Origin of the sequence: Eubacterium limosum, assembly GCF_000807675.2 — a bacterium.
Classification (GTDB): domain Bacteria; phylum Bacillota; class Clostridia; order Eubacteriales; family Eubacteriaceae; genus Eubacterium; species Eubacterium limosum.
In genome coordinates this window covers 1,095,327-1,556,699 of record NZ_CP019962.1, presented here as the reverse complement: position 1 = coordinate 1,556,699, position 461,373 = coordinate 1,095,327, and the positions used below count along the sequence as shown (strand labels likewise).

At 47.7% G+C, this 461,373-nt stretch carries 415 protein-coding genes, 2 tRNA genes, 3 rRNA genes, 3 other RNA genes, 6 pseudogenes, 1 CRISPR repeat array, 8 riboswitches and 1 other annotated feature (2 of these 439 running past the window's edge); of the genes and pseudogenes, 75 read left to right on the top strand and 354 right to left on the bottom strand.

Annotation, left to right across the window (positions count from 1 at the left end; genetic code table 11):
• The 5 genes from B2M23_RS07160 to B2M23_RS07140 all read left to right on the top strand — a co-directional run.
• On the top strand, window positions 1-1,685 hold the 3' portion of the coding sequence (locus B2M23_RS07160) for a glycogen/starch/alpha-glucan phosphorylase (protein WP_038353079.1). 763 nt of this gene lie to the left of the window's left edge; 1,685 of the gene's 2,448 nt are visible here — the last part of the coding sequence; its start codon lies off the left edge, out of view; it ends in the stop codon at window positions 1,683-1,685.
• Entirely contained in the window at window positions 1,682-2,806 is a 1,125-nt protein-coding gene (locus B2M23_RS07155) for a glucose-1-phosphate adenylyltransferase (protein ID WP_081571133.1), read from the top strand. Before B2M23_RS07160 ends, B2M23_RS07155 begins: the two co-directional genes overlap by 4 nt.
• A 13-nt stretch (window positions 2,807-2,819) precedes the next feature.
• Window positions 2,820-3,932 (top strand): glucose-1-phosphate adenylyltransferase subunit GlgD, encoded by a 1,113-nt coding sequence (gene glgD, locus B2M23_RS07150; RefSeq protein ID WP_038353081.1) that lies wholly within the window; start codon window positions 2,820-2,822, stop codon window positions 3,930-3,932.
• Between the two features lie 2 nt (window positions 3,933-3,934).
• On the top strand, window positions 3,935-5,368 hold the full coding sequence (gene glgA / locus B2M23_RS07145) for a glycogen synthase GlgA (RefSeq protein ID WP_038353082.1): 1,434 nt from the start codon (window positions 3,935-3,937) through the stop codon (window positions 5,366-5,368).
• Window positions 5,369-5,544: 176 nt separating this feature from the next.
• Complete coding sequence (locus B2M23_RS07140; RefSeq protein ID WP_242945883.1) at window positions 5,545-7,305, top strand: glycoside hydrolase family 13 protein; 1,761 nt, start codon at window positions 5,545-5,547, stop codon at window positions 7,303-7,305.
• A 323-nt stretch (window positions 7,306-7,628) separates the two neighbouring features.
• Here the strand turns inward: B2M23_RS07140 and rrf are convergent.
• The 26 genes and pseudogenes from rrf to B2M23_RS07015 all read right to left on the bottom strand — a co-directional run bounded on the left by rrf (window position 7,629) and on the right by B2M23_RS07015 (window position 48,898).
• A 5S ribosomal RNA gene (rrf, locus tag B2M23_RS07135) occupies window positions 7,629-7,745 on the bottom strand.
• Window positions 7,746-7,824: 79 nt separating this feature from the next.
• Window positions 7,825-10,688, bottom strand: a 23S ribosomal RNA gene (locus B2M23_RS07130).
• A gap of 211 nt (window positions 10,689-10,899) precedes the next feature.
• Window positions 10,900-12,422 (bottom strand): 16S ribosomal RNA (locus B2M23_RS07125).
• Together the 16S, 23S and 5S rRNA genes form the textbook arrangement of a ribosomal RNA operon.
• Window positions 12,423-12,873: 451 nt before the next feature.
• Entirely contained in the window at window positions 12,874-14,340 is a 1,467-nt protein-coding gene (gene lysS, locus B2M23_RS07120; protein WP_038353653.1) for a lysine--tRNA ligase, read from the bottom strand.
• Between the two features lie 9 nt (window positions 14,341-14,349).
• Window positions 14,350-14,835, bottom strand: coding sequence for a transcription elongation factor GreA (gene greA / locus B2M23_RS07115; protein ID WP_038353654.1), 486 nt, complete (start codon window positions 14,833-14,835; stop codon window positions 14,350-14,352).
• A 200-nt stretch (window positions 14,836-15,035) separates the two neighbouring features.
• Entirely contained in the window at window positions 15,036-18,242 is a 3,207-nt protein-coding gene (gene carB / locus B2M23_RS07110; protein WP_038353655.1) for a carbamoyl-phosphate synthase large subunit, read from the bottom strand.
• Entirely contained in the window at window positions 18,233-19,345 is a 1,113-nt protein-coding gene (gene carA, locus B2M23_RS07105) for a glutamine-hydrolyzing carbamoyl-phosphate synthase small subunit (protein ID WP_038353656.1), read from the bottom strand. Before carA ends, carB begins: the two co-directional genes overlap by 10 nt.
• Before the next feature lie 90 nt (window positions 19,346-19,435).
• Window positions 19,436-20,701 (bottom strand): adenylosuccinate synthase, encoded by a 1,266-nt coding sequence (locus B2M23_RS07100; protein WP_038353657.1) that lies wholly within the window; start codon window positions 20,699-20,701, stop codon window positions 19,436-19,438.
• 310 nt (window positions 20,702-21,011) lie between these two features.
• Window positions 21,012-23,369, bottom strand: coding sequence for a preprotein translocase subunit SecA (secA, locus tag B2M23_RS07095; protein WP_052237419.1), 2,358 nt, complete (start codon window positions 23,367-23,369; stop codon window positions 21,012-21,014).
• Between the two features lie 41 nt (window positions 23,370-23,410).
• Window positions 23,411-24,292, bottom strand: coding sequence for a leucine-rich repeat domain-containing protein (locus tag B2M23_RS07090; RefSeq protein ID WP_052237420.1), 882 nt, complete (start codon window positions 24,290-24,292; stop codon window positions 23,411-23,413).
• Between the two features lie 119 nt (window positions 24,293-24,411).
• Complete coding sequence (locus B2M23_RS07085; RefSeq protein ID WP_038353658.1) at window positions 24,412-25,281, bottom strand: ECF transporter S component; 870 nt, start codon at window positions 25,279-25,281, stop codon at window positions 24,412-24,414.
• Complete coding sequence (locus B2M23_RS07080) at window positions 25,260-26,954, bottom strand: ABC transporter ATP-binding protein (RefSeq protein ID WP_038353659.1); 1,695 nt, start codon at window positions 26,952-26,954, stop codon at window positions 25,260-25,262. Before B2M23_RS07080 ends, B2M23_RS07085 begins: the two co-directional genes overlap by 22 nt.
• A 34-nt stretch (window positions 26,955-26,988) precedes the next feature.
• Window positions 26,989-27,324, bottom strand: a complete 336-nt coding sequence (locus B2M23_RS07075) for a leucine-rich repeat protein (RefSeq protein WP_038353660.1) — start codon at window positions 27,322-27,324, stop codon at window positions 26,989-26,991.
• Between the two features lie 60 nt (window positions 27,325-27,384).
• Window positions 27,385-27,531: pseudogene (locus tag B2M23_RS21785) on the bottom strand (leucine-rich repeat protein); the annotation flags it as partial.
• The gene (locus B2M23_RS07070; protein WP_038353661.1) at window positions 27,532-28,134 is read right to left on the bottom strand and encodes a leucine-rich repeat domain-containing protein; all 603 of its coding nucleotides are present in this window, start codon (window positions 28,132-28,134) and stop codon (window positions 27,532-27,534) included.
• Window positions 28,131-29,069 (bottom strand): energy-coupling factor transporter transmembrane component T, encoded by a 939-nt coding sequence (locus tag B2M23_RS07065; protein ID WP_038353662.1) that lies wholly within the window; start codon window positions 29,067-29,069, stop codon window positions 28,131-28,133. Before B2M23_RS07065 ends, B2M23_RS07070 begins: the two co-directional genes overlap by 4 nt.
• 343 nt (window positions 29,070-29,412) lie before the next feature.
• On the bottom strand, window positions 29,413-30,507 hold the full coding sequence (locus B2M23_RS07060; RefSeq protein ID WP_038353663.1) for a DUF4430 domain-containing protein: 1,095 nt from the start codon (window positions 30,505-30,507) through the stop codon (window positions 29,413-29,415).
• Window positions 30,508-30,539: 32 nt separating this feature from the next.
• The gene (locus B2M23_RS07055; protein WP_038353664.1) at window positions 30,540-31,481 is read right to left on the bottom strand and encodes an ECF transporter S component; all 942 of its coding nucleotides are present in this window, start codon (window positions 31,479-31,481) and stop codon (window positions 30,540-30,542) included.
• A complete protein-coding gene (locus B2M23_RS07050) occupies window positions 31,478-35,503 on the bottom strand; it encodes an Ig-like domain-containing protein (protein WP_167617811.1) in 4,026 nt (1,341 codons plus the stop codon). Before B2M23_RS07050 ends, B2M23_RS07055 begins: the two co-directional genes overlap by 4 nt.
• 86 nt (window positions 35,504-35,589) lie before the next feature.
• Window positions 35,590-37,752, bottom strand: coding sequence for an FIVAR domain-containing protein (locus B2M23_RS07045; RefSeq protein WP_038353666.1), 2,163 nt, complete (start codon window positions 37,750-37,752; stop codon window positions 35,590-35,592).
• Between the two features lie 17 nt (window positions 37,753-37,769).
• Window positions 37,770-40,883, bottom strand: a complete 3,114-nt coding sequence (locus tag B2M23_RS07040; RefSeq protein ID WP_038353667.1) for a dockerin type I repeat-containing protein — start codon at window positions 40,881-40,883, stop codon at window positions 37,770-37,772.
• Window positions 40,884-41,006: 123 nt separating this feature from the next.
• On the bottom strand, window positions 41,007-44,582 hold the full coding sequence (locus B2M23_RS07035) for an FIVAR domain-containing protein (protein WP_038353668.1): 3,576 nt from the start codon (window positions 44,580-44,582) through the stop codon (window positions 41,007-41,009).
• A gap of 87 nt (window positions 44,583-44,669) precedes the next feature.
• Window positions 44,670-45,449: a hypothetical protein gene (locus B2M23_RS07030; protein WP_038353669.1), complete on the bottom strand. Its 780-nt coding sequence runs from the start codon at window positions 45,447-45,449 to the stop codon at window positions 44,670-44,672.
• Between the two features lie 313 nt (window positions 45,450-45,762).
• Window positions 45,763-46,404, bottom strand: a complete 642-nt coding sequence (locus B2M23_RS07025) for a CpXC domain-containing protein (protein WP_038353670.1) — start codon at window positions 46,402-46,404, stop codon at window positions 45,763-45,765.
• 644 nt (window positions 46,405-47,048) lie between these two features.
• A complete protein-coding gene (locus tag B2M23_RS07020; protein ID WP_146209132.1) occupies window positions 47,049-47,735 on the bottom strand; it encodes a TetR/AcrR family transcriptional regulator in 687 nt (228 codons plus the stop codon).
• 119 nt (window positions 47,736-47,854) lie between these two features.
• A riboswitch (cobalamin riboswitch) is annotated at window positions 47,855-48,016 on the bottom strand.
• A 57-nt stretch (window positions 48,017-48,073) separates the two neighbouring features.
• Window positions 48,074-48,898, bottom strand: a complete 825-nt coding sequence (locus tag B2M23_RS07015; RefSeq protein ID WP_038353671.1) for a leucine-rich repeat domain-containing protein — start codon at window positions 48,896-48,898, stop codon at window positions 48,074-48,076.
• Window positions 48,899-49,315: 417 nt separating this feature from the next.
• Window positions 49,316-49,445, top strand: a riboswitch (cobalamin riboswitch).
• Between the two features lie 164 nt (window positions 49,446-49,609).
• Here B2M23_RS07015 and B2M23_RS07010 point away from each other — a divergent pair.
• Window positions 49,610-50,362, top strand: a complete 753-nt coding sequence (locus B2M23_RS07010) for an energy-coupling factor ABC transporter permease (protein WP_038353672.1) — start codon at window positions 49,610-49,612, stop codon at window positions 50,360-50,362.
• A 1-nt stretch (window position 50,363) separates the two neighbouring features.
• Window positions 50,364-50,684: an energy-coupling factor ABC transporter substrate-binding protein gene (locus tag B2M23_RS07005; protein WP_013382165.1), complete on the top strand. Its 321-nt coding sequence runs from the start codon at window positions 50,364-50,366 to the stop codon at window positions 50,682-50,684.
• A 369-nt stretch (window positions 50,685-51,053) separates the two neighbouring features.
• Here the strand turns inward: B2M23_RS07005 and B2M23_RS07000 are convergent, their stop codons facing one another.
• Window positions 51,054-51,728 (bottom strand): energy-coupled thiamine transporter ThiT, encoded by a 675-nt coding sequence (locus B2M23_RS07000; RefSeq protein ID WP_110060337.1) that lies wholly within the window; start codon window positions 51,726-51,728, stop codon window positions 51,054-51,056.
• Between the two features lie 208 nt (window positions 51,729-51,936).
• Between B2M23_RS07000 and B2M23_RS06995 the strand changes: the two genes are divergently transcribed.
• Together B2M23_RS06995 and B2M23_RS06990 are read left to right on the top strand one after the other, a co-directional pair.
• Window positions 51,937-53,592 (top strand): L,D-transpeptidase family protein, encoded by a 1,656-nt coding sequence (locus tag B2M23_RS06995; RefSeq protein WP_052237422.1) that lies wholly within the window; start codon window positions 51,937-51,939, stop codon window positions 53,590-53,592.
• A 290-nt stretch (window positions 53,593-53,882) separates the two neighbouring features.
• Complete coding sequence (locus B2M23_RS06990) at window positions 53,883-54,605, top strand: DUF5131 family protein (protein WP_038353673.1); 723 nt, start codon at window positions 53,883-53,885, stop codon at window positions 54,603-54,605.
• A gap of 44 nt (window positions 54,606-54,649) precedes the next feature.
• On the opposite strand, the gene B2M23_RS06985 is transcribed toward B2M23_RS06990, so the two are convergent.
• The 23 genes from B2M23_RS06985 to B2M23_RS06875 form a co-directional block, all read right to left on the bottom strand.
• Window positions 54,650-55,870, bottom strand: coding sequence for a M20 family metallopeptidase (locus tag B2M23_RS06985; RefSeq protein ID WP_052237423.1), 1,221 nt, complete (start codon window positions 55,868-55,870; stop codon window positions 54,650-54,652).
• A gap of 149 nt (window positions 55,871-56,019) precedes the next feature.
• On the bottom strand, window positions 56,020-56,754 hold the full coding sequence (locus tag B2M23_RS06980) for a GntR family transcriptional regulator (RefSeq protein ID WP_038353676.1): 735 nt from the start codon (window positions 56,752-56,754) through the stop codon (window positions 56,020-56,022).
• Window positions 56,755-56,876: 122 nt separating this feature from the next.
• On the bottom strand, window positions 56,877-58,241 hold the full coding sequence (locus tag B2M23_RS06975; protein WP_038353677.1) for a sn-glycerol-1-phosphate dehydrogenase: 1,365 nt from the start codon (window positions 58,239-58,241) through the stop codon (window positions 56,877-56,879).
• A gap of 62 nt (window positions 58,242-58,303) precedes the next feature.
• A complete protein-coding gene (locus B2M23_RS06970; protein WP_038353678.1) occupies window positions 58,304-59,824 on the bottom strand; it encodes a xylulokinase in 1,521 nt (506 codons plus the stop codon).
• A gap of 87 nt (window positions 59,825-59,911) precedes the next feature.
• On the bottom strand, window positions 59,912-60,631 hold the full coding sequence (gene deoC / locus B2M23_RS06965) for a deoxyribose-phosphate aldolase (protein ID WP_038353679.1): 720 nt from the start codon (window positions 60,629-60,631) through the stop codon (window positions 59,912-59,914).
• A 34-nt stretch (window positions 60,632-60,665) separates the two neighbouring features.
• Complete coding sequence (gene deoC / locus B2M23_RS06960; protein WP_038353680.1) at window positions 60,666-61,385, bottom strand: deoxyribose-phosphate aldolase; 720 nt, start codon at window positions 61,383-61,385, stop codon at window positions 60,666-60,668.
• Between the two features lie 55 nt (window positions 61,386-61,440).
• Window positions 61,441-62,160 (bottom strand): deoxyribose-phosphate aldolase, encoded by a 720-nt coding sequence (deoC, locus tag B2M23_RS06955; protein WP_038353681.1) that lies wholly within the window; start codon window positions 62,158-62,160, stop codon window positions 61,441-61,443.
• 36 nt (window positions 62,161-62,196) lie between these two features.
• Window positions 62,197-62,916, bottom strand: coding sequence for a deoxyribose-phosphate aldolase (gene deoC / locus B2M23_RS06950; RefSeq protein WP_038353682.1), 720 nt, complete (start codon window positions 62,914-62,916; stop codon window positions 62,197-62,199).
• A 24-nt stretch (window positions 62,917-62,940) separates the two neighbouring features.
• Window positions 62,941-63,597: an HAD family hydrolase gene (locus B2M23_RS06945; protein WP_038353683.1), complete on the bottom strand. Its 657-nt coding sequence runs from the start codon at window positions 63,595-63,597 to the stop codon at window positions 62,941-62,943.
• 8 nt (window positions 63,598-63,605) lie between these two features.
• Complete coding sequence (locus tag B2M23_RS06940) at window positions 63,606-64,544, bottom strand: PHP domain-containing protein (RefSeq protein WP_038353684.1); 939 nt, start codon at window positions 64,542-64,544, stop codon at window positions 63,606-63,608.
• A gap of 11 nt (window positions 64,545-64,555) precedes the next feature.
• Window positions 64,556-65,407, bottom strand: a complete 852-nt coding sequence (locus tag B2M23_RS06935) for a class II fructose-bisphosphate aldolase (RefSeq protein WP_038353685.1) — start codon at window positions 65,405-65,407, stop codon at window positions 64,556-64,558.
• A 27-nt stretch (window positions 65,408-65,434) separates the two neighbouring features.
• Window positions 65,435-66,745: a transaldolase family protein gene (locus B2M23_RS06930; RefSeq protein ID WP_052237424.1), complete on the bottom strand. Its 1,311-nt coding sequence runs from the start codon at window positions 66,743-66,745 to the stop codon at window positions 65,435-65,437.
• Window positions 66,746-66,755: 10 nt separating this feature from the next.
• Entirely contained in the window at window positions 66,756-67,709 is a 954-nt protein-coding gene (locus B2M23_RS06925) for a transketolase family protein (RefSeq protein WP_038353686.1), read from the bottom strand.
• A complete protein-coding gene (locus tag B2M23_RS06920) occupies window positions 67,709-68,554 on the bottom strand; it encodes a transketolase (protein ID WP_038353687.1) in 846 nt (281 codons plus the stop codon). Before B2M23_RS06920 ends, B2M23_RS06925 begins: the two co-directional genes overlap by 1 nt.
• A 271-nt stretch (window positions 68,555-68,825) precedes the next feature.
• The gene (locus B2M23_RS06915; RefSeq protein WP_052237425.1) at window positions 68,826-69,212 is read right to left on the bottom strand and encodes an arsenic metallochaperone ArsD family protein; all 387 of its coding nucleotides are present in this window, start codon (window positions 69,210-69,212) and stop codon (window positions 68,826-68,828) included.
• Between the two features lie 70 nt (window positions 69,213-69,282).
• Window positions 69,283-70,602, bottom strand: coding sequence for a ribosome small subunit-dependent GTPase A (gene rsgA / locus B2M23_RS06910; protein WP_052237426.1), 1,320 nt, complete (start codon window positions 70,600-70,602; stop codon window positions 69,283-69,285).
• 138 nt (window positions 70,603-70,740) lie between these two features.
• The gene (locus tag B2M23_RS06905) at window positions 70,741-71,019 is read right to left on the bottom strand and encodes a CD3324 family protein (RefSeq protein WP_038353688.1); all 279 of its coding nucleotides are present in this window, start codon (window positions 71,017-71,019) and stop codon (window positions 70,741-70,743) included.
• A gap of 452 nt (window positions 71,020-71,471) precedes the next feature.
• A complete protein-coding gene (locus B2M23_RS06900) occupies window positions 71,472-72,251 on the bottom strand; it encodes an ABC transporter ATP-binding protein (RefSeq protein ID WP_038353689.1) in 780 nt (259 codons plus the stop codon).
• Between the two features lies 1 nt (window position 72,252).
• On the bottom strand, window positions 72,253-73,299 hold the full coding sequence (locus B2M23_RS06895) for a FecCD family ABC transporter permease (protein ID WP_052237427.1): 1,047 nt from the start codon (window positions 73,297-73,299) through the stop codon (window positions 72,253-72,255).
• 97 nt (window positions 73,300-73,396) lie between these two features.
• Window positions 73,397-74,494: an ABC transporter substrate-binding protein gene (locus B2M23_RS06890; protein WP_038353690.1), complete on the bottom strand. Its 1,098-nt coding sequence runs from the start codon at window positions 74,492-74,494 to the stop codon at window positions 73,397-73,399.
• A gap of 78 nt (window positions 74,495-74,572) precedes the next feature.
• Window positions 74,573-74,690: riboswitch (molybdenum cofactor riboswitch) on the bottom strand.
• Complete coding sequence (locus B2M23_RS06885) at window positions 74,691-75,530, bottom strand: class I SAM-dependent methyltransferase (protein WP_038353691.1); 840 nt, start codon at window positions 75,528-75,530, stop codon at window positions 74,691-74,693. It abuts the riboswitch before it with no gap.
• A 142-nt stretch (window positions 75,531-75,672) separates the two neighbouring features.
• Complete coding sequence (locus B2M23_RS06880; RefSeq protein ID WP_038353692.1) at window positions 75,673-76,209, bottom strand: flavoprotein; 537 nt, start codon at window positions 76,207-76,209, stop codon at window positions 75,673-75,675.
• Window positions 76,210-76,358: 149 nt separating this feature from the next.
• Complete coding sequence (locus tag B2M23_RS06875) at window positions 76,359-77,135, bottom strand: formate/nitrite transporter family protein (RefSeq protein WP_038353693.1); 777 nt, start codon at window positions 77,133-77,135, stop codon at window positions 76,359-76,361.
• Window positions 77,136-77,541: 406 nt separating this feature from the next.
• Window positions 77,542-77,665: riboswitch (molybdenum cofactor riboswitch) on the bottom strand.
• A 174-nt stretch (window positions 77,666-77,839) separates the two neighbouring features.
• Between B2M23_RS06875 and B2M23_RS06870 the strand changes: the two genes are divergently transcribed.
• The 3 genes from B2M23_RS06870 to B2M23_RS06860 all read left to right on the top strand — a co-directional run bounded on the left by B2M23_RS06870 (window position 77,840) and on the right by B2M23_RS06860 (window position 81,343).
• Window positions 77,840-78,181, top strand: coding sequence for a PadR family transcriptional regulator (locus B2M23_RS06870; protein ID WP_038353694.1), 342 nt, complete (start codon window positions 77,840-77,842; stop codon window positions 78,179-78,181).
• A complete protein-coding gene (locus B2M23_RS06865; RefSeq protein ID WP_038353695.1) occupies window positions 78,178-79,155 on the top strand; it encodes a hypothetical protein in 978 nt (325 codons plus the stop codon). Before B2M23_RS06870 ends, B2M23_RS06865 begins: the two co-directional genes overlap by 4 nt.
• A gap of 187 nt (window positions 79,156-79,342) precedes the next feature.
• Window positions 79,343-81,343, top strand: a complete 2,001-nt coding sequence (locus B2M23_RS06860) for a KUP/HAK/KT family potassium transporter (protein WP_038353696.1) — start codon at window positions 79,343-79,345, stop codon at window positions 81,341-81,343.
• A gap of 53 nt (window positions 81,344-81,396) precedes the next feature.
• Here B2M23_RS06860 and B2M23_RS06855 read toward each other — a convergent pair whose 3' ends face one another.
• Window positions 81,397-82,563 carry an SAM-dependent methyltransferase gene (locus tag B2M23_RS06855; protein WP_038353697.1) on the bottom strand — a complete coding sequence of 389 codons (1,167 nt, stop codon included), beginning with the start codon at window positions 82,561-82,563 and terminating at the stop codon, window positions 81,397-81,399.
• 298 nt (window positions 82,564-82,861) lie between these two features.
• Between B2M23_RS06855 and B2M23_RS06850 the strand changes: the two genes are divergently transcribed.
• From B2M23_RS06850 to crcB, 5 genes are all read left to right on the top strand, one after another.
• The gene (locus B2M23_RS06850; RefSeq protein WP_038353698.1) at window positions 82,862-83,095 is read left to right on the top strand and encodes a DUF6718 family protein; all 234 of its coding nucleotides are present in this window, start codon (window positions 82,862-82,864) and stop codon (window positions 83,093-83,095) included.
• Window positions 83,096-83,289: 194 nt separating this feature from the next.
• Window positions 83,290-84,306, top strand: coding sequence for an FUSC family protein (locus B2M23_RS06845; RefSeq protein WP_081571126.1), 1,017 nt, complete (start codon window positions 83,290-83,292; stop codon window positions 84,304-84,306).
• Window positions 84,307-84,673: 367 nt separating this feature from the next.
• Complete coding sequence (locus tag B2M23_RS06840) at window positions 84,674-85,534, top strand: hypothetical protein (RefSeq protein WP_146209134.1); 861 nt, start codon at window positions 84,674-84,676, stop codon at window positions 85,532-85,534.
• Between the two features lie 99 nt (window positions 85,535-85,633).
• Window positions 85,634-85,870 carry a (4Fe-4S)-binding protein gene (locus B2M23_RS06835; RefSeq protein WP_038353700.1) on the top strand — a complete coding sequence of 79 codons (237 nt, stop codon included), beginning with the start codon at window positions 85,634-85,636 and terminating at the stop codon, window positions 85,868-85,870.
• A gap of 49 nt (window positions 85,871-85,919) precedes the next feature.
• A riboswitch (Fluoride riboswitch) is annotated at window positions 85,920-85,978 on the top strand.
• 44 nt (window positions 85,979-86,022) lie between these two features.
• Window positions 86,023-86,406 (top strand): fluoride efflux transporter CrcB, encoded by a 384-nt coding sequence (gene crcB / locus B2M23_RS06830; RefSeq protein ID WP_038353701.1) that lies wholly within the window; start codon window positions 86,023-86,025, stop codon window positions 86,404-86,406.
• Window positions 86,407-86,490: 84 nt separating this feature from the next.
• On the opposite strand, the gene B2M23_RS06825 is transcribed toward crcB, so the two are convergent.
• Window positions 86,491-87,333, bottom strand: a complete 843-nt coding sequence (locus B2M23_RS06825) for a MerR family transcriptional regulator (RefSeq protein ID WP_038353702.1) — start codon at window positions 87,331-87,333, stop codon at window positions 86,491-86,493.
• A 117-nt stretch (window positions 87,334-87,450) separates the two neighbouring features.
• Here B2M23_RS06825 and B2M23_RS06820 point away from each other — a divergent pair, with 117 nt between their 5' ends.
• Both B2M23_RS06820 and B2M23_RS06815 read left to right on the top strand, forming a co-directional pair.
• The gene (locus B2M23_RS06820) at window positions 87,451-89,178 is read left to right on the top strand and encodes an ABC transporter ATP-binding protein (RefSeq protein WP_038353703.1); all 1,728 of its coding nucleotides are present in this window, start codon (window positions 87,451-87,453) and stop codon (window positions 89,176-89,178) included.
• Window positions 89,175-91,013, top strand: coding sequence for an ABC transporter ATP-binding protein (locus tag B2M23_RS06815; protein ID WP_038353704.1), 1,839 nt, complete (start codon window positions 89,175-89,177; stop codon window positions 91,011-91,013). Before B2M23_RS06820 ends, B2M23_RS06815 begins: the two co-directional genes overlap by 4 nt.
• 113 nt (window positions 91,014-91,126) lie before the next feature.
• On the opposite strand, the gene B2M23_RS06810 is transcribed toward B2M23_RS06815, so the two are convergent.
• Window positions 91,127-91,696: a TMEM175 family protein gene (locus tag B2M23_RS06810; protein WP_038353705.1), complete on the bottom strand. Its 570-nt coding sequence runs from the start codon at window positions 91,694-91,696 to the stop codon at window positions 91,127-91,129.
• A 55-nt stretch (window positions 91,697-91,751) separates the two neighbouring features.
• Complete coding sequence (locus tag B2M23_RS06805; protein WP_038353706.1) at window positions 91,752-92,261, bottom strand: hypothetical protein; 510 nt, start codon at window positions 92,259-92,261, stop codon at window positions 91,752-91,754.
• 262 nt (window positions 92,262-92,523) lie between these two features.
• Between B2M23_RS06805 and B2M23_RS06800 the strand changes: the two genes are divergently transcribed.
• From B2M23_RS06800 to B2M23_RS06790, 3 genes are all read left to right on the top strand, one after another.
• Entirely contained in the window at window positions 92,524-93,441 is a 918-nt protein-coding gene (locus tag B2M23_RS06800; RefSeq protein ID WP_052237430.1) for a bifunctional enoyl-CoA hydratase/phosphate acetyltransferase, read from the top strand.
• Between the two features lie 320 nt (window positions 93,442-93,761).
• Complete coding sequence (locus B2M23_RS06795; RefSeq protein WP_038353707.1) at window positions 93,762-95,000, top strand: hypothetical protein; 1,239 nt, start codon at window positions 93,762-93,764, stop codon at window positions 94,998-95,000.
• 537 nt (window positions 95,001-95,537) lie between these two features.
• Window positions 95,538-96,908, top strand: coding sequence for a glycoside hydrolase family 3 protein (locus B2M23_RS06790; protein ID WP_038353708.1), 1,371 nt, complete (start codon window positions 95,538-95,540; stop codon window positions 96,906-96,908).
• Between the two features lie 129 nt (window positions 96,909-97,037).
• On the opposite strand, the gene B2M23_RS06785 is transcribed toward B2M23_RS06790, so the two are convergent.
• From B2M23_RS06785 to B2M23_RS06775, 4 genes are read right to left on the bottom strand one after another with little or no spacing between them, the layout of a single operon-like run.
• On the bottom strand, window positions 97,038-97,394 hold the full coding sequence (locus tag B2M23_RS06785; protein WP_038353709.1) for a hypothetical protein: 357 nt from the start codon (window positions 97,392-97,394) through the stop codon (window positions 97,038-97,040).
• Entirely contained in the window at window positions 97,394-97,570 is a 177-nt protein-coding gene (locus B2M23_RS21125; protein ID WP_167617806.1) for a hypothetical protein, read from the bottom strand. The genes B2M23_RS06785 and B2M23_RS21125 overlap by 1 nt, the downstream gene beginning before the upstream one ends.
• Window positions 97,571-97,603: 33 nt before the next feature.
• Window positions 97,604-99,049 carry a YfjI family protein gene (locus tag B2M23_RS06780; protein ID WP_038353710.1) on the bottom strand — a complete coding sequence of 482 codons (1,446 nt, stop codon included), beginning with the start codon at window positions 99,047-99,049 and terminating at the stop codon, window positions 97,604-97,606.
• Window positions 99,036-99,749, bottom strand: a complete 714-nt coding sequence (locus tag B2M23_RS06775) for a CHC2 zinc finger domain-containing protein (protein ID WP_052237431.1) — start codon at window positions 99,747-99,749, stop codon at window positions 99,036-99,038. Before B2M23_RS06775 ends, B2M23_RS06780 begins: the two co-directional genes overlap by 14 nt.
• Before the next feature lie 343 nt (window positions 99,750-100,092).
• On the opposite strand from B2M23_RS06775, the gene B2M23_RS06770 reads away from it, so the two are divergent.
• Both B2M23_RS06770 and B2M23_RS06765 read left to right on the top strand, forming a co-directional pair.
• A complete protein-coding gene (locus B2M23_RS06770) occupies window positions 100,093-100,545 on the top strand; it encodes a MarR family winged helix-turn-helix transcriptional regulator (protein ID WP_052237432.1) in 453 nt (150 codons plus the stop codon).
• Between the two features lie 109 nt (window positions 100,546-100,654).
• Window positions 100,655-101,998 carry an MATE family efflux transporter gene (locus B2M23_RS06765; protein WP_038353711.1) on the top strand — a complete coding sequence of 448 codons (1,344 nt, stop codon included), beginning with the start codon at window positions 100,655-100,657 and terminating at the stop codon, window positions 101,996-101,998.
• Window positions 101,999-102,089: 91 nt separating this feature from the next.
• Here B2M23_RS06765 and B2M23_RS06760 read toward each other — a convergent pair whose 3' ends face one another.
• The 10 genes from B2M23_RS06760 to B2M23_RS06715 form a co-directional block, all read right to left on the bottom strand.
• Window positions 102,090-102,857 (bottom strand): ABC transporter ATP-binding protein, encoded by a 768-nt coding sequence (locus B2M23_RS06760; protein ID WP_038353712.1) that lies wholly within the window; start codon window positions 102,855-102,857, stop codon window positions 102,090-102,092.
• On the bottom strand, window positions 102,857-103,942 hold the full coding sequence (locus B2M23_RS06755; protein WP_052237433.1) for a FecCD family ABC transporter permease: 1,086 nt from the start codon (window positions 103,940-103,942) through the stop codon (window positions 102,857-102,859). The genes B2M23_RS06760 and B2M23_RS06755 overlap by 1 nt, the downstream gene beginning before the upstream one ends.
• Before the next feature lie 15 nt (window positions 103,943-103,957).
• Window positions 103,958-104,974 carry an ABC transporter substrate-binding protein gene (locus B2M23_RS06750; protein WP_038353713.1) on the bottom strand — a complete coding sequence of 339 codons (1,017 nt, stop codon included), beginning with the start codon at window positions 104,972-104,974 and terminating at the stop codon, window positions 103,958-103,960.
• 111 nt (window positions 104,975-105,085) lie between these two features.
• Window positions 105,086-105,265, bottom strand: a riboswitch (cobalamin riboswitch).
• A 60-nt stretch (window positions 105,266-105,325) separates the two neighbouring features.
• The gene (locus B2M23_RS06745; protein WP_038353714.1) at window positions 105,326-106,096 is read right to left on the bottom strand and encodes an SDR family NAD(P)-dependent oxidoreductase; all 771 of its coding nucleotides are present in this window, start codon (window positions 106,094-106,096) and stop codon (window positions 105,326-105,328) included.
• A 196-nt stretch (window positions 106,097-106,292) separates the two neighbouring features.
• Window positions 106,293-107,099, bottom strand: a complete 807-nt coding sequence (locus B2M23_RS06740) for an ABC transporter permease subunit (RefSeq protein WP_038353715.1) — start codon at window positions 107,097-107,099, stop codon at window positions 106,293-106,295.
• The gene (locus B2M23_RS06735) at window positions 107,092-107,988 is read right to left on the bottom strand and encodes an ABC transporter ATP-binding protein (RefSeq protein ID WP_038353716.1); all 897 of its coding nucleotides are present in this window, start codon (window positions 107,986-107,988) and stop codon (window positions 107,092-107,094) included. The genes B2M23_RS06740 and B2M23_RS06735 overlap by 8 nt, the downstream gene beginning before the upstream one ends.
• A complete protein-coding gene (locus B2M23_RS06730) occupies window positions 107,979-108,599 on the bottom strand; it encodes a TetR/AcrR family transcriptional regulator (protein ID WP_038353717.1) in 621 nt (206 codons plus the stop codon). The genes B2M23_RS06735 and B2M23_RS06730 overlap by 10 nt, the downstream gene beginning before the upstream one ends.
• Window positions 108,600-108,725: 126 nt before the next feature.
• Complete coding sequence (locus B2M23_RS06725) at window positions 108,726-109,001, bottom strand: metal-sensing transcriptional repressor (protein WP_013382229.1); 276 nt, start codon at window positions 108,999-109,001, stop codon at window positions 108,726-108,728.
• A 103-nt stretch (window positions 109,002-109,104) separates the two neighbouring features.
• Window positions 109,105-111,339, bottom strand: coding sequence for a bifunctional diguanylate cyclase/phosphodiesterase (locus tag B2M23_RS06720; RefSeq protein WP_038353718.1), 2,235 nt, complete (start codon window positions 111,337-111,339; stop codon window positions 109,105-109,107).
• On the bottom strand, window positions 111,336-112,634 hold the full coding sequence (locus tag B2M23_RS06715) for an ABC transporter substrate-binding protein (RefSeq protein ID WP_038353719.1): 1,299 nt from the start codon (window positions 112,632-112,634) through the stop codon (window positions 111,336-111,338). Before B2M23_RS06715 ends, B2M23_RS06720 begins: the two co-directional genes overlap by 4 nt.
• 226 nt (window positions 112,635-112,860) lie before the next feature.
• Between B2M23_RS06715 and B2M23_RS06710 the strand changes: the two genes are divergently transcribed.
• From B2M23_RS06710 to B2M23_RS06690, 4 genes are all read left to right on the top strand, one after another.
• Window positions 112,861-113,694 (top strand): undecaprenyl-diphosphate phosphatase, encoded by an 834-nt coding sequence (locus B2M23_RS06710; RefSeq protein WP_038353720.1) that lies wholly within the window; start codon window positions 112,861-112,863, stop codon window positions 113,692-113,694.
• A gap of 178 nt (window positions 113,695-113,872) precedes the next feature.
• The gene (locus tag B2M23_RS06705) at window positions 113,873-114,706 is read left to right on the top strand and encodes an undecaprenyl-diphosphate phosphatase (protein WP_038353721.1); all 834 of its coding nucleotides are present in this window, start codon (window positions 113,873-113,875) and stop codon (window positions 114,704-114,706) included.
• A gap of 516 nt (window positions 114,707-115,222) precedes the next feature.
• Window positions 115,223-115,476: a binding site (T-box leader), on the top strand.
• 515 nt (window positions 115,477-115,991) lie between these two features.
• A complete protein-coding gene (locus B2M23_RS06695; RefSeq protein WP_038353723.1) occupies window positions 115,992-117,650 on the top strand; it encodes a 2-isopropylmalate synthase in 1,659 nt (552 codons plus the stop codon).
• A gap of 436 nt (window positions 117,651-118,086) precedes the next feature.
• Window positions 118,087-120,801 carry a sensor domain-containing diguanylate cyclase gene (locus B2M23_RS06690; protein WP_038353724.1) on the top strand — a complete coding sequence of 905 codons (2,715 nt, stop codon included), beginning with the start codon at window positions 118,087-118,089 and terminating at the stop codon, window positions 120,799-120,801.
• A 94-nt stretch (window positions 120,802-120,895) separates the two neighbouring features.
• Here B2M23_RS06690 and B2M23_RS06685 read toward each other — a convergent pair whose 3' ends face one another.
• The 3 genes from B2M23_RS06685 to typA all read right to left on the bottom strand — a co-directional run bounded on the left by B2M23_RS06685 (window position 120,896) and on the right by typA (window position 124,867).
• Window positions 120,896-121,225, bottom strand: coding sequence for a rhodanese-like domain-containing protein (locus B2M23_RS06685; protein WP_052237434.1), 330 nt, complete (start codon window positions 121,223-121,225; stop codon window positions 120,896-120,898).
• A gap of 32 nt (window positions 121,226-121,257) precedes the next feature.
• Window positions 121,258-122,436: an AI-2E family transporter gene (locus tag B2M23_RS06680; RefSeq protein ID WP_038353725.1), complete on the bottom strand. Its 1,179-nt coding sequence runs from the start codon at window positions 122,434-122,436 to the stop codon at window positions 121,258-121,260.
• A gap of 613 nt (window positions 122,437-123,049) precedes the next feature.
• A complete protein-coding gene (gene typA / locus B2M23_RS06675) occupies window positions 123,050-124,867 on the bottom strand; it encodes a translational GTPase TypA (protein ID WP_038353726.1) in 1,818 nt (605 codons plus the stop codon).
• Window positions 124,868-125,175: 308 nt separating this feature from the next.
• On the opposite strand from typA, the gene fliB reads away from it, so the two are divergent.
• The gene (gene fliB, locus B2M23_RS06670) at window positions 125,176-126,318 is read left to right on the top strand and encodes a flagellin lysine-N-methylase (protein ID WP_052237435.1); all 1,143 of its coding nucleotides are present in this window, start codon (window positions 125,176-125,178) and stop codon (window positions 126,316-126,318) included.
• A gap of 63 nt (window positions 126,319-126,381) precedes the next feature.
• Here the strand turns inward: fliB and B2M23_RS06665 are convergent, their stop codons facing one another.
• From B2M23_RS06665 to B2M23_RS06520, 29 genes and pseudogenes are all read right to left on the bottom strand, one after another.
• Window positions 126,382-127,284, bottom strand: coding sequence for a DMT family transporter (locus tag B2M23_RS06665; RefSeq protein WP_038353727.1), 903 nt, complete (start codon window positions 127,282-127,284; stop codon window positions 126,382-126,384).
• A complete protein-coding gene (locus B2M23_RS06660; RefSeq protein ID WP_167617802.1) occupies window positions 127,271-127,945 on the bottom strand; it encodes an HAD family hydrolase in 675 nt (224 codons plus the stop codon). Before B2M23_RS06660 ends, B2M23_RS06665 begins: the two co-directional genes overlap by 14 nt.
• A gap of 27 nt (window positions 127,946-127,972) precedes the next feature.
• Window positions 127,973-129,205 carry a phenylacetate--CoA ligase family protein gene (locus tag B2M23_RS06655; RefSeq protein WP_038353729.1) on the bottom strand — a complete coding sequence of 411 codons (1,233 nt, stop codon included), beginning with the start codon at window positions 129,203-129,205 and terminating at the stop codon, window positions 127,973-127,975.
• Window positions 129,206-129,378: 173 nt separating this feature from the next.
• On the bottom strand, window positions 129,379-129,756 hold the full coding sequence (locus tag B2M23_RS06650; RefSeq protein ID WP_038353730.1) for an inorganic pyrophosphatase: 378 nt from the start codon (window positions 129,754-129,756) through the stop codon (window positions 129,379-129,381).
• Between the two features lie 14 nt (window positions 129,757-129,770).
• Window positions 129,771-130,895 (bottom strand): class I SAM-dependent methyltransferase, encoded by a 1,125-nt coding sequence (locus B2M23_RS06645; RefSeq protein ID WP_038353731.1) that lies wholly within the window; start codon window positions 130,893-130,895, stop codon window positions 129,771-129,773.
• Between the two features lie 780 nt (window positions 130,896-131,675).
• Complete coding sequence (gene wecB / locus B2M23_RS06640; RefSeq protein WP_038353732.1) at window positions 131,676-132,794, bottom strand: non-hydrolyzing UDP-N-acetylglucosamine 2-epimerase; 1,119 nt, start codon at window positions 132,792-132,794, stop codon at window positions 131,676-131,678.
• Between the two features lie 102 nt (window positions 132,795-132,896).
• On the bottom strand, window positions 132,897-133,586 hold the full coding sequence (locus B2M23_RS06635) for a GDSL-type esterase/lipase family protein (protein ID WP_167617799.1): 690 nt from the start codon (window positions 133,584-133,586) through the stop codon (window positions 132,897-132,899).
• Window positions 133,587-133,890: 304 nt separating this feature from the next.
• A pseudogene (locus tag B2M23_RS21780) lies at window positions 133,891-134,711 on the bottom strand (sugar phosphate nucleotidyltransferase).
• A 20-nt stretch (window positions 134,712-134,731) separates the two neighbouring features.
• Window positions 134,732-135,952 (bottom strand): nucleotide sugar dehydrogenase, encoded by a 1,221-nt coding sequence (locus B2M23_RS06620; RefSeq protein ID WP_038353734.1) that lies wholly within the window; start codon window positions 135,950-135,952, stop codon window positions 134,732-134,734.
• Window positions 135,953-135,955: 3 nt separating this feature from the next.
• The gene (locus tag B2M23_RS06615) at window positions 135,956-137,959 is read right to left on the bottom strand and encodes a heparinase II/III family protein (protein WP_038353735.1); all 2,004 of its coding nucleotides are present in this window, start codon (window positions 137,957-137,959) and stop codon (window positions 135,956-135,958) included.
• Between the two features lie 4 nt (window positions 137,960-137,963).
• Complete coding sequence (locus B2M23_RS06610; protein WP_038353736.1) at window positions 137,964-139,157, bottom strand: oligosaccharide flippase family protein; 1,194 nt, start codon at window positions 139,155-139,157, stop codon at window positions 137,964-137,966.
• 3 nt (window positions 139,158-139,160) lie between these two features.
• Window positions 139,161-139,829: a CatB-related O-acetyltransferase gene (locus B2M23_RS06605; protein ID WP_052237436.1), complete on the bottom strand. Its 669-nt coding sequence runs from the start codon at window positions 139,827-139,829 to the stop codon at window positions 139,161-139,163.
• Window positions 139,826-141,946, bottom strand: a complete 2,121-nt coding sequence (locus B2M23_RS06600; RefSeq protein WP_038353737.1) for a bi-domain-containing oxidoreductase — start codon at window positions 141,944-141,946, stop codon at window positions 139,826-139,828. Before B2M23_RS06600 ends, B2M23_RS06605 begins: the two co-directional genes overlap by 4 nt.
• A gap of 23 nt (window positions 141,947-141,969) precedes the next feature.
• A complete protein-coding gene (locus tag B2M23_RS06595) occupies window positions 141,970-143,355 on the bottom strand; it encodes an O-antigen polymerase (RefSeq protein WP_038353738.1) in 1,386 nt (461 codons plus the stop codon).
• A gap of 3 nt (window positions 143,356-143,358) precedes the next feature.
• Window positions 143,359-144,471 carry a glycosyltransferase family protein gene (locus B2M23_RS06590; protein ID WP_146209135.1) on the bottom strand — a complete coding sequence of 371 codons (1,113 nt, stop codon included), beginning with the start codon at window positions 144,469-144,471 and terminating at the stop codon, window positions 143,359-143,361.
• Between the two features lie 10 nt (window positions 144,472-144,481).
• Complete coding sequence (locus tag B2M23_RS06585; RefSeq protein WP_038353740.1) at window positions 144,482-145,417, bottom strand: NAD-dependent epimerase/dehydratase family protein; 936 nt, start codon at window positions 145,415-145,417, stop codon at window positions 144,482-144,484.
• A 24-nt stretch (window positions 145,418-145,441) separates the two neighbouring features.
• The gene (locus tag B2M23_RS06580) at window positions 145,442-146,521 is read right to left on the bottom strand and encodes a glycosyltransferase (RefSeq protein ID WP_038353741.1); all 1,080 of its coding nucleotides are present in this window, start codon (window positions 146,519-146,521) and stop codon (window positions 145,442-145,444) included.
• Between the two features lie 25 nt (window positions 146,522-146,546).
• A complete protein-coding gene (locus B2M23_RS06575; protein WP_052237437.1) occupies window positions 146,547-146,984 on the bottom strand; it encodes a serine O-acetyltransferase in 438 nt (145 codons plus the stop codon).
• A 71-nt stretch (window positions 146,985-147,055) separates the two neighbouring features.
• Window positions 147,056-147,832: a glycosyltransferase family 2 protein gene (locus B2M23_RS06570; protein ID WP_038353742.1), complete on the bottom strand. Its 777-nt coding sequence runs from the start codon at window positions 147,830-147,832 to the stop codon at window positions 147,056-147,058.
• Window positions 147,833-147,846: 14 nt separating this feature from the next.
• Window positions 147,847-148,542 (bottom strand): sugar transferase, encoded by a 696-nt coding sequence (locus B2M23_RS06565; protein WP_038353743.1) that lies wholly within the window; start codon window positions 148,540-148,542, stop codon window positions 147,847-147,849.
• A 748-nt stretch (window positions 148,543-149,290) separates the two neighbouring features.
• On the bottom strand, window positions 149,291-150,520 hold the full coding sequence (locus B2M23_RS06560) for a nucleotide sugar dehydrogenase (RefSeq protein ID WP_038353744.1): 1,230 nt from the start codon (window positions 150,518-150,520) through the stop codon (window positions 149,291-149,293).
• 480 nt (window positions 150,521-151,000) lie between these two features.
• The gene (locus tag B2M23_RS06555) at window positions 151,001-151,729 is read right to left on the bottom strand and encodes a class I SAM-dependent methyltransferase (protein WP_038353745.1); all 729 of its coding nucleotides are present in this window, start codon (window positions 151,727-151,729) and stop codon (window positions 151,001-151,003) included.
• Window positions 151,722-152,924, bottom strand: a complete 1,203-nt coding sequence (locus B2M23_RS06550; RefSeq protein ID WP_038353746.1) for a DegT/DnrJ/EryC1/StrS family aminotransferase — start codon at window positions 152,922-152,924, stop codon at window positions 151,722-151,724. Before B2M23_RS06550 ends, B2M23_RS06555 begins: the two co-directional genes overlap by 8 nt.
• Before the next feature lie 271 nt (window positions 152,925-153,195).
• A complete protein-coding gene (locus B2M23_RS06545) occupies window positions 153,196-154,446 on the bottom strand; it encodes a hypothetical protein (RefSeq protein ID WP_038353747.1) in 1,251 nt (416 codons plus the stop codon).
• 566 nt (window positions 154,447-155,012) lie between these two features.
• Window positions 155,013-156,377 (bottom strand): relaxase/mobilization nuclease domain-containing protein, encoded by a 1,365-nt coding sequence (locus B2M23_RS06540; protein ID WP_081571121.1) that lies wholly within the window; start codon window positions 156,375-156,377, stop codon window positions 155,013-155,015.
• On the bottom strand, window positions 156,325-156,666 hold the full coding sequence (locus B2M23_RS06535; RefSeq protein ID WP_013381100.1) for a plasmid mobilization protein: 342 nt from the start codon (window positions 156,664-156,666) through the stop codon (window positions 156,325-156,327). The genes B2M23_RS06540 and B2M23_RS06535 overlap by 53 nt, the downstream gene beginning before the upstream one ends.
• Before the next feature lie 223 nt (window positions 156,667-156,889).
• Window positions 156,890-157,915, bottom strand: a complete 1,026-nt coding sequence (locus tag B2M23_RS06530) for an AAA family ATPase (protein WP_242945880.1) — start codon at window positions 157,913-157,915, stop codon at window positions 156,890-156,892.
• A 2-nt stretch (window positions 157,916-157,917) separates the two neighbouring features.
• The gene (locus tag B2M23_RS06525; protein ID WP_181396947.1) at window positions 157,918-158,154 is read right to left on the bottom strand and encodes a hypothetical protein; all 237 of its coding nucleotides are present in this window, start codon (window positions 158,152-158,154) and stop codon (window positions 157,918-157,920) included.
• Window positions 158,155-158,160: 6 nt separating this feature from the next.
• Window positions 158,161-158,355: a helix-turn-helix domain-containing protein gene (locus B2M23_RS06520; RefSeq protein ID WP_038354256.1), complete on the bottom strand. Its 195-nt coding sequence runs from the start codon at window positions 158,353-158,355 to the stop codon at window positions 158,161-158,163.
• Between the two features lie 213 nt (window positions 158,356-158,568).
• Here B2M23_RS06520 and B2M23_RS06515 point away from each other — a divergent pair, with 213 nt between their 5' ends.
• Window positions 158,569-159,105: a helix-turn-helix domain-containing protein gene (locus B2M23_RS06515; RefSeq protein ID WP_052237510.1), complete on the top strand. Its 537-nt coding sequence runs from the start codon at window positions 158,569-158,571 to the stop codon at window positions 159,103-159,105.
• A gap of 65 nt (window positions 159,106-159,170) precedes the next feature.
• Window positions 159,171-160,226 carry a tyrosine-type recombinase/integrase gene (locus B2M23_RS06510; protein ID WP_038354257.1) on the top strand — a complete coding sequence of 352 codons (1,056 nt, stop codon included), beginning with the start codon at window positions 159,171-159,173 and terminating at the stop codon, window positions 160,224-160,226.
• 200 nt (window positions 160,227-160,426) lie between these two features.
• Here the strand turns inward: B2M23_RS06510 and rpsI are convergent, their stop codons facing one another.
• The 38 genes from rpsI to rpsJ form a co-directional block, all read right to left on the bottom strand.
• A complete protein-coding gene (gene rpsI, locus B2M23_RS06505; RefSeq protein WP_013382250.1) occupies window positions 160,427-160,819 on the bottom strand; it encodes a 30S ribosomal protein S9 in 393 nt (130 codons plus the stop codon).
• Between the two features lie 24 nt (window positions 160,820-160,843).
• Window positions 160,844-161,281 (bottom strand): 50S ribosomal protein L13, encoded by a 438-nt coding sequence (gene rplM, locus B2M23_RS06500; RefSeq protein WP_013382251.1) that lies wholly within the window; start codon window positions 161,279-161,281, stop codon window positions 160,844-160,846.
• 206 nt (window positions 161,282-161,487) lie between these two features.
• Window positions 161,488-162,222, bottom strand: a complete 735-nt coding sequence (truA, locus tag B2M23_RS06495; RefSeq protein WP_038354258.1) for a tRNA pseudouridine(38-40) synthase TruA — start codon at window positions 162,220-162,222, stop codon at window positions 161,488-161,490.
• Window positions 162,223-162,284: 62 nt separating this feature from the next.
• Window positions 162,285-163,106: an energy-coupling factor transporter transmembrane component T family protein gene (locus B2M23_RS06490; protein ID WP_038354259.1), complete on the bottom strand. Its 822-nt coding sequence runs from the start codon at window positions 163,104-163,106 to the stop codon at window positions 162,285-162,287.
• Window positions 163,099-163,965: an energy-coupling factor transporter ATPase gene (locus B2M23_RS06485; protein ID WP_038354260.1), complete on the bottom strand. Its 867-nt coding sequence runs from the start codon at window positions 163,963-163,965 to the stop codon at window positions 163,099-163,101. Before B2M23_RS06485 ends, B2M23_RS06490 begins: the two co-directional genes overlap by 8 nt.
• The gene (locus B2M23_RS06480) at window positions 163,956-164,792 is read right to left on the bottom strand and encodes an energy-coupling factor transporter ATPase (RefSeq protein WP_038354276.1); all 837 of its coding nucleotides are present in this window, start codon (window positions 164,790-164,792) and stop codon (window positions 163,956-163,958) included. Before B2M23_RS06480 ends, B2M23_RS06485 begins: the two co-directional genes overlap by 10 nt.
• Window positions 164,793-164,920: 128 nt before the next feature.
• Entirely contained in the window at window positions 164,921-165,262 is a 342-nt protein-coding gene (rplQ, locus tag B2M23_RS06475; RefSeq protein WP_013382256.1) for a 50S ribosomal protein L17, read from the bottom strand.
• A gap of 7 nt (window positions 165,263-165,269) precedes the next feature.
• Window positions 165,270-166,229, bottom strand: coding sequence for a DNA-directed RNA polymerase subunit alpha (locus B2M23_RS06470; protein ID WP_013382257.1), 960 nt, complete (start codon window positions 166,227-166,229; stop codon window positions 165,270-165,272).
• 103 nt (window positions 166,230-166,332) lie between these two features.
• Window positions 166,333-166,962, bottom strand: a complete 630-nt coding sequence (gene rpsD / locus B2M23_RS06465; protein WP_038354261.1) for a 30S ribosomal protein S4 — start codon at window positions 166,960-166,962, stop codon at window positions 166,333-166,335.
• A gap of 20 nt (window positions 166,963-166,982) precedes the next feature.
• A complete protein-coding gene (gene rpsK / locus B2M23_RS06460; protein WP_013382259.1) occupies window positions 166,983-167,375 on the bottom strand; it encodes a 30S ribosomal protein S11 in 393 nt (130 codons plus the stop codon).
• 11 nt (window positions 167,376-167,386) lie between these two features.
• A complete protein-coding gene (gene rpsM, locus B2M23_RS06455) occupies window positions 167,387-167,755 on the bottom strand; it encodes a 30S ribosomal protein S13 (protein ID WP_013382260.1) in 369 nt (122 codons plus the stop codon).
• Between the two features lie 189 nt (window positions 167,756-167,944).
• Window positions 167,945-168,058 carry a 50S ribosomal protein L36 gene (gene rpmJ / locus B2M23_RS06450; RefSeq protein WP_013382261.1) on the bottom strand — a complete coding sequence of 38 codons (114 nt, stop codon included), beginning with the start codon at window positions 168,056-168,058 and terminating at the stop codon, window positions 167,945-167,947.
• Between the two features lie 15 nt (window positions 168,059-168,073).
• A complete protein-coding gene (gene infA, locus B2M23_RS06445) occupies window positions 168,074-168,301 on the bottom strand; it encodes a translation initiation factor IF-1 (RefSeq protein ID WP_038354262.1) in 228 nt (75 codons plus the stop codon).
• A 3-nt stretch (window positions 168,302-168,304) separates the two neighbouring features.
• The gene (locus tag B2M23_RS06440) at window positions 168,305-168,601 is read right to left on the bottom strand and encodes a KOW domain-containing RNA-binding protein (RefSeq protein ID WP_038354277.1); all 297 of its coding nucleotides are present in this window, start codon (window positions 168,599-168,601) and stop codon (window positions 168,305-168,307) included.
• 11 nt (window positions 168,602-168,612) lie between these two features.
• A complete protein-coding gene (map, locus tag B2M23_RS06435) occupies window positions 168,613-169,362 on the bottom strand; it encodes a type I methionyl aminopeptidase (protein ID WP_038354263.1) in 750 nt (249 codons plus the stop codon).
• A 1-nt stretch (window position 169,363) separates the two neighbouring features.
• The gene (locus tag B2M23_RS06430) at window positions 169,364-170,014 is read right to left on the bottom strand and encodes an adenylate kinase (protein WP_038354264.1); all 651 of its coding nucleotides are present in this window, start codon (window positions 170,012-170,014) and stop codon (window positions 169,364-169,366) included.
• Between the two features lie 19 nt (window positions 170,015-170,033).
• Window positions 170,034-171,293 carry a preprotein translocase subunit SecY gene (secY, locus tag B2M23_RS06425; RefSeq protein WP_038354265.1) on the bottom strand — a complete coding sequence of 420 codons (1,260 nt, stop codon included), beginning with the start codon at window positions 171,291-171,293 and terminating at the stop codon, window positions 170,034-170,036.
• Entirely contained in the window at window positions 171,294-171,737 is a 444-nt protein-coding gene (gene rplO, locus B2M23_RS06420) for a 50S ribosomal protein L15 (protein WP_013382267.1), read from the bottom strand.
• Window positions 171,738-171,747: 10 nt separating this feature from the next.
• Window positions 171,748-171,930, bottom strand: coding sequence for a 50S ribosomal protein L30 (rpmD, locus tag B2M23_RS06415; RefSeq protein ID WP_013382268.1), 183 nt, complete (start codon window positions 171,928-171,930; stop codon window positions 171,748-171,750).
• 12 nt (window positions 171,931-171,942) lie between these two features.
• Window positions 171,943-172,449: a 30S ribosomal protein S5 gene (rpsE, locus tag B2M23_RS06410; RefSeq protein WP_038354266.1), complete on the bottom strand. Its 507-nt coding sequence runs from the start codon at window positions 172,447-172,449 to the stop codon at window positions 171,943-171,945.
• 17 nt (window positions 172,450-172,466) lie between these two features.
• Window positions 172,467-172,835: a 50S ribosomal protein L18 gene (gene rplR / locus B2M23_RS06405; protein ID WP_013382270.1), complete on the bottom strand. Its 369-nt coding sequence runs from the start codon at window positions 172,833-172,835 to the stop codon at window positions 172,467-172,469.
• A 46-nt stretch (window positions 172,836-172,881) separates the two neighbouring features.
• Complete coding sequence (gene rplF, locus B2M23_RS06400) at window positions 172,882-173,415, bottom strand: 50S ribosomal protein L6 (RefSeq protein ID WP_013382271.1); 534 nt, start codon at window positions 173,413-173,415, stop codon at window positions 172,882-172,884.
• A 24-nt stretch (window positions 173,416-173,439) separates the two neighbouring features.
• Window positions 173,440-173,838 carry a 30S ribosomal protein S8 gene (gene rpsH / locus B2M23_RS06395; protein WP_013382272.1) on the bottom strand — a complete coding sequence of 133 codons (399 nt, stop codon included), beginning with the start codon at window positions 173,836-173,838 and terminating at the stop codon, window positions 173,440-173,442.
• Between the two features lie 35 nt (window positions 173,839-173,873).
• Window positions 173,874-174,059: a type Z 30S ribosomal protein S14 gene (locus tag B2M23_RS06390; protein ID WP_013382273.1), complete on the bottom strand. Its 186-nt coding sequence runs from the start codon at window positions 174,057-174,059 to the stop codon at window positions 173,874-173,876.
• A gap of 14 nt (window positions 174,060-174,073) precedes the next feature.
• Window positions 174,074-174,613 (bottom strand): 50S ribosomal protein L5, encoded by a 540-nt coding sequence (rplE, locus tag B2M23_RS06385; RefSeq protein WP_038354267.1) that lies wholly within the window; start codon window positions 174,611-174,613, stop codon window positions 174,074-174,076.
• A 20-nt stretch (window positions 174,614-174,633) separates the two neighbouring features.
• Complete coding sequence (rplX, locus tag B2M23_RS06380; protein ID WP_013382275.1) at window positions 174,634-174,960, bottom strand: 50S ribosomal protein L24; 327 nt, start codon at window positions 174,958-174,960, stop codon at window positions 174,634-174,636.
• A gap of 15 nt (window positions 174,961-174,975) precedes the next feature.
• Window positions 174,976-175,344: a 50S ribosomal protein L14 gene (rplN, locus tag B2M23_RS06375; protein ID WP_013382276.1), complete on the bottom strand. Its 369-nt coding sequence runs from the start codon at window positions 175,342-175,344 to the stop codon at window positions 174,976-174,978.
• Window positions 175,345-175,373: 29 nt separating this feature from the next.
• Window positions 175,374-175,631 carry a 30S ribosomal protein S17 gene (gene rpsQ, locus B2M23_RS06370; RefSeq protein ID WP_176731170.1) on the bottom strand — a complete coding sequence of 86 codons (258 nt, stop codon included), beginning with the start codon at window positions 175,629-175,631 and terminating at the stop codon, window positions 175,374-175,376.
• 15 nt (window positions 175,632-175,646) lie between these two features.
• A complete protein-coding gene (gene rpmC / locus B2M23_RS06365; protein ID WP_013382278.1) occupies window positions 175,647-175,850 on the bottom strand; it encodes a 50S ribosomal protein L29 in 204 nt (67 codons plus the stop codon).
• 2 nt (window positions 175,851-175,852) lie between these two features.
• Window positions 175,853-176,281 carry a 50S ribosomal protein L16 gene (rplP, locus tag B2M23_RS06360; protein WP_013382279.1) on the bottom strand — a complete coding sequence of 143 codons (429 nt, stop codon included), beginning with the start codon at window positions 176,279-176,281 and terminating at the stop codon, window positions 175,853-175,855.
• Between the two features lie 18 nt (window positions 176,282-176,299).
• The gene (rpsC, locus tag B2M23_RS06355; protein WP_038354268.1) at window positions 176,300-177,022 is read right to left on the bottom strand and encodes a 30S ribosomal protein S3; all 723 of its coding nucleotides are present in this window, start codon (window positions 177,020-177,022) and stop codon (window positions 176,300-176,302) included.
• Between the two features lie 12 nt (window positions 177,023-177,034).
• Window positions 177,035-177,379, bottom strand: a complete 345-nt coding sequence (gene rplV, locus B2M23_RS06350; protein WP_013382281.1) for a 50S ribosomal protein L22 — start codon at window positions 177,377-177,379, stop codon at window positions 177,035-177,037.
• A gap of 18 nt (window positions 177,380-177,397) precedes the next feature.
• Entirely contained in the window at window positions 177,398-177,676 is a 279-nt protein-coding gene (gene rpsS, locus B2M23_RS06345) for a 30S ribosomal protein S19 (protein WP_013382282.1), read from the bottom strand.
• 17 nt (window positions 177,677-177,693) lie between these two features.
• Window positions 177,694-178,527, bottom strand: a complete 834-nt coding sequence (rplB, locus tag B2M23_RS06340; RefSeq protein WP_038354269.1) for a 50S ribosomal protein L2 — start codon at window positions 178,525-178,527, stop codon at window positions 177,694-177,696.
• 46 nt (window positions 178,528-178,573) lie between these two features.
• Complete coding sequence (rplW, locus tag B2M23_RS06335; RefSeq protein ID WP_013382284.1) at window positions 178,574-178,864, bottom strand: 50S ribosomal protein L23; 291 nt, start codon at window positions 178,862-178,864, stop codon at window positions 178,574-178,576.
• A complete protein-coding gene (rplD, locus tag B2M23_RS06330; protein WP_038354270.1) occupies window positions 178,864-179,484 on the bottom strand; it encodes a 50S ribosomal protein L4 in 621 nt (206 codons plus the stop codon). The genes rplW and rplD overlap by 1 nt, the downstream gene beginning before the upstream one ends.
• Window positions 179,485-179,513: 29 nt before the next feature.
• Window positions 179,514-180,143: a 50S ribosomal protein L3 gene (gene rplC / locus B2M23_RS06325; RefSeq protein ID WP_038354271.1), complete on the bottom strand. Its 630-nt coding sequence runs from the start codon at window positions 180,141-180,143 to the stop codon at window positions 179,514-179,516.
• Between the two features lie 62 nt (window positions 180,144-180,205).
• The gene (rpsJ, locus tag B2M23_RS06320) at window positions 180,206-180,514 is read right to left on the bottom strand and encodes a 30S ribosomal protein S10 (RefSeq protein ID WP_013382287.1); all 309 of its coding nucleotides are present in this window, start codon (window positions 180,512-180,514) and stop codon (window positions 180,206-180,208) included.
• A 1,576-nt stretch (window positions 180,515-182,090) separates the two neighbouring features.
• Here rpsJ and B2M23_RS06315 point away from each other — a divergent pair.
• A complete protein-coding gene (locus B2M23_RS06315; RefSeq protein WP_038354272.1) occupies window positions 182,091-182,549 on the top strand; it encodes a GNAT family N-acetyltransferase in 459 nt (152 codons plus the stop codon).
• A gap of 183 nt (window positions 182,550-182,732) precedes the next feature.
• On the opposite strand, the gene tuf (B2M23_RS06310) is transcribed toward B2M23_RS06315, so the two are convergent.
• The 12 genes from tuf (B2M23_RS06310) to B2M23_RS06255 form a co-directional block, all read right to left on the bottom strand.
• Window positions 182,733-183,926 (bottom strand): elongation factor Tu, encoded by a 1,194-nt coding sequence (tuf, locus tag B2M23_RS06310; protein WP_081571111.1) that lies wholly within the window; start codon window positions 183,924-183,926, stop codon window positions 182,733-182,735.
• 210 nt (window positions 183,927-184,136) lie between these two features.
• Entirely contained in the window at window positions 184,137-184,337 is a 201-nt protein-coding gene (locus B2M23_RS06305; protein ID WP_038352544.1) for a cold-shock protein, read from the bottom strand.
• Window positions 184,338-185,011: 674 nt separating this feature from the next.
• A complete protein-coding gene (locus B2M23_RS06300; RefSeq protein ID WP_038352543.1) occupies window positions 185,012-186,256 on the bottom strand; it encodes an InlB B-repeat-containing protein in 1,245 nt (414 codons plus the stop codon).
• 378 nt (window positions 186,257-186,634) lie between these two features.
• A tRNA-Thr gene (locus B2M23_RS06295) sits at window positions 186,635-186,710 on the bottom strand.
• Between the two features lie 144 nt (window positions 186,711-186,854).
• Window positions 186,855-186,939 (bottom strand) — tRNA-Tyr (locus B2M23_RS06290).
• Between the two features lie 190 nt (window positions 186,940-187,129).
• A complete protein-coding gene (locus tag B2M23_RS06285) occupies window positions 187,130-187,705 on the bottom strand; it encodes a sigma-70 family RNA polymerase sigma factor (RefSeq protein WP_038352542.1) in 576 nt (191 codons plus the stop codon).
• Complete coding sequence (locus tag B2M23_RS06280; RefSeq protein ID WP_038352541.1) at window positions 187,705-188,235, bottom strand: NYN domain-containing protein; 531 nt, start codon at window positions 188,233-188,235, stop codon at window positions 187,705-187,707. Before B2M23_RS06280 ends, B2M23_RS06285 begins: the two co-directional genes overlap by 1 nt.
• Window positions 188,236-188,294: 59 nt before the next feature.
• Window positions 188,295-189,146, bottom strand: a complete 852-nt coding sequence (gene rlmB, locus B2M23_RS06275) for a 23S rRNA (guanosine(2251)-2'-O)-methyltransferase RlmB (RefSeq protein WP_038352540.1) — start codon at window positions 189,144-189,146, stop codon at window positions 188,295-188,297.
• A 79-nt stretch (window positions 189,147-189,225) separates the two neighbouring features.
• The gene (locus tag B2M23_RS06270) at window positions 189,226-190,392 is read right to left on the bottom strand and encodes a THUMP domain-containing class I SAM-dependent RNA methyltransferase (protein WP_038352539.1); all 1,167 of its coding nucleotides are present in this window, start codon (window positions 190,390-190,392) and stop codon (window positions 189,226-189,228) included.
• 75 nt (window positions 190,393-190,467) lie between these two features.
• Window positions 190,468-191,712 (bottom strand): histidine--tRNA ligase, encoded by a 1,245-nt coding sequence (gene hisS, locus B2M23_RS06265; RefSeq protein WP_227208670.1) that lies wholly within the window; start codon window positions 191,710-191,712, stop codon window positions 190,468-190,470.
• 3 nt (window positions 191,713-191,715) lie between these two features.
• A complete protein-coding gene (tyrS, locus tag B2M23_RS06260; RefSeq protein ID WP_038352537.1) occupies window positions 191,716-192,942 on the bottom strand; it encodes a tyrosine--tRNA ligase in 1,227 nt (408 codons plus the stop codon).
• Between the two features lie 38 nt (window positions 192,943-192,980).
• Window positions 192,981-194,228 (bottom strand): AI-2E family transporter, encoded by a 1,248-nt coding sequence (locus tag B2M23_RS06255; protein ID WP_038352536.1) that lies wholly within the window; start codon window positions 194,226-194,228, stop codon window positions 192,981-192,983.
• Window positions 194,229-194,471: 243 nt separating this feature from the next.
• On the opposite strand from B2M23_RS06255, the gene lspA reads away from it, so the two are divergent.
• Window positions 194,472-195,230: a signal peptidase II gene (gene lspA, locus B2M23_RS06250; protein ID WP_081571120.1), complete on the top strand. Its 759-nt coding sequence runs from the start codon at window positions 194,472-194,474 to the stop codon at window positions 195,228-195,230.
• A 74-nt stretch (window positions 195,231-195,304) separates the two neighbouring features.
• Here lspA and B2M23_RS06245 read toward each other — a convergent pair whose 3' ends face one another.
• Window positions 195,305-195,985, bottom strand: a complete 681-nt coding sequence (locus B2M23_RS06245) for a GntR family transcriptional regulator (RefSeq protein WP_038352535.1) — start codon at window positions 195,983-195,985, stop codon at window positions 195,305-195,307.
• A gap of 14 nt (window positions 195,986-195,999) precedes the next feature.
• Window positions 196,000-196,851, bottom strand: coding sequence for a 4-(cytidine 5'-diphospho)-2-C-methyl-D-erythritol kinase (gene ispE / locus B2M23_RS06240; RefSeq protein ID WP_038352534.1), 852 nt, complete (start codon window positions 196,849-196,851; stop codon window positions 196,000-196,002).
• Between the two features lie 181 nt (window positions 196,852-197,032).
• Between ispE and B2M23_RS06235 the strand changes: the two genes are divergently transcribed.
• Genes B2M23_RS06235 through B2M23_RS06220 form a run of 4 tightly spaced genes read left to right on the top strand, consistent with a single transcriptional unit; the run spans window position 197,033 to window position 199,656 of the window.
• Entirely contained in the window at window positions 197,033-197,683 is a 651-nt protein-coding gene (locus tag B2M23_RS06235) for an HAD family hydrolase (protein WP_038352533.1), read from the top strand.
• Window positions 197,684-197,697: 14 nt separating this feature from the next.
• Complete coding sequence (locus B2M23_RS06230; RefSeq protein WP_038352532.1) at window positions 197,698-198,375, top strand: uracil-DNA glycosylase; 678 nt, start codon at window positions 197,698-197,700, stop codon at window positions 198,373-198,375.
• A gap of 14 nt (window positions 198,376-198,389) precedes the next feature.
• The gene (locus B2M23_RS06225) at window positions 198,390-198,929 is read left to right on the top strand and encodes a phosphatase PAP2 family protein (RefSeq protein WP_038352531.1); all 540 of its coding nucleotides are present in this window, start codon (window positions 198,390-198,392) and stop codon (window positions 198,927-198,929) included.
• Window positions 198,916-199,656: a glycoside hydrolase family 25 protein gene (locus B2M23_RS06220; RefSeq protein ID WP_038352530.1), complete on the top strand. Its 741-nt coding sequence runs from the start codon at window positions 198,916-198,918 to the stop codon at window positions 199,654-199,656. Before B2M23_RS06225 ends, B2M23_RS06220 begins: the two co-directional genes overlap by 14 nt.
• 32 nt (window positions 199,657-199,688) lie before the next feature.
• On the opposite strand, the gene B2M23_RS06215 is transcribed toward B2M23_RS06220, so the two are convergent.
• The 26 genes from B2M23_RS06215 to B2M23_RS06090 form a co-directional block, all read right to left on the bottom strand.
• Window positions 199,689-201,464, bottom strand: a complete 1,776-nt coding sequence (locus tag B2M23_RS06215; RefSeq protein WP_038352529.1) for a cobaltochelatase CobT-related protein — start codon at window positions 201,462-201,464, stop codon at window positions 199,689-199,691.
• Between the two features lie 41 nt (window positions 201,465-201,505).
• The gene (locus B2M23_RS06210; protein ID WP_038352528.1) at window positions 201,506-202,420 is read right to left on the bottom strand and encodes an AAA family ATPase; all 915 of its coding nucleotides are present in this window, start codon (window positions 202,418-202,420) and stop codon (window positions 201,506-201,508) included.
• Between the two features lie 39 nt (window positions 202,421-202,459).
• Window positions 202,460-204,199, bottom strand: coding sequence for a vWA domain-containing protein (locus tag B2M23_RS06205; RefSeq protein WP_038352527.1), 1,740 nt, complete (start codon window positions 204,197-204,199; stop codon window positions 202,460-202,462).
• Window positions 204,200-204,346: 147 nt separating this feature from the next.
• Window positions 204,347-204,613, bottom strand: coding sequence for a hypothetical protein (locus B2M23_RS06200; RefSeq protein ID WP_038352526.1), 267 nt, complete (start codon window positions 204,611-204,613; stop codon window positions 204,347-204,349).
• Window positions 204,614-204,690: 77 nt separating this feature from the next.
• Window positions 204,691-205,050, bottom strand: coding sequence for a hypothetical protein (locus B2M23_RS06195; protein ID WP_038352525.1), 360 nt, complete (start codon window positions 205,048-205,050; stop codon window positions 204,691-204,693).
• A 156-nt stretch (window positions 205,051-205,206) separates the two neighbouring features.
• Window positions 205,207-206,187 (bottom strand): hypothetical protein, encoded by a 981-nt coding sequence (locus tag B2M23_RS06190; RefSeq protein WP_052237273.1) that lies wholly within the window; start codon window positions 206,185-206,187, stop codon window positions 205,207-205,209.
• On the bottom strand, window positions 206,188-206,949 hold the full coding sequence (locus tag B2M23_RS06185) for a ParA family protein (RefSeq protein WP_013382317.1): 762 nt from the start codon (window positions 206,947-206,949) through the stop codon (window positions 206,188-206,190). It lies immediately after the preceding gene.
• Between the two features lie 128 nt (window positions 206,950-207,077).
• Window positions 207,078-207,626 carry a BMC domain-containing protein gene (locus B2M23_RS06180; protein ID WP_013382318.1) on the bottom strand — a complete coding sequence of 183 codons (549 nt, stop codon included), beginning with the start codon at window positions 207,624-207,626 and terminating at the stop codon, window positions 207,078-207,080.
• Window positions 207,627-207,700: 74 nt separating this feature from the next.
• Window positions 207,701-208,642, bottom strand: a complete 942-nt coding sequence (locus B2M23_RS06175) for a DUF7973 family transport facilitator (RefSeq protein ID WP_038352524.1) — start codon at window positions 208,640-208,642, stop codon at window positions 207,701-207,703.
• 23 nt (window positions 208,643-208,665) lie between these two features.
• On the bottom strand, window positions 208,666-209,991 hold the full coding sequence (locus B2M23_RS06170; RefSeq protein ID WP_013382320.1) for a 4Fe-4S dicluster domain-containing protein: 1,326 nt from the start codon (window positions 209,989-209,991) through the stop codon (window positions 208,666-208,668).
• A 20-nt stretch (window positions 209,992-210,011) separates the two neighbouring features.
• Complete coding sequence (locus B2M23_RS06165) at window positions 210,012-211,421, bottom strand: aldehyde dehydrogenase family protein (protein WP_201261614.1); 1,410 nt, start codon at window positions 211,419-211,421, stop codon at window positions 210,012-210,014.
• 39 nt (window positions 211,422-211,460) lie between these two features.
• The gene (locus B2M23_RS06160; RefSeq protein WP_038352523.1) at window positions 211,461-212,468 is read right to left on the bottom strand and encodes a cob(I)yrinic acid a,c-diamide adenosyltransferase; all 1,008 of its coding nucleotides are present in this window, start codon (window positions 212,466-212,468) and stop codon (window positions 211,461-211,463) included.
• A 12-nt stretch (window positions 212,469-212,480) separates the two neighbouring features.
• Entirely contained in the window at window positions 212,481-212,759 is a 279-nt protein-coding gene (locus B2M23_RS06155; protein WP_013382323.1) for a EutN/CcmL family microcompartment protein, read from the bottom strand.
• An 11-nt stretch (window positions 212,760-212,770) separates the two neighbouring features.
• Window positions 212,771-213,607 (bottom strand): flavoprotein, encoded by an 837-nt coding sequence (locus tag B2M23_RS06150; RefSeq protein ID WP_038352522.1) that lies wholly within the window; start codon window positions 213,605-213,607, stop codon window positions 212,771-212,773.
• An 18-nt stretch (window positions 213,608-213,625) separates the two neighbouring features.
• Entirely contained in the window at window positions 213,626-214,450 is an 825-nt protein-coding gene (gene eutJ / locus B2M23_RS06145; protein ID WP_013382325.1) for an ethanolamine utilization protein EutJ, read from the bottom strand.
• Window positions 214,450-215,109 carry a phosphate propanoyltransferase gene (gene pduL, locus B2M23_RS06140; protein ID WP_172611187.1) on the bottom strand — a complete coding sequence of 220 codons (660 nt, stop codon included), beginning with the start codon at window positions 215,107-215,109 and terminating at the stop codon, window positions 214,450-214,452. Before pduL ends, eutJ begins: the two co-directional genes overlap by 1 nt.
• A gap of 48 nt (window positions 215,110-215,157) precedes the next feature.
• The gene (locus B2M23_RS21675) at window positions 215,158-215,604 is read right to left on the bottom strand and encodes a BMC domain-containing protein (protein ID WP_013382327.1); all 447 of its coding nucleotides are present in this window, start codon (window positions 215,602-215,604) and stop codon (window positions 215,158-215,160) included.
• A gap of 15 nt (window positions 215,605-215,619) precedes the next feature.
• On the bottom strand, window positions 215,620-215,985 hold the full coding sequence (locus B2M23_RS06130) for a glycerol dehydratase reactivase beta/small subunit family protein (RefSeq protein WP_038352521.1): 366 nt from the start codon (window positions 215,983-215,985) through the stop codon (window positions 215,620-215,622).
• Window position 215,986: 1 nt separating this feature from the next.
• A complete protein-coding gene (locus B2M23_RS06125) occupies window positions 215,987-217,801 on the bottom strand; it encodes a diol dehydratase reactivase subunit alpha (protein ID WP_038352520.1) in 1,815 nt (604 codons plus the stop codon).
• 38 nt (window positions 217,802-217,839) lie between these two features.
• A complete protein-coding gene (locus B2M23_RS06120) occupies window positions 217,840-218,349 on the bottom strand; it encodes a diol dehydratase small subunit (RefSeq protein WP_038352519.1) in 510 nt (169 codons plus the stop codon).
• A gap of 12 nt (window positions 218,350-218,361) precedes the next feature.
• Window positions 218,362-219,033: a propanediol/glycerol family dehydratase medium subunit gene (locus B2M23_RS06115; RefSeq protein ID WP_013382331.1), complete on the bottom strand. Its 672-nt coding sequence runs from the start codon at window positions 219,031-219,033 to the stop codon at window positions 218,362-218,364.
• A gap of 18 nt (window positions 219,034-219,051) precedes the next feature.
• Window positions 219,052-220,710, bottom strand: coding sequence for a propanediol/glycerol family dehydratase large subunit (locus tag B2M23_RS06110; protein ID WP_013382332.1), 1,659 nt, complete (start codon window positions 220,708-220,710; stop codon window positions 219,052-219,054).
• Window positions 220,711-220,752: 42 nt separating this feature from the next.
• Complete coding sequence (gene pduB / locus B2M23_RS06105) at window positions 220,753-221,538, bottom strand: propanediol utilization microcompartment protein PduB (protein ID WP_013382333.1); 786 nt, start codon at window positions 221,536-221,538, stop codon at window positions 220,753-220,755.
• A gap of 26 nt (window positions 221,539-221,564) precedes the next feature.
• Window positions 221,565-221,840: a propanediol utilization microcompartment protein PduA gene (gene pduA / locus B2M23_RS06100; protein ID WP_013382334.1), complete on the bottom strand. Its 276-nt coding sequence runs from the start codon at window positions 221,838-221,840 to the stop codon at window positions 221,565-221,567.
• Window positions 221,841-222,154: 314 nt separating this feature from the next.
• Window positions 222,155-223,231 carry a response regulator gene (locus B2M23_RS06095; RefSeq protein WP_038352518.1) on the bottom strand — a complete coding sequence of 359 codons (1,077 nt, stop codon included), beginning with the start codon at window positions 223,229-223,231 and terminating at the stop codon, window positions 222,155-222,157.
• Entirely contained in the window at window positions 223,224-224,489 is a 1,266-nt protein-coding gene (locus B2M23_RS06090; protein WP_038352517.1) for a sensor histidine kinase, read from the bottom strand. The genes B2M23_RS06095 and B2M23_RS06090 overlap by 8 nt, the downstream gene beginning before the upstream one ends.
• Window positions 224,490-224,849: 360 nt before the next feature.
• Here B2M23_RS06090 and B2M23_RS06085 point away from each other — a divergent pair, with 360 nt between their 5' ends.
• Complete coding sequence (locus tag B2M23_RS06085) at window positions 224,850-225,827, top strand: biotin--[acetyl-CoA-carboxylase] ligase (RefSeq protein WP_038352516.1); 978 nt, start codon at window positions 224,850-224,852, stop codon at window positions 225,825-225,827.
• Here B2M23_RS06085 and B2M23_RS06080 read toward each other — a convergent pair.
• From B2M23_RS06080 to B2M23_RS06050, 7 genes are all read right to left on the bottom strand, one after another.
• Window positions 225,813-227,723 carry a heavy metal translocating P-type ATPase gene (locus B2M23_RS06080; protein ID WP_038352515.1) on the bottom strand — a complete coding sequence of 637 codons (1,911 nt, stop codon included), beginning with the start codon at window positions 227,721-227,723 and terminating at the stop codon, window positions 225,813-225,815. The two genes, B2M23_RS06085 and B2M23_RS06080, sit on opposite strands and share 15 nt — an antisense overlap.
• Before the next feature lie 403 nt (window positions 227,724-228,126).
• Window positions 228,127-229,659, bottom strand: coding sequence for a BCCT family transporter (locus tag B2M23_RS06075; protein WP_038352514.1), 1,533 nt, complete (start codon window positions 229,657-229,659; stop codon window positions 228,127-228,129).
• 69 nt (window positions 229,660-229,728) lie between these two features.
• Window positions 229,729-231,135 carry a trimethylamine methyltransferase family protein gene (locus B2M23_RS06070; protein WP_038352513.1) on the bottom strand — a complete coding sequence of 469 codons (1,407 nt, stop codon included), beginning with the start codon at window positions 231,133-231,135 and terminating at the stop codon, window positions 229,729-229,731.
• A gap of 36 nt (window positions 231,136-231,171) precedes the next feature.
• Window positions 231,172-232,464: an MFS transporter gene (locus tag B2M23_RS06065; protein WP_038352512.1), complete on the bottom strand. Its 1,293-nt coding sequence runs from the start codon at window positions 232,462-232,464 to the stop codon at window positions 231,172-231,174.
• Window positions 232,465-232,668: 204 nt separating this feature from the next.
• The gene (locus B2M23_RS06060) at window positions 232,669-233,352 is read right to left on the bottom strand and encodes a GntR family transcriptional regulator (protein ID WP_052237272.1); all 684 of its coding nucleotides are present in this window, start codon (window positions 233,350-233,352) and stop codon (window positions 232,669-232,671) included.
• 9 nt (window positions 233,353-233,361) lie between these two features.
• Window positions 233,362-234,087, bottom strand: a complete 726-nt coding sequence (locus tag B2M23_RS06055; protein WP_038352511.1) for a GntR family transcriptional regulator — start codon at window positions 234,085-234,087, stop codon at window positions 233,362-233,364.
• The gene (locus B2M23_RS06050; RefSeq protein ID WP_038352510.1) at window positions 234,074-234,718 is read right to left on the bottom strand and encodes a cobalamin B12-binding domain-containing protein; all 645 of its coding nucleotides are present in this window, start codon (window positions 234,716-234,718) and stop codon (window positions 234,074-234,076) included. The genes B2M23_RS06055 and B2M23_RS06050 overlap by 14 nt, the downstream gene beginning before the upstream one ends.
• A gap of 503 nt (window positions 234,719-235,221) precedes the next feature.
• On the opposite strand from B2M23_RS06050, the gene trmB reads away from it, so the two are divergent.
• Both trmB and B2M23_RS06040 read left to right on the top strand, forming a co-directional pair.
• Entirely contained in the window at window positions 235,222-235,875 is a 654-nt protein-coding gene (gene trmB / locus B2M23_RS06045; RefSeq protein WP_038352509.1) for a tRNA (guanosine(46)-N7)-methyltransferase TrmB, read from the top strand.
• 13 nt (window positions 235,876-235,888) lie between these two features.
• Window positions 235,889-236,626 carry a lysophospholipid acyltransferase family protein gene (locus B2M23_RS06040; protein ID WP_242945877.1) on the top strand — a complete coding sequence of 246 codons (738 nt, stop codon included), beginning with the start codon at window positions 235,889-235,891 and terminating at the stop codon, window positions 236,624-236,626.
• Between the two features lie 39 nt (window positions 236,627-236,665).
• On the opposite strand, the gene B2M23_RS06035 is transcribed toward B2M23_RS06040, so the two are convergent.
• The 23 genes and pseudogenes from B2M23_RS06035 to rpiB all read right to left on the bottom strand — a co-directional run bounded on the left by B2M23_RS06035 (window position 236,666) and on the right by rpiB (window position 268,079).
• Window positions 236,666-238,615: an NAD(+) synthase gene (locus tag B2M23_RS06035; RefSeq protein WP_038352508.1), complete on the bottom strand. Its 1,950-nt coding sequence runs from the start codon at window positions 238,613-238,615 to the stop codon at window positions 236,666-236,668.
• Window positions 238,616-239,478: 863 nt separating this feature from the next.
• A complete protein-coding gene (locus tag B2M23_RS06030) occupies window positions 239,479-241,101 on the bottom strand; it encodes a CTP synthase (protein WP_038352557.1) in 1,623 nt (540 codons plus the stop codon).
• Between the two features lie 156 nt (window positions 241,102-241,257).
• Window positions 241,258-246,042 carry a Cna B-type domain-containing protein gene (locus tag B2M23_RS06025; RefSeq protein ID WP_038352507.1) on the bottom strand — a complete coding sequence of 1,595 codons (4,785 nt, stop codon included), beginning with the start codon at window positions 246,040-246,042 and terminating at the stop codon, window positions 241,258-241,260.
• A 293-nt stretch (window positions 246,043-246,335) separates the two neighbouring features.
• A complete protein-coding gene (locus B2M23_RS06020) occupies window positions 246,336-248,204 on the bottom strand; it encodes a YfjI family protein (RefSeq protein ID WP_038352506.1) in 1,869 nt (622 codons plus the stop codon).
• 10 nt (window positions 248,205-248,214) lie between these two features.
• The gene (locus B2M23_RS06015) at window positions 248,215-249,648 is read right to left on the bottom strand and encodes a helix-turn-helix domain-containing protein (RefSeq protein ID WP_038352505.1); all 1,434 of its coding nucleotides are present in this window, start codon (window positions 249,646-249,648) and stop codon (window positions 248,215-248,217) included.
• Between the two features lie 634 nt (window positions 249,649-250,282).
• Window positions 250,283-251,224, bottom strand: a complete 942-nt coding sequence (locus tag B2M23_RS06010; RefSeq protein WP_038352504.1) for a transketolase family protein — start codon at window positions 251,222-251,224, stop codon at window positions 250,283-250,285.
• Window positions 251,225-251,226: 2 nt separating this feature from the next.
• Entirely contained in the window at window positions 251,227-252,036 is an 810-nt protein-coding gene (locus tag B2M23_RS06005) for a transketolase (protein WP_038352503.1), read from the bottom strand.
• 232 nt (window positions 252,037-252,268) lie between these two features.
• Complete coding sequence (locus B2M23_RS06000; RefSeq protein WP_052237270.1) at window positions 252,269-253,144, bottom strand: YitT family protein; 876 nt, start codon at window positions 253,142-253,144, stop codon at window positions 252,269-252,271.
• Between the two features lie 60 nt (window positions 253,145-253,204).
• Window positions 253,205-254,404 (bottom strand): alanine racemase, encoded by a 1,200-nt coding sequence (gene alr, locus B2M23_RS05995; RefSeq protein ID WP_052237269.1) that lies wholly within the window; start codon window positions 254,402-254,404, stop codon window positions 253,205-253,207.
• An 18-nt stretch (window positions 254,405-254,422) separates the two neighbouring features.
• Entirely contained in the window at window positions 254,423-255,109 is a 687-nt protein-coding gene (locus tag B2M23_RS05990) for a 5'-methylthioadenosine/adenosylhomocysteine nucleosidase (protein ID WP_052237268.1), read from the bottom strand.
• 29 nt (window positions 255,110-255,138) lie between these two features.
• Window positions 255,139-255,621, bottom strand: a complete 483-nt coding sequence (ispF, locus tag B2M23_RS05985; RefSeq protein ID WP_038352501.1) for a 2-C-methyl-D-erythritol 2,4-cyclodiphosphate synthase — start codon at window positions 255,619-255,621, stop codon at window positions 255,139-255,141.
• Window positions 255,622-255,921: 300 nt separating this feature from the next.
• Window positions 255,922-256,242: a hypothetical protein gene (locus tag B2M23_RS05980; RefSeq protein ID WP_013382362.1), complete on the bottom strand. Its 321-nt coding sequence runs from the start codon at window positions 256,240-256,242 to the stop codon at window positions 255,922-255,924.
• A 916-nt stretch (window positions 256,243-257,158) separates the two neighbouring features.
• Window positions 257,159-257,839, bottom strand: coding sequence for a tRNA threonylcarbamoyladenosine dehydratase (locus B2M23_RS05975; RefSeq protein ID WP_038352500.1), 681 nt, complete (start codon window positions 257,837-257,839; stop codon window positions 257,159-257,161).
• On the bottom strand, window positions 257,839-259,530 hold the full coding sequence (argS, locus tag B2M23_RS05970) for an arginine--tRNA ligase (protein WP_038352499.1): 1,692 nt from the start codon (window positions 259,528-259,530) through the stop codon (window positions 257,839-257,841). The genes B2M23_RS05975 and argS overlap by 1 nt, the downstream gene beginning before the upstream one ends.
• Before the next feature lie 145 nt (window positions 259,531-259,675).
• Complete coding sequence (locus B2M23_RS05965; RefSeq protein ID WP_038352498.1) at window positions 259,676-260,122, bottom strand: YwiB family protein; 447 nt, start codon at window positions 260,120-260,122, stop codon at window positions 259,676-259,678.
• A 162-nt stretch (window positions 260,123-260,284) separates the two neighbouring features.
• A complete protein-coding gene (locus B2M23_RS05960; protein ID WP_038352554.1) occupies window positions 260,285-261,334 on the bottom strand; it encodes a D-alanine--D-alanine ligase family protein in 1,050 nt (349 codons plus the stop codon).
• A 45-nt stretch (window positions 261,335-261,379) separates the two neighbouring features.
• Window positions 261,380-261,799 (bottom strand): annotated as a pseudogene (locus B2M23_RS21865) (2-thiouracil desulfurase family protein); the annotation flags it as partial.
• 11 nt (window positions 261,800-261,810) lie between these two features.
• The gene (locus tag B2M23_RS05955) at window positions 261,811-262,437 is read right to left on the bottom strand and encodes an LbetaH domain-containing protein (protein ID WP_038352497.1); all 627 of its coding nucleotides are present in this window, start codon (window positions 262,435-262,437) and stop codon (window positions 261,811-261,813) included.
• Window positions 262,438-262,543: 106 nt separating this feature from the next.
• The gene (locus B2M23_RS05950) at window positions 262,544-263,230 is read right to left on the bottom strand and encodes a TIGR00266 family protein (protein ID WP_013382369.1); all 687 of its coding nucleotides are present in this window, start codon (window positions 263,228-263,230) and stop codon (window positions 262,544-262,546) included.
• 95 nt (window positions 263,231-263,325) lie between these two features.
• Window positions 263,326-265,029, bottom strand: coding sequence for a phospho-sugar mutase (locus tag B2M23_RS05945; RefSeq protein ID WP_013382370.1), 1,704 nt, complete (start codon window positions 265,027-265,029; stop codon window positions 263,326-263,328).
• A 207-nt stretch (window positions 265,030-265,236) separates the two neighbouring features.
• Window positions 265,237-266,109 carry a UTP--glucose-1-phosphate uridylyltransferase GalU gene (galU, locus tag B2M23_RS05940; RefSeq protein WP_013382371.1) on the bottom strand — a complete coding sequence of 291 codons (873 nt, stop codon included), beginning with the start codon at window positions 266,107-266,109 and terminating at the stop codon, window positions 265,237-265,239.
• A 17-nt stretch (window positions 266,110-266,126) separates the two neighbouring features.
• Window positions 266,127-267,449 (bottom strand): UDP-glucose dehydrogenase family protein, encoded by a 1,323-nt coding sequence (locus tag B2M23_RS05935; RefSeq protein WP_038352496.1) that lies wholly within the window; start codon window positions 267,447-267,449, stop codon window positions 266,127-266,129.
• A gap of 180 nt (window positions 267,450-267,629) precedes the next feature.
• Window positions 267,630-268,079 (bottom strand): ribose 5-phosphate isomerase B, encoded by a 450-nt coding sequence (gene rpiB / locus B2M23_RS05930; protein ID WP_038352495.1) that lies wholly within the window; start codon window positions 268,077-268,079, stop codon window positions 267,630-267,632.
• 162 nt (window positions 268,080-268,241) lie between these two features.
• Between rpiB and B2M23_RS05925 the strand changes: the two genes are divergently transcribed.
• A complete protein-coding gene (locus tag B2M23_RS05925) occupies window positions 268,242-268,790 on the top strand; it encodes a Uma2 family endonuclease (RefSeq protein WP_052237267.1) in 549 nt (182 codons plus the stop codon).
• 92 nt (window positions 268,791-268,882) lie between these two features.
• On the opposite strand, the gene B2M23_RS05920 is transcribed toward B2M23_RS05925, so the two are convergent.
• The 4 genes from B2M23_RS05920 to B2M23_RS05905 form a co-directional block, all read right to left on the bottom strand.
• Window positions 268,883-269,920 carry an L-threonylcarbamoyladenylate synthase gene (locus B2M23_RS05920; RefSeq protein WP_038352494.1) on the bottom strand — a complete coding sequence of 346 codons (1,038 nt, stop codon included), beginning with the start codon at window positions 269,918-269,920 and terminating at the stop codon, window positions 268,883-268,885.
• Window positions 269,921-270,070: 150 nt separating this feature from the next.
• The gene (locus B2M23_RS05915; protein WP_038352493.1) at window positions 270,071-271,504 is read right to left on the bottom strand and encodes a nicotinate phosphoribosyltransferase; all 1,434 of its coding nucleotides are present in this window, start codon (window positions 271,502-271,504) and stop codon (window positions 270,071-270,073) included.
• Between the two features lie 179 nt (window positions 271,505-271,683).
• On the bottom strand, window positions 271,684-273,519 hold the full coding sequence (locus tag B2M23_RS05910) for a sensor domain-containing diguanylate cyclase (RefSeq protein WP_052237266.1): 1,836 nt from the start codon (window positions 273,517-273,519) through the stop codon (window positions 271,684-271,686).
• Window positions 273,520-273,634: 115 nt separating this feature from the next.
• Window positions 273,635-275,263, bottom strand: coding sequence for a YfjI family protein (locus tag B2M23_RS05905; RefSeq protein ID WP_038352492.1), 1,629 nt, complete (start codon window positions 275,261-275,263; stop codon window positions 273,635-273,637).
• 232 nt (window positions 275,264-275,495) lie between these two features.
• Between B2M23_RS05905 and B2M23_RS05900 the strand changes: the two genes are divergently transcribed.
• Window positions 275,496-276,227: a helix-turn-helix domain-containing protein gene (locus B2M23_RS05900; protein ID WP_052237265.1), complete on the top strand. Its 732-nt coding sequence runs from the start codon at window positions 275,496-275,498 to the stop codon at window positions 276,225-276,227.
• Between the two features lie 174 nt (window positions 276,228-276,401).
• Here B2M23_RS05900 and B2M23_RS05895 read toward each other — a convergent pair whose 3' ends face one another.
• The 20 genes and pseudogenes from B2M23_RS05895 to B2M23_RS05800 form a co-directional block, all read right to left on the bottom strand.
• Window positions 276,402-277,274: a type IV pilin protein gene (locus tag B2M23_RS05895; RefSeq protein ID WP_038352491.1), complete on the bottom strand. Its 873-nt coding sequence runs from the start codon at window positions 277,272-277,274 to the stop codon at window positions 276,402-276,404.
• Window positions 277,271-278,149: a type II secretion system protein gene (locus B2M23_RS05890; protein ID WP_038352490.1), complete on the bottom strand. Its 879-nt coding sequence runs from the start codon at window positions 278,147-278,149 to the stop codon at window positions 277,271-277,273. Before B2M23_RS05890 ends, B2M23_RS05895 begins: the two co-directional genes overlap by 4 nt.
• Window positions 278,131-279,432: a type II secretion system protein gene (locus B2M23_RS05885; RefSeq protein WP_038352489.1), complete on the bottom strand. Its 1,302-nt coding sequence runs from the start codon at window positions 279,430-279,432 to the stop codon at window positions 278,131-278,133. The genes B2M23_RS05890 and B2M23_RS05885 overlap by 19 nt, the downstream gene beginning before the upstream one ends.
• Window positions 279,429-280,730 carry a hypothetical protein gene (locus B2M23_RS05880; protein WP_013382384.1) on the bottom strand — a complete coding sequence of 434 codons (1,302 nt, stop codon included), beginning with the start codon at window positions 280,728-280,730 and terminating at the stop codon, window positions 279,429-279,431. The genes B2M23_RS05885 and B2M23_RS05880 overlap by 4 nt, the downstream gene beginning before the upstream one ends.
• 2 nt (window positions 280,731-280,732) lie before the next feature.
• Complete coding sequence (locus B2M23_RS05875) at window positions 280,733-281,722, bottom strand: prepilin-type N-terminal cleavage/methylation domain-containing protein (protein ID WP_038352488.1); 990 nt, start codon at window positions 281,720-281,722, stop codon at window positions 280,733-280,735.
• Window positions 281,723-282,009: 287 nt separating this feature from the next.
• Window positions 282,010-282,810, bottom strand: coding sequence for a hypothetical protein (locus B2M23_RS05870; RefSeq protein WP_038352487.1), 801 nt, complete (start codon window positions 282,808-282,810; stop codon window positions 282,010-282,012).
• Window positions 282,807-284,354 (bottom strand): type IV pilus biogenesis protein PilM, encoded by a 1,548-nt coding sequence (gene pilM / locus B2M23_RS05865; RefSeq protein WP_038352486.1) that lies wholly within the window; start codon window positions 284,352-284,354, stop codon window positions 282,807-282,809. The genes B2M23_RS05870 and pilM overlap by 4 nt, the downstream gene beginning before the upstream one ends.
• A 17-nt stretch (window positions 284,355-284,371) precedes the next feature.
• Window positions 284,372-285,562 carry a type II secretion system F family protein gene (locus B2M23_RS05860; RefSeq protein WP_110060311.1) on the bottom strand — a complete coding sequence of 397 codons (1,191 nt, stop codon included), beginning with the start codon at window positions 285,560-285,562 and terminating at the stop codon, window positions 284,372-284,374.
• A 60-nt stretch (window positions 285,563-285,622) separates the two neighbouring features.
• Window positions 285,623-286,396, bottom strand: a complete 774-nt coding sequence (locus B2M23_RS05855) for a prepilin peptidase (RefSeq protein WP_038352485.1) — start codon at window positions 286,394-286,396, stop codon at window positions 285,623-285,625.
• Window positions 286,397-286,434: 38 nt separating this feature from the next.
• On the bottom strand, window positions 286,435-286,890 hold the full coding sequence (locus B2M23_RS05850; RefSeq protein ID WP_052237264.1) for a type IV pilin protein: 456 nt from the start codon (window positions 286,888-286,890) through the stop codon (window positions 286,435-286,437).
• 63 nt (window positions 286,891-286,953) lie between these two features.
• Window positions 286,954-287,484, bottom strand: a complete 531-nt coding sequence (locus tag B2M23_RS05845) for a pilus assembly FimT family protein (protein WP_052237263.1) — start codon at window positions 287,482-287,484, stop codon at window positions 286,954-286,956.
• Between the two features lie 395 nt (window positions 287,485-287,879).
• Entirely contained in the window at window positions 287,880-288,380 is a 501-nt protein-coding gene (locus tag B2M23_RS05840; RefSeq protein ID WP_052237262.1) for a pilin, read from the bottom strand.
• Between the two features lie 180 nt (window positions 288,381-288,560).
• Window positions 288,561-288,654: riboswitch (cyclic di-GMP riboswitch) on the bottom strand.
• Window positions 288,655-288,919: 265 nt separating this feature from the next.
• On the bottom strand, window positions 288,920-290,200 hold the full coding sequence (locus tag B2M23_RS05835; RefSeq protein WP_038352484.1) for an O-antigen ligase family protein: 1,281 nt from the start codon (window positions 290,198-290,200) through the stop codon (window positions 288,920-288,922).
• A 383-nt stretch (window positions 290,201-290,583) separates the two neighbouring features.
• Window positions 290,584-290,840: pseudogene (locus B2M23_RS05830) on the bottom strand (type II toxin-antitoxin system YafQ family toxin).
• Window positions 290,833-291,051, bottom strand: a complete 219-nt coding sequence (locus B2M23_RS05825; protein ID WP_406566577.1) for a type II toxin-antitoxin system RelB/DinJ family antitoxin — start codon at window positions 291,049-291,051, stop codon at window positions 290,833-290,835. Before B2M23_RS05825 ends, B2M23_RS05830 begins: the two are co-directional and overlap by 8 nt.
• A 139-nt stretch (window positions 291,052-291,190) precedes the next feature.
• Entirely contained in the window at window positions 291,191-294,307 is a 3,117-nt protein-coding gene (locus B2M23_RS05820) for a bifunctional diguanylate cyclase/phosphodiesterase (RefSeq protein WP_052237261.1), read from the bottom strand.
• 18 nt (window positions 294,308-294,325) lie between these two features.
• Complete coding sequence (locus B2M23_RS05815) at window positions 294,326-295,375, bottom strand: type IV pilus twitching motility protein PilT (RefSeq protein ID WP_038352483.1); 1,050 nt, start codon at window positions 295,373-295,375, stop codon at window positions 294,326-294,328.
• 20 nt (window positions 295,376-295,395) lie between these two features.
• The gene (locus B2M23_RS05810; RefSeq protein WP_038352482.1) at window positions 295,396-297,072 is read right to left on the bottom strand and encodes a GspE/PulE family protein; all 1,677 of its coding nucleotides are present in this window, start codon (window positions 297,070-297,072) and stop codon (window positions 295,396-295,398) included.
• Window positions 297,073-297,190: 118 nt separating this feature from the next.
• Window positions 297,191-297,706: a type 1 glutamine amidotransferase domain-containing protein gene (locus tag B2M23_RS05805; RefSeq protein WP_038352481.1), complete on the bottom strand. Its 516-nt coding sequence runs from the start codon at window positions 297,704-297,706 to the stop codon at window positions 297,191-297,193.
• A 1-nt stretch (window position 297,707) separates the two neighbouring features.
• Complete coding sequence (locus B2M23_RS05800; protein ID WP_038352480.1) at window positions 297,708-299,561, bottom strand: GGDEF domain-containing protein; 1,854 nt, start codon at window positions 299,559-299,561, stop codon at window positions 297,708-297,710.
• A 325-nt stretch (window positions 299,562-299,886) separates the two neighbouring features.
• Here B2M23_RS05800 and B2M23_RS05795 point away from each other — a divergent pair, with 325 nt between their 5' ends.
• Entirely contained in the window at window positions 299,887-300,309 is a 423-nt protein-coding gene (locus B2M23_RS05795; protein WP_038352479.1) for an Hsp20/alpha crystallin family protein, read from the top strand.
• A gap of 184 nt (window positions 300,310-300,493) precedes the next feature.
• Here the strand turns inward: B2M23_RS05795 and B2M23_RS05790 are convergent, their stop codons facing one another.
• From B2M23_RS05790 to pyrB, 6 genes are all read right to left on the bottom strand, one after another.
• Window positions 300,494-301,402, bottom strand: coding sequence for a dihydroorotate dehydrogenase (locus B2M23_RS05790; protein ID WP_038352478.1), 909 nt, complete (start codon window positions 301,400-301,402; stop codon window positions 300,494-300,496).
• Entirely contained in the window at window positions 301,399-302,097 is a 699-nt protein-coding gene (locus B2M23_RS05785) for a dihydroorotate dehydrogenase electron transfer subunit (protein WP_038352477.1), read from the bottom strand. The genes B2M23_RS05790 and B2M23_RS05785 overlap by 4 nt, the downstream gene beginning before the upstream one ends.
• Window positions 302,088-302,954, bottom strand: a complete 867-nt coding sequence (pyrF, locus tag B2M23_RS05780) for an orotidine-5'-phosphate decarboxylase (protein ID WP_038352476.1) — start codon at window positions 302,952-302,954, stop codon at window positions 302,088-302,090. The genes B2M23_RS05785 and pyrF overlap by 10 nt, the downstream gene beginning before the upstream one ends.
• Window positions 302,932-304,104: a dihydroorotase gene (locus B2M23_RS05775; protein ID WP_038352475.1), complete on the bottom strand. Its 1,173-nt coding sequence runs from the start codon at window positions 304,102-304,104 to the stop codon at window positions 302,932-302,934. The genes pyrF and B2M23_RS05775 overlap by 23 nt, the downstream gene beginning before the upstream one ends.
• A 165-nt stretch (window positions 304,105-304,269) precedes the next feature.
• Entirely contained in the window at window positions 304,270-304,701 is a 432-nt protein-coding gene (locus B2M23_RS05770) for an aspartate carbamoyltransferase regulatory subunit (RefSeq protein ID WP_013382408.1), read from the bottom strand.
• Window positions 304,694-305,620 (bottom strand): aspartate carbamoyltransferase, encoded by a 927-nt coding sequence (pyrB, locus tag B2M23_RS05765; RefSeq protein WP_038352474.1) that lies wholly within the window; start codon window positions 305,618-305,620, stop codon window positions 304,694-304,696. Before pyrB ends, B2M23_RS05770 begins: the two co-directional genes overlap by 8 nt.
• 286 nt (window positions 305,621-305,906) lie before the next feature.
• On the opposite strand from pyrB, the gene B2M23_RS05760 reads away from it, so the two are divergent.
• The 5 genes from B2M23_RS05760 to B2M23_RS05740 all read left to right on the top strand — a co-directional run bounded on the left by B2M23_RS05760 (window position 305,907) and on the right by B2M23_RS05740 (window position 311,546).
• Window positions 305,907-306,800 (top strand): fumarylacetoacetate hydrolase family protein, encoded by an 894-nt coding sequence (locus B2M23_RS05760; protein ID WP_038352473.1) that lies wholly within the window; start codon window positions 305,907-305,909, stop codon window positions 306,798-306,800.
• Window positions 306,801-307,438: 638 nt separating this feature from the next.
• Complete coding sequence (locus B2M23_RS05755) at window positions 307,439-308,071, top strand: cobalamin B12-binding domain-containing protein (RefSeq protein WP_038352545.1); 633 nt, start codon at window positions 307,439-307,441, stop codon at window positions 308,069-308,071.
• A 246-nt stretch (window positions 308,072-308,317) separates the two neighbouring features.
• Window positions 308,318-308,959: a cobalamin B12-binding domain-containing protein gene (locus tag B2M23_RS05750; RefSeq protein ID WP_038352472.1), complete on the top strand. Its 642-nt coding sequence runs from the start codon at window positions 308,318-308,320 to the stop codon at window positions 308,957-308,959.
• 3 nt (window positions 308,960-308,962) lie between these two features.
• Window positions 308,963-309,667, top strand: coding sequence for a GntR family transcriptional regulator (locus B2M23_RS05745; RefSeq protein ID WP_013382418.1), 705 nt, complete (start codon window positions 308,963-308,965; stop codon window positions 309,665-309,667).
• Window positions 309,668-309,680: 13 nt separating this feature from the next.
• On the top strand, window positions 309,681-311,546 hold the full coding sequence (locus B2M23_RS05740) for a glycerophosphodiester phosphodiesterase family protein (protein WP_038352471.1): 1,866 nt from the start codon (window positions 309,681-309,683) through the stop codon (window positions 311,544-311,546).
• A gap of 402 nt (window positions 311,547-311,948) precedes the next feature.
• Here the strand turns inward: B2M23_RS05740 and tuf (B2M23_RS05735) are convergent, their stop codons facing one another.
• The 7 genes from tuf (B2M23_RS05735) to rpoB form a co-directional block, all read right to left on the bottom strand.
• Complete coding sequence (gene tuf, locus B2M23_RS05735) at window positions 311,949-313,142, bottom strand: elongation factor Tu (RefSeq protein ID WP_081571111.1); 1,194 nt, start codon at window positions 313,140-313,142, stop codon at window positions 311,949-311,951.
• Window positions 313,143-313,502: 360 nt separating this feature from the next.
• Window positions 313,503-315,578 carry an elongation factor G gene (gene fusA, locus B2M23_RS05730; RefSeq protein WP_038352020.1) on the bottom strand — a complete coding sequence of 692 codons (2,076 nt, stop codon included), beginning with the start codon at window positions 315,576-315,578 and terminating at the stop codon, window positions 313,503-313,505.
• A gap of 197 nt (window positions 315,579-315,775) precedes the next feature.
• Window positions 315,776-316,246, bottom strand: a complete 471-nt coding sequence (gene rpsG, locus B2M23_RS05725) for a 30S ribosomal protein S7 (protein WP_038352021.1) — start codon at window positions 316,244-316,246, stop codon at window positions 315,776-315,778.
• 111 nt (window positions 316,247-316,357) lie between these two features.
• The gene (gene rpsL, locus B2M23_RS05720; RefSeq protein ID WP_013382423.1) at window positions 316,358-316,732 is read right to left on the bottom strand and encodes a 30S ribosomal protein S12; all 375 of its coding nucleotides are present in this window, start codon (window positions 316,730-316,732) and stop codon (window positions 316,358-316,360) included.
• 134 nt (window positions 316,733-316,866) lie between these two features.
• Window positions 316,867-317,106: a ribosomal L7Ae/L30e/S12e/Gadd45 family protein gene (locus B2M23_RS05715; RefSeq protein ID WP_038352022.1), complete on the bottom strand. Its 240-nt coding sequence runs from the start codon at window positions 317,104-317,106 to the stop codon at window positions 316,867-316,869.
• A 138-nt stretch (window positions 317,107-317,244) separates the two neighbouring features.
• Window positions 317,245-320,997, bottom strand: coding sequence for a DNA-directed RNA polymerase subunit beta' (rpoC, locus tag B2M23_RS05710; protein ID WP_038352023.1), 3,753 nt, complete (start codon window positions 320,995-320,997; stop codon window positions 317,245-317,247).
• 74 nt (window positions 320,998-321,071) lie between these two features.
• Window positions 321,072-324,755, bottom strand: coding sequence for a DNA-directed RNA polymerase subunit beta (gene rpoB, locus B2M23_RS05705; protein ID WP_052237212.1), 3,684 nt, complete (start codon window positions 324,753-324,755; stop codon window positions 321,072-321,074).
• A gap of 716 nt (window positions 324,756-325,471) precedes the next feature.
• On the opposite strand from rpoB, the gene B2M23_RS05700 reads away from it, so the two are divergent.
• Window positions 325,472-328,129 carry a cation-translocating P-type ATPase gene (locus tag B2M23_RS05700; protein WP_038352025.1) on the top strand — a complete coding sequence of 886 codons (2,658 nt, stop codon included), beginning with the start codon at window positions 325,472-325,474 and terminating at the stop codon, window positions 328,127-328,129.
• Between the two features lie 53 nt (window positions 328,130-328,182).
• Here the strand turns inward: B2M23_RS05700 and B2M23_RS21115 are convergent, their stop codons facing one another.
• The 6 genes from B2M23_RS21115 to B2M23_RS05680 are packed head-to-tail and all read right to left on the bottom strand — an operon-like array spanning window position 328,183 to window position 333,607.
• On the bottom strand, window positions 328,183-328,329 hold the full coding sequence (locus B2M23_RS21115; RefSeq protein WP_013382430.1) for a hypothetical protein: 147 nt from the start codon (window positions 328,327-328,329) through the stop codon (window positions 328,183-328,185).
• Window positions 328,330-328,339: 10 nt separating this feature from the next.
• Window positions 328,340-329,491, bottom strand: a complete 1,152-nt coding sequence (locus B2M23_RS05695; protein WP_038352026.1) for a uroporphyrinogen decarboxylase family protein — start codon at window positions 329,489-329,491, stop codon at window positions 328,340-328,342.
• Between the two features lies 1 nt (window position 329,492).
• Window positions 329,493-330,830 (bottom strand): APC family permease, encoded by a 1,338-nt coding sequence (locus B2M23_RS05690; RefSeq protein ID WP_038352027.1) that lies wholly within the window; start codon window positions 330,828-330,830, stop codon window positions 329,493-329,495.
• A gap of 47 nt (window positions 330,831-330,877) precedes the next feature.
• On the bottom strand, window positions 330,878-332,245 hold the full coding sequence (locus tag B2M23_RS05685; RefSeq protein WP_038352028.1) for an MFS transporter: 1,368 nt from the start codon (window positions 332,243-332,245) through the stop codon (window positions 330,878-330,880).
• A gap of 46 nt (window positions 332,246-332,291) precedes the next feature.
• Window positions 332,292-332,438 carry a hypothetical protein gene (locus B2M23_RS21110; protein WP_167617785.1) on the bottom strand — a complete coding sequence of 49 codons (147 nt, stop codon included), beginning with the start codon at window positions 332,436-332,438 and terminating at the stop codon, window positions 332,292-332,294.
• Between the two features lie 11 nt (window positions 332,439-332,449).
• Entirely contained in the window at window positions 332,450-333,607 is a 1,158-nt protein-coding gene (locus tag B2M23_RS05680; RefSeq protein ID WP_038352029.1) for a uroporphyrinogen decarboxylase family protein, read from the bottom strand.
• A gap of 200 nt (window positions 333,608-333,807) precedes the next feature.
• On the opposite strand from B2M23_RS05680, the gene B2M23_RS05675 reads away from it, so the two are divergent.
• Window positions 333,808-334,488 carry a TetR/AcrR family transcriptional regulator gene (locus B2M23_RS05675; RefSeq protein ID WP_052237196.1) on the top strand — a complete coding sequence of 227 codons (681 nt, stop codon included), beginning with the start codon at window positions 333,808-333,810 and terminating at the stop codon, window positions 334,486-334,488.
• A 76-nt stretch (window positions 334,489-334,564) separates the two neighbouring features.
• Here the strand turns inward: B2M23_RS05675 and htpG are convergent, their stop codons facing one another.
• From htpG to B2M23_RS05620, 10 genes are all read right to left on the bottom strand, one after another.
• Window positions 334,565-336,475, bottom strand: coding sequence for a molecular chaperone HtpG (gene htpG / locus B2M23_RS05670; RefSeq protein ID WP_038352030.1), 1,911 nt, complete (start codon window positions 336,473-336,475; stop codon window positions 334,565-334,567).
• A gap of 159 nt (window positions 336,476-336,634) precedes the next feature.
• Window positions 336,635-337,291 carry a transaldolase family protein gene (locus tag B2M23_RS05665; protein ID WP_038352031.1) on the bottom strand — a complete coding sequence of 219 codons (657 nt, stop codon included), beginning with the start codon at window positions 337,289-337,291 and terminating at the stop codon, window positions 336,635-336,637.
• Window positions 337,292-337,410: 119 nt separating this feature from the next.
• A complete protein-coding gene (gene rbr, locus B2M23_RS05660) occupies window positions 337,411-338,010 on the bottom strand; it encodes a rubrerythrin (protein WP_038352032.1) in 600 nt (199 codons plus the stop codon).
• 84 nt (window positions 338,011-338,094) lie between these two features.
• A complete protein-coding gene (locus B2M23_RS05655; RefSeq protein WP_038352033.1) occupies window positions 338,095-338,664 on the bottom strand; it encodes an ANTAR domain-containing response regulator in 570 nt (189 codons plus the stop codon).
• Between the two features lie 41 nt (window positions 338,665-338,705).
• Entirely contained in the window at window positions 338,706-340,004 is a 1,299-nt protein-coding gene (gene glnA / locus B2M23_RS05650; RefSeq protein ID WP_038352034.1) for a type I glutamate--ammonia ligase, read from the bottom strand.
• Window positions 340,005-340,015: 11 nt separating this feature from the next.
• Window positions 340,016-340,738 (bottom strand): GltB/FmdC/FwdC-like GXGXG domain-containing protein, encoded by a 723-nt coding sequence (locus B2M23_RS05645; protein WP_038352035.1) that lies wholly within the window; start codon window positions 340,736-340,738, stop codon window positions 340,016-340,018.
• An 11-nt stretch (window positions 340,739-340,749) separates the two neighbouring features.
• Complete coding sequence (locus B2M23_RS05640; RefSeq protein WP_038352036.1) at window positions 340,750-341,988, bottom strand: NAD(P)/FAD-dependent oxidoreductase; 1,239 nt, start codon at window positions 341,986-341,988, stop codon at window positions 340,750-340,752.
• Window positions 341,981-342,439 (bottom strand): 4Fe-4S dicluster domain-containing protein, encoded by a 459-nt coding sequence (locus tag B2M23_RS05635; RefSeq protein ID WP_038352037.1) that lies wholly within the window; start codon window positions 342,437-342,439, stop codon window positions 341,981-341,983. The genes B2M23_RS05640 and B2M23_RS05635 overlap by 8 nt, the downstream gene beginning before the upstream one ends.
• A 338-nt stretch (window positions 342,440-342,777) precedes the next feature.
• On the bottom strand, window positions 342,778-344,283 hold the full coding sequence (locus B2M23_RS05625; protein WP_038352039.1) for a glutamate synthase-related protein: 1,506 nt from the start codon (window positions 344,281-344,283) through the stop codon (window positions 342,778-342,780).
• 3 nt (window positions 344,284-344,286) lie between these two features.
• Complete coding sequence (locus tag B2M23_RS05620; protein ID WP_038352040.1) at window positions 344,287-345,390, bottom strand: class II glutamine amidotransferase; 1,104 nt, start codon at window positions 345,388-345,390, stop codon at window positions 344,287-344,289.
• 799 nt (window positions 345,391-346,189) lie between these two features.
• Between B2M23_RS05620 and B2M23_RS05615 the strand changes: the two genes are divergently transcribed.
• From B2M23_RS05615 to B2M23_RS05600, 4 genes are all read left to right on the top strand, one after another.
• Window positions 346,190-348,310 carry a glutamine synthetase III family protein gene (locus B2M23_RS05615; protein WP_052237197.1) on the top strand — a complete coding sequence of 707 codons (2,121 nt, stop codon included), beginning with the start codon at window positions 346,190-346,192 and terminating at the stop codon, window positions 348,308-348,310.
• Window positions 348,311-348,427: 117 nt separating this feature from the next.
• Window positions 348,428-348,766 carry a P-II family nitrogen regulator gene (locus B2M23_RS05610; protein WP_038352041.1) on the top strand — a complete coding sequence of 113 codons (339 nt, stop codon included), beginning with the start codon at window positions 348,428-348,430 and terminating at the stop codon, window positions 348,764-348,766.
• Window positions 348,767-348,946: 180 nt separating this feature from the next.
• Entirely contained in the window at window positions 348,947-350,200 is a 1,254-nt protein-coding gene (locus B2M23_RS05605; RefSeq protein WP_038352042.1) for an ammonium transporter, read from the top strand.
• Between the two features lie 139 nt (window positions 350,201-350,339).
• The gene (locus tag B2M23_RS05600) at window positions 350,340-350,921 is read left to right on the top strand and encodes a Maf family protein (RefSeq protein WP_038352043.1); all 582 of its coding nucleotides are present in this window, start codon (window positions 350,340-350,342) and stop codon (window positions 350,919-350,921) included.
• A gap of 6 nt (window positions 350,922-350,927) precedes the next feature.
• Here the strand turns inward: B2M23_RS05600 and B2M23_RS05595 are convergent, their stop codons facing one another.
• The 5 genes from B2M23_RS05595 to B2M23_RS05575 form a co-directional block, all read right to left on the bottom strand.
• Entirely contained in the window at window positions 350,928-351,803 is an 876-nt protein-coding gene (locus B2M23_RS05595) for a DMT family transporter (RefSeq protein ID WP_038352044.1), read from the bottom strand.
• A 145-nt stretch (window positions 351,804-351,948) separates the two neighbouring features.
• Window positions 351,949-353,220 carry a hypothetical protein gene (locus tag B2M23_RS05590; protein ID WP_038352045.1) on the bottom strand — a complete coding sequence of 424 codons (1,272 nt, stop codon included), beginning with the start codon at window positions 353,218-353,220 and terminating at the stop codon, window positions 351,949-351,951.
• A 179-nt stretch (window positions 353,221-353,399) separates the two neighbouring features.
• Window positions 353,400-354,230, bottom strand: coding sequence for a phosphoenolpyruvate hydrolase family protein (locus B2M23_RS05585; protein WP_038352046.1), 831 nt, complete (start codon window positions 354,228-354,230; stop codon window positions 353,400-353,402).
• A gap of 25 nt (window positions 354,231-354,255) precedes the next feature.
• A complete protein-coding gene (locus B2M23_RS05580; protein WP_038352120.1) occupies window positions 354,256-355,470 on the bottom strand; it encodes a Tm-1-like ATP-binding domain-containing protein in 1,215 nt (404 codons plus the stop codon).
• Window positions 355,471-355,615: 145 nt separating this feature from the next.
• Entirely contained in the window at window positions 355,616-356,803 is a 1,188-nt protein-coding gene (locus B2M23_RS05575) for a phosphoenolpyruvate hydrolase family protein (protein WP_038352047.1), read from the bottom strand.
• 236 nt (window positions 356,804-357,039) lie between these two features.
• Window positions 357,040-357,987: a CRISPR direct-repeat array (repeat unit 30 nt; unit sequence ATTTAAATACATCTCATGTTAATCTTCAAC).
• 328 nt (window positions 357,988-358,315) lie between these two features.
• Window positions 358,316-358,487: riboswitch (cobalamin riboswitch) on the top strand.
• Window positions 358,488-358,733: 246 nt separating this feature from the next.
• Here B2M23_RS05575 and thiC point away from each other — a divergent pair.
• The 6 genes from thiC (at window position 358,734) to B2M23_RS05545 (ending at window position 366,912) form a co-directional block, all read left to right on the top strand.
• On the top strand, window positions 358,734-360,017 hold the full coding sequence (thiC, locus tag B2M23_RS05570; RefSeq protein ID WP_038352049.1) for a phosphomethylpyrimidine synthase ThiC: 1,284 nt from the start codon (window positions 358,734-358,736) through the stop codon (window positions 360,015-360,017).
• Window positions 360,018-360,030: 13 nt separating this feature from the next.
• Window positions 360,031-361,314 (top strand): B12 lower ligand biosynthesis ThiC-like protein BzaB, encoded by a 1,284-nt coding sequence (gene bzaB / locus B2M23_RS05565; protein WP_038352050.1) that lies wholly within the window; start codon window positions 360,031-360,033, stop codon window positions 361,312-361,314.
• A gap of 118 nt (window positions 361,315-361,432) precedes the next feature.
• Window positions 361,433-362,509 carry a nicotinate-nucleotide--dimethylbenzimidazole phosphoribosyltransferase gene (gene cobT / locus B2M23_RS05560; protein ID WP_038352051.1) on the top strand — a complete coding sequence of 359 codons (1,077 nt, stop codon included), beginning with the start codon at window positions 361,433-361,435 and terminating at the stop codon, window positions 362,507-362,509.
• On the top strand, window positions 362,496-364,052 hold the full coding sequence (gene bzaC, locus B2M23_RS05555; RefSeq protein WP_038352052.1) for a 5-hydroxy-benzimidazole O-methyltransferase BzaC: 1,557 nt from the start codon (window positions 362,496-362,498) through the stop codon (window positions 364,050-364,052). The genes cobT and bzaC overlap by 14 nt, the downstream gene beginning before the upstream one ends.
• Window positions 364,053-364,064: 12 nt before the next feature.
• The gene (gene bzaD / locus B2M23_RS05550; protein WP_038352053.1) at window positions 364,065-365,390 is read left to right on the top strand and encodes a B12 lower ligand biosynthesis radical SAM protein BzaD; all 1,326 of its coding nucleotides are present in this window, start codon (window positions 364,065-364,067) and stop codon (window positions 365,388-365,390) included.
• A 22-nt stretch (window positions 365,391-365,412) separates the two neighbouring features.
• Window positions 365,413-366,912, top strand: coding sequence for a B12-binding domain-containing radical SAM protein (locus B2M23_RS05545; RefSeq protein WP_038352054.1), 1,500 nt, complete (start codon window positions 365,413-365,415; stop codon window positions 366,910-366,912).
• Window positions 366,913-366,973: 61 nt separating this feature from the next.
• Here the strand turns inward: B2M23_RS05545 and B2M23_RS05540 are convergent, their stop codons facing one another.
• Window positions 366,974-367,648 (bottom strand): HAD family hydrolase, encoded by a 675-nt coding sequence (locus B2M23_RS05540; protein WP_038352121.1) that lies wholly within the window; start codon window positions 367,646-367,648, stop codon window positions 366,974-366,976.
• 249 nt (window positions 367,649-367,897) lie between these two features.
• Here B2M23_RS05540 and B2M23_RS05535 point away from each other — a divergent pair, with 249 nt between their 5' ends.
• Window positions 367,898-368,710, top strand: a complete 813-nt coding sequence (locus B2M23_RS05535) for an alpha/beta hydrolase (protein ID WP_052237198.1) — start codon at window positions 367,898-367,900, stop codon at window positions 368,708-368,710.
• A gap of 58 nt (window positions 368,711-368,768) precedes the next feature.
• Here B2M23_RS05535 and B2M23_RS05530 read toward each other — a convergent pair whose 3' ends face one another.
• Window positions 368,769-371,435: a cation-translocating P-type ATPase gene (locus B2M23_RS05530; protein ID WP_038352055.1), complete on the bottom strand. Its 2,667-nt coding sequence runs from the start codon at window positions 371,433-371,435 to the stop codon at window positions 368,769-368,771.
• A 284-nt stretch (window positions 371,436-371,719) separates the two neighbouring features.
• A complete protein-coding gene (locus B2M23_RS05525; protein ID WP_052237199.1) occupies window positions 371,720-372,430 on the bottom strand; it encodes a TetR/AcrR family transcriptional regulator in 711 nt (236 codons plus the stop codon).
• 152 nt (window positions 372,431-372,582) lie between these two features.
• On the opposite strand from B2M23_RS05525, the gene B2M23_RS05520 reads away from it, so the two are divergent.
• The 3 genes from B2M23_RS05520 (at window position 372,583) to B2M23_RS05510 (ending at window position 376,769) form a co-directional block, all read left to right on the top strand.
• Window positions 372,583-373,875, top strand: a complete 1,293-nt coding sequence (locus B2M23_RS05520) for an MFS transporter (RefSeq protein WP_038352056.1) — start codon at window positions 372,583-372,585, stop codon at window positions 373,873-373,875.
• A 34-nt stretch (window positions 373,876-373,909) separates the two neighbouring features.
• Window positions 373,910-375,355 carry a trimethylamine methyltransferase family protein gene (locus B2M23_RS05515; RefSeq protein WP_038352057.1) on the top strand — a complete coding sequence of 482 codons (1,446 nt, stop codon included), beginning with the start codon at window positions 373,910-373,912 and terminating at the stop codon, window positions 375,353-375,355.
• A 67-nt stretch (window positions 375,356-375,422) separates the two neighbouring features.
• Window positions 375,423-376,769: a sodium/glutamate symporter gene (locus tag B2M23_RS05510; RefSeq protein ID WP_038352058.1), complete on the top strand. Its 1,347-nt coding sequence runs from the start codon at window positions 375,423-375,425 to the stop codon at window positions 376,767-376,769.
• Here the strand turns inward: B2M23_RS05510 and B2M23_RS05505 are convergent.
• From B2M23_RS05505 to B2M23_RS05490, 4 genes are all read right to left on the bottom strand, one after another.
• Window positions 376,766-378,844: a HelD family protein gene (locus B2M23_RS05505; RefSeq protein WP_038352059.1), complete on the bottom strand. Its 2,079-nt coding sequence runs from the start codon at window positions 378,842-378,844 to the stop codon at window positions 376,766-376,768. The genes B2M23_RS05510 and B2M23_RS05505 overlap by 4 nt on opposite strands.
• Complete coding sequence (locus B2M23_RS05500) at window positions 378,834-379,682, bottom strand: helix-turn-helix domain-containing protein (protein WP_038352060.1); 849 nt, start codon at window positions 379,680-379,682, stop codon at window positions 378,834-378,836. Before B2M23_RS05500 ends, B2M23_RS05505 begins: the two co-directional genes overlap by 11 nt.
• Before the next feature lie 173 nt (window positions 379,683-379,855).
• Window positions 379,856-381,235 (bottom strand): sigma-54 interaction domain-containing protein, encoded by a 1,380-nt coding sequence (locus tag B2M23_RS05495; protein WP_052237200.1) that lies wholly within the window; start codon window positions 381,233-381,235, stop codon window positions 379,856-379,858.
• A 156-nt stretch (window positions 381,236-381,391) separates the two neighbouring features.
• The gene (locus tag B2M23_RS05490; protein ID WP_038352061.1) at window positions 381,392-382,804 is read right to left on the bottom strand and encodes a trimethylamine methyltransferase family protein; all 1,413 of its coding nucleotides are present in this window, start codon (window positions 382,802-382,804) and stop codon (window positions 381,392-381,394) included.
• 318 nt (window positions 382,805-383,122) lie between these two features.
• Here B2M23_RS05490 and B2M23_RS05485 point away from each other — a divergent pair, with 318 nt between their 5' ends.
• Complete coding sequence (locus B2M23_RS05485; RefSeq protein WP_038352062.1) at window positions 383,123-384,730, top strand: BCCT family transporter; 1,608 nt, start codon at window positions 383,123-383,125, stop codon at window positions 384,728-384,730.
• Between the two features lie 66 nt (window positions 384,731-384,796).
• On the opposite strand, the gene B2M23_RS05480 is transcribed toward B2M23_RS05485, so the two are convergent.
• Complete coding sequence (locus B2M23_RS05480; RefSeq protein ID WP_052237201.1) at window positions 384,797-386,182, bottom strand: sigma-54 interaction domain-containing protein; 1,386 nt, start codon at window positions 386,180-386,182, stop codon at window positions 384,797-384,799.
• A 230-nt stretch (window positions 386,183-386,412) separates the two neighbouring features.
• On the opposite strand from B2M23_RS05480, the gene B2M23_RS05475 reads away from it, so the two are divergent.
• Together B2M23_RS05475 and B2M23_RS05470 are read left to right on the top strand one after the other, a co-directional pair.
• The gene (locus B2M23_RS05475; RefSeq protein ID WP_038352063.1) at window positions 386,413-387,867 is read left to right on the top strand and encodes a trimethylamine methyltransferase family protein; all 1,455 of its coding nucleotides are present in this window, start codon (window positions 386,413-386,415) and stop codon (window positions 387,865-387,867) included.
• Between the two features lie 113 nt (window positions 387,868-387,980).
• A complete protein-coding gene (locus B2M23_RS05470) occupies window positions 387,981-389,237 on the top strand; it encodes an MFS transporter (protein WP_038352064.1) in 1,257 nt (418 codons plus the stop codon).
• Window positions 389,238-389,327: 90 nt separating this feature from the next.
• On the opposite strand, the gene B2M23_RS05465 is transcribed toward B2M23_RS05470, so the two are convergent.
• Window positions 389,328-389,753: an AAA-type ATPase lid domain-containing protein gene (locus B2M23_RS05465; protein ID WP_181396948.1), complete on the bottom strand. Its 426-nt coding sequence runs from the start codon at window positions 389,751-389,753 to the stop codon at window positions 389,328-389,330.
• A gap of 42 nt (window positions 389,754-389,795) precedes the next feature.
• Between B2M23_RS05465 and B2M23_RS05460 the strand changes: the two genes are divergently transcribed.
• From B2M23_RS05460 to B2M23_RS05450, 3 genes are read left to right on the top strand one after another with little or no spacing between them, the layout of a single operon-like run.
• Complete coding sequence (locus tag B2M23_RS05460; RefSeq protein ID WP_110060313.1) at window positions 389,796-390,530, top strand: MFS transporter; 735 nt, start codon at window positions 389,796-389,798, stop codon at window positions 390,528-390,530.
• A 31-nt stretch (window positions 390,531-390,561) separates the two neighbouring features.
• Complete coding sequence (locus tag B2M23_RS05455) at window positions 390,562-392,073, top strand: BCCT family transporter (protein WP_038352067.1); 1,512 nt, start codon at window positions 390,562-390,564, stop codon at window positions 392,071-392,073.
• Window positions 392,074-392,096: 23 nt separating this feature from the next.
• Window positions 392,097-393,536 (top strand): trimethylamine methyltransferase family protein, encoded by a 1,440-nt coding sequence (locus B2M23_RS05450; protein ID WP_038352068.1) that lies wholly within the window; start codon window positions 392,097-392,099, stop codon window positions 393,534-393,536.
• Between the two features lie 67 nt (window positions 393,537-393,603).
• On the opposite strand, the gene B2M23_RS05445 is transcribed toward B2M23_RS05450, so the two are convergent.
• The 45 genes from B2M23_RS05445 to B2M23_RS05225 form a co-directional block, all read right to left on the bottom strand.
• On the bottom strand, window positions 393,604-394,635 hold the full coding sequence (locus B2M23_RS05445) for a zinc-dependent alcohol dehydrogenase (RefSeq protein ID WP_038352069.1): 1,032 nt from the start codon (window positions 394,633-394,635) through the stop codon (window positions 393,604-393,606).
• 153 nt (window positions 394,636-394,788) lie between these two features.
• Window positions 394,789-395,853, bottom strand: a complete 1,065-nt coding sequence (locus B2M23_RS05440; RefSeq protein WP_038352070.1) for a YdcF family protein — start codon at window positions 395,851-395,853, stop codon at window positions 394,789-394,791.
• Window positions 395,854-395,995: 142 nt separating this feature from the next.
• On the bottom strand, window positions 395,996-396,751 hold the full coding sequence (locus tag B2M23_RS05435) for a DUF7973 family transport facilitator (RefSeq protein WP_479723701.1): 756 nt from the start codon (window positions 396,749-396,751) through the stop codon (window positions 395,996-395,998).
• 213 nt (window positions 396,752-396,964) lie between these two features.
• On the bottom strand, window positions 396,965-397,240 hold the full coding sequence (locus tag B2M23_RS05430; RefSeq protein ID WP_278286448.1) for a helix-turn-helix domain-containing protein: 276 nt from the start codon (window positions 397,238-397,240) through the stop codon (window positions 396,965-396,967).
• A 56-nt stretch (window positions 397,241-397,296) separates the two neighbouring features.
• Window positions 397,297-398,052: a DNA adenine methylase gene (locus B2M23_RS05425; RefSeq protein WP_038352072.1), complete on the bottom strand. Its 756-nt coding sequence runs from the start codon at window positions 398,050-398,052 to the stop codon at window positions 397,297-397,299.
• 45 nt (window positions 398,053-398,097) lie between these two features.
• Entirely contained in the window at window positions 398,098-399,108 is a 1,011-nt protein-coding gene (locus B2M23_RS05420; RefSeq protein WP_052237203.1) for an N-acetylmuramoyl-L-alanine amidase, read from the bottom strand.
• Between the two features lies 1 nt (window position 399,109).
• A complete protein-coding gene (locus B2M23_RS05415; protein ID WP_081571107.1) occupies window positions 399,110-399,442 on the bottom strand; it encodes a phage holin in 333 nt (110 codons plus the stop codon).
• 107 nt (window positions 399,443-399,549) lie between these two features.
• Complete coding sequence (locus B2M23_RS05410) at window positions 399,550-399,960, bottom strand: hypothetical protein (RefSeq protein WP_038352073.1); 411 nt, start codon at window positions 399,958-399,960, stop codon at window positions 399,550-399,552.
• A gap of 3 nt (window positions 399,961-399,963) precedes the next feature.
• Entirely contained in the window at window positions 399,964-400,299 is a 336-nt protein-coding gene (locus B2M23_RS05405; protein ID WP_038352074.1) for a hypothetical protein, read from the bottom strand.
• A complete protein-coding gene (locus tag B2M23_RS05400; protein WP_038352075.1) occupies window positions 400,299-400,559 on the bottom strand; it encodes a hypothetical protein in 261 nt (86 codons plus the stop codon). The genes B2M23_RS05405 and B2M23_RS05400 overlap by 1 nt, the downstream gene beginning before the upstream one ends.
• A gap of 1 nt (window position 400,560) precedes the next feature.
• Window positions 400,561-400,806, bottom strand: a complete 246-nt coding sequence (locus B2M23_RS05395) for a hypothetical protein (protein ID WP_038352076.1) — start codon at window positions 400,804-400,806, stop codon at window positions 400,561-400,563.
• 14 nt (window positions 400,807-400,820) lie between these two features.
• Window positions 400,821-405,899, bottom strand: a complete 5,079-nt coding sequence (locus tag B2M23_RS05390; RefSeq protein WP_052237205.1) for a Gp37-like protein — start codon at window positions 405,897-405,899, stop codon at window positions 400,821-400,823.
• Complete coding sequence (locus B2M23_RS05385; RefSeq protein ID WP_038352077.1) at window positions 405,878-406,507, bottom strand: hypothetical protein; 630 nt, start codon at window positions 406,505-406,507, stop codon at window positions 405,878-405,880. Before B2M23_RS05385 ends, B2M23_RS05390 begins: the two co-directional genes overlap by 22 nt.
• Before the next feature lie 18 nt (window positions 406,508-406,525).
• The gene (locus B2M23_RS05380; protein ID WP_052237206.1) at window positions 406,526-407,419 is read right to left on the bottom strand and encodes a phage distal tail protein; all 894 of its coding nucleotides are present in this window, start codon (window positions 407,417-407,419) and stop codon (window positions 406,526-406,528) included.
• A gap of 13 nt (window positions 407,420-407,432) precedes the next feature.
• On the bottom strand, window positions 407,433-410,438 hold the full coding sequence (locus tag B2M23_RS05375; RefSeq protein WP_038352078.1) for a phage tail tape measure protein: 3,006 nt from the start codon (window positions 410,436-410,438) through the stop codon (window positions 407,433-407,435).
• Between the two features lie 262 nt (window positions 410,439-410,700).
• Window positions 410,701-411,051: a hypothetical protein gene (locus B2M23_RS05365; protein WP_038352079.1), complete on the bottom strand. Its 351-nt coding sequence runs from the start codon at window positions 411,049-411,051 to the stop codon at window positions 410,701-410,703.
• 55 nt (window positions 411,052-411,106) lie between these two features.
• Window positions 411,107-411,583, bottom strand: coding sequence for a hypothetical protein (locus tag B2M23_RS05360; protein WP_038352080.1), 477 nt, complete (start codon window positions 411,581-411,583; stop codon window positions 411,107-411,109).
• Between the two features lie 62 nt (window positions 411,584-411,645).
• The gene (locus B2M23_RS05355; RefSeq protein ID WP_038352081.1) at window positions 411,646-412,227 is read right to left on the bottom strand and encodes a hypothetical protein; all 582 of its coding nucleotides are present in this window, start codon (window positions 412,225-412,227) and stop codon (window positions 411,646-411,648) included.
• Window positions 412,214-412,597, bottom strand: coding sequence for a hypothetical protein (locus tag B2M23_RS05350; RefSeq protein ID WP_038352082.1), 384 nt, complete (start codon window positions 412,595-412,597; stop codon window positions 412,214-412,216). The genes B2M23_RS05355 and B2M23_RS05350 overlap by 14 nt, the downstream gene beginning before the upstream one ends.
• Window positions 412,597-413,013: a hypothetical protein gene (locus tag B2M23_RS05345; protein WP_038352083.1), complete on the bottom strand. Its 417-nt coding sequence runs from the start codon at window positions 413,011-413,013 to the stop codon at window positions 412,597-412,599. Before B2M23_RS05345 ends, B2M23_RS05350 begins: the two co-directional genes overlap by 1 nt.
• Window positions 413,006-413,326 (bottom strand): hypothetical protein, encoded by a 321-nt coding sequence (locus tag B2M23_RS05340; protein ID WP_038352084.1) that lies wholly within the window; start codon window positions 413,324-413,326, stop codon window positions 413,006-413,008. Before B2M23_RS05340 ends, B2M23_RS05345 begins: the two co-directional genes overlap by 8 nt.
• 3 nt (window positions 413,327-413,329) lie before the next feature.
• Complete coding sequence (locus B2M23_RS05335) at window positions 413,330-413,638, bottom strand: phage head-tail connector protein (RefSeq protein ID WP_038352085.1); 309 nt, start codon at window positions 413,636-413,638, stop codon at window positions 413,330-413,332.
• A 49-nt stretch (window positions 413,639-413,687) separates the two neighbouring features.
• On the bottom strand, window positions 413,688-414,572 hold the full coding sequence (locus B2M23_RS05330) for a phage major capsid protein (RefSeq protein ID WP_038352086.1): 885 nt from the start codon (window positions 414,570-414,572) through the stop codon (window positions 413,688-413,690).
• Window positions 414,573-414,585: 13 nt separating this feature from the next.
• A complete protein-coding gene (locus B2M23_RS05325; protein WP_038352087.1) occupies window positions 414,586-415,170 on the bottom strand; it encodes a phage scaffolding protein in 585 nt (194 codons plus the stop codon).
• Between the two features lie 23 nt (window positions 415,171-415,193).
• Complete coding sequence (locus B2M23_RS05320; RefSeq protein WP_052237207.1) at window positions 415,194-415,952, bottom strand: Thoeris anti-defense Tad2 family protein; 759 nt, start codon at window positions 415,950-415,952, stop codon at window positions 415,194-415,196.
• Between the two features lie 55 nt (window positions 415,953-416,007).
• The gene (locus B2M23_RS05315; protein ID WP_038352088.1) at window positions 416,008-416,193 is read right to left on the bottom strand and encodes a hypothetical protein; all 186 of its coding nucleotides are present in this window, start codon (window positions 416,191-416,193) and stop codon (window positions 416,008-416,010) included.
• Window positions 416,184-417,641: a minor capsid protein gene (locus tag B2M23_RS05310; protein WP_052237208.1), complete on the bottom strand. Its 1,458-nt coding sequence runs from the start codon at window positions 417,639-417,641 to the stop codon at window positions 416,184-416,186. The genes B2M23_RS05315 and B2M23_RS05310 overlap by 10 nt, the downstream gene beginning before the upstream one ends.
• On the bottom strand, window positions 417,622-419,049 hold the full coding sequence (locus tag B2M23_RS05305; protein ID WP_167617778.1) for a phage portal protein: 1,428 nt from the start codon (window positions 419,047-419,049) through the stop codon (window positions 417,622-417,624). The genes B2M23_RS05310 and B2M23_RS05305 overlap by 20 nt, the downstream gene beginning before the upstream one ends.
• A 60-nt stretch (window positions 419,050-419,109) precedes the next feature.
• Complete coding sequence (gene terL / locus B2M23_RS05300; RefSeq protein ID WP_052237214.1) at window positions 419,110-420,531, bottom strand: phage terminase large subunit; 1,422 nt, start codon at window positions 420,529-420,531, stop codon at window positions 419,110-419,112.
• A 382-nt stretch (window positions 420,532-420,913) separates the two neighbouring features.
• Window positions 420,914-421,405, bottom strand: coding sequence for a transcription termination/antitermination NusG family protein (locus B2M23_RS05295; RefSeq protein WP_038352090.1), 492 nt, complete (start codon window positions 421,403-421,405; stop codon window positions 420,914-420,916).
• Window positions 421,402-421,950 (bottom strand): phage protein Gp27 family protein, encoded by a 549-nt coding sequence (locus tag B2M23_RS05290; RefSeq protein WP_038352091.1) that lies wholly within the window; start codon window positions 421,948-421,950, stop codon window positions 421,402-421,404. The genes B2M23_RS05295 and B2M23_RS05290 overlap by 4 nt, the downstream gene beginning before the upstream one ends.
• A 4-nt stretch (window positions 421,951-421,954) precedes the next feature.
• Window positions 421,955-422,281 carry a hypothetical protein gene (locus B2M23_RS05285; protein ID WP_038352092.1) on the bottom strand — a complete coding sequence of 109 codons (327 nt, stop codon included), beginning with the start codon at window positions 422,279-422,281 and terminating at the stop codon, window positions 421,955-421,957.
• Window positions 422,274-422,621, bottom strand: a complete 348-nt coding sequence (locus tag B2M23_RS05280; RefSeq protein WP_038352093.1) for a hypothetical protein — start codon at window positions 422,619-422,621, stop codon at window positions 422,274-422,276. Before B2M23_RS05280 ends, B2M23_RS05285 begins: the two co-directional genes overlap by 8 nt.
• A gap of 103 nt (window positions 422,622-422,724) precedes the next feature.
• Entirely contained in the window at window positions 422,725-423,036 is a 312-nt protein-coding gene (locus B2M23_RS05275; protein ID WP_038352094.1) for a Mor transcription activator family protein, read from the bottom strand.
• Between the two features lies 1 nt (window position 423,037).
• Window positions 423,038-423,550: a phage protein GemA/Gp16 family protein gene (locus B2M23_RS05270; protein ID WP_038352095.1), complete on the bottom strand. Its 513-nt coding sequence runs from the start codon at window positions 423,548-423,550 to the stop codon at window positions 423,038-423,040.
• Between the two features lie 22 nt (window positions 423,551-423,572).
• The gene (locus tag B2M23_RS05265; protein ID WP_038352096.1) at window positions 423,573-423,911 is read right to left on the bottom strand and encodes a hypothetical protein; all 339 of its coding nucleotides are present in this window, start codon (window positions 423,909-423,911) and stop codon (window positions 423,573-423,575) included.
• Complete coding sequence (locus tag B2M23_RS05260; protein ID WP_038352097.1) at window positions 423,908-424,198, bottom strand: hypothetical protein; 291 nt, start codon at window positions 424,196-424,198, stop codon at window positions 423,908-423,910. Before B2M23_RS05260 ends, B2M23_RS05265 begins: the two co-directional genes overlap by 4 nt.
• Window positions 424,191-424,322: a hypothetical protein gene (locus B2M23_RS21670; RefSeq protein WP_278286447.1), complete on the bottom strand. Its 132-nt coding sequence runs from the start codon at window positions 424,320-424,322 to the stop codon at window positions 424,191-424,193. The genes B2M23_RS05260 and B2M23_RS21670 overlap by 8 nt, the downstream gene beginning before the upstream one ends.
• Window positions 424,315-424,965 (bottom strand): hypothetical protein, encoded by a 651-nt coding sequence (locus B2M23_RS05255; RefSeq protein ID WP_038352098.1) that lies wholly within the window; start codon window positions 424,963-424,965, stop codon window positions 424,315-424,317. The genes B2M23_RS21670 and B2M23_RS05255 overlap by 8 nt, the downstream gene beginning before the upstream one ends.
• 1 nt (window position 424,966) lies before the next feature.
• Entirely contained in the window at window positions 424,967-425,221 is a 255-nt protein-coding gene (locus B2M23_RS21105) for an AbrB/MazE/SpoVT family DNA-binding domain-containing protein (protein WP_038352099.1), read from the bottom strand.
• A gap of 109 nt (window positions 425,222-425,330) precedes the next feature.
• Window positions 425,331-426,251: an AAA family ATPase gene (locus B2M23_RS05245; RefSeq protein ID WP_038352100.1), complete on the bottom strand. Its 921-nt coding sequence runs from the start codon at window positions 426,249-426,251 to the stop codon at window positions 425,331-425,333.
• A 32-nt stretch (window positions 426,252-426,283) separates the two neighbouring features.
• Window positions 426,284-428,296 (bottom strand): Mu transposase C-terminal domain-containing protein, encoded by a 2,013-nt coding sequence (locus B2M23_RS05240; RefSeq protein WP_038352101.1) that lies wholly within the window; start codon window positions 428,294-428,296, stop codon window positions 426,284-426,286.
• 17 nt (window positions 428,297-428,313) lie between these two features.
• Window positions 428,314-428,380, bottom strand: an RNA gene (locus B2M23_RS05235) — hammerhead ribozyme type II.
• Between the two features lie 18 nt (window positions 428,381-428,398).
• The gene (locus B2M23_RS05230) at window positions 428,399-428,614 is read right to left on the bottom strand and encodes a hypothetical protein (protein WP_038352102.1); all 216 of its coding nucleotides are present in this window, start codon (window positions 428,612-428,614) and stop codon (window positions 428,399-428,401) included.
• A gap of 10 nt (window positions 428,615-428,624) precedes the next feature.
• Window positions 428,625-428,690: hammerhead ribozyme type II (locus B2M23_RS05225), an RNA gene on the bottom strand.
• An 84-nt stretch (window positions 428,691-428,774) separates the two neighbouring features.
• On the opposite strand from B2M23_RS05225, the gene B2M23_RS05220 reads away from it, so the two are divergent.
• Complete coding sequence (locus tag B2M23_RS05220) at window positions 428,775-428,981, top strand: hypothetical protein (protein ID WP_038352103.1); 207 nt, start codon at window positions 428,775-428,777, stop codon at window positions 428,979-428,981.
• On the opposite strand, the gene B2M23_RS05215 is transcribed toward B2M23_RS05220, so the two are convergent.
• From B2M23_RS05215 to B2M23_RS05200, 4 genes are all read right to left on the bottom strand, one after another.
• Window positions 428,960-429,244, bottom strand: coding sequence for a hypothetical protein (locus B2M23_RS05215; RefSeq protein WP_038352104.1), 285 nt, complete (start codon window positions 429,242-429,244; stop codon window positions 428,960-428,962). The genes B2M23_RS05220 and B2M23_RS05215 overlap by 22 nt on opposite strands.
• 10 nt (window positions 429,245-429,254) lie before the next feature.
• Window positions 429,255-429,320: hammerhead ribozyme type II (locus tag B2M23_RS05210), an RNA gene on the bottom strand.
• Window positions 429,319-429,525 carry a hypothetical protein gene (locus tag B2M23_RS05205; RefSeq protein ID WP_038352105.1) on the bottom strand — a complete coding sequence of 69 codons (207 nt, stop codon included), beginning with the start codon at window positions 429,523-429,525 and terminating at the stop codon, window positions 429,319-429,321. Before B2M23_RS05205 ends, B2M23_RS05210 begins: the two co-directional genes overlap by 2 nt.
• 13 nt (window positions 429,526-429,538) lie before the next feature.
• Window positions 429,539-429,751 (bottom strand): helix-turn-helix domain-containing protein, encoded by a 213-nt coding sequence (locus B2M23_RS05200; RefSeq protein WP_038352106.1) that lies wholly within the window; start codon window positions 429,749-429,751, stop codon window positions 429,539-429,541.
• A 182-nt stretch (window positions 429,752-429,933) separates the two neighbouring features.
• On the opposite strand from B2M23_RS05200, the gene B2M23_RS05195 reads away from it, so the two are divergent.
• Window positions 429,934-430,308 carry a helix-turn-helix domain-containing protein gene (locus tag B2M23_RS05195; protein ID WP_052237209.1) on the top strand — a complete coding sequence of 125 codons (375 nt, stop codon included), beginning with the start codon at window positions 429,934-429,936 and terminating at the stop codon, window positions 430,306-430,308.
• Window positions 430,309-431,588: 1,280 nt separating this feature from the next.
• Here B2M23_RS05195 and B2M23_RS05190 read toward each other — a convergent pair.
• The 18 genes and pseudogenes from B2M23_RS05190 to B2M23_RS05105 form a co-directional block, all read right to left on the bottom strand.
• On the bottom strand, window positions 431,589-431,927 hold the full coding sequence (locus B2M23_RS05190) for a P-II family nitrogen regulator (protein WP_038352107.1): 339 nt from the start codon (window positions 431,925-431,927) through the stop codon (window positions 431,589-431,591).
• Window positions 431,928-432,292: 365 nt separating this feature from the next.
• The gene (locus B2M23_RS05185; RefSeq protein ID WP_038352108.1) at window positions 432,293-433,546 is read right to left on the bottom strand and encodes an ammonium transporter; all 1,254 of its coding nucleotides are present in this window, start codon (window positions 433,544-433,546) and stop codon (window positions 432,293-432,295) included.
• Window positions 433,547-433,568: 22 nt separating this feature from the next.
• Complete coding sequence (locus tag B2M23_RS05180) at window positions 433,569-434,486, bottom strand: CobW family GTP-binding protein (RefSeq protein WP_038352109.1); 918 nt, start codon at window positions 434,484-434,486, stop codon at window positions 433,569-433,571.
• Window positions 434,487-435,839, bottom strand: coding sequence for a uroporphyrinogen decarboxylase family protein (locus tag B2M23_RS05175; RefSeq protein ID WP_038352110.1), 1,353 nt, complete (start codon window positions 435,837-435,839; stop codon window positions 434,487-434,489).
• A gap of 155 nt (window positions 435,840-435,994) precedes the next feature.
• A complete protein-coding gene (pylSn, locus tag B2M23_RS05170) occupies window positions 435,995-436,354 on the bottom strand; it encodes a pyrrolysine--tRNA(Pyl) ligase small subunit (RefSeq protein ID WP_052237210.1) in 360 nt (119 codons plus the stop codon).
• Between the two features lie 11 nt (window positions 436,355-436,365).
• The gene (gene pylD, locus B2M23_RS05165; protein WP_038352111.1) at window positions 436,366-437,151 is read right to left on the bottom strand and encodes a 3-methylornithyl-N6-L-lysine dehydrogenase PylD; all 786 of its coding nucleotides are present in this window, start codon (window positions 437,149-437,151) and stop codon (window positions 436,366-436,368) included.
• Window positions 437,148-438,287, bottom strand: a complete 1,140-nt coding sequence (pylC, locus tag B2M23_RS05160; protein WP_038352112.1) for a 3-methylornithine--L-lysine ligase PylC — start codon at window positions 438,285-438,287, stop codon at window positions 437,148-437,150. The genes pylD and pylC overlap by 4 nt, the downstream gene beginning before the upstream one ends.
• Window positions 438,287-439,339: a methylornithine synthase PylB gene (pylB, locus tag B2M23_RS05155; RefSeq protein ID WP_038352113.1), complete on the bottom strand. Its 1,053-nt coding sequence runs from the start codon at window positions 439,337-439,339 to the stop codon at window positions 438,287-438,289. Before pylB ends, pylC begins: the two co-directional genes overlap by 1 nt.
• A 7-nt stretch (window positions 439,340-439,346) precedes the next feature.
• Window positions 439,347-440,195, bottom strand: a complete 849-nt coding sequence (gene pylSc / locus B2M23_RS05150) for a pyrrolysine--tRNA(Pyl) ligase large subunit (protein ID WP_038352114.1) — start codon at window positions 440,193-440,195, stop codon at window positions 439,347-439,349.
• A 15-nt stretch (window positions 440,196-440,210) separates the two neighbouring features.
• Window positions 440,211-442,934, bottom strand: coding sequence for an ASKHA domain-containing protein (locus tag B2M23_RS05145; protein WP_110060315.1), 2,724 nt, complete (start codon window positions 442,932-442,934; stop codon window positions 440,211-440,213).
• A 315-nt stretch (window positions 442,935-443,249) separates the two neighbouring features.
• Window positions 443,250-444,638: pseudogene (locus B2M23_RS21530) on the bottom strand (monomethylamine:corrinoid methyltransferase).
• A gap of 76 nt (window positions 444,639-444,714) precedes the next feature.
• Window positions 444,715-445,374, bottom strand: coding sequence for a cobalamin B12-binding domain-containing protein (locus B2M23_RS05135; protein WP_038352117.1), 660 nt, complete (start codon window positions 445,372-445,374; stop codon window positions 444,715-444,717).
• Window positions 445,375-446,078: 704 nt separating this feature from the next.
• The gene (locus B2M23_RS05130) at window positions 446,079-447,443 is read right to left on the bottom strand and encodes a relaxase/mobilization nuclease domain-containing protein (RefSeq protein ID WP_081571104.1); all 1,365 of its coding nucleotides are present in this window, start codon (window positions 447,441-447,443) and stop codon (window positions 446,079-446,081) included.
• On the bottom strand, window positions 447,391-447,732 hold the full coding sequence (locus B2M23_RS05125; RefSeq protein WP_013381100.1) for a plasmid mobilization protein: 342 nt from the start codon (window positions 447,730-447,732) through the stop codon (window positions 447,391-447,393). Before B2M23_RS05125 ends, B2M23_RS05130 begins: the two co-directional genes overlap by 53 nt.
• Window positions 447,733-448,082: 350 nt before the next feature.
• Window positions 448,083-449,204 carry an AAA family ATPase gene (locus tag B2M23_RS05120; RefSeq protein ID WP_038351818.1) on the bottom strand — a complete coding sequence of 374 codons (1,122 nt, stop codon included), beginning with the start codon at window positions 449,202-449,204 and terminating at the stop codon, window positions 448,083-448,085.
• Complete coding sequence (locus tag B2M23_RS05115; RefSeq protein WP_038351819.1) at window positions 449,205-449,525, bottom strand: plasmid mobilization protein; 321 nt, start codon at window positions 449,523-449,525, stop codon at window positions 449,205-449,207.
• Window position 449,526: 1 nt separating this feature from the next.
• Complete coding sequence (locus B2M23_RS05110; protein WP_038351820.1) at window positions 449,527-450,600, bottom strand: site-specific integrase; 1,074 nt, start codon at window positions 450,598-450,600, stop codon at window positions 449,527-449,529.
• A complete protein-coding gene (locus tag B2M23_RS05105) occupies window positions 450,600-450,791 on the bottom strand; it encodes a transcriptional regulator (RefSeq protein ID WP_038351821.1) in 192 nt (63 codons plus the stop codon). The genes B2M23_RS05110 and B2M23_RS05105 overlap by 1 nt, the downstream gene beginning before the upstream one ends.
• Window positions 450,792-450,955: 164 nt before the next feature.
• On the opposite strand from B2M23_RS05105, the gene B2M23_RS05100 reads away from it, so the two are divergent.
• The gene (locus B2M23_RS05100) at window positions 450,956-451,429 is read left to right on the top strand and encodes a helix-turn-helix domain-containing protein (protein ID WP_052237174.1); all 474 of its coding nucleotides are present in this window, start codon (window positions 450,956-450,958) and stop codon (window positions 451,427-451,429) included.
• A 110-nt stretch (window positions 451,430-451,539) separates the two neighbouring features.
• Here the strand turns inward: B2M23_RS05100 and guaA are convergent, their stop codons facing one another.
• Window positions 451,540-452,847 carry a glutamine-hydrolyzing GMP synthase gene (guaA, locus tag B2M23_RS05095; RefSeq protein WP_038351822.1) on the bottom strand — a complete coding sequence of 436 codons (1,308 nt, stop codon included), beginning with the start codon at window positions 452,845-452,847 and terminating at the stop codon, window positions 451,540-451,542.
• A gap of 97 nt (window positions 452,848-452,944) precedes the next feature.
• Window positions 452,945-454,801, bottom strand: coding sequence for a C1 family peptidase (locus B2M23_RS05090; protein WP_038351823.1), 1,857 nt, complete (start codon window positions 454,799-454,801; stop codon window positions 452,945-452,947).
• A 155-nt stretch (window positions 454,802-454,956) separates the two neighbouring features.
• On the opposite strand from B2M23_RS05090, the gene B2M23_RS05085 reads away from it, so the two are divergent.
• Together B2M23_RS05085 and B2M23_RS21735 are read left to right on the top strand one after the other, a co-directional pair.
• Window positions 454,957-455,256, top strand: a complete 300-nt coding sequence (locus B2M23_RS05085) for a nucleotidyltransferase family protein (protein WP_038351824.1) — start codon at window positions 454,957-454,959, stop codon at window positions 455,254-455,256.
• Window positions 455,240-455,644 (top strand): annotated as a pseudogene (locus B2M23_RS21735) (HepT-like ribonuclease domain-containing protein). The gene B2M23_RS05085 and the pseudogene B2M23_RS21735 overlap by 17 nt, the downstream one beginning before the upstream one ends.
• Window positions 455,645-455,682: 38 nt before the next feature.
• On the opposite strand, the gene B2M23_RS05070 reads toward B2M23_RS21735, so the two are convergent.
• The 10 genes from B2M23_RS05070 to B2M23_RS05025 all read right to left on the bottom strand — a co-directional run.
• Window positions 455,683-456,174 carry a YcbK family protein gene (locus tag B2M23_RS05070; protein WP_081571349.1) on the bottom strand — a complete coding sequence of 164 codons (492 nt, stop codon included), beginning with the start codon at window positions 456,172-456,174 and terminating at the stop codon, window positions 455,683-455,685.
• A 119-nt stretch (window positions 456,175-456,293) separates the two neighbouring features.
• Window positions 456,294-456,521: a DUF2922 domain-containing protein gene (locus B2M23_RS05065; RefSeq protein WP_038351825.1), complete on the bottom strand. Its 228-nt coding sequence runs from the start codon at window positions 456,519-456,521 to the stop codon at window positions 456,294-456,296.
• A 14-nt stretch (window positions 456,522-456,535) separates the two neighbouring features.
• A complete protein-coding gene (locus tag B2M23_RS05060) occupies window positions 456,536-456,769 on the bottom strand; it encodes a DUF1659 domain-containing protein (protein ID WP_038351826.1) in 234 nt (77 codons plus the stop codon).
• Between the two features lie 205 nt (window positions 456,770-456,974).
• Entirely contained in the window at window positions 456,975-457,550 is a 576-nt protein-coding gene (locus tag B2M23_RS05055; protein ID WP_038351827.1) for a sigma-70 family RNA polymerase sigma factor, read from the bottom strand.
• A 10-nt stretch (window positions 457,551-457,560) separates the two neighbouring features.
• A complete protein-coding gene (locus B2M23_RS05050; RefSeq protein WP_038351828.1) occupies window positions 457,561-457,761 on the bottom strand; it encodes a hypothetical protein in 201 nt (66 codons plus the stop codon).
• Between the two features lie 4 nt (window positions 457,762-457,765).
• Window positions 457,766-458,377, bottom strand: coding sequence for a hypothetical protein (locus B2M23_RS05045; protein WP_038351829.1), 612 nt, complete (start codon window positions 458,375-458,377; stop codon window positions 457,766-457,768).
• Window positions 458,374-458,811, bottom strand: coding sequence for a hypothetical protein (locus tag B2M23_RS05040; RefSeq protein WP_038351830.1), 438 nt, complete (start codon window positions 458,809-458,811; stop codon window positions 458,374-458,376). The genes B2M23_RS05045 and B2M23_RS05040 overlap by 4 nt, the downstream gene beginning before the upstream one ends.
• Before the next feature lie 143 nt (window positions 458,812-458,954).
• Window positions 458,955-459,515, bottom strand: a complete 561-nt coding sequence (locus B2M23_RS05035) for a hypothetical protein (RefSeq protein WP_152025449.1) — start codon at window positions 459,513-459,515, stop codon at window positions 458,955-458,957.
• A 125-nt stretch (window positions 459,516-459,640) separates the two neighbouring features.
• Window positions 459,641-460,204, bottom strand: coding sequence for an HD-GYP domain-containing protein (locus tag B2M23_RS05030; RefSeq protein WP_038351832.1), 564 nt, complete (start codon window positions 460,202-460,204; stop codon window positions 459,641-459,643).
• A gap of 101 nt (window positions 460,205-460,305) precedes the next feature.
• Window positions 460,306-461,373, bottom strand: partial view of a YDG domain-containing protein gene (locus B2M23_RS05025; protein ID WP_038351833.1) — the final stretch only. Its footprint extends 3,312 nt past the window's final position; only the last 1,068 of its 4,380 coding nucleotides appear in the window; the start codon falls outside the window, past its right edge — the gene reads right to left on this strand; its stop codon occupies window positions 460,306-460,308.

Genomic DNA, 461,373 nt, shown 5'->3' with positions numbered 1-461,373 from the left:
GGTCTGAGGCCGAGGCCATCAGTCAGATTTTATACCCTAACGACAATGGCTTTGAGGGAAAACAGCTTCGTCTCAAACAGGAATATTTCTTTGTCTGTGCCGGGCTGAAACGGATTGTGCGGCGTTATAAAAAATTTAATCACGGATCAATGGACGGTTTTGCCGATAAAATCTGTATCCATATCAATGATACACATCCTGCCCTCTGCGTTCCAGAGCTCATGCGGATTCTCATTGATGAAGAAAATTATGAGTGGGATAAGGCCTGGGATATGACCGTTAAATCCATCAGCTTCACAAACCATACCGTACTGCCTGAAGCGCTGGAAAAATGGCCCATTGACATGGTAAAGGAACTGCTTCCCCGTGTCTACCAGATTATCGAAGAAATCAACCGCCGTTTTGTCAATGATATGAACTGGTTTTACCCAGACCAGGAGGCGCGCAATTATGCTATTTCCATTTTAAAGGACGGCCAGGTCCATATGGCACATCTGGCCATTATTGGCAGCCATTCTGTCAACGGTGTCGCGGAGCTGCACAGTAAAATTCTCCATGAGGAAACTTTCAAGGATTTTTATGCTGTTTTCCCGGAGCGTTTTCATTCTGTGACCAACGGCGTAACGCCAAGACGTTTTTTAATGGGCAGCAACCCGCAGCTAAAAACCTTGCTCAATGAAACCATTGGTGACAGCTGGACAATGCCAAACAAACTATCCAGCCTGGAGGCGCTGCTTCCATATGCAGCTGACGCCGCTTTCTGTGAAAAGCTGGGAGCTGTCAAGCACGGAAACAAAGCCCGCCTGGCAGCATATATCAAGAAATCCCAGGGAATTCGGCTGAACCCGGATTCGATCTTCGATATTCAGGTCAAGCGTATTCACGAGTATAAACGGCAGCTGCTGAACGCTCTGCACATTATGTATCTTTATAATGCGCTCAGGGCAGATCCAAATATGGATTTTGTCCCAAAAACCTATATTTTTGCCGGCAAGGCGGCGCCATCCTATTATTATGCCAAGGAGGTCATCCGTCTGATCAATGTCATTGCTGACAAGGTGAATAACGATTCCGCTGTTAATGACCGCTTAAAGGTCGTTTTTGTCCCAAACTTTAATGTTTCTTCTGCCGAGATGATCTACCCCGCTGCCGAGATTTCTGAGCAGATTTCCACTGCGGGCAAGGAAGCCTCTGGTACCGGAAACATGAAATTTATGATGAACGGTGCCGTTACACTCGGCACAATGGATGGCGCCAATGTCGAGATCGCTGAAGCTGTGGGAATGGATAATATTTTTACCTTTGGCCTCTCCGATGTGGAGGTTGCAAATTACAATGCCCATGGCGGCTATCGATCCCTGGACATTTATGAATCCGATCCGCGGGTTCAGGAGGTTTTGGAACAGCTGATTAATGGATTTTTCAGCAAAACTTCTACCTTCCAGTCGATTTATGATTCACTTTTGATTCATAACGACACCTATTTTGTACTTAAAGACTTTGCCTCTTATGCGGACATCCAGTCAACCTCGAGTGCCGTATACAGAGATCAAAAAAGATGGCTGCAAATGTCAGCTGTCAATATTGCACACTCCGGAATGTTCTCAAGTGACCGCTCTATTGCCGATTATCAGAGAGAAATCTGGAAAATCAAATCATTCATTTACGAGGAGGAAATATTATGAATACCGAATGTGTCGCTATGCTCCTAGCTGGAGGACAAGGAAGCCGCCTGGGATCCCTCACATTTAACAACGCTAAGCCTGCCGTTTTATTCGGCGGTAAATACCGTATTATTGACTTTCCATTAAGCAACTGTATGAATTCTGACATCGACGTCGTGGGTGTCCTCACCCAATACCGTCCTTATATCCTGAACAATTATATCAGTGACGGAAGCGCCTGGTCTCTTGACAAGGTTGGCGCCGGTGTTCGTATTCTCCCACCCTATATGGGGCAAAAGGGCGGACGCTGGTATAATGGAACAGCAGATGCCATCTACCAAAATATTGACTTTATCGACAGCTTTGATCCAGAGTATGTGCTCATTCTGTCCGGCGACCATATCTATAAAATGGATTACTCCAATATGGTTAATTTTCATAAACAAAAATCCGCTGACCTCACCATCGCAGTGATGGATGTCCCCTGGGATGAGGCCCATCGTTTTGGAATTGTCAATACCAATGACGAAAAACGTATCCTGGAATTCCAGGAAAAGCCCCCGGAACCAAAGAGCAACAAAGCCTCAATGGGGATCTATGTCTTTACCTGGGATGTCCTGCGCAAGGCTTTAATTGAAGACGCTGAAAACCCAGATTCAGAAAATGACTTTGGACATAATGTCATTCCGATGCTCCACGAAGAAGGAAAACGTATCTTCGCCTATCCCTTCTCCGGATACTGGAAAGATGTCGGAACCATCCAGAGCTACTATGACGCCAATATGGATTTACTCAATCCAGCCTGTGATTTTGACCTGACAGACCGGAATTTCAGAATCTTCTCGAATAATACCAGCCGCCACCCGCAGTTTATCGGGCCAGACGCAGTAGTAAAACACAGTCTGATCTGCGATGGATGTGTTATTTTCGGGTCAGTCGAAAATTCCATTATTTCCCACGATATTATCGTTGGGAAAAACACAGTTCTCAAAAATTCAATTGTCCATACCGGCGCAATCATTGAGGATGGCGCACATCTGGAAAATTGCATTGTTGGTTCAAGAGCTTACGTTAAGAGTGATGTCCGTCTGGTGGCTGCTGAAAGTGACAACCCGGCAGAAATTCACGTTTTAAATTCATAGGAGGTGCTCAAAAATGAAAAAAGCAATTGGTATTATTTTAAATGTAGACGGCGATAACTCAGACCTCAATGAATTACTCCAGCACCGCAGTATCAGTACGCTGCCCTTTGGCGGCCGTTACCGCATGATCGACTTTACCCTGTCCAATATGGTCAATTCCGGCATTTCCCATGTCGGTGTCGTTGGCTCTCATAAGTACAGTTCTCTTATCGACCACCTGGGAACAGGAAAGGAATGGTCCTTAAGCCGTAAAACTCAGGACTTGTCTATCCTGGCAGGCAGCAGCAGTGTCCGGTTTGGTAATCTCATGAAAATCAACCTTCGCGATCTGTACAATAACCGCGCATTCCTGCAGCACAGCAGTGATGAAGATGTGGTTATCTCGGCGCCAAATCTGGTAACCAGCTTCAGCTTTAACGCGTCCTATAAAATCCACAAAACAAACAACAGCGATGTCACATTGATTTTTAAAAAAGTACAGCCAAGCTTTACCTTTGAAAACAACGATGTCTTTTTAGAATTTGATAAATACCGTATTACCAACATCCATTACCAAAAGGAAAAAATGACGGACCACTGCTATGCAGATATGATGATTATAAAAAAATCGGTCCTTCTGGATTTAATGGAACTTGGTGAGCGTACCGGTGAATGGGACTTGATGGATATGATCAAGACCAATCTGGATACCCTTCGCGTATACGGCGCTCCGCATACCGGTTATATTAACCGCGTACACGACTTGGCCAAATACTACGAAGCCAATATGGATCTTCTGGAATTCGACATCATGAAAGAGCTTTTTCTGAGCGAAAACTCCATCCATACCAAAATCAAGGACAACCACCCGACACTTTATCAAAATGAGGCCGTGGTTCGCAACTCCATCGTCGGCAGTGGCTGTGAGGTTGAGGGGAAAATTTACCACAGTGTTCTCTTCCGTGACAGTAAAATCGGTTACGGCAGCGAAATTTCCAACAGCATTATTATGCAGAAAGCCGAAATTGGAAATAACGTTAAACTGAACTACGTTATTTTTGATAAAGACGTTAAGATTCGTGATAACGCATCACTGGTCGGAACAAAGGATAACCCGATTGTATTAAGTAAAGGAATGGTTATATAACAATGGATAAATTAAAAATCTTGTTTGCCGCTACCGAGGCTTATCCCTTTGCCAAAAGCGGCGGCTTAGGTGATGTGATCGGCTCATTGCCAAAGGCCTTTCCAAAGGATCAAACCGATATCCGTGTTATTCTTCCAAAATACGCCTGTATTCCCGAAGAATATAAAAAAGATTTTAAGCTTATTGACATCTTCTACGTCAAGGTTGGGCTGAGCGACCAGTATGTGGGTATACAGCAATATGAAATGGACGGCGTCATCTACTATTTTCTTGACAATGAATATTATTTTAACCGTCCAAATCTGTATGGCTATTACGATGACGGTGAACGCTTTGTTTATTTCTGCCGCGCAGTGCTCGAGTCCATCCCCTACATTGATTTCTATCCGGATGTGCTCCACTGTCATGACTGGCAGACATCCCTGATCCCGTTCCTGCTCAAGGAACAGTATCAGTGGCATTACCTGAACACAAAAGCAGTCTTTACCATCCACAATATGAAATATCAGGGTCTCTACGGTTTTGATGACCTTAAAGGCGTCTTGAATCTGGATTATTTTCCGGCTGCCATGGAGTTCTACCGCAAACTAAACTTGATGAAGGGCGCGCTTTACACCTCCGATCTGGTAACCACGGTCAGCCCAACTTACGCCGAGGAACTGAAAGACCCGTACTATGGCGAAGGTCTTGATGGCGTGATGCGTGATATCAGTTACAAAACCGTGGGCATTCTAAACGGAATTGACGAAACCGTCTATAATCCTCAGACTGACCCAGCGCTCTTTGTGCCTTACACACGTTCATACAAAAAGAAAACAGAAAACAAGACAGCGCTTCAGGATTATCTCGGGCTTCCGGTTAATCCAAAGATTCCGATGATTTCCATGATCACACGTCTGGTTGAGCAAAAAGGACTTGATCTCGTGGCTGCTGTCATTCATGAAATTCTTCAGATGAACATCCAAATGGTCGTGCTTGGCACTGGAGACGCCCAGTACGAAAACATGCTGCGAGAGGTTGCCTATACCTATCCGGATAAAATGATTACCATTATTGACTTTAATGAAGACCTTTCGCGAAAAATATACGCTGCCAGCGATATGTTCCTGATGCCTTCAAAATTTGAGCCCTGCGGTTTGTCACAGATGATCGCCATGCGCTACGGCACCGTCCCCGTTGTTCGGGAAACAGGCGGCCTAAAGGACACCGTCCACTATTTTGACGAAGAAACAAAAGAGGGCAATGGCTTTAGTTTTGCCACCTACAACGCACATGATATGCTCTTTACACTCCAGCGGGCTGTCGGCCTGTACTATGACGAGCCCGAGCTGTGGAAGACCCTCATGACTAACGCATCAAAATCAAATTTTGACTGGAAAATTTCCGCCGAAACCTATTTATACTATTATAAGAAAGTAACAGGTAAATTATCATAATGAATTTTAGACACAATTCCTGGGATTTAAGATTTAAGGAGCCTTTCGGAGCACTTCCGGCAGGCTCCCAGGTTACAATTCGTGTTTATGCCACACACGCTGTAAATGTTAAATTAAGGACATTCTACAATTCAATCGAACACTTTTACGCTATGGTACCATCGAAATTCCCTGACATGATGGAGTACACACTCACATTACCCGACCAGCCAGGTGTTTTATGGTACGATTTTTGTTATGAACACGAAGGCCACAGTTACTGCTACGGCACACAAAATGATACCTTGGGCGGCGAGGGGCAGATTTACGAAGCCTTTCCGCCGTCCTATCAGATTACACTCTACGATAAGGTCCGCGAAATGCCCGCATGGTACACTGAGGGGATCATGTATCAAATTTTTCCCGACCGCTTTAACAAGGGCGAAAAAAAAACCTTCGAGCCCCAATATAAAAAGCAGTCGCTTATTCATGGAAACTGGGGAGACAGTCCTCATTATTTTCGCGATGGTCAGGGAAATATTGAGTATTGGGATTTTTTTGGCGGTACCCTTCAGGGAATCATTGAAAAGCTTGATTATTTAAAAGAACTGAATATTACAATCTTATATCTCAATCCCATTTTTGAATCCAGCAGCAACCACAAGTATGATACCGCAAATTATCTCCATATTGCCCCGGAATTCGGCAACACAGAACTTTTTGAACAACTATGTGCAGAGGCAAAAAAGCGCGGCATACGCATCATTTTAGATGGCGTATTCAGCCACACCGGAGACGACAGCATTTATTTTAACAAATACGGAAATTATCCCGGATTGGGAGCTTATCAGTCAATGGATTCTCCTTTTTATTCCTGGTACCGCTTTAACGATTATCCAAACGAATACGAATGCTGGTGGGGTGTTAAGTCAATGCCCAACGTTGAAGAATTAACGCCTGAATATAAGGATTTTATTTTTGAAAATGAAAATTCAGTGATCCGAAGATGGCTTAAAGCCGGTGCTTCAGGATGGCGGCTGGATGTCGCCGACGAACTCCCGGATGAATTCATCGAAGGGATAAAAACCGCCATGTTACAGGAAAAAGACGACGCCGTCCTCATTGGTGAGGTCTGGGAGGATGCCTCCAGAAAAGTGGCTTATGGCATTTTACGCCGGTATTTTTATGGCCATGAGCTGGACGCAGTCATGAATTATCCTTTTCGCGATGCGCTCATTAACTTTATGATGGGCGATAAGGGCTCCCGGGAAATCGCACGTTTAATGATGTCACTCTACGAAAACTATCCCAGAGGACAGTTTAAGGGAAATATGAATCTTATCGGTTCTCATGACCGTATGCGTATCTTGACAATTCTTGGAGAAGCACCCACACTTTCTAAAGAAAGTGACAAAGAGCATTACCGGCTAACCCAGGAACAATACAGTTTGGCCAAAAACCGCTTAAAAATTTTAAGCTTGATCCAGCTTACCTTTCCGGGTGTTCCCTGCATCTATTACGGCGACGAGGCCGGCGTTCAGGGTTATGAAGACCCCTTCAACCGAAGCACATACCCATGGGGCCATGAAGATACAGAAATTTTAGAATGGTACAAAAAAATAACTGCCCTAAGGGCAGAACATAAAGCCTTTCAACGGGGCTCGTGGTATCCGCTTCCCTGCAAAGACGACGTTTTTGCCTACGTACGTGACCTCGGGGATGAAAGCTACCTTTGCCTCTTTAACCGCAATACTGTTAAAAGCCGCTGCTTCAGCCATGGCGCTATCAAAGACCGCAAAGGTCTTGAGCTGCTTACAAACAATGAGGAAGACTTGGAACAGATTATTTTAGAGCCTCTGTCTGCAAAGATTTATAAGATTATTGACGGACGAATTATTTTACATGGCAATGAGTATAAAGAGAAAGGAATTATTCCTTCTAAATATTTAACCCCTTGAGCTATTGGCTCAAGGGGCTTTTTGTTTGTTGTTGTTTTTAATGTTTGCGGCAGATTGACACTGCGCACTCCGGTGTCCTGCGGACGCCTTCGTCAGGGGCTGTGCCCCATAAAAAAGAACGTTTCACCAGCCCATTGCAAGCTTGTTTGCATGCGCATTGTAAGATTTCCAGCTCTTGCCGCCGCGTACTCTGTCGTCCTGCGGACGCCTCCGTCAGGTGCTGCGCCCCATAAAAAAAGAATGGTCATTGGCCCTTTGCATGTCAACTTGCACGGGCCACTCACCATTCTTTTTTGCGCGACTTTAGCCTTAAATGTAAAAAGACCCCGCGATGTCCTATCCTCCCAGGCAGTTGCCCACCAAGTACTTTCAGCGCTGAAGGACTTTACTTCTGTGTTCGGTATGTAAACAGGTGTTTCCCCTTCGCCATCATCACGAGATCAATCTTGCGTTTTTATTCGGTTGTTTTTGGTCACTCAAAACAACATAAAGGAAAAGAGTTTTTCAAAATGTCTTGATGGGATCAAGACCTCGGCCGATTAGTACTGGTCAGCTCCATACATTGCTGCACTTCCACCTCCAGCCTATCTACCTGGTCGTCTTCCAGAGGCCTTACTTCTTTCGAATGAGATATCTTATCTTAAGGGGGGCTTCGTGCTTAGATGCCTTCAGCACTTATCCCTTCCAAACTTAGCTACCCAGCGATGCTCCTGGCGGAACAACTGGTGCACCAGCGGTTTGTCCATTCCGGTCCTCTCGTACTAGGAACAGCTCCTTTCAAATATCTTACGCCCACGACGGATAGGGACCGAACTGTCTCACGACGTTCTGAACCCAGCTCGCGTGCCTCTTTAATGGGCGAACAGCCCAACCCTTGGGACCTGCTTCAGCCCCAGGATGAGACGAGCCGACATCGAGGTGCCAAACCTCCCCGTCGATGTGGACTCTTGGGGGAGATAAGCCTGTTATCCCCGAGGTAGCTTTTATCCGTTGAGCGATGGCCCTTCCACTCGGAACCACCGGATCACTAAGCCCGACTTTCGTCTCTGCTCGAGATGTCTCTCTCGCAGTCAATCACCCTTCTGCCTTTGCACTCTTACAGATGGTTTCCAACCATCCTGAGGGTAACTTTGGGCGCCTCCGATACTTTTTAGGAGGCGACCGCCCCAGTCAAACTGCCCATCTGACACTGTCCGCTTGCCGGATTACGGCAACGCGTTAGAATTCCAATATAACAAGAGTGGTATCCCAACAATGGCTCGGCACACACTGGCGTGCATGCTTCTCTGCCTCCCACCTATCCTGTACATGTTATATCAAAACTCAATGCCAGACTACAGTAAAGCTCTACGGGGTCTTTCCGTCCTGTCGCGGGTAACTCGCATCTTCACGAGTACTACAATTTCACCGGGTGTGTTGTCGAGACAGCGCTCAAATCGTTACGCCTTTCGTGCGGGTCAGAACTTACCTGACAAGGAATTTCGCTACCTTAGGACCGTTATAGTTACGGCCGCCGTTTACTGGGGCTTAAGTTCGCACCTTCGCTTACGCTAAGCACTCCCCTTAACCTTCCAGCACCGGGCAGGCGTCAGCCCCTATACGTCATCTTTCGATTTAGCAGAGACCTGTGTTTTTGCTAAACAGTCGCTTGAGCCTCTTCTCTGCGGCCCCCAAAGGGGCACTCCTTCTCCCGAAGTTACGGAGTCATTTTGCCGAGTTCCTTAACAACACTTCTCCCGCTCATCTTAGGATTCTCTCCTCGCCTACCTGTGTCGGTTTACGGTACGGGTACCTCTTTGCTCGATAGAAGCTTTTCTTGACAGCGTGAAATCGGCGACTTCCCTACTTATTTTTCGTTCCGCATCACAGCTTGACCTTATGCAATGGGGGATTTGCCTCCCGCTGCAGTCTCACTGCTTGCCCCGGCTCTTCCAACGGCCGGGTTCGCTTATCCTTCTGTGTCACTCCATTTCTCAAACGCATTGAGGTAGTACTGGAATTTCAACCAGTTGTCCATCGCCTACGTCTTTTGACCTCGGCTTAGGCCCCGACTAACCCTGAGCGGACGAGCCTTCCTCAGGAAACCTTGGGCTTTCGATGGTGAAGATTCTCACTTCACTTTCGCTACTCATGCCAACATTCTCTCTTCTCTTAAGTCCACCATCCCTTACGAAATGGCTTCGCCCCTAAGAGATTGCTCCCCTACCACTGTACCTTGCGGTACAATCCATCGCTTCGGTGCCTGATTTTAGCCCCGTTCATTTTCGGCGCACCACCACTCGACCAGTGAGCTATTACGCACTCTTTAAATGTATGGCTGCTTCTAAGCCAACATCCTGGTTGTTTGTGCAGTGACACATCCTTTCCCACTTAATCAGTACTTGGGGACCTTAGCGGATGGTCTGGGCTGTTTCCCTTTTGACAATGAAACTTATCTCCCACTGTCTGACTGCCCTGTTAAAATGCACGGCATTCGGAGTTTGATATGGTTCGGTAAGCTTGACGCCCCCTACCCAATTCAGTGCTCTACCTCCGTCATTCATCACAGAACGCTAGCCCTAAAGCTATTTCGGGGAGAACCAGCTATCTCCGTGTTCGATTGGAATTTCACCCCTATCCACAACTCATCCAAGCCTTTTTCAACAGACACTGGTTCGGGCCTCCACTTGGTTTTACCCAAGCTTCACCCTGGTCATGGATAGATCACACGGTTTCGGGTCTACAGCATGCAACTATGGCGCCCTATTCAGACTCGCTTTCGCTTCGGCTCCGCACCTGAAGTGCTTAACCTCGCTACATACCGTAACTCGTTGGCCCGTTCTACAAAAAGCACACTGTCACTTGCGCTCCAGCTGCTTGTAAGCACAGGGTTTCAGTTTCTATTTCACTCCCCTCCCGGGGTTCTTTTCACCTTTCCCTCACGGTACTTTCCGCTATCGGTCACTGGGTAGTATTTAGCCTTGGGGGGTGGGCCCCCCATCTTCCCACAGGGTTTCACGTGTCCCGTGGTACTCCTCGAATCTCCTCATCTCGGCTTTTCGCATACGCGCGTCTTACGCTCTTTGCGGGGCCTTCCCATGCCCTTCTGCTAAACGGAAATGATTGATGGATTCTGGGCTCTTCCTCGTTCGCTCGCCGCTACTTAAGGAATCGATGTTTCTTTCTTTTCCTCCGGGTACTAAGATGTTTCAGTTCCCCGGGTTCCCTCCGTTAAGCTATGGATTCACTTAACGGTGACGGCCCTTCTGACCGCCGGGTTTCCCCATTCGGACACCCACGTCTCAACGGATATGTGCTCCTAAACGTGGCTTTTCGCAGCTTGTCGCGTCCTTCTTCGGCTCCCAGTGCCAAGGCATTCACCCTGTGCTCTTTGTTTCTTGATCTCCACGAATGCTTTCGCATTTCGTTTTGTTTTCTTTTGTTCTCTTTCTGAGCTCAAAAGAATGTTGTTTTTGAAATTGCATTTATTAAGAAGTTTTTTTACTTTGTTTAATATTTGCTCTTTACTCTTTTTTCTTTATGTTGTTTTCAATGACCAATGTATGACTTTGGGTCATACAAAAGAAAATAGTACCATGACTTCCTGTTCCCTAGAAAGGAGGTGATCCAGCCGCACCTTCCGATACGGCTACCTTGTTACGACTTCACCCCAATTACTAGCCCCACCTTCGACTGCTGAGTCCTTGCGGTTCTCTCACAGGCTTCGGGTGTTGCCAACTCTCGTGGTGTGACGGGCGGTGTGTACAAGACCCGGGAACGCATTCACCGCGGCATTCTGATCCGCGATTACTAGCAACTCCAACTTCATGCAGGCGAGTTGCAGCCTGCAATCCGAACTGGGATCTGTTTTAAGGGATTTGCTTCACCTCGCGGCTTCGCGGCCCTCTGTTCAGACCATTGTAGCACGTGTGTAGCCCAGGTCATAAGGGGCATGATGATTTGACGTCGTCCCCACCTTCCTCCGTATTGTCTACGGCAGTCCCTCTAGAGTGCCCAACTTAATGCTGGCAACTAAAGGCAGGGGTTGCGCTCGTTGCGGGACTTAACCCAACATCTCACGACACGAGCTGACGACAACCATGCACCACCTGTCTCTCTGTTCCCGAAGGAAACTTCCTATCTCTAGGCTCGTCAGAGGATGTCAAGACCTGGTAAGGTTCTTCGCGTTGCTTCGAATTAAACCACATGCTCCGCTGCTTGTGCGGGTCCCCGTCAATTCCTTTGAGTTTCAACCTTGCGGTCGTACTCCCCAGGCGGAATGCTTATTGTGTTAACTGCGGCACTGAGTTTCCCCAACACCTAGCATTCATCGTTTACGGCGTGGACTACCAGGGTATCTAATCCTGTTCGCTCCCCACGCTTTCGCACCTCAGCGTCAGTATTTGTCCAGCAAGCCGCCTTCGCCACTGGTGTTCCTCCTAATATCTACGCATTTCACCGCTACACTAGGAATTCCACTTGCCTCTCCAATACTCAAGTCTACCAGTTTCCAATGCACTTCACCGGTTGAGCCGGTACCTTTCACATCAGACTTAATAGACCGCCTACGCGCCCTTTACGCCCAGTCATTCCGGACAACGCTTGTCCCCTACGTATTACCGCGGCTGCTGGCACGTAGTTAGCCGGGACTTCCTCATTGGGTACCGTCATTCTTCTTCCCCAATAACAGAGCTTTACGATCCGAAAACCTTCTTCACTCACGCGGTATTGCTGCGTCAGGGTTGCCCCCATTGCGCAATATTCCCCACTGCTGCCTCCCGTAGGAGTCTGGACCGTGTCTCAGTTCCAGTGTGACCGTTCGCCCTCTCAGACCGGTTACCCATCGTCGCCTTGGTGGGCTGTTATCTCACCAACTAGCTAATGGGACGCGGGTCCATCCTATGGCACCGGAGTTTTCATGATCTTGCCATGCGACAAAACCATAATATAAGGCTTTACTCCCAGTTTCCCGAGGCTATTCCTTTCCATAGGGCAGGTTACCCACGCGTTACTCACCCGTTCGCCACTTTCCAGTTCTAATGTCACCCGAAGGATCCATCAAAACCTTCTCGTTCGACTTGCATGTGTTAAGCATACCGCCAGCGTTCGTCCTGAGCCAGGATCAAACTCTCAATAAATAGTTTTATCGTTAGCCTTTCGGCTTCTTGATCTGGTTCATTTGATGATTTTTTGAAGTGTTCATCCCACTTGCGTTTTTATCCTTTGCTGATTCTCATCAGCTGGAATTTCAGGTTTTATGGTACTATTCTCTTTTCTATGACCCTTACAGCTCTGCGCTGTAATCGTTGTTCGTTTTCTCAAGCGAACTCCTTTATTATACCGCGTCGTTTTCGTTCTGTCAAGCACTTTTTAAAATTTATTTTTTAAATTTCTCAAGCGCCGGACTGAAATCCCCGCGGTGCTGTGCTCTCCGAGACAGCTTACTTAGTATACCCCGGACCTTACCCTTTGTCAAGCGCTTTTTAACATTTATTTTAATCTTTTTTGATTTTATTTTAACCTAGCCATTTTATATGGTTCTAACATTAAAAAAAGACCGGCAATTCTGCCAGTCCTTTAGTCTTTTCATTAATCATCCAGTGGCTTCATGGTTGGGAAAAGGATAACGTCTCGGATACTGTGCTGTCCTGTAAACAGCATAACCAGACGGTCAATACCGATTCCAAGGCCACCTGTAGGCGGAAGGCCCACTTCCAGCGCATTGATAAAGTCTGCGTCGTACGGATGCGCTTCATCATCGCCATCAGCCTTTTTCTGCACCTGTGCCTCAAAACGACCTTTCTGGTCAATGGGGTCATTGAGCTCAGAGAACGCATTGGCACATTCGGCGCCGTTGATAAACAGCTCGAAACGCTGGGTATATCTTGGATCGGTGGGTTCACGTTTAGATAAAGGTGAAATTTCTACCGGATGCATGGTTACAAAGGTAGGCTGAATCAGCTTATCTTCCACATATTCATCAAAAACTTCGGCGATGATTTCGCCGATGGAGTGTTTGTCTTCTACGTCTACATGCAGCTTTTTCGCCGCTTCCTGTGCTTCTGCCAGATCTGTCATAACATCAAAATTGACTCCGGTGTGTTCTTCAACTAAATCTACCATTCTTGCACGTTTGAAAGGTGCTGCCAATGAAATATCATGTCCTTCGTATTCCACGGTATCCGTATCAAGGATTTCTTTTGCCAAAAATCCATACAACGCCTCTACCATATTCATAACATCATCATAATCCGCATAGGCTTCGTAGGTTTCAAGCAGGGTGAACTCTGGATTATGGGTCGCGTCCATACCCTCATTACGGAACACACGGCTCAGTTCATATACTTTATCAAATCCGCCGACAATCAGGCGCTTAAGGGGTAATTCCAGAGCGATACGCATATAAAGCGGAATATCCAGAGCGTTATGATGGGTCACAAAGGGGCGGGCATTGGCACCGCCTGCCAGATTGTATAAAACCGGTGTTTCTACTTCGATAAAGCCACGGTTATCTAAAAACTCACGTATCTTGCGGATAATCTGAGAACGCAGGATAAAAACATTCTTAACTTCAGGATTTACAATCAAATCGACATAACGCTGGCGGTAGCGCAGCTCAGTATCCTTTAACCCATGATATTTTTCTGGTAAAATCTGAAGAGATTTGCTGAGCAGCGTCAGTTCCTTTACGCGAACCGAAATCTGTCCCTTCTGTGTTTTGAACACCTCGCCTTTAATGCCGACAATATCGCCGATGTCATAGGTTTTGATTTCATCATAATTTTCCAGCAAATCCTTCTTTAAGAACATCTGGATTTTTCCAGTGCTGTCCTGAAGGTCATAAAAACCAACCTTTCCCTGGCCTCTTTTAGACATGATACGGCCTGCCATGGAAACAGGCTTTTCTTCATAGGCCTCAAAGTTTTCATTGACATCATCTGCGTATGCAGTTACGTCATAACGTGTCATCTCGAAGGGGTTCTTTCCTTCCTCCTGAAGCTTCTTCAGCTTTTCACGCCTGACAGCTAGTACTTCACTTAAATTTTCTTCGCTCACTGGGCTCTCCTATCTTCTGATATCTAAAATTTCATACTGAACTTCACCATCCGGAATCGGGATGGTCACCACCTGCCCGACTTTGGCGCCAATCAAGCCTCTGCCAACGGGTGATTCGTTCGATAATTTATTCTGTATAATGTCGGATTCTGCTGACCCGACAATTTTATATTCTTCGGTATCGCCAAACTCAAGATCTTTCACCTTAACAATGCTGCCGACACCAACATCCTCGGTATGAATGTCATTATCATCAATGACCTTAACCTTTTTAATTTTGGCTTCAAGTTCAGAAATTTCGCCTTCTACGAAGCCCTGTTCGGATTTCGCTTCATCATACTCGGCGTTTTCACTCAAATCGCCATATTCTCTGGCCGTTTTAATACGTGCCGCAACTTCGTAACGTTTAACGGTTTTTAAGTACTCTAAACGTTTCTTTAAATTATCAAGACCCTCCTGGGTCATTACTAATTCTTCATTCAAGTGATCAGTCATTTTTGTTTCCCCTTTATTTTGTACAGAATGTATTTGATTCCATACGTATTACTTAAAATCATGTTTGATATTATAATTTTTTTAGACGATTCTGTCAAGTCAACAATTCGATTTTACGTCTTTTGTATACAACTTTACGGATATTATCGAAAAACCACCTGAAACAGGTGGCTTTTCGGACTGTTTGATTCAATATTTCACTAAATTGTATTGATGTCTACCAGGTCAATATCGGCCATTGTTTTATTGGATTCCAAACAGTTCAGCAAAGCTCTGGCCGTATCGAGAGAGGTCAGCAGGCTGATGGAGCTTTCAACAGCCTTTCTTCGCATCTTAACCTCATCCTGTTCTGGCTGACGGCCTTTTGTAGAGGTAGAGATAACATAGGTTACCTTACCACTTTCTAAAAGATCGCCAATGTTAGGCGCTTTCTCTGCCATACGCTTAACAACCTTTGCCGGCACATTATTTTCATTGAGTACCAGCGCAGTGCCGACAGTCGCGAAGATTTTAAAGCCCATTTCATGGAAACGGCGTCCGATATCCACAATTTCGTCCTTATCGCGGTCACGCACGGTCAGAAGCACCCCGCCGGTGCGTTCCATTTTATAACCGGCGGCTACAAGCCCTTTGTAGACAGCGTCCTCAAATTTCTTTCCGACACCCAGAACCTCACCGGTTGATTTCATTTCTGGTCCAAGCTGGGTATCGACATCCTGGAGCTTCGCAAAGCTGAATACCGGTACCTTGACAGCCACGCAGTCTTTAACCGGATGAAGGCCGGAGGTGTAGCCCATTTCCTTTAAGGTTGCCCCCATCATGATCCGGGTTGCAAGGTTAACCATTGGAATATCGGTCACCTTAGAGATATATGGTACTGTTCTTGAAGAGCGCGGATTTACCTCGATGACATAAACTTCTCCCTCATAGACAACGTACTGGATATTTACAAGGCCAATAACATGAAGCTCTTTGGCGAGCTTGCCTGTATAATCAATGATCGTATCCTTAATTTCCTGAGACAGTGTCTGCGGCGGATAAACCGAGATCGAGTCCCCGGAGTGAACACCGGCTTTTTCAATATGCTCCATGATCCCCGGGATCAGGTAATCTGTTCCGTCACAGATCGCATCGACCTCTACCTCTGTACCCATGAGGTACTTATCGATTAGCACAGGATTTTCAAGCTCATGTTCCGTAATAATGTTCATGTACTCCACAACATCGGCTTCTTCATAGGCGATGATCATATTCTGACCGCCGAGCACATAGGATGGACGCAAGAGTACAGGGAAGCCCAGCCGTTCTGCCACTTTTACAGCTTCTTCGGTTGTATAGACGGTTTCTCCCTTTGGTCTCGGGATAGCGCAGCGTTCCAGCAGATCATCGAAGAGTTCGCGGTCTTCAGCGGCGTCGATGTATTTAGGGTCTGTCCCCAGGATACCGACGTTAATTTCATCCAAATGTTTTGTCAGCTTAATGGCTGTCTGACCACCGAACTGGACGATGGCGCCGTCAGGCTTCTCCGTCTCTACGATTGAGCGCACATCCTCTGCTGTCAAAGGCTCAAAATACAGACGGTCTGAGGTATCAAAGTCTGTCGATACGGTTTCCGGATTGTTGTTGACGATAATCGCCTCATAGCCCAACTCTTTTAAGGCCCAGGCACAATGTACAGAGCAGTAGTCAAACTCAATCCCCTGACCGATACGGATCGGACCAGAGCCGAATACAAGGATCTTCTTTTTATCATTCTTGTGCTCATCCAGGAAAATTTCCGTTTCATTTTCTTTATCCATCGTAGAATAGAAATAAGGTGTTTCAGCCTTAAATTCTCCGGCACAGGTGTCAACCATTTTAAAGGAAGCATACTGTCTGCCTGTCGGAATCTTTTCACCGGTCAGCCGCTCAATGGTGGAATCCATAAAGCCAAGCTCACGGGCAACCGCCAGACGTTCCATACCGCGTTCGTCGCTCAGGCCTTTTTCGCGGAGGTCGCGTTCCATCACTGCCAGGTGGCGGAGCTTGTCGAGGAACCACATATCAATCTGGGTGGCTTCCCAGATTTTTTCCATATCCAGTCCTCGGTACAGGGCTTCGTAGACAACGAAGCAGCGTTCATCATCCTTACGGCCGACCGCTTCCATGATTTCATCATCCGGCGCCTCACGGTATTTTTCTACGCTCAGGGTATCAAAGCCCAGCTCAACCGAACGAACGGCTTTCATCATCGCCTGCTCAAAGCTGTTACCGATGGACATAATTTCACCGGTTGCCTTCATCTGTGTACCCAAGGTACGCTTGGCGTAAACAAATTTATCGAACGGCCATCTCGGGAATTTAACAACAATGTAGTCGATGACTGGTTCAAAGCAGGCCGGTGTTTTGCCTGTGATGTCATTCATAATTTCATCCAATGAGAAGCCCACAGCGATAAGCGATGCGATCTTGGCGATCGGGTAGCCGGTTGCCTTTGAAGCCAGCGCTGAAGAACGGGAAACTCTCGGATTTACCTCGATAACCGCGTAATTGAAATTTTCCGGGTCCAGTGCGAACTGGCAGTTACAGCCGCCCTCTACACCCAGAGCAGAAATGATCTTAAGGGCAGAGGTTCTGAGCATCTGGTATTCCTTGTCGCTCAATGTCTGGCATGGCGCTACGACGATGGAGTCGCCTGTGTGGATGCCGACTGGGTCAAAGTTTTCCATGGAGCAGACCGTGATGACATTCCCCTTACTGTCACGCATGACTTCAAATTCGATTTCCTTCCAGCCTGAAATGCCACGTTCAACCAAAATCTGGGTGATCGGCGATAAGCGCAGGCCGTTGGTGGCAATTTCATGAAGCTGCTCTGGATTATCGGCAATCCCGCCGCCGGTTCCGCCCAAGGTAAAGGCCGGACGGACAATGACAGGATAGCCCATGGTAGAGGCAAAATCCAGGGCATCATCAACCGTTGTAACAACCTTTGAAGGAATGACGGGTTCTCCGATTTCCTTCATCATGTCCTTAAACTCCTGGCGGTCCTCTGCCTTGTCGATGGTCTCAACGTTCGCGCCCAGCAGTTTAACGTTATGTTCGTCTAAAAAGCCTTCCTTTGCAAGCTGCATGGATAAGGTCAGACCGGTCTGTCCGCCAAGGGTAGAAAGGATACTGTCTGGTTTTTCCAGCAGAATAACCCGTTTAACGACGTCCAGCGTCAATGGCTCAATATAAATTTTATCGGCCATGGCCTTATCGGTCATGATGGTGGCCGGGTTTGAGTTGATGAGAATAACCTCAAGGCCAACTGCCTTCAAGGCCTTACAGGCCTGAGTACCGGCATAGTCAAATTCTGCCGCCTGGCCAATCACGATCGGGCCAGACCCGATGACAAGTACACGCTTAATATCATTTCTTAAAGGCATCCCTGTTGTCCCCTTTCCATTAAATCCGAAAAACGTTCAAATAAATATCCTGTATCATTGGGGCCTGCGCTGGCCTCCGGATGAAACTGCACTGTAAAAGCCGGAATGTTTTTATAGGCAATCCCCTCGCAGCTGCCATCATTCATATTGACATGAGAGATCGTTCCCACATCCTCTGGAATACTTTCAACGGCATAGCCATGGTTCTGGCTGGTAATAAAGACCCGATCCTTAGATAAATCCTTAACCGGCTGGTTCAGCCCGCGGTGTCCGTATTTCATTTTGCGGGTTGTCCCACCCATTGCCAGCGCCAGCAGCTGATGTCCCAGACAGATGCCAAAGATCGGTTTTCCATATGCGATAAAGTCCTGAATGTTTTTAATGATTTCCACATTATCTTCAGGGTTGCCAGGTCCGTTGCTCAGCATGATACCGTCCGGATTCAGTCTTCGGATGTCATCGACTGTCGAGCTGGCCGGCATAACCGTCACATTACAGCCCTGCTGCAAAAGCATTCTGAGAATATTATGCTTGTATCCGTAATCCATAAGCGCCACATGGTTCGCGCGGTTTTCACGGGTATAGAACCATCCCTTTTTCTTCTGGGTTACAACCTGTACTGGATTGACAACCTTATAACTTCTGATCTGCTCCAGCAACTCCTCTTTTTTCTCGTATACATCCTCAGTGGTAATGGCGCCGTTCATAGTACCGAACTCGCGGATCTTGCGTGTCAGCGCGCGGGTATCAATATCCCAGATACCGATTTTCCCCTGCTTTACAAGAAAATCATTGATGGTGGCTGTGGTTCTGAAGTTTGATGGTTCTTCGCACCATTCCTTTACAATGTAGCCATTTACCCAGCTCTTTTCAGACTCCATGTCGTCGTTATTGACCCCATAATTTCCAATAAGCGGATAAGTCTGAAGCACGATCTGTCCATAATAGGACGGGTCTGTCAGGACTTCCTGATACCCGGTCATCCCGGTTGTAAAGACAATCTCCCCAATGGTGGTGCCTTCGCAGCCGAAATTGTAGCCTTCGTAAACCGTTCCGTCCGACAGCAAAATGTAGGCGCGCTTGTCACGTTTAAAATAAGACATTTTCTCCTCCTCTATTTTTCCTTCAACTTTTATACTTACAAAAAGAGAATAATGCAGGCAGCATTATCCTCTTTAAAATATTTCGTTTCCCTAAACAGCTAACTCTTCGCGATCTGGGCCAACGCCGACGTAACCAACAGTGGTTCCGACCAGCTCTTCAATTGTCTTAATATATTTTTTCGCATTTTCCGGCAAGTCTTCAAGCCTCCGGATTTCTTTTGTGGAACACATCCAGCCCGGCAGTGTTTCATAAACCGGTTTTACACGTTCCAGTTCTTCGGTGTTCGGGAAATAGTCAATGACCTCACCATCCAGCTCATAGGCAACACACACCTTAATTTCCGGAAGGTTATCCAACTTATCAATTTTGCACAATGCCAACGTATCAAATCCGTTGATTAAATTTGTATATTTAAGCACCGGGATATCTAACCAGCCCAAACGTCTGGAACGTCCGGTTCTGGCCCCGAACTCATCATCCGGTTTGTCTCCGGTTCCCCGGATCAGGTCAATGTCCCCTTCAAATTCCTCTGTCGGGAAAGGCCCTGCTCCTACAGCGCTTGAAAAGGCCTTGGCTACACCGATAACACGATCAATTTTTTTAGCCGAAAAGCCGCCGCTTACAGCCGCATAAGCCGCTGTTGGATTAGACGATGTCACATAGGGATAAATCCCCAGATCAATATCCTTCATGGCAGCCAGCTGGCCTTCAAATAATATATTCTTACCAGCATCAATATAGCTGTGCAGGTAACGGATCGGATCCACAATCATGGATGCAAAGCGCTCTGCCCATTTCTCACATTTTTTATAGAGAAAATCGACCGTATAATCCTCAGCGCCATAGGCCCTCATCTGATTGTTGATAACCGGCAGAATGGCCTCCAGCTTCTTTCTTGCAGAATTTAAATTGAGCAAATCCTCAAAACGCAGATTTTTGCGCAAAGCTTTATAAGAATAAGCCTGGCCAATCCCGCGTTTGGTGGTGCCAATACCACCAGCTGCTTCCATCAGCTCATCCAGTTTCTGATGATACGGCATTAAAACATGAGCCTTACCGGAAATTTTCAGTCCGCTCATTTCAACGTCAGCATCTTCAATCTGTTTGATTTCATCTTCCAGAACATCCGGATTCACCACTGTACCTGTACCGATCAAGCACTCTCCGCCTTCATTAAAAATACCGCTTGGAATCAAATGCAGCTTGAACACACCGTGCTCGTTGATAACCGTATGTCCGGCGTTATCGCCGCCCTGAAAACGGACGATCAGATCACAGTCCTTTGACAGGTAGTCAATCATCTTGCCCTTACCTTCGTCGCCCCACTGTGCTCCAACTAATACAGAAATTGACATTGTATCATTCCTTCCTCAATATAAGAAGCAGCTCCTTATATCATTCGATTCATTTGCATATTCATACATATTTTATGCATCTCTTTTAAGACCGCACATATTATACCACATAATTTTTTCCTTGTCTCTAAAAACCTCTCAAAATCTGAGCCTTAAGACAATTTTGAAAACATTTAATATGGTCTGCTGAGAATTTCCTGTCGGTTATTCTGAAAAATGGTACTGCATAGATATTTGTTTATCCGTTCGGCAGCCTGTTTTTTCGTTGTCCGTTCTATACTTATGGACCTTATGGACTTGAAACCAAAAATCAATATGATCTGTCTGCAATGGTCATGTCCGCCTGGCAGCGCAGCAGCATTCTGATTGTATTCTCTTGAATTTCCTGAACCATCTCGTCAAACATCGCGAAGCCTTCCTTTGTATATTCCTTTACCGGATCATTCTGTCCATAGCTTCTCAGGCCGATTCCCTGCTTTAGCTGGTCCATATTATCGATGTGATCCATCCAGGCCATGTCTACCGTCTTTAAAAGGATCTCCCTCTCAAGCGCATCCCGTTTTTTTCTGCCGAGCGCTGCTGAGAGCTTTTCCAAATGGGCGTTAAAAAGAACTGAGATTTCCTGTTCCAGCGCTTCGCGGCTTTCAAGAATGTCGACAAAGCAAAAATCAGTCTCCGGGAAAAAGGACTTGCCAAAGGCTTCCTTCAGCCCCTCAATGTCCCAATGGTCGGCGATCGGGCCACTCATAAAAATATCCAGTACCGATTCAAAAATACGCTGCCCCATGGAAAGGATCTGGTCGTGTATCTCCTCGCCGTCCAAAACCTTCTGGCGCTGATTATAGATGATCTCACGCTGCCGGTTCATAACATTATCATATTTCAAAACGTTTTTGCGGTCGTCAAAATTCTTGCTTTCTAGTTTTTTCTGGGCGTTTTCTATTCCTTTTGTCAACATTTTACTGGTGATGGCTTCGCCCTCCTGGAGGTCAATGGCCTCGCTCAGCTTCTTAATCCGTTCATCCCCGAATATCCTCAGCAGCGGGTCCTCCAGAGATAAATAAAAGCGGGACTCTCCCGGATCACCCTGACGCCCCGAACGCCCTCTCAGCTGATTGTCGATCCGCCTGCTCTCATGCCTTTCTGTTCCAATAACGTATAAACCCCCGAGTTTCCGAGCGGCTTCGTCCAGGCCAATGTCTGTACCCCGGCCGGCCATATTGGTCGAAATCGTCACAGCGCCTGCCTGACCGGCCTTTGAAATAATTTCAGCCTCCAGCTCGTGATACTTTGCATTCAGCACTGTGTGCTCAATCCCTTCTCTTTGAAGATAGCCGCTGAGCTCCTCTGATTTTTCAATGGACACTGTACCGATCAGAACGGGCTGCCCCTTTTGATGGCGCTTAAGGACATCCTTGGTCACCGCTTTAAATTTTGCAGCCTCGGTCGCGTATATCTCATCCTCATGATCGATCCTGATCATGGGCTTATTAGTGGGAATTGTAATCACATTAAGATTATAAATAGAGGAAAACTCATCCTCCTCTGTTTTGGCTGTACCGGTCATTCCTGCCAGCTTGTCAAACATACGAAAATAATTTTGAAAAGTGATCGTTGCAATGGTCTGTGTTTCGGCATTGACCTGCACGTTTTCCTTTGCCTCGATGGCCTGGTGCAAGCCGTCCGAAAACCGGCGTCCCGGCATGGTGCGCCCTGTAAACTCATCTATAATCACTACCTCGCCGCCGGCCACAATGTAGTCCTTGTCCAGCTGCATCATCTTATGGGCATAGAGCGCCTTGTTAATGCAGTGAAAAAGCTCCATATTGACAATGTCGGCAAGGTTGTCAACACTGAAGAACATCTCTGCCCGCCGGATTCCCGTTTCTGTCAATTGGACAGACTTCAGCTTTTCGTCCTTTTCATAATCCTCTTTCTTCAGCATTTTGACAAAACGGTTGGCAAGGCGGTAAAGCTTACTTTCAGGCTCGCCAGGGGCCGCGATAATAAGCGGCGTCCGCGCTTCATCGACCAGCACACTGTCTACCTCGTCAATAATCGCATAATGGAGGCCCCGCTGAACCTGGCCGTCAAGACTCAAGGCCATGTTGTCTCTCAGGTAATCAAAGCCAAACTCATTGTTCGTGCCATAAACCACATCAGCAGCATATGCCTGCCTCTTTTCCTCCGAAGATTGTCCGCTGATGACAAGACCGACTCTTAGTCCCAGGAACTCATGGATTTTACCCATGAGCTCCCGGTCACGCCTTGCCAGATAATCGTTGACCGTCACCACAAAGACACCTTTTCCCTCAAGAGCGTTGAGGTAAGTTGGCAGGGCAGCCACCAGTGTTTTCCCCTCACCGGTTTTCATTTCTGCGATATTCCCTTCGTGCAGCACCAGCCCGCCGATGAGCTGAACCAGAAAGGGCTTAAGACCGATGGCCCGATACGCCGCTTCTCTTACCACCGCAAAGGCCTCTACAATCAAATGGTCCACCGTCTCCCCGTTTTTGAGCCTTTCCCGGAATACATGCGTTTTATTCCTGAGGGCGTTGTCGCTAAGGGACGCGGTCTCACTTTCCAGTGCCAATATCTTATCTGCTGTTTTCTGAAGCCTTTTTACATCACGCTTGGATGGGTCAAAAATCTGATTTAAAGCCGTCAAAATACTTCTCCTTTGTCAATGTGATTCTACTTTCTGACCGGTCAGTCTAGATACTCTGTCTTGTATTGGAATTCCTTACAATAGGCATCAACCTTTGAATTTCTTTTGCAATGCACCACCGTATTGCCTCTGTTAAAAAGCCAGTCCCCCATGACCTCAGGATCGTGTAAAAGCACCACCTTTTTAAGCCTTGGACACCCGTGAAAGGCCCACTTCTCAATTTTCCTGACACTTTCGGGAATATGGATACTTTCGAGGCATTTGCACTTTAAAAACGCGCTGTCCCCAATCGTCACCAACCCATCAGGAAGTGCCACCGATTGAAAAGAACAGTTCACAAAAGCCTCACGCCCGATTATTTTCAGGCCTGGCGGCAGGGTTACCTCCTGCAGATGCTTACAGCCATAAAAGGTCCGAAAGGCAATCATCTCAATCTGCTGAGGAATGGCAACCTCCTGGAGATTGTCACAGTCAATAAAAGCATTCTCTCCGATATCCTCGAGGGACTCGGGCAGCTCAATACTCTTCAAAGCCCGGCAGAGCTTAAAGGTTCTTGGCCGGATAACCTTGAGGGTTTTTGGAAGATTGATCTCACGCAGCTTCCGGCATTCCATAAAAGCCGCCTCTCCAATCTCCTGCACCGTACCCGGCATACTGACAGACACCAGCTGCGTGCAGCCCCGGAATGCGTTTTCTCCAATCGACATAACCGAGGCAGCGAGCTCCAGCCGGTGGATTTTTGTGATATTCATGCAGGCCTTTGGCCCAACACTTCGATACTCGCTCCCGATGACCAGGTGCTTAACCTTATTCTGCCTGGCAATATCTGCTGTATAAGCGTTCTTGCTCTGGTGGCTTAATTTAGGGGGACGCCGCCGTGAGATATGCTTCCTTTGATTTGTGCTTTTTATACTTTCTGCCATTTCATTTCCTTCCTCTATAAAATAAAGAGCCAAGGATACCGACGCCAATACGGCACCTCTCTCTAAGTATCTTTTATTAACATTCATAATGCTGATACAGGCCGACAGGCCAAAAGCGATTAATTCTTAATCAATCCATATTTCACCTTGATGCGCTCCAGCTTTTCAATCAATGGCCTGGCGCCAAAAAACAGAAAAACAACTGTCGAACAGCCATAGATCAGGTTAAAGGGCGCGCCGGAAAAGTATAAAGGCAATGCTGACCACCAGGTCACCTCACTCTGATACATGAGCACACTGGCCGTATCCATTAAAAAGCCGTAAATAAAGAAGGTGGACATAAACCCAAAGAGGCATAGCGGCCCCTTTTTCATCGTTAACCTTCCTTTTTTAAACAAAAGCCCAGCCAGAAACCCGATAATACCTGTTGCAAACATCTGCCAGGGCGTCCAAGGGCCCTGAGTGAGGAAAAAATTTGAGGCAAACATGGACACCGCCCCCACTAAAAAGCCAGACTCGGCACCAAAACATACCCCCGCCACAATAACCACAGCGATGACAGGCTTAAACTGAGGCAGCATAAAAAAAGCTGCGCGCCCCGCCACCGCAATGGCCGCTAAAAGGGCCAGTATGACCAGCTCCCTGGCCTGAGGCCTCCGCCCCTCAAAAACCATAATAAAAGGCACCATGGCATAAACCATAATCATCAGGCTGATAAAAAAATACTTTCGATCTCCAATCCGGATACCGATAAAAATCGTGAGGGGAATAAGGACAAAGATCATCAAAAGCGCTGCCCAGGTCCGCTTTGAAAGCTTTCTGCCCTCTGGCTTTTCCAGCAGGCTGCCGTCAGAAGGCCGCACCCACAGCTCACGGTCGTTCCGAATCGGCGCCGCGTTCTCTCTTTTTTTTACTTCAATTTTTTCATTTGTCTTGCTTCCATCCAGAAAGTCATCCAGAAACCGGTCTAAAGATTCATTTGGCAGCATGTGATCACATCCTTAACAGTAATGGCATTTTCAAACAGATGCCTGGACAGGCGGTTGGCAGAGGTGGTATAAAAGCTGTTTCCTGAAAAAAAGGCTCTCGGAGTGTTCGCCGTCACCACATTGCCCTCAAAAAACAACCCGCAGGTATCTGCATATTGTGCGCAGAACTCTACATCGTGCGAAACCATCACAATGGTCACGCCGTGCTCCTGGAGTCTTTTGAGAATCTCAGCCAGCTCTCGCTTAAAATGGTTGTCCAGCCCCTTTGTTGGCTCATCCATCAGAAGAATACGCGGTTTTAACAGCATAATTTTTGCCAGGGCCAGTCTTTGCTGCTCACCGCCGGAGAGATCATAGGGATGCTGCTGCATAAGATGTCCGATGTGCATCAGCTCCGCCATTCCCTCAACCGCTGTGCGTTTGTCCATGTCGCTGTCAAAGTCTGACCGTCTGCGTTCACTGGTACCGCCGATGGCCTCAAACAAATCCATTTCCACTGTTTTTTTAACAAAGAGGCTCTGCGGACTCTGGGGCAGAACCCCCAGAAAGCCGTGAAACAATTCTTTATCCGAATATTTTCGCACCTCTTTTCCCTCAAGTTTCACTGTTCCACGATATGGGCGGTTGATGCCAGAAATCAGGGACAGGGTGGTTGTTTTTCCGGTGCCATTACCGCCTACCAGGGCGTACATCTGCCCTCTCTTTATCTTTAGTGACAGGTCACGCACAACATCCGGAAGATTTCTATCATACCTGAACCACACATCCTTCAGCTCGACGACTGTCTCAGCCGCCTCAAAGTGATCTGCCTCGATGGGAATACTTTTTTTCTCCACAGGTTTTCCCTCAAACAGCTCTGAAAGCCACTGCCGTCCTTCCCGAACGGTCAACGGACAAGGCATTTCATTGTCGACTCCAGCATAAATCTGCATGGGAGCAGGCATAGATAAAAACATATCGTGACCCATGCCCCGCAGTTCTTTTCCGATTTCCCGCGGCAGCCCCTGAGCGATAACTGCGCCCTGATCCATGACGATCACCTTGTCCGCCGCTGGAAAAATATCCTCAAGCCGGTGCTCTGTCATGATAATGGTCGTGCCCAGATCCCGGTTAATTTTTTTAACAGTTTCTAAAAAATCTGAGGCTGCAATGGGGTCAAGCTGAGAGGTCGGCTCATCCAGAATCAACAGGGTGGGGTGCATGGCCATGATAGCCGCCAGGTTTAAGAGCTGCTTCTGTCCGCCGGACAGCTCGTTCACATTCCGCCTGAACCACGCCTGAATCCCAAAATAAGAAGCCATTTCCGCCACCCTCAGGCGGATGGTCGGGGTGTCATACCCCAAACTTTCAAGGCCAAAGGCCAGCTCGTGCCATACCTTATCCGTAACGATCTGATTGTCGGGGTTTTGCAGCACAAAGCCAATCTCCGAGCTCTGTGTGCGGGCATCCACCTCAGAAAGCTCCTGCTCTTTAAAAAGAATTTCTCCTGTCCGTGTACCGTGGGGGGAAAGCGCCGTTTTAAAATGCCGCAGCAGCGTACTTTTGCCGCAGCCGCTCTTGCCGCACAAAACGACAAAATCCCCGTCATTTATCTCCAAATTGATGTTGCAAAGCGCTGGTCTCTCCATCTCGGGGTAGGTGAACATCAAATCCCTTATTTCTACTTCTGCCATATCATTTTAAGCAGCCCTGCTGCTCAATCCTCCTTTATTTTTTGTACAACGCAGATGCCTCCGCTGGACAGCCGCGAAAGGCGCCTTCACCCACAACTTTCAGACTTTTGGGTAAGGACACATCGCTCAGCCTTTTACAATCGGCAAAGGCTTTTTGTCCAATACACTCCACACCCTCTCCGATGAGCACTTTTCTGATTTTTTCACGGCCACAATAGGCCCTTGCTGGTATTTCCCGGATGCCAAAAATCAGAAGGAAGGTATCCTTTGGGGAAGCCTCAAATTCGAGAACCGCTGTTTCAGGGTAATGGTACAGATAGAGCGCAAACTCATCCTGTTTTCGGCATAATTTAAATCCCCTGGCTTCCATCAGAAGCCGGGAATCCTGATTCCAACGACAAACAACCCGTGCGTTTGAAGGGAAAGCGGCCTGTCCGAATGCAGGGACCCCGCCTTGAAATATTATTTTTGTTAAACGAACACAGCCCGCAAGGGCATAGCTTCCAATCTCCAAAAGCGAGCCCGGCAAAACCAGCCGGCGCAGCTTCTCACAGTACAGGAAAGCCCCATCCCGAATCTACTCAAGTCCTTCCGGCAGGAACAGCTCTTTGAACCCTGCGCCATCAAAACAATGACTCTTCAGGCACTTCACTGCGCCCTTAAAACTCAGCTTCTCCAGTCTCTCACAGCGGTAAAAGGCGTAGATCCCGACGGTTTCAATTTTTCCGCTAAATTCTATGGCTGCCAGAGAGCGGCAGTTCCAAAACGCTCCATCCTCAATGCGCTGCACAGACCTGAGACCTGTCACCGCCCTGAGCTTAAGGCAATTTTTAAACAGTCCCCTTGAAATAACTCTGAGTCCAAAAGGAAGCCGCACATTTTCAAGTGCCCTGCAGCCACAGAAGGCTTCGTCTCCAATGGATTCAACCCCCTCCGGCAGTACGACCTCCTCAAGGCTCTCACAGCCACAAAAGGCCCGCTCATCAATATGTAAAAGCGTTTTGGGCAGGACAATTTTTGTAATATTTTTCATATCCTTAAAGGCGGATACCTCAATATCGGTAAAGCCGTTTGGAATAACGACCTCGCCGCTCAAATGATTGTTAAGCGCATAGCTTCTTCGTAAAACAGCTCTGGGCGAGCTTCGCCCAAAGCCAATCTCCACTGTCTGCCGGATCAAATAGCTTCAACTCCTTCGTAATGCTCCTCTGCCTCAGAAATCTGCCTCTTAAGCCACCACCACTTGAGCTCAGCCACACCGTCGATAATGACCGGCATCATACAAAAGATAAAATAAGACAGATAGGTAAATAAACTGCCCAGAGATAACGGCTGAAGCCCGGAAATCCTAATCTGAGGATTGTATTGCGTAAAGGAAAAGCCCCTGGAAATTCCCACAACCACGCAGGCCAAAACGGCCAGCATAATGACAGAAGCCACGGTGTCACGGCGGTCAAAACGATATATGGAAAAAGCTGTTCTGCCTTTAAGCCCATATCCGCGCGCCTTCATACTGTCCGCTGTTTCAATGGCGTTCTCAAGCGCCCAGGTAATCATGATTGACAGAATCGTCACGCCGTGCCTGGCCCGCTGAAAGATACTGCCATTGCTCAGGTCCCGCCCGATACATTTCTGTCCATTACTGATCACCTTAATTTCCGCGATAAACTTTGGCACAAAGCGCAGCACCATTGAAAGGATTAAAGACAATGCGGGAATAACCCGCCCAAATAAAAAGATAAATTTATCCGAGGTCATTACCTTGCTGTAGCAGGAGAACCAGATAAAAACAGTGATCAGGGTTACTCCCATGGCGATCCCATAGACGATACTCTCCAGCGTTACCGGATTCCCATTATAAAGATAGAATAAAATTGTGACGCCGTAATGGTTGAACATCGGGTTAATTAACATCACAATGATGATAACCGGCAGACAAATCAGCGCGGATTTCAGCGCTTTAATCCATCCCTTCAAAACCCCTGAATAGACAAAGGCAGAGAATAGCGAAACAGCCAGAAACACCGGGTGAAGTATAAACATACTAAAAACAAGCACTGCAACAAAGTAGACAAAATTAATGACCGGATGATAGCCGGAAAAAGAATCTTCCATATCAATCTCCCCTCGATTGTTATAATATAATACTGGACGGAAGCGGAGGTGGCCCGCTCCCGCTGCCTGCCATCACATCCTTTGTTCTTATTTGTGTAATAATTAAGAACGATGGTTTCTGAATGAAGCGGTGCAGGCCTGCGCCCGAATGCTGCCCGTACGATTTCACCGCTTCACCCAACATAGAAAAGATAGGGATGACAAGACACCTAAAAGAGCCGTTGTATGCGATAGCTCCTCTAAGCGCCTTTTTAAAGGCTTGCGAAGAAGCCCTTAAAAAGGCGTTCAGCCAAAAACCGGCACAGAGAGGAGTTCTGTCCCCTCCGTTACCTGTTTTATGGTTTTACCACATGCTGTTATCGCCAACGTCACGGCCAAGATCACAGGTATAAACCCAATTGATTACATCGCCGTTTTCGACAGTATACTGGCTGCACCCATAGTTCGGGAACCAGCCGTTGACGTTATACATCCAGCCGGAAAGCTCACCGCAGTCAAATTCATAGAGTTGGTTGATACCTTCCACATAAGCCGCATTATAAGCCGGTGTAAAGCTGGATTCCATATGAATGCCGTTGTCTCGGCATACCCGCCGCAGCACATCGTGGACACTTTCTCCCTCATTAAACTGAACCGTCGTCGGTTTTAAAATCCAGCCATCCGATGGCACAAAGCTTTCCTTACCGCTTTTCAGATTGCCCATATTGTTAAGAATGGTCGAACAGCTGATGGAAATGGTACAGCTGTTGCCGCCTGAGCTTCCAGAGCCCGTATTTCCGCTGTCTCCCGGTGTTGTTCCGTCAGGATTTCCAGCTGATGGTGTGGGAACCGGCGCAATGGTTTTTCCGGCCACGATATAATAATCTCCGCCGGTCTCCACGATATTGACCGTCATTTTTGTGGTTTCCGCACTGTTGTCAAAGGTCACATTGCTCATTTTTGCCGGCTGCCCGTTGTTCAGCTTGCAAAAAACAGCCGAGTCGGCATCCCATTTTTCCGGCAGCGTAATGGTAAGCTGCGGCACGGTGATGAGCCCCTTATTGCCCGTCAGGGTGATGCCCAGGCCGTAGGCGGCATCGCCGGCTGCAGATTTAACATTATTGAGTGTGCCGCCCTCAGTGGTAAAGTCCACCTTCAGGTTTTGGTCTTCTGGATTATGAATATCCTTACCGTTAAAGCTCCAGGCATACTGAATTCCATTCATGGTGCTTCCCTCAAAGGTCACTACCTTATCCTGCCCTTCGATGGAGCGGAACTGTGCTGCTGTTACAACACCGTTTTCCGGCAGCGGATTTGTATCCGCCAGCTGAACCACCTCTTCGTCAGAGCTGCCCTCTGTCAGCCCGCTGATGGGGTCCTTACACCCTGCCAGCGTGAGCACTGCCAGCAAAAGCATTGCCAATAATAAAATTCCCTTTTTCTGAATACCTCTTTTCATTTTATCTCCCTTTCTTTTATTGCTTTCGGCCTTTAATGATACAGGCCGAATTTAATCTTTACCCGCTCCAGCTTCTCAATCATCACTGGCCCAAGCAGCGCACCAAAAATGGCAGTGCCCAACCCGTGCACCGCATCGTAGGGCGCGCCGGAAATATAGAGCAGCTTCATGGAGCCCCAGTCAAGGCCCACACCAGAGCCCGAAACACTGGCAGACATGACCAGCGCAGCAATGTTCATAATACCCCCATAGATGATAAAGGTAGCCAGAAAACCAAAGACTGCCAGTGTCAGCCGGTCGACCGGAAGGCGCCTGCGTTGGAGCAGCACTCCGGCCAGCAGGCCAACAGCGCCAAAGCCGTAAAGCCACCACCCCACAAAGGGCCCCTGTGCATCCGAAATAACCCAGATGCCAAACCCCAGCGCCAGCGACACTGCAACACAGATGAGCGGCCCCATGACCACCTTAAAATCAACTTCCTTCTTTGAAAACTCCTCATCCCTGTTAAAACAGAGCCCACCGAGAAAGCCAAGAAGTCCCCAGCAAAACATCTGCCAGGGCGTCCAGGGCCCCTGGCTGGCAAACATATTGATAACCAGTCTTGCCATAGCTCCTGTCAAAAAGCCCTCTTCCGGCCCCAGGCATATCCCTGCAATGATCACCAGCGCTGTCCCCGCCTGAAATGGCTTTAGCATGAAAAAAGCTAAATTTCCGCAGGCTACAATGGCTGCCATCACGGCGATCACGACGATCTCCCGGGCATCGGGCCGGCGCCCCTCAAACCGCATGACAAAGGGAACAGCCGTGTAGAGAATGATCAGCAGACTGATAAACAGATATTTCCGGTCATCCAAAAACCGAACGCCAAACCAGATGGTCAGGGGGATCAGCAGGAGGATGATGAGTGCTGAGACAAATGTCCGTTTTCTTTTTGCCGTCTGTGCGCGGATATCCGCAGCTGTCTTATCCATCATGGCTTCTTACCCAGCTTCGGCCAGAGCGCGCATCCGGTAATATACAGCGCCGCCATGGCCGCTGCCGTACATCCCAGGATAACCGCAGCCTTTTTCAGCTGCTCCTTCCCCGATGGCGTTTTGGACACGCTTCTGCTGTATGGCAGCATAGCGCCGTCAAAATCCCAGGGTTTAAATTCCTCCTCAGCCTTGTCAGCTGTTTTTCCGGAAGCTCTGGCTGTCATACCGCCGCTGCTTTCTTTATTGCCTCTTTGCATTCCCAAACGCCCCTCAACAGGAGCCGCCTCTCTGACAGGCTCCGAAGTGCCGGTCAGCGCCATAAGGTGCCCCCGGTCATTCCGGTAATAAATCGTACCGTCCGCGTCACAATTGAGGCTCGTAGTCGTATATTCCTGCTCATCATCCGGGGCGCGGTAGATTACCTCGGCCTGCGGCGTGGTGTTTCCTGCCCAGTCCTTCACCCGGACAATGGCGCCATCATGATTATTAACCGTGATATAGAGGTAAACTGTCTGCTGGCCATCGGCTGTATAAGCCGTTGTAAGCAGCGGCGAGGCCTTGGACGGGCCGCCGATGTCTGCCTGATAGATCATACGGAGAGAATCCGCGTCCAGAACCGCCAGCTTTCCATTTTCCGTATTGCCTTGGTCGATGACTGTGGCTTTGTTATAATCCTCCTCATGGCCAGAGCCGTTCACCTTCTGGGTTGTGACATACACGCGGCCGTTGTATACCACCGGCGATGTGGTTGAAGCTGCCGGCAGATCTACAATCTTAGCCCCTGTGTAATGCCCGTCACTGGTAACGCCGAGCTTAAAGCATTTGCCGCCGCCGGTAATCCCATTGGCAGTAGCGCCGCCGCCCGCTGTAAAATAAAGGGCGCTGGTTCCCGCGTCATAAGCGATGCTTGAGCGGATAACACCGCCGGTGGCGTACCGGTCAATAAGTGCCCCTGTCGATTTATTACGGGACTGGAGCACGCCAGAGTCCCCCCCAAAGATCACCGCATCGCCAACCACCGTCGCACCGCTCCAGTAATAACCGCCATCATCATCCGAAACCCACTTCGCACGCCGGATACCATTGGTCTGGTATATTTCGCCGTTACTCGTGGTATCCACACAGAAAAAAGTTCCTTTGTCGGTCATACCGCTCCAGGTACCTGAGTAGATAAAACCGTCCGCATAGGTAACCTGGCAATTGCTCTGACCGCCAAAGCTTTCGGTCCGCCAGAGCGAATCCAGGGTATCGGCGTTAAAGGCTTCAATAGTGCCGTCTTCCTCCGGTACAAAGATCATACCATCGCCATAGGTGGCGTAAGAGAAAAATTCTATTTTTTTCGCGAGCTTTGCTTCCTTTACAATGGCGCCGGTGTTTTTATCCAGCTTGTAGAGCTTGTTGTTCTGGGTGGAGACAAAAACATAGTTGTCCACCACCAGGGGGGTGCCGGCCGTCATCTGCTTGCCCCCTGTGTTGATAGCACTGTTCACCCATTTTTCCGTTAGGTTATTTCCCGCATTTGGCAGGCTAGCGTCCACAATGGCCATGTTGCTGTTATTCTTTCTGAAGGTTGGCCAGTAGCTCTCAAAATCCACATAGCGGTTCATCTTTACCGTCACCGTACACTGATTTTTAATGCCGCACACCTCAGCGGTAATAACCGCCGTCCCTTTGACATGCCCGGTGACAATGCCCTTATCGTCCACGCTGGCCACTGACGGGTTGGAGGAGGTATAGGTCAGTCTGTTTTTATCCGTGGTATCATATGGCTTAAAGCTCATCACACTCAGCTCAAAGCTGGGGTTTGCAATGTCCAGCAAAAGCGTTTTTTCTGTATCACTCAGCATAAAGTTTTCAATGGCAATGCGGTGGTCCGATACCACAGCGAACGTGGAGAAGCTGTCAGTTGAAAAGCTAAAGCTATTGTTCTTAGCGTCGTACATCACCAGGGCATTTCCCTTTTCATCCACAAAACCGACGCGCTCGCCGTTATGCAGAAGGGTCAGCTGCTCATGCGCCCCAAAGGCCGGCGCTGTGTAATCCCCGGAGGGCATTGTAATTTTAAAGCTCTTTCCCTGGGTATCATATTCAGGTATAACATCCGCGCTTTGTGCAGCGGCAAAATCCTTCAGCCTGATTTCATACTGGCTTTCGATGGCCGGATCCAGATACTGGGCATCCCCCTCAAGAGCTGCCTGCTGCTCAGAGGTGACTTCAGCCTTCTGCGCTTCGACCTTTACGGTCCACGGCAGTGTCAGGGAACGCCCTTTAACCGTGACGCCGTTATCCGATGCGTTGACATCTTTTAAAGCGCCTGTCACCTTTTTCATTTTCTTTTCAGCCTGATCATAGATTTTCTGATCCTGGGTCAAGAAGCCATCATAATCGCCTATGGCGTTCAGTGCTTTTTCGGCCTGAACCAGATTAAAAAGACTTTGGTCGTCAGGTTTTCCACCGCTGTCAATGACTGTCTGAACCGTCTCTGCCGCAGGCTCGCACACCGCCACCACCTGGGACAACACTTTGCTGTATCCGCTGTTAATGGCGACCTGTATATTGGCATCCTGTTCTGCTGTTAAGAGCGACTGCTGTACGCTTGTCAGGTTATTGTAAGCATTCTCAACCACTTTAACCTCATCCAGAGACGGGCTGGCATTGGTGTTCAAAATCGCGGCCAGCCGGACCACTTCTTTGACAGCGGCAATATCCTCATCCGTAATATCTGGCGGGTCGACCGGATCGTCCTCTGTGACGGTAACCTGGCAGTCCGCAGTAAAACTGCCCACCTGCGCTGTGATCACGGCCACACCTTTGGCCACCGCTGTAATGCGGCCATTGGCGTCCACGGTTGCCGCCTGTTCATTATTCGAACTCCAGGTAACGGTTTTGTCATCCGTGGTGTCTGCCGGATTATAGCTGACCTTGAGTGCGGTTGTCTTTCCCTTGCCCAGGCTTATCTCCGACGGGTTCAGGCTGATGCCCTGCAGGGGCTTTTCGGCGCTTTCCTCACTTACGGTTACTTCACAGCTGGCGGTGAAATCGCCCAGGGTAGCGGTGACGACAGCCGTCCCGATACTGTCACCGTAGATTCTCCCATCCTGTTCAACATAGACACAATCCCGGTCACTGCTGGTCCATTTTATGCCTTCATCCACCCGGCAGTTTTCAGGAATATAGCCAACGCTCAATTGATCCTCGCCGCCGTAGTTGAGATTTAATTTATCCTGATTGAGCGTGATTGCCTGTAAATTTTTTGATTCTATGGCCGATTCCAAATACGCCTGTGCCTGATCAAGATCATTCTGATCGGTAATGCCAGGATCAATGGTTTCAAGAGCACCCATGGCTTGGCTGTACGCGTCTGCTATGAAAGAGATACCAAGCAACTCCTCTTTATCTGCCCGCCCGTTAAACGCCGCAATCGTTTTTGTCAGACTATCCCGGTTGGGTATGTCAAAATCATATTTCCCGGCATTGTAAGGATCACCGACATCCGCACCTGTTCCCCACATGGTAAATTGAAGGCGCATCACGTCGCCGTCCTTTAGAACATAACTGTCCATACCATAATTGGGAAAAGTACTATTGACAGCGTACATCCATCCTGAATGCTCTGTATAGGAAAACTCACCAAGATCCGGATATTTTGCATTCCCGTCATTATTATCATTGGTAATTTTATAGCCGCTCATATCCGTAATATAGTAAGGAATGTCAAGCGCTCCCGAATCCGCATTTTTCAGAGCCGTCACATAAAAGCTTTCCGAACCCTCCTTCTGCACATAGCCGCCAGTGGGCTCAAGCATCCGGTCAAGAACCTTCTTAGCGGTATCCCCTTCATAAATCGGCACTTGAACCGGCTCGACAAAATAACCCTGTCCAATGGTAAAACGCTCCACACTAAAGGTAATGGTGCCTGTCTGCGCACCGGAGGCCTTTGCCCTTCCTGAGCCGATCAGCAGTACTGCCGCTGTCAGCAACACACACATTAAGATACTCGCTTTTTTCCTTAATCCTTCCACAATCATTTCTCCTCTTTTTTATTTCAAAGATACCTGTTACTGCCCTCTTTTTAAAGAGGGCAGGGGCTGATACCCTTTAGTATAAATTAACATTCTGCTTTTCGACGTCTCCGGTAGAAAGCTATTCCACAGAGTCCCATAAGCGCCAGCATTCCCGCTGCCTGCAGGGCGCCATTGCCGATTTCTTTCTCAGTATAAGGTACGCCAGTCACCGGATTGATGGTGCCGCCGGATGTATTGCTGTTACTGCCGGCATTTCCGCTGTTTGATGTTTGATTTCCGTCCGTATTCGGTCTTTCCTCTTGTCTGTTCATTCCCACAACAGTAAACTCAGAAAAGCTCTTGGTCGTAAAGGTAATCTTTCCATCAGCGTCTGGGGTGACAGCCTGCCAGGTAAAGCTGCCGTCCGCTCCTTTATGGCCTACATAATAGGCATCATATTTAAGCTGATCAGCCTTAAGTGGAATCGTAACTGTGAAGCTGCCATCCGCATTTTCTGTTACTTCCGGTGTAATATCTGCCAGGAAAAGAATTTTTGTTTCCTTCGCGTTTGCAAATTCACTGGCATTCTTGATCGCTTCATCAACACTGGCTAAGGCTTCCTTATCCTTTGATTTATCGTCAACCCTGATGCCTTCGCCAGGCTGAAGTCCATTGACTACAACACCGGTTTTTTCATCTGCTGTGACGGTCACCAGCTTAGATGCGGCTGCATTCAAATTCGTTACCACAGTATCTACCTGCTGCTGTGTACTGTCATTCAGGTTTCCGGCAACCTTTTCGGCTGCGGCTAATGCTTCCTTCACAACGGCATAGCTGTCAGCAGTGTAATGACTCTCATCTAATTTCTTAACAGCTTCAATCGCTTTGGTTAAGTCTTCAGTTTTTGCTGCCTTTGGCACTAAACCCTTTGTTGCATTCTGCAAGCCGGTCAATACCTTGTCCGCTTCCGCTGCCGGTACCTGGCCTTCTGCCAGTCGGTCTGCCATGGCGTCCGCATTTTTGAGCGCTTCTGCTACAGCTTTCCAGCTGCTGGTGGTATAGGCTTCCTCCTTGAAGGATTCGCGCACCTGAGCAATTGCAGCATTAAAGGCATTTTCGTCTGCTGCGATCACCAGCTTGGCAATGGCGTCATTCAGGTTTTTAACTGCTGCTGAAACCTCAGCATCTGTGGCGTTTTCCTGCCCGACCAGTGCTTTTGCCGCACTCATGGCTGTCTCCACATTTGCCCTGGTTTCGTCCATATAGGTGATGTCTTCGCGCGCAAGCGCTGCTTCAGCTGCCTGGATACTGGCAGCCAGAGCTTCTTGGTCACCCTTGGCGCTCAGTCCCGCAATAGCGTCCTTAACTGCTTGAACAGCGTCTGCCACTGTTTTCTGGTTTTCCGCATTATCTGCGAGATCCGCATCCAACACACTCTGCGCGTCGGCAAGCGCTTTGGTCAGAGCCGCATAGCTGTCCAGCGTGTACAAGGCTTCATCATAGGTTTTGGCTTCAGCGACGACTGTTTTTAAGGCCGTTTTGTCAACAGCTTTAACCAGCTGTTTCATCGCGTCATCCAAAGCCTTGACCTGCGCCGCAGCTTCTTCTTTTGTATTTTCGGTTGTTATTTTTTTTGCCTCAGCGATGGCTGCTTCCAGATTTTGATAGCTTGCCGCTGTGTACAGGCTGCTGTCAACGGCTTCGGCTTCGGCTATTTTGCTGGTCAGCTCACTGATATCTGTTGGAGGGAGCTTAGAAACAAGCCCGGTTGTATCGTTAATAATTGTGGGTGTTATAACTCTTCCAGAAGGATCGTCTACATCATCCACAGCAAATTCTTTGTTATAAACAGCAAAATCCAATGTTCCTGTTACGCCGTCATTCACGGTAAAAGACGCCGAAAGCGCCGGGTTTCCCGCTACCTTTCCATCAATAAAATAGGTCAGCTGTATTTTTCCTGGAAACTGCGTATCTGCAACATCTGAACTGCCTGTTGTAAATCCGCATTTTGCGCTCCCCGCAACATAGGTTACTTTACTGCTGTCATAGCTTATTCCAAATGTTCCTGCAACAAAATCAGAATTTTCAGAAAGCTGCAAAGAAAGTTTTACCGTTTCTCCAGGGGCTACTTCTGTTTTATCTGCCTGCAATGTTAATATTTCTGTTTCTGTCGTACCAGCCGCCATTGCCACCGACGGTACCACACTGCCAAAGGCTAATGCGAGGGTAACGATAGCCGTGGTTAGCTTTTGAATCATTTTTCTCATCGATTTCTCCTTAATCTTTATTTAAACGCTGCTTTTCCATTGACAACTTTTTGAATCAGCAAAGCGTCACGGGCTGTAATCTCGCCATCAACAACAACATCCGCTGCGTTTTGCTGTGTTTCTGTCAATTTTACTTTTCCATTAACGGCACGCATTACCATTAGGGCATCACGCGCTGTTACCTCTCCGTCACCATTAACATCACCGAGAATAAAGCTCATTTCCAGCGCGTCCATAGCGTTCTTCAGGCTGGCGTAAGCCGCCAGGCATTCGGTGTCGGTGGCGTTCGGATTGGCGTATACAGCGCTGGCGCTGTCTCTGATTTCCTTGAAGGGTTTCCAGGTTTCTTCGGTATAGCCGGTTTCCTTTAGGGCGTTGGCTTTTTCCAGCTGCGTCTGGAGCAGGGCTTTCCCCTGGCCGTTGACAGCGTCCGTTAATTTCTTAACATCCTCCTGGTTCATGCTGGCCTTCTTGCCGTCGCTCAAAGCCTGGTAAGCGCTCCACACAGCGCCTACGGCTTCTTTATCATTGGTGTCCATGCTGTCAATAAGGTTTTTGACATAGGCGGTTCCCTTGACGTCACGGCAGTCGTAAATGCCGGTTTTTCCTTCTTCGGCGCGTTTTAAGGCAGTGACCCCGCGGATGACCTGTTCTGGGCCTATGCCGGATGTTAGCGTATCTTCTCCAATCCGTTTTTCATAATCAATTCGGTTTATAATATTGTCATACATTGTCTGATTACCCACAACAAATCGAGAATCAAACGCTGTGATTCCTGCCATACCCAAACATATCTGTGCTTGGGCATTTGTCCATGCATTCCTAATATCCCAATGATTGTTATCGCTAGTAAGACTTAAACAGAAACCGCCCCAAAAACTGCCGATATAGCTTTGTGATCGTTGAAATCTTGGGAGCAATTCATTCTCTATTCGTACCTTTACTGCATAGTAATCGTCTCCCGGCTTTGCATTCGGGTCATAGTATTGAAAAATTGGTTGTATATACATTGACCACATATCTGCAACATCATTTTCATCTCCATCTTGAACAACACCTGTAGCATCAGTTTTTTGAACAGCCATATCATTGATAACCTGTTTAATATCGTATCCATTATCATTTTCAAAATCATAGCAACCGTAAGCCAAAGCTCTCGTAGGTTTTGCCATATATGCCTTGTTATCATCATAAAGAGCAGCATCGGTTATAATATCTATTAAATTATAGCCTGCTACATCGCGTGGATCATATCCTATAGCTGTAATCATCATAACGTCTTTACAGGTATCGGTTGTGATAAAGCCGTTTGTTTTACCGGAATTTTGATAATTCTCATATTTTTTTAGAATTATATTTTTATAATACTCATCATAAAAATTTTCATTTACTTTTTTTGAGTCCGAACGTATCAAAGCAAATATCAAATAAGGATCATAAGATTTTTGTGCACTTATTTCTCCTTTTCCAAAAATTTTTTCATCTTCAAATAAAATTTCACAGGCTTCATCTATTTTTGCGTTTAATTCCTGTTTACGAGTTTCCGTTAACGCTGGGGTTTTATCCGAAATCGTCAAACTGCCCCATGCTGTAGCTGTTTGATATTTTACGTTTCCTTCTTGTGTATAAGCTGTTTTATCAAACAGATTAGTAGGAAGAAAATAATCAACTTCATCATTTTGATCATATGACAATGAAATGTCGTTTTTATCATTAAAACGTGCTACACCTTGTGCATGTTCACCTAAAACACCTACATATTCAGCTCCGTTTTTCACTGCTGTAAATTCAACATCCAAATGATATGGATTATCTTCGACATTTTTTACAACAATATCCTTAACATTTGTTCTTAATACTGGAAGTTCTCCCGTTACACTTATTTTGTTATAGTCAATAACCATTGGCTCCAGTTGAATTTCAAGTTCTGCAACGATCCTGGCTTTTAATTTTGTATTTTCCCTGTTGAGCGTTGGGTAGTTTTTTCCTTCTTCAATTTGCCATATCGTATCAAAATCCCAATTTTTGAAATTGCTCTTTTTCTTCATCTCGCTGGAACGAACGCCGGTTCCACCAGAATTTATATTTTCCTCCTCTAATCCCAGCGCAATCTTGTCATAATAACAATCTGTATTAGTTCTATATGAGTTGAAAGGAATCGACAACGTTTGGTTCTTTTCAACAGAAAATCCAGTAATTTTTCCCGCGTAATAACAGTTTGCGCTATTACCTGAAGACACCGTATTTAAACTGATGTTTTTAAAAGTATCGTTTTTTTCATAGCTAACCGTACTATAACAATTTTCCGCTAAAAATTTATCCCTTTCAGTACCAAAATAATTTCCTAAAGAGAAACCTGAACCAATCATCCCACATGAAATATTGGCTGTTGTTTCAAGGTTGATTTTTACATCACCATTAGTGGCACACCGTGTCATATAGGCGCCCATTACATTATTTGCGATAATTCCAATAGAGCGGTTTATCTTTCCAGTTGTATCATTTGGTAAATTTAAAGATCCAGACGCTTCTGTAATCTGCTGCTTAGTCTCAATGGTTAAATTGCCAATCTGACAATTGTTCCCCAACACATCAAACAAACCCGAAGTACTATCTGTATAATTTTTAATGGTATAACCCATGCCATTAAAAGTTCCGTCGAATATGTAAACATATTCTTGCGTATCTTTTATTGCAGTATTTCCATCACTATAGAGACGGTGAATAGGGTAAGGTATTAAACCAGAAGCATCGATATCATTGGTCATGATAACTGTGGTGTTACTGTAATCTACGTGTTTTGCCAGATCCATTCTCAAGGTATTGAGATCATCGACGTCCCGCACCAGGTAGTTTCCGGCCGCATCCTTTGTTAAGGACGGCTCACCGCCCCGGTAAATCAGGTCAATAACTTCTGGATCATAAGGGCCGTCGGGCCTTTCGTCCGTGGCCTCCGGCACTGCCATTTGGGCCTCCTGTAGGGTACTGGCCGCATAAGTGTCTCCAATACGCTCCAGCTGGTGAAGCCCTTCGGGCATTTCCTCGGCCAAAGCAGACAGCGGCACGCTTCCTGCCAGCAGCAGAAGCACCAGAAAAAGCCCCAGCGCACGCTTCCATTTGTTTAGTTTCATATTTTTTATCCTTATTTTATATATTTTTACTGCATACTATTTCTATTTACGCCTAAGGCTCTCCCTTTTGGGGAGAGCCTGCTGTGACCTGATAGAAAAACCCGTGCTTTCTAAAAGTCGAGGTTATTTAGTTGTCCTTCTGCGGTAAACCAGGAAGGCTGCAAGCCCGGCTGCCGCCAGCAGCGCGGCCGCTGTGAGAACAGCGCTCGGGCTTTCAGCTGTGATGCCTGTGCTCACGCCTGCGCCTGTACTGCTGCCCTTGGCTGTGCCGCTGCCATTCTGGCTGCTGTTTTGGCCTGCGCTGTTACCATTTGAGCCGCTGTTTCCATCCGGGTTGTCGGCGCTGGCGTTTTTAAAGCCAACGACGCCAAAATCGGAAAAGCTGCCCGCTGTAAAGGTGAGGGTATGGCCTTCGGCGTCATACACCGCGTCGAGGTACTCGATGCTGCCGTCTTCCTTTTCGTGGTAGACCTTGTAGCTGTCATAGCCCCAGGCAGCTTCCGGCAGTGCGATGGTGATTTTCACGCTCTCGCCCTTACCCAGCTGGTAATCCCCCAGATTGATGTCGAAAAGCGCCAGCAGCTCAGCATCCTTGTAATCTTTATGGATTTTCTTCTGCGCTGCTTCGGTTTTCTGTTCATCCTGTTTTGTGATGCTCAGCTCTGCGTTATCTGGAATTTCAGCGTTGACCTGATAGCCCTCCGCTTCGGCCTTTGCGATTTTGATCAGGCCCGCCAAGGCTTTATTCAGGTTTTCCAGGGCCTTGTCCACTTCCTGCTGGACGGCGTCGCCGTTATCCAGCGCTGCTCTGGCGTCTGACAGGGCTGTCTGGAGGGACTCGTAGGAGACCTGGGTATACTTATCGCTGTCCTTTGCCTCTGCTAGGGCACAGGCTTCTGCCAGGGCTGCTTTGTCGGCTGCCTCGACCAGCGCGTCCATGGCGGCCACCAGCTTTTCGGTCTGGGTGTTGACAGCTGCCTGATCTGCGTTGCCGCGGTCCAGGGCATTGGCCTCTGTCAGGGCTGCCTGCAGGGCTGCCCAGGTGCTGGCGGTGTAATCCTCAGCTTTCAGGGCTTCGGCCGACTTAATGGCTTGATCCAGGGCTTTGGGATCACCCTTTTTCACCAGCTGTTCCATGGCGTCTGCCAGCTTCTGTACCGCGGCGTCCACATCGGCCTGCGGGGTATTTTCCGGATCCTGTTTTATGGCTTTAGCTTCTGCCAGAGCAGCTGCCACATCGGCCGTTTTCCAGGAATCCCTGGTATAATCGGCTTCCTTTAAAACTTCGGCCGCCTGGATGGCTTCATTCAGGCCTGCAAAGCTTGTCTTTTCAATGAGCTTGCTCTGGGCCAGCTCTAAACCATCCCTGGCCGCGTCCACTGCCGCCTGGGTGGCATTGTTCTGATCCACTGCCTTAGCGTTTGCCAGGGCCTCAGCAAAGGCTGACCAGCTCGCGCTGGTGTAGTCTGCTTCCTTTAGCTTATCCGCCTCGGCAATGGCGCTGTTCAGCGCAGTGCTGTCAGCTTTTTTGACCAGCGCTGCCTGGGCGCCGGTCAATGCTTTTGCCGCATCGGCAACTGCCTGGGTGGTCGTATTGGTTTCCTCAATACCTTTTGCAGTATCCAAAGCTGTTTTAAAGGCCGTCCAGCTATTGGTTGTGCAGGCTTCCTCCTGAGCTTCCAGAGCCGCGGCGTTCTTTAACGCGGTCTGCAGGGCTTCCCAGTCCGTCTTTAACACCAGTTTGGCGGTAGCGGTTTCAAGGGCTGTGGTGGCCCCATCGACCTTTTCCTGATCATCGACCGGTGTGTTTTTCTGGTCGAACTGGTTGGCTGCATCCAGCGCTTTTTTCTGAGCTTCCCAGGTGGCAGCCGTGTAGTCCTCTTCATCCTGCATTCCGGCATCTACGATGGCTGCTCTCATGGCGGTAAAATCCGCGTTTTTGACCAGCCAGGTGTAAGCCTCCGCCAGATTGTCCGCCGCATCGTCAAGCTTTCTTTGTTCTTCTTTTGGTGTGTCTTTAGGTTTTAATGAACTATAAACCTTATAAACAGGCTCGTATTTTTCCCAGCTGTCGCTTGTATAGATATAGTCCCGGTTTGTTATACTAAGCGCTTTATCCTTGACCGAATAATATTTTGTGGTATCTGCGTTTTCAGTCAAGTGTTTTATAGCTTCCTGCAAGCTGTCTGCCACTGTTTTTATTTTTTCAGCGTCAGATTTGTCTCTATCCAACGCCTTGGCAATGCTAAAGGCATTATCAAAGCTTGTCTGGCTGCTTGTTGTATAGACAATGTCTTGTGGTACTTCATTAGCCGCCTGCAGAGCTGCGTCCAAATTTTCCACCGCTTCTGCCCATGGACCCTGAGCGATCAGGTTATTGGTTGCATTTTTTAAAAGAGAGGTCTTCGTTAAAACAAAATCCTTCAGTAGTAAATCTGCTGTGGACAGATTACTGATTGCATCCTCCACTGTTTTTATCGCATTCTGTAGTGTTTGATAACTGCTGTCAGTGTAACGTTTATCGTCGTTTGTAATAGCTTTAGCTTCTTTTAAAACGCTCTCCAGCTCGCTGATATCCGGGGTACTCTCAGCACCGAAAGTTTTAAGTACCGGATATTTACCATCCGTTATTGCCCAAACCTTTGTATCCCAACTTTCATCATAGGTAGAGGCTTTTTTCAGTTCCTCTGAGGTTTTCCCATTGTCATAATAACTAAGATCATCGCTCCAAGAATCAGCATTAGTTGCATCTTTATTAAAAAACGCCTGTGGAGATAATTTATTATATTTAGGCGCAGTGCACATACCATAGGCTAGAATGTTGCTGCTGCCTTCTCCAGAAATATTTACTGAAGATAGAGATATGCAATGATCCATCGCAGCACTTCTGGCAACGCCATATATCGCAACTGGTGCTTGAGAATGATTGACAACAGCAATGTCCACGTCAATTAAACAATTTTTAATTGGTACCTTTGAATTGGGATTTGTTCCTGGTCCGGTATAGAACATTCCACCAACATTAACATCTATAGTTCTATCCGAGGGTATTTCGATATTTATGTTACCCGTTACAACGCAATTACTAATCTCACAGTTCGCAAGATCCATCGCTCCACCTATAAGGTTATTCGCAAACAAACCATAATTATAGGTTGAATTTTCCGTCAATTTTTCTGAACCAATATTAATATTTCCATCTACATGCAAATTTGTAATAATTGTTTTGACCTTTTCTTTTGTGCCATCACTATTGTAGTTATATCCAACTGCTAAACTTTCTCCAAACAATCCATAGGTGTTTCCGGTAAACCCAGTAATTGTATGACCACCACCATCAAAGCTGACATCCCATGAACTGCTGGGTGTCATTGTCTCTGCAAAATCAATGTCTGAAAGATCAATGTCTGCCATCAGCTTGGCGCTACGTGCTTTTCCTCCGGCCACACCTTTAGATTGGTCATCTCGGATTTCGCCACTTGCCACATAGTTTCGCAGGGCAATAAAGTCTTCCGCTGTGCTTATAAGTATTGTTTCTTTATCTTTAGTCTCATCAAATGTATTGGATGCCGTTATCGCCTCTTGATTGTCATTACCCGCAGCAAGGGCCGAGTTTGAAAAAGCACCCGCTAAGCCGACCATTACCACCAGCAAAAGAACTAAGCATCTTTGTAAATAGTGTTTCGTTTGCTGAATCATCTCTTTCCTCCGTCCTACTGGCTTTAAAAAAGCAAACAGGAAATAAGGAGAGGCGTCTCTCCTTATTTCTTAGTCTATTTATTGTTCTTATTGTGCGTTTGCCGCGTCTCGGATTGACTGTGTCATATCCACACGACCACTTTCCTTGACAATCTGCAGGGTATCGTTCCAATTGTAAGAACCATCATCGTTAACCGATTTAGGAACCCAGCTGTCTGTTAAGCCAATGTCTGCCCCGCCGCTTAAAGAATATTCAAAACGGATAACCGCCAGATCACCGTAACCTTTGCTGGTATCAGAGACTAAATCGTCTACTGAGTAATAATAAGGTGAAACAGAAGGGGCAGAAGCGTTGTTTACAGAGAACATCCAGCCAGCAGTACCAGCATATTCAGCAGTGGATAAAGAGCCCGCTGCACCATCATTGACATTATAATCAAACATAACATCTGTTGCGCCATGTCCCTTAGCCATATATTCGGCCTGTGTAATTGAGGCAGGTTTGTTTAAACCCGTTTTATTAAAACCTGTTAAAAAGCTGCCGGAAGCACCCCAGCTACCGGAAATAACATTATTTGCGCCACAAGCAGTTTTCAAAACATCCAGAACTGTCTGTGTTTGTGGAGCTTTACCAGTTACTGTCTGTACGTCTGCTGCGGTAACTTTTGTCGGACCATAAAGAATATTTTGTCCAGCTATTCCTTTAATCTGATTTAATAGATTAGCGTCCACCTGCACATAATAAACGTTTGTTGAAGCGTCTGCAGTCTGTGCCGGCGCTGCGAATGTCGGAGCTGCGAATCCTACCATCATTGCTGCTGAACCTAAAAGTGCTAAACCTCTTTTTGCTGATTTTGCGAATGCCATAATTAAAATCTCCTTTAAAATTTATTTTTTGTTTTTGAACCGGGCTTTCCTTAAAGGGATTGCCCAAGGGCCGTAAATGAGATATAATTATGAAGTCTATAGGAAATATCAGACTTCATGGGACCGTTTGGAAATTAGGCCTTCCATCGGTCCTTTTTCCTGCCCTTTTAACGGCGGGCAGGCGCCTCCTTCACACTTTTACCTTCTTCGATAAAGCTCACTCCTTTCCCATTTTCACAACATAATATTTAAAAAATATTGCTCTCTCTATTTTCTGCTGTGCTCCACTCTGGAACAAGCATTGTAATCCCTGCTACGCCAGCGCTTCCGCCCAGGTTTTATCAATCGCGTACTCGCCTTCCTTTTCCTTAAAACAGGGGGCCAGCCTCGGCGAATTGGCCAGGGCTTTGTAGTCAGCAAAGGGGGTATCGATAAAAATCTGCTTCCCGGCGTTGTTGAGCGCCCCGAACACCACTTTTTTCTTCTGAAACTCAAAGCTTCCAAACAGCACCTTATCAATGGCGATGGGAGAGTTTTCAGCCTTCAGCTTTGCGGATACGTCCTCGTATATTTTATGATCCAGATAGGTGATGATCTTATCATTCAGGTTGGACTCAAAAATATGAATTTTTTCCAGAAGGTCCATCACATCCTTCACAATGCGGATCCGGTAATTTGGAAACATCTCCAAAACCTCCCCCGCCATCGCCGCTGTATCAATGTCGCCCATATCCAGAATCACCATGTATTCTTTTTCCATGTCCTGATATTTTAACGAGTAGGGCTTTGAAAAAGTTTCACCGCACTCTGGACAGGTGTGCTTAAACAGCTCTGTTTTGATGAGCTTTGCCTTCAGCGCCTCATCCAGACTGGCGTTTATGGTATCATATCCTTTAATCTCAAAGGCTTCGCGGCACTTTGGACACTCGATGGTAATGGTTTTTGTTTTGGCCATGATACGGCCTCCTCTCTGTTCCTTCTCAAAATTTTGTATACAAAAAGGGGCTCCTATCATAGAAATTCAACTCAAATAAAACCATACACCATCAAAACAATCGCTGTTTTGATCTGTACAATAACTTTGATTATGAATATCTGTGATAGAAGCCCCAGAATAGCCGTAGAGCGTCTATATTTTCGATGAATAACCCTAGTGACGAGGATTAGTTGCATCAAGACTGTAACAAACAGGTTTCCGACTCGTCTTTACCAGTGGTTTCCGGCAAGCATCACGATAGCGGCTCTGTACTAGGATTCACACCTACTTCCCTCAGGCATCTTGATAAACTCTCAAAAACACCCTAGCTGCAGATAACCAGAATGATTATCATGCGGCAATTCATTACAGTTATTATTAAATTTCACAAACGAGTCGTTCTTTAAAGAATAGCTACAATTGATACAATTTGTTGTCATCTCGTTTACAATGCTTATTCTAGCATTATAATTTATTTTTTGCAACCTCTATTTTTGAGTTTTTTTAAATACAGTTGCTAAAAGTACCATTTCAAGGGCTTTTTCAGCGTTTTTTATTTTTTAAAGTTATCCGCTGAAGGGTTTGATTTATCATCAAAAGGCTATTATTATTTTAGACTTATCTTATAAAATCTGCGGCAGCCTGTCCCTGTACGCATCAAGAAAAACAAAACCGTCCTTCATGGTATTTTTTAAAGTATCACTGCTGATATCAAGGAGCCGGAACATATGGTAGACGATTGATTTCACGAGTTTTTTGGACTTAAACGGCAGCTCTCGCTCATAGTAACGGATAAAGATCTCTTTCTGGGCGCCGTAAAAAGCCAGCGTGCAGGCTTCCATATCTTCCTCGGTATAGCTTTTATTAAAATACTCCAGAACAGAACGGCTGAACAGCTTTAAGACCATCATACGCTTTGTTTTATTACAGTCCCGCCGCGTGATCTCATAGTAGAACTTCATCACATGGGGGTCCTCCACAATACCGGTATAAAAAAGAATCACCGCGGTACAGTACTTAACATACTGCAGTTTTGCCTTTTCTGAATTTTCTCCTACAAAATCATAGAGCTGCATAAAGTAGGTATTGATGATCTCATCAACAATGTCTTCTTTTCTGTTGAAATAATAGGTAAGGGTTCCAAGGCCAACCTGTGCGTTTCTGGCAATATCCACCATTCCCGTATTATTATAACCGCGGGCATAAAATAGCTCCTTTGCCTGCAATAGAATATTTCTCTGAGTTTGTATTCCTTTTTTTGTCCGTTCTTTTTTTATTTCCGGTACTTCCATCTCGAGTTTTAACTCCATGGCATTTACTCCTTTTTCCTGCTTAGCAACCAAAAAAACCTCCTCTGATTCAGAGAAGGAAAACTGCGGCCTGAAAAAAAGAAGGCGTCAGAATTGTCTTATCACTCTAAATCGGAGCTTTAAAAACGTATCTCTGCGCTGGTCTTCTGGCTTTACAATATCATCCTTGTCCCCTTCCCGCCATACTGGCAGTGGTTATTGGACAGGCTTTTTGTATTACAGCTGCGATTACAGCAAGGGGTTCTCACCCTTTTCCCATTACACAGGATAAAATCAGATATTTAATTGTTTTCATCATAGCTTTTTTAACGGCTTTTGTCAAGAATCACAGAGGATTTTTACTGGATATAGCGGACTTTATAATCGTATAGCTTACAATAACGGTCGATCTTGGAGCCCTCAAAACAATGTACGGTTACATCATTTCGGTTAAAGAGCCACTCGCCCACTTCATCGGGGTCGTGTCTTATTTCAACTGTTTTTAAATTAGGGCATCCATGAAACGCCCATTTTCCAATGATTTTTACACTTTCTGGCAGCTTTAGCGCTGTGAGCTTCTTACATTTCAAAAAGCCGGATTCATCAATAATCTCCAGACTCTCCGGCAGCTCCAGCTGCTGGAAACTGCAGTTTACAAAGGCTTCCTTGCCGATATATTTCAAATTTTGCGAAAACCGGATGGATTCCAGGCTTTTGCACATGTAAAAGGTTCTGAAGGGCAGCTTTTCGACGGCGTCCGGAAGCTCGATATATGCCAGCTTATCGCAATTGTAAAAGGCATTTTCCCCAATTTGTATAAGCTGTTTTGGCAGTGTTATATGTTCCAGCCCCCGGCAGAATTTAAAGGTGCGGTCTTTTATGGCGTGTATGCCCTCGGGAATCTCGAGCGTTTGTATCCTTCTGCACTCCATAAAGGCGGCTTCCCCCAGCAGTTTAAGTCCTGAGGGCAGACTGATGGCTGAAAGCATTGTGCATCCCTCAAAGGCATGGCCGCATATTTCCTTAACCGATTCCGCTATTCTGACTTCCTTCAGCTTCGTCAGATTTTTAAAGGTATTAACGCTGATCCGTTCAAAGCCCTCCGGGATATTGACGCGTTTTATGTTTGTCTTTGTCAGATCTTTTTTTGAAAAAGTCTCGATTCGTTTTGTACGCTCACTCATTATTCTCTCCAAAATCACATCTTTTATCAGGCTTTCCAGTACACCGCTTTTATTTTAACGGCAGCCGGACTTATATAAGCTTTTACAATATTCGCACGGCCGATATGCCGTAGTTTCAACAAAGCGCTTTCGTCTTTTAAATCGTCATTTTAATAATCGAGCTTATTCTAATGCACTAATTATATTTAAAGAGCTATAAAACCCAACATCAGAACCTATTGTAGTCTGTTTTTACGATTTTTTCAAATAAACGAAAATATTTTAAGGATATTCATATTTTTCTCTTATACTTTTAATCCAAACACAAAAATACATATAGGGGGTATGTGTATAGCTTAATCTATTCTTTTTTAAAAAAATTCAACTTTATCCATTGACATTATGACATAAGGTGTTATAATTAAAAGCGTAGTCGGTTCTCCGGCACACTTTAATGGTTTCCATCATAAGCGATGGTTAAAGCATAATTGGGTGTAAATCCCAAACGGTCCCGCCACTGTGAGACGCAAGTCGAGTCAGGATGCTGATCATTAAAACTGTATTACATTTGGTTACGAGGAGATAGCTGAGTGTCTGGACGAAATTAAAAGGTTTCAGGATTCATTATTTCGTACTTTCACCGCTTATCTGCCCGATAAGCGGTTTTTTCGTGCTGCTGCGCAGCCTGCTTGAATCGTAGCCCGGTAAAATTCATTTTTCGAGGAGGTAAAAATGACAAAGAATCAAAGAAGGATTGTCACACTGCTTGGCGCGTGGGCGCTTGTATTCGGGATTGTACCCGCCGCAAACGCAATGCACATTATGGAGGGCTACCTTCCTGTGGGGTACTGTATTGCATGGGGTGTTATCTGTATTCCATTTTTAGCTGCTGGTTTTTTCTCGATCAAAAAAACCCTGACCGGCAACAGAAGATCCATTACGTTATTGGCCATGGCAGGCGCTTTTATTTTTGTTATTTCATCACTGAAGATCCCATCTGTAACAGGCAGCTGCTCCCACATGACAGGTACAGGCCTTGGCGCCATCTTGTTTGGACCGAGCGCTGTCAGTATTCTTGGCATTATCGTTTTATTATTTCAGGCCATTCTGCTGGCCCACGGCGGATTGACAACGCTGGGCGCAAACACTTTTTCAATGGCAATTGCCGGTCCCTTTGTCTCTTTTGGTATCTACAAGCTCTGCCAGAAAATGAAGGTTAACCGTAAGGTTGGCGTTTTTCTGGCCGCTGCACTGGGGGATCTGTTCACTTATTGTATTACCAGTATTCAGCTGGCGATGGCTTACCCGTCTGAACAGGGTGGTGTAGCCGCTTCTGCGGTAAAATTCCTGGGGGTTTTTGCACCGACCCAGCTGCCGCTTGCTATTATTGAAGGGATTTTAACGGTTATTATCGTTATCGCTTTAGAAACGTATGCAAGCCCGGAACTCAAGTCCATTGGTTTTTTAGCATCGGAGGAAGTGTAAAATGAGTAAAAACAAAAAATTAGTGATTGTTCTTCTCGTAATTGTCGCTTTACTGGTTGTCGTACCTCTATTTGCCCTCCAGGGCGCTGAATTCGGCGGTTCTGACGACGCAGGCAGCACAATGATCGAAGAGATTCAGGGCGGCGAATATGAGCCCTGGTTTACGCCTGTGCTTGAAACTATGATCAACGGTGAGCTTCCTGGTGAAGTGGAATCCTTGATCTTCTGTCTCCAGACTGGTATCGGCGTCGGTATTCTGGCTTTCTTTATGGGCCGTTTGGTTGAACGGAAAAAGCTCGGCAAGGAAGAGGCTGAGCTGTAGACCTTGTTTTGTACAAATAAATAAACAAAAATAAAACACGCCGTGCAAGCGTGTTTTATTTTTTGAAAGTTATCTTCTGTTTATATAATAGACTAAACAACTCCAGCAAAAAACATTTTCCTTTTATTCTCCAGTTTATCCATACTCTTGTCTCTTTTCGTCTTGTTTAGTCTTGTTTATGAATGGCGCACCACCGCCCCCACTACTGCCTGTCCTACTGCCTGTCCTAGTGCCTGTCCTAGTGCCTATACTACCGCCTGTACTACCGCACCAACTGCCGAGATGTTTTCCCAGTAAAATCCCCTCACATTCCGCGCTCATTAAGTGTAATGCTGATGGTCAGGAAGCAGACTGATCTTATACAAAGGATTAAATATCCGCAATCCGGCGAACACGGGCCAGCCCCTTCGATACCGATGGAACCGCCAGCAAAATCATTGTCAGTGCGCCCTCCGAGAAAATATAGACAGCATTATATACCATTGAATAGGGCAGTGCCCCCCAGCCTTCCCAGGCCATGGAGCCAAAAAACAGCCAGCCGGACAGCACAGCAAATACGTAGCGGCCGCAGATTCCAGCCAGGTACCCCTTTATGAGTCCGTGCTTTGACTGACTGAAAAAGCCAGACAGGCCAAGCGCACCAAAGGCAAGTACATAATCGACAAGCACCTGCAGAGGATATAGAATATAAGGGTCGATCACCATCTGCAGAATGCCATAAGCGATTGCCGCCAGAACCCCTGTCTTGGGACCGTACCAATAACCTGTCAGCGTGATAAAAAGCATACTGAACAATGTTACAGAACCGCCGGTGGGCAAATGAAAAATCTTAATATTCGATGTGACCACCGCCAGAGCAATGGCAGCGGCACAAAAGGTCAGATGCCTGGTGCTGATCTGGCGGTGTTCGTTTTTCCCGGCAACAAGCGATGCAATGACCAGCACAATTGCCATCAGACCGATAAGCACCGCATATCCTGCACCTGTCGGCATATAGCTTACACCACCGTCAGCCGTTACAGGCTTTATAAAAAATTCCAGCATGGTTCTTTACCTCCAAATATGCAGTATTCTAAATTACAAATCTGATTTTATTATACGTTTCGTCAAGTAACGCTGTCAACCAGCGTCTGACGATAAAACGATTCTTAAAGTTCATAGAAGGGCTTAATATTCACAAATTAAAGATTTACCTTTGCTCAAAAAAATGATAAAATCAATTATATACTGCAAAAAAAGAGGATTTAATCTTATGGATGAAAAGAATTTACAAGATCAGCGCGAGGAGCGTACCCCCGAAGAGCAGGCGATTGAAAACGCCTCTCTTTTTGAGCGTCCCGTCCCCCCGGAAGATGAGGTCATCATTGATGAACCTGCTGCGCCGGAGGCCCAGGAGGAAACCATCATTGATCCGCCTGAGCCGCCAGAGGGCGGAACTGAAAATGATGACGATGCGGCCGGCGAGGTTCTCACCTTTGATGATGACAGCACTGCCGATGATTCCTTTGACGGCGGGGAGCCGCCGGATTCTAAAGAAAAGAAAAGCCATAAAAAGGTCTGGATTGGCATTGGTGTTGGGATTGGCATTATCCTGGCCCTTTATCTTGGCTTAAGCTTTTATTTCAGCACTCGTTTCTATTTTAACACTACCATGAACGGTTTCAATGTCACTGGCAAAACCGCCGCTCAGGTGGATGAAGAAATGCAGCAGAATGCCGCAACACACACGCTGACCCTCAAGGAACGCGGCGGAAAAACCGAAACAATTGCCGCCGATCAGGTTAATATGCGCTATATTTCTGACGGTAAAATTTCCCAGATGTTAAATGACCAGAATGCTTTTGCCTGGCCGATGTCTCTGGTGCCGTCGGGTCATCAGGATCTGGAAGCGACCTTCAGCTACGATGACACTCAGCTTACCAATGCACTGAACCAGCTTCAGGCTGTATCTGGGGCGGATGTCGTCAAGGTGGCCAATGCTTATCCTAAATTTAACGGTACAAGCTACGTGATTGAACCAGAGGTCACCGGCAGCGAGCTGGACCCTGCCAAGCTCAAAGAAGCCGTGAAAAACGCTATTTTATCCGGTGATACCGAGCTGGATCTGGAAGCGGCCGGCTGCTATAAAACGCCTTCCTTTACCAAGGATTCTTCCAAGGTTAAGGCCGCCATGGATACTATGAACAAGTATCTGAACGCAGCAGTTACCTATACCTTTGGCAACGCAACAGAGGTTCTTGATAAAAATACCATTAATACCTGGCTGGCTGTGGACGGCAATATGGACGTCCAGTTCAATCAGGATCTCATGACCACCTATGTGGCCAATTTATCGGATAAATACGATACCTACGGCATTACGCGAAGCTTCCAGACAAGCGGCGGCGGAAATGTCAGCATTGCCGGCGGCGATTACGGCTGGCTGATCGACCAGGATGAAGAGGTCGCTGCCCTCATTCCAATTATCCAGGCGGGACAGCCTGTAACCCGTGAACCGGTTTACGCACAGACAGCCGCAAGCCATAACTCTCCAGACTACGGCAACACCTATGTTGAAATAAGCCTTGGCGGACAGTACATGTGGTTTTATAAAAACGGCGGTCTAGTCGTTGGCACTCCTATTGTTACAGGAAGCCTGAGCGGTGGGTTTGCCACCCCAAGCGGTGTCTACGGGCTTGATTACAAGGCAATGAATGTTACTTTAAAAGGCGAAGGTTACGCCTCACCGGTTACCTTCTGGATGCCCTATGCCGGCGATATCGGGATTCATGACGCCTCCTGGCGCACGGATTTCGGCGGCAGCATTTATGTAAACAGCGGCTCACACGGTTGTGTCAACACACCCTACGCAGCTGCTCAGGCCATCTATAACGGTATCGAGGACGGTACCCCTGTTATTGTCTATTAATGCGGTTAAGGCGGTTAAGGCACCTGAGAGACGAAGCCTTTTACCTAAGGAAGAAAAAAGTGTCCTGCGGGCACTGCCCTCACAGGGAAGCGCTTCTTCACTAAAGTGGATGTCTGATCTCGCCAGTGTCCGGCTATTCCGATCGTGCGGCACAATTCCTGGCCGTTATCCGCAGCGCCTGGACCTTTTTGCTTATCTGGATAAAAGGCGCAGTCTCGGGCTACGCCGCTTTTTAACAGCCTGTGGCGTTCCAAAACGGAACGCCTTTATTATTTTAGAAGGAGGATCCTATGTCGATCACCTGGAATCCCTGGCATGGCTGTCAAAAGATCAGCACCGGGTGCCAGAACTGTTATGTCTACCGCATGGATGAGAAATACGACCGCGACAGCCATCAGGTATCTAAAAATTCCTGCTTTGATCTGCTGCTGAAGAAAAAGCGAGATGGAACTTTTAAAATCCCGCCGGGCGAATTGGTCTATACCTGCTTTACCTCCGACTTTTTTCTGGACGCCGCGGACGCCTGGCGGCCTGAGGTATGGGCCATGATGCGTGAGCGCTCTGACTTAAACTTCATGTTTATCACAAAGCGTATCCACCGCTTTTATGAATGTATTCCAGAGGACTGGGGCGACGGTTATCCCAATGTCCATATCTGCTGTACTGTTGAAAATCAGGCCATGACCGACTACCGGCTGCCGCTTTTTAAAGAGGCGCCCATTCGCTGTAAAAGCATTGTGTGTTCTCCCCTGCTCGGTCCCATCGACCTCACTCCCTGGCTCGATCCTTCCTGGGTATGCCAGGTAACTGTCGGCGGTGAATCCGGCCTCAACGCACGGGTCTGCCACTATGACTGGATACTGAGCCTGCACAGACAGTGTGTTGATGCCAGGGTCGCCTTTCATTTCCAGCAGACCGGCGCCCGCCTCATAAAAGACCATAAGCTCTACCAAATCAAGCGCAAAGACCAGCACTCCCAGGCAAGAAAGGCAGGAATTAACTACACACCATAAAAAAGACCAGCTGCATGGCTGGTCTTTTTTTGAGTTCTATTCTGTTATTTCTCTTTCAAGTCAAGGACAGCGGCAAGCATTGCCTCTGTTCCCTCAATGGTCTTCATCATCTGCGAAATTTTAACCTGCTCTTTGGGCTGATGTGCCCATTTCTCTTCGGCATGAGAGTACCCAATGGTCGGAATCCCCCGCAGTCCTGCGGTATATCCACCATCTGTCCCAAATTTCCAGTAAAAACACTCTGGCTTTTGCCCTGCGTTCTCCAGTGCGTCCAGAGCCTTTTTTACAGCAGGTATCTGCTGGTCCGTCGCCCAGGGCGGATGGTATTTATTAACTTCACAGGTGTAGCCTGTATAAGTCTTCTCACAGTAAGCCCGCGGATACACCTCTGCCTTAAATTCCGGGTCCTTTTCTGCAAAACTATCAAGCACAGCTTTAAGCTGACGCACCACGTCCTCCAGTGTTTCATCCGGCGAATAACGCCGGTCAATGGATATTTCGCATTCGTCAGGGATAATACTCTGCGCTCCCGGCCGGACAATACAGTCGGTTATTGTAACAGAGTTATCCCCCAAAACAGGATGCCCTTTAAGGGTTTTTGGCATCTCCTCGAAAATATACTGCATAACAGGCAGCATTTTTTCAAGCGCGTTGATGCCCTGCCTTGGCTGAGAGGAATGAGCTGTCTTTCCCATGGTTTTAACGACAAGCTCCACCTTTCCACGATGCCCCAGCGCCACTCTTCCTGAACTCGGCTCACATAGAATACACAAATCGATTTTTTCACCTTCAAGGGTATGATCAATGAGATACTGCATTCCCAGCATTTCCGCTGCCTCTTCATGTACGACGGCCGAAAAAATAACCTTCCCCTTCAAAGAAGCGCCTGCATCCAAGGCCCGCTTGATCTGCTTAAATGCAAAAAACTGTGCTGCCAGCCCTGCTTTCAAATCACTGGCCCCTCTTCCGATCAGCACGTCGCCTTCCACAGCTGCCTTAAAAGGGCTGTAGGGCTTCCAAGCCTCCAGACTTCCTTCTGGCACCACATCAAGATGTCCGTTCAGCAGAACGACCGGCCCTTCTCCACCATCAATCTCTCCATAGACATTGCCCGCTTCATCAACCTGGGGTGTGACACCAATTTGATCTAAAGCGTTCTGAATAAATACTGCTGCTTTTCCTTCTTCTCCGGAAAGAGATGGTATTTCAATCAATGCTTTTAAAAACGTTACATAGTCCTTTTGCATTTTACAATCATCTGACATTTTGTTTCCTCCTGATATTAATTACTTACGTTTATCAGTCGGTTAACGCTATTCAAAATGAAAAGACCAGCAGCTCAAGCCCAAAGGACCTGCTATCTTAATAATATCCAGGTTTTATAAGGCTCTTGAAGCGGCTGGTCTCACCTCGTTTATAAATTATGAAACTCATATTTTAATTTGATTTTATCTCCGCGAAAGACAACTTTCGAATACTCATAGGGCGTATCATCCTGCGCAAAAAGAATATCTTCAAGAATCAGCAGCGGATAGCTTTCTTCTACACGGAAAAGCTGGGATTCTTTTTTAGACGCCTTGACCGATTCCAGCGTTTCCTGTATACGCGTAGGTAAAAGCTGGTATTCTTTCTCAAGAATAACACACAGCTGCTCATCGACAAGGTCATGCTTCTCGATGCCCTCGCATAATTGTACCGGAATATAAGAGTAATGCAGACTGATCGGTTTCCCCTTAAGATAACGCATACGCTCAATCAGCATAACCGGCGCGGCTTCTGGAATACGCAGCTTTCTCGATACACTGCCAGAAGCCTGAATAATGGCAGAATCTAACAGTTTTGTCGTCGTTTCGTACCCCATACGCTCAAGCTGCTCCCGAAAGCCCATGTAAGCTAAAGACTCCGTCATAATCTTAGGCTCTGATACAAAGGTACCCTTTCCCGGAACACGGTAGAGCACGCCTTCCTGAACCAAATTCTGACAAGCCGTCCGAATGGTCATACGGCTCAGATCATACTCTTTGCTCAGCTCGCTTTCAGAGGGGATTGCAGTTTGTGGTTTCCAAATGCCGGTGTCTATATTATTTCGGATCAGCTCTTCCAACTGAACATAAAGTGGCTTTGGATTATTTCTTTCAATACTATTCATCTTTAATCCTCCTGAAAGTGTGTGTCTATATCATACCATAATCTTAAACGCTTTTTCAATATCGTAAACCACTTTGTTATAACGCAAACTTTCTTATGGCTTCAATTTAAACCGGAACAGCCTTAGAATTCCAGTTTTTTTATTATTTTACTCGAAACATCTTCCATAATGCCAAGGGCCTCGGCCATCCACAGTGCATTGTAACGGCCGCTGCGCGTTTCCTTTGCAAAGTAGATACTCTTCACCAGCTCATCCTCATCAATCTGTAACTGTTTTGGGTGCCATGGGCCGCCCACTTTCTTTAATTTTTCAATAAGCGCTTCAGAGGTTGGCATTGCCTCAAACCGTCTGGCCAGGGCTTCATGATGCTTGATAATTTTTTCTATTTCGTTTCGTCTTGCTGCTTTGTCAAAGGAGTGGTTTTCTGCCTGCAATTCCAGAATGCTTTCTGCGCCTTCACCATAAACCGCCCGGATTTCCTTCTCCCACTCAGTTCTGTCCCAGGTTTTTTCGACGGCCTTTTCAACATCGAAGCGCTCGAAATCAATCGCCATAATTTCTTCCCAAATCATGGTGTTGATCACAGCCCCAACGCCGACCTCCTGGCCATGCATTGATTGCGGCACACCTTTTTCATCCTGACATTTAATCCAGAAATGGTTCAGCTGGTGCTCAGCGCCGGAGCCGCAGGGGGATGAATCATACCACGCCATTGCTACCGCGCTTTTATACAATGCGTCTGTTAAATTTTCAATGGCTTTTTTCTCTCCTGGCACAATGCCATCTATAGTCTCATCCTCAGTTCCCTCGGCAATACACTCGCCCATCATTGCTTCTACCCGGTCACAATAATAAATATCCTTGATCAGTTTTCCCGCATACCAGTCCATACCTGCGCTTATTTTAGAGATCACCTCGCCCACACCGGCAGCGTTCATAACGCTCGGCGCTTTTGCAATGATATCGGAATCGGCCAGAATCAAACTGGGATAATTGAGATAATATGTCACCTGAAGCCCATCGACAATAATAATGGACATGTTTGTAAAAAAGCCATCCATCGTCATGGCCGACGGAATGGAAACACATTCTAAATTCAGGCGTGTTGCCACATAACGGACGACATCCGTGACTGTTCCGCCCCCCAATGATACGATATAATCAGCGTCAAAAGGCGTATTGCAGATAACATCTCCAACGGTGTACTCATCTGGACGGATACGGCCTTTGAGCACATAGCATTCAATCTCAAGCCCCTGCTCCTGCCAGTCTGCATAGATCTCTCTGCCAATGGACTCAAAAATCACCTCATCTGTTACGAGTATTCCTTTTTTACCAAGCGCAAGCGCTTTGACATAATAAGGCAGTTTTCTGGATGCACCCGAAGCAATCACAACCTCTCCAATCGGCATCTTATGATGCCTCCCACATTCACAGTCAAAATCATGCCTTTCATAAATATTAAAACCGCTTTTTTGCATATCCATTTTTTCCTCCAAAATAAAATACTGGCCAGTATTAACCTGGCCAGTACGTATATGTTTTTTTATTAGAATATACGGTTGTCCAAGGCGTTATAAACGTTGATAAAACGCTGATAAGCTTTATCATAAGCTGCAAATTTTTCCGGATTAGGTTCAAAAACTTCAGTTAGCTTAACCGCTTTTTCAGCTGCATCCCGGCAGTTTTCATAAGCGTCCACACCAATACCAGCATAAAGAGCCGCCCCTAGACAGCCTGTTTCACCTGCACTCAGCAGCTGGATCGGCAGTTTGAAAATGTCGGCCAGCATCTGACACCACATTGGAGATTTTGCGGCGCCGCCTGTCAATCGAATCGAGTTAATTTTAATTCCAGCTTCCAGTTCGGCATTGATAATATCATATACCTCAAAACTGATGCCCTCCATTACCGCTCTTGCCATATCGGCTTTTTTCGTTCCAAGAGACATTCCGATAAAAACACCGCGTGCCTTATCATTGATTTTAGAACCTGACGCCCCCTGCAGGTATGGTAAGAAAGTTATGCCATTTGCTCCTGGCGGTACGTCTGCGATCTGTGCATTGATGAGCTCATAAGGATCTGTTTTTACCAGCTCAGCCGAGAATTTTTCAATGTCACAGAAGGTATCCCGATACCAGCGGTAGCTTGAAGCGGACGTATTTGAAAAGGCCTCGATGGTATAATTGCCAACCCCATGATTCCCTTTAACGACCAGTCTTCCCTTTGGATCACGAATCGGTTCATCACTCACGATAAAGCATGAGCCGAAGGTACCCATTACCACAACTGCTGTTCCGTCATCCACACCGCCTGAACCGAAGGTATTACAGTTCTGGTCATGCGCGCCAACACAAATCGGTGTTCCCTCAGCCAGACCAGTCAGTTCAGCAATATCTTTTGGAATATGTCCAACGACTTTTCCCGGTTCGTCTACCAGTTCAGCTCTTTTTTCCAGCGAAATTCCCAACATATCATGCATACGCTTCGACCAGCATTTATTGTTGATATCCATCATACCTTCGCGGCTTGCAGATGAAAAGTCTGTATAATATCCGTCTGCGCCGAGCTGCTTAAGAAAATAGTCCTGATGCGTGGAGAACATAGCTGTTTTATTCCAGTTTTCCGGCTCATGATGTTTAAGCCATACCAGCTTCGCAATACTAAAGCACATTCCCAGCGGATCGCCGGTCAGCTGGTAATATTCTTCTCTTGGAATCTGATCCGTAATCCATTTTATTTCTTCCTCGCTGCCCCGGAGATCCTGCCAGCCTACAAACGGCCGGATCAGTTCGCCTTCTTCATCTAAAAGACCGATAACAGACCCCTGGGAAGAAAGCCCCACAGCTATGATATCCTTTGGATCTACCTGCGCCTTACGGATGGCTTCTTTACAGGTTTTGAACAATGCCGGCGTCATGTCCTCCGGAATTTGTTCTACCCAGCCTTCATGCGGGTAATAACATGGGTATTCACGGTAATCACTCCCGATAAGGTTTCCTTCAAGGTCAAAAACGCATACTTTACAGCCGGTCGTCCCGGCGTCCATACCAACTAAATATTTTCCCATTTTATTTCTCCTCTATAAACTTAGTTTTTAATATTAAATCTCTGATCAAAGTCCCCCAACTCTGATTTTTGGCAGTATTTTTTTGTTTTATCCCTGGTATGCGGGAATTAATCCAATTTTCCGTAAATCATCAACACCGTCTAAAATTTCCTTGCCGCCCTGAGTTCCGATCAATTCTGCTCCGGCTAAAATAAAAGCAAACGCATTCTGTGGACGCGGCGCCTTAACCCCGGCAACCTTTACCTTCGTGTCAGAACCTTCCAGGGCTTCCACCATCAGGATAACGTCTGAGACACTTGGTCCTGCATATTGCCCTGTTGAGGTCTTAACCCAGTCGATGCCCGCTTCAGCCACCAGTTTGGTAGCGGTTACAATTTCTTCTTTGGTTAACATACAGGTTTCAATGATCATTTTAGTCATTGCCGGGCCCGCTGCTTTTTTATAGTCCTTGAATTCCTGCAAAACCTTGTCGTACTTACCTTCTTTAAAATCGCCAACATTCATACAGTTATCCAGAACAGTTGCCCCCATGCGGACGGCTTCTTCTGCTTCAAAGCATTTTACAGCGCTGCTCTGCTGACCAAAAGGAAAACCAATTCCTGCACCGACCAGCAGGTCTGTCCCCTTTAGCTCTTCCGCAACCACCGGCGTCCAGTAAGAGGACGAAAAACAGAAGGCCTTGCAGTTGTACTCAATAGCGGTCCTGCACCCCTTGCGAATATCTTCTTCTGTTGAGTCTTTGCCCAAAACAGAAAAATCAATCAGCTTTCCCATGTCATGTTTCGTCATTTTCGATAAATCAACCATTTTTTACTCCTTTATTTTGTTATTATTTTAAAATTTATCCTTCATATTTTGGAACAACGCCAATTTCGCGCATCATATCTAAAGAATCAATGATCTGCGGCGCCTGGCGGGTACCAATCAATTCCGCTCCGCCCATCAAGAAGCAGTAAGCGTTTTGTGCTCTCGGAAATTTAACACCGGATACTTTTACCTTTGTATCACTTCCTTCCAGAGTCTTAGCCATAATGCGCACCTGCTCCATCGTCGGCCCTTCCCACTGTCCTGTTGATGATTTAGCCCAGTCCAAGCCTGCTTCTGCAATTAGCTCACAGCCAATACGAATTTCTTCATCTGTCAGCATACATACTTCCAGAATCATTTTTGTGATCGCCGGGCCTGCTGCTTTTTTATAATCTTTAAATTCCTGGAGAATCTGGTCGTATTTTTTGTCTTTCATCAGGCCAACGTTCATGACATTATCCAATACCGTTGCTCCCATTCTTACAGCTTCTTCTGTTTCAAAGCATTTAACTGCGCTGGTCTGCTGCCCAAACGGAAATCCAATCCCTGCTCCAACCAAAATATCGGTTCCTTTTAGTTCTTCTGCAACCACCGATGACCAAATTGAAGAAGAGAAGCAGAAGGCTTTTACATTGTATTCAATGGCTGTTTTACACTCTTCGCGGATAATCGCTTCGGTTGTGTCTTTTGGGCCAATGAAATAGTCAAAACATTTACCAACATCTTTTTTTGTCATTTTTGAAAAATCAATCATTTTTTACTCCTTGTCCTGTTTATCCTTTAATTTATATCCTGGCTTATCCGCTGTCTTATCCTTCATAAGGCGGCAGTAACCCAATTTCCCGCATCTGATCCATCGAATCAATAATTTCCGGCGCAGACCGTGTTCCAATCAGCTCTGCCCCTGCCATAATAAAGGCCCATGCATTCTGAGGTCTTGGAAACTTAACGCCAGAAACCTTCAGCTTAACATTGGAATCCGCGATTGTTTCTTTCATAATCAAAACCTGCTCCATCGTCGGCCCCTCAAACTGTCCTGTCGCTGATTTTGCATAATCAAGGCCAACTTCCTTGATCAGCTCGCATCCAGCCTTTATCTCATCATCTGTGAGAAACGCAACGTCTAGAATTCCTTTTGTCATACGTCCCTGAGCCGCATTTTTAAAATCAACAAGCTCCTGTTTGACAACATCATATTTTTCGTCTTTTAAAGCCCCTATGTTGATGACCATATCCAGGCATGTACAGCCTGCTTTCACAGCCAGTTCTGTTTCCATGGCTTTTACAGCCGAGGGCTGTGAACCGAACGGAAAACTGATCCCTGTCGCAATGTTAACGTCCGTATCTCCTAATTCTTCTACCACAATGGGCGTCCAATAAGGTGAAGATGAATAAAAAGCCGCGCAGTTGTAAGCCTTTGCCTCACGGCACCCATTACGGATGGCTTCTTCATCGGTATCTTTGGGCAGAATGGCATAATCAAAGAGCTTTCCGGCATCCCACTTGGTTAACTTTTTTAAATCGATCATTTTTTTCTCCTGATATAATCTGTTGAATCCACTGCTTTACTTTTGAAGCGGCGGTACAATGCCAATCTCACGCATCTGATCTAAGGCGTCTATAATCGCCACAGCTGCACGGGTCCCAATTAAATCTGCTCCTGCGAGTAAAAACGCGTAGGCATTCTGAGGTCTCGGAAATTTAACACCGGCAACCTTAAGCTTAATGTCGGTATCCTTCAATGTTTTTTTCATGAGTAAAAACTGATCCATCGACGGCCCTTCAAACTGTCCTGTTGAGGTTTTCGCATAGTCAATCCCTGCTTCTGCAATTAAATTACAGCCCGCAATAATTTCATCGTCCGTTAAAAAGTTAACGTCCATGATGCATTTCGTCAGGTTGCCTTCAGCTGCTTTTACAAAAGCGTCCAGCCCTGCCTTTACTTCCTTGTAATTTTTGTCTTTGAGCGCGCCGATATTCATAACCATGTCCAGCGCTGTACACCCGAGTCGGACAGCCTCCTCGGTCTCGAGTCCCTTCATTTTTACAGTTGACGCGCCAAAGGGAAAATCCAAGCCTGTGGCGATATGGATGTCTGTTCCTTCAAGCTCTTCCTTTACCACAGGTGTCCAATAAGGTGATGCTGAATAAAACGCCGCGCAGTTATATGCCTTTGCTTCCTGGCAGCCTTTGCGAATATCCGCTTCTGTTGTATCCTTGGGCAGTACCGAATGGTCAAAACACTTTCCTAATGACCACTTATCCATTTTTGATAAATCAACCATCGTTTCCTCCTGTATTCTCTTTTTTTAAAGGAGCAGTTCCTTTATTTCACTTATTGTATCCACTATATAGGCCGGTCCCAGATCCTTCAGCACTTCACTGCTGCCGTATCCATAGGTTACCGCACACACATCCACACCTGCGTTGTGGCCTGTCATAAAATCTGTTTTTGTGTCCCCCACCAGCACTGCCTGTTCTGGCTGCATCTGGTAGTGCGCCAATATTTTTTGTATACATTCCGGGTGGGGTTTTGGGTTTTCAACATCATCTGCGGTTACCAGATAGTCAAAATACTGGTCAAACGCCAGAGCTTTCATAATTTTTTCTGTAGCGCTTCTGATCTTATAGGTCGCCAAAGCCATTGGTCTGCCTATTTTCTTGTAATGTTCCAATACTTCCTTAACGCCGGGATACAGGCTGGTGTACACGGCACAGTTTTCTTCGTAATATTTTTTAAACAGCGGCAAAATCTCACTGTCGATTAACGCTTCTTTATCTTCTCCAAGGCTCTTTAGCAGAACATTACGTGCTCCGCCGCCAATACAGTTCCGTATAAAAGTGTCTGATTTTGGCTCAAATCCATATTTCTTAATAATATACTTAACGGTCGCCACAATATCCGCTGCAGAATCTACCAGCGTCCCATCCAGATCAAAAATAATCAAATCATAATGTTTTCCCATTTTTTCACCTACAGTCTGGACAACAGCTCATTGCTTTGAAAATACTCTGGCGTAATGCCGCATTCGCCAATATTCCGGACTTTTTTGCTGGACTTCTTATAATCTGCATGGTAGTCTGAGCCTCCGGAAATAATCGCAACCCTGTCAGTGTAGTCTCTGCGCACCTGTTCTATGATTTCTTCCTTTGTCAGCGAGCCATTATAGGTTGTCTTGTCATAGGTGTAAGAGGCCTCAATGCCGTCCAGCCCGCCCTTGATCAGGCGGTCAATATATTCAGCTCTTGAACACTCCAGGGCTTTTGTTTTAACCCTCTCGTCAATAAGATAGGGGTGCGCCAAAATAACGATTCCTCCCGCGCGGTGTACAATATCAATAATGGTCAGGGGGTCTGGCTTTTCACGTTTCACACTGTATTCCGGCGTGTTGCGGATCATCAGCTTGGCGTCACTCCAGGTTTCGGTATAGCCTTTCTCTGCCATGAGGTTAAAGATGATTTTCTTCTGCACATCTTCCGGCTTTCTCGGGATATCATTGTAATTGAGCACTTCCTCCCAGCTGATGGGAAAGCCTTTCTCTGTCAGCAGTTCGGTCAGCCTTCTGTAGGAATCAATCTTACTCTGAACAATGATCCGGTTCATGGCCAAAATTTCAGGGCTTGAGTAATCACAGCCAAAGGCCACCAGATGCACATCCTCTACCTCTGTTTCACAGGAAAACTCAATTCCCTTTAAAACCTTCATGCCTTTCTTCTGGGCATAGCGTTCCACATCGACCATGAGCCCGCCCACCTCAATCTTCTCCGGCGGCAGCACATCGTGGTCTGTGATGGCTACGACCTTCATCCCCAGCGCTGCCGCGGTATCCAGAAATTCCTTTGGGGTATCGTTACCGTCTGAGCGGGTTGTGTGGCTGTGCAGATCACAGAGATAATTTGGTTTGTAATCCATATGCTCACTTCCTAATCTTCTAATAAGCTGAACAGTGTGATGTGATTTCTAACCACTTCTTTGACCTTATCTTTTACAAAAGCGTCCAGCTTCAGTGGATCATTTTCATCAGGCCGCAGCTTTGTGTAGTCTCTCATACCGCCGCAGTAAGCAATCTTAATCGCTGTTGAAATATTGACTTTTGCCGCCCCCAAGCTTATCAGCCGTTTAAAGGTGCCTGTGCTCAGACCAGTACCGCCATGCAGTACCAGCGGGCAAGGCGAAAAGCTGTTGATGTTTTCAAAAAGGTCGTAATCAATTTTAACCTCCCCTTTATATACACCATGGGCTGTGCCGATGGCCGGAGCAAAGGCATTAATTTTTGTCTCTTCCAGATAAACCTTACAGTCCTCCGGATTTGCCAGAGCACTCTGGTCTTCATCGACTACAATATCGTCTTCCACGCCCACGATGGCTCCAAGCTCACCTTCGACAGTAACATCTTTTGCGTGGGCGGCTTCCACAATTTTTTTAGTGTTCGCAATATTTTCTGACAGCGGCAGCTTTGAGCCATCATACATAACGGAGCTCCATCCGCCGTCAATACAGGCGATGGTAAAATCCACATCGGTCGAATGGTCAAGATGCACTGCCACATCTACCTTTGCATTCTCCACAATGGGTTTTAAAAACTGCATCATTTCTTCAATTCCAAATTGCCTGACGGTTTTAACCGAGGTCTGAAGAATGATCGGACAACTCAGCTCTTCTGCCGCTTCCACCGCCGCCTTTGCTGTCATTTGATTGACAATGTTGAAGGCGCCGACAGCGTATCCGCCCTTTCTGGCATCCTTCAATATTTTTTCCATGTTTACATAACTCATTTCATGACCTCATTTCTTATTCTGATTTTATTTTGCGCCGTTAGCCGCGTTCATAAACCGGCGCTGATAGCTGATTACCTGGTTGCAGGAGGTAAAGCGCGCCAGATAGCTTGGCTCTGCGGTAATAACCACACGGTTGACCAGATCGCTGAATTCGTCCTCGACTAAAAGCTTGTCGATATCCGGGTAATTGAGCGGCCCTTCCATACTGCAGATAATCAGTCTTGAATCGTTCAGGTTGGTGTTTTTAAACCATCTCAGGTTATGTCTTACACTGTCCAGGCCGTCAGCCCCTTCATGGTCTTCAAAGTGCCGGTATTTAAGCAGATCCTCGGCTGCCTGCTTGACGCTCAGCAGATCCATTTCCTGCCCTTTGCACAGGTAGTCTTTTTCGATGAACATTTTTTTAATGTCTTCCAAATACCTGGGGTCGCGTGTTGCGTCGTAAGCCGCAAGGCCTTTTTTCATGATTTCGGACTGCATGAAGCGGTGGCGGACAAAGCTGTTGATAAAATAGGGCTTTGCCTGCAGCGCAAGTGCTGTCTGATAGGGCTCAAACATTAAGGTAAAATTGACCCGGTAGCCATTTTCCTGAAGCATCAATGCGATGTTGTGGCCTCTCAGCGCTTCGGCTGTACCAGGTGCGTCGCAGGGGATTGAAAATTTCTTGTCGCCTGTAAGGAGCTGGTCAACGGTTTCCTTGCTGACTGGTCCGGTGTGCGGCACCTTAATGACGACGCGGTATTCGGACAGCATTTCTTTAAATTTAGCGGCTTCTTCCAGAATCTCGGCGTCGGATTTGCCAAAGGGGTCGTTCAGCTCAACGCTAATGTCTGCGCCGGGGCCCAGAATCCTGCCGATTTCTGCCATAACCTCGTCTCTTGTTTTAAACTGATTGCCGACATTTGCTTTTGGATTATTGATGAACAGATCATAGATGATCCCAGGGTTACAGGTCAGGTTGGCAAGAATGTTTTTGATGGGCGCTACTTCGTAAGGATTGGCGCTGTCTGCTGAAAACAGAACGTTCGTCGGGCGTTTCATTCCATTTTTGTCATAGCTGATATCTCTTACCAGATCTGCTCTGAGGGCCCCGTCCTCCTCCAGCTCGTATTCTACCCGAAAACCTGCCGGGGTCTGGCCCTCTGGTACGTCAAAGGTATCAATAACCTTTTTAAATCCATCGGTCACACCAATGGATTTCACGTATGGCTTTAAGGCCTGAAAGGTCTCAAACGCGATGGGCTGGTCGGCCACTCTGCTGATGTACGCCTTCTCGCTGTCAATGAATGTGACGTCTGTTTTCTTGAATGTGTTTAAACTGCATTTAATCTCCATGTCTCTCTCCTTATGCTAAATTATGAATGTAAGTTTCAATGGTCTCTGTCAGCTTATCAGCGCTTAAACCATAGTAATCTAAAAGCTCACGGTAGGGCCCTGTCTGAGTGGACCCAGCCTCAATGCCCAGTACGTGAACCGGTGCGTGGTGCGTCATATCTGAAAGAAGTTCCAGCACACTGCTCCCAAAGCCACCGGTTGTTATGTGCTCCTCTACTGTGCACATAAGCCGGCAGTTTTTATAAGCGTTGCGGATCAGTTTTTTATCCAGTGGCTTAACGGTTGTAAAATTAAGTACTTTGACTCTATAGCCCTTTTCTGCCAGCCGCTGTCCTGCTTTCAGCGCGTCAACGCTCAGTGTCCCTGTAACCAGAATGACCACGTCATCGCCAGTGTCCAGAAGACGCTCTCCCTTGCCGATTTCAAAGCTGCGCTTTTCCAGATTCATAGGCATTTCCATGGCGTTTCGCGGCATCCGGATATAAACAGGCCCTTTGCAGGCTATAGCCTTTCTGAGCGACATTTCTACCTCATAGCCGTCGCCAGGATTAAAAATCACCATATTCGGCACTGTTTTTAAAATCGCCATATCCTCCAGCGCCTGGTGTGTAGAGCCCAGATTAGAATGAGACAGACCGCTGCTTGAGCCAATGATCTTTACGTTCATGTTCGCGTAGCCCACGTCATTCCGGATCTGTTCAAAGCACCGCATACTGATAAAGGGTGCGATCGCTGATACCACAGGCACTCTGCCGGATTCCGCCAGACCGGCGCAAATACCGATGGCGTCCTGCTCGCTAATCCCAACCTCTAAATATTGTAAGGGCAGCGCGTCTTTAAAAGGGTTCATGCCTGAGCCCGCACCAGAATCACAGGATACTGCCATAACGCGTTCATCTGTTTTTCCAATTTCCAAAAGCACTTCGCCAAAGACATCTCTTGGGTTTAACTTTGTTCCTGCCATTATGACCACCCCTTTGCTTCCTGATAGCTGTGTAAATCTTCCAATGCCTGTCTGGCCTCCTCAGAATCCTTCCCAGGATTCCAGTGGTGATACTTCACATTGTTTTCCGCAAAGGACATTCCCTTGCTCTTGATGGTATTGGCAATAACCATTGTTGGCTTTCCTGCCTGAGCAGGCGTCTGTTCAAAAATATTCAGCATTGCCGCCACATCATGGCCGTCCACAATCTCTACCGCCCATCCAAAGCTTTTATATTTTTCCGCAAGATCTGCACTGTTGAGCACCTCTTTTGTTGTACCGTTGATCTGCAGGCCGTTTCGGTCGATAATGGCAACCAGATTGTCGAGCTTATGGTGCGCTGCAAACATTGCTGCTTCCCAGTTAGAGCCTTCTCCCTGCTCGCCGTCGCCCATAAGTACAAACACACGGTTTTCATGGTCTTTAAGCTTTGCGTCCAGAGCCATGCCGCAGCCAATTGGCAGCCCATGCCCCAGAGCGCCGGAGCTGAAATCCACACCCCGGAACTTTTTCATATCCGGATGACCCGGCACGATTGTCCCCAAATGATTATAGCTATGCAGTACCCGTTCACTCTCAAATCCCTTTTCAATCAGCGTTCCATACAGCGCCAGGCATTTATGACCCGCGCTCAGGATAAGGCGGTCTCTTTTTTCCCATTTGGGTTTGTTAACATCGACCTTCATCACTCCAAAGTACAGTGTCGCCAGAATGTCCGTACAGGACAGGGACGGTCCGGCATGACCATCACCATTCTCTATAATGGTTTTTACAATATCATTTCGGATATTAAACGCCTTTCTCTCAATTAATTCGATTTTATCCACAAGTAATTCCCCTCTCGGTCATCATTAGTGGTCATGACCAGTTAAGACTAGTATAGTTGCAGTGTAACCGTTTGTCAAGCCTTTTTGCCCCTCTTAAATTGTCTATATTTTAACGATTTTAACTGGTCATGCTCTTCTGAGACGTAATCTGGTGCTTTTTCTTTTAACCCGTCATGGTGTAAATTTTTAGGGAAATTGGTATTAATTTTTTAAGCTTTTTATTAAGAAAAGAGGACCGGCAAGCTTTGCCGGTCCTCTCAGAAATTTTTATTTAGCAGCAGCAATCCAGATCATTACCGCATTTACAATTTGACATTTTCTTTTGCATGATGGTTTTAACCAGTTCCTCCTGGCTTAATCCCGACCAGTCCAGCAGCTCTTTATTGGATGGATACTCGCCGCTCTTGACGATTTTTCCGTCCAGCATCACTGCCGGCAGGGCTGCTATTCCCTTCTCATCCATAAGCTGCTGGATCTCAGGCATCTCCTTATAGAGTGAAGGCTCCTGCATAGGGTTGTAACGGATAATGTCTTTTCCCGCTATTTTCAGATTCTCTACCATGGTGGTGATCCGCATGTATTCTTTATTACCCATGGGCTCACACTCGCCAGCATAGCACTGGATATCCGGATCGAAAATTTCTATATGATGCATCATTATGACACCTGCTTTCGTTTTTCTTTCTAAATACCCCAAAGCAACAGGCCGAAACGCTTTCTGAGTGTTCTTAAGGCTCACACTTTCCGCCAAACACTTCTTCCAGCTTATTGAGGGGAAAGGGTGTCCTCGCCAGCGGCTTGACCGCAATGGACATGAGCAGTGCTGGATTGTCATCTGCCGCAATGCGATTTGAACTGAGCACACCACACAGACGGCATCTGTGAATGATCGCCCACTCTCCATTTTTCCGAACCCAGACGCTCACCGGCTCCATAACACCATGACATAAGGAAGCGCGGTCCCCGGGCTTTTTATCGACATGGAGGCTTGACAGGCATTTGGGGCAATGGTTCCTGTGCTCACTGCCAGCTCCTTCCGGTGCGACGGGAGCACCACACACCTTACACACAAAGCTTTCTGTGCAGGCTGTACGCCTGTAGTCTGGCTTCTGCTGCGGCTTAGAAGGTTTTCCGCCCATACTTTGATAGGCGTCGTACCGTTCTCTTTCAATACACTCCTCCCGAAGCGCCTGCAGCACCGCACAGCCTTCCTCATGCGTATGCGTACAACTGCTGAACGCGCACTGATGAGCCAGCCGGGCAATTTCTGGAAAGGTGGTATTTTTTTCATTCTCTGCAACGGCCTGCAGCGCAAAATCACGAAAGCCCGGGGTATCAATAAGGCAGGTATTTTGGGGGCCGCACTCCATCTGGCTGCTGTGAGTGCCTGGAAATTTCACCGGGGTTTCCACTTCCTCCGAGAGCCTGCTCAGAATTTTATGGATCAGGGTCGATTTACCGCAGGACCGGTCGCCCACGACCACCCCTGTTTTGTTTGACACTTCCTCTATCATGGCTTCCATCTCAGCCTGCTCTGACCCGGCAAAGACCAGGTCTGCGGTTTGCCGATAAAGGTTTATTTTCTCCTCGAGCAGTTCCCTTTCCCTTTCACCCACCATATCCCATTTGCTGATCAAAATAATGATTTTAACTCCTGCCCGTCTGGCCGCAATAACAGCAGATTCCAGATAACCTGCCTGATGCCTGAAATACTCGGCTGTCACAACGGCTAAAAGATAGTGTACATTGGCCGCTATTAGTATTCTTTCTCCTGGCGAACGCCGGCTTCCCCTGAAAACCTCTGTTTCTCTTGGCAGCACTTCAGATAATTTATATGTATCGTTATCCACAGGGCTTATTGCCACACGATCTCCAACCACCAGCGCATTTTTCTCTGAAACCATCGTCTGTGGCAACAGGCAGGTCAGCAGCTTATCTCCAGCCAGAACCTGAGCCTGCTTATTCATTATTTTTACAACCATCGCCTTTATCTTATTTTTTTCTGCATCTTGTATCTGAATATTTTCTTTTACTTTTTTCTTTCTCATTTGTTTTCTCCAATCTGTTTTTCAGGAATTGCCCCTTTCCTGCACAAACATTATACATGCTCTTAAACTGGCACAACAACCGCCTTTATTTTTCTGAAATAAAAAAGCGCCGCAGGGCTTTTAGCTGCGGCGCTCTCATCACTGGTTTTCCAGCTTACATTTTGCAATAATTTTATGTATACTTTTGGGAGACAGGAAATAAATCTCCGAAAGGCGGGCGGCAGACATACCCTCTGTATACTGCCTGTAAATTTCCCGGTTTCTCAAAAGCGTTTCCTGTTTTCGATTGGTATTCTGCCCCCAGCCTTTTCTGTTTGTCTCTTTGCGGGGCACATATATGTATTCTCCGTCAATATAATCCTGAATTTTGTCAAGAAGTTCTTTTGGCAGCACGTCGCCTGCCTTGATATAGCTCATTATGCTCCTCCTAATTTATTTTTTTAGGATTAAGCAAGGGCTATACACATATCATTATTCTGATGTCATGCGATAGCCCCTGCTATGCACAACGATCCGATGCGTACTTCATAAAGCTTTCCCTTTCGTCGTAAATTTGAATACAAAAAGCCCGCGGCCAACACACCACACCTATAAAGGTGCAGAATGCTCCTGCGGGCAGTATAGATCAAATATAAAGCCGTACAACCGCAAAAGCCGTTGCACCGCCATGAGATTCGATAAGTTGAAGCAGTCTGTCTGGTATGTTTCTAAAAAGGTCAGCAAAACAAAGGAGTCCACCCCCATCATCGCTGTACCCTTTCAACTGTATTTAGTTGAGAACCCTGTAAACAGACAAAACCGACATCAACACACCTCTTTCAATCATTTTTCTAAATTATAACATCTGGGCCGTTTCTTGTCAAAACGCCTTAAATCTTGGCCGCAATACATGCCATCCGCTCTGCCTCCTCCACATAGACCAGGTGCAGGGCTGTGCGGTATACGGCACTCAGAGTTTCTTCACTCAATATATCGCCTACTGTGCCTGTTATCATGTGCCCGTCTCGGTCCAGGATGCCTGCCTTCCCTTCCAGCAAAATCGGCTGGTCCGGATTATGGGTTGTCATGATAACTGCGTAATCACGGCCGCACAGTTTTTTAATGAGCCGCATAATATTCAATTGATTGCCGTAGTCCAGCGCGGAGGTCGGTTCATCAAAAAGAATAATTTCCGGCTGCTGGACGATGGCTCTGGCGATACATGCCTGCTGCTTTTCACCACCGCTGATCTGAGTACAGAGACGGTGCGCGAGGTGTTCAATGCCGAGCAGCGCAATGGTTTCATCTACAATTTCGTAATCTTTTTTCTTTGGCGTCACCAGCATTCCCACATGCGCGGCCCTTCCCATAGCAATATAGTCCCTGACAGAGTAGCCGTAGGTTATTTCCGTAGTCTGGGGGACATAAGCAATTTTAAAGGCTGTTTCCCTGGAGCTCATTTTATCCAGACGCACACCGTCCACCAATATCTCACCGGTTGTCAGAGGCGTCAAATTTGCCAGGGAATTAAGGAGCGTTGACTTGCCCGCTCCGTTTGGGCCAAGGATGGTAAAAATCTCTCCCTTTTCCAGTGTGAATGAAATATCGGTAAAAACATTTTCCCTTGTGGGATAGGAGAAGCCTGCTTTTTTCACTTCCAGTAATGCCATATCACGCACTCATCCTTTGTTTGATCAATACCCAGGTAAAGAAGGGCGCTCCGATAAAGCCGGTTAAAATACCAAGTGGAAGCTCCCCGCCGGTAAGCGTCCGGGCCAGGGTATCAATGATGATCAGAAATCCGGCGCTGAGCAGTGTGGTAACCGGCAGCAGCCGTACGTTGTTGCTGCCCACCACCATTCTTCCAAGGTGTGGCATAACGAGTCCGATCCACCCGATGGTTCCGCTCATACACACTGCCGAGGCTGTCAGCACAGTAGAGCAGATGATGGCAATCCCTCTCTCAAAGCGCAGATTAACGCCCAGAGACCGCGCCTCATTATCCCCGAGAGATAAAATATTAATTCGCCACCGCATGATAATAAGCACTGCGCCGCTGATGATCATAATCGGCGCAATGGCCATAAGCGTGGGATAGGTAACCTTCGCGATGCTCCCCAGCTGCCAGTAGGTCATATCAGGCAGCTGAGTATCCGTATCTGCGATGTATTTTGTCAGACCAATGATCGAATTCATAAATCCGCCTACAATCACACCAGCCAGTACCAGCATCAGGGTTGAATTACGGTGCATCAGCTTAGGAATGGAGGTGGTGACAAACACTGTTAAAAGACCGCCCGCAAAGGCCAGCACCTGTGTCATTCCACTCCCCAGACTCATCAGGATTGCAACAGCCGCACCCACACAGGCTCCAGCGGAAACCCCCAGAAGATCTGGCGATACCAGAGGGTTTTTAAACATCCCCTGATAGGTGGCCCCGGCCAATGCCAGGGAACCGCCGACCAAAACAGCAGCCAGCACACGCGGGAGCCGCAGGTTGATAATAACATCATACATTGTCTTATCCCAGGTTGGTGTGATGGGGAATATCTGGGACAGCAATATTTTGACAGCCTGTACTACCGGTACATGATAACGCCCCACACACAGCGCTGTTAAAATAAGCGCAATAACAATAATCGCTGCCAGTGCCAAAACTAAACCCAATGGCCTGTCTTCTGGATTTTTCACCTTGTTTTCTTTTATATCTCTCGCCATACAATTTTGTCCTTTTATTTTCAAAAAAGCCGCCGAGCACTCGGCGGCTTTGACTGTTTATTCTTTCACATTATTTCTTTATGCCCCTTAATCCGGCTTAGCGCCCATCCGGAGCATTTTTGCCAGCTAAGATCGCATCCGCGTATTCATCTGAAAGATCATAGCCTAAATAATCTTTGTAGAAGGAAATGGTTTCCTTTTTCATGTCAATATCTTCGAATTTATCAGGGTATAAGGTTTTAGCCACCCAAAGTACCTGCAACGCAGACTCTGAACCAAAACGGTCCCACTGGAAGGTCCCCTGCGGGTTGCGGTAAACCTTACCGTCCTGAACCGCTTTCAGGTTTGCCAGTGACGCGTCGCTCATCAGGGCATCATAGGCATCTGCCTGTCCAGTTCCGCCAACAATGATCACATCCGGATTAATGCTCAGGAACTGCTCCGGTGTAATTTCCTTGCTCATTCCCTGAAGAATCCCATCTGTAGATAATTTGCCGCCAGCCATGGTCAGCCATTCTTCCTGCATTGTACCATTTCCAGTTGTTTTGTAGGGACTGGTGCCGCTCTGTCCATCGACATAGTGTACAACAGGTTTGTCTTCATCTTTTACATCTTTTAAGCGGTCCTGAACCAGCTTAATGTTCTTTTCCAGATACTCAACGTACTTGTCCGCCCGTTCCTTTTCGCTGGTTCCCAGTGCTTCACCGGTTTTTAAGACAGATTCTTTTAAACCGTCATAATTATTGAACATCATACAAGCAGCGTTAAGGCCGGCAGCGCGGTAAGCTTCGGCGTCCTCATCGCTAGAGGTAATAACCAGATCCGGTTTCAGGTTTAACAGCTCTTCAGCAGTCACGTCGCCATTTCCGCCGACTGTCTGTTTTTCCATAATGGCTGGATTAACGATCTGCATCCAGATAAAGCTTGGCTTCTGCAGGGTAGCCATGTAGGCAGTCTGCTTATCCTGCGCTCCCAGCGTAATCATAATCTGGTTGCTGGATGGCCAAAGGTTAATGACCGATTTCACTTCTGCCGGAACCGTTACATCAACACCCGACATATCAGTAATGGTGCGGTCACCCGCCGCATTGTCTGACTTCGCTGTGTCACCGTTGTTTTGTGAACAGCCAGCTGCAGTAAAGCTGAGAAGCACCAGCACTAACAGCACAGATAGGGCTTTTTTAAATTTTTTCATTTCTCACATCTCCTTCTTTCCCTATATTTTATATATAAAAAAGGGCATACTCCGTTTAAGAATATGCCCGTTTGGTATCAAACAGCTCAATTGCATTCTTCTCAAATACGGAAAGCGCAGGCGTTTCCCCCTACACTCATCGGTCCGCAGCCATGGGATTTCCTTTAGGCCTGTGGACTCGAATGCATATTTAATTTTACAGCTCCAGTTTTCCCGGTTTCCACCACATGACATAGGTTTCAGTCTCACGCCTGAAAGAGACGCCGCCTCCCGGTAAATCCGTAAGCCACTCATCCACGTTTTTCCTGAAAACTTCTTCCCGGTCTTCCGGTACTGGATGCAGGGTTCTCAAATCATTGTACGCTGCTTCCCGGCTTTCGTAATCGCAGTGAAAGCCATCTGTCACAATTTTAACGTTTGGGTTTACGCCCATATCGTAGAGCAGATTAAAATTCACATTATATCCAAGCAAACGGTTCATTGGAGGTATCGGCTTCAGCGCATCATCCACACCGTAAAACAAAGCATCGTGCACATGCTTCAAGCTGGGGTTTTTGGCCCAGCAAAGAATAAAGACATATTTATTTGCCAATGCATTCAGCTTGATAAGGTCAGCGAGGGCTGTTGTCCGTGACGCGATGACAATATCATGCTTTTCGATATTCTCACCGGGCTTTACATCATCCCAATTCAAAAGCCTGGTGGTCAGATTTGACACACCGGCAGCGTCAGCGTTTTCCTGGCACTTTTCCAGCATTTGCTGCGCCACATCCAGGCTCGTGACACTTTTCGCCATACCGGCGATCGGTACTGAGAGCCTGCCAGGTCCACAACCCACGTCCAATACTGTATCTTCCTTTGTAATAATCAAAGCGTCCAGCTGATTCTGTGTATACTCTCTTTCCAGCTGCGCCATTTTATTATACATTTGCGCAACCGACCCCCACATTTTAGCAGGATCACTATCCATGGGGCCTGCCTTAGCTGCTGGATGGCTTAATTCTGAAATTGCTGCCCAATTTACTAATCCATTCATAATTTCACCGCATTTCCTGTTTTACCGGATCATTTCTTTAGTTGATTCTGAAAACATTTACTTTTACATTTTATCGCTTTTTTTAAAAATTGTCCATACAGTTTCCACTAAAAACAATTTTTTACCCTACGTTTTCCATTTTCTAAACTTCTGTCATTTTCTCCAATACCTTGATGATCGTCTGGAAAATCTGATCATTAGAAGGCATACGGTTAGGCGCTCTGCCCTCCCCGTTTTCAACAAAAATACAGCCATCTTCCTTCAAAGTCTGGATATTCCGCTGCACGCTGGGCTTGCTATACATCATCGGATTGATATTATTTGCAAACACAATGGGCGCTGTGGTGGAAAGAATAGTCGTCGTCAGTAAATTGTCCGCTATGCCATTGGCTGCTTTGCCGATAGTATTGGCGGAGGCTGGAGCGATCAGCAGCAAATCAGACTGGTCGGAGGTTTTGTGCTCAGGATCCCATACCTTTGGTTCCTCAAACTGGTCGATTTCAACAGGATTCCCCGACGCGCGCCGCAGTGGAAGCGGTGTAATAAAATTAAGGGCATTCGGGGTTAATATCACCTTTACCTCTGCTTTTTCATTTCGCAGCATCCGGATAAGTCCAGTAATCTGGTCAACCGGCGTACACGCCGTAATCCCAATGGTTATGTTTTTTCCAATCAGCATTTTCATTTCTCCTGTAAACATTTAAATTTTCTTATTCATTATAGCACAAATAGATCTGAACTCATAAGCCGCTCTTAAATTTATATAAAAAAGACCCTTTCATATATAAAAGGGTACTTTATCATTATTTCCATTCACTCGTTCACTCTTTATTTTTTGTAAATATATGCATAATAGTAAACACAAGGCACGATTATGGCACCGCCGATAATATTGCCGATTGTGACAGGCAGCAGATTATTCACAAACATCTGTCCCCAGCTGACATCCGCACCCAGGAAAATCCCAAGAGGAATATAGGTCATATTGGCAACACTATGTTCAAATCCTGCAAAAACAAAAAGCATAATCGGAAACCAAATCGCAAAAATTTTACCGATCATATCCTTTGCCCCGGCCTGCATCCAGCATGCTAAAACAACCAGCATATTACATAGAATACCGCGGATAAGCGCTGCTGAAAAAGGCATCCCAACCTTTGCCTGTGCAACGGCCATCGCTTTGTCCAGCACTGCATCTGCATAAAGGCCGCTTTTAGCCAAAACAAAAGCCAACAGGATTGATCCGATTAAATTTCCTATATAAACAATCACCCAGTTCGTCAGCATTCCCTTGATGGTAATTTTTTTATCCATCAGGGCCAGTGTCATCAGGTTATTGCCCGTAAACAGCTCCGCACCGCATAATATTACCATCATCAGGCCTGCCGGGAAAACCGAAGCGCCGATAAACTTAGCAATCATGGCCTCACCTAAAGCGCCTTTACCAATGCCTGTCGCCAGCAAAAAACCATGGGCGCCAAAACCAATAAAAACACCCGCAAAAATGCCGAGAAGCAGCATTTTACCGATGGAAAGGGAGGCCTTTTTTACACCATTCCCAACCCACACATCTCCAATCTCCGCCGGAGAAAGAAAACCATTCATTTCACACACCTCCTGAATGTTTATTCCAAAATTATATCATAGCTTTAAACTTTGTTAAAGTGTAAATTTTTATTCTTTTTAGACTATTTTTTATATTTATAGGATAAAAAATGGCTATAAATTACTATAACATTACTTCCAAAGGGATTATAATTGATTAAATATCAAATATACTTATATATCAAAACACAAAAAGCAGAACCGCATGGTCCTGCTCCATTCAGCAAAGGATTCAAACGGCTGCCGAGGATGCGACGGCCGTTTGACTTGGTAGATTATATAGCTTAGTGCCTTTTGTTCTCAATGACAAAAAGCAGCAGGAGCTCATGGATAAAATAACCATTTTTTTGAAAAATCAATAAAAAAGGGCATACTTCTCCCGTGTCGAAATATGCCCCTGAAAATTTTCAGGAATCATCTGCATTCTTCTCAAACACGGAAAGCATATCCGTTTCCAGACATACTCATCGGTCCCCGGCCATGGGGGCTTCACTTCCTTTAGGCCTTCGGACTCGAATGCGGTTATTTTTTTGTTTATTTCTTCCAGATAAACTGAAATTAATGCTACGCTTATTATAAATCATTTCCATCATGAAGTCCAGCATTTTCTCACAGACATTTTCAAACAAAATACTGTATAGTATTGACATACTGTATGTAACACACTATAATGTGATTAACAACAAATAAAGGAGGCCTGCCATTTGGATAAGGATAGTGTTTTATCAAGTATGGTATCCGAGCTGCGCCGGGGAACGCTGGTTCTCTGTGTACTAAGCCAGCTAAAAACACCTATGTACGGCTACAGTCTGGTAAATACACTCAATGAAAAGGGTATTGCGGCAGAGGCAAATACGCTCTACCCGCTGCTCAGACGCCTCGAAAGCCAGGGGCTTCTCGAAAGCTCCTGGCAGACAGACGGACCAAAGCCACGAAAGTACTACCAGACGACTGAATTCGGCAATGAAATTTGCCAGCAGCTAAAACAACATTGGGATAAAACAGTCAACAGCATAAACCAGATTTTTGAGGAGGAAGAAAAATGAAAAACGAACTGATTGATCGGTATGTCTACGCGGTTACAAGGCGGCTGCCTGCCCGACTGCGAAACGATATTGATAAAGAACTGCACTCGCTCATTGAAGATATGCTGGATGCCCGCTGCGGTGGCCTGATGCCAGAAGATCGTGATGTCCGGGTCATTCTCACCGAGCTGGGAACCCCGTCTGAACTGGCCATGAGATATATGCCTGAAGGCCGCGACCACCTTATCGGCCCTGCCTATTACAGCCAATACAAAATGGTTACTGGCATTGTTCTGGCTTCTGTGACCTTCGGGCTTGTCCTTTCTGGATTTATCTCATTTTTCACAGACAGCAGTGAAGCTTTGTACTTCACCCTTTTCTCATGGATCGGTACACTGATCACTGGCCTTATCGCTGCTTTTGGCGCAGTCACTTTTATTTTCGCGGTCTTTGAACGAAAAAACATCGCCCTTAATTTTGGCGGCAGTGAGCTTGACAGTCTTCCCCCGGTTCCAGAAAAGAAATCGGTCATTCCAAAGGGAGAGCCCATTGCCGGTATCATTTTTTCTGTGATCTTCTGTGTAATCTTTCTGGCCGCTCCTCAGATTATCTGCGCAAAATTCGGTGCGGATCAGCCCTTTATCCCTGTGTTTAATGTAGACCTCATTCACCAACTGTGGTATATCTTTGTTGCTCTCACCATCCTCGGTATTGCGAGGGAGAGTTTTAAGCTCTACGAAGGTCGGTACACTAAGAGGCTGGCGATCGTCACCGTTGTCACTGATATTCTGAGCGCAGCTCTGACCTTAGTCCTTCTATCCAGCCAACAGATTTTAAACAGTGCTTTTATCGCAGGGGCTTCCCCCATCTTGTCAAACGAGGTAATCACAGGCATTTTAACTTATTTTAACCTGTTCTTTATGGCAGTCATTCTTTTTTGTCTCCTCCTTGATATGGGTGTCACCCTGTTCAAAGGCTTCTGGTATAACCGTTAAGGAATTGCATCAGGCCCGGCAGATTCTGCCGGGCCTGATGACTTTATGACTTTTCATAAATTTCTTGTTAAAAATATATAAATTTTCTGATAAAAGGGTATAAGTATTCGAAACATTCGTGTCCGCAGTTTCTTGCAACACGGAGGTTGTCTTTTTAATACACCAAGAGGAAAAGTAGAGGATTAAAATGAGACACTTAAAAAAATCGACAGAAATTCCTGTTAGCCTGGGCGCTTCCATTGTAGCCCTTGGCGTCGTCTACGGTGATATCGGCACTTCGCCGATGTATGTTATGAAGTCTATCATTGCCGGTAACGGCGGGCTGAACTCCATTGATGACAACCTGATCCTTGGGGCACTGTCCCTGGTAATCTGGACCGTCACGCTTCTTACTACGGTTAAGTATGTCCTTATCGCGCTCAAGGCCGACAATCACGGTGAGGGCGGTATTTTTTCGCTGTACAGCCTGATCAAAAAATACAAGGCCTGGCTCATTGTCCCTGCCATGGTGGGCGGCGCGGCGCTTTTGGCCGACGGTATTCTCACCCCGGCTGTCACGGTTACAACAGCCATTGAAGGCCTCCGAAGTCTGCCGTTTATCTACCGTTTTTTGGGCGACGAGCAGAGCCGTATTGTCATGATTACGCTTGCCATCATAGCGCTTCTGTTCTTTGTCCAGCGGGCTGGTACCAAATCCATCGGTAAGTCCTTTGGCCCGGTCATGACTGTGTGGTTTCTCTTTTTGGCCATTTCAGGCATTGCCAACATGGCTGGCAACTGGGAAATTCTGAGGGCTTTTAATCCTCTCAGAGGCGCCGCTATTCTGTTCAGCCCGAATAACCAGGCCGGCGTCATGATTCTCGGCAGTGTGTTCCTGGCGACCACCGGGGCTGAGGCGCTCTATTCAGACATCGGCCATGTGGGAAGGGGCAATGTCTATGCCAGCTGGCCCTTTGTCAAAGTCTGTCTGATTCTGAACTATCTGGGCCAGGGCGCCTGGCTCATGGCAAACAAGGGGAATACCACACTGGGCACTTTGCCTGATCTCAACCCTTTTTTCCAGATGCTCCCAGACAATATCCGTATTTTCGGCGTGCTTCTGAGCACCCTGGCAGCAGTTATCGCATCTCAGGCTCTCATCACTGGCACCTTCACATTGGTATCTGAAGCGATCAGCCTTGACCTTATGCCGCACATGCGCATCACCTATCCCTCTGAAACTAAGGGACAGCTCTATATTCCCCTGGTCAATCTGGTCATGTGGCTGGCCTGCAGCGGCGTCATTCTTTATTTCCGTTCCAGCGCGCGGCTTGAATCTGCCTACGGGCTGGCCATTACGCTGACCATGCTCATGACCACGCTGCTGCTGTTCATGTATCTGCGCTGTCTGAAAGGTCTGAGAATCCTTCCTTTTATTTTTCTTGTCTTTTTTGGCGGGCTGGAGGGGACCTTTTTTCTCTCAAGCCTTTCAAAATTTGAAAGCGGCGGTTATGTGGCGCTGCTCATTGCGACGATTCTTTTTGCGATTATGGCGGTATGGCACCGTGGAACAGACATCGAGCGCTCTCAGGCCCTTAAGCTGCACATTTCGGACTATACCAACATGTTTGGAGATGTTCACAGAGACAACAGGCTCATCACAGTATCGGATAATCTGGTCTACCTGATGAATGAAACCGAGGGCGACACCATCGACCGCGACATTTTATATTCTATTTTTGACAAAAAGACAAAACGGGCCAGAGCCTACTGGTTTGTCAGCGTCAGTGTGACCGATGAGCCCTACACCCGGGAGTATACCGTTGACAGCTTTGGCACAGATTATCTTTTCAGGGTAAAGCTGTACCTCGGCTTTAAAGTAGACCAGCGTATCAATGTCTATCTGCGCCAGATTGTCGGCGATCTGATTACCAGCCATGAGCTCCCGCCACAGCAGCGCCGGTATTCCATCGGCGACAACAGCACTGTCGGGGATTTCCGGTTCTGCATTCTGCGCAAAATGCTGGTACCCGAAAGTGACATTCATCCCTCAGACTGGGCCGCTGTTTCCTTAAAATATATGATCCGCCGTGTCGCCGGTTCCCCGGTGCAATGGTACGGCCTGGAAAACGCCTCAGTGATTGTGGAGTATGTGCCGCTCTTTATCAAAATGAAAGCGTCCAACCCCCTAAAACGGGTAGACGAATGACCCAGTTTCAAACAAAAAAGAGAACCGGAATTTTACGGTTCTCTTTTTAATTTTTAGTACCATCTGGTCATTGGCAGGTCGTTATTCACGCCCTTGGTCATCAGAATCTGGCTCAGGTCAATGATGCCATTGTGGAAGGTTGCTGCGCAGGAGCAGAGGTATAAATCCCACATACGGATAAATTCATCGTCAAACATTTCGCGCACCTCATCCAGATGCTCTCTGAAACTCTTGTCCCAGCAGAGCAGGGTCTTGGTATAATGCCGTCTGAGGCTTTCCACATCAATGACGTAAAAGCGACGCGAAGCAGCCAGGCTGATCATTTCTCTGAGTGACGGGATCATGCCGCCCGGGAAGATATACTTCTTAATCCACGGGTCACCCGGATGTTCCTCCAGAGCACTGATATAATGCAGCAGAAAGAGCCCTTTGGGGTTCAGCACCTTATCCGCGCAGGACAGGAAAAGATCATAGTTGTCTCTCCCCACATGCTCGACCATGCCTACGCTGACAATACGGTCAAAGGTTTTTCCATATTTTGGCAGATCCCGGTAATCCATCAGCTCCGCTGTCAGCTGGCCTTCCAGCCCTTCCTCTGCAATGCGCTCGCTGAATTTCTTGTGCTGCTCAAGACTCAGGGTAATGCCCACGCCGTTGATTCCGTATTTTTTGGCGGCCTCGATCAGGAGGAATCCCCAGCCGCATCCAATATCCAGAAGGCTCATTCCTTCTTTCAGGTACAGCTTTTCAAGGATATAATCGACCTTATTGACCTGAGCGTCATAAAGGGTATCGTTTGGATTTTTAAAATAGCCGCAGGAGTAGCTCAGTGTATCGTCCAGCCAGAGCCTGTAAAAATCATTGCCGATATCGTAGTGGGAGGATACCTCATCCTTTTGGTTTTTCTTGGAGTTCGAGGTGAAGATCAGCTTTTTCAGGGCAGATTTGTCCAGAGAAAATTTATCCATCTGGCCCAGAAGCTGGTCAAGCGCCTGAAAAAGGTCGCCTTCCACTTCGATATCGCCGCGCATGTAGGCTTCGCCCAGTGCCAGCGAGGTGCTGCGCCTGAGCTCCTTTATGTCCAGACTTTTGTTAAACCGGACTACGAAAGTCGGCTCGCCCTCGCCCACTAAAACTTCCTTTCCGTTTATTTTAATCAAAAACGGATTTTCATCAAATTTCTTCAAAAATTGAATCATCAGATTGTCTTCAAGCTTCATATTCATTCTCCTTAATATTGTCATAGCTCAAATGCACGGTTGGGCGTGTAACACTTTAGAGCTTTACTTTATAGATTGTACACCCCTTTAAGAAGTATTGTCAAACTAACACATTTCAATGGCTTTTACCCATTTCATGGGTCTTTAAACGTTATTTATAATTTATATTTATATTAAAAAATGTTTTTCTTTTCGCTGAAAACGGATTCTTCTCTTTGACAGGACTATTTTTTATCCCCATCCCTTGGCCGTACTGCCTGTTCCTGTGCTATAATAAAATAAAAAGGAATGAATCAAAATGGCTTATCTAATCGCCCGACAATTCGACAAACCCGGCTGCATCGCCATCAAATCTGAGGCTGGTGACAAGCTGAAGGAGCAAGCGCGCCGCCTGGCAAAAATGACCATTCATACCGGCGTACAGGTCAGCGTCGTCTACAATGAAGAGGATTTTGAGGAATATGCTCCTCAGACCATTTATGAGGATCATGACGACTTTTTTACTGAGGTGCTGGATCTGGCCGAATGGTAGTTTATTAAAAAGCTTTTCTTAAGCTTTTTTAACAAGCGTTTCAAAAAGTTTCAATTCATTGTTTTTATTTCATTGAACGCAAAATTGCAATCGGATTCAGTAAAATTCCTCTAAATTGACGTTCTTGTTTTTTGTCCTTTATTCCGTTATCATATTATTTATAAGTGATCAATAAAAGATTGGAGGAATACTGCTTGACATTAAATAAGACGACGGTAAAAGCCGGATTTAAAACATTCTCTATCAATACGGCACGTTTTGCGTTCATCCTTCTTTTTATTAACCTTTTTGCGCGTTTCTTTGGTCAGGAAAATCTCTTGCCATCCATTGCCATTATCGTTGCCCTCTTGACCTTTCCAGTCTGTGATATGGAGCTGAAGCCCGGTTCCATGACCTTTCTGCTTTTCTTCTTTTTCGCAGGCTCAGGTCTGGTTTCTGCCCTTTCTCTTCTCAACGTGTGGGCGGGCCTTCTGCTGAATTTTGTTTTTATTTATCTGATGATGGCCTTCTGCTCGGAGCCCTCTGTGCTCAGACCGCACATTATCTTTTTACTCTGCTATATTTTCTGCCAATCCACTCCTGTGACAGGACACGCCTTTGTCCTCAGAATGGCCGGGCTTTTAACCGGCGCTGCCATCACAGCCGTTGTCACTGCGGTTTTTTGGAAAATAAAGGGCTTTGACCCTGCCAGACAGCGCAGTCTGAAGGAGCAGGCCCTGCTCTGCCGGAAAAAGGACCAGGCTTTTATTCTGAAAATGACGCTGGGCCTTACTCTGGCCATGTTTATCGGGATGGCCTTCGGCCTTAAGAAGCCGCTGTGGATCAGCATTGTGGTGATGTCGCTGACGCAGATTGACTACGGTGAAACCCTCACACGGATCAAGCACCGTTCCATCGCCACACTGGCGGGGATTGTTCTTTTCGTGCTGCTGTTCCAAATGCTGGTGCCCGAAGGGTATGGCGGCGTTCTGATCCTGGTTCTGGGCTATATCGGCAATTACCAGTTTGCCAAGCCTTATAAATATCAGCAGGTCATTAACTTCATGAGCGCTCTTTTCGCATCGCTGGTGCTCTTTGACCTTACCTCGGCTATTATCAACCGGGTGCTCTGCCTGCTGACCGGTATTCTGATCGTTGTTGTCATCCGCCATCTGGGAGCCTTTGCCCGAAAAACCTTTTTCAGCCCCATGGCGCCTGACCCCAAGAATTAGAAACTTTATATAAAGGATGGGTAAGCACCCATCTCAGAGTGGCAAAAAACCTGAGAGACGAAGTCTTTTACCTAAGGAAGAAAAAAGCGTCCTGCGGGCACCACCTTCACACGGATAGCTTCTTTACTAAATTGGATGCCTGATCTCGCCGGTGTCCGGCTGTGACGGTAAAGGGGCACGATTCCTGGCCGTTCACCTCAACGCCTAGACCTTTTTTCTTATCTGGATAAAAGGCGTAGTCTCGGTCTGTGCCACTTTTTTGACACGCTAGGATGGGTAAGCACCCATCTTTTTTTATTTCCAATTGAAAATCGGCACAAGTTCTGATAAGATTAAAGATACCCACAACATTTAGGAGTAAATGCTGATGAAACCACTAAAACTATGGAAACGAATGGCGCTTCGCGGTAAAGTACTCACCATTATTTTACTGCTTCTGCTGATTTCTGTGATTGCCGGGATCGGCGCCGCTGTTTATCATATACCGCTGTTGGTTCAAAACCGGGCGGTTCAGTCTGTCAACGCACTTTTCACTGAAAACGATGCAGGGCTGGCCGAAGGCGTTGCGCAGAATACCGGCCAGATCTCTGACAGCATTAAAAAAGCCAATCAGGTCAAGGACGAGGCCATGCGCAGCTTTCTGCTGCAGCGCACCTCCACTGCCCAGAAAATGGCCGATGCCATCAATGGGGTTTCTGCCCTTTATCAGACAAAGGAAGACGGGTCCCGCGTGGTCGTGAGGACCATACAGCCGTTCCAGATTGACAATATCAATAAAAATCTGGCCGAGCTGGACGCCATGGGAAAAACAGATTTCACGGCAGCGGTCCGGCAGGATTTTGCCGACGCTCAAAACCAGTACAATATTTACAAGCAGATCAACGATCTGCTCAACGCCCAGTTTACAGACGGGTCGGCCCGAAACGCGCTTTCTGAGGACGCCTCCTCGGATGCCTGCGACGAGGCTCAGGAGCTGGTGGCTCAGCTTGAAAACCCCGATACCCAGACGGATATGAATTTTGCGATCAGCCAGGTGAGAAAAAAGGTTGAGGAGCAGGAAGCCGCCCAGGAGGCCGCCCGCATCGCTGAAGAAGAAGCCCGCGAGGCCGAACGAAAGGCTGAGGAGGAGGCTAAAAAAGCCGAGGAAGAAGCGAAAAAGAAAAGTAATCCTGCCGATCAGATCAAGGACGCCATCAATTCGGTCATAAAACCCAATAAAACAGAATAATCAGAACCTCCCATATGGGAGGTTCTTTTTGTTTAAGGCGGCTAAAAATGGATATATTAAACAAGAATCTTTTTAAATCCAATAAAGGAGTGAATAACTTTGACTGAAAAAGAACTGATTGAAAAAGGCTATAAAAAATACACCGGCAAGGATATTGACGTTTTCTATAATAAAGACATGTGCTGCCACTCAGGTAATTGTACCCACGGCAACGGAGAGGTATTCAAGGTCTGCCGCAGGCCCTGGATTCTGCCCGACAACGCCCCAGCCGAGGAGGTAAAGTCTGTTGTTGAAGCCTGTCCCAGCGGCGCCTTACAATATATTATGAAAAAATAAATTTCTGAAATTGTTCTCATCTTTACACGGACAGCGCGTTCCGTTATAATGGTCTCAGGGCGATGGAGTTCGCCTAAACCGCATAATGCTGATGACTCCTGTTTCTTACGGAAGCAGGAGCTTTTTAATTTTTTGACAAGGAGTGTAACAGCATGTTTGAAGTTTTATCTGTAGGCGTGGGCGGCTTTGTAGGCGCCGCGCTCCGCTATCTTATCTCCAGCGGTATTGCCCGCTTTATGGACAGCCGGCTGCCTCTCGGAACCCTGTGCGTAAATGTGTTCGGAGGCCTGCTCATGGGCTTTATTATGCAGTGGAGCCTCCAGAGCGCCGGCCTCTCGCCCAGGATGCGTCTCTTTCTGACCACTGGTCTTTTAGGCGGCTTTACCACCTTCTCGACCTTCAGCTACGAGACCATGAGCCTGATCGGCGAGGGTGCCTGGATAACCGCAGCGGCCAATGCCGGGCTCAACCTGATTCTGAGCCTTGCCGGCGTCATCGCCGGACAGCTGCTGGCAAAAACAGTCCTTGCCTCTTAACCCGAGTTCAGGGACTGCACAAATTTTTTTCTTTTAAAAAAACATCCTCAAAAGACTCAAAAGGCCCGGGAATTTCCCGGGTCCTTATTTTTTATCTTCCTCCGGCGGCTTTTCTACCTTTACAGATACCTTAAACAGATAATCATCCGGGTTCCGGACAGCGATCTCATCCAATATGGATTCCCGGTAGCCGCAGCCGTCAATGGCCAGGCTATTTTCCTCAATATAAGCATTGATCCGCTCATACAGCTCATCAACGCTGTCATAATTTCCGTAGATGTAGCCCACTGCGTAATAGCCCGCAGGCTTGAGGCCAATGTGCGGCAGCGCCATGGGTTCATCCAGCCTTGCAAAATACCAGGTCGGGAAATGCCATTCACCCTTCAGCAGGCTCTCCATGGACACAATATCCCCCACCGGATAGCCATAGCTGATGTTGTAGAGCGCGCAGTACTCATAGAACTCCTGGATAACATCCCAGATCGACTCATCATCGACGTTTGAGATGTCCGGGCTGATAAAAATACGCTCAGCCGGCATATATTCTACGGAGATCCGTTCCGTGTCAATGGTACTGCTGGCGCGGGTCATCTCGATTCTGGACCCCATCATATCGCTGATCCTCTTGAGGCTGCGGATCTCCGCGTCAATCTTGGCCTTTCGCTCCTCAAAGAGCGCCACCAGCCTTTCAGGGGTTCTCTCATCCAGATAAATCTTGATCGCTTTTAAGGGCGTCCCAATTTCTTTCAGGGCATAAATCGCACTGATAACATCCAGCTGCGGATAAGAATAATAGCGGTATCCGCTTTCAGTATCCACTGCCTCGGGACAGAAAAGGCCGATTTTATCATAGTATATCAGTGTTTTTCGGCTGACACCTGCAAGCTTTCCAAATTCGCTGATGGTCAGCATTCCCTTGTTTTCCATGCTTTAGCCTTCCTTAAACCTAATTTTTTTCATCTTTCTGCTTGACTGTACAGTTACTCTACAGTTTATAGTAACATACATCAAACCGGAGTACAATACCTATGGGAAGGAGATAAAATGACTCGATTATTCAAATTTATAATTCCATATCGTAAAACACTCATCCTTGTCGTTGTGCTGTTGTTTCTGCAGACACTGGGAACCCTCTATATCCCCACCCTCACGGCAGATATCGTCAACAACGGTATCGTCTATGGGGATATCCCCTATATCATCAGAACCGGCGGCATCATGCTGCTTTTTGCCGTATTGACCGGGGTCTTTGCTATCTTAGGCACCTGGTTCTCGGCCATTCTCTCGTCCGGCACCGGGCGGGATATCCGAAACGCGCTGTTCAGAAAGGCCCAGCGCTTCTCCATCAACGATTTTAACAGCATAGGCACCGCGTCCATGATCACACGCAACACCAGTGACGTCAATCAGATTCAGCAGGCTCTGATCATGGTGCTTCAGATGATGCTGCCTGCCCCGATCATGGCCATCGCAGGCCTGATCCTGGCCTTTTCCAAAAATGCCTTTATGGGCGGCATTATCGTAGTGACCATGGCCTTGTTCATGATTCTGGCGGTCATCATTGAGCGCAAGACCATGCCCCTGTTCGGCCTCCTGCAGACCGGAATGGATAAGATCAACCGCTTTATGCGGGAGTACATTACCGGGGTTCGGGTGATCCGCGCCTTCAACCGGACCGATTTTGAGCGCAGGCGTGTCAACACCTCCTTTGAGGATTACGCACAGACCGCAATCCGCATCAACAAAATCTTCGCTGTTGCCATGCCTCTGGTCCTGATGCTCTTAAACCTCTGTACCCTGGCCATCATCTGGTTCGGAGGCATACAGATCGGACAGGGCGCCATGGAAATCGGCGATATTATGGCCGTGATCGAATACGCCATGCTTATCCTGTTTTACCTGGTCATGGCTGTGATGGTCTTTACCATGATCCCGAGGGCTGAAGCCTGCGCAAAGCGTATCTCTGAAGTTCTGGATCTCGATCCTGAGATCGCTGACGCTCCGGCCGAGCTGACCGCCATGCTTTCTGAAGAAAAGCTGGCTTTCCACCATGTGACCTTTTGCTATCAGGGCGCGGAGGAGCCTGTCTTAAGTGATCTGAATTTCAGCTGCAGGGCTGGGGAAACCACTGCGATCATCGGCGGCACCGGCTCGGGTAAATCAACCATCGCCAGCCTGATCCCCCGTTTCTATGATATCCAGGCCGGCACCATCGCCATCGACGGGGTAGATATTAAAACCCTGTCCCAGAAAGCCCTCCGGGATAAGATCGGCTTTGTCCCCCAAAAGGCCTTTCTATTCTCCGGCACCATTGCCGACAACCTGCGCTACGGGAAAGAAGACGCCACCATGGATGAACTGCGCCGGGCAGCCCGTATCGCCCAGGCTGACGCCTTTATCGGCGATTTGAAGTACGGCTACGAGACACGTGTGGCCCAGGGAGGCAACAACTTCTCCGGCGGGCAGAAGCAAAGACTCGCCATTGCCCGGGCTCTCGTAAAAAAAGCGGATGTCTATATCTTTGACGATAGCTTTTCCGCGCTGGATTTTAAGACTGACGCCAACCTCCGTGCCGCTTTAAAGGCCGAAGTGCACGGCGCTGCCATCATTGTGGTGGCACAACGGGTCAGCTCCATTGTGGACGCAGACCAGATTATTGTGCTGGACAACGGCATCATTGCCGGAAAGGGCACCCACCGCGAGCTGCTCGAAAACTGTCCGGTCTACCGTGAAATCGCGGAATCACAGTTAAGTAAGGAGGAATTAGCATGAGTGAACATCAGGAAACCGAAGTCCTCTCCTTTGATGGCGGCATGTCTGCCGAGAAGGCGCGCTATGCCGGAAAGACAGCCAAACGGCTTTTTTCAAAGCTCCTGGAACAAAAGGGAAAGCTGATCATTGTCATTATCTCTGTCATTTTCAGCTGTACTTTTACCCTGGCTGCCCCTATGGTAATCGGCCAGGCCATCAACCAGATTTTTGACAGCGTCCGGCACGCCGTTGAAACCGGCACCACTTTCACCATTAATTTTGGCGCCATGGGCCAGATACTGGGGCTGCTGCTGGGCTTATATGTTCTCAGCGCTGCCTTTAATTATCTGCAGCAATACCTTATGGCCAGCGTATCCCAGAAGCTGACCCTGACTCTGCGGGAGTCCCTGAGCGCCAAGCTTGCGCGGATGCCCCTGAAATATTTTGACAACCATAAAAAAGGCGATATCCTGAGCCGTACCACCAACGACCTTGAAAAAGTCGCGGACACGCTCCAGGAGGGGCTGATGCAGTTTATCATCACAGTGGTCACCATTATCGGCGCGGTGATCCTGATGCTGTCCATCAGTCCGTTGCTGACGCTGATCGCCTTTGTGATGATCATTATCGGTATGGTCATTACCGCTCTGGTGGCCCGCCGCAGCCAGCACTGCTTTGCCCGAAACCAGAAAACCCTCGGCGAATTAAACGGCCATATCGAGGAATTCTTCACAGGACAGGTGGTCATTAAGGCCTTTAACCGCGAGGACGCCTCCACCCAAACCGTTGAGGAGGTCAATGAGCGCCTCTACACAGCCAGCCGCAATGCCCAGTTCATCACCTTCGCGGTCAACCCGCTGATCCGCCTCATGAACCAGATCGGCTATGTGCTGATCGCGGTCCTCGGCGCGTTCTTCGTCATCCAGGGACGGCTGTCCCTTGGGGTTATCCAGGCTTTCTTCCAGTATGTCAACCAGGCCTCTGAGCCGATTACCGAGGCAGCTTATATCTTTAACTCCATGCAGGCTGCCATCGCCTCGGCCGAACGTGTCTTTGAGGTGCTGGATGAGGAGGATGAGGTGCCCGACATCTCTCCGGCTAAATCACTCACCGATCCCAAAGGCGATGTCCAGTTTGAACATGTCCGTTTTGGCTACAGCCCAAACCGTCTGCTGATGAAGGATATCAGCATTGATGTAAAGGCCGGGGAAAAGATTGCGGTTGTCGGCCCGACCGGCGCGGGCAAAACCACGCTGATCAATCTGCTCATGCGCTTTTACGAGCTGGACGGCGGCCGCATCCTGATCGACGGCATTGACATCCGCGATCTGCGCCGGGGCGACCTGCGTTCACAGTTTGGCATGGTGCTCCAGGATACCTGGCTTTTTGGCGGGACCCTCGAGGATAATATCGCCTACGGGCGGGGCGCCGCCACCAAAGAGGAGATTGTGAGCGCTGCCAGGGCCGCCAGGGCAGACCACTTTATCCGCACCCTGCCAAATGGCTACCAGACCATCCTGAACGATGAAGCCTCGAATATCTCACAGGGGCAAAAGCAGCTGCTGACCATCGCCCGGGCCATTCTGGCGGACCCGGCCATCTTGATCCTGGATGAGGCGACCTCCAGCGTCGATACGCGGACCGAGCTCGAAATCCAGAAGGCCATGGACCACCTGATGAAAGGGCGCACCAGCTTTGTCATCGCCCACCGCCTGTCCACCATCATCGACGCTGACCACATTCTTGTGATGCAGAACGGGACCATCGTGGAACAGGGCACTCACCAGGGGCTTCTTTCAAAAAACGGCTTTTACGCCGACCTGTACAACAGCCAGTTCACCGTCAGGGCGTCCTAACGCTCAGACAAAAGCTGACTGCTGAAATTTATTAACACACCGCCCCTTATGCTCAAAAGACTCAAAACCCTGCTGTTTAAGGTTTTGAGTCTTTTGAGGACAGGCTTTCTGTTTTAAAAAAACTTTTCCACCCGCCGGTTGGGAATAAACCAGATAAAAATAACCACATAGCAGCCCACAAGGGTGAGCACAGGATTGATAAAGGCAAGCCCCAATGAGATGACGTTGATCACCAGGGTGATCGGGACCTTCCGGTCATGCTCGATGGCCTTGTAGACCGCTGAGTCCACGCCGCCTGCCGCTGCCAGGATATGGTTCAGGAGAAAATAGGAAATACTGACGAGCATAAAAAGCACGCCGTAGGTGATCTCCGGCGCAAAGCCGCCCATAAAGGTCCCCACCCAGTTGGTGGCTGCTGGAATCAGGGACAGGAAAAAGAGCCAGAAGGAGTTGGCCCACATGACTTTTCCATTGATCTTCTCTGCGAGCTGGAACATATGGTGATGATTGTTCCAGTAAACCGTAAAGAGCAGAAAGCTGAGGATATAGGCAAAAAGCTGCTCCTTTATTTTAAAAAGCGCCTCAAAGGTAGGCTCATCCGGAATTTTTATTCCCAAGATTAAAATTGTCATTAAAATGGCCAGCACCGCGTCGGTGTAGGCTTCTAAACGTCCTTTTTGCATGCGTTTCTCCTTAATCGTATTGATTAAGGATTACCCAAATTTTAAAAATTGAACCTCAGGACACCGCCTGGCAGACGCCCTCCAGCGCCTTCAGATCCTTAACGCCGACATTCTCAGGACAATAGACCGAATAGGCAAAATCATCTGGTGTTACCCAGCAGGCCAGCGCCTCGCCCGCATCCTTGTTGACTGGGGTAAAGTAGACGTCAATGGTGCCTGTATTGGTGAGAATATCCCCTTTCTGCAGGAACACCGCCTGATCGCTGAAGCTTGTGTAGACCCCGCTGATATCCGCAGACCGTGAATAATGGGCCTTTCTGACAATATAAGTCCGGTTGTCGCGGATGAACTGCACCTGAGCCACTGCCCCGTCCACCACCGAGTAACGGGCAGCTCCCATATTTTCCGGCAGGCTGTCAAAGGTAAAATCCAGGCCGCCTTCATTTTGGAACGCCTCCGCGTTTGCCAGCTTTTCAGTATGCGGGTCACTCTGCTCTGACGGGCCGCAGGCCGACAGGGTAAAAATCAGGACCACTAGCATGAACAGACAACAAAATTTTTTCATCTTACTGCTTCCTTTTTCCTGTTTCAGGATTAAAATTTCTTTTCTCTCATCATAACAGCCCCTAATCAGGCTGTCAATGAAAGCCTTTAAAATTTTGCCTCTTTAAGGAACAATTTTTTACCTTTTCTCGTTTATAATGGTTATATTTTACTCCTGAACACAATTTTCTATCCTTTCTTTTCCTTGTTGGCTGAGTGTTAGAACAGTATAATTATATTGTATACTAGTTATAAGAGGTTATTTTAGAAAGCGAGGGGACAATATGTACCATTTCAAGGAAATGCGTGACCAGCTGATCAAACAGGCCCAGACCAAAAAAGCCGTTGTGGCCGTTGCCGCTGCCGGCGACCTGCCTGTTTTACAGACGGTTAAAATGATGAATGACTATGGCTTCGGAACCGCCATTCTGGTGGGCGACGCGGCCAAAATCGAGTATTTTGCCAAGGAAACCGGATGCAATCTGGAAGAAAACACAGTGGTTGACATAAAGGACGAAAACCAGGCAGCCAACGTGGCAGTCGGGCTGGCCCGCAACGACGCGGCCGACATTGTCATGAAAGGCCTGCTCCAGACCAAAACCTACCTGAAAGCCATTCTGAACAAGGAGCACGGACTGCGGACCGGCAAACTCTTAAATGCCGTTACCGCCTTTGAAGCCACCGCGCTGGGCCGGGTTTTCCTGGCAACAGACTGCGGCATGATCGTGTCCCCTACCCTTGAGGATAAAGTCGAGATGATTGGCAACGCCACCACCCTGGCCAATGCCCTGGGCTGTGAGATGCCGAAAATTTCCTGCCTGAGCGCCGTTGAAACCGTCAACGCCAACATGCCTGATGGCTATGACGCGGCAGTGCTCTCAAAGATGAATGAACGCGGCCAGATCAAGGGCTGTATCATCGACGGCCCCCTGTCCATGGACCTTTCCATCTCCGAAATGTCCGTTGAGCACAAGGGCATCACAAGCCCTGTGGCCGGCAAGGCCGACGTACTGCTCATGCCCAACCTCCAGGCAGGCAACATCTTCTGGAAGACCATGACCTATCTGGCAGGCGCCAAGAGCGGCGCAGTTGTCATGGGCACCGCAAAACCCGCCGTCCTGACCTCCCGCGCCGACACGGCCGAGGCCAAGCTCAACAGCGTCGCCATGGCACTGCTTCTGGCCGCCCATCAGAAACGCTGAGGTTCAGCTTAAACCATTCGATAAAAAGCATTTCTCCAAAACGGGAAGTGCTTTTTCTTTACCCTGTGTCTGTCTTTAATGTTAAAAACAACTTTTCCTTTTATGTTTTCGCTATACAAACAGAGTTGCCTTGCTTTGCAAACTCTCGCTAAAAGTATGAGATTTGCCTTTTCTTTTTAATCGTCCCACCATTTCATTTTAGTGAATTTTCTCCTTAAAAGTTGCTTTAAACCTTTACTTCCTGCGTTACATCCAAAAAAATGATGGGTAAGTAATAATTGAATTCATTTTAAATAATCACCAGAAAAGGAGTTTTCTTTATGAGTAGCTTTAACCCATTTGACGAAAAAGGTATTCCTGTTGAAAAGCAGGCCGAAGACTGGAAGAAACTGACACCGATTCCCTACGCAAAAGATCAGATTGACCCCTACACCAAGACGCGTATCATCCTGATGAACGGAATCGAAGTGGAGGCAGCTCTGTTTGCCCACCAGTTCCACCGCAACTGCACGGATAACGATCTGCGCCGGGAACTGGCCATGACACGCCGTATTGAACAGCAGCAGCAGAAAATGATCAACTGGCTGCCGCCGGCTGATGAATCTGTTCTGGAAATGGCCATCGGCTATGAACAGCTGGCCGTTGACCTGACCGCCTGGCTGGCGCAGAATGAACCGGACGACTATGTGAAGCAGGCCATGGACTTTGCCCTGCTGGAAGATTTTGACCACCTGTACCGCTATGCCGACCTGCTGGAAATGGACAAGGGCATCAAGGCCGAGGAGCTGGTCGGAGGCTATACCGAAATCATGCCTGGCCGCCCCACCATCGCCCATCACAGACATCCCTTTGACACCGTCAACCGCCCCATCGACTCCAAGACCGCCGACATTCAGACCAAGCTCAACACCATGATCATCGTCGCCGGCGAACAGCAGACCATGAACTTTTACATGAACGTGGGCAACCGTTATCCGGACGGTCTGGGCCGCAGCCTCTACCTTGAAATCGGTATGGTTGAAGAACAGCATGTCACCCACTACGGCGGCCTGCTGGACCCCAACTGTACCTGGCTGGAAAATCTGCTGCTTCACGACTATGTTGAAGCCTATCTGTACTACTCCTTCTACCGTGAAGAAAAGAATGAGATCATCAAGCTGTTGTGGGAAGAACAGCTTCAGAAGGAAATCGGCCATTTACACAAGGCCGCCGAGCTTCTGAAAAAATATGAAAAGAAAGAATGGAACGAGGTCGTCGACGGGCACTTCCCGAAGCTTCTGCACCTGACCTCCAATAAAGAATACGTCCGCGACGTCCTCGCCAAACAGGCGAACCTGGGTAAAAAGGGCGAAGATTATGAAGACAGCAGCAAACTGCCCAAGGATTACCGCTTCTTTAAATACCAGGAAATGGTCAACGGCGACTATGTGCCGTCCCATGAAGTCATTGAAAAATACATTGACAAAAACGGCGAGGATTACCGCTATGAAGACAAGGAATCCCCCGTAAAAGCACTCCGCGACCGAAAACATGACAACACCGAAGTGGGCCGCGGATAGGATTACCTCCTGCTGAAACATCTCCTAAAAGCGAAGGCCCCCGCAAAGCTGTGCGGAGGCCTTCTTTAATCGCAGACCATTTTTACAAGAAGTGTTAAAACGTTATAAAACTCAAGAGACGAAGCCTTTTACCTAAGAAAAAAAAGCGTCCTGCGGGAACCAGAGAACCCAAATCTTTGATTCGCGTGCCCCGAAGGGGTATGGTGTGAATCGGTTTCGCAGATGTTATCGGTTTGTTTCGTATGAAATACGAATCATAACAAACCGTGGATCATCTGTTTTCCTTGACGTGACCAGGTCCCTCTTAGGGTGCTACCGCTTCGCAGTAGCACTGAGAGCGCTGGTCGCTCTTGCTCCCAGCTTGCGCCTGGACCTTTTTTCTTATCTGGATAAAAGGCACAGTCTTGGGCGGCGCCACTTTTATTTTTACAGCAACCGTACCCACCTTACCAAAATAAAGACCCCCATTTCAACGAGAATATGGTACAATAGACCCGTCCCTGAAACAGGGGGTAAATTTTGCAGAAGGAAACATTCATGAAACGACTTTTAACACTCTTTTTAATCATATCCGCCTCCGGGCTCCTGATCACAGGCTGCTCGCCGGCCCTCACCCTGTCCCAGCTCTTTTCCCCAGTCACCTTTACAGGCTATGTGCTGAAAAGCGATGACGCCACCCTCACCCTCCTTTACCGGGCTGAGGACGCCCAGGAGCCTGTGACTAGCGTTTTTGACCTTACCGGGCTCCCGCAGGACCGCCTGCCCGAAACTGGCGCAGAGGTCAAAATCACGTTAAAAACCGGCACCGATCCCGAGAGCCTCCAGGCCGGGGACACCCCTCTCCCCGCCAGAAAGCTGGAAGTCCTGACGACTTCAGACGCGGCGGAGAAAGCCTTTTACAGCCTGCGGGCAGATAAGCTCCTGGCCGGCATGAGCCTTGAGGAAAAGGTGGGGCAGATGTTCTTTGCCCGCTATTCTGGCCCTGCCGCCCCCGAGGACGAAAAAACCTGGCAGTTTGGGGGCACCATCCTTTTCGGGCGCGACTTTAAGGATAAAAACCCCGACCAAATCCGGGCTGAAATCAACGCCTGCCAGGACGCGGCGAAGATTCCCATGCTGGTTGGAGTCGACGAGGAGGGCGGCGACGTGGTGCGTGTCAGCGGTAACCCCGCGCTCCGGGCCGAGATCTTCCCATCTCCCCAGACTCTGCTGCAAAACGGCGGCATGGACGCTGTCACCGCTGACGCTCATGAAAAGGACGCGCTGCTTAAATCCCTGGGCATCAACGTCAATTTCGCCCCGGTCTGTGACATTTCACAGAATCCCGCGGACTACATCTACTCCCGGACCACCGGAAGAGACGCAGCCACCACGGCCGACTACGCAAAAGCCACAGTAAGCGCCATGGACTCAGACGGCATGGGCTCTGTGCTCAAGCATTTTCCAGGCTATGGCCCCGGCGCTGATACCCATAAGGATTTCTCCCGGGACAGCCGCCCCCTTGAGACCTTTGAAGCCCAGGATTTTCTTCCCTTCAAAGCAGGCATCCAGGCCGGCGCAGGCAGTGTTCTGGTCAACCACAATGTGATTGAGGCAATGGACCCGGACCACCCGGCATCCCTGTCCCCAAAAGTACACGAGGTTCTGCGGGACACGCTGAGCTTTGACGGCGTTATCCTCACCGACGACCTGGACATGGAGGCCATCACCAAGGCCTACGGCGCCGATACCGCAGCCGTGCAGGCTGTGGCCGCCGGCAACGACATGATCCTGAGCTCCCGCTATACCATCGAGATCCCAGCGGTGATCGAGGCAGTAAAAAACAAAACCCTCTCCGAAGATCAGATCAATGCCTCCGTCAAACGGGTGCTCGCCTGGAAAATGGATCTGGGCCTCATTGAAAATTAAATCTGTTTTTAGAAACACCCGCTCAAAAGGCTCAAAACCGTATATGATTCTGGTTTTGAGCCTTTTGAGACTGTATTCTCTATATTAAATTTCAAAACAGGCACCCTTTCGGATGCCTGTTTTTATATATTAACGATCGCTGTAATTTTTATGCACCAATGCCTGAACCTTCTTATAAAATGCTTTGTCATCACTCAGGTGCATGATGATATTGCTGAGTTTCAGGATAATTTTGTCGGGAGACACTCTGTTTTCGAGCATTTCAATCGCGACGGATTTCAGTTCCCCGTCGACTTCCCTGAGGGTTTCTGCTCTTTGAATCTGTTCAGCTTCCAGCGCTTTGCTGGCGTTTATGTCCTCGAGAATGTTTTTAACCGTGCTTTGAATTTGATATTTTTGCGGCGAGCAGGCTGCCTCTGCCGTATTGGCCGGGGGCCTGCCGCCCTGTTGGATATCATAAACGGCCAGCGTATCGACATTGTTCATTAAACCGTCACCGCCCTTTCCTCCTGTATAAAGCCCCCCGGTTCTGCCGGTGTGATCACAGGCACGAGGGCATTGTGGTCCTCTTCCCCGGCGGCTTCTGTTTTGAGGAGTTCGGGGTGGATAAAATAACGGATGCTCCGGCGTCCGGTTCCGGCATATTCAGCCGGTACGGGCACCAGATAGTGGTGGGCTGCCAGCAGCGCCAGTGGCTATTCCACATCGTCTGCGTGCATGCCCTTCCCCTTACAGCGCTGAGCGATCTCCCGTTTGGTCAGGCTGTCTTTGCCCGCGGTCAGGATCCGTTTAAGGACGTAGGCCGCGGCCTGGGTTTCGGCGTCGCTGCTTGTCATGTTAAAGATCCGCAGCTTTTCTGCCAGATAATATTCTGCCAGGTCAATGGCTTTGGCCACGGTCGAACGGCTGATGCTGATCTCAGACGCCCGGGGGCCGTGGGCCGCGTAGTGAAGAATGCCCGCCATCCGCAGGACGGTGCCACTGACCTTTCCAGCAAAGGGCTCAATACATTCGTAGTCTTCTGTCAGGCGGCTCTCGGTGTCATAGTCGAAGTCAAAGAACAGGTCTCTGGCTTCCTCGGTCATCTCAAGCATCACGCCGCCTTTAATCCCGGCGTCCATGGCCAGAAGCTCGGTGACGAGCTCGCAGTAGGCTGCTTCCACCTCTGGCGGGACGTCGGGTGCCTCCCGGCTGTTTCTGGTGCCGACAAGGCTGTCGGGCATGGCGTACAGGAACCGGCCTGTCAGGCCCAGCTCCTGAAATTCTTTTTTGGCCTCAAATTCACACACCACATGGGGCTGTACGGCCATCACCATGGTGAGGTGGGCGTCTCTGAGGATGCGGGTCCGGCGGCCAACCCGGTCAACGGTCATCTTGTCCTGTGAATAGGCGTTGAGGAACACGTCGATGTTGACCGCGCCGCTGTAGCGGCCGCTCATGGTGCCGAAAAGGCCCCCCTCTGCCGCAAAAATCGCCATGCGCTCGTTATTCTCTTCCAAAAGGTTGACCAGCACCTCGGGGGTCACATCGCCTGCTGTCAGGCGCAGGGGGCGCGTTGGCTCAAGTGCTGCCAGCTCTTCTCTGGCCTTCTGGGCATCGGTGTAGTCAATGACGCCCCGGGCGGCTTTTCCTTCCAGATACTTGATCTTCTTCTTAAAAAACTTCTCCTGATTATCGTATTCCTCAATGTCTTCGGCCATCTTGGCATTGACCATCTCCTCATAAAGCTCGATGGGTTTGGTCATTTTACGCATAATCGGGGACTTCCGCTCCGATGAGCGGGCAATCAGCAGGATGTAAAGGCACAGGGACTCTGTCCAGTCTCCCTTGGCTTTCACCTTGGCCTTCTTCTGCACCGCGGCTGCAAGGACGCCCAGGGCCGCGCTGCCGGTCATGGCAACCGGCACCCCGATGCTGGCAGCGGCCGCCAGGACAAAGTCCTGTACTGCACCGGGCAGGCTCTCCACTGGAAATGCCGGCACGGTGCTGCCTGCGCTGTCATCAAACGAGATGATGGGCTTGAATTCAATGTTTTTCTTGGTCTCTTCAATGATCAGATCTTTTCGTTCTTCTTCGGTTAAAAGGCCTTTCATGGCCTCAATGTCATCTGTATTATGTCGCTGTGTTCTATCGTTTTTCATACTGTATAAGTTCCTTTCTTTTATACGCGCGGTAAAGCTCCACCCTCTCGGATGGCGTCCCGCTGTCCAGGATATCCAAATAGTAGGATACCACGGGTAATTGAAACATGGCCTCGACATACTTGTCTTGGACGGTTTCCAGTGAATTGCAAGGCTTATATTTCTCAGTATTTTCGCATAGTTCACGGTGTAGTCTGCTATAGTATGCTTCCATATCTGTCAGCCGGTCCCGGAGCGCCGCTGCCAGTACCGCCTCCGTGCTGTCCGTCGGAGCCGTCATACGCGAAGGGCTGTACAGGCTGTTCGTTGGTTTCGCTCTGCGCTGTGCGCTTTTCGTCCCGTTCGTTTCCTGCTTCACGCTTCTTGTATCCGCCTCTCCTTTCGCCGCAACGTCGTTGGCCTTATGGCTTTGACCTCTGACCTCCACCTTTAGATTGAAATCTTCCTGAAGTTTAACTGCCGCTTCTAATGGAGAAATATGGAAAATCTGCATAACCAAATCAATGACGCTCCCTCTGGCCCCACAGGCAAAGCAGGTAAACCGGTTGTCTTTAAAAGACAGACTGGGATGATGGTCGCTGTGAAATGGACACAGCGCCCTCCCATGCCGGTCAACTGCCATCCCGTAAAAGCGGGCAGCCGTCACAATATTGGTTTCTTCCTTGACCACGTCAAAGATTGATCGATAGTTTTTTATCAACACACCCCTTCAAAATAGTTTTATATCCGACCGTCGTCGTGATATGGTTTGCATTATATAATGAACTGCTGTTTAAGTCAACAATTGTTAAAAGTTTAACTGATGGATAATCTTTTGTTATCAGACTATTTTTTTATTACACCTCAGAGAAACCTGCTCAAAAGGCTCAAAACAGCCATTTTTATGCTTTTGAGTCTTTTGAGCACATGTTTAAATAATATTTTATTTTTTTTATGTAAAAGTCTTAATTTTTTACACTGCGGTTGACAAAAGCCCAGGAAAGGCTTATATTTAGTATAGCTGCTATACAGTATGCAAACAAAACAGTAAGGACGGCATATACATGAAAGACCATTCCCAGATCATTGAGCTCATCGGCCGGATCATCCACAAATATAACCAGTGGGACAATAAAAAAAGAACCTACGGTACCGATATCCCGCTGACCAAGGCTGAAATACACACCATCGCCGCGGTGGGCGACCATCCGGGCATTAACATCACCACCCTGGCCCAGGTTCTGGGCGTCACCAAGGGGGCTGCCTCCCAGATGATTTACCGGCTGGTGGACAAGGGCACTGTGGAAAAAAAGGTTTCCCCGGATTCAGACACCGAGGTGGTCCTCTCCCTGACTGAGGACGGACAGATCAACTACCAGACGCACCAGGCGTACCACCAGGAGGGCAATGACACTGCCCAGAAGCTGCTGGAGGAAATGCCCGACGCGCTTTACACCAGCATGGTAGCTTACCTGACGGCCTTTGAGGCGTCCATCGACGAAAAGCTGAAGGAATGAGCCGCGCCCTGCGGCGCCCTGATTCTTTTTTTACCCTTATTGTTTAGTATCTATACTTTATAGCACCTAAAATATTTAACTCCTAAACAGAAAGAAGGAAAAATCACCCATGAATGAAAATTCAAAAAGACTGGCCCTTCTGGAAACAGAAGATGTAAAAAAAGCCCTGCTGAGGCTGGGTATCCCTACCATGGCGGGCATGCTGGTATCCGCGCTTTATAACCTTGTGGACGCCCTTTTTATCGGGCGGCTGGGCACTCTGGAGACTGCGGCGGTTTCCATCCTCTATCCCCTGACCATGGTGGGCACGGGTATCGGCCTGCTGTTCGGGTCGGGCGCAGGCTCCTACATTTCGCGCCTCCTGGGACAAAAAGATTACAGGGCCGTAGCGGCCTGCAGCAGTACGGCCATCCTCACCGGGGTGGCGGTCATTGCCCTGCTGGCTGGCGCCATGCTCCTGTTTTTTGACCCGCTCATGGGCGCCCTGGGCGCCACTGATTCCATCCTGCCCTATGCCCGCGCCTATGGTATCCTCTATATTATCGGGATTGTTTTTAATGTTTTTAATATGATCCTCAATAACCTTCTGGTGGCCGAGGGGGCCGCCTCCATGAGCACTGCGGCCATGCTGGCCGGTGGCTTTACCAACCTGGTGCTGGACCCTGTCCTGATCTTTGGCGCTGGCATGGGCGTCGCGGGCGCGGCAGCAGCCACCCTGATCTCTCAGATGCTCTCCTCGGTGATTTACCTGTTCTGTCTGCGCCGGGGAGGAAGCCTTCTGACGCTGTCGCCCCGCTTTTTCAAACCCTCCCGGGCCCTTTACGCCCAGATTGTCAAGATCGGGCTGCCGGTCTGCTTTTTTCAGTTTTTGTCCGGCGGGGCTGTGGGCCTGACCAACGTGGCAGCCCGTCCCTTCGGCGAGGCGGCCATCGCGGCCATGGGCATTGTCAACCGGCTCATGTCCCTGGAGGTGAGCGCTCTCTACGGCTTTTTAAAGGGCTACTCGCCCCTGGTGGGCTACAGCTTTGGCGCAGGACAAAGGGACCGGGTGAACGCTGCCACACGCACCGCCGTACTGTGGAGCACTGCGGTCAACATCCTCTTTGGCCTGGGGTGCCTGGTCTTTTCCGGGCCGCTGATCCACCTGTTCAACCAGGAATCCGCTGAGGTGCTGGCCATTGGCCGGACCGCCCTGTCGGTGGATGGGGTGGCCTTTATGACTCTGGGGCTCCAGATTGTCATCGGCAACTACTTTCTGGCCACCGGCAAGGCGAAGCAGGGCGGTATTTTAAGCGTCTGCCGCCAGGGGATTTTCTTTATTCCCTTCCTGTTTATTTTTACAGGCCGGTGGGGTCTTACAGGCCTGATTTTTGCCCAGCTGGCCGCGGACCTCTGCGCCACAGCGGTCACCCTGTTTTTATGGAAGCGGGAACCCGCGCTTAAACCTGCATAAAAAAACATACCAGCGCCCTTAAGCTCAAAAGACTCAAAACCACCACGACGGCTGTTTTGAGTCTTTTGAGCATCTTTTTTACAGAATGGTTTTAAAATTCCGGCTGATACAGCACGTGCAGGAAGCCGCTTTTCGCGTCCTTTATCACCTCGGCCTGAATCTCGTAGACCTCCCGGATAAACGCCGGTGTCAGCACCGACTCCGGCGGCCCGCTCCTGATGATGCGGCCGTCTTTCATGACATAGATCTCGTCACAGTACATGGCCGCGATGTTGAGGTCATGGATAGCGGACACGACGGTGATGTTCAGTTTTTTCACAATGCTCATGAGCTGGAGCTGGTACTTAATGTCCAGATGGTTGGTGGGCTCATCCAGAATCAGGCACTGGGTGTCCTGGGTCAGGGCGCGGGCGAGGATCACGCGCTGCTGCTCGCCGCCGGACAGGGTGGAGAAGTTCCGGTCTTTCATGGCCTCCATGCCTACTGTTTCCAGGGCTTTCTGGGCCAGGGCATAGTCCTCGGCATAGTTGCGCTCCATGAGCTTTTTGTGCGGAGTCCGGCCCATGAGCACCACCTGCTCCACAGTAAAATCAAAGTTATAGTAATTGTGCTGGGCCACCACAGCCACTTTTCTGGCCGATTCCTTATAGCTGAGGCTGTCCACTGCCTCGCCGTCAAAATAAATGACGCCGCCGGTGGGCCTGGCTGTCCGGTACAGGCACTTCAAAAAGGTGCTCTTTCCGCTGCCGTTGGGACCGATGATCCCAATGAATTTTTTGCTCTGGACGTCAATGCTCACGCCCTTTAAAATCTCACAGCCGCCCAGTGTCTGGGTAATATCCTGGGATCTGATTTCCATTATTCGCCACCTCCAAAGCCGTAGCTCTTACGCATCATCATATAAATAAACACTGGCGCGCCCACCATGGACACGAGAATCCCGATGGGCACCTCGGTCTCGGGCAGCAGGGTGCGGGCCAGCACGTCGGCCCAGATCAGGAAAATGCCGCCGGTCAGGGCGCTCAGGGGCACCAGCTTGCGGTGGTCGGTGCCAAAGACCATGCGCACCGCGTGGGGCACCACCAGCCCGATGAACCCAATGGTCCCAGAGGCGTACACGCACAGGCCGATGATGAGCGAGGTCAGGACCAGGTACACATGGCGGTAGGTGTTCAGGTTGGTGCCCAGGGTGATGGACACATCGTCGCCCAGGAGCATGAGATTCATGGGGCGGTGCTGGCTCCAGAAAAAGAGCGTACTGGCAGCCACCACGGCAAAGATGACCAGTGTGGGGCCCCACTTGGCCCCGGACAGGCTGCCGAGCATCCAGAAGGTGATCTGCTGAGTGGTGTTGGGGTCGTTGGCCATAAAGACCATAAAATTGGAGAAGGCCAGGCACAGGGCGCCCAGGGCCATGCCGGAGAGGATGAGTTTGACGGAGTTGGCCGGCCCGCCGATGTTGGCCACTGCCACCACCAGCATGGAGATCAGAAAGGCCCCGATGAAGGCGCACACGCCCACACCGCTGCCGCCGAGCACAGCGCCCAGCCCGAAGAACAGGGCTGTGGTCGCCCCCAGTGACGCCCCGGAGGAGATGCCCAGCACATAGGGCTCTGCCAGCGGGTTCTTGACAATGGCCTGCATGACCACGCCGCAGATGGACAGGCCCATGCCCACAGCCAGCCCCATGACCACCCTCGGGAAGCGGATCAGCCACACCACGTTGTGGGCCGCGCCCCTGGCGTAGGCACTCAGACTGTCCAGGTGGAAGAGCTCGTAGCCAATGACGCTGTACACATCCCGGATGGACAGGTCCATGGAGCCGATGGTGACCGCCGCCAGGGCTGAGAGGATCAGTAGCCCCAGCATGACCAGGCATACAAACACATAAAAGGGCTGGCTCTGGAGCCGCCCTTTATCTTTGATCAGTGCGCTTTGTTTCATAAAAAAGCCCGCTCCCTAGTTCAGGTTTAAATCCGGGTACATCCCATTCGCGATGGTGTGAATGCCGTCGATGGTCCGCACACCGCTGCAGTACATCTGCCCCAGCTCGATGGGGATCACCCGGCCGTTTTTAACCGCGTCGATGTCGGCAAAGGCCGCGTTGTTCATGATGGCGTCCTTTGTCTGGGTGGCCATGTCCTGGTCGTCACGGTCCATATAGACTGCGAAAATGACTTCCGGATTGGCAGCGACCACGTCCTCCTCGCCCAGCTTGGACGCGTCCGGACTGGCCAGTGTGCCCTTAAGCTTGGTGACCATGTCGCCTGCCAGGGTGGTTGCCCCATAGTTGACAATCTGCCCGCTCTGGTCCTCCATCACCAGTACTTTGGGGCTCTTGTTTTCCTTCTGGGCATAGGTCTCTGTCTGTTTCACAGCGTCCTTGATCTCGTTCACCAGTTCCCCGGCCTTATCCTCCACGTCAAAGATTTTGCCCAGGTTCTCAAAATCCTGGTACTCGTTGTCCAGTGTTTTCGGGGACACTGCGCCGCTGTTGAGCATGTTGTAGCTGTTCACGCCCTGGCTCTGCCACTCCTTCATACTGCCCAGGTTCTTGTCCGAGAACAGGGAGGTCCAGCTCAGGATCATATCCGGCTCCAGAGCGGTGGCGGCTTCCTTGCTGGGTTTAAATTCGGACAGATAGTTGACCTTGGCAAAAGCGTCCTTGTAGGCTGGCTTCACCTCGTGATCCAGACCGCTGGCAGCCACAATTTTGTCCTCCAGGCCCAGGGCCAGCAGGGTCTCGATGGAATTCTGGTATACGGCCAGCACCTTTTCCGGCGCCTTTTCAAAGGTCATCTCCACAGGCTGCTTGTCGTAATCGTAGGTGGTGATGGTGACCGGATAATGGCCGTCTGTGCCGGCGCTCTGGCTGGCGCTGTCATTTCCCCCTGCGCTGCTGCACCCTGCCAGCACGCCTGCCGCCAGCACTGCGGACAGGGCAATCCCTAAAAACCGTTTCTTCAAGCTTTTCATTTTTCTACCTCTTTCTTAAAAAATCATATAAAAAGAGCCTGCCGACATATGCCGACAGGCTCCCATTTACCTATCTCAGGTTCTCTCAGTGACAATCCCCTCACCGGACAAACGCGCGTAACACTAAAGGCAGGTCTCCTGACTCACAGCTCCTCCGCACTCCGCTCCCTTCCCAGCCCGAGGCCAGTGGTTTACTGCGGCGCGTCCCTGTTTACAGTGATGGGTTCGTACCGGATTCGCACCGGTTTCCCTATTCTCCTTTTTCAAGGCACCCTCAATGGTTTGATTCAATTGTTGATATTAGTATAAGCGAACTTTTCAAAATTGTCAACTGCCGGCGCCTGAATTTTCTCAGACTTTCCTGAGCACGTTCCAGAAAGCCATGCCCAGCCCGTGGGGCACTACTTTGCCAAACACCCGCAGCCCAAAGCTGGCGAGGCCCGGTGTGGATACGGCCGCGCCCAGGCGGCTGTCCCTCATAGAGCGGCGCACAACCGTCTGGACGGTGCCCGCAAAGGGCAGGTGGCGCACCGCGGAACGGTCCGCGTTGGCGCTGGCCCGCGGCACAAACTCGGTGTTTTTGATCCAGTAGGGGCAGACCGCCGTCACCCGGATGCCCCGGCCGAACAGCTCCCAGCGCAAAGCCCTGGTATAGCTGAGCAGAAAGGCCTTGGAGGCCGCGTACAGATTCATGCCGGGCAGGGGCATAAAGGCCGCCACCGAGCAGATCTGCATAATTCTCGCGCCTTTCTGCATGTACGGCAGTACCCTCAGGGTCATATCGACTGCCCCCCGGCAGTTTAAATCAATGAGAGCGTTGCTGTCCGCCTCGGTCACCTCGGCGTAGTTCCCCAACTTACCCATACCCGCGGCGTTGACCAGCAGCCGCACATCCGGCTGCTTCTCGGCCATCAGGGCTGTCAGCTCCGGAAAGCTGCCGGTGTCTGTCAGGTCCATGACTACAGGCCTCACCGGTGTTTTTACTTCCCTGGCCAGCGCCTCCAGGCGTTCCCGCCTCCGGGCAACAGCCCAGATCTCATCCAGATGCTCACGTTCACTGATCTGTTTTACAAACTCGCGTCCAAGCCCGCTGGACGCCCCGGTCACAATGGCTATTCTCATAATCGCTCCTTCTTTCATCAGTGCTTCAGGCCTGCCTCTGGCAGCGCCCTTTTTATGTACATACCACTTTCAGCAAAAAATAACCGGGCGTGCCTTTTTTATAAGAATACCCCAAGATACAGGCTCAAAAGGCTCAAAACACCTTGGATACGTGTTTTGAGCCTTTTGAGGTTCAGATCTCAGTCTGTTTTTATATTTACAACGGCAGGTCCTTCCGTCTGAAGATCAGGATACCCAGGGTATACAGCACCACCGAGACTGCGGCCAGGGCGGCCATGCACAGGCCCACGGTATCGCCCCCTGCGATGATCTCGGCAGGGTCAAACAGGCTGTACAGGGTCGTGTAGCGCACAACGTCCAGGTCCTCGCTGACGCCGGAGAGCATCATGAGCACCAGAAACAGTACGGGCAAACCCCCGCCCAGAGCCAGGGACAGGCGGCTCTCATTAAACAGGCAGGAGGCAAAGAAGCCAATGGCGCTGACGGCCAGCTGCATGAGCAGGGCGCCTGCGTTGACGAGCAGAAAGGCGCGGATGTCCAGATCGCCCGGGAACAGGGCCTGGCTGACCGCGATCCCCATAACGGTCACAAAGGCCATGAGGAGGATATTGGACAGGATCAGGGCTGCGGCCTGGGTTGCGATCACCTTGGTCCGGGAGTTTGGGGCAGACAGCAGGCAGGCCATGGCGCCGCTGTCCACCAGCTTGGCCGCCGCGTTATTGCTGGCGATGATGTTAAAGATCATGGGCACCATGATGACGATAAAGCCGTAAAAATAGGAGCCCAGAAAGCCCACAAGGCTTGTCTCAGCGCCCACGTCCAGGTTCATGGCGTTTATCATCTGCTGAGGAAGCATATCCATCATCTCTTTTATGCCGTCCATGGAATCGGGGTTGAACATACTGATCTCAACGCCCATGTACATGGCCATAATGGCCGCGAAGATGACAAGCATCTTGAGCTGTGATTTAAAGGTTTTTCTGAAAAGCGGCCCGCTAAGCATGATGTTTACCTCCGTAATACTGCATAAAAATATCCTCCAGATCCTGGGAGACCGTGTCCAACTCCATGGCGTGGTAGCCGGTGAGCATTTTCAGAAAGCCGTCCATGCTTCCTGCCACCCGCACCTCCACGAGCTGGGGGTGCTCTTTCAGCTGGCGGGTGCCGTTGCACCGGGCCGCGAAGTCTCCGGCCTCCTGGGCCGTAGCGAAACTGACCCGGTAGACCTTGTGGCGCTCTGCCTTGAGAGAGGCCACGCTGTCCAGGGCTACCAGCTCCCCGGCACGGATAATGCCCACCCGGTCACAGGTCCGCTCGACCTCCTCAAAGCTGTGGGAGGACATGAGAATGGTCGTGCCCTTTTTCTTCTCATTGAGGATCAGACGGATAAACCGGTTCTGCATGAGGGGGTCCAGCCCGCTGGTGGGCTCGTCGAGGATCAGGACCTCGGGGTCGTGCATGAAGGCTGATACCAGGCCCAGCTTCTGCTTGGTGCCCTTGGACATCTTACGGATCTTGCCTTTCGGGTTCAGGTCGAAAAAGCTGATGAGCTTTTCCATTTTCGCGCGGTCCTTCATGCCCCGCATCTCGGCCATAAAGTTCAGAAACTCCACGCCGGTCATGCTGTCGAAAAAGGCGATCTCCCCGGGCAGGTACCCTAAAAATTCCTTGATCTCAGCCGCCTGCTTAAAGCAGTCCAGGCCATCGATCACACATTTGCCGCGCTTGGGCGAAAGAAAGCCCATCAGATGGCGGATGGTCGTGGTTTTCCCGGCGCCGTTGGGGCCCAGGTAACCAAAGACCTCGCCGTGCTTAACCTCCAGGGATAAGTCGAAAATCCCGCGGCCCTCGCCGTAGTCTCTGGTCAGGTGCTCGATTGCTATCATTGTAATGCCTCCTCTTTGTAGCAGTGTTGTCTGATAAATAGAACGAGTTCGGTAAACTCGGTATCCAGCTGTTCAATGTCCACTCTGCCAAGGTCGCTCTGGCGTTTCATAAAGCCCTCAGCCGCCCAGATCAGCCAGCGGATCACCTTCTCGGGCGGGGTCTCCTCCCTGAACTTGCTCCGGTCGATCCGGTCCAGGATCACCGCGGTGCTGGCTGTCTCCAGGTCGCCGTAAAAGCTCATGTTGCCCACATTCTCTGGCGCCTTGTCATAATAGACCCGGATAAAGAAGTCCATCAGATAAGGGTTGCGCATGATAATCTCGGATTTAGCCCGCTGGGAGCGCAGCCAGATCTCAAAGAAATCGGACTCATCGGGCGGCAGCAGCTCACTGATATGGCCGCGCATCACGTCGTTGCCATACCGGAACAGGTACTCGTACAGGGTCTGCTTGTTGCCGAAGTAGTGGAACAGCAGCCCCTTAGAAATGCCTGCCGCGGCGGCAATATCGGCCGTATTGGCTTTTTTGTAGGGGTTCTGTGCAAAAATCCTGAGGGCCGCGTTGATGATCCGCTGCTGCTTTTCCTCTGGCAGGCTGTAAAATTTGTCGTTTACCACTTAGTTTTCCTTTCATTAACCCAATCGGTTAATACCATTATAGACCGTTGACCCAATTGTTCAAGGCCTGTTAAGAAAAATTTATATAAAAAGGACCCGTACCGCCGCGATACGGGTCCTTTTGTATCAGATCCTTGAAAAATACTCAATGACCTTTGACAAATCCTTTAGTGTTTCCTCGGTATTTCCATGCTCGATGCTGTCCTTGACGCAGTGGTGCAGATGCCCCTCCACAACCATCTGCCCCACCTTGTGCAGGGCCGATTTGGCAGCGTTGATCTGAATCAGGATTTCATTACAGGGAACGTCCTTTTCCATCATGTCCGAAATGCCGCGGATCTGGCCTTCGATGCGTTTCAGCCGCGCCTGCAGTTTCGGTAAGTCTTCCATACATTCTCTCATCGTTTCTCCTTTATATCGGCTCGCTTAGTTCTCTTTAGCTATTTATCCTATCACAATTCTCTGAGAATAGCAATGGAGAGGCCGAAAAGTTTCTGCCAGGCTTTCAGGTGTTCTCCTCCAGAAGTCTGGCGAAGTCCGGCTCTGGCAGGGGTCTTGAGAAAATGAAGCCCTGGATCATATCGCAGCCCGCGCCTTTTAAAAAGGCCAGCTGCCCGGGCGTCTCCACGCCCTCCGCCACGGTCTGTATCTCCAGCTTTTTTGCCATCTGGATGATGCTGCGCACAATGATGGCGCCCTTGCCGGTATCGCCTTCATTCAGCAGGAACTCGCGGTCCAGCTTGATCACATTGACGGGCAGCTCCTTTAAGGCGTTGAGCGAGGAATAGCCTGAGCCAAAGTCGTCAATCGAACAGCCAAAGCCCGCCTCCCTCAGCTCGCGGATAATGCCCCCAATGCGGTCCAGATTTTCCAGAAAGATGCTCTCAGTCAGCTCCAGCTCGATGAGGCCATCGGGGATCCGGTAACGCTCCTTGATGCCCTGGTAAATGCTGACAAAATTCTCCTGACGCACGTGCACCCGGGAGACATTGACCGAGATGGTGACCACTGGCAGTCCCCGCTCCAAACGGTTTTTCAGGCTTTCACACACCCTTGTGAAAATATACTCGTCCAGCTGGAGGATAAACTGGTTCTGCTCAAAGACGGGGATGAATTCCCCAGGGCTTACCATTTTTTCCCCAGGCTGTATCCAGCGGGCCAGGGCCTCAGCACCCACAATCTTCCTGCCGTTCACGTCATATTTGGGCTGAATGTAGAAGGTGAACTCGCCGTCGGCCAGGGCCTTTTCCATAACTGCTTCCATCTCTGACCGGCGCAGCATCTCTGAGCGCATGCTGCTGTCATACTGGCAGTACTGGTTGCTCCGGCCGTTTTTTATGCTCTTCTGGGCCATATGCGCCCGGTCAACCATAAGGCTGATATCACCTGCGCCGGGGTCGTCCTCAAGGCAGAAAACCCCAATGTGCACAGACAGGGGCACGTTCTGCCTGCCGCCAATGGCCGGGCACCGCATCGCACCGATGATTCTCTGGCACAGTGCCCCGACGTCCTCCCGCCGCTCGTAGGCGTGCAGGAACAGGAAGTTATCGGCCGAGAAGCGGCACACGATGTCCTGTTCGCCCTTTTCCTTTAGCAGCACATCTGCCAGATAGCGGAGCACTTCGTCGCCAAACTGGAACCCCATGACGTCATTCACCAGCTTGAAACCTGTGATATCAATATATAGCACGCACCATCTGGTGTCCGGGCTTCTGGCCATAAGGCCGGCGCCCTCCAGCTTGAATTTTTCAAAGTTGGGCAGTCCGGTCAGGCTGTCATAGTAGGCGATCTGCAGAACCTCCTGGCGGTGGGCCCGGCGGCTCCGGTTATAGATAAACATGATGGCCAGGATCAACGCGGCGATAAGCCCACAGAGCATCAGCGTCCCGTTGATAATATTGTTGGCCTGTTTCATGACCACCCTGTTCGGGATAATGGAGACCAGATACCAGCCCTCCGCACTGGACATTGGCACATAGCAGAAGACATTCTGGGCGGTGTTATAGCTGAAAACTGCGGTGCCGGACTGCCCGCTTTCCAGGGCTGCCCTAAAGGATGCAAGGGCGCTCTCACTGTTCTTTCCGGACAAGTCAATGATGTCATACAGGTTTTTAAAGGTCCGGTTGCTGTTTTTGTTGGCGGAGCGGATCAGCACCTCCCCGTCATTTTTAACCACGTAACTAAAGCCGCTGCCACTGTAAAAGGACAGCGCAAAATTCTGGGCGATGTCCTCGATCCGGTGCTGCTTGAGCACCAGAGCGCTGTGGCCGTTGCTGAAGGTAAAGCGCTTGTACACCCCCAGAGACTGCACGCCGTCCAGCGAATCATTGTAGGGCTCCAGCACGCCCTGGCCGCTCAGCTTTGACAGGTACTCGGCTTTTTCCGGCTCAAGCCCAGTGACAGCGCCCTCTCCGTACAGACGGTTTCCGTCCAGGTCGATACAGTAATATTTTTCATAGGGAGGTGTCTTGAACCGCGTCAGATGCTCCTGTATCCATGCCTGGTCATCCGGGTCCTTCCTGGCCATCTCGTTGATAAAAACCTGCAGGGTATCGTAATCTTTTTCGATAAAGGTATCCAGGGTGTCGCTTCCCTGACGGGTCAGCTCCAGTATCTCTGTAACGGACCGCTGCCACAGAGAGGTATTGACACGCTCAATATAGAACAGCATCCCACCGGCCAGCAGGCTCAGGGAGAGGATGGCTGTGATCAGAAGCACGGATAGACGCTTATTGTTCATTGCGCACCTCCAGGCTGGCTCTTTTTAAGGCCTGCTTCAAAATCACCCAGCACTTCCTCTACGGACTGGCCCTTCAGCAGGCCGCGCACACTCTCCCGGGAGAGATCCCAGATAGGATATTTCAGGTTGCTGTCAGTGCCGAGGATGCTTCTGCCATTGGTCATATAGGCGTTCAGCGGCTGTACCGCCGGGTCGGTGGAAAGGCGGTTGTCCTCCAGGGGGCTGAAGGAGCTCTGGCTGTCCACAAACGCCCACATGACGTCCTTCTGGGTCAGGTACTCCAGAAACTTTTTGGCTTCTTCAACATGGGCGCCCCGGGCGTTGACCGCCACGCGGGTATCCACATTGGTCACCAGCACGCTGCCGTCCTCCTGCGCCGGGTAGGGGTATACCTTATAGTTCAGCCCCGGGTTCAAGGCTGCTACCCGCGGCGAGGCCCATGCGCCGGTGAGCATGAAAGGATAGCTACCAGTGGCAAAATCGGCCAGGTCATCCTTTGTTTTCTCTGTTTTCAGGGTACGTCCGGCGTCCACATAGCCCCGGTCAATAAAAAGATGAACCATCTCAAAGCCTGGGCGCATGGCCTCTGCCAACAGGCTGGGGTCTGCGTTCATCTGCTCCAAAGCTTTCTCGGCGCCGCCGCCCTTATAGACCTCAAACATTCCCCGGGAAATAGCCAAAGTCTTTAAGGAGATGTCGTTATTGGCCACGATGGGCGTGATGTCCTTTTCTGAAAAGACCTCGCAGGCAGCCAAAAATTCCGCAAAGGTTTCAGGAACCTCCACGTTGTTTTCTGCCAGCAGATCCAGGTTGCAGTAGAGCCCAAAGGCCGATATGCTGGTGGGCACAAAGGGCACCACACCGTCAAAGGTCATCTGGCTGCGCACGCCCGGGCTGAAGTCCTCTATGGTGGGCAAACCGGACAGGTCGGCGAGCTCGCCGGTTTTCATCAGTTCCAGCATGGTATCGTGGTTGATCATAAAGATATCGTCCCCGTTGCCGCTTTTTATCCGTTTCATCAGGACATCGAAATAATCGTCGCCCTTAACACTCTCGTAGGTGATGTTCACTTCCGGGTACTCTTCCATATAGGCCTTGAGAATCTCCTCAATGGCCACTACGTTCAGGGCTTCATTTTTATTCCCAAAAAACTTCAGGTTAACCGTCTCACTTTTCTCTGCCGCCGGAACGGTATAATTCTGGTCCTCCATGCTCTGGCAGCCCGAGACTGCCATCATCAGGCACAAAAGCGCGCACAAAAACGCCGGTCCTATCATTTGATCTTTTCTTTTCATTCTCTTCCCTCTTGTTATCAATTACACCTTTTCTAATATTATAATAAAACAGGGTTAAAAGCAATGTTTTAGCCAAATATATGGCAGGCTTTCCTTCTTCACCGTCCCGGCTGGCCTGAAAAGATTTTGAAACGCTGAAAATGTAAGAATTTTTTAATGTTCATTTATCGGGTGTTGTGGTAAAATATTACTCGGTTAAAAAATCAATACGTAAGGAGTTATCTATATGTTTTTAGAACTGCTAAAAGCGGCCTTTTTCGGGATCGTTCAGGGGATCACGGAGTGGCTGCCCATCAGCAGCACAGGCCATATGATCCTGTTTGAACAGTTCATCCATATGAATGTATCCAAGGATTTCTGGGACATGTTCCTGGTGGTCATCCAGTTTGGCTCCATTCTGGCCGTTGTTCTGCTGTATTTTCATAAACTCAATCCCTTCTCACCCAGGAAATCACCGGTGCAGAAACGGGATACCTGGTCCCTCTGGGGCAAGGTACTGGTCGCGGTTATTCCGGCTGCTGTTATCGGACTTTTATTTGATGATTTTATCACCGAAAAGCTCTACGGCTACGTGACGGTAGCCATCACCCTGATCGTTTACGGGATTGCCTTTATTGTGGTGGAAAACATGGACCGCACCAAGCGTCCGACCATCCGCAATTTTGAGCAGCTGGATTACAAAACCGCCCTGTTCATCGGCGTGTTCCAGATCCTGGCCCTGATCCCGGGGACATCCCGCTCCGGCTCTACCATCATCGGCGCCACCCTGCTGGGCTGCTCCCGCTATGTGGCTACGGAGTTCTCTTTCTTCCTGGCTGTGCCGGTTATGCTGGGCGCCAGCCTCTTAAAGATTGTGAAGTTCTTTGTCAAAACCGGCATTGGCTTTACGGGCACAGAGATCGGTATCCTCTTAGTGGGGATGATCGTAGCCTTTGTGGTCTCTGTCTTTGCCATCAAGTTCCTCATGGGCTATATCCGCAAGCACGATTTCAAGGCTTTCGGCTACTACCGCATTGCGCTGGGCATCATTGTCATTATCTACGCGGTGATGTTTGCATAAAAAACTTAAAACACATGCTCAAAAGACTCAAAACTTCCACACAGTGGGGTTTTGAGTCTTTTGAGTTTGCGCCCCTATGTTACAAAATTGTAAGAATATTGTAAGCCTGTGTTTAGGTTGCGGGGACGGTTCCATGATAAAATAGGCTTATCCAAAAGAATTGATGAAGGAGATACCGATGTTTTTAGAATTTTTGAAAGCCGCCTTTTTCGGCGTTGTCCAGGGGATCACGGAGTGGCTGCCGGTCAGCAGTACGGGCCACATGATCCTGTTTGAGCAGTTTATTAACATGAATGTCTCTAAGGATTTCTGGGATATGTTCGTAGTGGTCATCCAGTTTGGTTCTATCCTGGCGGTCGTCCTGCTGTACTTTCACAAGCTCAACCCCTTTTCTCCCAGTAAATCACCCGTACAGAAAAAGCGGACCTGGTCCCTCTGGGGAAAGGTGCTGGTGGGCATTATCCCCCTTGGCCTCATTGGCCTGCCCTTCGACGACCTGGTCACTGGAAAGCTCTACGGCTATGTCACGGTGGCCATCGCGCTGATTGTCTACGGGATCGCCTTTATTGTTGTTGAGAACCGGAACCGCGCTAAGACGCCTACCATCCGGAGCTTTGAGCAGCTTAGCTATAAAACGGCTCTGTTCATCGGCCTTTTTCAGGTGCTGTCCATTGTGCCGGGAACCTCCCGCTCTGGCTCCACCATCCTCGGGGCTTCCCTGCTGGGCTGTTCCCGCCATATCGCGGCTGAGTTTTCTTTCTTTATGGCTGTTCCGGTCATGCTGGGCGCCAGCCTCATAAAAATCGTGAAGTTCTTTGTCAAAACCGGCGTTGGCTTTACAGGCATGGAAATCGGCATCCTGCTCATCGGCATGGCTGTGGCCTTTGTGGTCTCTGTCTTTGCCATCAAGTTCCTCATGGGCTATATCCGCAGGCACGATTTCAAGGCTTTCGGCTACTACCGCATTGTGCTGGGCATCATTGTCATTATCTACGCGGTGATGTTTGCATAAAAAACTTAAGCTACACGCTCAAAAGACTCAAAACTTCCACGCGGTGGGGTTTTGAGTCTTTTGAGCATGTGGGCACGAATAAATTTTTATGCCGAACGGCGTCAAAGAATTGGGAATGGTTAGATGAGAATTGGCGCTGTCCGCGGATGCCACAATCCCCGTCCGGCCAACAACACATCACTTTGAAAATCATCAAACAACCTGAGAAGCGCCGTCTTTTACCTAAGCAGAAAAAGACACCCTGCGGGACGATCCAGGCAAGAGCCATAACCTCACACCACACCATAATTCGCATCAAACGAAACAGTAGTACAATCTTCCAAGGGCCAACTGCGCGTCAAAGTCGACCATCGCTTGGGTTCTTTTCCCGTCTGGATAAAAGACAGAGCTTCGCCCTCCACCGTCAAGCTCCAAAGTCATCCCTTGGCCGGACACCCGCGGCATCCATCTCTCAATTTGTTCTTTAACTTTAACCATTTTTCCCTTGACAAATTCGTTTAAAATGATTATGATTATCACAACACATTGATGAGGAATAGTAAGATTCCCGGAACATCCAGAAAGCTGCTGGTTGATGCGAAGCAGTTGGGAAAGGTATCTGAACTGGCCTCGGAGTGGCACGCTGAAATCCATGAGAGTAGGCGGCGCCGGTTCCTGACCGTTACCCCAGGAGGATATAAGGCCGAGTGCGGTCCGTATCTGCCAACGAGGCAGCGTTATGCTGTAAAATTAGAGTGGTACCACGTAGGATAAAATCTTCCGTCTCTATATTCTTAAGTGAATATAGAGATTTTTTTGATGTTTTGTCCAAATTTTTATAAAAAATTTGGCAGCGAGTAAGGAGCGTCAGCGGACGAGCGGCAACAAAACGAACGTCTTTTCATTCAATCATTCTCCGGACCAGTGTCAAAATGATTGTATGAAAAGATGATCCTTTAAACTGTCCAAATTTTTATAAAAAATTTGGCAGCGAGGAAGGAGCGTCAGCGGACGAGCGGCAACAAAACGAACGTCTTTTCATCACTTACTAAAAGAAAATCAAAGGGACGCCGCCTTCACCTAAGGAAGAAAAAGACATTCTGCGGGCACAAGAAACCGATTGGATCAGCATTTTATCCATCAGAACGCTGATCTCGCCCGTGTCCGGCTGCTCCGGCCAAGAGCCACTGTTCTCAGCCGTTACTCGCAGCGCCTGAATTCTTTTTCTTATCTGGATGAGAGGCAGAGTCCCAGCATCGTCACATATTCTTTAAAATTTTATCTTTAAAAAGGAGAACACCCCATTATGATGAACCCAACAAAATACAAACGCGGTTATTTTATGCCCCCTGAGGAATCCACTGACTGGGTGCACAAGGAGTATATTACAGAGGCGCCGATCTGGTGCTCTGTGGATCTGCGCGACGGCAACCAGGCCCTCATTATTCCCATGAGCCTGGAGGAAAAAATCGAATATTTCAAAACCCTGGTCGCTGTGGGCTTTAAGGAAATCGAAGTCGGCTTCCCAGCGGCCTCCGAAACCGAATATATCTTTTTGAGAACCCTGATCGAACAGGACCTGATTCCGGATGACGTCACCATCCAGGTGCTCACCCAGGCCAGAGAGCACATTATCCGCAAGACCTTCGCGGCCCTGGAGGGCTGTAAGAAATCCGTTGTCCATTTGTATAACTCCACCTCTGTTGCCCAGCGCGAGCAGGTCTTCCGCAAATCCAAGGAAGAGATCATCAAGATCGCTGTGGACGGCGCCGTCATGCTGAGAGATCTGGCGGCTGAGACCGAGGGGAACTTCCAGTTCCAGTACTCCCCCGAGAGCTTTACAGGCACCGAGGTCGATTTTGCCCTGGATATCTGCAACGCAGTGCTGGACGTATGGCAGCCCACCGCAGACAATAAGGTCATCATCAACCTGCCGGTCACGGTATCCATGTCCATGCCCCACGTGTACGCCAGCCAGATCGAGTACATGAGCAAACACCTGAAATTCCGGGAAAACGTCATTGTCTCCCTGCACCCGCACAACGACCGCGGCTGTGCCATCGCCGATACCGAGCTGGGCCTCCTGGCCGGCGCGGACCGCATCGAGGGCACCCTCTTCGGCAACGGCGAGCGGACCGGGAACGTGGACATTATCACCCTGGCGCTGAACATGTACACCCACGGTGTCGACCCCAAGCTCCACTTTGACAACCTGCCCGAAATCACCGAGGTCTATGAGCGCACGACCCGGATGCATGTGTACGAACGCCAGCCCTACAGTGGCGCTCTGGTTTTTGCCGCCTTCTCCGGCTCCCATCAGGACGCTATCGCCAAGGGCATGCAGTGGCGCGAGGAAAAACACTGCGACCAGTGGACCGTGCCTTACCTGCTTATCGACCCCACCGATCTTGGCCGCCGCTACGAAAAGGACGTGATCCGCATCAACAGCCAGTCCGGCAAGGGCGGCATCGGCTATGTCCTCGAACAGAAATACGGCTACGACCTGCCAAAGGGTATGCGCGAGGACCTGGGCTACACCGTCAAGGATGTCTCCGACCACAAGCATAAAGAGCTCTCTGCCGAGGAAGTCCGGGATATTTTCGAGAAAACCTATGTCAATATCCAGTACCCGGTCACCCTGCCCGAATACCATTTTGAACAGGTGAGCGAGCACATCAAGGCCACCATCACCATTGAGCGTGACGGACAGAAAACCATGGTATCCGCGGAAGGCAACGGCCGTTTCGATGCGGTCAGCAACGCCCTCAAGGATTACCTGGACACCCCCTACACCGATCTGATCTATAAAGAGCACGCGCTGGAAGAAGGCTCGACCTCCCAGGCCGCTGCCTATGTGGGCATTACCATGCCTGACGGCCGCACTGTCTGGGGCGCCGGCATTCACAACGACATCATCGTCGCCTCGGTAACCGCCCTGGTATCGGCGATCAACAGGGCGCTTTAAGCGGAAATTTCCCATTACTGAGAGCCTGATTCAAAGTTAAAGTCAAAAGCGATTTCAGGTGGAAGCTTGAAAGTGGAAGGTTAAAGAAAGCTTTTCCTTTGGCAAAAGCGATTAGAAAGGTAACCGCAGGCCGCATCCAATCAAATTCACATGGCGAATTTGTACCTGAACTTTCCACTATCCACTTTCAACTTTCAACTGAACCGTCCTCTCTTGAACGCTTCAGCTCTTCATAATAGCATTTACCCATACTCAAAGGGCTGCCCATTCAGGCAGCTCTTCTTTTTTCTTTTCGCTTGTGGTTTAGTTTCTTTAGCGGTATAATAACATCAATATACTGCGTTTTGAAAACGCTGTCTCTGTTTGAAAAAGCTGTTTCCCCATAAAGTGATTCTGAGGATAGTCACGATTATAATTTGTTAGAAGAGGTGTAAGGATGAGCATCGATCATATGGCAAGAGCCTTTGTCAAGGAATTACAGCGGGCCTATTTTGAGATGAGAGATACAGAAAAAATTCTCTCAATGGCCACAGAGGATGTGCTTTGGTCTGGCCTGTATCACAGCAACGTCCACGAGAGCGGACAGCTGGAGGCTGTCCTGGCAGCGGATTTCTCCCGCTTTCCCTGTCCCTTTACCATTTTGGACGCATCTGTCGAGACCCGCGCCCTGTCCGATACCCACTGTCTGGCAGACTGCCAGCTGCGTCTGCGCGCAGACACCCCCGGCCAGCCCACGCCCGAGGTTCAGCTCTCAGGCAGCCTGGTCTGCAGCCTGATTGACGGAGAACTGCGGCTCCGTCAGCTGCACATTGCCCGCATCGACAGCCGAGCCCATCTGCCCGCCCTCAGCCAGAACATACTCACGGCCTCCGACCCCCATATCCAGGGGTTCATTGAAAAAACCACCCGTGAGCTGGAGGCCCGGAGCCAGGATTTACAGCAGCTGACTGAAAATATCCCAGGCGGTATCTTCCGCTGCCTTTATGACGAAAAGCTGACCATTCTCCAGGTCAACGACGGCTTTCTGTCCATGTTCGGCTACACCCGCGCCCAGATCCGGGAGCGCTTTGACGACAGCTTCATGGCCATCATCGACCCCCGTGACCGCTCCTCCACACTGCTGGAGGTCAAGCGCCAGCTTCGGCAGAACAACACCAAGCAGATCGAGTACCGCGCAGCCCGCAGCGACGGCAGCACCATCTGGATTCTGGACAAAGGGCAGCTCATTAAAAGTGAGAGCGGCCCGGATTCCTTCTACTGTATTCTCATCGACGACACCGCCGGCAAAGAAGCCCAGGAGGGCCTTCGGCTGAGCCTGGAACGCCACGAGATCATCATGGACCAGACCACAGACATTATCTTTGAGTGGGACATCAAGAAGGACACCTTTATCTTTTCCCACAACTGGCAGAAAAAATTCGGCTATGAACCCATGACTGAAAATATCAGCACAGGCAGCATTGCCCATTCCCATATTCTGTCCTCAGACCTCCCGGCCTTTACCGGGATTCTCGAAGACATCCGGCAGGGCAGCCCCTATGTGGAAACCGAGGTTCGGATCAAGAAAGCCGACGCTCTGTATATCTGGTGCCGCATCCGCATGACCGCCCAGTACGATGAAAACTGCGAGCCCTTCAAGGCGGTGGGTGTGATCGTGGATATTGACAGTGAAAAGCGTCATTCCCAGGAGCTGATGCAGAAGGCCGAGCGTGACGCCCTTACAAAGCTGTACAATAAAGGCACCACTGAGAGTATCATTGAGAACTACCTGTCCTGCTGCCCGGAAAACAGCCTGTGCGCCCTGCTGATCATCGACATCGATGACTTTAAGATCGTCAATGATACCCGGGGGCATTTGTTCGGGGACGCTTTTTTGATGGAGATCGCCGGCAAAATCCAGACCTTGTTCCGGAGCGGCGACGTGGTGGGCCGCATCGGCGGCGACGAGTTCATCGCTTTTATCCGCGATATTCCGGATCTCCGGGTCGCCACAGAAAAGGCACAACAGGTCATCGAGAACTTCCATACCCTCGATATGTTTAATGAAGACAACACCCAAACCTCCTGCAGCATCGGCATCGCCTGCTGCCCCGACCACGCCAGAGATTTCCACAAGCTGTACAAGTGCGCAGACTACGCCCTCTACCAGGCCAAACGCCAGGGCAAAAACCAGTATGTGGTCTTTGACCGGGAGCTGGAGGACAAGGCGCTTAAAAACGCTGCCATCGGCGTCTACAGCGCTGTGAACGAGCGCATTGACTCTGACAGCGAGGTGATCCCGCAGACAGTGAACAGCCAGCTGGTGGAGTATGTCTTCCGGATTTTGTACAAATCCATCGACATCGAAAGCGCTGTGCAGCCAATCCTCGAGATTGTGGGCCGCCAGTTCGATGTCAGCCGCGTCTATATTTTTGAGAACAGCGAGGACGATACCCACTGCGCCAATACCTTTGAGTGGTGCAATGACGGCGTGGCACCGGAAATCCAGAACCTGAGCCATGTGTCCTACGAGACAGACCTGGGCGGAAGCTACCTTGACAATTTTGATGAGAACGGCGTCTTCTACTGCCGGGACATCGCCAGCCTCCCGAAGGCTCAATTCGAGGTGCTGGCGCCCCAGGGCATCAAGTCCATGCTCCAGTGCGCTATCCGGGACAACGGCCGCTTCAAAGGCTATGTGGGCTTTGACGAGTGCCGCAACAACCGCTTCTGGACCCAGGAACAGATTGCCGCCCTGTCCTTTATCTCAGAAATCCTGAGCACCTTCCTGCTGAAAAAGAGGGCCCAGGACCGGGTCGAACAGTCCGCCGCGGCCATGAAAACTGTGCTTGACAACCAGAATTCCTGGATCTACGTCATCGAGCCCGGTACCTGCAGGCTTTTGTACATCAATCAGAAAACAAAGGATCTGGTCCCTTCCTCAGAGGTCGGCATGTACTGCTACGAGGCTTTTTTCGACAGGACCGCTCCCTGCGCGCGCTGTCCTGCCCGCAGTGTCGGAACGGAGCGTAAAAACTGCACCATGGAAATCTACAATCCGCTGCTGCGCGTGTGGTCCTCGGCCGACGCCTCCCTGATCACCTGGAAGAACCGTCCCGCCTTCCTGCTGTCCTGCCATGACATCACCCGCTACAAAGAAAATCAAAAATAAAAAAGAAACTTAAAAACAAAAGCTCAAAAGACTCAAAAGCCCCACTCCTGGGGTTTTGAGTCTTTTGAGCCTGTTTTTTACCGTTTCAAATATTTTAACTGTTTTTATATTTTTCCCAGAACGTCACGCCGCCCCGCAGCACCCGCAGGTCAGTAAAACCCTCCTGCTCAAGCAGCTTCTGGGCTCTGGACGCCCGCATGCCCGACCGGCACACCAGCACAATGGTCTTGTCCTTAAAGGGCGTGAGCATTTCCAGCTGTGAGGGCAGGAGCTTCAGCGGAATGTTGACCACACACTCCTGATCCTCAAATTCATTGTGAATTTCCATTTTGTCCCGAATATCCAACAAGACAGTGTTCCCGTCATTTTTTTCCAGTAAAGCTTCCAATTCGTCCGGTTCAATATTTTTTAATTCCCGACTCATGTCATTCACTCCTTTATATTTTCAATTTTAATTTATGAATCTTCCAAATCCTTAACCGTGATGGTCTCGCTCTGTTCAGCCGCCTGCTTTCTGGCAATCCGGTCATTGGTCAGAGTCCGCACCACAGAGTACAGCACTGCGAAGCCCGGTATGCCCAGGATCATGCCCGTAAAGCCGAAGAAGCTGCCGCCCAGCAGCATGCCGATCAGCACCCACAGGCCCGAGATCCCGACCGAAGTCCCCACCACTTTGGGGTAGATCACATTGCTCTCCACCTGCTGCAGGCAAATGATGTAAATGATAAAGATCAGGCAGTACACCGGCTTGACCACCAGCAGAATCAGCCCGCTGGGCACAGCGCCCAGAAAGGCCCCGAAGATGGGGATAATGCTTGTCACCCCCACCAGCACGCCGATAAGCAGCGCGTAGGGCACCCGCAGGATCGCCAGCCCAGCGGCGCACAGGGTTCCGAGGATAAAAGCCTCGGTGATCTGCCCGGCGATAAAACCGTGGAAGGTCTGGTTGGCCGTATGGCCTACCTCATTGATGAACGCCCTGGCCTTATCCGGGATATAGGCGTACATGAGCTTATCCTTGAGCGCCAGCAGGCGTTCCTTGTCTGCCAACATGTAGACAGAAATGATAAAGCCCATGAGAAAATTAAACACGCCCTGGGTAATGCTGACCGTTGTGTTCACGATCTCGGGCATGGCACCAATCAGGCCGCTGCTTATTTTGGGAAACAGATCCTGCCACTGGCTCGAGAGCTGGTTCCAGGCGTCCTCGGGCAGGTGCAGCCATTCCAGAACCTGGTTGACCCAGAGGTTAAAGCTGGCCACATAGCCCGGAAATTTGGTAATGAGCATCTCAACACTTTTCTGGAGCTGGGGGATCACAAAGGTGACCACTCCGGTGATCAGAAGCCCGATAAAGATAAAGGTCAGCACAATGGCCGCGGCCCGCTTCCCCTTTTCCCGGAGTCTCCTGCCCCGTATCCGGTCCATGAACTTAAAGACATAACGCTCAAAGAAGCTCATGGGGATATTGAGCACAAAGGCAATGGCGATCCCGATAAGGAGCGGCATGGCAATATCCACCAGAATCCCCAGGCCGTTCCAGATATACTTGATATTGACAAGTGCCATGAGCAGGCAGACAGCATACGTGATCAAAAGGATATAGTCCTTCAAATTTTTCTTCTTAAACACCATCTGCCACTCCTTTCATTTTTCTTCTCCCTCTAGTATACCCACTTTGTATTAATTTTGTCTGAGAAAAAAGGCTGAAATACCGGCAAAGTCCGAGACTCAGCCGTTTATCCAGATAAGAAAAAGCATCCAGGCGCAATCCGGAAGCAAGTGCGACCGGCGCTCTCAGTGCTACTGCGAAGCGGTAGCAACCTAGGAGGGACCTGGTCACGTCAAGGAACACAGATGATCCACGGTTTGTTATGATTCGTATTTCATACGAAACAAACCGATAACATCTGCGAAACCGATTCACACCATACCCCTTCGGGGCACGCGAATCAAAGATTTGGGTTCTCTGGTTCCCGCAGGACAGCTTTTTCTTCCTTAGGTAAACGGCACCGTCTCTCAACGCAGAGCACAGCGCCTCGGGGTCTGCCCCAAGGCTTGTCGCCTTATGGACAATCCAAAGCGGGTATCGTGCCGCCAAGAGGATCAAACGCCACAATCATCCCGGCTGCAGGCCGCCCCAATCAAATCTGCCAAAGACAGATTTGCACCATCATTTTCCATTCTCAATTTTCCATTATAAAAAAAGAACCCGTATCGCCGCGATACGGGTTCTCTCTTTTTTATATTAATTTCGTCTGTCTCTTCTTCTGTCAAGCTCAGATAAAATCTTCTTGCGGATACGGATGTCTGTGGGGGTGATCTCAACCAGCTCATCGTCATTGATAAATTCCAGGGCTTCTTCCAGCGTGAAGATCTTTGGATCAATGAGCTTTAAGGCTTCGTCCGCTCCCGAGGAACGGGTGTTGGTCATCTTTTTATTTTTGATGGGGTTAACCACCATGTCATCGCTGCGGTTGTTAATGCCGATGATCATCCCCTCGTAAACCGGGGTTCCCGCGCCCACCATCATGGTACCGCGGTCGCTCAGGTTAAACAGCGAGTAGGCCATGGTCTCTCCGGAAAAACCGGAAACCAGCACGCCGTTCTGGCGCTGTGGAATCTCCCCGAAATAAGGCTCGAAGGAGTCAAAGCGGCGCACCAGGGTGCCCTCGCCGTGGGTGTCGTTGATGAATTCGCTCTGGTACCCCAGCAGGCCACGGGTCGGTACCAGGTATTCCAGTTTGGTCCAGCCCTCCTCGGCGGACATGCTCACCATGCTGCCCTTACGCACGTTCAGCTTAGAGATAACGGTCCCGGAATATTCGTCCGGGACGTTGATGATCACGCTTTCCACAGGCTCCAGCTTGTGGCCCTTTTCATCGCGGTGCATGATCACCTCTGGCTTGGAAACCGCCACCTCATAGCCCTCACGGCGCATGTTTTCAAGCAGAATGGATAAGTGCAGCTCGCCCCTGCCCGATACGCGGTAGCCCTCTGTGCTGCCCTCCAGCGGCTCAACGGTCATCCCGACATTGACCTCCAGCTCCTTCTCAAGGCGGGCCTTGATGTGACGGGTGGTCACAAATTTACCGGTTTTTCCGGCAAAAGGAGAAGTGTTGACCAGGAAGTTCATGGACAGGGTCGGTTCTTCAATCTCGATGAGCTCCATGGGCTGTACCTGGTCCACTTCACCGATGGTTTCCCCGATCATAATATCCGGAATCCCGGAGACCACGACGATGTCGCCGGCCTTTGCCTCCTTGACCTCAACCCTTGAGAGGCCGCGGTATACAAAGATCTGCCCGATCTTCACCCGCTTAAAGCTGCCGTCACGCTTACAGACTTCCAGGCTGTCCCCGGTGTGGATGGTACCCTTGTCGATGCGGCCAATGCCCAGACGGCCGATATAATCGTCATAGCCAAGGGTGGATACCTGCATCTGCAGCGGTTCCAGGCTCATATCCTCTGGGATACCCACATGCTTCACAATGGTTTCAAACAGCGGGGTCAGGTCTGTGCTGTCGTCATTCATGTCATATTTGGCAATCCCCTGTTTGGCTACCCCGTAAAGAATTGGGAAGTCCAGCTGTTCGTCATTGGCCTTGAGCTCTACAAAGAGGTCGAAAACCATATCGACCACTTCCTCGGCACGCTGGTCCTTCTTGTCAATCTTGTTGATGAACAGAATCGGGCGCAGTCCCTGCTCCAGAGATTTGTTGAGGACAAAACGGGTCTGCGGCATGGGGCCTTCGCTGGAGTCTACCAGCAGAATAACTGTGTCAACGGTCTTTAAGATACGTTCAACCTCAGAGGAGAAGTCGGCATGGCCTGGGGTATCCACAATGTTGATCTTAATATTATCGTGCATGATAGAGCAGTTTTTGGAATAGATGGTGATCCCACGCTCTCTCTCCAGGTCATTGCTGTCCATGACACAGTCCACAACTTCCTGATTTTCTCTAAAAACCCCGCTCTGGCTCAGAAGGGCGTCCACCAGCGTAGACTTTCCGGCATCGACGTGGGCAATAACAGCGATATTTATAATCGGCTCTTGTTCTTTCATGTTTTTCCTGCTTTCTATATTAATCCGTATCCGTATTTCCCGGGAAATTACCGGTTAACCGGATTGCTGCCCCTTTACATCAGGGCTATAATTACAAAAAGATACCCAGGGTTCCCCCCTGGATATCTTCCCAAAATTCAATCATTGAAAATTAATCCGCCTTATATTATATCGCAAGTATTGCCTTTACACAAGCATTTCATAAATTTTTTTACACGCTTTCAGAATTCAGCCCATAGCATCTTTGTTTTTCTCACCTGTTTTATCGCTTATGTGCTATAATAAACACGAATTAAAAGGAGAACCCTATGAAACAACATATACCAAAACATTACAATGCCTTTACCTGCCTTGCTTCGGACTGTCCTGATACCTGCTGCGCCGGCTGGGAGGTGGTCCTTGATGAAAAGAGTCAAAGTCTGTACAAAAACACCTCCGGCGAATTTGGCAAGCGTCTCCAAAGCGCAATGATTTTGGATGAGGAGGGCGACATTATTTTTAAATCCGTCTTTGGGCGCTGTCCCTTTCTATCCTCTCACAACCTGTGCGAAATATACAGCACACTGGGTGAATCTTCTCTTAGTGAAACCTGCCGCCTCTATCCCCGGTTTTTTAACCATTATGGTGCCTTTCAGGAGGCTGGACTGTCTCTTTCTTGTCCCGAGGCCGCCAGACTGATCCTTGATGATCCACACCCTATGTCCTTTATGAGCTCTAACAGTACCATAACATTCTCTCTGGAAGAGAAGCTTGATGCCAAATTGCTGAGCCGATTGCTAAACGCCCGAAGCGCTGGTATTGCCCTGCTGCAAAACCGAAGTCTGGCCTATCCGCTTCGTCTTGGGCTGCTTTTAGACTTTATCGTCCGGCTGACCGCCAGCCTTTTTACGGCTGATCCCAATACCGAAGCACCGCTTTGCTCTGAATACCAGCGTAATGTCTCACTTCAAAATCGCTTAAATGACCTAAAAAGGAATCTCCCCACCCCGGATACGCCGTTGCTCAAAACGGTTTTTCAGCTTTTAAAAAGCTGTGAGCACCGCAGCGTTTCTTTTACACATCGGATTGATACCGCCATCAGCCTGATCGATTCTGAACCCTTTACGGTGTCAGAGCTTTGGCCCATTTCCTCTACTCAAAGCCATTACGCCGAGCACCTCGGTGTTTATACCCTGTTTCGCTATTTTCTTGAATCGGTCTTTACCTACGAGCCTCTTATACACGCTCAGTACACAGCGTTCGCCAGCCTTTCTACAGCGGTATTGGCGGCAGCCGCTCAGCGCCAGGCCGGTCGTGTATTAACGCCCGTTGAACACCAAAAAATTATTTTTTCCTTTTCACGGGAAATTGAGCATTCTATCCCTAATATGGCGCGTATTGAGGACAGCCTTGTGGCAGATGAGCGGCTGAGCCCAAATCGTTGGATCGCCTTTTTGCTTTTGAAGCAGTAAAAAAGACAGAATCTCAGGACGCTGTCTTTTTTACATCAGCTCAGGCTCCTATGTGTTACGGGCTTATCCTCCCCTTTGCCTTTTCAAAAGACCGCTGACGTTGCAGGTGGCCAAAATACTTCCCATCACAATCAATCCGCAGCCAAAGGCATTGACCATTGTAATGGGTTCCGGGCTTTCAAATACAGCGGGTACAACCGCCATAAACAACACGGTAAAAATGAGCTGTACCGATAAAATAACAGCTGTCTCCACTTCGGTTGTATACTGCTGTACCAAAATAACCATGGAATTTCCAATGACAATGGATAAAAGCGCAAACCCTAAAACAGGCAGCAGGGTTTTTGCCCCAAAACCAAAGCTTACAATTCCTCCAGGGTCCAGAACGAGCCAGACAAGGGCTGAAAAAAGCGCCACAAGCCAGATGATTTCCACAATCATTTTTCCGCCATCCACCTTCTTAGATGCACGGTTGAGAGCAATCAGAAAAAAGGCTCGAACCACTGCCCCCAAAAAGGATAAAACACCTCCCCAAAGTTCATCGCCGTTATACACCGCTCCCGAGGCAAACCAAACCCCTCCAACAATTATCGCCACCCCCAGCCAAGTGGATAGGGGATAGCGTTTTCCCAAAAATAAATTAAAAATCGGTACCAAAGCCACTGTGAGTGAAAATATAAATGAGCTGTCATTTACCCCAAGGTATCTGAGTGACAGAATATTCAACGTATTAAACAGGGTGAATCCCCCTGCCATCAAAAAAATACGGACATGCTCCCGAACTTCTATTTTTTTCCTGAGCCGCTTTTTGAAGCAAAGGGTCAATATTGGTGCCGCCAACCCGCAGGACAACGTCAGCACCCCAAAAGGACTGGTCCCTTCCGGCAGCGCTTTTAATAGAATATTGTCTAAGGCAAACAGTACCACAGCCAAAAGTAAAATTCCGCACCGCTTAAAACGACTCATCCTTTTCCTCTGATAAAAAGTGTTCAAGCTCCTCCACGCGCTCTAAAAACAAGGCCTCCCCGGCGTTTTCGCGCAAAGTATTAAAGATTTCAGGTGCCGCCAGTCCCCAGCCGGCCAAAGCCGCCTGTACACCGCAAGCTCTGGCCATTTCGATGCCATTGAGCTTGTCATCTACCACTAACAGCTCCTTTGGCTCCAAGGTATAGTGTTCCATAATGGCCTCTAATGGATAGGACGAAGGCTTATGCTTTTTTTCATCAAGCTCCAGCCCAAAAATTATATCCGGTTCAAAAAGCCCATTTTCACGGTAATCCCGACGGATATATTTTTCGGGTGATTGAGACACCACACAAAGATAGCCGCCTGCCGTCCGATGTCTACGGATAATCTGCTCCATTCCCTTATAAAATCTTGCAGGGTGAATCTCAAAATAAGCATAAAAGGCTTTTTCTAAGCGTTTTAAAACGTCCTTATCCAGCCTCAGTTCTATTTTCAGATAGTGCCGAAGGCCCTTGTATTCTTCCCGTATAAAGGCATCCTCCGTAAGCTTTGGTTCAAGACCACAGCTTTGAAAGCTTTTCACATATGCGGGGTATTGAATATCCGGGGTTGTTGCCGCTGTAGTATTATCATGGTCCAAAACCAGACATTTATATTTCAATTTTAAACCGCCTTTCATCCGTATTTTTTACTGCTCAATCACGCGGCGCCATTTACCACGCTCATTTAAACCAATCAAATCCTGTTCCTTTATAAAGCCAATATCAAAGCTAACAGCACCATCCAAAATTTTGCTGCGAAGGGCAAGGTTCGTTTCAAGCATGGCCGAGGTAACCTGCTCAAGCGACCAGGATCTGGGCTCATCTACAATATTCATCTGCACATGCTGGGGGTTCTTATTGGGGTAAAACAAAGCCTGAAAGGTTGTGTTAAAACCCAGGGCCTTTGCCAAATGCTCAAAGCAGTCAGAACTTACCTTCGTACCGCCAAGATAACAGGTATCTGAAATTCTCCCCGTCAGGCAAAATACCCTTCCTTTGTGTCCGCAGCTACATTGATCCCGCAGATACCCCATATCACCAGTAACATAACGCACCAAGGGCATTCGTTTATTATGCAGTCCGGTCATCACACATTTTCCTTTTCCCCTTTCATCACGATCCACTATTTCCAGTATCACCGTTTCAGGCTCATGCAGATGAAAACCCTCACAGCCTTTCTCTTTAAGACCAAAGACGCACATCTCTGTTGAACCCAGCAAATCCAGGACTCTGCACCCTAACTCGGATTCGATGCTTTCAAGATCTTTTACAGAGGACATTGCGCCTCCTACCACAACAATCTCTATGGATTTCAATGCTTTTTTCTTCAACGGACTGTAACATAATTCCAAAGCTAACGCCGGCGTTGTAAACAAAAGCTTTGGTTTGTACTTTTCGAATAAAACCTCGGCAATTGCGTAACTTTCCTTATGGAGTCGTTCCATTTCAATATGCCTTAGTCCCAAATTTTTATTAATGACTTCAATAAGCACCCCATAAATCGACATGCCTACCGGAATGGTTGAAAACATAAAGTTGCCGGCCAACACACCAAGTTCACTGAGGCGCTTTTCTATCTGCCCAGTCATAATGCCAACATCCTCGTCGCACCATTCAATCACATTGGAAATACCACTGGTTCCGCCAGTCACCATCAGACGAGAACAGCGTCCATCATCAATACTGGCGCTGGCTATTGATTTCACCTCATTCCTTGTCAAAAAGGGGAGTTCATAAAAATGATCAACAATATAATCCATTGCCGCATTGTTTGACAATCCCTCTATCTGATATTTTTTTCGGTAAAAAGGCATGGACACAATCGCCGGTAAAACAGCAAAAAGCTTTTGTTTCAGTAATTCTTTCTGTTCCCCCTCCATCTCATCATACCTCCTGTTGTTTTATAAAATAAAAAAATATTGTATCACAATTTATGCTTATGTATCTTAAAATTCAAGGGATAAAATTGGTATTTTTTCAACCATTGTTTGCAAATTCTTTTATCTCATTATTTTTTACAGCTACAAAGCAGGCAGAGGTTTTATAGTATTTATCACCGCTGCCTGCTTTGTAATGCTTCTCTGTTCCGATTGATCCGAATCCCCTTCATAAAATCCGATGCGTTATGAAAGGCATCAATTGCATCTTTTTCTGCTTCTGTACAACCAAGCAGCAGCTTGATTTCAGAATCCTGCTTAACCAAGTCCACAATACAAATTACCGCATCCAACACTCGGTCTGCCCGAGAGCCCACACAAACATCAATCCCGCCGCCGTCCATGGACTTCGTACCTTTCAAATACCCATAGGAAACCGGGTAAATCAAATTAGAATACCGAGGATGTACCGAACCCAAAGGCCTGTCAATCACTATTTCACATTTATTAATGAGCCCATCAAAAGCCTGCCAAAAGGCTTCACTTGTTTTCATTGGTACCTCCCAATTTATTTTGTTCCATAGGTAACCAGCATTCCCGCCAGGGTTGTGCATGCTAAGTCCTCAATGTCCCACTGTTGGTGAACATATCGCTCAACCGTCTGTTGAAACTGGCAGTAATCCATGGCTTCTTCACGCGTCATTCCACGCTCCATCAAATTTGCTAAAGCCCTGCCCATCATATCTTCTGTTAGGACTTTATCCCATCCATTGGCAACAAAAAAAGCGTTCATTCGCTCATCACTGTCGGGCATCTGAGTATGAAGGTAATCCACACGGTCACTCAATCGACATCCAATGGACCTTAGCCCTATTTTTGCCATTATATTCGGAATACGCATTGCGATGGCATAGTCCCGGCCTTCCTTCTCAAACTCATTTTTCCACAACCTCCGCAAAGCATTTCCTGCGCAAAGCTGGCTGTAATTGATACCGTCTATCCATATGCCTGCACATTCGAGCTCTCTATTAGCCTCAATACATACCACTAAACCGCCCACAGAAGCGCAAGCTGCCATCTTTTTTATAAAGTCTAAAGGCTTTTTATTATGTCTAAGCACTGATTGGCAAATAACCAGGTCATAAGTTTCATTCATTTCACACGTTAAAAAATCATCTTGAATTAATCGAATATTCTTGTTAAGCCCAGAAAGGTAGGATTTTGCTTCTTTAATAAGACCTTTGGATAGATCAATTCCCGTATAAGTACTGCCATTTGGCAGCTGCTTCAGCAATTTATCACCAAGATATCCAAAACCACACCCACAGTCTAAGACACGCACGGGTTTACTAAGCTTCCATACATCTCGAACTAAAAAAGACAGATAGTCATCATTCCATAGATATGAACGGGTCGCTTTTAAAAACTCAAGACGCGCCTCCCAGTATTCGCCTTTATCTGTATTCACTGGCTTGTACATTTCCTCTGGCATGGGACACAGTCCCATCAAAATATCAACCGACACACAAAAGTAATCTGCTAAAATCGGCAGCATCGTAATATCAGGCATGGTTAAACCGGTTTCCCATCTGCTAACCGTCTGAAACGAAACACCTACATCTTCAGCCAGGATTCGCTGACTAATCCCTTTTCTTTTGCGCAATTCTCTGATTCTGAATTTGATCTTCTGCATTAAATCACTCTCCTTCGCCTTTATCGTAACATATTCACGATTATTCTACCAATACCTAAAAAGTGATTCTATTCACCTGGCTGGCGATAAACCTTTATTGCTTTAACTAAGCGCAGTCCCTTCTTGCCTGTTCCTTTTATTCGATTGCCTGATCTACCAAACGTTGCTCTCTGATAAAAAGCTTTTTAAAATACAAAAAACCCCGGAAATAAGCCATTCCGGGGCTTTATGATTTTGGTATAATTATCTCTTGGTTAACGTTTTGAGAACTGTAAAGGCCCTGAAATGCTTGTTTTTTCGCAGGGTTTGTTGCTTGTGTGTTTTATGTTCTGTACGTTGTCGTTCTTTTTATTTTTACTCAAAACCACTATGTTTTTTTGACAGCAAAACTTTTTTTAGTTTTTTTTGTGTTTTTCTTTCTTATTATCAATCGGTATCAGGTATTTCCTTCTTCCATTTTTTCATTATAGTATACTTAATTCAATGTCTATGTCTCATAGTATTCCCTCAAGTTTAGATATTCCATGCAGTCCGACAAATAAAAACGGATAGACGATACGGCACTTCTCCAAATATTTCTGCCATCGTCTTTAGTTTTGAATCTTTTTCGTTTGTCCAAATCTGGATGACGTGATTAAGGAGATTTTTCATAAGCCAATTTGACTCTTCTACGTGGTCAGGATACCTTTGATTTCCTGAACATTTTATTTCCTCGATTCCATTACAATCCGATTTGCCATCAGGAACGAAAAGCCGGAAAGTGAAATCCGGCTAATCTTCTCATTTTGCAATCCATGGGTCATATATACCAAACTCTAAGATATCAGCAATACGCTCACAGGCATGCCCATCACCGTAGGGATTACATGCGTGGGACATATTTTCGTATTCGTCTTTGTTCTCCAGCAAAAGTTTAAAGGTTTTGTAGATTGTCTCCTCATCTGTTCCGACCAACTTTAGCGTCCCGGCATCCACGCCTTCTTGTCTTTCTGTGGTATTTCTCATAACAAGCACCGGTACACCATAGGATGGGCATTCTTCTTGAATTCCACCAGAATCGGTCAGACAAAGAAAACTTCTAGCCTCAAAATTATGGCAATCAAAAACTTCGATGGGCTCAATAATATGAATCTGTTTGCAGTCACCAAGTTCTTCATCAGCAGCCTGTCTTACCACAGGGTTCATGTGAATAGGGTAGACAGCCTTGCATTCAGGATATTCATCCAGCACACGGCGTATAGCTCTAAACATGTGACACATCGGCTCTCCCAGGTTTTCACGTCGATGTGCGGTGATGAAAATTAATTTTCCATCTCCAACCCACTCAAGTTCAGGATGCGTATAGTTCTCTTTAACAGTATATTGCATAGCGTCAATGGCCGTGTTGCCAGTGATGTAGATGTTGTCAGGATTCTTTCCCTCTTTAATAAGATGATTCGCGGCTAACTGCGTTGGCGCGAAGTTATACTGACTTACAATGCTGACTGCTTGCCGATTGAATTCCTCTGGATAGGGAGAAAAAATATTGTACGTCCTCAAACCGGCTTCCACATGACCAACGGGAATCTGAAGATAGAAGCAAGACAAAGCTGTCACAAATGTGGTACTCGTATCCCCATGTACTAGTACCACGTCGGGCTTCTCTTTCTCCAGTATCTCCTTAATTCCATTTAAGATGTTGGTTGTTATATCAAAAAGGGTCTGTCTATTCTTCATAATATTAAGATCATAGTCTGGCACAACACCAAATGTTTCGAGAACCTGATCCAGCATTTGACGGTGCTGGGCGGTCACGCAGACAACAACGTTCAGCCCCTTCCTTTTCTTCATTTCGTTGATCAGAGGACAAATCTTAATAGCTTCTGGACGGGTTCCAAATACGGTCATTACTTTTTTCATAGTCTTACTCCTATTTCATCCTTCTTTGTGCTTTATCATCGATGTGGTAGTAGATATGCCCTATTTCCTATCATCAGGACAATTGACACAGTGTTATCGTATTTATAGAATGGTTTTCAGCCTATCTATCCAAATGCGATATCCATTTCCGTTCAGATGAATTCCATCTTCACTAAACAACTCCATGTTAGGCGATCCGTCCTCAAGAATGAATTCAGGGAAAATATCACAATATTCCACATTTTTTCGCTCTTTAGATAGTTGTTCTATTCTTTCATTTACTTCCTTAACTTTATCTATGGAAATATTTGGCGAAGGCAAAATACTAAATATTAGAACTCTTGCTTCAGGAAGATTTTCCTTTATTCTTTCACATACAATATCGATATTTCTAAGAATCTCGGCCGGTTGTATTTTTTGAGCAATATCATTGATTCCAACCATAAAAATAATCGTAGAAGGGTTTCTTGAAATAACTTCATCTAACCTATGCAGTACTCCTCCCCATGTATCTCCTTCAATACCCCTATTTAATAACTCCTCTTCAGGAAAAAACTCGTGCCAATCAATGTATGCTGTAATACTATCTCCAACGAAGACAACTTGAGTACTTTCATTGTTAAGCTGAAACGTTGATAACCTCGCAACATATTTGGGATTATCCAAAACTATTTCTGCATTTTTTACAGAACTGAATTCGCCAACGAATTTCAGAAAAAAATATAATCCGCAGAAAATATTAATAAAGAGAGAAGCAGCTAAAACAAGACAAATTGATTTTTTCCTTTTCATATTCATAACCCCTCCTATTTATAAGTATATTCTTTAACACGATTGATTCGTTTATTCCCATAAATCTTCTCGTAATACTTCTGGTATTCATCAAAAATTATCTCTTCCCACCATTCACGGTTTTCCAAATACCACTCGATGGTCTTTTTGAGCCTACCCTCAAACTTCGTCTTAGGCAACCAGCCTATTTTGTTATGAATTTTGGCGAAACCATTTACAATGATTATCTACATAAAGCCTATAACGTATGTTTAGTCCTTCTCCGTAAACCGGGAGACGCTTGTCATTTAGAAAGTAAATACCTTTAAATGTTCTTATACGGACTCTTCACATACTGCGATATGAACTCCATAAGTTTTTCCTTGCTGATACATTCATATCTGAATACAATCTGTTCCGACGCAAAAATCTTTACGACCTGGCAAACTTCTATCATACACACAAAATCTGCAGCATCCACAAGGCTATCCACTGTTCCTGTATCTAACCAAATAAACCCACACCCATCAATTTTGCCTCAAGTTTCCTTTTATTCAGACATATCTTATTTAAAGAGGTGATTTCAAGTTCCCTACATAATGATATCTTTACCTCTTTTGCAAGATAAGATACGCCAACTAGATAGAGGTAAATATATGTATAATAAGCACAATCCAACTTCTCTCTTGTTATTTCTCTTCTATATAGATCCCTTTACCATTTTCACCAAACTCTACGATACCAAAACTTTTAGGACTATTTACATAATATTCAAAAACAGTTGCACATCCATTTTTCGCTGTTTTGATACCATTCTTTAACATTTCAAAGAAGAGATTCCCATAAAATACATTATCTCTAAGTGTCATTTCACAGGACTCTTCACCCCAAATAAATACCTCTGTAAGATCTTTAGGGCCTTCTTGGACACAGTAAGATAGACTCACACTGAACTACAGATACTCGAACCTTGGAGCGTTATTCGGCGTAGATATGATCAGAATATCCTTTATCCCCCCAAGCATTAGCGTGAAAAGTGGATAATAACTCATCGCCTTATCATAGATTTGTAAAAGATATTTGCTCGTTACCATTGTGAACAGGTAAAGGCGACTTCCATCCATCTTCGAAAATAATTCCTTTTATATTTATTTTTTCTACAATTCTCAAATATGGTACACGCCAGGTAAGTTAGAAATATTATGGCAATCCAGCACGACCTTGCCTACCAGCTTGTCCATATTTTCCTTAATCTCATTATGCTTAACCATGATAACCACGAAGTCAACAGCATCAAGGAACTCATCAAGATTATGATACTGATTTCTCACGACGTCCCTCTCGATGAAAGGATCGTAGACTTTCAGGCCAGTAGCGAGATGGCGCTCTTGGCTTTCCAGCAGTTGAAGGGTTGGAGACTCACGCATATCATCCACGTTCTCTTTATAAGTCAAACCATAAAGGCCGACACGGTTGATATCAGTCATGCCTTTTTCATTCATGATTTCGTAGATGCGATTAAGAACGAAATCAGGCATGCCATCATTGGCCTTCATGGACTCATCAATGACCTTGGCAAGAGAGGGATAATCGCCTACCAGGAACCACGGGTCAACAGAGATGCAATGACCGCCAACACCAGGACCCGGTTGTAGAATATTAACACGGGGATGCATGTTGCAAATCTTGATGATCTCGTACACATCCATATTGTCATGACGGCAAATCTTGGCAAGCTCGTTCGCAAAGGCGATATTAACCGCACGGAAAGTATTCTCTACAACCTTGGTCATTTCAGCCGTCTTTATGTCGGTCACTACGATCTCACCCTGACAGAAGGAAGCGTAAAGAGCTTTAACCCTTTCACCGATAGCCCTATCATCAGCACCGATGGTACGGTTATTATGGAGAAGTTCATAAACCATATTACCAGGAATAATGCGTTCTGGAGCGTGAACAAGATTCAAGTCTTCACCAATGGTAAATCCGTTTTCTTCAATCACTGGACGAACATACTTTTCAATCGTTCCGGGAGAAACCGTTGATTCGATAACTACCGTCGCCCCTTTTGGGCACACTTTCATAACATCCTTTACGGCAGCAACGACGTAACAGGCATCAACCTTTTTACTGAATTTATCATAGGGAGTTGACACAGAAACAATATATGTATCTGTCACCTGATACTCCGTTGAAAACTTAATTCCAGCCTTTAGAGCGTTTTGAAAAAGTTCATCAAGTCCTTCCTCTTTGAATGTAGTCTTCCCCGCATTAAGTGTAGCAACCAGTTCCTTGTTGTAGTCTGAACCGATAACCTCGATTCCATGAGTTGCCATCATAAGCGCGGTAGGAAGTCCGATGTAGCCAAGTCCTATTATATTAATCATTTTCTATCTCCTTTTTTGGATTTTTCCATACCCATTAGAAAAAAAACCGAATTCAGTGTACTCAACAAATTTAGCGTTTGAATAGTCATTAATCACAATCTTGCTCTCGAATAACTCAAATGTTCGAATTACATATATGTCTTTACACTTACAAGATACCTTGATAAAATTGTCTTTGAGTTCTATAAGTTTACAGATAGTGCGTTGTCTTAATTCAAAGCAGTTATTACCTATCTGGTTTTGTTCATCACCAAAATATGGACTGTTATGAGCTAGGGAGGACCTAAACTTATTTCTCCACTCGCGTGATTCTGTATAAACATAGGTGCCAGGATCTCTTTCATACTCAGTACCATCTACAAATAATTCAAATGATAGTTTATCGTTATGTGAATGTCCTCCTCTTCCATTTTGTCCAGCATCAGTAAGCGATATCCCTAGATAGAAAGAATCACTTTTTAATCCTACTAAGCCAAAGTCAGAATAATAGAAAGAATTCAACTTATGTAAATCAACAGAAGAAGAAAACTTAATTATTCGTATCTGTTGATATGGTAATTTACAGAGTAGCTTTTGATTATTCAACTTCGGCGTATCATGCGCAGCTCGTTCAAAAGAATCACTGATTATAGAGAATATAGCTGATGATTGAAAAACATTTCCAAATAATCCGCTAAAGAAAGAGTTTGCATAGCTTTTTTTTAAAATAGTGTTAATCAGGCATTCTATCTCGCTACAACTTAATTCGTTCTCGTCCCACACAAACTCTTCATTTTGTTCAAGCGATATTTTCCCATATCGACTGACATATTTATCAAAAGATAAATACTCTCCAAAGTGATAAAATCGAAGCAAATGACCACTGTCATTATCACCAAGTTGGTAGATATTCCCATTGGGCTTGATAGAATCAAGCAACATTCTAAACGCTTTCCCGAGTTTCTCTACTTCTCTCTTATGAATATGAATAAGACTAACACATTGATAACAAACATCATTACAGTCTGCCAATAAAAGTATTCTCCAGATACCATAAATAACCATTTCAAGCGCTAGCCGATGATATGGCAAGGAACTCTCAAAATTACCACCATCCATATAAAACTGTTCGTTTATCGAGCAAAACAATTGTTTTATAGCGAATTCTTGTATTCTCTTAATCTGTCCTTTTGGATAAAAATACAGGCTTGAAAAGAGAAGCCCTACAATATTCGACAGATAGTGGTTGCCTCTATAATCGCGATAATCTTCTAAATGATATCTAATAAAAACACAATGTTGATAAATTGATTTTGAAATAACCTCATAAACAAATTGATCTGTATCCTCATTGATACCAGAAGAAATAAGATCCAAAGCCATTATCCAATTCACAACACGAATTCCTACATCCATAGTACACTTCCAATTAACCCCATATCCTATGGGGTTAAAAGTAATAAAATCTAAAATTTCACATAGAATTTCGTTTTTATAACTTAAATTTCCAGTTGTCCTATATATTCGCGCTAGAAACGGAAGATGCTGACATCGAGCCAATTCCCACGGGATCTTTATATCATACCCATTAGATTCACTATTTTGAATATCATCACTCTTTTGTCTTTCACTAAAAAGGTAATCGTTTTTAAAGTCTAACTGCCACTCTATCGGCTTATATCCAGAATTCAAAATTCTAATTTCATCAATTATATCTTGTAATTTAAATTCGCTTATTATTTGGAGTTGATGAATGTCGTATCCTTGTTTCCTACATACTTTTTTGGGACCGCTTCCTAACAAATCATACACATGTTTGCAAAAAGATTCCGCTAAAAACAACTCTTCCTTATTTATCTTTTCCAAATTAAAACTAGGCAGCTGATAATAATTTCGGGATGGTTCTTTTTTCATAATTGTTCTATTGTATAAAAACTTTCTTTTGCGTTTAACAATTTTTTCATTAATGTAAAGATATATATCTTTTACACTTCTTTTTTGCAACCGATTCAGTACGCTTATAGACATTAGGTTAGCCTCTTATCTTTTCCTTAATAATCATCTTTGCATGAACTCTGGAAGATAGATTAACAATTCCATATGAAATCAATGTAGAGATAGCTGTGCCGTTTACTCCCATTCTAGGAATCAAAATATAATTTCCTGCAATCGCAACGATAATACCAATGATAAACCTAGTACAAATGCTCAAATACTTCTTTTCTTTAATGAGCAAATTATTATAGGGTGACCCCCAGAACGAGATGATCGCTGAAATACAAAGTATTCTAAACACGCCAATTGCTTCAGGATATTTACCGCCGTCAATTATAGGCAAAACGCAAGGTGCTATAACTATTGCTATAACTATCCCCACAAGCAAAGCAATAGACAATATATCTTGTTGCTTATACATTTTGCTAATATTATAATAATTTTCTTCCGATGAAATCTTGGGAAGGAGAACGCTATTTACAGTATTCAAAAGTAATAGCATCATGTTGTAGTACTTAAATGCCGAAGCGTACGTTGACACATCATAGTCAGTACTCCAGGTTTTAAGTGCAAGCACGTCAATCTGAAGCAAAATCGCCATTAAGGCTGCGTAAACAAACAAATATAATTGCTCTTTTTGAAGCAGGAATTTGAATAAACTCTTAAAATCAAGTTTTTGGAAAATGGTTATATTTGTTCTCCTTTGGGACAAAAACGGAATACATAATGCTAATGAGATTGTTTGAAAAATAATAACGACAAATGCGGACAATTCTGTTTTAGCAAAATAGTGGCATGTGAACACTAATGCGAGAAAAGAGGCAACTCTTATTATTTCCAGAATTGTATATACTTTAAATTTGCATTGTTGTTGATATATTACTCTCGCATAGCCAAATACACATGTGGAAATCATCAACAGTACAAGCGCAAATACATTCGATCTCACCACCGGCTGAATTATCCAAAACATACCTGTAATAAAAATAGATAGGCTCATCTCAATCGAGAGCAGTGTTGATTCTTTGCCTTTCAGACTTGCATGATCAACAATATACATCTTGCCAAATGAACTAATTGCAATTTGATTAAAGATGTTTGTGCTTGCTACAAATATTGTATAATCAGCATAGTTATGATCAGACATATAACGAATCAGCAGTATCGTCGTAATCATTGCCACAAATTTGGCAGCCATATCTGCTGAAAAGACCTTTAAAATTGTCTTCATGCTTTATTCCTCAAACTTTTGCGTAAACTGCTGAATATCAGAAAACAAATGTGATTTGAACACAAGATCCTCGAATTTGGAATCCCACCAACGGGACTTAAGCAGAAAAGAAATATCTTCCTCAGAAAATCTACTGCCTATCTTCTTTGCAGGAACGCCAACGTATATTCCATAGGGTTCTGTATCTCTTGTAACGACCGCACCTGCGCCAACCACAGAGCCATCTGCAACTTTGATTCCACCCAAAATTGTGACTTCATCGCCAATCCAAACGTCGCTACCAATTGTACAAACATATTTCCCTTTCAATTGCTTATCCGATTTCCATATATCTCTTTCACAGAAAGTAAAACCCGCTTGTTTTTTCGTTGAAAAAAATGCTGGATGGATGGAAACAAATTTATGTAGTGGATGATCACCCAACGATACTCGGATTCCTGCGCCAAGCGCACAGTACTTACCGATATAAGTACTGTTAAAAACGCATTCATCCCCCATATATGAACCTATCCCAATGTGAGCTCCATAAAGATGACAGTTCCGATGAACATTATTATACCCCTCGAAAACTGTCGATTTGTTAAAAAGCGTCCCTTTTCCAACAGCAACTTGTTTTTTTCGCAGATAGAGGCGCTCACCCCATCTCCATCCCCAAGATAAAATCTTTCTCATCTCAAATTCTCATCCGCAATAAAAGTAATCTTTGATGTCGCTAGTAGTGATACCAAAGGTATCAAAAACCTTTTCCCAGATTTAATAGACTCTGCAAACTCGACAAGCTCGTTGTAGTGTCCTTTGTCTGCAATTTTCGTCGTAAATGTCTCCGTTCTAGAACTGTATATCTGAGTTTCCTTGTAATCATTCAATACATAAGTGCTGTTATCACAAAATATTTGACAGAATTCCTTAGGGTATTTAGAGTTTCCATTTGCACAGTATGTCAGTGTAGCAATGGATCCGCCATCATATTTCACCGTAATTACGCAGTTGTCGATCTTCCCAATGTTTTTTGTCTTTGGCGTAATCGATTCTACAGTTACAGAAACTGGAATTTCGTCAGTAAAATAGTTGAAAAGGTCAATTATATGACAACCTTCTCCGATGATTCTTCCGCCGCCTTCTCTGCCATGCACCCAAGCATCCGGAGCAATATAGCCTGCGTTCATGACATAATTAATGATCATAGGATTAACACGATTTGTTAGATATCCCTTAATCTTCTGCGCATGAGGAGAAAATCTTCGGTTATATCCTACCATTAAGCCGCCTTTAGTTGACTTCAATGTTTCTTCAATGGCTGCCAGTTCTTCCGAATTCATGCATAAAGGCTTTTCGACAAATACTGTTTTCCCTGCCTTGAGAGCATCAACCACGTATTGAAAATGTAAATTGTGACGCGTTGTAATCACTATAACATCCACGTTGGGATCATTTAATATGTCGTTATAATCAGTGGTTAACTTTGAAGCGTGATAATCTGTTGCCGCTTTAGTCGCATTTCCACCATCCCTAGACATTATTGAATAAATTTCATAATCTACTATTTTATCCAAATTAGGAAGATGGAACATTTTTGCAAAGTTACCAACACCGCACAATGCAACACGAATTTTATCGCTTTTATTCGTTGTGAGTTTAAGGGAAATTTCAGTATTTTTTTTTTCTTCTTTTTCCTCCCCGTACTTAAATGTCTGCATTAAAGGTCTATACTGACCTTCTGCCAAAGATTCATATACCGCATCAGCATCATCGACGTTCACATCCTCGGCAAACATATAACTAAGATTGATCTTCTTCTCTCCAATGAGCCTAAGATAGTCTTGCATGTTGCGATTCTCTGTGAATCTGACCCAGTGGTACGGGTAATCAATGCCTCCTTCTTCATAAGTGCTGTCATATCGTCCGGGTCCATAGGATGTTGACATAAAAAATTCTAGTTCTTTTTGATAAATATCATCGCGATCAATATTTAGATCTACAACACCTACAAGCACAACGCGTCCACGTTTTCTGCAACAATTAAATGCCTGCTTTAAAGGTACAGATGAATTCGTGGCTGCCGTGATAATTACGCTATCAGCTCCATGACCATCAGTCAGAGAATTTACCGCATCAATGAGATTCTCTTTTGTAGAATTTACAACATGAATCACACCCAGAGATTCAGTTTCAGCAATTCTTTCAGAGTTGACATCTGATGCAATTACTCTAGCTCCAGCTGCATTTAACATTTGAACAGTCAACTGCCCAATTAATCCCAGGCCAATAACCACAACAACTTCGCCAAGTTTAACATCTGCACGTCTTATTCCCTGCATAGCAATACATCCGATTGCAACGGAAGATGCGTCACGAAGTGATACAGAGTCAGGAAGTTTTGCTATTAAGTTTTTTGGTACTATCATTTCCTCAGAATGCGTTGCATAATTACCGCCGGCGCAAGCCACTCTGTCTCCCGGATAAATGCCAGGAACTCCTTCGCCGACTTCAGTAACGATGCCAGACGCGCTATATCCCAGAGGAATCCATTTATCGAAGGAATTGTCAATAGCACCTTTGGTGCCACCAATTCCTTTCTCTTTAATCATTTTGAATCCACGTTTTATCAAATCGGGATTTTCTTTAATACGATCCAAAATTGACTTGCCCGATGAAGCAACACTAGCGAGCTCCGTGCCCATAGAAATACATGAATACGATGTTGCAACCTTCACACAGCCACTTTCGACTCTTTTTACCGGAACCTCACGGGTTATAATTTGACCTTTGTTTACAAAGACCTGTTTCATTTTCATTTCCTCCTAAGAGTGAATTATATTCCTGAACTTTTTGAAAACTCAAAATCATCAGTGTTATTCATGATATAAAGCATTATTATTCCTATAATATAACCATATACTAATAAAACAGAAGAGATCGTGCTACCCACAATAACGTACACCGTAACCATTATGAATGGGATATAGAATTTAGCTTCAACAAAAATGGTAACTTTATCTAATAGCCTAAATAAAAATCCATACGCCAAAGGAGTTATAAACAGAGATAATATTCCATACGCGTATGCACCAGCAAACCCTCCTGTGTTTGCACTAATTGAGACACTTCCAAAATAATATTTGCCAATAAGGAACGGCAGTGATACGTCTGCGTACACATAATTTTTTATAGCACCTATACCTTGTAAAAACGAAGAAAGCAAAACCATGTTTCCGTTTGTTGTTACGTACTCATAGTAGCATCGCCCTATTATCGCGGGGAGAAAATAAATTCTTTTTACAAGATACTCGATAAGCAACAAATTACCAGTAATCAGATAAAAAAGAATTACAAAAAGGTTAGCAAACAATAGCCCTCTAATTAATGTGTTTGAAATCTTGTTTTTAATAATATGTGCAACACCAAAAGAAAGAATTGCTAACATCAACACAGCTTTTTGAGAGTCAACACTAAATAAAAGTAAAAGTACAATAAAACTGATTCCAAACAAGCCATATTTTCTTTTAATAAGAAAGATATTCGCGATCAAGGGGATAATAACGTACATGGCGTTATTTCTAAAATAGTTTAAAAAGGTTCCAAATGAACCTCTAGCAGATAATCTTAACTCGTATACATCATTGTCAGCAAAACTTAAATTGATATGAAAACCGCCATAATATCTATATGATAAAACTATGCTTCCAAAGATAAATGCTAAAACAATAATCCAAAATAGATACCACGCTGTTTTTTTTGAGAATATCCCTATTGAGCCACTTTTCTGTTCACCACGATCTATTATATCTTCATCTTTTTTGTTCATTAAAATGACAATAGTATAGAACCAAATCCAAAAGATTGTTAACAATAAAATGAACCGCCACTCAATATTAGAATAAGCAAACATAACCATATTTGGTAATATACTAATGCCAAGCAATCCGACACATATCAATTCATGTGGCTTATCATGACGAATAATACATCTAACAAGAAGTTCTATAAAAAGGAAACTTGCAAAAAATGAATAAGCAATTCTTCCAGCATCATAATGAAATGAAAATGCTCCATTTGCATACCCCATTGATAAAATATTAATGTTGTTGTATTCTTTCTGAATGATATAAATATACATAAAATCCAGTGTTAATCTGAACAATAGCAATAATAATGCCATAAGCTGTTTATCTTTTCTGCTATAGAACGCATCATGCATAACTTACCCTCCCAGAATCAAACTATTAAACTTTGACGCAACACTAGTAATGTTATAATCATCAACATTAATCAAATATTTTTGGGAATAATTTGATGATATAAATTCATAAAATTTATCATTCGGAATCTCGTCTTGTTTAAAACTAAGAATCGGACGGCCCGATAAAGTATAATCAATCAACTTTGATGGTACTTGTACATTAACAACATTATCAATATTTATCAAAAAATCATTTTCGCTAAGCAGCCTGATGCACTCTAACCTTGGAACCATATCTTTGATAACCAGTTTTTCTTTCAATAATTTTTTATATTTTAATAATATATTCTGATACATTGGACCATGCTTTATTGTATAAATCGTAAATACAAAATCATCTTCAACCTCTGAAAGAAAATCTAAGAACTTCTCTGGATTCCTTTTATCATGGTAAAAAATCCCTGCATATGCAAAATGCGGTATCCTGTTAGGTCGGTAATCTGCTATTTCAACTTCCGAAAAATCAAATCCTTGTGGAATTACTCTAATATTTTTTTTGTTATCCTTATACTTTTCATAGTATGAAAGTGCATTTTTTGTAGGAGTTACCACATAATCAAAGGTATTGCAAATGCGTTTTTGAATTTTTGTAAAATAATTGGCAATTTTCTTTCCCTGATCTTTGTCAAAAGGATCTCCCCAATCAGATATCGATATAATGTTTCCTTTATAATTTCTAATTTTTTTTGATGTGATCCAATGGACATAAAACGGAAGTCCTATAGATATTACCGCATCATAATTCTCTAGATTAATAGACTGATATAAAAATTTACCACCACTTAGGAGATATCTATCACCAATAAAGAATTGCACTACTTTTATTCCTGTTTGAATTAATTTCTTATTTGAGAGTTTTGCATTTCTATTTGCTATTTCTTGTGCAGAATAGCAATCAAGTACATGATAATCTTCTCCTGATTTCAAAAGAAATTTCCAATCACCTATCAGTACATCAACCTTATGTTCTTTACTTAGCTCTCTATATAATTCAAAACCTCTAAACGCTCTTGGATTCTGTCTAGGATAAAACCAATGTGTTACAATCAGTATATTACTCATACCTTCTTCCACCAACTAACCTCTATACATTTAGTAATGATCTTTTCGTTTCAATTGTTCTTCGAATTCCTTCATCCAATGAAACTTTCGCTTTCCATCCAATTTCATTCGCAATCTTATCATTTGAAAGAACGATGCTGTTGATTCCGCTTGCCATGAATTCCTTGTAGTCGCACTGCACCTCTTTACCAAGCTTCTCTTCAATTAGATTAATTATTTGCATAAGATTAGTTCCGATACCTGTTCCAACATTATATATTCGCAGATCATTAAAATCAGTCTGACAAATGTCTGCAATGGACACCGCAACATCTTCTAAGTATATATAATCGCGAACGGATGACCTTGCATTTCCCCAAATCGTTATTTTTTCGCCGCGTAACGCATTCTGGATGAAAACATCTATAACTCCTTGTGCCTTGCTTCTGATTCTAGGTGATCCATACACGTTTCCGATACGAAGAATGCAAGCAGAAATGCCACATTTTTCGTAGTAATAACGAATAATTTCCTCTGTCATTTGTTTGCCTACACCATATGGAGTAGTAGGTCTGAGAACATCCGTTTCATAGGCAAACCCAAACTCCTTGTTTCCATAGATAGCACCTCCTGATGAAGGGAAAATATACTTGCTTATATTACAATAATTCATTGTTGAGAGGATATAATCATGATATCTTAGTGTATTATTAATCTCATTATTTAGTGAAATATCATTTGTATTTGGCATACTAGTAGATACAAAGTCCATTACGCAGGAAACCCCTTTTAGGGCTTTCTGAAAGAATTTATTATCCCAAATGTCCCCAATACAATACTCTACAGAATCGTACCTAAATTGATCCTCAGGCCAGTTTATATCTAAATATTTTACATTTATTTTCCTTCTTAAGAGCTCTATTATAACGCTAAAACCTATAAAGCCATTCCCACCAATCACGATTACAGTATTATCCACTCCATATCCTCCAATTACACTCTGCTATACCTTTCTACTCAACTTACTTATTGAGTCCTCTGCGATTTTTTCCCATGAATAGTGGTTCAGCACATACTCCTTACATCTTGTATAATACTTTTTTCCATTGATTTTATACTCATTTGTTGCCTTGATTATCGTTTCTGCAATTATATTTGGCGATAGTTCAGAATGCCATCCAATCAGATTCTCAGATACTTCATCTGATACATTTGTACCTGGTGTAACTATACATGGATTTCCATATGAGAGCCCATCTAATACTGTCATAGGAACTCCTTCATATCTTGACGTCAATATAAGAATATTACACGACTCTAACGCCCTCTTTTTTTTCTCCCCATATATTGTTCCACAGTTAGTTGCCTTTATATAACTGTAATTCTTTATACGATCATTAACATATTTAACCTGTTTATCATTTCCTGTGCCATAAATGTTTATTTTTATACTCTGCTTTTCATTTTCAAGAATATCCAAAGAATCAAATAGATAATCTAACCCCTTATGATGTACATCAAATCTCCCAAGAAAATATAATGTCGGGTTAGAAAAGGAATCTTCCGTTTTCATCTTTGAAGATCGGATTATGTTAGGACACACTCCATTTGGAATGACTAAATCATTATTCGTCCTGTAGATTGCATCTTTTAGTTCTGCCTTATTAGTAAAAATATATCCGATACTTTCTTTAATCTGTTGTCTGAAGACTGTAGCATTTGCTATTCTCTTTTTTAGAGTAGATTTTTTCATTGCCTGACGACCGAACGAACCATGAGGTTCTATATAAAACTGTATCCCAGCCTTTATTAACGCTCGCACTGCTCCAATATATTCCACATGGAAAAAACTGTGAAGTATTGCAACATCAGGTGTATAGTTATTAAGAAAAGCACGTACCGAATTCTCCCCTAAGGAAAAAAAATATGGAGAGCCAATTTCATTTACTTCCGCCTTCAAAGAAAGTACAAAGGAGTCAACACTTGGTATTGCGTTTTGAGCGTCCGTTAATTGCTTTAGCACAGCAGGAATACCACTATTTGGACTTAATGGTTCCATCGCAGTTATATGCAGTATTTTCATAAGTTACCTTCTGCCTTTTCTACTATCATTTATAAATTATTTTTGCATGGACTCCAACTACCGTACAATCATCGGGGACATCATAAAGTACTACAGTATTTGCTCCAACCTTAACATTGTTTCCTATTGTAATATCTCCAAGAATACAACATCCGCAGCCCAAAATACAGTTTTGTCCAATTCGCGGACCATTTCCTGACCCTATAGTGACATTTTGATATATCTTTGTCCCACTCCCAATAACAGAATTTTGATGTATTACAATACCTATTCCATGTGCGATATTGACACCACCTTCTAAAACTGCTGTAGGAGGAATTGAGCAATTAAATAATATATAAATGAGTCTCCAGACTATCTTGGCCAAGAAATGTAGCTTATGGTTCCAAAGCCATCGTTCAGCCTCATAAAATTTAATTACAATAGATTTATTTCCAAGTTTTGTAATGCTATCACTTTCCATAAACAATCCCCATCATCAATAACATCCAGACAAAGCCTGTTTTTTAGGTTTCAAGATTTCAAGAAACAAACCTAGCTATTGGATGTTTTTTCATACTTCCTTTTTTTGTTTAAACCGTACCACATATTCCAACACGCATACCAGAATGCTATTAGTGCTGGTTTTTCATCACACAAATGGAAGAGATCATAATGGCTCTTTAGCTTTTTAATTAGCTTATCGTGGCTAATGCTCTTCTTTCTGACGCGGTATTTAGCAAGATTTTCCTTCAACAGATGGCACTCTGTTCCGTCCTTCTTATAAAGCTGAAGCCTAATTGCATAGTCATTGTTCTTTTTTATGTCCTTTATCTGGATAAGGCCAAAGTGCTTCGCACTGTACATCATGGTTAGTTGCCCGATATAGTCGTAATTATACATTTTGTGCTTGTTAATCAGGTCTGGACCAGAGACGTAGATATTCAATGGCTTATCCTGCTCATCTATCTTTTCGTATTCATGATAGGAAAAGTTGTACCCGTGAGTATTCATGAATGCTATCTGCTTCTCCAGCTTATCTGGCATCCACAAGTCATCTGAATCTAGAAATGCTACCCACTCGCCTTGTGCCTCTCTCATAGCTTTATTTCTCGTCAGTGCTGCACCGCTGTTCTTCTCATTCTTAAAATATTTGATACGAGTGTCTTTGAATGATGCAACTACTTCCTCAGTATTATCAGTCGAGCAATCATCCACAATAAAAAGCTCCCATTTCGTATAGGTTTGGTCTATAACGCATTGAATTGATTCGCTTATAAAGTTTGCTGTATTCCAAGAAGGCATAATAATTGAAACCATACCATCTACCATTATCTTAATCTCCCTCAGCTATAATCCTTTCCCAGAACAGCAAACACCGTCCGGAATATAGTCAATATTTCTCGAAAAACTCCGAATTTTCTAATACTTTCCAGGTTCCATTTCATCTTTTTTGGTAATACCTGGTTCACATAAACCTCATCAACCTTGCCCGCAGCATCTAGCAATTTACACTCATCTTTGTACCTAATACTTGCTTCGGATGTAATCCCTGCCGGCATAAGTAGTGTGGCATTGAACTCCGGCTTATACTGTTCTACATACTTCACAGCTTCCGGCCTTGTACCGACGAAACTCATATCTCCTGCCAGCACATCGAATACTTGCGGCAACTCGTCAAATCTCAAATTTCTCAGTTTTGCTCCAATCCTTGTGATGCGACTATCATCGTCAACTGTGACAGCTGCGCCTATCTTGTCAGCATTATCCACCATCGTGCGAAATTTATGAATCCGGAACTTCTTCCCATATGCTGTGACCCTCTCCTGCCTGTAAAAGACCGGTCCTTTCGAATCCAGTTTTATTACAACAGCGATGAATGCCATCGGAATTGCCAGAACCACAAGCATGATGCCGCTCACTACTAGATCAAAGCCTCTCTTCAATCGTAGACTGGTTTTCTTCTGTGCCAGTATGTTGTAATATTCCCTGACTTCTTCACATTTCATGAATCTTGGCAGGTCATCCCATTCTCTAAGCATATTCTTTACCTTATGTAGTTTTAATAATTTCCTTTAACATCACACATATACTCAACATCTTCATCGCTCAGTTTTATGAGGCGCGATAAAGTGATTAAATTATGATAATGATAATAATTATACACATTTGGAGATTTTTCAATTCTCTATCCCAACCTTTTATATTCGGTCATTATCGGCAACGACTTATGACTTATAGTAAAGATTTGTTTTAAATCCCATCTCTTCCATTCTTTCAATAATCTCGTTACGCTGTTCCACATCATCTATTCCAGAGTCACGGATCAGATGGCGATAATTAAAACTGTCCATAAAGTCAGTATGATAAGTCATATAGCGAAACCAAATTCAGCACAACTCACATCATACTTACTTATAATCTTTACTCTCTGGAAAAACAAAACAGGATAGCAATAAGGTTGCCGAAGCCCAGTAGCGACCATAATGTTTGTCATATTGCATTTATACCATACTCCCATGAACTAATCTTCATCTTCATAAAAGGGCAGCAGTTCCTGAAGAGAGTGCAACAACGTACTTTATACCAATTTTTCAACAATTAGCTTTTTGACTTCATCGATATTTTCTCCGACAGTAGACATCCAATTTGTTTCATATTCCCATTGAATATATTACAATTCACCTCCATACATTATCGGGGGTGACAGCCAGACTTTTTCCTCAAACAATCTAATTTTTGTACCTCTAAACATGATCTTTAATGTTCCTTATAACTTAAGTCTCTTTTTTAATCTCTTCTAAACTGATCTCTTGTATAAACTTTTTCAATCACATCTTCCAGACAAGGATCATAGCGATTCGCAAGGATGCAAGAACTTTTAGTTTTAAAAGCACCTAAATTATTGATTACTATTGAACCAAAAAAGGTTTCACCATCTTTAAGGGTAGGTTCATAAATTATTACTGTTGCACCTTTTGCCTTAATGCGCTTCATTATTCCCTGAATAGAGCTTTGACGGAAATTGTCTGAATTACTTTTCATAGTCAGGCGGTAAACCCCCACGATCACTTCTTTCTCCTTACCTTTATTCCAATCCTCATTTGCTTCATAGGCGTCAGCTATTTCTAAAACCCGATCAGCAATAAAATCTTTTCGGGTTTGATTACTCTCTACAATTGCAGAAATCATGTTCTGTGGAACATCATGGTAGTTTGCCAAAAGTTGCTTCGTATCTTTAGGGAGACAATAACCACCATAGCCGAAAGATGGATTGTTATAATACACGCCAATTCGTGGATCCAGGCAAACACCTTCAATAATCTTTTTGGTATCTAATCCTTTTATCTCTGCATAAGTATCAAGCTCATTGAAATATGAGACACGTAAAGCCAGATAGGTATTGGCAAAGAGTTTTACTGCTTCGGCTTCCGTAAAACCCATAAATAAAACATCAATATTTTCTTTTATGGCACCCTCAACTAACAGCTGTGCGAAAGATGCTGCTCTTTCTTTACTTTCGTCATCACAACCTACAATAATACGTGATGGGTAGAGATTATCGTAAAGCGCTTTTGATTCTCTCAGGAATTCTGGACTAAAGATAATATTTTTAGTCTTATATTTTTCTCGGATACTTTCTGTATAGCCGACAGGAACTGTGGACTTTATGACTATTGTCACCTCAGGGTTTACTTTCAATACCATCTCAATGACTGCTTCGACGGCAGAAGTATCAAAAAAGTTTTTTTTGCTGTCATAATTTGTCGGTGCTGCGATAACGATAAATTCCGCATTTTTATAGGCACTTTCTCCGTCAAGAGTAGCTATTAGACTAAGAGTTTCTTTTTTTAAAAATTTTTCAATAAAATCGTCATGAATTGGGCTAATACCCGCATTAATCTGATCTACTTTTTCTGGAATGATGTCAACGGTAATGACTTCATTGTGTTGTGCCAACAGCGTTGCAATTGAGAGTCCCACATAACCCGTTCCAGCGACTGCAATTTTCTTTTTCATGTCCTATTTTTCCTCTATCTTTTATACAATTATCAAACGCTAAAAATTCTTTGTACTACTTTGTGAATCTCCTAAGACCTGTACGCTAATCAGCATTCGGTTTAAATTCAAGTGCTCTCTCTAATTTTCACATTTCTACAGATGTAACCAGCGCATCTTCGGGTTGCATTGTCATGAGCTCTTTATACTTACAACAAATGATCAAAATAGAATTAGAAAATTTTAGCTCTTCCCAATTTTGTTTGTAAACTGACTCAAGCGCATTCTTTTATCTAAAACTAATAGCACTCTTGATTAAATTGCGTTCCTATTATCCTTACTTTAATAAAATCAAATGTATTTAAACATTCAGAAACATCTTAAAGATAGGTATAAAAAGATGGTGCTATGCCTGTACCTTGACTCTTTAGATGAAAAGTACACACATAAATTTTTTATAGACTATCAGTACACACATACTTTTCGGTTGTATATTATCAATCATCTGAATTTAGGTTTATCTTTATAAGCAATGCAAGATACAATATATCTTTTTTCAGGAACAGTTAGATGTTCAAGAAATTTGTCGATTTTTCCAAAAAATTTATTTAAGTATTTATTTTTTATAAAACAAGCAAATAAACCAAAACTTTTATATTGAATAAAAAACTCATCTAAAAGACTATCAAATTTATTATAATTGAGATATTCCCAACCATTTTTATATGCTTTAGAAAATTTACTTCTCATCATTCTGTGAAGTTTAGTCCCAGATAAATTATCACAAAAAAGAAGACATCCACCAGATTTTAATGCTTGATAAATGCCGGCAAACATTTCCTTTTGGTTTGATATATTTCCATTTCTTCCAACAGCACCACAGACACTTTTAAACGTAATTATGTCAAACATTTCTTTTTGATTAATTTTACATGCATCAATATTTCGGTAAGTTATTCTTTTATCTACTCCGTATTTTTTATGTAATTTCTTTGCCTCTTTCCAATATTCTTCTTCATCTATTGTTTCTGGAATATAATCTGAACAAACAACTTCGCCTCCATTTAAAGCAAAATATAAAGACAATCCACCTTTATTTGCACCTAATTCGAGTATCTTTTTTCCTTGAATATCATTAATATCTATTGACTCATTCCAAAATTCAATTGCGCGTTTCCAGTTAGCTATATCCCACTGTACAATATCATCAAATAAACGATTATTAGCCATTTGTTACCTTCCTTAATATATTTTTTATAATACATTCAATTTCCCCGTCACTCAGACAGGTATGCAGCGGCAGGGTGATCTCGTTTTTATACATGGTATAGGCCCAGGGATACTGCTTCATGTCAAACCCCAGGTTTTTATAGGCAGTGTGCATGGGCAGTGGCTTATAGTGGACGTTTGTGGCAATGCCACACTCTGCCAGTTCTGTGATCAAGGCGTTTCGGTAATCGCTGCTTTTATCTTTTAACCGCATGAGATAAAGATGCCCGCTGGAGTATTTGTCTCTGGTGTCGTGGGGCATCACTTCGACGGGAAGGTCTGTAAATGCGTCGTTATATCTTTGAATGATTTCTTTTCTTCGCTTGATAATCCCGTCGTACCGTTCGAGTTGTTTCAGGCCTAAGGCGGCCTGCAGATCGGTCATATTGCATTTATAGCCGGGATAGATGATGTCGTATTCCCAGGCGCCTTTTTGTGTTTTTGCCAGGGCGTCTTTGGACTGTCCATGGAGGGACCAGAGCATGAACTGGTGATAGATGGTTTCATCATCGATGCCTTCGATGGGTTTCCAGGTCACGGCGCCGCCTTCGGCGGTGGTCAGGTTCTTGACCGCATGGAAGGAGAAGGTGGTGAAGTCGGCAACTTCGCCGCTCATTCTGCCTTTGTACTGTGCTCCTAGGGAGTGGGCGCCGTCGGCGATGACGGCTACCCGGCCGATGGCTTGCTGAAGGTCGTTTTTTCCGGGTTTAAACAGGCTTCTTTTGGCTTCGACGGCTTCGAAAATTTCGTCGTAATCGCACATGACTCCGCCGATATCCACGGGGATAACGGCTTTGGTGCGCTTGGTAATGGCTTTTTCGATGGCTTTGGGATTGACGTGAAAAGCGTTCGGAGCACTGTCTACCAGCACGAGCTTTGCCCCCACATGCGCCACCACGCTGGCGGAGGCGGTATAGGTGTAGGCAGGCACAATGACCTCATCGCCTGGGCCAACGCCGAGGATTCTCAGGGTCAGTTCCAGGGCGGTGGTGGCTGCGCTAAGGCAGGCGGTCTTTTGGGTATGGCAGTATTCTGAAAGCTTTTTTTCAAAGGCCTTTGTCCGAGGGCCGGTGGTGATCCAGCCCGATTTAAGGGCTGCGATGACTTCGTCAATATCTTCCTGATGAATATCCGGTGGTGAAAAGGCTATGTTCATTTCAAGATTTCCTTATGATTAAATTTAAAACTCGTAGCACTCATGACCATAAATGGATCCTTTAGTCCTTACTTTCATCGCATTGTTTTTCCCTCTTTACATATTGAAAAGACACAAGCACAATGCGATGTGAAATAAAAACAGGTGGTGCTAAACCTGTACTTTTGACCCTATAGGTGAAAAGTACACCTATAAATTTCTTTATAGGATTTGAATATAGATTTAAAATTTCAGTTATATATTATAATTCATCTATTTTTTATGTTATATTTTAGGCTACATCTTTATAAAACGTTTCGTAAAAACTTTTTCCGATATTTCGGGCCGTGTTCAGTGCCGTGCTGCCGCAGTGTTTATTAGGGCATTTAAAGTTTTTCCCACCTATAAAATTTAAGCTCGGCGTTTGATATTCAGTATTAAATCTATATATCGGTGCGCCACATTGATAGCAAACTTTTTTAGCATTGCCTACACTGTTATGCTGAACAATGATTCCAGCTTGCCATGCTTTATAGGTTGTATAACGGATGATTCTTCGCCCGATAAATTCCATGCTGTTGGTTTTAAGATAAAACAAGGAGCCTTTTTCAAAGGTATCTCCATAACTAGGCATTACAATAAGTTTGGCGCCTTCTTTGAGTGCATAATCCACAATTTTCCGGCTAACATCATGTGCAAAGTGATCTGTTAGACGTGTGATTTTTTCATAATATTTTGCATAGGCTTTTTCAGTATTGTTATTCTGATGCTGACCTCCACGTTTTATATAACCTAAGAGCTGCTTCCTACGGTGTGCCAAAACTTTACCGCCCTTAATAAAATAAGGATGCATGGCTCTACCGTTAGCTTCAAAGGTTGTACAAACTGCTAAAGCGTCAGACATGGTAAAAGCTACGGACACAAATTTTTCGTTTTGTTCCACCCGCTCTTTGGCTGTTCGAATATCTTCCACGGACACTTTTACCGGTACGTGCATCATGACTTTTTTCTTATTCATTACAATTCTTGGACTCATCAATTCAGCATCTTCTGGAAATGGCCTGACTGTGTAACGATGTTTCACCCAAGCCCAGGAATTTCCTGTGAATAATTTAAGAATGATGCTTTTTTCATTAAACTCTTTGTACATGCCTTTATAATAGAGCATGGACATATGCAGTTGTTTAGGTGCGCTTGGTTTACTCCCCTTGATCTTTCCCTCTTCCCAAGCTTTTAATTTGCCTTGATAACTTCGGAACATGCTGATCGCAGAATTAATGGCCGCACGTCTAAAATACAACGGTACTTTTTCATAGGGTAAAGGAATCTCAGGTAGGTTACCATTACGCTGTTTTATGGTCTGAAGTTCCAGATGACGCAGCAAATTCTGATTTGACAGTCCCAGAACCTCAGACTGCTCTTCAAGTAAGTGATAATAGAAAGCTAAAACGGCATCAAACAAAGACTGGGTCTGTTTAAGCCAGTCTAAATGCTTGTAATTCAGCTGTATTTTGTACGTCGTGATGGCGTATCCGGCACTCATAATTTACCTCATTTTTATTCGCAGACCTTTGATAGTCTGCGAACGAATCGCCCGAGTCTTGAAAATATAAGTGTTTGAATGAATTATGACCAGAGTTTTGACCATAATGAAAAATAGAAATAAAAATTGAAAAGATCTGAAATGCTCATAAGTACTTGCTTTCCAAAAAAAATTGACCAGAATTTGACCAAATCATTTTTTTAAAAACAATGCTTTAAAAAACAATAATATTGTGAAAATAAAAACATAAAATGATTTTAAAGAAAATTATTTAAATTTAAAAAAAGGGGATGGATTTTTAATGAGGAAATGTTATAATAGATAACGCAGTTGAAAGACAAATCATTTTCTTAAAGGATTTTTTTGAAAAAGTTCGCAGACTATCAAAGGTCTGCGAGCTTTTTTTACTTGATTTCAATAAAAAAACGAGCTCATCTGAACCCGCTTTTTGGCTATTCTATCTAATTTTTTTGAATAATTTAATAATCTCAAGAGATCTTCTAACCTTTAAGTAGTATTCTAAAAAAATCTACAAACCTGTTTGCTGTACTTTTTCCTAACATCATTTATCGAATTCTATCTTCTCTATGAATACTTTCTTTTTCTTTATTCATAGCCCTGTCTGTGGCTTTGATCCGATCGACCATGTCTAGTGAACGTTTTTCCACACCAAGTGCCAACTTCAAATCTTTCCGAAGTACTGAAATCTGATCCGTCAAACCTTTTTTCTGCTGGCTTAAGGTCTCTTTTTCCTCAGGTGCAGCTCGCCGCATCTTGTTTGTAAGTTTCTTTCTTTTGTCGATCAAGGCATCCAACTCTGTACGAATTTCTGCCTCTTTTTCCTTAAGCTGTTCATAGGTATCAATCTGATATTTGCATAAAAAGATGGTCTGCTGGGATATTTCTTCCATGCGGCGCACTTCTTCTTTGATCTTGGGGCTCATTGAAACCTGTCCTTTGTTTTTGGGGTAGATCCCCAATTGGTAGCAGAAGAACAGGTAAAGGTTGCGGAGTTTTCGAAACTCCTCACCAAACCCCAGTATGTCTTCAATCTGCAATTTCTTTGGTGTGGGCACAAAGAATAAAATGGGTTCTTTGCTTTTTTCCCGAACTTCTGGTCCTCTTTGCCGGTAAATCTGATCCTGAATTTGCAGCACGGAGTAGGCTTCTCCGAGTGTTTTAAAGCGTGTGAAGCGTGGATAATGTGGCAGCTTCAGCGCGCAGGAATCGACTTTTCCTTTAATCTGGTAGCCTTTTCGTCTCAGGTAGTCATAGAATTCTTTCATCGTCATTGAGCGTTCAATGGCTTCGTCGATATCGGAGCGATAAAGTGCATAGCGTGTCAGCTCTCCCCGCTTTTCTGCCTGGTAAAGGCCTTGACTCCGTTTGCGTTTTGTGGGATTTTCAATCACGGATAGATGGTACTCTCGGCAGAGTGCGTCGGAGGTATCCCGCATCCGCTGGTATTCTGCTTTGCGTTCATTGTACTTCTTTCCGTCAATAAAAGAGACGGAATTGATGACGAAATGGTTATGCAGGCAGTTGGTATTGAGGTGGGTGCTCACGATTACTTCATATTTGTCACCCCACATTTTTTGTGCAAGCTTGACCCCGATCGCGTGGCACGCTTTGGGGGTAAGCTCGTCGGGTTTGAAGCTTTGACAGGCGTGATGGGCCAGGGTTCCTCCTGTTTTTCCAAACCTTTCTTTGGTGATCTGCATCTGCTGGCCGGCGGTTTCCACGGCACAGTTGATGCCGGTTACGTAGTATTGTCGCTCAAATCTGGTCTTGTTTTCATCGGCTGCGTAGTGCAGCACCTGGTATAAATCGGCGTTTAGGAAGTCAGGATTTTCGGTTTTATCAACGTTTTTGGCATACTCAATGACGCGGTTCAGGCTGTCCTTGACGGGCCAGATTTTGGTGATGGCCATTGTCTTTTCTCCTTTCCGGGGCTAAAACGGCGTGCATTTCTAGCAGGGTTTCTTCTAAAACAGCGATGGCTTCTGGGGCGTCATAATCGCCCAAGGCATAGCGTATATCGTATAACAGTTCCATCATTTCATTGTATTGGATGGGGGGCAATGGCTTCGGTTCATACCCTCTGGCCAGCATCCGCAGGTATTCGGAAACGCTTAATCCACACTTTTGACTATTGGTAATGATCTGATTTTTTTCATCTTCCCGCACTCTTATTTGAATGGTTTCTCTTCGATTTCTCATGGTATTCTCCTTTTATAAAATGGGGGTTGCAGGGGGCTTTGCCCCCTGTTTCGGCGGCGTGGCAACACAAAGCCAATGCTTGTTACACCCTGTGACATTTGGCTGCTTCTTTATTCTTTGTATCTCTGGAAAAGGATGCAAGATTGCACACTCTTTACAAAATGCAATCTTTAACAAAGTATTTTAAGATTGCATTTATATAGAAGCGTACAACCTTGCATCCTTAACTTTCGGCTGGATGATCCAGATACCAATACCAGATATTATACTCTTTGGCTGATAGAATATTTAGTTCTTTCTTGGCTTTATCTGCGGTTCGTTTCCCGATCCCTTCATCAACCAGTCTTTGAATTATCTCAGTAGATGGCATTCTTAAATCTGACTGCTCGGATAAAATTTCTGGAATCCGTTTAAGTGCTTTATTAAATTTTTCAGCTTGTGATTTTTCTTGAAGCTTTTCCATTCCTTTCAAAAAAGTTTCTGCAGGAATATCTGTATAGCCCAAGAAGTGTACTGCTTCTCCAAGTTCAAATTCTATTCCGGGACACATTGGCGCTAAATTATTTTTAAGCTGTAACAGAACTTTACGCCCTTTATTTTCTATTGCTTCTGTAACCAGCAGGACACTGCGAACAGCTGCCGCAATGTCAATTGAACCGAGTGCGCGATATAAATCCTTAGTGCCTTCTTTTTTGTTAAGGTGACCGATTAAAATAATTGAACAGCCTGTCCGCTCTGCAATACTTGCCAGTCTTGCAAACTGCGGTCGAACTTTATTGGACTGATTCATATCAACCATCTCACCGAGATATGCCTGTAAGGGGTCTAGAATTAAAAGGCGTGCCTTCTGTTGAATAATTGCCTGCTCAATTCGTGCATCAATAAATGAAAGTGGATTTTTACTTTCATCAATCACAAACACTTTTTCACAATCTGCCCCTGCCTGTTCCAGACGGGGTTTGATTGTATCTGCTATCCCATCTTCTGCGGTTTGATAAATAACATTAAAGGGGGGCAAAGGCTCTCCCTTACATTCCGGCAAAGACAAACCGCGTGTCAATAATGCGATTAACTTTAAAATAAGAAATGTTTTGCCACATCCCGGATCCCCTTGTAATAAAGTGATTTTCCCAAAAGGAATAAAAGGATACCAAAGCCATTCGACTTCCTCTGCCTGTATCTCAGACAGCTGTACAAGCTTAAGCTCCTGTGAATCTTTCAAATTTGCATCTGATCGTTTCTCATCCAATATTATCCCTCCTCGTTAAAATAGCCTGTTTCCTCCCACACCTTACGGTCAGGGCAATAATAATTATATTCGGATGAATCCTTAAGCTTAAAAGCATAACCAAATTTGAAAATTCCTTGCTGTAATCCGATACGAATATACTGGGCATCCTTACCCATAACTTTTGCAATCTCTGTAATCGGAACGTTTCGCCCTTTAAATTTTGGCAATTCCACATATAATTTCTGATAATCCAACATTTTCCCTCACTCCTTTAAAATTTCTTCCATCTCAACGTCAAGAGCTTTCGCCAGTTTACACACTGTAATAGGTGTACAGCTTTTCCCGGCCTTAATACAGGAAATCGTCTGTCTGGAAACATTGCTCTCTTCTGCCAATTTAGAAATATTAAAATTTTTCTGAGCCATTAAAATCTGAAACTTCATTAAATCGATCTGCATGTTTATCCTCCTTATTTATATGCATTCTAGTTCGTATAATGAAATTATAATACATATCTTTAAGGCAAGTCAATATAATTATGTATTTTTATTTCATAATATGTACTTGAAATTCGTTTTTCTTTGTGTTAATATAAATGTAAAGTGATCACTTTACATTTAAAGACCTTTAGATTGTCTCAAAATACATTTATTTAAGAAAGGATTAAGAAAATGTGTAAATCTCAAGAAATTGGAGCTCGTATTAAGGAATCCCGCAAATTATTGAAACTGAGTCAAACAGATCTCGCCGATGCTCTTAACAAGTCATTACGGACGGTTCAAAAATACGAAAGCGGAGAAATTGAGCTCAACATTGCAACAATCAATGATATTGCCAAAGTTTTAAAAACGAGCCCTGCCTATCTATTAGGTTACTATTCAACAAGTAATATTGAAGTCACATGTGTTGCCGATTTAATCAATTTTTTGTTTCAGTTAGATGACAAACAAGAAGTGCATTTTGACCTTGACATAAAAAAGCCAAAAAAAGATGGCAAATGGAGTTGCTCAATTGTTTTTGACGGGCAGGACAAAGAGCATAAACATAATTCTTCCATTTGTCTAATTTTAGAAGACTACGAAAATCATCGCGATCTCTTAGAAACTGACTGGATTTCTAAAAAAAGCTATACAGAATGGCAGGAGAAAAAATTAGCTCATTATTCAGATTCACTTTTAACGGATAAATCCGATAATCATGATGAATAAGCTTAAGGCTGTTATCAGGACGCTTGTCCTATAACATAAAATTTATTATGAAAGGAATGGTATGTATGAGGCTACCAAATGGTTACGGCAGTGTCGTTAAGCTCTCCGGCAAGCGCCGAAAGCCGTACATTGTCCGAAAAACAGTCGGATGGAAAATTGATGAGGATACAAAAAAGAAAAAACAGGAATATGTCATTATCGGTTATGCTCCCACAAAAGCGGACGGTCTTCAAATGTTGGCAGACTACAATAAAAACCCCTATGACATCAACGCTTCAAAGATAACCTTTGAGGAAGTTTTTGAAAAATGGTCTGAAAAGAAATTTTCAACCTGTTCCGAATCAAATATTAAGGGCTACAATGCTTCCTACAAGCTGTGTGACACTTTGTATAACAAAGTTTTTAAGGAGATTAAACTGTCCGATTTGCAGTATATTATTGATCATTGCGGAAAGAACTATCCAACCTTGAGAAAATTAAAAGTTTTGTTCAATCAGCTTTATGATTATGCTTTAATGAATGAAATCTGCAACAAAGATTACTCACAATTTGTCGATATTTTGCAGTATAAAGATAAAAATCCCAACCAGTTTAATCGCAAGAAATTTAGTGATGAGCAGATTAAAACTCTCTGGGATTTAGAGAATGATCGATACTATCAAGTTATTCTTATGCTTATTTATAATGGCGTAAGAATATCAGAATTTTTAAATTTAAAAAAAGAAGATGTTAACCTTGAAAAACGTTTCTTTGATGTTATAGACTCAAAAACGGAAAATGGTATTCGCAAGGTGCCTATTGCTGAAAAAGTCTTTTCATTTTATCAATGGTGGTATGAAGATCACCCTGAATGCCCTTACCTTATTCATACTGAGGATGGTAAGCAATTTAAATATCGAAATTACTATGACAGTTATTTCAAGCCCATTATGGACAATTTCAATTGGGATCAGACACCCCACTGCTGCAGGCATACCTGCATTTCACTTCTGGCCGCAGCGAATGTCAATGAAACAATTATAAAGAAAATTGTGGGACATTCTGGCGCAATGTCCTTGAGTGAAAAAGTATATACACATTTTGATCCCCAGGAACTGGTCAATGCCATCAACAAAATATAAAAAGGACATTTTCCAAAGAACCGTGTCCTGGAAAATGTCCTGAATATCTAATACTAATGTTGCATGCTTGTTGCATTTGTGTTGCATACCATCAAAAATCCAATGCAGCTGACAACTTTTCACAACGTCTATAAACCTTGTATTTCCGGGCCTTTACAACAAAACCCAGCCATAAACAATTCCTCGAAAAAGTGTAAAATCTATCTCTTGGAGAACTGTGGCGCACGACGTGCTTTTTTGAGACCGTATTTCTTTCTTTCGGTCATTCTTGGGTCACGGGTTAAGTAACCGGCTTTTTTCAGTTCTGGTCTTAAGTTGGCATCGGCTTCGAGTAAAGCTCTTGCGATACCGTGACGGATTGCACCAGCCTGGCCGGTGAAGCCGCCGCCGTATACATTGACGATTACGTCAAAAGTATCAGTGGTTCCTGTTAAGGTTAATGGCTGTTTTGCGATCACTTTTAAAGTTTCCATACCGAAGTATTCATCGATATCGCGGCCATTGATGACGAATTTGCCTTCGCCTGGTAATAAACGAACTCTGGCGACAGAGGTTTTTCTTCTACCTGTTCCAAAATATTGTACTTTTGCCATTCTATTTTTTCTCCCTTCTTAGCATTAAATTTCTAAAGCTTCTGGTTGCTGTGCAGCATGCGGATGTTCATTGCCTGCATAAACCTTTAATTTGGTCATGATCTGGCTGCCCAGTTTATTGTGGGGAACCATGCCTTTAACAGCTTTGGTAACCAGTAATTCTGGTTTGTCTGCTAAGAATTTTCTGTATGTTACTTCCTTTAATCCACCTGGATGTCCGGAATAAGTTTTGTATAATTTCTGATCTAATTTGTTACCGGTTAATACAATCTTGTCGGCATTAATAATGATCACAAAGTCACCGCAGTCTACGTGTGGTGCAAAATATGGTTTGTTCTTTCCTCTTAAAATGTTGGCTACTTCTGTTGCTAAACGGCCTAATACTTTTCCTTCGGCGTCAACAACGTACCATTTACGCTCTATTTCATGAGATTTTGGCATTTTTGTTGCGTTTGAATTCATCTCAAGCTCCTCCTTCATTCTTCTAAAAAACTCAGTTATTCTATGTTTAATCTATAGTGTCTTTCCGGTAAAAGTGGGGGTTACCGGAACACGTTCATCAATGTATCGGGGCTAGTGATACAATAACGTCCACGCTATATTCTATTACATCTCACCTGGTGTGTCAATTCTTTTTTGCTTAATTTTCAGGCTTTTTTGATGTTTTTTCAATACAGCACTTCCCGCAGAAAAAGGCCCTGGGGCGGCGCGGTCATTCCGGCCTGTTTTCTGTCACAGGAGGTGATGATTCCCGGCAGCGCTTCAGCCTTTATCCTGCCCATTCCTATTTCCGCCAGGGTGCCGGTCATGATCCGGACCATGTTGTACAGAAAGCCATTGCCCGTATAAGTCATGCGCAGCAGCGCCCCATCCTGCTCAAAGGTAATGGCACGGACGGTGCGGACGGTTCCCCTGACGCTGCTGCCGGCAGCCATAAAGCCGCGGAAGTCGTGCTCACCCAAAAAGGCCGCTGACGCCGCCTTTATTCTGGAAACATCCACAGGATAGTTAATATGCCAGCTGTATTCGGCGTAAAACGGGCTTGAAACCGGATTTAAATCGAGCTGGTAGGTATACACCTTGCCTTTTGCCGAATAGCGGCTGTGAAAGCCTTCTGGGGCCTCACAGCTTGACAGCACACGAATGTCCTCTGGCAGCTTGGTGTTGAGGGCGGCCGCAAAACGTTCCGGCGGTACCCGGCTCTCGGTATGGAAGTTTGCGCTTTGCCCAAGGGCGTGGACGCCCGCGTCGGTACGGCCGGAGCCGTAAAGGGTGACGGTCTCGCCGGTTATGGCCTCGATGGCGCCTGTTAAGACTTCCTCGATGGTAAGGACATTTGGCTGGCGCTGCCATCCGGCGTAGCGGGTGCCTTTGTAGGCGATGATCATCTGGATATTTTTCATGGTATGATTCCTTTAAATAAATCGGGACCGGCAGATTTTACCGGTCCTGGATGTTTCTATGATCACGCTGGAAAAATCAGCGGTATGGTAATCAACCGCGACAGGATAAAGACCGCAATCATGACGAACATCATGGCGAACGCAAAACCGTCGCGCTTTGCAAATTTCAGCTGGTTCATACGGGTGCGGTTTTCGCCGCCCCGGTAGCACCGCGCTTCCATGGCGGTTGCCAGCTCATCGGCCCGCCTGAAGGCGCTGATGAACAGCGGCACCAGTATGGGGATCAGAGCTTTGGCCCTTGAAATGATATTGCCGGTCTCAAAGTTGGCGCCTCTGGCCTTCTGTGCTTTCATGATCCGGTCCGTTTCTTCCATCAGGGTCGGGATAAACCGAAGGGCGATGGACATCATCATGGCCAGCTCATGGGCATAACGGCGCACAAAAGGAATGCCCTTCATACAGAACTCCATGCCGTCGGTCAGGTCAATGGGTGAGGTGGTCAGGGTCATGATGCTGGTGCCGACGACTAAGAAAATCAGACGCATGGCCATAAAGACGGCGACCTTTACCCCTTCCATGGTAATATGCAGCGGTCCAAGGCTGGCGATTTCAGTCCCCGGCGTCATAAATAGGTTGAGAATGACGGTCAGCAGGATGATAAAGATCAGCCCCTTAACCCCGCGCACAATGTAGGACAGTGGAATCCGGGAGGCAATGATGATGCCGACCAGCAGCGCGAAGGCTGCAATATAGCCCCACAGATTGTTGACGACAAAGAGCATGACAATGTAGGCAAAGGTAAAAATGATCTTGGTCCGGGGGTCGAGCCGGTGAATGATGGAATCGGTGGGATAGTACTGTCCGATGGTGATATCTTTAAACATCGCTTTCTCTCCTCACTACCCGCTCGATCTCCTGCCTTGCGGCTTCGACGGTAAAGATATCCTCACGGATATCCGGATATTTTTTCTTAAGCTCACGCATGAGGTAGGTGACCTCGGGTACTGCCAGCCCGATGGACTCGAGGGTGTCGATCTGGGTAAAAACCTTGGCCGGGGTGTCGAAAAAGACGACCTCTCCGGCGTGCATGACGATGATTTTATCCACCAGCTTACCCACGTCCTCCATGCTGTGGGACACGAGGATAACGGTGATTTTCTTTTTCTCATGCAGGGTTTTGATCTGGTTTAAAATCTCGTCCCGTCCGCTGGGGTCCAGACCTGCTGTGGGCTCGTCCAGGATGAGTACGTCGGGGTCCATGGCCAGGACGCCGGCAATGGCGACCCGCCGCATCTGCCCGCCGGACAGCTCAAAGGGGGACTTATCCTTGACTTTTTCATAGTTCAGCCCGACCATTTTGATGGCGTGCTTCACGCGCCGGCTGATCTCTGCTTCGTCGAGCCCCAGGTTTTTGGGGCCGAAGGACACGTCCTTTTCCACTGTCTCCTCGAACAGCTGGTGTTCGGGATACTGGAAAACCAGTCCGATTTTATGGCGGATCTGAATCAGGGCTTCCTTTTTCTCGCTAAAGATGTCTGCCCCGTTAAACAGGACGGTGCCGCCTGTGGGCTGAAGCAGCCCGTTGAGGTGCTGGATCAGAGTGGATTTTCCGGAGCCGGTGTGGCCGATTAATCCCACAAACTGGCCGTCCTCAATGTTCAGGTTGATGTCTTTCAGTGCCTTAAACTCAAAGGGTGAGCCCTCGGAGTAGGTATGATCTAAATGTCGTATTTCTAGTGGCATAGGGCATTCACCATTTCTTCGATATGAAGGATATCGTCGGGAATATTGTAGCCGGACTGGCGTAAATCGTGGGCCAGCTCGGTCATCTGCGGGACATCAAGCCCGATTTCTTTCAGCTTGTCCACCTGCCGGAAGATTTCTTTGGGTCTGCCCTGCATGACGATTTTTCCTTTATCGAGTACAATGATCCGGTCTGCGTCAATGAGCTCATTCATGTAATGGGTAATGTGCAGCACGGTCATTTTCTTTTCTTCGTTCAGCTTTTTGATGGTCCGCATGACTTCTTTTCGACCGGACGGGTCGAGCATGGCGGTGGGCTCATCAAAAATAATGCAGTCGGGTTCCATTGCCAGTATGCCGGCAATGGCGATCCGCTGTTTCTGGCCGCCGGACAGCTGATGGGGCTTCTGCCTGCGGTAGGCTTCCATGGCGACGGTGCCGAGTGCCTCGTCCACACGCCTGCGGATTTCCTCCGGCGGTATGCCCAGGTTTTCCGGTCCAAAGGCCACGTCTTCTTCCACGATGGTGGCCACCAGCTGGTTGTCGGGATTCTGGAAAACCATGCCCGCGGTCTGGCGGATATCCCAAAGGTGTTCAGGATCTTTGGTATTCATTCCATTCACGACGACGTCGCCGTCTGTTGGCTGAATGATGGCGTTGAGGAGCTTTGACAGGGTGGACTTACCGGAGCCGTTATGGCCGATAATGCCCACGAACTCCCCGCGTTCTATACTGAAATCGACGCCTTGCAGCGCGATGGTGTTTTCATTTTCATTGGTCTTGGGGTATTCATAGAACAGGTTTTTAACCTCGATAATTTTTTCCATGAGCTTCTCTTTCTGTTTAATGCAGGGCACGCTCTGTGCTCCCACTTAATTTTCGATGGCATTTTAAAATTTTTGACTAAATCGTCAAAAGGGATTAAACCTTGCGCAAGGCTTAATCCCATTCTTTGTTATACTAATTCAATTACTGCCATTTCAGCACCGTCGCCTCTGCGTGGTCCAACACGGTAGATGCGTGTGTATCCACCCTGTCTTTCGGCGTATTTAGGTGCAATTTCATCGAACAGGCTCTTTACAACATCGTCTTTTGTAATGTATGCTAACGCCTGTCTTCTGGCATGTAAGTCGCCTCTTTTACCCAAGGTGACCATTTTGTCTGCCATTCTTTTTACTTCTTTTGCGCGGGTAACGGTTGTTTCGATTCTACCGTGCTCTAAAAGTGAAGTGGTCAGATTTCTGAGCATTGCTCTTCTTTGATCGGTTGGGCGGCCTAATTTTCTGTATCCAGCCATTATTCTATCACTCCTTTGTCTTTTCGTCTTCTTGACTCAGAGATAACCCGATTTCAGCCAGTTTATGCTTGATTTCATTTAAGGACTTACGGCCAAGGTTACGCACCTTGATCATGTCTTCTTCGGTTTTCTGAGTTAATTTTTCAACGGTATCAATATTTGCCCTTCTCAGGCAATTGCTTGAACGCACGGATAATTCCAGCTCTTCGATGGACATTTCACGGATGCGTTCTTTTTCATTCTCTTCTTTTTCAACCATGATTTCGACACTGTTTGCGTGGTCGGTTAAATCAATGAAAAGATTCAAATGTTCATTCAGTACTTTTGCTGATAATGACAGGGCTTCTTCGGGCGTGGTGGTCCCATCGGTCCACACTTCCAAGGTCAGCTTGTCAAAATCGGTTATCTGACCGACACGGGTATTTTCCACCAGAAAGTTGACCTTACGGATTGGTGAGAAAATGGAGTCGACCGGTAAGGTACCGATCGGCATACCCGGATATTTATTTTTATCAGAAGCGACATAGCCGCGGCCCTTTTCCAGACGCATTTCCATGTTCAGGGTTGCGCCCTTTGCCAGGGTTGCGATGTGCATGTCGGGGTTTAAGATTTCCACATCGGCGTCGGTAATGATATCACCAGCGGTGATCTCGCCTTCGCCTTCTGCTTCGATACGGACGGTTTTGGGTTCGTCTGAGAAGATTTCAGCAGCCAAACCTTTCATGTTCAGCAGAATTTCCACAACGTCTTCCCGTACGCCGGGAATGGTTGAGAACTCATGAAGAACACCGTCTATTTTAACGGAAGTAACGGCAACGCCCGGGAGGGAGGAAAGCATGATCCGTCTTAAGCTGTTGCCTAAGGTTGTACCATAGCCTCTTTCCAAGGGTTCGACGACAAACTTGCCGTAGGTTTCATCTTCTGATTTTTCAACGATTTCGATAATTGGTTTTTCAAATTCGATCATTTAATCTTGACCCTCCTAAATTTAAATTTTTCAGTTCCATAACGTGAGGGTTACGCATACCGGCGCAGAGCGCCGGCGAATGTCTCATTGTCATTTTATCCTATTACTTAGAATACAATTCGACGATTAGATGTTCAGCAATTTCAACATCAATATCTTCTCTTGTCGGTCTTCCGATAACTTTTCCGCTTAAAGTATCCAAATCTGCTGATAACCAAGGAGCAACAGCTCTGTTTTCAGTTGCTTCAAGAATTTCTTTAAATTTAGGTGATTTTTTGCTTTTTGCCTTTACTTCGATGGTGTCGCCTTCCTTAACCAGGTAAGAAGGTACGTTGACCTTTTTGCCGTTAATCAGGAAATGGGCGTGCTGTACGAGCTGACGGGCTTCTTTTCTGGAAGTTGCTAAGCCAAGACGGTAAACAACGTTGTCCAGACGGGTTTCCAGGATTTCTAACAGGTTAGAACCGGTAATCCCTTTCTGTTTTTCAGCTAAATCAAAGTAATGTGCGAACTGTTTTTCCAGAACGCCATAGATTCTTTTAACTTTCTGTTTTTCACGTAACTGTAAGCCGTATTCAGATAATTTTGTACGTCTTTTACCATGCTGTCCTGGTGGTGTCGGTCTTCTTTCAAACGCGCATTTGTTTGTAGAATAACATCTTTCACCCTTTAAGTATAATTTCATGCCTTCACGTCTGCACTGACGGCATGATGCTTCTGTATATCTTGCCATACTATTCTTTACACCTCCTATTAGACTCTTCTGCGTTTAGGCGGACGGCAGCCATTGTGCGGGATTGGGGTTACGTCTCTGATGAGGGTAATTTCAAGGCCCGCTGCCTGTAAGGCACGAATCGCTGCTTCACGACCTGAACCTGGTCCTTTGACCATTACTTCAACACTCTTTAAACCGTGTTCCATTGCAAGCTTTGCCGCCTGTTCAGCAGCCATCTGAGCTGCGAAAGGTGTGCTTTTTCTGGAACCTCTGAAACCTAATTCTCCGGCACTTGCCCAAGATAAGGCATTTCCTGCAGTGTCAGTGATGGTCACAATGGTGTTATTGAATGAAGATTGAATGTGGGCCTGGCCGCGTTCAATATTCTTTTTGATTTTTCTTTTCTTAGAACGGATAACTTTCTTAGCCATGATTCAACCTCCTATTTACTCTTTCTTCCGACTGTTTTCTTCGGACCTTTACGGGTGCGGGCATTGGTTTTGGTTTTCTGTCCACGGACAGGTAAACCTCTACGGTGTCTTAAACCTCTGTAGGAACCAATTTCGATCAGTCGTTTAATATTTAAATTAACTTCACGACGCAAATCACCTTCTACGGTGTATTTTTCATCGAGAATGTTTCTTAATGCGTTAACTTCATTTTCAGTCAAGTCTTTAACTCTGGTATCAGGGTTAATGTTTAACTCTTTTAAAATCTTATTGGAAGTTGGACGACCAATTCCATAAATGTAGGTCAAGCCTACTTCTACCCTTTTATCTCTGGGTAAATCGACGCCGGCAATTCTTGCCATATGGTTAGTACCTCCTAAATTTTATTGGTCATGTATATGATGACCTGGAACCCCGGATTCCTTGCTTATTTTTCCTAGTCCCATGTTCGACAGACCCCTTGTGGGTTATGCAATCAGGCCTGTGCCTCTATATCATGCGTACGGATTAATTGCCGCGGCCGCACGCTTGTTTTAGTCCAAAGGGTTTTATTAACCCTGTTTCTGTTTGTGTTTAGGATTTTCACAAATTACCATTACACGACCGTTTCTCTTAATGATTTTGCATTTTTCGCAAATCGGTTTTACTGATGGTCTTACTTTCATTGTTTGTTTCCTCCTTTATGATCTGCCTTTTCCCCGCCATACGATACGCCCACGGGTCAAATCATATGGGGACAATTCTAACATAACTTTGTCTCCAGGTAAAATCCGAATGTAGTTCATTCTTAATTTTCCTGAAATATGCGCTGTTATCTGATGTCCATTCTCTAATTCTACTAAAAAAATCGTATTTGGTAAAGCCTCAATCACTCTACCTTCGACTTCAATCACGTCTTTTTTGCCCATTGATCAAACCTCCTCACTTTTACCGTCATCAATCTCGCCTAAAAATGGTTCAAGACATTTTCTGATTTCGGCATTGTTTACTTTATCACCGTTTTTCAATTTCTCATGCAATATTGTGACGATCTGGTTTGTCTTTGCCAGGTGCCTGACTTTTTTCTTTTTGGGGTTACTTACTTTTCTAAGCTTTCCATCACAGATCGTTACGTAGTTCTGATCCAGAATCTCGTAGACAACCATGACCTGGCCTTTATCCCGTCCGGCTAATGGCCGGACAATCTGTCCCACTTTTAAATCATCCATCTTCATTACCCTTAAAGCATCGTGAGTATCTCAGGCGCTTCTTTGCCTGTAATGTAAATTGTATTTTCATAGTGAGCGGATAAGGAACCATCCGCAGTCACAACGGTCCAGTCGTTCGCTAAAAGTTTTACGTTGTAAGTCCCCACATCGACCATCGGCTCGATGGCAAGGCACATTCCCTGACGCAATCTAGGCCCGTGACCGGGTTTACCGTAGTTTGGAATGGGCGGATCTTCGTGCATTTCGCGTCCGATGCCATGTCCCACATAGTCCCTTACCACTGAGAACCCGTTTGCTTCCACAACTTCTTGTATCGCATGGGAGATGTCTGACAGGCGGTAACCTTCTCGGGCATACTCGATGCCCTTAAAGAAGGACTCTCTGGTTACATCAATGAGTCGCTGCGCTTCCTCGGAGATTTTACCGACCGCATGGGTTCTGGCCGCGTCGCCGACGTAACCGTCCAACGTCGCGCCGAGATCCACGGCGATAATGTCTCCTTCCTTTAACCTGCGGTTCCCGGGAATGCCGTGAACCACTTCTTCGTTAACGGAAGCACAGATGGAATTTGGGAAGCCCTGGTAACCCAGGAAGGTTGGGTACGCACCCTGTTCCCGGATAAACTTTTCAGCGATCCGGTCCAGATCCAGGGTTGTCATACCCGGTTTTATTTTTGATTGAATGAGCTCGTGGCACTCGGCAACAATTCTGCCGGCGCGCCGCATCGCTTCAACCTCGTTTTGTGATTTTATGGTAATCATATTACCGGGCACCACCAAGCGCAACTTTGATCGCTTCTGCAACTTCTGCAGGAGACTGGGTACCGTCGATGGTCACCAGTTTACCCAACTTGTCGTAATAGCCTACTAAAGGAGCGGATTCTTCTTCGTATACGTCAATACGGGTTTTTACCGTTTCCGGTTTATCGTCATCTCTCTGGATTAAGGCTGTCCCGTCATTGTCACAGATACCTTCGGTCTTTGGTGCGTTGTACCGGATGTGGTAGGTCGCGCCGCATGCTGGGCAGCTGCGTCTTCCGGTGATCCGGTCAACCAGGATGTCTGAAGGAACGGAAATGTTCACAGCGAAGTCCAATGGATGACCCATTTTTTCGTTAAATGCTTTCAGTGCTTCTGCCTGTGCGACGGTTCTTGGGAAACCATCGAGCAGGTAACCATTTTTACAATCGTCTCTTTCGATCCGGTCTTCTACCAATGCGATGACAAGTTCGTCCGGCACCAGTTTCCCGGCGTCCATATAGGACTGTGCCTTGACTCCGAGCGGTGTTTTATTTTTTAAATTTTCTCTGAAAAGATCTCCAGTGGAAATATGAGGAATGGCATAGGCATTCGCGATGCCCTTTGCCTGTGTACCTTTTCCAGCACCCGGAGGTCCTAATAATACAACTCTCATTTTCTTATCTCCGTTTTTACTATTTTAAAAATCCTTGATAATTCCGCATGGTCATTTCTGACTCGATTTGTTTAACGGTTTCCAGTGCAACACCAACGATGATCAGTAAGCTTGTACCGCCGAACTGTAAGCTGACGCCGCCCATAAAATTCCCGATGATGATTGGAATGATCGCAATCAACGCGAGGAAAATCCCACCGAAAAGGGTCAGGCGGTTCATAATACGGGATAAATACTCAACGGTTGGCTTACCTGGTCTTATACCGGGCACATAACCCCCTTGTTTCTTGATGTTATCTGCAATATCGAATGGATTGAAGGTAACAGCTGTATAGAAATAGGTAAACGCTACAATTAAAACGATATAAATAATGGTTGTTACCGGTGCGCCCCAAGCAAAGTATTTAGATATCCAGGCTGAGAAGCCGGAGTTCGGGAAAAACTGTGCTAAAGTTGCCGGGAAGAGGGTTAAGGAACTGGCGAAAATGATGGGGATAACGCCTGCCATATTCACGCGGAGCGGAATGTGGGTGCTTTGTCCGCCGTACATTTTACGTCCGACCACTCTCTTTGCATACTGGACAGGTATTTTACGTTGTCCTTCGGTAACGGCCACAACGGCAACCGTTGCGACGATGATGCCGATGAGGAGTAAAATAACCGCAATAATCGACATGGTTCCGACCTGTACATATTCATAAATCTGTACGATCGCACTTGGAATTCTGGAGATGATACTGATAAAGATAATCAGTGAAATCCCATTGCCAATGCCGTTTTCTGTGATCTGTTCGCCTAAGAACATCAGGAAGGTTGTTCCTGCTGTAATACAGAGCACAACAACGAAAATGGTAAAGGCATTCTTTTCGGTTAATAGTCCACCATAGGATAAACTCATCCCCAAGGCTTGGATAATTGCCAGTACAATGGTTAAATAACGGGTGTACTGGGCAATTTTTTTACGTCCTTCTTCGCCTTCTTTTTGTAATCTTTCTAATGCTGGTATGGCAAATGCTAGAAGATTCATGATGATGGATGCATTGATGTAAGGGGTGATGCTCATGGCAAAAATCGTAAAATTACCAAAGTTCCCCCCGGAAATGATGTTAAACAATCCAAAAATTCCGCCATCATTAACAAGGTTCGCAAGCTGCGCGGTGTCAATGTAAGGGACGGGAATAAAAGAACCCAGACGATAAACGAACAAAAGCGCGATCGTATAGATCATCTTGCGTCGTAAATCCGGAATTCTCCATGCATCCTTCAAAGTAGAAATCATCTAAATCACCTCTACCTTTCCTCCTCGGGCAAGGATTTTTTCTTCAGCAGACTTGCTGACTTTGTTCGCTTTAACGGTTAAAGCTTTTTCCAAATCCCCTTCACCCAAAATTTTTACACCAGCTTTTAATTTGCGAATGAAACCATATTCTAATAATAACTCAGGTGTTACTACAGTATTTTCTTCAAAAGCGTTTAATTCGCCAACATTTACGATGGCGTATTCTTTTTTGAAACGATAGTTTGAGAAACCACGTTTTGGCAGTCTGCGAGCCAGTGGCATCTGACCACCTTCAAAGCCCGGACGTACGCCGCCGCCTGAACGTGATTTTTGGCCGTCCTGACCTCTGCCGGCAGTTTTACCCTGTCCGGTTGCGGTACCGCGGCCTTTACGCTTGGTATCTTTCTTAGAGCCTTCTGCAGGTCTTAAGGTATGTAATCTCATCGTACACCTCCTATACTTCTTCAACGTCGAGCATGAAATCTGTTTTGTGGATCATGCCGCGAATCTGAGGGGTGTCATCATGAACAACAGTCTGTCCGATTTTCTTAAGACCCAGGGCTTCAATCGTCTTACGCTGTCTCTGATTGCGACCGATGATGCTTTTCTTAAGTGTGATTTTTAATTGTTTCGCCACGATGAACGCCTCCTAACCTAAAATTTCTTCAGGTGTTTTGCCGCGTTTGGCTGCTACTTCTTCAAGAGTGGTTAAACGCGCTAACCCTTCCATTGTAGCGTTGACCATATTGCGGGCATTATTAGTTCCTAAAGATTTCGTTCTGATATCTTTAATTCCGGCCAATTCGCATACAGCACGAACAGCGCCGCCGGCGATAACACCGGTACCAGGTCCGGCAGGTTTTAAGAGCACTTTGCCGGCGCCATCTTCGCCCTGTACTAAATGCGGAATGGTTGTTCCAACAAGTGGTACTTTGATTAATGATTTTTTAGCGGATTCGATACCCTTGCGGATGGCGTCTGGAATTTCCATTGCTTTCCCTTTGCCGACACCTACATAGCCGTTTCCGTCTCCAACAATCACTAAACAACTGAATCTAAAGTTACGACCACCTTTTACAACCTTGGTTACACGGTTGATGGTAACAACTCTTTCCTGTAAATCCAATGTGTTCGGATCAATTTTATTACTCTGCATCAAGCGACCTCCTTTACTTAGAATTTTAATCCGGCTTCACGCGCGCCGTCTGCTAATTCTTTTACTCTTCCAGTGTAGATATAACCGCCTCTGTCAAATACGACATCTTCAATGCCCGCTGCCAGTGCTTTTTTGGCAATGGCTTCGCCGACCATTTTTGCAGCGGCTTTTCCGCCACCTTTTTCGATCTGGTCTCTCAGATCTTTGTCAAGGGTGGAAGCAGAAACCAAGGTGACGCCTTTCGCATCATCAATGATCTGTGCGTACATATTTTTATTGCTTCTGAATACGTTCAGACGAGGTCTTTCATTTGTTCCGGCAATTTTTTTGCGGACTCTCAAATGTTTTCTCAAACGCAATTCGTTTTTATTGATTTTTTTAATCATTCAGATTCACTCCTTTTTCTTACCTGTCGGGCATAGCCGTTAATGATTAACCAGTTTTACCAACTTTACGACGGATATGTTCGTCCGCGTACTTAACACCATGTCCCTTGTAAGGTTCAGGCAATCTCTTTGCACGGATATTGGCAGCATGTGCGCCAACGGCTTCCTTGCTGATGCCTTTGACAATTACTTTAGTCTGTCCATCACAAACGGTCTCAACGCCTTCAGGATCTTCCATTTCGACAGGATGGGAATATCCAAGGTTCATGACCAGTTTGTTGCCTTTCTTTTCAGCTCTGTAACCAACACCACTGATTTCAAGGACTTTTTCAAATCCGCTGTTGACGCCGGTTACCATGTTGGCGATCAGCGCACGGGTTAAGCCGTGTAAGGATTTGTGCTCTTTATTTTCAGATGGTCTTTTAACGATCACTTCGTTATCTTCAATTTCGATAATCATATCAGGATGGAACTCTCTAACCAGTTGACCTTTAGGCCCTTTTACAGTTAAGGTATGTCCATCTAATTTGACTTCGACACCAGCGGGAATGGCAACTGGAGCTTTACCGATTCTTGACATTTTCGTATACCTCCTGTTAATTTGTTACCAGACGTAACAGATTACTTCGCCGCCTACGCCGGCTCTTCTAGCTTCTTTATCGGTTAAAACGCCCTTAGATGTAGAAATGATTGCTACACCCAGTCCGTTTAATACTTTTGGGATTTCGTTGTTCCCAGCATAAACACGCAGGCCTGGTTTTGAAATTCTCTTTAAACCAGCAATAACCTTGCTCTTGTTTTCGCCGTATTTAAGTGTGATTTTGATAATGCCCTGTTTGTCATCATCAATGAAATCTACTTTATTGATATAACCTTCTTCCAAAAGAATTTCAGCGATCGCTTTCTTTTCTTTGGAAGCCGGCATTTCTACAGTTTTGTGACCTGCATTGTTTGCATTTCTGATTCTTGTCAGCATATCTGCAATTGGATCAGTCATTGTCATGCTTAGTGCCTCCTTTTCGTTTGTGTAAGCCGTACTTACCAGCTGGCTTTACGAACACCAGGAATTTCTCCCTTATAAGCCAATTCTCTAAAACAAATTCTGCAGATACCAAACTTTCTTAAGTAAGCATGTGGTCTCCCGCAAATCCGACAACGGTTGTATTCACGTGACGAATATTTTTGTTTTTTCTGCTGTTTTTCTTTCATTGCTTTTTTAGCCATTGTAACGAGCCTCCTTATTTAGCATACGGTAAGCCGAGTAAGCTTAACAGTTCGTGCGCTTCCTCGTCAGTTTTAGCCGTGGTTACGAACATAATGTCCATCCCTCTGATCTGTTCTACTTTATCGTAGTCAATTTCAGGGAAGATTAACTGTTCCTTGATACCGAATGCGTAGTTGCCTCTGCCGTCAAAAGACTTGTTGGATAAACCTCTGAAGTCTCTTACGCGAGGGAGAGCGATGTTAAACAGCTTGTCGCAGAATTCGTACATTCTGTCGCTTCTTAAGGTCACTTTAGCGCCGACATTCTGTCCTTCTCTTACCTTAAAGTTTGCAACTGACTTTTTAGCCTTGGTAACGATCGGTCTCTGGCCGGCGATGATGCCTAAGTCAATAACCGCAGCTTCCAGAGCCTTTGAATTATCTTTACAGTCCCCTAAACCCATGTTGATTACAACCTTTTCCAGTTTAGGAACTTCCATTACATTTTTATACTGAAATTTCTCTTTCAAAGCCGGTACGACTTCGTTGAGATACTTATCTTGCATTCTAGCCATAATGTGCCTCCTTCCCCAGATTAGTTATCGAGAACCTGTCCGCATTTCTTGCAGACTCTTACTTTTTTACCATCTTCTGTGATCTGTACGCCGGTACGAACGCCGCGGCCGCATTTATCACAGTTTAACAATACGTTAGAAGCGTCAATCTTGCCTTCTTCGCGGATAATACCACCCTGCTGCATTGCCTGGGATGGTTTTTTGTGCTTGGTCAGAATGTTGACACCTTCGACACGTACTTTTCCTTCATCAGGGAAAGCTGCTAAAACCTTACCGGTTTTGCCTTTATCTTTACCAGAAATTACCTGGACAATATCATCTTTTTTTACATGCATCTTGTTAGCCATATGGTCACCTCCTAATTAAAGTACTTCAGGAGCCAAAGATACAATTTTCATATACTTCTTGTCTCTTAACTCTCTCGCAACAGGTCCGAAGATACGGGTTCCTCTTGGATTTTTATCATCTTTTATCAAAACAGCTGCGTTCTGGTCAAATTTGATATAGCTTCCGTCATCACGGCGTACACCGCGTTTTGAGCGAACAACAACCGCTTTTACAACGTCACCTTTTTTAACGTCTCCGCCAGGAGCAGCACTTTTTACAGCGCATACAATCACGTCGCCAATGTTGGCATAACGTCTTCCTGAACCACCGAGAACTCGGATGCATAACAATTCCTTTGCACCGGTATTATCAGCAACTTTCAATCTACTTTCTTGTTGAATCATCCGAAATACCTCCTTCCGGGCATTAAATCTTATAATGCCTTTTCTACTATTTCAACTAATCTCCAGCGTTTATCTTTACTAAGTGGTCTTGTTTCCATGATTTTAACGGTATCGCCAATGCCACATTCGTTATTTTCATCATGAGCTTTAAACTTAACTGTATTCTTAACTCTTTTCTTGTAAAGAGGATGTTTTACAAAAGTTTCTACGGCAACAACAATGGTTTTGTCCATTTTGTCACTGACGACGCGACCAACACGGGTTTTTCTATCATTACGTTCCATCAGCTAAACCTCCTGTTTTTACGCTTCAGCCGATTTTGCTTCACGTTCCTGCATAATCGTCTTGATACGTGCGTATGTTTTCTTTACTTCTTTAATCCGCATCGGATTTTCTAATTGTCCGGTAGCGTGCTGGAAACGCAGGTTGAATAATTCTTCCTTTAAATCTCCAAGCTTGCCTTCTAATTCTACGTTAGTTAATTCTCTTAATTCATTTGCTTTCATACTTATTCACCCACTTCTTCCTGTGCTGCACGAGTGATAAACTTGGTTTTGATCGGCAGCTTGTGCTGAGCAAGACGCATCGCTTCTCTTGCGACATCTTCAGGAATACCTGAGATTTCGAATAATACGCGGCCTGGTTTTACAACGGCCACCCAGTATTCTGGAGCCCCTTTACCGGAACCCATACGCGTTTCGGCTGGTTTGGCAGTAACCGGTTTGTCCGGGAAAATCTTGATCCAAACCTTACCACCTCTTTTGATATATCTGGTCATGGCAACACGGGCAGCTTCAATCTGATTGGCTGTGATCCATGCTGGTTCCAGGGCCTGGATCGCGTAATCACCGTAGGTGATTTTGTTACCGCGGGTAGCCTGGCCTTTCATACGACCTCTATGTACTCTTCTACGTTTAACACGTTTCGGCATTAACATATTGTATGTCCTCCTCTCTTAGTTTGCTTCTTTTCTAGGAGCTTTACGACGGTTATTGTTTCTTTTGCCTCTGGAATCTTCTTCCTCACTGACGGCTAAGATGTTTTCACGTCCTGTTAAGATTTCACCTTTGTTGACCCAAACCTTGATGCCTAATTTGCCATAGGTTGTGTCGGCTTCAGCAAAACCGTAGTCGATATTGGCACGCAGGGTCTGCATTGGCACATTCCCCTGAGCGTAACCTTCTGTACGGGCCATTTCAGCACCGTTCAGACGGCCAGCAACCATGGTTTTGATGCCCTTAGCGCCTGCGCGCATGGTGCGCTGCATGCACTGTTTCATCGCACGGCGGAAAGAAATTCTTCTTTCTAACTGACCTGCAATGTTTTCAGCGATTAACTGAGCATCCATATCGATGTTCTTAACTTCTACAATATTGATGAAGACTGTTTTGCCAGTCATTTTTTCAAGTTCTAATCTCAGCGCTTCAATACCAGCACCGCCCTTGCCGATGATCATGCCGGGTTTAGCAGTATGAATGTGGATTTTAATCTTGTTACCGAAACGTTCGATAACGATTTTGGAAATGCCCGCCTGGAATTGGCTGGCCTTGATGTATTTACGAATATCGTGATCTTCAATTAAGCAATCTGCAAAATCTCTGTCATTTGCATACCATTTTGCATTCCAGTCTTTAATCACGCCCACACGTAAGCCGTGTGCATTAACTTTTTGACCCAAACCTGATTCCTCCTATTCCTGTACTTCGTATTCTTTTAAAACAGCTGTGATGTGGGAAGTTCTCTTCTTAATTGGAAAAGCACGTCCCTGCGGGCCAGCTTTGTATCTTTTCAAGGTTGGTCCCTGATCGGCGTAGATCTGATCGATGTACAATTTTTCAGGATCCATGTTATGGTTATTTTCCGCGTTTGCTAAGGCAGATTTTACGACTTTTTCAGTGATTTTCGCGGCTTTGTTCGGTGTTAAAGCCAAAATACTTAAGGCTTCTCCGAGGCTTTTACCTCTGATCAAATCAGCCACTAATTTAGCCTTTCTGGATGAAACACGTACATATTTAGCTGTAGCTCTTGCTTCCACTTTGCACCCTCCTTTTGGCTATTTCATTTTTGTTTTCTTTTCGCCGGCATGGCCTCTGTAGGTTCTTGTGGGCGCAAACTCGCCGAGTTTGTGACCAACCATGTCTTCAGTGACATATACAGGCACATGCTTTCTACCGTCATGAACAGCGATGGTGTGTCCAACCATCTGTGGGAATAAAGTGGAGCTTCTTGACCAAGTCTTCAGCACGTTCTTTTCGCCTTTTTCGTTCATTTCTTCTATTCTTTTAAGCAGCTTTTCGCTGACGTAAGGTCCTTTTTTTACAGATCGACTCATATTTTAACCTCCTATGCTTATTTCACGTTACGACGACGTACGATATATTTATCGGAAGGTTTATTCTTCTTACGTGTCTTATAACCAAGTGCCGGTTTACCCCAAGGCGTAACTGGGCCAGAGCGGCCAACCGGAGCACGGCCTTCACCACCACCGTGTGGATGGTCATTCGGGTTCATAACAGAACCACGAACCGTTGGGCGGATACCCATGTGGCGTTTACGGCCCGCTTTACCAATGCGGACATTCTGGTGGTCTAAGTTACCAACAGTACCGACGGTAGCGCGGCATTCCAGGCGCACCTGGCGCATTTCACCAGATGGCAGACGCAGTGTCGCGTAGTTGCCTTCCTTGGCCATCAGCTGAGCGGAAGCACCGGCAGAACGAACCATCTGGCCGCCTTTGCCTGCTTTTAATTCGATGTTGTGTACCAGGGTACCAACAGGGATGTTCTTCAGCGGTAAGCAGTTACCAATGGTAATGTCTGCTTCAGGACCAGAGACGATGGTGTCGCCAACCTTTAATTTTAAAGGCGCGATGATGTAACGTTTTTCCCCATCAACATAGTGGATCAGCGCGATGTTGGAGCTGCGGTTCGGATCGTATTCGATACCGGCAACCTTGCCCGGCACACCGTCTTTATTTCTCTTGAAGTCAATGATTCTGTATTTTCTCTTGGCTCCGCCACCCTGGTGTCTTACGGTGATACGACCGTAGTTGTTACGACCAGCTTTGGATTTTAAAGGAGTCAATAAGGATTTTTCTGGTTCTTTTTTTGTTACTTCGTCAAATGTATTGACGCTCATATTTCTGCGTCCAGGGGACGTCGGTTTGTATTTTTTAATACCCATTATTCGCAAACCTCCTGTAGTGTTAAATGCTTATCGGGTCTTAGGCTTATACGCCTTCGAAGAATTCAATGGCCTTGCTGTCTTCAGTCAGTTTAACGATGGCTTTTTTCCAGTTTTTTCTTCTGCCTTCGAAACGGCCCATTCTCTTCATTTTACCGTTCATGTTCATGGTCGCAACTTTTTCGACCTTCACATCGAAGATTTCTTCAACGGCATTTTTGATTTCGATTTTGTTCGCATTCTTAGCGACTTCGAAAGTATATCGGTTGAATTCACTATCATCCATGCTCTTTTCAGTGATCAGCGGACGAATGATAATATCGCGAGGATTCTTCATTATGCATATACCTCCTCAATTTTTTCTAAAGCGTCCTTGGTCATGACCAGAACGTCGTATTTTAACATGTCATAAACATTCAGTTCGCTGACCGTTGTGGTCGCTACTTTCTGGATGTTGTTTGCAGAACGGACAACCGCGTCGTCCTTTTCCATGGTTACGATCAGAGCCTTCGGCGCGTTAATCGCGCTTAAGATGCCGACCATTTCCTTGGTCTTCGGCGCATCCATTGTCAGCTGATCCAAAACTCTTAATTCGTTGTCCTGAGCTTTCGCTGAGAAAACAGAACGCATGGCCAGATTACGAACCTTTTTGTTAACCTTCTTGCTGTAATCTCTGGATTTCGGAGCGAAGATCACGCCGCCGCCAATCCATAACGGAGAACGGCTTGTGCCGGCACGGGCGCGGCCAGTTCCTTTTTGTCTCCAAGGCTTTCTGCCGCCGCCTCTGACCTCGGAACGGGTTAAGGTGCCTTTAGTGCCCTGACGTTTATTTGCAAGCAGTGCTACGACTACTTCATGTACAACCGGTTCGTTGGGTTCGATCCCGAAAACTCTTTCGCTGAGTTCCACGTCACCAACGACATTTCCTTTTACATCTAAGATGTCCATTTTTGGCATTTGAATTCCTCCTTTCAAGCTAAGATATTCTATGCTTTAACGCTGCTTTTGATGGAAACCAGTGAGCCTCTAGGACCGGGAACAGCACCCTTAATGAGCAGAATATTGTCTTCTGCAGAAACCTGAACAACTTCCAGATTTAAAGCAGTAACATTCTTATTCCCCATCTGACCTGGTAAGTTCTTACCCTTCATAACGCGGGCCGGGTAAGCGGAAGCACCCATGGAGCCTGGGCTTCTGTGGTACTTGGAACCATGAGCCATCGGTCCTCTGGACTGGCCGTGACGTTTGATAACGCCCTGGAAACCCTTACCTTTGGATTTGCCGGAGATATCAACCTTGTCGCCTGCTTCAAACATGTCAGCCTTGATGACCTGTCCTGTTTCAAAAGCATCGTAATCGTCTAATTTAAATTCACGGATGACTTTTTTATATTCAACGCCGTGTTTGTCATAATGACCTTTTAAAGGTTTGGTTACTCTTTTTTCCTTCACATCGCCGTAAGCGAGCTGAACTGCTTCGTAACCGTCAACGTCCATATTTTTCTTCTGGACGACAACACATGGACCCGCTTCCACAACAGTAACCGGAATAACCGTACCGTTTTCTGTGAAAATCTGAGTCATACCAATTTTCTTGCCGATAATTGCTTTTTTCAATTTTTTCCTCCTATATCATTGGATCGCCGGGCGATCATAATATTGTGTGTGGTTGACTAAAATTATAATTTAATTTCGATATCAACGCCTGCTGGCAGGTTTAAACGCATTAAGGCGTCTACTGTTTTCGGTGTCGGATTTAAGATGTCGATCAGGCGTTTGTGTGTGCGCATTTCGAACTGTTCTCTGGAATCCTTGTACTTGTGAACCGCTCTTAAAATCGTGATGATTTCCTTGTCAGTCGGAAGCGGAATAGGGCCAGAAACACTCGCACCTGTTCTCTTCGCTGTTTCAACGATTTTTTCAGCTGATTGATCCAGTAACTGATGATCAAAAGCCTTGAGTCTGATTCTAATTTTTTGTTTTGCCATACCTAAATTTACCTCCTTGTATGTTTTTTGCAATAGCATTTAGGTACGTCAACCGCCTTGTCAACTCAGCCGGGTGTTTCATTCTAAGACTTTTAAAAAAAGCGGCCTGAAACAGCCGGTTTCAAGGGGTTGTCGTCCGATTCTGTGATCGTGACATACTCCATGGGAATTACCTGAATTAGTAACAGCAACTTCCCATCTCATCGCAGATAGTCAACCTTGTCTATTATACATGCCAAGACGCCGGGATGCAAGCTTTTTAAGGAAATAAACATCTTTTTTTTAGTGCGCCGTGAAAAGACGTTTACATTTAAGAAAGTTTTAAGAAATAACACTTCCGCACAGTAACGCGTCCCCAGGCTCCAGACCCCAGAAGTTCATAACGCAAAAATCAGGCGGCGGCCAATGTGTTATGAGAAAAGGCCAGAACCCGCATAAACACAGGGTTTCAGCCCCCCCAAAAGTCATAAAGCCATAACGCACATAACCCGGGCCGTTTTAGTAAATGAAAAATGGAGAATTAAAGTACAAGTCTGCCTCAGGCCGATTTGACGAAATGCGGCCTGAGGCCAGCAACATATCAAAAGCCTCAAGAGACGAAGCCTTTTACCTAAGGAAGAAAAAAGCGGTCTGCGGGCACCACACTCACAATAATATCATCTTTACGAAAGTGAACACCTTATCTCTCCAGTGTCCGGCGCATTCGATAAAGCGGTACGATTCCGGACCGTCACCCATAGCGCCTGGACCTTTTTTCTTATCTGGATAAAAGGCGCAGTCTCAGCCGATTTGACAAAATGCGGCCTGCGGTCCTACCAACATGTCAAAAGCCTCAAGAGACGAAGCCTTTTACCTAAGGAAGAAAAAAGTGGTCTGCGGGCACTGCGCTCACAATAATATCTTCTTTACGAAAGTGAACACCTTCTCTCTCCAGTGTCCGGCGCATCCGATAAAGCGGTACGATTCCGGACCCTCACCCACAGCGCCTGGACCTTTTTTCTTATCTGGATAAAAGGCGCAGTCTCAGCCGATTTGACGAAATGTGGCCTGCGGTCCTACCAACATGTCAAAAGCCTCAAGAGACGAAGCCTTTTACCTAAGGAAGAAAAAAGCGGTCTGCGGGCACTGCGCTCACAATAATATCTTCTTTACGAAAGTAAACACCTTCTCTCTCCAGTGTCCGGCGCATCCGATAAAGCGGTACGATTCCAGACCGTCACCTACAGCGCCTGGACCTTTTTTCTTATCTGGATAAAAGGCGCAGTCTCAGACCGCAGCACTTCTTTACAACTTGAAACTGCCGCTGCCGCCCTCTCAATCGCCTGAGCCAAAGGCGAAAGCGTTCCTGAATTTTCCATTCTCCATTATAGCCCTCACCCGCTGCCCCTTTCTGCGGCTGAAAACGCACAGGGTTATGTGCGTTATGGCTTTATGACTTTTTTGTGCTCTCAAGCCCTTTGTTTATGCGGGTTCCAGCCCTTTCTCATAACGCATGGGCCGCTGTCTGATTTTTGCGTTATGAACCGCCCGGGCACTGTGGTATAATAAAAACACCTTATCATCAAAGGAGATCATCATGTTTTCAAATTTAACCCTACGAAAAATCATCGCCTACGGCTCTGAGGATTACGACCAGGCCCTTGCCCTCCGGGACCGGCTGCTGCGGAAACCCCTGGGTCTGAGCCTTTATGACGAAGACCTGAGCGACGAAAAAAATAATTATCACCTCGGCATCTTCAGAGGCCCTGAGCTGGCTGCGGTGCTGGTGCTCATCCCAAGGGACAGCACCACCCTCCAGATGCGCCAGGTGGCTGTGGATACCGCCCTGCAGGGGCAGCACCTCGGCGCAAGGCTCATCGCCTTTGCCGAAAGCTTTGCCGCCACCCAGGGCTTTACCCGCATTGTTCTCAACGCGCGGCAGACCGCCGAGGCCTTTTACCGCAAGCAGGGGTACACGTCCGTGGGCGAGCCCTTTGTGGAGCTCGGGATCGGGCATGTGAGGATGGAGAAAAAAATAAAAAAGGATCAGGCTTAGCGATAAGCCCGATCCTTTTAATTTTTAATTAATTTCTAAATTGGTTTACAAATTATTTCAAAAATCCTGTTCATCCTTTCGGATGATTTTTGAAAAATTTGCATTAGCTTCGTTGCCAGACGCATTCGCCTCACGGCTCAACCACTGCGTCCTACCAAATTTCGTAGAAATTTGGACTCAGCGTCAGTCTGTGATAATCTTAGCAACGGCTCCGGAACCAACGGTACGGCCGCCTTCACGGATCGCGAAACGTAAACCTTCTTCGATCGCGATTGGGGTGATCAATGTGATTTCCATTTCTACGTTGTCCCCTGGCATAACCATTTCAACGCCTTCTGGCAGTTTGATATTACCGGTTACGTCGGTTGTTCTGAAGTAGAACTGTGGTCTGTAGCCATCGAAGAATGGGGTATGACGGCCGCCTTCTTCTTTGGTCAGAACGTATACCTGGGCGGTGAAGTGGGTGTGTGGGTGGATGGAGCCTGGTTTTGCCAGTACCTGTCCACGTTCGATCATGGTACGGTCGATCCCACGCAGTAACGCGCCGATGTTGTCGCCTGAACGGCCTTCATCTAACAGCTTACGGAACATTTCAATCCCGGTTACAACGGTTTTCTTAATTTCGTGGATCCCAACGATTTCTACTTCGTCCCCTACGTGTACGATCCCGCGTTCAACTCTACCGGTTGCTACGGTACCACGGCCGGTGATGGAGAATACGTCTTCCACTGGCATTAAGAATGGTTTGTCGGTGTCGCGTTCTGGTTCTGGGATGTATGCGTCAACTTCTTTCATCAGTTCAACGATCTTGTCGCCCCATTCGCCGTCTGGATCTTCTAATGCTTTTAAAGCGGATCCTACGACGATTGGTGTGTCATCTCCTGGGAATTCGTATTCGTCTAACAGTTCACGAACTTCCATTTCGACCAGTTCTAATAATTCTTCATCGTCTACCATGTCGGCTTTGTTTAAGAATACGATGATGTAAGGTACGCCTACCTGGCGGCTTAACAGGATGTGTTCACGGGTCTGCGGCATTGGGCCGTCGGCTGCGGATACAACTAAGATCGCGCCGTCCATCTGGGCTGCGCCGGTGATCATGTTTTTAACGTAGTCGGCATGGCCCGGGCAGTCAACGTGCGCGTAGTGGCGTGCGTCGGTTTCATATTCAACGTGGGCGGTTGAGATGGTGATGCCACGTTCTCTTTCTTCTGGTGCTTTATCGATGTTGTCGAAAGCTACAGCTTCACCGGTTCCGAAACGTTTGTTTAATACGGTGGTGATTGCAGCGGTTAATGTTGTTTTACCGTGGTCAACGTGACCGATGGTACCAATGTTAACATGTGGTTTGGATCTTTCAAATTTTTCTTTAGCCATTTTGTTATCTCCTTAAAGATTATAAATTAATTTAAATAGATACGATTTGATGCGCGCCGTTTTTTCCATATTCTGGACGGCTTCACTCAGCATATTATACAATAGCATCCGGGGGGTTTCAAGCTTTTTTGTTCCAAAACTTAAATAAAATTGGGATAAAAAAAATAAGCCGGAAGCATCCGGCTTAAAATTCGATTGATTGCTGGCAGACTATGCCAGGCAGACGTTCTTAGCCTGCAGGCCGCGCGGGCCCTGTTCGGTGTCAAAGGTTACTTTGTCGCCGTCATTTAAGGTCTTGAAGCCATCGCCAACGATGGATGAGAAGTGTACGAATACGTCGTCACCGTCTTCTCTTGAGATGAAACCAAAACCCTTATCGCCATTAAACCATTTAACTGTACCATTATTCATTGTGGTACCTCCTAGAAATTATATTATATTCGCAATCGTAAAATAAAAAAACACATATTTTTGCAAACCCTCTTGTCACCAAGCTTACATTGAACTTAAGTAGACAAAAACGACTTGCAAAAATATGTGAAATCAATTGATACTCTCTTAAATACACTCTTAGTATAACCCACCCGACGCCCTTTGTCAAATCACCTTAAGTAAATGCCTTTTTCCTTAAGAAAGAAAAAGCGTCCTGCGGGCACTGCCCCGCAAGGATATCTTCTTCACTAAAGTGGATGCCTGATCCCGCCAGTGTCCGGCTATCCCTATCGCGCGGCAAAATTCCTGTCCGTTTACCCCAGCGTCTGGATCTTTTTTGTTATCTGGATAAAAGGCGCAGTCTCTCAAGTTTTTGACACGCTGAAGAAAGCCCCGGCCTGCGGTGGCCGGGGCTTTCTGAGAGAAAATTGGGAGAGTGAATTGTTCGTTAAAATAAGAGGTCTGTGTGTTCAGAAATATTTATACCCGGCGTCTGCCCTTTTTAAACACAGACCTGCGCTTTTCTCCCAATCCATTTATCAAAGGCATTTTATCCCTGGTCACAGACCGCAACCCAACAGCTCACACAGTCTCCCTCGGAGCTCTCCAGGCCTTTGCTTTCTTCTTATTCATCACCTCTCAATGGCCTGTTGTTATCTCTGGTTTTTCAGCAGAGCAAGCGTCCCAAAGGACAGGACGCCCAGGACTGCCAAAAAGCCTAAAAAGTAATTGCCTTCATTACCAGTCGTCGGGTTCTTGCCGGATGTATCTGTCTTGTCCTGAATATTTCCAGCGCTGTTATTGTCTGCTCCTGCCGTCCCATTGCCTCCTGTGGCATGATTACCGTTATCTTCTCTGCTCCATGATGCCCATAACGTCATGTTGCCGGTCACCGCATCTTTATCAAAATTCCAGTAAACAGGCTTGCCGTCAGCATCCAGATGGCTGTACCATCCATTAAAGACATAACCATCCTTTACCGGGTTGTCCGGCTTAACTGAAATTTTGCCGCCTTCGGACACCGTCAGTTTAAACCAGTCCTTATATTCCGTTCCGTTTTCCGAATCAAATACAACGAGGTAAGCCTTGTTCCACACTGCCCATAACGTCATGTTTTCGTCCCCGACCGGGCGGTTAAAATCCCAGAGCAGAGGCTTTCCATTTTCATCATACGCGTATGCCCATCCTCCGAAGACGTATCCTTCACGCTGCGGATCGGCGGGGATGTCTGTCACTTTGTCCCCGGGTTTGACAACTGTTTTATAAAAATCCGGATACTCTGTCGTTCCGTCATCCGGGTCAAAGGCAACGATGGTTCCATTTTCCCAGACTGCCCATAAGGTAGTATTTTCACTCACGACATCGGTCTCAAAGTTCCATAACATTGGGCTGCCGCCTTCACCGTATGCGTACGCCCATCCCTCAAAAACAAACCCTTCCTTCTGAGGATCGGTAGGCTGATCCGTTATTTTTCCGCCCTCTGGAACGGTTACCTTATACCAGTCACTGTAGCCCGTCCCATTTTCCGGGTCAAATACGACCTGGCAGGTTTTTCCCCAGACCGCCCATAAAGTGGTGTTTTCACTCACAACATCCGTCTCAAAGTTCCACAACATTGGGCTGCCGTCTTCTTCATATGCGTATGCCCATCCCTCAAAAACAAACCCTTCCTTTTGGGGATCGGCGGGCCTATCTGTTATCTTTCCGCCCTCCGGTACGGTCACCTTATGCCAGTCCTTGTAGCTGCTCCCATCCTCGGGGTCAAACACAACCTGATAGGAGGTGGGGCTGTCCGTGGCGGCCTGGGCCACCGTAAAGGGCGAAAAGCCTAAAAGCAGAATCAGGCAGGCCAGCAGATACAGTGAACCCGTTATCTTAGTGGAATTTCTTTGTTTCATTTAATTTCTCCTTTAAAAAATATCATTTAACAACGCCGCTGTCTTCATAAACAAGAATATTTAAAAGACATTCTTTTCTGATAATCGTCCTTAAATCATACTGTCTTTTGCCTGTAACCGCAATTCCCAAAAAAACTTGTCACGCCGAAAATGTGACATCGGTGTGATTTTTTGTGAAATGTTCACACTCTGCTCTTAGTTTGTGTCTTTGCACCCATTTAGTCTTGCCCTAACCCATGCCAGTCTGTGATCTCCTGTTTCCCGGATAAGCAGCGGAAAGCCTGCCCAAACAGAAAATTGGCAAGAAAAAACCGGTCGCCAAAATAGACGACCGGCATAAAAAAAGCAGCTTCTAAAAGCTGCTTAAATCTCTGTGTATGGAGCCCTTGTCCGGATTCGAACCGGAGACCCCCACCTTACCATGGTGGTGCTCTACCTACTGAGCTACAAGGGCATGTATAAAGGATCGTAGATTCCTTAGCAATTCGATTATCCTTATCGGATAATTGCTTCGTCATCTGCGTTAGTTTTGTTGCCGTGCGCCCGCTAACGCTCCATGCGCACTACCAAATTTACTCCGTAAATTTGGACAAAACGTTGGTGGGGAGAGATGGATTCGAACCATCGTAGACTCAGTCAACGGATTTACAGTCCGCCCCCTTTAGCCACTCGGGCATCTCCCCATAGAAGGATCACAAATGCTTCGGAAATTATATAACTATTCAATAGAATTTCCGTGTCATTTGCGTTTGTCTCGTTACCGCACGCTCTATGCGTGCTGCCAAATTCGCTTCGCAAATTCGGACTCAACATCGACAGCTTCTATATGATACTCTATTCTGATAGGATAGTCAAGGGGTTTTATTAAAATTTTTAGATTTTTTTTCGGATACGCTGGATCGCGTTGTCCACAGCCTTTTTCGACCGGCCGATCTTATCGCTGATCTCCTGGTGGGACGCGCCCTTCAGGTAAAAATAAAGCACCTGCTTTTCCAGCTCTGAGAGCTCACTCTTAGCCACCTGGCTGAAATGCTCGACAGCCTCACGGGTCACCAGCTCCTCATCAGGGTCCAGCGCCGCGGTGGAGGCCACCAGATCCAGCAGCGTGGTCTCCGGATCGTCCTCTGAAATGGGTGAATACAGGGAGACCGTATCGCCCATTGGGCTGTGCTTCGGCCGTTTCGCTTTTGTGACCACACTTTTTATACGGTTTTCCACACACAGGCCGGCAAAGGTTTTAAAGCTTGTACCCCGGTCCTCACGGTAATCCCAGATCGCGCCCAGCAGTGCGATCATGCCCTCCTGGATCAGATCCTCCTGGTCGCCGCCGATGTAGTAAAAAGGCCGGGCCTTCTGCGTCACCACACAGCGGTATTTTTCCACAATGGTCACCACTGCTTCCTTATCGCCGCCCTGGGCTTTTTTCACAAGTTCCAGATCCTTGTCCATCAATCCTCCACATTTCCTTTTCTCAGTTCTTTCATAACGGACAGCACCTCGTCGTCCATGTAATCCTCCAGCTTGTTGCGGGTACCGCTCTCATTCTGGCGGTACTGCTTTCTGACCTGCTTCGCGCTCTCAGCCATGGCCTGAATCAGTTCGCGGGACGGCACCCGCTCCCCGCCGTTTGCCAGCACCACACGCTGGAGTGTATAGTCCGAGGTAACCACTTTGACCGTGTAGGGCCTGGGCAGGCTGAATACCAGTTTTTCAATATAGGTGTCGGCGGTTTTGTTTTTTTCGGTAAAGACCACCTTGATGCGTCCCCGTATCTCCTCGCGCCGCGAGGCGTTTTCCTGGGAATAGGCGTCAAAAACCAAAACCGTCTCATAGCCCATCAGCCCGCTGTAGCTGTTCAGCTGCTCGATCAGATCCTCCCGGGCCTCCTCCAGGCTAAAATCGGTCAGCCCTTTCATCTCAGCCAAATGGTGGATCACATTGTAGCCGTCGACAATCAGATAGGTTTTCAATTTTGACACCTCCCTTCATTCTGCATAATCCTGCGCTCCGCCGCGGTACGGTTCAAAGCAGACCGCCCCTACTGGTGGCGCTGTCTGGCCGCCTCGCTCAGGATAATGGCCGCTGCGGCCGACGCGTTAAAAGAATCAATATCGCCGTAAAGCGGAATCGAAACACTGTAATCACACTGTTTTTTCACATTGGGGCTGATGCCCTTGCCCTCGTTGCCGATGATAATGGCCAGCTTGCCCTTAAAATCGTTTTTGTAGTAAGGCGCGCCGTCCATATCCGCTGCCATGATCCAGAAGCCCTTTGCCTTGAGCTCATCAATGCACTGGGTCAGGTTTCCGACCTTGACAATGGGAGTATGGGCCACCGCGCCCGAGGATGCCTTGACCGATACGGCTGTCAGGCTCGCCGACCGGCGTTTTGGAATAATGACCCCGTGTACCCCGCAGAGGTTGGCGCTTCTGATAATCGCGCCCAGGTTGTGCGGATCGGTCAGGTGGTCTAAGATCACCACAAGGGGTTCCTCACCCTTAGCGTCTGCCTTTGCCAGCACATCCTCGATGCTGCTGTAGGGAAAGGGCGCCATCATCGCTGCCACGCCCTGGTGCGGCTGTCCGTCCGCCAGCCCCTCCAGCTTGACCTTCTCAACGCTCTGGACCACAATACCCCGCTTGCGTGCCTTTTCGGCAATGTCGCCCAGCACATGGTCTTTGTTATCCTTGAGGATCAGAAGCTTATCCATCTGCTGTTCTGAGCGAAGCGCTTCCATCACGGGGTTTTTGCCCACGATCACAAAGCTGTCGTCCCCTTCATCGTCCTGTCTGCGCGTGTCGCGCCGCTTCAGGTCCGCCCGGTGATAGCTTTCCTTTTTCTGTTCCCGCCCACGGTCATTCCGTGGCTTTTTACGATCATTCTTTTTCATTTTGTACCTGCTTATTTTTATTTTATTTTAACATTGAATCATTAATGCTGGATTAAACATCTCTCACGACCGGTAAAATCTACCGGTCGTCCTCTGCCTCCTCGCGCCGCTTTCTGGGCGGCAGCGGGCCGAAATACTGGTAAAAATAGGTTTTGATGGTGCTGTTGTAGAGCTTGCGGTTTTTCGTGGCTTTTTTGCCGAAATAACGCTCAAATTCCGGATAGCCGGTGATAATAAAGTAGGACCAGTCCTCCAGGCCTGAAAACGCCTCGCCCATGTCGCGGTAGAGTGCCTGAATCTCCTTTTCCTGACCGATGCGCTCGCCGTAGGGCGGATTGGTGACAATGACCCCGTAGCGTCTTTTGGTGGCGACGGACTGCACGGGCATCTTCTCGAAGGCCACATAGCCACTCACGCCAGCCAGCTCTGCGTTGATACGCGCCTGCTTCAGCGCCGCCGGGTCAATGTCAGACCCCAGAAGGCGGAATTCACGGTCATTGACAGCCGCATGGGCATTTTCCCGCGCTTCCTCCCACAGTCGGGCTGGTATCGCCGGCCATTCCTCAGAAGCAAAGTTCCGTTTTAACCCCGGCGCGATGTTTTTCCCCATCAAGGCCGCCTCGATGACAATGGTTCCAGAGCCGCATAGCGGGTCAAGGAAAACACGGTGGGGCTGCCAGCGCGACAGATAAACCAGTGCCGCGGCAATGGTTTCCTTGAGCGGCGCCTCATTGCCGTACTGTCTGTAGCCGCGCTTGTTCAGGCCAGAGCCGCTGGTGTCAATGGACAAAACCACCTCATCTTTCAAAATCTGGATGTGGATGGGATAATTACCTTCGGTTTCCTCAAACCAGCCCACATTGTAGACTTTTTTCAGCCGCTCAACCACTGCCTTTTTCACAATCCGCTGTCCGTCCGATTTGCTGAAAAGCTTGGATTTTACGCTGGTGATCTTGGCCGCTGGAAAGACCCCCTTCACCGGAATCCAGTCCTCCCAGGGCAGCGCCTTGGTTTTTTCAAAGAGCGTATCAAAGGTTTCCGCCCGAAACTGCCCCATTTTCAGCAGAACCCGGTCTGCGCACCGCAGCCATAAATTGGATTCCGGAATGGCTGAAAGAGGACCGGTGTAATAAACCCGCCCGTTTTCAACCGCCTCGATCTCATAACCCAGGCGTTTAATTTCATCCTTTACCACGCTCTCCAGCCCAAAAGCTGTCGTCGCGATCAGATGTACTTGTCTGTTCATAATTTTCCTTACCGTTCATTTATTTTTTGCATTAAAACTGAGAAAGGCGTGTGCTAAAGCCACGCCCTTAAACTGCTAAAATGCTTTTATTTCTTCGTCTCTGCCAAAAACCATGAATCCGCCGTAGCCCTTGCCCTCGTAATAATTGATCTGCTTGCCAAATTTTTTCTTCATGGCGACCAGATTGACCGTATAGCCGTCCGCCCTCAGCTTGTCAGCGTAGGGAATGACCTCAGTCATCGCGTCCTTACCCGCGTCGTAGAACAGGAGGAGCCGTTTGTTTTCATCGGCCTTATCTGCCTGTTCCTCCAGAAGGATATTGACAATCCGTTCAAAGCCGATGGAAAAGCCAACCGCCGGAGCCGAGTTTTTAGAGTATTTGCCGATCATATTGTCATAGCGCCCGCCGCCGGCAATGGAAAAGCCATAGGGCCCATAGCTCACCTCAAAGATCTGGCCGGTATAATAGCCCATGCCGCGGATCAGCGTAAAGTCAAAGACAACCTGATACCTGCCGCCAGAAAGGGCAGCGCTGGTTTCAATAACCTTTTTCAGGTCTGCCACCGCCTCAGGCTCGTCAACCTTGTCGCCGATGTTGTCCAGCGTAACGGTGGCCGCCTCGTCCACGAAAGCATTTACCATGGCTTCATCATAGCCCTTTTCGATAAGTTCCTTCTTCACGCCGTCCGCGCCGATCTTATCCGCCTTGTCCAGGGAAATGCAGACCGAGCCTGCATCCTCTTCCTTAAAGCCCGCCTTTGCGATAAAGGCGTTCAGCAGCTTGCGGTCATTCACCTTGATGGTGAATCCCTCAAAGCCGATGGCCATGAGTGCTTTGGAGGTCGTGTTGATCAGTTCCATCTCAGCCGATACCGTGGGATCGCCGATAATATCAATATCGCACTGCTTGAAGGAACGGTAACGCCCCTTCTGCGGGCGCTCCGCCCGGAACACGTTGCCGATCTGGATGGCTTTAAAAGGCGTTTCCAGCTCACCGGCATTGTTTGAGTAAAAACGGCTCAGCGGCAAGGTCAGATCAAAGCGCAGGCCCATATCACAGAGATCAGACACAGTGCTTTCCTCATGAACCTTAAGCTTGTCGCCGCGCTTTAAAACCGTGAAGAGCATCTTCAGGTTTTCGCCGCCGTCGCTGCCGAGCAGCAATTCGATATTTTCAAGGGCCGGCGTTTCAATCCGCGAGAACCCATGACTTCTGTAAATCGCCAGGATCTGCTGCTCTAGCTGATCCCGGATAAGCATTTCCCGGGGCAGAATATCACGCGCGCCCCGCACTGGATTTGAACTAATCAATTCGGTCACCTCTTATACTAATTTAATCTGACGATAAACTTTCTTGCCCTTTTTAACGATGATGGCATCATCCTTGAAATCCGCCGGTGTGATAAGCGCCTTGATGTCTGTAATCTTATTGCCGTCCACTTCAATACCGCCCTGCTGTACCAGCCTGCGGCCTTCGCTCCTGCTCGGAATCAGGCCTGCCGCATCGAGCAGTGTCAGGATTTCCATGCCGTCGCCCAGCGCATCCCTTGACAGGTCCACGCTCGGGATATCATCGGTTTTCACACCGCCCGCAAATAAGGCTCTTGAAGCTTCCTGCGCCTTGTCTGCATCCTCCTTGCTGTGAACCATAGAGGTAACCTCATAGGCCAAAATTTCCTTGGCTTTATTGATTTCAGAACCCTCCAGAGCGCCCAGACGGTGAACCTCATCCATGGGCAGGAAGGTGAGCATTGCCAGGCATTTTTCAACGTCAGCGTCCGCCACATTCCGCCAGTACTGGTAGAACTCGTAGGGTGAGGTTTTTTCAGGATCAAGCCACAGCGCGCCTTTGGCGGTTTTACCCATTTTAATGCCCTCGCTGGTGGTCAGCAGAGAGAAGGTCATGCCATATACGGTTTGGGCATCCTTGCGGCGCACCAGCTCAGCCCCGGCGATGATATTAGACCACTGGTCATTGCCGCCGAACTGCATTTTACAGCCATAGTCCTTGTGCAGTACATAGAAGTCATAGGCCTGCAGCAGCATGTAGTTAAATTCAAGGAAGGTCAGGCCTTTTTCCATTCTGGATTTGTAACATTCTGCGGTCAGCATCCGGTTGACAGAGAAGTGGGCGCCCACATCTCTTAAGAAGCCAATATAGTTTAAAGGCAGAAGCCATTCCGCGTTGTTAACCATCATGGCTCTGTCATCCTCAAAGGTCAGGAATTTTTCAAAAACCTTTTTGAATTTTTCGCCGTTTTCCGCAATCCGTTCCTGAGTCATGACCTGGCGCAGGTCCTGTCTGCCGGAGGGGTCCCCGATCATGGTGGTTCCGCCGCCGATCAGAGCAATGGGTCTGTGCCCATAGCGCTGCATGTGCGCCATCACCATAATCTGGATGAAGTGCCCAACGTGCAGGCTGTCTGCTGTCGGGTCGAAGCCAATATAAAAGGTGACCGATTCGCTGCCCAATAATTTGCGGATTTCTTCCTCATTGGTGCACTGCTCGATCATACCGCGTTCTTTTAGTACGTCAAATACATTTTCCATTTGTCTGTCTATCCTTTCAAAAGTGTTTTATTATTTCTCTATAAAAGATCCTTCATATTTTCATTGATTTTATCCGTGACTTCTTCCTGAACCGTCGTCTTACGCCGCTCCCACCGGACCAGCGCCTCGGTGACAAACACCTTGATGACCGCAAAAAACGGAATGGCCACAAACATGCCGAGCGGTCCGAAAAGGCTCCCGCCTACCATGACGCAGAACAGTACCCAGAAGGGGTTCAGCTCCACGATTTTTCCAAGTACGTTTGGTCCCAGAATATTGCCGTCAAACTGCTGTACCGCAAGAATCCAGATCGCAACCCCGAGGGCCTTGGCCGGGCTGTAAAGCAGTGTCAGGAAAATACCGGGGATCGCCCCGATGATCGGGCCAAAATAAGGGATAACATTGGTCACGCCCACCACCAGTGCGATAAGCGGCGCGTATTCCACCCGCAGCACCAGAAGCCCGATGTAGCAGATGAGCCCGATTAAGGCCGAGGTCATGATTTTACCAGAGAAGTATTTGTAAAAAACACCGTCAATGGTACGGATGGCCCAATTAAAGCCATTGTTAGCCTTTGGGCTCATAATGGCACGGTTCAGCCGTTTCAGCTGACTCTCAATATTTTCCTTGTCCAGCATCAGGTAAAAGCCGGCGAAAAAAACTGCCACAAAGCCGATTAAAAAGCTGGTGGTTCCCTTGGCAAAGCCAACGGCAATGTTTCCGATCTGCTTAACCGATTCGGAGTTGAAATTCATATTGCCAAAAATAAAGTCCATGGTGTCCTTGGCATTCAGGTTCTGGACCGAAGACAGGTCCAGCTGTATCATGTCAACCAAATCCTTAAAGAAACCCCCGCGCTGTGACAGGTTTATCAAAAAAGCATTGATTTCCGCCGCATAGGTGGGTATACTGCTCACTAAGCCGACCACGCTGTCAATGATGGCCGGTATCGAGATATACATGAACAGGATCACCACGATAATCGTAATGACATAGATAACCAAAACCGCCAGGAGCCTGACGAGTTTTGGTTTTTTCTCACTTCCCTTAATGTACTTAAAGGCTTTCTTCTCAATCCACCGCATGGGACGGAACAAAAAGTAGGCCAGCACTGCTCCCATGATAATGGGCAGCAGAATTTCAAAGGCCGATCCTACCACATTGCTGACGGCCGAGAGGATAAAGCCGAGATTGTCGAGTATCTTATAAAACAGAATGATGGTAATGACGCCTAAAACCGCGTAAGTATAGTATTTTAAATACTGCTTATCAAATTTAATGCGCATTCTCTGCACCTCCTGTCTTAAAAAATAGATTAACAACCTTCATCTTACCATTTTAAGAGAAAAATTTAAACAATTTTCTAAGAAATCTTTGAAAAATTTCAAATTATCATGTATACTTGAACAATGATAAAACAAACAAGGCAGTTAACACTGAATTTATAAAATTCTGGACCAAGGTAAAAAGCGAATCCCCACGGCATCGCCGCTCCGTTTTTTATCGGCGGCCCTCTTTAAGGAGCATCCATGTTATTTTATATATTATTCATCATTGGAGGAATCGTCGTTGACCAGCTAACCAAATATCTGGCCGTAACATTTTTATCGCCCGTCACCACTGTCCCGGTCATTCCCCATGTATTTCACCTGACCTACGTGGAGAACACAGGCGCCGCTTTCAGTATTTTTGCCGGGAAACAGATCTTTCTGATCCTTCTCACCCTGATTTTTATTGTTGTGCTGGTCTACTTCTTTGTCATCATGCCAAAGACCAAGCGGTATTTTGATGTCAATCTGGCCCTGTCCATGATCATCAGCGGCGCTGTCGGCAATCTGATCGACCGTATCCGCCTGAACTATGTGATCGACTTTTTCGACGTCCGTCTCATTGGCTTTGCCATTTTCAACATCGCCGATATTTTTGTGGTCGTTGGGTGTATCCTGATGGTTATCGCCATTTTCAGAAACAAAGAGCTTCTCAATGACCCGCCGAGTCTGGCTAAAAAAAAACGCCAGCGGGCCGAACAGACATTAAAAAAGTCCAAAACCAGCGCCAAAAACAATAACGCACCCGCTGAGCGCACGGCCGAAGATGCCCAGGGGCTGAATAAGGATGTGCTTTCAAAGAGAAAGCCCCGAAAACGCCGCCGGAATCTGGAGCCAGAGGTCAAGACCAAAATCGAAAAGCTGCCTGAGCATTACAGCTCCATCGACTTTGAACCCGGACCGCCGCCGGAGGAGCCAGAGTTCCTCCAGCACAAAAAGAAAAAAAATTCCGAGGATTAATCCACAGATTAAAACACCTCCTGAAACGCCAGCTTCTGGTTTTTCGGGAGGTGTTTTTGCGTTGGCTGTCCTGTCTATTCCAGTACAGCCACCATATCTTTTTCAGTGATCTGGATATGCGCGCCGGCCGCTTCGCTGGCTTCACTGCAGCGGTGGTTGGCGATATTGTCAATGATCTTCTGGTGCTGGCCGATGAGCGGCGTCTTGTCCTCAATATGATGGACATATTCCACACGGACACGCTGCATCTGTTCTCTCAAAGAGTTGATCATCTGGATCAGGCGTTCGTTTCCCGTCGCGCGGTAAATGGCTTCGTGAAACTCAATATCGTAGTTGATAATGCCTTCCTCATCATTTTTAAGGGCAGATTCCTCAAAACCCCGGTTACTTTCCTTCAGCTTTTTGACATCTTCCTCCGTTGCGTTTTTGGCCGCTAACTCAGCGGACAGAGCTTCCAGAGCGCGCCGGATTTCCATCATATCCCGGAGGTCGTCGATGGACATGGGCGTAACGTAAGCGCCCTTTCTCGGCACCATTTTCACAAGTCCTTCCAGCTCAAGCTTACGGATGGACTCACGCACCGGGGTACGGCTGACGCCCAGCTGTTCTGCCAGCTGCACCTCCATCAGACGCTGGCCCGGCTTCAGGTCGCCGTTGATAATGGCGTTTCTGATGGTTTCAAACACGATTTCTCTCAGCGGCTTGCATGAGCTCACATCAAGGGTTAATTTGATTTTTTCTTTTTCTGCTTCCATATTCTCTGTATCCTCTATTCTATTTCAGTTAAAAATGTTAAAAAATAATTCCGTCTAAAGGCTTCGCGCGCATTCTCAGCCGCCGCCTTGTCTAAAAAGTAACCGATCACCGTCGAACCGCTGCCGCTCATAATGGATGCGAAAGCGCCAGACTCCAGCATTTTTGCCTTCATCTCGCCAATCTCTGGATAATCCTGAAAAACCACCTGCTCAAAGGCATTGCCCACAGCACTGCCAAGCGCCGCGTAATCCTCCGTCTCCACCAGCTGGATGACTCGGTCGATGTCCGGATGTGCCACATGCTCCGCGCTGTCCAAACGGCCGAAAGCCCAGGGTGTCGCGATGTTTATCTCAGGCTTTACCACCAGCACCGGCAGCTTTCTCAAGGGCTTTACCGGCTTGATGACCTCACCGATCCCCTCTACCAGCGCCATTCCTTTGTAGCAGCAATATGGAACATCCGCGCCGATCGTACTGCCAAAAGCAAGCATCTCCTCAAGACTCAGGTTCAGCCCCCAGATCAGGTTCAGTCCCAGAATGGCTGCCGCCGCGTCGGCGCTGCCGCCAGCCAGTCCCGCTTCACTTGGAATGTTCTTTTTGATGTCGATCTGGACTCCCCGGTCAATGCCAAAACGGGCCTGCAGCTTTTCAGCGACCCGATGGACCAGATTGCGCTCATCTGTCGGGATTTTAGGATCACTGCAGGAAATGGAGATTCCCTGGCCGCTGCTTTTAAACACAAGTGTATCCGACAATGCCACCGAATGGTTAACCATGCGCATCTCATGATAACCGTCATGGCGTTTGCCGATAACGTCCAAAGAAAGGTTTACCTTTGCGGGCGCCCGCACTACATATTCTTTCATACATCCATCCTTCTCGTTTATACTCTGAGCACATTGTATACATTATAACACAAGACAAAGTAAATTCAACTGGTATCTTTAAGTTTGTCTAAAAATTATCCGTAAGTTTAAATGCAATTTCATGTATTTCTTTAAGCAAATAGTGTATAATTAGGGATACTTTAATCAAGGGAGCGTATGAATGAAAAACATAGAGGATTACAAGGCTGTCATCTTTGATTTTGACGGTACCCTTGTAGATTCAATGGGGCTGTGGCACAGCATTGACCACATCTATCTGGAACGCCATAACAAGGCCTGTCCTGAAACCCTGCCCTATGAGATTGCCGGTAAAAGCTTTACCGAGACCGCAGAATATTTTAAGGAGCGCTTCGAACTCGAGGACTCCATCGAAGACATTAAAGCCGAATGGGTGGAGATGTCCCACGAAGAATATTTAAACCACGTACATTTTAAGCCCGGTGCCCTGCACCTGATCCGCGATTTGCACAGGCGTTGCCAGCGCATTGCCATGGCAACTTCCAACAACCGGGAGACCACCGAGGCTTTTCTCCAAAAGCACAACGTGCTGAGCTATTTTGACATTCTCTGCTTTACCACCGAGGTAGGCGCAGGAAAACCAAACCCGGCAGTTTTTAACCAGGCGGCACAGCTGCTGTCCCTGCCGCCAGAGGATTGTCTTGTCTTCGAGGATACGCTGGAGGGGATTCAGGCCGCCAAGGCCGCTGGAATGGACGTGATCGCCGTAGCTGATTTATGGCAGGGCGACCATCTGGTCAAAATCAAGAATCTGTCCGATGGTTTCATTCAGGATTTTACAGATTTAGAATAGAAAGGAAAACTCCGATGTCCATCAACTTTCAAAATGACTGGGAGGACACCCTCCAAAAAGAGTTTCAACAGGAATACTATCAGAAGCTGCGGCGCTTTCTGTTTCACGAGTATAAAACACAGACCGTCTACCCGGATATGTATGACATTTTTAACGCATTTCATTTCACGGCCTACTCGGATACCAAGGTCTGCATCATCGGCCAGGACCCTTACCACGGCAAAGGCCAGGCTCACGGCCTTTCTTTTTCTGTAAAGCCAGAGGTTGCTGTGCCGCCATCGCTTCAGAACATTTATAAGGAGCTGCACGACGACCTGGGCTGCGCGATTCCCAGCCATGGCTACCTGAAAAAATGGACCGATGAAGGGGTTCTGCTGCTCAACGCAGTGCTCACCGTGCGGGCAGGCCAGCCAGCCTCCCACAGAGGCATGGGCTGGGAACAGTTCACAGACCATGTTATCGAAACTTTGAACAAGCGCGAAGACCCCATTGTCTTTATTCTGTGGGGTGCTTTTGCCCAGTCCAAAATCCCAATGATCACCAACCCGGCCCATCATATTATAAAATCGCCGCATCCCAGCCCATTCTCGGCAAGCCGCGGCTTCTTTGGCAGCCGGCCGTTTTCAAAGACCAACGCCTTTCTCGAAAGCATTGGTAAAAAACCGGTTGACTGGCAGATCGATCCCCTTTAGAAACGAGGTTCATCTTGGATTTAACAATTTTACTCTGGATTCAGGCACATATGCGCTGCGATGTGCTTGATTTTATTTTTACCCTTATCACAAAGCTTGGCAATACCGGCATTATCTGGATACTGCTGACCCTGATCCTGCTCATCCGCAAAGATACCCGCTATACAGGCCTGGTCATGGCCATCGCGTTTATCCTGTCGGCAGCAGTGGTCAATCTTGGTATAAAGCCCCTTGTCAGCAGGCCGCGGCCCTTTCAGGTCCACCCCATCGAGCTTGCCATCGCCGCGCCTTACGGGACCTCCTTCCCATCAGGCCACAGCGCCACCTCCTTTGCGGCTGCCTGGGCCTACTTTATCACAAGGAAAAACCGGCTTCGCTGGGGGCTTTTAGCGCTGGCTGCCGCCATTGCTTTCTCGCGCCTGTACCTCTTTGTCCATTTCCCAACAGACGTGCTGGCCGGCATCATCATTGGCGTTATTCTGAGCTATGCCGCAAAGCTCATTGCTGACAGGCTTGTAAAAAATGGAAGGTGGGGAATCCATGCCAACCCGTAAGAAAATATCCCCCCTGATCATCATCGTCCTTATCCTGATCACAGGTGCCTTTCTGCTCTACCACTGGGGCATCCTGCAGTTTAACCATCCCGACGCGGAAACCTACCCGGTGCAGGGCATTGATGTCTCCACCTACCAGGGCACCATCGACTGGCCGGTTTTGGCTGGTAATGACCTGACCTTCGCCTTTATCAAGGCTACTGAAGGCAGCAGTTTTCAGGATGAAAAATTCAAATACAACTGGGAAAACGCCGGAAAGACCCATCTGAAGGTCGGCGCCTATCATTTTTTCAGCTATGAAACCAGCGGCGCCACCCAGGCGGAAAATTATATCAAAACCGTCCCCATAAAGGACGACGCCCTGCCGCCTGTGGTCGACATTGAATTTTACGGCAGCTATACCCGTTATACCGCGCCGGATAAAGAGACCACCCGCAGAGAGCTCACAGAGCTTTTAAATCGCCTTGAAAGCCATTATGGCAAGCGGCCGATCCTCTACACCTCTACCAAGCCCTACGCCACCTACATTGCTGATCATTACACCGATTATCCCATCTGGATTCGGAATTTCTACGCCTGTCCCATCCTGTCAGACCACCGGCAATGGACCTTCTGGCAATACTCAGACAAAGGCTCTCTCTCCGGGTATACAGGCTACGCGCCCAACATCGACCTCAATGTTTACCGCGGCAGCTATGACGAGTTCATGGCCCAGTTCGGGTATTAAAAAAGCTGTTACCAGACTGGCAACAGCTTTTTTTAGTTGGTTATAACCTGTTTCAGGTATTTGATCACCAGGTCCGCAAAGCGGTTAATGTCTTTGATATAGGCAAAGTCCTTACCGTAAATCAGCTTTTCTGCCGGCAGATCCCTCTCCTTGCCCGTGAATACACCGAGCACCATGATCCCCTGCTGGCGCGCCCTGCGCACCTCGATCGCCGTATCTCTCACGGCTGTGGCGCCGCGGTAGGCCTCCTCGAGCGTCTGGCTCTGCCCTTTTCCCACCTTGATATCATTGGGGCGTCCGTCGCTCAAAACAATGAGAATTTTATTATCCTCCGGGCGGCTTTTCAATTCCTCAACCACTGCCTTGATGGCTAAACCGTCACGGTTATTGCCAGTGCAGTAATACTCAAAAATATTTTCATTGGCCCTCAGGTTTGACTCATAATCACGGTAACGCTTCAGAATCGTGTAATCCAGAAAGCTGTTAAACCCCATCACTCGGTTGGGAATACCGTTCAGGGTCAGCGCCTGAGCCAGCACATAGGCCTGGCTTGCCACCAGCGCCTGATTGCGCCGCTGCGATCCGCTGGAATCAATGAGAATATCCACCACATAACTTCCCTTGTCATTATCCAGCGTGCGCACAAATACCTTCGTGTTGCTGCTGCGCCCAACCCTCCACAGCTTGTTGGGCACAAGCATTCCCTGGTCCGATGGAATCTCGTCCTTAAATTCCTCCTGAATCAGCGTCCGGGCAATACTGTCCCGCAGCTTGTGGATATTGCGCTTATGAATGCGCTTATTCACACCGTAGGCCAGGGTATTCTTTACCTTGTGCCGTCCAACCAGATTTTTCTGGAATCCGTTATCACAATTGCTGCGGATAACCCCATCCGTCAGATGAATCCGGCAGTTTTCATGCACATCACGGCACACCCTGTTCTGCAGCCTCCGGACCTCCGGTGTCGAAAGGTAGGTTTTTCCAAAATGATAGGAGACCTTTTCGTAGATTTTATCCAGATCCTCAGCCTTGATACGGAGGACACGGTTACTTTTGACATCACTGTTAAGCCCGCTGCCCTCCCCGTTATCCCCCAGAAGGGATTCGGCGATTTCATTCAGGCTTTCATCCAGCTGCATTTCTTCTTCCAACGCGTCATCATAGAATTCTTCCATCATAAAATCGTTGAAATCACTCGGCTCCACATCGCCGCGGCGTTCCTCACCAATAACCTCCCCATCCTCTGAGTACACATAAATGGGAAAATACTTGATATAGGCAGACTCAACGCCCTTCAGCATATCAATGGTGTCCTCACAGCCGCTGAGGGATTTGATGTCGCCAATCAGGCCGTTTGTCGCCACATCCATCCGGGGCGTTTTACCAACCTTTTCCAGCACCAGCGCATGTCTTGCCTTTTCAAGGAGATTGTCGGTATGCATCCTGAAATAATCGGACAGAATATCGTCATAGGCCTTTTTCCGAATATCATAGATTCCTGGCCGTTCCTCCATGAGCTTTTCCTCTACCAGCACATCCGTCGCCATCTGGATCAGCCCCAGGAGAATATCCTTGTCCAATCCTGCCTTTACGCGGCTGATGATAAAACGCTTCACTGCGTCCCAGTTGATGTATTTACGCCGTCCGCCCGCTGTGATCCCCTGGTAAAGGGCCACATCCTTAGAGATAAAGCTCTTTTCGCCAGCGTCCATGTTCTCATCGTAATTGCCGGAAATCGTCCACATCAGATTTGTCACACGGTTGTCAAAATCCAGGTCATCATAAACCCATTTTTCCAGTTCTGCCATTGTCATCCCTCCTTTCTCAAAGGGTATCGCCGCGATACGGGTTAAAAAATATCCTCAGCTGTCCAGTCCTCCCGGATACGCGTCCGGATAACGTCATAAACAATTTCCTTTTCATACTGGTCGAAGGTTTTCCCGATAACGCCCATATTGATGGCAAGCATTGGCCGCAAGCCCCTGCGTATGGTGCGGAGGCTGCCCATGATTCCGCGAAGGTCCACCGATTTGGTTGAGATTTCAGAGTTCATGGCTTTTTCCTGTAAATCCAGAAAGATACCGGCAAACTGCTTCAGCATATCCTGCTTGGCGTCTGGAAATTCATCGGCTAAAATGACCATCAGGGTTTCTTCATCAATCTGAGGAATATCAATGGTCATAAAACGGGATACCAGGGCTTCATTCAGCTCTTTGGTCCCCGCGTATTCATAATTCATGGTCCCGATAAAGCGGGTGGCCGGATTCAGGCTGATCTTTTCATAGCCTGGCACATCAATGACCTTACGGTAGTCAAGGGCGGAGTGCAGAACGACCAGCGCGTCATTTTTAGCCATATTGATTTCATCAAAGACGCCAAACCCGCCGTTCACCGCACATTCATAAACCGACCCGCGGCGCAGGCGAACCTCATTGTCAATAAAGGTATCTGTTCCAATCAGGCTGGTGCTGTCTGTGTTGACATGGAAGGATGTATTCCACTGGGGTCTGCTGAAAAGCTCACACAGGTTATCAGCCAAAACATTTTTTCCTGTCGCCTTGGGGCCGGAAAGCAGGATATTTTCACCCTCCAGAATCGCAGTGATGCACATGGCCCAGATGTCCCTGCCATAAAAGATGGTCTCTGACCGGGGCACTCGGTCTGCCAGGTCTGCCTCAACCGGGTACTCGGCTCTAAAATGCTTTACATCGTCAATCAATTTCTCACTGATGCCCTGCTCTAAAAGTTTGTTATAAAGTTCCAATTCAATCTCCTTTTGTCTTTTCTCATCATTTATTTTTCTCTACCGCGTAATAATACGCTTGAGATAGGTTGTAACAATATCGGCAAAATGCTTAACATCCCGGGTATAGATAAAGTCCTTGCCGTAAATCAGCTTTTCTGCCTTAAGCTCCTGTTCGTTTCCGGTGAAAACGCCAAGGACCGAGATCCCGCGCTGTCTGGCAATGCGCACCTCCTTGGCCGTATCGCCGACAGCCAAACCGCCGGTATAGGCTTTTTCTCCCCTGAATGGATTTTTATTCCCCTTGCGCTCCAGATGCATGTCGTTGGGCTTGCCGTCACTCAGTATAATGAGAATCTTGTTCTCTTCATCCCTTGTATAAAGCCCATCACAGATTCCTTTGATGGCCAGACCATCCCGGTTGCTTCCTTCACAGTAATATTCAAAAATATTCTCAGTCTCCCTCAGGGGATCATCATAATTTCTAAAACGCTTGAGAACCGTAAAATCCAGAAAACAGTTAAAACCGTTGACCCGGCAGGGTATCCCCGCTTCGATCAACGCCCGGGCAATGATGTATGCCTGAATGGCGACCAATGCCTCACGCCCCTTTTGGGAGGTACTGCTGTCCAGCAAGAGGTCGACCACGTAGCCGCCCTTATCATTGCTCTCAAAACGCCTGAATATCCTGGAACAGGGTGTTCTGCCCACGCGCCATACCTTGGCGGCGTCAATATCGCCTGAATCGCTGGCAACCGGATAGCGGGCTCTCTCTGCGACCAGTGTGCGGATCAATGCGTCGCGGAGACGCTTGATCGTTCTGGAATACACCCTCAGATTTGCCTGATAGGCATCCTGGTTTCTTTTCAGATCCCTTTTCGCATATTTCCTCTGAAATTCACCATCACACTCACTCCGCAGGACACCCTCTGTATAATGCAGCCTGCAGTCCCGGTGAACGCCCTTGCATGTCCGGCTCTGAAGCTGCTTGACCTGGTAGGATTCCAGATATGAGCTGCCGCAGTAATGCGCTACCTGCTTATGCATATTATCAATCTGTTCCTGATCGAGATAAACCACATCTGCTTCCGCGATATTTCCAGATATTTCCTTTTGGTCACTGTTTACCTGGAGCGACTCGCGGCTCATCATCGCCGAAATAACACTGTCCACAAAATCCTCTGTGTTAATATCCTTTTCTTTATCCTGATGTAGAACCGCGCCCCAGTCAAGAACCCTTGTATCTTTTAACCCCTGCCACTCGATATAGATGGCATCCACGCCCTCAAGCAGCTCTGCTGTTGTCGCTGAGCTTCGCAGACTCAGTAAGCCCTCCGCCAGCTGCTGCGCCTCTGGTCTGACCGAAGAAGCAGCGCCCGCCAGCGTCTCAAAGATGGCAAACTCCACCTGATCCAGTATCTTATTTGAGTCGGGCATTTCCATCAGGGCAACCATCTCCGAGCAGGCTTCGTTTTGAATGTCCGCAATTCCTGGCCTCTCTCTAACCAGACGGTCAATGACCATTGGGTTAGCCGCATAAAGAATCAACAGCTGGAGCCTGTCTCGTTTAAAGCCCTGACGTCTCCGCCAGCCAACATAGGTATCAACCAGCTGCCAATCTATGAATCGACGGCGGCCACCTGCCGTAATGCCATAATAAAGCGCAATGTTTTTAGAAAGGTTTGTTTTTTCCGCTGTACTCATCTGTTCTTTATAATCTCCACAGATGGTCCACATCAGGTTTGTTACACGATTATCAAACTCAAAGTCATCATATTCCCAATGTAAATTTTCCCCCATTATCTTTTTCCTCGATGTTCTTTTATAATATCCCCAGTTTATCACTTATTCTTTAAATTCGCCACCCTATGAACGGGTAAATTAATGCTATTCTATTTTAACATACTGCCGCCGCAAATGCTGTTGCAAAAAACACAAAACCGGCATTTAGCAGTGCCGGTTTTCTTTTTTAATCTGTTCAGTATGATATTTTTTCAATATGACCGTTCCTGCAAGAGAACCGCCCCCTGCCATAATCAGAACTGCGCCTGTCCCTATCCTTTCCGCAATTCCGGTATTTGGGTTTCCTGAACTGGTTTGAGTTACTGCTTGCGCCGCATTGTTGTCTTCTTTCGCCATGACAAATGCCTGGGGGCTAAAAGCCAGACAAAATAAAAGCAATGCTATAATGATCGAATGATTTATTTTTTTCATGATAAGACTCCTTATATTCTATAAGTATCTATTTTATACCCTTCTGGTAAAATTTGACACATTGCCTTAAAAAAGCCTTATTCTTCTTTATCCGTTTCCTTCCTCAATAAAAAAAGTAAAGCCGCCGATCCAAGAATGGCGACAAGAAAAATCAAGGCCATACCTACATCCCTGATTTTTACGTGCAAATCTTTTTCTGAAACACTGGAGTATGCTTCGTAGGCCCTCACTCCATTGTAAAGCAAAGCATTCTCTTTTTCTGTCTCATCATCTGTTTCAAGTGATGTGGTATCACCTTTGACTACTTCTTCTTTTTGCTCAACCTCCTGTTCAAATTGAAGTGCTCCCATCTCCTTAACATAAGTAAAAAAGCTGCTGCTGATAATAAATATTATAATGCCCAAAAAAGCCAAAAGGCCCTTCGTAAACTTATCCATCCTTTTTACTCCTTCTCTATTATGCCGTATCTCTTATTATAGAAGACCTTTTTCACTTCTAAACACTCTTTTGACAATAATCACGAAAAAAATGTGACACTTCTGTGCGGCAATAAAAAAAGACCCGTACCTTTATTGGTACAGGTCTCAAAATATTTAGAGAAGATAATCAGGAAGCTCATGGAGCTTCTGCATTTTTTCTTTCAACTCTTTCTTGATTTTTTCTTCAAGTTCTACTTTATTTCGTGCTTCCTGCTCTTCTTTTTCTTTTCGTTCTTTTTCGATACGGATGGCTTCCTGACGTTCAAATTCTTTCTTCTTAGCTTCTTCGGCCTTCCGTTTTTCTTCGACTTCCGCCTTCTTCTTAGCTTCTGCTTCGGCAGCTGCTTTCTTCTTAGCTTCCTCTTCAGCTTTCGCTTTGGTGGCCGCTTCTCTCTCAGCCTTCTTTTTAGCTTCCGCTTCTGCCTTTTCTTTTGCTTTGGCGGCTTCTTCGGCTTTTTTCTTAGCTTCAGCCTCTTCCCTGGCCTTTGCCTGGGCATCATCAGCCGCTTTTGCTTTCGCAGCCGCTTCTTCCTCTGCCTTTTTCTTGGCCTCTGCCTCAGCTTTCGCTTTGGCCTCAGCTTCTTGTTTTTTCTTCAACTCTGCCTCAGCTTTTTTCTTGGCAGCTTCGGCTTCTTTTGCTTTTTGTTCCGCCAATTTTTCTGCCTTTTCCTTTTCAGCGGTTTCCTTGGCGGCCTGCTGATCAGCCTCTTCTTTCGCCTTTTTTTCAGCTTCTTTTACCTTGGCAGCAGCTTCGGCTTCTTTTTTCGCTTTTTCGGCGGCTTCAGCCTCGGCTTTCTGGCGAGCGACTTCGGCTTTCTTTTCTTTTTCCTCAGCTGCCTTTTCGGCCAGTTCTTTTTCCTTTTTAATGGCTTCGGCTTTCAGCTTTTCTGCTTCAAGCTTGGCAGCGGAGGCCTGTTCTTCTTCCTTCGGTTCCCCCATAATCTTTTTCTTCAAATCATCGATGATTCCCACTTCGTTATCCCCCGTATTAGTAGAATTTTCATCTGTCAAAACCTTAGAAGCCAGTTCGTTTTTTTCCTTAATGGTACTATTATGTGTTTTTAATTCTGATTTTAATTTGCTTTTCCTAGCCATTTAAAAGCCCCCTTTGGATTCTATTTCTTTAAATAAATTCAGATAATCTTCAGCGCCATTTGACTTTGGTTTATACTCAAAAATAGATTGCTTAAATATCGGTGACTCTACCAGGGCGATATTTTTTCTGATATAGGTATCCATAAACTTCTCGCCAAAGCTCGCCTTTAAATTATCATATTGAAGATTGTTAATATTATTACGTACATCATGAAGTGTTGCAAAAAGAAGGGTAATATCCTTATTGATTCCCAGTGACTTGCTGATATATTCCAGAGTTTCCTCCAAGAGATGCACCCCATCCACAGCATAATACTCGGTTTGCACTGGAATGAAAATATCATCGGTGACAACAAGCGCGTTGGTGGTTACAATACTGAATGACGGCGAACAGTCAATGATGCAGTATTCATAATCGTCTGCCACTGCCTCAAGCTTACGTTTTAAAATAAACTCGCGTCCATACATGCCTGCAAGACGCGGCTCAATCGTTGCCATCAGCAGACTGGAAGGAATAATATCAATGTTATCGCTTACTTGATAAATAACATCCTTGGCTTCTTTTTCGTCAGTAAATAAATGATAGATACATGGACGGTCCAGATCGTACTCCATAAGAGAGTTGGTCAGGTTGCTCTGCATATCGCAGTCAATATAAAGCACCTTTCCTTTTATCTTTTGTCCCAGCAGATATCCGAGATTGATGACAGATGTGGTTTTTCCGCAGCCGCCCTTTAAGTTAAATAAACTGATGGTTTTCACGTCGTTCCCTCTTATCTTTTTATTTTTTATAAAAGATCATAGTGATATAATCGCTTATAAAAAATAAAAGGTCTATATATGAAAAGATGTTTAGATGGAATAGCTTCCATCTAAACATTTCATGCGTTTTAGAAAATGACTTTCTTAATATCTTTATGCGGTGACGCGATTACTGAGTAACTTGTGATAACACCTAAATCGCGCATATCTGCTTCTGCGGCCTTGATCGCCTGTTTAACAGAAGCAACTTCACCAGTCAATAATACAAAACCTTTACCACCCAAGCCTCTGGCTATTCTGATTTCAATCAACTCGACATTTGCAGCCTTAACAGCCACATCGCCAACGATAATTGAAGAGATTGCATTAATTGTTTCAACGATACCAAGAGCTTTGACATCTTCGATTTCTCCCGCACCTAACATAGCCGGCAATACATCCGGATGAATGTTCGGAATAACGTGGGATTCGAGTACATAGATTCCACCGATGTGCTCACCGTTTCTAATTGATGCCTGAACGGCCCCTACGTCACCGGAAATTATGGTAACATATTTCCCGGGACATAAAGGAGAGGCCATCATTAAATCAACATTTCCGGCTTTCAGCATATCATCAGTGGCTTCGATGCCGATAGGAATACTCTTAAATTCTATAAAACCTACTGCTTTTTTCAAAATACCACTTCTTTCTATACTGTGAATTCAATGCTTATTTGCTACAAATTACGTATAATTACTAGATTAAAAAATTAAAGAACTGATGGTAATAACATCATTAACAGGCTAAAGTTAACTAACTGCCATACCCAGATAGTAGCTGCTGGAGGGTCAATATGAGAATCAGCATAGCTATTGAATGTCAATGCCATTACTTCGCCCCATACAGAGGTAATAATACCCATGATAGCGCCACCTAAAATTGCTAAGAATGGATTTAATGTAGCAGCGAAAACGATCATAGCTGTTGTGCCTGCTGGCAGGATTACGTGGTGGTATCCTTCTAAAGGAAGACCCATACATAAGAACGCCAGGGATACAGCAGCGATACCGAAACCGATGGAACCGATGTTATTGAATAAGTATAAAGCTTCATCAGAACCAGCTACGCCTAACTGACCTAAAGTAGCAGCTAAGCCACCAATAGCAATACCAATACCTAAGCCTACCATAATTAAGAAGCTTAAGCGTTTGCCTTCTGGGAAGTATTTTCTCTTTTCAGTACCAGTATATTTACCAGTAAGACCAGATTTTGTGAAGATCAAACGTACTAAGATGTCAGAAATGAATACTGTTAAAGCAACAGTATCGGTCCAACCTGCATAGCTGAATACCATTCCGCCAAGAACGGCACCTAATAAGTACTGAATTAAGAAACCAATAATACCAAATACACCACCGACTAACAGAACACCAGCGTCTCCAGTTTTGAATAATGGAGTAACGATATCCTGACCGTCGTCTAACAGGTTTTTAGTCTTAGCGTATGCAGCACCGGCTACAGCACCACCGAATGCTACGTGAGGTCCAAAGAAAGAACCAAAGCTTAACGCACCAATCATAGGAGCACCAGCTTCTCCGCCAAAAATAGCAGCAATTACAGTTAAACCTGTAAATACGAATGAAGGAACACCACCGATAGCAGCAGCTAATAAACCACCGCCAAACGCGGTAATTAACATTGTAAAGTCCATAATTATCCCCCTTATTAAATTATTTAGGACCGGATGGTAATTTTACCATCTTCGACGGCAGTTACTTTACCGTCGATACTTGCGAAAATACGGGCGCCAAGGCTTCCTTCCGGGATTTCTCCGATCAGGGTTCCCTTTTCAACAACATCCCCTACACTGACAACCGGCTGAGCAGGTGCACCAATGTGCTGTGCCAGCTGAATGGTTACTTCAGTAAACTGTTTGCCGCAATCGACCATCGGAGCTGGTTGATCATATTCATCCAGACCCAGACGAGAAATTAAACGATGTACGTTAAACTGTTTTGCCGATCTGAAAGGATCAGCCTGTTCAGGTTTGTTGTGATGTGGGTTTTTGATGCCTTTGCTGCCTAATTCCCGCTTGAGTGCGATATTGAACTTCCAAGGCTGGAGATCCATAACGCACGCATATTGACATAAGCCACATTCACAGCATAAGAAAGCATTTGTAGCTTGAGTGGTCGTATCACAAGTTGAGCCATAGGCTGCGATTCGCATAAGCTTGTGTGGTTCAAGGTTATGTCCCAGACTGTGTCTCGGACAAACTTCTGTACATAAACTACACTGCATACACGCCATTCCGGCTAATTTTATCGTATCCTGGATGCTTCTTGTCTTTGATTCGATCAATGGATGATCGCTCGGTAAAACAATAAAGCCCTTTGTAGTCTTTGTGACGTAGGAGTCGATATCGACAATTTTCCCCATCATTGGTCCACCATTGATAATGACAAAATCGGAAATGGTTGTTCCGCCAGCCAGCTCAAGTGCTTCACGAACAGTAATTCCAAGTGGAACCTTTGTCGTGATTTTATTGCGGACTGCTCCCGTAACAGTAATATATTTATCTACTACGGGCTTGTCCTCGTTCATTATATCATAAATATTGAGAAGTGTCTCTACATTTATGACTAAAGTTCCAACATTTAATGGAATTCCACCCTCTGGAACAATTCTCCCTGTTGTTTCATATACCAGTGTTTGTTCATCACCGGCAGGATAGAAATTATTCATAATGTGAAGGTCGATTTTTGGAAAATTTGGTAAGTCCTGTCTTAAAGCGCCAATGGCCGGGACATATTTCTTTTTAAGTCCGACAATGCCTGCCTTTGCCTTAGTATGATCCATAACAGCCTGAAGAGCCACCAGCATGTGGTGGGCTCTCTCGGCCATTAATTGTTGGTCAACTCTTAACAAAGGCTCACATTCAGCACCGTTGACAATAACTGTATCAACTTCAGCGTCGATTTTCACATGGGTTGGGAAGCCAGCCCCGCCGGCACCAATAATACCAGCGCTTTTGACTATTTCAACTAAATTTGTGCTCATGAGCAACACCCCTGTTATTGTTATTTAATATCGAATCCCCCAACGAGCACACATCTTCTTCTTCTTGCGAAGGATTTAGCAGATGTTAAGCCTTCACCGGTCGGACCTGCAATCGTGAATGTCGGATAACCTTCACCACCAAAGCCAATACCAGCGTAGGATGGACCATTTTTAACGAAAATGGTCGTCTGGATTCTCTTAGCCATTTCTGTTAATTTATCTACATTTTTGGAATGCATGATAGCGGTGTGTCTGTTTCCATGTTCTAATTCAACAGCAACATCGATACCTTCATCAACGTTAGCAACACGAACGATTGGAAGAATCGGCATCATCAGTTCTTCTACAGCCAACAGATGATCTTTAGAAGTTTCACAGATTAACACGCGTGTGTCTTCAGGAACATCCAGGCCAGCTGCCGCTGCGATGTATTTAGCAGATTTACCAACAAAGTCACGGCTCAGACGGCCTTCAGGACAAACCAGATCGGCTAAAGCGTCAATGGCTTTTTTATCTGTGATTTCATATGCGCCGTTTTTCTTCATGTTGAAAATCAGATAGTCTGCTACCTGATCGACAACAACGACTTCTTTTTCTGCAATACATGGCAGATTATTGTCGAAAGAACAGCCGTCGATAATATCTTTTGCTGCTTTTTCGATATCAGCAGTTTCGTCAACCAATGCCGGTGGGTTACCAGCGCCGGCGCCAATGGCTTTTTTACCACTGGACAGAACCGCTTTAACAACACCAGGACCACCTGTTGCAACTAACATTCTAATTTTAGGATGAACCATCATTTCGTTAGCAGCTTCAATTGTCGGGTTAGCACAGGTTACGATTAAGTTTCTCGGACCACCGACAGAGACAATGGCTTCATTTAATAATTTAATACATAAGAAGCTTGTCTTTAATGCCTTTGGATGGGGTGAGAAAACAACCGCATTACCGGCAGCTAACATACCAATACTGTTATTAACAATGGTTTCGTTCGGGTTTGTGGTCGGTGTAATCGCGCCGATCACGCCGAATGGTGACAACTCAAGTAAAGTACAGCCGTCATCACCAGCCCATGCTTCTGTCAATAAATCTTCAACGCCTGGTGTACCAGTTGTTGCAAGACGGTGTTTGGCCAACTTATGTTCATAGTTACCCATACCAGATTCTTCAACAACCATAGCGCAGATTGTTTCAACATTTTCTTTTTTGAGCATGATTTCACGCATTGCAGCAATCATCTGACGACGCAGTGCCAATGGTTTTTTCATGTACTCTTTCTGGGCAACTGCAGCAGCTTCAATTGCAGCGTCCATGGTCTGGAAAACGCCGTCTTTGCCGTCTACTACCGGAGCTCCGGTTTCTTCAGCATAGTCGATCTGATCCATTACCTTTTTTACAATATATTCAATACCTGTTGTATCAATATTCATACAGATTTCCTCCTGGATTCCTCTATTAAATCTTCTCTTTTATAAAATAGCTAATGCGCTTTGTGCAATGGCCATATCCTGGTCTGCTGTACCGCCGCTAACGCCGATACCACCGACAACTTTTCCCTCAACAATGAGTGGATAACCACCACCGAAGGTCACAATGCGGCCTTCATTAGTAAATTGAATTCCAAAGAGTGCTCCATCTTCTTTTGCCAGATCGGTAACCTTATCGGTAGACATTTTCAACGCATTGGCTGTATAAGCCTTGTTAACTGAAATATCCATACTGGCGAGCAGGGAATCTTCCATTCTTTCAAAATACGTTAAATTACCACCTGCATCAACAACGGAAAAAACAATAGGCACACCCATTTTTTCTGCCTTAACCCTTGCTGCTGCTCCCATTCTCTTAGCAGTTGTCAGAAGTGAAAAGTCTTTTTTTTTCTCTTCCTCAGGAGCTTCTTCTGAAGGCGCTTCAGCCATTTTTATTTTTTCAACGACTCGTCTGACGACTTCTTTCACCATTTCGTTGTATTCTTCAGTTCTTGCGAGAACGAAAAGCAGATCGGAAAGACGGTTGGCAAATTTCACCAGCTCCGGTCTTACATCCGGATCCTTGTGGGTATATTCCACAATTCTTCTTTCGCCGCGCCGTACAACTGTACGGGCCAGATGCAAAGCTGAGGATACAGGGTTTTTCCCTGGTACAATAAACGATTTTTGCGGGCCGATAACGGAAAGGTAATAGTCGAGTTTTTCTTCCATAAAGTCAATGTCTGCCTGGGAAATCCCATCCTTCAGCATTGCCTTCCCCTTTTCATCACTGGCGAGTTCCGCACCTAAAACGAAAATTCTTTCTTGTAAATGGTGGAGGATTTCGCGGATGTCATTGTCTTCAGATAAAGAATAGGCCAGGCCAATGGCTGAATTTGCTTCATCCATTGTACCGTAAGCTTCTACCCGAATATCATCTTTAGGCGTGCGGTTACCGCCGAACAAACCGGTTTCACCTTTGTCACCGCCTCTTGTATAGACATTTGGCATATTTCTACCTCACTAAACAATTTGAATTTCGTCAACAATTCCAACGATAGTCATATCAAGCGGTGCCAGCTTATCACCATAAACATAACGGGCCGTACTACCGGTCGTTACAATGACGGTTTCACCAATGCCAGCGCCGACAGAGTCGACCGCGATGGCAGTGGACTGGCTGGAGTATTTTTCAAACTCCCCGTTTTCATTGATTTTTTTGATAATTAAGAGTTTGCAACCCACAAGATTTGAATCCTTCTGAGTTGAAACCACATTACCAACTACTTTTGCTAAATGCATTCAATCACCTACTATATCTTTTCTACACGAAGACCAAGGGTAGCGATTGCTTCCTTAGCATATTCTGTAATGATAGCGTCCGCAGGCACTTTGATCACTTTGCTGTTGCGGTGTAATAATACATCGCCGCGGCTGATGATACGTTTTGCAATCATGCCATCATCCGGTTCAAAGGGATCGGATTCTTTAGATGTCTGCGAAGACACTGCACAGGCGCTGCTCTGAAGTGCGTCTTTGCAGCTGTCCTTTCCAACACAGCCATCATACAGCTCATCTGAGCTGACCAGCTTGATTCCAAAGCTTTTTAGAGCTTTGAGGTTATTTCTCAGTAACTCACGGTAGCCTTGCGGGGATTTTCCCATTCCCAGCTGAGCTCTGACGCTGTCATCCGGACAGGCGCCATTGATCGCACAAACAACTGGTGTTCCGGCCATGATTCCGTGGTTGATGAGGGTGAGCATTTCATTATCACAAATACCGTGAGCAACTTTTGCTGCGGTATTAACAGTTGTCGCTGCAATAATGATTTGATCAACTTCACCGTAAAGTTCTTTTTGGGCTACCTTGGAATCACTGTTATAAATGGTGTCTAAACCTAAGGTTTCCTGTATATAACTCGGAGTGAACACGTGCATCGCCTCATCCGAAAGGAAAACCTTTAATTGCCAACCATCATTTTTTAACTTGACCAGTGAATCCATTGCCTGTTTAAACCCGATAGCCGCACCGGAAAAAACAACCAGCGCCGTTTTAGGTCTATTCTTTATTCTTTTGATGACTTCTTCGACAACCTTCTGGATAAAAACATCCATAAAGGCTTCACTGTTAATCAAATCTTTTAAGTCCAAATTATATCACCACATTCCTTACCTTTGACAATTAAAGGCTATCCCTAAAGGGGTTACCAACAAAGGTTCTACGGGTTTTACTGTTTTGATGCCGATTTCTTTTTCAAAAACCTGTTCAAATTTATCAAAAACACAGGCCCCGCCGACCACATAAATGGTGTCGACATCATAGCCCTGGATAAAACGATGGACAATTGACGCCATCTTTTCCACAACTGGTTTAATGACTGGAAATATCTTCCGCTGGTCTTCATGCTTTTTCATTTCTTCTGCTTCTTCAAAGCTGATATGATAAGCGCCTGCGATGACAAGACTCATATGCGTCCCGCCAGTTGCCTCATCGGCTGTAAAAATGACTTCACCATTTTTCAAAATACTGATACCGGTGGTACCACCCCCAACGTCTACAACAGCACCGTTCTGGATTCCCAAAACGGTTGCGGCCGCCGTCGGTTCGTCGACCACATTGGTAACAGTAAAATCAGCTGAATCCACAACATTGGAAATAATCTTAGTATTTCCTTCCAAAATTCCAGGTGGGATAGCGGTTGCGGCATTGGCATACGTTAAATCAACACCAATAATTTTTTCGACTTCGGATTTCAATGTTCTGACGATGTTCACCGCTCCGAGGTAATCCACGACGATCCCGTCTCTTACAACGTGAGCGCCCTGGGTAGCGCCTGCTACCGGACGGTTATTTTCGTCAACAACAGCTACAACGATATTGGCTGTACCAAGGTCGACGCCAACCTTCAGGTTTCCCTGATAAGGGTTTGCTCTTTTGGCTTTGATCAGTTCATTAAACTCTAGTATCGTGTCATTACCGCTCTTCCAGTCCATTATTTCTCCTGCTTTTTAACAATTTTTAAAATGTCATTATTTTTAAGTCCGGCAGCGTTGGCTTCATCAGTGTCGATATGCATTTCATAAGCATATTTCGGAGACACACGTACCAACACATCTCGGAACAGCGTAGGACGCAGTCCACTGCTCTCTACACCTACACAATCGCCATCCTTCAGTCCCAGCTGTTCTGCAATGTCCGGAGTCATGTGAATGTGACGCAGTGCCGCAATGGCACCATGATCCAGTTCAACACGGCCGCACGGCCCTTCCAGAATAAGTCCCGGTGTTCCTTCCAGTTTGCCAGACTCACGAATTGGTACATTAACACCCAAGGTTCGTGCATCGGTCATTGAAAGTTCAATCTGGGTTTCATTTCTTGCTGGTCCTAAAACTCTAACTTTAGGAAATTCACCTTTGGGTCCAATGATTCTTACACATTCTTCACATGCAAACTGACCAGGCTGTTTAACATCTTTTAAATTTGTAAGCTGATGTCCTTCGCCGAATAATATTTCGACATGTTCCTGTGTCAAGTGAAGATGTTTATTGGAAACGCCCAAGGGCACGCGATTTGGAGCGTCTTTTTCTGCCATTAATTTCTTGACAGTGTTGATGACAATCTCTTCAATCACTTTTCTTTCAATATCATTCATTCGCTTACACCTTTTCTTTAAGATCTATGGATCTGCTGTTCGCAAGGATTATTCTTCTTCTGTCGGTTGTTCTTCGACTGCTTCATCTTTTTCCTCAGAAATAGGCGTCAGTGTTTTTTCCACTGCAGTTGTCGGTTTTTTCTGGTCATACTTATTGAAAACCCAATAAGAATCCAGTTCCATCCGATCACGATCCTGTTCCGGATCAAAGCCCATTGTCTGGTTATTATAGATCATCGGCCCAAGCCCATCGGCCGGCCGCGCAATCACTTTTGTACTAAAGACACCGCGTCCTTTGGCGCAGGCAGCCGTTGCCGCTTCAACAGCAGCTTTAACCGCACCCACATCGCCAACGACTTTAATGGTATGCATACCGTCGCCTTTAGCGGATTCCAAACCAAGCAACTCGACATTTGCTGATTTCACAGCAGCATCAGTGGCTTCAATGGCTGTTGCCAGCCCAATCGCTTCAATCAACCCTAATGCTTGTCTCAAATAAATCCCCCCTCACTATTTAGCACTGCCAATGTCTTTAAAAGGCATTCGTTTTACAAGTCTGGCCGCATTTGCGCCAATGGCTCTGAGGGTATTCTCATCATCCTGAAGACGGACAGAAAAAAGCGGAGCATTTTCTTTCAACTTAATGTAATGTAAAACAATACTGTCGCCGATGCCGATGCCCACACCGAGATGCGAGACCTCAGCCGCTTTGTAAGCAAGCTCAACGCCGTCATTGTTGTCCTTTTCTTCAAGAGAATAAGGTAAACCTTCTTCTTCGATGCCTAATAAAACCTGTGTGACAATGCTTTTATTGACAGAGTTTTTATTGTAATAAACCTTTATTTCTGGTTTTGGAGCTTCGAAGTTCACATTCATGTTATTCACCTTCGCCGTACGCAAGTACTAAGCCGGTGGCAACTGCGTTTCTTGGACCTTCTACACTTCTTATATTTGCTCTACCTGCTACAATACTGAATTTTGACAAAGCATCCGTTACCAGCTGCGGAATCTCAAAGTCGAGAGCAGAGCCGCCGACCAATGTAACAAACTCGATGTCTCTTACATTACCGGTTGGGCTGACGCGTTCCAATGAACGAATCGCGTTGACAACAAAAACTTTGGTTTTTGCTTCACGGCGCACAGTACGGATTCTTTCCAGCGAATGGTTTCCTGGAATCGGAACCATGCCGCTTGGTGTCAGAATAACGACACGTGCAAATGATCTCGGATCTAATGGTTCATCAAAAAATTGAACAGTTCCATCTTCATGACGAATATGGAATAAGCTTTCTACCTTTGCTAAAGGGTATTTTTTAATATCTTCTGCCAGGCCTGAGTCCTCGAAACCAAGTTCTGAACCGATAAGCATGGTGACCATGTTACCAGCGCCTGCCAGATGAATAGAATGTATTTCGCCAGCCCTGTTAATAATAGCAGCATCTGTCGATCCTGCGCCCATGTCAATGATCGCAAGTGGTCTATTGCTACCCGGGGTGGTTAACGCACCACGGATTGCCATGTCAGCTTCAACACCGCCGACTTCAACCTTAACATTCAGTTCTTTTTCAAGAACTTCAGCAATCATGTTCATCTGTAATTTATCAGCCTTAACCATCGCGGCGATACCAACGGCATTTTCCATGGAAAATTCGTCGGCCATACCGCCCTTTACGCTCTGAGGCACAAAGGTGTCAACAGCTAATAAATCCTGGATTTTAATGTTCTGGGGATTCTGTTCAGTCAGATTAGACATAACCTGTCTTACCTTTTCGAGCATACCGCCGGCGTTTGTTCCAGCTTCCCCCTTAACATCTTCGACAGGCGCAACGCTTCGGATTGCATCCATGATGATTTCCGCGCCTTCATCAACATTAACTTCGGCTTTTTTATGTTCGCCCTGGATAATGATTTTGCCGGCTGGGATTTTACGTTCTTTAACGTCCCCTGCTGGCGTTTTGATGACAACGGCAGAACGGTTCCCGATCAAGGCTCTTGATACAGGAACGACTTGTTTGGTTTCATCGGAGGATAAATCGAAGACTGTTGCAATCCCATAAGGATTGGATAATTGTTCAACGACGGCTCCTGGAGCTGCTACTTCTACAGCAGCACGCATTCCAAGCGGAACCTTATCAATTAAAGAAACTTCATCGACAATCGGGATTTGTTTGTTCAAACGGTTATTAATTAAAACGCCATCATCACGCTGGACAATGGCACCATTTACAAAAATGCCGTTTGCAACGGCCTGATTAATAATGCTGGAGGAACTCTCAAAGTCAACTTCACGCGGAATGATGACAATAACCGAGTCGCCTTTTTTAACACTATTAATTTCCCTTATGTTTACAGTAACACCAACGCCGGTCCCCAATCCTCCCGGAGTGGAAGGATTGTGACCGATCATGGTTGATTCTGTAATAATTGTCTCAGTAATAGTTTCCATAGCCACATCACCAATAACTGGAGCGGCTTCATTGATTCTAATTAAATCAACATTATCAACAGTTAAGTTTGCTTTTTCTAGGGCTTGTTTTAGAGAGGCGAACACTCCATGAATGTTTTGACGTGTCCCTTTCATACCAGTGGTACTAACGATGCCACTGCTCAGGAACTCAGGTTTTCCGTCAGTATATCGGGCAAGCGCCGTTTCGGTACTTGCATTACCAATATCAATACCTGCAATAATCATATCGCTTCCTCCAAACAATTTCCTGGATTATGTTGTGCTTACTTAAATTCTTTAGATCTCTTTCTTACGTAGTAAACTTCAGCGGCTTCTGCTACTAAAGCTGCAGAGATAGGTGCATTGTACTGGTTTTTCAGTTCTTCTGAGATAGCTAACAGTTCATCTTTAGTAGATTTGTAAGGTCTCAGTGCATTGTAGATTTCAAGTAAACGAGCATCTGGAACAGCGATCAATTCAGCAGCTCTTCTTAAGTTGCCTGCGAATGCATCACGATGTACAGATTCAGCTACCTGAGCCTGTAATTCCAGAGTTTCTGGTCTGATTCTTAAATCTTCAGCGGTTAATTCACCAGCTAATAATTTATCCAGTGTTAATTCTTTGTACTGTTTGCCAGTAGCAGAGATAATTAATTCTGGTCTCTTATCACCGATTGGGTAATCATCTTTTGTAACTTTGTCGCCACAAGCACAAGAAGGTGCTTCAGCTGGTGCAGCTGACATAGACGCCATAACTTGTTTAACGATCTGTTCTAACATTTGTTCTTGAGTCATTCTATCCACCTCCTATTTGAATGTAACTTTCATTTCTACAGGTTTTTTACCTGGCACAACATGTTCTGTTTCTTTAATATGTAACAGAGCAGCTTTAGCCTGATAAGCAGGACGAGCCATCTGGTCATTACGAACCGGAACTGGAGCCGGGCTTTCGCCTTTAGCATATTTAGCAGCATTTTTACCGATGGCACGATAGGTGTCTAAATCGATCAAAGGAGCCTGAGAGAATAATTCCAAGTTAGATAACTGTGGTAAATCTTTCTGGTGGATTAAGCAGGTGCCTTTTGACTGTAAGCCAACAGCAACGCCAGAACCACTCAGTTCAGCAGCGTCATGTCCGCATACAGCAACGTCGGAGCTTCTGTATACTTTGATAACACGAGCTTTTAAACCTTCTTCTTCGATACCGGCAATAATTTCTTTTAAGATTTTATCATGAGGTACGCCAACAATATTTTCTGTCTGGAATTCAGCAAAAGCTGGAGCTAAACCAATCAGAACTTCGTCAGCAGCAACACCCTGCTGAACATCCCCTACTGGAGTTAATTCAACAGAACCCGCAGCAGCAGCGGCAGAAGCAGCCGGAGCAGCAGGAGCAGCATCGCATGCAGGAGCAGCGCCGCTCATTTCATTTAAAACATCTTCGATGATACTTTTTAACATTTGTTCATTAATAGCCATTCTACTACACCCCTTTCCTTAAATGCTGGCTGGGTCAACAGCCCATGGAATATCCTGAATTTCTTTCCATCTTTCATCACTGATTACATAACCAGTCATTGGACCATGGTAGTCGTTCATGTAGTTAACTGCAGAAACAACTTCCCAGTCAGATGTGATCATAGAAGCGGTGTGTAAGTAGTCACCAGCACATTTCTGTAACTGAATGTTGAAGATAGATTCAGCAACATCTCTCATGCCGCCGCGGTCTAATGCTTTAACGAAGTCAACAGCCGTTGCGCGGTTTACTAAGTCTTCAGCAGCTTTCAGGTCAGCAACTACGTCACGGTCAGGCATATCCTGAGAACCGTTAGCGTATGTACCAGCTTCAACTTCTTCATCGGTGATTTCTGGTAAGCCTAATTCACGGAAGATAACCTGCATAGCACGAGCAGCTTTTGCACGAGCAGCAACAACAGTATCTTCATCAGCAGGCTGTAAGCCGGCGTCGATCTTAAGGTCACGCTGGATTACGTTCCAGTCATCATAGTCTTCAGCATCCCAGTTAGAACCTGCGAACATGTTGTCGTAGTTTGGTGTAGAAGAGTAACCAGAACAGATATAATCGGTACCTGGTACCATCTGCATTAATGAACGAGCAACTCTACGAAGGTCGGAGTGGGTGAAGGTCTGGTCATTAGAAGAAGCACATTCAAGGTCTAAACATGCTGCTAATAAGTTTTCAGCCAATACTTCACGGATACCGCCAGGTACACCAGCAGGTACACCGATACAAGATACGGAACCATTCTGAGTACCCTGAACGCCAGCGCCTTTTGTTACATATAAGCAGCGGGCTTCTAAGTATAACATGGATTTACCTTCGGCATAACCCATCTGTACTTCAGAACCGGAACCGGATGTAAAACGCATCTTAAGACCACGGGAAGCGTAGCAGGATGCTAAGAAAGCTTTAGAGTAAGGAGTATCATCGCCATCCATGAATACTGGTTCTGTACCATATACAGAAATAGTTTCAGCATAAGCGGTGTAGCCCTTCATACCTAAGTCAAGTTCGGTAGCTTCTTCAACAGCACACTGTGTTAAGATACCAGGACGGCCAACATTTGCGCCAACCATGATAGCTAAAGCGTTGAAAGGAGCGTAACGAGCGATACCAACGGTTGTTTCCATTTCGTCGAAACCACGGATAGCAGCTTCAGCAGCGTCACACGCGATCTGAACCATGTTATCTTTAACGTTGGTAACGTGGCACTGGTTAGAAGGCATTAAGCGTGCACGCATTTTTGTCTGTGCCATCATCATTTCCAGTACTGTCATGTTACCTAAAACTTCGGTAATTTTAGCAGGAGTAATGGAAGTAGTAATGTCTACAACAGTTGCTCTTGGTACGTTGATATCACAAAGCATACGAGCAATTTCCAGAGAATCCATTGCCATGTATTCCTGTGCTTTTTCTGTACGGATACCGTAGTTAGCGATGAAGGTATCGAGCATATCAAATTCTGCTCTTGCCTTACCGTCCATTTCTACGATAACGCCATTTTCAATTTTTAAGCTCGGAGTAGGATCTCCGGGGTTATTCATTGCAATAAGACCTACTTCAGGCCATTCTTTTACGAAACCGTCCTTTTTAACCGGACGAGCATCTAACGCTTCAAATCTTTTTGATCTCATAGTCATTCCTCCTCTTTTCTATAACTATTTCGCTACTGCTTCTTAAATATAAGGAGTTGTAGAAGATGGTGCAGGACCAGCCATAGCTTCCAGAGCTGGTTTACCAACTTCTCTTGCAGCGTAAATAGCTTGACGAACAGCACCTGCGTCGCCAGAGAAGAAAATCATGGACTCGTTTGAATACTGTGTGCCACCATTGTCAGGTGAAGCATAACCAACTAATTCTACGTTAGCAGCTTTTAAAGCAGCATCAGACATTAATACGCCGATACCTGCAGGAGCGCCTACAACGATACCGAAAGCTTTGCCGATTGGAGCGCCTAATACCATGTTGCAAGCGAAAGAAGCTCTTGCTGTGTACTGGAATTCCAGATGACCAGCGTCGTTTCCGTATACATCGCCGAAAGTTCTGTTCAAGTCATTTAAAGCGACTTCAACAGCACGTTTAGCATCAGATACGTCTTCAGCACCGAAAATAATTAAAGAACCGTGACCAGCGCCACCTTTTGTATCTCTTGCGAATTCGCAGGAAACAACTTCTGTGTTGGTAGCTTTAACAGCTTCATCAGCTGCGAAAACCTGAGGGCCAGCACCAGTACGAGCGGATAAAATACCGATTGATCTATATTTAGGGTCAATTTTCATTGCTTCATGTAACTGAGAGTCTACATTAGCGATTACGAAACCAATGGTGTCACCAATGGCGGTTCCAACGAATTCAGTTAAGCCACAAACACCAGTTGCTGCTGCACAAGTACCTGTTTCTTCAACTTCGTCCATTTTTTTCATGACTTCTTCCATCAATTTGTTCATTAAATCATCTTTCATTAATCTACACCTCCATTAAATTTAGATTAAAAACTAGGTAACATTTTTTCCACATCTTGATGTGGTCTTGGGATAACGTGTACAGAAACAACCTGACCTACTTTGTCAGCTGCAGCTGCGCCAGCGTCTACGGCTGCTTTTACAGCACCAACATCGCCACGAACCATAACGGTTACTAAACCAGAACCGATTTTTTCATAGCCTGTTAATACTACATTTGCAGATTTAACCATTGCATCAGCTGCTTCAATACAGCCAACAAGACCTTTGGTTTCAATCATACCTAAAGCTTCATTTGTCATAAGCTTTGCCCTCCTTGGTTGATATTAATATTCTTACTGTTACTATTTTAATCCATATGCGGGAGTAATTACTTGCACTATTGTTATAAAATTATTGTCCGATCTCTGCTTTTTTTGAAAACGGTTTTCAATTTGGTTTCTTTTTGTCTTTAGCCTTTCAAAGTCCTATCTTTTTTTGTCTTTTCCCGATATTATTTTGTGAAATTTCGTAAAATAAAAACAGGAAGTGCATTTTTTAACAACACTTCCTGTTTTGGAGACCTGCTTTATATTGTTTTTTTACGTGTTTATCTTTTTGGGCTTTAAGAATAAAATCAGGAAATTTCCTTTTCTTCTTCTTTTTCCTCGACGCTGTCGCCCTTTCGCAGACGTCTGTATTCCGTCGGCGTCATTCCTGTGCTTTTCTTAAAAACCTTACTGAAATAATTTGGCTCATGGTAGGACAAATCCAGCGCGATATTAATAATCGGCACGTCGGTATTGAGCAGCATATCCTTGGCGATCTCAATTTTCCGTTCGGTGAGGTAGGTGACGAAATTGACGCCAGTTTCTTTTTTAAAGATTTTACTCAGATAGTAGGAGCTCATGTTAGCGTACTCGCCCACCTGATCCAGAGAGATGTCCTTATGGCAGTTCCGGTCAATATAGTTCAGGATATCCTCAATATTATTTTTCCGGTTTTCCTTATTGTCCATGAGGTGATCGAAAATTTTGTCGATGACCTTCATAATTTCGACCTTCAGATCGTAACGGTTTTTATAGGACGTCACAAATTGCTGGTTGTTCTTCATGCGCAGCGGGCTTTTGATATCGTAGCCGCAGGTATCCATAGAGACAATGTTCAGCTCTTCCATAAAATGCTGGATCTCGTTCTGGATCGACATCAGGTCGTAGCCATAGTGGTCATAGAGTAGATCCAGGTATTCGGTGAGGACGCTTCTGGTGTCGCTGTATTTTTTCTGGACGACCGCAAAAATGACTTCACTCATCTTTTCATCAAATTTATTTTTGGCGTTTGCTTTTAATGTAGAGATCACCATATTGATGGATTCCATGAGCTGCTGAGGCCTGATGGGCTTCAGCAGGAAATCGTCCACCCGGGCTTTGATGGCCTGATGGGCAAAATCGAACTCGTTAAAAGCCGTGATCAGAATGACCTTTTTTTCCTGATCTTCTTTTTTGATGGCGCGCAGCACATCAATCCTATTGATTTCCGGGATATTGATATCCAACAGAACAATGTCTGGGTCCAGCCTTCTGATCTCTTCAAGAGCAACGCGCCCTGAAGACGCTTTTCCAATGACCGTGATATTTTTACCGTACTGACTTAAAATCAATTCAATCGCTTCAATTTCCAGATGTTCGTCTTCTACGATAAATAATTTATACATTTAAACCTCTCCCTAATAATGCCTTACGGGGTATCTTAATCATCACTTCAGTCCCTTTACCAACCTCACTGTTGATCTTAATACCAAATTCAGGGCCATAATAATATTTTAGCCGTTTATTGGCATTGTTGATGCCAATACCCGTATTTTTGTCATTACCTTGCGCCTCTGGGTCGTAGTTACCATCAAGGATCTTTTCAATCAACTCTGGAGCGATTCCCTTTCCATCGTCAATAATGCGGACCGTCACGATATCGCCGTCCTGTTCTCCGGTGATCATCACCTTGCCGCCGGCAGCATGGGGTTCAATGGCATGATTGATCGCGTTCTCCACAAAAGGCTGGATCGTCATGAAGGGGCACATCACCTCTTCGGCGTCCTCGTCGATGTGAATGGAATAATCCAGACGTTCTCCCAGGCGCATTTTCTGAATCGAGAGGTAATTCCGCACATGCTCAACCTCTTCCTTCAAAGTAACGATATTGGTGTTTTCCTTTTTTAAAGTATAACGCATCATATCCGAAAAGGCATAGATCATCTCCTGGGTCTTTTCGGCGTTTTCAAGAAGGGCCAGACGCCCGATGGTATTGAGGACATTGAACAGGAAGTGCGGATTAATCTGGGCCTGCAGCGCCTTGAGATCAGCCTCCTTGAGGGCGGCCTCCACTTCACTTCTCAGCTTAACCTCTTCCATAAGCTCGAGGTTCTTGTTGTGCAGCTCCTCCTGCATGATATGGATCATTTGTTTTTCGACCAGATAATTGGCAATCGTATACAAAAGGTCCGCAGCAGCGTGAACCTGCTTCAGCGTGGTCACCAGCGTTTGATCATAAAGCTTCTGAAGCTCCGGGTTACCTGAAAAATCAGTGAGCTCGGAAACGGAACCGAGAGGCAGCTTTTTCATCCCCTCTTCATCAATCCGGACCTGCCCGGACATAATGGCGCCCAGATAGTTCCCCTTGACCATGATCGGAACCGCTAAATCTACGAGGCCTCCGTGACAGATATAGATTGAGGGTTTTCCAGAGCGGGCAGATTCAATGCCTCCGTGAGCATCGGAACGATAGCAGCACTCGAGACACTTGGCGTCCTCGCGCACCTTGGTGCAGTAGCCGGAAAAATTACTGTATTCTGTAATGGGGTTTCCCTTGTAATCTACGGTAATGGTTGCAAAGCCTGTTGCATCTGAAAAAGAATCTTGAATTTTCTGCAGCACTTCCACATCGATGATATCTGTGATTTTTAATAAGACTCTCATAGATTAACCTCTTTATTTTAATGATCTTACTTTAAAAACTCTTGTTTGAATAATATTATAACACAAACGTGCACTTTTTTAACCAAATTTTTGACATTTTAGATTATTTTGACTGAAATAGGCATTAAATTGTCCATCAATTAAGAATCATTTTATTTTAATGGCAAAATATTCCTTTTTTATTTACTTTCCTCTTTTAAATACAAAAGTCATATTTTTACTCCTGTAACCTTTTTAAGGTTTATTTAAAGATTCTGAGCGCGAAAAACAGCAATATTTTGCCCTCAGATGATTCTTACATTGACCGCTGCTTTTCTTCTATCTTATAATAATACTAACAAATATAAAGGAGAACTGCCCATGTCCACACAAACCGACCTTTTAAAAATACTGGAGGAAAACCGGGGCGAGCCTGTATCCGGCGAAGCGCTGGCAGAAAAGCTGAGCCTCTCCCGGAGCGCTGTCTGGAAAGCCATCAAGGGCCTCAGAGATAAGGGCTACCAGATCACATCCAAAACCAGGCAGGGCTACACCCTGTGCAAGAGCAATGATATTCTCTCCGCTGCCTCCATCGCGCCCTGGCTGAAGGACCCTGCGCAGGCGGATCGTCTGGAGGTCTACCCCTCCCTTGACTCCACCAACAGCTTGGGCAAGGAGCGGGCCCTGGCCGGGGCGCCGGACGGCACAGTCATCATCGCTGAATCCCAAACCGGCGGACGCGGGCGCATGGGGCGCACTTTCTTTTCACCCGGCGGCTCCGGGATTTATCTGAGTATTATCTTGCGGCCCGGCACTGCCATCAGCCAGTCCCTCTTTATCACCATTGCCGCCAGCGTTCTGATCCGTCAGGCCATCGCGGACGTGACGGGCCTGGAGCCCGAGATCAAATGGGTCAACGACCTCTATATAAAGGATAAAAAAATCTGCGGCATTCTTACCGAGGCGGCCGCCGACTTTGAAACCGGGAATATTGACTACATTGTCCTCGGCGCCGGGATCAATTTTACCGAACCAAAGCAGGGTTTTCCCGAAGAGCTCCAGTCTGTGGCGGGTGCCCTCTTTAAGGAAGCGCCGGACGGGCAGCTCCGCAGCCGGCTGGCCGCCGAGCTGGTCAACCGCCTGAGCCGCCTCACCTGCATTCCCGAGGCCGGCGCTGTCATGGCCGACTACCGGAAGCACTCCATGGTAATCGGAAAGCCGGTTACCATCCTGAACGGCCGGGAAACCCTGGAGGGCGTGGTCAGCGATATCAATGACGCGGGGCACCTGATCCTAAAAAAAGACGATGGAACCTTTCAGTCCATCGTCTCTGGCGAGGTCAGCCTACGACTGCGATAATTTCAGAGAACCGGACGTTTTCTGCCGGTCCTTCCCGTTTTTCTTCTCATTAAAGTTCAGCAGCATGGCTGAGCTGATGATGACTGCCACCGAGCCCACATTGTGGACCAGCGCGCCGGCCACCGGCCCCATGATCCCGGTCATGGCCAGCACTACCGCCACTGCGTTGAGCGCCTGGGACAGAAAAATATTGACGCGGATGGTCCGCATGGTTTTCTGGGACAGTGTCATCAGATAGGGCACCTTCATCACATCGTCGCCCACAAACACCGCGTCGGCGGCGTCCATAGCGATGTCTGAGCCAATATCTCCCATGGCCAGGCCCACGTCGGCTGTTTTCAGGGCCGGCGCGTCGTTGATGCCGTCGCCGATCATACAGACCTTCTCCTGCCCCTTCCCCTGGAGTCGCTTGATCACGTCGATCTTATCCTCGGGCAGACAGTCGGCTTCGACGGTGTCAATGCCGGCCCGCTCTGCCATATAAAGTGCCGCGGCCCGGTGGTCGCCGGTGATCAGGGCGGTTTTAAGCCCCTGTGCCCTCAGTTTTTCAACCATATTCGGCGCATTGTTGCGGAGGGTATCTGCCAGCACTGCGTAGCCCGCTGCTTTTCCATCCACCGCGATATAAATAATGGTGCCGCCCTCACTCAGGTATTTTTTCGCTGATTTTTCAAGGCTTTCCGTCACAGTAATGCCCATCACATCCAGAAGTTTTCGGTTTCCGGCTGCGATTTCATGCCCTTCTACCACCGCATGAACGCCTTTACCGGGCAGCATCGCAAATTCCGACGGTTCTGGCAGCGGCTCCGGATGCCCTTCGGCATAATGCTCTGAGACCGCTTTACCGAGAGGATGCTCTGAGCGGGCTTCGGCGGCTGCGGTCCATTTGAGCAGCGCGTCCTTTTCCCACGCCTCCTCACACTCAAAAGCACGCACACAGGGCTTTCCGTAGGTGATGGTGCCGGTTTTGTCAAAGGCAATGCGGCCCACAGATGCAAGCCGCTCCAGTACATCGCCAGACCGGATCAGAATGCCATTTTTAGCCGCGTTGCCGATCCCTGCCATGATGGCTGTGGGCGTGGCGAGCACCAGCGCGCAGGGACAGAACACCACCAGGATTGTGACCGCGCGGGTCAGCTCTCCGGTTACCAGGCCGGTAACAACGGCAGCGGTCAGCGCCAGCACTACAATGACGGTGGCTAAACGGTCTGCCAGGTGTGATATGGGTGCGCGGCCCGCGTCGGCAGACTCAACCAGGCGGATCATCCGTTTCAGGGAGCTGTCCTCAGCCGCCCTGGTCACGCGGATATCCACTGTCCCAAACTGGTTCATGGTCCCGCAGAATACCTCATCACCCTTTTCCTTATCGACAGGCAGGGATTCTCCAGTCATCAGAGACTGGTCTACCGCCGTATCGCCACAGAGCACGATACCGTCTACGGGTATTTTTTCTCCGGGCAGCACACGCACTGCTTCGCCTACTGCCACATCCTCCACGTCGATGACAACTTCCACGCCATCCCGCATCACGCGGGCTTTTTCCGGTGTCAGATCCACCAGACGCTCGATGCCCTTCCGGGCTTTATTTACGGTTCTTTCCTCTAAGTAACCGCCAAGGGTCATGATCACTGCGATCTCGCCCGCTGCAAAAACCTCGCCGATAGCCACTGAGGCAATGATCGCGATGGAGACCAGCACATCCGCCCGGATGTCAAACTCTTTTATCACTGCGGCCACCGCGCCGATTATAATCGGCAGGCCGCATAAAACAACAGCAATCCACGATAAATCAAAAGCCAGACGGTCGCCCGCCACGAAATGGATTCCCAGCGCCAGTGCTGAGATCACCATGGCCGCAACCGTTCTTTTTTCTTCATCTTTTAGCCAAGTCATCATGATTTCCTCCTTACTTACTCTATACCCCTATAGGGTATATTTATTCTTTGAGAAAGTCAAGCAGAAATCAAAAATTTATCTTTATTTTTAGTTGTTTGGTACGGTGCGTTTCAGACCATACCGCAAAGCCCAAAAGGCGGCGTCTTTCACCTAAGGGAGAAAAAGCCGTCCTGCAGACAGAAAAAACTCAGAAGCATTCTTATCAAACGATCATAAGCCACTCATCCCTGTCCGGCTGTTCCAAACAAAAGTCTCGATTCATGGCCGTCACCCCATCGCCTGGATGCTTTTTCTCATCTGGATGAAAGACAGGGCCTCGCCTTTAGTTCCTTCCACCAAGGGGTATGGTGCGTTTGAAACCGTACCAAAAAACAACCCGTATCGCGGCGATACGGGTTGAAGCTTACGGCTTTTCTTTTATGTCTCTCTTTTTCAGCCACCGGAACAGCAAAACGGTCATGGCAATGGTCAGAATGGCTGAGGGCAGGCCCACGACAATGACAAAGGTCTGCAGGGCGTTGATGCCGCCGCCGAGCTTCAGCACTGCCACACCGAGAACGGCGATGGCGATGGACCAGGACAGGCGGTTCCAGCGGGCCGGCTGGCTGATATCGGTCATCTCCTTTGACGCGATACAGCCCATGGTGAAGGCGCAGGAATCCACACAGGTGGCCAGGAAAACAAAGTACAGAAGGATCACGCCCACAATGATCACGTTTTTAAAGGGCAGCTGGTCCAGCATGGCGAGCACCGCATAATTGCTCCCCTGTTCGGCGTTGATCTTTGCCAGATCCACCACGCCGCTGCTCTGCAGCTTGAGGGCGTAATTGCCCAGCACGCAGAAAATCGCCATGGTACCGGCCGAGCCGGCGCCCATGATGCCGAAAACCAGTTCGCGGACTGTACGCCCCTTGGATACCCTGGCGATAAAAATAGCCATAAAGGGCACAGAGGCCACCCACCAGCTCCAGTAAAAAACCGTCCAGTCCTGGGCAAAGGTTCCGCCGCCGAACACGTCGCTGTAGCTGTTCATGCGGAGGAAATTGCTGAGCAGAGTCCCGAATTCCTCGACCGAGGCCGCCAGAATATAGCGGGCGCCGCTGGCAAAAAAGATAAACAGTATGACGCCAATGAGCAGATACATGTTAATGTCGCTGAGAATCTTGATGCCCTTGTCCAGCCCACGGTAAACGCTGATGGAGAAAATAAACATCCAGACCACCAGCACCACCACCTGAAGCTCAGTGGTGTCCGGCAGCCCGGTAATCTTACAGATGAGCACTGAGAGCAGGGGCACCCCTAAGCCGAGGGCCGGCGCAAAGGTGCAGAAGGTCGCAAAAATCGTCACGATGTCAATGGCCTTGCCCGGAACGCCTTTCGCGGCCTTCTCACCGATCAGGTCGGTCATTACGCCGGATATTTTCAGGTTCCTGCGCTTCAGCACCAGAAAATAATAGGAGACCACCAGTCCGGACAGCGCGTAAAAGGACCAGGCCACAGGCCCCCAGTGAAAAAGGCCGTAGGGAATGGCCATGTTAAAGGCCTCAAGGGAGTAGGGCTCATAGCCAAAGGGTGGCGACTCGATATAATTCAGCGGCTCGCACACGGACCAGAGGATAGCAGAGGAGCCAATGGCTGAAAAGAAAATCATGGCCAGCCAGCTGTAGAAGCTGTAGGCTGGCGGCTCCCCCTCGCCGCCAAGGCGGATCTTGCCGAACCGGCTGCAGCCCACCACAATACAGACAATGAACACCCCCAGCCCGAAAAGCAGGAAAAACCAGTCAAATTTTGTGATGACAAAGTTCCTGAGCACACCGGATACAGAGAGCGCCTGTTCCGGAAAGGCAAGGCAGGCCGCAGATACCAGGAGCATGAGCAGCAGCGCGCCGAAAAAAATGGTTTTATCAATGGGGATTTTGTTTTTTTGCGGGTCCATATTCCACTTCCGTTTCTTAAATTCAAAAAACAAAGACGGGCTTGCCTGTTGCGCGCCCGTCTATGCCGTTTACTTAATTAAATATTTTTCAATGACTTTCATCTGTTCCGGTGTCTTTTCCGGTTCCTGATAGGCAGCTAGGCGTTCAGCTACCTTTTCGGATGCCTTTTCTTTGACGGATTTTTTATCCTCTGTCTGCCAGGTGTTGTAGTCTACCTTCACAAACATATCGGGCACATAGTGCTCGTTGCGGTATTCCTTGGGGGTACGGCCAGACATGAAGTTGCCTCTCGGGCCGACCTTGCTGATCTCTTTAGTATAATCTTTATTGTAGTCAATGGCAATCCCCTGGGTCATGCGTTTCAGCATCTTGATGAGCTGTTCATCCGCCACATATTTTTCCAGAGAGCTGACATTAAATCCGCTGAGCATCCCGCAGCTGAAGAAGATCAGGTCTGTGCTGCTGAGGGTGCCGCTCATCAGGTTGAGGGTGGATTCAACCCCTGCCTGGTAGTCAACATCAATGGCGTCGTTGAGGGCGCCGGAGGTTCTGAACGGCATTCTGTAATGTTTGGCCATGGCGGCGCTCGCCAAAGAGATCAGGGCTGTTTCACTGTTGCCCAGAGCCATGGATACTGCTCTCAGGTTTGTGGAAGTGGAGGTGCTGCCGTAGAAAATCGGCAGACCCGGTTTGATGAGCTGGATAAGCACGGTAACGGCCAGCAGCTCTGCATTGTTCTGGATAATGGTGCCCAGAATGGAGGCAGGACTCGTGAGTACCGGCAGTGAGCAGGTTGCCAGCTGCATGGGCTGGTTCAGCTCACAGTAGGCAAACATGGCATCCAGGCTGTCCTTAACCCATGCCAGCGGTGAGATTGGGCTGATACAGCCAACCGCCACATATTTGTCATGGACATCCACGAAATCCTGTACCATTTTAACCACATTGGTGGCCACTGTGCCGGAATCGTGCAGCTTGGTTGCCAGCGCTGTCAGTGAAATCGGCAGTGTTGTGTAGTTCAGCAGCGCGGCGGCCATGTTGTAGGAGCGGTCTTCTCTCGGGACGTCATAGGTATCGCAGAGGAGAAGATGGGTCATGTCAATGCAGTCACTGGTCTGTACCAGCTTGCAGATATCGACATAGTCGTGCATTTCGGCAAAACGGAACTCGCCGTTTTCCATCACGTACGGTGGACTGCCGGCTGTGGCCATGGTGAGGCTTCCCCCGCCCATGTGATAGCTGGTGCCGTCCGGACGCAGGATATCAAATTCCTGGCTGACGGTGGACAGGCCCTTGGCAATGAGTTCATCGGTAAAATGAACGGTGTAGCCATCCACAGTGGCACCGTGTTTTTTGAAAATTTCGATTGCGCGGTCATCCTCAAACACGCAGCCGGTTTCCTTCAGTAATTTTGCGGACTGTTCGTGAATAAATTCAACATCCTTAGCCTGTAAAAACAGTTTTTCAAGTTCCATATGTTATTCTCTCCTTCAAGTTCCCTAGTTGTTTTCTTATGATGCCTGTGTTTCTTCAGCGGGTTCTTCGATTGAGATCCCTTTTTTCTTATTGTAGACCAGTACCAGCAGCGCGCAGCCCATGGACAGGATCGCGCTGACGCCCAGGGCGATGAAGATATAGGTATAGGCCTGGTTTCCATAGCTGTCCAGCCATTTACCGGCGATCGGTGATACGAACATATCTGGCAGGAAGCCGATCAGTGACAGAATACCAGAGGCAGAGCCGAAGATGGCTGCCGGTACCTTGGTTTCTGTGAACAGAGAGGATTCAACCCCATATGCCCCGCTTAAGAAGAAGGACAGAATCATGATCAGGATAATGGCCGGAATCATAAAGCCTGCGGTCTGCGGCGCCAGAACAATGACAAAGAGGCAGATGGCCGTGATGGCCATACACAGCAGAATGGTTTTGGCCGGCGATTTGATCTTTGTCGCGAGGGCCCCGATGATCGGTGACGAAAAGAGCGAAGTACCGTACATACGGATATTGCCCATAAGCGCAGCCATAGCGACGCTGGCGCCAAATACAGCCTGTACGTAAGGCACCGTATAGCTGAGGGAGGTATAAACCGTATAGGTAAAGAACATACACAGGGTTGTCAGCCATACACCAGGGTGCTTAACGGCTGCCACCAGCTCAGATAAATCGAATTTTTTCTTTGTTTTGATGATTTCGCCTTCAAATTTCGGAATCAGGAAGAAAGATGCCACGGCAAAGGCGATGTTTAAGAATGCGTAGAACATGAGCACCATGTTGAAGCCGGAAGCCGGATCCGCAAAGAGGTCGAAGATCCACATGGAGATAAAGTTGACCACTAAGCCGAGAATCCCGACGATCCCGTAGCTGATGCCGATATTTCTGGAATAGGTGTTGTCTGTGCTGACAAGGCGGATGCCCTTATAGCGGACGCCCCAGTAAATAAAGGTCGTGCAGACCCCCATGAGCAGGAAGATCACCTTCAGTGTCTCATAGCTCGGCAGTGTCGCGTACCAGAAAGTTAAAATTGCAGAAAGACCAAAGCCGGCAGTCGCCAGGTATTTGACGCGAATTTTGTCTGCCAGAATACCGCCAGGCAGGTAAGAAATCATGGCCGTTGTGCCATAAAGGCCATAGAGCACACCAAGCTGTTCGTTTGAGAGTGCGAGACTCTGTAAAACCGGTTCGTAAAAGACGTACCGGATCAGGAATGTCAGATAAACTACTACCGCACCGGAGCTGATAATACCGATTACCGCGTTCCGGGTAAAGCCGCTGATGCTTTCGTTTGTCACTTCGTTTTTATTCATTTTTCCCCTCCATAAAAACTGATAACACTTGGGTCCGGACCATGTGTCATATACAAGTATGCTACAACTATAACACGTGCAACGGTTTCTGTCAATAGAATTTGATCAAAAAATATATAACAGATCATATAACTGTATATATCAATAAAATAATGAAGGTCACCTGTACAAAAACAAAGGGTATCGCGGCGATACCCTTTCCCTTTAATATTTCATTTTTAACTGCATTTCCTCGCAGGGCACATAGGTTTCTGACACCCCGACGAGCTGGCCGTTCTCGGTGCGGTAGGTCTGCTTAAACTCAAAGACACCGTCATCGGCGTCAATGAACAGCGTGTCCCGGACCGGGGCGTTGTCCGTCATGAGCGTGATCTCAAGTTCCTTGTAAATGTCGTAATTGCCCAGCACCAGGTTCAGCGAATCCATGAGCCGCTCCGGGTTTCGGACCGGCGAGGCGCTCCGGACATTGTGGATAATATACTTGACATCCAGGCCAATGGGCATGTCCCGGTTGTAGAGAATCCGTACGGCCCGCAGGCAGCGGGTCTGGGGCGGCACATCCATGCCAAACCGCTCCCGCAGGGCCCCGCCGCTCACCTCCTCGATCTTCTCAAGGCGGATGTCAGTCAGGTGGTCGATGCTCTTGGTCTCATGAAAGATCATAGTGTAGGTTTTATGGTTGCTCGAGCTCACAAAGAAGCCCTTTCGGTCCACCACATACACATAACCGCGCTCCTCCAGAATCGCCAGGCTCTTCTTTACCGTGACCGGTGTGGTCGTGTAGATTTTCGAGAACTCCCGCAGCGAGGGGAGCTGTTCCTCAGGCTTGTAATCGCCCTTTTCAATTTTGGCCTGAATATCGTTCAGAATAAATTCATAGGTCTTCACAGCACACCTCTACACTCTGGAATTGCCGCGGAGGCGGCACAAATCGCTCTCCACATACAGCTTGCCGTAGCCAATGGGAATATCGTCAGAATCGTACAACTTCTGCTCAAAGAGCATCATAAATTTCTGCTTTTTCCGGGGCTCCCCGGTCATTTCCTCGAAAAAAGCGCCGATCTCGGCGTCGGTCATCACACCGGTGACAAAAATCTCCTCCCAGTAGCCAAAGCCGTAGTTCTCACCAAAGATAATGCTGACCATATCGCGGTAGCTGAAGCTGTCCTCCTTGATGTTCATGCCCGGAAAATAAGGAATGTACTTCTCATCCAGGGCCACAGGCCGCTCCCCCTGGAACAGCATGGAGCGGATACAGACGATCTTAGTCTTGGGGGCCACCTGGAGGTGGTAGACCAGCTCGATGGTGGGCGCCATGATTTTGGCATGGATGAGCTTGGCGTGGCTGTATCCCCCGTGGATGATCTCATCAATTTGAAAGCCCACCTCAAATTTATTCAGAGAGTACTCCCGCACATAGGTCCCCTTGCCCGGGGACGACATCAGGTACCCCTCGCCGATGAGCACCTCGATGGCTTTGCGGATGGTCATGCGGCTGACGGCGTACTCCTCACAGAGGCTGTTCTCCGATGGCAGCAGGTCGCCGGGTTTATAGATGTTGCTGAGGATCTTGATCTTAATGGAATCGGCAATATTGAGGTATTTGACTTCATTTTTGCTCATCTTTTAACCATCCCTGACAGATTTCCACCCCTTTGATGGCCGATTTGGTGTAGGCGTCAGCACCCACGAAATCACTGACGGTTTTGTTGGCCACACAGCCGCCGATGATGATCTTGACCTGGTCCCGCATGCCCGCGTCCACAAAGGCGTCCACCACTTCCTTGACCGAGAGGATACAGTCGGTGAGCACAGCGCTCAGACCGATGATCTCACACTTGTACTTCCTGGCAGCCTCCACAAAATCCTGGGCCTTGACATCCACACCCAGGTCCCTGACAATGAACCCGCCGGCCTGCATGGCGCCCTTAAAAATCGACTTGCCGATGTCATGGATATCCCCCTCGACCGTACCTAACAGCATGGTCTTTCCAAACTCCCCGGCTTCGATGCTGTCGTAAATATCACACATATTGGTGTACTCCAGCACATTTTCAAAAATAATGCCCACGACCATGAGGTCCGCGATGGAGTACTCGCCGGTCTCATAGCGCAGACCGACCTTTTCCAGCCCCTTATTGAGGGCCATCCAGATATCCTTGGGCGGCGTCCCCGCCGCCACACAGCGTTTCACAATCTTTAGAACTTTTTCTTCATCCAGCTCCTCGATGGCATTGATTAACATTTCTAACATAATGTTCTCTCCAAATTTTTATATAATTGATCGTTGATGGTTTCGGTTGCTACCGCTTCGCAGTAGCATTAAGAGCGCCAGTCGCTCTTGCTCCCGGCTTGCGTTTACCACAGCGCCTGGACCTTTTTTGTTATCTGGATAAAAGGCGCAGTCTCGGACTTCGCCACTTTTCCAGCAGCTTGTTCTTTATCGACGGACGACCAACGGTCTAAGAGAATGGGCAAAATGCAAGGCGCGGCTTTTTTTAAATGAAGGCGCATATCTACAATATGTAACTGAATTTAAAAAAGGCCGCAACGCCGCAGTTTGCTCATTGTCGACGGCCGGACGACCGCTGTAGTATACTTGTCTAGGCAAATTATATCACAGATCCCACAAAAATAGCTTTACTTTTTTTAACACTTCGGATAATAATTTAAAATTGACGGATGCCGAGGCAAATGGTAATATATCCTAGGAAATAATCCCATTTTTTTGAACAAAACAATTGACGGAGGGCATTTATGCATATTCGACCAAAACCCTGGGCCCGGCCCGAGCTCTTAGCCTGCGGCTTTTTTATTCCGGAAGCCACTGAACTGCGGGGGCACTGGCAGGACGCTTTTGAGCGCAGGGCGCCTCTGCATCTGGAGCTGGGCTGCGGCAAGGGTACCTTTATCGCCGCTTTGGGCAGACGCCATCCCGAGGTCAACTATCTGGCGGTGGACATGATCGACGCGGTGCTGGGGCTGTCCAAGCGCAACGTGGAGCAGGCCTACGCGCCCAAAGCGGTGGATAACGTCCGCCTGACCGCCTGGGACATCGCCCGTATCGGGGAGATGCTCTCGCCTGAGGATGCGGTGGAGCGGATCTATATTAACTTCTGCAACCCCTGGCCCAAGCGCCGTTACCAGAAAAAGCGGCTGACCCACTCCCGCCAGCTTGAGCAGTACAAAAAATTCATGGTTCCCGGGGCGCAGATCCACTTCAAGACCGACGACGATCCTCTGTTTGAGGCGTCGCTGAAATACTTTGAGGACTCGGGCTTCCGGGTGACGACACTGATCCGGGACCTGCACGCGTCGGATGAATACCCGGGCAACATCGTGACTGAGCACGAGCGGATGTTTACAGACCAGGGCGTCAAGATCAAGCTGGCTGTGGCAGAAATACGTTGAGAAGGAGACAAATTTGAGAACAATTCTATGGTTTATCCATTTCTGGCTGTATCAGCTGGCCCTTTTACCCAGCCGTTTTAAGGCCCGCAGGCTTGTGGGCGCGGGCGACCGGGCCGCTCATGACGCGGTCGTCCGAAAGGCGGTCGGCCCCTGGGCCAGGAGCATGATCCGCACTGCCGGGGGCACTGTCTCGGTGGAGGGGCTTGAGAACATGCCTGATGAGCCTGCGGTCTACGTTTCCAACCACCGCAGCTACTTTGACATTCCCCTGGTTCTGGGCTATCTGGGCGATGACACCAAGCCGCTGGTGGCCAAGAAGGAAATTGGCAAAATCCCGCTGATCCGCGCGTGGATGGAGGAGCTGCACTGTGTGTTCCTGGACCGGGATAACCCGCGTGAGGCCATCAAAAACATCAAAGAGGCGGAATACTGGGTGGCCGAGGGCTACTCCATGGTTGTCTTTCCAGAAGGCACCCGCACCAAAGACGGCTATTTGGGCGAATTTAAGGCCGGGGCGTTTAAAATCGCCCAGAACAACAAGGTGCCCGTGGTTCCTTTCTGCATAAAGGATACGGACAAGCTCATGGGCCGCGACAATCTCTGGATTCATCCGGCCGACATCGCCATCAAGGTACTGCCCCCCATCGACACCGAGGACTACACCCGGGCCGACTGGAAGAACCTGCCAAAGCTGGCAGAGGAAAAGGTGCGTGAGGGGCTTGAAGCCATGGGCGGCGAGGGGTTTCATTAAAAAGGAGGTACGGTCTGAAACAGACCATACCTCCTTTTTTTACACCCCGGCTGACCGGAACGCGTCCAGCGCGCGGGTCCACTCGGCCACCTTAGCGTCTGAGGGCATGCGCCAGTCCCCCCTCGGGGACAGGGACACGGTGCCTACCTTGGGGCCGTCGGGCAGGCAGGAGCGCTTGAACTGCTGGGTAAAGAAGCGCCAGTAAAAATTGCGCAGCCACTTGTAAAGGGTGGCGTCGTCATAGGCCCCCTCAAAAGCCCGCCGGCTCAGGTAATAAATCTTGTCCGGGCTGTAGCCGTTTCTCAGCACATGGTACATGAAGAAATCGTGGAGCTCGTAGGGGCCCACCAGATCCTCGGTTTTCTGGGCGATTTTACCCGATGCGTCCGGGGGCAGCAGCTCGGGCGATACGGGGGTATCCAGCACATCGTAGAGAATCCGGCGGATTTCTTCGTCAGGGTTTTCGTCGGCCACGTAGCGCACCAGGTAGCGCACCAGGGTCTTGGGAATGCCGCCGTTAACCCCGTACATTGACATGTGGTCCCCGTTGTAGGTGGCCCAGCCCAGGGCCAGCTCAGACAGGTCCCCGGTACCGATAACCAGGCCGTCCAGGCGGTTGGCCAGATCCATAAGGATCTGGGTCCGCTCCCGGGCCTGGGCGTTCTCATAGGTGACGTCGTGGACGCTCAGGTCGTGGCCGATGTCCTCCAGATGGCGTGTGGCTGCGTCCTTGATCGAGATTTCGTGGAAGGTGGCTCCCAGAGAACGGATCAGGCTGACCGCGTTGTCATAGGTGCGGTCGGTCGTGCCAAAGCCAGGCATGGTGACCGCGTGGATGCGCTTTCTGTCAATGCCGAACTGGTCGCAGACGTTCACGCAGACCAGCAGCGCCAGCGTGGAATCCAGGCCGCCGGAGATGCCCACCACCATGGCCGGGCTGCCGATATGGGCCACACGGCTGCCCAGAGCCATGGTCTGGATGTTGAAGATTTCCTCACAGCGCTCATTGCGGCGTGCTGTGTCCGCAGGCACAAAGGGCTGTGGGTTCACGCTGCGCAGGCAGTCCTGGGCGTCGCAGGCCGAAAAGAGACATTCCTCATACACGTGCCCCTCCAGAATATCCACCGAATCACCGAAGGAGCTCTGGAGCTGACGGTCGTGGAGGATGGCCTCCACGTCCATATCGGCCACCACCAGCTGGCTTTCGGTCTGGAAACGGCGTGACCGGGCCAGCAGCGCCCCCTTTTCATAGATGAGGGCGTCGCCGCCAAAGACGAGGTCGGTGGTGGACTCGCCATAGCCGCTGGAGCAGTACAGGTACCCGGCGTTTAAGCGGGCGGACTGCTGTCTTACCAGGTCTCTGCGGTACTCGCTCTTGGCGATAATCTCGTTGCTGGCCGAGGGGTTCACGATGATGGTGGCGCCGGCCACGGCCTGATAGCTGCTCGGGGGGACCGGCGCCCACAGGTCCTCACAGATTTCAATGCCCACGACCACTTCTTCCCAACTCTCGTGGCTGAACAGAAGCCCGGTACCGATGGGCGCCGGCTCCCCAAAGAAACTGGTTTCGGACACGCGCAGCTGCCCGGCGGAGCGGAACCAGCGCTTTTCATAGTATTCCTGATTGTCCGGCACATAGGTTTTGGGCACAATGCCCAGGATCTCCCCGTCCGAGATGGCGACCGCGCAGTTGTATAGCCCGCTGCCCACAGCCACAGGCGCCCCCACCACGATGAGCATAGCTTTGCCCTCAGACCACGCCTTGATTTTATCCACAGCCGCTGCCGCTGCTTTTTGCAGGGTGCGCTGGAAAAAAAGGTCGCCGCAGGTGTAGCCGGTAACGCACAGCTCTGGAAAAACCACGATGCCCACCTGCTTGTCAAAGGATTCTGCGCAAAGGCTCAAAATGGCCTCCGCATTGGCCGCGCAGTCCCCTACTTTGATGACCGGCACCGCGCAGGCGGTGCGAATATATCCTAAATCTTTCATATCTACCCTTTCTTTTACTTCATAACATCAATCATCGTCACATTATTCGTCTTTATTTGCAAAAGCCCTTATCCTTCTTACGGAAGGCTTTTCCAAACAAGATCTTCGCTTCGTTGCGCTCGTCTGCTCACTGCCGTTCGCTCCTTACTCGCTCCCGGTTTTTCTTTGGAAAACCGGACTCAGCATTGTCTTTATTTGGAAAAGCTTTTGTCCCTTCTTCGGAATCCTTTTCCAAACAAGATCTTCGCTTCGTTGCGCTTGTCCGCTCACTGCTGTTCGCTCCTTACTCGCTCCCGGTTTTCCAAAGAAAAACCGGACTCAGCATTGAAAACATTATCTTTTTTGACTGGCAAAGTGTGGTGTGAAAAGTCTGCCCCAAGATATAGTTTTGCTTTTATCTCATTATACCGCGAATCGGATTTATGAACAAGTGTGGATAACTAAGGGGGTTTATCCACAAGTTGTGCATAAACTTTTCCAGAACCTTATCCACAGATTCTCCACTTTTCAACAATGGATTTATGGGGATTTTTCCACTTACCCACTAAGTTATAAACATTGTCCACAGGAAAAACGGATGTTTTCCACAGTTTTACACATTTTTAACCGATTTTTATAAACAAAGTGAAAGTTATCCACAGTTTTGCACAGGTCTATATCTTGTGTCAAGATAAAATTTTTCATCATTTTTTAATTAAACGTGAAAATTCAAGAAGCTGTCAAAGAAGTGTATCAGCCCGAGACTGCGTTTTTTATCCTGATAAGAAAAAAGGCTTCGTCTCTCAGAAATTCTTTGACAGTCTGAACGCCATCTTTTAAAAAATCAAGGGGTATCGTAACGATACCCCTTGGAAAATTTCATATTAACGGCTTCCCTTGTTTCTGTCGTTCATGGCCGCTTCCACAAAGCTGCTGAAAAGCGGATGGGCTTTGTTCGGGCGGGATTTGAATTCCGGATGGGCCTGGGTGGCGATGAAGAAAGGATGCTCCTTGAGCTCGACCATTTCCACTAAAACGCCGTCAGGTGACATACCGGAGAATACCAGGCCCTTTTCGGCCAGCGTCTGAATGTACTCGTCGTTGACCTCGTAGCGGTGGCGGTGGCGTTCCTCGATGGTCTTGGCGCCGCCGTAAGCCGCACAGGCGCGGGAGCCTTCCTTGAGCTCACAGGGGTAAGCGCCCAGACGCATGGTGCCGCCCATGTTCTGGATTTTTTTCTGTTCCTCCATGAGGCTGATAACCGGATAAGGTGTCTCCTCGTCCAGCTCGATGCTGTTGGCGCCCTCTAAGCCTGCCACATTGCGGGCAAACTCGATGACGGTGAGCTGTAAGCCCAGACAGAGCCCCAGGAACGGGATCTTGTTTTCGCGGGCCCAGCGGATCGCTTCGATTTTACCCTCGATGCCGCGGTTGCCAAAGCCGCCGGGCACGATGATCCCGTCCACATCCTTCATGATACGGTCCACGTTCTGTTCGTTTAAATCCTCGGAGTGCACCCATTTGATGGTAACCTCGGCGTTGTTTGCAATGCCGCCGTGGCGCAGGGCTTCGGCGACGGACAGGTACGCGTCATGAAGCTCGACGTACTTGCCCACCAGAGCGATGGTCGCCTTGTTTTCCAGGCTCTTGGCGCGGGTGACCAGCTCCTTCCACTCGGTGAGGTCCGGGTCCTTGCAGCGCATTTTGAGCTTGCTGCAGACCAGCCGGGCCAGTCCTTCCTTCTCAAGCATCAGCGGCACTTCGTACAGCTCCGGCGCGTCCAGGTTGGTGACGACTGCGTCCTTGTCCACGTTGCAGAACAGGCTGATCTTATCCTTAAGGCTGTCCTCTACTTCCTTTTCGGAGCGCAGGACAATGATGTCCGGCTGAATGCCGATGCTGCGCAGCTCCTTGACCGAGTGCTGGGTAGGCTTGGTCTTGAGCTCGCCGGCCTTGCCCAGGTAGGGCAGCAGGGTGACATGGATATAGAGCACGTTTTCCGGGCCCAGGTCGCCCTCAAACTGGCGGATGGCCTCCAGGTAAGGCAAGCTCTCAATATCGCCCACTGTACCGCCGATTTCGGTGATGACCACGTCCGGGTTAGCTGCGCTCTCAGACACGCGCAGGATGCTTTCCTTGATCTCATTGGTGATGTGCGGGATAACCTGTACGGTACCGCCCAGGTAATCGCCCCGGCGTTCCTTGGAGATGACATTCCAATAGACCTTGCCGGTGGTCACGTTGCTGTACTGGCCCAGGCTTTCATCGGTAAAACGCTCGTAGTGGCCGAGGTCGAGGTCGGTCTCTGCGCCGTCATCGGTCACGAAGACCTCGCCGTGCTGGTACGGGCTCATGGTACCCGGATCATAATTGAGGTAGGGGTCGAATTTCTGAATGGACACCTTCAGGCCTCTGGCCTTGAGCAAACGCCCAAGGGATGCACTGGTGATCCCCTTTCCAAGTGAAGAAACCACACCGCCGGTTACAAATATATACTTTGTTTTCATTACGCCTCCTGATGATAAAATAAAGAAAATCACTGCAAAAAATTGGTTTTTTTTTTGCAGTGATGCAATTAACATTATATATCTTCTATTTTACCTTTTCTTTCAAAAAGTGCAAGGGAAAGTTTTAAAATTCCTGAGAATTTTCTGGTTTCTTTCCTACCGTCTGCGCACTTTCCTTAAAACAGCGGTGACTGCCAGGAGCAGTACAGCGCCGAACACGCCTGCGTAGGCAGCCCTTGTGCCGGTGTTCGGGTTCACAGAGGCGGCGGGCACCTGCGGCGGAACCTCAAAGCTCTGAGGCGGCACAATGTCCGGGGTTCCCGGGTCTGTCGGCGGGTTGACCGGCGGATTCACAGGTGGGTCTACCGGCGGATCGACCGGGGGCTCCTTCTTCGCAAAGCCAACGTCTGCGGCCTCCTGCTCCGGCGCGTCCAAGGTGATTTTCTGCTGCTGGTTCTCGGTAGTGCAGACATAGCCGTCGCCGCGGTCGCTGACGCTCACAGTATACGCGCCGTATTCCAGGTCGGTGAAGCGGTAGTAGCCGTTGCTGTCCGCAAAGGTCTCGCCCACCTTGTCCCCGGCTTCATTGTACAGGGTGACCACGATGTTGCCCACCGGGGCTTCGGTATCGTGATCCCATTTCTTATCCCAGTTGTCGTCGTAGAAGACATTGCCGCTGATGCTGCCGAGCTTCTTGGGCTCTGGCGGCACGCTGCAGTCCCGGCACTGGTTGGTGATGTTGTAGCCGTTGTAGATGGTGTCATAGCCCGGAACCTGGTCCTCGACCACGGTATAGGCCACCAGGCTGCCATCATCGCCTGTTTTGTCCAGGTTCTCGAAGATGTACTGCCAGTCCGGCCCGTAGACAGTCTGAGCGGCGATTTCGACGCCGTTTGCCTTGAGGTGTACCCGGACGCTGCCCGGGCGCTTGCCGGAGGCGTCGTTGTCGTCACCCCAGGTCTTGGTGCCGGTGATCTGGATTTTCTCCTTGGCCGGGTGCACGTTAACAATGTTGTTGCCGTTGTAGTCGGCGCTGTAGCCGTCGGGCAGGTCGATTTCCTTGACGGTATAGACAATGGCGTCGCCGTTCTGGTCGTAGCCCGGGATCCGTTCAAAATTGTAGGTCCAGTAATTTTCTGCGGACATGACCTGGGTCTGCCCTTCTACCGGTGTGGCAGCTGCGCCGCCGATGCTCTGCATGAGCTGGACGGTGACGCTCTCGGGCCTCATTCCGTCCTGATTATTCTTGTCGCTCCAGGTCTTGCGGCCGTGCAGGCTTGTGACCTCGTCGCGGACATTGGTGAAATTAAAGGGGTTCTCCGGATCCTGATAGCCGCCGTAGCCGGCCGGGATGGCCTCGGTTACGGTGTAGGTGATGGTCTTGCCCTCTGCGTCAAATTTGTCCAGGTTGCGGTATTCGTAGGTCCAGACATCGCCGTCCTGCTTGCTCCACTCTGGCGTTTTATCGGGCTGTTCCACGCCATTTGCCATGAGGATCAGGTCCAGATAAGGCCTGTTGGCGTTGTGGCCGTCCTTCCAGGTTTTGATGCCTGAGACAGTGATGGTCGGGATACGCGTGTTGGTGATGTTGGCGCCGTCATAGCTGGTGGTGTAGTGCTCGATGGGGTCTTCTTTGACGGTATAGTGGATCGGGTTATCGGCGGTGCCAGCTTTCAGACCCTCAAAGCGGTACTGCCAGTCCGGACCAGTGACGGTCTGGCTGGCGGCCTCCACGCCGTCCTTCATCAGGTGAACGGTAATGCTTTCGGGGCGCAGGCCCTCAGCGTCATTATTATCCTCCCAGGTCTTGGCGCCGGCCACCTCGATGGTGGGGTTGGCCGGGTGGGTGTTGATGATGTCGGTGCCGTCGTAGCTGGTGGAGTAGTCACCCGGATCAACGCCTTTTTCGGCCACAGTGTAGATGATGTCGCGGCCCTGGCTGTCGTAGGCGGGCAGGTCGGTAAAGCTGTAGCTCCAGCCGGCTGCCTCGTCGATCACAGCGGTCTTGCCGTCCACGGGCACTGGGGCGCCGTGGTCAATGCTCTGCATAAGCTGGACGGTGACCTCGGACGGGCGCTTGCCGTCCACGTCGTTGTCATCCTGCCAGATTTTTTTGCCCTCCAGGCTGGTAATGCCTGTGCGGGTGTTTGTAATGTCGTTGCCGTTCATGGTGGTGGTGTAGCCGTCCATAGGGGCTTCTTCTACCGTGTAGGTGATGAGCTGCCCCTCTTTGTTGTATTTCAGCAGGTTTTCAAAGGTATAGGACCAGATGTTGCTCTCATAGGTCCAGAATGGCACCGCATCCTGCACTACCTCGCCGTCTGCCTTGAGGGTGAGTGTAATATTGGGGCGCTGGCTGTTGTTCTGACCGCCATCCTGCCAAGTCTTCTGGCCGGTGACCTTGGTGTAGCCAAAGCGGATGTTGGTGATGTTATTGCCGTCGTATTCGGCCTTGTAGCCGTCGGGAACCGCTTCTTCCACGGTGTAGGTGATGAGGCGGCCGTTTCCGTCAAACTTGTCCAGGTTGTCGAAGCTCCAGGTCCAGACGTCGCCGGTCTTGTCCCAGACCGGTACCGCGCCTGCAACTGGAGTGCCGCCCGCTTTAAGGGTCAGCGTGACTTCGGGCCGGGCGCCGCCGTCGTCCTTCCAGGTCTTGGTGCCGGACAGGCTGGTCTTGCCCACGCGGGTGTTGATCAGGGTGTAGCCTGAGGTCATATCGCCCTGGGTCTGGCTGGTATAGCCGTCCACGGTCACCTCGGCGATGGTGTACTGGATGGCCTTGCCGTTTTCAAATTTGAGCAGGTTGTCAAAGCTGCCCCTCCAGCCATTTCCGGCGTTCAGGGTCAGGCTTTCCAGGGTGGGCTTGCCGTTCTTGAGCAGCTTGACCACAATCTCGCTGGGCCGCCCGGTGGTGTCGTCCACATCGTTCCAGAGCTTTTGCACGGGAATGCTGATGGTTTCCGGGGGCACGTAGTAGCCGACGTCGGTGTTGGTCACGTTGGGGGTGGCCGGGTCCACGGTGTCGAGCTGGAGCTCGTTGGTCTTTGCGGCGTCTGTTTTATCCTTGGTGGTGCAGGCGTTCATGCCCGGATAGGGGCTGACCACCTGTACCCGGTAGGCGTCCTCTGAGAAGGGGACATTGGTGAACACATAGCTGCCGGAAATGTCGGTGGTTGTGGTGGCGATAACGGTTTTGCCGTCAGGCCCCAGCAGTTCAACCGTCACGTTTGGCAGCGGATAATCCTGGTCGATTTTGGCGTAGATGCCGTCCTTGTTGCTGTCGTAGAAGACCAGGCCGCGGATCTCGCCGTTGGTGTCGTCGGTTCTTGGGATCAGCTCGAGGTTGGTGCTCAGGCTGCCCGGATCGCCGATTTTGTAATAGGCCCAGACGTCCAGAATGGTCCGGTTGCCTTTGTTGCCTGAGAATTTCATGGCGCCGTCTGTGCTGTCCACACCTGCGCTCTGGTCGGCGTCTGCGCCGTTCAGGGCCGGGACGGTGGTATTGTTATAGTAGATGGTGTGGCGCTCGGCATCGGTGCCGCCGCCGTTGCAGCGCTCAACAATGATGCCGCCCGGGTTATTTTCCACATCCAGAAGCGGCAGATGAACCTCGCCGCCCCGGGCCTGGAGGGTCACCTCGGTCAGGTCACACTTGCCCGCGGGCAGCACGTTGCCGTCCGCGTCCCTGCCGTTCCAGGATACGCTGTTAAGCCCGTCGACGCAGGCGTTGCCAATGGTCACAATGCCATGGTCTACGGTTTTGTAGCTGCCGTCAGCCTGTTTTTCCTGGTAGTTTCTCAGGTCAATTTTGAGCTCATAGCTGCTGATGTTCTGGGCGTTGAAGGTAAAGGTGCCGCCCTCGCCCACGTAGCCGAAGCCTTCCTTGAAGCCCGTGAATTTAAAATCGCTCACGGTGCCGCTGGTGTCTGGCTCCTGGGCCATCCCCAGGGATTCCAGCAGCTCGGTATCTGGTGTGTTGAAGAAGATGCGGTCATTGATGTCCAGGCCGTTGTCCGGAACAATGGGTGAGTTGAGCTGCAGGGAGGGATCATGGTTGATGAGGGTGTCAATGTCCACGCCCTGTCCTGGATTGTCGGAGTAAAAGGAGTGGTAATAGCTGTTGTTGGTGTCATCCACGACCAGGCCGCGGTTGTTGGCAAAGAAAATAAAGCCAAAGGGGTCCATGCCGTTCATATCCACGCAGTACTGAAACCCGTCGAGGGTGAGCACCCGCACCTTGGACTCCAGACTGCGGCCGTTGTTGCCCATGTTCAGGGTCAGAAAATGGGTGAATACCCTTCCGGGCACCTGGGTGCCGTCCGCCTTGGCCACGGTCACGTCCCAGGCCGCCACGGTGCTGTCGCCCTGTCCGCTTGCCTTCCAGGCGTCGTTGCTGTCCACGTTCAGGGGGCGGGGGTTGTTCCGGTTGCCGCTGTCCAGCCGGGCGTGGAACTCAAACTCGTAGTTGCCGGTTTCGATCACTTTAAAGACCAGGGGCTTGTAGCCCGTGCCGGTGCCCGCAATGTCCGGGCCGGCCTTTTCCTGATCGCGGTTCATGAGATAGCCTGCATTGTCGCCGGTGTTGGTGTCATAGACAAGCTCCATGCCCTGCTGGCCCGGCGCGATGGTAAAGGGCTCGTAGCCCGAGTCATCGGCGCCGGTATAACGCATGACAATGTCCTGCTTATTCACATTATCGGTGACGCTGGAGCCAAAGTACAGGGTCTCCCCTGCCTTGGCGTAGACCTTGACGATCTGATGGCGCAGCACGCCCGCGTCCTTGTGGTCGTACCACTCGGTGTAGGGCCGGTCGCCGCCCTCGGCTGCCAGCTCGCGGCTGCCCTCTGCACGCACCGGCGCAGACCAGAAAAGCAGGCCCGCCAGAAGCAGCAGCACTGCGAATAAAAAGGTCCGGAGGATCGGTAAGCGATGTGTTTTCATTTTATTTTCCTTTTCTTAATGGTAAAAATTAATCTTTTAAAGAGTTTTACCCATCTAATTAAGGAAAAATCAAGTATTTGGGCGGGATGCTTTTTTATCTTTTGGGGTGAATTTAGGCCATAACAACGCATAGCCACTAACTTCCAAACCGTATACCTTTAATTCAATCTTGAAAATGAAAAAAAGACATTTTTATAATATAATATTTATATAAAATAAACATTACATAAAAATGCCTAATGAGTCTTATCCTGCTTTGCAGGTTTTGGGGCTCCTGATAAAAATGTCAGTGGTTATGCGTTGTTATGGATGACCTCCTGGGCTTCAAACACTGCCGGGTTCACCTGGTAGCCTGTAAAGGTGCGGTTTCCATTGGTGAACTGGCCGCTTCTCAGATAGCCGTAGTCTTCCAGAATATTCAGATAGGGCAGCAGATCTGAAATTTTTTTACAGCCCATGCGTGAGATGCCAAAGAGCTCGGTTTTCGAGAAGGTTTTGAGCCCCTGGGCCCGGACCACCTCCACAATCCGCCGGCAGACGCCCATATTCGGGTCCATCCCCTCGCCCATATTATAGATGATGCGTGCGTACTCGCCGAAATAGCGGGCCAGCTTGTAGGCCTGATCCACGGTTTCCTTGGCCACCGGGGTCTCCAGGATGGCATGGGGGTGGGCGGCGCACTGAAGGATGCCCACCAGGCGCAGCATCTCGCCGCCGAGCTTGCTGCCCCAGTCTCTTATATCCTTCATATCCCCTTTCAGACGGCGCTCAAACACAGTCTCATAGGCCATATAGGCCATCTGAGCGCTGTCCTTCAGCTCAAGCTGCCTGGGTTTTGGCTCGAGGGTGATGTGGTTGTCTGCGTACAGGCTGTAGACAGCGTTGTAGTAGTCCGCGTCGATTTTGGGGTCCACGTCGGGGGCGGTCTCGATGTTGCGCTCGCCCACCCTGGTTTTGGGCATGGTGTAGAGAAAGCGGGCGTTCATGCCGCGGCCCCGCATCACAGGGTCGGCCATAATGGTGTCGATGATGATGGGCTGGACCATGAGCAGAATGCTCAGGTTGCTGGCGGGCAGGTGGACGGGGTCGCGGCCCACGCGGTGGGTCTTGGAGCTGCCGCCGGTGTGGCCCTTGAGCAGAGCGCCCAGGGTATGCTGGCCGCCGGTGTACAGGCCCATCATGTTGGCGAACAGGTCGCCCTCATCGGACATGATGATCATACGGCCGCCGTTGCGGGCCAGCTCCTGTTCCAGGGCCGCGTTGGTGGTATCGTCCATATACAGGCAGGGCGGGCATTTTTTCTGGAAAAAGGCGATTTTTTCCTTGAGCTCGAGCATGGTTTCCTTCAGTGCCTCCCGCTCGGAGGATTCTTTGCATTTCTTGTACTGGTTCTTGGCGGTCTTAAAGGCTTCCTCTGCCAGCTCCTGCTCCAGCTCGTCATCGAACTGGTTCTTCTGATATTCTTTCCAGAGCTTTTGCTCGTAGTCCTTGACTGGGCGCACCACCTCGTCGTAGACACTGGATTTCCGCTCGCCGGGGTCGGCCACCACCAGGGTGTACAGTCCCAGAGGCACCGTGAATTTATCCTTTGCGTTGATCTCGTACCGCTTCTGCAGGCAGCCGCCCAGCAGGGCCAGCACGGACACGCCCACCATGTCCACGGGCACCTGGAGGCTCGCGGCCAGGGCTTCGGTGTAGGAGGCGTAGGGCTCGGGCAGGGCGTTCACGGGGAAGGCGGGGCGCTCGATCTCCTCGGTCAGGGGTCTCAGCCGTCCCCACTCGGCGCGGACGCTTCCGGTCTCGGCGTACTCTTTCATGCGCTCTTCGTAGTGCTCATAGTCCTCCAGAGTCCAGCCTTTGCCGGGATCGCAGAGGTATTCGCCCCATTTCAGACGGAAGTCGGGATAGTAGCGCACAGTCTCCTCCACAGTGGTCATGGCCGCCCGCTCCTCATCGGTGAGTTTCCGCTCCTTGCCGGTTTTAGGGTCGCAGAGGGTAATGGTCTCATGGGTGACCCGGTGTGTGTGTTTGATGTAGGGCTTTCCGGGCTCCCGGTCCTTTTCCTCCACGGCCAGGGCCGCGTTAATATTCTCCAGGCTTTCCTCCAGGGCCTTGGCCTGTTCTGGCGTCAGCGCCTGGTTGTTTACGTCGTCGGTTTTCATGGATTCTCCTTTATAAGTAGCTTTTCAGCAGGTCAATCATCCCCTCCCGGCTCAGGGTCAGATCGCTCTCGGGCAGATAGTCAAAGAAATCGGAAAAGGCTTCGCAGATGCCGGGCTCTTCGATGACCACGGCGTTGAGCCGCTGGCTGTCATTGCAGAAGCGCTGGACCACCACCTGCTGGGTGTCGGATAGAATGATCTCCACATTGAGGGGCGTCCTGAATTTGTCAGAATCCATAGCGGTAAAGGCCGTCTCACCGGCCTCCACAGCTGCCAGCAGCTCTTGCATAAAGACCTGCCGCTCCTCTTTGGTGCAGCAGCGCACCAGACTTTCCGGGAAGTAACAGATGCGCCCGGTTTCGACATAGGCCCTCAGCCCTTCCCGGGAAAAGAAGGACCTTGGCAAGGGCTTTTCGCCACGGCTGTAAGGGCCGTAAACCTCGCGCGCCAGGGCGCAGACAGCCTCCCTTCCGGGGATACCTGGCCGCACCAGAGACTCGATGCGCTCGTCGGTCAGGCAGAGGGTCAGGCAGGGGTGGGGCTCCAGACTGGCGTCGCCCAGGTTCTCTCTGGTCCAGCCATACATATCCTCAAGGTTGTCGGTCCTGCGGGTAAGCAGTGGCAGGCCGCGGCAGAGGCGGTCCACTGATTTCTGATAAAAGTCCACAATGGGAGCATCATCATACAAAATGGCGGTTTTAAAGCTTCTGGACAGCTTCAGCACATGGCGGTTGGTGATGATGAAATAGGGCAGAAAGGTGGTAACGGCCTGGGCAGGGTCGGCACCGGTATAGGAATAGTAGGGATGATAACCGTCCCGGCCGCACAGGCTGAAGGACAGAATGTACTGGAGGTGGCGCAGATTTTTTTGGATGGCGTCATGGCGGCTGCTCTCCTTTTCCAGGTAGATAAAGTGCTCGATGTCCACTGCCTCGGCAGTGCACACAAAGGCGTTGTACAGGTACTCGTACACAAACTGGTGGTCAAAATCCAGGGCGATGGCCAGGTGCGGCGCCTCTCTGTGGTAAATCTCGTCGTTGATCACATCAATGATCACGCTGTTGATGTCGTTTTTGCCCTCGATGACCTGTGTCCCGTGCTGGAGTACGGGAAAGGCCTTGTACTCGCGGTCTGCGATGTCCTCGGTGGGGGCGTAGGTGTTGCCGGCCAGCTCCTCCACGAGCCGCTTGACGCTGTTGCGCCGGTAGTAGACCTTATCGCCGATCTTGGCCATCTTGTAGAGATCGTCGAGCTCGCTCTTTTCAAAGGGGGTCAGTAACAGGGAGCGGCAGAGCTTTTTATAGAAATCGGCGCTGGGCACGCGTTCGCCCACCATGACCTTGTGGATGGTGGAGCGGTCGATTTTGGCTTTTTTGGAAAGCTGATAGATGGAAAATCCCGTTGCTTCAACTAAAGTTGTCAGGCGTTCACTGAATTGCGACATGGGCTTTCTCCTTTCAGACGTGAATTTAAAGATTAATAGAAATATTATATATTTATTTGTGGTAAAATACAATGTCAATATTCTCAAGTATAAGAGAATTTTTTGCAAACGTTCTACAGTTCAGCCAAAAAAATACTGCCAATGGCAGTATTTTCACCAAACAGTTTAAACCGGAAAATTTGGAGCAGTCCGGCATGATGCCTCGGAGCAGTCTTTGGCATCAAGGGATAAACTGTAGAGATTGGACATGTTTTACCGGTCTGTGGCGTCCACAGCACCAGAATGTAATCTCATCATATCAGAGTTTTGCGGGGATTTCAATATGTGGCAAAAAGTGTGGCAAAGATATTTTTTAATTTTAAAGATTTTTTACAGGGTTTTTACAAAAAAGTTCTTCCCTAAAACTTGTCCCTTTGCTTAATTTTCTTTAAACGCAAATGTTTCAACCTGAAAATGTTCAATTCTTAAATAAAAATTAATTCGCTGTCGGAACAGGTAGGGATACCAAGACCGCCAATCCCAGAGTCCCGTCCCTTCAGCCCGTATCGCCGCGATACCCTTTGAATAAATCGGAAATTTTCCATTTAAAAAAGAGGCAGGGTCTGTTTCAGACCCTGCCTCTCATGCGGTATCTTTATTTGGCTTTGCGTGCCACGACCTTTTTGGCGGCTTCCACGATGGCGCCAGTAGTCAGGTTGTATTTTTCAAGCAGTTCCAGCGCTTTGCCGGACTGGCCGAACTGATCCATCACGCCGACTTTTTCAACCGGTGCCGGAGTGGTTTCTGCCAGAACTTCGCAGACTGCGCCGGCCAGGCCGCCGATGATGCTGTGTTCTTCAGCAGTGACGATGGCGCCAGTTTCTTTGGCGGCTGCTTCGATGGCTTCACGGTCAATGGGTTTGATGGAGCCCATGTTCAGGACGCGGGCGGAGATGCCTTCTGCCTTTAAGATGTCAGCGGCTTCCAGAGCCTTTTCAACCATTAAGCCCATAGCCATGATGGTCAGGTCGTGGCCTTCTTTTAATGCGGATGCCTTGCCGACTTCAAATTCATAGTCTTCGTCAAAGATCACGTTGGTGTCCAGACGGCCTAAGCGGATGTAGACCGGGCCGTCGATGGCAACGGCTGCGTCCATCATGCGCTGTGTTTCAGTGGCGTCTGCCGGTACCAGAACGGTCATGTTCGGAACCGCGCGCATCAGGGCAACGTCTTCCACAGACTGGTGGGAGCCGCCGTCTTCGCCGACGGAGATCCCCGCATGGGTCAGGGCAATCTTCACGTTCAGCTTTGGATAGCAGATGCTGTTGCGGATGATTTCAAAAGCACGGCCAGCGCCGAAAATGGCAAAGGTGCTGGCAAACGGGATCTTGCCTGTGGTGGCTAAGCCAGCGGACATGCCCATGAGGTCGCATTCTGCGATACCGGCGTTAAAATGACGTTCTGGCATCACCTTTTTAAATTCAGAGGTTTTGGTCGCGCCGGATAAATCCGCGTCCAGAACCACAATATCTTTATTTTTTTCGGCGAGCACTGCTAAATATTCGCCGTACGCCTGTCTTGTTGATTTTTTACTCATGATTAATCCTCCAGTTCTTTCAGTGCAATTTCAACCTGTTCCGCGTTTGGTCCCTTACCGTGCCAGCCAGCATTGTTTTCCATGTAGGAAACGCCCTTGCCCTTAACGGTTTTGCAGACTAAAACAGAAGGCTTGCCTTCGCAGGCATAAGCTTTTTCAAGGCCTTCGCGCAACTGATCAAAGTCGTTGCCGTCTGCGATGTTGATGACATTCCAGCCAAAGGCCGCAAATTTTTCATCAATCGGGTACGGTGACATAACGTCTGTGATGGCGCCGTCGATCTGCAGGTTGTTGTTATCCACAAAGGCGATCAGGTTGTCCAGCTTGTAGTGGGCTGCGGACATGGCAGCTTCCCAGACCAGGCCTTCCTGGAGTTCGCCGTCGCCGAGTAACACATAGGTTTTCCAGTCTGCCGCATCAATCTTAGCGCCCAGCGCCATACCGACAGCAGCGGAGATACCCTGGCCCAGAGAACCGGTGGACATATCCACACCCGGAATCTTCTTCATGTCCGGGTGGCCCTGAAGGATGGCACCAACCTGACGTAAGTTATCCAGTTCGGATGCGTCAAAGAAGCCCTTTGCTGCCAGGGTTGCGTACAGAACCGGTGCGGCATGGCCCTTTGACAAGACGAAACGGTCGCGGTCTGCTTTTTTAGGATCCTTTGGATCAACGTTCATCTTTTCAAAATATAACAAGCTCAAAATTTCAACTGCTGATAAAGATCCACCCGGATGACCGGAAGCGGCTTTACCAATCATTTTCACGATATCCCGGCGGATACCTTTTGCTGTTTTTTCTAAGTTTTCCATATGTTACTCCTTCTAAAATATTTTTAGCACTTCGCAAAGTGCGAACAAACATGGTAATTTATATGCCTTCCTAATAAGAAAGCAAATTTTGCCAATGGAGATTTGAGAATGCAGAATGGAGAATTAGAGGAACAAAATGCAACGCATTTTGAATGGAATGGCGGCCTGCGGCCGCTGTCTTAATCACTTTTTCGATAGAAAAAGGGTTCATCAATTCTCCATTCTCAATTCTTCATTCTCCATTGAAATTCTTAAACCCTGCGCCCAGCACCTCCTGGGTATCGGCCAGGGTTACAAAGGCGTTCGGGTCAATCTCATAGATGATGCTTTTGAGCTTAGCGATCTGGTTTCTGTAGACAATGCAGTAAACCACATCCTTGCTCTGCCCCGAATACGCGCCGTAGGCGTGAAAAATCGTGGCGCTCTTGTTGAGGTCTGTGCGGATGCGCTCACAGATTTCCGGACTTTTGTCTGAGACAATGTTGGCCGCCTTGGCGTAATTGTTGCCCGCGATGACAAAATCCATGACCTGCGTGTATAAAAACAGCACGATGATGGAATAAAGCATGATCGAAATGTTTTTAAAGGCGATCCCCGCAAAGAGGACAACGCAGAAGTCAATGCACATGATCCAGGTGCTCAGAGTCAGGCGCTTTGTGACCTTATGGAGCATCCGGGCCAGCAGGTCTGTCCCGCCGCCGGAGCCGCCCATGCGGTACAGCACGCCCATGCCGACCCCGTAAAGGACGCCGGCGAAAATACTGGCCAGAAGGACGTCGTCTGAGAAGGGCGGTATCACACCTGCCATCACATCGACCAGAACCCCGTAGGCCAGGGTACAGACAAAGCTCTTGAGGCCCACGCTCTTGCCCAGCACTTTGAGCGAGATCAGCTGTGTGGCCACAGAGAATACAAAGGTAACCGTCCCAACCGGCAGCCCCGTCACATAGTAGAGCACAGTGGCAAGCCCGCTGAAGCCCCCGGGTGCCAGCTTATTGGGAATCATGAACATATTGGCAGCCAGGGCTGTCATAAATGTCCCGAACAAAATGCCCACGTACTCAAAAATGGTACGGGCGACCTTATTATCTTTGATTTTGTTTTCCATTTCCCCATCACATCGGCCGACACACCGCCGGCCGGCCTAACCTCATAAATTTTACAGCGGTCAGAGGCCGCCAAAAAATCCATCGTTCAGTATCTCTACCTCCAGATGTTTCTCACCCATAAAATCATAAATGCGGGGAACCCGCTTGTTGACCATACAGAGCAGCTCATAGGAGATGGTGCCCAGCTTTTCAGCCAGCTCCTCGGCGGGGAGGTTCTCCCCGAAAAGCTCCACCTCATCATAGAGCGAAACGCCCTCAAGGCCTGTAATATCAACCATACACTGGTCCATACAGATATTCCCCACAACAGGCGCGCGGTAGCCGTTAATCAGTACCTCCGCACCCTTTCCGGAGAGCATCCGGCTGTAGCCGTCAGCATAGCCCACCGGCAGTGTCGCGATTTTTCGGTCACACTCAGCCGTGAACTTTCGTCCATAGCTCACCGAGTCCCCCGCGTGAATGGTCTTGATATGGACGATTCTGGTTTTAAAGCTCATAACCGGCTTTAGCCCAAGCTTTTCCTTTTTCACCTCGTCTGAGGGGTAGTGGCCGTAGAGAATGATGCCCGGCCGCACCATGTTAAAAACCGTTTTATCAAAATCAATGATGGCGGCTGAGTTTTCCACATGCTTGAGCGGAATCTCAACGCCCTTATCGGAAAGCGCCTTGACCACCTGAGCGTAGCGCATGAGCTGTAAATGCGTAAAGTCCTTGTCGCCTTCATCCGCAGTGGCAAAGTGGGTGTAAAGCCCCTCGATGCGGATGCCCGGCATCTCTGCGATCTTCAGGACCGCCTCCACCGCCTCATCCCACCGGAAGCCGATCCGGCCCATGCCGGTGTCCACCTTGATATGGACCGGATGCACCGAGCCATTGACCACACAGTAGTCCGAGAGGGCCTGGGCAAACTCAAGCTGATAAACCCCAGGCGTCACATCCCATTCCACCAGCTCTGGAATCTGGTCGGCGCCGGTGTAGCCCAGAATAAAGAGATCGCAGCGGTCAATCCCTTTCTGGCGCAGGGCGATGGCCTCGTCCAGAAAAGCGACTCCCAGCCAGGGCACGCCCTCGTCCTGCAGGAGCTCGGCCACATCCACGCCGTGGCCATAGGCGTCCGCCTTGACCACGCCCATGATCCGGGCCTCTGGCCCTACCGCTTTTTTTATCTGCTCAAGGTTAAAGAGCAGGTTCTCAAGCTTGATCTCCGCCCAGGTAGGCCGGTGGGCCGGGACTACACTAAAATCATCAAAAAGATCCAAGGGAAACACCTTCTGTCTTTAGTAATTTTTAACCATTTCCAGCACCATCTTGGCTGCGTTGACCACAGACATCTGGAAATTATTCTGGTAGGTTTCTACCAGGTTACCGTCCGCATTGTCTGAAATGGAGCGGATCACGATATAGGGAATGTGATTGATGTAGGCTGCCTGGCCGATGGCCGCGCCCTCCATCTCCACACAGGCCCCGCCGAAAAGCTCGGTCAGCTCCTGCTTGAGCGCCTGAGAATCAACCCCCAGGTCAGCGGTCATCACACGGCCCACCAGGGCTGCCGCCCCGACCTGGGCTGCCGCCTCTTTGGCCAGTTTAATCAGCCGCTCATCGGCCGGGAAAAAGGTAATGTCCATGTTGGGGATCTCACCTCTGGGGTGCCCAAAGGCTGAGGCGTCCATATCATACTGGACCGAATCCTTCGAGATCACAATGTCGCCCACGGTCAGGCCTTTGGCCACAGCGCCGCCCACGCCCACATTGATCACACAGTCCACATTAAAAAGGTCTGCCAGAGCCTGGGTGCACAGCGCCGCGTTGACCTTGCCCACGCCGCACATCACAGCCACCACCGGCTTGCTGTAAAGCATGCCCTTATAAAAGGTCATTCCCGCCTTCTCACTGGTCTCGACCTGTGTCATGTTGTTTTTAATGTCCCGCACTTCATCCTTCAGTGCCGCAATGATTCCGATCATAATCTATCTCCACTCTCTTCTTTTCATTCTCATTTTTTAACCAACAGCACCACTGCCTTGGCGGCAATGCCCTCCTGGCGCCCGGTAAAGCCAAGCTTTTCCTCAGTGGTCGCCTTCACGCTGACCTGGTCCCGGTCAACCCCCAGGGTCTCTGCGATGTTCTCCCGCATGGCGTCAATGTGGGGGGCGCATTTCGGCGCCTGGGCCACGATGACGGCGTCAATATTGCCCACCTCATAGCCTTTTTCAGCGATCAGCGCGCCCACCTCTGCCAACAGGCCGATGCTGTCCGCGCCTTTATATTTTTCATCCGTATCTGGAAACCATTTTCCAATGTCACCGAGGGCCAACGCCCCCAGCATCGCGTCCATAATAGCATGGACCAGCACATCCGCGTCCGAATGGCCGAGCAGTCCTCTGGTGTGCTCAATCTCCACACCTCCAAGGATCAGCTTACGGCCCTCTGCCAGCTGATGCACATCATAACCGAGTCCGACTCGAAAGGGATTCATAGGGTTACCTCCACGAATGCTTGTCATCATTATTTCTGAAATCGCCCGGGCAGAACTGCCTTTTTCACCCTGAAAAAAACAATGCTCCCGATAGCTGAATCTTATCATATTCTAAAAGATTTGCATAGAGAATCCCTGAACAAAAATTCATGTAATCCTATGCAAATTTACGGTTTTTCCGAAAATTCAAGAATATGCACATTATGTTTAATTAAGTAAAAATGCTGTGCTGTTCGTCCGACAACAGCGGGTTTAGCAGATGCCAATTTTTACAAAATTAAATGCATTCTCATCGAGCACTCAGCGGATTTCATCCTCCTCCGAGAATTCCTTATATACCCGGTAAGGCTTGGTAATCACACGGTAAGGCAGTGAGCGCAAGAAGCCGTTAAGGTCTGCCTCCATTTCCTTTGTCATCCGCTTCGGCTTCGACATTACCCGGGAAATAAAATCATCTTTGTAGTGTTCCTTGACATATTCCTGGTTAATCTGAATGCCGATCCCACAATTCTTACAGGTTATCTTATGGATCTGCCCGTCCAGATAATCAATCTCATGCTCGGTTTCTTTATCACAGTTCATGCAAAATAAATAAGCATCAACCTTACTGCTCTTTGCCATTTCACGCCTCCATTCTGTTGTCCCACCGGGACTTTTATGGCTCTATTATACCATAAATCGGAAAAAGCTTCACCGCCGCCGGTACGAATTAATGAATAATTAATAAATTTGAAGGGGACAGAACAAATGCGAAAATGGGCAAGATCTGTGATAAATGGTGTCAAAGGATTTTGAAAGAAAGCGGAGAATTGGCGCTGTCCGTGGATTAAAAACACCTTCTCTCATGCAAAAATAACAATCCGCGAAAGTTATTTTTGAAATCGATCCAGGTGTTCTTTAATCCGCGGACAGCTTTGGTTGGTGAATCCATTGACTGGAAAAGCGGAGCATCCCAAAAGGCGGTGTTTTTCACCTAAGGAAGGAAAAGCCGTCCTGCGGGCTTCAACCTGTCAACAGTATTTTCCTTCATAACGCAAACCTCTCTGCTCTCCAATGTCCGGCTGCTCCGATAAAACGGCACGATTTCCGGCCGTCACCCACAGTGCCTGGACCTTTTTTCTTATCTGGATAAAAGACGCCGTCTCGGACTTCGGCTCCTTCCTCCAAGAGGTACGGCGCGTTCCACACCGTATCTAAAAAAACAACCCGTATCGCCGCGATACGGGTTGAAATGGTCAGGAAAGTTTAAAAATCCAAGAGACAAAGCCTTTTACCTAAGGAAGAAAAAAGCGTTCTGCGGGCTTCAACCTCCCAACAACACCTTCCCTTTATAACGCAAACCTCTCTGCTCTCCAATGTCCGGCTGCTCCGATAAAACGGCACGATTTCTGTCCGTCACCCACAGCGCCTGGACCTTTTTTCTTATCTGGATAAAAGGCGCAGTCTCGGACTTCGGCTCCTTCCTCCAAGAGGTACGGCGCGTTCCACACCGTATCTAAAAAAACAACCCGTATCGCCGCGATACGGGTTGAAAGATCTAAAGCCCAGCCAGACTCCGCGTCACCTCCCCGGCAATCATCAGGCCGGCTACGGAAGGCACGAAACTCACGCTGCCCGGCGGGGTGCACTTCAGGGCAGGTACTTCCTTTGAGTAGAGCACCTTCAGCTTTCTGATGCCCCGGGCCTTCAGCTCCCGGCGCATCACCTTTGCCAGCGGGCAGACCGAGGTTTTGTAAATGTCGGTGATCTCGAAGCGAGAGGGGTCCAGCTTATTGCCGGTGCCCATGCTTGAAAGCACGGGAATACCTTTTTCCTGACACGCGCAGATCAAAGCCAGCTTGGCGGTGACCATGTCGATGGCGTCAATGACGTAATCATAAGTTTCCAGCTCGAAATCCTCGGCGTTCTCCGGTAGAAAGCACTGGTGCAGCGGGATGATCTCTGCCGCTGGGTTGATGTCCCTCAGCCGCTCCGCGGCCACCTCGACCTTAACGCGGCCGATGGTAGAATGCAGGGCGATGAGCTGGCGGTTGAGGTTGGTGATGTCCACCACGTCCTTATCCACCAGGGTCAGGCTGCCCACCCCCGCCCGGATGAGCGCCTCTGCGGTAAAGGACCCGACGCCGCCCACGCCAAACAGGATCACCCGGGCGTTCTGCAACTTTTTAAGGCCCTCGTCACCAAGGACAAGGGCCGTTCGGTCAAACTGTGTTGCCATTACATTCTTTCCGGCGCGTCAATACCCAGGATCCCCAGGACATTGGCCAGTACCTGCTTGGTTCCCTTGATCAGGGTCCGACGTGCTTTCATCAGCTCGATATCCTCCACGCGCACGCGGCAGGCGTTGTAGAAGCTGTGGAACGCAGCGGCCAGATCCATGGCGTAGTGGGTGATCCGGCTCGGGTCCATCTTTTCCTCAGCCACGATGATCTCGTTTGGCAGGTTTGACAGCATATCCAGCAGAGTAAGCTCTTCCTTTTCCCTGAGCAGGGTCAGGTTGGCCGGCCCTTCGGTATTTTTGTCCTCTGCCATCTGGCGCAGGATACTGCAGATGCGGGCATGGGCGTACTGAACATAGAATACCGGGTTTTCATTGGACTGCTCGATGGCCAGATCCAGATCGAAATCCAGATGGCTGTCCGGTGAGCGCATGTTAAACAGGAAGCGGGCAGCATCGCGGCCAACCTCCTCAATCAGGTCGGTCAGGGTAATCATTTCGCCCTTGCGCTTGGACATACGCGCGATTTCGCCGTCACGCATGAGACGCACAAGCTGCATGATGACAATTTCCAAATGGTCCGGGTTCACACCGGCAGCCTGCATGGCGGCCTTTAAGCGTGCGATATGGCCATGGTGGTCGGCGCCCCAGACATTGATACAGCGGTCGAAGCCGCGGGTCTTAAATTTGTTCAGGTGGTAGGCAATATCCCCCATAAAATAGGTGGGCAGTCCGTTCTGACGCACAAGGACATCGTCCTTTTCACAGCCGAACTCGCTGGTGGTAAACCACAGGGCCCCTTCCTTTTCATAGACCGCGCCGCTGTCCTGTAAAATTTTCAGGGCCGATTCGATGGCGCCCTGGTCGTAAAGGCTCTGCTCAGAGAACCAGATATCATAATGGATGCCGTATTTTTCAAGGTCGGCGTGCATTTTTTTCAGGTTCTTTTCAAGGGCATAGTCGACAAGAACGTCTTTTCGCTCAGTCTCGTCCATGGCCAGATATTTTTTGCAGGCTTCTGCGCCACCCTCCTGGTCGATGAATTCCTCCATGTGCACACGGATGTCATTGCCCTGATAGCCGTCCTCCGGGAAAGGAATGTCCTCGCCCATGAGCTGGCGGAAACGCGCGTCCAGTGAATCCCCGAACTTGGCGATCTGGTTGCCAGCGTCGTTGACGTAGAACTCGCGGGTCACATCATAGCCCGTCCACTCTGCAATGGCGGCGAGAATATCCCCGATAGCACCGCCGCGGGCGTTCCCCATGTGCATTGGGCCTGTCGGATTGGCAGATATGAACTCAAGGTTGTATCTTTTTCCGGCGTTGCCTCCGGTTTTCCCGTAGTTTTCCTGCATGGTTTCAATTTCCAGCAGCACCTCATACACCCAGTCGGACTTGAGCTTAAAGTTGATAAAGCCCGGTCCGGCAATCTCAACGACCTCCACGTAGGAGTTGTCAATGTCCATATGGCGCACAATGCTCTCAGCAATCACACGCGGCGCTTTGTGAGCCTGCTTTGGCAGCTGCATGGCAATATTGGTGGCGTATTCGCCGTGTTCCTTCTCGCGGGGCACCTCCAGATAAATCTCCGGCAGCGCTTCGACAGAGAAGTCGCCGGCTTCCATGGCAGCGTCCACAGATGCCGCAATGAGCGCCTTTATTTGGTTTTCAATTTTTTCTCTGATATACATAATAGCCTCCAAAATTCAATGAATAGTTGATAGTTGACAGTGTATAGTTATGGTACAAAATTGCTTGGCAAATTTGTACCTTAACTATCCATTATCCATAATAAACTATCAACTAGAAAGGGCGAACAGCGTTCGCCCTTTTTTCTTAGTTTTTATAATTACTGATCCGAATGTCCAGCGTATTTTCTGTATTGGTCATTCCCTCAACCTCGATGGCATAATCGACCTTGACATTGACCGGGTCCTTCCGGTCGTTGTAGGCAATGTTCACACCCTTGGTAAAGATGCCCATGGCAATGTCACCATAGGGGGTGGAATAGAGCGTCACATTGCGCTTGCCCTCTTCAAATTCCATGAGTGAGTTTACTGAGCCCAGGCGGATCACGGAAATCTTACCGCCCTCCACCTTCACAGTGGTGGTGGTGCCCTCCATGCCGGAGACCTCAGATTCTTTATAGGTCAGACAAGAGATGTTTTTTTCCTTATACATATCGCCTTCGGTTGAAAACTCCATCTTATCCTCACTACGGTGCTGATCGCTCACGATTCCAGTAATCGAAAGCCATACTTTTTTTCTTTCATCATCTGTCACAACAATCACCTCCGAATCGTTACAAACTTTTCAGGCTGCTGCACAGCAGGAAGCCGCTACCCGGAGGCACCTTGCTTCGCGCTTTGTACACTTTTAACTTTAGTGTCTCTATTAAATCATTTATGGCTTTATTTTTCAAGGATTTTCTTAAATAATCTGCAATTAGTTGTTGACACGCTTAACCGCAGCGCCCTGGATCAGCTTTTCAACCAGCTCAGCGTAAGAAACGCCCATGTTCTCCCACATTTTCGGGTACATGCTGATATTGGTAAAGCCTGGCATGGTGTTGATTTCATTGATATAAATGTTGTAGGTCGCGCGGGTCACAAAGAAATCTACACGGCTGAGGCTGCTGCCGTCAATCACCTCAAAGGCCTTGATGGCGTATTCGCGGATTTTCTCGAGCAAAGCGTCGCTGATCTGTGCAGGGATCACGATTTTGGAGTCCTGGTTGTCGCTGTATTTTGCTTCATAATCGTAAAATTCCTTGGAGGCGACCACTTCGCCAGGAATCGCTGCTTTGATCTCACCGTTTTCTTCCAGAACCGCACATTCAATTTCCCGTGCGTTCAGGAAGCCTTCAACCACGATTTTATGATCGTAACGGAGCGCTTCGTTGACGCCGTCGATGAATTCTTCCCTATTATGCGCCTTGCTGATGCCGACGCTGGAGCCCATGTTGGAGGGCTTGATAAATACCGGGAAGCCCCGGCCTGCGATGTCATCGATGATGCGGTCCGGATCCTTTTCCCAGTCTCTGCGTTTGAAGTAAACATATGGGCCCACTGGGATGCCAGCGCTCTCAAAAAGCATTTTGGAGGCCACCTTGTCCATGCCAGCAGCGGAAGCCAGCACACCGCAGCCCACATAAGGCTTGTTCATCAGCTCAAAGAGGCCCTGGATGGTGCCGTCCTCGCCCATTGGTCCGTGAAGCACGGGGAAGAACACATCCACATCCTGGATAATGGGATCGTGGAAAATGGAAAAATCCGCGTGGATTTTGTCCGTATCCTGCTCCCAGGAGCCGTCCTTAATGTTTTTATAGTCCCCGGTGTAGACCTTCCAGTCACCGTTTTTGGTGATGCCGATCAGGGTAATATCGTATTTTTCTTTGTCAATCACTTCAATGACATTGCAGGCCGAGGCGCGTGACACCTCATGTTCGCCAGACTGTCCACCGAATACAATGCCTAAATTAATCTTTTTCTCCATAATGGATTCCTCCTTAAATTTTTGCGTCAGCCACTCCTGCTCTGTCATGACCGTCAGGCCGTTTTGCAGGAACAGCTCCGCTGTTATGCCATTTCCAGGCACCAGCCGTTTATGGAAACTGCCGTCATAGACACAGCCGCACCCGCAGGAGGGGCTCTTTGCCTTGAGCACCGCCAGCCGCGCGCCCGCATTCCTGGCAAGGGATAACGCTTTTTCCGCCCCTTTTTTAAAGGCGTTCGTTAAATCTTCATTTTTTACATTATACACTTTCCTTTCCCCTTTGACTACCCTAATTTCACAGGGTTTTCGGGGAATTTCCAGTCCGCCCAGGCATTCCGGACAAATGGTCACTGCCTTTCCTTCCTCCACCAGCGCCCTGAGCTCGGGCACCAGGTTGTCCCGGCCGTCGTAACGGCAGGCCTCCCCGGCCAGGCAAGCGCTGATGACGAGCTCCGCCCTTTTCATTTTATCTGCTCTCATTCCTTCGGCACTTCATTCTCTTTATAAATCCAAGCCCCGCGTTTGTAGACCATTTTCATCACCATATCTTTTACCACAATCTCGCCCGTTTGAATCACCGTACCTGCGGCAATGGTAATCTTATCCTTGAGCGTGGCGCTGTGACCGATAAAGGTGTGGTCCTTCACTGTAACCTCATGGCCGATATTGACCCGGGCCAGCAGCTCACAATAGGGCTCGATCCGGCTCAGAGCCCCGACGATACTGCCCTCTCCGATGACGCTGTGAGCACCGATCGACGCGCCAGTCCCCACAACAGCGCCGGCTCCGATATAGGCGCCGGGCTCTACCACCGCGTCCGCTGCCACATGGGCCGCCGGATGGATTACCGCCTGATAGCCGAGCTCCGGAAAAGCCCTGACCACAGCCTCGCGGTCTTTCAGGCTGTCCGCTGCCACAATAAAGCCCCTGCCATCCCTGGAAAGGCCTGGGGCATCCTCCGGTGCTCCCAGCACCGGATAGGGCCAGCCGTCCGGGGGCAGGTCCGCACTCAGGAAGCCTGCCAAGGTGACCTCAGGCCCTCTCAAAGCGTCCGCGATCACTCTGCCAGCAAGGCCTGTTCCTATAACCACCATTTCTCTCATTTCCGCACATTTTTCCTTTCCTTCATTTACTTCATTTTACCACACCGCCCGGATAAAAACAAAAAAATCCACCCCTTTGCGGGAATGGATTCTTATCTTTTCAGCCTCAGCTGCTGGTGCTGGTCGGCATATAGGGGATCAGGGCTTTGGCCAGCTTGTCCACTGGCATGCTCTGAAGCACAACCCGCCCCGGGCCGGTCAGTGTGGCAAAGAACAGGCCCTCGCCGCTGAACAGGATGTTTTTAGCGCCTTTTACCTGGGTGACGTCAAAGTGCACCTTTTCCTGGAACACAGCGATGTGTCCCTGATCCACATTGATGGTCTGCCCTTCCTCAAGGTTGTACTCAATGGTGCTGCCATTGAGCTCAAGGAACACCAGCCCAGGCCCTGTGAGCTTCTGGAGGATAAAGCCTGCGCCGCCAAAAACGCCGGTCTTGACACTCTTCTTAAAGAAAATTGAGAAATCTACAGATTCCTCAGCCGCCAAAAAAGCTGTTTTGGCACAGATGATGGACTGTCCCGCCTCCAGATGCACTGCCCGGATGTTGCCCGGGAAGGACGACGCAAAGGCGATCTTTCCCTTGTCGCCCGTACAGGTGTAGGTGGTCAGGAATAGCGAATTGCCGCTGAAGCTCCTCTTAATGGCTTTCAGCGCACCGCCTCTGGTGCTGGTTTCCATATCAAAACAGGGGTCCATCCAGGACATGCCGCCGGACTCTGTATAAATCTGCTCACCCCGGTCCAGCTCAAGCTCTACAACCGGCAGGGTATCGCCAATAATTTCATATTTCATTTTTTACTCCTATTCCTTAAACAAGCCTCCCGAAATCCCGAAAACATCGTGTTCAGGATTCCGGGGGCTGCTCTGTCCTCCGGTTTGGTGAAGGATCAGGCCTCGATGATTTCATTAACCGCTTTTCTCAGAATTTCCATTTTTTCCTCTGCGCTCTCGCGGCTCCTGCCGGTCACAGAGTAGTAAACCTTCAGCTTCGGCTCAGTGCCCGAAGGTCTCAGGGCGTACCATGAATTTTCGTTAAAGACAAATTTGAGCACGTTGGATTTTGGCAGGTCAATGGCGGATTTTTCGCCGCCCGCCAGATCCAGGCTTTCCTTAGACTGGTAGTCATTGTAGGTCACCAGCTTTTCATCCGCAAAGGTGTTGAAATGGTTGGCGCGGAATTTTTCCATGATGTTTGCGATCTGTTTTTTGCCCTCGATGCCCTCCAGCGTCATGGACTGGATGCCCTCAATAAAGTAGCCGAATTTCTGGTACAGTCCTTCCAGGGCATCGTACAGGGTCATCCCCTGTTTTTTATAGTAATCCGCCATCTCGCAGACCAGCGCGGAGGCCAGCACAGCGTCCTTATCGCGGGCGTAGTTGCCTGCCAGGTAGCCATAGCTTTCCTCATAGCCAAAGGCAAAGGTCTTTTCGCCGGTCGCCTCGTATTCTGTCATGTGTTCGCCGATGTATTTAAAGCCGGTGAGCACATCCACCACCTCAGCCCCGTGGGATTTGGCCACGATACCGCCCAGCTCGCTGGTCACAATGGTCTTGATGACCACCTTGTTGTCGGGCAGCCCGGTGCGGGTCTTGAGGAAATAGTCCACCAGCAGCGCGCCGGTCTGGTTACCGGTAAAGACCACGAACTCGCCCTCTGCGTTGCGTCCGACCACGCCCACACGGTCGCAGTCCGGGTCGGTGCCGATGATGATGTCCACATCCCTGGCTTCAGGCATTTCCATGGCAATGTTAAACACTGACCGTTCCTCAGGATTCGGATAGGAAACCGTCGGGAAACTGCCGTCCGGCTGTTCCTGCTCAGCCACCACTGTCACATTTTTATAGCCGAGGTCATCCAGCACACGGCGCACCGGCACATTGCCGCTGCCGTGGATGGGCGTGTAAATCACCTTTAAGTCGCTGCCCGGGTTCGCCTTTACCACATTTTCGACCGCAGCGGCGTAAGCGTCGTCCACTTCTCTGCCGATGATCTGGATCATGCCGTCTTCCACAGCTGTCTGCATATTGGCCAGCGGAATATCAAAATAATTGTCAATTTTTTCAATCTCAGCCACCAGCTCGTCAGCCGCCGGAGAAACCATCTGGCCGCCATCGGGGCCGTAGACCTTGTAGCCGTTGTACTCTTTGGGGTTGTGGGAAGCGGTGATGACAATCCCGCCAGCAGCGCCCACGTGGCGTACGGTGAAGGACAGCACTGGTGTTGGTCTCAGGCTTTCAAACAGGTAGGCCTGAACGCCCATGGACGCCAGCACACGCGCGGCGGTCTGTGCGAATTCAGCCGATTTATTTCTGGAGTCAAAGGCGATGGCCACACCCTTTTCAGCATTTTTGGGGTCTGCCCCCAGCAGGTATTTGCCCAGTCCATAGGTCGCCTTTGCCACAATATAAACATTCATCCGGTTAATGCCCGCGCCGATCTTGCCGCGCATCCCGCCAGTGCCAAATTCAAGGTCCTGGTAAAAACGGTCCTCGATTTCACCCTCGTCGGTCATTGTCTCAAGCTCAGCCCGCAGGTCTGCGTTCAGCTCCGGATAATCTTTCCATAATTGGTATACTTCTTTGTAGCCCATTGTGTTCCTCCTTATATGATTTTAAATGATTGATTTCGGTTACATGATCTTATTATACCCGAAATAATGGTTTGACTCAACAAAAATGCGTGTCAAATTCTGTAAAACTTCTATAAAATTTTCACAAAAAACAACAGGGAACACGCCGCTCCGGGCAGACGGTTTTATCCCCTGCTCCAGACCGCGCGTCCCCCATGACGCTTTTGTTTAGTTGTGATGGAAATAATTTTTCAGGTATTCGGTAAAGCGCTCCTCAAGCCCTGGTGTGCGCAGGCCGTACTCAACCGTGGCTTCCAGAAAGCCCAGCTTGTCGCCCACATCGTAGCGGCGGCCTTTAAAGTCATAGGCCAGTATGCGCTGTTTTTCGCCCAGAGTCTTCAGGCCGTCAGTCAGCTGGATCTCGCCGCCGGCGCCTTTCCCGGTATTTTCCAGAATGTTGAAGATAGCCGGTGTGATGATGTAGCGGCCCAGGATGGCTAAATTAGACGGCGCGGTGCCGATGGCTGGTTTTTCGACCATGTCGTCCACCTCAAAAATGTCCCCGGTCACAGGCTTGCCAGAGACAATGCCGTATTTGTCCACCTGGTCATCCGGCACGGTCTGCACGCCGATCACAGAGGCCTGGTATTCGTCAAAGACCTCGATCATCTGCTTGAGAGCAGGCTTTTCCGGGTTGTAGACAATATCGTCCCCCAGCACCACGGCAAAGGGCTCATCGCCCACAAACTCCTTGGCGCAGAGCACCGCGTGGCCCAGGCCCTTGGCTTCCTTCTGGCGCACGGTAAAGATGCGGGCCATATTGGTAATGTCCTCGATCATCCTGAGCTCCTCGGTTTTGCCCTTCATCTTCAGGTTAAACTCCAGCTCTGGCACATTGTCGAAATGGTTGGTGATGATGTCCTTGTTCCGCCCGGTGATGATCAGGATTTCCTGAATGCCAGAGTCCACAATCTCCTCAATAATATACTGAATCGTCGGCTTGTCTACAATGGGCAGCATTTCCTTTGGGACCGATTTGGTCACCGGCAGAAAACGGGTGCCCAGGCCCGCAGCCGGAATGACCGCTTTTTTTACTTTCATAATTCCTCCTCTGATGCTTAATGCATCCCTAATCCATAGTATTTAAAGAGCTGCTTAACCTCCTTGCGCTTCACAAAAAGGTTCTGCAGGTCGATGAGTATATCGCCCTTCATTTTTTCCTTCAGCTGGTTTTCGTCCGTCGCCCGGGTGTTTGGCCATTTGGTCAGTACCACCAGCGCGTCGGCGTTCTCAGCCGCCTCGTAGATGTCATCGCAGAAGGTAATGGCGTCTTTTTCCTTAAACAGCCGCCATTTTGCCTGCTGGTAGCCATCGGGATTGTAAATCCGCAGGCTGGCTTCCTTTTCCACAAGGCATCTTATAATATCCAGCGACGGCGCCTCCCGGAGGTCATCGGTGCCGAAATCCGGGGACAGCCCCAGAATACCGATGGTCTTTCCGCCCACGCCATCCATGATGTTTTCAATCTTCGCCACACATTTCTGCTTCTGGCACTCATTGGCTGTGATGGCGCCCTTCAGAACCTCAGCGGTTTCGTCCGCTTCTTCGGCAATGCGCACCATGGCGCGGGCCGTCTTGGGCAGAATGCTGCCGCCGTAGCCCGGCCCCGGGTCCATCAGCTGGGGTGAAATCCGGGAGTCTTTGCCCATGATCCGGGTGGTCATGTCCACGTCGATGTCCAGCTTCTCGCACAGCATGGCCAGCTCGTTGATAAACGCGGTTTTTACCGCGACCAGGCCGCTGATAGCATAGTCGGCCATCTCCACCTCTGCCGGGGAGGCGTCAATGATCTTGTTCATCACAATGCCCGTCTCGCGGTACAGGTTCCGTACCTTTTCACGCGCTTCCTCATTATCCGCCCCGATGGCCACAAACCGGGGGCGCTCAATGTCCTTCAAAAAGCTGCCGGCCTTGGCAAAGGACGGTGAGGACACCACATCAAAATGGATATCCGCCTCACGCTCGTCAAGGGCTTTCTGGATAGTCTCCTCAATGACCACCGACGAGCCGGGGGGCACGCTGGATTTTAAGACTACAATCTTGGGCTCCTCCATCTGGCTGCCGATGCTCTGGGCAATGGCCCGTACAAACCGCAGGCTTGGCATGTGTTCGTCATCCTCAGGCACCTCACAGGTAATAAAAATGACCTCCGCCTCCTTGATAACCTTGCGCAGATGGCCGGTAAACTCCAGATTGCCCGTGGCCTCAGCCTCAGCCACCACCCGTTCCAGTCCGGATTCATAGCCGGGAAGCTCGCCTTCCTTCACGGCATTGACAATTTCTTCATCCATGTCGGTGCAGTAAACCTGATGGCCGCCGCGGGCAAAGGAAGCCGCGTACGCCAGTCCCAGGACACCTGCGCCTATTACACTAATGATCAATTTGCTCTCCTTCAAAAATAAACACCGCCCTTTACAGCAGTATTTAGTGCTTTATAAATGGTATACTTAATATCAAATTATAACATAAACACCGTTAATTTTCCATTAGAAATTCTGATTCCCAGGCATGGAAAAAGCCTCCCAAAATCCTGAAAAGGGTTTTTGGAAGGCCTTATCGTCTTATTTATCGTATTTTTTTTCAATGTCGCCAATCATGTCGATCCGGCGCTGGTGGCGGCCGCCCTCAAACTCGGTGTGCAGCCAGGTCTTGACAATGTTCTTTGCCAGGTCGTCTCCCAGGACGCGCCCGCCCAGCACGAGCACATTGGAGTCGTTGTGGCGTCTTGTCATCTCAGCCATATATTCGTTAGTACAGAGTGAACCGCGGATGCCGGGAACCTTGTTCACCGCGATGGAGATGCCCACGCCGGTACCGCAGATGGCAATCCCCCGGTCGTATTCGCCGCTCGCTACCGCCTCAGCAACCTTCTGCCCGTATATGGGATAATCCACTGATTCCGCTGTTTCTGGCCCCATATCTGTATAGTCAACGCCTTCTTCACGGAGCAATTCCATGACAACCTGTTTCAGGTCAAACCCGCCGTGATCCGATCCAATTGCTAATTTCATTTGAGTTTCCTCCGATTCGTTTTTGTTTATTATATCATACTTTCCCAATTTTAACGATAGTAAACATTAAGAAACTTTGTAAAAGTATTATTCTTAATCAAAATGGCTTTCCTTGACATTTTATCGTCCAGCAAGTATGATTAAGAAAAAGGGGGTAATCCTATGGGCTTGTTACAGGAAAATGATACAAAATTTGAAAATATGACACTGACAGAATTTGATAAGCTGCCAAGAGACCAGCAGGAACGCTATGAATTTGTAGATGGGATGGTCATGATGTCACCCAAAGCCACCTTGATACACCAGATGCTCATCACCAATCTGATCATCGGGCTTGGCCCTTACTTTAAAGGAAAAACCTGCAAGGTTTTTTCCGAGGCTGAGATCAAGCTGAAAAACGATATTTTTATTCCCGATATCAGCATCCTGTGCGACCCTGACCAGTTTTCAGGCGCTCGATACGAGGATACGCCCACCATTATCATCGAGGTGCTCAGCCCAGCCACCAGAAGCTATGACCTTTTTACCAAGCTCAACAAGTACCAGATGGCCGGCGTGAAAGAATACTGGATTGTCGATCCCAAATCCCAAAATATAACGATCCATCACTTTGAGCTCAGTGAGGCCGACATCTACATCCGCGGAGAAGTGCTGACGACACCGCTCTTTAAGGGACTGGAGCTCGCGCTGGACGATGTGTTTGAAACGTGAAATAATTCAGTTGATAGTTGATGAACGCTTTCTTTCAATTTTCCCAAAACCAAAATCAACCCGTATCGCGGCGATACGGGTTGGTTTTGGTTTTATATAAAATGGTACCCTCCGGCCTTATACAGCCGGTTGGCCAGTGCCAGGGTGTCGTTGCCGACTTCGATGTCCTCGGCGTAGATCTTCTCAATGCCCAGGTCGTCAAAAGTGCGGAGTCTGGCGAAAAGATTATGGCTCATTTCATCCGGGTCTTCCCGGCTTCCCAGGGAGATGATGATACCCGAATGGTAATTGCTCATGGTCTCGTCGGTTGCCAGAATGCCGATTTTCATTTCCTCGTGCTTCTTGATATGGCGGTTGATTTTCTCAACCTTCTCGGCGTCTGTGCCCTTCACAATGACCAGATCGCCCTTCGGGGAATAGTGCGTATACTTCATCCCCGGCGATTTGGCCTTTTCCGGGATCACATTTTGGGTGGCGTTGGGCGATACCTGCACCCTGCCAATGACGGCTTCCAACTCTGCCACGGTCACCCCGCCCGGGCGCAGCACAGTCGGCGGTTCGGTGGTGGTGTCCACCACCGTAGATTCCAGCCCGACATCTGTATCCTCAGACACAATGATGGCAGAGACGCGGCCCATCATATCCTCGATCACATGCTCGCTTTTTGTGGGGCTTGGCCGTCCCGAGATATTGGCGCTGGGCGCCGCGATGGGAACCCCGGCGGACTTGATCAGCCCCAGGGCGATAAGGTTGGACGGAAAGCGCACCGCAACGGTATCAAGCCCTGCGGTCACGATCTCCGGCACCTCGCTGCTCTTGTGCATGATCAGTGTCAGTGGCCCGGGCCAGAAGGCATCCATGAGCTTTTCGGCCTTTTCAGGCACCTCTGTCACCAGCTTTTCAAGGTCATTCCGGTCGGCGATGTGCACAATAAGCGGGTTATCCGCCGGGCGTCCCTTGGCTTCAAATATTTTCTTCACGGCGCTTTCATCCAGGGCGTTGGCCCCCAGGCCGTACACCGTCTCTGTGGGAAAAACCACCGTCTCTCCCCTGGCAATCAGTTCGCCGGCCTTGGTCAAATGGACAACCCCGAGCAGGGGGCTGTCCGTTTTAAATAGTTCTGTTTTCATAAAAACACCTTTATCCAGTTGATAGTTGACAATTAATAGTTAATAGTTATTGTACAAATTTTCTTTTCAGAAAATTTGATTTCTAAGCAAAATGCCAAAGGCATTTTGCTTAGAAACTATCCACTACCCACTATCAACTATCCATTATATTCACTCTGCCTCGCTCAGCAGCTGCTGCTTCATATCCCAGAGCGGCTGGGAGAGGTCCACGTGGTATACGTGGGGGTTCACCATACGCTTGAAGGCAGGCCACAGGGTTTGTTTTTCCTGCACGAGCCGGTCGTGAATTTCGCGGATGGTGGGCTTCTCATATACACATTTCCCGTCCACAAACACCGGCACCAGCAGCTTCTTCACGTAATAATCCGTAATGGTGCGCTTTTTCCAGGTGTGCATGGGGTGGAAGATGGTGAGCGGCTGGCTTTCGTCAATGGTTTCAGAATCCAGGGTCATCAGGTCAGCCAGAGCCATGTTATTGCTCTTTCCGTAGATCCGGTAAATTTTCTTATAGCCCGGATTGGTGATCTTCCAGGGATCGTTAGATACCTTGAGCTTGGGCTTGCCATCAATTTCCGCCAGTTTATATACCCCGCCGAGGGCCGGGCAATCATAGGCGGTGATGAGCTTGGTGCCAATGCCCCAGGAATCAATTTTGGCGCCCTGGAGCTTCAGGTCCTTGATCAGGTACTCGTCGAGGTCTGAGGACGCGCAGATGGCCGCATCCTGGAGCCCCGCCTCATCCAGCAGCTTTCGGGCTTCTGCGGTCAGGTAAGCCAGGTCACCGGAATCAATTCGGATACCGTATTTCCCGGTAATACCGCCCTCTGCCAGCGCTTTTTTAAAGACTTTAATAGCATTGGGCACCCCCTGTTCCAGGGTGTTGTAGGTATCGACCAGCAGCGTAGCGTTCTGCGGATTGTATTTGACAAACTTCTCAAAGGCCTCCAGCTCTGTGTCATAGCTGAGGATAAAGCTGTGGGACATGGTTCCCATGGAGGGCCGGTCCAGCATGGCTTCGGTTTCCACCACCGAGGTGCCCACACAGCCGCCGATGACTGCGGCGCGGGCGCCGAAATAGCCCGCCTCGGTGCCGTGGGCACGCCGCAGGCCAAACTCCATGACCGCGCCGCCACGGGCTTCCTCCACAATGCGGGAGGCCTTGGTGGCGATCAGCGTCTGGTGGTTGATGATGCTCAGGATAGTGGTCTCAACCAGCTGAGCCTGTACCAGCGGCGCCTTGACCCGGATAATGGGCTCAAAGGGGAAGAAAATCGTCCCCTCCGGCAGGGCGTAAAGCTCTCCGGTAAATTTAAAATTGCGCAGATAGCTGATAAACTTATCTGAAAATTCCGGGTGGTTCTTTTTGAGAAGCTGTACATCCTCCTCTTCAAAGGCCAGCCCTTCTATATATTCTATGACCTGTTCCAGCCCGGCCGCCACGGTATAGCCGCCGCTAAAGGGGTTGTTTCTGATAAAAACGTCAAAGACAGCCATTTCGTCCTGTTTGCCGTCCTCTACATAAACGTTGCCCATACTCATCTGATACAAGTCGGTCGCGAGCTGGAGTTTCCGTTCAAACTGCATAAGTCTCTCCTTTATCACACATCGGTTTATCCGTTTTTTCGATGGATGCGTGTTTCATTCTCTATTGTAGCACTTTAGCCCGTTCAAATCCAATTCTTTTCAAAATTTTCCACTCCAGGCCTCCCGAAATCCCGAAAAAAAGCCGGCAGCGCCGGCTTCTCTTTTCCTGTTATGATTCTTTATTCTCCGTAGACCGCGTACTGGTTTTTACCCTTGCGTTTGGCCTCATACATGGCCTCGTCCGCGTGGCTGTACAGGCTCTTAAAATCCTTTTCGCCGTTCTCGGCAACCACCACGCCCAGGCTGCAGCTCACATACTGCCCCTCGGTCACAGGAATCTGGCGGAAATCCGCGATCAGCTCCCGGGCGCGCTTCAGTATATCTTCAGAGGTGTTGGTATTTCTCAGAAAAACGGCAAACTCATCACCGCCGATGCGGCCCACTATATCCGAGGTCCTGAACAGGCGCAGCAGGCAGTCCGCAATGTCCCGGAGCACCTGGTCGCCCACACCATGGCCATAGGTATCGTTAATGCCCTTGAAATCATCAATATCCAAAAGGAAAAAGCCATGACAATAGGTTTCGCGCTGCTCATTTTTCAGAATAAAGGTGATCTGTTCCTCGGTGGCCTTTTTGTTGTAAAGATTGGTCAGCGAGTCCCGGCTGGCCTGGTTCATGAGCTGGACTTCACGCTTTTTCCGGGTGTCAATATCCTCGATGAGGCCCATGATCCGGCGCACATTGCCCTGCTGGTCCTTGATACCGGTCAGACGCACACGGCACCAGAAAACAGTGCTGTCCGCGCGTTCCATACGGTATTCCTCCTCACCGTGGCTCAGGCCGCCGCGCACACTCTCCAGAAAACCCGTAAAGGAAAGGGACTCCGGCGCGTCCACAATCGTGCCGTTCTCAATGTCATCGAGCCCTGGCGTATAGCCCAGCTGCTCTTTCCAGCCCTGGGAACAGGCCAGAGTATTGTCCGTCAAATCCCATTCAAAAAACAGAGCATCCATATTTTCAAGCAGCACACGGTAGCGCGCATTATCCATGCGGGACAGCTCCCGATGCTCCCGTTCCTTGCGCTCATTCCTTTGGTGGCTCACCGCGACATAAACACCCACAAGGGCCAGCGCCAGGCCAATCTTGACGCAGAGAACCAGCGCCATCTGGCTGATATAATCCGCCTGGTTCATGATCACGTGGTCCGGTACAATGGTCACCACATACCAGTCGTTGATGGTGGTGGGTACATAGCTGAAACGCCAGGTTTCTTCCCCGTTGCCAAAGGAGGCGTAGCCCTCCTCGCCATTCCGCATCTTTTCCCGTATTGTCTCCTGAGAGTCGCCGTCCATTGACCATTGCTGCACCTCAATGGCGCCATCCTCGGGCAGCAGAATATAGCTGCCGTCTGGCTGCACCACATAAGTCATGCTCTGGCCGCCAAAAACTTCCATGTTTACCACATTGCTGAAGGTTTCCGTCAGATACGAGCCTGAAAGAACGCCAACCACAGCATCATCCTTATAAACCGGCACCGCCACAGCAAAGCCCTCCTTACCCGAATACTCCGAAATCAAAATATTCGAGACAGCGTCCTCGCCGCCAATGGCCTTTTTAAAATACTCGCGGCCGCTCAGATCCTGCTCGGCACCTGTAGATGTATAGGCTATGCCGTTTGCCTGGATAAAGGTCATCCGGTCAAAGGAATAATTGTCACGGCCAAGGCCCAGATTGCGTATGATCATCTCCGGATAGTCAATGGAGCCATCCTCTACCATAATGGCCGCCAGGCTATGTAAAAACTCAAAATCCCGCTTGATCTGCGTTTCCAGCAGCAGAGCGCCCTCCTGGTTCATCTCACGCAGAGTCTGTTCGGCATTTTCATGGACAGATAACCGGACGCGCTTGGTAAAATCAAAAAAGGAGGCCGCAATCAGGAAAACAATCAGAGCGGCAAACAAAATATCCAGGACAATGCGCTTGCCTGTTCGTTTGACTTTTTTCTGATTTCTCATAAAAGCAACCCCCTTTATCTGTCCGATGCCTTCTATAATATCATGTTATATTTTATCACAACTGCTTCTCCTTTACAAACCTTAAACATCTGAAAAATACACAGCTGGTTTGACTTTACGATACCTCCGCAGTCTCCTCCAGCGGCGTTTTTTTCGGGATTTCGGGATGCAATTTTGTGACAACAGAATCTTTTTTACCCAATACCTCATCATATAAAAGCGGATTGATCCCGTAACGCACTGCCCTGGGCCTTCCATCCTTTCCCTTTTCCTTTTTATCGGCTGGCAGCTCTCTCAGGTAGCCCTTCTCAATGAGGCCGCCGATATACGGCCTTTGCTCCTCATTGGTGCGCAGACGGCCGCGGCAGCTCTCACGCAGCACATCATGGGGCACCACAGGCTTTTTGAGCGCACGGCATTTTTCCCACACATATTTCAGATTCTGCACTTCCTCGCTGTCCTCCACCGTTTTGTGCGCCGCCTTGGTGTGCTCCAGAAAATAATCGGTCAGGCGGATCGCTTTTTTCACTGTCTCAGCCGAAATCTCACGCTTTTCCACCGCACCGCTGCCATGCTCCATGAGGTGTAAAATCCCCGCCAGGCGGATGGTCTGGCCGATCACGCGCTTGCTCGCCTTTGGGATACAGGCAAGATCCTCCCCGATACGCTCCTGAATCCCATCATCGTTATAAACCACCAAAAGCTCCGTCGCCGCCTCCGAAAACCGCAGTTCATACAATTCTCCTTCATTGCGCGGGATGGCCATAATATCACGAATCTTATTTTCATAATTGGCCTGGCACAGAGGCTCAATATCCTTAGAATCCCTGAGCAGACGCTTCCCAAAATCCTTTGGAATGGCGTACAGAAAGCGCGCCGTCATTCCCTTTTCAATAAAATCCCTGCGCATAAAGCTGCTGAGCACCGTGGGCTGAATCGAAAAAATTACCGTCAGATAAAGGTTATCCAGATGTATGTGGAGCTTCATACGCCCCTTATCAAGAGATTCATTGCTGTACCCGTGCAGATAAACATCAATATTCAAAGTGCCGTCCTTGCTGTAGCGCCCTGCCATAATATCAATGACGCCCCCCTCTGTCGATACCACCGACATGACACCGCCATTCTCAGCCAACAGGTTTTCCAGTGCCTCCGAGGTCACATTATCCGTTATACACTGCAGCCTTTTCATCGGCTTAAAGGCCGCAAACTCGGCCTGTGCCTTCTGCAGATCCGAATACTCCGCCTTGCCATTCACACACTGTTTTTTTGTCTTTTCCACACGGTCCCTCAAAACATTCTGCCAGTTTGCGTCCATTTCAATCTGCTCTTTATACTTCTTATTGTAATCACGCTGAAAATCCTCCACCGGCTTTTTTAACACATTCATGATCTCCGATTTGCCCGTACCCGATTCCATCACCGTCATGGTATACAGATTGATCCCCTTCTGGTACACTGCCTTTACACCCGGATCCACCTTAAAACGGCCCCCTTCCGCCAGAGAGATCATGGAAAGCAGCGATACCCCCACCGCGTCCACAGGGGCCTGCTTACAGACAGAAACCTGCTCGGCAAATTTCCTTAATTCATCGGGCAGGCAGTCCAGCGGAAAATCCGGCAGCTGATCTTGAACCAGCTCAATGCACTTGAGCGGCGCGTATTGCGCAATTTCATCCTGACGGCGCTTTTCACGCGTTTCTGCCTCCAGTCTCAACGCGTTGGGTGTTTTCTCCCCAATCATGCACCCATTCCCCTGAACCAATAAATTCGTGGTTGTTGACATCATCATTACCCCATGCTTTCTTAAATTTTTGAAAACTACTTGCCAATTCATCTTATTCTTGATATAATCACTATAGTGAATAAAATATTAATTATTCACTATAGTGATTATTCTATTTTATTATCCAAACTCCTTTAAAATAATCAACTTTTTATAAAATTTAAGTATTATTTAAGAAACGAGGCACTAAATGTCTGAAATCAACCTTTCCTATTTTCCAGCCCGCCTCCGGGAGCTCCGGAAATCCCATAAACTTACCCAGGCTCAGATGGCCGCCCGCCTCGGCATCGCCCCGGCCAGCCTCAGCTATTACGAAAGCGGCGAGCGCCTGCCCGACCTGCGCGTCATGGATACCCTCTACAATGAGTTTGACGTCAGCTTCGAGTATATGCTGGGCTATACCCAGTCCCCCCTGCCGCCAGACCCCACTGTTCTGGATTTCCTGGACCTGAGCCCTGCTGCCTGCGATAACATCGTCGAGCATTTTAACAAAACCCATACCGATAATGCCGCCCTCAATATCCTGCTGGAATCCCAGAGCTTTTTTGAGTACACCCGTCTGCTGGCCGACAAAGCCATCCGCCAGCTGCGCAAAGAGGCCCCCGACCCCGATGCCGACGAAAATGAAAAGCTGCTGCACACCCTGATCGAGGAGAGCATTGAAACCAGCTACAGCCAGGAGCTCCGCCGTCTCGAAAAAAGCATGGAAGCCGAAATGATCGAAAAGGGCGCCAGCCACCCTGCCTTCCAGCATATCTCCGAAAATGTGCCCAACCAGCTGGACGACTGCCTTGAGCTTTTGTATAAATACCGTATTTATACAAAGGAAGGCCGCCCTTTCCCACCAGAAGACCAGATGAAGCTGAACAAGCATTTTAAATGGCTAAGGGAAGTGGATGAGGAATTTGGAGAAGAAGAATAAAAAAGACGACCGGCAAAATTTGCCGGTCGTTTTTTGATGTTTGAATATAATAATATGTTATTCCGATTTCGCCTAAACACATACCTTTTGTTAAGCAAGTAAAAACTCCCGAAATCCTGAAAAGTTTGAGAAAAAGGAGTTTTCGGGTTTTCGGGAGGTAGATTCAAAAAAATTTCAACTCACTTTTTCAAAGTGATGGTCTATTATCCATTGTTCCAGTTCCTCGCTATTTTGAAAACTAGTTTTATTAGACAGACTGTCAGATTGATCAAGCATTCCGTTATAGCTATTTGTTTTTGTTGTCTTGTAATACACACCATTTATTTCAACAACATATCCTTTCCACTGCGCATGGTCTTGTGTATTCGTTGTATTAGCATACATGATATAAGTTTTTTCACCATTCACTTCCATGGTCAATGGACGCCAATATAGCGACTCTGGTTTTCCGTTAATCGTTGAATTCCAATCCTCACCAAAAATATTTTTCAGGTCAATGTCGTCCACAGGTTTTAAGCTGTTATTATTTTCTTTGAAAAACTCTTTGATAAAATCTGACTGCTGATTTGATTTAAATAAATCCAATAATTTTTCTGCCAAACTCTTTGATGCATCCAAATTCGGTCGTGATGAATCCTTATCATGATGCACACTACATGGCACTTCTTTCAAACGATAATATCCGTTTTCTAGTTCAAACCTACATTCTGCCAGATTGTACTCACCACCTGCCGGGCAAACACCTTTTGCGACATTATTTTCTACTGTTGCATCACCATAGCTGTTTTGAATTGCCTTTGCTAAAATAGGAATCGCTTCTTCTCTGGTTATTGGCAATTTTTCTGTCGCCTGGGTCTGATAATAACGCAGGCAGTCGCTCCGGGCTGATTCACACAGCTTTTCTTTTGAGTTTCCCACAAAGCCTAGCATGGCGGGGATGGTAAATGCTGCAAGGATAGCGAGGATCACGAGGACGATGATTAGTTCTACGAGGGTGAAGCCGCTAGAATTTTTATATTTTTTCATCTTTCTCAAATTATTTATCATTTATTTTCTATCCAATCCGCATTTGTTTCGATATGTTTTATATTCTTTTCACCATCAGAGTGTACTCCAACTTTTGTCTTAGCATAATAAAACTTACCTGTTGACACATTATATTTTGTTACATATATTTCACTTCCCTCTGGTAAATCATCAATAAAAATTTCTGTCCAATAAATATTATAGTCTTCACCAATTTTTTCAATCCGCCAACTACATGTTGTCTTTGTATCAACGCCTAAAAATTCCAATATTTTTTGTACATCTGGCGCAAAATTCTTACCTGTAGAGTCCAATGTACTCGTGGGATGTGCATTAAAATAGCTTACTATAAAGGAATTCTCACTTTTTATATCATTCTCAAGAGTACGTATCGCAATATGCGTTACCCCAGCCTTGTCGCTTGTATGTCCTTCACAAGAGCATAAAATACGAATTTGAACTTCCGTATCTTCATTTTCTTTGGTGTCTACGAACTGAATAAGATAAATACCTCCACTCGGACAAATACCCTTATAAACTTTTTCTACTTTACTTCCTGTTTCATCTTCTGTATCGGGCACTTGGGTTTTTCCACCATATTTATCAACAACAATTTTATCGACAAGCAAAAAACTACGATACTTTGTCGGCACCTCTACACCTTTGTCCACTACTAAATCCGTATAGGATCGCTTAATATCATTTATTTTCGACCGGCAATCTTTGGCCTTGGCATCATCAACAAAACCCAGAAGTGACGGGATGGTAAAAGCCGCGATAACGGCCAGTACAGTAATCGTGACAATGAGCTCGATCATGGTAAAGCCCTTTTCAGTTTGAAAGTAATTTTTTTTAAAAAACCTCAAACAACGCTTTTTCATTCCACTTTTACCCATGTCCCTTCCTGCGTGCTGGCTTTGTTTGTTATTTCATCATAAACGGGGGTTTTACTGCTAGATACACCATCCTCTTTTCGCCAAACTTTATTGTCTATAGTAATATTATCTGTAATTCTCCCGTTTGTTCTTTTACCCTCTCTATAAGCAAGATAATACCATCCGCTTTCTCCTGGTACATCGCAGTAAATCAATCGGGTTGCCCACTGTTGCCCCTGTGAATTCGAAACATATACAAAGCATGAGACTTTTTTTGTATTGGATTCCGATATAAGATATGCCCGCATTTTCATCGTGCCTTTATAATTTGTCAGATAATTCGTCAAGGTTTGATTATCACTTTTTTTGTCATCTGCTGTCCCCTTATACTCTGTAAGTTCCATTACTTTTTTGTCAACATTATCGATGGTATTTTGATCGAATCCCGGGAAATCCGGCCAGTATGCATAAACAATATCTTTACTCCAGCTTCCCAGATAAGGCTGTCCTTTATAGTAAAATTGTGTAACGTAAGCTGAAATGAAATCATTTGAAGCAAATTGATTATTAATTAAGCCCGTTATCGCTTCACCGTCTTTAAGGGCCTCACCCTTTATGATTCTACTGTAAGTATCCAATATCTGATCTTTCAACGCGAGTGGATCATAGGTGGTGGTGGCTGTTTTTTCTTCGTTGTATGAAATCACCGGGTTCGTATAAATAACATTGCGTTCGCCGCCTGTCACTAAAATGCTCCCGCTATCCCGTGTATTGGCCTTTAAATTAATGGTTTTTAACACCTCGCTGGTGCTATAAACCGGACTGGTGTTTCCCTTGTCCAGTACATTGACTGTTAATTCTAAATGGGTTGTATCCAACACTTTTACCTGATAATCTACCTGATAGCCACTATCATAAAATGCTGAACCAAAAACATTGGTGTAAGCGTAAGTTTTCTTCTTTTCTTCTTCTTTTTCAAACGTTCCAATCATAAGCTGTCCGCTATCGCTTAGCCTAAAAAGCTTATCATACTGAGGATCTTTATCTTTCGTTTTATCTGGATTCATGATCTCCACATGTGTAGCGTAAGTAAGACGTCTCTGTACATATTCAAAAACACTGTCACCAATATATTTTTGGGTATTTTTAACTTCAGTTTGAGCAAAAAGATTGTTTCCAAAATACAAATAATTTCCGGCCACTGCCAGTATAATGGAAAAAATAGCCAGCGTCACGATTAGCTCGATGAGCGTAAAGCCGTTCTGATTCCTTTTTGCCTTTCCTGACAGTTTTAAAATTTTCATTCGATTTTCTTCCTTTCGTACTGGTATATTTCCCAGCTGTTTTGAAGAATACCGCCTTTATCTGCAAGCGTCTCCCCTACCTTTGTCGCATTATTATTATAAGGTTTTCCAGCCTGCTTGTAGCCACTTAAGGGCAAACGGCTCGGAACACCATTATTTTCATTTTTAGAAAAGACTTTTCCTTCATTGTCCGTCAGCCATTCATCGGAATTATTTTTTTTTGAAATTTCGACATCTTGTATCCAATAAATTTTAACATCTGTATTCTTCTCTGTCGTTACTTTTGGCTTTGTTTCAGTATTGCTTGTACCTGTAATGTAAAAGGGAAATGGCACAATCTCGCTACTATTTGCATTTCGATTAGGATTCATAAAATTAACGGAAGCTTCATCCTCCATATAAATAAAAATATCTGGCCCATAATAATATTCCCAAGCTTCAGTGGTATACTCGCCCTTCTCATTTTCAAACCATTTATCCTTTTGTGTTGATGTTACATTTTGAGCCGTAGTATTTTTAAAAAGCTCATAATCCATTCCATAAATATTGAGAGTTGCGCCTTTTTCTAAATAAATAAAAACCGCTCTTTTTTCAAGGTTGCCGTTTCCCACTATATCCCTGCTAATGGTTAATTTACCTGAAAGTGTTTTTTCTGCTTCCAACTTATAGACTGCCACATCCATTGTGTTATCTGCTACATTCTTTTTTGTTTCATCGTTCACGATACTGCTGTTGTTTCCCACATAAATTTTTCTGCTGTTTTTGTCTCCGCTTAACTGTTCATCATCTTTCAACGTAGTCGCCCATTCTTTCGCTGGCCAGATAATACTTTCCGGCTTTCGGTAAGCATCTAAAATAACTGTCTCTGTTGTGTCGTTTACCGTTGCGGTAGAGGTAATAATGGCATGTCCTTTGGACATGGCAGCTTCTACATTCGCTTCTCCCATACCCTCCGTATTTTCCTGAACAGAGCCACCATCCTTTTCGAGAACATTGTCATATTTCACAAAATAATTCTGCCCGCTCACTTTATTTCCATAGACAAGATTCTTATATAAATCATCATAAAAATTTTTACTTTGATTATTGCCGCTAACATATCCATTCAAGCTATTAAAAACCGAATTAGCTGTAGACAGTGCAGTAAAATAGCTCTGATTAAGATTGTCATTTTTTATACTTCGCCGGTTCATGGACAGGGCAACCCAACCAATGGCGATTCCTAAAAGACCAAAAATCAGGCAAATAACCAACACCCACACCAATGCAGATCCCTGCTTGTTATTTATTGCTTTCATGGCTAGTTATTATCCTTAAATAAATTTGTGACATAATCATACACGATCTGATTTTGATCTAAATAGGACATGTTTTTGATATTGCAGACATCAAAATCTTCTTTTTTCATGCTAAAAAGATCTTTCCCCGCCGTACCTAAATCAATCAGATAATATCCTTTTTCAATGCCTGTCGTTGTCCCGACAGTAACATCATTGGCAAAATAAATTAAAATTTTATTTTTATTAGTGTCCTTAACTGTTTTTATATTGGTTAGTATTAGCTTACTATTGTTTTCTTGTATAATATTACCTTTAACATAAAGAAAATCCAAATCCAATTTCAGGTTTTTTTGTATCTCCGGCATTTTTACCTCAATAGAAGTCGTATCTTTTGTAAAATAGAGCTGACGAATCTGATTAGCACCACCTGCATCTGCATCGGTAAATGGCTGTGTTAAAGTGATTACGCCAATATATGTATCTTTTTTCAATTTATCATAATATTTACCTGTTTTGCTGTCGAGCACTGATCCACCATAACCAACATTGGCATTTTGTTCAGCCGGCACTGTAGGCGCTTCCACTGGTTTTGCTTCTTTTTTGGGTATTTCTGATAGTGTTGGCGTAGTTAGAGCGTCCACGCTATTATCTGGCTGAAACAGTTTCATATCCATATCTGCCTTTTCTGTCGAAGTCGCAATATAAAATGTGCCAGGCACTGCGTATTTTTTAAAAAAGGTTAATATCGTCGCCTTACCATTCTCTGGAATCGTCGTAATCTCAGAATTTTTTAATTCTTCAAGATCATCAAGTGCCAAAGCACCCACCGCGTTTAATTTCCCTGTATTCTCCTGGCTGGCGTTTTTTATTTTCTCACTATTCCCCATAACCTTCAGCGCCCCATTAAACCCAGTAATCAAAATCGTAGCCGCAATCGCAAAAATCGCAAAGGCCACGATCACTTCCAGCAGGGTCATGCCTTTATTGTCGAGCTTCCATTGTTTCTTCATCCATCAACGCTCCTTTCCGGGCTTTTGGATGTTCTGCCCGTGGTGCTGGGCCGGTAAATTTTACCGGCTGTCGTCTCATCGCTTCCCAGGACGTAACTTTTCGTTACCGCCCCGGGCTTTTTCATTTCCTTATCACAAAGCACCCTCAGGTGCGCTCTGATCAAAAAATAAAAACAATGCTAAAATGTCCTCCCGAAATCCCGAAAAGTACCTGGCGCAGTATTTTGGGGACTTTGGGAGGTTTATCAAAGGAGAATGGGGTGTGCCCATCCTCAATTAATAGCTTGTTATTCAGCCGTGTTGGCCGCGGCAGCGCCTTTATCGACCATATACACGTTAAAGGTCACACTGACCGTGTTTGTGCCGGCACGCAGGTTGGCAACCTTATTGCTGCTGCCTGAGCTTGATGCGCTGCTGGTTCCCGGGCTCACGTCAAAAGCGGTGATCTGGATATCGGAGCGGCCATTGACGGTGTCTAACAGGTTCTCAAACTGGCCGATATTTCCCTGGATCGTCATGGTGACGGTCCCGATATAGATGCCGCTGATGGTGGGCTCGGCAGTGGTAGTCGTGCTGTTTTCGTCAGTGGTGGTATTGCCCTGCATCTCGGCCAGGTCTTTCATTTCCTGGGCTTCGGTGGTGGTGTCTGAAGATTCATTGGACTCGGCAGCGTCACTGCCGAAGGTAGCCACCGTAGCAATCTCATTGGCCGTAATAGCGAGATCCTGGGCTTTAAAGCCCTCGTCGACCACCAGGTTGGTGATGAGGTTATCCAGCTCATCGTTGGTCATGCGCTTTTCATAGCCTTCTTTTTTGGCCGAAAGATCGGCTGCGGCTGCGTCCTTGATGGTCTTATTGGCTGGCAGGCTGGCAATGGCCATTTCCATTTTCTGCTGCTTAAACTCGGCCTCACTCCGCTCTTCGGACAGGGCCTGATATTTGTTGATCCCCGGAAAAAACACCAGGTACAGGGCAGCCACGATGAGCAGGGCCATGCCTAAAATATAGAGCAGTCCCTTTTCACGTTTGGTAAACTCGTAATTGATGTTCAGCTTGATGTTAGGCTTTTTAAATTCTGGTTTTTTCATTGCTGCACCACCCCCGGTTTCAGATAGGCCACAACGGAGAAGCCGTAGCTGTCCGGCGTTTTGACGGTTTCGGTATTTGGCGTGGTCACCGTCTGGCCGTTTGGCAATGTGCTTGTGGATGAGCCATTGGCCACCGTGGAGGTGCTGCCTTCGCTCAGGCTGTAGCCCTGGTACTCAATACTGCTGAACAGGCCAGAGCGGTTGAGCTCGCTGACATAGGCCGCTGCCGCAAACTCGTTGGGCGCAGAGGCGGTAATACTCACGCCCCCAGTGGTCCAGTCGTAGCTCAGGGCGCCCACGGTAATGTTATTGCCAAGGTTGAGCACCTGGTAAGCTTTATCGCTGTTGACCACCGGATAGGATTCCATGGCCTTGCGGTTAGTATCCAGAATACTGGTCTGGCTCTGGATGATCTTCAGGGCGCTGTCAAGCTGCTGAGCCTCGCTGTATTCGGACACGTTGGTGGGGTCATTGATGTATTTGTTGGCCTTTTTAAGGGCACGGTCCACATTGTAATTCATGATAGTAAAAAACGTGAAGCCAATGACCATGACCGCCACGACCACCAGTGGCGGAATAGCCCATTTGTTCTTGATGGAAAAGGAGCGCTGGGGCTTGAGCGCTGTCTTGTAGCTCGTCAGCAGATTGACGTCGTTCTTTTTCTCAAAGAAAAGAGACGCGGGATAGAAATAGTCGGACAGGAGAAAATCGTCATCAATGTTGAAATTTTCCTGGATATTCCCGGTGTTCTCCACCGCATGGACCGATACCTCTGTATCGTCCACATAGGCCTGCAGCCGCCGGATCTCGTCTCTTGTCAGCCCAGCATAGTAGGCCTTGTCCAGAATGTACTCGGATTTCTGGCTCTTGTTAAACTGTACCAGTGAGGACAGCTTGGAGGCCATCTCGATGGTAAAAGCCTCGGTACCGCGCTCTGCCATGATTCTGGCCTGGCTGGAGAATGTATACACACCATTTTCGAAAAGGGCGTACATAAGGTTGTTGCCGTCCAGCATGTTGATGGCAAAGGTCTGGCCGTCGTATTCGTTTGTGGCCTCCACATAATTAATGGTGGCGTTCAGGGCAGTGTCGATGCGTCTGAGCTTGATGCCTGCCGTCTCAAAAAGGCGGATGTAGCTTTCCAGCACCTCACGCTCCACGGCACAGCAGAGCATGTTGGTGCCCTGTTTTCCGCGGATACCGCTGTAGTCAATGATCAGATTCTCAAAATTAGTGGCGTCCTCAAACTCGTGGTGGGACAGCTCGGTGAGCTCCTTTGGCGTCATCTTGGGCACAGCCACATTTTTGTTGACGATCAGGCTGGAATTGATGACCAGATTAGTGTTGTGAAAATCAATATCGCCTGCCTCATCGGCCTGGTCGATGGCGTCAAGAAGCATATCCTCGTTGGTGATGACCCCGTTGATCATGGCGCCCGGTCCCATCTCCACGGTCAGGTGCTTTGAAATGGTCAGCTTGCCGCCGCGCACATCCCCCTGGAGTATCTGGATGGCGTCGCTGCCTAAATAGATGGTTGTCTGCATACTCTCTTATTATCCCCCTAACCGATGCTCTGATAAAGTGTGACGATCGGTACCATAACGGACAGCATTACCGTCCCAACGATCACAGCCATGATAATAATCATTACCGGCTCGATGATCGTAACCATTCGCTGTATAGCCATTTCTGAGTCATAATCGTAGGAATCCGCAATGGAATCCAGCATGGTGTCAAGATTCCCGGTTTCCTCACCGATAAAGATGGTGGATACCAGCTTCTTATCCATACCGTCAATGCTGCCAATGGCCTCGGACAGAGTGCTCCCGCTGCGCACCATCTGGGTGGCCGGGCCAAACTGTCCCTCGATATACTTATTGCCCACAATGCTCGCGCTGATGTCCATGGCGTTGATCATGGAAAGACCGCTGGAATACAGCGAACTCAGCGTCCTGGCAAAACGCGCGGTGTATATAATTTTAATAAGCTTGCCTGCCCAGGGCAGATGGACCTTCATCCTGTCAAAGCGCAGCCTGAAGGACGGTGTCCCGAGAAGCGCCCGGAAAGCCACAATACACAAGGCCACCGCAATGAGCAGCCAGTACCAGTTGGTGGTCATGAAGTTGGAAATCCCGATCACCATGACCGTAATCGCTGGCAGTGCTGCGTCCATCCCCTCAAACAAATCAAAGAACTGGGGCAGGATAAAAGTAAACAGCCCGATCACCACCACGACCGTTGCCACTAAGAGCAGGATCGGGTAGATCATGGCGTTTCTTATTTTGGTGTGGAGGCGGTGCTCCTTCTCATAGTACAGCGCCATCTTGTGCGCTGTCTCGGCCATCTGGCCGCTGGACTCGCCCGCCCGGAACATGTTGATGATGAGCTGCGGAAAGGAGCCGCGGCTGTTTTCCATGGCCTCCGACAGGGTGATCCCCTGCTGTACCTCACGGTAAAGGGCTTTGTACACCTTCGCCACATTGGGCTTGATGTTACGCTCCATCATAATGGAAAGCGCGCGGATGACCGTAATCCCCGAGGCCAGCATGTTCTCAATCTCCCTCGAGAAATCCGAAAGCTCCATGTTTTTCATCTTGTAGGCTTTCTTCTCAGCGTCCACTTCACGGCACTCCAGCAGAAATTCATCCTTTTCCCGCAGAGCCTTACGCAGCGTGCTCTCGTCAATGGCGTCCGCCATTCCATTTACTATTTTTGAGTTCATGTTTTTTGCTTTATACTTAAACTTTGGCAAAGTCTCATCGCTCCTTCCAGCCGCTTCATAAGGTTGAAGTCCAGGGTGTCTGCCCTCTCATTAAAGTCCAAAAAAATCCAAATACCAAAAGATGATCTGCATTCCCCACAGCATGGATACCAAAATCCCCGCCGAGAGGTATGGGCCAAAGGCCATATGCTTTTCCCCACTCTTGCGGATAAGCTTGATGACGCCTACAATGCCGCCCAGCACCAGGCCGATAAAGGTCGCCAGCAGGGTACAGGGCCAGCCGAGGAGAAATCCTGCGACTGCCATGAGCTTGACATCCCCGCCGCCAAAGCCGCCGGGAATAACCAGGGATAATACCAGCATGGGCACCGATATGACAAACACACCAATTACCCGGGAAATAAGGCCGGGTTCCAGAAACACAAAATAGCTGGCCGCCGCAGGTATTATCAAGGCGATCACCAGGCCATTGGGGATGGTCATGGTGTCAAAATCTATAAGGGTAACTGCCAGTAAAATGGCCGCTACCGCAAACCCAACCACCGCCTGAAGGCCAAAATCATAATGCCAGGCCATGAGCAGGGCCAGCAGCCCACCGCACAGCTCGGTAAAGAAATACCGCGGCGCGATCTTCGCCCCGCATTTCCGGCATTTTCCCCGCAGCCACAGATAGCTGAGCAGCGGGATATTATCATAAAACGCGATGGGCTTGCCGCAGTTCGGGCAAAAAGACCGGCCCTTGGCGATTGAAATGCCAATGGGCACCCGGTAGACCACCACGTTTAAAAAACTGCCAATCATACAGCCAAAGATAAAGACAAAGGCATACAGCACAAAATATATCAAAGATAAAGAATCATACAAAGCGAAACCTCCAGGACTTATGTGTGAATTCATACATTTTACTTTTGATCATCCTTGGAATAAACAGTTCTCACCTTTCCATCGACAATCACATTTTTTCCTGGTTCAATTATAACATTGATGTTATTTTTAATCATCTCAATTTTATCAATGGTGCCGTCACGGTTGTCGTCCACAATGGTCAGCTTTGTAACCCCCTCATAGACGTTATCCGGCCCCACCAGATCCCGCAGATCATTGGCATCCGGAATGCGGTAAGGGTTTTCCGCTGTCTCGGCGGATTTAAACTCCGTCGCCCGTATCTGGGCCGCCAGATAGATGGTCCTCGCCTCAGCCACCACCGCATCCTTTTTGGCGTCGTCAATAAAGTGGAGGTACCCCGGAATGATGATCACTGCCAGCAGGGCAATGACGACAGTGACAGCGATGAGTTCCATCATGGTGAAGCCGGAGGGGGATTTGATGAGAATTTTAAGTTTGCGGCAAAGGGTCATAGAGGCACCTCTTTTTTTTCAATGGAGAATTGATTAACTTTTCGGGTTTTTGGGATACAAATTTTAAGCTTTTTCTATTTTTGTGACTTCGGCGGAGCCGCCGGGGGTAATCGTCGTAATATAATTTCCAGTGTAATCTTTATATTGTATCTTTACCACCTTTGTTTCCTCCTCTGTTCCTTTTTCCCCCATAAAAACATATAATCTTATCTTCTTACCTATAATTATATCATCCATCATATTCTGCTGATTAGGCATTGAAAAAAAGGAGGTTCCCCATTCAAATTCTTCTTTGTTTTTTAAATCACTATCCAAAAACTTCATTATATTTTCAGTAATTTCAATGAAATTACCATCTTCTACTTTAGCATGATTTTTAAAAAATTCTGTTATTCCAGCTTGTGTAGCAACATATACCTCCCTTGCTTCAGCAAGGGCCGCTTTTTCTTTAGCATTCTCCACAAACCCCAGCATAGCGGGAATGGTAAAGGCTGCTAAGATGGCCAAAATTACGAGCACCACGATCAGTTCAACCAGCGTAAAGCCCTGTTCAGACCTTGCGCTGGCTTTCAGACGCTGTTTAAGATTAATCATTTTGTTTTCCTCTATCCTCAAAACGGATCCCGGACAGGCTTTCTGCAGAGAAAGCCTGTCCCGAAATCCCGAAAACACAATGGCCTCTCTGCTAAAAAGCAATAAAATCCTGTTTTTAAGGCAGAAAAGCATTTAAACCAATTTTAAATGAGTTGATAGTTGATAATAGACAGTGAATCATTCATGTACCAAATCACACAGCGATTTTGATCTAAATCAAATTTGCGCGGCAAATGTTCCAAAACTATCCACTATCCACTATCAACTGTCAACTATAGTTTTGTTTTTTCTTTGGGCAATAAAAAAAGCGCCTGGAAAAATGGGGAAAAAGGCCGGCTGCGGCGCTGCAGACTCGGCCTATGCATTATGCTTTATAACTCTACATCTTTAATTTATTACTTATTATCTACAACATCAGCACTGTTACCAGAAGTAGTTTTATCAATTTTAACTAAGTACTTGGCAGCTGCATCCGTGTAACGCACTCCAGAAACTTGTCCAGCTGTTGTTACCCATACTTTGGAAGTGTTGCCATTATCAATCTTCGCATCAAAACCCTCAGGTTTGCTATCACTTACAGTAACCGTTATATTTCCATTTTCAGGAATATCATTATTGATCAACTCTTCTGCTTTAGTTTCCACAGCTCCTGCATCTTCTGTTGCTACTTTTCCTGTAGATGATTTGGCTGTGATCTCTGATGCAGCGGATTGAGACGCCACATAAACCTCACGTCCTTCAGCCAAAGAAGCTTTCTTCTTCGCATCATTCACAAACCCCAACATCGCCGGAATCGTGAACGCTGCTAAAATCGCCAAAATAACCAATACTACAATCAATTCTACCAAAGTAAAACCCTTCTGGTTTTTCTTCAGCTTATTAATCATCTGAATCATTTACATCTCTCCTTTTATGTTCTCTTGTTTACCTTTAAATATAAACCTTTATTTTAACCGTCCGCGCCATGACGATTATAAACAGAGTGATTGACTGCCCCAGCGTACCTTTTTGTTAAAGGCTACTCAAAAAATAAAAATAGCCGGAAACCATACAGGGGTTTTCGGCCATCTACCGTTTTTGGCATCTGGCTGTCATATCAGGCTGGAGCTCCCGACGTAGACCCTGTAGTTTTGCGCCACGGGCTTTCGCACCGCTTTGCCTTTTGAACAATTCTATTCTACAACTGATTCTGGCATTTGTCAAGAACTATAAAAACCAGTTACTTTTAAATATTCTAAAAGTATCCTGTTATTCATCATTAATACATGTATGCACACTTTCAAAACCATACAAATTTGCTTTTTTCGCTTCTCTTATAGCTATAAGTTATTATAAATGCCATTTCATTTACCACCAGCATTAAAGCGATGGTAAAAACAGCACTATTTGGGTAAAATACTAAATCTTTTTCAAATTATTTTCAATTTTTATTTCCTTAAATCATATTCAAATTTGATTGAATTTCACCACTCAAACGCACTGCGATTCCACAGAATATCCAGAAGACCGGAGCCACGCTTACCACGGAAATATTAAAGCAGGCGGCGGCCATGTAGGCGGCGATGCTGCAGACAAGGGGCACAAGCAGGGGCGAATAACGCCAGTTTTTGAAGCCCTGATACAATGTCGCGCTTTCAAAGGCCAGGTAGCTGAGAACCGCGGGGACGCCGCTGCTCACAGCAATGTGCAGGTATTCGTTGTGGGCCCGGTCGATGACCAGATGGTGACCCGTTACCTGTACAATATCGTTTTCAAAATACTGGCCCATGACCTGCCCCAGGGTTTCAATGCCAAAACCGGTCAGCGGGCGCATTCGGATGAGTTCCAGAGTTTTTGACCAGATAAAAAGCCGGTAGGAGCCGCCCTTTTCCCAGTCATCGCCTTTGAGCATTCTGGACAGATCTGCAAAAACGCTGAAAAATCGCGCGCCAAAGCCGCTGTTCACCAACAGAAAAACAAGGGTTAAAAAGGCAAACACACCGCTCACCACTGCGAAACGGCGCCGATTCTCCTGCTCTCTCAGCAAAAACACCCCCAACAGGGCAAACCCCAGAAAGCTGCCGATCCACGCCCCCCTTGTATTGGTGCACAACAGGCAGAAATATACTAGTCCGCAGGGCAGCAGATAAGCCTTCGATCCTCTGATAAAAGCATAGACAAGAATTGGCAGCGCCAGTGTCAGAAAAGAGCCCAGAAAATTCGGGTTGCCAATGGTGGCGTAGGAGGCGCCTGGCCCGCCGTACATCAGAGGGTCCTGTGGCTGAAAGTCCAAACCAAATTTCTGAAAGATGCCATAAACCGCCACGCAGGATACCCCCGCTGCGTAAAGGCGTACATGCCAGGGCTTAAAGGTATAGAAAAAAGCGCCCAACATCATTAAAAGACCATAAAACAAAATGGCGGAGTAGCTCTCCAGCCGGAAGGACCGCCCCTTGAGCGACAGCATCACATCTGTCGAAAAGGGCAGGGTAACGGTAATACACAAAAGGTACAAAAGCACCAGCTTCACGGGCAAAGGAATTTTCGGCTTCCCGGTAAAATACTCGGTAATGGGTCGCACATACAAGAGCAGCAGCCCAAACACCAGCACCTCGATAGTCATCAGCTTGGGCATATACAGGGTATCCCCAAAGGGCGGCACAATGATCAGCGGCACTGCTCCGGCAATGATGGCCAGCACTGCGGAGACGGTCGTTTTAAGTTCGAGTTTTCGCATCATTTTCCTCAATATCAGTATTTTTTCTTAAGTTGTAGCATATTTTTCCCATAAACACATCCTGAATCGTACACTTGGTCCATCGTCATTCTTTTCTCATAATAACAAGATTACCGGCGACTAACTTAAATGGGGCTGTCTTACTAAACAGAGGCAGACTGACCCCGTTTTAAGTCAATGGATTGTACAAAAAAAGCTGTCCGCGGATTAAAGAACACCCGGTTCGAGATTAAAATGCACACCGCAGGTGTCGCATTTTACCAAGAGAGGGTGTTTTTAATCCACGGACAGCGGCAAGGCACATCAAGCTTTCACAATCCTTTGACGCTTTTTCTGCTTAACTTAGTGCGGCCGCCCCTTTTTCGGGATTTCGGGATGTGTTTTTACAGCAGATCACTGTGTGAGCCTGTCCGTGTCAAGGTGAGCACTAAAATGTCTGCCTCTACCTTATAAATCAAAAGCCAATCGGGTGTAACATGACATTCACGATGGTTTACCCAATTTTCTGTCAAGGAATGGTCCCTGTTCTTTTCGGGGAGTTTTTCACCTTTTACCAGTTTATTAATCACTTCGTCCAGCAACTTATGTGCATATGTTTTAAATCCTTTTTAAAACGGCTGGTCACCTTAATGCTATACATCAATCTCAAGCTCCTTCAGCACCTCCGCGAAACTCGCGTATTTTTTTGCCTCAGGATCTTTTGCAATGCGCTCAGCTTCCTGCAAAGCGGCTATTGTCTCTCCGTTATATACCTCTGTTGTCGGTTTAAAGGGAATCCCGCCTTCTCGAACGGCCTGTCTGACAAACATATTAACCGCAGTGCTCATGTTCAGCCCTAATTCTTCAAACAAAACTTCTGCCTTTTTTTAAGTTCTTCATTCATCCGGACGTTGATATTTACATTATTCGACATGGCGCTTCCTCCAATCTGTTTTTGTAAATAAATTATAGCATATTATGCGCACATTGTAAGCACAACCATATTCTCTCCTACCATTCCCCATCCAGCTTCTTAAAAAACTCGTCCATGGGCATGGGTTTTGCAAACAGGAAGCCCTGGGCGCTGTCGCACTGGATACTTTTCAGGAATTCGGCCTGGCCGGTGGTCTCGATGCCCTCAGCCAGCACCTGGAGGTCGAGCTCCTTGGCCATGGCGGCAATATTCTTGAGGATGACCCGTTCCTTGGGCGAGAGGTTTTCTTCGCGGCAGAGGGAGCGGTCAAGCTTGAGCACATCCACGTCGATTTCGGACAGCAGATTTAATGAGGAATAGCCTGAGCCAAAATCGTCGATGGAGACCTTAAAACCGTCGCTTCTCAGCTCGCTGACCAGCCGTTTGACATAGCTGCTGTTTTCGATGAAGATGGTCTCGGTCACCTCCACCTCAATAAGGCTGGGATCGATCTGGTATTTGTCTGCCAGGGCCCTGAAGCGCTCGATGTAGTTGCCGGATTTTAAATGGATTCTGGACATATTCATGGAGATGGGGACACATTTCAAACCTCTGGTTTTGCGGTAATAGTGAGCTTTAAAGACTTCCTCGTACACGTAAAAGTCCAGCTCGACAATAAAGCCGTTGCTCTCGAAAATGGGGATAAATTCCCCGGGCAGCACGATATTGCCCCGGTCATCCACCCAGCGGGCCAGGGCTTCAGCGCCCACCACTCGGCTGGTTTCCAGGTCAATTTTGGGCTGCAGATAGACGAGAAACTCCTTATCTCTCAGGGCTCTCTCCATCCGCGCTTCGATTTTACGGGTTTTCAGGATCTTTTCTCCCATGGATTTATTGTAAAAGGCGATGCCTGTCTTACGGCTGCCCTTGATGGATTTCCTTGCAATGTCGGCGTTGTCCATCATTTTACCGATATCCCGCTCGCCCTCCCTGGCGTGGTAGACACCAATCTGGAAGTTGAGGCGGATACCTGGTATCACGTAGTCCAGCCGCTTGTTGATCCCGTCGACCATCTGCATAATCCTTATGACCAGTGCTTCCTCACTGGTCCATTCCACCAGGGCCACAAACACGTCGCCAGTCACGCGGGCGCAGACCTCTGCGCCGCTCATGGCCCCCACCAGGCCGCCGGAAATATAGCGCAGCAGCTGGTTGCCCATGCTGTAGCCGTGAAACTCATTGATGTACCGGAACTCGTCGATGTCAAAGGTGACCATGGCATATTCTTTGCCGGTTTCATGGTCAAAGATTTCGGTGGTATCCAGTTCAAAACGGCTGAAGGTGGAAATGCCGGTAAGCTTATCCACATACAGGATGTTATCCACAAAATTGGAGATGTCGTCCATGGCGACGAGCACTGCTTCTCTTTCGCCCCGCCATTGCAGGCTGTGACACTGAAAATTAAACCAGCGGTTCCAGCCGCTGATGTAGCGCTGCCAGTTAAAATCTGGTGTTTCCTGGGATATTTCCTCCAGGCGGCAGAAGGGACAGGGCGCGTCCAGGCCCATGACGGTCTGGTAACACAGGCTACCCACCCGGGCGTTTGGCCGCTCCGCCTTCAGAGACGCGCTGACAAACAGCAGCTCATAGGTTTCGGGATCGACCACATGGCTTTTGATGCTCTGGGAATCCACGATGGCGCGGGCCACCTGGCTCTCGTAGGCGTTTTCCGTCTGCAGCTTTGCTTTGTACAAGTTTACGCTAATGATCTTAGCCACCAGGCTGACGAATTCTTTTTCAGCCTCATTCCAGACACGGTTGTTCTGACTGCCGGAGAGCCCGATACACCCTAGAAACTGTCCGTTTTCCACCAATGTTTTATAAAGCCCGGAGCAGATGCCCCTTTCCCTGAAAAACGCGCGCTCCCGGGCCGGGAAGTTGTCCACACTGGGCAGAACATACAGGCCGTTTTCATCAAAAAAGGATCTGTAATACGCATGCGCTTCTTCGCCAACCCGTTCTGTCTTTGGGCGGACAGCAGTGCCGGAATACCAGCTGTACTGGTTGACCAGCTCCTTTCCTTCCTGCTCCTGTTCAAAGATACAGACCCGTTCCACGCCGATAAAACGGCCGATCATGCCCAGAATCAGAAGCATGGATGAGGTGAAATCCTTGGAATCGGCCAGGATTTCAAAAATGTTGATGAGTACCCGGTTTTCTGCGGAGATGCCGCTTTTCTGAAAAACCGCAGCGTCAATATTGGTGGCATGGCTGTTCAGGTAAGACATGCCGCTCATTTTTTCATCGTAGCGGCACCAGCGGTCTCTCCCCTCCATTTTTGCCATGCTCAGGGCCAGGTCAGCGCAGTGAAACAGTGTTTCAAAGGTGCTGCCATCCTTAGGGCAGGCGGCAACACCCAGGCTGCATGAAATGCGGTAGGCCTGGCTTTTCCCCTCAAAGGTATGGTCAAAAATGCGGCGGATACGGGCCACCCGCTCAGCAATCTGGTTCTCTGCCACGCCAGGGCTGTAAACCAGAAACTCATCGCCGCCGATGCGGCCGATGACATCGCCGGGAGCCGCGTGGGCTGTCAGCTTTTCGGCGGTTTCCACCAGGACGGCGTCGCCAAAAATATGGCCCAGATTCTCATTGACCGCGCGAAAGCCGTCAATGTCTACCAGCATCAGGATACCTTTATCCATCTCTGCGTTTGCGTCCAGAGCCTCACCAATTTTTATACGGGTCCATTTTTTGTCATAGAGCCCTGTGAGCTGGTCGCACCGGGATTCCTCAATCAATCGGTCTTCCCTGCGCTTCTGGTCGTCGATATCCCGCATGATGCCCACTGTCTCTGTCACTCTGCCCTCGCTGTTACGGACAGTGGCGGCCCGGACAAGGGTCCAGTGGTAGCGCCCGTCCGCTTCGTCGGGACGGGTCACACGGATAACAATGGCCTGGGCAGTCAGGCCGTTGACCAGCCGGATGGTTTCCTCGATATCATCGGGGTGCACCAGATTGCCCAGGTGCAGCGCCTCGGTATAACGGTCCACCACCAGCGGGTAATGCACATACTGGCCGTTCTCCAGTCTGGCTTCGTCGAACAGCATCCGGTCCTCGTCGATATAATAATCAAATATGATATCGCCGGTGGTTTCCAGGATAATCCCATAGCGTTCTATTTTCTTTTCCAAAACAGAAAGCTGTTCATTGCTCATGGTGATTTTCTCCTTTACCTAAAAGTATTGGTTAAACTCGTTTTTGTCAGACGACCACTGGAGGCCGGTATCAAAGCCGATCTTTCCTTCTTTTACCAGCTTGGCCAAGTGGCTGTTCAGGGTGTTCATACCGTCCCGGCTGCCGGTCTGCATGGCTGAGGAAAGCTGATGGGTTTTGTTTTCACGGATAAGGTTGAGCACCGCGTCGGTGCCTGTCATCACCTCGAGGGCTGCCATTCGGCCTTCACCGGAGGCCAGCGGCACAAGCTGCTGGGTCACGACGCCCTTCAGGGTGCTGGCAAGCTGTGTTCTTATCTGCTGCTGGCTGTGGGGCGGAAACACGTCGATAATACGGTCCACTGTGTTGGCAGCCCCGATGGTGTGCAGGGTAGACAGCACGAGATGTCCGGTTTCAGCGGCGGTTACAGCGGCTGAGATGGTTTCGTAGTCACGCATTTCCCCTACCAGAATAACGTCGGGGTCCTCGCGCAGGGATGAGCGCAGCGCGTCGGCAAAGGAGGCTACATCCACTCCCACCTCGCGCTGGTGGATCATGCTCAGCTTATGGTAATGACGATATTCCACCGGGTCCTCAATGGTGATAATGTGCTTGGCAAAATTGATGTTGATATAGTCGATCATGGCTGCCAGTGTGGTGGACTTCCCGCTCCCGGTCGGCCCGGTGATCAGGATCAGCCCTCTCGGTTCAGCGGCAAGCTTGCGGATAATGGGCGGCAGACCCAGCTCCTCAAAGGTGGGAATGGTGTCGTTGAGCAGGCGAACGGCAGCGCAGAGCTCATTCTGCTGGCGGTACACGTTAACTCTCTGTCTGAGCCCCTCCGGCGTGACAAAGGTAAAATCCGCGTCCTCTCCCCGCTTTATTTTCTCACGGTTCATCTCACTGAGCATCCCGATGATCATCTCCCCGATTTCCTGTTTGCTCATTTCAAAGGGGCCTTTGACAAGCACCCCGTTGCTCCTGAACACTGGCGGCAGATCCGCCGTCAAATGTATATCCGAACAGCCCGTCTGGCGGCCGTAGGCTATTAGGTCTAAGATGGTTGGCATGTGTTTTACCTCACTTTTATTTATTCAACGTAATACGTAACCTTCAGCAGTTCTTCCATGCTTGTCACGCCCTGTTCTACCAGCTCGACCAGACTTTGGCGGAGGCTGGTGGTTTTGTGGCCTGCCGCCACGTACTCATAGACATCCTCGATGGGGGACTGGCTGGAAATCATGTTCCTTATGGTTTTGTCGATGGCTAAAATTTCATGGACGGCGATACGGCCTTTATAGCCGGTGTGGTTGCACTGGTGGCAGCCCCGTCCGCGGTACAGCACCGGTATATCCCTGCCCAAAAGCTCCCGCTCGGCCTCGCTGGGGCTGTAGGCCTCCTTGCAGTCCGGACAGATTTTCTTGACGAGGCGCTGGGCCACAACCCCGGTCAGGGAGTTGGCAACCATATAGGGCTCGACCCCCATATCCACCAGACGCACAATGGTGGACACGGCGTCGTTGGTATGCAGGGTGGAGAGCACCTGGTGCCCGGTGATGGCGGCGCGCACAGCGATGTTGGCGGTTTCCGAGTCACGGGTTTCACCGACCATAATGATATCCGGGTCCTGCCGTAAAAGGGAGCGCAGGCCGCTCTCAAAGGTAAGGCCGGCCACGTTGTTCACCTGTGTCTGGTTGATGCTGTCCAGATTCCGTTCTACAGGATCCTCAATGGTACAGATATTGACGTTTTTGCTCGAGAGCATTTCCAGAACCATGTACAGGGTGGTGGTTTTACCGCTCCCGGTGGGCCCGGTGATATAGATGATGCCGTGGGGGCTCTGCAGGATCTGGCGCATGCGGGCGTAATTGTCGTCGTTCATGCCAAAGGTGCCGGAATGGTCGAGCTTGGTGTTCTGGTTCAGGAAACGCAGAACGGCTTTCTCACCGTAGACAGTCGGGATGACTGAGGTACGGATATTCATCTCAATGCCCTTGATCCGGGCGCGAAAATGGCCGTCCTGGGGCAGACGCCGCTCGGCAATATCCAGGTTTGACAATATCTTAATACGGGCGATCACGGACTGGTGCAGAGCGCTGGCCAGTGTCAGGTAATCGACGATGAGGCCATCAATACGCAGGCGCACGTTGGTTTTATCCTCAAAGGGCTCGATGTGAATGTCACTGGCGCCGGTATTATAGCCCTTTATGAGCATGGTATTGATGAGGTTGACCACTGGCGCGTCATCTCCGGCGGCGTCCAGGTCCTCTACGATGGAGACAGTTTCCATATCGTCGGCCATCTCGTTGGCACTGGTGGCCGCCTGGCGGGCCTCGATTTCCGAATAGCTGCTGTCAATACCCTTGAGAATGGCGTCCTTTTCGGCCAGGACAATGTCAATGGGCATATTGGTGATCAGGCGCAGATCCTCGATGGCGTAAAAATCCAGCGGGTCATTGGTGGCAACCAGCAAATGGCCGTTTGAAAACCCTATTGGGATAAGGGTGTACTTCTGTGCAATATTTTTGGGTATTTTAGCGGCTGCCTCCAGATCTACCTCAATCTGGATCAGATTGATGACCTGAAGGTCCAGACGTTTTGCCAGCGCCCCCAGCAGCTGGCTCTCTGTCACGTAACCGTAATCGACCAGGATCGCGCCCAGACGCTTGCTCTTATCCACCTTTTGATAGGCCAGGGCTTCCTGAAGCTGCCCCTCTGTAATATAGCCGTCACCGACCAGTATATCCCCTATACGGATGTTCTTCATGCTTCTACTCCTTAACGCTTTATAATTGGTATATTATACCACAATTGTGAATGATAGTAAAAAAATCCCGAAATTCTGAAAACCGTTTTTAGATTTTCGGGATTTCGGGACCTGGTTTCTACTTCATCAAAACCTTGATGTAATCCTTCATATACTGCGGCAGATCCGGTGGCCGTCTGGCGGAAATAATATGTCCGTCGACAATGGACGGGGTGTCGTGCCAGATAGCGCCCGCGTTTTCCATATCGTCCCGGATGCCTGGGGTGCTGGTGACATTTTTCCCTTTCAGGATACCAGCGGAGATGAGCACCCAGCCCGCGTGGCAGATTTCCCCAATGGGCTTGCCGGCTTTATCCATGGCCCGTACCATGTCCAGAACGACCGGGAATCGGCGCAGCTTATCCGGCGCCCAGCCGCCAGGCACCAGAATCCCGTCGTATTCGTCAGGATTGATTTCGTCAAAGCGGTAGTCCGACACGCAGGGCACACCGTATTTTCCAATATAGGTTTTACCCTTTTCCTCGCCTACCACATCGACGGTCACGCCGTCCTCCTCGCGAAGGCGGTGTACCGGATACCATAATTCCAGATCTTCAAAGTCGTCGCTGATCAGTGCGATAATTTTTTTAGACATTTCAAAATGCTCCTTTTCGTGTATTGTTATCATTATTACCCAAAGCATCCCTTACGGACGCGTCATAAACCTTAACGTTGTTTTTTCCGTGATCCTTCATATAGTAAAGCGCCTCGTCGGCCATGCCGTAAAGCGTCTCAAAAGCGCTGTCTCTGAAGGAATAGGCAAGCCCGACACTCACAGAGACCTCAGTTCGGCCGCTGTTTCTTTCATAGCAGCGGTTCATGACCTGGCAGAGCGCTCTGGCAGTCTTTACAGGCTTGTCCTTACAAGCTTTGATGTCTCTCACAAAGACCAGAAATTCATCGCCTCCCAGACGGCCTAAAATGGCCTCTTCGCCAAAGCAGGCAGCCATTTCCCGGGCGAGATCTTCCAGTACCTCATCGCCGCCCTGGTGGCCCAGGGTGTCATTGACGGTTTTAAAGTGGTCCAGATCCACGACCATCATGGCGCCTTCTTCATCGCCGCGTTCCTGCAGATAGGTATTCACCCGTTCTTCAAAGGTCTTGCGGTTATAGAGCCCGGTGAGGGCGTCACGGTGCGCCTGGTTGATCAGCGCTTCTTTTTCGCATTTTTCATCATTGATGTTGATGATTTTGCCGATGGCCCGCATGGGCTGGTTATGCCTGTCAAAAATGATCATGCTGGTGGCGCGAACCCACTCTTTATTTCCAGAAGACACTTTGGTTTTGTATTCTACCTCATAGCGCGCCTCCTCAGGCGGACGCCGTTTTATCAAGCCCGCAAAAAAGCGGGCGCTTTCATTGGTATCCAGTTCCTTGCTCAGGATTGCGGAAAAAAAATGATCGGCCTGTGACTTTCCGCCAAAGGTATTGGCAAACTGCTCGGATACCACAATGCTGTCCTCACGGTAGTCATACTCGAAAATAAATTCCTTGGACATCTCTGACAGAATACGGTACCGCTCATAATTCAAAAGCAGCTGCTGGTTTCGCTGCATACGGATATACATGGTCATACCGACCACTGCGGCCAGCACCAGACCGATACCCAGCGCTGCCACAATACTCTCAGTGGGGTTGGCCTTGATAAAGCTCTCCAGGGTAACCTGCTGGTTATTCTTGTTAAAATATTTCATGTAAAGCTCGGTGGCGTAGTTGGGGTTTTGCTCATTGATGATCGCCGTGGCGGAGTTGATACCGCTGACCACCTCGGTATTGCCCTTGGTGACCGCAAAATAATAGGGCCGCCCGTCAAACCGCGCAACAATACGCTCATCGTCACCCATGGCGACGTCCGGCCCCAGCAGAGCGTCCACCTCACCCGATTTCAAAGCATTGTGCAGTGCATCATCACTGTTATCATATTCGATGATTTCCAGGGTAATCCCATTGGCCTTACAAAATTCATTTAAGGCCTGTATTCTTCGGGCTGCGGTCTTGCGTGCCCCCACCTTTATATTATTAAAAGTTGAATAGTTGGTTGCGTTGATATCCTCATTATCCTTTAACACCGACAAAGTGGAGTAGCTGTAGCCGCAGTTATATTCTGGAAAATCATAATCCTCGGCCAGTTCCGGCGTGGATACCATGCCGCCCATAATATCAATCTCGCCGTTTTTCAGATCCTCCATCATTTTCAATAGGCTCTCATCGCTGCCGTCTCCGGTGATGAACTCATACTCCCAGTCCGTATATTTTGCAATTTCTTCTAAAAACTCATAGGTATAGCCCGAATGGTTTCCCGCAGCATTGGTGGATGAAAACCCCGCCTGCTCAGGAAAGGCAACCCGGATGACCTTCTTTTCTTCTGCCTGTACCCGAGAGGCTGTCAGGCAGAAAACAAGACACAGGGCCAGGCTGATACTCCATATCTGATTGATGTACTTTCTCACTCTTTCCTCCCAGACTTTTTGTCTTTCGATTCCGGTATTACCTTTTATTATATACCGATAAAGTTAAATATACAATTTTTTTATATCGCGAATCTTTTTTTAAAAGCTTTTACTAAAATATTTTTTCGGGATTTCGGTCAATTTGCAAACTTAAATCTTTCTAAATTTTAGCACTCACCTCTTGACAGTGCTAACAATCTGACCTATAATATACACGTAAACAAAATTAAGCGAAGTCCCTTGAAAAAGGAACCGAACTCAATGGTTATAAAGGTTTATCACTTCATAAATCATGAAAACTAAAACAAAAAAGGAGGAATGCCTTATGTTGTTGATGCCTAGAGATCGTTTCGGTTTTAATTTGTTTGATGATATGTTTAATGATCCGTTTTTTAAAAAAGCAGATTCACCTGCTCTCATGAAAACAGATATTCAGGAAAAGGATGGCAAGTACATCCTGGATATGGACCTGCCGGGCTTTGGCAAGGAAAATATCAAAGCTGACCTTGAAAATGGCTACCTGACCATTACCGCTTCCAGAGATGACACAAAGGAAGAAAAGGGTGAAAAAGGCAACCTGGTCCATCAGGAACGCTACACCGGTCAGTGTTCAAGAAGCTTCTACGTTGGTGACAACGTAAAGGAAGACGACATCAAAGCCGGTTATAAGGATGGTATTCTCCATCTGGAATTCCCGAAAAACGAAACCAAGCAAGTAGAACAGAAAAAATACATTGCGATTGAATAAATCATAGATTACCCCTTATCGGATCATTCCGATATTCATTTTATTACTCCCCCGTAACCATAAAACCGCGCTCACTCCCCTGAGCGCGGTTTTTGTTTTCTGGCCTAAAAAAACACCTCCCGAAATCCTGAAAACTCTGACTACTGAGTTTTCGGGATATTCAGGAGGTGTTTTCAGCTTTTATTTATAATAAAATACCGCGCACCTCATCGATGTTTACCAGGTCCTCGGCCTGGCAGTAGGCTTCTAAGCCTTCAATGATCCTAACCGGTGCCTTAGGGTCGATGAAGTTCATGGTTCCCACCTGCACACAGGCCGCGCCGACCATGATAAACTCAAGGGCGTCTTCCCAGGTGCTGATGCCGCCCATGGCCATCACCGGCACGTCCACCGCCTTGCAGACCTGATGGGTCATGCGCAGTGCGATGGGTTTGACCGCCGGGCCGGACAGACCGGCGTAGGTGTTGTCAAACACGATTTTCTTCTTTTTGTAATCAACGGCCATGGCCTGGATGGTGTTGATGAGCGAGATACCGCAGGCGCCGGATTCCTCACAGGCCAGAGCGATCTCTGCGATGTTTTCAACATTCGGTGACAGCTTGACCATGACTGGCGCCTTGGAGACAGCCACCACCTTACGGGTGATATCTGCCGCCATTTCTGCCTTGATGCCGTAGGCCATACCGCCAGCCTTGACATTGGGACATGAAATGTTCAGCTCAACCAGCTGGGCATTGATGGCGTTGACCCGCTCAATGGCTTCCAGGTAGGAGGCTTCATCCTTACCGCCCACGTTGACCACGGTGACGGTGTCGATCTCCTTGAGGTGAGGCCACTCATTTTCGATAAAGGCGTCCACACCAGGGTTTTCAAGTCCAATGCTGTTGATAATGCCTGCCGGTGTCTCCCACAAACGCATCCCCGTATTTCCCGGACGCGGTTCAAGGGTCAGCCCCTTGGTGCACAGGCCGCCCAGCGCTGCCAGATCATAGTATTCCTCAAACTCACGCCCGAAGCCAAAGGTGCCCGACGCGGTGAGAACGGGGTTTTTAAAGACAATATCGTTAAATTTCGTTTCTAACGCTTTACTCATAGGGCTGCCACCTCTCTGGTAAATACCGGCCCGTCCTTACAGACCTTCTTATTGCCTTCACTGGTCTTGCAGGTGCAGCCCAGACAGGCGCCGATGCCGCAGGCCATATGCGCCTCCAGCGACACGTAAACCGGGTTTTCGGCCGGGACGACGTCACACAGGCTCTTCATCATGATTTCCGGGCCGCAGGTAAAGAATACCTCGCCGGAACGGGCTTCTACTTGGTGGGTGATGATGCCGCCGATATCCACAGTCACTTCATCGGCCACTGCGTCAAAGGCCTCCACACAATAGGCCGTATCGCGGTAGCCCAGGTAAACGCGCAGGCTGCGGTCCGGGTGTTTTTTCTTGAAGTCGCGGCACGCATAGTACAGGGGCGCGATGCCAATACCGCCGCCCACCACCACCAGATCGGCGTCCACATCCGGGAAGCCCTTGCCATAAGGGCCCTGTAACTGCACGGTGTCGCCTTTTTCCAGTTTTAATAAAAGCTGGGTACCCTTGCCCACGACCTGATACAGGAAGGTGAGCACGCCGTTTTCGTAATTATGGACAGAGATAGGCCGTGACAGCAGCGGGTCCTTATCCCAGGCTCTCAGCATGAAAAACTGGCCGACGCCCACTTCGCCTTTATAGGCCACGTCCATTTTGCAAATGCCCTCAGCCACAAGCTGGTTATCTAAAATTAAAGCCACTTTAAAATATCCTCCTTCATGGCCAGCGTTTTTTCACGGATCAGCGCTTCAAAGCCCTCGGTCTCACAGGGCGTCTCTGCCTTCTGGTGAGCGGTAATCAGCCCTCTGGAGGAATTGATGACCGCACAGCGGGACTTTTTGAAAATATTGGCGATATCCTTGCCGGTACCGCCCTGGGCGCCGTAGCCGGGTACCAGGAAAAAGGTGGACGGGCACTGGTCCTGCAGCGCTTCAAATTCTTCTGGGAAGGTCAGTCCGACCACAGCGCCCACTGCGGAGTAGCCGCTCTCACCGATAAATGGTCTGCCCCATTCAGTGATCTTGTCGCCGACTGCCTCGTACAGCTTCTGGCCGTCTTCTTCCAGCTTCAGCTCCTGAAAATCCCGCGATGACGGGTTGGAGGTGTGAAGCAGGACAAAAAGGCCTTTTTCATTGTTTTCGATATAAGGGAAATAAGGCGATACGGCGTCCTCTCCCATGTAGGCGTTGACGGTCAGGATATCCACTTCGAAATCGCCCTCAAAATGACCTTTGGCATACTGGGTAGCTGTGGAGGTAATGTCGCCTCTTTTCGCGTCTCCAATGGCGATTTTGCCGTTTTTCCGCACATATTTGACGGTTTCTGAGTAAGCCTTCATGCCGTCCAGGCCCAGGGCTTCATAGCAGGCAATCTGCATTTTGTAACAGGCCGCAATATCTGCGGTGGCGTCTACAATCTTTTTGTTGAACGCCGTGATTTTTTCACCGGTCGACCAGTCCTTGTCCTTCAGGTACTGGGGCAGAAAGTCAATTTTTGTATCCAGGCCCACACAGACGGGGCTTTTTAATGCTTCGTTATACAAGCGATCCATTATCATATGCGATCTCTCCTCCTTTAAATGTCATGAGCACCTTGCCTTTGAGCAGTTCTCTGCCAAAGGGAGTGTTGTGGCTTTTTGAGATAAAAGTCTTAGGATCTACCCGCTCCTCGGCATCCAGATCCACTAAAACCAGGTCGCCGGCGTAGCGTTCCTTGACCAGCCCGGCCTTTATCCCCATGCGCTCAGCCGGTGCTTCGCTCAGCATCTGGCTCAGGCGTTCTACAGGGATGCCCGCGCCTTCAAAAACAGTGTAGTACATGGCAAAGGCAGTCTCAAAATTATTGATCCCCGGTGCGCCTTTCAGCTTGTCCTCGTCGCTGTGCGGGGCGTGGTCGGTGCCGCAGATATCAATGCTGCCGTCCCTGGCGCCCTCGATCAGAGCCCGGCGGTCCGGATAGCTTCTGAACGGCGGATGTACCTTATATTCCATGGCAGAGGCGTACAGATGGTGCGGGGTGACCTCACAGGTAATGTCCAGACCTTCTGCTTTGGCGGCCTTGATGGCGTCCAGGGTATCCTTTTTGCTGATATGGCACACATGCAGGTGTCCTGGCGTTTCTCGCAGAAGGGCGATGTCCCGCTCCACAGTCTCGGTTTCCGGCTCACAGTGGGTGGCTAGAATAAAATTGTACTCGGTGGAGGCCGCCAGCCCCTTTTTCATGGTTCCTTCGTTGTCCACGTTGTGTCCGTCGTTGGAGTAGACATTCGTGTATTCCCGGGTGCTCTCAAAATCCACCAGGTCGTCTTCGCTGAAATCTTTTGTCAGGGCACAAACCTGTACCAGGTCGCAGAGACCCATGGCGTCTGCTTTGTCCATATTGGCCTTCAGAGCTTCTGCGTTGTCCATGATCGGCTTGGTATTGGCCATGGCTACCAACGTGGTAAAGCCGCCCTTCAGGGCTGCCTTCATGCCAGTTTCCATGTCTTCCTTATAGGTAAGTCCAGGATCGCGCAGGTGACAGTGCATGTCGATAAAGCCCGGCATCAGCACCTTGCCCTGGCCGTCGATTTCCCGGTCGTGCGCTGCCTTTACCTGTCCCTTTTCCTTATAAACCTTTTTGATCTTACCATCATCATCAATAAGCACCTTCCCCGGCCTGCGGCCAGTGGCGTCGATGATTTCAACATTTGTAATTAAAGTTTTCATGGTAGTTCCTTCCCCTTTATTTAAGGATCACAAATTCTTCGGAAATCTTTTTATCCTTTCAGGATGATTTCCTCATCATTTGCGTTTGCTTCGTTACCGGACGCATTCGCCTGACGGCTCATAGAACTGCGTCCTGCCAAATTCTTTCAGAATTTGGACTCAGCTTCACTTCTCAATAAACGTCGTATAAGAATCGCAGTATTCGCAGCGGTATAATTTCTTTTCTGCGTCTACCAGGTAGAAGTCAATATCGCCCACATCTTCGTACTGGCTGATGCAGCGCGGATTTTTACATTTCATGATGCCGGTTACCCGGGTGGGCAGGGTCAGCTGCACCTTGCTCACAAGCTCGCCGTTGTTCACAAAATTAATGGTGACGTTGGGGTCGATAAGCCCTAGAACATTCATATCGAGCTCCAGGTCGGTTTCAATTTTGATCAGGTCTTTCTGCCCCATTTTTTTGCTGGGGACATTTTTCATCAGCACGACAACATCGTCGATTTCGTTGAGGTGCAGCTCCTTGTAAATTTCAAAGCCGTGGCCGGATTCGATGTGGTCGATAATAATTCCTTTTTTCAGTTTTGATACATTAATCATTGATGTCTACCCCCAGTAATTTTGAAATCAGGGCCATACGCACATACATGCCGTATTTTGCCTGTTTGAAATAAACCGCTCTCGGATCATTGTCCACCTCCACGGCAATCTCATTGACACGCGGCAGCGGGTGCATGACGATCATGTCTTCCTTGGCTTTTTTCATTTTCTTTTTATCTAAAATGTAGTAGTCCTTCAAACGCAGATATTCTTCCTCGCTGACAAAGCGCTCGCGCTGCACGCGGGACATGTACAGGATATCCAGATCCCCGATGACATCGTCCAGGCTGTCTGTTTCAATATAAGAGCCGGGTTCCAGCATGCTCAGGAAAAATTCTGGCATTTTCAGTTCCTTTGGCGAGATAAACACAAATTTGTTGCCCTTGTAGCGGTTCAGGGTTTTGACCAGCGAGTGGATGGTCCGTCCAAAAAGCAGGTCCCCGCAGAGGCCCACCACATGGCCGTCGCAGCTGCCGCGTTCATGGCGGATGGTCAGCAGGTCTGTCAAGGTCTGAGTGGGGTGTTCATGGCCGCCGTCACCAGCGTTGATGATGGGCATATCGCAGGCTGCCTTAGATACCAGCTTGGCGGTCCCTTCTCTCGGGTGGCGGATCACCGCGATATCGGCGTAGCAGCCGACGGTGCGGATGGTATCCGCAATGCTTTCGCCCTTGGATACTGACGAGTTGGCAGGGTTGTCAAATCCAATGACCTTGCCGCCTAAGCGCAGCATGGCCGACTCAAAGCTGAACCGTGTACGGGTGGATGGTTCGTAAAAAAGGCTGGCTAATAATTTTCCCTTGCAAACGTCAATATAATCATCCTGATTTGCAATAATATTATCAGCCAGCCCAAAAATGGATTCTAATTCTTCTATGGTAAAGTCACCGGGTTCTATTAAATGTCTTCCTTTTAGCATCTCTTGCCTCCTTGGCTTAAAATTCGTCCACGACATGCATTTTTGCAAAAAAAAACACCTTTTCAAACTGTTAAAAGGGCGTTTCACGCAATATTTATGCACTATAATACTCTAAGGTCGTGGTCATCTTTAACAGGGGTTTCCTCTGCCCTTTTGTTAAGAGTTTAATTAAATTAATGATAAAGTATAACCTCAAAAAAGTCAATATCTTAAAGGTTCAAAATATTGGCCTTTACTAAGAAATTATGATAAGATTAAGCAAATGAAATGAACGGAGGTAATTCAAATGTATTTTGTCACCTATCAATACGCATCTTTCAGCGAAGCAGGAATTCTCACCGCGGATTTCAAACGCGTAGTGCCCGTTACCACCATCGGTAAGGTGCTTGGTGTTAAACTGCCTGAACAGATGACGGATTTTATCCGTCTGGCTGATGATGCTCTGATCGCTTCGATCGAAAAAGCCATGGCCGACAATCCCAATATGGGTATTAACCTGAACTCTGTCAAGCTGCTGGCCCCCATTCCCAAGCCTGAGCGTAATATTTTCTGTCTAGGCAAAAACTACACCGAGCATGTCCAGGAGATTAAAAATATTCCCGGCCTCGGCGCGGTTCCGGAAAGCCCTATTTACTTCTCAAAGCTTTCCTCATCCGTTACCGGCCCCGATTCGGTAATCCTGTCCCACGCCAACGCCACCAAACAGATTGATTATGAAGCCGAGCTGGCAGTCATCATTGGTAAGGAGGGCTCAGATATCGCCAAATCGGACGCTGAAGACTATATTTTCGGCTATACGGTCGCCAATGACATCACCGCCAGAGACCTCCAGAAAAAGCATTCTCAGTGGTATAAGGGCAAATCCTTGGACACCTTCTGCCCCCTCGGCCCGGCCATTGTCTACAAAAGCGCTCTGCCCCTTCCCCTGAATCTCGGCATCCGCTGCCGCGTCAATGGTGAGACCCGCCAGGAATCCACCACCAGCCACATGATCTTTGATATCCCCACCATCATCAGCGACCTGTCTCAGGGCGTTACCCTGTACCCCGGCGATATCATCCTGACCGGAACCCCAGCCGGCGTTGGTCTGGCCCAGGACCCGCCCGCTTTCCTGAAACACGGCGACATCGTCGAAGCCGAAATCGAAAAGATCGGTATCCTCAGAAATCATATACAGTAGATTGGGCTTGCAGCTTAAGACCGACGGGAGATTTTCAGCAATATGCCGTCTCCTCAAAAAATTGAATACTTGAAGTTCAGTGTTTTTAAAAGCATCCAGACGGCTCGAAAACCAATAAGCCACCATCATCACAAAACACTGCGGAGTCAAAGAATTTTTCATCCACTCGCGCCGCAGAGCGTGGTACTTTATTGAGCTGCGCCTATGGTCTCATTACCTGTCAATTACTGTTGATTTTTCAAAGAGCCATCGAAGCTGCGAAATAAGAGTGCCACGATTTGCGGCCTACCACAGAAAAATTTTTTGACGGTCCCCCCGCTAAATATCTATTCCCCACCCATACACCTCCCGGAATCCCAAAACCCTTTTACCTGATTATTTTAAAGGTGTTTTCGGGATTTCGGGAGGTGCTTTCTTAAGAAAACTTCTCTTTTTTCATGTAAATTAGTGTAATTCCTCCTGCACATACTTCGAAACAGATAAATTTTTGTTTTTTGCCATTTTTGAGCAAAAAATCGAAAGCGTTTTCTTGACAACGGATTCAAAAGAGAGTATTATATAATCACAAACAACACATGTACACACATGTGCTTACTGAAAAATTATTTATTCAAAAAATGAAGGGATGGTATTTTAAAATGGCAGATTGGAAAAATTTAACACAGGCAGTTGGAGACTTAGAAGAAGACGATGTAATGGAAATCTTAAATGATTTCGTAGCTACAAATCCTACTGAAGCAGAAGCTGAAGAAGCAGTTGCAGCTTGTCAGGCTGGTATGGCTGTTGTTGGTGATTTATTCGAAGAAGGCGAATATTTTGTTGGGGACTTAATTTTCGCAGGCGAATTATTAACTGAAGCAATCAACGTATTAAAACCAGTATTAGGCAGCGGCGACACCGCAGTTGCTGGCACCATCTTAATTGGTACCGCTCACGGCGATTTACATGACATCGGTAAAAACATCTTCAGAAGCATGGCTGAAGCAGCTGGCTTCCAGGTTACTGACTTAGGTATTGACGTAGCAATCGATACATTCGTTGAAAAAGCTAAAGAAATCAAACCTGACATCATCGGTATCAGCGGCGTTTTAACCCTGGCTATCGACTCTATGAAAGAAACTTCAGACGCTCTGAAAGCAGCTGGCGTTGACTCTAAATTAATCATCGGTGGTAACCCTGTTACTAAAGAAGCCTGCGAATATGTTGGCGCTGACGACTTCACAACAAATGCAGCTGAAGGCGTTAAGATCTGCCAGGCATGGGTTGGCTGAGACAAATCCGTAAAGTAAGATCAAATATAAAAAGACACCAGTATTGGTGTCTTTTTTAATGTCTTTTTTTGTCTTATGTCTAGATTTGTATATACAGGTTAGTATAAGTATGGTATAATAAAGACAAAACGATTTCAGATTGTTTGAATTTTTTTAAGTTTATTAAGATAATTTTTTCACAAACAATCTTTTTATGGTATAATTTTTGAATAATTCTTTGTGTGAACACAAGTTAGGTAAAGAATCATGAAAGAGAGTATTGTAAGATCAGTAGAAGGGTTGTATGAACAGCGGACGCTGGAGCTGGTAAAAATTGCCGTACGCAAGGGTTTTACCCCACTTCAGATTTTGGACTGGCTGCGCATCGGCATGGAACGGGTCGGCGACCATTATGAGAAATGTGACTATTTCATTGCAGACCTTATTTTTGCCGGCATTATCTTTCAGGAGGTTATGGATCTCGATGAGCTGAAAGCGCTGTATGCCATGCCGTCAGTGCCCAGAATGGGCAAAATTGTCGTCGCTTCTGTTTATGGAGACTGCCACGATATCGGAAAAAATATTTTTGCCTCCTTTGCAACCACAGCAGGCTTTGAAGTCATCGACATCGGCATTGACGTTCCTTCCTCCACTATCCTTGAAAAGGTACAGGAGCACAAGCCTGATATTATCGGCCTCAGTGGAATGCAGCAGGAAACAACCATCGAAATGAAAAAAATCACCGATGGACTCGAAGATCTCGGCATAAGAGATCAGATACGTGTGATGATCGGCGGCGCATGCGTGGATGACGGCGTAACGCATCTCAGTGTGGGCGCAGATTACGGCACAAAGGACGTAACCAAAGCGGTGGAAATATGCAAACAATGGATACAGGAGAAAAAGTAAGTCATGGGTGCACCTGAATATATTAAAATTGTCGAAGCGATAAAAAATAAAATAACCAGCCAGGAGCTTGAGCCCGGGGACGCCATCCAGTCAGAGAACCTTCTCTGCGAGGAATTTAACGTCAGCCGGATGACAGTGCGCAAGGGTCTGGCCGTACTCGTCAATGAGGGTTACATCTATTCGATTCCCGGCAAGGGCAATTATGTCTGTGAGCCGGATCTGGACCAGTATATCCTCCACTACAACGAGATGGCGCCAGGCAATGAGCGCGGCGATGAAGTCCGCCTCATTGAGGTGAACGTTGTCAAGCCCAGCTATGAGGTCGGCTTTAATCTGGAAATTCCCGAGACCAAGCATGTCATTGTGGTAAAACGCATCTTTTTAAAGGACGGCTTTCCAACTGCCTACGACATTAAGTACATTCCCTACTATCGTGGGATTCCAATCGTCGAAAAGGAAATCCGCTACGCAACCTTCCCGGAAATGGTAGCAAAGAAAAACTCGATTTTTGCCATGACCAAGAAGCTTAAAATCCGGGCCGCCATCGCAGAGGACGAAACCGCCAGAAATCTTGAGATCCCTGTGGGAATGCCTCTGTTGGTTGTTGAAGAAAAGCTTCTGGACGAAAAGGACAAGCCCATCGGCTGGGGGATGATGTACCTGGCAGGTGAAGATGCAGGTCTCGAAGCGGTTGCTTCCTTCGATTAACGGGAGCGGTTTTATGAAAAAACAAAAAATTCAATATAAACGCTTCTCAAGAGAGACCTTTGGGTTATTTCGCTTTAATTTCTGGCCCCTGGTCATTTTCGAAATCCTATACTCTTTCTGCGGAAGCACGATTATCTTTCCTGCGACCGGTTTTGTTCTAAAGCATTCACTCTCGGCCGCAGGACTTTTCTATATTACAGGCTCCAATATCAGCGAGCTGCTCAACCATCCAATGCTCTGGATTGTGGGATTTGTGCTGCTGCTCATTCTGGCCTTTTATACCCTCATCGAGTTTACCACGCTGGCTGTCTGCTTTCACGAAAGCCTTGCCGGGCGGAAGGTTCAGATCATTCCATTGATGCGGAGCGGATTTAAACGGGCTCTGGCGATTTTTAAACCTAAAAATTTCCTGATGATTCTTTTCCTGATCCTCATTATCCCGTTTATGAACATGATGGTCACCTCCAATTTTATTAGAGAACTCACCATTCCAGGATTTATCTCGGACTATATTGCCGACTCTGCCCTTTTATCGGTTATCTTTCTGGCTCTGGTTGTCTCTCTGGCCATCCTGGTCATCCGATGGCTCTTTGTTTTTAACATCTTTGTTCTAAAGGACTCATCCTTTAAAGACGCCCGGCGTCAAAGCGCAAAACGGATTAAAGGACGTTTCTTCCACACCCTGTGGCGGTTTTTTCTCTGGAATCTGTTTCTTGTGGCCATCAGCCTGCTTGTAGCACTGGTATTTTTAGTGGTCTGCGTTATCCCGGCCGCTTTGATTATTGAGCATATCCAGGGAATGAGCGATCCTTCTTTCTGGTTTACGCTTTTGATCAGTGTGGTCTCCATTATTTTTCTTTTAGGTTCAAGCATTCTGGACGCAGTTGTCACCCCTTTAAATTTTGCTTTTATCTCAAAGCTTTATGACGCATACTCTCGGGCCGACAACGCCGTGCAGGAAGATATACCGCTGGTCAACAACAACATGTCCCTTGCGCCTAAGAAAAAACATCTGGTCATTGCTGCCTGTATTCTGCTGGTCATTTCCATCGGCGTTAAAAGCGCACAGATTATACTGGCTTTTGACGTTGACACTGCCAATATCCTGCTGAGCGGTCCCCAGGTCACCGGGCACCGCGGTAATTCCACCGAGGCTCCGGAAAATACCCGGGCTGCACTGGAGGCTGCCATTGCCAACAACGCCGATTATGTGGAAATTGATATTGCGGAGACCAAAGATGGCGTTCTGGTGGTCTCCCATGACAACAATATCAAACGGATTTCCGGACAGGACATTGACATCTGGAACAGCAATTACGATGATCTTAAAGACATTGACATTGGCAGCTGGTTCTCCCCCGAGTTCAGCGGTGAGCGTCTCATGACTTTAGACGAAGCCATTGAGACCTGCCGGGGCAAGGTAAAGATGAACATCGAACTTAAGCCCACCTCCCACGATCACGAATTCGTGGAAAAAGCTGTGGATGTGATTCAAAAGCAGGATTTTAAGACGGAGTGTATTCTCGCTTCGCTGGATTATACCACTATTGAGCGGGTAAAACAAATCGACCCCAGCGTCCGCACTGCCTACATCAGCGCCATTGCCTACGGTGACATTGATACCCTTCCGGTAGATGCTTTCAGCATTGAAGCCACCTTTGTCAACAAAAAGCTTGTCGATGCTGTCCACCGGCAAAACAAGGATATTTACGTCTGGACAGTGGACAATGAGGAGCTCATCGATGATATGATTGACCTTAATGTGGATAACATCATCACTGACGATGTGCCTCTGGCTAAGGAGCTGGTAAAAGAAAATGGCATTAACAGCCAGGATATTTTCAGAAAAACACTCGAACAAATTGTATTCGGTATGTAAATTTTTTATTAAGCTATAGGGAATTAAAGATATTCTAAAGGTTGAACGATTAGAATAGTATTTGAGAGATAAACATCTCCCCTTTTTCTTTTCATTCCTAATTTATATAAAAGGCAATGGGTATCGGAGCCCGTTGCTTTTTATTTTTTTGTTTTTAATTACAAAAGATATCCCGAAATCCCAAAAACGCATTTGCAAATAAAAAAGGATCAGGCTTAGCGATAAGCCCGATCCTTTTAATTTTTAATTAATTTCTAAATTGGTTTACAAATTATTTCAAAAATCCTGTTCATCCTTTCGGATGATTTTTGAAAAATTTGCATTAGCTTCGTTGCCAGACGCATTCGCCTCACGGCTCAACCACTGCGTCCTACCAAATTTCGTAGAAATTTGGACTCAGCGTCAGTCTGTGATAATCTTAGCAACGGCTCCGGAACCAACGGTACGGCCGCCTTCACGGATCGCGAAACGTAAACCTTCTTCGATCGCGATTGGGGTGATCAATGTGATTTCCATTTCTACGTTGTCCCCTGGCATAACCATTTCAACGCCTTCTGGCAGTTTGATATTACCGGTTACGTCGGTTGTTCTGAAGTAGAACTGTGGTCTGTAGCCATCGAAGAATGGGGTATGACGGCCGCCTTCTTCTTTGGTCAGAACGTATACCTGGGCGGTGAAGTGGGTGTGTGGGTGGATGGAGCCTGGTTTTGCCAGTACCTGTCCACGTTCGATCATGGTACGGTCGATCCCACGCAGTAACGCGCCGATGTTGTCGCCTGAACGGCCTTCATCTAACAGCTTACGGAACATTTCAATCCCGGTTACAACGGTTTTCTTAATTTCGTGGATCCCAACGATTTCTACTTCGTCCCCTACGTGTACGATCCCGCGTTCAACTCTACCGGTTGCTACGGTACCACGGCCGGTGATGGAGAATACGTCTTCCACTGGCATTAAGAATGGTTTGTCGGTGTCGCGTTCTGGTTCTGGGATGTATGCGTCAACTTCTTTCATCAGTTCAACGATCTTGTCGCCCCATTCGCCGTCTGGATCTTCTAATGCTTTTAAAGCGGATCCTACGACGATTGGTGTGTCATCTCCTGGGAATTCGTATTCGTCTAACAGTTCACGAACTTCCATTTCGACCAGTTCTAATAATTCTTCATCGTCTACCATGTCGGCTTTGTTTAAGAATACGATGATGTAAGGTACGCCTACCTGGCGGCTTAACAGGATGTGTTCACGGGTCTGCGGCATTGGGCCGTCGGCTGCGGATACAACTAAGATCGCGCCGTCCATCTGGGCTGCGCCGGTGATCATGTTTTTAACGTAGTCGGCATGGCCCGGGCAGTCAACGTGCGCGTAGTGGCGTGCGTCGGTTTCATATTCAACGTGGGCGGTTGAGATGGTGATGCCACGTTCTCTTTCTTCTGGTGCTTTATCGATGTTGTCGAAAGCTACAGCTTCACCGGTTCCGAAACGTTTGTTTAATACGGTGGTGATTGCAGCGGTTAATGTTGTTTTACCGTGGTCAACGTGACCGATGGTACCAATGTTAACATGTGGTTTGGATCTTTCAAATTTTTCCTTAGCCATTTTATTTCTCCTATTATTATTTTAAATATTTAATGGGGTCTGCCGTAACGATCCGGCAGACCGTTTGTTTTTTTATAAGGTTCACAGATGCTTCGGAAATCCCTTCATCCTTATCGGATGATTTCCTCATCATCTGCGTTCGCTTCGTTATCGGACGCATTCGCCTTTCGGCTCATAGATCTGCGCCCTGCCGGTTTTCTTCAAAAACCGGACTCGGAAAGTTCACAGATGCTTCGGAAATCCCTTCATCCTTATCGGATGATTTCCTCATCATCTGCGTTCGCTTCGTTATCGGACGCATTCGCCTTTCGGCTCATAAATCTGTGTCCTGCCGGTTTTCTTCAAAAACCGGACTCAGCTTTATTTAGTGCGTCCTTCGATGATTTTTTCTGAAACGCTCTTTGGTACGGGTTCGTAGTGTGAGAACTGCATGGTGTAAACGCCACGGCCCTGGGTTTTACTTCTCAGGGATGTTGCATAACCGAACATTTCTGCCAGCGGCACCATACCATTGATAACCTGAGCGCCGTTGCGGGCTTCCATACCTTCTACACGGCCACGTCTGGAGTTAATATCCCCCATAACATCGCCCATATATTCTTCTGGAATAACAACTTCCAGTTTGAACATTGGTTCCATAATAACCGGATCTGCTTTGCGCATACCGTTTTTGAAAGCCATAGAACCAGCAACCTTGAAGGCCATTTCTGAGGAGTCAACTTCATGGTAAGAACCGTCATAAACAGTTGCTTTAAAGTCGATAACCGGATAACCGGCTAAGACACCATTCTGCATTGCTTCCTGAATACCCTGGTCAATTGGTCCGATGTATTCCTTCGGAATTGAACCACCAACGGTTTTATTTTCAAAAATATAACCTTCGCCTGGTTCCAGCGGTGTAAGTGTGATGAGACAGTGACCATACTGACCACGACCACCGGACTGACGGGCAAATTTGCCTTCTGCGTCAACGGTTTTGGTGATCTTTTCTCTGTAAGCTACCTGAGGCTGTCCAATGTTGGCTTCTACCTTGAATTCGCGCAGCATACGGTCAATGATGATATCCAGGTGAAGCTCACCCATACCAGAGATAATGGTCTGGCCGGTTTCTTCATCGGTATGTGTACGGAAAGTAGGATCTTCTTCTGCCAGTTTCTGGAGTGCAACACTCATTTTTTCCTGGCCGGCTTTTGTCTTAGGCTCGATGGCAACATCGATAACCGGTTCAGGGAATACCATGGATTCCAAAATGATCGGGTGATCCGGATCAGACAGGGTGTCCCCGGTAGTGGTATCTTTCAGACCAACGGCAGCTACGATATCACCGGTGTAAACCTTGGAGATTTCTTCACGGTGGTTCGCATGCATCTGCAGGATACGGCCAAAACGTTCTCTCTTACCTTTTGTGGTATTACGAACATAGGAGCCTGCTTCTGCAGTACCGGAGTAAACACGCATAAATGCCAGTTTACCAACATATGGGTCTGTCATAATCTTGAAAGCTAAAGCGGAGAATGGTTCTTCATCGCTTGGTTTTCTTTCATCTTCTTCGTCCGTTTCCGGATTTGTACCCTTGATAGCAGGTACGTCAAGCGGTGACGGCATATAGTCAACAACAGCATCCAGCATCATCTGAACACCCTTGTTTTTATAGGAAGAGCCGCAGGTTACTGCGATCAATTCTACGTTACAGGTTCCCTTACGGATGGCTGCCTTGATTTCCTCGATGGTGATTTCTTCACCTTCCAGGTATTTTTCCATCAGGTTTTCATCTACTTCAGAAAGGGCTTCAAGCATCTTATCGCGATAGCTTTCAGCTTCTTCTTTCATGTCGTCAGGAATATCGGTGATTTCAATTTCTTCACCTAAGTCATCCTTATAGATTTCAGCCTTCATGGTAAGCAGGTCAATGATACCAATAAAATCACTTTCCTTACCGATTGGCAGCTGGATACATACTGGGTTTGCGCCCAGACGGTCACGGATCATGTCTACCGCATGGTAGAAGTCCGCACCGGTGATGTCCATTTTATTAATATAAGCCATTCTCGGTACATGGTACTGGTCAGCCTGACGCCATACGGTTTCGGACTGAGGTTCAACACCACCCTTGGCACAGAATACCGCTACAGAACCGTCAAGAACTCTTAAAGAACGTTCTACTTCAACGGTAAAGTCAACGTGGCCAGGAGTATCGATAATGTTGATACGGTTGCCTTTCCAATGACATGTTGTAGCAGCTGAGGTAATGGTGATACCTCTTTCCTGTTCCTGTTCCATCCAGTCCATCTGCGCGCCACCATCATGGGTTTCGCCGATTTTATGGATTTTACCAGAATAGTAAAGGATTCTTTCAGTAGTAGTGGTTTTTCCTGCGTCAATATGCGCCATAATACCGATATTTCTTGTGTTCTCTAAACTATATTCTCTTGGCACAGATTTTTCCTCGCAATTTTAATTTGAATACTAAACAAACGATCACGCATCATATGGAGCACAAATTATTTCAAAAATCTTGAATATCCGATAGAAAATTTTCAAAAAATTTGCGTTAGCCTTATTGCCGCGCACCTTCGCCTGACGGCTCATTGAACAGTGCGCTGCCAAATTCTTGCAGAATTTGGATTCGGCCTCTACCAACGATAATGTGCAAAAGCTTTGTTGGCTTCTGCCATCGCGTGTGTGTCTTCTTTTTTCTTAACGGCTGCACCACTGTTGTTCAGAGCATCCATGATTTCACCGGCTAAGCGGTCCTTCATGGTTTTTTCAGAACGTTTGCGTGAGTAAGTAACTAACCATCTTAAAGCCAGAGCCTGTTTACGGTCTGCACGAATTTCGATTGGAACCTGATAGGTGGCACCACCGACTCTTCTTGCTTTTACTTCTAACACAGGTGTGATGTTTGCTAATGCTTCTTCGAATGCTTCTAAAGCATCCTTACCGGTTTTTTCATTTACCTTTGAGAATGCGTCATATACGATTCTCTGGGCAACGCCTTTTTTTCCGTCTAACATAACGTTGTTTACCAACTTGGTAACAACAACGCTACCATAAATCGGATCAGGCAATACTTCTCTTTTTGGAACTGGTCCTTTTCTAGGCACTTTGCTTCCCTCCTTAACAATTGATGTTCATCGGTACTCGACATCCAAAGTCGTTGTGCTTATACATACAATCTAGATCTATTATCAGATTTGCAGTACGATGCACTACTCTTACTTCTTAGGCTTTTTAGCCCCGTATTTGGATCGAGCTTGTTTACGATTTTCTACGCCAGCGGTATCTAATGCACCACGGATGATCTTGTAACGAACCCCTGGTAAGTCCTTAACACGGCCGCCTTTTACCAGAACGATACTATGTTCCTGTAAGTTATGGCCGATACCTGGGATATAAGCAGTTACTTCCATACCGTTTACCAGTTTAACTCTGGCAATTTTTCTCAGAGCAGAGTTTGGTTTCTTTGGTGTAGATGTTCTAACTGCAGTACAAACACCTCTTTTTTGGGGGTTTGCTTTCAGTGCCGGAGTCTTTGTTTTGATTTCCGCACTTTTTCTTCCTTGTTTAACAAGCTGATTAATGGTAGGCATTCAGTCCTGCACCTCCTTCTTAAAATTTTATATCAAAAATCCAAATGAAAACAGCATACTTCTGTTAAATCATTCGAAGTTTCAACCAAATGTAAGCGTCAAATAAGCGCCCATCAGGCGCCTGCGCTTTAACACTATTTCAGCAGTGCAATCACTGCCGCTCCCCGCTCAATGCCGCTGTCCTGGCCGAGTGCAATCTTGCTTTCGTAGGACTCAATAGGAACAGATGCTTCCTGACATGCGGTGACAATTTTTTCCTTAATAGAATCTTCGGTATCTTCAGCTAAAACAACCACCGTTGCTTTTCCTTCTTTCACAGCTTTCAGAGTCTGCTTTGTCCCGATGACCTTTGGGGTCTCACCAAAACTTTCCAATTTATACCTCCAGCAGTTTATAAGACTTTGCTAAACATACCTTTCTAATATACACTCTTTTTGCCATCTTGTCAAGTGGTAATTAAAACTTCCTTTATCTGAAAAGAAAACCCCGCCATTAGGCGGGGTTTATGGGTTTTAGTCGTCAAGATCTCCGATAATCATATCGCTTGCTTCACTGCTGCTGTTGTCTAAGAAATCCATGTCGAACATGTCAAAGGCCTTGGCCAGTTCATCGTCCTTTTCAAGATTTTCCCGTTCTTCCTGAACCGCCTTGGCTAAGATGTTATCATCATCCATGACAATATCCATATCGTCGGAAAGCTCCTTCACATTGGTGATATCGTCTTTGATCATATCATCGATCAGTTCTTCTTCCTCATCATCCTCATCCTCGCGGTCATAGTCGAGCTCGACGCGGCTGTAAGCCTTGACGCCGGTTCCGGCAGGTACCAGCTGGCCGATGATGACATTTTCCTTGAGACCAATGAGCGGATCGACTTTGCCCTTAATGGCAGCGTCGGTGAGCACTCGGGTGGTTTCCTGGAAGGAAGCAGCGGACAGGAAGGAATCCGTTGCCAGGGATGCCTTGGTGATCCCAAGGAGCTCTCTGCTGGCTTGTGCCGGTTCCAGCCCCATATCCAGGGCTTCGTTGTTCTTTTCTTCCATTTCAAAAATATCGGTTAAGGCTCCGGTGATCAGGTCGGTATCTCCGGCATTTTCAATCTTAACCTTACGCAGCATCTGGCGGATGATCAGCTCAATATGCTTGTCGCTGATGTGTACCCCCTGCAGACGGTATACCTTCTGTACTTCGGACAGCAGATACTGCTGTACAGCGTCGATGCCTTTAATGCGCAGAATATCGTTCGGGTTGATGGAACCTTCAGTGATTTCCTGACCGGCTTCGATTTTATCGCCGGTATGTACCTTTAAGCGTGAGCCGTAAGGAATCAGGTAGATTCTGGACTCGCCGTCTGGCGCGGTGATAACTGCTTCGGTTTTCTTGCCTTCCAAAATTTCAACACGGCCGGCTATTTCTGAGATAATGGCCTGACCCTTTGGCTTACGGGCTTCAAAGAGTTCTTCGACACGGGGGAGACCCTGGGTAATGTCGTCTGCGGATGCAACCCCACCGGTATGGAAGGTACGCATGGTTAACTGGGTACCCGGTTCACCGATGGACTGGGCTGCAATGATACCAACCGCTTCACCGATTTCGACAGGTTTCCAGCTGGTCATATCAACACCGTAGCATTTTTTACAGACGCCGTATTTAGAGTTACAGTTGAATACAGCGCGAATAACAACTTTTTCAACACCGGCTTCCTGAATGGCTTCTGCCTGGTCGCTGGTGATGACTTCGTCCTTATGGGCCATGATTTCGCCGGTTTCAGGATGCACAACATCCTCGAAGGCGTAGCGGCCTTCAATACGTTCGGCCAGATCTTCAATGACCTCACCGTGTTCGTTGATGGCTGTAACCTCATAACCGCGGGTGGTTCCGCAGTCTTCCTCACGGACAATAACGTCCTGGCTGACGTCGACAAGACGACGGGTCAGGTAACCGGAGTCCGCTGTTCTCAGGGCCGTATCGGCAAGACCTTTACGGGCACCATGGGTGGAGGAGAAAAACTCGAGTACGTTCAGACCTTCACGGAAGTTGGAGCGGATCGGCAGCTCGATGACACGGCCGGTCGGGTTGGTCATAAGACCACGCATGCCCGCTAACTGACGAATCTGGTTCTTGGAACCACGGGCACCGGAATCGGCCATCATGTTGATTGGGTTCAAACGGTCCAAATGGCTTAACAGCGCGTCGGTTACTTCATCGGTAGCGTTGTTCCAGATATCGACAACGTTCTGGTAACGCTCCTCTTCAGAAATGAGACCACGGCGGAACAGCTTGAGGTTCTTAGCGATCTTTTCATCGGCGCGGGCGAGGATTTCTTCCTTGTTCCCCGGTACCTGCATGTCGGCAACACCAACGGTGATGGCAGCCTGGGTGGAGTATTTATAGCCCAGACGCTTGATTTCGTCAAGGGTTTCGGAAGTAATTGTCGGGCCGTGGGCCTTGAAGCAGCGGTCAACAATTTTGGTCAGTACCTTTTTGTCAACCTGCATATCTACTTCCAGTTTAAAGTGATCATCAATGGTTTCACGTTTCACAAAGCCCATATCCTGCGGCAGGATCTGGTTGAAGATGAAACGGCCTACGGTGCTTTCCACCAGTCGGGTGTAGCTTTCACCGCCTATTTCCTTGGTGGTGCGGACTTTAACCTTGGCGTGAAGCTCAACATCGTGGTTAAAATACGCCATTTCCAGCTCGTTCATATCGCAGAAAATCGAACCGGTTCCCTTGGCGTCTTCTTTGTAAAGCGTCATATAATAGGAACCGAGGATCATATCCTGTGAAGGAACGACAACCGGTGTACCATCCTGAGGTTTCAGAATGTTGTTGCAGGCCATCATTAAAAAGCGGGCTTCTGCCTGAGCCTCTACAGACAGCGGCACGTGGACGGCCATCTGGTCACCGTCGAAGTCGGCATTGTACGCAGTACAGGCCAGTGGATGGAGCTTGATGGCACGGCCTTCGACCAGGATGGGCTCAAAAGCCTGGATTCCCAGTCTATGGAGTGTAGGTGCACGATTTAAGAGCACCGGATGTTCGTGAATAACGTCTTCTAAAACATCCCAGATAATAGGATCGAGTTTTTCGACCATCTTCTTGGCGCTCTTGATGTTCTGAGACAGCTGTCTCGCAACCAGCTCGCGCATAACGAAGGGCTTGAACAGCTCGATGGCCATTTCCTTCGGCAGGCCACACTGGTACATTTTAAGCTCAGGGCCGACAACGATAACGGAACGTCCGGAATAGTCGACACGTTTACCGAGAAGGTTCTGACGGAAACGGCCCTGTTTCCCCTTGAGCATATCACTCAGGGATTTGAAAGGACGGTTACCCGGGCCAGTGACCGCGCGTCCGCGTCGGCCATTGTCAATCAGGGCGTCAACCGCTTCCTGAAGCATACGCTTTTCATTCTGGACAATGATGTCCGGCGCATCCAGCTCCAGCAGCTTGATCAGACGGTTGTTACGGTTGATAACACGGCGGTACAGGTCATTCAGGTCAGAGGTCGCAAAACGGCCACCATCCAGCTGTACCATCGGGCGCAGTTCCGGCGGAATAACCGGAATGGCTTCCATGATCATCCATTCTGGCTTATTGTGGGAATTTCTGAAAGCTTCGATGGCTTCCAGACGTCTGGCCACACGGATTTTCTTTTGGCCGGAGCTGTCCTTGAGTTCTTCCTTAAGCACAGCAGCTTCCTGGTCCAGGTCCACCATTTTCAAAAGCTCCTGGATGGCTTCCGCACCGATGCCGGCAGCAAAATCTTTGCCATAGTTGGATCTCGCTTCTTTATATTCGGTCTCAGATAATACCTGCTTGTACTGAAGCGGGGTTTCGCCTGGGTCCGTTACCACATAAGAGGCAAAATAGATAATTTTTTCAAGATTACGGGGTGACATCTCAAGGATCAGGCCCATACGGCTCGGAATCCCCTTGAAATACCAGATATGTGATACGGGTGAGGCAAGCTCGATGTGCCCCATCCGTTCTCTTCTTACTTTTGCTTTTGTTACTTCAACACCACAGTTTTCACAGACGATGCCCTTATGGCGAATACGCTTGTATTTACCACAGTTACACTCCCAGTCTTTGGTTGGTCCGAAGATTTTTTCACAGAAAAGACCTTCTTTTTCCGGTTTCAGGGTTCTGTAATTAATGGTTTCGGGTTTTTTAACCTCACCCCGAGACCACTCTCTGATTTTTTCAGGTGATGCTAATCCAATTTGCAACGACTTAAAGGTAAATTCTTCATTTAACAATTGGTTTTGCTCCCTTCGTATATAAATGGATAATAAAACTTGTCAATTTTCAATTCAATGGAACGACACAGCCGTTACATTAATGAATCCGGATTGTCGATATCTTCGGCGTCAACGATGGAGATCATATCCGCGCCCGCGTAGTCATCTTCGGTCGCGACATTTGCATCGGGTTCACCGCCGATTTCGTTGGCCAGCTCTTCGACTGGATCGTCTGTAAAGTCACCGTCCAGAATTTCGACGACTTCGTCGTCATTGAGGATCTGAACATCCAGGGCCAAGCTCTGGAATTCCTTCATAAGTACCTTGAAGGATTCTGGGATACCTGGTTTCGGAATGTTTTCACCCTTGACGATGGCTTCGTATGCGGCAACACGGCCGACGACGTCATCGGATTTAATGGTCAGGATTTCCTGGAGCGTATGGGCTGCGCCGTAAGCTTCAAGGGCCCAAACTTCCATTTCCCCGAAACGCTGTCCACCGAACTGGGCTTTACCACCCAGCGGCTGCTGGGTAACTAAGGAGTAAGGTCCGGTTGAACGGGCGTGCATTTTATCATCAACAAGGTGATGGAGTTTTAAGTAGTACATATAACCAACGGTTACCGGATTATCGAAGGGTTCGCCGGTGCGGCCGTCGTACAGCTTGATCTTACCATCGCTTGGCAGATCCGCCTTTTCCAGAAGTTCTTCAATGTCTTCTTCGTTGGCCGGGTCAAAGACTGGAGTAGCAATGTGCCAGCCAAGGGCCTTCACAGCCATCCCCAGATGGACTTCCAGTACCTGTCCGATGTTCATACGGGAAGGTACGCCAAGTGGGTTCAGCACGATATCGAGCGGAGTACCATCCGGCAGGAACGGCATGTCTTCCTGAGGAAGAACGCGGGAGACAACCCCCTTGTTCCCATGTCGGCCAGCCATTTTATCCCCAACGGAGATCTTACGCTTGGTCGCGATATAAACACGTACCATGGTGTTGACGCCTGGCTTTAAGTCCTCGTCCTTATTGGCTCTTGAGAACACCTTCACGTCAACGACAATACCAGCTTCACCGTGCGGCACTTTCAATGAAGTATCACGGATTTCACGGGCTTTTTCACCAAAGATGGCACGCAGCAGTTTTTCTTCTGCGGAAAGGTCCGTTTCACCTTTTGGTGTGACCTTACCAACTAAAATATCTTCGGATTTTACCTCGGCGCCAACAAAGACAATCCCGCGTTCGTCAAGGTTTCGCAGAGCGTCTTCCCCAACGTTGGGAATATCACGGGTGATTTCTTCTGGTCCGAGCTTGGTTTCACGGGCTTCACATTCAAACTCTTCAATATGGATGGATGTGTATTTGTCCGTTTTCAGCATATTTTCATTGATGAGAACAGCATCCTCGTAATTGTAGCCTTCCCAGGTCATGAACCCGATCAGGGCGTTACGGCCAAGGGCCAGCTCGCCCATTTCAGTGGAAGGGCCGTCGGCAATGATTTCGCCGGCTTTTACACGCTGTCCCTGGACAACCAGCGGCTTCTGATTCACACAGGTTCCCTGGTTAGAGCGTTTGAATTTTAATAATTTATGCTTTTCAAGGCTGCCGTCGCTGTCTCTGCGGATTCTTATATGATCAGCATCCACAAACTCAACGGTTCCGGCTTCCCCTGCGATGGCGCAGACACCAGAGTCCTTAGCGGCCTTGTGTTCCATCCCTGTCCCGACAACCGGTGCTTTAGGAATAAGCAGCGGCACAGCCTGACGCTGCATGTTGGCGCCCATGAGAGCACGGTTGGCATCATCATTTTCAAGGAAAGGAATGAGAGCAGTCGCCACAGATACTACCTGTTTTGGCGAGATATCCATAAAATCGACACGGTTCGGAGCCAGTGTCACGAAGTCACGGCTTGAGCCGGCACGACCAGTGATCTGTTCATTAATGAAGTGATTGCCTTCGTCCAGCGGCTCATTGGCCTGGGCAATGGCGTACTGGCCTTCTTCATCGGCTGAGAGATAGTGGATCTCATCCGTTACCACCCCGTCGATAACCTTGCGGTAAGGGGATTCGATAAAGCCGTATTCATTGACACGGGCAAAGGTCGCCAGTGAACCGATCAGACCGATGTTCGGGCCTTCAGGCGTTTCGATCGGACACATACGGCCATAGTGGCTGTGGTGAACGTCACGGACTTCGAAGCCGGCGCGCTCACGGGAGAGACCGCCAGGTCCAAGGGCGGACAGACGGCGCTTATGTGTCAGCTCAGACAGCGGGTTATTCTGGTCCATAAACTGTGACAGCTGGGAGCTTCCAAAGAATTCCTTAAGAGCTGCGTTTACCGGACGGGTGTTGATTAACCCCTGTGGTGTCAGGATCTCATCATCCTGAACAGACATTCTTTCACGGACAACTCTTTCCATACGGGAAAGGCCGATACGGAACTGATTCTGCAGCAGCTCGCCAACAGAACGGAGGCGGCGGTTGCCAAGATGGTCAATATCGTCAGTATTCCCGATGCCGTAGTCGATACCGATAAAATAAGAAACCGTTGCGAAGAGGTCGGACTGAAGAATGTGCTTCGGCACCAGACGTTCCATGTGGTTTTTAATTTCATCGTGTTTTTCTTCATCGGTCATTTCTTCATCGTCAAGGATCTGCATAAGCGCTTCGCGGCAAACCAGTTCCTTAATTTCTAAATCGCTGATATCAAAGGGGATATCCTGGGTATGAATATCAACGAAGCCATTACCGATGACGCGGACGATTTTATCTTCGCCCTGATGCTGGACCTTGACATTGACCACATTGATCCCGGCATTCTGGATCTGCCATGCAACGTCCTTCTTAAAGATCTGGCCTTCCTCTGCCAGGACTTCGCCGGTTTCAGGATCAATGACGTCCTCAGCGGCGACCTGCCCGGTAATACGGGTAGCCAGAGATAATTTCTTATTGTATTTATAGCGGCCGACGCGGGCTAAATCATAGCGGCGGTCGTCAAAGAACATGGAGTTCAGCAGTGACTGGGCGCTTTCCACTGTCGGCGGTTCGCCCGGACGCAGTCTCTTGTAAATTTCCAGAAGACCGTCACGTTCGTCCTTCATGCCTGCGGTTTCATCTTTCTTGATGGTTTCCAGCAGACGGTAGTCATCCCCGAACACCTCGAGGATTTCCTCGTTGCTGCCAAGGCCAAAGGCGCGCAGCAGCGCGGTAATCGGCAGCTTACGGGTACGGTCAATCTTGACGTACATGATATCGTTGGAATCGGATTCGTATTCCAGCCAGGCCCCGCGGTTCGGGATAACCTGTGCAGAATAGAGCTTTTTACCAAGCTTATCACGGGTCAGGGTGTAGTAAGCACCCGGAGAACGTACCAGCTGGCTGACGATAACACGTTCCGCACCGTTGACAATAAAGGTCCCGGTATCGGTCATTTTGTGCAGGTCGGCCATATAGACCTTCTGTTCTTTTACTTCATTCTTTTCTTTGTTGATTAAACGGACACGCACCTTTAAAGGCACATAGTAAGTCTGATCCCGTTCCTTACATTCCTCAATGCTGTATTTCGGTTCTCCCTCGATGGCGTAGTCCACGAACTGCAACACCAGATTACCAGTGTAATCTGTAATTTCGTGGATGTCGTCAAACACTTCCTGGAGGCCCTTTTCAATAAACCATTTGTAGGAATCGAGCTGTACTTCTAATAAGTTCGGCATCTCAAGGACTTCTTTAATCTTTGAGAAGCTCTGTCTGGTTCTTAATCCGTATTGTACAGGATGCACCATAACCATCCATTATCACCCCTTGCAAATTATTTCGGCATTTTCAAAATACACTTTTTACGCGTATGCTCTTTTCTTTGTCGCAAAATTGTGGTACTATTTATAGAGTGGTAATTCTCCCCAATTTCGGGAATTGTCGCGAAAAAATAAAAATGGACCGAGACGAATTTCAGACCTTTGATCAGCCTGAAAAAGCGCAGCCTGCTTAAGAATTCAATTCATCAAGCATTTGGTTTGCCTTTGATCAGCAAACCCGCGCCCCATCCATAAGTCTATTTTAATTTTGTTTCTATTTATTGACTTCTGTCGGTCACATAAATAGCACAATTTTATCTTCTAATGCAATTTAATATCTTATCATAATAATTTTTAGCCGTCAAGGCTTTTTTTGTTGGATTTATAAACCTGAAATTATTCCTGAAATTATTTTAAGCAACCTGCTTAAGGAAAACGCTGCTGCATCCTTTCCCATAGCGATCTTAAATTTAACACAAATTTAACATTCACCCATTGACGCAGCGCCGCAAAAACTGCTATAATGCACTAACAGTTGAAAAGGGAGTAGTTTAAGACGCGCCGTCAACACCACGGTTTTTAACCTGGCGGTGTGCGCCTATCTTTTTTGGTAACGAGACTTTTCGACAGCCTGGCAAAAGGGCTGCCGGAAGTCTTTTTTTGGTGCTTCCGGTGTATACAATCTTGACAAAGGAGTATCGATGATGTCAGAAACCTTTTTTAACCGTTCTGCGCAGGAAACACTGGGCGAGCTCCATACCTCGTCCTCAGGCCTCAGCACCGCCGAGGCTGAAAGCCGGACCAAAACCTTTGGCCCCAACAAGCTTTCAGAGGGCAAGAAAAAAAGCATCGCTGTGGTTTTTCTGGAGCAGTTCAAAGATCTGCTGGTGGTTATCCTAACCATTGCCGCCATTATTTCCCTGCTTTCGGGTGAAAGCGAAAGCACCATTGTTATTTTTGCTGTTTTACTTTTAAACGCTGTACTCGGCACTGTTCAGTATGTCAAAGCTGAAAAATCCCTCGAGAGTCTGAAGGCCATGTCTTCGCCCGTTGCCCGGGTGATCCGCGACGGCGCGCGCCTTGAGATCCCCTCCCAGGAGGTGGTTCCCGGTGATATTCTGCTGCTGGAGGCCGGCGACCTGGTGGTTGCCGACGGACGTATCCTGGAAAACTTTTCACTCAAGGTCAATGAAAGCTCACTGACTGGTGAATCCGAAAGTGTCGACAAAACCGCCGATACCATTCCGTCGGAAAAGGTAGCCCTCGGCGACCAGATCAACATGGTTTTCTCCGGTTCTCTTGTAACCTATGGACGGGCAACCGTTGTTGTCACCTCCACGGGTATGGGCACAGAGCTCGGTAAAATCGCTTCTCTCATGAACCAGACCCAGCAGCGGAAAACACCGCTTCAGACCAGTCTTGATAATTTCAGCAAAAAACTGGCTGTCATTATTCTGGCCGTCTGTGTGGTGGTTTTCATGCTCTCCGTTTTCCGCAGCCACATGCCGGTTCTGGATTCTCTGATGTTCGCTGTTGCCCTGGCTGTAGCCGCCATCCCTGAGGCGCTCAGCTCCATCGTGACCATCGTACTGGCCATGGGCACACAAAAAATGGCCAGACAGAATGCCGTTATCAAGGATCTCAAGGCCGTCGAAAGCCTCGGCGCCGTCTCCGTGATCTGTTCAGATAAAACCGGAACACTGACCCAGAACCGCATGTGTCCCCAGAAGATCTATGCTGACGGCAGGCTCGCCTCCTGTGAGGATTATGACCTTACCAACGGTGCGCAGCGCCTGCTGTTAAAAATCGCCTTGCTCGCCAGCGACGCCACCACCGATGAAGACGCAGGCACATCCATTGGGGACCCCACCGAGGTGGCTCTGGTACAGATCGGCGACTCCTTTGGCATTGAAGAGTCTACCTACCGAAGCCAGCACCCCCGCTTGCGTGAGCTGCCTTTTGACTCTGACCGCAAGCTCATGAGTACACTTCACGAGCTTGAAAAAGTACCGACCCTGCTGACAAAGGGTGCGCTCGATGTCATGCTTGAGCGCTCCAACTGGATCTACACCACCGATGGTATCCTGCCAATGACCGATGAAAAGCGCAGCGAGATCATCAACACCAACCGCTCTCTGTCCGAGGAAGGGCTCCGCGTTCTGGCCTTTGCTTACCGTGAACTCTCCGAGGTGCGGGATCTGTCCATAGAGGATGAAAATGATTTTGTGTTCGTTGGTTTGATCTCCATGATCGACCCGCCGCGTCCAGAATCTGTCCAGGCTGTGGCTGACGCCAAACGGGGCGGTATCCGCACTGTCATGATCACCGGGGACCACAAGATCACCGCAACCGCCATCGCAAGGCAGGTCGGTATCTTTGAGGACGGTGATATTGCGGTGGAAGGCGTTGAGCTCGACGCCATGACCGATGCCGAGCTGGACGAAAAGCTTCCCCGAATTTCTGTCTACGCCCGTGTCTCACCCGAGCATAAAATCCGCATTGTCGACGCCTGGCAGCGCCAGGGACGCATTGTCTCCATGACCGGTGACGGCGTCAATGACGCTCCAGCCCTTAAAAAAGCCGACATCGGCGTAGCAATGGGTATTACCGGTACCGAGGTCAGCAAAGACGCAGCGTCCATGATCCTGACCGACGATAACTTTGCCACCATTGTCAAGGCTGTTATCAACGGGCGTAATATCTATGCCAATATTAAAAACGCCATTCAGTTTCTGCTTTCAGGTAACACTGCGGGTATCCTCTGTGTGCTGTACGCCTCACTGATGGCTCTGCCTGTTCCTTTTGCTCCAGTGCATTTGCTGTTCATAAACCTGCTGACTGACAGCCTACCCGCCATTGCCATTGGCATGGAGCCCTCACGCCGCGGACTGTTGAACCAGCCGCCCCGCAACCCTAAGGAACCGATTTTAAACGGCAGTCTGCTCAGGCGCATTGTCTCTCAAGGCCTGCTGATCGCTGTTGCCACCATGGCCGCCTTTTACCTTGGACATCAGTCTGGCAACGCCATGCTGGCCAGCACCATGGCCTTTGCAACCCTGACCCTGGCCCGTCTTTTCCACGGTTTTAACTGCCGTGGTGATGAATCCATTTTCCGGCTGAAGTTCGGAACGAACAAATACTCACTCATGGCCTTCTTTGGCGGTATCTTGCTTCTCGCAGCGGTGCTGTTCATACCTGGCCTTAATACCCTGTTCCTTGTGGCGCCGCTCACCATGGCCCAGATCGGCCAGATTGGCCTGCTGGCATTCCTGCCTACCCTGATCATTCAGATTGTCAAAATGATCACTGACCGGCAGCACGACAGTGCCGTGACTGGCAAAGCTAGTCTTTCGGACGATTAAGCTTTTAAAAAGCCCGGTTTTTCTTTTGAAAAACCGGGCTTTTTATATTTGTATTACATCAGTAAGAACATCGCAAAACTAAAAATCATCTCTTCATTTCCCTGAAAAGCCTCAATGGCATATGGAATCGCTTCTTTGGGAATCTCATATTTTTCAATATTTGCTTCATAATCATTATAGTATTCGGAATTGATATTCATCTTTTTCTCCTTAATAAACGCCGTATTCTTTAACGAAATTCAATAATTCTTTATACAGATTTATATCCGCGTCATTTGCCCGAAGCAGCGATTTGTCTAAGCTGAAAATATAGTTTCCGCCCGGCGCCAGCACGTCAATTATTTCCTTCGCCTTATCTTTCACCTGCTGTAATGTGCCTGCTTTAAGCAGTGACAGAGGATAAAAACCTGTGAGGATAAATTTTGAACCAAGTTTTTCTTTAAAAAGCCTGGGATCACCAAACTCTGCCATCAACTGGCAGCCCTCTGGAAGCTCCTGCATATAATCGAGGTAGCGCGTAAAATCATTTTCCATAAAAATTGAAACTGCCGTATTGGTTTTAACCAGCTCCTCAACCAGCTTTTTAAAGGTTGGCCAGTAGAAGCGCTCAAAATCCTTCTCTTTAATATAGGTTGCCATATGGAGCGGAATCATACAGGCGCCGCGCACCTCAGGCGTTCCCTTGGCTCCTGCCTTGATCATCAGTGGGAGGATCGCTTCACACGCTGCCTCAACCTTTTCCGGATTCCTTCGAATATCCATGGACATACCCGTAAAGGATCGGAGCAGGTCTGCGATAAAATCCATGGGCGCATCTGTTTGCGCAAAAGCACCGCCCAGATTCGATTTACCATACTTAAGGCAGATTTCATTTTTAGCTGCACCGATTTTTCCCATTGTTCCATAAAAGCTTGAAAAACCTTTTGCCAGGGACATAGAGGATTCCGGCCACGGCTTATCGAGTTCTTTATACAGTCTTGGGATAATCGCATCCCAAAGGAATTTGTAGGGTGCTTCAATCAATGCGTCATATTCCCCAGGCTCCATCACAGAAATTTCCGGATGCTGCAGAAAGCCATCGCTCCCCATCTGAAAATGCCTTGCGCCCAGAAGCTTGTAAAAATGCGGAAACCGCACAGTTGTGACGCCAAGGTTGTCGCTTTCAAAATCCTCCGCGACGCGTTCCATGGCCTTTATCAGATAATTGATATCAAACTGGTGAATATTTAGATTGTAGCCTGCATACTCCAGGACAGCGGCTGCGTCCATGTTCAGATTAATGGGCACACGCTTGGGAATTTTTCCGGAACGCACATCGGTGTAAAGCTGATTTCTTTCAACTGTATTTTTATTTATTTCCATACTAATCTTTCTCTCCTTCGCCTTCTGTTTTTAATGTCTTGTATTTTGATTTAAAAAACAAATATAAGCCTATTCCTAAAATATAAAGCAGTATTATGACATTTGCCGTTGCCGGATTCCCCGCAAACAGAGCATATACCTGGGTGGACATAATAAGGTATGTGATGACCACCATGGTTCTGAGCCGCCATTTTGGATAACGCTTCGAATAAACGCTTTGCTTCCATTCTTCTGGATACTTCTCCGGTAATTTCAAAATCCCTGCCATCGGGATCAATATCGACAAAATCGTCATACCAACCGCAATTTTAGAAACCACCGTTAAATCCATCCCTAAAAGCGCAGGGATGAGCCCCAGAATATAGAAAATAGTCGTCAGGATGTAGGGAACCTCGTATTTGTTTGTTTTTCCCCAGGCTTTCGGCAGCCAGCCATCCTTACAGGCCTGAATCAAGGAGCTCGAATACCATACAAAGCTTGAATTTAGAGTGGTGATTAATGCTCCCAGCGCTCCACCGACAATGAAAATGCTGAAAAGCAAATTATTGGGATATACAATGCGCGCCGTGACAACCAGGGATTGGTATGCTGCTTCGGCCTGTGGAATCACACCGCTTGCCACAATGCCAATAAACATATACAATACCGTCACACCAATGGTCACAATATAGATAACCTTTGTCATCACCTTTTCAGGATTTCTGATCTTCGGTGCAAAATCCGTGATGATATATGCACCCCCAACAGCGAAAAATAAAAGTGAAACCGCAGAGTAAAACCCACTGAATCCATTTACGAAGAATGCTTTTTGTTCAAAAAAATTGGATTCCACCTTTCCAATGCCAAAAATAACAAAGGAGAGCAGGCTGAATACCAAAATAACAAAGAGTACATTCTGCACAATCGCTGCATTTTTTATACCGAAAAGGTTAATGATATAAAACAAAGTCAAAACACCTGCCGCCACCACCTTCATTCCCACTGGATTGTTAAGCGCGGGGATCAAGCTTGCCAGATACTGCGCAATGGATATGCCAAAAATCGCAATCGTGATCCGTCCAAAAAAGTAAATATATACATATAAACCGCCAGCCTCTTTTGTAATCAGCTCTTTAGAGTAGCTGTACGCAGCGCTCATTCTTGGAAGAACGCTGCTCATAATAAAGAGGGGCCGAAAAGAGATCAGAAACAGGACAGCGCACACTGCAAATGCTATAAAAACGCTTCTGCCAGTCATTCCAATGCCGATACCTGTCAGCGTAATAATTCCTGATCCTATTGTAAAACCGGTTGCCATCGTAAGTGTTTCGAAAAAAGAAAGCCTGTTGTCTTTTTTCATCTGGTAACCTCCTGGCAGATAAGTCTGTTAACTCACTGCCTCAATCTTTAATTGTCAGCCATCTTTCTTTCCGCGATTTCAGCGCGCAATTCTGGTAATTTTCTTTCATTGACGTTATAAAACAGCATCGCAATCACAGCGACCAGGCTGACGCCTGCCGGGAAAAACATTGCCAGCGATTTTATACCTTCTATGACTTCCGGCATTGGCTCAACCCCGCTTTGAAGGCCGATAAGCCCAAGGCCAAAGGCTGCTACGCTCGTCGAGAATACCGCCGCAATTTTTATGGAAAGCTGGTAAACACTGAATATAACCGCTCGGGCATTATAACCTGTTTTCCATTCGCTGTAATCAGTGATATCTGCGTACATGGCTGTATTGACAACGTTCGGGAAGGCGACCCCCACATAGCCGATACAGGCAATAATCAAAACGAGCGTCGCATTATTTGCGTTAAAGAACATGAGCACCAACGCAGCACAAATCCAAACCATACCTAAAATATAGGTTTGTTTTTTTGTCAGCTTTTTGGTGATGAACGGTACAAGCGTTGACCCAATAAGCATGAGAATACTGGTCAATCCGAAAAATGTTGGAATGATATCCGGATTTTTGACAACATAGATGTAAAAATAAGGGAACATTGCAACAATCAACAGCGTTGTTAATACTCTGCATATATCTGCCACTAAAATCGCCAAAAGCGGACGGTTTGTTACCACCTGCTTAAACATCTGTGCGACTGTGACTTTTTCGGCCTTACCACCCTTGACAGTAACGCCTGAATCCTTGTAGTCTTTTGTGGCCGCAAAAAGATTCCCATATCCTAAAACCGTCAGAAGCCCTAATAACAAAGCTGTAATAAAGAATCCCTGTACGGTCATTTCCTGAGCGCCGGCAACCAGATAGATTAATGGCAGCAGGCACCAGCCAGCCAGAATTTTGCCAATGGAGTTTCCCTGCCCGCGGAAGGTGGAGAGCTGCACACGCTCCGCCGCATCAACCGTCAGTGTTGAATTTAAGGATGTATAGCCAATGTATGAAACATTAGTGGCAATACAGAATGCCGCATAGAAAATCGTATAGAGCACAATGTAGGCACCTTCAGGCAGTCCTGTCAGGTTTGCACACATAATTGTATTGAAAAGAAGTATAAAGAACGAACCAATGAGTATCCATGAACGGTAGCGCCCCCATTTAAAATTACTTTTTTCAATAATTGGTCCAAGTATCGGAACACTGATCGTGTCCAAAATACGGCCAAAGGTCATGATAACCCCTGCCTGAACTGGAGAAATTTTCAATACCTCTGTAAAAAAAACCAGATAGTAAGTATTTGAAAATGTAACCATAAAAATAAAGCATAAATCTGCAAAGCCATATGAAAATTTTATGTAATTACTTAATTTTTTCATCTCGATCTCCTCATCTTGCCTATCATAGCGTATAAAATCCGTTCATTCATATTAACAGTTTAATGACAAATCCAAACAGCTTCTCCTGTGCCACCTGCCAGTATGGCTCGAGATAGCTGTTTTCCTCATAGTCAATTTCATTTTGTTCACAGTATTCTTTCCAGGTTGCCAGATATTTTGTATTTTCGTCCATTGCCTTCCCTCCTAATATTTTCCGTAGGATTCTACAAATTCATACAGCGCCCTTACATTTTCCGGTGTTCCGTCATTTGGATAGGTAATGCCTTTGGCAACGGTAAATATATAACCTCCGCCCGGCGCCAGAACATCCATCAATTTTTTCGCTTCATCAAGGACTTTTTCTTTTGTACCATACTGAAGCAATGACACATCATAACCGGCTGTAATACACATGGTCTTACCCAGCTTGTCTTTAGCCAGCTGCGGGTCCATATATTCAAAGGCTCCAAGGATATGCCCCTTTGGCAGATCCTGAAGATAGTCATAATAGCGCGTCCAGTCACCTTCAAAATAAATACGCATATATTGCCCTCTTGCCGCCATGCGCTCTACCATTTCTTTAAAAGTCGGCCACCAAAGCTTTGCAAAATCTTTTTCCCGCATAAAAACAGGCATATGAAGCGGAATGCTGATGAGCTTCCCCTTTACCGCAGGCAGCTGGGCTGCTAACCGGTCCATCAGCGGCAATACGGCTTCGGCTGCTGCCGCAACTTTTTCCGGGCACCTCCGAATATCCATTGTAATTTCTGAAAACCCGCGAATCATATCCGAAATATAATCCATTGGCGCTTCAACCAGTCCTGCGCCTGTCAGAGGAAGACCATATTTCTTACTGACACGTCCCGCCTCCATCAAAATCGGGGTTGTCATGTCGGTCTGTATATTCATCGCGCGGACAAGTGACATCCCATAACCAGCCCCCTCTGAATCCAAAGCTTTGTAGACTCTCGGTAAAATCTTATCCACAATAAACCCAAATGGATTTTTAATAAAAGCATCATACTCTGAACGGTCCATACAGCTGACTTCTGGATGCTGCATAATTCCAGTTTTACTTTCAGTAAAATTGATTGATTTCAATGATTTGTAAAACAACGGATTTCTTGAAAACAATGACGGGCATGTGTCTGTCGCAAAATCCTGCGCGATTTTCTCCATTGCCTCTCCCATTATCTTTGGATCTACCGCGCTTCCCTTAATAGGATAGCCAGCGTAATTAATCGCCCAATACTCACCAAACCGCGTTTCATGAGGAACCCTGTCCGGCTGTTCTAAATCGACGGCCTGAATATACCTCTTTTCTCTTTCTTCATACAACTGATCCACGTTTTTATTCACCATGTACCCCTCCTGACTGAATTTTAAACTGAATATTCAATTCTATATTCAGTATAATACAATGAACTCGTTTTCCTGTCAATGTTTTTTTGTTTATTTTATTTTTTTACTATTTTTCCTATTGGTGAATACTAAATTTCACGTGTACTTTTGAAAATAATATAGTATAATGAATAACCACAAAACATTTTAGAGGATGGCCAATGGATACATACAAAAATACAGACGATGGACAAAGAGAAAACATTTTATATACAGCAAAAGCACTTTTCCTAGAACTAGGCTACCGTAAAACAACAATTGCGTTAATCGCTGAAAAAGCTGGTGTTTCGGTTGGACTGGTGAATTATTATTTCAAAAAAGAAGAAATTGTCGGTCAGATATTTCACGACTTTATTCTTTATATTCGCCGTTTTCTAAACAAAAAGCTTGGCTTTATGATCGAGAACCAGTTCCAAATGCACATATTATTTAATCGTATTTTTTTCATTAAAATTTTTGAGACCCCCGCGGCCTCAGAACTATATAGTCTTCTCCGTGAAAAAGAGCTTTACCTGGATGCGACCCATAATTATATTCGCAGCTCCATGTCTGCCATTATTCTGGAGTTCGATCTCGACATACAGCCACAAATGTTCAGAAAACTGACCGTCGCTGAATATGGCGCTCGAAAAGCGCTTTATCAGGATATCTACAACTCCCCCAACAAGGAAATTTCCATAGATTTTACCGACTTTTTATCAACCATTTCCGTCCGGTTGGCTGGCGTTACTCCTGAGATTATTGATAAGAATATAAAGCACTGCAATAAGCTTATGCGCTATATTGATCTTGACAACATTCATTTTGAAGATGATTTTCATTCTCTCGATGAAACGCCGTAGGCATTTATCAAAAAATACAAAAGCCCCATTCTCCACAAGAATGGGGCTTTTAAATTATTATGTTTTCCGATCAGCGTTATACCATCAGTTCACAAATAGATCTTGCGAACTCTACCGGATCTTCAATGGTCATGCCTTCAATGAGCATGGCCTGATCATAAAGCAGGTTGGCGTATTTTTTCAGCTTATCGTTATTTTTGTCGTCATAAGCTTTTTTCATGGCGTCAAATACCGGATGACTCCCATTGATTTCAAGAACCTTGTCGGCTTTGACATCACCGCCCATGGGCTGTGCGTTTAGAACTTTTTCCATTTCTAAGGATATCCCCTCTGTTGAGAAGCATACCGGATGACTTTTCAGTCTTGTGGACAGCTTGACAGCATTTACCTTGCCGTCCAGGGCATCCTTGATGGCGGTCATTAAATCTTTATTTTCTTCATTTTTGGCTTCAGATTCTTTTTTGGCCTCTTCGGACTGTTCGATCCCCAGATCATCATCGGAAGCGGAGCGGAATTCTTTTTCATCATATTTCATGAGACTCTTAAGCGCAAATTCGTCCACATCGTCAGTACAGTAAAGGACTTCGTAGCCCTGGTCTAAAAGCAGCTCAATCTGCGGCATCTTTCCGATCTTTTCAATGGAATCACCGCAGGCATAGTAAATATATTTCTGGTCTTCTTTCATTCTGCCGACGTATTCTGCAAAGGTGACGGCTTTCTTTTCGCTGGAGCTGTAGAACATAACCAGATCCTTGAGCTTATCGGCGTTCATGCCGTAGCTTTCGTACATGCCAAATTTGAGCGGCAGACCGAAATTTTTATAGAATTCATCATATTTTTCACGATCTTTTTTCTGCATGTCCATAAGCTCAGAGGTGATTTTCTTTTCAATACGTTTAGCAATGGCCATGACCTGACGGTCCTGCTGAAGCATTTCTCTGGAAATGTTCAGTGACAGATCCTGTGAATCGACCAGACCTCTGACAAAGCCAAAATAGTCTGGCAGAAGATCCTCACATTTATCCATAATCAGAACGCCGCTGGAGTACAGCTGCAGGCCTTTTTTAAATTCCTTAGAAAAGTAATTATACGGGACATTCGACGGGATAAACAGCAGCGCATCGTAGGTGCACACACCTTCTACATGGGTTGCGATAACCTTGGCAGGATCGGTATAGTCATAGTATTTTTCCTTGTAAAAATTGTTATAATCCTCATCGGTGACTTCACTTTTATTCTTTTTCCACAGCGGTACCATGCTGTTGAGGGTTTCTTCTTCCAGGTAGGTATCGTACTGCGGTTCGTAATCCTCTTTGGCCTTCTCTTCCTCTGAAGCCTCGATCAGGGTACTCTTTTCCACTTCCATTTTAATGGGATAACGGATATAGTCGGAATAGCGTTTGATCAACTCTCTGAGTCGGTATTCTTCCAGATACTGGCTGTATTTTTCATCCTCTGTGTCGTCCATGAGTGTCAGAATAATTTCAGTCCCGACTTCTTCTTTGTCACATACTTCAATGGTATAGCCTTCCGCACCTTCGGATTCCCATTCATAGGCAGTGTCACTGCCGTCTGCCTTTGTACGGACCTTGATGTCCTTACTGACCATAAAGGCAGAATAAAAACCGACACCAAACTGGCCGATGATATCAATATCTTCCTGAGCTTCATGCTCAGACTTAAATTCCAGAGAGCCGCTGTTGGCGATAATACCAAGATTTTCTTCCAGCTCTTCCTGGGTCATCCCGATACCATTATCGGTAATGGTCAGGGTTCCAGCTTCCTTATCCGGAATAATGTGGATCGCGTAGTCATCTCTTGAGAGACCGCTGCCACCCTCCGACATATTTTTAAAGTAACGCTTGTCAATCGCGTCACTTGCGTTTGAGATAATCTCTCTTAAAAAAATCTCTTTGTTTGTATAAATCGAATGAATCATTAAATCCAGCAGGCGTTTGGATTCTGCCTGGAATTGCTTTTTAGCCATAATCTCCACTCACTTTCGTTTCGTTATTGTTAGCACTCGTTATCTCCGAGTGCTAACAATACTATAGATCATTCTGATAAAAAAATCAAGATCTTTTGAAGAAAAATTTAAATAATCTTAATGACAAAAGCAGCACCTCTACGGTGCTGCAGCTTTGATTTAATATTTTTCCTTCAGCATCTCGCCATGCCTGTTAAAGGTTTCGATGGCCGAAACTGCCAGCTCTTTATTCATCATCTTTTCAAAGATATTGTAGGGGATGGTGACTGAATGGGCGCCGGAGGCCAGGGTCTGTATAACCTGATTGGTATTCTTAAAGCTTGCGCCCAGAATCTCACAGTTCAGCTGGCGCTCATTAATAAAATCGCGAATGACAGAAACCGCCTTGTAAGGGTCCAGGTCATTGTTGGACATGCGGTTTATATAAGGCGCAATACTGTTGCAGCCTGCCAGCGCGGCAAATATCCCCTGGTCCGCAGAGTAAACGGCTGTTCCCAGAATCTTACAGTCCGGATATTTTTCGCGTATCTGCTTTACCACCTCCAGTCCTGCAATATCCATTGGTATTTTAAGGCCGATTCGCCCCTCGCCGTCGAGAGCCAGAATGGTCTCACAGTCCTCCAGACGCTCCTCTACTGTTTCGCCGATGGTCTGCACGTAGATAAAAGGCACTCCTTCCTCCAGAATTTCGCGCACCTTTTCCGCTCTGGGGGTCCGCTCGTTAAGAAGAATGGTCGGATTGGTGGTAACCCCTTTAAAAACGCCGGTTCTCATGGCCTTTCTGATTTCCTCAATATTGGCTGTATCTAAAAACATTTTTATTCCTCCCTTTATTTTGTCCAACGATTATAACAAAACTGTCTTAAAATTTTTCAAAAAAAGCTCCGGAGTCAGTTTCTCTGATCTCCGGAGCCTGGTTCGTCCTAAATGACTTTTTAATAAGCTTCCACAAATAATTCAAAGTATTCTCTGCCGTGCTTACAGGCCGGGCAAACCTTTGGCGCTTCCTTGCCTTCACTGATATAGCCGCAGTTGCCGCATTTCCATTTAACGGATTCTGAGCGTTTGAAGACACGTTCCTTTTCAATGTTTTCAGCTAATTTTAAATAGCGGGCTTCGTGGGCCTTTTCAACCTCTACAATATATTTGAAGGTAGCCGCAATATCTTTAAAGCCTTCTTCTTCAGCGGTTTTTCCAAAGTTATTGTACAGGTCGCTCCATTCTTCACGTTCGCCGGCAGCGGCGTTGATCAGATTGGTGCGGGTGTCGTCGCTCAGGCTGACAGGATATTCCGCAGTAATACCAACCATCATGGCTTCTCCGTCCAGACCTTCATTTTCCACGATGTATTTATAGAACATTTCCGCATGTTCTTTTTCATTGGCTGCTGTTTCCAGGAAAATGTTCTGGATCTGAACATAGCCTTCCTTTTTAGCTTTTGACGCAAAAAAAGTATAGCGGTTGCGGGCCTGGCTTTCACCTGCAAATGCCTTCATCAGATTTTCCAGTGTTTTCGTTCCTTTTAATTTACCCATTTTGTTTATTCCTCCTTGAAACAAGACGTTCTGTTAGTATTTATACACTTATTCCGGAGGAATAAACAGGTTCTTTAAATCTTTTTAACGCTCATAGGTCCGTATAAGGTTTTCGGCAACCTGCCGGGGCGATATCCGCATGTCCATGGCCTGCTTCTGGATGTAACGATGAGCCTGTTCCTCGGTCATGTCCAGGTAGCCCATCAGGCACAGCTTGGCCCGGTAAATGATCTTAATATCATCCATTTTTTTCTGCAGTTTTTCGTTCTGTTCCTTAAGGCGCTGCATTTTTGCCTTTGAGTTCAGTACAAACTTGATGTTCTGGGTCAAAAGCTGGCGGTTGATGGGCTTAGACACCACGAAAGCCGTCGTGTCCATCAGCTTGGCCTCCACATGGTCTACCAGCTCGTTTTTCACGATAAGCACAACACCGATCAGATACTTTTCGATCGTATCAAGGGCCAGTTCTATACCAAATTCATCGCCCAGGGGGGTATTGATAATGACCATATCATACTCAATTTCCTGAAGGCGCCTTCGGCCTTCACTGCCGGAGGGCACTGCGTCGATCATACTAAATTCCATGCCCCGCATGATCTCTGTCAGTGCTTTTGTTATCTCATTCTGCCTGCATACCAACAACACATTACTCATTATTTCATCCCCCCTTCCTTCAGGTTTTTGTTTTTCCTAAATTAGAAGGTTGAAAAATAACGGTCGATTTCCCACTCGTGGACCATTCCGATGTATTGTCTCCACTCCCAGCTTTTGAGCTGAATATATTTCTGTGCTGTTTTCTCGCCGAGAACTTCTGCTACCAAGGTGTCCTTTTCCATTTCTCCCAGCGCCTCCCTTAATGTCATGGGCAGCTTTTGAAGCTTTGCGGGTGCTTCCCCCAGCGGGTCCATCAGAGGCAGTTTCTTTTCAATTCCCTCAAGGCCGGCTGCCAGAATCAGCGCAAAGGTGAGATAGGGATTGCAGGCAGGGTCCGGGCTTCTGAGTTCCATACGGCAGTAATCGCCCACAGCGGCCGGAATACGGATAAGCGGCGACCGGGACCCATAGCCCCAGCTGACAGTCTGAGGCGCCTCATAGCCATCCATCAGGCGCTTGTAGGAATTGACCAACGGATTGGATACAGCGCTGATCCCACGGATATGCGCGAGCACACCGGCGGCAAACCATCTGGCTTCATCGGTCAGCCCGCCAAAATCGCTGGTAAAGACATTTTCGCTGTCTTTCATAAGAGACATATTAATGTGCATGCCGCTGCCTGGCTGCCCGTTGAGGGGCTTTGGCATAAAGGTAGCATGCAGGCCGTTGCGCTGGGCAATGGTTTTGACCACTGTTTTAAAGGTCATAATATTGTCTGCCGACTCCAGGGCGCCGCTGTATTTAAAGTCGATTTCGTGCTGTCCCCGGGCCGATTCATGATGAGAGCTTTCGATTTCAAAGCCCATTTCCTCCAGTGTCAGGATAATCTCCCGCCGTGTATTTTCGCCCCGGTCAAAGGGGGCCAGGTCAAAATAGCCAGCGCTGTCAACCGGCTCTCTGGTCGGCTCTCCGTTTTCACCCAGGCGGAACAGAAAAAATTCGCATTCTGCGCCCACGTTAAAGCGGTAGCCCAGCTTCTCGGCTTTTTTCATCTGCTCCTTCAATATATAACGGCTGTCTCCTTCAAAATTCGTACCGTCCGGGTATTTCACATCACAGAGAATTCTGGCGACCTTTCCCTGCTGTGGCCGCCAGGGCAGAATCTGAAGCGTGGACAGGTCTGGGTGCAGGATCAGGTCAGAATGATCCGCGTCCAGATAGCCTGCCACAGAATTGGCGTCAAAGGGCACACCATAGAGGATGGCACGCTCGATCTGCTCGTTGGATATGGCAATATTTTTGCTCTGTCCATAAATATCACAGAACTGCATCCGGATAAATTTAATATCATTTTCCTCGATATAGCTGACAGCATCGAGTGTTTTTTTGCCAAAATTCATTTTCTCTCTCCTTAATACGCTGTATATAAATCATTATAAGGATTGTTGGCACCTGGTGTCAATTTATAAAAGGATTTTGCCAAAATCTCCTTAATATCAGCGTCAAAATAATGACAGTAGTTCTCAATACAGGCCATGGCCGGCTCCAGCATTGCAGGCGTACACAGCTCTGCTACTACCTGCGGTGCCAGCTCTGTCGGCGGTACATCGCTGCGGATATACATCGCACCGCCGTGCATGCCAGTGCCGCAGTAACCGCCTGCCGGAAAAGCGCCGTCTACGCCAATCCCCAGAACCACAATGGTTCCGCCGGCCTGATACTCGCCCAAAAAAGACCCGACCTTACCACCGATCACCACCACAGGCTGGTGCTCCATATAAGCTTTCATATGAATACCTACGCGGTAGCCTCCGTTATCGCGGATGTAGATACTGCCGCCGCGCATTCCATAGCCCAGGGTATCGCCACCGTTTCCGTAGACCACGATATCGCCGTTATCCATGGTGTCTCCCACTGCATCCTGCACGTTGCCGTAAACGGTGATATTCGTTCCGCTGAGATATGCGCCCATGGCGTTTCCCGGTGTGCCGTAAACGGTAATATCCTTATTCTTAACGCCGGTACCGATATAGCGCTGGCCCAGAACACCCTTGATGGTAATCTCACGATCCTCTGCTGCCTTTACCTCACGGTTCAGCTCTGTATAATATTTTTTTCCTGCTTCAATGATCATCCTTGTTCCTCCTAATGCTCTGCGCTGAGCTTCGCATATCGTTCTCCTGGGTTAAAAGCCATCAGGCCCGGCTCTTTTATCAGCATTTCCATATCCACTGTCTCCAGCGGGATCTGTTCGCGGATCATATCGGTATAAATACCGCCGCGATCACAGTTGCCAATGATGATATAGCCCTTTAAAACGCCGTCCTTTGTATAAAACTTTTTATAGCTTTCATCGGTTTTGACGGTGATGGATTCGCCGATGCAGCTGCCTGCCGTCAGCATATACAGGCCCAGAAGCCCCATAGAATTTACGGGAAAGGCCTTTTCATACACCGCGCTGCCACCGGCCATATTTTGTCCTGCCACCTCACCCTGCAGATAAGCGTTTGGAAGAATCGCCATGTTTTTAGCCGTCTGTGAGGTAATATCATAGCTCTGCGTGCAGTCTCCAGCCGCGTAAATATCCTTCAGGCTGGTCTGCTGGTGATCATCGGTCACAATCCCACGTTCCACCTTTCCGCCAGCCTGCTCAACCAGTGACATCTCCGGTCTTGTTCCCACCGCCAGAATGAGAATGTCATAAAGGAGAAGCTCGCCGTCACTCAGTGTAACTTCCATATCGCCGATTTCAGTAATACTGGTTTCCAGCTTTAAAACCATTCCCTGGCTGGTCAGATGTGCCTCGATAATCTCAGCGCTTTCTGTATCCAGAACACTGGGCAGCACCCGGTCTGCCAGATCTACTACCGTCACACCCGCGCACTGTCCCACAACCGCTTCAGCTGCCTTCAGGCCAATGAGCCCTGCGCCTAAAATGACGACTTTAGAATTTTTATCCAGAATCTCACCCACGCCAGCCGCGTCATCCATGGTTGTAAAGGTAAAGGTATTTTTAGCCGTTTCCTTGCCCTTGATCGGCGGCACAAAGGGAACAGAGCCCGTTGCGACTAAGAGCTTTTCATAGGCGACAGACCCGCCGCCTGCCAGGTATACCTGCTTCTTTTGAACATCAATACGCTCTGCCTTTGTGCCAAGTATTACCTCACAGGCGTTTTTTTCATAAAAATCCTCATCCCGGTAAATCATTTTCTCCTGAGAAACCTTACCCTCCAGCCAGTAGGAGATCAATGGTCTTGAATAGGTATGGTGTTTTTCCGCGCTGATAATCGTAATGCTGCCGTCCATGTCTTCTCTGCGGATACCCGTGACACCACCGATGGCTCCGGCGGAATTTCCGATGATCAAATACTTTGTCTTATTCATTGACAGCACCTCTTTCTTCAAAAACAATGGCACGGTTCGGACAGTTTTTAACACAGGCTGGCTCACCGCCATTTTCCGTGCACAGTTCACATTTCAGCATGGTTTTCGTGTGACCGACCACCAGACACCCGTATGGGCACATGGCAATACAGGTACGGCAGCCCACACAGCGTGTACCGTCGATTTTGATCACACCGTCTTCCCCGATCGATAAAGCGCCGGTTATGCAGCCCTTGACGCAGTAGGGTGTCTTGCAGTGGCGGCAGGAAACCGCAAAATGGATTTCCTCTCCGTTTTCCACACCATCCTCCACACGGATGCGCGGCAATGGTTTTTCTTTTTTATTAAAGGCCTTGAACATATCCTCCTCACCGGAGTTTGCAAAAGCGCACTGATATTCGCAAAGGTGACAGCCCAGGCACCATTCTTCATTTACATATACTCGTTTCATTGTTTATTTTCTCCTCGGTTTTGTTCTCAATAAACCTTTGTTTATCGCTTCTCACGACCGCGTCTTTATTTGAAAAAGCCTTGATTTTTCCTTCGGAAGGCTTTTTCAAACAAGACGTTAGCCTCATGCGCTCGTCCGCTCACCTGCCGGTTCGCTTTTCACTCGCTGCCAATTTCTTCCAGAAATTGGACTCGGCTTACAGATGTTTTCAGAAGCCTCTTCCTCTTTATAAAGGATTGCTTCTTCAACATCTGTATTTGCCTCGTTATCGCTCGTCCGCTCATCTGCCGGTTCGCTTTTCACTCGCTGCCAATTTCTTCCAGAAATTGGACTCGGCGTCATTCCCCCGCATGTTTTATTCCTAATATTTCCAATTCCTTATCGGAAAGGCCAATACCGCGCAGCATCAGACGGTTTCCTTTCAGGGATTCGATGGAGTTAATGCCCATACCGCCCATCATTTCCTGGATTTCATGATTCCAGGCGCGCATGAGGTTCGTGAGACGTTCTGCGCCAATTTCCGGATTCAGCCGTTTTACAAGATCCTCACGCTGAGTGGCGATCCCCCAGTTGCAGCGGCCGCTCTGGCAGTGGCGGCATAAATGACAGCCGAGCGCCAGAAGGGCGGCTGTGCCAATATAGCAGGCGTCTGCGCCAAGGGCAATGGCCTTGACCACGTCGGCGGAGCTGCGGATGCTGCCGCCGACAACAATGGAGATATCATTGCGGATCTGCTCATCCCGGAGGCGCTGGTCCACAGATGCCAGCGCAAGCTCAATGGGAATTCCGACATTGTCACGGATACGGGTCGGCGCTGCGCCGGTACCGCCTCTAAAGCCATCAATGGCAATAATGTCCGCGCCAGAGCGCGCGATCCCCGAGGCAATGGCCGCCACATTGTGGACCGCGGCGATTTTGACAATCACCGGCTTGGTATAGCCAGTGGCTTCTTTTAAGGAAAAAATCAACTGCCTCAGATCTTCAATAGAATAAATATCATGATGCGGCGCCGGCGAAATCGCATCGGCCCCTTCTGGAATCATGCGTGTTTTTGACACCTTCTCCCCAATTTTCTTGCCCGGCAGATGACCGCCGATCCCGGGCTTTGCCCCTTGTCCCATTTTAATTTCAATGGCCGCGCCGGCCATCAGGTAATCCTCATGCACGCCAAAGCGGCCTGAAGCTACCTGAACAATGGTATTGCGGCCGTACGGATACAGGCCCTTGTTCAAACCGCCCTCACCGGTATTGTAGCAGGTTCCAAGCTCCGCTGCCGCGCGGGCAAGGGATTTATGGGCATTTTCACTGATAGAGCCATAGGACATGGCCGAAAACATAATGGGCAGCTCCAGCTCAATCTGTGGTGGAATCTCAGAAATAATATTTCCTTCTTTATCCATCTCCAGCTGACCAGGCTTTTTACCCAGGAATACTTTGGTTTCCATGGGTTCACGCAGCGGGTCGATGGACGGATTGGTTACCTGGCTGGCGTTGATGAGCATTTTATCCCAGTATACCGGGTATTCGTTTGGGTTTCCCATGGAGGACAGCAGGACGCCGCCGCTGCCAGCCTGACGATAAACCTCCTCGATGGTACTCTGTTTCCAGTTGTAATTTTCCTTGAGCTGGTTGTCGGTCTTGACAATCTTAAGGGCGCGTGTCGGGCACATACTCACACAGCGCTGGCAGTCCACGCAGCCGGTTTCGTCTGCCTTCATAACATCCAGCTCCTCATCGTAGCTGTGCACATCGTTGGAGCACTGCCTTTCACAGACACGGCATTTGATACAGCGGTTTGGATTTCTGACAATTTCATATTGCGGATAAATATAATTGATTCCCATTGTTTATTCTCCTTCACGATTCACTCGGACAATGATGGGTTCACCGCCCTTTGGCGCCCAGATATTACCTACATCCGGACATACTGCGCGGATCGCGCTCTCCTCACTGGCGATATAAACCACATCGTCCTTTTCTCCAGCCACCATCGAACGCAGCTTCAGCCGGTCGTTCAAAGCCATTAATCCATCGGTAAAGCCACACATAATTGAAAAGGGGCCGGTTATCAGCAAACTGGCAAAGGTGTTGCGCAGCGTTTTAAAGCGTCTGGCCCTTTCTGGCTGCATCTTTTCGATTTCTTCCCAGAAAGGCGCGGCAATGATGCTGGCGATGTCCTCAAAATCAAAGCCTTGCTTTCGGTTTAGAAAATCAATAATATAGGTGATAACCTCGGTATCGGTCAAGAGAGTGCATTTATAATCAAACATCTCAATAAAACGCCGGTTTGCATCGTAGGAGGAAATTTCCCCGTTATGGACAATGGAGTAATCCAGAAGAGCAAAGGGATGAGCGCCTCCCCACCAGCCCGGCGTATTGGTCGGGTATCGCCCGTGCGCGGTCCAGCAGTAGCCGTCATATTCCTCAAGCTTGTAAAAATCACCGACATCCTCAGGAAACCCAACCGCTTTAAAAACGCCCATGTTCTTTCCGCTTGAAAAGATATAGGCGCCGTCGATGTAAGTATTGATATAGAATACCGTATCAACAATGAATTTTTCTTCATCAATTTCTCCCTTCTCCTCCTGTATTTTGGTGAAGATCGGATCGACAAAGTAACGCCATATCAGAGGCTCGTCTTTGATATTTTTATTTTTACGCACTGGTATCCGGCTCAGATTGACCACGTCAAAGTATTTATCCAAATAGCGCTCCGTTTCCTGTCTGGCCTTAAAGTCGTCATAAAAGACATGAAAGGCATAAGAGTCTGCGTATTCCGGGTAAATCCCATATCCTGCAAAGCCGCCGCCCAGACCGTTGGAACGATCGTGCATCACTGCGATGGAATCCACAATCTGGCTGCCGTTAATCACGGGCTTTCCCTTTTTATGTATGATCCCCGAGATCGCACAACCGCTTGGGATTCTGATCTGTCCTTCTTTTTTTAACATAGCTCTCTCCTTCTTTTACATAAATTGAATACTGCATTGTCTCTGAATAAAACAATAAAAAAAGAACATGACGAACCAAGCCCTGACCAAAACTTCAAAAATCTTATTTTGAACTCGCATGTGCCAGATTGGACAACGCCAGTGTTATCCATCTGTGCATACACAGTCTGTTTTGATCCTGTACGGTTCGAACGCCATTGTTCTTAATCGAGTACTTATTTATTTTTATTATTTATACCATAGATTGTATACAAGTTCAATCAAAAAAGGATTGATAAGGATTGCAAAATGTATACAATATGCTTTTGTAAATTTATTGTAATCTTGATAACCGTTTCAGCGCGTTTTTCTTTAAAAACCCCTTTACAAGCCTCTGGAATTGGTCTATAATGACATCACAACTTGAGAGAAACGCGGAAACAACATTCCGCAATTGAAGATAGCAATGGTGCTGTTGAGAGTGTTTTCGCACTTTTAATAGCGCCTTTTTTTATTATCTTCATCACTTGAGTTCAAAAAATTAATGACGGTATCTTTCTTCCACAGGCAGTTGCATCTATTTTTATCGACAACGAATGCTTCCTTAAAACGAACTGTTTATAAGTTCCTCAGGATACCTTAATTAATCGGCGGAGAAACGCCTCAATTTTTCCGCTCCCCTCATGGAACGATGACCGCGCAGAGGAATCTCCCTTTCCTCTGTCCGGTTAATCTTTCCCTTTACATTATAATTGACCCCATGTATTATTATCATACGCAGGAAAAATAAAATCATATTATCTATATTTAGGAGGCTGTTATGTCTGAAGAGTTAGAAGTAAAAGATTGTAAGAATGACGTTATTGATCTTTTCGGTTCAAAAGTGTTTAATATTACGGTAATGCGTAAGCGTCTGCCAAAGCACATTTACAAGTCCATGATGAGTACCATTAAAGAGGACACCCCTCTTGATGAAAATGTGGCCGAGGTGGTTGCAAACGCCATGAAGGACTGGGCTTTAGAACAGGGCGCTACCCACTTCACGCACTGGTTCCAGCCAATGACTGGTATCACCGCAGAAAAGCACGACGCTTTTATCAGCCCAACTGAAGAAGGCAAGGTCATCATGGAATTCTCCGGTAAAGAACTGATCAAGGGTGAACCGGATGCTTCCTCTTTCCCTTCCGGCGGCCTTCGCGCAACCTTTGAAGCCAGAGGCTACACCGCGTGGGACCCGACCTCCTTTGCTTTTGTGAAAGGAACAACACTCTATATTCCAACCACCTTTATTTCCTACTCCGGTGAAATTCTGGATAAAAAAACACCGCTTTTAAGATCCATGAAGGTCATCAGTGACGAGGCCATCCGTATTCTCAGACTCTTTGGCAAAACGGATGTTAAAAAGGTTACAACCACTGTCGGCGCTGAGCAGGAATATTTCCTGATTGAAAGAGATATGTATAAAAAACGTAAGGACCTGATCCTCACCGGCAGAACCTTATTCGGTTCAAAAGCCCCCAAAGGACAGGAAAAAGAAGACCACTACTTTGGCCGTATCCGCGGACGTGTCTGCCACTTCATGCGCGATGTTGACCGTGAATTATGGGAGCTTGGCATTCCTTCAAAAACCCGCCACAATGAGGTTGCTCCTGCGCAACATGAGCTGGCGCCTGTTTTCTCAACCTCCAACCTGGCTACTGACAACAACCAGCTGATCATGGAAACCCTGCAGAGGGTAGCTTTCAGACACGACCTGCAATGCCTGCTTCATGAAAAGCCCTTTGCCGGCGTCAACGGCTCCGGTAAACACAATAACTGGGCTTTAAGCACAGACACCGGTGAAAACCTGCTGAATCCTGGTAAAACACCTTCCGAAAATTTACAGTTTTTAACCTTCCTGGTCGCTGTTATCGAAGCGGTTGACCGCTATCCCGAGTTACTGCGCTGTACTGTCGCCAGTGCCGGCAACGACCACCGTCTCGGCGCAAATGAAGCGCCGCCGGCCATTGTGTCCATCTTCCTGGGAGACCAGCTGACACCGGCCCTTAAATCGCTCGAAACCGGCAAGCCGGTCGAAGAAGCAAAAGATCTGGTTATGGACTTGGGTGTTGACGCAGTTCCAAACTTTATTGTCGACGCAACCGACCGTAACCGCACATCGCCTTTTGCCTTTACCGGTAATAAATTTGAATTTAGAATGCTCGGCTCAAACCAGTCGATCGCCGGCCCGAACATTGCGCTCAACACCATGGTTGCTGAAGTGCTCGGCGAATTTGCCGATAAGCTGGAAGCCGCGGATGATTTCGAAACTGCATTGATCGACCTGCTAAGAGAATCCCTTAAAGAACATAAGCGGGTTGTCTTCAACGGCAACAACTATTCTGAAGAGTGGGTTGAAGAGGCAGAACGCCGAGGCTTACCAAATCTGAAAGCCACACCGGATGCTTTCGCAACTTACTGTGAGCCCAAAAATGTCGAGCTGTTTGACAAGCACGGCATTTACACCCACGGTGAGCTGGATGCCCGCCAGGAAATCCATTTTGAGGACTACAGCAAAACCCTTAATATTGAAGCCTTAACCATGCTGACCATGGCAAAACGTGAGATCCTTCCAGCTGTTCTGGACTACACCAAGGATCTGGCAAATATTTTAACTCAGAAAAAAGCCCTCGGTGATTTCATCGACGCAACTGCCGAAGAAACAGTCCTCCAAAATGTATCTAAATTATCTGGCTCTCTGGTTAAAAAAGTCGAAATTCTCGATAAGACGGTCATTGAAGCCCAGGGCATCGAAGATGTACAGGAACAGGCCAGGTTCTATCAGAGCAAGGTCATCGAAGCCATGGAAAGCCTGCGCGCAACCGCAGATGAACTGGAAACCATGGTCGGCGAAAAATACTGGCCATTCCCCATCTATGAAGACCTGCTCTTCTATGTATAAAACACCTTTTAATCTATAACCACTTCTTAATCGGCTCAAAGAGGAGCCCGTGACTCTGGAAATCTATCCAGAACCGGGCTCCTCTTTTTTTATTATAAAATTTGCAAGGAGGTTCTTATGAAAAAATTAGAAATAGTCGTCAAGCCCGACATGCTGGAGGATTTAAAAGACCTTTTAAATACCTGCGACGTTCAAGGCATGATGATTACCAACATTATGGGCTATGGTAACCAAAAGGGCTTTAAAAAATCCTACCGCGGTACATCCTATACGGTAAATTTTTTGCCAAAAATCAAGGTCGAAACCATTACAGACGATGAGACTGCCGACATCATCATCAAGCTGGTAACCGACCGCCTTACCACCGATGAAATCGGCGGCGGTAAAATTTTTGTTTACGACGTTTCTGACGTTATCCGTATCCGTACCGGAGAAACCGGTTCAGATGCCCTTTAATAACAATTCCACATCCAAACCCTTTCCTATTTACAGAACCAGTGAATAATATTCAAAACGCACTTTTAACAGTTTAATACTTAAGCCATTATTTATCAACGGGGATAGATTTTGATTTTTACGTATCTTATTAAAAATCAAAACCGATCCCTTATTTTTTATTCAGAAAGAGGTCTTATTATGGAAATGCAACAATTAGCAGATATTGTATGGGTTTTTCTTGCGGCATGTCTTGTTATGTTCATGCAGCCAGGCTTTGCCATGGTGGAAACCGGCTTTACCCGTGCCAAAAATGCTGGTAATATTATCATGAAAAATTTCGTCGACTTTATGGTCGGCTCTGTCTTGTTCCTGTGTGTGGGTTTTGCCGTTATGTTTGGCGGCGACAGCGCCTTTATCGGTACTTCCGGTTTTTTCAACCCTACTTCTCTATCTCTGGAACAGTTTGACGCAGTTACGCCAGAGCTGTTCATTTTCTTCCAGACGGTTTTCTGTGCAACTGCAGCCACCATCGTATCCGGCGCTGTTGCTGGAAGAACAAAATTTACCGCCTACTGCATTTGCTCTGCCTTTGTCAGCTTAATCATCTACCCCGTTTCGGGCCACTGGATCTGGGGCGGCGGCTGGCTGGCACAGATGGGCTTTATCGACTTTGCCGGTTCCACCGCTGTCCACTCAGTCGGCGGCTGGGTTGCCCTGATGGGCGCTGTCATGGTCGGGCCGCGTATCGGTAAATACAATAAAGACGGCTCGGCCAATGCCATTCCAGGCCATTCCCTGACACTGGGCGCTCTGGGCGTGTTCATCCTGTGGTTTGCATGGTTTGGCTTTAACTGCGGATCTACCCTGGCAGTCAACGGGGACATTGGCCATATTGCCATGACCACGAATCTGGCTGCCTGTGCCGGCGGCTTAACCGTCATGTTTTTTACCTGGCTGCGCTATGGCAAGCCCGATGTCTCCATGACACTCAACGGCGTTCTGGCCGGACTGGTGGGAATCACTGCCGGCTGTCAGGTCATCACTCTGTGGGGCGCACTTCTCGTGGGTCTGATCTGCGGTATCACGGTCTCGCTTCTGGTACCTTTTATCGACGCCAAGCTCAAAATTGATGATCCCGTCGGCGCGATCAGCGTCCACGGCGGCTGCGGCGTTATGGGTACCCTGCTGGTCGGGCTTTTAGCCAACTACGCCCCTGGTACAGAGGATGCTGTCACCGGCTTGCTTTACGGCGGCGGCGCCTCCCTGCTGGGTGTACAGCTCCTGGGGATCATTGCAGTCGCAGCCTGGGCCCTGGTTACCTCAGGTGTGATGTTCTTCATCATTAAAAAATGCCACGGCCTCCGGGTGCCGCGGGTGGTTGAAATTGAAGGCCTTGATGTTCATGAGCATGGATGCGAAGCCTACGCGGACTTTGTAAGCAGAATCCAGTAAAACATCAAACTATCAGAACACCACTATAAAATTTGCTCTCCTTCAGCAAGTCTCTCTGCCTTCGCGCGGGAGGCTTGTTTTTTTAGATTTCCGGGCATATAATAAGGCTAACCAACACGAAATAAAAAAGGAGTTTTTTATGAAAATTATTCTCGCTTCTGCGTCACCACGGCGCAGAGAGCTCATGACCCTGGCAGGCATTCCCTTTGAAGCCCGCCCGGTGGACGCTGACGAAACCATTATCTGCTGTACCCCGCCCGAGGGGGCGGTCATGATGCTTGCCACCAGAAAAGCCCAGCTGGCTGCTGAACAATTTCCCGATGATCTCATCATCGGCGCAGACACAGTCGTCGCTGCCGGCAAACACATTTACGGCAAGCCTGCTACCAAAGAAGATGCCTTTGAGATGCTGTCTGCGCTCTCCGGAAAAACGCATCAGGTCTTTACTGGTGTCTGTATTTACACCAAATCCGGCGAGCGAAATGCTTTCTGTACGCGTACAGATGTTAGCTTTTTTCCTCTGTCTGAGGACGAAATACGGGCATATATTGCCACCGGAGAACCCATGGATAAGGCCGGCGCCTACGGTATTCAGGGAAAAGGCGCTCTACTTGTGGAAAAGATCAATGGTGATTACTACAATGTGGTCGGCCTGCCCATCAGCCGACTTATAAGGGAGCTCAAAAGCTTTGAAGCGCAGATAAGCCCACCACAAAGATAAAACGCTTCACTCTCCATTAAAGAGCGAGGCCAGTACAATACTTGCCATAATCAAAGCAGCGCCAAAAACACCGCTAAGCGTAAGGCGCTCTCCCAGTAAAAAGAATGAAAAGAAGGCTGTAAAGATCGGCTCTGAGCAAAGGGCCAGCGATACAAAAACAGCTGAAAGATGCTTAAGCGCAACATTTTGAAGCAGGTAAGCTATTACTGTGCAGCCAAGTGCCAGATACACCACAGCAAACCATCCTGTAAGACCAACCTGGGTCAGCACCTGACCATCCTCCAAAAGAAACGCAAAAACAAAGCAGATAACAGCTGCCACACCAGCCTGAATGGTTGACAGTACCTCCGGCCCGATATTGGTTACGTGCTTTGAACTGTAGGTAATGGTTGCCGCGTAGGAAATCGAGCTCATCAAGGCCAGCAGCTCACCGATTCCAAAACTGAAGCCTCCCTGGCTTCCGCACAAAAAATAAAGGCCCAGCACTACCAGACCAACGAAGATAAGTGTCCGTTTTTTTAATTTCCTGCCCAGAACAATATAGGCCATAAATGGGGTGAAAATAACCGCCAGAGCCATCAAAAAACCCGCAATGGTCGCACTGCTGTATATGAGTGCCAGCGTTGAAAAAATAAAGGCCGCAGCATTAAAAATACTGATGGCCACCGCGTCTTTAAAATTATTTTTATTAACCTGCGTCTTAATTTTTTTGCGGAACAAACCATAACAGATAATAAAGGCGATCAAAAAACGCAGGGCAAGACAATAAAAGGGACTGATGGTTTCCATTCCTATTTTAGCAACAGGATTCCCCAGTCCCCAGAACATGCACTGCAAAATGATAAAGCTTCCGTATATAATACTCTTTGAGTTTCTCATCATACACCATTTCCCGGTCAGTCGTTTTTGTTTTGGGTGAGTACTATCCAGTCTAAGCTTTTCAGAACCATTCGTCAAGCAAATCTTCAAAATAAAAAACCAGTTCGGACTTGCGTGATCCGAACTGGTTTTATTTTAATAAAGAGAATTAACGAACTGTAGCGTCATCTGTTTCTACAACCACTGCAGTAGGCTGCGGAGCTGCTTCTGATTCATCATTACTGGGCGTCTGGTCTGGAGTTGGAGCAGGCTCGGGTGTCGGCTCAGGTTCTGGTGCCGGCTCCGGCGCTGGTTCAGGCTCCGGCGCTGGTTCAGGTGTTGGCTCTGGAGTCGGTGCGGGGGCTGGTGCCGGCTCAGGCGTTGGCGTCGCTGCCGGTGTTTCCGGCGCTGACGGCGTTACAGTTTGTTCAGGCGCAGCAGTGACTTCCTGTCTTGGTGCTGCGTTTTCCGTGCTCTGAGAAGCTGAAGACGGTTCTGCTTTGCGGTTTTCAGGCTGTTCCAGAGACTGTGTAATCATTGGCAGCGGAGGCTGTGACATCTGGAACGGGCTGGCATTGGGGTCCATATTAATGGCATTTCCTTCTGCTTTGCGTTCAATGGGATGGTTCAGCACATTAATTTTACCGGTTGTCACACTACCTGTAATGTTGGCAGGTGAATTGACATACATGGTATTAATGCTGCCGTCTCCTCCAAGGGTCATCTGTGCCTCAGAGGCAAAATTATCAATTACAGCGCCGTTTGCCAAAGTAACATTACTTCCTTTTGCGCTGTCAGTCAGCAACATGGTCTGGATATTTGCTCCAACAACAGCATCCACTCTCGCGTTCAAGTCAAGGGTTTCTACTGGGGCGTTAATATTCAGACGGCAGCCTGCAGCGCCTGGACTGACCACTACCTTTTTCATGCTGCTGTTAATGGTAACCTCTGTTTGCTGTCCGTCAATGACCATCTGGTCAACCCCGGCATCGGGTGTAATAGTGAGATTACTGCCACCGGCTACCTGAGAAATTTTAACCTCTGGTATTTTTCCGCCGATTTCGGCTGCCGCCGGACTGCTGACATAAAAGCTGTTGCCATGAGATGTTTTGTCGAGCGTTACTATCGTTCCGGTTTTATTGACGACAAGAGCCTGGAAACTGGTATTTTCCAGATGGACGGTTTTACTGTCCGCATCGGGAATCACGAAAATGTCACCATCCACCTGGGTATTGCGGACATAAATATCACCTTCCGCACTTCCCTCTCTAATGGTCATATCGCCCTGAATCCTTTCATTACTGGTCAGGGTCACAGACCCATCGGCAGCGGTGACCGGTTCATTAGTATCGTTGGCGCTAACATACTGCACACAGCCAAAGACAAATAAAGCAATGACAGACATGACAGCAACCGTGGTTGCCATGGATTTTTTCTTCAAAATCGCATTCCCCCTTTTATAGAATTCAATTAACTTTATTGTACCCCAAAACGAGTGAAAGTCACAGTCGTTTTCAGTAATAACAGGACGCTTTTGGTAAAATTAAGAAACCCGGCAGCCTATACTGGCTGCCGGGTAAAAAATCTCTCATAGTCCCCAAAAGAGATTCTGTTCAATATTTATTTTTTAATTTCTTTAAAAGCCTCTGTCTGAGCGGTAATGCCTTTTTCTGCTGCGAAACGTTCGATGCTGGAAGCGCCGAAGAAACCATCAATGCCATCGATACGGTCAATAACATATTTTGCGTCTTCCGGTTCTGCAATCGGACCACCGTGACAGATAACCATAATATCCGGATTTACCTCGCGGCCAGCTTCCATGATGTCACGTACTTTTACAACACAGTCATCCAGAGTTAAAGCGGTTTTCGCACCAATGGTTCCTTTAGTGGTAAGACCCATGTGAGCAACTAAAATATCTGCGCCAGCTTCTGCCATTTTACGTGCCTGATCCGGATCAAAAACATAAGGTGTGGTTAAAAGCTCCAGTTCATGCGCTTTACGGATCATTTCAACTTCCAGGTCATAACCCATGTCTGTTTCTTCCAGATTCTGTCTGAAAACGCCGTCGATCAGACCAACAGTCGGGAAGTTCTGAACGCCGCTGAAGCCCATGTCTTTTAACTCTTTTAAGAAAACATCCATAACGCGGAAAGGGTCTGTACCGCAGACACCTGCAAGTACCGGAGTATCCTTGACAACAGGCAGTACCTCAGACGCCATCTCAACAACGATCTGGTTAGCGTCGCCATAGGACAGTAAGCCTGCCAGAGAGCCGCGTCCGGCCATTCTGTAACGGCCAGAGTTGTAGATGATCAGCATGTCTGCGCCGCCGCGTTCACTGCTTTTGGCTGTGATCCCGGTACCTGCGCCGACACCAACTAAAATATCGCCTTTAGCTCTCTGTTCCTTGTACATTTTAACAATTTCCGCTCTTGTCTGTTGATTCATTATCGTTCTCCTTTAAATATTTTATTTATTTGGCAGCCTGCATTAAGTCAATTAACTTCTGAGCTGCCGCTTCTGCAAATTCCTTATCATTGACGTGCAGGTCAAATTCTTCCAGATCTACCACATCGCGGTTAACTTCACTGCGGATGGCATCGAAGAGCATTTTATCCTCTTCTGGACCATAAAAAGGTTCACCCTCAGCGTCAATTCCAGATACGCCCTTAAGTGGTAACATGATGGTTGCCGGCCCTTTTGCTGCGCTCAGCTTTTCAGCGATGACATGACCGATTTCTTTATTTTCTAAGGTGGTTGTCCGCATAAGGGTAATCATCGGATTATGTTTGTACAGATTGCGCCCCCTGAACTTTTCAGGAACAGAATCCATTGGGCCAAAGTTAACCATATCCACTGCACCGACTGAAACGACCTGTGGAACGCCCATTTTACCGGCTGCTTCCAGGCGGTGCGGTCCTGCCGCCAGGATACCGCCGACCAGCTCGTCTGCCCATTCTGTTGTCGTAATATCCAGAACACCCTCGATAAAACCGCCTTCTACCAGGGCTTCCATAGACTGCCCGCCCGTACCGGTCGCGTGGAAAATGAGCACTTCATAACCTCTGGCTTCCAGATATTCCTGAGCTGCTGTGAGGCAGGGCGTGGTAACGCCAAACATTGTGGCTGCTACAAGCGGCTTTTTCTCGATCACATGAGTATCTTCAAATTTTACCATACCGGCAATGGCAAAGGCCGCATTGGCAAAGATTTTAGTGGATATGGAGTTTAAGCCCGCTACATCCACAACAGACGGCATCATGACAATATCGCTGGTACCGACATAGTTTGATACGTCGCCGGAGGCCATGGTGGATACCATTACCTTGGGAACGCCAATAGGCAGTTTACGCATCCCCGGTGTTACCAGAGAGGTTCCGCCGCTTCCGCCAAAGGAAATGATCCCGTCAAACTTACCTTCCTGGTAGAGCTTTGGAACAAGAATTTCCATTCCCTTTGATAAAATTTCTGTCGCATAAGCCCGGTCACCCTTAGCTGCGATTTCCTTTATGTCTGCTCCCGCCGCTTTTGCGACTTCCTCGTTGGAAACATCTGCTTCAAATACCGGCTCAAAAACCCCGGTGTTAATGGTCAGTGTATTCAGTCCAAGGCTTTCGATCAGATCCTTGACATACGCATACTCATGACCTTTAGAATCAAATGTTCCTGCAATTGCGATTGTCTTCAAATGCATTTACCCCCTGTAAAAGATTCCAGATGATTTTCAGACAGCCATTGTCTCCCAATAACGGGCATCTGTATTATCCGGTGTACTTATATGATACTGCCAATCCTTTACAAAGTACATGTGCTTATGTCTTTCCGATTTGTGTTTATGTCTTATGTTTAACCGTTTTCGGTGAAACGCCCATATATTTCTTGAATATTTTACTGAAATGGGCTACATCTTGATAACCTACCAGCTCAGCTACTTCAGAAACCCTTAAGTTTTCTTCTTTCAACAGCTTGGCCGCCTTATGAATCCTGAAGTTGACCAGATACTCAGGAAAGCTGCATCCCACCTCTTTTTTGAACAGAGCGCTCAGATGACTTCTTGATACATGGCAGACCTTTGCGAGATCCAAAAAGGATATCTCATTCATGTAGTTTTCCTTTACATATTCCTTTATAAAACCCGTATAATCGTAATACTTGGTAATGCCATTAAGCATTTTGGACATCAGATCACTCTCATCAATGTCGTCGGTTGTCTTAAAGGCCTTGGTAATGTTCATGAGAGACTTCTCTGTGGGAATCCGGTCAAAGGCTGACCCGCCGATATAGCCGTGGGCGCTGGTGTTCTGGTACATGTACTGGACATCCACTGGCGTCTTTACCGGGCCGCCATACAGCATTTTAATAACTTCAGGACGCTGTCGGTCACAAAGTGCATAAATCGCCTCAATACGGTCCTTACTGGCTACCAGAGACAGCGCCTTTGCCGCTCCCAGCATCCCCCCCTGAGTAAGACCGAGATGTACACAGAGTATGTCTGTCCCAGCGTCTAGCATTGCCCCTGCCTGATTTTCATCAAACACAAAAGCCACCGTCACCATTCCCCGCTCATGAGCCATGCGAAAAACCTCTACCTCATGCTCAAAAGCACTGCCATTTTCCTCCAGCGCCTCTCTGAATTTACCATCAATGAGGCCAATAGTCGGGTAATTATTGATGCCGATAAAACCACTCTGCCTGATTTCATCGAGATAAGCAGCCATATCCCTTGTGGGATCTGTGGCGTTCAGGCCAAATACCACTGGAAAATCACCCACCAACGGAATAAGCTCCCGAATACCAAACTCATAAACCATATCATTGCTGTTGGCATAGGGCAAAAGTCCGCCAAGAGAACCGCGTCCCATCCCGCGGAAAATGCCTGAGTTCAGCGCCAGAAGAAAATCAGCGCCGCCCTGAATCGCGTATTTTGCCGTCAGCCCCGTTCCAGACGCGACGGCAATCAAATGATTCTCTGCCTCAATTTCCCTTCTCAATTTCTCCAGAAAAACTTCCCTCGAAAGCATGCACTTCCCTCCTCATCTTTTTATCCATTATCCGATAATATACTTAAAACCAGCCCAAGCTACACCTCTGCTTCGTAAATTCCCTTTAGAACACTAACACTACAATAGCCAGTAAAACAATACTTAACATTCACAAAATACAGTTTGAAAAGCTCTGTATATTGTTGTTTACAATGGCGACATCTCATGTTAATCTTCAACGAAATGAAAAAGAGACAATAAAATGTTTAAAGCAAATTTAAATACATCTCATGTTAATCTTCAACCTACAAAACTTGATGCAGATTTAGAGTATAAAAAAGCATTTAAATACATCTCATGTTAATCTTCAACCACTTGTGCGTAAAACCGTCAATATTGTCACCAACAATTTAAATACATCTCATGTTAATCTTCAACGCTCGTCCAATGCCTGTTTAACGGCTTCTGGTGACTTATTTAAATACATCTCATGTTAATCTTCAACTGCGTCAGCTCGACCGCCAGATCAGGGATAACGTATTTAAATACATCTCATGTTAATCTTCAACCTATGGATGAATTTTTAAACTATCTATTTGCTATATTTAAATACATCTCATGTTAATCTTCAACTTGTCTAAGTCCGATACTTGTTACGTTTGCTGTTGCATTTAAATACATCTCATGTTAATCTTCAACAAGTTGTCCATTTTCAAAGGCATTCAAAACATCCAGATTTAAATACATCTCATGTTAATCTTCAACTCAACTTACCAAGCCCCTTGACTTTCCCATGGCTTTATTTAAATACATCTCATGTTAATCTTCAACTCGTCTTTTTATTTATCTTTTATATTATAATGATAGATTTAAATACATCTCATGTTAATCTTCAACAAGCCCGACAGGGTATAGCCTTCATCTTCTTTGCATTTAAATACATCTCATGTTAATCTTCAACCACGTTCGCCTTGCGGCCCGGTTTCCCCTTTCAGATTTAAATACATCTCATGTTAATCTTCAACAGCGTTCGATTGTAATGCTATGGGAGCCGTGGGTTAATTTAAATACATCTCATGTTAATCTTCAACCCAATTAATTTTGTCCATCAATCCTTACCTCCATTCATTTAAATACATCTCATGTTAATCTTCAACGATGACTAAAAAACAGCAGTTTATTAACAGGATTAAATTTAAATACATCTCATGTTAATCTTCAACCATAGCAATCGAGCCAATCTTAAATTAACGAATACCTTCCAATCCCTTTGGCTTAGCCATTTTTTGTCATTTTTACCAAGCCGTTAAGGTTTATGATATTTTCATCCCATTTTCTTTCCAAAGCCTTTACTTACGGTTCCTTTTACCCATCTGCACCAAAAGATGCCTGGGAAATTCTTAAATCTTTCTCATAATAAAATTATACGCGCAAAGCCCCCTGAGGGCAACTCCCTATGGACTTTTCTTGAAATGGTTTTTTTATAGTACACAAAAAATTGCAGATAACGCTTGCAAAAAGAAAAAAATGCCGTTATAATAAAAATCAAGTTAATATTTATGAATGATATGGTGCCCCGTAAGGGGAGAATAGGGAATCAGGTGAAAGTCCTGAGCGAACCCATCACTGTAAGCGGTAGTGACCGGCAAGTGCCACTGAAAGGGAAGGCGTCGGTTCATGTTAATCCGTAAGTCAGGAGACCTGCCTATGATTCTTAACGCGTATGAACGATGGTAAAGTTCATAGCTGGTAAAGCAGCTATGGATTTTACCATTTTTTTCGTGACAGCAAACAGTCGTGTGCTGAAGTGAAAAGGAAAGAATCGCCAAAGCTTGCTTTAAGGCGATTTTTTATTTTCACTTCAGCATACGACAAAGGTGTTCACAGAACACCGAAGCAGCACGCTGAGGACGGCAAAATAAAAACGCCATTCCACCAAATTTTTTTGTTTTAGGAGGATTTAAAAACCATGACTTTGTTGGAAAAAGCGAAACGCGGTGAGATTACCGCGGAAATGCAGTACGTTGCTGAAAAAGAAGGCGTTACCCCAGAATTTATCTGCGAAGGTGTCGCTAAAGGGGAAATCGTAATCTTGCACAGCTCAAGAGAAAATATTCATCCGGTAGCTGTAGGAAAAGGATTGTTTACCAAGGTCAGCGCCAGTGTGGGAATGTATGAAGCAGATGATACCATCGATGGTGAAATGGCAAAAATCGACGCGGCGGTCAAGGCTCATGCGGATACCCTTATGGATCTCTCTGTCCGAGGGCCCATTGAGGAAATGCGCGAAAAGGTGCTGTCTACTGTTGACCGTCCGGTAGGCACACTGCCCATGTATGAAACCCTATCTTCCGCAGAAGCAAAATATGGCACCGCGCTGGACATGACGCCGGACGATCTATTCGACATGATTGAAAAACAGGCGTCACAGGGCGTTGCTTTCATTGCGCTGCATCCCGGAACCACTCTTTCAGTTATTCACCGCGCTAAGGATGAAGGCCGCATTGATCCCCTTGTGAGCTACGGCGGCTCTCACCTTATCGGCTGGATGCTCTATAACAATACCGAGAATCCTTTATATACTGAATTTGACCGCCTCATTGAAATCTGTAAAAAACACGATGTTGTGCTGAGTTTTGCGGACGGTATGCGCCCGGGCTGTATTGCCGACTCACTCGATCATGCTCAGGTTGAGGAGCTGGTCATCCTCGGCGGTCTGGTCAGACGCGCCAGAGAAGCCGGCGTACAGGTTATGGTTAAAGGGCCTGGCCACGTACCGCTCGATGAAATCGCCACAACTGTACAGCTTGAAAAGAAGCTCTGTTACGGTGCTCCTTACTTTGTATTCGGCTGTCTGCCGACTGACGCAGCTGCCGGTTATGACCATATTACCTCTGCCATCGGCGGCGCTGTTGCTGCTTATGCCGGCGCAGATTTCCTCTGCTATGTCACCCCGGCTGAGCATATTGGTATGCCAAACGTCGATGATGTCTATCAGGGCGTCATGGCCTCTCGGATTGCCGCCCATGCCGGCGATGTTGCCAAGGGACATCCTCAGGCTGTCAAGTGGGATCTGGATATGTCTGTCGCCCGCCGTGCCATGAACTGGAAAGAACAGTTCAAGCTGTCCATCGACCCTGAAACCGCTGAGCGCGTCTGGCGTGAACGCAGCACCAGCTTTACTTCGGAATGTACCATGTGCGGTAAATACTGCGCCATGAAGATTGTTGAAAAATATTTGAGAGCAGAGTAAGGAGGACAAGACAATGACACAGATGCTAGAAGCCCGCAAAGGCCATATTACAGAAGAAATGGAAAAAGTCGCCCTGATTGAAGGCGTTACCCCGGAATTTGTACGTGAAGGGGTTGCTAAAGGCCACATCGTCATCCCCAAAAACAAGTTTCGCAGCCGCAATAAAATCTGCGGTATCGGAGGCGGCCTGGATATAAAGGTCAACGGCCTTATGGGCACATCCTCTGACCGTAATGATATGGAAATGGAAGCAAAGAAACTGCAAATTCTAGAAGAATGCGGCGCCAATGCTTTTATGGATTTATCCACCGGTGACGATATTGACGCCATGCGCAAACAGAGCCTCGCAATCTCCAATATTGCGGCAGGCTGCGTACCTGTTTACCAGGCCAGTGTCGAAGCCATTGAAAAACACGGCAGCATGGTTGCAATGACCGAGGATGACCTTTTTGACACAGTGGAAAAACAATGCCAGGAGGGCATGGATTTCATGGCCATCCACTCTGCTTTAAACTGGTCGGTTTTAAATGCCCTGAAAAAAAGCGGCCGTGTTACCGACGTTGTCAGCCGCGGCGGCTCCTTTCTGACTGCGTGGATGTTCCACAACGAAAAAGAAAATCCGCTGTATGAGCACTTTGACCGCCTGCTCGAAATTCTCAAAGCTACGGATACTGTATTATCCATCGGCGATGCCATCCGCCCAGGCGCCAATGCAGACTCTCTGGACGCTGCCCAGGTACAGGGTCTGGTTGTTGCTGGTGAGCTGACTAAACGCGCCCTGGAGGCCGGTGTACAGGTCATGATTGAAGGACCGGGGCACGTGCCGCTTAACCAGATTGCAACCACTATGCAGCTCCAGAAGCAGCTCTGCTACGGTGTTCCCTACTATATTCTCGGTTTCCTTGCCACTGATGTGGCTCCAGGCTACGATAACATCACAGGGGCCATCGGCGGTGCCTTTGCCGGCATGCATGGCGCAGACTTCCTCTGCTATCTGACCCCGGCAGAACATCTGGGCCTGCCAAACGAAGATGATGTACGCATGGGCGTCCGCACGACCAAAATCGCAGCGGATGCCGCCAATGTTTTAAAACGGGGCGGCAACGCGTGGAACCGCTCTCTGGCAATGTCCAAGGCGCGGGTAGCACGGGATGAAAAAGCCCAGATTGCCAATGCCCTTGATCCGGAATACCTTGAAAGCAAGCTGAAATCTGAGCCCGAAAGCCATGGCTGTGCTGCCTGCGGCAAAAGCAAATGCCCGGCGGATATCGCGGCTGAATTTTTCGGTATTGCCTGATCTGTTGACCATGGTCTGAAAATCAGGCAAATCTTTCTCATTACCGCTGAGATTAGTGCTATAATTAAGCTTGAAGATCACCTGAAATTTGCAAAATTCATATAATGAGGTATTTATCATGAGTGCATTAACTTTAAAGGACGTTATCGAAAATATTGAACCAAAGGACCCCGATTGGGAATCCAAAGCCTGCGCACATGTGGAATCACTTGCCATTCCGCCCTGGAGTCTGGGACAGGTCCTGACACTCGGCGTCCAGCTGGCTGGAATTAAACGGACCATCCACCCCTGTGTGGATAAAAAAATGATTCTGACCATGGCGGCTGACCACGGAATTGCTGAGGAGGGCGTTTCTGCCTTTCCTCAGGAGGTAACCATGCAGATGGTCGCCAATATCGTCGCTGGCGGAGCAGGCGTCAACGTTTTGGGAAAGGCCTCCGGCGCAGAGGTGCGGCTGGTGGACATGGGCGTTAAAGAGGATATGCCCGATCTGGTAAAAAAGGGCGCCATCATCGACGCTAAGATCGCTCACGGCAGTGAAAACTTCCATAAAGGGCCAGCCATGAGCAGGGAACAGGCAATCGCTGCCCTGGAAGCCGGCATCAATATCGCTGCAAAAATGATTCAGGAGGAGGGCGTCGAGCTTCTGGGTACCGGTGACCTGGGTATTGGCAACACCACCCCCAGCGCGGCCATTCTCGCGGTTATGGGAGAATATCCTCTGACCTCCATTACAGGACGCGGCACAGGCCTTAACAACGCCGGCCTCATGCACAAAATTAAAATTATCCGCGAGTCCATCGCGCTCAACAATCCAGATAAAAACGATGCTCTGGACGTACTGTCAAAGGTCGGCGGCTATGATATCGCCGGTATTGCCGGCATGATCCTTGGCGCCGCCTATAATAAGGTGCCAGTGGTTGTGGACGGCTTTATCTCCACTGCCGGCGCGCTAATTGCCAAAGGCCTCTGCCCCACCTGCGCAGACTATATGATCGCTTCTCACCAGTCCGAGGAGCCAGGACATCAGATGATGTGGCAGACTTTGGGAATGCATCCGCTTCTAAATCTTAATTTCCGCCTTGGCGAGGGCACCGGTGCTGCGGTGGCCATGCATCTCGTGGAATGCGCCGCACGGTGCATGAACGACATGCTCACCTTTGAAGACGCAGGAGTCACCAATGGCCTCGCTTAAATGGGACCCCAACACATCCGGTGGACAGTATCTTGAAGATCTGTCCACTGCCTACTGGTATTCGGAATCACTTTTTACGGCCCTGGACATGGGCCTTTTTGAGCTTTTGGAGAAAGGCAGCGCACCCCTTCCCGAACTGGCAAAAGCTCTGAACTGCAACGAATCCAGTCTGGCCCGCTATCTGCATTTGCTAAAAACCCTGGATCTTGTAGACTGCTATGAAAACAGCTGGTATAATACCACGCTCTCAAGCACCTATCTCATTAAAGGAAAGCCGCTTTATCAGGGGAATTCTATCCTGTGGCGGCGTGAGATCAAAGCCGACTGGGACACCTTAAAGCCGGCCCTTGAAGCCGGCAGACGTGTCCATTTTCCCCCTGAAAACATCAGTGACACCGAAATGGACGCCCGGCGTGAGGAATACATCACGGCTATGGACAATATTGTCAGGCTGAAGGTTCCAGAGATTCTTGAATGCTTCGGAAACAGCCTGAAGCCTGGCGCCCGTATTCTGGATGTCGGCGCAGGCAGCGGCGCTTTTGCCCTTGGCTTTCTTGAAAAGTTCCAGGATGCCCAGGCCACTCTGGTGGATATCCGCCAGGTCTTGCCACAGACCCGGAAGCTTGTTGAAAAAAGCCCTCTTGATACTAAAAACCGCGTCCTGTTCCATGAACAGAATATTCTGGAGCCTGACTGGCAGCTTGAGGGCAGCTATGATATCGTCATATTGTCCAACATCGTCCACGCCTATGCTGAAGAAGAAATCAGCGGTATTTTAAAAACCGCGTCCCAGCTCCTCTCAGAGGATGGCATCCTGCTGATTCACGACTTTTTTCTGGATCACTGGGACATCAAGGCTGCCTTTTCGGATATCAATATGTTCATCAATACCTATAACGGCAAAGTCTTTGACTCAAAATGGGTCGATCAGGCCCTTAAAAACAGCGGTCTGTCCACCACAGGGCTCATCCCTCTGCAGACAGATACAGCTGTAATCTTTGCTGCCAGAGAGTCCGCCGCACTTGACAGCCTGACCATTACACCAGTCCAGAAAATTTTACAGCCCATCAAAGCCATTGGCTTTGACAAAGTGATGCCCTATGACCCCAAGGACGTGGTCGTCGCCCCCTTTGCTAAAAACAAATGCAAATTCGGGTGCCGCTCCTGGGATAAGAAGCACTGCAGCAGCAATCAGGAAATGAGCGCAGATGAGACTAAGGCTTTTGTGAACAGCTTCAGCAAAGCCCTCCTGTTAAAAAGTGAGCCGCCCACCGGCGATTTCCAGCGCAAGGCACTGAGGGCTGAAACCCTTGCCTTTAAAGCTGGCTACTATAAAGCCTTTGTTTTCTGGGCCGGCCCCTGCAGCATCTGTCCAGACTGTGACCTCACCGCTCCCTGCAACAACCACGCCCATTCACGCCCGTCCATGGAAGGCTCGGGTATTGACGTTTTCGCCACTGTAAAAAAGGCCGGAGAGTCCTTGAAAACCCTGAGTGAGCGCGGTGAGGTCATTAAGTATTACGCGTTGCTGCTTTTGGAGTAAACGGAGTTGAAAATGAAACGAATCCTACTAATTCAGGCCATATCCATGGAAGGCATGGACATCGAGCGTGTCTACCCCATCGGTATTGTCACCCTGGCCTCCTGCATTGAAAAGGCTGGACGATACAGCCTGGAAATTTTTGATATGAACATGGCTGCAGACCCCTACAGTGAGCTGCGTGAAAAACTGCTCAGTTATCAGCCGGATATCATTGGTATTTCTCTGAGAAATGTGGACCCGCTGGGCAACCGGACCACCTCGCTGATCGTTCCCTTTGCCATTACCCTGTCCTTTATCAGGCATTATCTGCCCGACATCACCCTGATGGCCGGAGGCACCGCCTTTTCCCTTTTTCCAGAACGCCTGATGCGGGAATTTCCCGAAATCGATCTGGGTGTTGCTGGAGAAGCCGAAGAAATTATTTTGCCACTTCTGGACAGCATCGATAATCCGCCAAAGCTACCCGGGCTGGTTTACCGTGAAAATGGCGAAGTGAAAATGGTTCCTCCTGTGGGAAAATTTGATATGGGCAGCTATACCATGCCTAACCGCGAGCTTTTAGACCCGCGGGAATATCTGAGGGTCAACAAATATGTGGAGAGCGTAGGGGTTGAAACCAAGCGTGGCTGCTGCTATAACTGTGGCTATTGCTCTTATCCGCTTCTCTCCGGTTGTGGTATGCGGTGCCGTGAGCCAGCGTCTGTGGTCGATGAGATCGAGTTTCTGCACAAAGAATACGGCGTCAGCCGTATCCACCTCACCGATTCCATCGTCAACTTCCCTGCAAACCATCTGGACGACATCTGCAAAGAGCTGATCCGGCGCAAGCTGGATATCCACTGGAGCGGCTTTTTCAGAGAAAATCTGCTGACTCCGGAAAACGCCCCGCTATACCGGGATTCCGGCTGTGAGTGCTTCTCCCTGTCGCCAGACGGGCTCAGCCAGACTGCTCTGGATATTCTGGACAAGCACCTGACTGTCGATGAGATTCTTCACACTGCCAAGGTCTTGTCAGACGTGGGCATCACCACTGTTTATCATTTCCTGGTCAACACGCCCGGTGATACCTGGAAAACAGTGGATGAGGGAAAAGCGCTCATCGACCAGATCTACGACATCCACGCTGCCTCAAAAACCATCGGTACTATCGTACTCAACCTGATCCGCATTATGCCAAATACCAAGGTTGAAAAGCTTGCGCTGGAGAACGGCGTTATCACGCCCAAAACGGATTTGCTTTTCCCCACCTACTATAATCCCGATCCCTTTAAAACTGTTCGTTACGATCTTGAAATCTACCATAACAAACGAAATATCTTTATGTGGCAGGACGCCTAATAACAAAGACTGGAGCGATTAAATGAAACGAATCCTACTACTCGAACATCCCAGAACACCCGGCGAGGACCGTCAGAATGACATTGCCAACACCACCCTGTCCTCCTGCCTGAACAGCGGCTATCTGGCCGCCGTTCTGCTTGAAAAAGGTTATCAGCCCGCCATTGTAGAGGGCTATATGGAAAACCTGAGCTACGAAGCCATCGAAGCCCGCATCGCCGCCCATAAGCCTGAGGTGCTGGGAATCCACCTGGTTTATAACTGGGAGGATAACCACACCCTCTACGACTTTATTGCCAGAGTAAAAGCAAAATATCAAATCAGCCATGTGACCGTATACGGCTACTACCCCACTTTTGCCTATGAAGAAATCCTGGACCGGTGTCCAGACATCGACACCTGCATGCTTGGAGAAAACGAGATAACCATCATAAACCTCATGGCAAACCTCCCGGATTACAGGGGCTTAAAGGGCCTGGCTTACCGGGGCAAGGACGGCTATAAGGCCAGCCGGGGTGAGCTGGTCCGCGACCTGGACAGTCTGCCCTTCCCGCTTCGCAAGGCAGCCTCCTACCCTGGCGGCGAGGTCAATATCTTCGGGAGCCGCGGCTGCTACGGGGGCTGCACCTTCTGCTACATTAACCCCTATTATGGCGCAGATGAAATGCACTGTCCCAAGTGGCGCGGCCGCTCTCCTGAAAACATCATCGCAGAAATCGACCAGATCATCGCTCAGACCGATTATCGCTATTTCTATTTCACCGATCCCAATTTTTATGGCCCTGGAAAGGCTGGAAAGGAACGCGTACTCAAGCTGGCCGCCCTTTTAAAAGAACGCAATATCCGCTTTGGCATTGAGGCAAGGGCCAACGATATCGAGCCCGAAACCACCAGGGCACTGGTGGACGCCGGACTGCAGAATATCCTTGTCGGCCTGGAATCCGGCAAGGACGAATCCCTGAAGCGGCTCAATAAATATACGACAGTAGCAGACAACGAAAACGCTCTGCGGGTGCTGCGCGAGGCCGGTATCGAGCCCAGTGTAGGCTTTATCATGTTTGAGCCTGACTCCACCATCAACGACTTGAAGATCAACCTGGAATTTTTAAAGCGCAACGCCCTTTTGGAAACCCTGGAAATATCCGTCAATGTACTTTACCACCATCAGATTATCCTGGCGGGCAGCAGCTCCTACCACGACCTTCTGGCTGCGGGACGGCTGAACATTTCCGAGCATTCCACCTACGAGGCCAACACCAATTATGTCAATCCCAGCGTTGCTACCATGGCAAAAATGATGCGGGATATTACCAACCATATTTTTGACTATATGCATGATACCTGGCAGAAAAGCGCCTCGGGCGATCCCGAGACGGTGGCGCGCTATCAGGCCATCAACCATCTCCTGGTGGATGGCTTTGAAAACGCCTTAAAGCTTTTGGAAAAAGGCGATATCACCGAAGCCGAAAGGCAGGACTGGGTCCGCTGTTTTAACGCTGAAATTGACAAAATCACCGCATAAAAAACTCCGGAAATCTATTTACAGATTTCCGGAGTTTTTTATTTCTATTTTTATACAGTGCTTATTGTTCAAGCTCCTTCACGATAAATGCCAGCGCTTCATCCAGGGAACGCACCACCATAACACCATCCGTCTCCTGTGTTCCCTTTCTGTCAAGGAGGATCGGACGGATTCCTGCCGCGCGGGCGCCTGCCACGTCCGACGCCATAGAATCGCCGATATGAATGACCTCCTGGGCACTGCAGCCGCTGATCTCCAGTGCTTTTTCAAAAAGCTCCCGATGCGGTTTATAGGCCCTTGCCATATCGCCGCAGATAATGCCCGCCGGCTCCAGTGCCTTGTGCCTCATACCTTCTCCCACATAACGGACGCCATTATTAGTGATAACGTATATGGGCAGCGGACAATTTTCAAAAAATGGCTTGGCGTCCTCAAAAGCTGGCGCGTACATCCAGAAACGTCGGCAAAGCTCATGGGCTTCCTCCAGATTTTCCTGAAGATTCAGCTCCTCGACACAGTCTGCCAGAAGCTTGTCCACAATCTCGTCCTCCGTTAAAAAAGCGTCGCCGAAACTTTCGTTCTCATACTTTTTCAATTTTCCCCACCAGTAGTTCAGCATAGCCTGCGGGCTTTCAATATCGCTGTTTTTATAAAGCCGCATGGTCATTTCCTCAACGTCTTTTCCCGCTTCTTTCATGATGGTTCCCGTATAATCAATAAATACTGCCCTTAACATAATTTCTCCTTTATAAAAAAGTGTGCTTTCCTTCTGTCCGCAAAATGTATCCCTGTTCATTGTCGCACTCTATAATAATCAATATTCATTGACCATTATAGACCATTTTGGCAAAATCAACAACATGCTGCAAAAATTGGATTCATTAAATTTGAGCCAGAAAGCTGTTCGCTGTAATCATTCTAAAAAACATACAGCTTTAAGAAAGGCCTGATATAATATTTAAAACGCTTTCAAACGAGGTGAACCATGAAAAAAGAAAAAATCATGCAAATGATACAGGCCTATGATGGCCTGAACCTTTATATGACAACCGATACACCCGAATCCCCGAGGGCTGTGGTGATCATCAGCCACGGCATGTGTGAGCATTCAGGACGCTACGCAGCAGTCACCCAGAAACTTTTTGACCGCGGGTTTAAGGTGTACCGCTACGACCTCCGGGGACATGGCAAGTCCGAAGGGGAACGTGGCTTCTACAGCGCACCGGATGAAATCACCGAGGATCTCCACCGTATTGTGGACATCGCCTCAGAGGAAAATCCAGGCCTTAAGCGCTTTCTGCTGGGCTACAGCATGGGCGGCTTTGCCGTGGCTGACTTTTGTACAAAATATCCCGATAAGGCAGAAGGCGCCATTTTGTTTGACGCGGCCACCCGGGATAACCTGGGCGGCTTCAGCCGTATCTCCCAGTCCCTTGACCCTCTGACCCGTTTTCCAAACAAGCTGGCAAAACGGCTGACCTCAGATCCCGAAGTTACTGCCGCCTACAAGACCGACCCTTTAAACGCTTCCTACTTTACGGCTGGACTGAGCCAGCGGCTGACACTCGGTATCCAGCAGTTAACCGCAAATCCCACTTTTTGCCTCCCCGTCCTTTTACTCCACGGTGAAAAAGACACACTGGTTGACCCAAGCGATTCCACCGATTTTTTTGCACAGATCGCCTCCGAGGATAAACAGCTGAAAATTTACGGCAACACACAGCATGAAATTTTTAATGAGTCCGTCAAAAACCAGGTCATGGCAGATGTAACCCGCTGGATTGAAAACCGGTTGTAAATACGCATATTAAAAGGGCCCTGTGGCATAAAAACCACAGGACCCTTTATTATTTTTCTTAACGGCTGGCCTTTGATCCCCGCATCCGTTTAATCCATTTAACAACCTCTATCTGGACAACAGAGAGCAGTGAAAGCCCTATGACGGTTAGCCACTGGCTGCCGCTCAGCAGCGTTACCTTAAAGGCTGCCTGCAGCGGTGGAATAAAGAGAATACAGGCCATCAGCGCGGCAGATACCACAAAGGACAGGATCAGCCATGGGTTTGCGCCTTCGGCCCGCACCCAGACCGGCTCAGTATTAGAACGCTGATTAAAGGCCCGGAGCATCTGGGAGAGCGCCAGCACACAGAAAGCCATGGTCTGGCCAGTGATGTGGCTGTCTGTCTTAAAACCGATCCAGTAGGCCACAAGCGTCATGGCCGCGACAAAAACCCCCTGGCGGATTACTCTGAAAATAAGGTCCCGCTCAAACAGTGTACCCGACTTAACCGGCGGATGGCGCATGATATTTTTGCTTGCCGGGTCTACCCCCAGGGCAAGCGCCGGCAGAGTTGCGGTTGCCAGGTTGACCCACAGAATATGAACCGCCAGCAGCGGCGCATCCCAGTTAAAGACGGTTGCCACAAAAAGGGTTAAAATTTCGGCGATGTTGCCTGCCAGCAAAAACTGAATAACCTTTTGAATGTTCCGGTAAACACGCCGCCCCTCCTTAATCGCGTAGGCAATGGTGGTAAAGCTGTCATCCAAAAGAATCATGTCTGCGGCCTCCTTGGCCACATCCGTTCCTGTGACCCCCATGGCAACACCGATGTCCGCTGCTTTAAGGGCCGGTGAGTCATTGACGCCGTCCCCGGTCATAGCCGCAATCTCCCCGCTCCGCTTGAGCGCCTTGATGATCCGCAGCTTGTCTGCTGGCGATACCCGGGCATAGACGGTGGTGGTCTTCACTGCCTCTTCGAGCTCACACTCTGACAGGCGCTCCAGCTCATCGCCGGTCAGCACCGTATTTCCTTCCTGGAAAATATCCAACTCCCGGGCTATCGCAATGGCTGTAACCTTGTGGTCGCCGGTGATCATCACCGTGCGGATTCCCGCCTTCCGGCAGGTTCTTACCGATTCTGCGACTTCCTTTCTCGGCGGGTCAATCATCCCCACAACACCGATAAAGGTCAGGTCATGCTCTATATTTTCTTCCTCATCCTCCGGGATTTCCTCAAGCTGCCTTGTTGCAAAGCCCAGCACACGCAGCGCCTTTTCGGACAACTCAAGACAAAGCCGTTGAATATTTTTCCGGTCGGTTTCCGTCATAGGGCGGACTCCCTGCTCAGTGAGCATCCGGGTGCAAAAGGGAAGCAGTTCGTCTACCGCGCCCTTCGTGTAAGCCGTCAGCTGCCCCCCAACTGGATGAACCGTAGTCATGCGCTTCCGATCAGAGTCAAAGGGGTTTTCAAAAACCCGGGGATAGGTGTCCTCCATCTTATCATGGTCCAGACCAAAAGCTTTTGTCATGTACAGGAGCGCACCTTCGGTAGGGTCGCCGATTATCGCGCCCTCCTGGTCCGGATCAAAGCTGGCATCGTTGCATAAATCCGCCGCAACCATCAGCTCACGGTATACCTCAGGATGCGCCTCAGCTGCCGCGTCGACCATAACGGCCTGTCCTGCCTCAAAGTCTCCATTTACCGCTACCTGGGTAACCGTCATCTGGTTAAGGGTCAGCGTCCCGGTTTTATCGCTGCAGATAACTGTAGCACTCCCAAGAGTCTCCACCGCAGGCAGCTTACGGATCAAAGCGTTTCTTTTAGCCATACGCTGAACCCCCAGAGCCATAACAATGGTAGCCGTGGCGGGCAGCCCCTCTGGAATAATGGAAATGGCCAGAGAAATAGCCACCAGGAACTGCGGAATCAACGGCCGGTGGTAAATGGCGCCGATGGCAAAGATCAGCACACAGACAATGACCCCAATGATGGTCAGTGTTTTACCCACCGCGCCCAGCTTACGCTTAAGCGGCGTATCCGTCTCATCCTGACTGTCGAGCATACCGGCAATGTTACCCACCTCTGTGTTCATGCCCGTTGCCACCACCACACCAGTGGCACGGCCATAGGTGACAATGGAGGAGGTATAGGCCATGTTGCCCCGGTCACCCAATACGCAGCGCTCAGGAAACAGCTCATCCGCGTCCTTTTCTGACGGGACAGACTCCCCGGTCAGGGACGCCTCCTGCACCTTCAGGTTGGCCGAATCAATGAGCCGCAGGTCTGCGGGCACCATGTCCCCGTCACTTAGAAATACGATATCCCCGGTCACTAGCTCACTGGCAGGCACAACGCTCTCCTCATCCTCCCGCAGTACGCGGGCTGTGGGTGCGCTCATGTTTTTCAATGCCTCCAGAGAGGACTGGGCCTTTTTCTCCTGGACAATACCAATAAGAGCATTCAGCACAACGATGGTAAAAATGACTCCTGCCTCTGTCCATTCCCTCAGCACTGCTGAAAAAATGGCAGCGCCAATTAAAATAAGGACCATGGGGTCTGTGATCTGAGACCAGAGCATCTGCGCAATGGATCTCGGCGGTTTTGAACGCAGCACATTGCGTCCGTTTTTTCTTAGCCTTTCGGCTGCCTCAGCATCGCTTAGGCCCTCCTCTGAGGTCTGCAGGCCGGCAAAAACATCTTTTGCCGGCAGCGCGTGCCAAGGCTTCTGTCTGTGATTATCCATATTGGATAAACCACCCCTTTCATATAAAAGTTTTATCTAAGCCAGAATATAAAAAAGGCACAGTCAAACCACCCATGTGCAAAATGGGCGTGACTATGCCTTGTATACTCTGAGACTTATTCGCTTTTAAGGTTTTGATTTTTCGGTCGGTGTCACTCTCGTCACTGTCGTCCATCAATTAAAATTCCTTTACTTTTAATATAAATATTTTCTAAATTCTACATAAAAAAACGGTAAACGTCAAGGGAATTAAGGAAGATTTAACAAAGGGCGCTGTCATTATTTCATCCATCTTCTAAAATCAAATGGATATGATAGATTGGAATATCTCTTAAAAGCTCCTCTGCCACCGCGATTTTTTCAAGAATAAACGCTTTGTCCAAACCGATATTCATCCACCGTGTCAAATCTGTGCGCTTGCGTATTTCTGAATCTGTAAGCTCGAGGATTCCGTTCTGCTTAGCCTCGTAAAGGCCCTTCCATACATAATCGCTCATCAGCACAGCGGTCTGAACGTCTGTATAGCTGACATTCATACCCAGACCTTTTGCTATGGTGTAGGTTTCGATGGAAAAAGGACGGTCAATCTGCTCCTCCTCCCAGGCGTTAATATAGCATTCCAGCTCTATGGGGTCCTGTGAAATCTCTCTGAATAAAAACCTGAGCAGTAAAAGGTGGTACAGTAAATAATCGCTTTGATATGAATAATGCTTTGACAGGGCTTTTATACATTTTCTTATATGCTCGTTAATCAGGTACTGGGCAATGCCGTACTTGCCTGATTTAAAATAATAATAAATCAAAGAATGATTTATCCCCGCATCCTTACAAATCTGGCGGACCGATGTTTTTTTAAAGCCCTTCTCATAAAAAAGCTTGCGGGCCACTGCCACAATCCGGTCATTGGTTTCCTTGCTTTTTTTATAGGTGATACGATCACTTCCTTCCCTTAAACGGCCATTTTTTCTTATTTTTTCTCTATTATAACACATCATTCAAAAAATAAAACCCTTTGAAGATAAAAATTATACAGTATAAAAAACGTTGACATATCAAATTTTATACTGTATAATTCTATCCATCAAATACTTTTTATACTGTATAAAATATTACGCGCGGTATTTTTGCAGAAAGAGAGAGGAAATTTATGAAAAAGCAATTGAATTTAAAACGTATTGTTCAATTCCTGTGTTTGAGCGGTGCCAGTATCATTTACTATGTTCCTTACATGATCGGTCTGTATTATGACACCTTCCAGGCCGCCACCGGCGCTACCGATATCCAGTTAGGTGTTATCCAGAGTGCTTATACTACGATGACCATTGCCACATATTTTTTAGGCGGCCTGCTTGCTGACCGCATCTCCTCCAAGACGCTGCTGTCCCTATCCTATCTTGCAACAGGGCTCCTGGCTGTCTTTGTCGGATTCTTCCCTTCCTACACGGTCATGGTTATCCTGTTCGGAGCCATGGGAATCACAACAACGCTGACATTCTGGGCTGCCCTCATCAAGGCAACGCGTATTTTCGCAAAGGCCGGCGGTGAGGGTACTGCTCTCGCTTCCATGGAGGGTACACGTAATGTTCTATCGTCAATTGTAAGCACTGTCGCCCTGATTCTTTTTGGCGTCTTTGCTGACAAAATCTTTGGTCTCCGAATTGTTATCTATATTTTTGCCGGTATGAACGTCCTTATCGGCCTGCTGATCCATTTTATCTTTGACCGCGATACTGTCGAAAAACCTGAAGGGGAGGGCGTGATCAAAATTTTGCTCTCTGCGTTAAAGGACCCTAATGTATGGCTTATGTCCTTTATTATCCTTGGTGTTTTTGCCACTAATGTCAATCTTCGCTATATTACGCCTTACGCTACCAGCATGTTCGGCCTCTCTGCCCTTGGCGGTGCTATCCTTGGAAATTTCCGTGAATACATGCGCCCGGTCGGCTCTTACATTTCAGCCTTGGTCGGAGACCGGTTTGGGATTTCCAAATCCATCATCGTTATGACACTTCTTCTGGCGGCTTTTAACTTTGGTCTGCCCCTGCTTCCAACCGGCGCCGCCAATGTCATCGGTATTTTTGTTGGCGGTGCGATGGGTTATATTTTAATCGGCGCTGTGAGAGGGCTTTATTTTGCAACACAGTCCGAAGCCAAGATGCCATTGTTTATGGCCGGTACGGTCACTGGTATTTTATCGACCATCGGCTTTCTGCCAGACAGCTTTTTACCCATCATAAACGGAAATATTATCCAGAACAATGACCCCAGTGTCTGCTATGGCATAATCTTTAACATATCCGGAGCCTTTGCCCTGTTTGCCTGTGTCATTGCCATTATCTTCCATATCCGCAATAAAGAAAATATCAAGGAGCTTAAGGCAATCCGTCTGGCGCGCATTGCCGCAGAAAAGGAAGAAGCCTCCTCCAGTGTTGAACAATAAAATTCTCAGTCTAAAGATGAAAGTGTAACTAAAAATGAAAAACTACGAAAAATATATCTCTAAATCAGCAATTGAAAAAATTCATGAAAAATCTCTGTACATTCTTGAAAACATTGGTGTCCAGGTCGAACATGACAAAGCCTGCGCCCTTTTAAAACAGCATGGCGCCCAGGTGGAAGGCCATCTTGTCAGGCTCAGCGCTGAAATGGTTGACGCCGCACTGGCTCTGGCAAAACCAACCTTTGATCTGTATTCCAGTACATTGGACAAACCTCTTACCGTTGGCGGCGGCAGCTCGCTGGTCGGCCCAGCCTCCAGCAACATCTATATCAATGATGACGGCTATATCCGGAAAATGGATGACCATGATGTTATCCGGCAGTTTAAGCTCTCTGACACCAGCCCAGTCACTGACTTTAACTCCATTAACTTTACCGTCGACCATACACATATGTCAGATGACCAGCTAAAATACGGCAATATGGTAACCGCGTTAAAATACAGCCATAAGCCCGCCTGTACTGCACGTCCAAACATGTTTAACGTGCCTGAGGAACAGATTTATTCAGAATATAAACGGGGCATCGATCTTTTTAAAGCTTTTGAAGGGATTGAGGGAAATGAGAAAATTGTTCATGTAGGTCTCATGAACACGCTCACGCCCCTCGCGCTGCACGGCGGACAGATCGACATGGCCTATGCTATCTGCGAGGCCGGCCAGGCCATCTGGCTGGCGCCCTGCGGTATGCCGCTGATGACTGCCCCTGCCTCCATTGCAGGGATGATGGCCATGACCAATGCTGAGGTGCTTATGGGCTATGTTCTCTGCAAGCTCATCAACCCTGACTGCGCATTTATTTACGGCAACACCTCAGGCTCCACCGACATGCGGGCCGTTCAGCTGACGATCGGTACACCCGAAACCGCACTCGTCTGCTATGTGACGGCTGGTCTGGCAGATTATTACCACCTTCCCTTCCGCACCGGCGGCGGTCTGAGTGATGCAAAGGACTGTGATATTCAGGCAGGGATGGAATCAATGATGATGATCGAAGCCTCTGTTGACTGCGGCGCTGATTTTATTCATCACGGCTGCGGCACCATCGGCGCCTTCAATGTGATCAGCTTTGAGAAATTCCTGATGGATGAGGAAGCCTACACTATGGCACGGCGGATGCAGCACGGTGTCAACTGTGAGGACAAGCTCTTTTTAATGAAAGACATTGAAAAAACAGGACCGCGCGGCACCTTCCTTTCCGGCAGAACCCCTAAAACCTATCGTCAGGAATTCTTCATGTCAAAATATATGAATAAAGAAGACCCTAATCAGTGGCAGAATGCCGGCTCAAAATCTGTGCGTTCTGTCTTGAAGGAAGCCGTTGAAGCGCGTATCGCAGCGTATACCGCACCGGATATCTCAGGCGATCGGCTGAAAATTATAGAAGCCTATCTGCCGGATTCCTACAAAGAATCAATTTAGGCTGGACTTGCAGGGAAAATATTTTGTTTTCCCTGCATTTTGTGCTATTCTGAAAAAGAGGGATATTATGGAATACTCAGTCACATCGCTTATTACAGATATTGCTTTGGCGTCGTTGTTAATCTTTACTGGCCAGATACTCCGCGCAAAAATCAAAATAATACAGAAGCTTTTTTTGCCCGCTCCTTTAATCGCCGGCTTTCTGGGTCTCCTGCTCGGTCCGGAGGGGCTGGCTGTGCTTCCCTTCAGCAGCGCACTTTCCAACTATCCCTACACGCTGATCATTGTCCTTTTCGGGTCGCTCTTTATCGGGCGTCAATCCAACGGAGGCCTTAAAAAAATGATCACCAGCGTAGAAGATACCTTTCTGCTTAACATGGCCGCCGAAACCGGACAGTTTGGATTCGCACTGGTTATTGGCACTTCTGTTTTTGCGCTGCTTTTTCCCGATCTTCATTCCGCCTTTGCTCTTATGATGCCGGCCGGGTTTGCTGGCGGACACGGCTATGCGGCCTCAATCGGCGGTACCCTGCAGGATATTGCCGGCTGGGAGGAGGCTATTACCATCGGTCAGACCTTTGCTACCATTGGTCTCATCCTGGGGGTTTTAATTGGTATTGCCGCCATTAATTACGCCATCAAGAAAGGCTATACCCAGTATATCACCAATATGTCCGGCCTTCCCGAAAGCATGCGCACAGGCTTTTTCAACGCTGCTGAACAAAAAACACTCGGCAGGGAAACCACCTGCTCCATCTCCCTGGAAACCCTGACCTGGCATCTGGCATTAATTTTAATGACCGCTGGCGGCGCATATCTGATTGACTATCTCTACGGTTTGCTCAATTTAAACTTTTCCTTGCCCATGGTCTGCCTTTCCATGTTCTGCGGTGTTTTTATTAACTGGTTTCTGAAGCTTGTCCGTCTTGATAAAAGTATTGACCGCAATACCATCAGCCGGGTTGGTTCCAGCATTACAGATTATCTTGTCTTTTTCGGCATAGCCTCAATCCGCATTTCTGTCGTGAGCGAGTATCTTCTCCCCATTATCATCATGAGTCTGCTGGGCGTTGCCTATTGCCTTTTCTATGTTTTTGTTATCTGTAAAAAGCTGTACACCGACAACTGGTTTGAGCGGGGGATTTTTATTTTTGGCTGGAATATGGGTGTTGTCGCCATTGGCATCATTCTTCTTCGGATTGTCGACCCGGATATGAAAAGCGGTACTCTGGAGGATTACGGCTTTGCCTATGTGCTGATCTCGATCATTGAGCTGGCCATGATTACCTTTATCCCCGTCTTTGCCGCATACCATCATGGATTCCTTACCGGCTGTGTACTCCTTATCTTTTTCGCTTTTCTCCTCATCAGCGCACAACGCATAAAAAAAAGAAACCAGCGCAGTTTGTATTAAAGCGTTTCTGGGATCAGCGCAGATATCTCCCCGCTGTACAGAAGCGTCAGGCTGTGCATGGCCCGGGTGCAGGCAACGTACAGCAGGCTTCTCTCATACGCGTCGCTGTAATGCCTGCTGTCTGCGTCTGGGATAAGGACTGCGTCAAATTCCAGCCCCTTGGCCATCTGGATAGAGGTAACGGAAACGCCGTTTTTAAACCGTGTGCCCTCTGGCGTGATCAGATGGACACTGTGTTTTTCTGAGAGCAGAGCATACAATGCCTGCGCCTCGCGATTTGTTTTCAGGATAATCCCCAGAGATGCCCAGCCGCTTTTTTCGAAAGCCCGGATTTTATTCACAAGCTTTTCAAGCTTTTCCTTTTGGTTACTGCAGCGAATAACCTCTGGCGGTTCACCGTGCCGCTCCATTGGCTCTAATGCGCTGACCGGCTGTATTTTCCCGGCAAATTGTATGATCTCACAGGTGGAACGGTAGCTCTTGTTAAGCGCCACGTATTCCGCGCCGCTGTAAAGCCTTCTCATATCGTCCAGTGTATTTTGATTATTTGGATTGACGCATTGCCCAAAATCGCCCAGGATGGTTTTAGGGCAGCTGTAAATACTGTTGATCACCGCATACTGGACCGCTGTATAATCCTGCATTTCATCGACCACCAGATGTCTTGTTGACTTATTCTCCCTCAAGCCCTCAAAGGCTCTCTTAAAATACAGATATGGGTAGACATCTGCCCATTCAAAGGTCTTTTTTTCAGGCATGACAAGCATATGTGACAGCTCTGCCTGTCGGTAAAAGTCTTTATAAAGGGGAAAGGTATTCTTCACCCTGAGCATGGCATTGAGGCTTTTCAGGATGGCACCCGGCTTTGGAAGCTCCTCACCCCGGATATTATCCGCCTCAAACCGCTCATGGATCGTCTCCGCCATGAGCTTCAGACGTTTTTTAAAGGGCTGACCGCTGGCCGCCTCAAACATGGTTTTTATCCAGGCCGCCTCTGCCTTAAACCGACCAAAGCAGTAATCCTCAGGGGCAAGGATGTTTTTGGGCAGGCTTTTCAGATAGGCGTCCATTTTCCCTTTAAACTCAAGGCTCGACTTCAGCCGGGTCCGTTCTGCCCAGCGCTCATCCTCAGTCTCCAGCGGATCTTTTTCCTTCTCAAACCGAAATTTTCCTTCCAGCTGTTCTTCGGCAATATCCTCAAAGCTTATTTCGCAGATGGGCTCTTCTCCCAGCTCTGGCAAAACATTTGAAATATAATCCCCAAACACCTTGTTAGGGGATAAAATGCTGATGTCAGCCGCTGACAGCTGATCCTTAAAACGGTAAAGCAGAAAGGCAATCCGGTGCAGGGCAATGGAGGTTTTACCCGATCCCGCTACCCCCTGGATGATCATCGTTCCGGCCTTCTCGTTTCGGATAATTTGATTCTGCTCTTTCTGGATCGTCGCGATAATGGATTTCATCTTTTCATCAGAGGTATGGCTCAGCTCACGCTGCAGCACATCATCCTGGATATTGACCGAGCTTTCGAGAGCATACTCCATTTTTCCATCTTTGATTTTAAACTGCCGCTTTCGGGTCAGACGGCCTTCGATTTTACCTGAGGGGGCTTCATAGCCTGCAGGCCCCACCTCACAGTCATAAAACATGCCTGCCACAGGCGCGCGCCAGTCACAGATCAGCAGCTCATTGTTATCATTAAAGGACGCCGGCCCAATATAAAATTTTTCTGCGTCTTCCCCCTCCTCATACTGAAAATCAATTCGGGCAAAGTAGGGGGAGGCCTTCAGCCGTGCCAGCTTTTCCCGGACGCCCACTGCAAAAGCGCCTTTCTGGTCCAGCTGTTTTAAGGCCAGCTCATTTTGGAACATTTCGTGAGGGTCGATTTCCCCCCGGTTTTCAACCATGTAACGCTTGGTATCCATATAATGCTCATCCGCCAGCCCCACGCGGCCCTCTGCGGCTTTAAGCGCTGTATCCAGATGACTGGCAACCTCTGCCAGATGGCTGATTTCTTCTGGAAAGGGGACGGCGCTGGTTCCGCGCTCTGGCTGGCATCTTTCCTTATACTTCATCGCTTCTCTCCCCTGGCAAAACAAAGCGCTGGGTAGGATAGCCAAATTCCACCAGGAGCTCGGCTTCGGCAAAACCCAGATCCACAATGGCCTGCCGGTGCCCGGTGTCGGCCTTGTCACCCTCCCGGTAGGTGGTGATGCTGATATCCTTGCCCTTGAGCAGCTCACCCATCATTTTATCAAGAAACGCCCTGGGGATTCCCTGGCTGCGGTACAGCGGATGTGTCCCCATAAAATCAATACTGCCGGTTTCACCGGAAAAAAGCATTGCGCCGACAGCCGCCTCGCCATCCTTCAGGATCAATGCCTGCCGCTTGCGGATTCGGCGTCTAAGCTCACCGACATATTCCTCCTCGTACAGGTGCGGAAATCCGTCGATGACCAGGCGGACCAGGGCCATCCAGCAGGGGATATCGCTCTCATCAGCATAGGTGATCTTCCACTGTGTTTTTTCTGTGCTGTTTCGCATATTATAGCTCCCTTCAAATTGAAACCTCAGCTGCAGCGGATAGAATTTTTCATTTTCGCGGTATTGGCTGGGCGACTGTTTATACATGGTCGAAAAGGCTGTGGTAAAGGCCTGCTGGCTCTCATACCCGGCCAACAGTGCAATGTCGAGTATGGGCCCCTCCGAAAAAACCAGCAGCTTGGCAGCTTCTGTCAGCTGCCGCCGGTTCCGGTACTCATGCAGGGTCAGCCCCACAGTTTTTGAAAAGACGCGGTGCAGATGGTATTTTGAATAATGGACTGCACCGGCAATGATGTCAAGATCCAGCTTTTCGGTTAGATGGTCCTCTATGTAATCAATGGCGGCCTGTACTTTTTCGATGTTGTTCATTATTGCCACTCCTTTCTCAGAGCATTATACCCCATTATATCGGAGGTGTTTTAATATTTCTTGCTCTTGCTTGCGCTTTTTGTCCGGGCGTCCTCCAAAAGCAGAGAAACCTCCTTCACGGCCAGAGACCGCCTGGAGGTTTCTTCTTCCGAGAGCATTCAGCTTTCACTGCATCACTCTTTATTTCTAATGTACTTGTTAATCAAAAGATTGGCAGTGGACTGGCTGATGCCCATACGTCTGGCCACTGCCCGGCTCGATTTGTGCTTTGCATAGAGCTTGATGACCGTCTGCTTTTTAAACTCCTCTACATTGTAGGTTTCGCCGTCGGTCTCTTCCCGGTCTTCCTCCTGGTCCAGATAACGGAAAAACAGCTCCTCATTGATAATAATGCCGTCGGATAAAATGATCATGCGCTCCACAGCATTCCTGAGCTGGCGCACATTGCCCGGCCAGTCATAATTGTTAAAGCAGGAAAGTATTTTTTCATTGAAAACTTTATTCGTGTTGTAGCGCTTGTTAAAGTCGTTCAGGAAAGCGGTCGCCAGATAGAAAATATCTTCCTTTCTTTTGCGCAGAGGCGGCAGCACAACCTTTACGGTATTGAGCCGCCAATAGAGATCCTCCCTGAACTTTTTCTCCCGGATGGCATTCATTAAATTTTGATTGGTCGCGGCAATGATCCGGATATTGACATACTCAGGCTTATTGCTCCCCACCGGAAAAAACCGCTTATTTTCCAGAACATCCAGAATTTTAACCTGCATGGCTGGAGACAGCTCCCCAATTTCATCGAGAAAAATGGTGCCGCCGTCCGCGTTTTTAAGAAGGCCGATTTTCCCCTTAACGTTGGCGCCTGTGAAGGCCCCCGGCATATAGCCAAACAGCTCACTCTCCAGCAGCCCGTCCGGTATGGCGCCGCAGTTGATGGCCACAAAGGGCTTGTGGTTTCTCGGGCTGCTCTCGTGCACCATCTGGGCCAGATAGCTCTTCCCTGTACCGCTCTCACCCAAAATCAGGATATTGCAGTCAAACTTTGCCGCCTTCTCAAGGTCTGCAAGGCACTGCTCGAACAAGACGCTTTTTCCAATAATCTCATCTGAGAAATCCAGGTTAATGGACTCAATGGGGTTTCTCAGATCACGATAGCTTAAATCCACGGCGCGGATGTTATCCAGGGAGGTGGACACCATCAGCTCAAACTCATCGTTGTCATTATAGACCGGGACATTGATACAGATCATACTCCGGTTTGTTTTATAATAGATGCTCTCTGTCACGATCGCCCGGTGGGCCTGCTTTGTCATATCAAAGCTGTAAGGGTCCCACAGATCCTTTTTTGCTGTTTTGCTGTTTTTATTGATCAGATCTTCGGGCGGTACCCCATATAAACGTATGGCCGCGGGATTAATATAGATGATGCGGCCATTTTTGTCCAGAACATAAATTTCCGAAAAAGCATTTTCCAGAATCGTCAGCAATGTCTCCCGGGGTATGGCGTTTAAATAGTCAATATACTCTTGGGAATGGGATGGTTTTGATATATCCAGCATGGTCTTGTACTGATCCTTTACTTAGTTTTTCTTAAGCGCTTTTCAGGCTTTACTCCTTTTATTATACCTTAGAGAAGTCTGCTGGAACAGCTTAAATGCTTTTTCCCATTCAAAAAGGCTGTCCGCAGATGCGTGACAGCCTGATAACTGGGATGGCTATAATCTCCATTCTTTTGGCAGCAGTTCTTCGACCATTTTCTGCTGCTTTTTATCTAACGCCAGAGGCACATACTCTTCCAGGCGTTTTTTCCAGGCAAGCGTCGCACGTTCCTGCACGCTGATGGCGCCGTCTTCCTTTTTCCAGTTTGAATAAGCCTTCCGATTGGCAATTTCAGGGAAGACAAAATCGTTCCGGTAAATCTTTGAGGTTCTGGCTAGGTAATTAGCCGAGTGCTCGATTTTTTCCATTTTATCCATATAGAGGTTTTCTTCCTTAAACTCGACGCCTCTCAGGAAACGCCCGCAGATTTTATAGGTGTCCTCATCCATCATAAATTTTTCATAGCCCAGTGTATTAAAGGAATCCATAATTCCGGCCAGCATGTAGACCAGCTCCGGCTCGCACATTAAAGCGGAAAGGCCGACCATGGTGGATTCCCTGCCGGACTGGTAGTCGTCCTGTTTGGCGTCTGAAAGACATCCGTGGGATCTCTTGGGGAGGCCGTAGAAATTGGCGAGCTCATTTTCGACAAACCATTCCACGCTGGTTTCAGCCCCGCCGCATACACAGAGCGAGTAGCGAAGGTCTGTTTCCAGAGCGCAGAATTGATAGATAACCGGCGCGCCGGGGTTTACCACCTGTGTGGCCACAATGCCCGCAAGGCGCTCAGTATTATTCTGGATAATCGCGCCTGACAGAGACGGCGGCGCTGTCAGGCCTGCAAGGCCAACGCCTGCGATGCAGCTGCACTGTCCGTTCTTCGCGTATTCGATGATGGTTTCACACATCAGACGGTCCCAGGTGAAGGGCGGCGCACTGGTGATTAAAGTTGACATGAGCACCTGGTCGTGAATATCATTGAATTCTTTAGCCAGCTGGATGGCTCTGCGGCAGGTTTCCCGGCTTCCGTTCAGGCCTGCCAGCGGCTTGTCGCTGTAGATCATAGGTGTCAGAGTCATAAAATCCGTTTTGTACTGGGCCGGTACATCATTTGGATGCAGCAGCTCGCAGTCGATCACGTCGATCACGTCGCTTGTCTGAAACAGCTTCACAAAATTGACGAAATCCTCTGCGGCAGCCGGGCGGTGTTCTCCCTCCTTAAGCACATTGACAGGCCCAAGCGAGGACTGTCCAATGGTTTTTTTCTGAGTTGTTCCAACGCGGTGCCTGTGTCCCCTGGACACATAATCAAAATTTCTCGGGCAGGAGGCCAAAGCGTCGTCGACCTGTTCCTCTGTTATATAGACAAGCTCGCCGTCAACCTTAAACCCTTTTTCCCGAAACATCTCCAGCAGCTCCTCCGAACAAAACCGTATCCCCTTATTCTTTAATAAGTACAGTGATTTTTCGTGGATGAGTTCAATGGATTCCTGTGTGACAAAGCTTCTTGTAAAATTCCGTTTATACATATTAATACCTCCAGTATTTGATGCTGTTTAGGTAACGCAATATTTATGCCAAAATCAAAAAAGCCCATTGCAGGGCGTTTGGACGCTTTTTTTCAAACACAGACCAGTCCATATTTGCTTTGATGTGAACGAAAATCATTCATTTGAGCGATTTTCACTCGTCACTTTTCGGAAAATCATTTTAAAACCCTTGAAATCTTCCCCTTTTTCCCCTTTACTGCTTTGGCATGTTTATTGCGTGTTTATAGATAGTAAGTAAGAAAATATAAGAAGGGGGAAGGCTGTTGCGGGCCTAAGCTGCAGCAGCCTGAAAACAAAATGAAATCTGACAAAAAATCACCTTTTTCCATGGTCAACGGCTGGACCTTTTTTCCGCCGCTCATCTTTACCGTACTGCTGACAGCTGTGGTTATGTCCAACCCGACGGTTGCCGGCAATGTACTGGAAACAGTCTTTTCCTTTATCACGGATAAATTTGCCTGGCTGTTCGACTGGTACTATCTGGCTCTCATCGTCGTTGTGCTCATCCTAGCCTTTGGGCCGCTCGGCAAAAAACGCTTCGGTAATGAAAAGCCCGAGTATTCTACCCTCTCCTGGCTGGGCATGATCTTTACCGGCGCAGCCGGACTCGGTGTGCTCACCTGGACAAGCGTGGAGTGGCTGTACACCTACCAGTCTCCTATGTGGGGCGTGGAGACCGGCACAGTGGAAGCGCTCCAGCAGGCAGCCATGATGCCGCTGTTTCACTGGGGACCTGTTTTCTACCTGGGCTATGCCCTGATCGCAGTGCTCTTTGCCTACCAGTTCTACTGTAAAAAAGTAGATGATACCCTGCCAAGTACAGCCTGCATTTCTCTGCTCGGTAAAAAACGCGCCCGGGGCGGCCTTGGAAAAACCATTGACATTATTTATATTGTGGCTCTTCTCTCCTCTGTCGTGACCTGCGTGGGCGTCAACGTCCCTACCCTTGTCGCCATCATTACCAATATTATCGGTTATGAGCCTCCCTTTATCGTCTCTATTGTCCTGATCATGGCCTGGAGTATTATCATGGCGGTTCTCCTGTTCGCCGGGCTTAAAAAGGGCATTGGCCTGCTCAGCAATATCCGTGTGTACGTGGGCTTTGGGATTCTGGTTTTTGTCCTGCTCTTTGGGCCGTCCTTCTTCATGCTTAACAGCTTTACAGACGGTCTGGGCATGCTCATGCAGAACACCCTCCACCTTGTCTGCAACACAGACCCCTATGCCAAATCCGGCATTCCCCAAAACTGGACTGTTTTCTATTACGCCTGGTACATTACCATGTCCATCCAAAACGGGGTATTTTATGGCCGTATCTCCAAAGGGCGTACTGTGCGTGAGCTTGTTCTGGGGCTTCTTGGCGCCACAGTCATCGGTACATATATGTTCTTTATCGTGTTCCAGGGCTTCTCCATCAATACCTTCCTGGAGCAGGGACTGGATTTAGGCAGCATCCTCGCCGAAGGCGGCCAGGGCGCGGCCATTGCAGCAATCTGGAAATACCTCCCATTTGCCGGTATCCTCATGCCTGTGCTCTTTGTCTTTGCCAATATCTGTATGCAGACCCTCTTAAATGCCAATGCCTACAGCATGGCCATGTCCACGACCAAGGTATTAAAAAGCGGCCAGGAACCGCCTTCCTGGATTAAAATTTTCTGGTCGTTATGTATTGGCGTCATCAGCATCGCCCTGCTGATGATTGGCGGTATCCGCCCCTTCCAGACCATCACCGTCATCTGCGGCGTCCCCGCCCTTGTGATCATCGCACTGATGGCTCTGTCCTTTTTTAAGGACATCAAGAAAAACGGGTGGCAGCTGTCCGGAGAAAAGACCTCTGAAAATGATTCTGATGAAAGGATTGAAGCAGAAGCAACAGATCCCGATTTATCTAAAATAAAAGTCTAAAAAACTTTATAGCATTTAAATTATTCAAAAAATCTTCGGACTTTCACAGATTCCGAGGATTTTTTGTTATTTTTCAATTAAATCCGCACAATATTTTTTCACCAGACGGTAAGCCTTATTCTGCGACATATTCAGCTTTTTCTGAACGCTGGCAATTGTTCTTTCAGCACGGTACATTTCACGGATAACCTGCCGCTCGTAGGCCTCCATCATCACATCAAAGTTCAGGCTGTCCGAATTACTTACTTTGTCTTCCTCTCTAAAAATATAATCAGGCAGCTTATCCGGTTGTATGGTATATCCAGGAGACAAGATATAACATCGATCAATGACATTTTTCAGCTCCCGGATATTGCCGGGCCAGTGATATTTTAAAAGCAGAGGTAAAAACTGCGAAGAGAACTTCTTCTGAATAGTATTATTCTGATTATTTATTTTCAGAAAATGAAAGGCAAGCGGTATAATATCATCCTTCCTATCCCTAAGCGGCGGAATTTTTGATATAATGGCATTAATTCGCCAGTACAGATCCTCCCGAAATTTTCTTTCCTCAATGAGCTTCTCAAGATTCTGGTTCGTTGCTGTCAGAATTCTGACATCTGCCTCCACATAGTTTTCTGAACCGATGGGCAGAAATTTTCCCGATTCAATAACATACAATAGCTTTGCCTGCAAGGACAAGGGTAAATCGCCAATCTCATCCAAAAACAGTGTTCCATGGTCTGCCAGCTGGATCAGCCCCTTTTTCCCTTTTCCGCCGGCGCCGGTAAAAGCATGAGGTACATAACCAAAAAGCTCAGATTCCAACAGATTTTCAGGAATCGCCGCACAGTTGATGTCCCAAAACGGCTGGTCTTTTCGGTCACTGGCATCATGGATAAATTTAGCGATTAAAGATTTACCTACTCCTGATTCTCCCAAAATTAAAATCGGCGTTTTTGATTTTGCTGCCCGTCTCAAAAGCACCAGCTCTTTCATATAATTCTGGCTCTCGCCGATAATATTTTTAAAGGGACTCTCCTGTTCAACAGAAATCCCGGAATCCTCTTCATAAACCTTGTCAAAGCTTTCAATATTTTCCTGAATAACCGAAACCATCAGTTCCAGCTCCCGACCATCGCCAAGCACCGGATTAATGATGGTTGTTAAAACTTCCTGTGAGTTAAAATGCATCTGCCTGTAAAAAAGCGTACGTTTGACCTCAAGCATTTCTTTATAGGCAGGCGGGCTGACAACGCCTTGCCAGATTCCCCAGTTTCGAAGAGCCACCATCTCCTCCGGCTTCTTTCCATAATGCCTGGTAACCGCCGGATTAACATAAATGGTATTTCCTTCCCTGTCATTTACTAAAACGCCGGTAAAAATATTCTCAAGTATTTTAATATACATTTCCTTTGGAAGCGCGTTCAGATATTCCATATATTTTGCGCTGTGCTTAAATTCATTATCCATGTTGTCTCCCCCCTTTCCGTTATCATACCACTGCAACCCTATACAGACAATAGTTAATTTTAGATGAAAAAAATCATTATTTAATTTAATTCTAGTTTAAACGCTTAATTTTTTTGCATCTTTTCCCTTTAAAACTGCCGTTTACCAAGTTGGCATAATTATTGCTTTACTAAATGACATGTACAAATCAATGACATTACCGGTAATGATTTGCTTAAGGAGAAAACACTATGTATCTAAATCGTAATCTGCATGAAAAATTTATGAGCCCCAATGACATCGAGATGGTTCATGAATACACACTGAAGGTTCTGGACGAAATCGGAGTTATTTTTGAAAGCCAGCGCGCCCTGGATGTCTTCAGGCAGCATGGCGCGCGCGTTGATGGAGAAATCGTTTATATCAGCGAACAGCTTTTACACGAGGCGCTTAAAACTGCACCCTCAGAATTTGAATTGTTTGCGCTGAACAATTCTGTCAAAATCGGCAAGCGCTATGAGCCTGTCACTGTCGGAAATCCAGCACACTTCCAAATCATCCATACAGATGGTTCCATAAAAAATACTACCCTGGATGATGTTGTCAATTTCCATAAGCTGGCAGAAACCAGCGAAGTCATCCGCATGAGTACCAGTGTCGGCTACGATACAGATGATATTGATAAAACATTAGACAATATGTATATGCCCTATGTCGCCCTGGGCCTCAAATACAGCTCTAAACCAGTTTACCAGGCAAACGCAGTCACTCCGCTAAATTGGAAAAATAAGGACCTAACCGAAGCGGCCAGAGAGATTGCTGCCTTTCATAAAAAATTCTTTGACACCTGGGACAAGCCGGTTGTACTGTCGAATCTTGCCCTCCTTTCGCCATTGGCCGTCGGCAGTGAGGTGCTCGCAAATATGTTTGGTCTCATCGAGGAAAATCAGCCGGTTATTTTTATCGACTGCGGCATGACAAACCTTACCTCACCACCAACCCTGATGGGCTCGATCATTCAGAGCAACGCAACGCTTCTCGCAGCCATCGTACTAACACAGCTTGTTAACCCAGGTGTGCCGGCTATGTTCGGAAGCGTCAGCGGCCCGACGGATATGCGTACATTACAGCTTGCTGTCGGCGCTCCTGAATCCATGCTTATTCAAATGGGCTTGCTGGCAATGGGACGTTTTTACAACCTGCCGATCCGGACGGGTGTGGGCGTTTCCAGCGCTCTGGACGCCGACTATCAGGCTGGTGCAGAAACCATGATGATGCTAACCACAGGCCTTGTCGGAAAATCCGACTTTATTCTTAACGCAGCCGGGCCGCTGGCGACTTATAATATGGGGAGCTACGAAAAATATGTTCTGGATGAGATAACAGCCAGCTATCTGAAGCGCGTGAATCAGGGGATTATGATCTCCGATAAAAAAGCCTGCTTTGACCTGATGAAAAAGGTGGGGCCAAGGGGAGATTATCTCAAGGGTAGAACCTCCAGAGATTACCGTGAGGAACACTATCTGCCAAAAATTTTCAACCGTCATGGCGGAAACTCAACGGTTCTTATTGAACAAAACGGCACCTTAAGAGACAAGGCCGGCAGAGAAGTAAAGGAACGTCTTGAGGCTTACCAGCTTCCAGAAACCACAAAGGCCCAGCAAAAACTGCTCAACGAATACCTGCCGCCGCAATTCCGTTATTGATGTCTATTGCTAAAAATTTTTTCACATTCGATCATTCTGCCTTTCAGGGAACCTGTATGAAAGCCTCCGTCTTTCATACAGTTCCTTCTTAACCTTAAAAGGAGGTTTCACACATGAATCAGACAATGTCCAAAGGTAAGCGCAATCTTATTCTGGTACTGCTGAGCTTCTTAGCCGGCATGGTGTTTTTCATTCCATATTTTCGTTTATCCTACTATGACCAGATGATCCGTATTTTAGGGCTCACCAATACCCAGCTCGGTTTTATCGGCACATCTGTGGCTTTTATCAATTTTATCTGCTATATTCCCAGCGGTTATATGGCTGACAAGTTCAACTCTAAAGCCCTGTTGGTTGTCAGCGCCTTCGGAATGGCAGCTACTTCGCTTATTTACTCTTTGCTGCCCTCCTACACCATCATTTTAATTATTCATGGCTTCTTTTCGATTTTCAGCATTCTGACGTTCTGGTCCCCCTATTTAAAATATTTAAGAATGCTCGGTGATGAGTCCGAACAGGGGAAAATCTTCGGCTTGAGCGAAGCCTTCAGAGGTGTTATCGCCACGGTTATCTCATTCTTATGTCTGTGGGTTCTTGGGGTTTTTACCAACGAAACCCTTGGCTTCCAGGCTGTAATCTGGGTAAATGTGGCCCTTTTCATCCTCATTGCCATCGCTCTTATTTTTATCCTGCCGAAGGATATCAAGGAAGATACCAACCCTTCAGCAGTGGCAAAATTCCGACTGGTCGATGCACTTAAATTAAAAGGTACCTGGCTGACAATCTTTGTCATCGCCTGTGGTATCACCATTTACATTGCATGTACAGGCTATCTGGGGACTTATACCACCCAAATCCTTAACCTGCCGGAAAATATCGCCAGCGCTATTTCAATTATCCGCAATTATATCATTGTTTTTCTGTCTGGTGTCATCGGTGGTATCATTGCCGACAAGTTATCGACTAAAAGCAAGGCTGTTGCCATTTTCTTTGCCTGTTCAGCAGCTGTTAGCCTGTTCCTGATTTTCAGCAGTCAGATTATTGCCTTGTCAATCATTCTAACACTGGTTCTGTCACTGTGCTTCAATGCCATCAAATCAACCTATTGGTCTGTCATGGGTGAAGCTGGCATTCCATTGGAAATGACCGGTATCTGTACGGGTGTTATTTCTTGTATTGGCTTTATCCCTGAAATTATTGTAAGCCCTGTTGCAGGCTCTTGGATTGATGCTGCTGCAGCTGCCGGCAATCTTCAAATCGGTTTTAATAAAATTTTTATTTTAATTGCTGTCGCCGGTGTTCTCGGTATCCTTGCAAGCTTTTTGGTTGACAGAGAGTGGAAAAAAGCTGTAAAGAAATTTGATAATTGATAAGACACAATAGCCGGGAAAAGTATAAACACCACAACCCTTTGTCAGCAGTTCGTAAAGCTTCCAAAGGGTTGTTCCCGGATATATTTTTCAACTGTCTTTTTTTATCAAATCCCTACAATATTTTTTAACAAGCCGATAAGCCTTATTTTGGGACAGTCCGAGTTCTCTTTGCACACTCGCGATGGTTTTTTCTTTTTTAAACACCTCTCGTATAAGCTGCCGTTCAAAAGAATCCATAATTGAGTCATAGTCATTGGAGGAACTTTCATAGTAACTGTCTTCCAAAAGTGAAATATCCTTCGGCAGCTTATCGGGATAGATCGTGTACCCAGGGGAAAGAATATAACAGCGGTCAATCACATTTTTTAATTCCCGAACATTCCCCAGCCAGTCATACTGCAGCAGCAAGGGTAAAAACTCCGGCGCAAAAAACTTCTGTATGGTATGGGTTTTATTGTTTAGTTTCAGGAAATGGAAGGCCAGAGGCACGATATCGGCTTTGCGTTTCCTCAAAGGTGGAATCGTAGATGAAATTGCATTGATCCGCCAGTATAGATCCTCATATGGGTTAATGTCGCGGTCTTTATCATCATTGCAATTGCACTGGCCATTGTACTGCCAAAAGATACAAAAGAACCTGACCAGACCTCCGCTGGCGAAAAAAGCTATCGTATGATCGACGCCCTTAAGCTTAAAGGAACTTGGCTGACCATCTTTGTTATCGCCTGCGGCATTACGGTTTATATGTGCTGTACCGGCTATCTGGGCACTTATACAACGCAGATTCTCAAGCTTCCCGAAAGCATTGCAAGTACCATTTCTATTTTCAGAAATTACATCATTGTTTTTCTTTCAGGAATTATTGGCGGCATCATTGCGGATAAAATGTCGACCAAAAGTAAGGCCGTCTCAATCTTCTTTGCTCTTACCTGCATTCTTGGCCTTTCGCTCATTTTCAGCAGCAAAGTAGTCGCCTTATCCATCGCACTTACACTGTTTTTGTCGCTCTGCTTTAACGCCATCAAATCAACCTACTGGTCTGTTATGGGCGAAGCTGGCATTCCCATCGAAATGACCGGGATGTGTACCGGTGTTATTTCCTGCATTGGTTTTATTCCTCAGATTCTCGTCAGCCCTATTGCGGGATCGTGGATTGACGCCGCCACATCCGCCGGAAACATTAACGCGGGCTTTAATAAAATATTTATTTTACTGGGCGTAGCAAGTGCTCTCGGCATTGTCGCCTGCCTGCTGATTCATAAAAAGCACACAAAAAAACAAACCGGCTAAACAGCTTATCTTCATTGTGAAAGGAGCTTAAATGAAAGAATTACTCAAAAAAATGGACAAGCCTGTATTTATGACCGCTTTTCTGGTCTGCGGACTTTTAGTCCTCAGTTTTTTTATCGCACCTGTCCAAATGGGTCAGATTTCTGAAAAAATATTTAATTTTCTTATGCAGAACTTCAAATGGTGCTTTGTTTTAGCCGCTGACATCATTATTGTTTTCTGTTTATTTATTGCTTTCAGTAAATATGGGCGTATCCGCTTAGGCAAAGATACAGACCGACCCGAATTTAGTAATTTAAGCTGGTTCGCAATGATGTTCAGCGCTGGGATGGGCGTTGGCCTTATCTTTTTCGGCGTTACCGAGCCCATGTCTCATTTTATGGATCCGCTGACTGCGCAGGCCTGGACAGGCGCTGCGGCTACTGAAAGTATGCATATTACTTTCTTTCATTGGGGCATTCATCCCTGGGCAATCTATACCTCTGTGGCATTGCCCTTCGCTTATTTCCATTACCGGAAAAAGACAAGCCCTCTGGTCAGTTCCTGTATTGCCCCTTTATTTCCAGGCAAAAAACACCGCTTGCTGAATATCTCCCTTGATGCCCTCACCATTATCATCACACTTTTGGGCATTTCAATTTCCTTTGGAATGGGAGCGCTTCAAATCAGCTCAGGCTTAAACATTGTATTTGGAATTCCCAATACACTGCTCACTACCATTTGCGTCATTATTGCAGGAACAGTTGCATTTACCCTTTCATCAATGCTCGGTATTGAAAAAGGCATGAAACGCATCAGCGACTTTAACATGCAGCTCGCAGTAGCTTTCATTATTTTTGTCTTTATTTTTGGACCAACCATCTATTGCGTAAATACACTTATTGAAGGCATTGGCGGTTACTTATCTCATTTTATCAGCCTCTCCTTCTTTACTGATGCACAGCAGACTATAGAAACAGCCAAAGGCTACAACTGGATGAGTAACTGGACAATCTTTTACTGGGCAATGTGGATTCTCTGGTCTCCCTTTGTCGGAATCTTTATCGCAAAAATTTCCAAAGGGCGCACCATCCGTGAATTTGTCACGGTTGTCTTATTAATCCCCACGCTGTTTAGCTGCATTTGGTTCTCCGTCATTGGGGGAAGCGCTTTAAAAATGAGCCAGGACGGCAATGGCCTTATCGCCGAAGCGGTTCTTAAGGACAGCACCGGCGGTATCTTTGCATTGCTTCAAAATTTGCCAGTACCGCTGATATCCTGTGTACTGATTATGATCAGCCTGGCTATTTTCTTCATTACCTCCGCAGACGCATCTACTCAGGTGCTTGTTACCATGAGCTGCAAAGGAGAAGAAATCCGCAGTCATTTTTTCAGGGTTTTATGGAGTATTCTGATCGGCGCTTTAGCCTGTATGCTTATTTTTTCAGGCGGCATCAATGCAATGCAGCAGGTCTCTGTTTTCTTCACCTTACCTTATATTATCGTCATACTCCTCTTGTTACTCAGCCTGTTCCTGAGTTTAAAGAGGGAAAATAAAATTTAGAATTCATTCAAAGGAGTCTCATCATGAAAAATTATGAAAATTATATCAGCAAATCAAAAATTGAAAAAATTCACGAATATACGCTTCGCATTCTATCGGAAATAGGCATTAAATTTGAACACGAAGGTGCCCTGTCGCTTTTCAAAAAATATGGCGCGAAGGTCGAAAATGAAACAGTGTTTATTCCCGAATCCCTTCTCAACGAGGCTTTAAAATATGCAAAAAAACAGTTTACCATCAAATCCTGTAAGGGCGATCTTGAAATCGGGAGCGGCCAGCAATACGGTGTTCCAATTTTAGGAAATGTGTACAGACATCATAACCACGGTGGTATTAAAAAAATGACAAATCAGGATGTCATTGACCAATTCAAGCTTTCGGACACCAGCGATATTACAAAGGTATCTACTATGAATTACTTCCTGAGCTATGATGATTCTTATTCTGAAGATCAGAAAGTCTTTGGCAATGTCGCGATGGTTTTAAAATACAGTCAAAAACCCATGCTGATGTCTGCCCCAAACACATTTATCATCGATGGTAAAGAAAAAGGCTCGGAGGTTTACCGAAAAAGCCTTGAGCTTGTTAACCGTTTTGAGGGAACAGAGGGTACTCACAGCGCTTATGTCGTAAACACCCTATCACCCTTAACGTTAGACCACGATCCTATCGAACGTATTTTTATTTTAGCCGAAACACAGCAGGCAATGATCATCACTCCCTGTGCAATGCCATTGATGACAGCGCCTCCTTCATTAGCATCAATGCTCGCAATGACAAACGCTGAAATACTGGCTGGTTACACCCTCGCCAAGCTGGTCAATCCAGATGCCAATGTGGTCTATGGAAATACCTCTGCGGCAACCGATATGCGTACCATCCAATTGGCGATCGGCTCCCCAGAGTGCTCATTAGTCATCTATGCTGTTGCCGGCCTGGCAGACCGGTATGGCCTGCCTTTTAGAACAGGAGGTTCCCTGAGTGATGCGAAGGAGCTAGATGTGCAGGCTGGCGCGGAGTCAATGATGAATATTTTGACAACACGCAATGCCGGTGCCGATATTGTCTTCCACACCTGCGGCTGTATGGGTTCTTTTAATGTATCTGATTTCGAAAAATTCTTAGTCGATGAAGAAATACATCATATGGCCTGCCGGATGACCGAGGGGATTAACTGCAATGATGAAAACTTCTGCTTTGACCTTTTGAAAAAAACAGGTCCTCGTGGCGTTTTCTTAAAAGGACGCACGCCAAAAATGTACCGGGAAGAAGTTTATCTGCCAAAATATTTTAATAAGGACGACCCAAACCAATGGCAAAATAAAGGCAGCCTCTCTGTAAACGACCGGGTCGAAGATGCGGTTAAGAAAAGACTGGAAAGCTTTATCCCTGCGGATATAACAAAAGAACAGGCCGAACTCCTTAATCCTTATATTCATGAAAAATATCGAAATATATTATAATTAAAACTGACTAAAAAAAGGCAGCGGCCCTGTGAAAGGGCATCTGCCTTTTTTGCAAATGCGTTATCTAAAATGTAATAATCCCTTTTTTCATCACCTTGCGGTCCAGCAGCTTTTCATAGGCTTCAATGCTGTCACCAAACTTAAAGTAATCCGAAATAAAGTCTTTGATTTCCAGCTGACCGGAGCGCATCCATTCCAGAACCTGTTCATGGGCTTTTCCTTCTTCGCTCTTTCTTGGCATCTGCTGGTAAATAACACGCCAGTTGTAGTCAGCCTGGCTGAAATCAATGGTGATTTCTTCTTTTTCTGGCACGCCGTAGCACAGTACTGCCCCACGGTCCTTGATCAGCCCCATACCCTGGTTTACAATGGCTGGTGAACCGGCGGCGTCCAGTACAAAATCCACGCCTTCTGGGAAAATCTTCCGTACTTCCTCACGCACATCCTGATCCTTGCTGTTGATCAGATGTGTAGCGCCATGCGCTTTGGCCTGTTCCAGTTTTTCCGGTACAATGTCGCAGGCAATCAGATTTTTAACCCCAAGCAGTCTCATGAACTTCATATAGGTCAGCCCAACCGGACCGCAGCCAAAGACCACAACAGAGTCTGTGGGCTGGATACCGAAGTAACGGATGGAGGATAAAACCTCGCGGAAGGTGATGATCATAACCGCGTCTACCGGGTCCAGGTCGTCATCAAGCACAGTCTGGGCATAAGCACATTCCGGCGCTTCTCCCTCCGGGTAAGCCTGCGGGTCGCATACTACAGCGTACTCGCTCAACGCGCCCCAGCCTGAGCCAAGCCCAGGCAGATTTTCCTCGTCTGGATCGACAAAGGGCAGCAGCACCTTATCGCCAGGTTTTAAGCCCTTTACCTTTGCGCCGACTTCAACGACCTCTCCCACGCCTTCATGGCCCAGCATAATCGGGTATACCGACTCTGGAAAGCCCTTAAAAGTGCGGTGAAGCAGTTTGACATCTGTACCGCACATACCGCAGGCAATTGTTTTAACCAATGCCTGGTGCTCATCATATCTTGGCTTATTTACCTCTTCAAGGGACATGCTTCCGTCTTTTCCAACAACGAATGTTCTCATTATTAACTCCTCCTCTGGATCACGCCTGCACCCTATTATATTTCCCCTACTGAAAATAATGTGCAGCTCTCATGTTTTAATGTAATTACATAATAACGTAAATTCTTTAATAGGTATATTAGCACAGTCTTTGGAGAAAAGCAACACTATTTTTTAAATAAATTGGGTAACAATATCCGGATGGTGTATCAGAAGACTTGCAAGTCCCACAATGACCAGCAAAATAAGCATGCAGACAATATGCGTCTTCTTATGCATCGCCAGAATTGCCACATACTCCCTAAGCAGTGCGTTATACCAAAAGTAGAATTTTGTTTTCGCGCCAATGCCCTGAGCCTTAAGCTCTGCCTTTCTGGCATAGATGCCTGCACGGAAAACATGATAATTGGAGGTTGAGAACAAAATGTGCAGGTGTTTCATATCCGCTTCCCGGCTTTCGATGAGTTGTCTGGAAAACAGCATATTTTCATAGGTATTTTCAGATTGATCCTCGACCAGAATACGATCCTCTGGAATCCCCTGCTCCAGGGCGTACCGCTTCATGGCTTCGCCCTCGGCAATCTGCTCATCGCCGCCCTTGCCGCCAGACATGATAAGCATGGGCGGTTTCTTTTTTTTATCCGCCTGCCGCCGGTAAACCTTGAGGGCCCTGTCGATCCGGCCAGCCAGCAGCGGCGTAACTCTATTCCCGCCCATCAGGCCAGAACCCAGTACAATCATGTAATCCTGCCTGAAAAACGGCCTGTAAATCCCATAAATAAAGGATGACAAAATAAAATTTGAAAACACGAGCAGAAGGTATAATAAGATTGTGTTGACCACCAGCATAATAACTGAGAGTACATCGTTGATCTCGACATTTTTAAAGGAAACCATTCCCAAAACCAGCCACAGCAGAATACCGATGCCTACCAGCAAACTGAGTAGATTGGCTTTGCTGCGCCCTTCCTTTCTCAGCAGGTTCACGGCGCTGTAAAAAGAAATTGCCAGAATAATAAACACGCCTGTAAACAGAAGCAGGACGGCTGCCATTGCGATAATAACAAGCAGGAAAAATAAAAACGGATTTCCTGTTTCACCCGCCAGCATGACAAGTGAAAGACCGCTGATCATCAATAAAATAAAAAACAGAAACCCATTGATCAGTCTTCTTCGATCCTGTAGATATACAAGTAGGAAAAACAAGAGATAAATGAGATTAACAGCATATATAAGCATTGTATTTCTCCTTATTTTCAACTTTTTCTTGTTTATACCCATTTTTATACTATTCTCACTGCACATCTTTCCTCTCAAAAAGAAAAACGCCTGCTGTCAGGCGTTCCTCTTTATATGATAATTTAATTAGGGAGCATTATGATCATGCCAGAAGCATTGGCAAAATTGAAAAATTAAAAATTTGCAGTACAGCGATGGTAAAAGCCGGTGGGTCGATATGGCTGTCGGTATTCGTATTGAAAGTACGCGCCGCAATATCACAGAGAACTGCGCCGATCATACCGATAATAACACCGCCGATAATCGACAAAACTGCGTTCTGGGTTACCGCAAAAACCGTAAGGACAGTGGTCGCCGCCGGTAAAATGATCTGGTGAAGGTTTTCCATTGGCAGCTTCATCGGCAGCCATAGGAAACAGATTGCCGCAATCCCAAAGGCAAAAGACCCCATGTTGTTAAACAGGTACATAGCTTCCTGGGAACCGTCAAGCCCCATCTGTCCAAGCGCCACCGTGATACAGCCTACCAACAGACTGCTGCCGGCGCCCAGGACCAGCAGAAAGGTAAACCTGTTTTTATCCGGCAGGAAAACATGCTTTTCCCCTTCCCATTTTCCAAAGAAACCGCTCGTCCCCAGTGTGAGACGGGTGAGCAGGCCGTTCAGGAAAACGGTGATAGCAACCGTATCGGTCCAGCCTGCCAGATTGAGCACATTTACCCCAAACAGGTCTGAGATCACAAACTCAATAAGGTAGCCGAAAACGCCGAACACCCCGCCGACCAGCAGCGCAGCGCCATCATTGTATTTACACAGCGGCGTGATGATATCTGCGCCGCTCTCCATCTTTCCCCTGCGCATGAGATAAGCGCCGGCCGCTGCCGCGCCGCAAAAGGAAATATTGTAGCTTTTCGCACAAAATACAAAACTTTTTCACGCAAAACACAAAAAAAGAGAAGCGGTCACGTATGATTGAACGTAATTGCTTCTCTTCAATGTTTTATCATTATATATTGTTGTTTCTTTGCTGTTTTCTATCTTTTATAGCTTAACGCTATTTTTCATTTATTTAAAAAGCCTTTTAATACCATTAAAACACTTTAATTTTCTTCTTTATTTTTCTTTTTTCCACTGTCTTTTTGCTTGATTTGGCAAATACTCTAAGAGCTCATCAATCGGGCAATCAAGTACTTCACATATTCTATCCAGATATTCTAAATTTACCCGCTCAACCAACTCATGATAGTATTCATTTATTGTCGTTGGCCTGATGTCAGTAAGCCTTGCCAGTTCTGCCTGGTTCATTTTTCTTTCTCCTAGTAGTCTGGACAAATGTATTTTAATCACGGTATCACCCCTATGATATTCTATCACTTTGAATAATATCATAACGGTAACTGTGGCATTATAACTAAATAGGTTATTTATCTGTTAAAAAAAATATTTTAGTAGTTTGTAATTATCAATTCTTTATATTCTTTATTTTTAATATCGTATCTTTCCAGCAATGAGTTTCGTCTGGATACTTCATGAATATTGAAATCTTTATAAAGACTTCGTATGTACTCATCATCATTATAACTTAGTACAAAACGCCCTTTTATGCCTTTTAAACAGGCTTTTAAACGCTCATGATCCTCCTGTTTAAACTCAGCCGTATAATACTGTTCAGTTTTGTGGTAAGGCGGATCACAATAAAAAAGCGCCGTCGGTCGATCATACACACGAATCAAACTTTCAAAATCCCTGTTCTCAACAACAACGGTGTTGAGGCGTTCTGAGATATCACTAAGATATGAGATACTCTTTTGAATGTTTTTCTTCACAGCCCCATATGTCCGCCGATCCGCTGCATAAGAAGTCTTGATAATCATAAAATACCGCGCAGCGCGTTGGATATCGGTTAAGCCTCTAAGATCGAGTTGAGTTTTGAAATCTTCAAAAAACTCCCTGGAGTTAAGGACCAGGGACAGTTCTTGCTTCACAGCGTCCGGGTGGTATTTTACACAGCGAAACAGGTTCGCCAGCTGCCCTTCATAATCATTCCACACCTCTAATTCTGCATGCTTTTCCTTCGCAAAGAGAGCCCAGCCTGCACCGCCAAACACTTCAATATAACGGGAAAAATCCTTTGGAAAAAGTTCCGTGATGGATTTTCTAAGGAGCCGTTTCCCGCCAATCCATGGAATAAAACTGTTCATATTTTCACCATATAAGGCTCTGGGGGAGGCCCAGAGCCTCCCTTTCTATGCACAATACTTTACAATACCATTTGCCAGACACTGAGCTTGATTTCGAAGGCCAACCTCGTTGTTCATGAATCCGGCGTTTCCAGCATTTGTAATAAAGCCCGGTTCACAGATTACCGCAGTCATATCGGAATAGACCACTTCATAGTCATCCTGATATTTTGCGCCGCGGTTGGTCGTTCCAAGCCCCGCCGACAGCTCATTGACACTGCATACAGCCAGCTGATTTCCGCTTTCGGATACAAAGAGAACCTCTGAACCATTGGCAGCTGGATCACCATAAGCATTCTCATGACAGGACACATAGAGGTTTGCCCCCCAGTTGTTCGCCTCCTGAACACGTGACGCCAGGGATTTGTAATAATCCCCTGTACGCCCCAGCAAGACCGTTGCGCCATATCCTTGCAAGATGCTTCCTAAAATGGTAGCATAGGCAAGTGCAACATCTGATTCTCGCAGACCGTTTCCAACACCGCCTGGATCAGAGCCGCCATGTCCTGCCGGAATATAGATTTTAACCCCATCCAGTCTGCCGGATTGAGTTGGTACAATCAGGCTGGAGGATGATGGAACACTGGCATTTCCAGACGGCATAGCTTTCATGAAGTCTACCATATTTAGCGCTTGTTCCTCTACCGGACCACAGCACCAGTCTGGTTCTCTTCCTCCCCGAACTTGGAAAGTCTTGAACGCTTCCACTGTAGCCGTTCCATGGCTGCCGACGTTCCCGTCGATAACCAACGCGAAGCCGCCAATAAGGTTCAGCTGCTCCTGAATCTTTGCACAGTAGTCGTACAGCTTTCTCCAGGTTTGAGGACCAGCAATCCGATCTGCTGCAATTCCAAAGTAAATCTGAGCATTTTCCAATGCATTGCCAGTGCCATTGCCAAAGTCTCCGTCTTTTAATCCCGGATTAAATCCACAGATATGAAGTTGTCTCTGTAAAAAAAGAACGTCATCGTTCATATCACCAAACTCTACGATTGCATTGTAGTATTCCAATGCCATATTAAGCCGCCTTTCTGACCGCCGCTTGGGCTGCCTCTTCATTTTCTTTCAGCATTTTTTCGATCTTGTTTGCAACTACTATATCTTCCTTAGCTGCCTTTTTAACCTGGTCTCCTAATTGAGCTTCTTTTGTAAAACTGTTGTTTTTCCACCAATTGATCGCGAAAGTAATCACTGTAGCCCCCATAGAGAGCCACTGATAAACCGCTTGATCATCAAACGGAATTTGCTGTAAGCCGGTGATTGCAAAAATCTGATTGATCAATGCAATAAAAGCTGCTCCTGTTCTTACAATTGTACCAACATCAATTTTAGATAAATTAATTTTCATCATGATTCTCCTTCTTGATTTATTCTTAAAATGCGACAATAATGCCGAAAACCTGCTACTCGGTCATTGGCCTGTACCTCCTCTTTGCAATTTAAAAGGGCCTTTCGGCCCTATTTCACATAATACAATGTCCATCCGCTGACATCCGTCAACGTGCTTTCTGCCCAAACATAGACGTTTCCATCTGCATCAATACGTGATTGGAAAGCGCCACGTACTCCCTGCGCCCCTGGGGTTACGATACTTGCTTCCGGTCGATATCCCGAAGGAACTGTCAATACTTTTGTCCACGTTTGAGCTTGAATAAGCCCCGAAAGGGTAAAAGAAAGCCAGCAAAAATGGCCGACGGCATTATAGATTAATTTATTGACATAGCCTGATACTTTTGAAAAGCCTGATGCCAATGTGAAATCCAGCTGTTTTATTGTTCCATCAATCTGTTCTGGATCTGTTTTTGCATGCTGCTCAAGCCATGAACCGTCTGTCTGTTTTTCATATTCGGTATACTGTTTAACGGGCATCTTTTATTCCTCCAGCATAAACTCAAGGGCCTGAAAGACTTCCAGACTTAAGTCATGGGTGGCAGTTTCCAAAATGGCTTCTGGGACAGCGTGGATGGGTACCTCATTTTCAATACTCAATAGATCAATAAGCTCCTTTTGGTAAGCATCGCCGCCCTCTGGGTACTCTTCCTGAAGCTTAGTGAATTCCTCAAAATAGCAATCATATTCTTTAATAAAGGCCTTTCTGTTTTTGTTTAAAGCGTATGAAGCCTTTGCGGGCAGACGCACGGCAATAATTTCACCGATCTGGTTGATGTGATTGATGATTTCCTGATTGGTCATTTTGACAGTTTTCATTATTCTGTAACCTCCTGTTTTTTGTTCTTTTCCGCAATCATTTCATCTTGAACGCTGTATGCATAAGTTTCAAAGTCCGCCTGGTCTTTCATCGCCTGACCCCGATTGGCTTTGTACAGGGCCTGGTTTAAAATAGAACGCCCCATATCCATTGTTTCTGGAGCGTCGCTGTTAGTATTGGCATAAAACTGGCAGATGCGGTCATCCCCGATTTTTGAATACTCAACAAGACTAATGGTTCTATTTCTTCCGTCTAACATTTTAATTTTCCTCCATTGTATTGATTAATTGTTTTTGAACGCTATAAACGTATGCTGTAAATTCAGATTCGTCCTTTAAAATCTGTTCCTGATTTTGATAATACCGTGTTGAATCGAATACTTTTCTGCCAATATCAAGATCATAAGGGCTATTTTTGTTTAGAACCGCATGAAACTCGCAGATGTCTTCTAAATCAATCCGCGAAAACTCAGTAATGTATATTTTAATATCTTTACCAGACAACATGACGGTCACCTCCTTTATGCTACATAATAAAACGCAGTATATGAAATATCCGAAAGATTACTTTGTCCCCAGGCCTGGACAGTTCCGTTCGGATTTATGCGAATCTGACTCAAGCCCCGAATCCCATTGTTACCAGAGTATGTCAGCGCTAAGCTTGGGCGGTAGCCTGCTGGTAATGTTAATACCGTTACCCAAGGGCCCGCTGTGATATTACCTGACAGGGTAAAGGCTAAAAAACAAAATTTCCCAAAAGCATTATAAATAATTTTGTTCATGTATCCAGACATTTTCGAAAAGCCGCTCGCTGGTGTGAAGTCCACTTCTTTGGTACATCCCTCGGCATAGACCTGTGGGGACTGCGCATTACTCACACCGATTCTGGCGGTTGGGCTTGTCCCTATCCATACGCCATAGTTGCTCCCTTCTCGGCCCATCTCAAAGAGATTATAACCGCCAGCATAGCCTTCTACGAAAGCTTTTGTGGTTGAAGCGTCTCCGGCAGCCAGGTGCAAAAGGTCTTTTCCAAGCACGTTTAAAGCCCCCGGACTCCAGGTCTGGCCGCTGACGGCTTTGAAGGCTACTGTCCCAACCAGTGTTGCTGAAGCGTTCTTAACCGTCATAGATTGCGCTCCCTGCATGGTTAGTGTTCCAGTCATTGCGACGTTTCCGGCGCTGTCCACCTTAAAATTCTTGGTGTCGATGGTGCCGTTCGCCAGATTGATTTTCATCCCGGCGCTGTTGGCTACATAGTTATTTGATGTGATCGCCGTCCCGTAAAATTTATCGGCTGTAATAGCCCCTGCAGCAATTTTGTCCGCTGTGATCTGTCCGGCTGCAATCTTGACTGCTGTAACAGCACCAGCTGCCAGCTGCGTCGCTGTGATGGCGTTGGCCGCGATCTGGGCTGCGGTGATGGTCCCTGCGGCGATCTCATTGGCCGTGACTGCCTTCGCAGCGATTTTGGCTGTCGTGATGGCATCGGCAACGATCTTATCCGAGGTGATACTGTTAGCTGCGAGGTTTCCGGCAGCGATGGTAGTTGCTGCGATCTTATCCCCTGTGATGGTATTAGCCGCCAGCTGGGCCGCTGTAATACTGCCTGCCACAATTTTACTGGCATTAACAGAATTGGCGGCGAGTTTATCAAGGGTTACTGCACCGGCCACAATGGTACTGGCTGTTACCGCATTGGCGGCAATCTTCCCTGCGACAATGGCATTGGCGGCGATCTGGGTCGCTGTTACGGTTCCGGTATAGATTTTTCCGCCGTTGATATAGGTCAGGTTGTTGTTATAGCACCAGTTTGCAATAGAATTTTCAGCGATAGCCGTAGTATCATCTTCTGGCGCGGGTGTCCAGTCCATTGGCGGTTTGATTTCGCCCTCGTAAAGGCAGGCCCAGTTGATGGTACAGCTGGTGGAGCCGCTGGGGTAGTTGTAGATATTGACGTTGGTCGTCGTCAGCGTTGCGGGCGTTGTACAGACCACAAACTGGGTTTTGGCCGTGGTGGTCGGATTGACAAAGAATCCGCCCGAACTCCCGCCGTTAAACCATAAACCGATTTTCTGGCTGGCGGAGCTGGTAAAGCCGTTTACTACAAAGGTGTACTTTGTGTTCGGCTTCAGACCGGATGTGTTGAATACGCGTGTGCCATAAGTTGTATTGGTGGTCGGCGTGCCGCTGTTTCGAAGTAGGTTTCTGGCACCAATCGTGATTAAGTCATTGATGGCCTTGATGGCGGCATCGTTGATCTGACCCACGGTAATGCTTTTACTTGCCAGCTTATCGGCTGTGATACTACCTGCTGCAATTCGGGCCGCTGCCAGGATACCTGTCGTAATCTTACCTGCATCCAGAGCCGCAATTTTCGCACTTTGAATAGTGGCGTCCGCGATCTGGGCGTTGGTGATGGTCGCGTTGGCAATTTTTGCGCCAGTGACTGCGAGATTCGCAATCTTCGCGGTACCAATCTGCGCATCACCGATCATGGCAGTCAAAATAGCCCCGTTGGCGATGACACCGCTGTTGGCTGTGATGGTTCCTGCCACAATCTTGTCCGCGGAGATGGTCTTACCGGCAATCTTATCGCCCGTAATGGCGTTCGCCGCTAATTTCTCGGTACTGATGGCCCCTGCTGCGATCTTCGCTGCTGTGACCGTCCCCGTATAAATATCACCTCCATCGATATAAGTTAGGTTGTTGTTGTAGCACCAGGCTGCCAGCGTCGCTTTGGCTGCGTCTGCTGCACTCTGGGCGCTGGCAGCGTTGGTCTTGGCCGTATCGGCGGTTCCCTGTGCGGTCGCTGCCGCGTTGGCTGCTGCATCGGCGGCGGCCTTGGCGTCGACCGCGGGTTTCTGAATTTCGGTCAGAGCCGCTTCTGTGAGTTTCCCTACTGTCAGACTTCCCGCTCCAATACGGTCTGCGCTGATAATGCCCGTTGTGATCTTCCCGGCGTCCAGGTTAGCGATCTTCGCGTTGTCAATGGCCGCATTGGCGATTAAAGCATTGGTAATGGACAGATTCGCAAGGGCGTTCGTGCCGAATTGTCTGAGTGTCCAGGCCGTACCATTCCAGTAATACATGCGGTTGTCGCCCGCTGTATCAAACCAGATATCGTTCGTTTTCCGCCCAGTGACAGGCGGCGCTGTAGCTGCGTAAAAGACGGTGTTTTTACCGTCTGCGGTTGTCTGGGCTGAGTTGGCGCTGGTCTGTGCGGCCTTTGCCAGGATATCCGCTGCCGCTGCCGCATCTTTTGCTGCGTTGGCGGCTGTCTGAGCAGCACTGGCATTGGCTTTGGCCGTGTCAGCTGTCGCCTTAGCTGTCGCCGCATCACTGGCGGCAGTGTTTAACTTGTTAGCTATATCCGTTGACAATTTCTCAGCAGATATAATACTGTCCGAGATTGCCCCAGCACCAAAGGTGATCTCGGTCCACTTGCCGCCATCCCATTTTGAAATAGCGTTATCCTTAGCTGTGTTATACCAGGTATCGCCGGTTTTTCGACCGGTTATCGGCGGCTGAGTGGCCTGATAAAAGACCGTATTTTTACCATCCGCGCTGGTTTGGGCCGCTAAGGCTTTATTGTTAATGCCATCCATAAAGGACTGCAAATCTGCCCCAACCTTCGCCAGGGTTACCGCATCGTCTGCAATCGCTGCGCTTCCAAACGGGCTTAAGCTCCACGCTGTGCCGTTCCATATATACGCCCGATAGCCATTAGCGGTGTCAAACCAGGTATCTCCTTCCTTATTGCCCGTAAGTCCGGGCTGGGTAGCCTGGTAGTAAATCTTGTTCTTACCGTCAGCGGTAGTCTGGGCCTGCTGCGCGGCGTTAGCAGCGCCTGTGATCTGGTCGTTGACCTGCTGTGCTAATTTGTCTCCTGTGATGGCCCCGGGTGCGATCTGCACCCCGTTGATGGTACCAACCGTGATATTCGCCGCGTTCAAGTTCACAACCTCGATCTGGGCAGCATCAAGCCGCCCAGCGGTAATTTTATTCGCGGTTAACCCCACGATTTTCGCATCGGTGATACTTCCATCTGCGATCTGCGTGGTGCCTATAACACCTGTACCGATCATCGCCGTAGTAATACAACCATTCTTAATGTTGGCAAGGTCAATGTCGGCTTTGCCGATCATGGCCGTATCAATGTCCGCGACATCAGCTTTAAGGCTTGTAATATCCGCGGTAATGGCGGTCAGGTCCCCGATGTGGGCCACGTCAATGATGGCTTTTCGGATATCGGCCGTGTCGGCCTCCAGCTCGGTGATCCGGGCCGTGGCGGCATTCAGATCGCCGATACTGGCTTTGTCTGCCACCAGCACTTGGATTTCTGCGGTTTGGGCTCGTAGGGTTTCAACGGTGGCCGTAACCGCGTTGAGGTCTTTGATGTCCGCCTTTTCGATTATGGCGTTTTTGATGGTGGCATTTTCTGCGTATAAATCTTTAAACTTCCCTGAAATCCCTACCCGTTCATTGGTCATGGTGACCGTGTTCGCATGGAGGTTATCCACAAAGGTCTGCTTGCCATAGCCAAAGGTAGGGGCTATTTTCAGGACACTGTTTTCATAGACTTCACGGACCTGGGTGATGCGGTTATCCTCAACAAAACCATTTTCATCCACGTAGGTGGCAAGATCGCCTAAGTCCCAGGAACGCCCGTAATCTTGAGTGTCTGCATCAAATATATAGGAAACAGTCGCTGCGGCTGCTGAAAGCTTAAGTTTTCCACGGTCCAACAAAGAGTCCGTTTCGCCTTCGGCAATATCACGGGCATCAATAAACATTTCCTTTCGTTGAAGGCCTGTCAGATGCGCATTGATTTTAACGACTTCCCGCTCATCTCCATCACCCTGTCCTCCGATATAGGCCATGTTTTTTTCACCTTCACAAGAATAGGTGTAGGTACGTTTTGTGACTTTTCCGCTCCCCTTGGAAAAAATATAGCTATTGGGGTTATCGATGCGGTGTGTGCAGTCTTTGCCTTCGAGCACTTCAAACACAAACTGCTTATTATCCGTATCCAGCCAGATAACCGGCCCCAGGCCGGACTGTCTGGACAATTCAAAGAGTTCATCTGTTAAATATTTGAAACGGGACTGAAACGTTATTTTAATGCCCCGGTGCTGACTTTGGAGCACACGCATTTCTTTGGCGGTTCGTGCAGGATCGGCTGGATGCACCACCTGTTCATTAACCAGATCACACATGATATCTTCAACCGGTTTGTTATTCCAGACCCAATAACCGTTATTGGTAGCAGGCGGCTCTGTCAGCCGCCAATAAAGCAGATAAAGTAGGGAAAAGCCCTTGATGACAATGTCTTTTAAACTTTTGGGTTCATAGCCATCGCTGTCATTTTTGTAATACTGGATAATGCCGTTTCGATAACGATCATTGTTGATCATGATATAGTAGCCTGGAACAAACAGATCCGGACGATCTTCGGTGAAATGTATTTCAAAATTCCCAAAGGTCTCCCAGCGTCTGACATAAACGGCGGATGTGAAATTATCAATCTCACCGATAAACTCGCGTTCTTCGTTATAAAAACGGATACTGGTTGGCTGTTCTATTTCTTGTAAACCCGGCATAAGGCACCCGCCTCCGCTTCGTCCGGAAAGCTTTCGCCTTCGTTAATCTCAAAAATCTGCCGCCATCCGGTTCCCTGCTGGGTACGGAACCATTTTTCCACGACCTCCTGGAAATTTTGAAACCAGGTGTTCATCTCCGTGGGATTTCTCGGCCCCATGCCGCCGCAAAGAGCTTTATAGGGACGTTCATCCAACACTGTGATGGCGCCGGTCAATCCCACCTTTAGTTGTGCAAGAGATAGTTCATAGCGCACACCGTCCCGCTGCAGTGTAGGCGGCTGCGGGCTGCTGGCCTCAGTACCCTGTTTGAGCTCCACCAGGCAGTTCATGGCGCTGTAGTCCAGGCGAACCACAACGCGGTCAATGCGCATATAGTTTGTAGGTTTGGGCACTGTCAACGTCTTTGGGGTGGTCAATTCATTAAAAATACCGCAGACGTTCGCGTACCCTGGCGCAACCGAAACATTGCCACTGCCCGCGGTTACCTTATAGCTCATGGTGCCGTCTTCCTCGACCCGGATGCCGGACATAAAGCTGTTCTTGTAATAAGCCATCAGGTCATCTTGTGTATATTCTTTTAGATTAAAAAATCCGCTTCTTTCTGCCATTGAGTTTCCTCCTTTCTGTCATATGCCTAAATAGCGCCGCCGATACCTTACCTCGACGGCATTGGTTAAATCGGTACGCCCGTTACTGTACTCTAAAATATTGTCACCCACTGCCAGATTAAAGGATAAAAAGCTGTTCTGGTCGATATAGTTGTAACCATTACGCCGGACACCGTTTTTTTCAATTTCAATGGACTTCTCGCTGTAGGCTGTGTTGATATAGAGGGTTTCATCCTCCAGCAACTCTTTTCGCACGGCCACAAACTCACCGGTAGTCTGGTTTGTAACCTTTGGATAGACTGCCGGGCCGGTAAAAATAATCAGTACGGGTGTCTTTACATGCCCATCATTAAAAACCGATATGGTGGGTGCGCCGCGATGGGCCAGGGTAAAAGGCGGTGTAAAAGGAAAGGTTAAACCGCCTTCCCAGCTTGTCAGTGCAATCCGGCTGTCTGCCGGGTCCGTATAAAACGGATTAAAACAGTCAAGGCCACCCTTAAACTCCTGCAGGAAGTCATTGGAGGTTTTATAGTTGGTGGAGTAGTCCACGGATTGATCCGGTGATCCGTGAATGATCTTGGATTCCGGATGCGTGCCATGGGTTTCATAGTTGACTTTCAGGGTTAGCGTATCTTTGGGGTTCATGACAAAGTCAAGCTCCTGTTTCAGAATCTCAATCTCTGCTAGGCCGTTCCCGATAATGGAGGCCGTAAAACGAGGATTGCGAATATCCAGGGGGGCCGAGTATTTCGTTACCCCGTCCTGTCCGTAGCCTTTCGCCGTTTTAAAGCTTGCTGGTGCCACCCCCGGATCAAAGTCCTGGAGGAGAAAACCGGTGTCCCGGACAAAGCTTTCAAACAGCACATGGTGTCCGTTATTTTCGTTGATGAGTTCAATGCTTTCGTATTTCATTTTTCCTCCGATCTTAAGGTGTTGTCGGGATATCCCGCATGGCTTTTTCAGCTGCCCGTCCAATTTCGGATGGGCTGTTATTGTCGCCGTAGAAGTTGAATTCCTGATGAATACCGCCTGAGTTACCAGAGAGCATCCGGGTGTAGGCGGCATTTTCTTCAGCTGTCAGCAAACGCTCATCCTTATGGGCATAGATGCGGTATCCGTCATAGGGGACGTTCTCAACGCCATTATAGCTATGAGAATAGCCTGAACTATTTTTAATCCGATCTGTAACTGAAACACCTTTATTAAAGGGTAAATTATCCCACCAAGCAGCTATGCTATTGAAAATACCGAGTACATTTTCCTTGAATATTTCAAATGGGGATAACATTTCTCCTGTCTGGATGTTAAGAGCATTCAAGATACCAGGCGTACCTTCTTCGATTTCTTTTTTGACGCCGTCACAGGTTCTTTCTGCCTCGCTGATCTGCTGATCACAGCCTTCCTGGGCTGCGCGTACCATCTCATCGTATTGCTCCTGTGTGATATCTCCGGCCCGTCTGAGCCCTTCAGCCTGAACAATAATGCCATCCCGTTTTTCCTGGGCGGCCTTGATTTCACCGTCACGGGCTTCATTGGCTTTGATGATTAATTCGGAGGCCATTTCTGCGCTTAAGCGCCCCTGGTATTCCTTGATACGGGCACGGATGACCGCGGCTTCCTGTTCTGTCTGCGTTAAGGCACCGATAGCGTCCTCACGCATCTGATCCTGAATGCTCTTAAGCTCTGCTTGTTCTTCTCGGGAGAGCTGCCCGTTATTGGCTGCCGCAATCGTCTGTAATTCGGTCAGCCGGGCCTGCATAGCCTCGGTACTTGAAATTCTGTCAGAATGCCTTTGGTTGATCTGATCAAGGATCGCCTGACCACTGGCGGCTTCCATGGTTGAACTGCTGGTTAAAAAAGTGCTTAAAGCTTCAATGCGTGTATTGTACGTTTCATTTTCCTTGTCAATGAGCATCTGACTCATGGATGCAAAATTTGTAAAAATAGTGTTGGTGGTCTCAGCAGTAATATTTTCAGAATTCAATCCGATATTGTAAAGGGACTGCGTGACACCGTCATCCAGCTCCATATAGGCCCCCAGGGCTTCCTTGGTGGCATCGGATATTTTAACGGTGTTTTCAGCCGCAATGGACGCGCCCATCCCTGAGCTGTCTGCAATGCGTTTGGTCGCAGTATCAATGGTTTCGCTGAACAGATCTACCTCTGGCACCACATCCGCATTCATCTGTTTATATGCTTCTGCAATGCCCACACCAATCCCTGCTGCGGCAACGGCAAATGCGCCCACTCCAATAGCTGCTGTTCCAAGAGAAGAGCCTAAAACATTGGAGAGCGTCCCGGCTAACCCAGAACCACCGCCGACTGCTGTTGCTGCTTCACCGGCAGCACCCGCAACCGTTGTTAAGGACTCCGCAGCTGGTGCAGCTGCTTTTGGTATCCCATCAATGGCGTATTCGACCCCTTCAATAACTTTTGAAGCATCCGGTAAGGCTTTGGCAATACTACCGCCAGCTGTAGCTAACTCCGTGGCTTCTTTGGCCGCCGGTTTTAAAAGCGCTGGTAGGCCACCAACCTCTTTAGCAAGGTCTTTAGCCACCGAGGTTGCCTTCGGCACCGTTCTGGTTACAGATTTTCCGGCGCCACTTAGGACATCAAAACCTTTTGATAAACCAGCTATAGCAGGTGTCAGTTTAGTGAACATTTGGATACCATCGCCGAACAGCTTCAAGACCGGACCGGCTGCTGCTGCAAGACCGCCCCATTTTAAAATATTCTCCTGCTGCTCATCGCTCAGACTTCCAAACCAGTCCGCCACATCTGAGATCATGTCCGCAATTTTTTCCAGGGTGGGTGCTGCCGCATCGCCAAGTTCAATGAGTGAAACCATGATTTTATTCATGGCCTTCTCAAACTTAGCGCCCATGTTATCCTGGCTTTTTTCATAAGCCTCGGTTGCTGCGCCGTTGGCTTCCATCATCGCCTTGGTTTTTTCTGTCAGGTTTTCGGATTGAGCTCCGGCAAGCGCCAGAGCAATTATCTGCCCATTAATTTCTCCGATGTAATCTTGAAGCGGCTTACCTGAATCCTCTGCTGCTTTTACGATCGTATTGATTGATCCTTGAAGCCCAAGAGATTCCATCATGGCTTGCCCGTTAGCATAACCAAGATCATTCATAAGAACGATCATACTTTCAGTTGGAGACATAAGCGCTTGTAAAACGCCTTTTAACTGCGTGCTTACTTCGGAAGCGGTTCCTGTGACGCCCGTTGCCGTGGCCATTACGCCGAAAAGCTCTTCCTGACTAACTTTTAAATTCTCACAAAGTGGAACTACCTGACCAATTGAACTTGCAAGTTCTGGAAAAGTGGTCTGCCCAAGCTTGGCGGTCAAGAACGCCAGATCCGCCACTTTTTGGTTGGCTTCGAAGCTGGTATCTCCATAACCCTTAGTAACGCTAGATAAGAGACGAATGGTATCGGTCGTGCTGGCTCCAGAGGCTTTGGCCCCTTTGGCCGCAACCTCCAGAATTTTAGCGCTATCCGCAGTATCTCCATAAGCCGAAATAACCTCATAAAGCCCTCCGGATATGTCTTTAGCGGCAACGCCGGTATCTTTGGAAACATTCAACACACTTTCAGACAGCTCCGCTGTACGGTCTTTGACCTGTTCTGTTGTGCCGTCTAACAGTGTGGAAACCATCCCCATGGATTTTTCAAAGTCCATTGCCATTTTTCCAGCCACTGTCGCAACCCCAGCAAGTGGGAGTGATACGTATTTCGTCAGATTGCTGCCGACACTGGATAAGCGTTCACCTGTTTTAGCCGTATTTTCGAGGGATTTGCTAATTTTTTCGGCCTCAGTAACACCCGTTACCCTGGCTTTTTCCATATCGGACTTAAAACCGGTAATATCTGCTTTGAGCTCTACCTTAAGAGGCGCAAGAGAGATACCGCCTGTCAATCCTGGCATTTAAATCACCTCGTTTTCTGCCGGACAGCCGTTAAATCCGCTTTTGTCTGACTGAGACGCCAGAGATTTTTAAGAAGTTCCCGGCCATCCTCTGTTTTATTAAGCGCGTCAATCCAGGACTCTTTCCGGTAAACTAAATAAGCCCCGAATGGAAGATTCAGGACCTGCATAAAATTGAGACCGGTATAGTATGCAATGCGCTTAATTTCGGCTGTGGAAAGAATATAGTTTTTCTCCCAATCCTCTTGTTTGAAGTATTTTTTTACGACTGCTTCGCCGATGTCTCCGTCTGGGATTGGGAGTTTGAGTTTGGGTCAGCGCCCACCTCAATTCTCGCACTCATGACCGTTTTAATGATATCATCAATGGCCTGCAGTGGAATTTCATCCATTTCTTCATCTGTAAAGGCGCGGTTCGCTGTATTAAAATTCAACAGGGCTTTTGCGACCTTCTGACGATTTTTATAGTACAGGCTGGTATCCTCTTTTGTGTTTGTATCTTCAATCTTGGCAATCTCTGCCATAACGTTACAAGATGGTAACTTTACTGAGATAACCTCGTCCCCGATCTGAAAATCTGCTGTTTTATCAATGTATTGATTTAAGTTGATCATGTTTTTCTCCTGTTTTGAGTATTATAAAAGCACTCTCAATCGAGAGTGCTAAAAACTATTGCTTTTCCATTATTATCGATACAATTGTTGGCCAATGTGTATTTTCCTGTGGTTTATCAACAACGCCATATACAGTTACTATGTCGCCGTCATTTTTATCTTGAAGCGTATTATTCTCAAGCCCCTCTGGAACTCTCAGCATATAAACGATGTAACCATCCCCTTCTTCCTGCGATATCATGCAATTTGGAAAAACATCCAGTTTTCCCTCTTTGTCTATCGCATTAATCTCTCCGGTAACGACGACTTTTTTCCCCTTCCAATTACCTGCGTTTATTTCAATAAAATCTGCAGGTACTGCTACTTCTTTTATGTTTACTGTATCATCAGCGGTAGATGGTGACGGGGTAGCTGTAGGTGTAGTGCTCGGTGACGTTTTTTGCTCTGTAGTTGTCGTCTCGCTATTCCCGCACCCCGACATGCAAACAAGTAAAACAAGGACAATAGTAAATAAAGATATGATTCTTTTCATTTTTCTTTCCCCCCTAAAAATTATAGATTTATCATACAACATTCAGAAGGAAATAACAAGCCTTAGCTGTCGCTTGTCGGTGCTGGGAGTGCTGATGCCTCTTCATCGGTCAGTTCCTCCTCGAAAACAGCCAGAAAGTTCTTCAGGTATTCGATGGCCGTGATCTCTGCGTCCACGGTCAGCTCTTTGTCGGTGAACTCAATGGCAAAGCCGTTGCCGCCCTGGCCGATCATGGTGAACCGGATCTTTTTGCCGTTCTCCTTGACGTGCACAAAGCGAAGCAGCACGGTTTTCAGGCTGCCGCCTCCGCCAAAGGTCAGGGTTCGGGCTTTTTTCTGCTTATCCTCCGCAAAGATGGCAGAGCTGAGTAGGGCCAGATTTGACAACTTCCAGCGCAGAATACCGGTTTTAGCAGTGATTTCTTCTTTGGTGATAAAACTCTTGACGGTTTTGCCATACTGGTTCTTTACATCGTACTTTTCAGGTTTGTAGTCGATGGAGAACCCGCCGGAGCAGTGACCAACGTTGTGATCGTCGGTCTCAATGACGGCGTCGGCAGGCAGATCACCATCGGTTAACGCTGGGCATTCGTACATGTAGACTTCACCAGCGCCTAATATAATTTCTTGATTATCCAGTGACATTTCGTTTCCTCCAATTGATTATAAAATATAAGGTTGCTTCAAAATATTCGGAACCACCGGCCTCTGGGGCTACTGGTTCACCGCCGCCTGCTAACGTTGCCCGAAAGCGGATACCTCTGTAAAGACGATAAGTCATATCGCTCGACATATCCAATGCACAGATGACGGCATCAATCATTGCTTTGCAGGCATCGTAGTCTTTTGCCAGTATTTTTAAGTTTAACTGGGTTTGGTTGACCACGCCTGTGGTCATTGGTGTGGTACCGTAAACCATACTGGGTTGTTCAAGCTCACTTGTGTAAACCGGCTTGATTTTATCTTTTAATGCCGGAACGTGTTCTGCAATATAAGCGATCAGATCATTTTCCATTATGATTCTCCTGCTAAAATTCCACGAATTTTAGATAAATTCTGTTGCTTGGCATCTTCCAGATAAGGCTGTGGCTTTTGGCCTTTTGTGGTATGCCAGCCTTTATATTTTCCAGCGGCTACCTTAAACCTCCAGGGTGTCCTTCGGCCACGTCCATTTCTTTCATAGATACCTGTTCCCTCATGCACCATTGGTGCATAATCCAGGCTGTTACCAACCACACCGACAATTTCACTGGCTGTCGTTGTAACTTCATGGTGGATATCTGCCCGCAAAGCCCCAAAATTAACAGGGCAGTTCTGCTTGCCTGAACGTTCAACCACAAGACAGGCCTTATCCATGTTCTGTGCCACGCGTTGAATTATTTCAAGGGTTGCATGATCAATGCTGGCCTCAAAGCCACGATTATCAGACATCGGTTTCCACCGAAGCCAGCAGCAAATTTGTCATGCGTCCATCGTTTGCGGCGCTTAAAATGTTATAAAGGGCACCCGTTTTAGTGTTTTTAAGGCGATTGGTATTCGCTTTGATATACTTACATCGTGTTAACCCGGTATGGGTGCTTTCACTGTATTTAAGACTTAAGGTCTGGCGCTGCTCGTTAATCTTAAAGACCGACACCTTTATCGGTCGGCTGGGTGTCCATTCCCGCCGATCCGAGCCGCTGGCTGTTCGAACCTTGACCAGTGTTTCAACCATGTAGTCTTCCATTTTACTGTTAATGCTCATTTGTCACCTCGGTAACTTTCGTATACGTCTAAGCTGTCTGCGAAGCCCAGCGGGCAAATCTTCAATATAATTTTCAGAGACACCGCTCTGACTGGTTGCGGCAATGCCTTCAGCACCCATCTTATTAAAGCGAATGAGTGCAATCTCTTTGACAACTGCTTTCATTTCCATCGGAAGCTCTGTCTTTGCTGGACAATTGACATAGCTCTTTACTTCGGCAATAGCATCCTCTATCAGGCATTTCTGCAAGGGTTCATCCAAATCTCCAAAACCGGGGTAATGGGACAGCTCTAGTAATAATCGTTCTTCCATTCTTGCTCCAATCTAAAAAGGCAGGCAGGGTGATCCCTGCCCACAAGCTTTATGCGGTGACTTCCTTTGTTTTAACCGGATTGGCATCAGTATTAGCGACTTCAACCTTGGTCGGCGGCACATCTTCGATGGTACCAATGGTACAGTTCAGAACTGCAATGGCATCTTCCCGCAATACCTTCGCGCCATACTTGCACAGACCACGGACCCCATCTGAGAAAGAATCCTGAAGCCGCATGGCTTCAATCTCAGAAAGCTGTTTCGCTGCACCAATAGCGGACTTATGCAGCGCGATGATTTTGTTCGCAGGCAGCTCTTCAGATTGAACCACCTGTAGTGTGCTGATGGTCTGGCCTTCAACAATGCCGTTTGCCAGTACATTCGGATTGGATGTAAAGCGTGGGTCTTTGGAGAGAACGCCCAGCATATCCGCGGTCACGACCACAAAGCGGTTGACCTTTGGTGCCTTCAGCTTGTTCAGCAGCGTCGCCAGATCAACAATATAGTCATAGGCATTTTTCGGCGTTACCAGCTTCTTAGAAGACGCGCTGCCAATGTTCTGGGCGGCTTTGGTCAACGCTCCGGCCTGTGCCAAAATATAGCGGTCATAGCTTTCTGCCAGAATTGCAGAATGCTCGGCTGTGGTTTCCTGGATCACCGGCCCCTTCAGCTGTACCGCGTCACAGTCATCCAGGCTGAAAGCAAAGTATTTCTGCTGGTCAAAGGTCATGTCCTCAGGAGTGGTCGTGATCTCATCCCACTCGACCGATCCACTATAATCCTTAATCGTGCCTGCTCCGATCCGGTTGAAACGACAAGTTTCACCCTGGACACTGGTCGGTGCAGTTGTGATCGCGTCCCCAATCGAAACGTTATGAAAATTGAGAAGCAAAGCCGCTTCCCAGAGTGTTGGTTTAAAACTTGTTACTGCCATATTGTGTTACCTCCTAAAATTTCATTTCGCCCAGCTGGGCCTGAATCTCTTCAACGGACATGTTATCCGCGTTTTTAACCAAATTTTCATAGGTGCTGCCGGATGCCTGGGAACCTGTATCTGGGCTCGGCGGCGTAAATCCGGAAATACTTTCCTGAAACATTTCCTTGTACTGATCCATGAGCTGCTTGCCCTGTTCTCCCAGTCCATTAACCTGGCCCTGCTCATCCACCACAAGCTTGTCACGGTCAAATTTGCTTGCCAACAAATCGGGGTACTTGGCTTTGTTCTCTTTCAGGAATCCAGAAATGGCATTATCCAGGGCCATGCTGCGGATTTTTTCTTTACTATCCTTTTCCAGTGTCTTAATCTGTTCCTCATATTCCGTCACCTTCAGCTGCAGGGCCTCGTTGTCAACATTGTCCTTCTTCAGCCCCTTGATGGTATCATTGGCGGTTTTGAGCTGCTCCTCTAATTCTGTTGTTCTGGCAGCAGCCTTCCCATCATCAATCATGACGTCCTCACCAGTAGCCTTCAAAATGTCTGCAATCTGCTCATCTGAAAGACCTTTACTTTTTAAAAACTCTTTTAATTTCATGTTAAACCTCCATTTAATAATATTTAAACAATGGGCACTGAACAGTTTTCTTCTGTTGCGATTTCCCAATCATCAGCCAGAATTTCTTTGATTGTATTGGCTAAAAATCTCGTCTCCCGGATATTGACAATACGGTTATCGGCAGTAAAAATTAAGATCGTTTCCCCATCCCACTTCCAATAACCATTCCAGCATTTACGTTTTACAGGCAGATCTTCCTGGCGCATCAGCTTAAAAGCTTCCTGGAAATTGAGCAACTTTTCGGATGTGTCTGGAATGATGTATGTTTTAACTGTCTCATCGAAGTAGTTGTTCACGTTGTACCGATCAACTAACAACCAATCCTCAGCCAATAAATCATCCGTATTGGGTTTGAAAATATTATGTTGCTTACGATCAATCAAGGCAAAGAATAAAAGTTCTTTATCATTATAGGCTGGCTCAATGAAACATTGTGCATCTTTTTTAAGATAATTTTGACGTGTGACCGCATTTCCCTTTTTAAGCTGCTGCAATGCCCAGCCAAAGGTGCCTTTTTTTTCGTAGTTTAACTCCTCTACCACTTCACAGATTTTTGGCTTGAGCTCCGTCATTTCGCTCTGCACAATGTTTTTCAAACGTTTGGCAATGGCATCGACTGAAATCGAAACGCCAAAATCGGCATCTTTGATTAATGCGTCTTCGATCTTCAAACGACCTTGCTTAATTGGTACTAAATTGGGTTGATCCTCTAATCGCTTTACACGACTTTCTAAATCTCTGATTTTTTCTTGATTAAACATATAGCCTCCTTAAATTTTATGCACTAAAAAAAGAGCTCACCACATGGCTTACTCTTTATAGCTTAATTAACTGTTCTCTTCGCAGCAGCTCTTCCTGCCACCATTTTTCATATTCTTCTTTGGCCCATTCCGGGGCATCCTCGGTCAGGCCAAGCTTTTCTCGCCCCCAAAAACCTTCTTTATCACGAATGACATAAGGGAGCCAACGGGGCATAAGCATACAGTTCTTTTCTAAAGCCATTTTTTTACCTCCTCAATGATCCTTAGACTCAGCTCTTTCGCTTTATTTCTATTTGCGTAATAGTCTAAAAAAGCTTCTGCCAACGTTTCGGAAAAGTCAGTTGTTGCGTAATTGGATATTTCCATACAAAGAACGTCCAATGATTTGCCATTCGTCACCTGAGACGCAGCGTCCCGAACAATCTTTTCTGCTATTAAGCATCCATGCCATGCATTGGCCCTGTTTTGTAACCCCTTAATATTGTTTTTAATCAGATAGGATTCAATCACATGTCCAAACTCATGAGCGATGATGTTCTCTGGGGTCAATCCGTCAGGATTAAAATGCTGTTTTACCGAATCATCACAATATTTTTCAAAGTCACTTAAATCCGAAAACAGATCCGGATTAAAGGTCAGTTTAACGCCTTGAAAGTTTTTGCTCGGTCCAGCTGCCATGGCGCCACTTCGGCTTAAATCCATATGTTTGATATAGCCGTCTAATTGCGGGTAGTCCTTAAGCAATTGATTAAGCGTCCGGAAATTTCCAAGAACTGCTTTGGCATCAAGCCCAGTTAAGTTAGCATTTTTTATACCATATTTCTGTTCAGCATAATTGACTAAACGGGATAACGCTGAACTGTTAACGCTCTGTATACCTCCATTATTACCCATTTTAAGGAATTTTGCAATCTCATCTTTATCCGTAACTGGAAGATAACAGCAGCGGCAGTTCGCGTGGATCGGCAACACCGGCGCTTTATCAACCTTGAAAATCCGGCCATGCAGCGCTCCGCACTGCGGACAGGTCCGCTCATCAAGGGCGGCCCAGAATTGCACGTATTTTACGCCACTATCTTTATATGCCTGAAGGGATGCCGCGTTGAGATAATGCATGGTCTCGGTTCGGACAAGACGGTGGGCATTGTGAAACCCCTGATTCATGAGCGCATCCAGCTCCAACGCCAGCTCTGTGATGGATTTCCCCCGGATCATGCCCGACACCAGCGTATTTTTAAGATTCACCAGCAGCTTGTCCATATTTCGCCAGATCCGCTTTGAAAAATCCTCACCGCGCCAGGGCTCCTTTGCCAGCTCTTCAAAAAACCGGAGATTTGGCAGGTTTAAGTCAATGCCCAGCTCGCCCGCGATGCTTTTGTAGTTGTCCTGCATGCCTTTGGAAACCTTCTTGAAAAATTCCTTGGTCGTCGATTTTTCCAGGCCTTTTAACACTTTGGCAAAGGAGGCGTTGATCTTTTTCAGGCGGCCATATCGGTTCAGCAGCGCCTCGTCCAGAAAACCATCCTTGCAGATTTGCTTTTCAATGGCGTAGAGCTCGGCGTTGATGTCATAGGCGGCCTTGCGGTACATCTGCAGAATATCCCGGCTCTGCTTCTCAATGTCATTGTATTTTCGCCAGGTGCTGTTTGCGATCCGCGCTTCCCAATACTCACCCGTCCGCTTGTTCATGAGCGTCCTCGTCTATGGGCAGCGGCTGGATTGGGATTTCATCATTCGCCTGCTTTTCTTCTTGTTTTTCCAGTTCCTGAAGCTCCTCCTCCACATCCGTCACATAAGGGTGATGGGCCAGAATGGTTTTCTCAGAGATCAGGGTCTTACTGACCACGCAGTTATTGATGATCTCGGCCTCATTGACCTTCATGTTGCGGTTGAAGAGAATCTCAACATCCTGATCATCGTAATTTTTGCCCTCGGTCAGCTCCAGATAGCGGTTCACAAAGTAGAGGAGCTGCTCAAAGCCCTGGCGGAACTGTGTTTCCAGGGCATCGGCCTTCAGGTCCAGACCGGCGTACATGAACTTTAATGCCACACCAGAAGGATTGTTCCCAAATTTATCCAGGTCCTTGTTGATGGACTGCCCATCCTCCACAATATCCCGCTTCAGCTGCTCGTAGTGCTCCCGCAGTGCCGTGATATCCATGGTCGGTGTCAATGCCTCCACGCCGCCTTCCTGCGGATCATCAATCGGGATGGCGCGATCCTCGTTCAGAATTTTCATGAACTCATGGATATCCTCGCCGCCATAACCCTTCAGGATAAAGATCAGGTTTTTAACCTCCTCCACGTAGTTGGCGGCCTCGGATCGGGACAGGTCATACTGATCCAGCAAGCTTTTCACAAACTTAATGTCTGGAATCTCAACATGGTTGTTCTTGAACGGGATGAACGGTACCCGGCCCCATCCCTGCCACTGCTGTCCACGCTGGAAGTGGGCCACTGGCCCGTTCTCCGGCTCGCCATCATAGGTATAGGGCACCAGCAGATTGCTCTGGTTCACAAAGCGTTTATAGCTGGTTGGCGTCCAATACTCCACGTTGTGGATGGTTTTTTTTCGGTTATATTCCCAGACCTGGGTATCATAGACCCGGATCATAGAAGCCAGCTCCGTGTGGCTGCTGTCTGTCCATTCGGGTATACACTGCTCCGATGGCACCACCATGGTCTGAAAATGCCCCTGTTCATCAATATAGGGCAGCAGCCAGCCAATGCTGCAGTTGGATGCTTCATAGCCCAAAAGACTTAGGTTATACCCAAACTTGCTTCCCAGCGTGTCTTTGACTTTATCTGCATATCGCTCATCTTCGCATTTAAGCGTGTAGGGCTTTGACAGCAGGTAGGACACCTTTTCGTCTACCTGGGTTTTGTACTTGCCGTGGGCCAGCTTGTTGTTGGCCTTTCCGGTTTCCTCGACCTTCTGGCCCTCTACCATTTTTGTGATCCGGCGGTTGAGAATATCATTGTCTACCTGGTAGTATTGCCGCCCCACAAACATCCAGGCCCGCCGGGCACTCCGGTTGAACTGGTCAATCAGATATAAAATCCGGCCATCAGTCAGCGTTTGTTCTTGCTCTTTCATTACCGTCATTCCTGCCATAACCCCCTTTTTAACACGATTAAAAAATGTTTTAATGCCCATTTAAACACCCCGCTTTCTAAATGTCCGGATGCCGCCACGTTCCATGTTCTCGGCAATGCCCGTGGTCGCATCGGGCGCATCGTCATGGGCGTTTTTGCCGTCACGCTGGTAGCTGTTCATGGCTTTGTAGTAGTCCGGGAAACGGTCGCGCCAGTTTCGCGGGTAATACACATGGTCCATGACCCAGCTGGCATGCGTCAGGATGCGCGCTTTTTTATTCTGGCTCTGATGGAACCATTTAATCCGGGTTCGGTTGCTGCGGTAGCGTTCCTTCAGGATGCGCTCCACAGCCCGGGCAAAGCCACGGCCCCCGTTGTTGGATTCGATCTTTGCCTTGTTCACGGCCTGCTCGTAGAACGCCTTGGCAACCTTCTTTTCCGTCACCTCCATGGGCTCCTGAGTGTAGACAATGTCCAGGACGTAGGCCTCCAGGTTATACACGCCATAGATAATACAGCACAGATAATCCGCGCCTTCATCCGCGGTATCGCAATAGGCCATAATGCCCTGGAACAGCGGTTTCCCGTGGTCATTGACCGGGATGGTGTCATAAGTCTTGAACTCAGCGGTATAGAGCCGTCCCTTGATGTCAATCGGAATCTGCTGGTAGTTGGCGCTGGCAATGTCTTCACCCATGGCCCGAACCTTGTTCTTATAGCTGCGGTGGCTCAGAATTTCCTCACAGAGCATGGTGCCATCATCCTGCTTGGCCTTCATGGAGACATGGCGGACTTTGATGCTTTGTTCTGCATAGTATTCTAAGGCCCGGCCTGCCAGGTCACCGCTTGCCCAGCGCGTCATGATGATAATAATCTTGCCTCCCTCTTCCAGCCGGGACAGCATGGTATTCGTGAACCAGTCCCAGTACTTTTCCAGAACGGTTTCGTTATACGCTTCAGAAGCCGACTTGATTAAGTCATCTATGATTAAAAGTGACGCACCAAAGCCCGTGGCCGTCCCGGTCGGGCTGGTCGCCAAGTAATTGTTGTAGCCGCCTTCCAGGCTCCAGAGATTCATGGCTGCATCGCCTGCTTTGATTTTTACGCCCGGGAAAACATCGGAGTACACGATCCGGCTGCTGTCCGCCTTCTGCTCCTGGATGGCATTTCGGACATTTTTAGAAAAGCTCGTGGATAATGTTTCATTATAAGAGCCGGTCATGATTTTTTCTTCCTGGCTTTGCCCAAGGACCCACTCCACAAACAGGCCCGCGGTCCGGGACTTCCCGTGCCGCGGCGGCATGTTGACCACCATGACCTCATCATTGGATTCATAGAAGTCCTGGAGATCTTCGCAGAATTCTACCAGAAAGGCCCGGTCCCGTTTATAGAACTTCGGTGCCCGCAGATTGCAGTACCAGAAAAATTCCTTCCGAGCCAGCTCAATCTGTGTATCCAGGGCATCATCCTTCACGGTTCGCACCCCGGAAATGGCGTCATTCAGGGCTTCAATGCTTTTCTTTTGGGTGTTGATCACAGGCCATGCCTCCTTCCATCAAAAATAAGGCTCAAATTGCCCCGTATCGGAGTTTTGGCCTTGCACATAAACATCGTATCAAATTTTATTTCTTGAACATTTTTAAACGCCGTTTTAACGTTTTTGAACGCTTTCAGAGAACACCACCCACCGGTTTCAGGGCATGCTGCGCCATTCAGACTTTTTTAAAAAAAGACTGCTCCGGGTTCGTATGTCATTCTGCAAAGAAGAACCCGAGACGCATCAATCGGGTTCCCCTTGCAAAAGTAAGAATGGGGGTGTAGCTTTATGTTAAGGCCGAAAAAGGTAGAAAAAACGGCCAGAACACCTATACAAAATATGCGGATACGGTAAGTTCAATCGGTTCTCCGGAAAAGGTCATCCGCACCTTCACCTTTTTCCGGTGGCGGTCAAGCTTCACAATGTCTTTTTCATGTCCCACCAGCGGGCCGTCCATTACTTCAATTTGACCGTTTGGCCTACTGCGTATGGTTGATGGTTTAAACAACCCACGATCTCCGTAAAGCCAGAATATTTGCATTTTTTCATCTTCAGAAAGTGCGCTGGGCTTTCCCACGCCCAGGAACCGGATCACGCCCGGAATGTTCCAGGCTTTGTAATATTGATCAGTGTTCATTTCAAGATAGACAAACACATAGCCTGGCATGAGCAGCCGCTTTCGGGTGATCCAATCCCCGCGGAAACGTTCCAGGCGTTCCTCCATGGGGATGATGGTCTCGGTCAGGCCTTCACACTTCAGGCGCTCCTGCACCGCCAGCTCCATACCGCTCATCACGTGCAGCACATAGATTTCTCTCATTTCAGGTCCTCCTGCTTTTCGGATAGGAACTTGGTAACCTCAGCGTACAGCTTGGGGTTCTCCCTTGCCATGGCTTCAAAAACCAGGGTTTTGACCTGTTCCATCCCAGCTTCCATAATATCCTTGTTTTTCAGATCCATGTTATTCTTGTAGCTGGCGGCACGGATCAGCGCGTTACTCTGATTAATCAGCTTGATCGGATCAATGTTCTGCCATTGCTCTTCATCCATGTTATTAATGGCTTCCAGCACATGGTGAGACAACAGCCGGATGATCCCCTCGCTGGTATCCAGCTGCGGATAGCGCGCGATTTCATCCATAATGACACGAAAATTCTCCTGGGCCATGCGCAGGGTCTCCACGGTGGCGTTCAGGTTGGTGGCATGCCGCCAGACGCTGGTCACGGAAATCTCGAAACCACAGTCCCGGATGTAGTCCGCGATTTCTGCATATGTAAAATCCGCCTGCATCATCTGTTCGACGGTTTCCTTGATGTCGGCGGGGAGTTTATCAATTTTGCTGTGTTTTCGATTTTTCTTTGCCATATAATCACACCTTTACTGCGGGGTCCTCGATGAAGTAAAGCGCCAGCTGTATGCCCTTGTGGGTCAGGGTCACTTCGCAGTTCTGGTCATCGGCGTCCTCGATCTCAACCGCTTCTTTGGTTTCAGCGTGGCGACACACCATATACTCGGCCCGCTCCAGGTAGATTAGAGAGCGCTCCAGATTCTCAACCTCATCCAGCGCCTCTCGGACAGAGCCCAGGGACACCCATTTGCCCTGCAGCACGTTGATGGCCCGGATTACGCGGCCATTGTCTCTGGCAAAGTTGCCCACCTCGAGGCGACGCTTCATTTCCAATTCATCTTTAGTCATTCCTTTTTTCTCCCTTGATATTCTCAATAATCAAATCCTGAATACGATCAATTTTATTATCTATTTTCGACATTTCTTTAAAAAAATCATCTTTAGGTATGTAATTTAATTGAACTTGATTTAAATCACGCTGGATAATATCCAGCTTCCCGGAAACATCTTCCTGAAACTTTTCCACAGACTCTTTGGTGGCAAATTTTTCTTTCATTTCGTTGATGTCTGCCCGGCAGGCATCGGCATCACTGATGGTCCTTCGTAAAAAATAGCCAATAACACCCAGTATCAATGTTCCAATTGATAAAAAAACGCTGATTACTTGCGGGGATATTCCAGTTGTCATGTTTAGCTCCGTTCCCATGCCATAAAAAATAAGGCATCATCGTTGTCACAATGATACCTTATTATGATTCTGGTCTTCTAATGAAGTATTTCGGAAGATTTTTTCATCCATTTAAAAAATCGGTAATGTAGAGTTGACCAGAATCGACTGCATCCACACCATTTAAGATATTCCGCACCTGCTTGGTTGAAAGATCGTACATTTTAGCCAGCTCGGTAATGTTTCTGCCATTGAACTTATCCTTAATTTCCTTGTCCCGCAAGGTCTTGATCAGCGTACTTTCCTTGAAAATATACACGCTGCTGCCGCCAAACACATGGACAAGCTTTTTATAATTCTCCAGCCCGATCAGCTCAGCCATTTGACGCTGCTCCTCCGTCAGGTCTTCCAGGACCAGCTTGTCCATCAGATCCATGTCAGGCTCCCTTTTGCCTTTTCCGGCGCTGGGCTTTTCTAGAGGACACGTACCGTTTCAGCTGTTCGATCAAGAGCCAGGCCTGTTCATCGTCGACCCAGCGAAAGGGATCGGACAGCTCCACGTCCATATACAGGATTTTTCGGATGGCACCAGCCATGCGCTCACCGGCAGTGCCCCGGCTGGGCACGCCATCCTTTTTATCCAGATCGATCAGCTCATAGATCAACGCCCAGGCCTTTTCCTGCATTGGGACGGACATCATCCCCGGCTGAGCTCCAGGATCGGGCGGCTCAACCTTTTTCTGCTTCTTTCTGGGCTTTTTCGGAAGCTGCTCCAACTTCCGGATCACCTGCAGGGCCTCCTCACCGGTCAGCGCTTTCACGGAATCCTTGCCGGAAATGCCGCGGACCAGGTTGTGCAGCAGATCGTTCTTGTTGCCAGACTCCAGCACCCCGGTTACTGCCGCCAGCGCGTAGATCCGTTTGGTCATACTTTTAGAAAGTTCAGGCATTTTAACACCCCCTTGCGTTAAACTATCGTTTCTTTTTGGGCTTCATCGCTTTATCTAGCTTTTTTTCAAAGGCAATCAGTTTTCGTTCTATAATTTTCTGTTCACGCTGATCAATTCTTTTTAAAAGCTCTTCTTTGGTAATTTTTTTATCCGATAAATCTTTATGCCAGCAGATTGTTTCCATAACATTCAATATTTTTCTTGCAAAGTGGGCATCCGTATATTTTTCCCCTTCAGCAAATTTTGCAACGATATATTCAAGATCACTGACCATCTGTAATGTAAAAACGAGCCCAACACCTCTGAACTGTTCCAGAATTACCCTGGCCGCTTCCCGATCCGTTTGTATTTTACTTGTCATCGACATTCCACCTTGAGCCGCTTTCCGCATTCTGGGCAATACCGCAGATCACTTTCTTCTGGATCATCTGAGTACCCATAATCTTCCAGACGGCAGCTGCACACCGGGCAATGCGGTTCAAATGTTCCATAGGCACTTAACTGTACCCTTGCTTCTACCGGCATTTGCTTTTCCAGAGCTTTAATCGCAGTGGTATAGGCGCTTTCGCCCCACTTTTCCTTGCCTTTAATCCCTCGGCGCTTATCCCGCATGGCGGTCTCCGCGGCCTTTACTTCGGTTTCATCCATTTGTTTCATCCTTTCCATCAACGCAGATCGCGCAGACCAGACCAATGGCAAGCATGGTCACAATGGCCTGCAGCGGTTCAGAAACCAACAACGCCAATGAAAAGGTCCGGATCATCTCAAGCATCCCGGACCTCCACGGCAATTTTGGTGCTTTCATCCACCATCACGGCGCTGTCGATCAGTTCCAACGCCCGGTCAATGCTGGCCGGATCATTCTTCCCATTCACGGCCATCAGCTTCAGAAAATCATTCCAGACAGCCGCCTCTGCGGCAAAGTAGGCAAAAATCTCTGCATTTTTTTCGTCCAGCCCGGCAATATCCATCAGATTTTTCTTGTCGGTCGCAAAGCGCTGGCCCTTGATCTTCTTTTTCAGCAGCTCCTTCTTTTCCGGCGGCGCTTCGATATCCCGGAGCACATCCTCAATGGACAGCTCAGAATATTCGTTCAGGTATAACCCCGCCATCATACGCTTTGCCGGTTCGGACAGCTTGTAGCTGGTTTCCTCCTTCACAACATCCTTGTAGGCATCGCCAAAAATGGAAACCAGATAGCTGGGATAGATCACTTTGACGCTGGCCGCCTTGGTGGCGGTCACCCGATCCCCCAGGGTGCCATTGTAGTGTACGGTTTTATACTTGGTGTTTTTCAGGTCCTGCTCTGCCGCTGTGAGGATCACAGACTCCAGCACGGCTTTTTTCTCATTCAGCCGGGCGATGGTGCGTTTTATCTCGGCCAGTTGGTCGATTACTTTTGTCATATCTTCCATGTCAATCCCCCGATTCTAAATAAATACAATCCGCCAGTTCAAGGCCACAGGACCGGCAGAAATCAATGCCCATCGCTGTCCGGATATCCTCGGGGCTGCCGCAGAAACGACAGGTTTTGATGTGTTTTTTCAACACCAGGCGATCCTGTTCAATCTCCAGGTCAAGAGCCTGGCCTGGAAAAAGCCCAAGCTCCGCCCTTGCTTCTCTCGGAATGGTCAGACCGCCCTTACTGGTTACTTTTTTGTGCATCGTCATTTTTGCACCTCCTATTCCATTTTTAAAGACCTCTATCCACTCTGCATTTTTCCGGGGTTGTGACCGGCCTTGCCTGCATTTGATAGGGGTGGGGCCGAAGCCCCATCCGTTATAAGCGCATTTCCATATGTTTCGCCATGGCAACCAGCCCTTCATAGCTGGTATCCCCATTGTCAAAGGCGTTGCTGTACAGGTTGGTGGCCCCACGGATCGCCTGGGCGCTCTGGGCAATGCCCCAGAGAAAATCCACGGAGGATGCTTCCGCCGCAATCTCTGGAAAAAGCTGCTCAATGTCTTCCCGAGTGATGTCCGTGGCCTTGAGCACGGGTTTCTGTTTGGTGCGGTTGCTGATCTGGTGGAATACGGCCTCCTGCTTGCCGCCAAACTTATTAATGGTTTCGACATTCCCGATAAAGATGATCCCCAGGGTCATGCCGTTATCTGAGAAATAGTCTGAAAAGCCCCGCAGCACCTCAATGGTCTTCAGGTGCAGATGCTGGGCCTCATCGAATACCAGCACCATCCCGTCCCGCAGCTTGTCCTGGATGCCAATGTACATATCATCATTGGTTCGGGCGATGACGTTCAACTCCCGGCAAAGGGCTTTTAAAACGGGTTTAACGCTGTTTAAACAGGGGTTTGCGGTGATCCAGATCGTATCATAGGGATGATCGTGTACATATTTCCGGATCGCCTGGGTCTTTCCAATCCCGGCGTCCCCGGATAGGGCGATCAGGCCGCCCTTGATCTGTGCGTTTCGGATATAGCCATACACCTTTTTTGAGATGCTGGTTTCCACGTAGCCGCTGTTGACGTAGCTTTCAACGGCTTCATCCTTCACGGAAAAATAGTCCTGCAGCTTTTGTATCTGCTTATCCGCATCGCCCTCATATTTCCCGCTGCGGATGCCGGATATAATGGCACTACTGATGCCAACCTTCTGGCAGGCCTTGTTCTGGCTTCCCTCGGTTTTTGCAAGCTGGTCAAATTGTTCCAATACCTTTTTTTGTTCCTCACTCAGTGGTTTCATTATTGCTCCTTTCATTTCGGCACCCCCGCCGATTATCTTCTTTTATTTCTTTTTCGCATTTCTGCCCGGGCGTTCATGCGCTCGATATCAATGGATACCACGTTGTCCGCACCGGAGGCCATGGGCAGCTCCTGCAGATGGTCGGTTTCCTTGGCCGGATCAATCCGGATGGGTTCAATCACGCTGGACTGTGCAATGTTCACACCCTCGCGGGCAAGCTTGGCCTTACGGATGCTCAGATCAAGCATGTCTATTTTATATTCTGCGGGCAGCCGATCCGTGATGCCTTTGGCATAGTTCCGGATGGCTTTCTTTCTGGCGCGGACTTTTTCATTGGCATCGGCCAGCGCATCCACATCATCTTCAATGAAGTTCAGCAGCAGCTCGCGTTCCAGTTCGCAGGTATAAAGGAAACGGTCTTCCAGATCGTAAACTCGGACGGTTTTTAAATCCGTTGGATCATAGCGCACGTAGACTTTATCGCCGACATGCTGCCAGGTTTCTGCGTTGCTATACCAAAGTTTTTCTCCGGCGATCTCAACCTTGACCCCGTTACGCCCTACAGTCTGGTACCTTGTGTTTCGCATGAGCATCAGGTTCAGATCCTCTTCGCTGGCAATGCGCTGGACGGTATGTTGGATGCTTTCGTTCCAGACTTCCAGGCGGCTCATGCCTTGATACGCTTTTTCAGTTCCTCCGTAAGGTTCCTGATTGTACTGGCCTTCAATCAACGTGTCAATAATCTCTCGGAATTCACTGTCAACCGGGATATTGCCGTTTTTCAGTTGGCGCTTCAGGCTTTCAGGCCGTTCCGATGGCTTCCCGCCGCAGTACCCGGTCAGAAGCTTGGAAATATGCTCCTTTAAGGTGGAGAAGGTCCGCTCAATGGGCTTGGCCTTGGCGTTTCGGACAATGGCGTTTTTCATCTCAATGCCCAGCTTTGCCAGAATGGTTTCCGGCTTGGGTACATCCCGCTGGCTTTTCCGGGTCCGGTGTCCCCGGCCTGCGATGTCGTAGGTCAGGAACTCGGTCCCATTGTCAAAGTAGCAGACCCTGGGAATGCCGTGCCGCAGTATTCCATGACGCAGGGCAAAGATCGTGCTGTCCGAGCAGGGATTGTCGGTTACGTTCCAGCCGGTCAGGACGCCGCTCTTGGCATCCAGAAAAGCCGTCAGGTACATGCGATGCACGACCTCGCTGCCATCATCCCGCATCACCATCACATCCCAGGTATGGTTATCCGCGATCCAGACGTCATTGGCTTCAGTATCATCATACCAACGTTCAATATATGGTGCCGCTTTATCGAAGCATTCTTTTTCGCCCAAGCGCATATATCGTACTACGGCTTCTGGTACTTCCTTTTTCAGCTTGCGCCGAAAGCTCTGTTCACTTGGAAACTGAGCCACCATCTCCGGATACAGTTCTTTAGCTGCATCAACGGTGGCCCGATAGCAAACGCTCACTGCTGGCTGCCGATCATCAAGATAAAAGTAGAGAAACTGGAGAAATAAGACTTCTGGTACTGCGCTCTTACCGCGGTTCCAGCCGCCCCGGCCATCCAGAAGACCGCCGAAATCACCGGCTTTGTACGCCGCATATTTCCGGTAGAGAATATCCACAGAAATCTGCTTGTCCGGGTACTCACATTTCAGGTACCCGACCACGTTTCGATCTCCCTCTACCTTTGATTCAAAGCAGTTACGCTTTTGCTGCCATAATTCCAAAATCTCACACCACTGCATAATTTCCTCACGCTCTTTCTGGTTATAGGCTTCAAAAGGCTTATTGGCTTTGGGCTTCTCCTTCTTTTCCGCCTTTTCTTTCGGAATCGGAACCGGCGGGCCATCTGTGGCAATACTGGTATAGTATTTCTGACGAATATCCTCAGGCAATGTTTCAATGGGAATCAGATATTGAACACGATGGTTAATTGGCTCTTCAGCTTCAATAGCAGTTATTTTTCCTTGCCCGATTATTTTTCTAATGTATTGTTGTGAACAGCCTTTAATATCTGCAACTTGTTTGACCGTTAAACATTCCACTGTATCACCTGCCTTTCATCGACCTGTCTCATCAGTACCGGGTGGTCAGCCCTCGGCAGACGGCAGTTTCCCGCCGTTTCGACATTTGGGGGCTACCTCTTTTTACATATGTTCACCCTCTTCAAGTGAATAAATTTTCCCAAGTATAAAATCTTTATAAATGTCAAAAGACGCACGGTCATCGCTGAATAAGGCTCCGACCTTTTCTAAAATAATTCCAACCATTACGACAATTTCTTCCATGCTATCCGCATCGAGGTCTAATGTTGGATCACTGTTTTCCTTGTAGTCTAAATGGATGTGTCCTTCTTTAATCATTTTTATCCTCTCTAGCCAGTCTCATCAGTGTCGGGCGGCCATTCCCGGCAGACGGCGGTTTCCCGCCGTTTCGACTATGTTATTTTACATTCCGCTTAGATCCTGTTACACTAATAGTATCAGCCTGCAACGCTGAAATAACAGGAAAGGAGTCTGGAAAATGTCTGGTACAAAAGTATTTTTTCATCTTAAAGATGGTAAAAAATCTGTGAACAAATCGCGCTCTGTTAAGCGCCTGCCAAAAATTGGCGAACAAGTATCCTTAAGTGCTGGTGGCCCTGTTTATGAAGTGGATCAACTCCTTCACAACTTTTTTAAAGACGGTTGCGATTACGAAGTGGAAGTTTATGCCCACAAAGTTTCTTGACCAATTGTATAATTAAGTTGTGTCTCTAAAGGTTCCCAAGATAGTTCGTTGATTTTATCTATTTTGGGAATCTTTTTTAGCCAATGAGCATTTTTGTAATATCGAACCTCATTTGCGATAACCGCTGTATGATCGCTATAAAAATATCCACGCTTTTTACCCCCGTGCAGAAATAAGCAAACAGCCTTTTTTTCATCAGCGTACACCACTTCAAATACATGCTTATTCGCTAGCTGCACAAAATCACCTGTTTTAAAAAACATTTTTATCCTTTCTAGCCTGTCTCTTCAGTGCCGGGCGGCCATTCCCGACAGACGGCGATTTCCCGCCGTTTCGACTACTTCTTTTTTCGGTAATACCAGTACCAATTCTTCACCGTGTCAAAAACATCAAGCATAAAATAGGCCCCACCCACGAACATGAAAGGCAGGAGGATTTCTGAGCCGATGCCAAAAACAGCTCTCTGATTACATGCGTACTGTACTGCTGGTATCCAAAGGATTAAACCAAGAACGAGACTGATAAAAATTGTTTTTCCCTTCATGTTCTCCCTCCCTTCACGATACTTTGTCAATATCTAAAGAAGATAAATATTTCGTAATTTCCGCACGACAACGATGCCCAGGACGTTCTCCATGAATCACCTTAGAAACCATTGTTTGAGAATACCCTATGGCTTTTGCAAGCTCTGAAACAGTCATTTCTTTGTCAATTAAAACCTTTTTAACCCATTTTCCAAAATCAGTTAATTGATTGGTTGTTTTCGGCATCCTAACACCTCCCTAACTGGCAGTCTTAAATCTGCCTACCTTTCATTTTGTTTTCATATACATTTCTTAAAAAATTCGGTATAATGAATTCAACAGTTCATTAGTATGACTATATTATAATGCGATATTTTCGCAATGTCAAGCTGTATTTGCGTATAATTCGCATTTAGGAGGTTTTAATATTGAATGAAATTATTAACAGAATTTTGAATTTAATAGATGAAAGGAACATGACTGGAAAGGAGCTGGGGAAACTATTAAACTTGAAAAAAAGTCCTTTAACTGATTGGAAAAATAATAAATCAAAACCTACATTAGAACAAATAATGCAACTATGCGATATTTTCGCAGTATCACCAAATTTTCTTCTTTTTGGAGAGGATGACAGCAAAACTACCGATATCGGTTTTTCTTTAAGTACTGAGGAAAAAGAAATTATTACTCAATGGAGAAAGCTATCCTATGAAGATAAAGTTATCTTAAAAGGAGACCTTTATAAACTGTTACGTGATAAAACTTCTAGTTATGAATATGAAAATTTCATGGTGGCCGAATAATATGCTTTAACCCAAACAAATAATTTTTTTTGATATTTTGTTCATAAGTATGAACACGCAACCAGTTGTTTGTAATTTTGCTTTTAGTTGCTTGGTTGCGCCACTATTTTTTACGTTTATCAAAAGCCTTTAAACGCCTATTTAAGGGCTTTTGAATGCTTCTATATCTTAACAAATCAAAATTTCTTTCTTCTATCGAGGCATACTGTTGATTTTAATAGTGATTTCTATCAGAATTTTAACATCGTTGGCCTATCTCGCATTCTGTACTTGCCCATTTTAACAACATTTCAGCGTTTTTTTATCATTATTTAAACGCTATTTAAATACTTTACAAAAAATAAAAAATCGGCCAATTTCTTGACCGTTCAAATGCTCGCCTTTTTTTACAATCGCCCTTTTCACTTCTCCCACTTTTTCACTTTCCTTTACACCATAACCCCGCTTATATTCAGCCTTTCCACGTTTCTTCCCTTCTTTTCACGCCTTTTCACGGTTTTGTGTTCTGCATGTAAATTAACAGACAGCCTGAATAATAAGCTACTATATTAAATAAAATTCGAACAATAATTTATCAAGCAGTACTTATGTCTTAAATAAACTAATTTACATTCTACACAAAGTCTTTCGCTATTCTTTTTTATTCCCATTCAATAAACCAACATACTCTTTACTATATATCGTGTGCATTATCTCTATTAAAAGCAATATCTAGCGTTTCCTCATCTACTAATTTTCTAGTATTTCTCTTTTTGGTATCAATCTAGTATCATATTTTTTTCTTTTTTATATCCATATTATACTATACTCAATTCCAATTTACTATATATTTAATTGACTTATGCGTAAAAGACAATCCACTTTTTTGTCTTTGATAATTTCTAATAATGTACATAAATTATAAAATTTTTAAACCCCCAAAAAATATTAATATTAAAATAATAAATCTCATACATATATTTATTCGTTTGTTCTTGAAAAATTGTGAATGCTTTGAAATGCTTGCTTTTCTTTAGGGTTTGTTGCTTGTGTGTTTTATGTTTTAGACCTTGTGATTCATCTAATTTTCACTGAGAATCAATCTATCCTTTAACTACAAATCTTTTTATCACCATTCAATATTTAAATAAACTTTTTGCTTTCCATGCTGTAGCCTTAGTCTGCCAATGCAGCATCTCTACTTTTTACCAGCTACCTTATCTTAACAAACGATAATGAACGCCGTACTGTTTTTTTAGTAATTTAAAAGAACTACCGCATTAAGCGGTAGTCACTATCATTTACAGTGCGTCATCGTCACGCTGCCCGGTACGGATGCGGATACACTCCTCAACTGGTTTGACAAAAATCTTTCCGTCGCCGATCTCTCCGGTTCTCACGGTTTCTAGAATGACCCTGACCACCGCGTCCACCTTATCGTCCGGCACCACAATTTTCACCTCGACCTTTGGGAGCATGTTCATCATCACCTTAGACCCGCGGTTATGGGCGACCCAGCCCATCTGGCTGCCGCAGCCCAGGACCTGACGGACATTCATTCCATGGATTTTATATTTAAAAAACGCATCCTTCAAAGGCTCAAGCTTCTCTGGACGGATAATGGCTTCAATCTGTTTCATAACATCATCCTTTCTCCGGCAATGTGGGTTTTAAGTCACCATTGCCGGGTAATGACTAGACTAGAATTTATATTAATGGGGAAAATTTCCGCCATTAAAAGCAAGGACCACATTTTCCCCTAAAAGCTCTTCTCTTCTGACAGGATACCTTCCTGGGAAAAATGCGTTTGCTTCGTTATCACTCGTCCGCTTACGCTCCTTACTCGCTGCCGGTTTCCACTGGAAACCGGACTCAGCTTTTCTGAGCTAGAAAATGGTTAAAATGCAAGGCGTCTGCTTTGGCTAGTGAGGGAGCTTATTTCTCATAAGTGACCGAACTAAACAAAGCAAATAACTCAGCAGTTCAACCATTTTCGACGGTCAGATCATTGGTCGATGCCTGAGAAGGCCGGATATGCCTGCTCGGCGTGTTCGGTGATGTCCAGGCCGAGGGCTTCGTCTTCGAGGGATGCGCGGACCTTCATGACCTTCTTGAGCACCAGCATGATGATGGCGGTGACCACGGCGGAGTAAGCCACGGAGATCAGAATAGCGCCTAGCTGGGCTAGGAACAGGTGGTAATCGCCAAAGGCCAGGCCGTTCCACTGGGCAACGGGGTTGATGGCGGACTGGGCGAAAATACCGGTCGCGATGCCGCCCCAGATTCCCCCGACACCGTGACAGCCAAAGGCGTCCAGCGAATCGTCATAGCCAAATTTTGCCTTGACTTTCGTCATGGCAAAGTAGCAGATCGGGCTGACCAGCGCGCCGATGATGATGGCGGACCAAAAGGGCACAAAGCCTGCACCCGGCGTGATGGCGACCAGGCCGACGATCGCGCCGGTGACAGAGCCCATGAGCGTCACTTTTTTGTAGAGCAGGGCTTCGATGAACATCCATGACAGCATAGCCGCCGCTGAGGAGATTCCTGTATTCACAACCGCCTGGATGGCCAGCTCATTTGCCCCCAAGGCGCAGCCGCCGTTAAAGGCAAACCAGCCGGCCCACAGGACAGCCGCCCCGGTGAAAAACATGGGGATGTTGTGGGGATGGTACTCCTTGATGCCGTAGCCCTTTCTGGCGCCCAGAATGATACAAGCCACCAGGCCGGAGACACCTGAGCTGATGTGGATGACATTGCCGCCGGCAAAGTCCACAGCGCCGAAGCCGTCGATGAGTCCGCCGTCGCCCCATACCATATGAGCTAGCGGATAATACACCAGCAACAGCCAGACGCCCACAAAGACAAAGGTTGCCGGAAAGCGCATTCTGCCGGACAGAGAGCCCACGATAATGGCCGGGGTGATGACACAGAACATGAGCTGGAAAAAAGCAAACAGCGCCCCGGGAATATTGTCCACATAAGGCCCAGCCTCAAAGGCGGACACGCCGTTAAAAAAGACGTTGCTGAAATCCCCGATGATCCCGAGACCGCCGACATCCGGTCCGAAGGACAGGGAGTATCCGCAGACAAACCACATGACAATGGCCAGTCCGCAGCAAAAAACCGTGGACATGATGGTATTGAGCGTATTTTTCCGGCGCACCATTCCAGCGTAAAACAGGCTGAGGCCCGGTGTCATGAAAAACACAAGGATGGTGCAGATCAGAACAAACGCGATATCTCCTGTATTAAACATTTCAATTTCCTCTTTTCGTTATTTATTTTAAATCAAGGGGCGCGCCGCCCAGATATTCTTTCCATGCAGCCAACGCCAGACTGATTATTTTAATTCCAACAGACGAGATCACGACGATCTCTGTCTTTTCGACCGGTTTATTCCAGAGGTGAATTTCTACCCGATCGTTGACGCCGCTGACCTCAACGGGGCCGCGTCTAGTTTTCGCAAAGCCCTTGACGCGGTAGGCCGAGGGGACGACGCGATTCAGAAAATTTTCAAGGGCTATGTCATCCACCTGAGCTTCTGTTGTCAGCATGATGGTTTTTGGCCGGGATTCCCAGGTATTCACGGTTTCCCCTGGCGCCGGGAATGCTCTGCGGCGCTCCAGAAGGGGCTTGATGGGCACGTCGCAGAAGGCGGCTTCAAGCAGCTCAGCTCCGGGGTTTACCTCCTTTATTCTGTCTCTGACGGCTTTGATTTTTTCGCCTGTCTGAAGATCTGTCTTATTGATGATGACCGCGCTGGCACAGACCAGCTGTTTTTTGAGTGTCGGCACCACCTCGAAGGTCTCCTCAAAATACAGGGCGTCCACAATGCACAGAGAGCCCCGGTAATCATAGCTCTTGCCGCTCAGCTTTCTGACCATTTCCAGAATCACACCCATGTTGGAGGGATCGGCCACGCCGGAGGACTCCACAAAGACATACTCCAGATCATAATCTCTGAGCTCTGCCAGCCCTCTGATAAAATTTTCCCTGAGGCAGGCGCAGAAAACTGAGCCGCCGGTCAGCTCCAGCAAATCAAAATTCTCGCCGTGGATCAGGGCGCTGTCCACACTTTTCTCGCCAAACTCATTCATCAGAACACCGATTTTCTGATCTTTAAATTCCTTGAACAGATGGTTTAGAAAAGTCGTTTTCCCTGCGCCCAGAAAACCGGTCAGCAGTACCAGCTTCATTTAAAAGGCTTTTTCCACAGCCGCCAGCATCTCCTCACGGCTTGGAATGATGGAGGACCATTTCAGCTCGCCGTTAATATAGATGGACGGCAGGTGCTGGACGCCCATTTTCTGGGTTCGCGCGATGTCCTCCTTTACGCAGTATTTGTAGACCGCGAAGTCAATTTTATCGCCGTATTCCTCTCTGGCGACTTCTGCCGCTGAGGTCATGTAGGTGCATGCCGCGCACTGTACCGGGTCCAGGGTAAAGACCTCGATGAAGGGTTTTTCCAGCTTGCCGTAATCCGGCAGCTCAACATCGCCGAGGGTGTCGACGGCCTCGTAGTTGGCGATCATCTCGCGGACTTTATCGGTGTTTTTAACCGCCTGCACACAGGCGATGGTGTTGTCCACGGGCACGTTGTAGGGCATGTCGCAGCCCGGGCTCACGATGAGGTTTTCGTGGTCCACTGTGTCCAGCAGCTCCACCACATATTTCATGTTATCCTGCTGTGTCCCAAAGAGCATGACCGTGGTCAGCGGGATATTGCCGCCGACGGCAATGCCGTAACCGTCTGTGATTTTTTTGGCCGCCGCCAGATCGACGTTCTCGTCCACCGACAGGCCGTCGGCGTGGGTGCGGCACATGACATCCAGCTGAATGGTGGCGTCGCCGCAGACAAAGAAGCTGCTGAGAGCGCCCCGGCTGCGGATATAGTCAAAGACGGTCTGGTAAGCCTCTAGGAATAGCTTTTCGATGGCCTTTGGCGCGATCTGGCTGATGATGGGGTCAACCACCGCGATGACGTCCATGCCCGCGTCGATGTAGTAGCCGGCCATAGCGATGGCCACCTCACAGCAGTAGGAAAACATTTCCGCTGCAAATTCCTTATCCTTGATGATATCCATAAAAAAGTCGTTGCCTCGGAGGTGCGAGGCCAGGGTCGCCGGGCCACAGATCAAGCCGTACAGGGCTGTGTCGCCGCCAAAGGCCTCCTTTGACCGCTGCATGACGTCCAGCACCATGGGGATACGGCCATCGGTTTTCTTTGGAATTTTACAGGCACAGGGAATTTTCTTTTCCTTGCCTTCGTAGGGGTGGGTAGTGACAGATGGCGGATTGTCCTCTGCCCAGAGCAGGCCGCACCCCATGATTTCGGCCTCTATCTGAAGATCAAACATAATGGGCATGCCGTCAGGTGTGTACATTTTATGCACCTCCTGCAGGGATTCAAACAGCTTATCCCTGTCAGTCAGCACTTCTCTGGCCGTGTAGCCCTTTAAAAATCCGGCGTGTACTCCGGAAAAAGGCACCCACGGCACCGCATCGATTTTTTCATGTTTCAGGGTTTTTAAAATCAGGTCTTTACTCATTTTTTCCTCCGTAAATAAGCTTTGCTTTTTTGCAAAAAGTAAAAGGCGATAAACGGATAATCCGTTTATCGCCTTTGATAACTTGTTTTATATAATAACATACATTTATTTTATAGTCAAATATTTATTTTTTATTGTTTTAAAATAGAATTATTTTATATCTTTCCGTTTTTCATATGGCTGAAAACCGTGGTCAAGTACTTGGACAGCTTCCAGTCCGGTATGCCGCATCTGGGGCAGGGCTCTTTATACCAGCGGTTTCTGAGCCACCGGGCGCTACGGCTGTTTTTGGAATCCCAGACGGTAAAGGTCTCGCCGCAGTAGGTGGTGATGGTGGTCAGGCTTCCCCTGCGCTCAATGGCCTTCACGCTGTGCAGCACCCCGGAACGCGCGGGCCATAGCTTAATCTTCGAGACGGTCCGGTAGATACTCTGGCTTTTCTGGATATAACGCTTTTTCAGCTTTTCCCGGTCGCTGGGATTTTTCTTTTCCGCTGTATTTTTTATTTCTTCCATAGCGCTCCTCTCTACACGACCTCGCACAGCATGGCCGCCACGCCCAGCTCCAGGGTGTTGTGGATCACCTTTGCGCATTTTCCGGCGGTCTCTGGCGGCACGCCCAGGGGCATGCCCGGAGCTGCGATGACGGTTTCGCCGTTGACGGCAGCCCGAGGAATAAAATGGCCGGCAGTGGTGGCGTCCAGAATCCGGGTCCAGGTGCGATTCTGCCATTCATCCAGCATAATGACTGTCGGAAATTCCTCTTTCAGCCGCCCGGCTCTGTAAATATCCAAATCATAGATGAAGACTCTGGCCTTTTTCTCCAGGAAATACTGGACCGCCGCGCGGCCTACCGGCCCTGCGCCCAGCACCAGCACCGGCTCGCCGCAGATGCCGGCCGCGAGCTCCAGCGCCGCCGCAAAGCTCCTTCCCGTGGCGCTGCCGTTGTCAGAGTGGATTCCTTTTTTTACATTGAAAGCCCCAAAGGCATCGTCGTCCGCCATGAAGAGAATATCCGTCCTCCTGGAACAGGCCTCCTCCATGCCCGCCACATCGCTTTTCTCCGTGACATAGGCCTTTGCGCCGAGATAGCGGAGAATGCTCGCCACGGTGTCACAGAATCCGCTGATAATTCCGATTCCCGTGGTCACGGGAACAGCCGCCACCTTCAGTCTGGAGAAATCCAGCGCTCTGCCGGCCGCGTAGCAGCCCAGCTCAAAAAGACCTTTCCCTGTCTGTTTTTTTAGAATTTTATCGCAGCTCTCTAAGCTGTGGCTGATGGTATTGATATCTGATTCCGCTAAACGTGTCATCCGATGGCCTCCTGCAATTCGCTTTCGCGTGTACTTTTTCTGATATTTTTCATGACCTGTGCCAGCCGGGCACGGGCATGCGTTTCTGTTTTTCCCGTGATTATAAGGGTTGCCTCCCAGCAGTTTTTTTCCGCACTGTAATCTGTCAGCGCTTCATCTGCGCCAAAGAAGCCCCTGATCACACTCAGCGGCCCGGCGTCCGCCATAATCCTTTCGCCGAGGATTGTGGCGCCGTCTGGGGTCACGGTCACCTGCTGCAGCAGGCAAACCCGCCGCGCCCTGACGTGCACCGGCTTCACCCGGCCCAGAGCAGCGTCGGCCATCAGCCCGACCATGTTGACGCCGGTGGAGTGATAAACACTGATGGGTGTCTGGCTTGGCAGCCGGGCGTCGATTTCCAGCACCTTGAGCTGCCCATTGTCCAGAATAACCTCGATATCAAAAATACCGTTTATTTTGAGGGCCTCGGCCAGATTTAAGGCGATCTGGTAAAAGGACGCCTCGATCTCTTCGGAGATCATGGCCGGCGCCACCACCTGCTTGCAGTCGTAGCGGCTGTCCACGATGATCTCTGTCACCTGGAGCATATTGTAGCTTGAGCCGCGGCCGATGACCTCAATTGAAAAGGAACGCCCCTCCAGATATTCCTGAATGACGTAATCGCCGCTCAGATAACAGGGGCAGGCTTCCAGCTCTTTTTCTGAGTAGAGCTTTGCCACGCCCTCGCTGCCGCTTCTGCCGCTGGGCTTGACAATGACCGGGTAAGCGCAGCCGGGATAGGGCTTTGGCGCCGGGATTTTGTTTTCCATAAAGAACCGGTCCGACTTTCGTTTGGACGAGGACAAGGCGTAGGCCTGCGCGTCAAAGACCAAGGGCGTCCCCGCCGCGGCGCTGTAACGGCCGAGGGCCTCCAGCACCGCCTTGTTTTCCACAGCAGGGATCACGATGTCCGCGTTTCTGTAAAGCTTCAGCATGGTCCGCCGCTCCAGGGCGTCGATGCAGAAAAACTTATCGCACAGCTTCGAGGCCGGCGCCATGACATTTTTGTCCACCAGCCAAGTTCTATACCCGGCTTTTTTTGCCAGATAAACGGCTTCTGTTCCCTGGAGCTTTCCTCCAATGATTAAAACAACCATCAGGACACCGCCATTTCCCGATCAATATAGGCCTGGTATTCGTCCCTTGTCGCCAGGCGCAGCCCGCATTTTTCCAGCTCTGGCAGCACCCCGTCAACGGACCGGCTGCCGTCGTCAATGTCCAGCTCGCTCTGGGAAACGCCCGCCAGCCCGGTTTTGGGCGGGATGAGCGAGGTGATGACATTGGCCCCGGCCATGAGCCGTTCCTTCAGCCCCACGAGCCCCTCCACGTCCAGCGAGGCGGGGATGAGCTTGTCGGGGTAGAGCAGACGCATGACGCTGATGTTCAGCAGCTCATTGACGCTGCCGCCGGTGCGGCGCTTTTCGAGGGGCGTGCCTCTCTGCGGCACAAAGGTCATGGTCCGCACCTGGGACACCCCGATGTCTCCCATGGCCATCATTGCGTCCGCCCGGCTCTCCACCGTGTCGCCGATGCCGGTCAGCAGGCCTTCCTCCACCAGCAGCCCGCGGGAGCGGGCGTATTTTTTAATGTTCATTCGGGCGTCGTAGTCCTGCTTCAGCCGCATTTTCTTATACAGGGCTCGGTCATAGGTTTCCTGGTACAGGGCATACCAGGTAACACCTGCTTTTTTAAGGGCATCGATGGTCGCCTCGCTCACCTGGCCCGGCGAGATCATCACCGGCAGGCCGGTGGCAGTCTTCACCCTGTCCACCACCTCTATGAGCCGCTGCGGTTTCTTTAAAAAAGCATTGTCCTCACCCATGGTCAGGTCGATGAGATGCACGCCGGAATCTGCCAGAGCCTTTGACAGGGCGGTGATCTCCTCTGTAGTCTTCCGGTAGCGGGGCGGCTCGGTGTTGCTCTTTCTGTAAAAGCAGAAGCTGCACTCATTGCGGCAGTAGGTGGAAAAATACACAAAGCCGTAAGCAAAAATGTGATTTCCGAAATAGCGCCCCCGCAGCGTCCGCGCCGCTGTGAAAATTTCATTCACCACCTCTGGCTCCCTTTGATTTAAAAGCAAAACCACCTCGTCGCGGTCCAGCCTGCGCCCTTCCAAGGATTTATTTAAAATTTCTTTCGTTGTTTTCATAAGTTCCTCACTTGATATTTAACCGCACGCCGTCCAGATAAGAGACGCTACGCCCTACGGAATGGATGTTGGGTGCTTTGTCTCTTGTCATGATCAGCCTCTCCAGACCAAAGCCAATGCCCACCCAGGGCTCCATAATCCCCCAGGCCGGGTCAAGCGCGTGCGGGCCCTTGGAACTTGAGCCAAGCTCCACATCGCCCTGCACCACGTCGATGGTATCACCATAGACCACGGAGTCCTCCTGTTCAAAGCTGTAATCCTCAATGCCTGCGGCCTTCATCACCACTGCTGCCAGCTGCCGTATCCGCTCATCCCGCTCATCCATGGGGGTGCCCCACTCCACAAGGTTGAGCATGGTGAACTCATTGAGATGGCGTCTGCCCTGGGACTCTTTCCGGAAGCATGAGCCAATCTCAAAAATCTGGACAGGTGTCTTCCAGATGCCCAGCAGATTCTTTGACACCTCATACAGGTTTGGGGCCAGCATGGGGCGCAGGCATTTGTTGTGATCTACCCAGAACACCTGTGAGTGCAGGGCGTGGGCGTCGTCGATGGTCATTCGCTCCAGAAATTTCCGGGGGATGATGGTGGGCGTCATGACCTGGACAAAGCCCTCGGCGGTCAAAGCCCGGGCCAGTGCCTCTTGAAGCTGCGGGAGGGCGGGGCGTCCTTTCTCGGCCTTCATGGTCGCCAGCCGCCTCTTGCCTCGGGCGATCTGCTCCCGCTCAAATTTTTTATAAGCCGTCTCCCGCAGGGCTGCGGTGTCAAAGGTGAGGGGTTCGTCAAAATCCTGTCCCAGCTCCCGCAGGCGGTCCGCCTGGGCCGGGGTAAAGGTAATATTCTGTGCTTGGTTCATTTTTATCTCCTGAGTTTATTCCATTATTTCATAGCAGTTGATGAGCGGCAGACGCTTCCGGACATTGATACAGCCGCCGCCCACAAACCGGATCGACGGATCGCCTGCCAGAGCCAGCAGGTTTTCAAGGTAATCGCTCTGGGCAAGCCTCCGGGGATGAGACCTCAGGTAGCCGGCCTTTTTCATAGACACGGCCACCTTTCCGCAGAGATGCACCACCGCCTTATCCAGAAATGGTGTGAGCTCTGTGAACAGCCGGTGCACCGCTTTCCCGCTGAAGGCTCTGTAAACCGCCGGGCCGGTCATCTCCATGACTCCTGCCGGATCGGCAAGGGAAATGACCTTGACGCCCCGCTCCACAGCGATCATGATGTAGTCCACCAGAAACCAGACCATCTTTTCCAGTATCTGGCCGATTATTTCCCTCTCAGGCTTCAGCTGTCTGAAAAGCACTGCTGTGTCCATGAGCGACGCTAGAATGGAGAAGGGGCCCTGGACGTCCAGAATGACCGAATCCTCCCTCAACCTCGGAAGGCACTCGAGAATCTCGCGGACAGCCTGCTCCTCCAGGGTACGGCGGCACAGCGCTTCCAGATCTTCTCTGCTCCGGCAGACATATTTTCCCGGGACCAGCTGCGCCCCGTTCCATTTTGCCACACCACCAAAGGCCCGGGACTCTGTGGTCAAATCCAGCGGCAGCCGGACTGCCGGAAGCTTTTCCGCCTCCTTTACAAGCCGCGCCGCCATGAGCATTTTTTCCCGGCTGCGGTGAATCTCCATTTTCATTTCGCGGACTTCACCGGGAATTTGTCGCTCATCCCTTCCGCAGCAGGGAAAACGGGCAGGCAGATTGGCGGTGAAAAGATCTTTTTTGTGGGGAATGCCCATGGCGTCGCCAAAGGCCGAGTAAAAGCTTTTGTCCGCCGCGCTCTCGACAAAGTGGACGCGCCGCGACACTTCCTCCGCCTCCTGCCGCTTTCCTGTATCCAGCAGCGCCATCCGCGCGCCCACGCCCGCGGCATTTCCCACCACCTTTATATCTTTAAGGGGGCAGTCCGGGAAAAGACCGAGGCTCAGGGCATTTTTTACGTTGATATAGCTGCCGAAGGCCCCGGCCAGAACGATCTCATCGATCTTCTCAAAGGGGCTTTCCTCAAGAAGGATCTTCGCGCCGGCGTAGAGCGCCGCCTTTGCCAGTTGGACAGCCCGCACATCTTTCTGGGTGATGACCAGGTCCTGCCCCTCTTCCCGAAAAGCCAGAACATACTCCGGCTTTCCGTCTTCCCCGGTGCGGACGCGCCTGTGGCGGAGGCTTTTGTCAAAATTTCCGTCACTGTCGATGATAGCCACCTCAGCCATTTGAGCCACCGCGTCGATGATGCCCGAGCCGCAGATTCCCACAGAGCTGCCGGTGCTCCAGATGTCTTCCCTGATGATCTCCAGGGAGGGCTCCAGCGTGCAAGGGTCAATGGACACATGCTCCACCGCCCCCTCCGACGCCCGCATGCCCCACTTTATCTGCGCGCCCTCGAGGGCTGGGCCGGTGGCGCAGGAGGTCACCCAGAGCGCCTCGGCATTGCCCAGACAGAGCTCGCCGTTTGTCCCAATGTCCATGATCAGCTGCACCTTATCCTGCCGATAGGGCTCCTGGGCGATCAGCACAGCGGTATTGTCACTGCCCACAAAGCCCGCCTCCGAGGGCAGACAGTAGACATTACCGCTGTCCATGATTTCAAGCCCGAGTTCTCTGGCCTTAATGTTCAGGCCTCTGCGAACGCCTGAGATAAAGGGGGAAGTCCCCAAGGCGTCCGGTGTTATCCCGAGGGCGATATGCTCCATAACTGTATTGAACACCAGCACAGTCTCCGCGATCCTCCCGGCCTTCTGGCCACGACGGGCGGTCATCTCCCCTGCCAGAGCGTTGAGCGTTGCCATCAGCTGGCTCTGCAGGGTCTCAAGCCCATTTTCACGCGTCATGCAGTAAGATATCCGGGAGAGCACATCGTCGCCGTAGCTGATCTGCGGATTGACCGCGCTGGCCTTTTCGAGAAAGCCGCCGGTTTTTAAATCACAGAGATAAGCCGCGACTGTGGTGGTCCCGATGTCCACGGCCATCCCGTAAACCGGGCAGTCCTTCCCCGGCATCACCGCGATGATTTCAGCATCGCCGAGGACCAGCACGGTGACAGTGAAACGGGCGCTGCGCAGAACTGTCGGGAGCTTTTTGATCACGCTGTAATCAATGGCGAGGTCCCGGAGCCGGGGGTTTTGCCCTGCAAGCCCGTCAAGAATCCGAGTTAGGTCATCCCGGTTATCCTCGAGGCCTGGCTTTTCAAGAGTCAGGGTGTAACAGCGCACCGCGGGATGAAACTGCATGGCCTTCCCAGCCCCGCGTTCCAGAATCACAGCCTCCTTCACCTGGCTTTCGGGCGGCACCGCAAGGACAGCGTCGCCAAGCACTCTAGCGCAGCAGGCCAGCCGGAAGCCGTCTGCCCGCTCAGCCTCTGTAAGCAGGGCGCGCTCAGCCTCCGTTACGGGTGAGAGATCCACGTCGTTTTCGGCGACTCTGCCCTTAATATCGGTCTGTACTAGCCTGACTTTACATTTGCCGCACTTTCTGCGGCCGCCGCAGAAGCTTGCGATTCCCACATCCGAGGCCCTCGCCGCCTCCAGCACCGTGGCACCCTTTTCACAGCGGCAGCGCTTTCCCCACGGCTGAAAAACAATGGAACATTTCATATTCTGACTCCTTCAGAAAACACAAAAAACAGAGGAAACACCTTTCGGGCAGCAGCCCGCCATCTCCTCTGTTCTGACGGTACAATTTATACTGAGATTAATTGATGTAAAAAATGGCGGAGAGTTCGGGAGTCGCACCCGGCTGTACGGATTTAGAGTCCGCATAATCACTACGATTCACCCTCCATATTAATCAATGAAGAATTGAGAAAGCAGAATGGAGAATTATTGTACAAATTTGCCAAAAGCAAATTTGATTATATTCAAATCCATTTTACGGATTTGTTCTTTTAATTCTCCATTCTCAATTATAAATTAATCCCAGTACGAAAGGCCCAGGCCTTTCATGATTTCAACAGCTTCGTCGTATACCTTCAGGTACTCGTCGCTGGGCAGAAGTTTTTTGGTGTCGTAGCATTCTGCAAAAGTCTGGCCCTGCGGTGCTGTTTTATAATCTTTTTCGTACATGGCCACAAGCTTATCCAGAATTTCATTGACCTTTGCGGTTTCCATCCCTGCGACAGCGTGAGCCACCTCGCCCATAAAGCGGGCTTCCATACCCGTGAAGGTATTGGTGGCAACGCCTTTGGCAGCAGCGACGCCGGACAGTACCTCACGGCCGGAGGCTGTATCTGTGATGGCCTGTGCAGCTGTTTCCAGCAGGCACATGACCGTGCACGGGCCAGCCAGCGTGTAGTACTGGTTGCCGAGGATCAAATCTGTGTTGGCTTCGATGGCCATAGCCGCGTGGCCTGCGACGGCCAGCGCCTCACGGGCTGTGGTGATCCCCCAGCGCACATGCACCGGACCGTCCAGATGCCAGGTAGCCTGCATCATAACAAAAGAGTTGATAGTGGTGGCGACATCGACGATTGTGGTTTCTTCCAAACCGCCGGCATAGCCACCAAAAATCGGCATCTGTTCCACCATGACGTTTACGCCTGCTGTCGCGTAATGAGCTGCAACTACCAACGCACCTACGTCGATTTTGAGCTCATTCAGCTGGGAAACTTCATGGCTGTCAGATGGCCGCATCCCGCCTGGGAAATCTGCACAGATTACGCCAGCGGGGGATAAAGAGGTCTCGTTGCCCTACAACCCCATGCCCGGGCGTCCGGCTCTCATCTGAGCGTCGCGTACGAACACGGCTTCGGATTTAACGGCCAGGACTTCCCACGGCGTACCCGGCTGCGGATCTTTACCGTTGATAGTCTGAAGAACACCGTCGACAATGGTGTCTATGACCGGCTCCTGAGCATAGGACTGATGAATCGGAATAAATAAATCTTCAGAACACGGGGCGCCTGTAGGGCCTCCCTGGATAATCGGCGCTTCCTTGGATTTATAGCTTCTTGGCTGTAACATGACAGCGTCCTTGTCTTCCCCGTAGCGCGCGCTTTTCGGCGCGTTTTTGATGGCTGTCATGATCTCATCGCGGGTGTACTTGATCACACGCCCTGTATCAATGCAGTAGACACCGCATTCCTCCAGCATGTCCACGCCTGCCTTAAACAGGTTGTCGATCAACTCTGGATCCTCCGGAATCATTTTGGTTTTGTCCATTTTAATTCCATACTTTTTCTTCAGCTTGGCGGCCGTCTGCGGTATCATTTTATAATCCCAGTCATTTTCAGCCATTTTCTGGCCGGTTTTGGCCCGGTCATAGACGTCATAGACGGTTACCCTTTTAGGAATTGCTCCCATTAACCTTTACCACCTTTCAATTAAATATCAATTTCTCAAAAATTGTTTATATCTTTAAAAATCTGAAATCAGATTTTTAAGACGCTTTTTTAGCGAGCAGGTCTTTTGCCACTTCCACAGCGCCAGCCGCGGTATCGGCGTAACCATCTGCCCCGATCTTTGTGCACCATTCCGGGAACACTGGCGCTCCGCCGTACATAACGATATAATCATCACGGATGCCTTCTTCCTCTAGAAGTCTTAGGATATCCTTCTGCGCCGGCATGGTGGTTGTCATCAGCGCAGAACCAGCAATAATGTCAACCGCATATTCTTTGGCCTTTTCAACCACTTCCTCCACTGCCACATCACGGCCCAAGTCGTATACCTGGAAATTGTTGGCTTCAAACATCGTTTTGACAATATTTTTCCCGATGTCGTGAACATCGCCCTGAACGGTATGAATTAAAACCTTACCGCTCTTGGACGCTGCCTTTTCCTCATCGCTCAGGCCGCCAGTTAAAATATTAACGGCGGTTTCAAAGGCTTCAGCCGCAACTAAAAGCTGTGGTACAAACGCTTCGCCTTCGTCAAACATGTCACTCATGACCTGCATGCCCGCAGACAGGCCCTCACTGATGGCCTCCAGAGGCTCAATACCGGTTTCCAGTGCCGCCTTGGCCGCCACCTCAGCTAAATCGGCATCCATCTCAACAACCGATTCTTTTAATTTATCCATTACTTCTTCTCGTGTCATTTTTTCCTCCAGTTTTTTGTATTATTTTCTTTTAAAACCTCCGGTCAGGGGAAACCGTGGTTAAAATAGACTTTAGATAAAACTAAAAAAGCGATAGCAGGAAATTTCCTGTTATCGCCTTTGATATCAAACTTTATTTAATTTTTTAAAAACAAATCTAAATTCAATTGCTGTTATTTTAATTCGTTTTTTTAAGATGAAAAAATTATAACACTTTGTCACAGTAGTGTCAACTCTTTTTAAAACTTTCTTTTTACTGTCTCTGCGACATTAACGCCAACAAAAAAGGTGATGCCATACCGCGTCATCACCATTGATTACAGTTTTATTAGGTTCTTCAGGTCTATGCTATTTCAGCGTCATTGTTGTATACAGCATACACTCTTGAATTGTTTTAATTTTACCACTTGCATCATTGTCTGTCAATCCATATTTTGAAATTTTTTCATTAACTTCTGTAAATTTACAATATGTGTGTTACACCTGAAAAATACAAAGTATATAGAATCATAAAGAACATCATAATAATTATTTATACTAAAAGTATATCTCAACGTTATGATAGCGTGATCGAATCCTTACGGAATCATTGTCGATTCCCACATCATCACTCTAATATATACTTCAGTAAATCATGCTGAGCTCAAATATGAACGGATGTAATTCAAATGCAGGATTGGTTACACAATAGATATGAACCACATTTATCGATACCTTCCTTTTTTGTAGACAATTTCTTTCTCTTTATTCATATCCCTATCTGTAGCTTTAAGCCGTTCAACCATGTCTAGTGAACGTTTTTCCACACCAAGTGCCAACTTCAAATCTTTCCGAAGAACTGAAATCTGACTCGTCAACTCTCTTTTCCGTTGGCTTAATACCTCTTTTTCTTCCGGCTCAGCCCGCCGCATCTTGTTGGTGAGCTTCTTTCTTTGGCTGATCAATTCATCCATCTCTGTCTGAATTTCTTTCTGTTTTTCCTTGAGCTGTTCATAGGTATCAATCTGATGTTTACATAAAAAGATGGTCTGCTGGGATATTTCTTCCATGCGGCGCACTTCTTCTTTGATCATGGGGCTCATTGAAACCTGTCCTTTGTTTTTGGGGTAGATCCCCAATTGGTAGCAGAAGAACAGGTAAAGGTTGCGGAGTTTTCGAAACTCCTCACCAAACCCCAGTATGTCTTCAATCTGCAATTTCTTTGGTGTGGGTACAAAGAATAAAATGGGTTCTTTGCTTCTCTCTCGAATTTCCGGCCCTCTTTGCCGGTAAATCTGATCCTGAATACGCAGTACGGAGTAGGCTTCTCCGAGTGTTTTAAAGCGTGTGAAGCGTGGATAATGTGGCAGCTTCAGCGCACAGGAATCGATTTTTCCTTTAATCTGGTAGCCTTTTCGTCTCAGGTAGTCATAGAATTCTTTCATCGTCATTGAGCGTTCAATGGCTTCGTCGATATCGGAGCGATAAAGTGCATAGCGTGTCAGCTCTCCCCGCTTTTCTGCCTGGTAAAGGCCTTGACTCCGTTTGCGTTTTGTGGGATTTTCAATCACGGATAGATGGTACTCTCGGCAGAGTGCGTCGGAGGTATCCCGCAGCCGCTGGTATTCTGCTTTGCGTTCATTGTACTTCTTTCCGTCAATAAAAGAGACGGAATTGATAACGAAATGGTTATGCAGGCAGTTGGTATTGAGGTGGGTGCTCACGATCACTTCATATTTGTCACCCCACATTTTTTGAGCGAGCTTGACCCCGATTGCATGGCACTCTTTGGGGGTAATCTCGTCGGGTTTGAAGCTTTGACAGGCGTGATGGGCCAGGGTTCCTCCTATTTTTCCAAACCTTTCTTTGGTGATCTGCATCTGCTGGCCGGCGGTTTCCACGGCACAGTTGATGCCGGTTACGTAGTATTGTCGCTCAAATCTGGTCTTGTTTTCATCGGCTGCGTAGTGCAGCACCTGGTATAAATCGGAGTTTAGGAAGTCAGGATTTTCGGTTTTATCAACGTTTTTGGCATACTCAATGACGCGGTTCAGGCTGTCCTTGACGGGCCAGATTTTGGTGATGGCCATTGTCTTTTCTCCTTTCCGGGGCTAAAACGGCGTGCATTTCTAGCAGGGTTTCTTCTAAAACAGCGATGGCTTCTGGGGCGTCATAATCGCCCAAGGCATAGCGTATATCGTATAACAGTTCCATCATTTCATTGTATTGGATGGGGGGCAATGGCTTCGGTTCATACCCTCTGGCCAGCATCCGCAGGTATTCGGAAACGCTTAATCCACACTTTTGACTATTGGTAATGATCTGATTTTTTTCATCTTCCCGCACTCTTATTTGAATGGTTTCTCTTCGATTTCTCATGGTATTCTCCTTTTATAAAATGGGGGTTGCAGGGGGCTTTGCCCCCTGTTCCGGCGGCGTGGCAACACAAAGCCAATGCTTGTTACACCCTATGACATTTGTTACACCCTATGACATTTGGCTGCTTCTTTTTTCTTTGTATCTCTGAAAAAGAATGCAAGATTGCACACTCTTTAGAAAGATGCATCCGTGCAAAACAAATTGCTGGATAAAGCCGTTGTCATTTTGTTGTGTATTATAATTCCCTCCTCCAGTAATTCTCTACAGTAAAGTGACGATGTGACGCTGTTTTTGCCCTCGTCAACGGTACCTTACATATCGTCACTATCGTCACTGTAAATTGATTTGTCTCACTTCTTTACCAGAGTGATGTCACTTCCTCTGTTGCTCCGTTTGTTTTCATATTCAATGCCATACTCTGTGGACAGACGTCCAACTTCAGGATTAAGATTTTTTGTGAGCATATTGGGACTCATCTTTTCAATGTCCAACAAATTAACTAAATCGCTTGCGCGGCCATGCCAGCTTTTTCCTTCTTTTTCTAAAAATTGATTGACCGCTTCCAGTAATGGGTTTACAGGCTCTTTGAAAGACTCCTTTTCCAGTTCGTCCAATTGCCATATACATTTCTGAATATCAAAGCTTAAATGAAATTTCTGATCCGGTAAATCCCGGCTGATCATCTCCATGATCGCTTTGTTGCTGCCTCTTTTTTTCTTATCCAGAATAAAGGCGCCGTCGGCTGCCCCCAACAAGCCATTTGTTCCAGAGATCGTATCAAAGCGATCACTGGCATCCTGCTTGCGGGTATGATGAACGATGGTCTGGCAAAGATCATACTGATCGCCAAACGCTTTTATTTGTGAGATCATCTCATAGTCTTTTTTGTAACTGATATCGTCGCCGTCATTTCCACGCACTTTTTGCATCGTATCATAGATAATGAGCTTGGTATCTGGATGTTCTTTAAGAAATTTTTCAAGCTGTTCCTCCAAACCTTGATTCATTCGATGGGCCGCAGTGGCCAGATAAAATTTATCATTATTTCTTGCGCCAAACATTTTATACAGCCGCTGCTGCATTCTTCGGTTATTATCTTCCAGTGCCAGATACAGCGCCGTCCCTGGATTAACAGGATGCTCCCAAAGCGGGATGCCGCTGCTGGTATGATAGGCAAGCTGCGCCATCATAAAAGACTTTCCTACTTTTGGCGCACCGGCAAACAGATAGGTTCCGGGATACAAAAGATCATGAATAATCGGCTTTAATGGCGGATAAAGTGTATCCAATAACGTGGTCACAGTAACAGTCTTTAAGGAAGTGTTCTTTGCCGCTGCCGCTTTTTTCTTTGGAACGTTGTCTTTCTTTTTTGTTTCTGGTATACTTAAATCATAGTTTTTAAAGGGCGACTGCTCCCCATCTGCGCCAACAGATGAACCGGGAGAAGTCGTCTTTTCTTTTGTATCGGTCATTTATTGTTCTCCTTTGAGCCCCTGCAGGGTTTGTGCGATTAGCTGGAGCGTGAATAACTGCTCTTCTGTCATTTCATCGCCATCACAAATGCGTTTCAACTCATCGTAAATTTGTGCCATTTGGTCCCGCAGTGCTTTATACACTCTTGGATTTCCAGTGACCTCAATCGACGGACCGGACAGACACTTGATAATGTAATCTTGCTTTGTCAAACCTGACAGTTTTACTCGAATGTTTAACGCTTTACTTTCCTCCGGGGACATTCTAAACCCCACATACAAATTTCGCCATCTTCCTTTTTTGTCTCGATTTTTTTCCATTTTATGCACTCCTTTCAAATTCCAGCCGATCTGCCATCTCTTTTTGTTTTGACGGAAACAGATGGGCATAACGATAAGTGATATCAATACTTTCATGACCTACCCGATCCGCAATAGCCACTGCCGAAAACCCCAGTTCGATTAACAGAGAGACGTGAGAATGACGTAAATCATGAACTCGGATTTGCTTAATTCCCTGTTCCGCTGCACCTCTTTTCATTTCGCGCTGAAGGTAGTGTTTATTGGTTGGGAAAATACGATCATCTGAATCTATCCCGTATAAACTTTGAAGATAATCCTTCATTTCATCACACAAAAAGACAGGCATTTGGATTGTTCGGTTGCTTTTAGGTGTTTTGGGCTCAGTAATGATATCCTCCCCTTTAATTCTTTGATAGGATTTATTGATTCTGACTGTCCTTTTTTCAAAATCAAAATCTGACTTCGTCAATGCAAGCAGCTCACCTTCACGAATACCACACCAGTACAGCATTTCAAAAGCATAGTAGGACAGCGGCTTGTCCATCATAGAATCCGCAAATTTCAGGTATTCCTCTTTTGTCCAAAACTGCATTTCCTTATTTGTTTCTTTCCCTATATTTCCTGCTTTTGCGGCGGGGTTAGACGACAAGTCATAAAACCGGACAGCATAATTAAAAATAGCGCTCAGCTGATTGTGCACTGTTTTTAAATAGCCGCTGGAATAAGCCTTACCTTGTTTATCTCTGTAAGCAAGCAGTTCATTCTGCCATTGAATGACATCTGAAGGGCGAATATCACGAAGCCTTTTATGCTGAAATGTTGGCAGTATCTTCTTATCGATCACATAATTTTTGGTTTGCCAGGTATTTTTCTTAAGCCGTGAGGCCATATCCCGTTTGTAGATTTCTAAAAAATCCTCAAACAACATATCTGGATCTCCGGCCTGCTGTTGTTTAAAAGCTTGTTCCCAAGCCAGCGCCTCCTTTTTGGTCTTAAAACCACGTTTCATTTTTTGAATGTTCTGCCCCTTCCAATCTTTATATCGGAAAGAAGCATACCAGGTACCTTTTTCCTTATCCCTATAAGCGGACATTACATCATCTCCCTTTCCATGCCATAAAATTTTTCTTCAAAATATTTCCGGCTCACGCGGCCGGCAATGGTCAGGTACCCCTTTTTTTGAAGTTCTTCATTCATTTCACGCATTAATTTGTAGGCAAAGGATTTGGAAATTCCGAGCTCCGTTGCCATTTCTTCAGCACTAATAAACATTTTCTGATTCATCTGGTGTCCTCCTTTCTATATATTTCACTAAACCGTTCATATGCGAACGGTTTTTTTCTTGTCCTCATCATAACAGTTCATTTCTGTGCTGTCAAGACCCCCGGCAAAAAAAGATTTCATATATGAACGGTCTGTGGTATAATCAATCCACGGAGGTATTTATTATGACCATTGGAGAAAAGATAAAAAAATTTCGAACGGCCCAAAAGCTCTCTCAAAAACAGCTTGCTGCTATGGCAGGCATGAGTGAACCTGCTCTTCGCAATTATGAGCTGGGCAACCGCCACCCTTCAGAAGAACAAGTCCATAAAATCGCCGATGCCCTGGGCCTCAGTTTTTTTGCTTTGTCCGATCCTGATTTTGACAGTTACCACGGTGTTATCCATGCCCTGTTCTCACTGGAAGACCAGTATCATCTCATGCCAAAAGAGATCGATGGACAAATTTATCTTTCTTTAGATGATCCCAGCCTTAAAGATAGCCTTCGGCTTTGGCATAATGAACTCAGCGCGCTTAAAGAAGAGCAAATCTCACAGGAAGAATACGATCTTTGGCGCTATTCTTATCCTCGCTTACAGGCAGAACGTGATAAAGAAAAAAGAAAGTTGCGATATGAAGTAGATAAAAAAAATGGTTGAGGAATCATTTTATTTTAGCTATTTTTAGCTTTATGTTATCAAAATGTTATCAAAAAATAAAAACAACCCTCGAAAGCACAGTATATAGGGGCTTTCGAGGGTTTTGTTGTCTATTCCCATTCAATCGTAGCACAAGGCTTAGGACTCAAATCGTAGCACACGCGGTTAACGTTCTTTACTTCGTTCAAGATCCGGTGGGTGATTTTCTGGAGGACGGGCCAGTCAATTTCTTCGATGGTGGCGGTCATGGCGTCAACGGTGTTGATGGCGCGGAGGATGACGGGGTATTCGAAGCTTCTGGCGTTATCGCGGACGCCGACGGATTTGAAATCTGGGACAACGGTAAAGTACTGCCATACCTTTTTATCCAATCCAGCCGCTGCAAATTCTTCTCTCAGGATAGCGTCGGATTCTCTGACTGCTTCGAGGCGGTCACGGGTGATGGCGCCAAGGCAGCGTACGCCAAGGCCTGGGCCTGGGAATGGCTGGCGGTATACCATATCGTCTGGCAGACCAAGCTCTGTGCCGCAGGCGCGGACTTCGTCCTTGAACAGCTGGCGGACAGGTTCGACCAGCTCAAACTGTAAATCTTCGGGCAGACCGCCGACATTGTGGTGGGATTTAACCATTTTGGCGGTTTTTGTGCCGCTTTCCACGATATCCGGGTAGATGGTTCCCTGACCCAGGAAGTCGATGCCTTCCAGCTTACGGGCTTCTTCTTCAAAGACGCGGATAAATTCTGCACCGATGATCTTACGTTTTTCTTCAGGATCGGCCACACCGGCCAGCTTGGTTAAAAAGCGTTCAGTGGCATCCACATAGACGAGGTTGGCGTCCAGCTGGTTTTTAAAAACCTCGACCACGCTTTCGGATTCGCCTTTACGCATGAGGCCGTGATTGACGTGGACACAGACAAGCTGTTTTCCGATGGCTTTGATGAGAAGGGCGGCTACAACGGAGCTGTCCACACCGCCGGACAGGGCCAGCAGAACCTTGCGGTCGCCTATCTGGCGTTTAATAAGCTCAACCTGGTCGGCAATAAAGTTTTTCATATTCCAGTTCTTTTCTGCTTTGCACTGTACCAGCACAAATTCTTCCAGGCTTCCCTTTAATTCTGCTTCATCCTCAGGCCATTTTTCCAGTGTGTCCGCGCATTTGGCCGGGGCATGGTCTACTGCCAGCACCGGGCAGCCTGCTTCGTAAACCCACGGGCCCACATCAATTTTTTCACCGTCTACCACGTTATTCGGGCCGCCGTTTACGATAATCCCTTTGACATTTGGCAGCGCTTCCAGTTCTGCCTTTGTAATATCGTGGGGATAAATTTCACTGTATACGCCCAGGCTGCGGATCGCTCTGGCCAGAGTTGTGTTTTCGGTATTTCCCAAGTCTAAAATGACAATCATGTCTTGTTTCATCTTCCACTCTCCTCAATAAAATTTCAAAATAGTTCGTGCTCTTATTTTATCATAGGAGAATAGATACCCGCAAGCACAATGGCCATATGCCACCAGCCTATTTTTTACGTCTTCTGAGATACAAAGCCACAATCAGGACAGCCACCACCACAAGCACACCCACAAGGATAAAGGTCGTTGTTTGGTGCGACCCTTCAATTCCCGTCTGTGTATTTTTAGCCGCTTCAGATGCTCCGGCCGTATCTGCTCCCGATTCCTGAATATTCTGATCCGGTTCTCCCGCACCCTCATTGAGCTGTGGATCAACCTCTGGTGTTACGGGTTTTTCGGGCAAATCACTGGTAAAGGCCTTGATCATGGCATTGCCGTAGTTTCGGACGGCCGTTTTACCATATAGATCTATGGTTTCATCGGGCAGATTTGTGACATCCTGCCAGCCCTCGCCGTCTTTTCTGATAAAGCTCTGTCCTGCGTCGGCCTGTGCAATGCAATGAAAGGTTCCCTCCATACCATAGAAATCATACGCACCGGTTCCAGTCTCGATGGGCCAGTAATACCCGTCACTGCCTGAGATTTCCTGGATAACGGAGAAGGTCTCGCCCGTCTCCAATGGGACAGCCTGCTCCAGAGAAAGCGTATGGTAACCGCCATATTTTACAGTCTCTGTCTGATCCGCTGCCAGTGTCCCGCTCTCTGGATCGTTTTTATCCTTTAAATTCTGGTACACACGGGTATGAACCGTTGATCCTGGGGTAATGGTAACCGCGGAGACAGCCTTCAGGCTTTGGCTTCCAGCGGCTGTAAACACATTGGCGGCCTCAGCAGACTGCTCCTGAAGCCCCAGCGGCGCATAGGATTTTAATCCCAGAAAATCATACTGATAATTATGGTCATAGGAAAACTGTCCCTTCCCATCCGGGATATCCACCTGATAGGAGGCGAAGGACTGTACGCTCCGGTCATAGTAAGACAGATAAAAGTACCCGTCGTTTCCCCAGCCGCTGCCCCAGCTGTTCTTGACGATCCAGGCGCCGTCGCCCTCCGGGGTTTCGGCAAAATTACTGGCTGAATAGCCATCGTCCCAGCCCACAATGGATACAAGGTGGTTGGGCGCTGCATAGGTTTTATTAAACTCGGCGGCATCTTTCTTTTCAGCGCCGCCGTTACTGTCTGCTGTGGTTTCCTGCGGGGTACTCTGGCCTGCGGCAAAATATACCTGTACCTCTCCGTTTTTCGTCAGGCTTTCCTTAATGGCCTTTTCTGCGTTTTCATCATAGACAAAGCTTTGTTTTTCGGCGTCTGTAAAGGTAGCTGTCCCAGGCAGAAAATCCGCGTTCTGGAGATGTACGGCGGCGTTAAAGTATTTGTCTTTTTCTACTTCCCAGTTCATATCCTTGGGATTTTCGGTCGGATACCATTCGTAGGGGGTCCCTTCATAGGGCACATCGGACTCGGTGTCAACGCCGCACCAGGTGCTCAGGGTTCCGGTCAGCAGCTCCCGGGTACCGCCCAGATCCATAAAAAGGCCTTTAGCGGATGCGGTTCCCTCGGCACGATTATTTACACCGGCAGCGTCCGCCAGGCAATAAGCAAAATAAGACAAATGCCGTTCAGAATAATCCGGCTCAGCAGCTGCCTGCACGCCTTTATTTTTCTGCTGTGTCAGCACATTGGACTCAATGGCAGACATTCCGCTGAAAGCCCAGCAGGAGGACCAGGGGTTTTGATTTTTCACGCTGGTGCTTCGGCCAAGGGCGCGCAGATCGTAAGCTGCGGGCAAAGGCTCTTCGTAGCTTTCCGAATACTTGAGGTTATAATATGACTGGTCAAGGCCTGGCTGCGCGCTCTTCTGTTCTTCCGCATGCACAGGAGACATCAGTCCAGAGGCTGTTATGAGCACTGCCGCCATAATGCCCGCTGTCCGGTTAAGGCTGTTTCTCTTTCTGATTTTCACGTTCTCATCCTCCGCTTATTTTTGATTTAATCATACTGTATTTTTTATTCATGGTCAAATTGATTTAAGGCTGACTTTTATAGCATTTTTAATCAAAATACGTTACAATAATAATATACACACGTATAACAATGCATTTTTGAAAGGAGAGTCTCATGCTGAACATTGAAAAAATTCAAAAAGAAGTGGCGCCTATTGCCCAAAAATACGGAATTCCCCGGGTATATCTTTTTGGCTCTTATGCACGAGGTGAAGAAAAAACAGATAGTGACATTGATTTAAAGGTCGATATTCAAGGCACAAAAATTGGTCTTTTTGAGCTCTCCGGTCTTCGTCTGGATTTAAAAAACCGGCTTGGTGTTTCTGTCGATGTAGTAACCGAGGGCGGACTGTATGAAAATGTAAAAAATGAAATTTCAAAAGACCAGGTATTAATCTATGAGCATAAAAAATAGAAACATCGACATTATTGATCATATTTTAAATTACTGCTACCAGATTGACGAAACACGCCAACGCTTTGGCAACAATTTTGACAACTTTCAGGCAGATAAAATATATCAAAATGCCGTTTGTATGTGTATTCTTCAAATCGGAGAACTCAGTAAATATTTAACAGATGATTTTAAAAACCTGTATTCAGAAATCCCTTGGAAATAGATCCGGGGTATCCGTAACATCTTTGCCCATGATTATGGCAGCATTGACGTCCTTACTATTTGGAATACAATAAATTACAATATACCTGAACTAAAAGATTTTTGCGAAAATATTCTGGCACAAAACAAATCTTTAAATCAGGAAGCCTTACATGATTCAGATATTTCCGATGATAATTTTTAAACCAGAAAATCCCCAGGGCATTAATGCCTTGGGGATTCTTAATTCCATATCTCCACATGGTCAAACGCCTGTCCCGGGTACTCGATCACGCCGAGGCCCAGGGTTCTGGCGACGCGGGCAACCTCGGTATAGGGGACGCCGGGGCAGTACAGATCGGCGGCGTGGCCGAAGCAGTGCCAGGAATTGGGGATACCGCCCACCTCGGCATTGCGCTGGTCGCAGCGCACCCCGGAGGTGATGATCACCGGCTGGTCAAGGGCGCAGCGCAGGGCCTCTACCTTTTCCAGAAGCTCTGGGGCCATCTCTGCAGGCCAGCCGTCGCAGTAGCCGTCACAGTCGCAGGCGTATTCCTCCATCAAAAAGTGGGCAGAGGCCCAGGGGCCGTCTGTTATAATGGGGTCAGGCGGCAGGGGATGCTCAATGACAAGCCGCTCCTCCGGGGCAGCCTCTGTATTCGCCGGGCTTTCCGCCTCTGTCACAGGCACCGTCTCTGCTGTTTCCACGGCTCCCGGGCTCTGTGTTTCGGCCAGGGGTTTTTCCGGCGCGTTTATCCGGGCTGCAAAAACCAGCCCGGTAACAGACCAGACCGCCACCAGGCAAAAGGCCAGGGGCTTTTTAAAGCGCCCCGGCCCACTGCGCTTCGGTGTTTTTATAATTCCACCTTGCGCACGGTTTTATCCACATACTGGTACCCGGCCAGCTTTTCCAGTCCTACGCCCGAGGGCTGGAAAATATTCTGGGTGATAATGGTCTGGGCCGAGGCCTCAATCTGCTCCTGGGTCAAATCCTCCAGATAATCTGGAAGGCTCAGAGTCATTCTGTCGCCGTTCTTCATCAGAAAATCCAGCTCCAGTGCTTTGGTACTTGTTGTCTCCATTTACATTTCCTCCTTTATGCTGTTTCAATATTCTGGTAAGTCATAACGTTGTTGCTGTCTGTTACAATGGGGGTTATCAGCTTGCCGATGGCCTTGCCGGTGAGCACTACTGCTTCCGAAGTGACAACACTCTCATCCAGGCCGAGATCTGCGTAGGTGCGAGTTTTCTTTTTAATTTTCCCGTCAACCTCCCCATAATTCAAAATAAGCTGTAGAATATTTTTCATCTTTACACGCTCATATGCCATTTTTCAACCTCCAATTTATTTTTTAAGGCTTCAGCGGCAGCGCTGCCTTTCTCATAAACGGTAGTCTTTCATCAACATCTTCTGCTTCGCTAGTGGCCGGCCATAGCGCACCTCCTTTTGTTTTCCGGCAGGACTGCCGCTGTTTTTGCCTTATACCTGTAAATTGTCTTTGGGTACTGCTTTGACCAGAGTCTCTTTTATTTTTTTACAGCTGGCCCCTCAGTTTTTTAAGGAGACGGCTGTGGCGGTACTGGAGGGTGCTGTAGCCAACCCCCAGGCTCTGGGAGGCCCTCCGGATGGACTGGTTCTTCCCATAGACTGCTTTTAAAAGCGCCCGCTCCTCTGGCGTCAGCTCCTTGAGCGCTGCTGTCAGGCGTTCAAGCTCCTCCCTGTGGATATAGCCGCTCTCAATATCGGCGCCGGGGTCTTCCAACAAACTGATGAACGTTTCGCCGTCCTCATTCCCTGCTTTGGCATCTGCCGGTACGTCGCGCACCAGGCGGCGCAGGCATTTGCGCCGGCGGTTCTGACCCTTCTGGTACACATAGGGCTTAATAAAAGCCGCGAAGCCCGTTCCGGCAGCCATGTCAAAAGCCTGTATTCCCTCAAGAAATGCCAGCCGGGCGTCCTGCAGACTGTCCTCAAAGCTGTAATTTTCTGTTTTTCCAAAGCCTGCCGCCGACAGCATCAGCGGGCGAAAGCAGCGCTCCAAAAGCCCCGCCGCGGACGCATCCCCCTGCTTCGCCTTTAACGCCAGGGCGTCGATCTCCTGATAATCCATTTTAACCTCCTCAATTATCCTCATACACATCTGTAATCTCAAGGACCATTTCCGGAAAACGATCCTCCACCGCGCCGCTGTACTCATAAAACAAATCCTCGGCCTCCTCCGGGCTTCGGGCACAGAAGCCCACGCGCACCCGGCACTCCGCTTCTACCAGGTATGCCCGGCGGCGGTTTAAAATACCGGGGCCTATTCCATATCGATTCATATTGTTACCTCTTTTCTTTCTGTTTTCTTTCCCGCGCTGCCCACATGGCGTTAAAGCACGCCACCTCATCCTCCGGATACAAAGACGCAATGGCAGCCTTTTCGGCCTCGGTGAGCTGTGGCAGCAGATTAAAGCCGTTGGAAGCAGGCAGCGCCTCAGGAATAGAACCATATGGATAACAGGGTTTACTGTTTACACCATTTATGAACGGTGCGGCCGGGTGTGCGTCCCGGGTGACGCCCTGCGTCCACACCAGGCGTTTCTGCCCGGTATCCATCACGCTGATCTCTGTCTCGCACAGCCCGGTATCAAAGGGCTTCATCCGGTAATCCCCGGCGTGCTGGCTCACGTGAGGTGTATAGTCGATGCGCCCGTGACGGATGAGGTGCTTTCTCTGGGCATTGACCTGAAAGCGGCTGGTCAGTCCCAGAAAGCGGCATACCTCACTGTTGGGCACCTTAAAAACCACCGGCCAGTACCACCTCCCGTCCTCACTCCGGACAGCCGCCTTATTGTTAAAAAACATGAGCAGGTGCCAGAAGGACTGGAGCAGCGGGCCCAGCCTGCCCACCTCCAGCCATCGGTAAAAGGCCAGCAGCTCAGTCAGGTAGTTCACCGCGCACCGCCTTTCCTGCCCTTTGGCGGCAGCCCAGCGTCTCCCCGGCCCACAGCGCCGCTTAAAATACTCGACAGGCAGTCCAGACACTGGACTTCAACGCGCTCATAACCCTGTGCCTCCTCCTTTCTTTTCAGGCTTTCCTGCACCTTTTTGCCATAAAGCTGCAGAGACGCCTCATATTGCTCCAGCAGCACCGCGATACGTCTTTTCATGGTCGCAAGATTCTCTGACTGCTCACAGATGCCCATTGACTGAAAAGCTCTCAGGCCGTCGTTCATGATGATGGCGTCCTGGTTTTTACAGCAGCCCTCGCAGAAGGCCTGGTAAAAGGTCATTGGCACCTCCCTCCCCAGCTCCAGGGCGCATTGAACACACCCCAGCTGTTTGCTCATGGTCAGTTGGCCAAGCAGGTTTCTTTTGCTTTCATTCATCTTGTAATCCTCCTGTAAAATAGATTGGTTTGATTTCAGCGGCGCAATTTTTTCTTGCCCCTGCTGATGGTTCTAGAATACAGGAATTCACACACTTTAAACACGCAAACAAATTTTTAATGATTAAAAATAAGATTATTTTTTCATTCTCTTGCGAACCACTGGACTGCCCGGGCGCGCCAGCGGTACAGGGTGGCGTTCTCACCGTAAAAATCCAGACATTCCCAGGGGCGGCGGGCCTTTCCCCTTAACGGGCCGGAACAAGCCCGTTCATCGTTTTCAAACAAAAACGTGAGCAGCTCCCAGATAAACATCAGGGCATGGCGCACCCAGCCGGCCACACCTTTGGGGAATACGCGCTGATGGGTGGCGCACTCCAGACAGATGCGGCTGCACACATAGAGGACGATCACCTGGCCCGGCGCCACCGCCACGGGCTTTGCAAGGCCGTTGACAATGTGGGTCTGGCCGTTTTGGCGCTCGACGCGCATTTCCTTGGGCTTCAGGGCGCCGCCGCAGTCTTTGCAGGTCTGGGTAAGGGCCTGGCCGTGGAACACGTACTGGGCCATGACTTCCCGGCCTTCCCGGTCTTCATAGCCGGTATTTTCCACTTTTTCAAACTGATCAGGGTGGGCCTGGATGTCACTTTGAAGGTCACTGGGTTTTAACATTTTTCTTTTCTGGGCGTTTTTCCTTTGACACATTTTTTCCTCTTTTCTCCAATAAAAAAACCCTGAAAACCACATACACGTGTGTGTATGCGGCCTTCAGGGTTTTGATGGGTGACAGCCAGTGTCCCATTTTATCGTCATTATTTCATTCAATCTTTTTATCGTTCCAGCGTGCCGTGACGTTCATAAAAACGCCGCAGCGCCGCGATAATCTCTGGATCGTACTGGCCGCTTTGCGACTCGAACCGGGCCAGTATCTGACGGGGTTTTAAACCGTCCAGTGCCAGATGGTCCCAGACGTTGGCGACGGCACATATCCGGCCAGCCAGCGGTATATCTCTCCCCTGGGCGGTTTTAAGCTGGCATTGGCCATAATGGTCATGATGATAACGGCAGATATCGGCCGCGATGCTTGTGAATATGCCGGCCTGTCCACTGATTTTATAAAAAAGGTGATGCAGGTGTTTAAAAAACAGCTCACCGGTCTCCGTATGCTCTATGCCGCGTTCGTTGGGTTTTTTCCCCATATCGTGATAATTCAGGGGGGACAGGTCTCCCCAGTTCCAAAGGGCTAACAGGTCTTGCTTGTCCATTTCTTTTATTAAGGTTTCCATGCGCTGGCCTGTCCGCAGGCTATGGGCCCGGATTTCCGGGTCCATGGCTTCTGCGGCGGTTTCAAGGGCCTGGCGCAGCTCAAGATAGGTCTGTTTGTTTTGCTCCATTTTTTTCCTTTTTAAGCGGCTCTCTGTGATCACTCAACAAAGCAGCGCGGTTGTGATGGCTGCTATGCGGACAATGTTCTGTTGACTGCTTTGATTGCTGCTTATTGTTTCTTGCTTTTCTGCCAGAGGACCAGCCCTGTCAGGGCCAGCAGGCTCAACAGTACGGCGGCGCCTGCGGTGGTTCCGCTGCCGGCCAGACCGGTATTGGTATTGTCTGTTGTACGCTCTGTTGTATTTTCTGTTGTATTGTTTGTTGTGTTTTCGGGCGCAGGATTGGACGTGGTGTCGCTACCGGTGCCTGGTGTTGGGGTTGGCTGGCCTGGCGTCGGGTCTGTTGGTTTTTCGTTTATGGTGAGCACAGCGGTCAGCTCCAGGCTTTCGTAGTTCACGCCGCCGTCGATTATGGCTTTGGCGGTGTAGGTGCCGGGTGCTTTTTGGACATTGTTTTCATAGCTTACGCTTGTGCCCTCGGGCAGGCTGCCGGTCAGCTCGATTTTGTGTTCGGCGCCATCCTCGGTAAAGGCGGCGTCCTCAAAGGACACGCCGGTGATCTTGGCTTTGCCCACGGTCAGGGTCATGGTGGCGGCTGCCGGGTTCCAGGCGCTGCTCTCGGCCACGCTCACGGTAATGTGGGCTGTGCCTGCGCCTTTGATGGTGACTTCTCCGTTTTGGTCAACGGTGGCCACGGCTGCGTTGTCACTGGCGTACTGATAGCTTTCGCCGGCCTGCAGGCTGCCGCCGGTGGGCGTCAGGGTAAAGGCGGGGTCGCCGTAGGTTTTGGTAAGATCGCTTAAGGTGATGGGCGCTCTTGTTTTTTTGCCGGCGGTCAGGGTCAGGCTGGCCTGGGTGCCTGTGTAGTTTTCGCCTTCGGCCGGGGTATAGGTGGCGGTCAGGGTGATGGGTTTTGTATCGGCCGGGGTATAGACGATGCTGGCCTGACCGTCTTTTAAGGTCAGGTTTTTGCCCAGAATGGCCACGGTGCCTTCGGGGGTTTCGTCCTTCACGCCTTTCAGGGCAATGTTCAGGGTGACGGGCTCGCCTACCTGGATTTCTTTTCCCGCTTCGGGGGCTATGGTCATGACGGGCTGGGCCTTTTCGATGGCAAAATCGGCGGTGGCGGTCACGGCTTTGAAGTTCTGGGTTGCGGCGAAGGTGGCCCGCAGGGTGTA

Coding starts and splice junctions, on each gene's coding strand:
- B2M23_RS07155 (WP_081571133.1), top strand. CDS start 1,682: ATGAATACCGAATGTGTCGCTATGCTCCTAGCTGGAGGACAAGGAAGC.
- glgD (WP_038353081.1), top strand. CDS start 2,820: ATGAAAAAAGCAATTGGTATTATTTTAAATGTAGACGGCGATAACTCA.
- glgA (WP_038353082.1), top strand. CDS start 3,935: ATGGATAAATTAAAAATCTTGTTTGCCGCTACCGAGGCTTATCCCTTT.
- B2M23_RS07140 (WP_242945883.1), top strand. CDS start 5,545: ATGATGGAGTACACACTCACATTACCCGACCAGCCAGGTGTTTTATGG.
- greA (WP_038353654.1), bottom strand. CDS start 14,835: ATGACTGATCACTTGAATGAAGAATTAGTAATGACCCAGGAGGGTCTT.
- carB (WP_038353655.1), bottom strand. CDS start 18,242: ATGCCTTTAAGAAATGATATTAAGCGTGTACTTGTCATCGGGTCTGGC.
- carA (WP_038353656.1), bottom strand. CDS start 19,345: ATGTCTTATTTTAAACGTGACAAGCGCGCCTACATTTTGCTGTCGGAC.
- B2M23_RS07100 (WP_038353657.1), bottom strand. CDS start 20,701: ATGTCAATTTCTGTATTAGTTGGAGCACAGTGGGGCGACGAAGGTAAG.
- B2M23_RS07090 (WP_052237420.1), bottom strand. CDS start 24,292: ATGGCAGAAAGTATAAAAAGCACAAATCAAAGGAAGCATATCTCACGG.
- B2M23_RS07085 (WP_038353658.1), bottom strand. CDS start 25,281: ATGCTGCCAAATGAATCTTTAGACCGGTTTCTGGATGACTTTCTGGAT.
- B2M23_RS07080 (WP_038353659.1), bottom strand. CDS start 26,954: ATGGCAGAAGTAGAAATAAGGGATTTGATGTTCACCTACCCCGAGATG.
- B2M23_RS07075 (WP_038353660.1), bottom strand. CDS start 27,324: ATGGAAGCCAGGGGATTTAAATTATGCCGAAAACAGGATGAGTTTGCG.
- B2M23_RS07065 (WP_038353662.1), bottom strand. CDS start 29,069: ATGGAAGATTCTTTTTCCGGCTATCATCCGGTCATTAATTTTGTCTAC.
- B2M23_RS07060 (WP_038353663.1), bottom strand. CDS start 30,507: ATGAAAAGAGGTATTCAGAAAAAGGGAATTTTATTATTGGCAATGCTT.
- B2M23_RS07055 (WP_038353664.1), bottom strand. CDS start 31,481: ATGATGGATAAGACAGCTGCGGATATCCGCGCACAGACGGCAAAAAGA.
- B2M23_RS07045 (WP_038353666.1), bottom strand. CDS start 37,752: ATGAGAAAAATGATTCAAAAGCTAACCACGGCTATCGTTACCCTCGCA.
- B2M23_RS07040 (WP_038353667.1), bottom strand. CDS start 40,883: ATGAAACTAAACAAATGGAAGCGTGCGCTGGGGCTTTTTCTGGTGCTT.
- B2M23_RS07035 (WP_038353668.1), bottom strand. CDS start 44,582: ATGATTCAGCAAACGAAACACTATTTACAAAGATGCTTAGTTCTTTTG.
- B2M23_RS07030 (WP_038353669.1), bottom strand. CDS start 45,449: ATGGCATTCGCAAAATCAGCAAAAAGAGGTTTAGCACTTTTAGGTTCA.
- B2M23_RS07025 (WP_038353670.1), bottom strand. CDS start 46,404: ATGGCCAAAACAAAAACCATTACCATCGAGTGTCCAAAGTGCCGCGAA.
- B2M23_RS07020 (WP_146209132.1), bottom strand. CDS start 47,735: ATGGAGTTAAAACTCGAGATGGAAGTACCGGAAATAAAAAAAGAACGG.
- B2M23_RS07015 (WP_038353671.1), bottom strand. CDS start 48,898: ATGAGTGAGCGTACAAAACGAATCGAGACTTTTTCAAAAAAAGATCTG.
- B2M23_RS07010 (WP_038353672.1), top strand. CDS start 49,610: ATGACAAAGAATCAAAGAAGGATTGTCACACTGCTTGGCGCGTGGGCG.
- B2M23_RS07005 (WP_013382165.1), top strand. CDS start 50,364: ATGAGTAAAAACAAAAAATTAGTGATTGTTCTTCTCGTAATTGTCGCT.
- B2M23_RS07000 (WP_110060337.1), bottom strand. CDS start 51,728: ATGCTGGAATTTTTTATAAAGCCTGTAACGGCTGACGGTGGTGTAAGC.
- B2M23_RS06995 (WP_052237422.1), top strand. CDS start 51,937: ATGGATGAAAAGAATTTACAAGATCAGCGCGAGGAGCGTACCCCCGAA.
- B2M23_RS06990 (WP_038353673.1), top strand. CDS start 53,883: ATGTCGATCACCTGGAATCCCTGGCATGGCTGTCAAAAGATCAGCACC.
- B2M23_RS06985 (WP_052237423.1), bottom strand. CDS start 55,870: ATGTCAGATGATTGTAAAATGCAAAAGGACTATGTAACGTTTTTAAAA.
- B2M23_RS06980 (WP_038353676.1), bottom strand. CDS start 56,754: ATGAATAGTATTGAAAGAAATAATCCAAAGCCACTTTATGTTCAGTTG.
- B2M23_RS06975 (WP_038353677.1), bottom strand. CDS start 58,241: ATGGATATGCAAAAAAGCGGTTTTAATATTTATGAAAGGCATGATTTT.
- B2M23_RS06970 (WP_038353678.1), bottom strand. CDS start 59,824: ATGGGAAAATATTTAGTTGGTATGGACGCCGGGACGACCGGCTGTAAA.
- deoC (WP_038353679.1), bottom strand. CDS start 60,631: ATGGTTGATTTATCGAAAATGACGAAACATGACATGGGAAAGCTGATT.
- deoC (WP_038353680.1), bottom strand. CDS start 61,385: ATGATTGATTTTTCAAAAATGACAAAAAAAGATGTTGGTAAATGTTTT.
- deoC (WP_038353681.1), bottom strand. CDS start 62,160: ATGATCGATTTAAAAAAGTTAACCAAGTGGGATGCCGGAAAGCTCTTT.
- deoC (WP_038353682.1), bottom strand. CDS start 62,916: ATGGTTGATTTATCAAAAATGGATAAGTGGTCATTAGGAAAGTGTTTT.
- B2M23_RS06945 (WP_038353683.1), bottom strand. CDS start 63,597: ATGGGAAAACATTATGATTTGATTATTTTTGATCTGGATGGGACGCTG.
- B2M23_RS06940 (WP_038353684.1), bottom strand. CDS start 64,544: ATGGATTACAAACCAAATTATCTCTGTGATCTGCACAGCCACACAACC.
- B2M23_RS06935 (WP_038353685.1), bottom strand. CDS start 65,407: ATGAGTTATGTAAACATGGAAAAAATATTGAAGGATGCCAGAAAGGGC.
- B2M23_RS06930 (WP_052237424.1), bottom strand. CDS start 66,745: ATGGAGATTAAATGCAGTTTAAACACATTCAAGAAAACAGACGTCACA.
- B2M23_RS06925 (WP_038353686.1), bottom strand. CDS start 67,709: ATGGCAGGAACAAAGTTAAACCCAAGAGATGTCTTTGGCGAAGTGCTT.
- B2M23_RS06915 (WP_052237425.1), bottom strand. CDS start 69,212: ATGATGCATCATATAGAAATTTTCGATCCGGATATCCAGTGCTATGCT.
- rsgA (WP_052237426.1), bottom strand. CDS start 70,602: ATGAGAAAGAAAAAAGTAAAAGAAAATATTCAGATACAAGATGCAGAA.
- B2M23_RS06905 (WP_038353688.1), bottom strand. CDS start 71,019: ATGAGCTATATCAAGGCAGGCGACGTGCTGCCAAAAGAACTTCTTGAC.
- B2M23_RS06900 (WP_038353689.1), bottom strand. CDS start 72,251: ATGGCATTACTGGAAGTGAAAAAAGCAGGCTTCTCCTATCCCACAAGG.
- B2M23_RS06895 (WP_052237427.1), bottom strand. CDS start 73,299: ATGGCGAGAGATATAAAAGAAAACAAGGTGAAAAATCCAGAAGACAGG.
- B2M23_RS06890 (WP_038353690.1), bottom strand. CDS start 74,494: ATGAAAAAATTTAAAAAAGCCCTATCTGTGCTGTTAGTGCTGGTGCTT.
- B2M23_RS06885 (WP_038353691.1), bottom strand. CDS start 75,530: ATGAATGGATTAGTAAATTGGGCAGCAATTTCAGAATTAAGCCATCCA.
- B2M23_RS06880 (WP_038353692.1), bottom strand. CDS start 76,209: ATGCTGATTGGAAAAAACATAACCATTGGGATTACGGCGTGTACGCCG.
- B2M23_RS06875 (WP_038353693.1), bottom strand. CDS start 77,135: ATGAATGGTTTTCTTTCTCCGGCGGAGATTGGAGATGTGTGGGTTGGG.
- B2M23_RS06865 (WP_038353695.1), top strand. CDS start 78,178: ATGAAAAACGAACTGATTGATCGGTATGTCTACGCGGTTACAAGGCGG.
- B2M23_RS06860 (WP_038353696.1), top strand. CDS start 79,343: ATGAGACACTTAAAAAAATCGACAGAAATTCCTGTTAGCCTGGGCGCT.
- B2M23_RS06855 (WP_038353697.1), bottom strand. CDS start 82,563: ATGAAGCTTGAAGACAATCTGATGATTCAATTTTTGAAGAAATTTGAT.
- B2M23_RS06850 (WP_038353698.1), top strand. CDS start 82,862: ATGGCTTATCTAATCGCCCGACAATTCGACAAACCCGGCTGCATCGCC.
- B2M23_RS06840 (WP_146209134.1), top strand. CDS start 84,674: ATGAAACCACTAAAACTATGGAAACGAATGGCGCTTCGCGGTAAAGTA.
- crcB (WP_038353701.1), top strand. CDS start 86,023: ATGTTTGAAGTTTTATCTGTAGGCGTGGGCGGCTTTGTAGGCGCCGCG.
- B2M23_RS06825 (WP_038353702.1), bottom strand. CDS start 87,333: ATGGAAAACAAGGGAATGCTGACCATCAGCGAATTTGGAAAGCTTGCA.
- B2M23_RS06820 (WP_038353703.1), top strand. CDS start 87,451: ATGACTCGATTATTCAAATTTATAATTCCATATCGTAAAACACTCATC.
- B2M23_RS06815 (WP_038353704.1), top strand. CDS start 89,175: ATGAGTGAACATCAGGAAACCGAAGTCCTCTCCTTTGATGGCGGCATG.
- B2M23_RS06810 (WP_038353705.1), bottom strand. CDS start 91,696: ATGCAAAAAGGACGTTTAGAAGCCTACACCGACGCGGTGCTGGCCATT.
- B2M23_RS06805 (WP_038353706.1), bottom strand. CDS start 92,261: ATGAAAAAATTTTGTTGTCTGTTCATGCTAGTGGTCCTGATTTTTACC.
- B2M23_RS06800 (WP_052237430.1), top strand. CDS start 92,524: ATGTACCATTTCAAGGAAATGCGTGACCAGCTGATCAAACAGGCCCAG.
- B2M23_RS06795 (WP_038353707.1), top strand. CDS start 93,762: ATGAGTAGCTTTAACCCATTTGACGAAAAAGGTATTCCTGTTGAAAAG.
- B2M23_RS06790 (WP_038353708.1), top strand. CDS start 95,538: ATGAAACGACTTTTAACACTCTTTTTAATCATATCCGCCTCCGGGCTC.
- B2M23_RS06785 (WP_038353709.1), bottom strand. CDS start 97,394: ATGAACAATGTCGATACGCTGGCCGTTTATGATATCCAACAGGGCGGC.
- B2M23_RS06780 (WP_038353710.1), bottom strand. CDS start 99,049: ATGAAAAACGATAGAACACAGCGACATAATACAGATGACATTGAGGCC.
- B2M23_RS06770 (WP_052237432.1), top strand. CDS start 100,093: ATGAAAGACCATTCCCAGATCATTGAGCTCATCGGCCGGATCATCCAC.
- B2M23_RS06765 (WP_038353711.1), top strand. CDS start 100,655: ATGAATGAAAATTCAAAAAGACTGGCCCTTCTGGAAACAGAAGATGTA.
- B2M23_RS06760 (WP_038353712.1), bottom strand. CDS start 102,857: ATGGAAATCAGATCCCAGGATATTACCCAGACACTGGGCGGCTGTGAG.
- B2M23_RS06755 (WP_052237433.1), bottom strand. CDS start 103,942: ATGAAACAAAGCGCACTGATCAAAGATAAAGGGCGGCTCCAGAGCCAG.
- B2M23_RS06750 (WP_038353713.1), bottom strand. CDS start 104,974: ATGAAAAGCTTGAAGAAACGGTTTTTAGGGATTGCCCTGTCCGCAGTG.
- B2M23_RS06745 (WP_038353714.1), bottom strand. CDS start 106,096: ATGAGAATAGCCATTGTGACCGGGGCGTCCAGCGGGCTTGGACGCGAG.
- B2M23_RS06740 (WP_038353715.1), bottom strand. CDS start 107,099: ATGCTTAGCGGGCCGCTTTTCAGAAAAACCTTTAAATCACAGCTCAAG.
- B2M23_RS06725 (WP_013382229.1), bottom strand. CDS start 109,001: ATGAGAGAATGTATGGAAGACTTACCGAAACTGCAGGCGCGGCTGAAA.
- B2M23_RS06720 (WP_038353718.1), bottom strand. CDS start 111,339: ATGAACAATAAGCGTCTATCCGTGCTTCTGATCACAGCCATCCTCTCC.
- B2M23_RS06715 (WP_038353719.1), bottom strand. CDS start 112,634: ATGAAAAGAAAAGATCAAATGATAGGACCGGCGTTTTTGTGCGCGCTT.
- B2M23_RS06710 (WP_038353720.1), top strand. CDS start 112,861: ATGTTTTTAGAACTGCTAAAAGCGGCCTTTTTCGGGATCGTTCAGGGG.
- B2M23_RS06705 (WP_038353721.1), top strand. CDS start 113,873: ATGTTTTTAGAATTTTTGAAAGCCGCCTTTTTCGGCGTTGTCCAGGGG.
- B2M23_RS06695 (WP_038353723.1), top strand. CDS start 115,992: ATGATGAACCCAACAAAATACAAACGCGGTTATTTTATGCCCCCTGAG.
- B2M23_RS06690 (WP_038353724.1), top strand. CDS start 118,087: ATGAGCATCGATCATATGGCAAGAGCCTTTGTCAAGGAATTACAGCGG.
- B2M23_RS06685 (WP_052237434.1), bottom strand. CDS start 121,225: ATGAGTCGGGAATTAAAAAATATTGAACCGGACGAATTGGAAGCTTTA.
- B2M23_RS06680 (WP_038353725.1), bottom strand. CDS start 122,436: ATGGTGTTTAAGAAGAAAAATTTGAAGGACTATATCCTTTTGATCACG.
- typA (WP_038353726.1), bottom strand. CDS start 124,867: ATGAAAGAACAAGAGCCGATTATAAATATCGCTGTTATTGCCCACGTC.
- fliB (WP_052237435.1), top strand. CDS start 125,176: ATGAAACAACATATACCAAAACATTACAATGCCTTTACCTGCCTTGCT.
- B2M23_RS06665 (WP_038353727.1), bottom strand. CDS start 127,284: ATGAGTCGTTTTAAGCGGTGCGGAATTTTACTTTTGGCTGTGGTACTG.
- B2M23_RS06655 (WP_038353729.1), bottom strand. CDS start 129,205: ATGGAGGGGGAACAGAAAGAATTACTGAAACAAAAGCTTTTTGCTGTT.
- B2M23_RS06650 (WP_038353730.1), bottom strand. CDS start 129,756: ATGAAAACAAGTGAAGCCTTTTGGCAGGCTTTTGATGGGCTCATTAAT.
- B2M23_RS06645 (WP_038353731.1), bottom strand. CDS start 130,895: ATGCAGAAGATCAAATTCAGAATCAGAGAATTGCGCAAAAGAAAAGGG.
- wecB (WP_038353732.1), bottom strand. CDS start 132,794: ATGAAAAAAGTAATGACCGTATTTGGAACCCGTCCAGAAGCTATTAAG.
- B2M23_RS06635 (WP_167617799.1), bottom strand. CDS start 133,586: ATGAAAAGGAAAAAATCAATTTGTCTTGTTTTAGCTGCTTCTCTCTTT.
- B2M23_RS06620 (WP_038353734.1), bottom strand. CDS start 135,952: ATGATTAATATAATAGGACTTGGCTACATCGGACTTCCTACCGCGCTT.
- B2M23_RS06615 (WP_038353735.1), bottom strand. CDS start 137,959: ATGTCTATAAGCGTACTGAATCGGTTGCAAAAAAGAAGTGTAAAAGAT.
- B2M23_RS06610 (WP_038353736.1), bottom strand. CDS start 139,157: ATGAAGACAATTTTAAAGGTCTTTTCAGCAGATATGGCTGCCAAATTT.
- B2M23_RS06605 (WP_052237436.1), bottom strand. CDS start 139,829: ATGAGAAAGATTTTATCTTGGGGATGGAGATGGGGTGAGCGCCTCTAT.
- B2M23_RS06600 (WP_038353737.1), bottom strand. CDS start 141,946: ATGAAACAGGTCTTTGTAAACAAAGGTCAAATTATAACCCGTGAGGTT.
- B2M23_RS06595 (WP_038353738.1), bottom strand. CDS start 143,355: ATGCATGATGCGTTCTATAGCAGAAAAGATAAACAGCTTATGGCATTA.
- B2M23_RS06580 (WP_038353741.1), bottom strand. CDS start 146,521: ATGAAAATACTGCATATAACTGCGATGGAACCATTAAGTCCAAATAGT.
- B2M23_RS06575 (WP_052237437.1), bottom strand. CDS start 146,984: ATGGAAAGTGATAGCATTACAAAACTTGGAAATAAATCTATTGTAATT.
- B2M23_RS06570 (WP_038353742.1), bottom strand. CDS start 147,832: ATGGTAGATGGTATGGTTTCAATTATTATGCCTTCTTGGAATACAGCA.
- B2M23_RS06565 (WP_038353743.1), bottom strand. CDS start 148,542: ATGCTTAGAGAATGGGATGACCTGCCAAGATTCATGAAATGTGAAGAA.
- B2M23_RS06560 (WP_038353744.1), bottom strand. CDS start 150,520: ATGAAAAAGAAAATTGCAGTCGCTGGAACGGGTTATGTGGGACTCTCA.
- B2M23_RS06555 (WP_038353745.1), bottom strand. CDS start 151,729: ATGGCTAATAATCGTTTATTTGATGATATTGTACAGTGGGATATAGCT.
- B2M23_RS06550 (WP_038353746.1), bottom strand. CDS start 152,924: ATGAACATAGCCTTTTCACCACCGGATATTCATCAGGAAGATATTGAC.
- B2M23_RS06545 (WP_038353747.1), bottom strand. CDS start 154,446: ATGAGTGCCGGATACGCCATCACGACGTACAAAATACAGCTGAATTAC.
- B2M23_RS06540 (WP_081571121.1), bottom strand. CDS start 156,377: ATGGCCATCACCAAAATCTGGCCCGTCAAGGACAGCCTGAACCGCGTC.
- B2M23_RS06535 (WP_013381100.1), bottom strand. CDS start 156,666: ATGAGAAATCGAAGAGAAACCATTCAAATAAGAGTGCGGGAAGATGAA.
- B2M23_RS06525 (WP_181396947.1), bottom strand. CDS start 158,154: ATGTTGGATTATCAGAAATTATATGTGGAATTGCCAAAATTTAAAGGG.
- B2M23_RS06520 (WP_038354256.1), bottom strand. CDS start 158,355: ATGCAGATCGATTTAATGAAGTTTCAGATTTTAATGGCTCAGAAAAAT.
- B2M23_RS06515 (WP_052237510.1), top strand. CDS start 158,569: ATGTGTAAATCTCAAGAAATTGGAGCTCGTATTAAGGAATCCCGCAAA.
- B2M23_RS06510 (WP_038354257.1), top strand. CDS start 159,171: ATGAGGCTACCAAATGGTTACGGCAGTGTCGTTAAGCTCTCCGGCAAG.
- rpsI (WP_013382250.1), bottom strand. CDS start 160,819: ATGGCAAAAGTACAATATTTTGGAACAGGTAGAAGAAAAACCTCTGTC.
- rplM (WP_013382251.1), bottom strand. CDS start 161,281: ATGAATTCAAACGCAACAAAAATGCCAAAATCTCATGAAATAGAGCGT.
- truA (WP_038354258.1), bottom strand. CDS start 162,222: ATGAAAAATATCCAGATGATCATCGCCTACAAAGGCACCCGCTACGCC.
- B2M23_RS06490 (WP_038354259.1), bottom strand. CDS start 163,106: ATGTTTAAAGATATCACCATCGGACAGTACTATCCCACCGATTCCATC.
- B2M23_RS06485 (WP_038354260.1), bottom strand. CDS start 163,965: ATGCCACTAGAAATACGACATTTAGATCATACCTACTCCGAGGGCTCA.
- B2M23_RS06480 (WP_038354276.1), bottom strand. CDS start 164,792: ATGGAAAAAATTATCGAGGTTAAAAACCTGTTCTATGAATACCCCAAG.
- rplQ (WP_013382256.1), bottom strand. CDS start 165,262: ATGGCTGGATACAGAAAATTAGGCCGCCCAACCGATCAAAGAAGAGCA.
- B2M23_RS06470 (WP_013382257.1), bottom strand. CDS start 166,229: ATGATCGAATTTGAAAAACCAATTATCGAAATCGTTGAAAAATCAGAA.
- rpsD (WP_038354261.1), bottom strand. CDS start 166,962: ATGGCAAGATATACAGAAGCATCATGCCGTCAGTGCAGACGTGAAGGC.
- rpsK (WP_013382259.1), bottom strand. CDS start 167,375: ATGGCTAAGAAAGTTATCCGTTCTAAGAAAAGAAAAATCAAAAAGAAT.
- rpsM (WP_013382260.1), bottom strand. CDS start 167,755: ATGGCAAGAATTGCCGGCGTCGATTTACCCAGAGATAAAAGGGTAGAA.
- rpmJ (WP_013382261.1), bottom strand. CDS start 168,058: ATGAAAGTAAGACCATCAGTAAAACCGATTTGCGAAAAATGCAAAATC.
- infA (WP_038354262.1), bottom strand. CDS start 168,301: ATGGGCAAAAAAGACGTGATTGAAGTCGAAGGTAGAGTGATTGAGGCT.
- B2M23_RS06440 (WP_038354277.1), bottom strand. CDS start 168,601: ATGGATGATTTAAAAGTGGGACAGATTGTCCGGCCATTAGCCGGACGG.
- map (WP_038354263.1), bottom strand. CDS start 169,362: ATGATTACCATAAAATCACAAAACGAGGTTGAAGCGATGCGGCGCGCC.
- B2M23_RS06430 (WP_038354264.1), bottom strand. CDS start 170,014: ATGAGAGTTGTATTATTAGGACCTCCGGGTGCTGGAAAAGGTACACAG.
- secY (WP_038354265.1), bottom strand. CDS start 171,293: ATGATTTCTACTTTGAAGGATGCATGGAGAATTCCGGATTTACGACGC.
- rplO (WP_013382267.1), bottom strand. CDS start 171,737: ATGAGATTACATACCTTAAGACCTGCAGAAGGCTCTAAGAAAGATACC.
- rpsE (WP_038354266.1), bottom strand. CDS start 172,449: ATGCAGAGTAATAAAATTGATCCGAACACATTGGATTTACAGGAAAGA.
- rplR (WP_013382270.1), bottom strand. CDS start 172,835: ATGATTAAAAAAATCAATAAAAACGAATTGCGTTTGAGAAAACATTTG.
- rplF (WP_013382271.1), bottom strand. CDS start 173,415: ATGTCAAGAATCGGTAAAGCTCCAGTTGCCATTCCCGCTGGTGTCGAA.
- rpsH (WP_013382272.1), bottom strand. CDS start 173,838: ATGACAATGACTGATCCAATTGCAGATATGCTGACAAGAATCAGAAAT.
- B2M23_RS06390 (WP_013382273.1), bottom strand. CDS start 174,059: ATGGCTAAAAAAGCAATGAAAGAAAAACAGCAGAAAAAACAAAAATAT.
- rplE (WP_038354267.1), bottom strand. CDS start 174,613: ATGGCTAGAATGCAAGATAAGTATCTCAACGAAGTCGTACCGGCTTTG.
- rplX (WP_013382275.1), bottom strand. CDS start 174,960: ATGGCTAACAAGATGCATGTAAAAAAAGATGATATTGTCCAGGTAATT.
- rplN (WP_013382276.1), bottom strand. CDS start 175,344: ATGATTCAACAAGAAAGTAGATTGAAAGTTGCTGATAATACCGGTGCA.
- rpmC (WP_013382278.1), bottom strand. CDS start 175,850: ATGAAAGCAAATGAATTAAGAGAATTAACTAACGTAGAATTAGAAGGC.
- rplP (WP_013382279.1), bottom strand. CDS start 176,281: ATGTTAATGCCGAAACGTGTTAAACGTAGAAGAGTACATAGAGGTCGT.
- rpsS (WP_013382282.1), bottom strand. CDS start 177,676: ATGAGTCGATCTGTAAAAAAAGGACCTTACGTCAGCGAAAAGCTGCTT.
- rplB (WP_038354269.1), bottom strand. CDS start 178,527: ATGGGTATTAAAAAATACAAACCGACGTCCCCTGGACGCAGAAATATG.
- rplW (WP_013382284.1), bottom strand. CDS start 178,864: ATGAAGAATCCTCGCGATATTATCATTCGTCCGCTGATCACTGAAAAG.
- rplD (WP_038354270.1), bottom strand. CDS start 179,484: ATGCCAAAAATGGACATCTTAGATGTAAAAGGAAATGTCGTTGGTGAC.
- rpsJ (WP_013382287.1), bottom strand. CDS start 180,514: ATGGCAAAACAAAAAATTAGAATCAGACTCAAGGCTTTTGATCATCAG.
- B2M23_RS06315 (WP_038354272.1), top strand. CDS start 182,091: ATGTTTTCAAATTTAACCCTACGAAAAATCATCGCCTACGGCTCTGAG.
- tuf (WP_081571111.1), bottom strand. CDS start 183,926: ATGGCTAAAGAAAAATTTGAAAGATCCAAACCACATGTTAACATTGGT.
- B2M23_RS06305 (WP_038352544.1), bottom strand. CDS start 184,337: ATGAATAATGGTACAGTTAAATGGTTTAATGGCGATAAGGGTTTTGGT.
- B2M23_RS06300 (WP_038352543.1), bottom strand. CDS start 186,256: ATGAAACAAAGAAATTCCACTAAGATAACGGGTTCACTGTATCTGCTG.
- B2M23_RS06285 (WP_038352542.1), bottom strand. CDS start 187,705: ATGGACAAGGATCTGGAACTTGTGAAAAAAGCCCAGGGCGGCGATAAG.
- rlmB (WP_038352540.1), bottom strand. CDS start 189,146: ATGAAAAAGAATGATCGTAAAAAGCCACGGAATGACCGTGGGCGGGAA.
- B2M23_RS06270 (WP_038352539.1), bottom strand. CDS start 190,392: ATGAACAGACAAGTACATCTGATCGCGACGACAGCTTTTGGGCTGGAG.
- tyrS (WP_038352537.1), bottom strand. CDS start 192,942: ATGGAAAATGTATTTGACGTACTAAAAGAACGCGGTATGATCGAGCAG.
- B2M23_RS06255 (WP_038352536.1), bottom strand. CDS start 194,228: ATGCGCATTAAATTTGATAAGCAGTATTTAAAATACTATACTTACGCG.
- lspA (WP_081571120.1), top strand. CDS start 194,472: ATGTTATTTTATATATTATTCATCATTGGAGGAATCGTCGTTGACCAG.
- B2M23_RS06245 (WP_038352535.1), bottom strand. CDS start 195,985: ATGGAAGCAGAAAAAGAAAAAATCAAATTAACCCTTGATGTGAGCTCA.
- ispE (WP_038352534.1), bottom strand. CDS start 196,851: ATGAAAGAATATGTAGTGCGGGCGCCCGCAAAGGTAAACCTTTCTTTG.
- B2M23_RS06235 (WP_038352533.1), top strand. CDS start 197,033: ATGAAAAACATAGAGGATTACAAGGCTGTCATCTTTGATTTTGACGGT.
- B2M23_RS06230 (WP_038352532.1), top strand. CDS start 197,698: ATGTCCATCAACTTTCAAAATGACTGGGAGGACACCCTCCAAAAAGAG.
- B2M23_RS06220 (WP_038352530.1), top strand. CDS start 198,916: ATGCCAACCCGTAAGAAAATATCCCCCCTGATCATCATCGTCCTTATC.
- B2M23_RS06215 (WP_038352529.1), bottom strand. CDS start 201,464: ATGGCAGAACTGGAAAAATGGGTTTATGATGACCTGGATTTTGACAAC.
- B2M23_RS06205 (WP_038352527.1), bottom strand. CDS start 204,199: ATGGGGGAAAATTTACATTGGGAATATGATGACTTTGAGTTTGATAAT.
- B2M23_RS06200 (WP_038352526.1), bottom strand. CDS start 204,613: ATGAAAAAAATAAATCATTCGATCATTATAGCATTGCTTTTATTTTGT.
- B2M23_RS06195 (WP_038352525.1), bottom strand. CDS start 205,050: ATGGATAAGTTTACGAAGGGCCTTTTGGCTTTTTTGGGCATTATAATA.
- B2M23_RS06190 (WP_052237273.1), bottom strand. CDS start 206,187: ATGGCTAGGAAAAGCAAATTAAAATCAGAATTAAAAACACATAATAGT.
- B2M23_RS06175 (WP_038352524.1), bottom strand. CDS start 208,642: ATGGACTTTACAATGTTAATTACCGCGTTTGGCGGTGGTTTATTAGCT.
- B2M23_RS06170 (WP_013382320.1), bottom strand. CDS start 209,991: ATGAGCACAAATTTAGTTGAAATAGTCAAAAGCGCTGGTATTATTGGT.
- B2M23_RS06165 (WP_201261614.1), bottom strand. CDS start 211,421: ATGAATATTGATACAACAGGTATTGAATATATTGTAAAAAAGGTAATG.
- B2M23_RS06160 (WP_038352523.1), bottom strand. CDS start 212,468: ATGCCAAATGTCTATACAAGAGGCGGTGACAAAGGTGAAACCGGTTTG.
- B2M23_RS06155 (WP_013382323.1), bottom strand. CDS start 212,759: ATGCATTTAGCAAAAGTAGTTGGTAATGTGGTTTCAACTCAGAAGGAT.
- eutJ (WP_013382325.1), bottom strand. CDS start 214,450: ATGGACTGGAAGAGCGGTAATGACACGATACTAGAGTTTAATGAACTG.
- pduL (WP_172611187.1), bottom strand. CDS start 215,109: ATGAATGATATTGAAAGAAAAGTGATTGAAGAGATTGTCATCAACACT.
- B2M23_RS06130 (WP_038352521.1), bottom strand. CDS start 215,985: ATGAATGTGAACTTCGAAGCTCCAAAACCAGAAATAAAGGTTTATTAC.
- B2M23_RS06125 (WP_038352520.1), bottom strand. CDS start 217,801: ATGATTATTGCAGGTATTGATATTGGTAATGCAAGTACCGAAACGGCG.
- B2M23_RS06120 (WP_038352519.1), bottom strand. CDS start 218,349: ATGACTCAAGAACAAATGTTAGAACAGATCGTTAAACAAGTTATGGCG.
- B2M23_RS06115 (WP_013382331.1), bottom strand. CDS start 219,033: ATGGCTATTAATGAACAAATGTTAAAAAGTATCATCGAAGATGTTTTA.
- B2M23_RS06110 (WP_013382332.1), bottom strand. CDS start 220,710: ATGAGATCAAAAAGATTTGAAGCGTTAGATGCTCGTCCGGTTAAAAAG.
- pduB (WP_013382333.1), bottom strand. CDS start 221,538: ATGAAAGATGATTTAATGAACAAATTGATGGAAGAAGTCATGAAAAAA.
- pduA (WP_013382334.1), bottom strand. CDS start 221,840: ATGACAAATGAAGCTTTAGGTATGATTGAAACCAAAGGTCTTGTTGGC.
- B2M23_RS06095 (WP_038352518.1), bottom strand. CDS start 223,231: ATGTATAAATTATTTATCGTAGAAGACGAACATCTGGAAATTGAAGCG.
- B2M23_RS06090 (WP_038352517.1), bottom strand. CDS start 224,489: ATGAGAGTCTTATTAAAAATCACAGATATCATCGATGTGGAAGTGCTG.
- B2M23_RS06085 (WP_038352516.1), top strand. CDS start 224,850: ATGTCCACACAAACCGACCTTTTAAAAATACTGGAGGAAAACCGGGGC.
- B2M23_RS06080 (WP_038352515.1), bottom strand. CDS start 227,723: ATGATGACTTGGCTAAAAGATGAAGAAAAAAGAACGGTTGCGGCCATG.
- B2M23_RS06075 (WP_038352514.1), bottom strand. CDS start 229,659: ATGGACCCGCAAAAAAACAAAATCCCCATTGATAAAACCATTTTTTTC.
- B2M23_RS06070 (WP_038352513.1), bottom strand. CDS start 231,135: ATGGAACTTGAAAAACTGTTTTTACAGGCTAAGGATGTTGAATTTATT.
- B2M23_RS06065 (WP_038352512.1), bottom strand. CDS start 232,464: ATGAATAAAAACGAAGTGACAAACGAAAGCATCAGCGGCTTTACCCGG.
- B2M23_RS06055 (WP_038352511.1), bottom strand. CDS start 234,087: ATGAGCAAAAATGAAGTCAAATACCTCAATATTGCCGATTCCATTAAG.
- B2M23_RS06050 (WP_038352510.1), bottom strand. CDS start 234,718: ATGTTAGAAATGTTAATCAATGCCATCGAGGAGCTGGATGAAGAAAAA.
- trmB (WP_038352509.1), top strand. CDS start 235,222: ATGCATATTCGACCAAAACCCTGGGCCCGGCCCGAGCTCTTAGCCTGC.
- B2M23_RS06035 (WP_038352508.1), bottom strand. CDS start 238,615: ATGAAAGATTTAGGATATATTCGCACCGCCTGCGCGGTGCCGGTCATC.
- B2M23_RS06030 (WP_038352557.1), bottom strand. CDS start 241,101: ATGAAAACAAAGTATATATTTGTAACCGGCGGTGTGGTTTCTTCACTT.
- B2M23_RS06025 (WP_038352507.1), bottom strand. CDS start 246,042: ATGAAAACACATCGCTTACCGATCCTCCGGACCTTTTTATTCGCAGTG.
- B2M23_RS06020 (WP_038352506.1), bottom strand. CDS start 248,204: ATGAAAACCGACGACGTAAACAACCAGGCGCTGACGCCAGAACAGGCC.
- B2M23_RS06015 (WP_038352505.1), bottom strand. CDS start 249,648: ATGTCGCAATTCAGTGAACGCCTGACAACTTTAGTTGAAGCAACGGGA.
- B2M23_RS06010 (WP_038352504.1), bottom strand. CDS start 251,224: ATGAGTAAAAAATCAACAAGACAGGCGTACGGCGAATATTTAGCAGTG.
- B2M23_RS06005 (WP_038352503.1), bottom strand. CDS start 252,036: ATGGAAAACTTAGAAAAAACAGCAAAAGGTATCCGCCGGGATATCGTG.
- B2M23_RS06000 (WP_052237270.1), bottom strand. CDS start 253,144: ATGGAAAACAAAATCAAAGATAATAAGGTCGCCCGTACCATTTTTGAG.
- B2M23_RS05990 (WP_052237268.1), bottom strand. CDS start 255,109: ATGATCGGAATCATTGCGGCACTGAAGGATGAAGTGCGGGACATTAAA.
- ispF (WP_038352501.1), bottom strand. CDS start 255,621: ATGAATCCCTTTCGAGTCGGACTCGGTTATGATGTGCATCAGCTGGCA.
- B2M23_RS05980 (WP_013382362.1), bottom strand. CDS start 256,242: ATGGCAAAGAGCAGTAAGGTTGATGCTTATTTATTTTGCATGAACTGT.
- B2M23_RS05975 (WP_038352500.1), bottom strand. CDS start 257,839: ATGGCAACACAGTTTGACCGAACGGCCCTTGTCCTTGGTGACGAGGGC.
- argS (WP_038352499.1), bottom strand. CDS start 259,530: ATGTATATCAGAGAAAAAATTGAAAACCAAATAAAGGCGCTCATTGCG.
- B2M23_RS05960 (WP_038352554.1), bottom strand. CDS start 261,334: ATGGAGAAAAAGATTAATTTAGGCATTGTATTCGGTGGACAGTCTGGC.
- B2M23_RS05955 (WP_038352497.1), bottom strand. CDS start 262,437: ATGAGAGAAATGGTGGTTATAGGAACAGGCCTTGCTGGCAGAGTGATC.
- B2M23_RS05950 (WP_013382369.1), bottom strand. CDS start 263,230: ATGAAATATGAAATTATTGGCGATACCCTGCCGGTTGTAGAGCTTGAG.
- B2M23_RS05945 (WP_013382370.1), bottom strand. CDS start 265,029: ATGGGCTACAAAGAAGTATACCAATTATGGAAAGATTATCCGGAGCTG.
- galU (WP_013382371.1), bottom strand. CDS start 266,109: ATGAAAGTAAAAAAAGCGGTCATTCCGGCTGCGGGCCTGGGCACCCGT.
- rpiB (WP_038352495.1), bottom strand. CDS start 268,079: ATGAAATTAGCAATTGGATCGGATCACGGCGGGTTTGACCTGAAACAG.
- B2M23_RS05925 (WP_052237267.1), top strand. CDS start 268,242: ATGGGCTTGTTACAGGAAAATGATACAAAATTTGAAAATATGACACTG.
- B2M23_RS05920 (WP_038352494.1), bottom strand. CDS start 269,920: ATGAAAACAGAACTATTTAAAACGGACAGCCCCCTGCTCGGGGTTGTC.
- B2M23_RS05915 (WP_038352493.1), bottom strand. CDS start 271,504: ATGCAGTTTGAACGGAAACTCCAGCTCGCGACCGACTTGTATCAGATG.
- B2M23_RS05910 (WP_052237266.1), bottom strand. CDS start 273,519: ATGAGAAATCAGAAAAAAGTCAAACGAACAGGCAAGCGCATTGTCCTG.
- B2M23_RS05905 (WP_038352492.1), bottom strand. CDS start 275,263: ATGATTGGGGAGAAAACACCCAACGCGTTGAGACTGGAGGCAGAAACG.
- B2M23_RS05900 (WP_052237265.1), top strand. CDS start 275,496: ATGTCTGAAATCAACCTTTCCTATTTTCCAGCCCGCCTCCGGGAGCTC.
- B2M23_RS05895 (WP_038352491.1), bottom strand. CDS start 277,274: ATGATAAATAATTTGAGAAAGATGAAAAAATATAAAAATTCTAGCGGC.
- B2M23_RS05890 (WP_038352490.1), bottom strand. CDS start 278,149: ATGGGTAAAAGTGGAATGAAAAAGCGTTGTTTGAGGTTTTTTAAAAAA.
- B2M23_RS05885 (WP_038352489.1), bottom strand. CDS start 279,432: ATGAAAATTTTAAAACTGTCAGGAAAGGCAAAAAGGAATCAGAACGGC.
- B2M23_RS05880 (WP_013382384.1), bottom strand. CDS start 280,730: ATGAAAGCAATAAATAACAAGCAGGGATCTGCATTGGTGTGGGTGTTG.
- B2M23_RS05875 (WP_038352488.1), bottom strand. CDS start 281,722: ATGAAGAAACAATGGAAGCTCGACAATAAAGGCATGACCCTGCTGGAA.
- B2M23_RS05870 (WP_038352487.1), bottom strand. CDS start 282,810: ATGAAAAAACCAGAATTTAAAAAGCCTAACATCAAGCTGAACATCAAT.
- pilM (WP_038352486.1), bottom strand. CDS start 284,354: ATGCAGACAACCATCTATTTAGGCAGCGACGCCATCCAGATACTCCAG.
- B2M23_RS05850 (WP_052237264.1), bottom strand. CDS start 286,890: ATGACCCTTTGCCGCAAACTTAAAATTCTCATCAAATCCCCCTCCGGC.
- B2M23_RS05845 (WP_052237263.1), bottom strand. CDS start 287,484: ATGATTAATCTTAAACAGCGTCTGAAAGCCAGCGCAAGGTCTGAACAG.
- B2M23_RS05840 (WP_052237262.1), bottom strand. CDS start 288,380: ATGATTCAGATGATTAATAAGCTGAAGAAAAACCAGAAGGGTTTTACT.
- B2M23_RS05835 (WP_038352484.1), bottom strand. CDS start 290,200: ATGCGAAAACTCGAACTTAAAACGACCGTCTCCGCAGTGCTGGCCATC.
- B2M23_RS05820 (WP_052237261.1), bottom strand. CDS start 294,307: ATGAGCAATGAACAGCTTTCTGTTTTGGAAAAGAAAATAGAACGCTAT.
- B2M23_RS05815 (WP_038352483.1), bottom strand. CDS start 295,375: ATGCCAACCATCTTAGACCTAATAGCCTACGGCCGCCAGACGGGCTGT.
- B2M23_RS05810 (WP_038352482.1), bottom strand. CDS start 297,072: ATGAAGAACATCCGTATAGGGGATATACTGGTCGGTGACGGCTATATT.
- B2M23_RS05805 (WP_038352481.1), bottom strand. CDS start 297,706: ATGTCTAAAAAAATTATCGCACTGATCAGCGACGACTTTGAAGATCTG.
- B2M23_RS05795 (WP_038352479.1), top strand. CDS start 299,887: ATGTTGTTGATGCCTAGAGATCGTTTCGGTTTTAATTTGTTTGATGAT.
- B2M23_RS05790 (WP_038352478.1), bottom strand. CDS start 301,402: ATGAGTAAAGCGTTAGAAACGAAATTTAACGATATTGTCTTTAAAAAC.
- pyrF (WP_038352476.1), bottom strand. CDS start 302,954: ATGATAATGGATCGCTTGTATAACGAAGCATTAAAAAGCCCCGTCTGT.
- B2M23_RS05775 (WP_038352475.1), bottom strand. CDS start 304,104: ATGAAAACTTTAATTACAAATGTTGAAATCATCGACGCCACTGGCCGC.
- B2M23_RS05770 (WP_013382408.1), bottom strand. CDS start 304,701: ATGATTAATGTATCAAAACTGAAAAAAGGAATTATTATCGACCACATC.
- pyrB (WP_038352474.1), bottom strand. CDS start 305,620: ATGCTAAAAGGAAGACATTTAATAGAACCCGGTGACTTTACCATAGAA.
- B2M23_RS05760 (WP_038352473.1), top strand. CDS start 305,907: ATGTATTTTGTCACCTATCAATACGCATCTTTCAGCGAAGCAGGAATT.
- B2M23_RS05755 (WP_038352545.1), top strand. CDS start 307,439: ATGGCAGATTGGAAAAATTTAACACAGGCAGTTGGAGACTTAGAAGAA.
- B2M23_RS05750 (WP_038352472.1), top strand. CDS start 308,318: ATGAAAGAGAGTATTGTAAGATCAGTAGAAGGGTTGTATGAACAGCGG.
- B2M23_RS05745 (WP_013382418.1), top strand. CDS start 308,963: ATGGGTGCACCTGAATATATTAAAATTGTCGAAGCGATAAAAAATAAA.
- B2M23_RS05740 (WP_038352471.1), top strand. CDS start 309,681: ATGAAAAAACAAAAAATTCAATATAAACGCTTCTCAAGAGAGACCTTT.
- tuf (WP_081571111.1), bottom strand. CDS start 313,142: ATGGCTAAGGAAAAATTTGAAAGATCCAAACCACATGTTAACATTGGT.
- rpsL (WP_013382423.1), bottom strand. CDS start 316,732: ATGCCTACCATTAATCAGCTTGTTAAACAAGGAAGAAAAAGTGCGGAA.
- rpoB (WP_052237212.1), bottom strand. CDS start 324,755: ATGGTGCATCCTGTACAATACGGATTAAGAACCAGACAGAGCTTCTCA.
- B2M23_RS05700 (WP_038352025.1), top strand. CDS start 325,472: ATGTCAGAAACCTTTTTTAACCGTTCTGCGCAGGAAACACTGGGCGAG.
- B2M23_RS21115 (WP_013382430.1), bottom strand. CDS start 328,329: ATGAATATCAATTCCGAATACTATAATGATTATGAAGCAAATATTGAA.
- B2M23_RS05695 (WP_038352026.1), bottom strand. CDS start 329,491: ATGGAAATAAATAAAAATACAGTTGAAAGAAATCAGCTTTACACCGAT.
- B2M23_RS05690 (WP_038352027.1), bottom strand. CDS start 330,830: ATGAAAAAAGACAACAGGCTTTCTTTTTTCGAAACACTTACGATGGCA.
- B2M23_RS05685 (WP_038352028.1), bottom strand. CDS start 332,245: ATGAAAAAATTAAGTAATTACATAAAATTTTCATATGGCTTTGCAGAT.
- B2M23_RS21110 (WP_167617785.1), bottom strand. CDS start 332,438: ATGGACGAAAATACAAAATATCTGGCAACCTGGAAAGAATACTGTGAA.
- B2M23_RS05680 (WP_038352029.1), bottom strand. CDS start 333,607: ATGGTGAATAAAAACGTGGATCAGTTGTATGAAGAAAGAGAAAAGAGG.
- B2M23_RS05675 (WP_052237196.1), top strand. CDS start 333,808: ATGGATACATACAAAAATACAGACGATGGACAAAGAGAAAACATTTTA.
- htpG (WP_038352030.1), bottom strand. CDS start 336,475: ATGGCTAAAAAGCAATTCCAGGCAGAATCCAAACGCCTGCTGGATTTA.
- B2M23_RS05665 (WP_038352031.1), bottom strand. CDS start 337,291: ATGTTTTTAGATACAGCCAATATTGAGGAAATCAGAAAGGCCATGAGA.
- rbr (WP_038352032.1), bottom strand. CDS start 338,010: ATGGGTAAATTAAAAGGAACGAAAACACTGGAAAATCTGATGAAGGCA.
- B2M23_RS05655 (WP_038352033.1), bottom strand. CDS start 338,664: ATGAGTAATGTGTTGTTGGTATGCAGGCAGAATGAGATAACAAAAGCA.
- glnA (WP_038352034.1), bottom strand. CDS start 340,004: ATGAATTTTGGCAAAAAAACACTCGATGCTGTCAGCTATATCGAGGAA.
- B2M23_RS05645 (WP_038352035.1), bottom strand. CDS start 340,738: ATGATCATTGAAGCAGGAAAAAAATATTATACAGAGCTGAACCGTGAG.
- B2M23_RS05640 (WP_038352036.1), bottom strand. CDS start 341,988: ATGAATAAGACAAAGTATTTGATCATCGGAAATTCCGCCGGAGCCATC.
- B2M23_RS05635 (WP_038352037.1), bottom strand. CDS start 342,439: ATGAAACGAGTATATGTAAATGAAGAATGGTGCCTGGGCTGTCACCTT.
- B2M23_RS05625 (WP_038352039.1), bottom strand. CDS start 344,283: ATGGGAATCAATTATATTTATCCGCAATATGAAATTGTCAGAAATCCA.
- B2M23_RS05620 (WP_038352040.1), bottom strand. CDS start 345,390: ATGTTAAAAAAAGAAGGACAGATCAGAATCCCAAGCGGTTGTGCGATC.
- B2M23_RS05615 (WP_052237197.1), top strand. CDS start 346,190: ATGTCTGAAGAGTTAGAAGTAAAAGATTGTAAGAATGACGTTATTGAT.
- B2M23_RS05610 (WP_038352041.1), top strand. CDS start 348,428: ATGAAAAAATTAGAAATAGTCGTCAAGCCCGACATGCTGGAGGATTTA.
- B2M23_RS05605 (WP_038352042.1), top strand. CDS start 348,947: ATGGAAATGCAACAATTAGCAGATATTGTATGGGTTTTTCTTGCGGCA.
- B2M23_RS05600 (WP_038352043.1), top strand. CDS start 350,340: ATGAAAATTATTCTCGCTTCTGCGTCACCACGGCGCAGAGAGCTCATG.
- B2M23_RS05595 (WP_038352044.1), bottom strand. CDS start 351,803: ATGATGAGAAACTCAAAGAGTATTATATACGGAAGCTTTATCATTTTG.
- B2M23_RS05585 (WP_038352046.1), bottom strand. CDS start 354,230: ATGAATCAACAGACAAGAGCGGAAATTGTTAAAATGTACAAGGAACAG.
- B2M23_RS05575 (WP_038352047.1), bottom strand. CDS start 356,803: ATGCTTTCGAGGGAAGTTTTTCTGGAGAAATTGAGAAGGGAAATTGAG.
- thiC (WP_038352049.1), top strand. CDS start 358,734: ATGACTTTGTTGGAAAAAGCGAAACGCGGTGAGATTACCGCGGAAATG.
- bzaB (WP_038352050.1), top strand. CDS start 360,031: ATGACACAGATGCTAGAAGCCCGCAAAGGCCATATTACAGAAGAAATG.
- cobT (WP_038352051.1), top strand. CDS start 361,433: ATGAGTGCATTAACTTTAAAGGACGTTATCGAAAATATTGAACCAAAG.
- bzaC (WP_038352052.1), top strand. CDS start 362,496: ATGGCCTCGCTTAAATGGGACCCCAACACATCCGGTGGACAGTATCTT.
- bzaD (WP_038352053.1), top strand. CDS start 364,065: ATGAAACGAATCCTACTAATTCAGGCCATATCCATGGAAGGCATGGAC.
- B2M23_RS05545 (WP_038352054.1), top strand. CDS start 365,413: ATGAAACGAATCCTACTACTCGAACATCCCAGAACACCCGGCGAGGAC.
- B2M23_RS05540 (WP_038352121.1), bottom strand. CDS start 367,648: ATGTTAAGGGCAGTATTTATTGATTATACGGGAACCATCATGAAAGAA.
- B2M23_RS05535 (WP_052237198.1), top strand. CDS start 367,898: ATGAAAAAAGAAAAAATCATGCAAATGATACAGGCCTATGATGGCCTG.
- B2M23_RS05530 (WP_038352055.1), bottom strand. CDS start 371,435: ATGGATAATCACAGACAGAAGCCTTGGCACGCGCTGCCGGCAAAAGAT.
- B2M23_RS05525 (WP_052237199.1), bottom strand. CDS start 372,430: ATGATGTGTTATAATAGAGAAAAAATAAGAAAAAATGGCCGTTTAAGG.
- B2M23_RS05520 (WP_038352056.1), top strand. CDS start 372,583: ATGAAAAAGCAATTGAATTTAAAACGTATTGTTCAATTCCTGTGTTTG.
- B2M23_RS05515 (WP_038352057.1), top strand. CDS start 373,910: ATGAAAAACTACGAAAAATATATCTCTAAATCAGCAATTGAAAAAATT.
- B2M23_RS05510 (WP_038352058.1), top strand. CDS start 375,423: ATGGAATACTCAGTCACATCGCTTATTACAGATATTGCTTTGGCGTCG.
- B2M23_RS05505 (WP_038352059.1), bottom strand. CDS start 378,844: ATGAAGTATAAGGAAAGATGCCAGCCAGAGCGCGGAACCAGCGCCGTC.
- B2M23_RS05500 (WP_038352060.1), bottom strand. CDS start 379,682: ATGAACAACATCGAAAAAGTACAGGCCGCCATTGATTACATAGAGGAC.
- B2M23_RS05495 (WP_052237200.1), bottom strand. CDS start 381,235: ATGCTGGATATATCAAAACCATCCCATTCCCAAGAGTATATTGACTAT.
- B2M23_RS05490 (WP_038352061.1), bottom strand. CDS start 382,804: ATGTATAAACGGAATTTTACAAGAAGCTTTGTCACACAGGAATCCATT.
- B2M23_RS05485 (WP_038352062.1), top strand. CDS start 383,123: ATGAAATCTGACAAAAAATCACCTTTTTCCATGGTCAACGGCTGGACC.
- B2M23_RS05480 (WP_052237201.1), bottom strand. CDS start 386,182: ATGGATAATGAATTTAAGCACAGCGCAAAATATATGGAATATCTGAAC.
- B2M23_RS05475 (WP_038352063.1), top strand. CDS start 386,413: ATGTATCTAAATCGTAATCTGCATGAAAAATTTATGAGCCCCAATGAC.
- B2M23_RS05470 (WP_038352064.1), top strand. CDS start 387,981: ATGAATCAGACAATGTCCAAAGGTAAGCGCAATCTTATTCTGGTACTG.
- B2M23_RS05455 (WP_038352067.1), top strand. CDS start 390,562: ATGAAAGAATTACTCAAAAAAATGGACAAGCCTGTATTTATGACCGCT.
- B2M23_RS05450 (WP_038352068.1), top strand. CDS start 392,097: ATGAAAAATTATGAAAATTATATCAGCAAATCAAAAATTGAAAAAATT.
- B2M23_RS05445 (WP_038352069.1), bottom strand. CDS start 394,635: ATGAGAACATTCGTTGTTGGAAAAGACGGAAGCATGTCCCTTGAAGAG.
- B2M23_RS05440 (WP_038352070.1), bottom strand. CDS start 395,853: ATGCTTATATATGCTGTTAATCTCATTTATCTCTTGTTTTTCCTACTT.
- B2M23_RS05430 (WP_278286448.1), bottom strand. CDS start 397,240: ATGATATTATTCAAAGTGATAGAATATCATAGGGGTGATACCGTGATT.
- B2M23_RS05425 (WP_038352072.1), bottom strand. CDS start 398,052: ATGAACAGTTTTATTCCATGGATTGGCGGGAAACGGCTCCTTAGAAAA.
- B2M23_RS05420 (WP_052237203.1), bottom strand. CDS start 399,108: ATGGCATTGGAATACTACAATGCAATCGTAGAGTTTGGTGATATGAAC.
- B2M23_RS05415 (WP_081571107.1), bottom strand. CDS start 399,442: ATGATGAAAATTAATTTATCTAAAATTGATGTTGGTACAATTGTAAGA.
- B2M23_RS05410 (WP_038352073.1), bottom strand. CDS start 399,960: ATGCCCGTTAAACAGTATACCGAATATGAAAAACAGACAGACGGTTCA.
- B2M23_RS05405 (WP_038352074.1), bottom strand. CDS start 400,299: ATGAAAACTGTCAAAATGACCAATCAGGAAATCATCAATCACATCAAC.
- B2M23_RS05400 (WP_038352075.1), bottom strand. CDS start 400,559: ATGTTAGACGGAAGAAATAGAACCATTAGTCTTGTTGAGTATTCAAAA.
- B2M23_RS05395 (WP_038352076.1), bottom strand. CDS start 400,806: ATGTTGTCTGGTAAAGATATTAAAATATACATTACTGAGTTTTCGCGG.
- B2M23_RS05390 (WP_052237205.1), bottom strand. CDS start 405,899: ATGCCGGGTTTACAAGAAATAGAACAGCCAACCAGTATCCGTTTTTAT.
- B2M23_RS05385 (WP_038352077.1), bottom strand. CDS start 406,507: ATGGCAGAAAGAAGCGGATTTTTTAATCTAAAAGAATATACACAAGAT.
- B2M23_RS05380 (WP_052237206.1), bottom strand. CDS start 407,419: ATGAAATACGAAAGCATTGAACTCATCAACGAAAATAACGGACACCAT.
- B2M23_RS05375 (WP_038352078.1), bottom strand. CDS start 410,438: ATGCCAGGATTGACAGGCGGTATCTCTCTTGCGCCTCTTAAGGTAGAG.
- B2M23_RS05365 (WP_038352079.1), bottom strand. CDS start 411,051: ATGATCAACTTAAATCAATACATTGATAAAACAGCAGATTTTCAGATC.
- B2M23_RS05360 (WP_038352080.1), bottom strand. CDS start 411,583: ATGAAAAGAATCATATCTTTATTTACTATTGTCCTTGTTTTACTTGTT.
- B2M23_RS05355 (WP_038352081.1), bottom strand. CDS start 412,227: ATGTCACTGGATAATCAAGAAATTATATTAGGCGCTGGTGAAGTCTAC.
- B2M23_RS05350 (WP_038352082.1), bottom strand. CDS start 412,597: ATGGAAAATGATCTGATCGCTTATATTGCAGAACACGTTCCGGCATTA.
- B2M23_RS05345 (WP_038352083.1), bottom strand. CDS start 413,013: ATGTCTGATAATCGTGGCTTTGAGGCCAGCATTGATCATGCAACCCTT.
- B2M23_RS05340 (WP_038352084.1), bottom strand. CDS start 413,326: ATGAGCATTAACAGTAAAATGGAAGACTACATGGTTGAAACACTGGTC.
- B2M23_RS05335 (WP_038352085.1), bottom strand. CDS start 413,638: ATGGAAGAACGATTATTACTAGAGCTGTCCCATTACCCCGGTTTTGGA.
- B2M23_RS05330 (WP_038352086.1), bottom strand. CDS start 414,572: ATGGCAGTAACAAGTTTTAAACCAACACTCTGGGAAGCGGCTTTGCTT.
- B2M23_RS05325 (WP_038352087.1), bottom strand. CDS start 415,170: ATGAAATTAAAAGAGTTTTTAAAAAGTAAAGGTCTTTCAGATGAGCAG.
- B2M23_RS05320 (WP_052237207.1), bottom strand. CDS start 415,952: ATGTTTAATCAAGAAAAAATCAGAGATTTAGAAAGTCGTGTAAAGCGA.
- B2M23_RS05315 (WP_038352088.1), bottom strand. CDS start 416,193: ATGGCTTTAGAAAAGAACTGTATGCTTATGCCCCGTTGGCTCCCTTAT.
- B2M23_RS05310 (WP_052237208.1), bottom strand. CDS start 417,641: ATGAACAAGCGGACGGGTGAGTATTGGGAAGCGCGGATCGCAAACAGC.
- B2M23_RS05305 (WP_167617778.1), bottom strand. CDS start 419,049: ATGAAAGAGCAAGAACAAACGCTGACTGATGGCCGGATTTTATATCTG.
- B2M23_RS05295 (WP_038352090.1), bottom strand. CDS start 421,405: ATGAGAGAAATCTATGTGCTGCACGTGATGAGCGGTATGGAGCTGGCG.
- B2M23_RS05290 (WP_038352091.1), bottom strand. CDS start 421,950: ATGGCAAAGAAAAATCGAAAACACAGCAAAATTGATAAACTCCCCGCC.
- B2M23_RS05285 (WP_038352092.1), bottom strand. CDS start 422,281: ATGACTAAAGATGAATTGGAAATGAAGCGTCGCCTCGAGGTGGGCAAC.
- B2M23_RS05280 (WP_038352093.1), bottom strand. CDS start 422,621: ATGACAACTGGAATATCCCCGCAAGTAATCAGCGTTTTTTTATCAATT.
- B2M23_RS05275 (WP_038352094.1), bottom strand. CDS start 423,036: ATGGATCTGATGGACAAGCTGGTCCTGGAAGACCTGACGGAGGAGCAG.
- B2M23_RS05270 (WP_038352095.1), bottom strand. CDS start 423,550: ATGCCTGAACTTTCTAAAAGTATGACCAAACGGATCTACGCGCTGGCG.
- B2M23_RS05265 (WP_038352096.1), bottom strand. CDS start 423,911: ATGACAAGTAAAATACAAACGGATCGGGAAGCGGCCAGGGTAATTCTG.
- B2M23_RS05260 (WP_038352097.1), bottom strand. CDS start 424,198: ATGGATGAAACCGAAGTAAAGGCCGCGGAGACCGCCATGCGGGATAAG.
- B2M23_RS21670 (WP_278286447.1), bottom strand. CDS start 424,322: ATGCTTGAGATGATCCGGACCTTTTCATTGGCGTTGTTGGTTTCTGAA.
- B2M23_RS05255 (WP_038352098.1), bottom strand. CDS start 424,965: ATGGAAGATATGACAAAAGTAATCGACCAACTGGCCGAGATAAAACGC.
- B2M23_RS21105 (WP_038352099.1), bottom strand. CDS start 425,221: ATGACGATGCACAAAAAAGTAACCAGTAAGGGCGGTCTGACCATTCCG.
- B2M23_RS05245 (WP_038352100.1), bottom strand. CDS start 426,251: ATGAAACCACTGAGTGAGGAACAAAAAAAGGTATTGGAACAATTTGAC.
- B2M23_RS05230 (WP_038352102.1), bottom strand. CDS start 428,614: ATGATTAAAGAAGGACACATCCATTTAGACTACAAGGAAAACAGTGAT.
- B2M23_RS05220 (WP_038352103.1), top strand. CDS start 428,775: ATGTCTGGTACAAAAGTATTTTTTCATCTTAAAGATGGTAAAAAATCT.
- B2M23_RS05215 (WP_038352104.1), bottom strand. CDS start 429,244: ATGTTTTTTAAAACAGGTGATTTTGTGCAGCTAGCGAATAAGCATGTA.
- B2M23_RS05205 (WP_038352105.1), bottom strand. CDS start 429,525: ATGAAGGGAAAAACAATTTTTATCAGTCTCGTTCTTGGTTTAATCCTT.
- B2M23_RS05200 (WP_038352106.1), bottom strand. CDS start 429,751: ATGCCGAAAACAACCAATCAATTAACTGATTTTGGAAAATGGGTTAAA.
- B2M23_RS05190 (WP_038352107.1), bottom strand. CDS start 431,927: ATGAAACAGATTGAAGCCATTATCCGTCCAGAGAAGCTTGAGCCTTTG.
- B2M23_RS05185 (WP_038352108.1), bottom strand. CDS start 433,546: ATGTTTAATACAGGAGATATCGCGTTTGTTCTGATCTGCACCATCCTT.
- B2M23_RS05180 (WP_038352109.1), bottom strand. CDS start 434,486: ATGAAGCTGGTACTGCTGACCGGTTTTCTGGGCGCAGGGAAAACGACT.
- B2M23_RS05175 (WP_038352110.1), bottom strand. CDS start 435,839: ATGAGTAAAGACCTGATTTTAAAAACCCTGAAACATGAAAAAATCGAT.
- pylSn (WP_052237210.1), bottom strand. CDS start 436,354: ATGGAAGAAATAAAAAATACAGCGGAAAAGAAAAATCCCAGCGACCGG.
- pylD (WP_038352111.1), bottom strand. CDS start 437,151: ATGACACGTTTAGCGGAATCAGATATCAATACCATCAGCCACAGCTTA.
- pylC (WP_038352112.1), bottom strand. CDS start 438,287: ATGGTTGTTTTAATCATTGGAGGAAAGCTCCAGGGAACAGAAGCCGTT.
- pylB (WP_038352113.1), bottom strand. CDS start 439,339: ATGAAAACAACGAAAGAAATTTTAAATAAATCCTTGGAAGGGCGCAGG.
- pylSc (WP_038352114.1), bottom strand. CDS start 440,195: ATGAACCAAGCACAGAATATTACCTTTACCCCGGCCCAGGCGGACCGC.
- B2M23_RS05145 (WP_110060315.1), bottom strand. CDS start 442,934: ATGAAATGTTCCATTGTTTTTCAGCCGTGGGGAAAGCGCTGCCGCTGT.
- B2M23_RS05135 (WP_038352117.1), bottom strand. CDS start 445,374: ATGACACGAGAAGAAGTAATGGATAAATTAAAAGAATCGGTTGTTGAG.
- B2M23_RS05130 (WP_081571104.1), bottom strand. CDS start 447,443: ATGGCCATCACCAAAATCTGGCCCGTCAAGGACAGCCTGAACCGCGTC.
- B2M23_RS05125 (WP_013381100.1), bottom strand. CDS start 447,732: ATGAGAAATCGAAGAGAAACCATTCAAATAAGAGTGCGGGAAGATGAA.
- B2M23_RS05120 (WP_038351818.1), bottom strand. CDS start 449,204: ATGACCGATACAAAAGAAAAGACGACTTCTCCCGGTTCATCTGTTGGC.
- B2M23_RS05115 (WP_038351819.1), bottom strand. CDS start 449,525: ATGGAAAAAAATCGAGACAAAAAAGGAAGATGGCGAAATTTGTATGTG.
- B2M23_RS05110 (WP_038351820.1), bottom strand. CDS start 450,600: ATGTCCGCTTATAGGGATAAGGAAAAAGGTACCTGGTATGCTTCTTTC.
- B2M23_RS05105 (WP_038351821.1), bottom strand. CDS start 450,791: ATGAATCAGAAAATGTTTATTAGTGCTGAAGAAATGGCAACGGAGCTC.
- B2M23_RS05100 (WP_052237174.1), top strand. CDS start 450,956: ATGACCATTGGAGAAAAGATAAAAAAATTTCGAACGGCCCAAAAGCTC.
- guaA (WP_038351822.1), bottom strand. CDS start 452,847: ATGAAACAAGACATGATTGTCATTTTAGACTTGGGAAATACCGAAAAC.
- B2M23_RS05085 (WP_038351824.1), top strand. CDS start 454,957: ATGCTGAACATTGAAAAAATTCAAAAAGAAGTGGCGCCTATTGCCCAA.
- B2M23_RS05065 (WP_038351825.1), bottom strand. CDS start 456,521: ATGGAGACAACAAGTACCAAAGCACTGGAGCTGGATTTTCTGATGAAG.
- B2M23_RS05060 (WP_038351826.1), bottom strand. CDS start 456,769: ATGGCATATGAGCGTGTAAAGATGAAAAATATTCTACAGCTTATTTTG.
- B2M23_RS05055 (WP_038351827.1), bottom strand. CDS start 457,550: ATGGATTATCAGGAGATCGACGCCCTGGCGTTAAAGGCGAAGCAGGGG.
- B2M23_RS05050 (WP_038351828.1), bottom strand. CDS start 457,761: ATGAATCGATATGGAATAGGCCCCGGTATTTTAAACCGCCGCCGGGCA.
- B2M23_RS05040 (WP_038351830.1), bottom strand. CDS start 458,811: ATGAATGAAAGCAAAAGAAACCTGCTTGGCCAACTGACCATGAGCAAA.
- B2M23_RS05035 (WP_152025449.1), bottom strand. CDS start 459,515: ATGTGTCAAAGGAAAAACGCCCAGAAAAGAAAAATGTTAAAACCCAGT.
- B2M23_RS05030 (WP_038351832.1), bottom strand. CDS start 460,204: ATGGAGCAAAACAAACAGACCTATCTTGAGCTGCGCCAGGCCCTTGAA.